Source organism: Candidatus Poriferisocius sp. (assembly GCF_965219775.1).
In the GTDB taxonomy this organism is placed as follows: domain Bacteria; phylum Actinomycetota; class Acidimicrobiia; order Acidimicrobiales; family Bin134; genus Poriferisocius.
This window is the reverse complement of the sequence record NZ_OZ244793.1, coordinates 2,920,841-3,382,213: the sequence shown is the minus strand read 5'-3', so window position 1 is coordinate 3,382,213 and position 461,373 is coordinate 2,920,841. Positions and strand designations below refer to the sequence as shown.

The following is a 461,373-nucleotide window of genomic DNA, read 5'->3' as shown; positions in this document are numbered from 1 at the left end:
CTGCCCGACGAACTGCTGGCGGCCTGCCTGGATGACGACGAACCCCGGGCCCGGGAGCTGGCCGGGGCCGATCCCACCACTGCGTACGCCACCAGCAAGCTGGCGTTGGCCCGCTGGGTTCGCCGCACCGCCATCGGATCCGACTGGATCGGCTCGGGAATCCGGCTGAACGCCGTGGCCCCCGGGCTCATCGACACCCCGCTGGTGGCCGACAACCTGGAGATGATCCTGAACCTGGGCGACGTGTACCCCATACCCCAAAACCGACCCGGACGGCCGGCGGAAGTGGCCAATCTGATGGCCTTCCTGCTGTCGCCCGACGCCAGCTTCTTCTGCGGCTCGGTGGTGTTCATGGACGGGGGCAGCGACGCCGCTCTCAACGCCGACGCCTGGCCCACCTCCAACACCACCGCCGAACGCTGGCCGGCCCGGGACTGAACCCTGGGGGTCGGCGGCCAACTGCCGGGCCCCCGCGAGGCTGACCGGTCTGCGCCCCTATCGCTGCTTGGGCGATTGGCGCTTTTGGATGCGGGCCCACTCGTCGCGCAGGCCGACGGTGCGGTGGAACAGGTCGGGTGATCTCGGGTCACGGGCGAAATAGCCGAGGCGCTCGAACTGCACCACCTGTCCGGACGCGATGTCGGCCATGGCGGGCTCGAATCGGGCCCCCTCGATGAGCCGGGCCGAATCGAGATCCAACGAATCCATCGGGTCGGCACCGTCGGCGCCGGGATGAGGGTCGCGGAACAGCCGCTCGTAGAGCATCGCCCGGCCCTCGCGAGCGTGCGCCGCCGAGACCCAGTGAATGGTGGCTTTCACCTTGCGACCGTCGGGGGCTTGGCCCGATCCGGTGTCGGGGTCGTAGGTACACCGCACCTTCACCACGTTGCCGTCGGCGTCGGTGTCCACTCCCGTGCAGGTCACGAAGTAGCCGGAGCGCAGGCGCACCTCCCGGCCCGGCGCCAGCCGGAAGAATTTGGGGGGTGGATCGAGCATGAAGTCGTCCCGCTCGATGTACAGAACCCTCGAGAAGGGCACGGGGCGCACGCCGGCCGACGGGTCCTCGGGGTTGTTGGTGGCGTCGCGCATTTCCACGTGGCCCTCGGGATAGTTCTCGATCACCAACGGCAGCGGATCGAGCACCGCCATCCGACGCAGGGCAGTGGCGTTGAGCTCCCGGCGGACGAAGGACTCCAGCAGCTCCACCTCCACGGTGCCGTCCACCCGGGCCACCCCGATGTGGCGACAGAACTCCCGGATGGCCGCGGGCGGATAGCCCCGTCGCCGCAGGCCCCGCAGGGTGGGCATGCGGGGATCGTCCCATCCGTCGACGAGGCCGTCGTCCACGAGCTGCGACAGGCGGCGCTTGGACAGCACGGTATGAGTGAGGTTTAGGCGGGCGAATTCGGTTTGACGGGGGCGGTCGCCGGGCAGGTCCAGGTGGTCGAGGAACCAGTCGTACAAGGGTCGGTGGGCGTCGAACTCCAGGGTGCAGATGGAGTGGGTCACCCCCTCCACGGCGTCGCTCTGGCCGTGGGCCCAATCGTAGGTGGGGTAGATGCACCACTGGTCGCCGGTGCGGTGGTGGGCGTGGTGGCGGATCCGGTACAACACCGGGTCGCGCATGAGCATGTTCTCGTGGGCCATGTCGATGCGGGCCCGCAGCACCCGTTGCCCGTCGGCGAACTCACCGGCCCGCATCCGCCGGAACAGGTCCAGGTTTTCCTCGGGGGGGCGATCCCGCCACGGGCTGTCGGTACCGGGCTCGGTGAAGCTCCCCCGGGCGGCCGAGATGGTGGCCGCGTCCTGGTCGTCCACGTAGGCCAGCCTCTGGGTGATGAGGTCCTCGGCCCAGCGGTAAAGGCGCTCGAAGTAGTCGGAGGCGTACAGCGTGCCCCGGTCGGACCGGTAGCCCAGCCAGCCCAGATCCTCCTCAATGGCGGCGGCGAAGTCGGATCGTTCCGTCTCCGGGTTGGTGTCGTCCAGGCGGAGATTGCAGGTGCCGCCGAACTCGTGGGCCACCTCGAAGTTCAGGCAGATCGACTTGGCGTGCCCGATGTGGAGGTAGCCGTTGGGCTCGGGGGGGAACCGGGTTTGCACCCGACCGCCGTAGGTATCGTCGGACATGTGGCCACGGATCAGGCTGCGGATGAAGTCGGTGCGCTCGCCGGGCTCGGTGGCCTCGGTGCCGGCCGCGCTGCTCATGGTCCCCATCCTTGACGGCATTCGCGGCGAACGGCAAAGCATGATCGGTGCGATTGCTGCGAGACTGGTACATGGCCTATTCCATCATTGACGTCGACACCCACATCACCGAACCGGCCGACACGTGGACCAGCCGGGTGGCCGCCCGCCACCGCGACCAGGTGCCCCGGGTGGAGGTGATCGACGGCCGTCAGATTTGGCTGCTGGGCGACGACCGCATCGGGGCGGTGGGTCCCACCGCGCCGGCGGGATGGTCCAAGCCCATGCCCGAGTCACCCGCGGGGTACGACGAGGTGCATCCCGCCGCCTACATCGCCGAGGCCCGGCTGAAACTCATGGACGAGCGGGGGGTGTGGGCCGAGGTGCTCTATCCCAATGTGGGGGGTTTCGGGGGCCAGCGCTTCTTGTCCATCCCCGACGCCGAGCTGAAGTACGAGTGCGTCCGGGCCTACAACGATTTCCTGTCGGATTGGTGCAGCGCCGACAGCCGCCGGCTGATTCCGTCGATGGCCACCCCGTTCTGGGACGTCGACCATGCCGTGGCCGAGGTGGAGCGGTGCGCGGCGCTGGGCTACCGCTCGGTGAACTTCACCGGGGAGCCCCAGTTCTTCGGCCTGCCCTACCTGGGCGAGCCGCACTGGGACCCGTACTGGGCGGCGGTTTGCGATCACGACATGGTGCTGTCGTTCCACATCGGCAGCGGTGAGTTCAACTGGGACCACAAGCGGGTGGAACGCCGGGGTTTTGCCGAGGCCTATGCCCTGCAATCGGTGGATTTGTTCACCAAGAACGGCATCCAGGTGTGCGACCTACTGCTGTCCGGGGTGTTGCCCCGCTTCCCCGAGCTGCAGGTGGTGTCGGTGGAGTCGGGCATCGGGTGGCTGCCGTTCATGCTGGAGGCGCTGGACAACCAGTTCGTGGAAGGCGGCGGCTGGCGGGATCGTCCCGAGTTCGACAAGCTGCCCAGCGAGTATTTCGCGGGCCAGGTCTACACCACGTTCTGGTTCGAGGAGTCCGCCCCCCAGGACATGCTGGGCGGGCGCATCCCGCTGGACAACGTGCTGTTCGAGACCGACTTCCCCCACCCCACCTGCCTGTACGACAACGTGGAGGAGAAGCTGGCGGCCAGCATCGGGCACTTGTCCGACGAGGCCCGCCACCAGGTGCTCTGGGGCAACGCCCAACAGCTCTACCGCATCGAATCACCCGCCTGAGCCGATCGCAGCCCGCATCGAATCACCCGCCTGAGCGGGTCACGCCGCGCGTCGAATCACCCGCCTGAGCGGATCGCAGCGCCAGGTGACCAGCTTCGACGCCCAAACCGAGACTTAGGCGGACCTGCTTGCCCGAAACCGGGGCAATGGGTTCAGCGGGGTTGTTCGGCAGCGGCGTTGCGGCCCGCCACCCGTCCGAAGGCCAAGGCGTCGGCGATGTGGAAGCCGCCGTCTTTGCACCAACTGTAGGTGGAGCTGACCGTGCCGGCGGCGTAGAGACGGCCGATGACCTCACCGAACGGGTCGAGCACCTGGGCCTTCTCGTTGCGGCGGGGGCCGCCGTTGGTCCAACCCAGCAGCGGCGCCGACGTGAAGCCGTAGAACGGGGGCGTCTCCAGCGGGGTGAGGGTGGGTCGAGGGCGACCCAGTGGGTCGTGGCCGGTGGCGCAGGCGTCGTTCCATGCCGCCACCGAGTCCTCCAGCCCGTCGGCGTCGATGCCCAGGCCCTCGGCCAACTCGGCGGGCGAGTCCCCCTGAAGGATCCACCCTTTCTCGATCTCCGCGGAGTTGTCGGCGCTCCAGTCGTAGCCTTCGATGAGCAGGTTCCAGCCCACCGGCAGCATCTCCCTGGGCGGCGAGATCGGCCCGGCCAACCGGGTGGCCTCGTCGAAGATGACCTGCAGGGGTCGGCGCTGAAAGTGCTCGTAGTCGCCGTTGATGAAGCCGTGTCCGTGCCCTTGGGGCGGGATCTCGTTGTGGGATCGCTTGCCGTCCTTGCCCACGCAGATGAAGCCTTGCGAGTAGACGAACATCACGTACATTCCCGCCTCGAACCCCTCGGCCCGCAAACCCAACGTGGCCGCCATGTTGTCCATGTGCCACAGGTCGGCCCCCACCTTTTGGGCCATCTTGATGCCGTCGCCGGTACCCGCGGGCGACCCCCACACCGGTGAGCCAGGCAGGCGCAGGTAGTCGCGCACCATTTCCGGGTTGTTCTCGAAGCCCCCGGTGGCCAGCACCACCCCTTGCCGTGCCTCCACCCGCAGCGGTTGGCCGCCGCGGTCGGCCACCACCCCGGTCACCGCCCCGTCTCCGGAGGTGACCAACTCCTTGGCCGGGGTGTCCAGCAGCACCTCGATCCCCCGATCCCGCACGGCGGCCGACAGCGCCTGGAAGAGCAGTTGTTGACCCATCTCGCCGTCCACCCCCAGGTAGCCGCCGTAGAATTCAGCGCCGGGCATCTCGGGAAACTCGGGCTTGTAGTCGGCGTGAACGCCCGGAGTCACGCCCAGGCTCTGCAACCACTCGGTGTTCTTGTAGGTCTCGTCGGCCCACACCTGCACCACTGGCTCCGGCAGGGTGTAGGGGCCGCACAGCGCCCGCAGGTAGGTGGCCATCCCGTCGGGATCGAGGTTATTGAACCAAATCCCACCTGAGATGCGGGTGTTGCCCCCTTCCCGGCCCTCGGGCATCTTCTCCAACAAGATGACCGACGCACCGGCGTCGGCCGCAGCAATGGCCGCGGCACACCCGGCCCCGCCCATGCCCAACACCACCACATCAGCCTGACGATCCCAATGTTCGCTCATGTTCACCATTGTGCCCCAGAGCCGGTCTTCCGCACCCAGTGTTGTGTCGAAACGGGGGCCGCATGCGGCCTGCCGGGCATCAGTGCCAAGCGCTGCGTCGCCTCACGTTGAACGAAGCGGGGAAATTGTGCATTGTGCGGGGAGATTGTCGATGAAGGTCGACCCAGCTTGCTCAGTTGGTGGTGAGCGGGAGGTACTCGTAGCGGCGGGTGGACCAACCGGCGGCGAAGCGGGCGGTGCTTTCGTCCACCGAATAGTCCGGGAACCTTCCCAGCAGCTCCTCCAGGGCCACGCGGCACTGGAGTCGGGCCACCGAGGCACCCAGACAGTGGTGGGCCCCGTAACCCAGGGCCACGATCCTCTCGATCCGGCGTTTCACGTCGAGTTGGCCGGCGGTGGGGCCGAACTCCCGTTCGTCGCGGTTGGCCGACGCAAAGAGCAGGAGCACCTTCTTGCCGGCCGGAATGGTGGTGCCGTGCAGGGTCACGTCGCGGGTGACGGTGCGGGCCAGGTTCTGCACCGGGGAGGTGAGCCGAAGGAGTTCTTCCACCGCGTTGGGGATGGCCGTGGGGTCGTCGATCAGCAGCCTTCGCTGATCCCGGTGGCGGTCGAGCAGCACGGCCGAACCGCTCAACATGCCGGTCACGGTGTCGTTGCCCCCGGTGATCATGGTGAAGATGAACCCCACGATCCACATGGCCGAGGCCACGTCCTCACCTTGTTGCACCAGGCCGCTCACCAGGTCGTCACCGGGGTCGGCCTTGCGCCGCTCGATCAGCCCACCGGCGTACTCGAACAGCTCGAGGAACGCCTGCTGGTTGGGGCCGTCCTGCGCGGCCGACTCGGCGGTGGCCTGCACGATGCGCTCGGTCCAGCGGTCGAACAACACCCGGTCCTCGGTCGGGACCCCCAGGTAGTGGGCCACCAGGAAGCTGGGCAGCGGCTTGAACAGAGCCTCGACGATGTCGGCCTCCCCGGCGTCGGCCACGGCGTCGAGCTTGTCGGTCACGAACTCCCGAACCAGGTCCTCCACCGGGGCCACCTGGCGGGGGGTCATGGGTCGGCTCACCAACCGGCGCATGGCGGTGTGATCGGGAGGGTCCATCATCACGATGGGCCGGGCCTTCTCGTCGAAGCCGGCCATGTCGTCGGGCGCGGTGGTCAAGCCGTTGGCCGACGAGTAGGTGGCGGTGTCGCGTGCTGCGGCGAACACGTCGTCGAATCGCGACAGCACCCAGAACTGGCCGTCGCCCACCTCGTGTACCGGATCCTCGTCCCGCAGGGCCCGGTAGTCGTCCCATGGGTCGGCCCACGTCTGGCGACTCCGGTAGGAAAACGTGACGGTCATTGGCTCAGTTCAACTCGGCTCAGGTCCGCTCGCCTCAGGTCGGCTCGCATCAGCTCAGTTCGAGGCCCTGCAGGGCGCCCTCGTCGCGCCAGGCCTCCAGCAGGCGGAAGAACTCCTGGGCGCCGCCGCCGTAGGTGCCGCCGAACCAACCGGGACCGTCGTCGGGCTTGCCCTCGTTGTTGTAGTAGCCGGGGGTACACGACTCCAGAAAGCCCGCCCGGCGATTGGCCGACTCCACGATCAGGCGCACCCAGTCGGCCTCGGCTTGGGCGGTGGGTTCGATCAGGGTGGCCCCTGACGACATACCCCGGTCGATGATGTAGGCCACGTGGCGGCTCTGCTCGTTGTAGAGCTCGGTGAAGTTGGGGGACACCCCCGACTGGATGCCGCCCATGTGGAACAGGTTGGGGTAATCCCGGCTGACCACGCCGTGGTAGGTGGACATGCCGTCGCGCCACCGTTCGCTCAGCGTCGTCCCGCCCCGGCCGTGAATCTCGCATCCGGCCCGGTGAGAGTAGTCGGTGCCCACCTCGAAGCCGGTGGCGAAGATCAGGCAGTCCAGCTCGTACTCCGCCCCGCCGGCCACCACGCCCTTCGGGCTGATGCGCTCGACCCCTTGGCCGCCGGTGTCCACCAGGGTCACGTTGGGGCGGTTGAAGGTGGGCAGGTAGTCGTCGTGAAAGCACGGTCGCTTGCAGAACTGCCGGTAGTAGGGCTTGAGGGCCTCGGCGACGGCCGGGTCGTCCACCAACTCGTCCACCCGGCTGCGGATCTGCTCCATCTTCTGGAAGTCGGCCATCTCCATGGCCTCGGCGATCTCCTCGGGGGTGCCCAGCCGGGCGCCCTCCCCCAGTGCGGTGAGGTTGCGCAGGATGCCGGTCCAACCGTCGCTGACCAGATCCTCCTCCTGCACGCTGCCCGCCACGATGTGGCCGAAGTTCTCGATGCGGTGCTGCTGCCAGCCCGGCTCCAGCGACATGGCCCACTCCGGATCGGTGGGGCGATTGCCCCGCACGTCGATGGACGACGGGGTGCGCTGGAACACGTACAGGTGCTGGGCGGCCTCGCCTACGTGGGGAATGCACTGCACCGCCGTGGCCCCGGTGCCGATCACCCCCACCACTTTGTCGGCCAGGTTGGTGAGGTTCCCGTTGGTGTCGCCTCCGGTGTAGTCGTAGTCCCAGCGGCTGGTGTGGAAGGAGTGGCCGCCGAAGGTGTCGATGCCGGGGATGCCGGGCAGTTTGGGGCGGCTCAGCGGGCCGATGGCCATGATGACGAACCGGGCTCGCATCCGGTCGTGGTGGTTGGTGTGCAACTCCCAGCGGCGGTCGGCGTCGTCCCAGTGCATCTCGTGGACCCGGGTGCCGAAACAGACGTCGCGGTACAGATCGAAGTGGCGGCCCAGCGACCGGCAGTGCTCCAGGATCTCCGGCCCGTAGGAGTACTTCTCCTTGGGCATGTAGCCCAGCTCCTCCAGCAGCGGCAGGTAGATGTACGACTCGATGTCGCATTGCACGCCGGGATACTGGTTCCAGTACCACGTGCCGCCGAATTCGGCGCCGCCGTCGATCATGCGGATGCTCTCCACCCCGAGGCTGCGCAGTCGGGCGCCGGCCAGAAGCCCGCTGAAGCCGGCGCCGATGATGGCCACGTCCACCTCGTCGGTGAGCGGTTCCCGCACAATCCCCGCTTGGGCCGGGTCGTCGAGGTAGCGGGAGAAGTCCCCGTCCATGGCGATGTACTGGTCGTTGCCGTCGGCCCGGAGCCGCTTGTCCCGCTCCTCCCGGTACTTCTCCCGCAGGGCCACGGGGTCGAAGTCCAACTCGGCGATGGTGGAGGATGAGCGCTCGGTCATGGCCCACTACCATAGAACTCATGACTTTTGAGGCCCGCTTCGACTTGAGCAACGTGAACTGGTCCCACATGGAGGGGGGCCCGGAGTTCGACTACCCCATCGAGTTCGACGTGGCCGTGCTGGGCGCCAACCCCGACCACGGATCGCTGGATTTGGTGGTGCGGTTCGCTCCCAATTCCCACTGCCACTACCACCGTCATGTGGCCGCCACCCGCACACTGGTGTTGCAGGGCGAGCACCACGTGTTCGACGTGGAACCCAGCGGCGAGATCGTCCACAAGATCAAGCCCGCAGGCACGTACGGCCAGAGCCCCCCCGGTGAAATCCATTCCGAGCGCGGCGGGCCCGACGGCGCCATCGTGCTGTTCAACCTCCACTCCCCCACCGGGGAACTCTTCGAGACCCTCGACACCGACCACAACGTGCTGGCCACCTCCACCATCGAGTCCATGTCCACCGGCCCCCTCATGGGCGTATAGCGGGGGAACTTCAGGCCAGCACGCCCAAGGGGACAGCGGCGATGCGGTCGTCCAGTCGGTAGGCGGACTCCCCCGGATAGACCACCAGACCGGCGCAGAAGGCATCGCCGAGGCGGTCTCGCAAGGTTCGGCCTGCCGTTGCGTGCGACAGCGGTGCCGACACATTTGGATACTCCGCTATCCACAACATGGCTACTGGAGTATCCATCTGTGCAGGATTGGCCGCCCTCAGATGGCACTCGGCAGAGGGACGAGCCAGGGTGCTCAGTGCGAGCGATCTTCTCCATTGTTGGGCAGGAGGGTGCGGAGGCGGACCCGCTCCATGGCGTAGGCCACGGCAATCGAAAAAGCCGATTCCTCCACGTTCGCCTCGGCCACCATCGGCTCACACAGCTCCGGCGCAGGTGGTGGCGTCAGGTCCGGCGGAGGAAGACAATCGGGCATCCACCGCAGGTTACCCAACTTCTGATTTGTCAGTCAACCACCTTCAGTCAGGCTCGACTTGTTACAGCTATTTCGTCCAATTTCTGAGTCTTCTTCGGAAGTTCAGGGGGATAGTGTCACTCTGGTCGGTATGCTTACATGTATGGAGTTTGATTCTTCTGACGGCACAGTTTCGGGCACAATTGCTGATCCGCCGGGCCGGGTGCGGGATGCGGTGGTGGCGATGGTGGCTGAGTTCGAGTTGCAGGATTATTCGGAGTTGGACGCTCCTGGGGTGATCAAGAGGGTGTTGCAGACTGACACGGTGCGCCGTCAGATCGAAGCGCACCTGGCCGGGTTGTTGGTCCGGTTGGGTGAACTCGCCGGTGATGAAACCGTGGAGGCGGTGTGCCAGCAGTTCGGTTTGGCTTCTCGCAAGGCCAAGCGTCAGGCGAAGACGGCCAAGGGGTTGCGGGCACTGCCGGATGTGTTGGATGCCGCAAGGGATGGGTTCATCACCATGGACCATGCCGAGTTGATCGCCGCCTCCCATGAACGCGCACCGTTGCGTGACGGTGACGGGTACGAGCTGGTCAAGTTGGCCCTGACCCAGTCGTTCGACCAGTTCCGCCGGTCGTTGGCAACCATGGAGAACCAACGGATGGCCGCGGACGGGATGACCCGCACCGAACGCCAACACGCCCGGCGCACCGCCAAAGTGTTCGACGGGGACAACGACATGGTCATCGTCCACGCCGAACTCGACGCCATCGCAGGCCAACGCGTCAAAACCGCCCTATCGGCCATGAACACCCGGCTGCTCCACCACGACAGCAAGACCGGTCAGGAACGGTCGTTCCAGCAACGCAACGCGGATGCCCTCGTCGCCCTCATCACCCAACAACCCGGACGCCCGGCTGATGCTGAGGGTGGGGCCGAGTGCGGGCCTACCCCGCAGAAGACAACCCTTTTGGTCACCGCCGAATGGGATCCCATCTACGGGGTGCTCCAGGATGCCGAGTTGATCGACGGCACCCCGATCGACATCGAAGAACTCCGCCGTTTGGCGTGTGACGCCGACATCATCCCGGCCATCTTCGGCTCAGACGGCCAACCCCTCTACCTGGGTCGCACCCAACGAGCCCCCAACCAAGCCCAGCGCATGGCCCTGTTCGCCCGGGACCAGGCCTGCGTCGACTGCGGCCTCGCCGCGCAAGCGTGTGACATCCACCACATCCAACCCTGGGAACACGGCGGCCCCACCAACATCGACAACCTCATCCTCCTCTGCCCCACCTGCCACCGCAAAACCCACCGCCACGACCATCACCACGCCTACTACAAGCGGCGCAGGCACCGAACCATCCAACCAGCCCCCCAACCTCACCGACCGCCCGATCCGGTCACAGAGCCCGAAACCGTCTCGCTCTCCTGAGCGGAGGCGAGCCGCCCATCAGCGGCTATCTCTCGTCAATTGGGGCCAGAGTCCTGACCGGTCACTCCTTGATGAAGGGTGACGTGCGGTCCATCAGTCGTCGCAGTCCAGGCAACTCCCGAGCCGGACGCCGGTTGATCAAGTCCCACTCCGAAGCTGCTTCGGCGTCGAGTTCAAACTCAGTCCGGTCCGCCGGCACCCGCTTGGCGGCAACGGTCAAGTTGGTGGCTTCCATCAATGTACGACCAGCGCTTCGGATCGGCACGGCAGCAGGAAGAGCGGCTTGTGCGGGGTGGACCGTACTGGACTTGAACCAGTGACCTCTCGCGTGTGAGGCGAGCGCTCTAGCCGGCTGAGCTAACGGTCCGGGGACCGTTCAGGATAGCTCAGGCCACATCGTTGGGGCGAAGAGTTGTTCGCAGTAGGCCATGGCTTGGAGCACGGCCACGTCGGCGAGTTGTGGACCCACGAGTTGCAGACCCACCGGCATGCCGTCGGCGGCGAATCCGGCCCGGACACTGCCCGCGGGCAGCCGCGTCAGGTTGTACGGATAGGTGTGGCGGATCCAGTTGTCCACCCGCTCCCCGTTGACCAGGCCCTGACCGCCGCAATCGGGAAAGTGGCCCGCCACCGTCGGGGTGAGGAGCAGCTCGGCGTGGGACAGTAGCTCGTTGAGCGTCTCGGACATGGCGTAGAAGATGTCCAGCGCCCGGTTGAAATCGGCCACCTCGGGGCTGCGGGACAGGCCGAAGAAGTAACGCAGGCCGGGGGTTATCTGTTCCATCTGCTCGTCGGTCAGCCCACCCAGCTCACTCGACACCGCGTTGGACGACAACAGCACGTACTCCCAGATGGGGTCGTTGAACAACGCCTCGTCTCGCACCTCCACGGCCACACCGTCGGCCTCCAGTTGGGCCACCGCAGCCTCGCACACCGCCACCACCTCGGCATCGGAGGGGTTGCCGTCGGGCGACGGACACCACACCACCCGCTGCGGGCGCCGGCTCTCTTCCAGGGCTTGATGCCAGGACTGTTCGGGGCGGGGTAGCGAATGGAGGTCGCGGGGCGACGGCCCCATCACCAGATCCTGCACGAAGGCGATGTCGGCCACCCGCAGGGCCATCGGTCCGTGGACCGACAGGGGCCACAGCCGGTACGGCCCTTCCACCGGCACCCGGCCCAGGCTGGCCTTGAAGCCGCTGAACCCGCAAGCCGCTGCGGGAATGCGGATCGACCCGCCACCGTCGGAACCGGTACACAGCGGCACCAATCCGGCCATCAGCGCAGCCGCGGTGCCCCCCGACGAACCTCCGGGCGAGCGGGTGGGATTCCACGGGTTGCCGGTGGGGCCGAACAGGGGGTTGTAGGTGTCGCCGGTCCAACCAAACTCGGGGGTGTTGGTCTTGCCCATCACCACACAGCCTGCGTGGCGCAGCCGCTCCACCAGCACGCTGTCGGCCACGGCCGGGGGGTCGTCGGCGTGGAGCTTCGAGCCCTGGGACGTGACGTACCCGGCGGCGTCCTCCAAGTCCTTGACCCCGATGGGAATGCCGGCCAGCGGCCCGACCTCGTCTCCTGCGGCCAACCGGGTGTCGATGCGGTCGGCTTCGGCCAACGACCGCTCGGGGTCGCTGACCACAAAGGCGTTCAGCCCCCGGTGGGCCTCAATGGCGGCCAGGGCTCCCTCGGCCAGATCCCGAGCCGACACCTCCCGGCTCCGCACCGCCGCCGCCCACTGCTCCACCGACCGCACCCGAAAGTCCATCGTCTCCTCCATCGCCTTCTCCTTCGACTGTTTCATCAACTTCTCCGCCGCCTCTTCCATCGTCAGCATCCGACAGTACTGCCCAGGGCCGCCATCAGAAGCGGCCACCAGCAGCAGCCGCGGCAATCAGCGACGCCCCAAAGCCTCGGCCACCGCTTCCAACCCGGCCGCCCGACTGGCCTTGACCAGCACGGCGGTGTCGCCGTCCAGCGGGCCCACTGCGGCCACCGCGGCGTTTACGTCCGGCACCGGGGCGATCCCGTAGTCGGGGGTGGCCACCGGGATCACCTCGATGCCCAATTCTCGGGCGAGCACCCCGACGGTCGCGTGCTCGGCGGCGGACCGATCCCCCAACTCGGCCATGACCCCCACCACCGCCACCCGTCGACGGCGGTCCACCGCGGCCAGCGAACGCAACCCGGCGGCCATGGACATCGGATTGGCGTTGTAGGCGTCGTTGATCAACACCGCGCCCGACGCCAGGGTGGTCACCTCCATGCGCCAAGGCGACAGCCGGGCCGATCCCAAACCGTCGGCGATGGCGTCCACACCCACCCCCACCGCCAAAGCAGCCGCCGCGGCGGCCAGGGCGTTCATCACCATGTGCTCCCCGCACACCGCCAGGGCCACGTCGGCCCACCCGTTGGGCGCCACCAGCCGGAAGCGGGGCCGCAACCCCTCGTCCACCCGCACCGCCTCCGCCCGCACGTCACCGCCGATGCGACCGAAGCGCACCACCTGGGCTCTGGTTCGCTCCGCCATGGCGGCCACCAAGGGGTTGTCGGCGTTGAGCACGGCCACCCCCGAGGGGCCGAGGCACTCCACCAACTCACCCTTGGCCTCGGCCACCGCCTCCACCGTGCCGAACAGCTCGGTGTGGGCCGCCCCCACCTCGGTCACCACTCCGACGGTGGGCTGCCCGAGCGAGCACAGCTCGGCAATGTGGCCCTTGCCTCGAGCACCCATTTCCAACACCACCGCCCGGGCCACCTCCGGACGGTTCACCAGGGTGAGGGGCACGCCCAACTCGTTGTTGAACGACCGGGGGCTGGCGTGGGTGGGCCGATCGGCGCCGATGGCGGCCGCGGCCAGGTCTTTCACCGAGGTCTTGCCCACCGAACCGGTGATGCCCACCACTGGCCCGTCGAACCGGCCCCGGGCGTGGCGGCCCAACTCGCCCAGAGCCTCCTCGGTGTCGTCCACCACCACCGCGGTGGCCCCCCGGGGTGGCGCGGAGGTCAGATAGGCGACCGCCCCGGCGGCCAAAGCAGCATCGATGTAGTCGTGGCCGTCCCGCTCGGCCACCAACGGCACGAACAGCTCCCCCGGCCCCACCGTGCGGGAGTCGATGGAGGCCCCCGCCACCGTCACGTCGGGGCCGACCAGCCGACCTCCCACCGCATGGGCCACCTCCGACGCCCGATACCGCACGCCGTTAGCTTCCCACTGTCGGCCGATCCGGTGGGGTACCGTCGGTTCGTGGCAACCCGCACCCGCCTGGTGCTCCTCTTCGGCGGCCGCTCGGCCGAACACGACGTGTCGTGCGTTTCGGCCCGTCACGTGGCCGCCGCCGCCGACCCCGACCGCTTCGACGTGGTCGCCGTGGGCATCACCCGCTCGGGGCAGTGGCGGCTGGTCGAGCTTGGGGACCCCCTCCCCGATCGGTTGGCCACCGACGGACCCCGGGTGGCCCCTGCCGACATCTTCGCCGAACCCGACACGGTGGTGTTCCCCCTGGTACACGGCCCGTTGGGTGAGGACGGCACCCTGCAGGGGCTTTTGGAAGTGGCCGACATCGCCTACGTGGGATCGGGGGTGCTGGCCTCGGCGGTGTGCATGGACAAGACCATGGCCAAGCTGGTGTGCGCCCACCAGGGGCTGCCCCAGTGCCGCTACCGCACCGCAACGGCCAACGACGACGCCGCCCGAGTGGCGGAAGAGGCCATCGCCGATTTGGGGCTGCCGCTGTTCGTGAAACCGGCCAACATGGGCTCCTCGGTGGGCGTGAGCCGGGCCACCACCGCCGCGGAAACCATCCGGGCCCTGGAAGTGGCCGGCCGGTACGACCACGCCCTGGTGATCGAGGAGGAGGTGAACGGTCAGGAGATCGAGGTGGCGGTGCTGGGCAACGCCGAGCCCACGGCCTCGATGCCCGGCGAGATCGTTCCCGGCGCGGCGTTTTACGACTACGCCGACAAATACCTCACCGACGGCGCCGAGCTGCTGATCCCCGCCCGGCTCTCCGAGGCGGCGACCGCAGAAGCACAGCACCTGGCCGAGGTCGCCTACCGGGCATTGCAGTGTGAGGGCATGGCCCGGGTGGATTTCCTGTACGATGCCGACGGACGGGGCATGCTGATCAGCGAGATCAACACCATCCCCGGATTCACCCCCATCAGCATGTATCCCCGGCTCTGGCAGGCCTCCGGGCTGGCTTATCCCCAGCTCATCGAGACGCTGGTGGAGCTGGCCGTCGAGCGTTACGAACGCCGCCGCCGGCACCGTCGCGTGGATCTCTGAGGCGCCGGCCAAGGCTCGGCCCCCGACCTGACGGCGTCGCCCAGACAGGTCCAGGGGTGGGGATTTCGGGCTGGGTTTGGTAGAACTTTGCGGTGATATCAGAGGCGCTGGCGGGCAAGCGGCTGGCCATCACCGGCACCACCGGATTCCTGGGTACCGCGCTGGTGGAGCGGCTGCTGCGGTGCGTGCCCGAGGTGGAGCTGGTGCTCTTGGTGCGGCCCGGTCGCCGCGGGGCCGACCAGCGCATCCGACGAGAGATCATCCGCAACGACGTCTTCGACCGGCTGCGCGACGAGCTGGGCAACGACGAGTTCGAGCGGCGCTGCCACCAGCAGATCACCGGGGTGGCCGGTGACGTGGGGGTCGACGGGTTGGGCCTTGACGACGCCGGGCGGGAGCTGATCGCAAGCTGCGACATTGTGATCCACTCGGCGGCCGCGGTGGCCTTCGACAACCCGCTGGACACCGCCGTGGAGGTCAACCTGATGGGGCCGGTTCGGTTGGTGCAGATGCTGAACGAGCTGGGGGCGTCCCCCCACTTCATCGCGGTGTCCACCTGCTACGTGGCGGGCAGCCGTCGGGGCAACGCCCCCGAGGAGCCCCTGGCCGACGGCCCCATGTACGTGCCGGTCTCCTGGCAGGACGAGGCCGAGGCCAGCCGTCGGCGACGCATCACCACCGAGACCGACAGCCGCGACCCCGCCCGTCTGGCCGAGTTCCGCAGCCGGGCCCGCCACGAGCTGGGGGCCGCGGGCACCCCGGCCCTGGCGGCCAAGACCGAGCAGCTCCGCAGCCGGTGGGTCGACGACCAGATGGTGGAGGCGGGACGATCGCGGGCCGCCTCGCTGGGCTTCCCCGACGCCTACGCCTTCACCAAGGCCCTGGCCGAAACGGCGGTGGCCGAGATCAAGGGCGACCTGCCGGTCACCACCGTGCGTCCCTCGATCATCGAATCGGCCTACGCCGAGCCCTTCCCCGGTTGGATCCGGGGGTTCCGCATGGCCGAGCCCATCATCATCGGCTACGGCCGGGGTCTGCTCACCGACTTCCCCGGCATCCCCCAAGGGGTGCTGGACGTGATCCCGGTGGACCTGGTGGCCGCGGCCATCTGCGCAGCGGCGGCTCGGGGCCACGATCCCGACCGGTCGGTGATCCAGGTGGCGTCGGGCGCGGTCAACCCCTTCCGGCTCAACCAACTGGTGGATCTGGCCCACGGCTGGTTCAGCGAGCACCCCATCTACGACGACCGGGACCAGCCCATTCCGCCCCCCAACTGGACCTATCCCGGTCGGGGCCGGGTGGTCCGCCAGCTCAAGCGGCTGCGCCAAGGGCTGAACGCCGGTGAGCGGGTGCTGGGGCGCCTGCCCATTCGGGGCCGCCAGGCCGAGATCACCGCCGACCTGGACGAGCGCCGAGAGCAGGTGGAGCGGGCGTTGGGCTACGTGGAGCTCTACGGGGCCTACACCGAGTGCGAGGCCCTGTTCGGGGTGGAACGACTGCTGGAGCTGTGGGACAGCCTGGACGACGCCGACCAGGAACTGTACGGCTTCGACCCCCGGGTCATCGACTGGCCCCACTACGTGACCGACATCCACCTGCCCACCGTGGTGGCCCAAGGCCGGGTGAAGACGGCTCCCTCAGGCCGGTCGGGACCGTCGCGCAAGGATCGTCGGCGGGCCCAGGTGCTCTCGGCCGACCGCCACCTGGCCGCCTTCGACCTGGAGAACACGGTGATCGCGGCCAACGTGGTCATCGCCTACGGCTGGCTGGCCACTCGGCGCCTCCCCCGGGACGACCGCGCCCGGCTGGTGGCCAAGGTGCTGCTGGAGGCCCCGTCGCTACTGGCCCTGGACCACCGCGACCGCAGCGATTTCCTGCGCCACTTCTACCGGCGATACCAGGGGGCCCCGGTGGAACAGATGGCCGAGGACGCCAACGAGATGTTCAGCGACCTGATCCTGGCCCAGGCCTATCCGGCGGCCATCCGGCGGGTGCGCGAGCACCGGGCCGCCGGTCACACCACGGTGCTCATCACCGGCGCGCTGGACTTCATCGTCGAGCCGCTGCGCCCGTTGTTCGACCACATCGTGTGCGCCGAGCTGGCCCAGTCCCACGGCGCCTACACCGGGCAGTTGGCCGCGGTGCCGCCCACCAGCGAATCCCGGGCCGAGGTGCTGCGGGAGTTCGCCAACGCCGAGGGGCTGCTGTTGTCGGAATCGGTGGCCTACGCCGACTCGGCCAGCGACCTGGCCCTTCTGGAGGCGGTGGGTTATCCGGTGGCGGTGAACCCGGAACCCAAGCTGGCCATGCTGGCCCGCAAGCGGGGCTGGCTCATCGAGTACTTCGACAAGGCCCCCGGCGCACCTCGCAAGCTGCTGCCCATCGGCGCCCGAAAGGCATCATGAAGGACCGAGTGCGGCCCACCCCCCGACCGGGTCTGGTCCTGGAAGTCGACCGCTCCACCCCCCCCATCCTGTTCCACCACGGGGAGGGGTTCCGCACCGAGAAGCTGCCCGCCGGGCGCAGCCGGGTGGTCTATCCGGCCGAGCCGTTGCTGGGACTGGACGATCCCGAGGGTGCCATCCGCCGGGCGCTGCTGCACCCCATCGACCAGGATCCGTTGCCCGCCCAGCTCCGGGCGGGCATGAAGCTCACCATCGCCTTCGACGACATCTCCCTGCCGTTGCCCCCCATGCGCCGTCCCGACATCCGCCAGATGGTCATCGAGCAGGTGCTGGAGATGGCCGCGGCCGCCGGGGTGGACGACGTCCACGTGATCGCGGCGCTGGCCCTGCACCGGCGGATGACCGAAGCCGAACTGCGCCACGCCGTGGGCGACCGCACCTACGATGCCTTCGCCCCCTCGGGCTGCCTCTACAACCACGACGCCGAGGATCCCGACGGCATGGTGGTGCTGGGCACCACCCCCCACGGCGAGGAAGTGCAGTTCAGCCGTCGGGCCGCCGAGAGCGACCTGGTGGTGTACGTGAACATCAACCTGGTGGCCATGGACGGCGGCCACAAGAGCACCGCCACCGGCCTGGCCGGCTACCAGGGCCTGCGCCACCACCACAATGTCAAGACCATGCAGGAATCCCGGTCGTTCATGGACCAGCACCGCTCCGAGTTGCACGCGTCCAACTGGCGCATGGGCAAGGTGCTGCGCGACGCCGGGGTGAAGATCTTCCAGATCGAGACCACCGTCAACAACAACACCTTCGGGGTGGACGGACCGCTGGCCATGCTGCAAAAGCGGGAGTGGGAGTGGACGGCCCGAGACCGAGCCGCGTTCATCGCCATGACCACGGGGCTGAAGCGAACGCCGCCCCGCATGGCCCGCCAGATCTTCCAGTCGTGGCGGGCGCCCTACGAGTTGACCTCGGTGCAGGCCGGCGAGGTGGAGGCCGTCCACAAGGTGACCACCGACAACGTGTACGCCCAGCACCTGGTACCGGTGGAGGGCCAGACCGACATCTTGACCATGGGCCTGCCCTACATCTGCCCCTACAACGTGAACTCCGTGATGAATCCCATCCTGGTCATGTGCCTGGGGCTGGGCTACTTCTTCAACCTCTACCGGGGGCGGCCCCTGGTGCGGGAGGGGGGCGTGGTGATCATGAGCCACCCCACCCGCTGGGAGTTCCATCCCGTCCACCACCCCAGCTACATCGACTTCTTCGAGCAGGTGCTGGCCGACACCACCGACCCGGTGGAGATCGAGGCCCGCTACGAGCGCCAGTTCGCCGAGGACGAGTGGTACATCCACCTCTATCGCACGTCGTACGCCTACCACGGCGTCCACCCCTTCTACATGTGGTACTGGGGGGCCCACGCCCTGCAGCACCTGGGCGAGGTCATCATCGTGGGGGGCGACACCCGAGCGGTGCAGCGCATGGGGTTCCGACCGGCGTCCACCCTCCAGGACGCTCTGGAGATCGCTTCCGACACGGTGGGCCGCCAGCCCACCATCACCCACCTGCACAACCCCCCCATCCTGATGGCCGATGTCAGCTAGGCGGGTTCTTTCGGGGCTGGACTTCCCTTATCGGGCGGCCCGCGCACCCGCCGGGGTGCCACCTGCGCCGGCCGCCAAGAACCGGGGGGCCGACTACGACACCGAGTGGGCCCGCACCCCGGCTGCCCGGATGGCCCGTCGGGTGATCGCCGAGGGGGTGATGGCCCCGGCGATGGCCGTCCTGGCCCGCCCTCAGCGACGGGGTCTCGACCGGCTGGAGCGCTTGGAGGGGCCGGTGATCTTCGCCGCCAATCATCACAGCCACATCGACACTCCGTTGATGTTCACCTCGATTCCCCCCCGGTGGCGCAACCGTCTGGTGGTGGGCGCCGCCGCCGACTACTTCTTCACCGGAACGCTCAAGTCCGTGGCCTCGGCCCTGGTCATCGGGGCCTTTCCCATCGAACGGGCCAAGGTGGGGCGGCGGTCGGCCCGGCTGGCCGCCTCGCTCATCGACGAGGGTTGGAGCCTGCTCATCTTCCCCGAAGGGGGCCGCAGCCCCGACGGCTGGGGCCAGCCCTTCCTGGGAGGGGCCGGTTACCTGGCGGTGCGCTGTGGCGTGCCGGTGGTGCCGGTCCACGTGGAGGGCACCGACCGGATCCTGCCCAAGGGCCGCAGCGTGCCCAAGGTCTCAGCCACCACGATCACCTTCGGCGACCCCCTGGTGCCCGCCGAACAGGACAACGCCCGGCGGTTCGCCGCTCGCATCGAGGTGGCGGTGGCCACCCTGGCCGACGAGTGCGCCACCGACTGGTACCAGGCCCGCCGTCGAGCCCACGCCGGCACCACCCCCGGCCTCACCGGCCCCGCCGTGTCGTCCTGGCGCCGAGCCTGGGCGTTGGGCGACCGCTCCCCCCGCTCCCGCCGCCAACACCGCCGCTGGCCCTGAAACTGCCGACCCTGAGAGGCAGGGCGCCTGGGCGGCATTGCGGGGTGGGGGTGGTCTGAGCCTCCTTCACCCTTCTCACTTGTGGGCGTGGCGCGGGTCTTCGGGCAAGAGCTCTTCGACGAGGAAGGTGGGAATGGGAACCGCGTCGGGGTCGAGATAGGTCATTCCGGCAATCCGGGCGGCCGGTTGGATGCCGCAAGAGGCCAGTCTGGACAACGCATCGGCCAGGTTCTCAACCCGCAAGCCGTGGGCGTGGAACCGGTTGCGGGTGATGTCACTACCCCACAACTCCTGGGACATGCCCTCGTCCGGCAGGGGAAACAGCAGCAGCAGGCAATCCGCCAGCGACACGATCGCCCCGATCTCGTTGGGGGCGGCATCCTCGGTCACGCGGAGAATCTCAGTCTCGAACAAACCGGCCAGCCGTTCGGCCACGGCCGCGGGATCGGCTACGACGGCGGTGACGAACGCGTAGTGCAACGCCGGAGCCACCGGCACCACCGGGAGCGGCTGAGGGGCATGTCCCCAGCGGGGGTCGTCGTCGGTGTGGCGGTCGGACCATTCCAATAAGAGGCCGGCGGTCTCTTTGGGCTTGGAGAAGAACATGCCGTCCTCGATCCATACCTGGGGGGTCACCTGAAGACGGGCCAGCCGCTCGGCGGTGGCTCGGGCGTCGTCCACTTGCAAGGCGATTGAGTGCATGCCCCCGCCCCACTTCTCCACGAAGTTCCGAACCGGCGATTGCTCTCCGACGGGAACGCCGACTTCTATCGAGTTGTCCCCCAACCAGACCATCCCACCGCGCCGGCCGACCCCGACCGCCTCGGACACGTTCTCATGCATGACCGCGGCGCCGAACAAGCGCTGAAGCGGCCCGAGCATCCCGTCGTAGTCGGTCCCCATGGCCGTCGTGTGCCACAGCATCTTTATACCGGTCATGGGCCACCTCCCCGACCGAGTCTCGCAGATCCCCGGGCCGGATGAAGGCTACGACCCTGGGCCAACGAGCACCGGGGTCGAAGGGCTCGGCCTCCTGCTGCTGCCCGGCTCCCCCAGCGGCCCTCCAAAAGTGGCCCTTTTGGAGGGCCGCTTTGCGGGGTAGGGTTGTTCCATGTCCCTGCCGACAACCAGCCCGTCCGACCCTGCTGGCTCCGAGCCCACTGGACAGGAGCGGACGGCCACGACCCGTGAGTGTCGGGACAATTTCTTCGCCATACTCAGGGACGTGCACGAGACAGGCGTTCCGATGGTGCTCACGAAACGGGGCAAACCCTATGTCCGCATCAGCCGCGAGATCGAACCTCCCGGCGACATGTTCGGCTGCGACAGGGGCATACTCCAGATCATCGGAGACATCGATGAGCCCATGTGGTCTGATGACGACTTCGACATGATTGCCCGTCCCCGCCAAATGCTGGACTGAACAAGACCCAAGTGCCGACTCTCCTCGACACCAACGTGCTCATTCGACTGCGCAGCGGCGACCCCCTCATCGGCCCGCAAACCAGACAGTTGCTCCGAGAAGGCGCGGAACAGCGATCTCTGGCCGTATCGGCCATCTCGTTCCATGAGGTCTCCCGCCTCTGCCGCGACGGTGTCATCGACCTCAACATGTCCGTGTTCGACTGGTGCCGTCGGTGCATCAACTCTGGGGTTCTGGCCATCCCCGTCGGCTGGGAGGTCGCCGCAGCCGCCCCTCAGCTTGCCAATGAGGGTTTCCACGGCGATCCCTTCGACCAGACGATTGTCGCTACCGCCATCATCCAGGGAATCCCGTTGGTCACCACCGACAAGGCAATGCACCAATGGGCCGACCAGACCGGCCAACTCGAGCTGCTGAACGCCAGGAAATAGCGAGCGTCGGCTCGGCATCGGCTCGGCATCGGCCCGGAGGCAACCGGAGGCTGCGACACGGCCATGCTGAGGGCAAGACCGTAGGATTGAGGGCATGCCGGTAGCCGCTTCCACCCCCATTGAGCTGATCGAAAACGTGTATTCCACCCTGGACGAGCGGGTGGACGCCGCCCGGTCCCGCTTCGGCCGAGACCTCACGCTGGCCGAGAAAGTCCTGGTCAACCACCTGGACGACCCCACCTTGACCCCCGAACGGGGAGCAACCTACGTGGATTTGCGACCCGACCGGGTGGCCATGCAGGACGCCACCGCCCAGATGGCCTGGCTGCAATTCATGACCGCCGGGCTGGATGCGGTGCAGGTACCCACCACCACCCACTGCGACCACCTCATCTCCGCCCGCCTCGACGCCGGACGCGACCTGGCCGCCGCCCTGGACACCAACGAAGAGGTGTACGACTTTCTGGAGTCGGTGTGCGCTCGCTACGGCGCGGGCTTCTGGAAGCCGGGATCGGGGATCATCCACCAGGTGGTCCTGGAGCAGTACGCCTTCCCCGGCGGCCTGATGATCGGCACCGACAGCCACACCCCCAACGCCGGCGGATTGGGCATGGTGGCGGTGGGCGTGGGCGGGGCCGACGCGGTGGACGTGATGACCGGCTTCCCCTGGAACGTGCGCTGGCCCAAGCTCATCGGCGTGTACCTGACCGGGGAGCTCGAAGGGTGGGCCGCCCCCAAGGACGTGATCCTGAAAGTGGCCGAGATCCTCACCGTGGCGGGCGGCACCGGGGCCATCGTGGAGTACTTCGGGCCCGGCGCCCACTCGCTGTCGGCCACCGGCAAGGCCACCATCTGCAACATGGGGGCCGAGATCGGGGCCACCACCTCGCTGTTCGCCTACGACGACGCCATGGCCCGCTACCTCAAGGCCACCGGTCGAGAAGCGGCGGCCGACGCCGCCAACGCCGTGGCCCACCACCTGCGGGCCGACGACGCCGTGCTGGCCGACCCCGCCCGCTACTTCGACCGCATGGTGGAAATCGACCTGTCGAGGCTGGGACCGCACATCAACGGTCCCCACACCCCCGACCGGGCCCGCCCGGTGGCCGAATTGGGGGCCGAGGCCAAGCTGAACGGATGGCCCCTGGAGGTGAGCGCGGCGCTGGTGGGGTCGTGTACCAACTCCAGCTACGAGGACATCACCCGGGCCGCCGGCATCGCCCGCCACGCCGCCGCCCACGGCCTCACCGCCCGGTCCCCACTCATGGTCACCCCCGGCTCCGAACAGGTGCGAGCCACCATCGAGCGAGACGGCCTGTTGGCCGACCTGGAGGCCATCGGGGCCACCGTGCTGGCCAACGCCTGCGGCCCGTGCATCGGCCAGTGGGACCGCCAGGACGTGGCCGACGGCACCCCCAACAGCATCGTCACCAGCTACAACCGGAACTTCCCCAAGCGAAACGACGGCTACGCCTCCACCAACGCCTTCGTGACCTCCCCGGAGACGGTGGTCGCTTTGGCCCTGGCCGGCACCTTGGACTTCGACCCGGCCACCGACACCCTCACCGCCCCCGACGGCACCGAGGTGGCCCTCATGGTGGGACCGGGCACCGAGTTGCCCGAGGCGGGCTTCGACCCCGGCGCCAGCGGCTTCATCGCCCCGCCCGACGACGGCAGCGGCGTGGAGGTGCGGGTGTCGCCCGACTCCGAGCGCCTGCAGGTGCTGGCGCCGTTCGCCCCCTGGGACGGCCAGGATCTGCTCGACCTGCCCGTGTTGCTCAAGGCGCAGGGCAAGTGCACCACCGACCACATCTCCATGGCCGGGCCCTGGCTGCGCTACCGGGGCCACTTGGAGAACATCTCGGGGAACTTGTACCTGGGGGCGGTCAACGCCTTCACCGGGGCCACCGGCAAGGGCAAGAACCAACTGGACGGCTCCACCGGCTCGTTCCCCGACATCGCGGCGTCCTACCACGCCGCGGGCCAACGGTGGGTGGTGGTGGGCGACCGCAACATCGGCGAGGGCTCGTCCCGGGAGCACGCGGCCATGGAACCCCGCTTCCGGGGGTGTGCCGCGGTGATCGCCCGGTCGTTCGCCCGCATCCACGAGACCAACCTGAAAAAGCAGGGTGTGCTGGCCCTGACCTTCGCCGACCCCGACGACTACGACCGCATCGACGAGGACGACCGCGTCTCCGTGCTGGGCTTGGCCGCACTGGCCCCCGGTACGCCGGTGCGGGTGCAGGTGACCAAGCCCGACGGAACCGCCGTGGAGATCGTTGCCGAGCACACCCTGTCGTCGGAGCAGATCGAGTGGTTCCGGGCGGGCAGCGCGCTCAACCTCATCCGCGAGCGCACCGCGGGCTGAGCGGCCGATGGTGTCCCCGGCGCGGCCTGGTCGACGGCGACGCCCGGTGCGCGAGCGCACCGCGGGCTGAGCGGCCGCCGCCGGCCCCGATGGACATCCGCCAGCTCGACGCCCTGTTGGCCATCGCCGAACACAAGACCTTTTCCAAGGCGGCCCGGTCGCTGCACACCGTGCAGTCCAACGTGTCCAAACACATCGCCCGACTGGAGGAGGAGCTGGGCGCCCTGCTGGTGGACCGGGACGCCGGCACCCTCACCGAGGAGGGGGAGGCGGTGGTGGCCCGGGCCCGGCGCATCCGGGCCGAAGCCGACGCCATTGCCCACGACATGGCCGCCCAGCGCGACGACGTCTCCGGGGTGAACCGGCTGGGCACCATCGACTCCACCGCCCGCTGGCTCATCCCCATGGTGCTGCCCGCCCTGGAGGCCAAGTACCCCAAACTGCGACTCGAGGTGCTCACCGCCACCACCACCAGCCTGCTCCCCCAGGTGGTGGCGGGCGACCTCCACAGCGCGGTGGTGAACTTGCCGTTGAACGACCCCGAGATCCGGGCCGAGGAGCTGTTCGAGGAAGATCGGCTGCTCATCGCCCCGCCCGACCATCCCCTGGCCCGCAAATCGGCGGTCACCCCGGCGGAACTGAGCCGCCACGAGCTGCTGCTGCCCCCGGTGGGCACCGCCTTTCGCGACGAGATCGACTCCGAGCTGCGAAACCAGGGGGTGGAGCTCACCACCCGGGCCGAGATCGACGGCATGCGGATGATCGCCACCCTGGTGCTGACCGGATTCGGCGCGGCCATCCTCCCGGCCACCGCCGCCCCCGAGGACGGCCCTTGGCGGCGCATTCCCATCACCGGGCTGGTACGACGCTCGGTGGGCCTCATCGTCAGCCGCCGGGTGGCTCCTTCGGCGGTCACCCGGGCGGTGCGCGACGTGATCTTCGAGGTGGTCGGCACCCGGGGCTACGACCAGGCCGGGGTGTACCCGAGCTGATGGGGCCACGGCGCGGCTCCGTCGGCCGGGATGACACCCGCGCCCATGCCCCGGCGGGCCCGGCGCGCGAAACTGACGCAATGCCCCGGTGCCCACGGCCATGAGTGCGGTCGAGAACCGGCCCGGCCCGCTCCCGTTGCGGGCGGGTGCCTCCGGATCGGCTCGGGCTTGGCTGGATTCCTACAACGGCCGGCCCTGCGTGGCCTTCGAGGTGACCGACGACGACGACCGCGGGGCGCTCCTTCCGGCCGACAGCGAGACGCTGGAGCGGGCCGCCACCGAGGCACTCCTGCGCCGAGTCCCCCTGGTGGGGTTTCTGGCCTCGTCGGGGGCCGACATCAACTCGGGCGTGGCGGCCACCGCCGGATGGGGACGGGTGGCCAAAGCGGTGGTGAATTGCTCGGGACAGGTGCCCACCGTCTTTTGCGCCACCGGTCCGGCGGTGTCCGGGCCGGCCCTGCTGTTGGGCTTGGCCGACATCGCCATCGCCACCGAGGACAGCTACGCCTTTGTCACCGGCCCCCGCATGGTGGCGCAGTTCACCGGGGAGATGATCAGCTCGCAGACGCTGGGCGGGGCCGCCCAGCTCTCCCGGCGCAGCGGAGTGGCCGCCTTTCTGGTGGAGGACCGCGACGCCGCCGAGGATCTGGTGGGGGCGCTGTTGAGCCTTTTGCCCTCCCACACCGATGAGCTGCCCCCCCGCTGGTCGGTGGACGACCCCGCCGACCGGCCCACCCCCGAGCTGCGCGACCTGTTGCCGGCGTCGCCGCTCGGCAGCTACGACGTACGCGACGTGGCCCGGGCGGTGGCCGACGACGGCGACCTGTTGGAGTACAAAGCCGACTGGGCCACCAACCTGGTGTGCGCCTTCGCCACCGTGGACGGGAGGCCGGTGGGGATGCTGGCCAACCAGCCCCAGTCCCTGGCCGGCACCCTGGACATCGCCTGCAGCCAAAAGGGGGCCCGGTTCGTGTCGTTCTGCGATGCCTTCAACCTGCCACTGGTCACCTTCGTGGACACCTCGGGCTTCCAACCGGGCAAGGACCTGGAGTGGCGGGGCATCATCCGCCACGGGGCCCAGTTGGCCTTCGCCTACGCCCGGGCCACGGTGGGCCGGGTGAACGTGACCCTGCGCAAGTCCTACGGCGGGGCCTACATCGTGATGGACTCCCGACACATGGGCAACGACGTCGCCCTGGCCTGGCCCTCGGCGGAGATCGCGGTGATGGGCGCCCGAGGAGCGGTGGAGATCATCCACCGCCGGGCCGACCCCGAGGAGCGGGCCGAGCGGGAAGCGGCCTACGAGGAGCGCTTCTTGAACCCCTACATCGCTGCCGAACGGGGTTCGGTGGACGCGGTGATCGACCCGGCCACCACCCGGGCCGAAGTGGCCGCCGCCCTGGCCATGCTGGAGTCCAAACGGGAGACCCTGCCCGGCCGCCGCCACGACAACACCCCCTTGTGATCGGCCCGTGCCAGTGGCCCTGGTGATCAGGCCGGATCGGCCACTCTGGGGCTTGGCCGGGCAAGCTGGGGTAAGCTGCGGCCACGACGAGGGAGGAAGCAAAGGAGGCCTGCGTGCCTGAATCCATAACGATCACCGACAATCGGACGGGTGATTCGATCGAGGTTCCGATTGTCGACGGCGGTGTGGATGCCTCGGCGTGGCGCAAGCTTCTTCCCAACGTCTGGTTCCTGGATCCGTCCTTCAGCACCACCGCCGCCACCACCAGCGCCATCAGCGAGGTGGACGGCGAAAACGGGATCCTCCGCTACCGGGGTTACCCCATCGAACAGCTCGCCGAGCACTCCACCTTCTTGGAGGTGGCCTACCTGTTGCTCCACGGCGAGCTGCCCACCCCGGCCCAGTACCAGGCGTGGGTGGACGAGATCACCCATCACACCTTCATTCACGAGCGCTTCCGCAAGCGGTTCATGGAGTCGTTCCTCCACGACGCCCACCCGATGGGGATGTTCGTGTCCACCATCGCCGCCCTGTCCACCTTCTACCCCGAAGCCAAGGACATCGAGGATCCCGAGAACCGGATGCACCAGATCGTGCGGCTCATCGCCAAGGTCCCCACGGTGGCCGCCGCCGGCGCCCGTTTCAACACCGGCATGCCCTTCGTATACCCCGACAACGACCTGGACTTCGCCACCAACTTCCTGTCGATGATGTTCAAGGTGGCCGAGCCCACCTACCAGTGCGAACCGGCCTTCCGGCGAGCGTTGGACCTGTTGCTCATCACCCACGCCGACCACGGGCAGAACTGCTCCACCAGCACCGCCCGGGTGGTGGGCAGCGCCCACACCGACCCCTACTCGGTGATCGCGGCCGCCTGCACCGCCCTGTACGGCCCCCGCCACGGGGGGGCCAACCAAGCGGTGATGGAGATGCTGAACGAGATCGGCCACTACGAGAACATCGACCCGTTCATCAAGGGGGTGAAGGCGGGCGAGACCCGGCTGATGGGTTTCGGTCACCGGGTGTACAAGAACTACGACCCCCGGGCCAAGATCATCAAGCAAGCCGCCTACGAGGTGTTCGAGGTGACCGGCTCGAACCCGCTCCTGGACATCGCCCTCAAGCTGGAGGACGTGGCCCTGGCCGACGACTACTTCGTGAGCCGGCGGCTGTATCCCAACGTGGACTTCTACTCGGGCCTGATCTACCAGTCGATGGGCTTTCCGGTGGAGATGTTCACCGTGCTGTTCGCCATCGCCCGCACCGCCGGGTGGCTGGCCCACTGGGTGGAACTCCTGGAACAGGACAGCCGCATCGCCCGTCCCCGCCAGGTCTACACCGGTTCCACCGAACGCACCTACGTCCCCATCGGCGACCGGTAGGCGGCCCCTCCTCGCCGGTGCCCCGCTTTAGGGGCTTCGGCTCACGCCCTCGACGTCAGCCCGGCCCGCAGGGCGGTGAGCAAAGCGCCCGCGGTGATGGCCGCGGTCTCCGACCGCAAAACGGACCAACTCAGCCGCATCGCCCCGAGTCGGCGGCGCTCGCTGTCGGACCATCCGCCCTCGGGGCCGATCAACACCACCGGATGATCGAGCGACGGCGGTTCGCCGTCCCGGTCCGCCCGAATCGCCCCACTCAGCGCGGCCAATTCGGCGAAACCGGCGAGATCGCCCACCGCCGGGATCCGCACCTGGCGGCTCTGCATGGCTGCTTCCCGGACAACCCGTCGCAGCCGCTCGGTGTGGCGCACGGCCCGGTCGGGGTCCCAGCGCACCACGCTGCGGTCGGCGACGAACGGCACCATGGCGTCCACCCCCAGCTCGGTCAGCTTCTGCACCACCAACTCGGGGCGGCCGCCCTTGATGAGGGCGAACCCGACGGTCAGGTTCGGGTGGGGGGCCTCCACCCGCACCACCGGCCCGTCGGGCTCGGCGCGGCCGTCCCGGCCCGCCCCCAGCCGGCACACCCGCCAGGACCCGGCCCCGTCGGAGGCGGTGAACCGGTCACCAGACCGCAGCCGCAGCGACCGGGTGAGGTGCCGGTGATCCTCGCTCCGCAACTCCGGGCGTTCCACGTCGGCCACGAACACATGGGGACCGTCGGCCCCGGTGGGCCCGGCGACCGCCCCGCCGGAGATGGTCAGCGCCTCCGGGCCTGGCGGCGGCGTTTGCGGGTGTCGGGCGCCACCTCCTCGCCCCGCAGCTCGGCCAGTTGTTGGATCAACTCGATCTCGTCGTCGCTGAGCCCGGTGGGCGTCTCCACCCTGGCCTGCACCAACAGGTCACCCCGACCACGGCCCTCCAGGCGGGGCACCCCCCTCCCCCGGATGCGGAACACCTGCCCGCCCTGGGTGCCGGCGGGCACCTCCAGATCCTCCACCCCGTCCAGGGTCTCGTACTTCACGTTGGTCCCGAGGGCGGCTTGGGCCATGGTCAAGGGAAGTTCGCCGATCAGGCTGTCGCCGTCGCGCTCGAACCGCTGGTGAGGGCGGACCTCGATGTGTACGTACAGGTCACCCGGCGGGCCGCCTCGGGGCCCGGCCGCGCCCCGGCGGGCCACCCGCAACGTGGACCCCTGATTCACCCCTGCGGGCACGGTGACGGTGTAGTCGCGGTCGCCCACCACCCGGCCGTCCCCCCGACACGCGGTACACGGGTCGGAGATCAGCTCGCCGGTGCCGCCGCAGGTGTCGCACACCGTGCGGGTGACCATCTGGCCCATGATCGACTGCCGGGTTCGCTGCACCTGCCCGATGCCGCCGCACGTCCCGCACGTGATGGGCTGGGTGCCCTCGGCGGTGCCCCGACCGTCGCAGGGCTCGCACACCGAGGCGGTGCGCACGGTGACCTCGGCGTCGGTGCCCAACACCGCATCCTCGAAGGCCAGGGTGAGCACCGCCTCCAGGTCGGCGCCCCGCTGGGGCCCGGTCCGGGCCCGACCGCCCCCGAAAGTGGTGCCCCCGAAAGGACTGGCGCCGCCGAAGAAGGCGTCGAACAGGTCGCCCAGGTTCATCCCCGAGAAGGGATCGCCGCCACCGCCGGCCCCCGGCGCGGTGCCGAAGCGGTCGTAATGGGCCCGCTTCTGGGGGTCGCTCAGCGTCTCGTAGGCCAGCGCGATCTCCTTGAAACGGGCCTCGGCCTCGGCATTGTCGGGATTGGCGTCGGGGTGGTACTTACGGGCCAGCTTGCGAAACGCCCGTTTGAGGTCATCCTCGGTGGCGTCCCGGCTCACGCCGAGCAGGTCGTAGAAGTCGGTGGTCATGGGCGGGTACTAGGGCGACGACAGCCGATCGCCCAGGTTCTGGCTGACCACCGCCACCGCGGCCAGGGCCTGGGGGTAGTTCATGCGGGTGGGACCCAGCACCCCGATGGACCCCACCGGTCGGCCGGCCACCTCATAGGGGGCCACGATCAGCGAACACTCGGCCAGGGAGACCTCGCCGGTCTCCGAGCCGATGGCCACCGACAAGCCCCGGTCCAAGATGTCGCGCACCAACGACACCACCACGAGCTGCTTCTCCAGTACTCCCAGCACCGAGCGCACCGTGTCGGTGGCGTCGAACAGGCCGGCCACCTGAGCGGCCCCACCCACGTAGAGCTGTTCCTCGGCGTCGCTCAAGTCGGCCAGCGAGTCCAAAATCCGGGCGGCCAGCGGAGTCAGCCGGGTGGTGTCGCCCCGCTCCCGCAGGGCCGACGCCGGTTGTCCGGCCAGAAATTCGGTGAGCCCGTCGGCGGCTTGGCCCAACTCGACTGCGCCGGCGGGCTGGTCCATCTCGATGGTCCGCTTGTCGACCGATCCGTTCTCGTACACGACCAGGGCCAGCACCTGCCACTGCGACAGGTCCACCAGGTTCACCGAGCGGATGGTGGCGCTGGAATGCTGGGGGGCCACCACCAACGCGGCGTAGGCGGTGAGTTCGGCCAACAGCGCGCTGGTGTCGGCCAGCATCTGCTCGAGTTCGCTGTGGGTGGTCTCGAAGAAGTCCCGCACCTGGCGGCGCTCGCTGCGGCCCAGGGTGTCGGACACGTCGGTGAGCGAATCCACGAAGTGGCGGTAGCCCTTTTCGGTGGGCACCCGGCCCGCGCTGGTGTGGGGTTGGTGCAAGTAGCCGGCCTGCTCCAACGCCAGCATCTCGTTGCGGACAGTGGCGGGCGACACTCCCAGGTCGGCGATTTCCGACACGTGATTGGAACCCACCGGCTGGGTGGTGGAGATGTATCCCTCCACGACAGCCCGCAGCACGGCGGCCTTGCGGCCCGAGAGCGTGGCGTGTTGGCTGCTCATCAGAATGGGGATACTACCGGGCCGTCAGTCTTCGAGCCGCAGGGCGGAGATGAACGCCTCCTGGGGCACGTCCACCCGCCCGATGGCCTTCATCTTCTTCTTGCCCGCCTTCTGGTTCTCCAACAGCTTGCGCTTGCGGGTCACATCCCCGCCGTAGAGTTTGGCGGTGACGTCCTTGCGGAAGGCCTTGACCGTCTCCCGGGCGATGATCTTGCCGCCGATGGCCGCCTGAATGGGCACGTCGAACTGCTGGCGGGGGATGAGTTCCTTCAGCTTGTCGGTCATGCGCCGGCCGTAGGTGTAGGCCGCATCCCGGTGGACGATGGAGCTGAAGGCGTCCACCGGCTCGTGCTGGAGCAGGATGTCCACCTTGGTGAGGTCGGCCCCGGCGTAGCCGTCGGGCTCGTAGTCCAAACTGGCGTACCCCTGGGTGCGGCTCTTGAGCTGGTCGAAGAAGTCCACCACCACCTCGGCCAGGGGCAGCCGGTAGGACAGCTCCACCCGTTCGGGCGACAGGTACTCCAGCTTCTTCAGTTCTCCCCGCCGGGCCTGGCACAGCTCCATGAGGGTGCCGGTGTAGTCGGAGGGGGCGATGATGGTGGCGGCCAACATGGGCTCCTGGATGCCCCGAATCTCCGCGGCCGGGGGCATGGCCGAGGGGTTGTCCACCTCCAGCTCCTGGCCGCCGTCCAACTCCACCCGGTAGGCCACCGAGGGGGCGGTGGCGATCAGGCTGACGCCGAACTCCCGTTCGAGGCGCTCCCGCACGATCTCCATGTGCAACAGCCCGAGGAAGCCGCAGCGGAAGCCGAAGCCCAGGGCTCCCGAGGATTCCGGCTGGTAGTTGAAGCTGGAGTCGCTCACCCGCAGCCGCTCCAGGGAGTCGCGCAGGGCGGCGAACTCGTCGCCGTCGATGGGGTACAGCCCGCAGAACACCATGGACTTGGGCTCCTGGTAGCCGGCCAGGGGCTCGGTGGCGCCGTGGCGGGTGGAGGTGACCGTCTCCCCGGAGCGGGCCTCGGACACGTTCTTCATGCCCGCGATGAGGTAGCCCACCTCGCCGGGCCCCAGCTCCTGCACCGGTGTCGGCCGGGGGCGCCAGACACCGATCTCGTCGGCTTCCCGGTCGGTGCGGGCCTGCATGAACCGGATGGCCGCCCCCGACGACAGCTTTCCGTTGATGACCCGCACCGAGCTGACCACCCCTCGGTACTGGTCGAAGTGGGAGTCGAAGATCAGGGCCTGCAGCGGGGCGTCGGCGTCACCCACCGGCGGCGGGGTGCGAGCCACCACCGCGTCCAACAGCTCCGGTACCCCCTCGCCGGTCTTGGCGCTGATGGTGAGCACGTCCTCGGCGGCGATGCCCAGCACCTGTTCGATCTCCTCGGCCCGGCGTTCGGGCTCGGCCGCGGGCAGGTCGATCTTGTTGAGTACGGCCACCACCTCCAGGTCGTTCTCCAACGCCTGATAGCAGTTGGCCAGCGTCTGGGCTTCGATGCCCTGGGCGGCGTCCACCAGCAGGATCACCGACTCGCAGGCTGCCAGCGAGCGGCTCACCTCGTAGCCGAAGTCCACGTGGCCAGGGGTGTCGATGAGGTTGATGACGTGGCCCCGGTGATCGAGGCGGACGCTTTGCAGCTTGATGGTGATGCCCCGCTCCCGCTCCAGGTCCATGGTGTCGAGGTACTGGGCCCGCATCTCCCGGGGATCGACGGCCCCGCACAGCTCCAGCATGCGGTCGGCCAGGGTGGACTTCCCGTGGTCGATGTGGGCGATGATCGACGTGTTGCGGATGCGAGAGAGGTCCATGAGAACCCCGTAACGCTACCGCCCTGTGGCCGGGGTGCCCTATGCCGGTGCGGCCCCTGTGTGGTCGGGTGGGTCGATGTCTATGCGGCCTCCCCGTGTGGTGGGGTGGGGTGGTGAACGGTAGAGTTGTCCTTCTGTGGCAAACATCAAGAGCCAGATAAAGCGCAACCGCCAGAACGAGAAGCGCCGCCAACGCAACCGTGCGGTGCGCTCGGAGATCAACACCCGCACCCGCAATGCCGAGGAATTGGCCGAACACGGTGACGCCGAGGAGGTCGAAGCGGCGGCTCGACTGGCCATCAAGCGCATCGACAAAGCGGCCGCCAAGGGCGTGCTGCACCCCAACACCGCCGCCCGGCGCAAGTCCCGGCTGATGAAGCGCCTGAACCGGCTCCAGGCCGGTTAGTGGTGTGTCGCAGAAATAGCGACCCCCCCCCGGAGCCCTGCGCCTAGCGGTTCAACTGGGTCAGGCGGGCCACCAGCACTTCCAGTACCGCCTCAGGCGGCAAGGCAGTGGCCCCGCGCAGGTCCAGGTCGGCTTGGGCCAACAGCTCGAAAGACCGGGCCACCCGCTTGGTGCCCAGTTTCCGTGACTGATTCAGGGCCTTGCGGGCCGGAAAGGTGGAGCCCTTGATCCCGAGAAGCTCGGCCGCCTGCTTCTCGTCCACCACGTCCGCCCCGTCGAGGCGCAGCAGTCGGGCGTAGTGGTTGGACAGGGAGGCCAGCACCTGCATTTCGTTGCGGCCCCCGGCATGGAGCATCCGGCGCAGCTTGTCCAGGGCCTCGGGTATCTTCCCGGAGGCCACTGCGTCGGTCAGCTCCCAGGGCGGCACCGAACCGGCCTCGCCGATGAAGGGGGCCACGTCGTCCACATCCAGGGCCCGGTCGGGGCCGTGGGCGGCACCCAGGGTGGCCAGCAGCCCGGGCAGGCGACTCATGTCCTCCCCCAGGTGGTCGGCCAGCAACCGCTTGGCGCCGGCCCGAAGGCGCAGACCGGCGGCCGCGATCTGGGCGTCCATCCACTTCCCGGTTCCGTCCCGGCCCCGGGGGACGCCGGCACCGATCACCTCACCGCCGGCGGCGGTCACCGCTTCGGACAGTTTCTTGGGCACTGCGCCGAGCCGCTGCAGGGCGGGCCCTTTCTCCCACACCAGCACCAGGTCGGTGGTGGCCAGCGGATCGGCCAGGTAGCCGAGCAGCGGCTTGAGGGCGTCGGCCGAGGCGAAGCGGCCCAGCTCCCGGCCGACCACCACCCGGCGCTCGGTGAGGAACGGCGGCGTCTGGGCGGCGTCCGCCAACGGCGAGATCACGTATTCTTCGCCCTCCAGGTAGGCGGCCTCGTTCAGCTCGGCCACCATCAGCGACCGGTCGCCGTCGCCCACCAGCTCGGACACCCGATCCCGCACGGCGTTGCCCAACAGCACGTCGTCGCCTCCGTGGACCAACACCACCGTGGCGCTCACGGCCCCTCCCCACTCACCGGTACTCCCTGCTCACGCGCACTCCCTGCTCACCGGTACTCCCGGCGCTGTTGGAGCACGGCGCTCATGAAGTCGGCCACCCGGCGGGTACCGGCCACGTCGTGGGCCCGCAGCACCCGACAGCCCAGTCCCACCCCCAGGGCGTGAGCGGCCAGGGTGGCCTCCCGCCGGTCCCCCACCTCGGCCCCGGTCAGCGTCCCCAGAAAGCCCTTGTTGGACACCGACAGGAACACGGGAAAGCCCAGGTCGCACAGCTCGTCGGCCCGGCGCAACAGCTCGGTGGACATGGGCGGGGTCTTGCCCAGGTCGTGGCCCGCGTCGAGCAGGACCCGCTCGGGGGGGATGCCCGCAGCCACTGCCCAGTGGGCCCGTTCCGAAAGGAATCGACGCACCTCCCCCACCAGGTCGTCGTAGACCGGTTCGGGGTCGGCCACCCGAGGGGCCAGGCGCACGTGGCAGGCCACCACCGAGGCCCCGGCCTCGGCGGCCACCCAGAGGTAGTCGGGGTCGGCGAACCCGCTGATGTCGTTGCCCACCACCGCCCCGGCGGCGTAGCTTTCCCGGGCCACCGACGCCCGCCAGGTGTCCACCGAGACGGGCACGTCGAAGCGTCGTCGCAGGGCCTCCACGGCGGGAACCACCCTGTCCATCTCCTCGGTTTCGGTGACGTCGGGGCCCGGGCCGGCCTTCACCCCGCCCACGTCCAACACGTCGGCCCCCTCGGCCACCAGTTGGGCCGCTTTGGCCAGGAAGTCGTCGAAACTCCAGTAGCGGCCGGCGTCGTAGAACGAGTCGGGCGTGCGGTTCAAGATGCCCATGACCAACGCCCGGGTGGTCACGTCGTAGCGGTGGGGCCCGAGCTCCACGATCACGACGGCGACGCTACACCTCCGGTCGGGGTGATCGTCACCACGAGGCGGGGATCGTGCGCCATCACCTCCACCCACAGGGCACCGACCAAGAGCCGCTGACCCGCTCGCACGGTGGTGGCCCCACCCACCCGGTGACCGGGCGGGGCGATCACCGCCCCCACCCCCATGCGCTCCGACAGCGAAAGCACCTGATCCCGCTGGTCACGGGTGCCCGGGTCGGCCACCACCAGATCCACCGACCCCACCCCCGCCCGCCGCACATCCTCCAGCAGCCGCTCGGTCGACCGGTTGGCGCCGAGGGCCACCACCACCGTCTCCTCGCTTCGCCACACCTCGACCCCGGAGTCGAGCACCGCATGCAGCGGCGGTTGGGTGAGGCGCAACGACATTGCGGGCACCAGCAGCACCGCCACCAACCCGACCGCCGCGGTGGCCCGGAAGTGCCGTTGGCGGCCCAGCCACCAGACCCCCGCGCCCACGACCACCACCACGAGGTGCGGCCCCCGCAACTCCCCCAGCCGGGCCGACGCCGCCCAGGCGGCCACCCCCTGAATCCAGCCGATGGCCACACCGGTGGGCCAATGGATGAGCTGAGCCGGCCAACCGCCCACGATCCCGGCGACCACCCCGGCCGAGAGGCTCCACATCATGACCGGGCCGGCCACCGGGGCGGCCAGCAGGTTGGCGGGGAGCGAAGCCACCGGCACCCCGCCGAAGGTGGCCACCAGCAGGGGGGCCACCGCCATTTGGGCCGAGACGGTCACGGCCAGGGCCTCGGCCAACAACCGGGGGCCGGGCAGGCGTTCGGCCAGCCGGGGGGCCCACAAGATGATGCCCGCTGACGCGGCCACCGACAGCCGGAAGGCCACCGAGTGGACCAGCAGCGGATCGACCACCACCAACAGGGTCACGGCCAGCGCCAGCAAGCGGCGTCCGGACACCTCCCGTCCCAGCAGGGTGCCGGTGGCGGCGATGGCGGCCATGGCCGTGGCCCGCAGCACCGAGGGTTCGAACCGGGTGACCAAGGCGAAGAAGGCGATGAAGCCCAGGGTGAGCACCCAGCGACCCCGGTAGTCGAAGCGCTCGATCAAGGGGCGAGCCAAGATGAGCACAAAGGCCACGTTCTGCCCGGACACGGCCAACAAGTGGGTGAGGCCCGCCGCCCGAAAGTCGTCGGACACCACCGGCGACTGTTGGCGGTCGTCGCCGTAGGACAGCCCGGTGAACAGGGCGTGGCGGTCGTCGTCCAGCGGCTCGGCCCCTCGGGCGATGGTGCGGCGCAGCCAGTTGGCCACCCGAAAGGGCAGCCATCCGGGGCGGTGGGCGCCGACCTCGTCGATGCTCAGGCGGTTGGCGATGTGGCGGGCGGCCAGGTAGTCGGGCAGCGGGTCGATGGGTCGGGTGCTGCCGCTGACCCTGATGCGGTCGCCCGCCAGGCGCTCGCCGAGGGCGCGAGCGGATCGCCCGTAGGCCCAGGCCTCGTAGCGGCGACCGTCGGCCCGCACGTCGGCCCGCATCCCCTGGCCCACCGGAACGGGGTCGGACACCAGGGCGACCTCCCCGGCGAAGGCGGCCGGTTCCACCGGGCCGAGGCCGGCCCACGCCCGGGCCCCCAGCGTGGAGCTGAGCAACGCCACCGCCACCACCAGCAGCCACGGTCGGCGGGCGGCCACGGCCACCACGCCCAACGCCGCCACCGGGACCACGGGTACCGCCGCCGACCACCAGGCCCCCACCACGGCGGCCACGGCCAGCACCACGGTCTGGCGATCGCTCACCGCCAGCGGGGGCTCAGGCTCACACCGCTACCAAGTCTCGGATCTGCTCCAGTTTGGCGGGGCCGATGCCCGACACGGCCAACAACCCGTCCACGCTGGAGAAGCCGCCGATGCGCCGGCGGTGCTCCACGATGGCCTCGGCGATGGCGGGCCCCACCCCCGGCAGGGACTGGAGCTGCTCGGCGGTGGCGGCGTTGAGGTCCAGGGGGCCCGACCGCAGGCCGGCTTCGCCCCCGGCCGGCCCGCTTCCCCCCACCGCCGGGGGAATGACCGCCTCCCCGAGTCGGGGGATGTACACCCGTTGACCGTCGAACAAGATGTTGGCCAGGTTGACCCGGTCGTAGTCGGCGTCGGCGGCCAGCCCGCCGGCGGCTTCCACCAGATCGAGTACCCGAGCCTCGCCCGAGAAGAGATAGACCCCCGGCGACAGCACGGCCCCGGCGGCATGGACCAGGATGGGGGTGGGTTCGGCGGTGGGAACCGCCGGGGCGGGTAGCGGCGTGGCCATGGGGATGATCGCCTCGGGGCGGGGTGGTTGGCCGCCGCTCGTCACGGCGTAGGCGGCCACCGCGATCACGATGACCAGCCCGAGTCCGGCCAACGCCAGCTTGGGACCGGTGAGATGGTGGCGGTAGTCGTCCCACATCTCCCGGGCCCGATCGGCCGGGCTGGGCCGGGGCGGGGGCAGCGAGGGTTCTTCCATGGGCCGTTCCGGGCGCGTGGCGCCGTTCCGGTGGCGGGGGAAGCCCCCTCAGGCTATCAGCCCCAACTCGGCTTCGACAGGGCCAAAGAGAAGACGCCGGGGGTTGCTGGTCGGCGACGACCCCTGGGCCGAGGCGCGGCCGGCTGGCCGATGCTCAGTAGAGCTGGGTGGTGAGGCGGCGGCGGTAGCCCGCGGTGCGGGGATCGTCGGCGCCCATGATCTCCAGGAGGTCCACGAACTCCTGGCGGGCGTCGGGGTCGGCCTTCACCCGTCCGAGCAAATCCTCCAGACGGGCCTCCACGTCGTGATCGGCGTTGTCGCCCCCGGTGCGGGCCAAGGCGGCCACCCGGCGGACCTCGGCCGTCTCGGGAATCCGCTCCAACAGCTCCAATGCCTCGTCGGCGTGGTCGTCGGCCACCAGCAGCTCGGCCAGGGCGACCACCGCTGCCTCGTGGTCGGGATCCAGCTCGAGGGCCCGCCGCAGGGAGGCCTCGTCGCCCGCGGCCACCAGGGCCTCCACCTCGGTCTCCTGCTCGGTGGGCAACAGACGCTGCACGAACTCGGTCACCGCGTCCTCACCCTGGGCGCCCACGAACCCGTCCACCACCTTGCCGTCCCGCAGCCCGTACACCGCGGGAATCCCCTGCACCCTGAAGGCCTGGGCGGTCTGGGGGTTGTCGTCCACGTTGACCTTGACCAGCTCCACCGCACCTCCGGTGGCGGCCACCACCCGCTCCAGAATCGGCCCCAGCGTCTGGCACGGCCCGCACCACGGGGCCCAAAGATCCACCACCACCGGCACGGTGTGCGACCGCTCGACCACCGCCGTGTTGAACGTGGCGTCACTCACATCGGCCATGGCAACCCTTCCTGTCTTCCCGGTACTGGGGCATGTGCTGCCGCAAGACTCTTCTTCGCCGTCGGGGCTGGTGGGGCCCGCGTCTCATTGGTTCTGGCGAAAAGCTAGCGTGACCGGTTGCATGGACCATATCCAAGGCATCCGCCCCGACACGGTCAGCGCCTGGTTCACGGCCAACGTGCCCGAGGTGGCGTTGCCGTTGTCGTTCGAGTTGATCGCCGGTGGTCACTCCAACCTCACGTTCAAGGTCACCGGGGTCAACGGCCGGCCCTACGTGCTGCGACGACCCCCGCTGTATCAGGTGCTGGCCACCGCCCACGACATGGGCCGGGAGCACAAGATCATCGCGGCGTTGGCCGACACCGACGTGCCGGTGCCCGCCACGTTCGGCCTGTGCGAGGACGAAGCCGTCAACGAGCGCCCGTTCTACGTGATGGACTTCGTGGACGGGCGGGTGGTGCGCTCCGGCAAGGAGGCGTCCCGACTCCCCCTGGAGGTGCGCCACGCCGCCTCCAGGTCCATCGCCGACACCATGGCCCGCATCCACGCCGTGGACGTCGACCAGGTGGGCCTCGGCGATCTGGGCCGCAAGGAGGACTACATCGCCCGCCAGCTTCGGCGCTGGCTGCGCCAGTTCGAGGAGTCCAAGACCAAGGACCGGCCCCTCATCCAGGAGATCCACGACCACCTGGTGACCCGCATTCCGCCCCAGGGCGACGCCGGCATCGTCCACGGCGACTACCGCCTGGACAACTGCATCGTGAACGACGACGGCCAGGTGCTGGCCGTGTTGGATTGGGAGCTGTGTACCCTGGGCGACCGCAACGCCGACGTGGCCCAGCTTCTGGTGTACTGGGCCGAGCCCGAGGATGCCGACTTCGCCCTCGACGACCCCCCGACCGCCATGCCGGGGTTCGCCGGGCGGGCGGAACTGCAGGAGCTGTACCAGGAGGCGGCGGGGCGCGAACTGGACAACTTCGAGTTCTATCTGGCCTTTGCCCACTGGAAGCTGGCCTGCATACTGGAAGGCGTGTACAGCCGGTACGTGAGGGGGGCCATGGGCGACAAGGCCCCGGCCCGGGGAACGGAGAGCTTCGCCGCCCGGGTGGATGCCCTCACCAAAATGGCCGCCTACGCCACCGAGGAGGTGGCGTGAGCCGCCTCGGCGCTCCGGTTGACCCCGGAACGTCCACCCCACCCCGGCCGAGGCGGACATGAGCAGCGATTTCGTCGTCTTCCACCACGAACCCGGCTTGGACGACCCGGTGCTGGTGATCGCGCTGGACGGTTGGGTGGATGCGGGCTACGGCATGCGGTACGCCACCGAGATCATGGTGCCCGGAGACGACACCGGCTTGGTGGCCGCCTTCGATGCCGACCTGCTGGTGGACCACCGGGCCCGACGGCCCACCATGACCGTGCAGGACGGCCGGGTGGACCACATAAGCTGGCCGAGCATCCGCCTGCAGGTGGTGAGCGACCTGGACCAACGTGAGTTCCTCATGCTCCACGGCCCCGAACCCGACTTCCGCTGGCAGGCGTTCTGTGCTGCGGTTGACGAGTTGGCCGCCCGGTTGGGGGTCAGACGGGCGGTGTCGTTGGGGTCGTATCCCGCGGCGGTGCCCCACACCCGACCGGTACGGCTGTCGGCCACCGGCACCTCCCCGAATCTGATCGAGCGGTTCGGCGCCCCCCAGGGCACCCTGGAGGTACCCGCCGGGATCAGCGCGGCGTTGGCCAAGCGATTCGAGGCCGCCGGGGTGGAGACGGTGTCGGTGTGGGCCCAGGTGCCCCACTACGCCGCGGGCTCCCCGTTTCCGGCGGCCACCGCGGCCCTGTTTCAGGGGCTGCGGGCGGCGGCTGAATTGCGGTTCGACCCGGCGCCGCTGATCGCCGAGGGGATGGAGGTGTCGACGCGGCTGGATGCCATGATCGCCAAGAACGCCAACCACAAGCGGCTGCTCGGCCGCCTGGAGAGCGCCTACGACACCACGGTGGGCGAAGAGGAAGCCAACATCCCGAGCGGCGACGAGCTGGCTGCGGAGCTGGAGCGCTTCCTGCGCGACCAGGACGAATCCAAATGACCACGATCACGGAGGACCGAAGATGAAGCTGGACGGCGGCGTGGGCATGCACTCGGCGGACGGAAGGGTCAGCGCGCTGATGCAGAATGTGCCCGGCGACGCCGCCGCCCTGGAGGCCGCCGGGTACAGCGGGGCGTGGACGGCGGAGCTGGCCCATGATCCGTTCCTGCCGTTGGTGTTGGCCGCCGAGCACACCGAGACCATCGAGTTGGGCACCGCCATCGCGGTGGCCTTCGCACGCAACCCCATGACCCTGGCCAACACCGGTTGGGACCTGCAGGCCTGGTCGGAAGGCCGGTTCATCCTGGGGCTGGGCTCGCAGATCAAGCCCCACATCACCAGCCGGTTCTCCATGCCCTGGTCGCAGCCCGCTGCTCGGATGAGCGAGATGATCGCCGCCATCCGGGCCATTTGGGAATCGTGGGAGACGGGCGAGCGGCTGTCGTTTCGGGGGGAGTTCTACCGCCACACGCTGATGACCCCCATGTTCAGCCCCGGCCCCAACCCCTACGGGCCGCCGCCGATCTTCCTGGCCGCGGTGGGTGACCGCATGACCGAGGTGGCGGGCGAGTCGGCCGACGGGTGGATCAGCCACGGGTTCACCACCCCGCAGTACCTGGAGGACGTATCGCTGCCGGCGTTGGCCCGGGGGGCAGCTCGGGCCGGGCGGAATCCGAAGGACATCCAGGTGTCGATCCCGTTGTTCATCGTGACGGGGGACAACGAGGAGCAGATGGCGGCCAGCGCAAGGGCGGCCAAACAGCAGCTCGCCTTCTACGGCTCCACCCCGGCGTACCGGCCCGTGCTGGAGCACCACGGCTGGGGTGACGCCCAGGACGAGCTGAACCGGTTGTCCAAGCAAGGCGAGTGGGTGGCCATGGCCGACGTGATCGACGACACCATGCTCGGCACCTTCGCCGTGGTGGCCGAACCCGAACGCATCGCCGAGGGGGTGGCCGCCAGCCACAGCGGCCTCATCGACCGCCTCAACTTCAACCAGGGCCTGCGCCCCAACCCCCCCTGGCCCGACGTCCGCGAAGCCCTCCGCGCCATCCCCACCCGCAGCTAAGAACCCACCCCTACCCGCAGCACCCGCCGGGGACCCCCAGTCTCCGGCCGATGCCGGGATTCCTGAGAGAGCCCAGGCTCCTGGCTCAGACCACCACGTTGACGAGTTTGGGGGGGCGGGCGATGACTCGGCGAGGGGGGGCCTCATTGAGGTAGGGGTGGATGCGATCCGAGGCCAGGGCCAGGGCTTCGGCGCCGGCTGCGTCGATGTCGGCGGGCACCTCGATGCGGTCGCGCACCTTGCCGTTGACCTGCACCACCATGGTGACCGTCTCCTGCACCAGCTTGGCCTCGTCGGCCACCGGCCATTGCTCGGTGTGGATGTCGCCGCCCCGGCGCTGCTCCCACAGCTCGGCGCACACGTGGGGAACCATGGGGGCCATGAGCAACAGCAGGGTGTCCACGGCGAACGCCAGGGTGTCGCGGTGGGGGCCGTCGTCGGCCTGGACGTAGCGGTACAGCTCGTTGGTGTACTCCATGCACCCGGCCACCGCAGTGTTGTACGACCAGCGGTCGAACTCGGTGGTGATGCGGTGGATCAGCCGGTGGGCGGCGGCGTCCACGGCCTCGTCGGTGGCGGTGGGCGATCCGGTGCGGGCGGGCAGGGATCGCTCGGTCGTGCCCGCGGCCAACCGCCACAGCCGGCCCAGGAACCGGGCGCAGCCCTCCAGGCCGAAGTCCTCCCAGTCGACGTCCTCGGCGGGGGGCTTCACCTGCAGGATGGCCAGGCGCAGGGCGTCGGCGCCGTGGGCATCGATGATGTCCTCGGGGGCCACCAGGTTGCCCCGCGACTTGGACATCTTTCCCCCGCCCATGCGCACCATGCCCTGGGTGAACAGCCGCTGGAAGGGCTCCCGCAGCCCGGCGGGGGCCACGCCGAGGTCGGCCAGCGCCCGGGTGAAGAACCGGGCGTACATCAGGTGCAAGATGGCGTGTTCCACCCCACCGATGTACTGGTCCACCGGCAGCCACCGCTCCAGCGCCTCCTGGCTGAAGGGCATTTCCTGGTTGTGGGGGTCGGCGAAGCGCAGGAAGTACCAGGAGGAATCCACGAAGGTGTCCATGGTGTCGGTCTCCCGCCGGGCGGGGCCACCGCACGTCGGACACTCGGTGTGCAGGAAGCCGGGATGGTCCACCAACGGGGAGCGCCCGGTGGGCATGAAGGCCACGTCGTCGGGCAACTCCACCGGCAGGTCCTCTGCGGGCACCGGCTGGGGGCCGCACGCCTCGCAGTACACGATGGGGATGGGGCACCCCCAGTACCGCTGACGGGACAACAGCCAGTCACGCAGCCGGTAGTTCACCTTGCTCGCCCCGATGCCCTGGCGCTCCAGCCATTCGATGGCCGCCACCTTGGCCTCGGCCATCGCCAGGCCGTTCAGCCACTCGCTGTTGATGGTCGGCCCGTCGCCCAGGTAGGGCCCGCCGTCGAAGTCGTCGGGGGGTTGCACGGTGCGGATGATGGGCAGGCCGTGGGCTTGGGCGAAGTCCCAGTCACGCTGGTCCTCACCGGGCACGGCCATGATGGCCCCGGTGCCGTAGGTGGTGAGCACGTAGTCGGCCAGAAACAGCGGGATGGCCTGGCCGGTGAACGGGTTGACCACCCGGGTGCCGGTGTCCACCCCCCGCTTGTCGGCCGGACCGGCCACCGACAGCCGTTCGATCTCGCTGCGCTCGGCCACTTCGGCGATGAACGCCTCCACCTCGGGGCGGCGGTGGTCGGCCACCAGCTCGGACACCCGCTGGTGCTCGGGGGACATCACGGCGAAGGTCATGCCGAAGCTGGTGTCGGGCCGGGTGGTGAACACCGGGATGCCCTCGACGTCGGTTCGGGGGTTGCCCGCCTCGTCGGCCAGGGGGAGGGTGAACTCGACGCCCTCGGAGCGTCCGATCCAATTGCGCTGCATGATCTTGACCCGCTCGGGCCAATCCAGCCCGTCGAGGCCGTCGAGCAGCTCCTCGGCGTAGGCGGTGATGCGGTAGAACCACTGCTCCAGCTCCCGCTGCTGGGCCGGGTTGGCGCAGCGTTCGCAGGTACCGTCGGCCAGCACCTGCTCGTTGGCCAGCACCGTCTGGCAGCCGGGACACCAATTGACCGGGGCGGAAGCCCGGTACACCAACCCGGCCTCGTAGAACTTCAGGAAGATCCACTGGGTGAAGCGGATGTAGTCGGTGTCGTGGCTGCTCAGGGTGCGCCGCCAGTCGTACACCGCCCCGATGCGCCGCAGCGACGACGACAACCGCTCGATGTTGGCGTCGGTGTGTTCCCGGGGGTGGGTGCCGGTCTTGATGGCGGCGTTCTCGGCGGGCAGGCCGAAGCTGTCGAAGCCGATGGGCGACAGCACGCCGTCGCCGCACATGGTGCGGTAGCGCACCAACAGGTCACCGAAGGTGTAGTTGCGGACGTGGCCGATATGGGCCGGCCCGCTGGGGTACGGGTACATCGACAGCACGTAGTAGGGAGGCCGGGGGTCGTCGTTGTCGATGTCGTAGGTGGCGTCGTCAATCCAGCGTTGCTGCCACTTGGGCTCAATGACCGCCGGGTCGTAGCCGTCCATGGCCGCTCAATCTACCGAGCCCCCTTCAGGAGCCAACAACCGTTATCCCATGTGGGTGCGCCGTTGGGTGACTGGTAGAGTTCTCCTTCTGGCGGGGCTGTAGCTCAGTTGGCGAGAGCGCTTGCATGGCATGCAAGAGGTCGTGGGTTCGAGTCCCATCAGCTCCACTCTTCCCGGTTGGTGAGCCGCATTGGTGAGGGTTCACACCACCCGGGTGTTGCCGCCGTCGATCGGGATTTGCGCTCCGGTGGTGGCCCCGAAAGTGTCGCTGGCGAGTTCGGCCACCACGGTGGCGACCGACTTGGAGTTCACCGTGGTGCCGAGCAGGTTGCGGGCCTTGTACTCCTCGACCGTGAGTCCGTGCTGGGCGGCCCTGGCCTGGAGGGTCTCGTCGTCCCAGAGCCCGGTGTCGAAGACGGCGTCGGGATGGACGACGTTCACCCGGATGCCGTCGTCGGCCCACTCCAGGGCGGCGACCCGCGCCAGTTGGGTCACGGCCGACTTGGAGGCGGAGTAGGCGGCGGCCCCCTTGCCGGGGGCGGGCACGTTCTTCGATCCGATGATCACCACCCGCCCGCCGACGGGTGAGAGCGCCAGCAGGCCGTGTACCGACGACAACAGGAAGGCGATGGCATCCACGTTGACCGCCTGGACCGAGCGCCAGGCATCGGCGTCCAGATCCCGCAGGGGTGCCGACGGTCCGAAGATGCCCGCGGCGGCCACCACGATGTCAACCCCGCCGAATCGTTCGACCACGGTGTCGATGGCTGTTTGTTGGGCCTCGGCGTCGGTCACGTCGACTGCTTGTCCGAGCCAGTTGGGCCCCTCGAAGGTGCCCTCGACGGATGGGTCACGATCGAAACCGCTCACCGCGCACCCCTCGGCGAGCAGGGCCTCGGCGCAGGCCCGACCGATCCCCGACGCCGCACCGGTGACGATCGCCACGCACCCGCTGAAGCGGGCTCGGGGTCCGGCCAGGGCGAGCTTGGCCTGCTCCAACGACCAGTACTCCACGTCGAAGATATCCTCCGCCGGGAGGGCCACGTAGCCGCCCAGGTGGTCCTCGGCCCGTTCGAGGACGGGGATGGTGTGGGCGTAGATCTCGGCGGCCACGCCCGATGCCTTGGCCGTCTCGCCGATCCCCAGGAGCCCGATCTCGGGATCCACGATGATCCGGGGCGCCAGATCGACCATCCGGAGGTCGCCGTCGGACCGGGCCGCGTTGTGCTCGAAGTAGGACCGGTAGGCGGTGGCGTAACCGGCGACATCGGTGCCCACCAGGGCGGTGCGCTTGGTTCGCAGCACGTGGTCCGGGGTCAGCGGCCCGCGGTCGGCCAGGCTCTCGAGGTCCGGTCGGCTCACGAAGTGGGCGATCGGTGGCGTCCAATGCCGCTGGACGATGAGGGGCTTGCCGGCCACCTCGGACAGTTGTCGACGAAGTTCCGCCAGGCGGAGACAACTGCAGGGCGGCGCCGGTGTGTCGGTCGGCGGCGCCAGGGGGGCGTGGTCGTCCAGCCACGCCTCGGCCAGGGAGACCAACTCGATGTGCCGCTCGTAGGCCTGCCGGGTGGTGTCGGCGAAGGTGAACAGGCCGTGGTTCAACAGGACCATGGCGGAGTAGCGGTCGTTTTCCCACATCCGGGATGCGACCTTGGCCAGGTCGAAGCCGGGCATGACGTAGGGGATGATCAGCACGTCAGGCCCGTACAGATCTGCGACGGTGCGCTCTCCCTCCGCGGTGTTGGTCAGGGTCACGATGGCGTCGGCGTGGCTGTGTTGCACGGCCCGGTGGGGAAGGAGCGCATGCAGGAGTGTTTCGACGGAGGGTGCCGGGGCCGCGGGATCGAGGCTCGCCGCCGAGAGTTCTCGCATCATGTCCACGTCGCTCAGCGCGTCGAGCGCCAGCAATTCGAGGAGGCGGTCGTGTCGCAGCGGGGTGAAGCCGGGACGTTCGATGGTCGCCAGGTCCCAGCCGGAGCCCTTGACGTAGAGGGTGTCGATGGTCTTGCCCGTCAGGTCCCGGTAGGGCTGCTTGACCGAGGTGTTGCCGCCCCCGTGCAGTACCAGGGCAGGGTCACGGCCCAGCAAGCGAGAGCCGTATACGCAGGCGTCGAGGTCGTCGCCGTGGTCGCCATCGGCGCCGTCGCCGGCGGAGGCCCATCTGTTCTCCATGACTGCCCTACGGTATCCAGCCCACGCCCCTTTGGCTGAGCCCAGTTCCCGTGAGGTACCCGATGAACACATCCCCCCAGCCCCAACCCACCGCCCTGACCCGGTGGGAGTCTGCGGCGGACTGGCCGATGCTGGTACTGGCGTTGGCCAGCATTCCGCTGCTGGCGTTCGAATCGCTCTACCCGTCGGTGTTCGCGGTGCTGAATTGGGCGATCACCGGGGTGTTCGCCGTGGAGCTGGGGGTGAGGTTGGTCATCCACGGCCCCGGGCGCGGTCGGTACGCCGTGAGCAAATGGTACGACTTCGCCATCGTCGCCCTGACGGTGATCCCGGCGCTGATGCCCTTGCGGGCTCTGCGGTCAGTGCGGGTGCTAAGACTCCTGAAGATGCTCCGGCTGCTGGCCTTCGCCGGGCGGGGCTGGCACACGGCCAGGCGAATTTGGGCCGGTACCTCGGGTCGCTACGTCCTCGCCGGTGCGGTTGCACTGAGCGCCGTTTCGGCGGTCGGGGTCTGGTTCTTCGAGGACGGCGGTGGAGGCGAGATGAATTCGGTTGGTGAGACCATCTGGTGGACGATCGTGACCATGACCACCGTCGGCTATGGGGACATCTCGCCGGCGACGAGCGGGGGACGGGCGGTGGCGGTGGTCATCATGCTCTCGGGCATCACCCTCTTCGGGATCGTCACCGCCAACCTGGCCGCATGGTTCACCAAGAGCAAGGAAGCTCGCGAGGGCAACGACCTGGCCCTGCAGGTCAAAGAACTGACTGCCGCCGTCGAGCGCCTGACCGCCCAGGTGCAGCCCAGCGACACCAGGGAGAGTCCGGCTCCTGCCCGGTCATCTTGAGCTTCCTCCTGTTCAGGGCAGGGTGGGTTTGGGGGGATGTTGTCACTGGTGTCGGTAGGGTGGTTGGTATGTATTCTGGGGTTGTGACCAGGGGAAACGCCGGCGGTGGCACGGTTGTGGGCGATGTGTTGGTGGATGCCGGCATTGCCTGCCCGGCTGCCGGTTCTGGTTCCGATGCTGGTGTTTGGGTGGGTGTGGTGGATGTGGGTGGGTTGGATGATGCGGGGTTGGATGCGAGGTTGGGGTTGTTGGGTCGGGCTCTGAGTCGGTTGGAGGGGTTTTTGGCTGAGGCGGTGGCGGAGAAGCAACGCCGGTGCGGGTCGTATGACACGGCGCAGGCGATCCGGAAGGGGTTGCGTCATTCGGGGCAGAAGGCGCATCGGGTCATGCGCGACGCTGAGCAGCTCAGCGAGGTGCCGGCCGCCCGGGACGCGTTGTCGCAGAGCAGGATCACTTCGGAGCATGCCCGTATTTTGGGTGGGGCGGCCAAGGCCGGGCCGTTGGATGAAGAGTTGATGGTGAGGGCGGCGGAGACGCAGACGCCCGAGGAGTTGCGGCGCACGGTGCGCGACCATCAAGACGAACTCGCCGGTGATGTTGACGGAAAGAAGCGGCTGGCCCGCCAACAAAAGGCGCGTATGGCGACGTTTTGTGAGCAAGACGACGGGATGTGGAGGTTGTACGCGTTGTTCGACCCGGTCACCGCCCAGGGGATCCGGGCCGTGTTGAACAAAAGGACCGACATGGCCTGGCACCAACACACCGGAACAGAACGATTGGACGCCCGCCACCGCCGCGCCGACGCCATCGCCGAGCTATTGACCCGCACCGGTGGCGGTGAAACCGGTGACCAACCCCAAACAGCCAGCGTGGTCATTGTCGCCGATTACGACACGGTGGACCGACAGCTCCGCAGGCCACGGTTGTCCGACGGTACCCGGTTGCCGGCCGAGGAGTTCCGCCGACTGGCGTGTGACGCCGAAGTGCTCACCGGCATCTTCGACACCGACCTCCAATGCCTGTCACTCGGCCGCCAACGCCACCCCAGCCCGCAGCTCCGCGCCACCCTCATCGCCCGCGACCAAGGATGCATCGGGTGCGGCAAAGAACCCGAATGGTGCGTCACCCACCACATTCACCACTGGGAACACGGCGGACCCACCCAACCCGACAACCTCGTCCTCGTCTGCGGCGACTGCCACCACAAAACCCACCACCGCAACTGGACCGTCGAACACCACCCCGACACCCGCCGACCCTACCTACGACCCCCCTGGCAACAACCCCCCACCCCACCCCAACGACGATAAGGCGCCCTGATACTCCTTGCGGCCAGCCCAAGCTGTGGTCTCCCGCGGGTGTACTAGCCCAACACGGCGAGCCCCGTCCATGGCGACTCCCGCGAGCGGACTCACCATCGTTCCCAGGGCTCTTCGGCGATCATCGCTCGTGCTCGGCCATCAGCCCCATACAGCTCGTCCTCGGTTTGGGGCTGTCGGAGGTACCCCTTCACGGTGGCCTCTTGAATCATCTGGCGCCGACGGCCTTCCAGATTCTTGCTGCCATGATCCTCGTTAGGCATAGGGCTGCTCAGGGGTGTTGGTGTTGCTGCTTCCGTGCAGGACCAGCGCGGGGTCGCAATGCAAAGAGCGACAACCGTACGCGCAGGCGCCAAGATCGTCGCCCTGGTCACCGTCGGCGCCCGCGGAAGCCGATCTGTACTCCATGACAGCCCTACGGTATCCGGCCCACGCCCCGCTGGCTGAACACGGTTCCCGTGAGATACCCAATCAACACATCACCCCGCTGCCGAGCCGGCGCCCATTGCAGTAGCTCTACCACTCAGTCGGGGTGAGGATGATTGGAAGGGATGTCGTCGCTGGCATGTGCTCAGGGCCGTCGAGCTCTGCGGCGGTAGCTCTTGAGACTGCGCGGGCCAGAGTGCTATCCAACGGCTACATCGCTCCGGAGCGGAGCCGGTTGACGGCGTCCAGCACCAGCTTGAACTCACCCTGAGCGAGCAAATCGATCGGACGCTCCCCGTCCAAGGCGCGGTTTCGGGCGTGTAGCCAGATGTCCACTCCTTCTGGCTTGTAGACCTCGGCCAACTGCTGGACCAGGTAGTGAACGTCCACCAGCCGGTCACGTGACACATCACGCGGCCGCGACTGCCCCGAGGCCCAGTTCTGCACTTGGCGTTCCCTCACACCCGTGGCGCGGGCAATCTCTGCGTTGGTCAAGCCCGCCGACCGAATGGCGCGAACGACAAGCGGGTAGGTGTACCCCGCATCAGTGCCAGCCAACTCGAGGGGTTCCGCATCCATGGCTTCAACGTATCGTACGACGTGTTATATTGCCGGATTTCAGACATTATCTTTTGCTGCACAAATTACACCCAAGAGAACGCATGGCCAACGAACACTTGATCTGAGCTGGTTCCATGACGGCAGACCCACGCGTGAACCACTCACAGGGCCGATCGGTCCACTTCACCCCGCAGCGCATCCTGTTGCATCCCAGGGTCTACAGGAGCTTCACCGCAGCTTGCCATGCCATCGGCGGGTCCGAGTCATCAGCCTCGCAACCAAGCCATCAAGTGTCAACCCTCTGGACCACGCATAGGCTTGAGGTAGCGGCCAGTCCTATCGGCGGAAGAAGTATGCATATCGAGCGAATCACTCTGGTGAACTTCAGGTGCTTCGGTGAAGACCCAACGACGATCGAGCTAGATCACGAACTCACCGCGTTCGTCGGGGCGAACAGCACCGGAAAGACAGCGGCCTTCGCTGCGCTCGGACGCTTGTTCGGGGTCACACGTTCCGACCGACAGTTCCAAGCCACTGACTTCCACGTGCCTACGCAGGAAGCCACCCGACCTTCAGAACGAAGCCTCTCGATCGATGTCGTCGTGGCATTTCCAGAGCTGGCGACGGACGTACAGGCCTTGACCAGCGAAACGCGTTCAGTCCCGGAGTTCTTTCGACACATGGCCGCGACCGTAGATGGCCAACTGAAGTGCCGGTTTCGTCTCGAAGCGACTCGGGTAGACGACGGGTCGATCGAGGGTGCCATCGAAGACAGAGCGCTGGTTGTTCGGTCGTTTGAGGACGACTACGCCGAGGACGATTGCAGCCCCCTGAGACCGATGGATCGGAGTCGCATTCAGGTGATATACGTGCCGGCGTCGCGAGATGGCGCACGACACGTCACGACTTTCTTGAGATCGCGACTCTGGAAGGCAGGCCAGTGGTCTGACGCGCTTTACACCTCGGTTGATGAAGCGGCCATCCAGATCAGCGATCACTTTCGCGCCGAGCCTGTGGTCGACGTGATCGAGGGTGCCCTGGAGAGGAGGTGGAGGCACCTCCACCAAGGGAGGCTGGACGCCGAGCCCAGGCTTCGAGTGATCGACCGTGATCTGGGTGACCTCGTCGCGAAGGCTGACCTCGTCTTTGCTCCGACCGAGACAGGCCGCGAGCGTCCTGCTGAGCAGCTCAGCGACGGCCAGCGGTCCTTGCTGCAGATTGCATTGACCGCGGCAACGATCGACATCGAGGGTGCGATCGCGTCGGGGCGACTCGTTTCCCACTTCGATGCTGAGTCTGTCCTGCTCCCATCCCTCACCGTCCTCATTGTGGAGGAGCCCGAGAACAGTCTGTCTCCGCACTTCCTGGCGAGAGTCACGTCTCAATTGCAGGACGTCAGTTCGGGACCCCGAGCGCAATCGCTACTTTCCAGCCACTCAGCCAGCGTTCTCCGCCGCGTCGAGCCCCATTCCGTCCGTCACTTCCGACTCGACCAAGTATCACACCTCTCGGTGGTGAACGCGCTGCCCCTCCCCACCGATGAACATGAAGAGGCAACCTTCGTGCGCGCCGCCGTGCAAGCGTTTCCTGAGCTGTACTTCGCCCGCTTCGTCGTGCTCGGGGAGGGCAGCTCCGAGGAAGTCGTCCTCCCTAGGCTTGCAGAAGCGGCAGGCACAATGATCGACCAGTCCTTTGTCGCTGTCGTGCCGCTCGGCGGGCGACACGTCAGCCACTTTTGGCGGCTCTTGGCTGGGCTTGGGATCCCATTCGCGACGCTCCTCGATCTGGACCTCGGGCGCCATGGCGGCGGCGACGACCGGCTTCGCACTGCTTGTCGAGAACTCGAGGCCCTCGGGATCGACGCTCTCGAGGGGCTCGAGGAGTTCGAGTCGATCAACCAGATCCAAGACCTCGACGACAGCCAGCGCAAGCGAGTCCTCGAATCCCTCGAAGAGCATGGGGTGTTCTACTGCACCCCCCTCGATCTCGACATGATGATGCTGAAGGCTTTCCCTGAAGCATACAAATTCATCGAGGACGTCCAGTCAGGCCCCCGCGACTCCCCTGCACGCGAGGCCGTACTCGGGGTGGTAGGTGACCAGCAGCTCTATGACGGATGGGATGACGAGTTGCGGTGGTATCGCTACTTGTTCCTTGGCCGATCGAAGCCTTCGACACACATCCGGGCCCTGCAGCGCCTCGATCCAGCGACTCTCGCTGAGGGAACACCCCCACCAATCGATGCCGTCATATCCCGTGTCGCGGAGGCTCTCTCGAATTGATGCGCCGGACACCTACGTCTGCATGGGTACCAACGCGGATAGAAGGCCTCGAACCCAACGCCTGGGATGCCCTCCGACATGAGGGTTCCGCGGTCGTCGTGGCCGGACCAGGTGCCGGAAAGACAGAGTTTCTTGCCCAGCGCGCGGACTATCTCTTCGAAACAGGGACATGCCCGAGTCCCCAGAGCATCCTCGCCATCTCCTTCAAGCGCGACGCCGCTTACAACCTGGCACGACGGGTGGGGTCACGAACCCCGGGCTGTGCCCATCGATTCATCTCTCTGACATTCGATGCTTTCACAAAGGGCATCGTTGATCGTTTTCGCGCAGCCCTGCCTCCACCCTGGAAACTAGGCGAATACGAGGTCTGTTTCCCTCAACCGAACGAGGTGCAGGCGTACCTCAGCGACCTTGCCGTAACCCACCCTGATCACGCTGGCGAGATCACCGCCTTACCTCGCGACACTTTCACCACCGACGTCATCGGCGGGTACGAGCTTCCCGTGAATCCGGGAACCGCGCAGTCGGTCAGGGAGCTAGCGGTACTTGCGTGGTGGGACCGGAGTTTTCGATCGGCGTCCCCTCAACGTGTGGACTTCGTGATGCTCAATCGCCTGGCGGAACTGATCATCCGCCACAACTCCTCCATTCACCGGGCTCTCCTACTCACCTACCCGTTCGTGTTTGTCGATGAATTCCAGGACACCACGCTTGCGCAGTACTCCTTCCTGAAGTCTGTTTTCGGTGGCCACGGCACGGTGGTGACCGCGGTCGGCGACAACAAGCAGCGCATAATGGGATGGGCCGGAGCTCTCAAGGACGTCTTCACTGACTTTGAGCGAGAGTTCGACGCGACACGCTTTTCGCTCACGCGGAACTTCAGGTCATCGGAAGCGCTGACACGACTACACCACGTCGTTGCAGCTTCGATAAGCGATGATTCGGATCCAGCCATCTCACAGATCGATGATCAAGTAGACGGCAAATCGGCTGAGATCTGGCGGTTTGAAGACGCGCAAGCCGAGGCTCAGGAGGTTGCGAAGTTCATCCGTGACGACATCCAGAAATCTGGCAGGATGCCCGACTCCTACGCGCTCCTCGCACGCCAGCGAACCTCAGACCTGCAGAAACTCTTGGAACCCGCACTCGCTAGTCACGGGATCCCGCTCCGGAACGACGACTCGCTGGCCGGCGACCTCCGACTCCAGGATCTCTTTTCCGACGATCTGGTCCAACGCATCCTGGACATCCTTCGGCTTGCGGCAACGGATCGCGGCGGCGGTAGTGCGTGGATTCGGGTTTCGGACCTCGTTTCGGTGATACACGACGGCTCGGCATCTGAAGAAGCTGTAACCTCTGCCCATCGGGGCCTAGAGAAGTTCATCGCCACCTTGCGGGACTGGCTGGCCTCACACCCACCGACCCACGACGCAATCGACCGGGTGATCGGCGAAATCGTGAGTTACCTCGGAATCGCAGCCATTTGCGCCACGTTCCCGGTTCACCGCCGTCATTCCTATCTCGAGCAGACGACGGCCTCCCTCATCATCAGATTCAAAGAAGTACTGAACGAGACTTCTGACTGGTCCGAACTCTGCGACCGAGCCGAAGGTCGCGGCGCCGTCTCGCTCATGACCATCCACAAGAGCAAAGGGCTCGAGTACCACACAGTCGTGGTCCTGGGCGTCGACGATGACCAATGGTGGTCGTTCACAAGAGACCCCGACGAAGCTGTGCGGACCTTCTTTGTCGGCCTTTCCAGAGCTGAGCAACGGACCATCTTCACCTCCTGCAAGGAACGCGGCGCCCGCCACAGGGTCAAGCCGCTCTACATGCTCCTGCAGGCGGCTGATGTTGCCGAGGTCCATCCGCTCGCCCAGTTGCAATTGGCCAGGAGGTTGGTGACGGGCCCCTGAGTGTGTGAAGTCCTCCTGGCCGAGATCCCCGGCAACCGCAACAATGACACTCGGGAATTTTGTGTATCGGGCGTGGTCTGAGGGTCCGCGGCTTGGTGCCGCGGGTTGGTCAGGGGGGAGTGAGGGGGAGTTCGACGGTGTGGGTGGGGGTGGCGCTGGAGCGGGCGATCCAGAGGATGTAGGTGCCGGGGTCGACGTACCAGCCGGGCTCGGTGCGGTTGGCCGAGGCGCCGGCGGGGACGGGGCCGGCAAAGCCGGGGGGCTCCGGGGTCTGCAAACCGGGGTCGTAGTAGGCGAAGGCCCGGCGGTCGAGCACGATGCTCGCGGTGGTTCGCTCGCCAGGACCCAGGTGGACCTTGGCGAAGCCCTTCAGCTCCCTCAGCGGGCGATGCAACAGCGACGGGGGCGGCGCCACGTACACCTGCACCACGTCGCTGCCCGCCCGCTCCCCGGTGTTGAGCACGTCCACCTCCACCACCACCGGATCGGCCACCTCGGCGTCGCCGCCTCCCGACACCCGAGGCTCCGACCACTCGAAAGTGGTGTACGACAGGCCGTGGCCCATCGGCACCGCGGGCTGGATGGCCCGAGCGTCGAACCAGCGGTGGCCGATGTAGAGGCCCTCCCCGTAGCGCACCACCCCGTTCTCGCCGGGATAGTTCAAGTAGGCCGGGCTGTGCTCGTAGCGGGCGGGCACGGTCATGGGCATCCGCCCGCCGGGGTCGGCGTGGCCGAACAACACGTCGGCCACCGCATGGCCCATCTCCTGGCCCCCGAAGCCGGCTACCAACACGGCGGCCGCGTCGGGAGCCCAGTCCATGTTGCAGGCCCCGCCGGTGTTCACCACCACCACCGTGGCCGGATTGGCCGCAACCACCCTCCGGATCAGCTCGGCCTGGTCGCCGGGCAGATCGAACGAGTCCCGGTCGCGCCCCTCGGTCTCCCAGTCGGCGTTGGTCCCCACCACCACCACGGCGGCGTCGGCGGCCGCGGCCACATCCTCTGCTTCGGCCATCAGATCCCGTTCCACCAGGGACTTCAGGCCCACCCGAGCACCGCACAGCATGAAACTGTCGCGGCTGGTGTAGTTGATCTCGATGGCCACCTCGCGACCGGCGGTGAGCCGGACCGGCGCGGCGATGACCTCCGATCCCATACCGAAGAAGTCGTCGCCCTGGGCGTACTCCCCCTCGGTGGCGTCCAGCACCACCTCTCCGTCCAGCAGCACTTTGGCCCGCCCGAGCTGCACCATGCCCAGGCGGTGCTCCCCGGTGTCCTCGGCCACCACCGTGCCGGTGGCCCGAATCGAGAAGGCCTCGGGATCCACCCCCGGCGCGGGTGCCCCGAAGAACACCAGATCGGCCGTCCCCGAGGTGCGGGCTCCCACCACCGGCCCCTCCCAGTCGTGTCCGTTGAAGAACTGCAGGCGCAGGCCGTCCTTCAGCAGGGGGGCGGCCAGCGGCACCAGCGACCGGTCGATGTCGCAACCGGGGGCGTAACGCACGTCCAGACCGGCGTACTCCTCGGCCAGGGCATCCATCAGGCTCACGTTGCGGTACGACCGCACGGTGGCCGATCCCCCACCCATGATCTGAGCCTTGCGGGCGTTGGGGCCGATCACCGCCAGCGAACCCAGGGCGGTCGGGTCCAGCGGCAGCAAACCGTTGTTGGCCACCAAGACCGTGCCCGCGGCGGCGGCCCGCCGGATGAGGGCACGATCCTCGGGACGGTCCAGCTCCAATTCCCGGCCGGGCGTGAGATTGCCGGCGTCGGCCACGTTGTCGGCGGCCGGTTCGTCGGCTCCGTCCCCGGCATCGGCCAGGGCCCCGGTGCGCTCGGCCAAGCGGAGCACGTCGGCGGCGATCCGGTCCAGGTGGCCTTCGTCCATCTCACCGGAGGCCAACGCGTCGCCGATGGGCCCGCGGCCGTACCACTGACCGGGACCGGGCATCTCCAGGCTCAGGCCCGCTCGGGCCGAAGCCGCAGTGGAACGGGTGCCGAACCAATCGGAGATCACAAAGCCGTTGAATCCCCATTCCTCGCGCAGCACCTGCGTCAACAGCCACTCGTTCTCCGAGCAGAAGGTGCCGTTCAGCCGGTTGTAGGCGCTCATGAGCCCCCAGGTTCCGCCGTCGAGCACCGCATGCTCGAAGGGCACCAGGTACAGCTCCCGCAGGGTCCGCTCGTCCACCTGCGAGTCGATGGTGTTGCGCTCGAACTCCGAGTCGTTGGCCACGAAATGCTTGGGGGTGGTGGCCACGCCCTGCGACTGCACCCCCCGCACGAAGGCGGCCGCCAGCCGCCCCGACAGAATCGGGTCTTCGCTGTAGCACTCGAAGTTGCGCCCGCCCAGGGGGTTGCGGTGCAGGTTGATGGTGGGGGCCAACAGCACCCGACAACCCTTGGCCCGGGCCTCGGTCCCCAACAGCGCGCCCAGTTCCTCCACCAGGGCCGGATCCCAGGTGGCCCCCATCACCGCCCCGGCGGGAATGCACGCAGTGGGGGTGCCGGTGCCCAACAGGCCGCCGCCGCGGGCTCCGTTGGGACCATCCGTGACCCCCATGGCGGCCAACCCCACCGTGTCGACGGCCCTGGTGGTCCACATGCCGTCGCCCACCACCAGATCGGCCTTCTGCTCGGTGCTCAGGGCGGCCAACCGCTCCTGGATGGAGCGCCCTTCAACTGATCCTGTCATGGCTGGTCCTGTCATGGCTGCATCCGTCATGGCCCCATCGTTCCACAACCACACGGCCTGCCGGTCGTCTGCCGGGCGCGGCCATCTTGCGGACGCTTTGAGGGTCGTCCACGGCTCACAGAAGCCCAGTTGAGTTCCGCAAAGTCCTACCGGGTGCGACGAGCAGCGGTGCCGGAAGGGAAACCGATGGCGAACAACACCGCCGAGACGGCGAACGACGCGATGACCCAAATCCAGGCCCGCTGGAAGCCGCCCAACATGTCGCCGGCGGGGCCTGTGCTGAACAAGGCGATGACAACGGCGATGCCCAGGGCGAAGCACACCTGCTGCACGGTGCGGACGGTGGCGTTGGCAATGGCGAACCGGGGCGGGGGAATGTCGCTCATGGCCGCGCTGATGAAGGTGGCGATGGACAGGCCGACCCCGGTACCCAGGATCAGGTTGGCGGGCAGAAACACCGAGAAGTAGGCCGACGACTCACTGGCCCCCACCAACAACACCAGGTAGGCCAGCGCGCACAGCACCACTCCCGCGGTGACCAGCCAGCGGTGGCCCCATCGGTCGGCCAGACGCCCGGTGGGGACGGACAACAGGGTGGCCATGATCGGGCCCGGCGTGAGCCCGAGCCCGGCCTCCAGCACCGACAACCCCCACAAGTCCTGCAGCAGCAGGGAACTCATCAGGAAGCCGGGGACGAATCCCAAAGCGTAGAACCCGAATGAGGCCGTTCCCACCGAGAAGGAGCGAAAGCGGAACAACGTGAGGTCCAACAGGGGATTGGCGTGGGACCGGGACCGCCAGATGACAACCGGGAGCAACACCACGCCCACCACGGCGAACGCCACCACCCGGACGTCGCCGTAACCCCAGCCCTCGCCCTGCACGATGGCCACCATGATCAGGGCCAAGGCCAGGGTGCCGACGGGCACACCCACCACGTCCAGGCGACCCTGGGCGGTTTCGTCACGCGACTCCCGCACCAAGCGGTTGGAGGCCAACAGCACCAGCGCGGCGATGGGCAGGTTGATGTAGAAGATCCACCGCCAACCGAGCCCGTTGATCAACAGGGCGCCAATGGACGGGCCGAACGCCGCCCCCAGCGCCCCCATGGCCCCCCACATCCCGATGGCCGCCGACCGGCGGGACACCGGGAACTCGGGCAGGACCATGGCCAGCGACGATGGCATGATGAGCGACCCCCCGATGGCCTGCACCACCCGGGCGGCGATCAGCACCTCCACCTGGGGAGCCACCCCGCACAGCAGCGATCCGACGGCGAAGACGCCGAGGCCGACGTTGAACATCCGCCGTCGGCCCTGCCGGTCGGCCAGGCGACCGGACAGCAACAGGAACGATCCCACCGTGATCGAGTAGCCGCTCACGATCCACGACAGGGCGGCGTTGGACGCCTCCAACGATTGCTGGATCGACGGGAAGGCCACGTTGACCACCGAGACGTCCACCACCACCAGGAACGCCGCCGCGGTGGCGGCTCCCAGCGCCAGCCAGGAGCGACGCTCCACCGCCTCCAGGGTTATCCTGCTCTTGCCGGTCCCACCTCCCGGCACCGGGTTTGCCTCCCCGACCACCTGGCCAACCGGTCAGGTCAGGAAGCGGCTGGGGACGGCGACAGGGTGACGGCCTCGGCGGGGCAGTCCTTCCACAGCAGGTCGAAGGCGTAGTAGTCCCGGGCCGAGGCGGTGAAGATGTGGACCACGAAGTCGCCGTAGTCCATCAGCACCCATTCGCAGTCGGACAGACCCTCGATGGCGGCGGGCTTGGGACCCCCGCAGCAGTCCACCCCCTCCTCGATCCGCTCGGCCAAGGCCCGCACCGAACGAGCGTTGGCCCCGCTGGTGACCACGAACCGATCGGTGATCACCAATACCTGGCTCACGTCGATGATCACCGTGTTGTCGCCGGGACCGGCCTGGGCGGCGGTGGCCGCGGCCTGCACCCATTCGCCCACCACGGTTGCGTCTGTTGGATCGGATGCTTTAGCAGTGCCGACGCTCATCCGGCTACCACGCCTTCACCCTACACATCATCGGTGACCATTTGGGAGTAATCGGCGCCGAAGGTGACGGTGACGTCGGTGGCGTCACCGGTCGGTTCCTCGGCGATCACCGCCCCGGTGCCCAGGGCGATGCGGTAGGCCTCGGCGTCGTCGGCAAAGTCGTCGTGGTGGTAGGCGATCCTGGTGGTCTCCCAACCGAATTCGGCGGCGTTGCCGATGAGGGTGATGCGGGCCCCGGCACGGCTGAGGGCCCGGGCGGCCGTGTGGGTGAGGGCGGGGTCGCCGATGCCGTTGAGCAGTTTCACTCGGGGGCGACTGCCGTTGGTGGTCGAGATGGGGAACGGGACGACCTCGTTGACCAACCGTTCCGCCGCGGCCGCGTCCAGGATGACCCCACCATCGCTGTCCACTGTGCCCGGTACCGCCTGAATCCGGATCCCGCCCATGGCCAGGGATGGGGCGAAGCGGCCCATCCCCCGGTCGGTCTCGCCGGGAATGAGCGCGGGAGCCGTGGACAACGCCAGGTCGTCCATCCACCGTTCCCAGAACAACTCGTGGCGGACCAGGGAAGCAATCGGCGACTCCCCCGGATTGCGCCACCCCAGATAAGCGGCCACATCGGACGGGTTGAGGGCCAACTCCCCGGAACCGAACACCGTGTCACCGGCGGACGAAACCAGGGGATCGGGGTTGTCGACCACCACCGGGGCCACCGCCGACACCAGCGCCGCCCAGCCGTCGTCGTCCACCACCTGGGACTCACTGGCGCGAATCCCCAACAGCTCGGCCAGCGCGTCCACCACAGCCACGCGCCCCGATTCGGCCCAATGCGCACTGAGCGGCCCCGCCGGGGTGACGGTCTCGGGGGCGAGGAACAGCACCGCCCCCTCCACCCGTTCGTCGGTGAGGGCCAACAGGGTGACGCCCCGCAGGTGGGTGCCCTCGGCGTGGATGAGCACCAGCAGGGGGGTGGGCTCCACGTAGGCCTGGTAGCCGGGTGCCGCCGGATCGAGGGGGGCGCTCACCTCGGTGCCGTCGCTGCTGGCCACGATGGCCGACCACCCCAGCCACACCAATAGCGGCACGGCACCGGCCAGCCCCACCAGGACCAGGGGCCACCCCCACCGCCACCAGCGTGACGCCACCGGTCGAGGGCGCATGGGGCGCTCGCCCCCCGCCACCTCGCCCCCCGCAAGCTCATCCATACAGACCGGCCTTGCGGCCGTAGGCCAGGGCGGCCGGCGGTACCAGGCCGTCGAGGGGCCGTCCGGCCTCGGCCCACTCCCGGACCATGGTGCTCGACAGGTCGACCAGCGGACACTCCACCACCTGGTGGGCCACCGGGGGGCGCCCGCCCACCGCGCCGGGCCGGTCCACCACCACCACCTCGGCCAGCTCGGCAATCTCCGGGTAGCGGTGCCAGGTGTCCATGGTGGCCGCGGCGTCACTGCCCACGATGAGATACAGGGCGTCCTCGGCGTTGTCCGACCGGTAGGCCTCCAGGGTGGGCACGGTGTAGGTGAGGCCCCCTCGGTCGATCTCCACCGACGAAGCCACCACCCCGTCGATCCCGTCGACGGCGGCCTCCACCATGGCCAGGCGGTCCCGGGCGGGGCTGAGCACCGGCCGATCCAGCTTCTGCCACGGCTCGTGGGCCACCACCAGGTCCACCCGGTCGAGGTCCAGCGCATCCCGCACCCACACCGCAACCACGATGTGACCCACGTGAACGGGGTCGAACGTGCCCCCGAAGATCCCGATGCGCCTCACGGTCGACCTCACCAGGACTCCACTCGAATGACCGCGGCCGGACACAGCCCGAAGATCCCGATGCGCCTCATAGTCGGCCTCACCTAGAGCAGTGTACGAAACCAGGGAGGCGGGGCCGTGCCGCCCCGCCGGCGGGCCCGCTTCACGAAAAATCAAGCGACATCGGGCCGCCGCCTCGGTATGTTCCCACTACACCGGTAGGCGAGGAGGCCGGGAACCCAGCGACCGAGCCGCCGACCACCCGGCGTCCGGCAACAACCGGGAACAAAATCGCAGACGGGGTGGTTGCAGCCCACAAGGACGAGAAGAGCAGGAAAACATGGACGATTCCACCGGTCAGTATTTGAACGCCATCGGCTTGGTGCCGCTACTCAGCAAGGACGACGAACGAGAACTCTCCCAGGCCATCGAGCGGGGCCGCGAGGCCCAGGCCCGATTGGACGCCGGGGAATCCAACTCCCGGTTGCGGGCCCAGGTCCGGGAGGCGGCCAAAGCCAAGGACCGCTTCATTCGGGCCAACCTGCGCCTGGTGGTGAGCTTGGCCAAGAAGTACCCCTTGCCCACCGGTATGGAACTGCTCGATCTGATCCAGGAGGGCAACCTGGGGCTGGATCGAGCGGTGGAGAAGTTCGACTGGCGCAAGGGCTTCAAGTTCTCCACCTACGCCACCTTCTGGATTCGCCAGTCCATCGGCCGGGCCCTGGACCAAAAGGCCAACCTCATCCGACTGCCCGGCGAGCGGGCGGCCAGCTTGCGGGCTGCGGTCCGCCAGGCGTCCGGCGGTGGAGAGGAACTCGACCCCGAGCACGCTCTGCTCCAACGGCTGACCACGCTGACCTCGCTGAACGCCACGGTGGGCGACGACAACGGCAGCGAGTTGATGGACCTACAGCCCGATGCCGGCCCCGGCCCCGAAGACCTGACCCTGGCCGCCGACCAGTTGGCCACCCTGGGCAGCCTCTTGGACGTGCTGGACGAACGGTCGCGGTTCGCCCTGGAAATGCGCTACGGGCTGATCGACGGGCAAAAGCACAGCTACCGGGAGATCGGCGAGGTGCTGGGGCTCACCTCGGAGGCCATCCGCCGCATCATCGGACGATCCTTGGAGACGGTGCGGTCCCACGCGGAGCTGTTGGACATCGACGCCGCCTGATCGCAGCCGGTCGAACCGCCGGGCCACTCCCGGCCACCCGCGGCGTCGGGGGGCGGTCATGGGTTGGCCGCGGCGTCGAGAGGCGGTAATCGGTTTGCCCCGCACCCGGTGAACGGCGAGCATTTTCCCATGAGTTCGGTATCCGTAGAAGCGGTCGACACCTCTCGGGCCTCCTGGCAGGCCGCCTCCTGGCGTGACCGACCGGCGGCCCAGCAACCCCAGTGGCCCGATCAGGCCTCGCTGGACCAGGTGCGGTCCACCCTGGCCGGACTGCCCCCGCTGGTGTTCGCCGGGGAAACCCGCCAACTCCTGGACCAACTCGGCGAGGCCTGCGCCGGCCGGGCCTTCGTCCTTCAAGCCGGGGACTGCGCCGAGTCCTTCGACGGGGTCACCGCCGACAGCATCCGGGACAAGCTCAAGGTCATCCTGCAGATGGCGGTGGTGCTGGCCTTCTCGGCCGGCGTGCCCACGGTGAAGATCGGCCGCATCGCCGGTCAGTTCGCCAAGCCCCGCTCCTCGTCCACCGAGGTGGTGGACGACGTGGAGCTGCCCTCGTTCCGGGGCCACATGGTCAACGACATCAACTTCTCCGAGCACTCCCGCACCGCCGATGCCGACCGTCTGGTGCGCGCCTACCACCAGTCGGCCTCCACCCTCAACCTGCTGCGGGCGTTCACCAAGGGGGGCTTCGCCGATCTCCGCCAGGTCCACGTGTGGAATCAGGAGTTCATCGCCGCCAGCCCCGAGGGGCGACGCTACGAGCGGGTGGCCGACGGCATCGACGCCGCCCTGCGCTTCATGGCCGCCTGTGGGATCTCCACCGACGCCCCCGAACTCCACCAGGTGGACTTCTACACCAGCCACGAGGCCCTGGTGCTGGACTACGAGGAGGCCCTCACCCGGCAGGACTCCATCACCGGCCAGTGGTACGACTGCTCGGCCCACATGGTGTGGATCGGCGAGCGGACCCGCCAGCTCGACGGCGCCCACGTGGAGTTCATGCGGGGCATCAAGAACCCGCTGGGCTGCAAGCTGGGCCCGTCGGCCACGGCGGACGACGTGCTGGCGTTGTGCGAGACGCTCAATCCCGACCGCATCCCCGGCCGCCTCACCCTCATCAGTCGCATGGGCGCCAACCAGGTGGCCGAGGCGCTGCCCCCCCTGCTGCACGCGGTCCGCGACGCCGGCCACCCGGTGCTTTGGGAGTGCGACCCCATGCACGGCAACACCTACACCACCCCCGGGGGCCGCAAGACCCGCCACTTCGAGGACGTGATGGCCGAGATCGACCGCTACTTCACCGCCCACGAACAGGCGGGCACCTGGCCGGGCGGCATCCACGTGGAGATCACCGGCGACGACGTGACCGAGTGCGTGGGGGGGGCCGAGGCTCTCAGCGACGACGACCTGGAGCGGCGCTACGAGACCATGTGCGATCCCCGCCTCAACGGCACCCAGAGCCTGGAACTCGCCTTCCGGGTGGCCGAGCGGCTCCGCGCCTGATACTCCGCACCCGATACTCGAAGCCTGAAACTCCGCGTGTGAAACTCCGTGCCTGAAACACCCGGTGGCCGCGGTTGGATTGCGGGCGACCAGGTGGATCTTGGACCGTCGGGTTGATTTCGGAACGTCAGGCTGATAGACAAGTAATCGGATCAAAGTAGTCTGATTTAGTTCCCGACCGGACCCCCCGGCGTGGACGCACCAGCTTGAACCCCCGCTTGAACCCCACAGCCTCAAGCCCCTCACCCCTAGGAGGTGCGATGGTCACGGTCCAGATCGACAACACCGCAGTGATCGACCCCGCTCAGCTCGCCGACATCGAAAAGTTCGAGCGGATGCTGGTCCGCTACAAGGCCGGGGAGATCCCCGAGGACGTGATGCGGGTGTTCCGGCTCAACAACGGCGTCTACGGACAACGCCAGGGCGGCACCCGCCAGATGGTGCGGGTGAAGATTCCGGCGGGCATCATCCAACCGGAGCACTTCGAGGCCATGGGCCACATCGCCCGCACCTACTCCCGGGGCTGGGGCCACATCACCACCCGCCAGAACATCCAGTTCCACTACGTCGAACTCGACGACATTCCCGAGGTGATGCGGACGCTGGCCTCGGTGGGCCTGACCACCCGCGAGGCCTGCGGCGACACCGTGCGCAACGTGCAGGGCTGCCACCTGGCCGGGGCCTGTCCCCACGAGGTGCTGGACATCACCGCCTGGGCCCGGGCCACCGCCCTGCACTTCCTGCGCCACCCCTACGCCCAGCGTCTGCCCCGCAAGTTCAAGATCAACTTTTCGGGCTGCGCCACCGACTGCGGCCAGGCCATGTTCAACGACGTGGGCATCGTGGCCGCCACCCGGGAGGTGCCCGGTGGGACCGAAGCCGGCTTCCGGGTATACGTGGCCGGCGGTCTGGGGGCCAACCCCCATCCGGCCCTGGCCCTGGAGGAGTTCACCGCCCGTGAAGACCTCCTGCCCACCATCGAAGCCTGCCTGCGGGTGTTCGACCACGACGGCTACCGGGAGAACAAACTCCGGGCCCGCATGAAGTGGCTGGTGGAGAAGCTGGGCTTCGAGGAACTCCAGCGGCGCATCTTCCGGGAGCGCCGATTCCTGTTGGCCTCCTCGAGCTGGCCGGGCGGCATCCCCGAGCTGGTCACGCTCCACGGCGACGCCCCCGCCGGCCGCCACGCCGAGGTGGCCGCCACCCCGGTGGGCCAAGGGGTGAACCTGTCGCCGCTCGGTCATCAATCCAACGCACAGAGCAACGGCCAAACCAACTACCAATCCAACGGCCACGGCGACAGCCAGAGCAATGGCCAAGGCCACAGCAATCACCAAGCCAACGGCCACGGCAACAGTCAGGGCAACGGGACGGCCATGCCGGTGTCCATCGGCGGACGGGCCCCCTACGGCCGCTGGCAGCAGGCCAACGTGGTGCGGGGCGTGGCCAAGGGCACGGTGTCGGCCTACGCCTGGGCCCGATTGGGCGACATCACCGCCGACCAGTTCGACGCGCTGGCCGCCATCCAGCGGGAGCTGGGGGCGGAGTGCCGGGTGACCAACCGCCAGAACATCGTGTTCCGCGACCTGGAAGAGCACCAGCTTCCCCGGCTGTTCGAGGCCCTGTCGGCCATCGACATGGGCCAACCGGGGGCGGAATTGTTGCGCGACGTGGTGGCCTGCCCCGGCGCCGACACCTGCAACCTGGCGGTGACCCAGTCCCGGGGGCTGGCCGACGCCATCGGCGACCGCCTGGAGGAGGAAGGCCTGACCGAGGTGGGGGGCCTGCGCATCAACATCTCCGGATGCACCAACTCCTGCGGCCAGCACCATGCCGCCGACATCGGCTTCTTCGGCGCGGAGCGGAGGGCCCACGGCCGTTCGGCGCCGGGCTACCAGATGCTGCTGGGCGGCTACGTGGGCGACACCCAGATCCACTTCGGCACCAAGGCCCTGCGCCTGCCCGCCCGCAACGCCCCCGAGGCGGTGGTGCGGGTGGTACGCCGGTTCACCGCGGAACGCGCCCCCGGCGAGGAGTTCCGCCAGTGGCTGGAGCGGGCGGGCGGACCCCGGGCGGTGGGCAAGGGCCTGGCCGACCTGGACGAGTTCCCCACCCCCGAGGCCGGCCCCGAGTTCTACGTCGACTACGACGAGGCCGGGCCCTACGAAGCGGTGGTGGGCGACTCCGAGTGCGCCACCTGAGGGCACTCAATTGACCAGCCCTCGCTGAACGGAGCCCACCGGGCCCGCGCTCAGCAGACCGCTACACCAGGTTCTCGACGAAGGCCTCGAGCTGGCGGAGGTTGCGGACCTCGAACACCCCGTCGCAGTGGACCCCGTATTCCGACACGATGGAGTCGCCGGTGTCCCAGTAGGCACCCGGTTCGGGGTTGAGCCAGAACACCTTGCGGGCCCGGTGCTCGATCTCCTTGAGGATCCAGGCCTGGGAGGCGTGGTAGTTGTTGCGGGCGTCGCCCAGAATCATGACGGTGGTCTTGGGCCCCACGTCCCGCCCGTACCGTTCCCAGAACACCTCGAAGGCGTGGCCGTAGTCGGAGTGGCCGTCCACCCACACCACGTCGGCCTCGGCGTTCACCCGGTGGACGGCCTCGCCGATGTCGTCCACCCCCTCGAAGAAGCCGGTGACCTCGTCGAGACCGTCGATGAACACAAAGGAGCGCACCTTGGAGAACTGGTTGCTGATGGCGTACACCAGATGCAGGGTGAACCGGGCGAAGGCCGCCACCGACCCGCTCACGTCGGCCACCACCATGATCTCGGGCTTGGCCGGACGGGGATAGCGGAACTTGGGCTCGGCGGGCACCCCGCCGTAGGACAGCGAATGGCGCATGGTGTTGCGGAAGTCCAGGGGCCCCTTGCGGCCGTGGCGTCGCTTGCGGGCCAGCCGCACGGCCAGCTTGCGGGTGAGCGGGTAGATGGCCCGGCGCAACGCCATCATCTCCTCCCGGCTGGCGTGCATGAAGTCCACGTCCTCGGGCAGGGGCTTGCGCAGCGTCTTGGCCATGGCCTCCACCCCCCGGTCGGCCACCAACCGGCGGCGGATCTCCGCTTCCACCTCCTTGCGGAGCTGATCCACCCGGGCCTCGAACTCGTCGCGTTCCAGCCGCTCCTCCAGCGGGGTCAAGTCGCCGGGGGCATCCTGGCGGGCCTGGTCCATGAGCCGCTCCAGCACCCCCTCGAGGTCGAGATTGCGCAGCGTGCGGTACAGGTAATAGGTGCCGCCCACCGGTCGGCCCGGTTCCATCCCGGCGTAACGCTGCACGGCCTGGCGGGCAATGGCCCGCATGAGGGCGTCGTCGCCCCGCATGAGGGCCTGGAACAACATCTCGGCCAACTGCTCGGCCGACATGGCCTCCCCCCCACCGCCTCCCTGGCGGCGGTGCTCGCCGTCGACGCCGTCCATGAAATCGGCGAGGTCCATGCCTTCGGGCCACTCGCCGTCCACCAGGTTGTATTCGGCCCCCCGCATCGAGAAGTACACCTCGAACACCGTTTCGAACGCCCGCCAGTGGGCGTGGTTCTTCACCAGGGTGGCGGCCAGGGCGTACTTGAAGGCGTCCCGGTCCTCGATGGGGATGTGCTGGATGGCCTCCATGGCGTCCAGGTTCTCGGTGAGGCTCACCGGCAGCCCGGCGGCCCGAAGCTCGGAGATGAACCCCGCCAACAGGGCCAGAAGCGGCGAGGTGGCGGGCTCGACTTTCACGGCAGGCTCGGCCCGGCGGCGTTCACGCCGTGGGGGCGGGCACGGCGAAGCTGTCGTCGGAGGAGGCGAACTCCTTCAGTGCCTTGTCGATGTCGCTGCGGTACTTCAACAAGATGTTCACCGTCTCGGCCGCGGTGTCGGCGTCGATGTGCTCCACGCCCAACAGCACCAGGGTGCGGGCCCAGTCCAGGGTCTCCGACACCGAGGGCGCCTTCTTCAGCTCGATCTGGCGGACCGAGCGCACGATGCGGGCCACCTGATCGGCCAGGCTCTCCCCCACACCCGGCACCTTGGCCAGCACGATCTCCTTCTCTCGGTCGAGGTCGGGATAGTCGATGTGCAGGAACAGGCACCGGCGTTTGAGCGCCTCGGAGAGCTCACGGGTGTTGTTGGAAGTGAGGAACACCAGCGGGATTTGGCTGGCCGCCACCGTGCCCAACTCGGGGATGGACACCTGATAGTCGGACAGGATCTCCAACAGCAGGGCCTCGGTCTCGATCTCCACCCGGTCGACCTCGTCGATGAGCAACACCACCGGGTCCGACGAGCGGATGGCCTCCAGCAGCGGCCGGGTCAACAGGAACTCCTCGGAGAACAGGTCGTCCTCGATCTGGTTCCACATGCCCGAACCCTGGCCCTCCTCCCCCTGGCGCTCGGCCTGGATCCTCAGGAGCTGCTTCTTGTAGTTCCACTCGTACAGCGCCTTGGACTCGTCGAGCCCCTCGTAGCACTGGAGGCGGATCAGCCGGGCCCCGATGGCCTCGGCCACGCTCTTGGCCAACTGGGTCTTGCCGGTGCCCGCCGGCCCCTCCACCAGCACGGGCTTTTGCAGCCGCTCGGCCAGATACACCACCCCGGCAATGCCCTCATCGGCCAGATACTGCACATCGCTCAGGCCCTGGCGCACCGAGGCGATGTCAGCAAAGGAAAAACTCATGGTTCCAGGGTAGGGCCGACCCCAACGACGTGGCTACTAGCTGCGGCCTCGGCGAGCGGCGGGCTCGGCTGGCGGGGGTGCCGGTGAACAGCAGACTCGGCTAGCTGCGGTCCTGTCGAGCGGCGGGCTCGGCTGGCGGGGGTGCCGGTGAACAGCAGACTCGGCTAGCGGCGGATTTGGCCCTCGCCGCGCACCACGTACTTGGTGGTGGTGAGCTGGCGCAGTCCCATCGGCCCGCGAGCGTGCAACTTCTGGGTGCTGATGCCGATCTCGGCCCCGAATCCGAACTCCTCGCCGTCCACGAACCGGGTGGAGGCGTTGACCAGCACGGCGGCAGCGTCCACCTCGGCGCAGAACTGGTCGGCCGCCTCCAGATCAGCGGTGATGATGGCCTCGCTGTGGCCGCTGCCGGTGTCGTTGACGTGGGCGATGGCCTCATCCAGGGAATCCACCACCTTCACCGAGAGCTTCAGGTCCAAGAACTCGGTGCGGTAGTCGGCCTCGGTGGCGGCCCCGACGCGGTCCGGCCCCAGGATGGCTCGGGCGGCGTCGTCGCCCACCAGCTCCACCCCGACCAGATCGTCGGCCAGCGGGGGCAGGAGCCGGTCGGCCACCGACCGATGCACCACCAGGGATTCGGCGGCGTTGCACACCGAAGGCCGCTGGGTCTTGGCGTTGACCACGATGCGCCGGGCCATGTCCAGATCGGCAGTGGCGTCCACGTACACGTGGCAATTGCCGTCGCCGTCGATCACGTAGGGCACGGTGGCGTTCTCCAGGATGGAGGCGATCAGCCCGGGACCTCCCCGGGGGATGAGGCAGTCGATGCTGTCGCGGAGCTGCATGAACTCGGCGGCCGCCGCATGGCTGGTGTCGGTGACCAACACCAGGGCGTCGGCGGGGAGACCAGCCTTCTCGTAGGCGTCCCGAAGCACCCCGGCAATGGCCACGTTGGACCCGAGCGCGCTGGACGACCCCCGCAGAAAGGCGGCGTTGCCCGACTTGAGGCAGAGCCCGGCGGCGTCGCTGGTCACGTTGGGGCGGCTCTCGTACACGATGGCCACCACGCCGAGGGGCACCCGCACCTGGCTGATGCGCAGACCCGACGGCACCACCCAGCCACCCACGATCTCGCCCACCGGGTCGGCCAGAGCGGCCACCTTGCGCATACCCCCGGCCATGGACTCCAGCCGGGAGTCGGTCAGCCGGAGCCGATCCACCAGGGTGGGGCTCATGCCCGACCGGGTGGCGGCGTCCACGTCGGCCTGGTTGGCCTCCAACAGGTCGTCCCGGGCCAATTCCAATTGGTCGGCGGCCAACAACAGCGCATGGTTCTTGGTCTCGGTGTCGGCGGTGGCGAGAATCCGGGCCGCCGCCTTGGCCCGCCCGGCCAATTCAGCCATGGGGATCTCTGCTGAGGGGGCCTCTGCGAAAGAAGTTCCTTCAGGACAAGCCTCGACCGACGAAGATCCTGGCCTGGGAGTCGTATCAGCCACCTTGGGAGCGTACCCGATCGCCGGGGCCGCTCCGATAGCGTATTTCGCCATACCACCGGTTGACCAGCACCCCGACGGCTCCGCCGACGCCCCCCGTCCCAGCGGCCGAGCCGCCGTTCTGGTCGGGGCCGGGATCTTCTTTTCCCGGGTGGCCGGCATCGGCCGGGAGGTGGCGGTGGCCGCGTTCATCGGCGCGGGCCGCACCGGCGATGCCTACCGGGCGGCGTTGACCATTCCCCGCTTGCTGCAGAACCTGCTGGGCGAGGGGGCTCTGTCGGCGTCGTTCATCCCGCTGTACTCGCAACTGGTGGAACAGGGTCGCCGCCACGACGCCGGTCGGCTGGCCGGAGCGGTGTTCGGGCTGTTGGCCGTGGTCACCGGTCTGGTGGTGCTGGCCGGTTGGCTGCTGGCCGAGCCGCTGGTGTCGTTGCTGTTGTGGCGGCTGTCGGAACCGACTGCGGAGCTCACCGTGGAGCTGGTGCGGGTGATGTTCGCGGGCATCGGCTTCATCGTCCTGGCGGCCTGGGCGCTCGGGGTGCTGAACGCCCACCGCCGGTTCTTCTTGTCCTATGCCGCCCCGGTGATCTGGAACCTGGCCCAGATCGGCTTCATGGTGGGGGCCTGGCTGGCGTGGCAGCACGTGTTTCCCCCCGAACGGGCCTCCGACGTGGCCCGGATGGCCGCCTTGGGGGTGGTGGTGGGCGGGGCCCTGCAGTTCCTGGTGCAAGTGCCGTTGGTGCTGCGGCTGGTGCCGTCGCTGCGGCTCAGCCTGAACTGGCGGCGCCCGGACGTGCGGCTGGTGGCCGGCCGATTCGCCCCCGCGCTGGCGGGCCGGGGCGTGGTGCAGTTGTCGGCCTACGTGGACTTGGTGCTGGCCGGGATGTTGGCCACCGGGGCCATCGCCGCGTTGGGGTTCGCCCAGGTGATCTACTTCCTGCCCATCAGCCTGTTCGCCATGAGCGTGGCCGCCAGCGAGCTGCCCGAAATGGCCCGGGACCAGCACAACCGCGACGCTCTGGTGCAGCGGCTGCAAACCGGGCTGGATCGCATCGGGTTCTACGTGTTGTTCTGCGCGGTGGCCTTCATCACCCTGGGCGGCCTGATCGTCGGGGCGTTGCTGGAGCGGGGGCAGTTCGCCGCCGACCAGACCGTGCAGGTGTGGTTCATCCTGGCCGCCTACAGCCTGGGCCTGGTGGCCACCTCGTCGTCCCGATTGCTGCAGAACGCCTGCTTCGCCGCGGGTGACGCCAAGGGACCGGCCCGGGTGGCCACGGTGCGGGTGCTGTTGGCCGCCGGGGTGGGCGCGTCCCTCATGTTCGTCTTCGACTCCTACACGGTGATCGGCGGCCGCGTGGAGCGCTTCGAAGAGGTTCGGACAGCCGTACTGCGGGCCGGAGCGGAGAACGATGTGCGGCTGGGGGCGGTGGGCTTGGCCTTGGGCAGCACGGTGGCCGCGTGGGCCGAGTACGGCATCCTGCGCCGCCGGGTGGGGGTGCTGCTGCGACAGGCCCGACCGGTACGGGGACCGGTGGGACGCCTGGCCGTGGCCGGGGTGGCCGCGGGGGTGCTGGGCGGCGTGCTGGCCTGGGGTCTGGACCCCCTGCCCCTGCTGGTGGCCGCCCCCTTCGCCCTCTTGGTGACCGGCATGGTGTACGTGGTGCTGGGCCGGGGCACCGGGGTGGCCGCCGCCGAGGAGGCCGCCGCCATGATGGAACAGGCCCTGGCCCGCATCAAGGGGCGGCTGTCCCGTGGCCGTTCCCCCGGCGATGGACGGAGTTCCTGACCAGGCCGGCCCCCCATTGAGGCAGCAGAGTGATCAGGCCGGCACGGTGATGAGCACAGCCGGTGACCAGGCCGGAACAGCGATCAGGGCAGCACGGTGAGGGAGTCGCGGTGGATGACCTCATCGGGAGCACCGGGGGGCATGGCGTCGGAACGCAGGCCCACCACCGCGCCCAGCTCATGGGAGGCAATCTCCACCAACCCCCGGGCGAACACCTCGTCGTCGGGCCCTCGCAGATCGACGGCATCACCGGGCTGGAAGGTGCCGTCGAAACCGGTGATGCCGATGGCCAAGAGCGAGGCCCCCTGCTCCACCATGGCCCGCCGGGCGCCGGCATCCACCCTCAGGGTGCCCGAGGGCACCATGGCGAACCCGATCCACAGCTTGCGGGCGCTCAACCGCTGCGGCTGGGCGACCACCGTTGAGCCGACGCCGGGTCGTCGGGCCAGGGCGTCGGCCACCACCTGGGGGCGATCGGCGGCGGCGATGACCGTGCGGACCCCCGACCAGCTCGCGATGCGGGCGGCGGCCAGCTTGGAGGCCATGCCCCCGCTCCCCCGGTCGGTGCCCGCCCCACCGGCGGCGGCGGTCAGCTCCTCCAACTGCCCCAGGTCGGTGATCTCCTCCACCACCGGCGCCGCGGCGTCGATGCGGGGGTCGGCGGTGTGGACCCCGTCGGTGTCGGTCAACAGCACCAGCACGTCGGCCCCCACCATGTGGGCCACCAGGGCGGCGATGCGGTCGTTGTCGCCCCAGCGAATGGCGTCGTCGGCCACCGCGTCGTTCTCGTTCACGATGGGCACGACCCCCAGCTTCAGCAGGCGGTTGAGCGTTCGCTGGGCGTGCAGGTACTGGGTTCGTTCCAGGAAGTCCCGGGGGGCCAGCAACACCTGGCCGCACACCAGATCGTCGCCCTCCAGACACTCCTGGTAGAGGGCCATGAGCCTGCTCTGGCCCACCGCCGACAACGCCTGGAGGGTCACCGAATCGCGGGGCCGGCCCTGGTCGAAGCCGAGGACCGGCAGGCCGGCACCGATGGCCCCGGAACTGACCACCACCGCCTGATGGCCGTCGGCGATGGCGGCGGCCACCTCGCCGCTCAGCTTGGCCACCGCCTCGGCCTTGATGGTGCCGTCGGACTCGGTGATCGACGACGTGCCGATCTTCACCACCACGATCACCGGGGCGCCTCCGTGGGGAAGTCGTCCTCGTCGTCGTGGTACTCGAACTCGAACGCCCCGATCCGGGCGGTGTCGCCCGAAGTGATGCCGGCCCGGACCAGGGCCCGCTCCACTCCCATTCGTTGCAGCCGACGGCGAGCGAACTCCCACGCACCGGGAGCGGTCAGATCGGAGAGGGCCACCGTGCGCTCGGCGGCCCGCCCCACCACCACGTAGGCCCCGTCGTCGGCCCGCTCCACCCGGAATCCCTCGGGCACCGGTCGGTGGACCACCACGTCGCGAGCTCGGCCGGCGGCTTCCCCGTCGGCCCGGGCCTCTCGAACGGCGTCGGCCATGGCCCGGATCAACCCGGGCAGGCCGTCGCCGGTGACCGCCGAGATGCACATGGCCCCCGCCGGCGGTTCCCGGTGCCCGACGTCGGCCTTGGAGCCCACCACGATGCGGGGCCGTTCCAACAGCTCGGGCCGGTAGGCGCCCAACTCCTCGAGCAGCACCCGCTCTTGCTCCACCGGCGAGGTGTCGTCCACCGGGGCCAGATCCAGCAACACCACCAACACCCGGGCCCGCTCGGTGTGACGCAGGAAGCGGTGACCCAGGCCGCGACCGTCGCTGGCCCCGGCGATGAGGCCGGGAATGTCGGCCACCACCATCTCGAAGTCGTCGGCGGTGCGAACCACCCCCAGGTTGGGCTCCAGGGTGGTGAACGGATAATCGGCGATCTTGGGGCGGGCGGCCGAGATCCGGGAGATCAGGGTGCTCTTGCCCGCGTTGGGGAAGCCGATGAGGGCCACGTCGGCCAGCAGCTTCAGCTCCAGCCGGAGCCAGCGCTGTTCTCCCGGCTCTCCCTGCTCGGCGAAGGCGGGCGCCCGGTTGTGTCGGGTGGAGAAGCGGACGTTGCCCATGCCGCCCGCACCCCCGGCGGCGGCCAACCAGCGGTCGCCGTCGGCGGCCAGGTCGGCCAACAGGGCGCCGTCCTGATCCCTCACCGAGGTGCCCATCGGCACCCGCACGATGGTGTCGTCGCCCCCGGCCCCGTGGCGGCGCTTGCCCTGGCCGTGGCGACCGTTGCCCGCCCGGCGGTGGGGGTGGTCCTTGAAGGCCAACAGCGAGGCCACGTTGTGGTCGGCCTCCAACCACACGTTGCCGCCCCGGCCGCCGTCGCCGCCGTCGGGGCCTCCCTTGGCCACATGGGCTTCACGACGAAACGACACGCACCCGGCCGCGCCGTCGCCGCCGCGCACATTCAGGCCGCACTCGTCGACGAACTGGGTCATGGACTGCTCCGGGAAGCCAACGGCCCGGCCACCGCCAGGGCGCGTTGACCGGCCAATCGGGTCATGGCCTGCTCCTCGGCAACCGGGGGGAACCGAGCGGCCTTCGACCGCCCTCGGATGGTCAGCCGGGGATGACGTCGACCAGCTTGCGGCGCCGCCGGTGGCCGAACTTGACCCGCCCGTCGGCGGTGGCGAACAGGGTGTCGTCGCGGCCGCGACCCACGTTGTCGCCCGGATGGATTCGGGTTCCCCGCTGACGGACGATGATGGACCCGGCGGTGACCTGGGTGCCGTCGAAGGCCTTCACGCCCAGACGCTTGGGGTTGGAGTCGCGGCCGTTGCGAGTGGAACCGCCGCCTTTGGTCTTGGACATCGTTCGCTCCCCTCAGCGATCGGTCGCGGCCTCGATGGCCGTGATCCGAATGCGGGACTTGCGTTGACGGTGGCCCCACCGCCGACGCTGGTTGCTCTTGTTCTTGTAGGTGAACCCGTTGATCTTGCGGTCCTTCACCGAATCCACCACCGTGGCGGTGACCTTGGCCCGGCTGAGCACGTCGGCGCCGGTGGTCACCGCGTCGCCGTCCACCACCAGCAGGGGGGTCAGCTCCACTTCCACGCCGGGCTCACCCAACAGCTCCACATCCAGAACCTGGCCCTGTTCCACCTTGTACTGCTTTCCGCCGGTGCGGATCACGGCATACACCGGGCCAAGGCTACCGTTCTCGACCGGCACTTACTAGCCGTTGGTCCAGCTCGATGCCCCGCCCGTCACAAGCGGGGCACGCCGAGGAGCACGACTCCAGCAACCCCTCGCCGATCCGCTTTCGGGTCATCTCCACCAGGCCGAGATCGGAGATGTCCAGCACCTGGGTACGGGTCTTGTCGAAGGCCAGAGACTCCCGGAAGGCCTTCATGACCTCCTCGCGATTGCCCCGCTTGTCCATGTCCACGAAGTCGATCACGATGATGCCGCCGATGTCGCGCAGCCGGAGCTGGCGGGGAATCTCCCGGGCCGCCTCCAGATTGTTGCGGAACACCGTCTCCTCCAGGTTGGACTTGCCCACGTTCTTGCCGGTGTTCACGTCGATCACGGTGAGCGCCTCGGTGCTCTCGATGATGAGCGACCCGCCACCGGGCAGCCACACCTTCTTGTCCAGGGCTTTCACGAACTGCTCGTGGACGTGGTAGCGCTCCAGCAGGCTCAGATTCTCGCGGTCGGCGTCGTAGTACTCCAGCCGCTCGACCAGCTCCGGGGCCACGCTGGACACGTAGTCGTTCACCTCGTCGTACAGATTGGGGTCGTCGATGTACACGGAGCGGAAGTCCTGGTTGAACTCCTCTCGGATGACCTGGACGGCCATGGCCGGCTCCCGGTAGAGCAATCCGGGCACCCGGACCCGCTTGGACAGCGCCTCGATCTGCTCCCATTGCGACACCAGCCGCTTCACGTCGCGCTCGAGTTCCTCGGTGGTGATCTTCTCCGCCGCGGTGCGCACGATGATGCCGTGTTCCTCCGGCTTGCACCGGTCGAGCACCTTGCGCAGCCGCTTGCGCTCCTTGTCGGGGAGCCGCTTGGAGATGCCGTAGGTCTTGGAGTTGGGCACCAGCACCACGAACCGGCCGGGGAGCGACACTTCCTGGGTCAGTCGGGCCCCCTTGTGGGCGATGGGGTTCTTGGTGACCTGGCACATGATGTTCTGGCGGGCCTGCAACAGGTTTTCGATGCGGGGTGAGCCCGAGGAGGTCTCCACGTCGTCGGGGTCGAAGGACACGTCGCCCCGGTAGAGCACCGCGTTCTTGGGGGTGCCGATGTCCACGAAGGCGGCCTCCATGCCGGGCAGCACGCTTTGCACCCGGCCCATGTAGATGTTGCCGTGGATCTCCCCGGCGTCGTCGGCGGGCCGGGAGACGTAGTGCTCCACCAGGGCCCGGCCCTCCACCACGGCAATCTGGGTGGCTTCCGGACGGACCTGGACCAGCATCATGTAACGGCCCACGGGCCGACCCTTGCGGCGGCGACCCCGCCGGCGCTCCAGCGTCTCCTCGTCCAGTTCCACCGGGCCGTCGGACACGTGGTGCTCCACCGGCTGCAGGGGGCGACCACCGCCACCGCCGCCCCGGCCCCGTCCGCCTCGACGACGACGCCGGCGGCCCGATCCGGAACCGCCACCCCCCGACGGGGAGCCCCCCGGCTGGTTCCCTCCGTTGCTCTGCGGCGCAGGGCGGGAGTCGCCGATCTTCGGGCGATTGCCGGAAGACGGCGGCGCGGGACGGCTGTCGCCGATCTTGGGTCGGTCCGCTCCGGAAGGGATCGGGGCGGGACGGCTGTCGCCGATCTTGGGTCGGTTCGCTCCGGATCGGTTTGCGTCCCGGCTGGAGGAGTCAGCCTTCCTGTTGGAATCGGCCGATCGGTTGAAGGAGTCAGCCTTCCTGTTGGAATCGGCCGATCGGTCGACCGTCCGCTCTTTCGAGTCGGTCATCTGTGTGGTCCTTTCTCATTGCACACCAACCAGGGTGTGCTGAGCAGGGGCTGCGCCGACGTCAAGCGGCTCCAAGCGGGCGCCATCCTGCTCAATCCATTGACGAGTTCGCCGAACCAGTACCGGTCGGTACACCGGTTCGTGAGCGGCCAGTAGCTCCGTAGGGCGTACTGCCCGGGGCTGCGTGCTCAGTGCGGCCGAGAGGCGAACCCCCCGGTTGGTTGGCTCACCGACCTCCAAGGCATGCACCTGAGGAGCCAGGTCGTCGGTGGTCTGTCGGCCTTTGCGTTCTCGCGTGACCATCAGCGTAGCCGCTCCGCGCACCTGTTCCACCCATCGGGCGAGATCATCGGGGGTTACACCAAACAACTCGACATCCCATTCGCAGAGCGTGACCGCCTGCTGCAACGACATGACCTTCGGGCCCAACACCACCGCACCGGTCACCGACATGCCGTCGGGCAGCACGTCGACCAGCGCCGACCACACCTCGTCGGCGGCCACGTCATCGCCCTTGAAGTCGACGTCCAGATACTCGGCGTCCGACTCGTAGCCGGTGGCCAACGCCAACCCGAAGTGCAGCTTGGCCCGGGGCGAGAAGCCCTCGGTCATGGCCACCGGCAGGCCCGTTCGCCGCAACGAGCGCTCCCAGATGCGGGCCACGTCACGGTGGCTGGTGAACCGGATGGGTCCCACCTTGCGGTAGCGCAACCTCGTTCGGGTGCGGGGTTCTTGATTGGGATTCACCGGTGTCGGTCCCAGATCACCGAAGCGCCACCGGCACCGCGGTGGGGGCCTGCCAAGCGGTGGGCGTCTGGCCGGTGCCCTGGCTGCCTCCGGCGGGCGGGGTGGCCGAGGCCACGATGTGCTCGATGCTGTAGCCGGTGCAGGCCCCGCAGTCGTAGCACGGTGTCCAACGGCAGTCTTCCAGCCCCACCTCGTTGAGGGCGTCCCGCCAGTCCTGCCACAGGAAGTCCTTGTGCAGGCCCGCCGACAGGTGATCCCAGGGAAGCACCTCGTGTTCGGTGCGGTGTCGATGCACGTACCAGTCCACCGACAGTCCGTGTCGGTCCATGGCCTCGATCCAGCGGTCGTAGGCGAAGTGCTCCGACCACTCCTGGAAGGTGCCGCCCTGGCGCCAGACGTCCTCGATGACCCGCCCGATCCGACGGTCGCCCCGGCCGGCGATGCCCTCCACCAGGCTGGCCTTGGGATCGTGCCACTTCATCTGGACGCCCCGGTTTCGCTTGATGGCGTCGCGCAGCAAGAAGACCTTGCGCTGCAACTCGACCACGGTGTTCTGGCCGAACCACTGGAAGGGGGTGAAGGCCTTGGGCACGAACCCCCCCAACGACACGGTCACCGAGGGGTTCTTGGTGTGGGCCCGGCCCAACTCCACGCAGTTGCGGGCCAACTCGCCGATGGCCAGGGTGTCCTCGTCGGTCTCGGTGGGCAGCCCGGTGAGGAAGTAGAGCTTCATACGCCGCCACCCTTGGGAGAAGGCCGATTCCACCGCCCCGTAGAGGTCGCGCTCGTCGATGAGCTTGTTGATGACCTGGCGCATGCGCCACGACCCGGCCTCGGGGGCGAAGGTCAAGCCCGTTCGCCGTCCCCGCTGGATCTGGGCGGCCAGACCCACGGTGAAGGCGTCCACCCGCAGGCTGGGCAACGACACCGACACCTCGCCCGCTCCGCAGTCCATGGTGCCGGTCACCACCTCCTCGATACCGCTGAAGTCGGCGGTGGACAACGAGGTCAGGGCCACCTCGTCGTACCCGGAACGGGCCAAGCCGCCGGCCACCATGGTGCGGACCTGCTCGGCGGGCCGCTCCCGCACCGGGCGGGTGATCATCCCGGCCTGGCAGAATCGGCACCCCCGGGTGCAGCCGCGGAAGACCTCCACGTTCAGCCGATCGTGGACCACCTCGGTGAGCGGCACCAACTGCCGTTTCGGATACGGCCAGGCGGCCAGGTCGGCCACGGTGCGCTTTTCCACCACCGGGGGCACGTCGGGGTAGCGGGGGGCGACCGACACCAGGGCGGGGCCGTCGTAGGCCACGTCGTACAGCGAGGGCACGTATACCCCGGCCACGCCGGCCAGCTCGCGCAGCACCCCCAGCCGGGAGGCCTTGCCCGACCGCTTCCAGCGTGCGATCACCGCGTTGATCTCCGACACCACCTCCTCGCCGTCGCCCAGCACGAAGAAGTCCACGAAGTCGGCCAGCGGTTCGGGGTTGTAGGTGCAGTGCCCGCCCGCCCCGATGAGCATCTCGTGGTCGGCACGCTGCTCGGCCCGCACCGGCACCCCGGCCAGGTCGATGCAGTTGAGCAGGTTGGTGTAGACGAGTTCGGCCGACAGGTTGAAGGCCAACACGTCGAAGTCGCCGGCCCGGCGATGGGTGTCCACCGAGAACAGCGGAACGCCGGCGGCCCGCATCTCGGCCTCCATGTCCACCCACGGGGCGTAGGCCCGCTCGGCCACGGCGTCGTCCCGTTCGTTGAGGATCTCGTAGAGAATCTGCAAGCCCTGGTTGGGCAGGCCGATCTCATAGGTGTCGGGGTAGGTCAACAGCCACGCCACCTTGTCGGGGTGATGCTCGGGCCGCACCATGCCGCCTTCGCCCCCGATGTAGCGGGCCGGCTTCGACACCTCGGGCAGCAACAGCTCCAATTCCGGCCAAAGCGACATCGGCATCAATCTACCCCCCGACATCGACCGGGCCGAAGCAGTTGCGATTCGACGACAAACCGGATCAGGTGAACCGGCGCATGCGTACGTTCAGCACCAGGCCCAGGCCGATGAAAGTGGCGATGGCCGACGAACCCCCGTAGGAGACCAACGGCAGGGGAATGCCGGTGATGGGGGTGATACCCAGCGTCATGCCCACGGCCTCGAACATCTGGAACAGGATCATGCCGAAGACCCCCGAGCAGATCAGCGCGCCGAACCGGTCCTTGGCCAGCCGGGCCGCCTGGAGGATCCGCATCAGCAACAGGGCGTAGAGCCCCAGGGTGGTGGCCGATCCGACGAAGCCGAACTCCTCGCCGATCACGGTGAAGATGAAGTCGGTGTGCTGCTGGGGCACCAGCCCGCTCAGCGTCTGGGTTCCCTCCCCGTACCCCCGGCCCTGCACGCCGCCGTTGCCGATGGCGATTTGGGCCTGACGCTGCTGGAAGGCCGCCTCGGTGATGTCGCTGGAAGGATCGACGAAGCTGCGGAGCCGGTTGGTCTGATACTCCTGCAACATGTTGGAGTTGATCATCAGCACCACCACCGTGGTGGCGATGAGGGCAATGCCCACCACCTGGCGAAAGCGGATGCCCCCGATGAGCAGCAAGACGAATCCGATGAAGACGTAGATGAGCGCGGTGCCCACATCGGGCTGGAGCATCACCAACAGGCCGGGCCAGGCCACGATGCCGATGGCGAAGAAGACCCGGGGGACGGTCATGTGGTCTTCGTACCGCGACAAGAAGGCGGCCACGGCCAAGATGACGGCGATCTTTTGGAACTCCGACGGCTGAAGCTGGAAGTCGCCGAATCGGAACCATGATCGGGCGCCGTTGACCTCGGCGCCGACCGGGCTCAGCACCACGATCAGCGTCAGGATCCCCGCGCCGTAGATGGCCACCGCCAGCCGGGACAGCTCCTGGTAGGGGAACCAGGCGGCGAAGACCATGAACAGTCCCCCGGCCACCACGAACAGCGTCTGGCGCTCCATGAAGTAGGCGTCGAATTCCAGCGGATCGCGACCCCGGGTGGTGCTGTAGATGGCGGCGACCCCGATGGCGGTCAAACCGGCGGCGGCCAGCACCAGCAGCACGTCGATGTGCATCCACGGCGCGTACGACCGGCTCGGCTGATCCAGTTCCCGATCCCGAAGTCGGCGCTGCTCCAACGAGATCACCGCCATCAGGCTGCCCCTCCCGACGGGTCCGGGACGGCAGTGTCCGTGGCCTGGTCCGTGGCTTCGTCCGGAGCGTCGTTTGCGGCATCGTCTTGGCCGTCGTCCGCGGCCTCATCGTTCGCATCGTCGTCGGCTTGTTCCTCGGTCAATCCCCCTTCGAGGGGCTGGCCCAAGTCGGCCAGGTCGTCGATGGTGCGCACCGCGGGCACCGTGTCGGTGGCCAGCGGCTCCATCACCCGGCGCACCGCAGGGGCGGCCACCGAGGCCCCGAAGCCCGACTCCTCCATGATGGCCACCACCACGTACTCGGGATCGGGGTTGGGGCCGAAGGCGGCGAACAGGGAGTTGTCGGCCTGACCCACCACCTCGGCCGTACCGGTCTTGCCCGCCACCGGCCATTCTTCGAGCGGGAAGCCGAAGAAGGTGGAGTGGGCGGTGCCCTCCAGATCGGCGGTCACACCGAGCAGGCCCTCCAGAATCGGCTGTCGGATGGAGTCGGGCAGGTAGATCTGGTTGATCACCCGGTCGGCGAAGGCCCGGACCACCTCCCCGGTCACCGGATTCTCCACCCGATCCACGATCTTGGGGGCGTAGAGGGTGCCACCGTTGGCGAAGGCGGCGTACCCGTTGGCCAACTGCAACGGGGTGGCGCCGAGCAGGCCCTGGCCGATGGCCAACACGATGGAGTCGCCGGTTCGCCATACCTCCCCGGCGGCCTCGGTCTCCAAGGGAGAGGGCACCCGACCCACCCCTTCACCGTTCAGGGCGATGCCGGACGGGGCCCCGAAGCCGAAGAGCCGCGCCGCCCGCTGGACGGCCTCCCGGTCGAAGCGGTCGGCCCGGTCGATGGTGTCGCCCAGGTAGTAGAAGTACACGTCGGACGACACGGTGATGGCCCGGAGCAGGTCCACCGGCCCGTAGATGGCCTCCTCGGCGTTCTGGAACCGACACGAGGCAATCGATTCCTCTTCACAGGACGGCACCACGTAGAACCCGGCGTCCTCGTAGAGGGTGCGCACGTCCAACACGCCTCGGGGTCCGATCACGCCGCTGTTCATGGCGGCATAGGCGGTGAACAACTTGAAGGTGGATCCCGGGGGATAAATGCCGGCCAACGCCCGATTGTGCAGGGGCTGATGACTGTTGGGGTCTTGCAGTTCGGCCCACCGGTCGTCGGAGAAACCGTTCACGAACTCGCTGGGCGAGTACGTGGGCAACGAGGCCATGGCCAGGACCTCGGCGCCGTCGGGATCCAGCACCACCATGGCCCCGCCCGGGGCGTTGAACGGCGGTTCGTTGGGGTCGTCGGGAACCTGTTGGCGGGCCTCGGCCAGCCCGGCCAGGAGTTCCCGCTCGGTGAGGGACTGGATGTCGATGTCCAACGTCAGGTGGACGTCGGCGCCCGCCACCGGGTCGACCTGCTCCAGCACCTGCACCAGCTCGCCGAGGTTGTCCACCTCCAGCCGGGAGAATCCGGGGGTGCCCCGCAGCACCGACTCGAAGGTGGCCTCCACCCCGCTCTGGCCGATCTCGTCGTTGGGCCGGTAGGTCTTGGGGTCGTCGGCCACCAATTCGAACTGCTCCTCGCTGAGCAGGGAGACATAGCCCAGCACGTGGGCGGCCAGGTCGCCGTAGGGGTAGGTGCGGACGCTGCGCACCACCGTGCCCACACCGGGAAACTCGTCGGGCCGTTCCGCCAGCACGATCTCGAAGTTCTCGGTCACGTCGTCGGCCACCGGTACCGAATCCAGCGGTCCGTATCGGGGGTCTTCGAGAGCCTCGTTGATCTCGAACACCTTGGTGAGCCGGCCCGCCCGGCTGATCTCCCCGGCCAGGCGCAGCACCAACGCTTCCTGCTCCTCCTCGTCGAACTCGGTGTCGTAGGTGAAGCGGTCGACGGTCACCACCAGCGACTCCCGGTTGTCCACCAGCACGTTGCCGTTGCGGTCGAAGATACGGCCCCGCGGGGCGGGCTCGTAGATCACCCGGACGGTATTGGCCACCGCTTGGGCCTCGAACTCCTCCGAGCTCAACACCTGGAGGTACCACAGCCGGGCGACCAGCGCCCCGAAGGCGATCAGGCCCAATAGGGCCAGGAAGCCGAGCCGCAGACGCAGAGATTCGGGGCTCACGCCTCCTCCCCCAGCAACGTCGGCCACGACCAGCGCCACAGCCCCAACAGCGGCAGGCTCAGCACCAGGTTGTAGACCGCGGCCACGCCCATCACCAGGTACAGCCGGTCGGTGTAGAGGTTGGCCTGGCCCAGCAGCTCTCCGAGCACGGCGTACACCAGGAGACCGCCCGCGGTGGCCGCCCCGGTCACCGACACGTTGATCCACCAGGCCCGGCGAAACATGCGCTCCTGCAGCAGCCCCACCGTGTAGCCCCACACGGTGTAGATCAGCGCAGAGAGGCCGAACAGCGTCGGCAGGTACAGGTCGATGCCCAACCCGATGGCGAATCCGGCCACCGCGCCCCGTTCCGGACCGCCCACCAGCCCGGCGGTGACCGCGATGGCCAGGGGCACTTCCGGTGCCACCCCCCACACCCGCAGATCGGAGAACAGCGAGACGTGGAGCACCAGCGCGGTCAACAAGAAGAGCCCGCTTCGCAGGTAGGTGCTGGTGGTGTTCATCGCTCCTGGGCCAAGGGGTCGTAGAGCAGGACGGTCACGAAGCTCAGGTTGTCGGTGGTGGCCGAGAGGTCCACCGTGAGGACCTGCAACAACCGGGCCTCGTCGTAGTCGATGTCGATGACGGTGCCGATGGGAATGCCGGGGGGATAGCGGCTGCGGTCCACCCCACTGGTGACCACTTGTTGACCCACGGTCACCTCGGTGTCGATCTCCAACCCTCGGTCGACCCGGAGCGGGGCCCCGTGGCCCCCTCCCGAGGCCAGGGCCACGTCGTTGGTGCCGACGGCCAGCACCCCCACCTCGAACTCGGGGTCGGTGAGCAACGCCACCTGGGCGTACTCCCGGCCCGGCTCCCCGTCGATGCGGCCGATCAGGCCGCCCCGGGTGACCACCGGCATGCCGTTGCGGATGCCGTCGTTGGACCCCCGGTTGATCTGCACCGAATAACGGTCGAAGTTGCCCACGTTGGCCGTCACCACCTCGGCCACCACGTTGGGAATGTCCTGCACGTAGGGCAGTCCCAATTGACCGAGAAGCGACTCCAAGCGGACGGCGGCGTCGGACTCCAGGATTTGCTGGCCCGCCAGCTTCTGCAGTTCTTCCTGCAGCGCTTGGTTCTCGGCCTTCAGATCGTCGTAGCCGGTGATGCCCGCCCAGGCATCGCCCAGCGGCTCGAAGAGCCGATCGGCCCCCGACCGGAACGGCGAGATCAGTTCGGCGAGGGTCTCCTCCGTGCGCTGCAGGGGCTCGAAGTCACGGGCGTCCAGGGTGAGCAGGGTGGCGGAACTGAGCAGCAAGAAGATCAGCGTCAACCGCGACCGTGCGGTGCGGGTGCCCGTGGCCACGGGGCCCAACCGAACGATCAGCCGTGCGACGACGAGAAGAGGAGTCCCTCCAGCCGGTCGAACTCCTCCAGCGACAGGCCTGAGCCGATGGCCACCGCGTGGAGGGGATTGGGCGCCAGCCGCACGGGCATGCCCGTCTCCTCCTCGAGGCGAGGAGGCAAGCCGGTCAACAGCGCGCCGCCTCCGGCCAGAACGATGCCCGCCTCCATGATGTCGGCGGCCAGCTCGGGGGGAGTCTCATCCAGCGTCACCTTCACCGCGTCCACGATGGAGCGGATCACCTCGGAGACGGCCTCGCACACCTCGGAGGTGGATACCACCACGGTCTTGGGCAGACCGGTGACCATGTCCTGGCCGCGCACCTCGGCAAAACGCTCCTCGCTGCCCGACCAGGCCGACCCCAGCACCATCTTGACCTCTTCGGCGGTCCGGCTGCCGATGGTGAGGCTGTGCTCCTTCTTCAGGTAGGCGATGATGTCCTCGTCCATCCGGTCGCCGCCCATGCGGATCGACTGCCCGGTGACCACCCCGCCCAGCGAGATCATGGCCACCTCGGTGGTACCGCCGCCGATGTCCACGATCATGCTGCCCGACGCCTCCTGCACGGGCAGGCCCGCGCCGATGGCCGCGGCCATGGGCTCCTCGATGATGTACACCGGCTTCTTGGCCCCGGCGGACATGGCCGCCTCCTGCACCGCCCGCTGCTCCACCGGGGTGATGCCCGAGGGGACGCAGATGACCATGCGTGGCCGGATGAACCGGCCCGGTGACACCTTCTGGATGAAGTACCGGAGCATCTTCTCGCAGATGTCGAAGTTGGCGATGACCCCGTCCTTGAGAGGGCGAATGGCCTGGATGTGGGCCGGGGTGCGCCCCAGCATGCGCTTGGCCTCCGAGCCCACCGCCAAGGGCACGCCTTCGGTGGTCACCGCCACCACCGAGGGCTCGTTGATCAAGATGCCCTCGCCGCGCACGTACACCAGGGTGTTGGCGGTGCCCAGGTCGATGGCCACGTCGCGGCCCACCAAGCCGCTGCTGGAAGAGAACCGCCGCTTCACCATGGTGCAAGGTTAGAGCAGTGGTTCCCGAATCGCACAACGGCGCCCCCACCGGTGGGGACCGTCCGTCGGGCGCTCACGGTGGCCGCCGAGAAGGGGGGCGCCATCACAGTTCGGGAAAGAAGATCCCGATTTCCCGCTCGGCCGATTCCCGACTGTCGGAGCCGTGGACCAGGTTCTCAGTGACTTCCAGCCCGTAGTCGCCCCGGATCGTGCCCGGAGGCGACTCCAAGGGGTTGGTGGCGCCCATCATGGTTCGGACCACGGCAAAGACGTCCTCGGGCCCCTGCACCACCATGGCCACCGAGGGTGAGCGGCCGATGAAGGCCACCAGGTCGGGGTAGAACGGCCGGTCCACGTGTTCGGCGTAGTGGCGGGCGGCCAGGTCGGCGTCGATGGTGAGCATCCGCAGGGCGACGATCCGCAGGCCCCGGCCTTCGAAGCGGGAGACGATGGCGCCTACCAGGCCGCGTTCCACCGCGTCGGGTTTGCACAGTACGAGGGTCCGATTCACCGGGGGAACCCTAGCTATTGCCCGACAGCATGTGAAGGCGGGCGGCCCCCGCGGTGTACAGGGAACCGGCGATGACCACCGCATCCTCGTCGGCCGACAGGGCCAGGGCCCGGTCCACCGCCTCGCCGACCTGCCCGGCGATCTCGGCGTCGATCCCCCGGTTGGTGGCGGCCGCGGCCACCGCGGCGGCCGGAAGGGCCCGCGGCCAATCGGGGGCGCAGCCCACCACCCGGTCGCAACGAGCGTCGGAGGTATCGATGGCGGCCAGCATGGCGTCGGGGTCCTTGTCGCCCATCATGCCCACCACCCAGGTGACCGTGCCGAGCACGCTGAACTGCTCGGCCAACGTGGCGGCGGCGGCGGCCAGGCCGTCGGGGTTGTGGGCCCCGTCGATCACCACCAGAGGCTGTCGTCCCACCACCTCGAACCGGGCGGGAATGGCCACCCCGCCCATGCCCGCCAGCACTGATTCGTCGAGCTCCTGATCCACCAGGGCCTCGAAGGCGGTGAGGGCCAGGGCGGCGTTGTCACCCTGGTGGGCCCCGAACAGGCTGACGTAGACGTCCTCGTAGCGGGCACGGGGCGTGCGCACCGTGACCACCCGACCCCCGACGGCCGGGCGGTTCTCCTCCAGCTCGAAGTGCCGACCGGCCACCAGCAGCTCCCGGGGCGACTCCTGTTGGGCGATGGCCACCAACTCCGGGGCCATCGGGCCGAGCACGGCAACGGCCTGGTCATGGAGGATGCCGGCCTTCTCCTCCATCACGGCCCGCTCCCAGCCGGGGCGACCGTCGGTATGGTCGCGGCCGATGTTGGTGATCACCCCCACCCGGCTGTTCACCACGTTGGTGGCGTCGTAGCGACCCAGCTTGCCCACCTCCACCACGGCCAGGTCCACGGCCACGTCGGCAAACCAGCGGAAGGCCGCCGCGGTGACCAGCTCGAACCACGAGGGCACCGGGCCCTCACCGCCGGAAGTGACCCCGGTACCACCAGCCGTGACCCCGGTTCCACCGGCGATGACCCCGGTTCCACCGGCGATGACATAGCCCTCCACCAGGCGGAGGTGGTGCAGGACCTCGGCCAGGTCCTCGTCGCCGATCGGGGTGCCCCCCACCGACATGCGCTCGTTGATCCGCTCGACATGGGGGCTGGCGTAGGTTCCCACCGTCATCCCCCAGGCCTCGGCCAAGGCGGCGACCATGGTGGCCACCGACCCCTTGCCGTTGGTGCCGGTGATGTGTACCGCCGGGTAGTCGGCGTGGGGTTCGCCCAAAGCGGCCAGCAGCGAGCGCATCGGCTGAAGCGACAGGCCCTCGGTGTCGCCCGCGGTGGCCTCCAGGTTCACGTGGCCGTCCAGCCACGCCCGGGCCTCGGCGAGCGAGGAACCCGGCGGGGGGCTCACGGTGCTGCCCGGGCCGCTGGGCGAGGGGGAGGGCTCAGCTTGCTTGCTTGCGGGATCGGTCCCGGGGCGCGGCCTTGACGAGGCGCTGATCCAGCTCCGGCGCCTTCTCGCCGCGGACGGCCTCGGGGGTGACCACGCACTGGGACACGTCGTTGCGGCTGGGCAGTTCGTACATCACGTCGAGCAGGACTTCTTCCAGGATGGCCCGCAGGCCCCGGGCCCCGGTGTTTCGGCTCAGGGCCAACTCGGCGACCTCGGCCAAGGCCTCCTCGCCGATCACCAACTCCACGTTCTCGAAGTCGAAGAACTTGCAGTACTGCTTCACCAGGGCGTTCTTGGGCTCCACCAGGATCCGAACCAGCATGTCCCGTTCCAGGTGGGAGACCACCCCGACCACCGGCAAGCGGCCGATGAACTCGGGGATGAGCCCGAACTTGATGAGATCCTCGGGCTGCACCTGGTTGAACAGCTCACCGTGGTCCCGCTCGGCCTCGGAGCGGATGTCGGCGCCGAAGCCCACGCCCACGTTGCCCACCCGGTTCTCGATGATCTGCTCCAAGCCGGCGAAGGCCCCGCCCACGATGAACAACACGTTGGTGGTGTCAATCTGGATGAACTCCTGATGGGGGTGCTTGCGCCCGCCTTGGGGGGGCACCGACGCGGTGGTGCCCTCCAGGATCTTCAGCAGGGCCTGCTGCACGCCCTCGCCGGAGACGTCCCGGGTGATCGAGGGGTTCTCGCTCTTGCGGGAGATCTTGTCGATCTCGTCGATGTAAATGATGCCGGTCTCGGCCTTCTTGACGTCGTAGTCGGCGGCCTGGATGAGCTTGAGGAGGATGTTCTCCACGTCCTCGCCCACATAGCCGGCCTCGGTCAAGGCGGTGGCATCGGCGATGGCGAAGGGCACGTTGAGCATCCGGGCCAGGGTCTGGGCCATCAGCGTCTTGCCGCACCCGGTGGGGCCGAGCAGCAGGATGTTGGACTTGGCCAACTCCACCTCGGGGTCGGACGTTCCCATCTGGACCCGCTTGTAGTGGTTGTACACCGCCACCGACAGGATTCTCTTGGCGTGTTCCTGGCCGATGATGTAGTCGTTCAGGAAGGAGTAGATCTCCTGGGGCTTGGGCAGCTCCTTGAAACCGACGTCGGTGCCCTCGGCCAGCTCCTCCTCGATGATCTCGTTGCACAGGTCGATGCACTCGTCGCAGATGTACACGCCGGGACCGGCGATCATCTTCTTGACCTGCTTCTGGGTCTTCCCGCAGAAGCTGCACTTCAGCAGCTCGCCACCCTCACCGAACTTAGCCATGGACTCGGCCCCCCGAACTCACTGCCACTGGTCGATCCGATGTGACCACGGTGCCCGCCCCTACCGAATGGCCGTGATCGGGCCGGCGGTGTCGACGGTGTCACGCGAGGAGATGACCTCGTCGATGAGGCCGTAGTCCTTGGCGTCCTCGGCCGTCATCACGTAGTCGCGGTCGGTGTCCTGCTTGATCTTCTCAAGGTCCTGGCCGGTGTGGCGGGCCAGCAGCTCCTCCAACTGGTCCTTCAGCCGCTGGATTTCCCGAGAGGCGATCTCGATGTCGGACACCTGCCCGGAGGCCCCGGCGTAGGGCTGGTGGATCAGCATCCGGGAGTGGGGCAGGGCCAAGCGCTTGCCGGGGGCGCCGGCGGCCAGCAACACGGCGGCCGCCGATGCCGCCTGTCCGAAGCAGATGGTGGTGATGTCCGGCTTGAGGTACTGCATGGTGTCGTAGATGGCGAACATGGCGTTGATGTCGCCACCGGGACTGTTGATGTAGAGGTTGATGTCCTTGTCGGGGTTCTCCGACTCCAGGTGCAGCAACTGGGCGCAGATGAGGTTGGCCACCGTGTCGTCGATGGGGGTGCCCAGGAAGATGATGTTCTCCTTGAGCAGGCGGGAGTAGAGATCGAACGAGCGTTCACCCCGGTTGGTCTGCTCGACCACGACGGGCACCATGTAGTTCTGGGGGTTCATGCGGTTTGGCTCTCGGTGGAGGAGGGGGGAAGGTCGGACTCGTTGTCGGGGTTCAGGCTAGACCGTTCGACGGGGTTTCCGTCGGTATCGGTGATCTCAACCCGCTCCAAGACCCATTGGCGGGTCTTGCGCATCTGCGCATCCAATCGTACCCCCTTGAGCCGCTGTTCATCGTTGCCGAACACCGTCGACTTGAGTTCGGCCACGGTCTGGCCCACCTGGTCGGCCAGCACGGCCAGCTCTTCGTCCACGTCCTCATCGGTGGCCTCGATGGACTCGGCCGCGGCGATGGCCCGCAGGGCCAGGTCGGCCTTGGCGCCCCGCAGCGCCGGTTCCTGCAGGGAATCGACCAGTTCCTCGGGGCTCCGGCCGCCCGCCTGCAGGTAGTCGTCGATCTCGACGCCCATGCGGGCCAAGCTGCCCTGCAGGGACCGGATTCGGTGCTGCACCTCGGCCTCCACCAGGGCCTCGGGGATGTCGTCGGTGACCAACTCGGCGAGCTGCTCTTCCACTTGGCTGTCCAGCACCATCGAGGTCTGGCTCCGCTTGACCGCGGCGATGGTCTCGGTGATGTCGGCCCGCAGCTCCTCGGCGGTGTCGAACTCGGAGGCCTCCTGGGCAAACTCGTCGTCGAAGTCGGGCAGCAGGGTCTCCTGCACCTCCTTCACCAGGATGCGGAATCGCAACAGGCCGTCCTCGTCGGGGTCGGGATGCTGGGCGTTGAACTCCAGGATGTCGCCCGCCTTGGACCCCCGGAGCTGCTCGTCGATCTCCGGCACCACGGCCCCCTGGCCCACCTCGTAGGCGTAGTCGTCCACGGTCAGACCCTCGACCGCTTCTCCGTTGTAGGTGCCGTAGATGTCCATGGTCACGCGGTCGCCGTCGATGGCCGGTCGGCTCACCGGGGCCAACTCGCCGAACTGCTTGCGGAGCTGGTCCACCTCCTTGGTGATCTCCTCCTGCGTGGGCTCCGGACTGGGGACCTCGACGGTGAGCCGGTCGTAGCCGGCGATCGTGATCGAGGGACGAATCTCCACCACCGCGTCGAAGCTCACCGGGCCCTGCTCCATCCCGCTGGTGATGTCGATCTCCGGGGCGGCGATCACGTCCACGTCGTGGTCGGCCACCGCCCGGGCGTAGTACTCGGGCACCGCCTCGTTGAGGGCCTCTCCCCGAGCGGCTTGGGGGCCCAGTCGGGCCTCCAGCACCCGGCGGGGGGCCTTGCCGGGGCGGAATCCGGGCAGTCGAACCTGGCGGGCCAGTTGGCGGAACGCCTCATCGAGCTTTTCCTCGAATTCCTCGGCCTCGATGTCCACCGACACCTTGACCCGGTTGCCCTCCAGGGCCTCGACCGTGCTCCTCACAGAGCCCGCATTTTACCGGCGACCCTCTGCTTCCTTGTGTCGTAGCCGCTGGCCCCCGGCGGTGTGCCGCAGAAATAATCGCCGGTGGCCGCTGCGGACCAATAGCATGACGGATCTGCCCTGCGGGTGTAGTTCAGTGGTAGAACCCCAGCCTTCCAAGCTGATGACGCGAGTTCGATTCTCGTCACCCGCTCTCCCTGACGGACCCCGATACCGGACTCAGCCGAGTTCCGGGGCGAGGATGGAGACGAACGAGACCATCTCGCCGGGGTAGCCCCCGAGGTTGTGGACCAGCCCGTGGTTGCGGCGGGACGACAGCTCGATCTGGCGGTCGGGCCCGGCCTGTCCCCGGAGCTGCAGCCAGCACTCGTAGTGCATGCGCAGGCCCGACGCCCCCACCGGATGGCCGAACGCCTTGAGGCCTCCGTCGGGATTCACCGGCAGGTCGCCGGTGCGCTCGAAGGTGCCGGCCAGCACCTCCTTCCAGGCCGTCCCCCGCTCGCAGAAGCCCAGATCCTCCATGAGCACCAATTCGGTGGGGGTGAAGCAGTCGTGGACCTCGGCCATGGCCAGCGATGACCGGGGATCGTCGATCCCGGCTTGGCGGTAGGCGTCCTCGCCCGCCATTTGGCACTCGGGGAAGGTGGTGTAGTCGTAGTCGGGGTCGATCAGCCCGCCTCCGGTGCCCGACACGAACGACAGCGACTTGATGTACAGCGGGTTGTCGCAGTACCGGTGGGCGTCCTCGGCGGGCACCACGATGGCGGCGGCCGCCCCGTCGGCCACCCCGGCGCAGTCGAACACCGAGAGCCTCCCGGCCACCGCCGCCATCTCGCAGATCTTCTCAGCGGGCATCTCCCGGCGAAACTGGGCCAGGGGATTGAGCGCGCCGTTGCGGTGGTTCTTCTCGGCGATACGGGCCACCACCATGCGAAGTTCGTCCTCGTCCACCCCGTAGCGGGCGGCGTAGGCGGGCAGCACCAGGCTGTACATGGCGGCCGCGGTGAGGTTGCGTCGGGTGCCGTCGTGGGAGGCGGGGGCGGCGTTCAGGCCCTGATAGCCGGAGTCCTTCACTTTCTCCACCCCGATGGCCATGGCCCGGTCGTAGGCCCCGGAGGCCACCGCGTAGGCCGCCTGGCGCAACGCCTCGGAGCCGGTGGCGCAGTAGTTCTCCACTCGGGTGACCGGCTTTCCCGTCAACTTCAACGGCTGGCTGAGGGTCAGCCCGCTCATCCCGCTGGAGGCGGTGCCCAACCAGAAGGCGTCCACGTCGTCCTTGGCCATGCCCGCGGTGGCCAGCACCCCCTGGGCCGCGTCGATCAGCAGGTCATCCACTCCTTTGTCCCAGTGCTCCCGGAACGGGGTGCAGCTCATGGCCACGATGGCCACCTTGTCCTTGATGCCGTGACTGCTCATGGTGCGCCTCCTGTCTCTGGTCTCTCGTGCGGTCTCTCTGGTCTCTCGTGGTGCTTTTTCACCCGGCCTCGTCGGCGACCGACGGGGCGGCGGCCCGCAGCGGGCGGGCCTTCCAGAAGTAGTTGCTGATGCCGTCGGCCTCGTACAGCCGCCGGAAGGTCATCTCCACCCGTTGGCCGATGCGCACCGACTCGGGGTCCACGTCGGTGAGTTCCACCGGCAACCGCCCGCCGCCGTCGAAGTCCACCACGGCGAACACCACCGGGGGGCTCACCGAGTACACCAGCCGGTCGATGGTGAAGGTGACCACCGTGGCCTGTACGTCGGCCATCGGGGCGGCGTCCATGGCGTCCACCTCGTCTTCGGGCCGGATCGACACCCGGGCCGGGGGCAGGTGCAGCGTCCCGCTCTCGGTCCCCCGGCTGCCCACAAAACCGAACTTCCAGTCCTGGGTGCGAGCGGCCACCGACGACGAGGGGCGATCGGGCTCGGGGCGATTGGGGGGCTGAACGGTGATCATGTCGCGCCACTGCAAGAAGGTGGCGTAACCGAGCGGACCCCCCGCAGCGATCTGGTCGGCCACCCGGCGAGCCGGGCGGTAGCGCGCCAGCGCCTCGGTGGTCCGCAGCACCAGCACCTCCACCCCGTCGGCCAGCACCACCACAGCGATCACCTGACCGGGGGCGGCCCGCTCCAGTTCGGCGGCCAGCACCAGACCGGCGTGGGCGGTGCCGGTGTTGCCCACGCCGGCCGACAGATCGTCGGCCAAACGGTCGACGCCGAGCAGGCTCCCGGCCCGGCGGACCGCCCGGCCATGGGTGCCCACCACCACGGCCACGTCCACCTCGGAGGGTTCCAAACCGGCCTGGCCCAGGGCCTGCTTCCAGGCCTGGGTCACCAGCGGCCCGTAGCGGGTCTCCCCGAAGCGCTCCTCCCATTGGCGGGCGGCGGCTTCGCCGGGTCGACGCCACCGGTCGACGAACTCCTCGGTGGCCGAGGCCGCGGCCACCAGCTCGGCCACCACCGGCCCGTCCGGTTCGGATCCGACCACGAAGGCGGCCGCGCCGTCACCGCCGGCGGCCTCGTCGGCGCTGGTGGGCAGACCCACCCGGATGTCGGCGGCGGCCACCAGCGTGGGGCCGGCCCCCTGGAGGGCGGTCCGCAGCGACCCGATTCCCGACCGCACCGCCCCCCCGAAATCCAGGGCCGCCACCGTGGGGTCCAGCCGGAGGGCGGCGTGAATGGCGGTGGCGTTGGTCTTCTCCAGGTAGGCGGGATCGGCGGTGGCGAACCACAAGGCGTCGACCGCGGCGGGTCCACCGTCGCCCACCCCGGAGCGCAGGGCCAGCCGGCAGGCCTCCACGGCCATGGTGGTGGTGTCCTCATCGTAGGAGGCCACCGACCGGGTGCCCCGACCCCCACCGCGCCCCAGGAAGGCGGCGACGTCGGACCGGTCGAGGCGCCGATAGGGCACATAGGCCCCGAAGCTGATGATCCCTCGCGTGGCCTTCGCCATGTGAGGGGAGTGTACGCCCGAAGGCAATCGGGGCCGGGGTCGTAGTGTGTTCCCCCAGATGAACACCCCGAAGAGCGACCGGTCCGGACGAGCGGAGGGTACCCCGGAGTACGACTGGTCCGGACGGGTGGAGGGCACCCCGGAGTGCGACTGGTCCGGACGGGTGGAGGACGTCGACCTGCTCTGTGGACGGGTCCGCTACGCCGGGGATCTCGACGGCAGCGAACCGGATGGCGGCGGGGCCTGGTGGGTGGGCTTCGTGCGTTCGCCGGTGGCCTCCGCTGAGATAGCGGCCATCGACACCGCGGCGGCCGAAGCCCTCGACGGGGTCATCGGGGTGTACACCGCCACCGACGTGACGGTAGGCGCCCCGCCGGCGGTGGACGGGGTGACCCCGGCGGCCATCAGCCCACCGGCCTTGGCCGAGGACCGGGTGGCCTACGTGGGCCAAGCGGTGGCCGCGGTGGTGGCGGAGAGCGAGGCGGTGGCGGCCGATGCCGGTGCGCTGGTGGAGGTGACCTACCGGTCGCGGCTTCCCGTGGCCGACCTCCTGGCCGCCTCCGCGCCCGATGCCCCTCTGGTTCATCCCGCCCACAGCACCAACACCGTGCTGCGCGAAGTCATGGGCCCCAGCGATACCCCCCCGCAGGGGCCGGCGGGCCCCAGCGAAACCCCCCCGCAGGGGCCGGCGGGCCCCAGCGATACCCACCCGCAGGGGCCGGCGGGCCCCAGCGAAACCGCGATCGTCGTGAGTGTGGCCCAGCACATCGCCCGGGTGGCCTGCGCGCCCCTGGAGGGGGTGGCCGCCCTGGTGGTACCCGAGGGTGAACGGCTGACGGTCTGGCTGAACACCCAGATGCCGTCCGCCACCCACGACGGACTGGTCGCCGCCCTGGGCCTGCCCGACGATCATGTCCGGGTGGTGGTGCCCCCCATCGGGGGTGGGTTCGGGGGCAAGTGCAGCGGTGAGAACGGCCTGGTGGCGGTGGTCGCCCGCCTGGCCCTGCGCCTGGGGCGGCCGCTGCGGCTGTCCCAGACCCGCGCCGAGAACCTGCTGTCGATGCAGGCCCGCGACCAGGACCAACGCATCAGCCTGAAGGCCACCGTGGACGGTCGGGTGACCACCATGGACGCCGAGGTCAACGCCAACGTGGGGGGTTACGCCGGGCTGGGCGCGTTCGAGCCGCTCCAAACCCAGCGGCTCATTCCCGGCCCCTACCGGGTCGACCAGGTGGCGGTCACCGCGGCGGCCACCATAACCACCACCGCCCCCACCGGCCCTTATCGAGGGCCCGGTCGGGCCGAGGCCATCGCCCTGTTGGAGCGGGCCATGGACACCCTGGCCCGCACCCTCGACCTCGACCCCGCCGACGTCCGTCGACGCAACCTGCTGCGGCCCGAGGACTTCCCCCGCACCCTGCCCAGCGGCCTGGTGATGGACGAGGCCGACCACCTCGGCGCCCTGGAGCGGGCCCTCACCGAAGTCGGCTACCGGCAATTTCGTGCCCACCAAGCCGACCGGCGAGCGGCGGGTGATCACCGCCTGGTGGGCATCGGTCTGTGCTGTTGGGCCGACTTCACCGGTCGCCACGAACCCTGCCAGCCGGCCACGGTTCGGGTGCGGGCCGACGGGCGCATCGAGATCGACGCCGGGGTGGCCCCCCTCGGCCAGGGCATGGGCACCCCCCTCGGGGAGCTGGTGGCCCGCGAGCTGGGCATCCCTCGCTCCTTGGTGGCCTCGGCCACCCCCGACACCGGTCGCCACCGCCAAGCCCCCGGCAGCTTCGGCTCCCGCTCGGCGTCGCTGGCCGGCAGCTCGGCCGCCGAGGCCGCCACCCGCATCCGAGAGGAGCTGCAGCAACGGGCGGCCGAGCGGTTGGAGGCCGCCCCCCACGACATCGAGATCCGCGCCAACGGCACCCTGGGGGTGCGGGGAACACCCCATCCCTTCGTCGCCCTGGCCGAACTGGCCGGCACCGAGGCCACCGCCGCCTTCGACCAGGCCCAGCCCACCTTTCCCGGCGGTACCCACGTCGCGGTGGTGGAGGTGGACATCGAGACCGGCGGGGTGGAACTGATGCGCCACCTGGCCGTCACCGACTGCGGTCGGGTGCTGAGCCCGGTGCAGGCCGCCGGACAAGTACACGGCGGCGCAGTCCAGGGCATCGCCGCCGCCCTGTTCGAGGAGATGTCCTACGACGCCGACGCCAACCCGCTCACCACCACCCTGGCCGACTACCTGATGCCCGCGGCGTGCGAGCTGCCCGCCATCGAGACCGTGTTCCTGGAGACCCCCACCGACCGCAACCCCTTGGGGGCCAAGGGCGTGGCCGAGAGCGGCACCATCGGGGCTGCACCGGCGGTGCAGGGTGCGGTCATCGACGCCCTGGCCCACCTCGGGGTCACCCACATCGACATGCCCTGCACCCCCGAGCGGGTGTGGCTGGCGGTGCGAACCGCGATGGCCGGCAGACAAGGACACCGGACCCGGTAGTGGGTAACGTGGCCCCATGAGTAGCCAGCGATCCGCCGCCGACATCCGGGCCGAGTTGGGCCACCCCGTCATCGACGCCGACGGGCATGTGTTCGAGCACTACCCGGCCCTCAACCAGTACTGCCTCGACGAGGGGCTGGAGGGCGGGTTGTACGCCCACATGGCCAATTGCTCGTTCAGCGGGGAACCCAACTGGTCCAACCTGCCCGCCGACGAGCGGCTGGCCCGGCGCAGCTTCCGAGGGCCGTGGTGGGCCCTGCCGTTGGGCAACACCCGCGACTTCGCCACCGCGGTGTCACCGGCGCTGTTCCACGACCGCCTCGAGGAGCTGGGCATGGACTTCGCGGTGTGCTACCCCAGCATCGGGCTCAACTTCCCCAGCTACCAAGACGACGACGTGCGCAACAAGCTGTGTCGGGCGCTCAACCGGTACCTGGCCGACAGCTACCAGGGCCTGGGTGACCGACTGACGCCGGTGGCCGCCATTCCCACCCACACCCCCGGCGAGGCCGTCGAGCATCTCGACTTTGCGGTCACCGAACTGGGCTTCAAGGCGGTGATGATCGGGGGGTTCGTGTCCCGTCAGTTGCCCGCCGGGGGCGAGATGGCCACGTGGATCGACTCCCTGGGCCTCGACTCGGCGTACGACTACGACCCCCTGTGGCAGCGTCTGGTGGAGCTGAACACCCCCGCCAGCCTGCACTCGGGGTCGATGGGCTGGCACGGGCGGCGGTCCATCTCCAACTTCACCTACAACCACATGGGCAATTTCGGCGCCGCCAGCGAGACGGCGGCCAAGTCGCTGTTCTTCGGCGGGGTCACCCATCGCTTCCCCGACCTTCGCCTCGGCTTCCTGGAGGGCGGGGTGACCTGGGGGGCCCAGATGGTGTGCGACCTGCTCAGCCACTGGGAGAAGCGGGGCCCCGAAGGGCTCAAGGCCTACGACCCGGAGCGCTTCGAGCCCGACCGGTTCGAGATGCTGGTGGGCGAGGCCGGCGACCCCATCGATCTCCCCACCGGATTCGGCAAGGCCATGCAGAAGGGCTCCACCACCAAGCACGTGGTGAACGACTTCGAGGCCGCGGGCATCACCAGTCCCACTGACATCCTCGAGCAGATCGACCGCTCCTACTGGTTCGGCTGCGAGGCCGACGACCCCCTGGTGCGGCTGGCCTTCGACGGCGCCCTGCCCCACGGGGCCACCCTCAACGCCATCTTCTCCTCGGACGTCGGCCACTGGGACGTTCCCGACATGTCCGAGGTGCTGCCCGAGGTGTGGGAGCAGGTGGAGCACGGCTGGCTCGACGAGAAGCAATTCCGGGCCTTCACCTTCGACAACGCCCATCGCTTCTTCACCGAGGCCCGCCCCGATTTCTTCGCCGACACCGTGATCGAAGCCGCCGGCACCTGACGGTGGGACTCCCCTCCGGGGAAACCCACGGGGAGCCACCCACCGGTGGGTTGAGTAGGTTGAGGGCATGAACCGCCAGTGGATCTACGCCAACCGGCCGGTGGGACCGGTGAGCCCCGACAACTTCGAGTACCGGGAATCCCCGGTTCCCGAACCCGGTGACGGCCAGGCCCTGGTGCGGTTGTGCTGGCTGAGCTTCGAGCCCGCCATGCGCACGTGGATGGAGGACTTCATCACCTACATGCCGCCTGCTCCGCTCGGCCAGCCCATGATCGGGCCCGGCGTCTGCCAGGTGGTGGCCTCCGACACGCCGGACCTGCAGGTCGGCGACCTGGTCAGCGGCATGATGAGCTGGCAGGACTACCACGTGGTGGACGGCACCGCCCGGAAGGTGCCCCCCGAGACGCCCATCCCGGTCATGCTCGGCCCGCTGGGGGGCACCGGGCTGACCGCCTACATCGGACTGCTCGACATCGGCCGCCCCCAGCCGGGCGACACCGTGCTGGTGTCGGGAGCGGCCGGGGCCACCGGTTCGGTGACCGCGCAGATCGCCCGGATCAAGGGTTGTCGGGCGGTGGGCATCGCGGGCGGTGCCGACAAGTGCCGGTGGCTGCTGGACGAGGCCCGTCTGGACGAGGCCATCGACTACAAGAACGAGGACGTGGACGACCGGCTGGCCGAGGCCTGCGGTGACGGTGTGGACGTGTACTTCGACAACGTGGGCGGCGATCTGCTGGAGACGGTGCTCGGTCACATGAACCAAGGGGGCCGCATCGCCGCGTGCGGCGCCATCTCCACCTACAACCAAGGGTTGCGCCGACCGGGACCGGCCAACATGTTCCAGTTCATCGAGAAGCGCCTCACCCTGCAGGGCTTCGTGATGTTCGACCACATGGAGCGGGTACCCGCCGCCCAGGAAGACCTCGGCCGGTGGGTGGCCGACGGCGAGATCGCCTTTCAGACCGACATCCAATCCGGTTTCGAGAACATCCCGAGCACGTTCCTGCGGCTGTTCTCGGGGGCCAACCAGGGCAAGCAGCTCCTGAAGGTGCGAGACCCGGAGCCGTGCTGACCGGGGTCCAACCTCAGGAGCGGGAGCTCATGCTCACCGGGATCGGAGGCCAAGGAGTGCAACTGGCCGCCCAGGTCATCGCCCAGGGCGCCACCCTGGAGGGCAAGGAGGTGCTGGTGTTCGGCAGCTACGGCGGCATGATGCGGGGGGGCAATACCGACGCCACCGTGGTGATCAGCGACCAGCCCATCGAGGCCCCGCCGGTGCTGTCGGCCACCTGGTCGGCCATCCTGATGCACCACCAGTTCTGGGGTCCGCTGCGGGAACACATCCGCCCCGGCGGCCTGGTGCTGGTCAACACCTCGGTGTTCGAGGACGACCTGGACCGGGACCGTTACCGGGTGGTGGAGGTGCCCGCCACCGACGCGGCCACCGATCTGGGCAACCCCCTGCTGGCCGCCATGATCATGGCGGGAGCGTACGGTCGCACGTCGGGGTTGGTCAGCCTGGGCGGGCTCACCGAGGGCATGCGCCGCTCGGTGCCCCCCTACCGGCAACAGCTCGTCGAGGCCAACGAGCGGGCCCTGTCGGCGGGCTGGGAGATGGCGGCGTGAGCAGCCACGCACCGGCGGATTCGGCGGGCACGGTCACCGTGCGGGGCACCGTGGTCATCGACGTGGAGGCCTGCAAGGGATGCGACCTCTGCATCGACGCCTGCCCGCCCCGGGTGCTGGAAATGACCGACCACCAGGTGAACACCCGGGGCTACCGCTATCCCCGACTGCTGGCAGGCTGCACCGGCTGTCAGGCCTGCGCCCAGATCTGCCCCGATTTCGTGTTCCAGGTGTACAAGTACGCCACGCCGATCCAGATGGCAGCGCCATGAGCACGACAATCGCTCCTCCCTTTGCGCCGGCCCGAACGGAGCGGGCATTGCTGGCGGGGTCGGAGGCCATGGCCCGCGCCGCGGTGGCCGCGGGCTGCCGGTTCTTCGCCGGCTATCCCATGACCCCGTTCACCGAGCTGCTGGAGCACATGGCCGCCCTTTTGCCCACCGTGGGCGGGGTATGTGTGAACGCCGAGAGCGAGCTGGAGGCCGTAGGCATGGCTTGGGGGGCGGCCACCACCGGGCATCTGGCCGCCACCGGCTCCACCGGCCAGGGACTGTCGCTCATGCAGGAGTCGTTGTCGGAGATCACCAACGCCCGGCTGCCGTTGGTGGTGTTCAACATGGCCCGCGGGCAGGGCGATTACTTCCAGGCCACCCGAGGGGGCGGTCACGGCGACTACCGCCACATCGTGCTGGCCCCCATGGACGGGCCCGAGGCCGTGGCGTTGACCGGGCTGGCCTTCGAGTTGGCGGGCCGATGGCGCACCCCGGTGATGCTCTTGGGCGACTACTACCTGGCCCACACCTACCAGGCGGTATCGGTGCCGGCCCTCGATGAGCCCGCCCCCGAGGTGCCCGACTGGGCGCTGGACGGCTCCTCGGGCGGCACGGGCGCGGCCAAGATCATTTCCCCGCTGGGCGGCGGCATCGAGGGCGAGGAGGGCTTCGACCTGGGCGCCCACTACGCGGCCTGCGCGGCCCACGTCCGGGCCATGGCCGACGGGGTGGCCCCGCTGGTGGACACCGGGCATTGCCACGACGCCGAGTTGGTGGTGGCCGCCTACGGCTCGGTGGGCAAGTTCGTGCGATACGCCTGTCTGCGGCTGAGAGATGCCGGGCACCGCGTGGGCTACGTCCGCCCGATCACCCTGTGGCCCTTCCCCACCGAGGCCGTGCAAGCGGCGGTCGGCGGCTCGGCCAAGGTGGCGGTGTACGAGCAGAACATGGGCCAGATGGTCGATGACGTGCGCTTGGCCACGTCGGGAACGGTGCCGGTGGAGTTCATCGGCGGGCCGAGCTGGGACCACTCCGGGTTCGGCATCGGGCCCGACATCAACGTGCCCGCCATCACCGAGCGCATCCGGGAGGCCATGCCGTGAGCGACCAGAAGCTGTACCTCAACACCGACCAGGCCCCCTCCGAGGCGGCCGCGCTGGTGGACGACTTCACCCCGTCGCTCATCACCCAGGCCAACCACCACCTGTGCCCCGGCTGCGGCGAGCCCATCGCCCTGCGGGCCGCGGTGGAGGCCGTCGACGAGCTGGCCCTGGCCGATCGCACCATCGCGGTGTTCGGCATCGGGTGCTACACCGCCTTCGCCCACAACCTGGACGTGGAGGTGGTGCAGGCCCTCCACGGGCGAGCGCCGTCGGTGGCCACCGGCATCAAGCGCATGTTGCCCGAGGGGTTCGTGGTCACCGTGCAGGGCGACGGCGACATGGTGAACGAGGGCCTGCAAGAGGTGCTGCACACTGCCGCCCGGGGCGAGCCCGTCACCTGCCTGTTGCTCAACAACGGGGTGTTCGGCGAGACCGGCGGGCAGATGACGGCCACCACCACGCTGGGCCAGCGCACCAAGACCTCCATCGACGGCCGCGACCCCCACCAACACGGCCATCCCATCTTGTTGTCCGACCTGGTGGCCACCCTCGAGGGGGCCGCCTACGTGGCCCGGGGAGCGGTCAACAACGCGGGCAACGTGGCCCGCACCAAGCGCTACATCACCCGGGCCTACCAGTCACAGCTCGCCGGGGCTGGGTTCAGCCTGGTGGAGATCCTCACCATGTGCCCCACCGGCTGGTTCGTGGACACGCTGGACGGCCCCGACTACCTGCAGGACACCCTGGCGCCCGTCCACGGTATCGGGGAACTCAAGACTCCCGGCGAGCAAGCCTCAAAGCTTGCGGGCTGATCTTCCCCGGCGAGAAGGTTGGCTCTACGGGGCTTCCAGCAAGAGGGCGCGCACGGCTTGGCGGTGGCTGTCGTCCAGGCCCAGCGCGTCCACCCAGTACCGGTCGAAGCTGCCCCAGGTGTCGGCCAGCACCCGCATCTGCTCGACGAAGAAGTCCTCGTGGACGGTGGCGACCGGCATCAGCAGGTCGCCGTAGCGACCCGGCTCGACGTACCGGTTGGTCTCCAGGTAGTGATCCACCACCTGCTTCTCGGGTACGCCGAGCGACAGGAGCAACAGGCTGGCCGCCCAGCCGGTGCGGTCCTTGCCCGCGCTGCAATTGAACAAGGCGGGCACCGCCCCCGGCGCCAGCACCCCTCGGACGAAGGCGCCGAATTGCGCCGACCGCTCGGGGCTGCTCACCGACCGGGCCGACGCTTCCTTCATCCACTGGTGGGCCTTGCCGTTGCCGAAGCGTTCCTCCAACTCCTCGGGGCTGAGCGAACTCACGTCCAACCGGACCCCGGAGGGGTTGGCGGGATCGACCATGGGCAGGGAAACCAGTTGGGCATTGTCGGGCAATCGATTGGGGCCCTCGGCGGCCAGGTCGGCCGGGTTGCGGAAGTCGAACACGGTGCGGATGCCGAGCGCGGCCAGTGCTTCCAAATCGGCATCGCTGGCCCCGGCCAGGTGGGCCGACCGGAACACCACCCCGGACCGCACCCGGTGGCCGTCGACGGTGGTCTGGCCGCCGATCTGACGGAAGTTCCCGATGGATTCCACGCCCGGCACCATAGTGACCCGACCACGGTCCTGCCGGGGTCGGGGGGGCCATGAACGACAAGACGTGACAGTGGCTGGCCGAGGGGCTACAGTTCTCCGCAACATTCGGGTAGGGACCGCCGAGCGCGTGGTCCAAGGAGATACAACGATGACCAAGACCAAGTTGATTTTCATTGGGCTGGCGGTAGCACTTGTCGGCTTTTTGTTCGCGGGCTCGGCCAGCGCACAAGAGCAGACGGTGACGGTGGATCCGGCGGTTGTGCCGGAGGCAGGCACCTACACGCTGAGCGTGACCAGTTCCGGATTCACGGTGGGCTCGGCCAACCTGGCGGTCTGCAGTTCGGCTGATGAATCAATCGAGTGGGGTCAGGCCACCCTCATCCAGTACTGCGGTGGGTTCGGCTCGGCCCAGACTCCCAACAGCACCGTGACCCTTGAGGATGTCGAAATCACCGACGACGGTGTCACCCTCATCTGGTTCGAACTGGTGGCAGACGGTGAGAGTGGCGTGGCCAGAGTGACGGTCGGCGACGAGCTGCCCGCTACCGGTGTGAACACGTCGCTGCTGGTGGTGATCGGTACGGGCATCGCCCTCGCCGGTGCCATGGTGTTCGGCCTCAGCCGTCGGCTGCGCACCCTGTAACACCGCTTCCTGATCACTTTCTGATCGAAACACTCGGTGCCCCGGGCCTTCGGGTCCGGGGCACCGGTCGTTCTAAAGTCAATTCATGGCCTACCAGTTCATCCTCGTCGATGACCCTGCCCCGCACGTTCGCCGGGTCACGCTGAACCGCCCGGAGAAGCGCAACGCCATCAGCACCCCGATGCGCACCGAACTGCTGGGGGCGCTGCAGGCCGCCGACGGCGACGACGACGTGCGGGTGTCCGTCATCCGCGGCGCGGGGCCGTGCTTCTCCTCGGGCTACGACCTGAGCGACTCGCTCATGGCCGAACCGCCCCACTACACCGCGGGCGGCGACGGCCAGTGGTCCCGCCACGTGACCGAGTCGTGGCTGGCCATCTGGGAGTTGGCCAAGCCGGTGATCGCCCAGATCCACGGCTACGCCCTGGCCGGGGCCTCCGAGCTGGCCGCGGCCTGTGACCTGGTGTACGTGGCCGACAACGCCGAGATCGGCCACCCGGTGGTGCGGGTGCTGAGCCCGCCCGACTTCAACTACCACCCCTGGCTGGTGGGGTTTCGCAACGCCATGGAGATGATGCTCACCGGCGACTCCTACTCGGGCACCGAGGCGGCGACCATGGGTTTTGCCAACCGGGCCTACCCCGAGGCCGAACTGGAGGAGCGGGTGCTGGACATGGCCCGGCGGGTGGCCCGGGTTCCCTCCGACCTCCAACAGATCAACAAGCGCAGCGTGCACCGAGGAATGGAGGCCATGGGCACCCGCAACGCCATCCGCACCATGTCGGAGTACCAGGCCCTGGCGGGCCACGTGGACTCGGTGCAAGCGTTCAAGCAGCGGGCCCTGGACAGCATCAAGTCGGTGGTGGACCGACCGGCAGCCGCCGGGACCGACCGAGAGGAGCAGGAGTAATGCGCGTCTGGCGCCAGCACGAGTTGGGCGACCCGGCGGAGTTGCTCCGGCTCGAAGAAGTCGACCCACCGACGCCCGGCCCCGAGCAGGTGGTGGTGGACGTCGAAGCGGTCGGGCTCACGTTCGTGGACTGCCTAATGGCTCGGGGGCTCTACCAGATGGAGACGAAGCTGCCGTGGTCGCCCTGTACCGAGGTGGTGGGCCGGGTACGGGAGGTGGCCGACGACGTCGACCACGTGGCCGTCGGCGACCGGGTGGTGGGCATCGGCGGGGGGTCGCTGGCCGAGCAGACCGCCCTGCGGGCCGGCGGCACCCACCGGCTGTCCGAGAAGGTGTCGGCCGGAGCGGCGGCCGCCGCCCTGGTGAATTACGGAACCTCGTGGTTCGCCCTGTACGACCGAGGGCACTTGGCCGCGGGTGAGACCCTGCTGGTACACGCGGCCATGGGCGGCGTGGGCACGGCCGCCGTGCAGCTCGGCCTGAACACCGGCGCCAAGGTCATCGCCACCGCAGGCGGGCCGGAGAAAGTCGGGCACCTCCGGGAGATGGGGGTGGAGTTGGCCATCGACTACCGGGAGAACCCTGACTTCGTCGAGGAGATTCGCACCCACACCGGCGGACGGGGCGTGGACGTGTGCTTCGACCCGGTGGGAGGCGACGTGTTCGACCGATCCCGACGGTGCATGGCCTGGGACGGCCGCCTGCTGGTCATCGGCTTCACCAGCGGACGAATCGCCGATGCTCCCACCAACCACATCCTGCTGAAGAACTACTCGGTGGTGGGGGTGCACTGGGGTGCCTCGGTGGGTCGTGATCCCCGGCCCTCGGAGGAAGCCCGCCAGGCCATCTTCGCCCTGCTCGAGGAGGGCCGGCTCGATCCCCCGGTCTACCCCCCGTTCGCCTTCGAGGATGTGCCCGCCGCCCTCGACGCCATCTATCACCGCCGCACGTGGGGCAAGGTCATCGTCGAGGTGTGAGCGGCTGCCCACCGGCTGCGCCCGCCCGGGCCGACGAGTTGGGAATCCTGGGCTACGTGGGCAGATCGGGGCGCACGATCACTACCGGACAGCTTCCGTGCTGGGCGATCTGCTGGCTGACCGAACCGAGCAGCAACCCCCGGAAACCGCCCCGGCCCCGTGAGCCCACCACCAGCATGGCCGCGTTGTTGGATTCGGCGATCAGCGTGTCGGCGGCCCGGCCCCGCACCATGCGGCGCCGTATCTCCACCCCCTCGGCGTCCCCCTCAGCCAGCACCTCTTCGATGATGCCGTCCTGCAACCGCTTGACCTCGGCCTCCAGGTCGATGGGGTCGAGCGGCACGTAATTGAAGTCCGGTGAGGCCGGCACATAGGTGGCGGAATAGGCGGTCACCACGTCGACGAAGGCGTTGCGGTAACGGGCCTCCTTGATGGCCCACCGCAGGGCGGCTCGGGCTCCGCCCGATCCTTCCACCCCGACCACGATTCGGTTCTCGGGCTCGATGACCTCATCAGCCATGGGCACAGTGTAGTGGCGTGTCGCCGGACCGCTAGCTACATCGGGCTGTAGGGGAAGGTGGCGTCCACCCCTCCGTCCACCACCAGCGTCCGGCCCGACACGAAGCGGGACATGGGCGTGGAGAAATAGAGCACCGCCCCGGCGATGTCCGAAGGCGCCCCCATGTGGCCCAGCGGCACGGCCGCGGCGTTGGCCGCCGACCGCTCCTCGTCGAACAGCGCCTCCATGCGGGGGGTCAAGATGGTGCCCGGAGCCACACAATTGGCCCGAATGCCGAACGGGGCCAACTCGATGGCCACCGACTGCATCCAGGCCATCAGCCCGGCCTTGGCCGCCCCGTAGTGGGCGTGGTTGGGGGCGGCGGTGAGTCCGCTCACCGAGGCGATGAACACCATGGTGCCCCCTCCGGACTCCTTCATGGCCCGCCCGCCGATCTGGGAGATGAGGTAGGCGTGGCGCAGCACCACGTCGAACTGCCAGTCCCACTCGGCGTCGTCGATCTCCAGGACGCCGCCCCATCCGGCGATGCCCACGATGTCCACGATGCCGTCGATCGACCCCATGGCCCCCTCGGCCTCGTCCACCAGTTTCTGCACATCGTCTCGCTTGGTGATGTCGGCCACCCAGGGGATGCCGTCCACCTCGGCGGCCACCTGCTCGGCTCGCTCCTGCTCCAGGTCGACGCAGAACACCTTGGCCCCCATCTGGGCCAGGGCGTGGGAGGACTGGCGACCCATCCCCTGTCCGGCGCCCAGCACGATGTGGCTTTTGCCGTCGAGCCGCAAGAGCCCGGCGTAATCGGGCACGGGTGATGTGTCGGCCATGGTCATGTCTCCTGTTGTGTTGGTGGTTGTGTAGGTGATTGTGTTGGCGAATCCGCAAGCGGGCCGGTCGCCAGGGGCTTGCTCATGTCCAGCACGCCACGATGTCGTCCACGGTGACCATGGTGGTGAGAAAGGCCATGGTGTTGTTCATGACGGCGTCGCCGTATTCGGCCGGGATGCCGGCCACCGCGTCTCCGGCCAACACCACCTGGTAGCCCAGATCGACGGCGTTGATCACCAGCCCCATCACCCCGACGTTGAGCGACACCCCGGCGGCCACCACCGTGGTCACCCCCAGGTTGCGCAGCGTTTGGTCCAGCGGGGTCCCCATGAACGGCGACATCCCGTGCCAGCGGGCGACCTCGATGTCGGAGGGCTGCGGCTCGAACTCCGGGATCACCTGGGCGGCGTCGGAGCCGATGAGAAGCCCGCCGGTCTGCTCGCTCATCTTGGCCGCGGCGGCCAGCATCCGACAGTTGGTGGCGCTGCCCGCCCGGTCCGCCCGGAAATGGGCCAGACAGTGCACCACCGGTACTCCGACCGCCCGGGCGCCCCGGCACAGTCGGGCACCGGCATCAATGGTCCCCCGGTCCAGCATCACATCGCGCAGGGCCCCCATGGACGCCAGGTCGCCGATCACCCCTCGCTGGCACTCCATGGTGACCACCGCGGTGTGGGCGGGGGCGAGCAGTTGGTCGTGGTCCACCGGCATCGCCGCAGATTAGCCGCCGCTAGCGCGTCCGGCAGGGTGGGGTGGGCACCGGGGTGCGGTCCACCTCGGCCAAGAAGCGGGTGATCTCGGTGCTGTCGAGGGCGTAGCCCTCATCTCGCTGCCGCCGGGCCACGGCAAACACCATCCCCCACAGTTCACCGTCATCGCTCACCAGCGCAGCCCCGGAATCCCCCGGCACCAACAGGGAACGGATCTCGAGCACGAGGCGACCCTGCGCCTCCTCGCCGTAGAAGTCGGTGCCGGTGGCCAAGATCCGACGGATCACCGTGAAGGGTACGAACTCGACGCCGTGACCAGGGTTGACCGTGGCCACGTCACCGGTATCGGAGGCGTCGGCCACCACGGGGGCGGGCACCACCGGGATCAATGGGGGACCGGTGACGGCGATAGCGGCGATGTCGCGGCCAGGGTCGAATCCCACCAACACGCCGGGCACCGCCGTCCCGGTGGGGGTGGCCACGCGGATCTCCTCCACGCCCGCCACCACGTGGGCGTTGGTGAGCACCAAGTCGGGCGCCACGGCGAACCCGTCACCCTCGGAGAACTGGCCGCAGGCCGTACCGCTGACGTGTACGGCGGCCACCCGTATGGCGTCACGCTCGGCCAGCACCGGGCGCAGGGGGGCGTCGAACACCCACGTGAGAATCCAGCCGCCCAACAGCACCAGGGCCACCGTCCACGCCAGCCGCTTCCACCGCTTGCGAGCCCATCCCAGCAGGCTCGAAGTTGCGTCGGCGTCTCCGACATCGCCGGGACCGTGAAGGTCATCGGGCACTTGCGGATGCGGGGGAACTTGCGCCTGCCGGGGGTCTTGCGGGTGCGGGGGGTCGAGCATCGGCCCGCCTCTCAGTTGCGGGGGATGTCGCTCCAGGGGGTGTTCTTGTCCACCCCTGGTTCCTTGGGCAACCCCAGCACGCGCTCCCCCAGGATGTTGCGCATCACCTCGGCCGTACCCCCCTCGATGGTGTTGGCCCGCGACCGCAGGAACCCCTTGATGGGCGGGGTGAGCCGGTGGGAAGCGGCCTCGGCCGCTTCGGGCCTGCACATCGGATAGCCCTCGGGGAAGAGCATCGCCTCTGACCCCATGACGTCGATCAAGCACTCGTAGATGCGCTGATTCAGCTCCGCCGACACCGCCTTGCCCACCGACCCCTCCGGACCGGGCGTACCCGCCGACGCCAGCGTGCGGGCCCGCCAATTGGTGAGCCGCAACACCTCGGCCTCCGTCCACAGCTTGACCACCCGGTCTCGCAGTACCCGGCGACGGGCCGCCGCGGTGGCCTGAGCCCCTTCGGCGGCTCCGGGGCCCTCGGCGGCCGAGTCTCGGTGTCGGTGTTGCACCCAGGCGGACACCAGCACGGCGATGAGCCCGCTGCCCCGGTCGGGAACACCACCGCCCAACGCCACCCGCTCGTTCATCAGGGTGGTGATGGCCACGTTCCAGCCCTGGCCGGGCTGTCCCAGCCGCATGGTGTCGGGAATGCGCACGTCGTTGAAGAACACCTCGTTGAACTCGGCCTCGCCGGTGATCTGATACAGCGGGCGCACCTCCACCCCCGGAAGGGTCATGTCGGCCACGAAATAGGTGAGGCCCCGATGTTTGGGGGCATCGGGATCGCTGCGGGCCACCAGCATCCCCCAGCGAGCCCGGTGGGCCAGCGACGTCCACACCTTCTGGCCGTTCACCACCCACTCGTCGCCGTCGGCCTCGGCCCGGGTGGCCAAACCGGCCACGTCGGAACCGGCGCCCGGCTCGCTGAACATCTGGCACCAGATCTCCTCGCCGGTGAACAGCGGGCGCAGCAGCCGGTGGTGCATGTCCTCGGTGCCGTGGGCCAGCACCGTGGGGGCGCCCATGCCGATGCCGATGGGGTTGACGTGCAGATCGTGCCAGTAGCGGGGGGCCTTGCGCAGCTCCTCGTCCACCACGGTCTGGGCCTTGGGCGACAGGCCGAGGCCGCCCTTGCCCTCGGGAAAGTCCACCCGGCTCAGCCCCCGGTCGAATTGCGCCCCCCGGAACTCGAATTGGGAGGCGCTTTCGGGGTCGACCTCGGCCACCAGATCCCGAACTCGTTGCCGCAACTGGTCCTCGGAAATGGTGGCCACTCTCGATCCTCTCAGTTGTACCGGTCGCGCAGTTGCCGGGCGATCACCATCTTTTGGATCTCGCTGGTTCCCTCGCCGATGATCATAAGGGGCGTGTCCCGGAAGTACCGCTCCACCGGGTACTCCTCGGTGTAGCCGTTGCCCCCGTGGATGCGCAGGGCGTCGGAGGCGATCTCGAAGGCGGCTTCGGAGGCGAACAGCTTGGCCATCCCCGCTTCCAGGTCGATGCGCTCGCCCGAGTCGTAGCGCCGGGCGGCGTCGTAGGTCATGAGCCGGGCGGCGTGGAGCTTGGTGGCCATCTCGGCCAGCTTGAAGCCGATGGCCTGGTGGTCGTAGATCGGCCGGCCGAAGGTCTCCCGCTCCTGGGCGTAGCGCATGGCGGCCTCGAAGGCGGCCTGGGCCACCCCCACCGCCCGGGCGGCAATGTTGATGCGGCCCAGCTCCAGGGCGGACAGGGCGAAGGCCAGCCCGTGGCCCACCCCGTCGGCTCCGCCGAGCACGTTGGCGTCGGGCACCCGAAAGTCGGTGTAGGCCATCTCCACCGTCTCCAGGCCCTTGTAGCCCAGTTTGGGGATGGTGCGCGACACCGTCAGGCCGTCGGCGCCCGGTCCGGGCTCCTTTTCCACGATGAAGCAGGTGATGCGGTCGTCGGGGGTTCGGGCCAACAGCATCACCATCTGGGCCCGCATGCCGTTGGTCACCCACATCTTGGTGCCGTTGATCACCCATTCCTCGCCGTCGGGGACCGCCCGGCAGCGAATACTGCGGGTGTCGCTGCCCGCGTCGGGCTCCGACAGCGAAAAGGCCGACCGCACCGAGCCGTCGCACATGCGGGGGAGGAACCGCCCTCGCTGCTCGTTGGTGCCGTAGCGGGCGATCATGGTGGCGGCGATCTTGTGGGTGTTGAGAATGCCGGCCAGCGACATCCACCCGCGGGACAGCTCCTCGATGATGCGGGCGTAGGTGGTGGCGTCCAAACCGAGGCCACCGTAGGCCTCGGGGATGGTGGCCCCGAACAGGCCGAATTCGCACATCTGGGCGAACATGGCCTGGGGAAACTCGTCGGCGTGCTCCAGGTCGGAGGCGTTGGGCACGACCTCCCGGTCCACCCAGGAGCGGATGGCGCCGACCAGTTCGTCGGCCAATTCGGTGTCGGTGGCCGTCACTGCCCCTCGATGGGGGTTCCCGTACCCAACCCGCCCCCTGGACTCGGTTGAGTGTGTGCGGTCTCGGCCACGGCCCCACGTTAGAGCCTGGCCGGAGGCGACCTCCCCTCGTGGCGTCGAGTGTGGTGGGCATGAATCAGAAGCCGGAGGAAGCTGCTGAGTAGGGTGCAGTTTCGTGGACGTTCGTACTGAAGTGATCCAATCGCTGATCGGCCCCGGCGGACCGTTCGAGCTGACCACCGAGGAGGTGCTGGGCCAGCCCGCCACCGTGTTCTGCGACCGGATGCGGTCCCTGCGGGAAATGGTGGCCAACACCGCCGGTTTCGCCGAGCGGGAGTTCCTGGTGCTGGAGGATCAGCGGCTCACGTTCGACGACTTCACCACCCAGGTGGCCGAGGCGGCCACCGCCCTGCAGCGACGGGGAATCGGCCGCGGCGACCGGGTGGGCATCTTCGCGGCCAACTGCCCCGAGTGGGTGGTGGCGTTCTTTGCCGCCACCAGCATCGGCGCCATCGTGTCGGCCTACAACGGCTGGTGGACCGCCGATGAGGTGGATTTCGCCACCGCGCTGAGCGAACCGGCGCTGGTGATCGCCGACCGCCCTCGCCTGGACCGCTCCGGGGTGGGCGCCACCGACGCCCCGTGCCTGGTGATCGGCGAGGACTGGGACGACTTCGTGGCCACCGGCGCGGGGGCACGCTTGAGCGACATCGACGTCACCCTGGCCGAGGACGATCCGGCGGTGATCCTGTTCACCAGCGGCACCACCGGTCGTCCCAAGGGGGCGGTGGCGTCGCACCGGGGGCTGATCGGCTTCGTGCAGTCCACCATGCTGAACGGGGCGGTGCGGGTACTCACCGAGCAGCGCATCAACCCCCCCGAGGAGCCCTCCGCCTCGGCCGGCCCGCCATCCCAATCGGTCACCCTGGGCACCTCACCGCTGTTCCACGTGTCCGGTCTCTACGGCACCACCCTCATCAGCATGGTCACCGGGGGGAAGATCGTGTACCGGAGGGGCCGGTTCCATCCCGAGCACGTGCTCCGCCTCATACAGGACGAGGGCGTCACCTCGTTCGCCGCGCTGGGCGGCATCGGCACCCGAGTGGCCAATCATCCCCGCTTCGGGGACTACGACACCTCCAGCGTGGTCAACGTGGGCTTCGGGGGCGCCCCCGCCAGCCCGGCGGTGCAGGATCTGATGCGCCGGGCCTTCCCCAACGCGGCGGCCGCCGTGGGCATGGGCTACGGCTCGTCGGAGTCGGTGGCGGTCATCGCTGCCATCGGCGGGGCCGAGTTCCGGGAACGACCGACCTCGTGTGGGCCGGTGGCCATCGGGTTCGAGGTGGACATCCGCGGGCCCGACGGCCGGACGCTTCCCCCCGGCGTCGACGGCGAGATCTGGGCCCGCAGCGCCTACACCATGCTCCGGTACTGGAACAATCCCGAGGCCACTGGGGCCACCATCGACGCCAACCGGTGGCTGAACACCGGCGACATCGGGAAGCTGGACGAGGACGGCTACCTGTACATCAACTCTCGGGCCCGGGACATGATCCTGCGCAACGCCGAGAACATCTACCCCATCGAGATCGAGTACCGCCTCGACGCCCATCCGACGGTGGCCGAGTCGGCGGTGATCGGGGTGGACCACGAGGAGATGGGACAAGAAGTCAAGGCGGTGGTGGTGCCGGCCGAGGGGGCCTCGGTCGACCCCGACGACCTGGCCGGGTGGTGCGGGGAGGTGCTGGCCCCCTACAAGGTGCCCACCCTCTGGGAGGTTCGGGCCGATCCCCTGCCCCGCAACGCCGCGGGCAAGATCGTCAAGCGAGAACTCGACGGGTAGTCAGCGGCCCATCATCGGCGGCCTCAAGTAGCCGCTGCCGGGGTAGCCGATTCCTCGCCGTCGCTGCTGTCGCCGGGCTTGGCCCCGAGGTGCCGGGCGGCGGCCAGGATGCTCAAGACGCCCATGACGGCAATCACAAGCAGAACGATGAGGGCCCAGAGGACATCCCGGTTCACCGAATCGTTGGCGTCATCGGCCCGCTGGTTGATGTCGGCCACCACTTCGTCCAGTTCGAAGTACAGGTGTTCCAGAATGCGCTCCTTTTCGGCGATCTGGCGATTCTCCAGTGCAGCCATTTGCAGTCTGGCAGTCGTCCTGTCCCAGATGTTGTTATCACCCTCACCGTAGCTGACAACTTGCTGCAGCAGGGACACGGCATCAGGATGCAGGTTGGGAGCACCATTTTCGGCCAGATAATTTATGCTTCGTTCGAGACGCTGCACTTCTGACTCGAAGTCCTCCTGAATGTAGGGAATCATGTTGGCGTAGGGTAGGACAGCCGCTCCCCGCAACTTGATGATGGCCACTCCTTGGGTATTGGCGAGAGTAGCAATGTGATAGAGCCGGAGGACATCTTCGGGTAAGGGGCCCAGTTCCGATTGCAGCGGTTGTCCTGATTCATCGTAATTGGTCATCATGTGGTAAATCTGATCATCGATGCTGGTGACCATGGCCGCTTCCAATTCCTTGCTGAACCCGTAACGGAAGTCCCTCAGGTCGGCCTGACCCTCGGCCAGCAGGCGCACCAGTTCCGGTCTTTGGTTCTCGATCAATTCGGCGGTGGCCAGCAGGGCATCGGCATGCTCCCGGATGCGATCCGCCCGCCCTCCTCGATCATGGGCCTCGAGAACCTCCAGGTGATCGTTCATGGCCGCGCTGCTTTGGGCCACAGAATCCGAAATCTCGGCAAGGTGCTCGGGTGTCATGCGGAAGTTGGTGGGGACGGCGCTGGCCGACACCAGCAGGCCGGCGTGCCGGGCCACCCCGTAGGCGGCATCCAGGGATTCGGTGGTCTCACCGGAGGACGCCTTCTTGTCCAGTCGGTCAATGGCCAGCCAGCCGGTCACCGTTGCGGCGACAACAACGGCCAAGGCCACCCCGGTGGCCACCAGGTGGCGAGCTGAGAAGCGGAAACGATTCATTGCTGGTCACCTGTCCCTTTATCGGCTCATTCTCTCGACCGGGTGATACTCCCCATCCTCCCCGATCACGGTCAGCAGCACGGTGTCCGACCCCTGGTTGTCGTCCGGCCCGTACTGGAGTGGGAACCCTTCGATGTCCATGGCTCCGGCGTCGCGAACCGAATTGAGGAAGCACTCCCGGCTGACCTCGCTACCGCAGCCCTCCAGGGCGAGAATGGCCAATCGTCCGGCCAGGTAACCCTCCAGGGAGACGAAGCTCGGCGTCGCACCGTCGTCGTAGCTGGCCAAGGCCTCCTGGTAGGCGGCCACCACGGGCACGTCGGTGTCGCCAGGCAGGGGCACCACCTGGGTGACATAGACACCAGCCCCCTCGGGCCCCAGGGCTTCGGACAGAGCGTTGCTGCCCACGAAGGAGACCGTCGCGAACACCAGGTCGGCGTCGACCGATCGAGCCAGGGAGATCATCTCGGCCACCGGGGCGTAGGCCCCGATCATGACCACCGCTTCCGGCTCGCCGGCAGCGATGTCGAGCAGAGCGGACTTCACGGCGGTGGTGTTGCGCCGGTAGTAGCCGGTGGCCACCGGTTCCAGTCCGCGCCGCTCCAACGCCAACTCGGTGCCGGTCAGACCGGTCGCGCCATAGGAATCGTTCTGATGGAGCACCGCAACCCGCGTGATTCCCAGGTCCTCGGTCAGGCGCGCCACGATCTCCTCGGTTTCCTGGTAGTAGGACGCCCGGAGATTCAACACGTTGTCCAATTCCGGGCTGCGCAGGAATTCAGCACCGGTGAACGGGGCGACGAAGGGCACCCCAGCGGTGGCCGCCACCGGCACGCTGGCGCGGGACGTGGGTGTGCCCACCGCCCCGATGAGCGCGAACACCCCTTCAGAGTTGATCAGGCGTTGAGCGTTGTCGAATGCCGCCTCTGTCTCGTAGGCATCATCCAGCGTGGTCAACTCCAAGAGACGGCCGTTGACGCCGCCTGCCTCGTTGACCTCGTGGAAGGCGGCTTGCAGGCCGAGGCGCATATCGGTGCCGAGTTGCTGGGACGGGCCGCTGAACGCGGCGGACTGCCCGAACAGGATACGGTCGTCGGAAACGCCCGGTACTCCTCCCTCCGGCGCGGTTCCCATGCCGTCACTCGGCGCGGGAGGGGCAACACTGTCTTGCGAATCCTGGCATCCTGCTACCAAGGCGAACGCGGCCAAAATGGATGCCGCCACCAAAGTGCAGGAACGAAGTCTCCTCGCGCCGACTACTTTCATTGCCTCAGCTTGCCTCAATGTGTTTTGGCACGCAAGAAACGACAAGAGCATGGCCGACTCTCCCTACCCCGAACTGAAGAAGACCCACGTCCCCGAGCGGGTGGGGCGGCCCTGGACCGACCGCAAGCCGCCCCCCTCGGCCCCGGTGTGGACGGTGATCGGCGGGCAGGGCTCGTTTCATGTGCTGACCGCCTCCCTGGAGCTGGGGGTGTTCGACCAACTCGGAGAGATGGGAGCGGCTCCCGGCACCCGGCCCGGAGCCGAGGTTGTGGACTTGGCGGAGCGCCTGGGCGTGTCCGCACCCCATCTGGCGACCCTGCTCGATTCCCTGGTGGTGCTCGGGCTCCTGGATCGGGTGGGCACCGGCTACCGCCTGAACGACACCGCCGACCGGTACCTCACCACCGACGGCGCCGCCTCCATGGCCGAGCTGGTGCCGGTGGCCCCCGGCCCGGCGGAGAACTGGTCACGATTGGCCGACACCGTCCGGGCCGGCCGCCCGACCCATCCCATCGACGACGACCCGGTCGGGTTCTACCGGCCCCTGGTGGAGGGAACGTTCACCACCATGTTGCGAGCCGCGGTGCGCACCGATGCCCTGGTGCGCTACCGGGCCCTGGAAGCCCCCCGGGTGCTGGATCTGGGGGCCGGGGGGGCGCCCTGGTCGATAGCCGTGTTGACCGCTTGCACCGGGGCCACCGCGGTGGTCAACGACCTCCCCGGCGTGATCGACTACGCCCGCCACACCACGGCCGAGCACGACGTGGCCGACCGCTGTGAGTACCGACCGGGCGACTTCCACCACATTGCCGTCGAGCCCGACGGCTATGACCTGGTGGCCCTGGGCCATGTGTGCCGAACCGAGGGTGCTGCCGGTGCCCAGCGGCTCATTGCCAGGGCGTACGAGGCCCTACGACCCGAGGGCCTCTTGCTGCTGGCCGACTACTTCATCGCCCCCGAGCCCCAGTGGAGCCCCCACAGCGTGCTGATGGCCATGACCATGATGGCCAACACGGTGAACGGCTTTGCCATCACCGCCTCGGAAACCGCTGCCTGGCTGCGAGAGGCCGGCTTCGAGGGCCTGCGCCTCATCGAGCCCATCGGCGGCCAATACGTCTACACCGCCGCCAAGCCCCGCACGCCTGCTGCGCCAGGAAGCACTGCGGCCAGTCGGCCTGGGGCCGATGGCTGATCCTCGGTGCTGCTTGGGCGTATCATCGGCAGCCTGATGAGATCGGCTACCTGATGAGAGCAGTGCGGTATCACGAAACGGGCGGGCCGGAGGTGCTGCGCTACGAGGAGGTGCCCGATCCCCAACCGGGGCCGGTGGACGTGGTGGTGGACGTGGTCTCCGCCGCGCTGAATCGGCTGGATGTGGTTCACCGCAACGGGTGGTTCGCCATGCCCGGATTCACGCTGCCCCACATCGCGGGCATGGACGTGGCCGGGGTGGTGTCTGAGGTGGGCGCCGAGGTGGACGGCGTCGCCGTCGGCGAACGGGTGGTGGTCGATCCGTCGCTGGCCGGGGTGGATGACCGCTCCGAACTCGGGGGGCGGGGTGATCTGTACGGTGAGTTGGGCATCATCGGGGCCACCGTCGACGGGGGCTACGCCGAGCGCTGTTTGGTGCCCGCCTCCCACGTGTACCCGGTGCCCCACGCCCTGTCGCTGGACGCCGCCGCCGTGTTTCCCACCTGTTATCTCACCGCGGCGCACGCCCTGTTCACCGTCGGGGGGTTGCAGGCGGGCGAGACCGTGCTGATCCACGCGGCGGGGTCGGGGGTGTCGGTGGCCGCCATCCAGTTGGCGGTGGACGCCGGGGCCACCGTGTTGGCCACCGCCGGCACCGACGAGAAGTGCGAGCGAGCCGTCGTCCTCGGCGCGACCGGGGCCATGAACAACCGCACCGGCGACGTGGCCGCCTGGGCCCGGGAGCTGACCGACGGGGTTGGCGTCGAGATGGTGTTCGACCACGTGGGTACCGCCCTGTTCGGCCCGTCGCTGTTCGCCCTGGGCATCGGCGGGCGGCTGGTGAACTGCGGCAACTCCTCCGGGGACGAGGCGGTCATCCCCTCGTTGGGCTATGTCTTCCACTCGGGCATCAGGATCCTGGGCTCCGATCCCTACCGTCCCGAGGAGTTCGGACCGGTGTGGCACACCTACAGCACCGGCGACTTCGACCCGGTGATCGACTCGATGTTCGACTTGGCCGACGCCGCCGCAGCCCAGGCCAAGATGATGGCCAGCGACTTCTTCGGCAAGATCCTGCTGAAGCCCTGACGGGAAGCCCCGCCCACGCCCCGCCACCCCCCGAACCGACAAGGAGCAGACCGATGAGCGAGCCCATCGACACCCTCATCAAGGGCTGGTACGTGGTGACCATGAACCCGACTCGGGACATCATCCGCCACGGGGCGGTGGCACTGCGGGGCAACCGGATCATCGACGTGGGCAAGGCCTCCGACCTGGAGGCCCGCTACCAGCCGGCCGAGACGGTGGGAGGCGACCGGTTCGTGGTCACCCCCGGCCTGGTCAACACCCACATCCACATCACTGGGGAGCCCCTCACCCGAGGGTACGTGCCCGACGACACCCCCTTCGAGGAGAACGTGTTTCAGTGGCTGTGCCCGCTCTACTCGGTCTACACCCCCGAAGAGGAGCGGCTGTCGGCCCAGCTCGCGGCCGTGGAGATGCTCAAGTCGGGGACCACCTGCTTTCTGGAGGCGGGCACCATCCGCTTCGTGGACGAGGTGATCGACGGCCTCGCCGAGGTGGGCATCCGTGGCCGGGTGGGACGATGGATCTGGGACCTGCCCCCCGAGCCCGACGTCTACCGCCAGGACACCGACACTGCCATCGCCAACCTGCGCGACACCGTGGCCCGTCACCGGGTGGACCCCGACGGCACGCTGGGGGCGTGGTCGATCCTGGTGGGCCACACCACCGCCTCCGATCCGCTGTGGCAGGCGGCCCGGGCCACCGCCGACGAGTACGGGGTGGGGCTCAGCTTCCACATGTCACCCGCCAGGCTCGACCCCGAGGGCTTCATCGCCGCCTTCGGCCGGCGCCCCCTGATCCACCTGGGCGAACTCGGCGTGTTGGGCCCCGACACCGCCGTCACCCACTGCGTTCACGTGAACGACCAGGAGATCGCCCTGATGGCCGAGGTCGGTAGCTCGGTGGCCCACTGCCCCACCACCGCGCTGAAGGTGAGCTACGGCGTGACCCAGATCGGCCGCATCCCCGAGATGGTCATGGCCGGCACCAACGTGAGCCTGGGTACCGACGGCAACAACGCGTCCAACTACTCCGATCTGATGCGGGCCACCTACCTGGTGGCCGGGCTGTTCAAGGACGCCCGCATGGATCCCCAGATGTTCCCCGCCGAGAAGGCCTACGAGATGGCCACCTTGGGCGGGGCCCGCACCCTGCTGATGGACGACCACATCGGCTCGCTGGAGGTGGGAAAGCAGGCCGACGTGGTGCTGCACGACACCGACCGCCCCGAGTGGCGACCCCTGTTGAATGTGATGAACCAACTGGTGTGGTCGGCCGATGGCCGGGGGGTTCACACCGTGTTCGTGGACGGACACAAAGTGGTGGAGGCGGGCCGGGCCCTCACCGTGGACGAGGACACCTTCTACGACCGCTGCCAGCAAGCCGGGGAAGCGGTGGTGGCCCGCTCCGGCCTGCCCGACAAGGCCAAGTTCCCAGTGCGATAACCCTGCCCCAGCGTGGCGGCGGCCCCCCGCCGTCGGCTACTTGAGGCCGCGAATGAAGGGGCGGGCGAGGGCGGCGGGGGGGCGGACCCGGCGGGCGAAGATGGCCATGGCCCCGATGGTGACCAGGAAGGGCAGGGCTTGCAGCAACTCGGCGTTGAGTTCGTAGCCGAGGCCCTGGACCGACAACCGGAACGACAGGGCCCCGGCGAACAGGATGCAGCCGCCCATGGTGCCCCACAGCGTCCAGCCGCCGAAGATGACGGCGGCGATGGCGATGAAGCCCCGACCGCCGATGATGGTGTTCTCGAAGGAGGCCAGCCGGGCGAACACGAAGAACGCGCCCCCCAACCCCGAGGTCAGCCCGGCGTAGTAGATGGACTGGCGGCGGCGGCGGTTCACGTCGATGCCGCTCACGTCGGCCGACTGGGGGTTCTCCCCCGCGGCCCGCAACTCCAACCCCCACCGGGTGCGGTAGACCAGCCACCACGAGAACGGCACCAGCCCGTACAGCAGGTAGAACGGCCACGGCTCGCCGAACAGCGCCTCCCCGAACAGGGGGATGTCGACCAGCAAGGGGATCTCGACGGTGGAGGCGAAGGTGGCCTCGGGGTCGATCTCCCGGTCCAGGAACCCGGCCAACCCGAAGATCAAGATGTTGAGGGTGAGCCCGACCACGAACTGATCGGCGGTCAACCGGTGGCTCATCTCGGCCTGCACGGCGGCAATCACCATGCCCCCGACGGCACCGAAGACCAGCGCGGCGGCCACCGAGCCGGTGAGGTGGTAGCCCAGCGCCCCGGCGAACGCCCCGCTCAACAACATGGCCTCCACCGAGATGTTCAGCGTGCCCGACCGCTCCGCCACCCACTCCCCGGTGGCGGCAAAGGCCAGCAGGGCAGCGAACAGCGCCCCGTTGATGTAGGTGGACTCCGACGACAACACATCGCCCACCGCCGAGAAGAAGTCGATCACCATGGCGTCGTGCCCCAGAGGTCGGACGAGTCGATCACCATGGCGTCACACTCTGGCCGTGGCCGCGGCCCGGGCCCGGGCTCGATCGCGCAGGAACATCACCGCCGGCGGCACCAACAGGGCCAGCACCAACAGCCCCTGCACCACGTCGGTGATGCGGCTCTCCACCCCGGTGCTGTTGACGAACCCCGATCCGGTGCGCAGCCCGGCGAACACAAAGGCGGCCACCACCGCGGCCAGCGCCCGCTCGCGGGCCACCAACGCCACCAGCAGGCCGGTCCAGCCAATGTTGTCGGAGAAGCCGGGCACCAACCGGAAGTTGCCGAACGAGAACCCGCCCCCGGCGAACATGGCCGCCCCGGCCAGCCCGGCGAACGCCCCGCCGATGGCCAGGGCGCTGGCCCCGTACACCACCGACGACACCCCCGACCGTTGGGCGGCCCGGGCGTTCAATCCCAGCATCCGCAACCGGAACCCCCACACCGTGCGGGCCAGCACGAAGGCCACCACCACGGCCAGGATCAGCGCCACGTACACGGACACGGGAAACTCGTTGCCGAAGATGTTCGGGCGGGGAATGCGGTTGTCGGTGGGCAGTTGGCTGCTGACCTGGTTGCGGTTGCCCCGCTCCGCACCCGGCGCCAGCAGCAGCCAGTTCCAGCGCAGGCCGTAGGCCACCGCCTGGGTGGACACCGTGACCAGCAGCAGGGTGCTCAGCACCTCGGGCACGCCCCGCCAGAAGCGCAGCACCCCGGCCACGCCAGCCCATACCGCCCCGCCCACGGCGCCGAACACCATGATCACCACCACGTTCAGCGGTCCCGGTCCCCCGATCAGGAACCCGAAGTAGGTGGCGAACGCCGCCCCCATCAGCAACTGGCCCTCCTGGCCGATGTTGATGAGCCCGGCCTTGGCCGAGATCACCGTGCCCAACGCCACCAGCAGCAGCGGGGCGGCCACCCCCAGCGTCTCCCCCCAGCGTCCGGGGGCGCGGAGGCTGCCGTCGATCAGGGCTTGCACCACCGGCCACCAATCGCCTCCGGTGGACTCCACCACCACGCTGGCGATCACCAAGGCCGCCACGATGCTGAGGGCGTACATGGCGAGCCACTCCCCCGCTTTGGCCCCCCGAGCCGTGCCCTCGCCCCACCGGGTCACGTCTCGGCCCCGCCCATCAGCAAACCGAGGGTCTCCAGGTCGGCCTCGTGCCGATCCAATTGAGCGGCGATGCCGCCCCGGAACATCACCACGACGCGGTCGGCCAACTCCAGAATCTCCTCCAGTTCGCTGGAGATGAGGAGCACCGCCACCCCGGAGTCGGCGGTGCGGCGCAGCCGGTCGGTCATGTACTCGATGGCCCCCACGTCCAACCCCCGGGTGGGTTGGGCGGCCACCAGCACCCTGGGCTCGGCGGCCAGCTCCCGAGCCAGCACCACCCGCTGTTGGTTGCCGCCCGACAGAGACCACAGCGGCGCGTCCGGCCCGGTGCAGGCGATCTCGAAGTCGTCGATCAACTGTTGGGCCGTGCTCGTGGCGTTCCCCTTGTCGATCACGCCCCGCCGAGCGGCGCGGTGGGGGTCGACCATGAGCAGGTTCTCGGCCACCGACATGTCCAGCACCACTCCCGAATCGTGGCGGTCCTCGGGGATCACGGCTATCCCGGCCCGGGCCATGGCCCCGGGGGTGTTGGCGGGCACCTCCTCACCGCCGACCATCACCCGACCGCCGGTCAGCGGCTCCAGACTGGACAACAGGTCGCCCAGCGTGCGCTGCCCGTTGCCCTCCACCCCGGCCACCCCCACGATCTCGCCCGACCGCAACTCCAGGCTCACGTCGTCGAGCAACACCCTGCCACCCCGGCCCATCACGCGAACCTGTTCCAGGCACAGCGCCGCGGCCGGCGACTGGTCGAGGGGGCCGGTGGGCTCGACGGTGGTGCTCGTGCTCTCGGCCCCGTTGCCGGAGCCTGCCGCTGGGGTGGCCACGGATGCCGGGGGGTCGGGGGTGGGCCCGTCGTCGCCTCGGATCAAGCCGAACGCAGCCCGCTCGGAGCGCAGCGACACCTCACGGCCGACCATGGATCGGGCCAGGGTCCGGGCGTCGGCCGCCTCGGTGGCCAAGCGGTCGACCACTTGGCCCTGACGCATGATGGTGATCTCGTCGGTGGCGCTCAGCACCTCGTCCAGCTTGTGGCTCACCAACACCACCGCCCGCTCCTCCGACTCCACCACCGCCCGCAGTGTGGCGAACAGCTCGCCGGATTCCTCGGGGGTGAGCACCGAGGTGGGCTCGTCGAACACCACGATCCGGGGGTCACGCCGCAGGCACTTGATGATCTCCACCCGTTGGCGCAAGCCGGCGGTGAGGTCGGCCACCCGGGCATCGGGATCGATGTGGAGGCCGTACTGGCTGCTGATGGCCGCGATCCGGTGGCGGACGCCGTCCGGGTCGAGACGGCCGCTTTCCCCCAGGGCCACGTTCTCCCACACGGTGAGGGGCTCCACCAGGCTGAAGTGCTGGTGCACCATGGCGATGCCGTGGGCGGCGGCCGTCATGGGGTCGTGGATGGCCAAGGGCCGCCCGTCGATGCGAATGGCGCCGGCATCGGGCAGCACCAGCCCGATGAGCACCTTCATCAGCGTGGACTTTCCCGCCCCGTTCTCTCCGAGGATGCCGTGGATGCTGCCCCGGTGCAGGTTGAGATCAACCTGGTCGCAGGCGACGATGCCCCCGAACCGTTTGGTGATGCCGACGAGTTCGACCGCGGGTGATGGGGAGGATTCCCCCCCCTCACCCGTGCCGGTTGTGGCGTCGTGGATCACCCGCCGCCGTAGGCTGCGCCGGAGATGCCTCCGAGCACGCCCAACAGCTCACCGTTGGTGTTGGCGTCGACAAAGGCCTGGTCCAAAAGGGCCGTCGCCTCCGCAGACGGATCGCAGAGTTCGCCACCGTTCAGCCCTGGCTGCGTGGGGAACGTGTAGTTTTCTCCCTCGGTCAGATCACCGGAGATGATCAACGGCAAGACCTGCTCGGCGTAACGGCCGCCGTCGAACACGATGCTGCCCGTCCAGGCAATGCCGTCCGTGCGAGAGCAGATGTCGCCGGGGCCGGCGGCGAACACGGCGATGCCCTCCTCGGTGGCCAACTGGCCCACCGGGTTGAGCGCCCCGCCCAGATAGGCGTAGGCCAACGTGGCCCCTTCGGCGATGGCGTTGGTGAGGGCAGCGGTGGCGTTGCCCGCGTTGTCGAAGTCGAAGGGGAACGCTCCGGTGGAGACGTACTCCATGGTGAACGAGGGGTCCACCGTCTGCAGGCCGTACACCGTGGCGTCGTAGGCTTCCCGCTCAAAGTTGAGGTCGCAACAGCCCAGGAACACGGCGGTGTCGCCGCCCTGTTCGGCCAGCACCGCGCCCATGGCCACCCCGGCGGTGTAGTGGATGGGGGCGCCCCAGTCGGTGGCCTGGGCCAGGCCGGGCAGCAGATCGAAGCCCGCCCCGCAGTTGCAGTACCAGAACACGTCGGGGAACTGCTCGGTCAGGTCGGGCAGGGGCTCGGCGATCTCGCTGGCCCCCACCAGGATCACGTCCACTCCCTGGGCGGCCAGATCGGCCATGGCCTGGGCGGCCTCGGCCGCGCCGATGTTGTCGCTCACGATCGGGGGGGCGAACCCGTTGTCGGCGGAGAACTGTTCGGCGAAGTCCACCAGCGCCTGGTAGTAGCCCTGGTCGTCGCGGGGCCCGGCGGCGGCCACCCCGATGGTGATGGTGCCGTCGCCGTCGGCGTCAAAGGTGTCCAGCAAGTCCTGCATGGCGATGTCCTCGGGCGCCTCGGTGGGCTCGGGTTCCGGGGCCTCGGTCGGGTCGGGCGCCGGCGCAGGAGCATCATCCGTGGGTTCGGGGTCCGGGTCCCCGGAGTCATCGGGGTCGGAATCCGGCGGGTCGGTCGGGTCGGGCGCCGGCGCAGGAGCATCATCGGTGGGGGCGGGGGCCGGAGCGGACCCGGAGTCGGCCCCCGTACCACTGTCGTCGTCGTTGCCGCAGCCAGCGGCCACCAGGGCCAGTACGGCCAGCAGCACGGCGGCGGGCCACAGCCATCGGGTTCGGCGGTTGGATGGTGTGCTCATGGGTTCCCCCTCCTCAGTTGTCGGACGACGGTCGGACGCGGTGTCGACCCTTCATCATGCCCCGTTGGGCCAGTGCCGTCGATAGCGCTGGACCAGCCAGCGGTTGAACTGTACATGGGTCTCCTCCTGCCAGGAATATCTTCCCCGCACGGCGTAGCGTGACCGCAGCCCCCGCTGGACCTTGGTGGTGGCGTCCTGGTCCTGGGCCACGAACACCTGCACCCCGTCGTCGCTGGCCTGGAGCAGTTGCTCGAACATGGGGTGCTCCAGCGAGCCGGGATGCAGCAGGTAGCCGATCTCCACGTCGATGGTCTCGGCCGAGGTGGGGCGCACGATGAAGAAGAAGGCCATGTCGGGGGCGGTGCCGAAACACAGGGTGGGGGGGATCAGCGCGAAGGTGGAGCGCCACCGTTCTTCTTCGGTGAGTTTGGGGAACACCGGCAGCAGGGCCTTGCGGGTGGCGTTGAACCCGCCGTCGATGTGGGTGTAGCCGTTCTCCCGGAAGATCACGTTGGAGTCGTCCGACCACGGCACCGGGAAGCGGGCCATCTCCGAGGGGCAGAAGTCCTGGATCACCTCGTGGAGGCGGTTGGCGTGGTAGCCGTCGTTGAAGTTCTCGAACATGACCTTCCAGTTCCAGGGGAGGTCGGTCAGCGTGAAGGTGCCCGGACACACGCAGTTGTCCAACTCGTAGTTGGCCACGTACGGCTCGTACCGCTCCAGGGTGGGGGCCAAGGGGGGAGCGTCGGGGTCGAAGTTGACGAAGATGAAGCCGTGCCACAGCTCCACGGCCAGGTTGGGCAGCCCCCAGTCGGCCCGGTCGAAGCCCTCGGTGCGCTCCATGGCCGGGGCCCCCAACAGGCGGCCGTCGAGCCGGTAACTCCAGTGATGGTACGGGCACCGAAAGGCCCCGCTGTTACCCTCCCCCTCCACCACCTGCATGCCCCGGTGGCGGCAGATGGCCGAGAACGCCCGGATGCTGCCGTCCTTGTGGCGCGCCACGATGATGGGCTCGGTGCTCACCGTGGTGGTGAACCAGTCTCCCGGCTCGGGGATGCGGTTGGCCACCCCCACGCAGCACCAGTCACGCTCGAACAGCACCCGACGCTCGAAGGCCAGGAACTCCTCGGAGGTGTACAGCTCGGGGGGCAGCGTGCAGGCGGTGGCCACGTCGGTGACCGAGTCCTCGAAGGAGGCCAACAGCTCGTCGGTGAACATGCCCCTATCTTTACCTCTCCCGCTCCCCGACGGGAACGCCCTCCTGGGCGGAGTTGGCGGCCTGGTGGAGGAGGAACTTGCGGATCTTGCCGACGCTGGTGCGGGGCAACTCGTCCATGAGCGTGAACGTGCGGGGCTGCTTGGCCTTGGCCAGTCGTTCTCGGCACCACGAGGCCAATTCCTCGGTGGCGGGCGGGTCGGCCGGGTCGACGGGGACCACGAAGGCGGCGGGCACCTCGTCACGCACCGGATCGGGGGCGCCCACCACGGCGGCCTCCAGCACGGCGGGGTGGGCGGCCAACACCGACTCCACCTCCACCACCGACACGTTCTCGCCCGCCACCTTGAGCACGTCGGCGTGGCGACCGTCGAAGTAGTGGCGACCGTCGGGTTCCACTCGGGCCCGGTCGCCGGTGCGGAACCAGCCGTCGACGGTGAACGATGCCGCGGTGGTGGCGGGGTCGTCCAGATAGCCGGCGAACAGGGTCAGGCCGGGCTCGCCCCCCACCAGCACCTCCCCGTCGCGCACCTGAACCCGACAACCAGGGGTAACCCGGCCCATCGATGAGGGCACCGGATCGCCGGTGGGCTCGGTGAGCACGGCGGGGATGGTCTCGGTCATGCCGTAAAGCTGGCAGGGGCGGCATCCGAACCAGTCGGCCAGCGTCTCGTACTGGTCGCCGGTGATGTTCTGGGCGTACCAACAGTGTCGCAACCCCACGCCTTCGGTGGGTCCGCCCCGAGCCAGGATCATGCGCAGAGGAGCGGCGAACAGGCTGGCACACGTGGCCCGGTGGCGGGCGGCCTGGGGCAGGAATCCACTGGCCGAGAAGGCGGGCATCAACGCCACCGACGCGCCCACCGCGATGGCCGGGGCAATGGAGTAGTACTGGGCGTTGGCGTGGAACAGGGGCAGCACCACCAGTTGGCGGTCGTCGGGGACCAACTCGGCAGCCGAGGCCATCACCTGAGCAGTGAAGGCGTAGTTGGCCTGGGTGATCTCCACCCCCTTGGGCCGACCGGTGGTCCCCGACGTGAACATGACCGCGGCCCGGTCCCGCGCGCCCACCGCCGGCCAGTCCACCCGGGCGGCCCCGGCCAACGCCGACAGGTCGCCCAGCGCCTCGTCCACCGCGACCACCGGCAGCTCGGGCCGGGCGTCGGCCACCGCTCGACGGTACACCTCGCCCCGGTCGGCCCCGCAGAAGCCCGCTCGGGGGCGGGTGCGCTCGATGTGGTCGACCAACTCGGGCACCCGGCCCTGGGGATCGGACGGCACGATCCAGGCACCCAGCCGGTTGGCCGCCAGCCACACGGCCACGAAGGCCGGGCAATTGGTCAGGGCCAGGTGCACGGCGTCGCCCGGTGTCACCCCCCGTTCGACGAGTCCGGCGGCCACGGCGGTGACCGCGTGATCGAACTGCTCGTAGGTCCAGCGCACCACTTGGCCGTCGGGCTGTTCGAACACCAAGAACTCGGCATCGCCATGGTGTTCCACCGTCCGGGCCCAAAGGTGGGCAAAGGGAGGCGGCACCCGGTCGAGCGGGCCGTGGTCGGCGAAGTCAGCCACCGGTGTCGGCGGGTGGGCCGTAGCCACCTCCCCCCGGCAAATCGAGGCTCACCACGTCACCGGGGTCGAGGGTGATGCGGCTCTGGGTGGTGACCGGCTCGCCGTTCACCCGGAACGAACCGGCCTGGCCGGGACCGCCGCCGAAGATGCCCTGGGGCGGGTCGGACAGACGGCTGGTGACCGCGTTGAGCTGCCACGGGCGCGACGTGTCCACCTCGAATTCGATGCTCTGGCCTCGGCCACCTGGTTGGGCCCCGGAACCCTCGGAGCCGGGACGCAGGGCCTTGCGGACAAAGCGCACCGGCGCGGAGGCCTCCACCACCTCGATGGGCACCGCGCTCACCCCGGTGGGATACGAGCAGGCATCCAGGCCCGGCTTGGTGGCCCGGGCGCCCACCCCGCCGGCGTAGGTGAACATGGCGGTGATGAACGGGGTGCCGTCGTCGTGGTTGCCGCTCACCTGCATGGTCCACACCGCACCGGCTCCCTCGGCCATGGACTCCTCGGGCTTCACCTGGGCCAGGGCTTTCAGCAGGGCGTTGGGCAGGAACATTCCCACCACGTGGCGGGCCGTGCCCGGTTGGGGCCGCACCGCGTTCACGATGGACCCCTCGGGTGCGGTCATCTTGATCGGGGCCAGGCTGCCGTGGTTGTTGGGGATCTCGGGGTTCAGCACCGATCGCACCGTGAAGGTGGTGTAGGCGTGGGTGTAGTTGCGGACCACGTTGATGCCCCACGGGCTGGCTTCGGAGCTGCCGTCGTAATCCACGGTGATCTCCCCAGCGGCGGGATCGACGTGGAGCGAACACCGGATGTCGATCCGGCTGCCGTCGGCCAGGTCCAACACGGCGTCGGCGGGGTACTCCCCGGCGGCCAGCTCGGAGATGCTGGCCCGGGTGGCCGCTTCGGACCGGTCGATGATCTCGTCGGCCAGAGCCTCGATGTCGTCCAGGCCGTGGGCGTCGCACAGGGCCCCCAAGCGCTGGGCGCCCACCTCACCGGAGGCCATCTGGGCGTGCAGATCACCGGCCATGTGGTCGGGCTGGCGGACGTTGGACAGGATGAACTTCCACACGTCCGGATTGCGCTCGCCGCCCCGCATGAGCTTGCAGATGGGAATCCACAGCCCCTCCTCGAAGCAGTCCCGGCCGCCCGCGCCGATGCCGTACCCGCCCACATCGGTGTGGTGAATGGTGGAGCCGAAGTAGGCGATGGGCACGGGATCGCCCCCGGTGGCCGGGGCGCGCCACACCGGGACCAGCACGGTCACGTCCAGCAGTTGGCCCGCGGTGAGGTAGGGGTCGTTGGTGACCAGCACGTCGCCGGGGTCGAGGCTTTCGGGGGGGAACTCCTCCAACATGTTGGCCGCGCCAATGGCCAGCGAGTTGATGTGGCCCGGCGTGCCGGTCACCGCCTGGGCCACCATCCGGCCCCGCTGGTCGAACACCGCGTTGGCCAGATCGCCCGCTTCCCGCACAATGGGGCTGAACGCCGCCCGCTGCAGGGCCCGGGCCTGCTCGTTGACCACCGAGATCAGCGACTGCCACAGGATCTCGAGCTGGATGGGGTCGTACCTGGTGGTCGTCACGTCTCCTCCTCCGTGGTGTGTCGAGTGGCGATCAGACTGGCATCGTGGGCCACCGCCACCCGCCAGCCGGGGCGGATGACCGAGGTGGTCTCCCGCTCCTCCACCAGGGCGGGACCGTCGAAGGTGGCGCCCGGCCGGAGCTGGTCACGGCGGTACACCGGCACCTCCACCTCGGCCTGGGCCCGGCCGAACACCGCCGGGCGCGTGGAGGCCGGTCGGGGCGATTGGTCGGGAGCGGCCGGAGCCACGTCGGGGGCATCGGTGTCGATCTCCACCGGCTCGGCCCGGGCCGACAGCCGCCAAGTGACCACCTCGATGCCCACGTCGTCGATGGTCATCCCGTAGATGCGGCGGTACTCGGCCTCGAAGGCCGCCACCACCTCGTCGTCGGTGGCCGACCAGACGTCGCCCTCTCCCACCCAAATGGTGATCTCGTTGCCCTGGCCGGTGTAGCGGGCGTCGATGCCGTAGCGAAAGCCGATGTCCGCCTCCGGCACCCCCGCGCTGCGCAACACCCGGCGGCCCTCGTCCCGCAACTCCTGCAGGCGCGCGTCCCGCTCGGCGGCATCCACCTCGGCCAGCATCACCGGCCAGGAACGGGCCAGGTCGATGCGCACCGGCGACACCAGGGTGCCGAACGCCGACAACACGCTGGCGTTCACCGGGAACACCACCCGGTTCGAGTCCAAGAGTTCCGCCACCCGGCAGGCGTGGGGCGGTCCGGCCCCGCCGAAGGCCAACAGCGTGACCCCCCGGAGGTCCACCCCCCGCTCCACCGCGTGCATGCGGGCCGCGGCGGCCATGTTCTGGCTCACCACCTCGTAGACCCCGGCGGCGGTGTCCACCACCGGCAGGTCGAGCCCCTCGGCCACCGGCTGGAAGGCCGCCCGGGCCCGTTCGGCGTCCAAGGGCATGTCGCCACCGAGGAAGGCATCGGGGTCCAAGAGCCCGAGGACCACGTCGGCGTCGGTCACCGCGGGCCGGGTGCCGCCTCGGCCGTAGCAGGCCGGGCCGGGATCGGCCCCCGACGACTCGGGGCCCACCTTGAGCAGGCCGAACTGGTCGAGGTGGGCCAGGCTGCCGCCCCCGGCGCCGATCTCCACCAAGTCCACCGAGGGGACCGACACCGGAAAGCCGGACCCCTTCTTGAACCGGTAGCGCCGGGCCACCTCGAAGGTGGTGGTGAGCGCGGGCTCCCCGTCCTCCACCAGGGTGGCCTTGGCGGTGGTGCCCCCCATGTCGAAGGCCAACAGGCGGTCCTCCCCCAGTCGGCGGGCGAACCAGCGGGCGGCCAGCGCACCGGCGGCCGGGCCGGACTCCACCAGCCGGATGGGGGCGGCCGCCGCGTCGTCGGCCGACACCACCCCGCCGTTGGACAGCATCATCAGCACCGACCCGCCGAACCCCTCGGCCGACAGCCACTTCTGCAACTCGTCCAGATAGGGCCCGATGATGGGCATGGTGGCGGCGTTGCAGGCCGCGGTGATCATGCGGGGGTACTCCCGGATTTGTGGGGAGATGTCGGCGGAGGCGCACACCGGCACCCCCAGGGCCCGGTGCAGTTCCTCGACCAGCAGCCGCTCGTTGGCCGCATTGACGTAGGAGTTGATCAAACAGACCGCCACCGCCTCCACCTCGGCGTCGGACAGCTTGGTGACCAACTCGGCCACGGCCGCGTCCGACGGCCTCACCAGCACCTCGCCGGTGGCCGCGGTGCGCTCGTCGATCTCGAAGGTCAGCTCCCGGCTGATGGGGGGATCGGGGAACTCGATCTGCAGGTCGTACATGTCATAGCGGTGCTCATCGCGAATCAGCAGGGTGTCGCCGAAACCCTGGGTGGTGACCAACGCAGCCCGCCCGGTCTTGTCCTCGATCAGGGCGTTGGTGATGAGGGTGGTGGCGTGGACGATGGGGGCGGTGATCTCCCCGGAGGACACCCCGGCCCGGTGGAGCAACTGGCCGACGGCGGTCTGCACGCCCTCCAGGGGGGCCGCCGGGGTGGTGAGGGCCTTGTTCACCGTGACCGCACCGGTGGCGGCATCCAAGAGCACGGCGTCGGTGAACGTGCCGCCGATGTCCACCGCCAGTCGCCAATCGGTCACCGGGCTAGCTCCTTGCCGACGCGTCCGGGCCCACCGTCAGCCCGCCCGGAGATCGTCTCGGGGTGGGGAGAACACGTCCAGGATCCAGCACTCCCCGTACTCGTCGTCGCCGATGAACACCGAGTCGCCGTGCCACACCCCCTTGGGGGCCAGGTAGGCCTCGCCTTCGCCCAGCACCACCCGCTCGGTGGTGTCGGGGTCGTCGTCGATGCGAAAGTCGAGCCCGCCCCGCACCACGATCCCGAGCTGCTCGTGGTCCTCGTGGCGGTGCAGGAACGAGCCGGTGGCCCCACCGGCGATGCGCCAGAAGCAGAGCTGGAGCCCGTCGCCGGTGATGACCCGGCGGCGAAAGCCCTCCCGATCGGTGGCGGCAAACTCCCGGTCGTCGTAGAAGTAGCAGTACTGGTTGGCCAGGTTCACGGTCGGGCCCCGGTGGTGGCGTCGGCTGCGGCTGCTCCGGCAAAGCGGCGTCGTTCTCGCTCGATGTCCAAGGGGCGGATGATGGCCTCGTGCTCCTCGTCACCCCAGTGCTCGGCGGGCACCAACCACATCACCTCGAACTCCAGCCCGTCGGGATCCTTGGCGTAGAGGCTCTTGTTGGCCCCGTGGTCGCTCTGTCCGCACAGGGCGCCGGCCGCCTGCAACCGCTCACGCACGGCGGCCAGCTCCTCCAGGGTGGGCACCTCCCAGGCGATGTGGTACATGCCCACCGACCGGTGACCGGCGGTGGACGGCTCGGCCCGGTCCCCGATGGAGAAGAAGGCGATGTCGTGGTGGTTGGCCGAGGCCGGGGCCCGCATGAACACGAACCGACCGGGCTCGTCGATCACCGTCTCGAACCCCAGGATGTCGGCGTAGAAGCGCTGCTGGCGTCGGGCATCGCGCACGTACAGCACGGCATGGTTCATCCCGGTGATCACCCCCGCACCGCCCCTGGTGTGTCTCGGTTGTCGCTCGACCTCATCCCGCCAGGCTACCGAACCGCTGACCCGCCATTGCTTCTCGAAGTGGCGGAGCCGGGGACGGCGATGTGTCGGGCCGGTGCGATGTGAGATCCAAGGAATATTCGGACCGGTCGCGAAGTTCCATTGGATGGAGCACAATCCCATCCAACTGAAGATCGGAGCATCCGATGAGCGACGTGACCATTGACTCGACGATCGACTCCGAAAGGACGGATGCCAGGACCCCAGGGGTGTGGGCGTGGACGCTGCTCCGAATCCTGTTGGGGTGGTCGTTCCTGTGGGCCTTCCTGGACAAGATGTTCGGGTTGGGCTTTTCCACCTGCCGGGCCTCCGACTCATCGGCCATTGACTTCGGCTGCGATGCGGCCATGATCAACGGCGGGGCGCCCACCTACGGGTTCTTGGAGTTCGGCACCGCCGGCAGCCACACCGGGTTCCTGTTCGACTGGATGGCCCCGGCGGCCCCCGACGCCATCAACGCCGCCGACGTCGGGTTCATGGCCGCCCTGCTGCTCGGTGGTCTGGCCCTGATGCTGGGCATCGGCACCCGCACGGCCGCCATCGGCGGGACCCTCCTGCTGCTGTTCATGTTCCTGGCGGGCGACGTCTGGCCCGAGCACAATCCGGTGAAGGACAGTCACATCGTCGAGATCATTGCCCTGTTGGCCATCGCCGCCGTCCGCCCCGCGGGTCTCAGCTTGCAGGGTTGGGCCACGAAGAAGCTCCCGGTCCTGGGCCGGATCCCGTAGACAACACAGTCTCAGCGCAGGGTGATGACCAGCGAGCCGATGTGTTCCTTGCGCTCGAAGGCCGCTTGGGCGGCGTGGATTTCCTCCAGGGGGAAGGTGCCGGCCACCACCGGGGTCACCTCGGCTCGCTCGATGTAGCCGACCAGATCGGCGAACACCTCGGGGGCGAGGACCGTGGCCCCGTGCAGCTCCAGGTCTTTCAGGTAGAGGGTGCGCAGGTCGAGTTCGACCATCGGACCGGCGATCGCCCCCGAGGTGACGAACCGACCACCCCGGCGCAACACGTTCAGCCAGCCTTCGAAATCGGGACCGCCCACCACGTCGGCCACCACGTCGAAAGGGCCGCCGTTGGCTCGGGCCGCCGCCTCGGGCACGCGGTTGCCCCCGCGAGCAACCACCGCGTCAGGCCCCAGGGCCGCCACCCCGTCGAGCTTCGACCGCCCGGCCACGGCCACCACTCGGGCGTCTCGGCGCTTGGCCAACTGCACCAGGGCGGAGCCCACTCCCCCCGAGGCCCCCGTCACGGCAACGGACTGGCCGGCGCCCAGGCTCACTCGCTGCAGCATGTATTCGGCGGTCGACCACGAGCAGGCGAAAGTGGCCAACTCCACATCGCTGAGCGGGGTTTCGATCGGATACACGTTGCGCGCAGGCACCGCGCAGTACTCGGCGAAGCCACCGTCGCGTTCGCTGCCCAGATACCCGGTCAGCTCCCGTCGATCGGGGTCGTCGGGATGGCGGATCCAGGAGTCCACCAGCACTCGAAGCCCGCGCAGGGACTCGTCGGCCTCCGACCCCACGGTGACCACCCGCCCGCACACGTCGGCACCCTGGATGCGGGGGAACTCCAGCCCTCGACCTCCCCAGGTGGAATCGCCAGCCTGCGCCTGGTCGAATCCCGCCCCTGAGGTGGCTCCGGTCACCGTCTTGCTGTACCAGCCGACCCGGGTATTGATGTCGGTGTTGTTGATGCCGCAGGCGCTCACCTCGATCAGCACCTCGTCGGCTGCCGGAACCGGCACAGGCACGTCGTCGCGCACCTGCAGCATTTCCGGTCCCCCGTGGCCCATCAGCACCGCCGCCCGCATCCCTACCACCCTTTCATTCGGTGGGCGTACAGGTGGTCGTAGTGGGGGCGGGTGATCTCATAGGCCTCCCGCACCCGGCGGGGAGCGGCGGTGATGTCCACCGACCGCGGCGATTGGGGCTCGAGGCCCCGGGAGTGGCGGAGGTTCTCGTGGAAGGAGCCCCCGTCCCACCAGCTCACCTCATCACGGGCTCCCGGCGTCCACCGCAGCGCACCCTCGATGAACGGGATGCCCACCGCTTCACACCACGCCGCCACCACTCCGGCGGGGTCGGTCAGCAGATCGTCGCTGTCGATTACCGGAGGCACCCGCCCCGACTTGGCCGTCAGCTCGTCGAACAAGGCCCGCTGTTCGGGGTAGCCGGTCTCGTCGATGTGGAAGTCGGGCCAGTGCCGATACATCGACCAATGGGCCTTGGCCGGATCACGGATCAGAAAGCTGTGGGTGAAACAGTCGAAGAACGCGTCGCTCCACAGGGCACGGAGGTAGTGGGGGAAGTCCTTGACGAACACCGGCCCCTCGGCGGCCGCGGCCCGCACCGTGTTCCAGGCCGATTCGTAGGTGAGACCGGGGGTGCGCACGCTGTCGGGCTGCAGACGGGGCCAGTCGGGCGATTCCCCCTGGTACCACACCTCGCCGAAGGGCTCGTGGAAGCAGGTCATGTCGCCCCGCATCCGCATCATCCACTCGAAGGCGGTGGACGTGGACCGGGGCACAGCCCACAAGGCCACGATCTTGTTCATGGCCTTGTTCATGGCCGGTTCATGGCCGCCGCCTCGTCGTCGTGATCATCCCAGCATCCCCAACAGGGTGCCGTGGCCGGGGGCGGCGGGCAGGCCCAACTCGGCCAGCACGGCCCAGTACAAGGCCACATCGGAGGCCACCACCGGGGTGCCGGTGCGCTGCTCCACGGTGTCGGTCACGCCGAGCATCCGAAAGCCGGCCCCGGTCTGCACGATGGCGTCGGCCTGGGGGGCCCGGGCGTGGGCGTCGGTGGCCGCCGCAATCATGAGGTGGTCGGGGTAGTCCCACAGCGAGGTCGCCTCGATGGCCAGTTTCTCGTTGTGGTCGGCCACCAAGCCTTGGTCGATGAGGTCGCCCGCCCACAGGATGTCGAATCCGGCAGCCTCCAGGTAGCGGTTGATGCCGGCCGACCAGTCCGGGCGGTAGTAGCCGTTGGCCACCGTGATGGTGGTGGCTCCGAGGGCCCGCAGACCCTCCACCAGGCAGTGTCCGGCCATCAGGAAGCGGGCGCCCACGGCCTCCGACACCCGGTCGCAGAAGGCGACCACCTCGTCGGGGCCGGTGGTGCCTCGGCAGTGGACCCAGTTGGACCCCACCTGGCCGATCACCCGGCAGTGCGACTGGGCCAGGCAGTGGGCGGCTTCCTCCAACAGGGCAAAGTTGCGGGCCCGCTCGTCCAGGCCCCACTGGTAGTCGGGGATGTGCAGCACCCGCTGGATGACCCCGGTGCCCGCCGGGGCGACGTCCAGGAACTGCTGGGGGCTGTCGTCGAAGTAGCGGGGGGTGGTCACGAACCCCACGTGGGCCTGGTACCGGGGCCGGCCGGTGACCGTGGCCGGGGGTGTTGGCTTGGTGTGCTGCTCCGGCACCGGGCGTCACATCCTCAGGCGGGCGCCGGCGGGATCGTAGGCCGGTTCGCTCAACACCCGGGCAGGGCGCAGATCGCCGACCACCCGGACCTCCAGTTCGGTGCCGGGCGCACCGTGTGCCGGGGCCAGGTAGGCGAAACCCAGGCCCTGGTCCACGACGTGTCCGTGCGCGCCGGTGGTGATCACCCCGACGGGCTCGCCTCCGGCGTACACCGCGTCGCCCGCGTGGACGTCGGCCACGTCGGTGTCGACGGCCAGATAGGCCAGCCGCCAGCGATAGGGGCGCTCCCCCGACTCGGCCAGGGACCGACGGGCCACCAACGCGTCCCGGCCCACGAAGGGGCCCTTGTCCACCTTGACGAAGCGGTGCAGTCCGGCCTCGTCGGGGCCCACGTCGTGGGTGAGGTCGCGGCTGATCGGGTACTGCTTCTCCATGCGCAGCGAGTCGAGGGCGTGGTTGCCCACGTTGGCCACCCCCAGGTCGCCGCCCGCCTCCCACAGGGCGTCGTACAGGGTGCCCAGATCCTCGGTGGGCGCATGCAACTCCCAGCCCAGCTCCCCCACGAACCCCACCCGCAGCGCCCGCACCTCGACCCCGGCCACGGTGATGCGCTTGGCGCTCAGCCACCGGAAGGCCACGTTGCCCAGGTCGGCGTCGGTGCACCGGACCAGCAGATCCCGGGCCCGGGGACCGGCAACGGCCAGCACGCCAATCTCCCCGGAGCGCACTCGAAGCTCGGCGCGGGCGCCGGAGGGCCAGTGGGTCTCGAAGTACTCGCGGTCCTTCTGCTCCCCCACCGCAGCCGACACCAGATAGAAGTAGTCGTCGGCCAGGCGGGTGATGGTGGCCTCGCCCTCCAGCCGCCCGGTGGGGGTGAGCAGGTAGCTGAGGCTGATCCGCCCCACGCCGGGCACCGTGTTGGTGGTGAGCCGGTCGATCACCTCGGCGGCGTCGGGCCCCACCAGGTCGAACTTGGCGAAGGCGGTGCTGTCGAGGATGCCGACCCGCTCCCGCACGGCCCGACACTCCTCGGCCACCACCGGGAACCAGCCGGTGTGGCGAAAGGCCACCACGTCGGATTGGGGCAGACCGGCCACCGTGGGATACCACTTGGGCCGCTCCCACCCGTACACCTGGGTGAACACCGCCCCCCGGTCGGCCAGCCGCTCATGGAGCGGGTTGGTGCGGTAGGGCCGCAGCTCGGGGTGTTCGAGGCCGGGCACCGGCGTCTGGTGGCGGAACTCGTAGTCCTCGGCCCCCTTGATGCGTCCGTATCGCATGGTGTCGTCGGGCGGCACGAAGCCGAACCTGCGAGGGTCGTAGCTGCGCACGCTCAGCTCGGTTTCGCCGTGGACCATCCACCGGGCCAGCTCCCGGCCCAGCCCCGGTCCGTCGGCCAGGCCCACCTGCACGCCGGCCATCATCCAGAAATTGGGAATGCCCGAAGGTCCGAGGAGGGCCTCGCCGTCGGGGGTGTGGGTGATGGCCCCCCGGATGACTCTCTTGATGCCCACCGGTTCGAGCACGGGCACCCGCTCGAAGGCCCGGGCCAGCCAGAACCCGATGCGGTCGTAGTCGGCGGGAAACAGCGGGTTCTCCAGCGACCACTCGGGGCCGGCGGGCCACGCCGTCTCGGCGTTGTGCTGCTCGTAGATGCCGATCAGCCCCGCCTGCTGCTCTTGGCGCACGTAGCCGGAGACGTAGTCGTCGCGGACCACCGGCAGCTCGTGGTCGAGGTGGGCGAACTCGGGCACCACGTCGGTGAGCAGATAGCTGTGCAGGGCGTTGGCCAGGGGGATGCTCAGCCCCACCATGCGGGCCACCTGGTGGGCATAGCAGCCCGCGGCGTTCACCACGTGTTGGGCTCGAACGGTGCCGTGCTCGGTGACCACGTCGAACTCCCCGTCGCCTCGGCGGCTGATGGCCACCACTCGATTGCGGCGGCTGATGCGCGCCCCCCTTTCGCGGGCGACCGACACCAGGGCGTTGACCGCCCCGGTGGGGTCGACGTGGCCGTCGTCGGGAGTCCACACCGCGCCGATCACGTCGTCCACCACGTAAAACGGGTGCCACTTGGCGACCACGTCGCGCTCCACCCACTCCATGTGGTTGCCCACGTACTCGGCCACCCCCAACTGCCCCCGCAACCAGTCGACCTCGATGGGCTCGTAGGCCACCCGGAAGCTCCCGCTGCGGTGCCAGGAGGTGGCCACCCCGCTCTCCTCGGTCAGCGAGGCGTACAGCTCGCAGCCGTACTTGCGGAAGTTGGCCAGGGTATAGCTCGACACCGAGTGGGTGATCTGGCCGGCGGCGTGCCACGTGGACCCCGAGGTGAGTTCGGCTTTTTCCACCAGCACGGTGTCGGTCCACCCCTCATGGGCCAGGTGGTAGAGCAGGCTGGCCCCACAGATCCCCCCGCCGATGATCACGACCTGGGCGGAATCGGGCAGCTCCATGTGCCACATTTGTACCACATTGAAGATGACTGTGGTACATTTGTGCATTAGTGGCGAACGTGCCGGTCCTTCCCCCTCCCGACGTCGACCGGGATGCGCTGGTGTCCTACCGGCGCCGACGGATCATCGATCAGATGGAGGCCGCCGACGTGGACCTGCTGGTGCTGCTCAACCCGGTCAGCCTCCGCTACGCCTGCGACTGGCGGGAGTACCCGCTCTATCAGTCCCGCATCCAGGTGTACGACCTGTTCGTGCACGGCGACGGCACCATGGCCATGCACGGGGGCTACGGCTCGTCGCCACCCACGGTCGGCTCCGCTCAGCCGACGCACGCCATGAACAGCTTCGACGGCGGGCTCGACCTCACCAAGCGGGCTCGGCGGTTCGCCGCCGACGTGGAGGCGGCCGCCGGACCCGGCGCCCGGGTCGCCGTGGAGCCGATCAACCCCAGCACCCTGTGCGCGCTGGCCGAGCGGGGCCTGCGGGTGATCGACGGCGAGCCCCTGATGGAGGCCGCCCGGCACGTGAAGTCCCCCGAGGAGATCGGGTGCCTGCGCCACGCCATCGCGGTGGCCGAGGCAGCCATGGACGTCATGCGGGCCGCGCTGCGGCCGGGCGTCACCGAGAACCAGCTCTACGCCCTGTTGCACCAGGTGAACATCGCCAACGACGGGGATTGGATCGACTCCCGCATGCTGTGCAGCGGGCCCCGCACCAATCCCTGGTACCAAATGGCCACCGACCGGGTCATCGAGGCCGGTGATCTCGTGGCTTTTGACACCGACATGGTGGGTCCGTTCGGCTACTGCGCCGACATTTCCCGCACCTGGCTGACAGCCGCCGCCCCCACCGCCGTCCAGCGTGACCTCCACCGACGGGCCCTCGACGAGATCACCCACAATGCGTCGCTGTTGGTGCCAGGGCGATCATTCCGGGAGGTCGCCGAGCAGGCCTACGTCCACCACGACGACTTTGTGCCCCACCGCTACACCTGCCTGGCACACGGGGTGGGGATGACCGACGAGTATCCGAAGATCGCCCACCGCTGCGACTGGGACCACGCCGGGTACGACGGCGAGCTGGTGGCCGACACCGTGCTGGCGGTGGAGAGTTTCGTGGGCTCCTGTCGGGGCGGACCAGGCGTCAAGCTGGAGGACATGTATCTGGTGACCGCCAACGGCCCGGTCCGGCTCTCGTCCTACCCGTTCGAGGAGGAGCTGCTGTGACATCGGTCGCCGCCGGTGCCCTTCCGATCGGGCCGCCCGCCCCGGACGAGCCCGGTGGCGCCGACCCCCAGCCCATCCTGCAAGCCCTCACCAACGCGCTGGCCGACCTCTCGCCCCAGGTGCGACAGGCCGCCACCTACGTGCTGAATCATCCCGGCGAGGTGGCCGTCACCTCCATGCGGGGGCTGGCCCAGGCCGCCGGGGTGAAGCCCAACACCCTGGTGCGCATGGCCCGGGCGGTGGGCTTCGAGGGCTACGAGGACTTCCGGGCACCGTTCCAGCAGCAGGCGGCCGACGGAGCCCCGTCGTTCCCCGACCGGGCCCGGTTCCTGCGGTCCATCAACGAAGGGGGCCGCCACGGCGCCCTGTTGGCCGACATGGCCGCCGCCGGCCTCGGCAACGTCGAAGCGCTGTTCGCCGACGTGCAGACCGCCGAACTCAAAGCGGCCGCCGACCTCATCGACGCCGCCCGCCTCACCAACGTGCTCGGGGTGGGGACGGCCAAGCCGCTGGCCGAGAACTTCGCCTACGTGGCCACCATGGCGGTGGACAACGTGACCGCCATCCCCACCATCGGGCTGGCCATCGACGACGTGGCCCGGATGAGGCCCGACGACGTGCTGGTGGCCATGACCTTCAGCCCCTACCGGGTGGAGATCATCGACGCCGTCCGATTGGCCACCGAGCGGGGCATCCCGGTGATCTCGGTCTCCGACAGTTGGGCGTCGCCCATACTGGCCCCGGCCACTCACGCCTTCGTGGTGCCCACCGACTCCCCGCTGCCGTTCTCCTCCAGCATCGCGGCGGTGGCCCTGCTCGAGGTGCTGCTCGCTTTCGTGATGGCCGACGCCCCCGCCGACGTGGTCGGCGCCATCGACGCCTTCCACGCCAACCGCCGAGCCGCCGGGATCTACGCCCCTTGAGACGGGACGGAACGTGATGCCCCCTGCTCGAGTCGCCCATCCCGGCCTCAAGAGCCCCGAGTACTACGTACCGGGGCTGGCCGCCGACGACGTGGCCCGGCGCTACGGGATTTCGCCCGCCGACATCGCCAAGCTGGGGTCGGCCGAGAACCCCCACGGGGCCTCGCCCAAGGCCCGAGCCGCCATTGGCGATGCCCTGGAGCGCCTGCACCTGTATCCGTCGTGGACGGCGGAGCCCCTGCGGGAGAAGATCGCCGAGGTCTACGGCTACGAGCCGTCACAGGTGGTGTGCGGCGCCGGGGAGACCGAGATCATCTCGCTGGTCATCCGGGCCTTCTGCCCGCCCGGTGGCCGGATCCAGATGCCGGGCCCCTGCTTTCCCATCTACCACCTGTTTGCCGAGACCGAAGGGCGTGTCCCCGTGCTGGTGTTCGAGGCCACCGACCGCCCCTCCATGGCCCTCGACGTGGACGCTTACCTCGCCGCCGTCGACGACGACACCCGGATCGTGTTCGTCACCAACCCGCACAGTCCCTCGGGCACCTGGCTGAGCGAGTCCGACGTCCGCCGGATCATCGAGGCCGCCCCCCGTGCCCTGGTGGTGCTCGACGAGGCCTACGTCCACTATTCGGCCACCCCCGGCTACATCCACTTGGCCCGGGAGTACGACAACGCCGTGGTGCTGCGCACGTTCTCCAAGGCGTACGGGCTGGCCGGGCTGCGGGTGGGATTCGGGGTGGCGTCCCGGCCGATCATCGACGCCCTGTTGGCGGTCAAGCCCACGTGGAACATGGGCGGATTGCAGATCGCCGGGGGCATCGCCGCCCTCGATGATGATGACCACGTGGCCCGCACGGTGGCCACCATCGCCGAATCCCGCCACCATGTGGCCCGCCGCTTCGGGGAACTGGACCGGTTCCGGATGGTGCCCCACAGCCGGTCGAACTTCTTTCTGGTGGAGATCGTCGATCCCGACACCGATTCCAACGCGGTGTTCAACGGCCTGCTGGAGCGGGGCGTGATCGTGAAGGACGGCGCGGTGTCGTGGCGGGGCCTGGAGGACCGGTTCCTGCGCTGCGACGTGAACCTCCCGGAGAAGATGGATCACCTGGTGGACGCGCTGAGGGACCTGGACTGAGGAGGGCGTAGTTCGATGGGGGGCGATGACGATGGGAGCGAGCCACCAGCGGGGGCTTGACCCCCACTACTACACCGACCCCGCGGTCTTCGCCCGCGAGTTGGAGCGCATCTTCGCCCGCTCGTGGCTCCTGGTGGGCCACCGGTCGCAAGTGGCGTCGCCCGGCCGGCACGTCACCGCTCGGGTGGGCGACGAGCACGTGATCGTGGTCAACGACGGCGGGACGGTTCGGGGCCTGTACAACGTCTGCCGCCATCGGGGCCACGAGCTGGTGACCGCCGACGAGGGGACGGCGTCCAGCTTCACCTGCCCGTACCACGCCTGGACGTACGGCCTCGACGGGGTGTTGCTCAGCGCTCGGGGCGAGGACGTGGGCGAGGTGCAGATTCCCGGCGTGGCGGTGGAGTCGCTGGGCGGGTTCCTGTTCGTGAACCTCGACCCCGACGCCGCCTCGTTGGCCGACACCATCCCCGGCATCGAGGCCGAACTCCTGGCCATCGCCCCCGATGCCCCCGACCGGGTGCTGTCGCACCGCCGCACCCAGTTGATCGGGGCCAACTGGAAGGTGGCCGTCGAGAACTACAACGAGTGCTACCACTGCCCGAACGTCCACAAGACGTTCACCGCCGGGGTGGTCACGCCGGGCAGCTACCGCATCACCCCCCGGGGGGCCACCATCCACCACACCGCCGAGGGACCCACACCGGAACGGTCGGGGTACGTCCGCCCGAGCGACGCCAACGACTACGGGTCGTTCTTCACCTGGCCGGCTTCGTCCATCCAGTGCTACCCCGGACAGGTGCTCAACACGTTTCGGTGGGTGCCGCTGGAAGTGGACCGGACGCTGTTGATCCGGGAGTGGTGGCTCGACCGCCCCGAGCCGACGCCGCCCCAGCAAGAGGTGATCGACCTGGACTGGACCACCACGGTGGCCGAGGACTTCGACCTCATGGAGTCGGTACAACGGGGCATGGCCAGCCGGGGCTACCGTCCCGGCCCCCTGATCGTCGATCCCAGCGGGGTGGCCGACGTGCACGCCGAGAACGCGGTGCCCCATCTGCACGGCCTGCTGCTCGACGCCCTCGGCGACCGGTGATGGCACCCCCGGACCGGCACCGGTCGCCGTCTCGCCGGTTGGCCGATTTCTTGGCCGGACTTTCCGGTCGCATCGACCGTCGGCTGCTGGATCGGGCCGCCGACGCCGTGGTCGACACCGTGGGCTGCACGGTGTTCGGGGCCACCCAACCGTGGTCGCAGGCGGCCATCGTCCACGCCGGGTTGACCGGGGGCCAGGGGCCCTGCACGGTCATCGGGGCCGACCGTCCGACGACTCCGGCCATGGCCGCCTTTGCCAACGGCTCGTCGGCCCACGCCTTCGAGTTGGACGACGTGCACGAGGAAGCCATCAGCCATCCCGGCGCGGTGGTGGTGCCCGCCGCCCTGGCCCTGGCCGAGGCCGAGGGCGCATCCATCGGCGACCTGCTGGAGGCGGTCGTCATCGGCTACGAGGCCATGGGCCGAGCGGGCATCGCGGTGGGCCCGGCCGGGCACATGCTGGCCGGCTTCCACCCCACGTCGATGTCGGGGGTGTTCGGCTCGACGGCAGCGGCCGGGCGGTTGCTCGGCTTCGACGGTCAGATGCTCAACCACGCCTTCGGGATCGCGGTGTCGCTGGCGTCGGGCACCATGGAGTTCGCCTCCTCGGGGGGGATGGCCAAGCGGATCCACGCCGGGCGGGCCGCGGAGGCCGGGGTGCTGGCCGCGTCGCTGGCCGCCCGGGGCGTGGAAGGGGCCACCGACGGGTTGGCCGGCACCTACGGGTTCTGTGCCGTGTTCGGCCCCGATCCCCGCCCCGAATTGCTGGTCGATGCCCTCGGGGACCGCTGGATCATCGACGAGATCACCGTCAAGCCCTATGCCGCCTGCAGCGACATCCACCCCCTCATCCAGGCCGCCGCCGAGTTGGCCGCCGAGCACGGGCTGCAGCCCGACCGGATCGCCCGAATCGAGGCCGAGTGCCCCACCAAGGCGGCCACCCAGAACAGCCTGGACGGCACCGTGTCGGTGATGGCCGCCCAGTACTCCGCCGAGTTCAACATCGCCGCCGCCATCCTGGCCGACCCCGGCGATCCCGCCACCTACCGGCCCGAGCGCATCGCCGACCCGGCGCTGGCCGATCTCCAGGCCAAGGTGGTCTCGGTGCGAGCCGCCCCCGAGTTCGACCGTACCTACGCCTGGAAGATGGGGGGACGGGTGCGAATCCACCTGACCTCAGGCGAGGTGCGGGTGCGAACCGTCCACGGCCAGAAGGGCTCCATGCACGACCGGTTGAGCCCCGAGGAACTCGACGCCAAGTGCGACACCCTGGTGGCGGGCCTGGCCCCACCCGGCTTCGCCCGTACCCTCCGCCAGGCCGTGGCCCACCATTCCCACCCGATCACCGACCTCACCGCGTTCTTGGTCGCCTGAGACCCGCTCGGCGTCGGCCTGAGGCACGAGGCCCCCGTGTCCGTTACAAGTCACTCTTGTGATTACTACATATTGCCTTGTAGCCTGACCGCATGGCCACAGCCGTCTACCGGGTGTCAGAACGGGGCCAGATGGTGCTCCCCGCCGAAGCCCGACGCCGATGGAACATCGCCGAGGGAGGCGCAGTGGAGATCGCCGACCTCGGCAACGCCCTGGTCATCGTGCCCGCGGGCCAAGGAGGGCTCCGGACACTGCTCAAGGAGGCCATTCGCGAGGCCGGTGGGTACCCCTCGCTGGCCGCCAAGGTCGCGGCTGACGACCCCGACCTTGCATGACCAATGTTGTCGTGGTCGACGACCACATCCTCTTGCGCTTGCTGCTCGATGACGAGCCCGATGACCTGAGGCCGACGGGGGCCAGAATCGCCACCACCGGGTTGTGGTATCACCGACTGTGCCGAGCGTTGGCCGATCGGGAAGTGGTCGGGTCGATGTCCCGAATGCTCAACCGCCTCGATGACAACGCAGCGGCCGGCGTCATTGCCTCGGTCGTCCGACTTCCCCCTGCCGTCGAACTGGTGTCGCTGCGCACCCTGGGCTGGTCGATGGGGGCTCTCGCCGTTGGCGGTGCTCGGCTCAACCCCCTGTCGTTGGAGGCCGCGGCGGCCGCCCGCTACTTGGACGCGGAGATCTGCCTCGCGGCCGCCGACAACAACGTCCCTTTGCTGAACGCGGCGGAGCGCTTGGGGCTCGCGGTTCGGGTGGTGACGGCCTGACCCTGCTGTCGGGCCGGATCCGGTAGCCCCCGTCGGCTTTGGCCCGATCGACCCTGGCCCTAGGCGCCGGCTGGGTCAGGGTTCGAAGACTTGGAGGTCGGGGCGGTCGTCCAGGAGGTAGTCGTTGGCCAGGTCCTCGGTCAGGTGGCGACCGGAGAACTCGTCCAGGGCGTCGAGGGTGAGGCCGTCGTGCTGGTAAACGGCCACCTCACGTGCGGGTTCGCTGAGGCGGCTCACGATGTCGCCGGAGATGTGGAAGGTGCGTCCGGTCACGTGGCGGGCGGCGTCGGTGCACAGCCACACCACCAGTGGGGCGATCTTGCGAGGGGCGTAGCGATCTTCGCTGGGCTCGGGCACCGGTACGGCATCGGCCCCCCTTGGGGCCATGGTCAGGGCCATCACATCGGTCCACCGGGCGGTGCGCACGGCGTATTCGGCGGTGGAGGCGCCGTCGGCCCGAGGCCGAATGGCGTTGCACCGCACCCCGAAGCGGCCCAACTCACGGGCGGCCGTGCGGGTGAGGCCGATCACCCCCTCCTTGGCCGCCGAGTAGGCGCAGTGCGACGGGTGCCCGAAGCCAGAGCCCGAGCTGGTGTTGATGATGACGCTGGTCTCCTGTGCCACCAGGTGCGGCACGGCGTGCTTCATCATGGCGAAGTAGCCCTTGAGGTTGACGTCGACCGTGAGGTCCCACTCCTTTTCGGTGAAGCGCCAAATGTCGTTGTTGCGCCCGGCGGTGGCGTTGTTGATCACGATGTCGAGCCGTCCGAAGGCGTCCACCGCTTGGGCCACGATCTCGGCGGCCCCGTCCCAAGTGGCCGAGACGTCGCTGGCCACGGCCTGGCCGCCCGCGTCGGTGATCTCGCCGGCCACCCGCTCGGCGTTGGCCGCCACCCCATCGGGGGCCTTGCGGATCCCCAGATCGTTGACCAGCACCCGGGCCCCCTCGGAGGCCAGCAAATGGGCGTGCTCCCGCCCGATGCCACCACCCGCCCCGGTGACGATCGCAACCCTGCCCTCCAACCGACGTGTCATCGCGCCACCCTAACCTGAAGATGATGGAGACACTGCGGGGATCGATCACGGCAGTGGGGTTCGCCTCGGGCGACCGGTTCGTCGTCGGGAGTTGGCGCACCAGCCCGATCGGACCGTTCGCCGACGTCATGTGGGCCCAACCCGACGGCAGTCGGGTGCTGCTGGCCCCGGCCCACGCGGCGGACTACATCACGTCGGTGTACCCCTTCGAGCAGGTGCGACACGGTGTGGTCGAGGTGTCCGCCCTACGCCGACGGTGGGAGGTGCGCACCGCCGAGCTGGTCCTGTCGCTCCAGGTGGGGTGGGCGGGGGTGAACCTGCCCCCTCGGCCCCGGAGGGTCACCGCCACGGTGGAGAACTGGTGCGCCCGAGCCCTACTGGGCGTGCGCACCTACGGGGTCAGCCCGACGGGGGTGGCCGAGTGGTATCGCACGCAGCGTGTGGTGCGGGTGGTCCAGGCGTCGGCCCAACTCTCGGGCCGGGACCTCGGCCCCCTCACCCGGGTGACCCGCCCTCTCGGCTTCGGCTTCACCGACCCACCCCAACACCCAACCCACACCACCCTGCGCGTCGACCTCCGCAGGCCTGATTGACAGCCTGCAACCCCGACCAATGATTGGCCCCCGGTGCCCAGTTTCCAGGGACTGAGCCCCCGGTGCCGAGCCTCCCGGCTGCGAGCTACCCGGTGCTGAAGGCAGCGGTGGACTGGCCGGGGCGCAGCACATAGAACTCCATGCCGTCGGGCCCGCAGGTGAACGAGTACTCGTGGTTGGCGGCCAGTATCACCGAATCCTTGGGGCCGAGATCCATCGAGGGTCCGTCCGCACCATCGGGCCACACCCGACAGCCCCCCGACAACACGATCAACAGCTCGTTCTGATCATGGCTGTGGGGCGGCACGTGATACCCGGCGGGCATGGTGGTGTACTGACACCAAAACCCCCCGTCACCCTGGGCCAGGTACTTGCGGGCCGCCCCCCGCCGCCGGGCCTCGGCCACCATCTCCGCAGGCGCGTCGGAATTGGCCGCCTCATCCACCCACCCAACATCCTCAAACCGCAACACCTTCGGTTCCATCGACATCCCCTCCACTCCTCACAGCCACCTGGCGGGCCACGGACCTCCAATGTAGTCACCATAGCTGCCGATGGGCGGCAGTCATCGGTTGGAACACTCTATTGAGTGATTTTACTCAATAGAGTAACTAATCTTGCTATGCTGCCCTGCATGACCCGATTTGAACGCCCGCAGGTGGCGACCATCGTCGAGCGGCTGAACGAGCCGCCACAGCGGATCATCGCCATCTTCGGGCCTCGCCAGACGGGCAAGACTACGGCAGTGCTCCAAGCACTGGAGCGCATCCAGAGGCCCTGGCGTTACGAGGCCATGGATCAACCACCGAAGCAACCTGGGCTTGACCCGTCCGCCGAGGCAACCAGTGTCAGGACCGGCAGCCTCCCCGACCGGCAGGAGTTGGTCAGAATCTGGGAAGACAGCAGACATCGGGCCTTTTCGTCACCGGAGGGCTTCGTCCTCGTGTTGGACGAGATCCAGAAGATCGACGACTGGGCCAACACGGTCAAGGGCCTGTGGGACCAAGATCGGGCCATCGACTGTCCGCTCCACGTGGTGATCCTCGGGTCGGCCCCGCTCCTGCTGCAACAGGGCATCAACGAGACCCTGGCCGGCCGATTCGAGCCGATCCGCCATACCCACTGGTCGTACTCCGAAATGTCGGAAGCGTTCGGCTTCAGCGTGGATGAGTACGTCTACTTCGGGGGCTTTCCTGGTGCCGCTCCCCTCATCTCCGATCAGGCCAGGTGGGCCGCCTACGTTCGTGATGCACTCATTGAGCCGGCAGTGGAACGTGACCTGCTAGCCATGGTCCGGGTTGACAAGCCGGCGCTGTTGCGGCGTTTGCTGGAACTCAGCATGGCATATTCTGGGCAAATTCTCTCCTACAACAAGATGCTTGGTCAATTGCAGGAAGCAGGAAATACAACTACTTTGGCAGGCTACTTGAGACTCCTGGACAGAGTAGGACTTGTTTCTGGCCTGCAGAAACATAGAAGTCGTGCAGTGTCAGCAAAATCCGATACCCCAAAACTGATTGTTCTCAATACCGCCCTCATGGCTGTTCGCTCTGACCGTACGTTTGACGAAGCCCGAGCTGACCGCTCATTCTGGGGCCGGATGGTTGAAAGCACAGTGGGCGCACATCTCCTCAACTCATGCTCTACTGCTACGAGAGTCAAATACTGGCGGATGAGTAATCGTGAAGTGGACTTTGTATTGCAACGAGGGCCTCGTCTGGTTGCAATCGAAGTGAAGAGCGGTAGGACGCGCGAGACCCCGGCAGGCCTCCTTGAGTTTAAGGAGCAATTCAAGTTTTGTACGACCCTCGTGGTAGGTGATTCAGGGATTCCGCTGCAAGAGTTCCTGTCCTCGCCTGCAGATCACTGGCTTGAGAAACAATGACCACCTACGTCTCCCGAACCTGCACAGACCTTACTTCCAAGAAGGCTGGGCCGCTCCGTGACTTCCGGTCGGAGCCTGCCTATGTCCTCTTGGGTGATCCTGGCTCCGGCAAGACCACCGAATTCGAGCGTGAAGCAGAGTCATGCGATCAACCTGCCCAGTGGGTCCCGGCTCGAGACTTCATCACCTTTGATGTGGAGAAGCGCCCTGAATGGCGAGACAAGGTGCTGTTCATCGATGGCCTGGACGAAGTGCGAGCAGGCAGCCAGGACCGGAGAAGGCCGCTGGACCAGATCCGCCGACAACTCGACTTACTTGGCTGCCCCCACTTTCGCATCTGTTGTCGAGCCGTCGACTGGATGGGCACCAGTGACCAGCAAGCCCTGGAAGCAGTCTCGCCTGGTGGGCAGATCACGGTCCTGCAGCTCAACCCGCTCAGCGACACCTCAGCCGGCGAACTGGTGGCCGAGGTCATCCCCGACCTCGAACCTCGGCAATTCCTCCAGGAAGCTGAGCGTCATGGTGTCACCGCCATGCTGGGCAACCCTCTCATGCTGGAGATGCTGGCCAAGGCCGTCGCCAGCGGCGGGAGCTGGCCGAGTAGCCAGCGAGAAACCCTCGAACGGGCCTGCAGACGGCTCGCCACCGAATGGAATGAGGAACACCTCGCCGCGACCAGCTCAAGCCCCGCGAGCATCGATGAGGTCTTGGCCGCGGCCGGTCAGCTTTGTGCTACCTCACTGCTCTCCGGCCAGGAGGGTTGGGGCATGAGGCCTCAGCAGGGAGATGACCCCTACCCGTGCATCGACACTCTCCTCGGGGTGGCCGCAAACTGCCCGGGCACACCGGATGCCGACCGTGCCTGGAGGCAGACGCTGGCGACAGGGCTGTTCACCAGTGCAGGGGAAGGACGATTCCAGCCGGTTCACCGCCGAGTGGCTGAGTATCTCGGGGGCCGGTACCTGGCGAAGCTGATAGACGACGGCCTGCCCGCTTCTCGGTTGCTTGCCCTCATGACCAGCGATGTCGATGGAGGCATCGTGACGCCACTACGGGGCTTGGCGGCATGGCTGGCTACCCACTGCACCCAGGCCCGCGTTCGAATCATCAAGGCCGATCCCGTCGGCACTGGCCTCTATGGGGACGTAAGCGAATTCGACAGGGACGAGAAGAAATACCTTATTGAGTCGCTTCACGACTTTGCCACGCGCGGGCCGCTGTTCGGCCATCAGTTCCGCGACGACCCTGACAGCGGGTTGAGAGATGACACCGCCTGGGCTTTCCGCGCCCTGGCATCAGCCCCCATGAAGGACACGCTCGCAGACTTCCTTAAGGACAAGGGAGAGGAGACCGAGGACATCAGGATGTTCCTCTTGGAAGTGCTGGCCCAAGCCGACACCTCGAACCAGCCAGGCCTGGCCGGGCTGGCTCCGGTCCTTTCCGACATCCTTGAGACAAGGGACATATCACCCGACATGAGGCGTTGGACCGTGGATGCTTACCTTCACTTGGTGGCAGACCCCGACCGAGACCATGGACTGCTGTTCAAGCTCTTGGAAGACATCATTGCAGGCACCACAGAAGATCCCTTCGATGACACTTATGGAAGACTGTTGACGGCCCTATACCCGAGCCACATCTCTGATTCCAACATTTGGAAGTACATAGAGTACCGCAACAATGAATCGTTTCGTGGTTCCTATCAGCAGTTCTGGTGGGACTACTTTGTACCCCATGTAGAGATTGCCAGCCTACCTGACGTACTAGAGCTACTCAACGCCCTCGACCAAGAGCAAGTGCAGAGGATTCACGACAATGGCTCTTTCTTTGCTAATCGGCATGTGTTCCTTGCCCCACTCAGCAGGTACCTCGAACTTGTTGGGGATTCGCTAGACGTCAACAGCCTGACCACCTGGCTAACTAGTACTGCCAATCACAGCATTTCTCGGCAGGAAAGTCGCCAGCAGGATAGGATTCGCGAGTGGCTGCAGGAGCATCCCGACACCCAGAAGGCAATCTACCTAGCCTGGATCCGCAACGGGATTGAATCCAAAAATCTGCATGACCATGCACTCGGAGTTCTCCCCATGCGATTTGAATGGTCGAATGTGCTACATGGAAGCAAGCTTCCACCTGACTTTGGCCTTTGGTGTGCAGAGAGCGCAATTGAGTTCAGCAACTCAGAACCTGCACTTGCCTCGGTGCTACTGAATCACGCTGCCATCGCCTTGGAGCGGCCTGGAATCAGTGAGGAGTTGGACCATGACGTCGCTCTATCCCTGATGGAAGATCATCCTGAACTGAAACAGCAATGGCAAGCGTTCCTGCAAGCCAAAGGTGGTGCTGAAGGCGATCACATCTGGAAGGACAGGGAGCAAAGAGTTGCAGAATATAATCGGGAACAGCAAGAGAAGAGAACTCGAAGGATGGAAAGTCTGAGGGAACATGAAGATCATTTGAGGAACAACTCCCTGCCCGCACACATCCTGCATCAATTGGCCACTGTGTATCATGGAATCGCCGCTGGCACTGATTCCAATTTGAACCCACGAGACCGACTGCAAGAGTTTCTCGGCTATGATGAAGAATTGATTGACCAGGTTGAGGATGCACTTCGGCAAGCCGTGTTTCGAGAAGGCATTCCTGGCATTGGGGAAATCACCTCCGTCTTTCTTGAAGGAAGAATGCCATTCCTAGCATTTCCTGTGCTGGCATCCCTAGATTTGCTAGATCAGGATAGCGATCAGAGGTTAGACAGTCTCTCTGAGTTACAGATACAGCAGGCAATCACGATGTTCCTGTATTTCCCACTGGGCTATGAGTCCATGCCCTCGTGGTACACCCGCTGGAGTAAGGAACATCCTAAGCTGGTGTTGAGCACTATAGAGACTTGTGCCTCGGATGTATTGCGCGCTCGCAGGGATTTCTTGCCTGGTCTCAATGAACTTGACTCTGATGACCTTCCTCAGGATGCTGTTCACGGGTTGCGCCTGAAGCTGCTGAAGGTATTTGAGGACGATGCCCCGCAATGGCAAATGCCTATCCTCGATCGAATCCTGACCTCAGCGTTTCTGTACCGTAACCGGTCACTACTCTTGGACGTAGTGGAAGACAAGCTACAAACCAAGAGGATGTACGACGTTCAGCGCGTTCGCTGGCTCACCATGGAACATCTGCTGTCAGGTTCTGCTGGTCAGTCCAAATTGATTGACTTTGTGAACGGTAACAGTAAGCGGATCCAGCACTTAGCTGAATTGCTGACTTACGGATCCCGGTCGGGACTTTCTCGGTGGAAGCCCCTCACGCGTCATGCTGACCCTGACGCTATCAGCCCGCTGATCAAGGTCTTGGGTAGTTACTACCCCCCAGCCTCTTGGGTCGGTGACAAGACATTTTCTGTCGTGACCCTTGCCATGGAAACTTCCGACGTGATTGCTCGCATGATTCGGCAACTGGGTAGCTCACCTGTCCCTTGTGCAGCGTTGCTGACAGAACTGACTGAGAATCCTGAACTCAAGGAGTGGAGGGAGTGCCTCGTCCGAGCCCAGGAGGAGCAGCGCCGTCTCCACCGGGATGCCGTCTACCGCCACCCTTCGGTGGAGGAGGTCGTAAACACCCTGAGCAATGGCGCTCCAGCTAATGCCGGTGACCTGGCGGCCCTGCTCAAGGATCGACTCGATGAAATCGGCCTGCACATCCGAGGCGACAGCAGCAACCTGTGGAGTCCCTTCTGGAATCAGGATTCCAATGAGAAACCCAGCGAACCGAAGCCGGAAAATGCCTGTCGGGATGCCCTCCTGCCCATGTTGCAAAACAGCCTCCCCAGCGGTGTGCATTGCCGCCCAGAGGCACGCTATGCCGGGAACACTCGAGCGGACATCGAGGTGAGCTGTGGGAAGATCAGCATCCCCATCGAGATCAAGAGGGCTTTCAAAGAAGATCTTTGGACGGCGGCACGCGATCAACTGGTGAACCAGTACACCACCGACCCGGCCTCCTCCGGTTATGGCGTCTACCTGGTGCTGTGGTTCGGTGACCACCCCAAGCCAGTGAAGACCTCCCCTGACGGAGTGCGCTACGCCACCCCTGGAGAGCTGCAAGCGGCCCTGTCCGAGCATGTGCGGGCCGAGCTGGACGCAGGCCAGGCCGACAAGATCAAAGTGGCCGTGCTAGACGTGACCAAACCGGGGGACCACAGAACGCGAACCTAGCGATCAAGGCTGCTCGCGCATTGCTCAGGCCACAGGGTCGAACCAACCCAATCCCTCGAATCGGGAGAATCCGGAGTCGGCAGTAGCAACTCTTGCCCCAATCGATACGGCTATTGCCGCCAACCATGCGTCCGGCACCAGATTCCCGCGCAACATTCGATCAGCCTGGGCGAACGCCGCGAACTGCTCCCATGCCGCCGTTGTGCCACGGACCGATCTCGAAGGTCTAGCGCTTCGCAAGGCGGCCACAAATGCCAATCCTTCTCCCAGCGGGGTTGGCGCTGCGTAGATCCGGGGATTGGTGACAATGCGGAGAAAGCCCGTCAAGACGAGATCGACCAAGACAAGGGGCTCGCTGCCAGCGGCGACGTCGTTGAGCCAGTCCGCATAGCGGGCGTGATGTTCTTCCTCGCGCTTGTAGGCGTAGACGATGACATTGACGTCGGGAAGGATCATCGGAGCCTGTCGGCGTCCAAGACTGCCGCCAGAGCGTCGCGATCGGAAATGTCAACCAACGGCCTGGCTGCCGGATTGCCGTGAACAGGAAGCCGCTCAACCTCGCCCTGCACCGCGGTTTCCTTCAGCACGAGGTGCAAGCCGTCGATGACCAGGCTCGTAAACGTCCTGCCCGTTTCCTCGGCCCTTCGCTTCGCCTCCTCTGCCAAACCGCTAGGCAGATTGATGGTAGTTCTCATACATATGAGCATATCCTTGATTGCAGGTATCTGTCACTCCAGGTGATCTCGGCCCTCGAGACAACCAGCCCCGCAACCACCCCAACGCTCACATCTCTCAATGTGACGCTCCCGCTCCGTCAACCAGCGCAAGCGGGTTCGGCGGTGTGCAGCGGGGGGAGGGTGGATGGGTCATGATGGGGGGCATGGACTATCAGTACTTGACGTACGAGACGCTGGACGACGGGGTCATTGCCCGGATCATGTTGAATCGGCCCGAGGCACGCAACGCCCAGAACCGGGGGATGCTGGTGGAGCTGAACGAAGCCTTCCTGGTGGCCGAGGCCGACGACGACGTGCGGGTGGTGATCCTCGGCGGTCTCGGCCCGATGTTCTCGGCCGGCCACGACATGGGTACCAAGGTCAGCATCGACGAGCGCACGCCCGGCCCCGACCAGCACCCGAGCTTCCGGATCAACGGCGGCCACCGCCGAGGTTCGGAGAAGCTGATGCTGCAGGAGTGGCACTACTTCTTCGAGAACACCAAGCGGTGGCGCAACCTGCGCAAGATCACCATCGCCCAGGTGCAGGGGCCGGTGCTGGCCGCCGGGCTCATGTTGATGTGGTCGTGCGATCTCATCGTGGGGGCCGAGGACGCTTCCTTCGCCGATGTGGTGGGCACCCGACTGGGCATGATGGGGGTGGAGTACTTCGCCCACCCCTGGGAGTTCGGCCCCCGCAAGACCAAGGAGCTGCTGCTCACCGGCGACTCCATGGACGTCCACGAGGCCCACGCCCTGGGCATGGTGGCCAAGGTGTTCCCCAATGAGACGCTGAGCGAGCAGACCCTGGAGTTCGCCCGGCGCATCGCCTCGGTGCCCACCATGGCCGCCCTGTTGATCAAAGAGGCGGTCAACCAGTCGATGGACGCCCAGGGCTTCAACACCGCCCTGTCCGCCTGCTTCAGCCTGCACCAGCTCAACCACTCCCATTGGGCCGGCATCTCCGACGGCCAGTTCTGGGTGGCCCGACCCGAGGACGGCGTGCCCCACTGGAAGGACGCCCCCAAGGTGCGACCGGCGGCCAAGACGTCCCCCGGCGGCGAGTGACCGGGCCGCCCGAGCACAGAGCATCGCCGCCGAAAGGAGCACCCGTGATCGAGTCCCACCACATCGACACCGCCGGACTTCGGTTCCACTACCTGGTCGCCGGCGATCCCGACGCCCCGCCCGTGGTGCTGTTGCACGGCTTCCCCCAGACCTCGCACATGTGGCGCCATCAGATCCCGGCGCTGGCCGAGCACTACCGGGTGTACGCCCCCGACACCCGGGGCTACGGCGGCACCGACAAGCCCCGGGTGCGGGTCACCCGTGACCTGTTGGCCCGCGACATCGTCGATTTCCTCGACGCCCTGGGCGTGGGGCAATGCGCCCTGGTCGGCCACGACTGGGGTGGGATCATCGCCTTCAAGGCCGCCCTGGAACACCCCGACCGGTTCCATAAGCTGGCACTCGTCGACACCCTGTGCTCGGTGTGGATCCCCTGGGGCATCCACGGCTACTGGTTCAAGTGCGAGCCCGAGGCCGAGGAGTTCTGGCAGCAGTACGCCGCCGAGTTCATCAACTCGGTCTTCGGGGGCGTCGAGGGCAGCTACGGCCCCCCGCCCCTCTCACCGTGGAAGACACCTCGGGGCAGCCGCGACAACGACCCCGGCGGAGCCATGTCCGACTGGGACCCCACCCAGTACTGGACGGACGCCGACGTGGCCCACTACCGAGAGGCGTTCAGCGAACCCGGCGCCTGGTTCCACGCCGTCTCCTACTACCGCGACGCCCTGCCCTTCCACCTGCCCGACGCCGACGGCAGCCTGACCTACCGGTCATCGGCGCAGGTGGCCGAGATGTGGAGCCACCCCGACCTGCTGTTCTCCCACCCCGACTACGGCCCCTTCCCGGTGTTCGCCCCCGAGGACCGGGGCCGCACCTACCCCCACCCGGCCCTCTACCTCTACTCGGCGTTCCTGATGCCCCAGGCCTTCGCCGACGGCTTACCCGCCGACGACCACATCCCGAGCGGCAACCCCTATGCCGACTCGTTCATCGACCATTTCCCCGACTACCGGGCCCGCCCCGCCGCCTGCGGCCATTTCATCCCCGAAGAGGCCCCCGACCGCACCAACGAGGTACTGCTGGCCTTCCTCACCGGAGCCATCTGACCCTCACCCGACGCGCGACCGAGAGCCATGGTCGCCAAACATGAGCGGAGGTTGGGGGTCAGCGGGAGGGTTGGAAGGAGCGGAGGCGGAGGCTGTTGGTGACCACGAAGAGGGACGAGGCCACCATGGCGACGGCGGCCATCATGGGTTCCAGGACACCGGCGGCGGCCAAGGGGATGGCCGCGGTGTTGTAGGCGAACGCCCAGAAGAGGTTGCCCCGAATGGTGTTCATGGTGCGCCGCGACAGGGCGATGGCGTCGGCCACCGCGGCCAGGTCCGACGTCATGATGGTGAGATCGGCGGCTTCGGCGGCCACGTCGGTACCCGTGCCCATGGCGATGCCGATGTCGGCCTGGCTGAGGGCGGGGGCGTCGTTGATGCCGTCGCCCACCATGGCCACCCGCCGTCCCTCGGCTTGCAGGCGGGCCACTTCTGCAGCCTTGCCGCCGGGGTCGACCCCGGCCACCACTCGGTCAATGCCCAGCTCTTTGGCCGCGGCCTGGGCCCGACGGGGGTGATCGCCGGTCAACAACACGGTTTGGATGCCCAGGGACGCCAGGGCGGTCACCGCGGCGGGGGCGGATTCCCGCAGCCGGTCGTCCACCGCGATCACGCCCTCGGCCACCGAGTCTCGGCCCACCAACACCGCCACCCGACCCCCCGCCTCCACCTCAGTGGCCGCCTGCTCGACAGCTTCGGGCACCTGATCGAACAACCGCCGCCCGCCCACACGGACCTCGACACCGTCCACCGTGGCCACCGCTCCCCGGCCGGGGTGGTTCCGAAAGCCGGTGACGGCCCGATGGTCGAGACCTGTAGCGGCAATGGCCCGGGCGATGGGATGTTCCGACCGGGCCTCCACCGACGCGGCCAGCACCAACAGTTCGTCGGGGTCACCGTCGGGGGCCACGACGTCGACCACCTCCATGCGACCCTCGGTGACCGTGCCGGTCTTGTCGAAGACCACGGTGTCGAGCCGCCGGGTGTCCTCCAGCATCTCGCCGCCCTTGATGATGATGCCGAGCTGCGATCCCCGTCCGGTGCCCACCATCACCGCCAGCGGGGTGGCCAGTCCCAGCGCACACGGACAGGCCACGATCAGCACCGCTACCGCCGCCGAGAAGGCCTCCGAGGCAGGCTGGCCGAGCGCCAGCCAGCAGGTCAGCGTGACCAGGGCAACAGCCACCGCCCCGGGCACGAACACCGCCGAAATCCGGTCGGCCAGCCGCTGGATGCGGGTGCGGTTGGTCTGGGCCTCTTCCACCATTGCCACGATGCGGGCCAGCACGGTGTCGGCCCCCACCCCGGTGGCCTCCACCACCAGTGATCCGTTGGCGTTGACCGATCCCCCCACCACAGTGTCGCCCGGCCCGACCTCCACCGGCACCGGTTCGCCGGTCACCAGCGAGATGTCCACCGCGGAGAGACCCTCGCGCACCACCCCGTCGGTGGCGATCTTCTCTCCGGGCCGCACCACGAAGCGCATGCCCACCCGCACCTCCCCGATGGGCAGGTCGGTGCCGTCCTCCAATCGGGCGACCGGGGCGGCCACCTCGGCCAAGGCCCGCAGGGCGTCGCCCGAACGGCGCCGAGCCCGGGCCTCCAGCCAGCGGCCCAGCAGCACCAGCACCACGATGACCGTGCCGGTCTCGTAGTAGAGGTGGCCGTCGGCGATGTCGGCCACCAGCACCACGGTGGACCACGCCCACGCCGAGGCGGTGCCCATCGACACCAGGGTGTCCATGGTGGCCGAACGGTGGCGAAGCTGGGTCCAGGCCCGGCGGTGGAACTCCCGTCCCGCCCCGAACACCACCACGGTGGCCAGCGCGCCCACCACCCAGTCGGACCCGGCAAAGCTCAGCCGGTCCACCATCGACAACACCATCACCACGGCGCCCAGCGCGACGCCGACCAGCAGCGACGGCAACCCCACCGAACCGGTTGCGGGCTCTGGTCGAACGGTCGGAGTATCGCCGACGGTGTACCCGGCGGCCACCACGGCGGCCCGCAACGCATCACGGTCGACACCGGGATCGCAGGTCACCGTGGCCCGTTCGACGGCAAAGTTCACCCGGGCGTCCACCACCCCCGGCACCCCGCAGAGAGACCGCTGGATGCTGGCGGCGCAGGCCGCACAGGTCATCCCCTCCACCGCGAAGGTCACGTCCCGGACCGCTGCGTTGGGCCGCTCAGCCATCACGACCAGTCTACGAACCGCAACGCAAGGAGGGCCGGGTACCGGAGGGGCAATCGCAGCGCCCAGGGGGGCGAAAGGGCCCCGGTAGCGGATTACTCCTGGACCAGCTCGATGAGGGTGCCGTGGGCCCCCTTGGGGTGGATGAAGGCCACCGTGGTGCCCCGGGAGCCCGGGCGGGGTTCGGCGTCGATGGGGGTGGCACCGGCGGCCACCATCGCCTCGAGGGCGGCGGCGCAGTCGTCCACCCGATAGCCCACGTGGTGGATGCCCTCGCCCCGCTTGGCCAGGAACTTGGTGATGGCGGAGTCGTCACGGGTGCCGGTGGTGAGCTGAATGTAGGAGTCGGCCACCTTGAGCAGGGCCTCCTCCACCCCGTCGCGCTCCACCACCTCGCGATGGGCCACGGTGGCCCCGAACGCCGACCGGTAGAAGGCGACGGCCTGGTCCAAGTCGTGAACGGCGATAGCGACGTGATCGATCTCGGTCAGCAACATGAGCCGATCATAAGTCCGCCCCGGATCAGGGTTGCGGTCGGCCGGTCGGATCAGGCCGTTTCCCGCCGGGCCACCTCGCCCTCCAGGGCCTCCCAGAGCTGGTCGCGCACGACCTCGGCGTCGACGCCGTCAAGACCATTGGCCACCACCACGCCCTCGACCATGTCGGACAGCACCGCCAACCAGTTGCGGTTGTGCACCATCACCGCCACCGTGGTGGAGCCGTCGTCGTGGCGGGTCAGCGTGCGGCGACGACCCACCTGGCGGGGCGGGCTGCGGAAGCTGGGCATGGGGAGCCCGTGACCTCGGGCCGCCAATCCGAGGAGCCGGACGGCCTCGGCGAAGGCCAAGGCCCGGCCGGTGTTGCTCTCGGGCGGTTGCCCGTCGCCGTGAACGACCCGCATCCGGTGAGCCGGTTTCTCTCTTTGATCTTCTTTGTGTTCCCTCATGAGTCCAGTATCCCGACAGGTGTGACAACTTCTCTTGCCGTCCGTCGCCAACCGGGTCACTGGAGGTCGAGCACCTTGGTGCGACCGCTGGACACCCACGCCAGGGCGATGACCGCCAAGAGCACACCGGCCCCACCCACGGCGTAGCGGGGTCCGACCACGTCGGCCAGAGCCCCCTGGATCTGGGCCCCGATGGGCAATCCGGCCAACAGCGTCATGAGGTAGAGGGCCAACACCTTGGCCCGGAGCGCTTCGGTCACCTGGAGCTGGATCACCGTGTTGAGGGTGGAGGCGGTGATGATGTGGGCTGCGCCCACCACGGCCAGCGCCACCACCGCCAGCCAGTAGTAGGGGGACACCGCGAATCCCAACAGGGCGATGCCGTAGACCGGCCAGCCCAACCCCACCAACCGGCTGCGGGACGCCCGACTGCCCCAGGTGATCACGAACGGCGTGTTGAGCGCCGCTCCCGCCCCAGCGGCCGCAGCCAAGATGCCGTATCGCACCTCGTCCACGACAAAGACGTCGTCGGCGAAGATCACCACCAGGTGGATGATGGGCTGACCCAACAGGGCGATCACCCCGGCCGTCATGATGGCTCGCCGGATGCCGGCGTGGGTGGAGACGAAGCGGAGGGCGGCGATGGCATCGGTGAAGATGTTCGAGCGCTCCCCGCCGGTGGTGGGTTCTTTTCGAGGCACCTGTATGAGCGCCAGGACCATCACCGCGGGCACGTACGACAACGCGTTGACCAGAAACGACCACGCGGGTCCGCCGATGGCCAGCACCACCCCTCCCACCGCGGGACCGACCGCCCGGGCAGCGTTGAACTGCGCCGAGTTCAACGTGACCGCGTTCAACAGGGCCCCGCGGGGCACCAGCTCGCTGACGAACGCCTGCCAGGCGGGAAGCTGAATGCCGTTCACACACCCGGTCAGCGCGCCGAGGGCGATGTAGGCCACTGGTCGGTCCACCCCCCACGCCCACATGGCCGAGAACACCAGAGCGATGAGCGCTTGGGCCGAGTTGGTGAATATCAGCATGATCCGGCGGGGGAAGCGATCGCCCAGCCACCCCCCCACCATGCCGAACACCACCGCGGGCAGTGTCTGCATCACGGCACCCAACCCGACCCACGTCCCGCTGTCGGTCAGGTGCTCGATCACGTACGCCAGCGCGATCATCTGCACCCATACGCCCGAGTTGGACACGATGGCCCCGGACAGGAACAGCCGGTAGTTCCGGTACGACAGGGCCCGGTTGGCCCGCCGGGGATGCCAGGAATCGGTCACTGCGCCAACGTAACCGACACATCACTACGCTCAGGAACATGGCACTTGTGCTCACCGAGATCGAAGACGGCGTGGCCACCGTGACCCTCAACCACCCCGAGGTGCGCAACGCGGTCAGCCTGGAGATGAACCAGGAGCTCGAGTCCGTGTTCGACCAACTGGAGGACGACCGCTCCGTGGGGGCGGTGGTGCTCACCGGCGCCCCCCCGGCCTTCTCGGCGGGGGCCAACCTGGACGAGCTCCTGGCCGCCGACGACCCCAGCCGCCTGGGCGCCATCTACGCCGGGTTCCTCCGGGTGGCCCACACCCCGCTGCCCACGGTGGCCGCAGTGAACGGCCCGGCGGTGGGGGCGGGCATGAACTTCGCCCTGGCGTGCGACGTCATCCTGGCGGGGCGCCAGGCCATGTTCGAGAGCCGGTTCCTGCAGATCGCCATCCACCCCGGCGGGGGCCACACCTGGCGGCTGCGCAGCATCTGCGACCGCCAAACGGCCATGGCCATGGTGGTGTTCGGCGAGCGGCTGGACGGGCCGAGGGCCGCCGAGATCGGGCTGGCCTGGAAGTGCGTGGACGACGAGGAGCTGTTGGGGGAGGCCCGACGACTGGCCCGCCGACCGGCCCGCGCCCCGAGGGCACTCACCGCGGCCATGAAGCAGACGATCATCGACATGGGCGCCGTCACCGACAGCGAGGCCGCCGTGGCCCGGGAGGTGGACCCGCAGGCCTGGTCGATGGCCCAGCCCGAGTTCAAGGAGCGAGTGGCCGCCCTGAAGGAGGCCATCAGCACGTCGCGGACCTAGCTGACCGGACCCCCGCTCATCCATCCGGCCACCAATTCCGGGCCCCGAATCTGCCACTCCTCGGCGGTGATGGCGTACCGCACGTGATCCTCCCAGGAGCCGTTGATCTCCAGGTAGCGCAGGGCGATCCCCTCGGAACGGATCCCCAGCTTCTCCACCACCCGGCGGCTGGCCTGGTTGCGGGGGATGATGTTGATCTGCACCCGGTGCAGCCCCAAGGTCTCGAAGGCATAGTCCAACACCACCACCAGCGCCTCCGGGGTGAACTCCCGGCCGGCGAAACGGTGGTCGATCCAGTACCCCACGTGGCCGCTCTGGAAGGGGCCCCGCTGCACCCCCGACAGGTTCATCTCCCCGATGAGTCGGCCCTCGGCGAACACGCCGAACCCGTAGCCCGCGTCCATCTGCCGCTCCCGGTCACGGGCGCTGCACCGGGAGGCAAAGGCCACTCGGTCCTCCACCACGTCGGGCTGGGCATCGTGCTGGGCGGGCTCCCAAGGGGTGAGCCACTCCCGGTTGGCCCGTCGCACAGATCGCCACTCGTCGAAGTCGCCCTCGGTCAGGGGCCGCAGCTCCACCCGGGCACCCCGAAGCCCCTGCCCTTGTTGGGCACCACGAAACCGAGACCACGCCCGAACCATTTGCCAACCTACTCGCGCACTGCCTGATCGTCCCCGGGGTCCAACCTACTCGCGCCCTGCCGGTCGGTCCCGACGTCAGCCCCGTCGGTGGGCGCGCCGCCGCAGGGGCGCATCAGTCCAACAGGCTCAACACCAAGCCGTCGAGGATGTCGGACTCCGAGACCAGGCACGACTCGAACCCGAAGTGGCGCATGATCTTCACCAACACGGCCATCCCCCCCACGATCACGTCCACGCGCCCCGGCTCCAGGCCGGGATTGAACGCCCGATCGGCCCGAGACTCGGTGGCCAGGGTGCGAAACACGTCCTCGGCGGCCGCCTTGGTCAATTCGAAGTGGTGGATCTTGTCGCGGTCGTAGGTGGGCAGTCCTTGTTCGACGGCCGCCGCGGTGGACACCGTGCCCGCTAGACCGACGAACGTCCGGGCCGTTCGGGCTAGGGGCATCTCCCGGTCCACGTCATCGAGGTGGGCGCCGGTCACCGAGATGCAGGCGTGCAGTTCCTCGGGGAGGGGCGGATCGCTGTGCAGGTACTTCTCGGTCAGGCGCACACAACCCACGTCCAACGACATGGTGGCCTCGCACGCGGTGGTACCCACGCTCAGTTCCGTGGACCCCCCACCCAGATCCACCACCAGGAACGGACCCCTGGCCGGATGGAGTTCGGCGGTGGCCCCCCGAAACGACAGCTCCCCCTCGGCAGGCCCGCTGAGCAACTCGGGGCGGGCGCCGATCACCGCCTCGGCGGCGTCGAAGAACTGGTCACGGTTGGCGGCGTCCCGGGCCGCCGAGGTGGCGGTGATGCGCACCGCCTCGATGCCGTGGCCGTCCATCACCTCGCGGTACCGGCTCAGGCAGTCCACCGTTCGTTGGATGGCCTCCGGGGCCAGCCGACCGCTCCGGTCCACCCCTTGCCCGAGGCGGGTGATGGTCATCTGCCGGTCCAGCGTGGCCGCCCCGCCGCGGCTGACCAGCAACCGGGTGGAGTTGGTGCCACAGTCGATGGCGGCCACCACCCGGTCGCTCATGGTGCCGTGCAGCCCGGCGGGATCCGACCCGGCGGCGGCCCACTCACCGGGAATCGTCGCCGGCCAAAGCAGAGGCCACCCAGCGCCCCACCGGATCGTCGCCCCCGGCCAGGAACCAGGCGTAGTGGGCGTGGAGGCACTTGACCCCTCGACGGGTGCCGCCCACCCCGGCGGAGGGTCGGGGGCCGGTGTGGCCCGCAGGGATGGCGGCGTCCCGTTCGGCGGCGTAGCGGCGGTGGGCGTCGGCCAACTCCTCGGCGTCCACGGCCTCCTCGGACCGGCGCACGCCCCCGGCCGATTCCAACCGACTCACTTGGAGCACGTCCTCGGGACCGATCAACCAGTAGCGGGTGGGCATGGGGGTGCCGTCGTCGAGCAGCGGGGCGTTGCGCAGCACCCGCGGCGTGCCGTCGTCGGCTCGGACCACCACCTCATAGGGCCCTCGGGGGGCTCGACCCAGAAGGGATTCGACCTGCTCGTCGTCGCCCAACCCCGGTTCAGCCCTTCTTGCTCTTCTTCCTCTTGAACAGCTTGCGGATGATCCACAGCACGGCGATGACCCCGGCAATGGGGCCGAACTTCTTGGCCGCGGGCGGGGCGGCCACCTCCAACAGGTCCACCGCTTCGGCTTCGGGGGCATCCACCGCTCGCACCCCGGACTTCTGCTCATCGCCCTTGGCGGCATCACCCTCGCTGCCGGATGCGCCCGCCGCGGCGGCGGATTCGGAGGCGGGGGCCGACAGCAGGGCCTCCAGATTCTCGGCGAACTGACCCATGATCTTGGCGCTCACGTCGGGGATGAGGTTGCGGCCGATCTGGGCCACCTTCCCGGTGATCTTCAGGTCGGTGGTGACGGCCAGCTTGGTGCGATCATCGGCCAGCGACTCCACCACGGCGGTGATCTCCGCGCTGGCGTTGCCTTGACCCCGGGTCTCTCGGCCCTCCGCCAAGATGACCACCTTGAGGGCTTCGTCGTCACGCTCGGTGAACGTGGCTTTTCCCTTGTACTGGGCGTTGACCGGACCGACCTTCACCTTGACGACGCCCCGGTACTCCTCCCCCTCGATCTCGGTGAGCTGCGCGCCCGGCAGGCACGGGGCGATGCGCTCCACGTCGTTGAATGCGGCCCAGACCTCGCTGGCCGAGGCGTTTACTTCGATCTCGTTCGTCATTTCCATGGTTGCCAGTCCTCCAAGCTTGCCGTCAGCCGTCTCGTCACCGTGCTTGTCGGCTCCAGGCCTCCAGGCTCTCCGCGGTGTCGAAATCGACCGGGTCTCCCTCACAGGATACTGCGGTGACCAGTTCGGGCCGCATTTGCATCAGCAATCTGGCCCCGGCGTCCCCGCTGGTGGGCAGCAGGGGCCACAGGGATGCCCCGAGCTTGACCGGGGGGCTGCGGCGGCCGCGAAACACGGCGGTCACCAGGTCGCCCTCGGCGTCGGCCACCGCCCGCCACGGCGCCGACCCCACCAGGGGCTGGTCGCCCAGTCCGACCACCACGGCGTCGTGACCGTCGTTCTCGGCGATGTACACCCCGGCCCGCAGCGAGGTGGCCTGACCCAGCTCCCAGGAGTGGTTCTCCACCACCACCACACCGTCGGGAATCAGGTCGCGCAACTCCACCGCCCCGGTCACGACGTACACCTCGGCGAAGTCGGCCTCGATGACCGCCCCCAGCGCGTGCTGGACCACGGTGAGGCCCCGAAACGGAGCGCGCAGCTTGTGGGTGTCGCCCCGGAAACGGGTACCCGCCCCGGCCGCCAACACGATGGCCGCGGTGCTCACGACCGCTCCCGCCGGGGCAAGTGCTCAGCGACCCTCACGGGGAAAGCACCTCGCCGTCGGAGAGGAATGCCGCCGCGATGAGGGCGGCGGCCCGCCTCATCCGTCGACGGGTGGGCGGTGGATGGGGCCGTCGCCGTCGCGCAGGGAGGGGGCGTGGTGGCCGGTACGGTTGGCAATGATCTCGGCGCACACCGAGATGGCGGTCTCCTCGGGGGTTCGCGAACCGATGTCCAGCCCGATGGGGGCCATGAGGCGTTCGATCCCCTTGTCGTCCACCCCCACCTCGCGCAGCCGCTCTAGTCGGGTGGCGTGGGTGCGGCGGCTGCCCATCACGCCGATGTAGCCCACGTCGGTGGCCACCGCCCGCTGGACGGCGGGCACGTCGAACTTGGGGTCGTGGGTGAGGATGCACACCGCGTCGTGGGGGCCGAGGCGGTCGCCGTAGGCGTCGAACACCTCGTCGGGCCAGGCCACCATCACCCGGTCGGCCATGGGGAATCGCTTCACGGTGGCAAACACCGAGCGGGCGTCGGCCACGATCACGTTGAACCCCAGCAGCTTGGCGGTTCGCACCAGGGCGGCGGTGAAGTCCACCGCCCCGAAGACCAGCATGATGGGCGGGGGCGAGAACGACTCGATGAACACCGACAGGTCGGTCTCCCGGGCCTGGCCCTCGGCGCCGTAGTGACGAACCCCGGTGCGGCCCACCGCCAATTCGCCGACGGCATCCCGGCTCACGATCCGGTCCAACTCGGGATGGCCCAGGGTGCCGATGATGTCGCCGTCGGGTTCCACCACCAGCTTGGCCCCGATGTTGCCCCCCTCGATGACGGTGGCCAGGGCCACCGGTCGCTCGTCCACGATGGCGTCGCGCAGCCGCTGGTATTGCTCGCCCACCGTTACCAGTCCAGGGGCTCGATGAACAGGTGGATGGTGCCCCCGCAGGTGAGGCCCACGGCGAAGGCCTCGTCGTCGCTGTAGCCGAAGCTGACCATGCGTCGTTCACCGGTTTCGATGATCTCCAGGGCCTCGACCACCACCGCCCCTTCCACGCAACCCCCCGAGACCGATCCGATCACGTCGCCGTTGTCGCTGACCGCCATGGCCGCTCCGGGATCACGGGGGCCGGAGCCCTCCACGTTCACCACCCGGGCCAAAGCGACGCTACGGCCCTCGGCCCGCCAGGCGTCCAGGTCCGACAGGATCTCCTTCATGATGCCACCGCCGGGGGGGCGGGGGCGGCGGGGCTCGGCGCCCGGTGGTCGGCCAGCACCTCGGCCAGGCGCTCCAGGGACCGCAGCGAGTGGCCTTCGATGAAGTCGTCCACCCAGGGCAGGGCGGCGGCCATGCCCTGGGCCAAGGGCTGGTAGCCGGGGGTGGCCTTCAGGGGGTTCACCCACACGAGTTTATGGGTCACCCGGTGCAAACGGCCCATCTGCTCGGCCATCACCGCGGGGCTGCCCCGGTCCCAGCCGTCGCTCAGGATGACCACGGTGGCTCCCCGGGCCATCCCTCGGATGCCCCAGGTGTCGTTGAACTCGGCCAGGGTGTCTCCCAGCCGGGTGCCGCCCGACCAGTCGCTCACCGCGTCGGCGGTGGCCGTCAGGGCCCGATCGGGGTCACGCGACGACAGCTCCCGGGTGATGCGGGTCAAGCGGGTGCCGATGGTGAACACCTCCACCCGAAGGCGGCCCACCACCGCGGCGTGGACGAAGCGGATCAGCGCCCGGGCGTAGGACTCCATCGACCCGGAGATGTCCAGCAGCAGCACCACCCGGCGCAGGCGCTCTCCCGGTTCGGTGTACCAGCGGCGCACCGGCTCCCCCCCACTGCGGATGGCGGCCCGGACCGTGCGGCGCAACTCGGGAGGGCCGGCGGTGCGGCGGGTGTGGCGCCGGCGGCGGGAACGGCGGGTGCCCCCCACCCTGGTCATGGCGGCCATGAGCCGGTGGGCCTCGTCGAGTTCGTCGTCGCTGTAGTCGGCGAAGTCCTTGTCCCGCAGCACCTCGGTGCGGCTCCACCGCAAGGTGAGGGACGGGTCCTGCGGCTCTTCGTCCTCGTCGCTGCCGTCGTCGGCATCGTCGCCGTCCTCGTCCATCACCAGGGTGATGGGCTGGACCACCTCCACCACCGGGGTGGCCATCAGGTGCCGACCGTCGTAGTAGGCGGCAAAGATCTTGTCGTACAGCTCCACGTCTTCGGGGTCGGTGATCAGGGTGGCTCGTCCCGCCCAGTACACGGAACTGCGCTGCTCCATACCCACCGCGCCCAAGGCCTGGAAGTAGTTGACCGACGACCCGACGGCCACATCGATGCCTGCGCCCCGCAGTGCGTTGACGAACCCGACGGCCACGTGATCAGCCCGCACCCGCCACCCCGTCCCTTGTGATCGGCGACTCCATGGCCTCGCCGGGCGGTGCTCAGCCGGCCCGGGCGATGGCCTGGGTGATCAGCCCGTCGATTCCCTGGTCGAGCACCCGCTGCTGGTCTTCCCGGTACTTGAGCACCGAGCCCAAGCTGGCCTGGGTGATCTCGGGGGTCAGCTCAGCCGCCCCCAAGCGGCCCAGGGCCAGGCTCCAGTCGATGCTCTCGGCCACGCCCGGGGGCTTGTACAGGCCGAGATCCCGGAACTCGGCCACGGCGGCGGCCACCTGCCGGGCCAGGGGTTCGCCCACTCCCGGTGCCCGCCGGCCGATGATGGCCACCTCCCGCTCGAAGCCGGGGTGTTCCACCCAGTGGTACAGGCACCGCCGTTTGAGGGCGTCGTGGACGTCTCGGGTGCGGTTGGAGGTGATGATCACCCGGGGGGGTGTGTCGGCGGCGAAGCGACCGATTTCGGGCACGGTCACCGCGTAGTCGGACAGGATCTCCAACAGGAAGGCCTCGAACTCGTCGTCGGCCCGGTCCACCTCGTCGATCAACAACACCGGGGGTGGTCCCTCGGTGGTGTCGATGGCCCGAAGCAGGGGGCGCTTGATGAGGAAGCGCTCTGAGTAAAGGGCGTCCTCCAGGGCGTCGGCGGTGTCCTGGGTGGCTCCCCCGGTGGCCTCGGCCGTGCGCAGGTGCAGGAGCTGGCGGGAGTAGTCCCATTCGTACACCGCCTGGGCCACGTCGATGCCCTCGTAGCACTGCAGGCGGATCAACTCGGCCCCGGTCCATTGGGCCAACGCCTTGGCCACCTCGGTCTTGCCCACACCGGGCTCGCCCTCCAGCAAGAGGGGGCGAGCCAAGGTCATGGCCAGGAACACCGCAGTGGCCAAGCCTTCGTCGGCCAGATAGTCGCAGCCCTCCAGCCCCTCGACGACGTCGTCCGCCGTCGCCGGCCGGGGGCTCATTGTTGGGGGTTCAGCGCCCAGCGGCTTCGAGGGCCCGGCGGGTGAGAACCCGGGCGAGGTGCTCGCGGTACTCGGGGCCGGCGTTCAGGTCGGACGGAGGGTTGGTGCCTTCGGCCGCGGCCTCGGCTGCGTCGGTGGCCGAAGCCCCCCCGGCCAGGGCGGCCTCCACCCCGGCCGCTCGGATGGGGGTGCTGTCCATGTTCACCAGGCCCACGCCGGAAGCCCCGTTGGCCACCACGGCGGCCACCCCCACAATGGCCCAGTCCTGGGCCCGGCGGTTGAACTTCTGGAAGCCCCACGGCGCGTCGGGCATCTTGGGTACCCGAATCTCGGTGAGCAACTCGTCGGGGGCCAGGGCGGTCTCCAGGAAGCCGGTGAAGAAGTCGTCCACCGCGATCTCCCGCTCGCCCCCCGGTCCCCGAGCCACCAGCGTGGCCCGCATGGCCAACAGCACCGAGGGCAAATCGGAGGCGGGATCGCCGTGGGCCACCGAGCCGCCGATTGTGCCCCGGTGGCGCACCTGGGGGTCGCCGACGTGGCTGGTGGCCTCGGCCAACAGGCCCGCCTGCGACCGCACCAGCTCACTGATCTCCACGTCGCGGTGGCGGGTGAGCGCGCCGATGGCCAGGTGATCCCCGGCATCGTTGATGTAGCTGAGATCGTCGAGGCGACCGATGTCCACCAGCACCGCCGGGGTGGCCAGCCGCAGCTTCATCAGGGGCAACAGGGAGTGGCCCCCGGCCAGCAGCTTGGCCTCGTCGCCGTGTTCGGCCAGGGCGGCCAGCGCCTCGTCGGCCGAGGAGGCCCGAACGTAATCGAATGCCGCCGGGATCATGATGCCGCCTCCGCGCAGTGCAGGACCGCCTTGACGATGTTGTGGTACCCGGTGCAGCGGCACAGGTTGCCCTCGAGGCCGATGCGCACGTCTCGCTCGGAGGGGCTGGGATTCTCGTCCAGGAGCGACACCGCGGCCATCACCATGCCCGGGGTGCAGTAGCCGCACTGGAGGGCGTGGCACTGGCGGAACGACTCCTGCATGGGGTGAAGCACATCGCCGTCGGCCAGGCCCTCGATGGTGGTGAGATCCTGCCCGTCGGCCTGCACGGCCAGCATGGTGCAGGACTTCACCGACTCGCCGTTCACGTGGATGGTGCAGGCACCGCACGACGACGTGTCGCAGCCGATGTTGGTACCGGTGAGGCCGACCACGTCGCGGATGTAGTGGACCAGCAGCGTGCGCGGCTCCACGTCGTGCGAGTGGCTGTCCCCGTTGATGGTGACCGTTACTTCCACGGTTTCCCCCTCGTCTTTGTCCGGGTCCCCGAGAAATCTAGTACACCGGCCCCCCACAAGGTCACGCCGGACGACACACCACTAGCGGCAACCCCCGGTGGGCAGGCCTCAAGCGAGGTCCACTTCATGGAGGGCGTGACGGGGCGGAGCACCCGGCCCGGGTACAGTGCCGAGGTCGCCAAGTTGGCACCATCCCGGTCTTGAGCGAGGGGAGGCGGATCTCGGACATGTCCTTTGACCAAGTGGCCGCCCACCGCAACACGATGACGACCCTCATGGCGTCGGTGGTCCCGACCACCGCGGCCATGGCGGCCTCGTACGCGGCTGTGGCCGTACTGGCCGAGGAGATCACCGGCAGTGAAACGCTGGCCGGGTTGGCCGCCGCCTCCGTGCATGTGGGCAGCGTGGTCACCACCGTTCCCTTGGCTCGACGCATGACCCGGTTGGGCCGACGTCGGGGGCTGACCGCCGGGTGGTCGATCGGGACGGCGGGAGCGGCGCTGGCCTTCGTGGCCGCATTGGCCGATCTCTACCCCCTCCTGGTGGTGGGAATCGTGGGCATCGGCGCGGGCAACGCCACCAATCTGGCCGCCCGCTTCACCGCCGCCGACTTGGCCCCGGACGACCGCCGGGCCCGGGCCATCGGCACGCTGGTGTGGGCCGGTACGTTGGGGGCGGTCGCGGGCCCCACCATTGCCCTGGGCCCGGCCGCCTACGTGGCCCGGGCCATCGGGCTCCCGGAACTGGCCGGCCCCTACTTGTTGGGCGTGGCGCTCTTTGTGGTGGGACTGGGCGTCACCCAGACGAGGTTGCGGCCCGACCCGCTGGAGGTGCTGGGCACACTGGGGAAGTCTGCGGCCCAATCCGCCTCCCCCCTGGAGTTGGGACAGCGCATCTTTGCGGTACCCGCCGCCCGGCTGGCGGTGATCGCCATGCTGGTCGGTCAGGCGGTGATGGTGGGGGTCATGACCATGACCCCGGTGCACATGAAGAGCGGGGATCAGCGACTGGCGGTGATCGGCTGGGTGATCTCGTTGCACGTCATCGGGATGTATGCCTTCTCCCCCATCGTGGGCTGGCTCGTGGACCGGGTCGGGCCTCACTTGGCGATCGGCGCCGGTGGGGTGCTGCTGTGCATCGGGGCGGAAACGTCGGCCCATACCAGCGCCGAGGACAGCTTGGGCATGTTCGCCGGACTCCTGCTCGTCGGCTTGGGCTGGAGTTTCGGGCTGATCGCGGGCAGCACGCTGCTCACCGGGGCCTTCCCGGTGTCGGAGCGGGTGGAGGTGCAGGGAGAAGCCGACTTTCTGATGACCCTGGGCGGGGCGGCCGCCGGCTTGTCGGCAGGGGCGACCGTGGAGGTGGTCGGCTTCCATTCGTTGAGCCACTGGGCGGGGCTGGGCGCCCTGCTGCTGTTGGTGGCGGCCGCCGCCGCCTGGTACAACGAGCGCCTCCGCCGAGAAAAACCGGTCAGCTACGGCGGCGCCGGATGAGTGCCAGTTCTCGGCGAGTCGAGGGCTGGCCCTACTTACTGGCCCTACTTAACACTTAACGGTGGTCACCGCGCAGTATGAGCGCCGAGGAGTTGCCCGCCACATAGCCGGGCTGGCCGGTGGACAGGGCCACCTGGGCACCGGGAACCTGCAACGGCCCGGCGTCACCCCGGATCTGGCGGACGGCCTCGTGCAGGTTGTTGAGGCCGTGCACGTACCCTTCCGACAGGAACCCGCCGTGGGTGTTCACCGGCACTCGCCCACCCGGCGCGGTGTGGCCGTCGGCGATGAACCCGGCGGCCTCGCCCTTGGGAGCGAAGCCGTAGTCCTCGATCTGCACCAGCACCAGGTGGGTGAAGGCGTCATAGAGCGAGGCGTAGTCGATGTCGTCGGGGCCGACCCCGGCCATGGCGTACAGCCGGTTCGACATCGGGGCGGCCACCGAGGTGGTCCAGTCGGCCTGCACGCGGTTGCTGTGCAGCATGTGGCCCCCACCCCAGGTCATCCCCGAGATGAGCACCGGGGGTGGGCGCAGATCCCGGGCCCGCTCGGTGGTGGTGACCACCACGGCGGCCGCGGCGTCGGTCTCCAGGCAGCAGTCGAACAACCGGAACGGCTCCACGATCCATCGGGAGGCGAGGTAGTCGTCCATGGACATGGGAGCCCTCATCATGGCCCGCTCGTTGCCCGCGGCGTTGGCCCGCTGTTGGACGGCGATGCGACCCAAGTCCTCGGCGGTGGTACCCCAGCGGTTCATGTGGGACCGGGCGAACATGGCGTACCACTGCGGCGGGGTCACCCAGCCGACGGGATGCTGATACTGCGTCTCCACGATGGCCGGGGGCGGTCGCCCGGTGCCGCCCATGCGGTGCTCGGAGCGGGCGTTGATGGCCCGCCACACCACGATGTGGCGGGCGTGCCCCAGCACGGCGGCGCCCGCGGCGTGGCCCACCACCGAATGCGAGGTGGATCCGCCGCCGAACTGGTCGCAGTACCACGACAGGTCGTCCACGCCCAGGCACTGGGCCACCACCGATGCGGTGATCGAGTCCTGCACCTGGTGGCAGGCCACGCCGTCGATGTCCTCCCGGCGAAGCCCGGCGTCCTCCACCGCGGCCATGATGGCCCGCAGGGCCAGCGTGAGGGTGCTCACCCCGGAGTTCTTGGACAACTCGGTGATCCCGATGCCGGCGATGGCCGCCCGATCCCGGAACGGATGGTCCCCCACCCGGCTCACCCTATGGCATCGGCCGGGGCGGGGAGCCGGGGCATCGACCAGCACCGCGTCACCGGCGGCCGCTAGGGTCGGCGGCGTGAACGATTACCCCATCCACGTCGGCAGCATGCTTTTCACCCTGGTGGACCCCAATCCGGGCCACGAACGGGAGTACAACCGCTGGTACGAGCGGGATCACTTCTACTCCGGCTGCTTGGTCGGCCCGTGGCTGTTCGCCGGCTCCCGCTGGGTGGCCACCCGGGCGCTCAAGGACATGCGCATCACCGACGGCAGCGGCGAGGTCTCCCAGGCGGGCCAGGGGTCGTACCTGGCCGTGTACTGGGTGCTCGACGGTCGCGACGACGAGCACTGGACCTGGGCCGGCGAGCAGGTGCACTGGCTGTACAGCAACGGTCGGGGATTCGCCGAGCGCACCCACCGCCACACCATCCTGGCCGACGTTGGGTGGGCCGCCTACCGCGACGACGACCCGGTGCCGCTGGAGTTGGCCCTCGACCACGGGTACGCGGGCATCGGCGTGGTGGCCATGGACAGGGCCGACGGGACGAGCGAAGAGGAACTGCACGGTTTTCTCCGGGACACGGCCATGCCCGAGATGATGGCCGGCTCCCCGGTGGCCATCGGATCGACCTGGAAGCCCCGCCAGCGCGACGACATCACCTCCAACTCCCCCATGGATCTGGGCTCGGGCACCGGCAGCGAGGCCCGCACCCTGCAGATCTTCTTCTGCGAGGAAACCCCCGACGGCTTCTGGGACACGTTCGGTTCCTACGTGGACGCCGTCAACAACTCCGGTCTGGCCAACGTGTGCTGGGCCGGTCCCTTCTACAAGACGGTGGTGGGCACCGACACCTACGTGGACCAGTTGTAGCCGGGCGCTGCTGCAGCGGACGCTGTCCCCGCAAGCGCCGTCCCCGGAATCCGGGTCAGTCGGCCGTCCGGTCGGCCCACCACTCGTCGAGGCGGGCTTGCGTGGCCTCGAGGTCCAGGTCGGGCTCGGTTCTCTTCAGCTCCAGCAGGAACTTCAGGGCCGCGCCCACCCGGGGGCCCGGCCCCACGCCGTAACGCTCCATCACGGCGTTTCCGTCGATCAGCGGCCGCTCGGCCGCTCGGCGTTCGGCCTCGGCCAGATGGGCGATCCGGGCTTCCAGCTCGTCCACATGGTGCTGGAGATCGGCGGCCTTGCGGCGGTTGCGGGTGGTGCAGTCGGCCCGGACCAGCTCGTTGAGGTAGCCGAGCAGCGGGCCGGCCTCCCGGGCGTAGCGGCGCACGGCGGCGTCGCTCCAGCCGTCGGCGTACCCCTTGAACCGGCCCGACAGACGGACCAGCTCGGCTACGTCCTCGACCACCTCGTCCGGGTATCCCAACTGGGCCAGTCGCTTGCGGGTCATGCGGGCCCCCACCGCCTCGTGGTGGTAGAAGGTGACCGTGCCCCGCTCGAACGATCGGGTGCGGGGCTTGCCCACGTCGTGGAACAGGGTGGCCAGCCGGAGCCTCAGGTCGGGGCGGGTCTTGGCCACCACGGCAATGGTGTGGGCCAGCACGTCCTTGTGGCGATGGATGGGATCCTGCTCCAATCGGAGCGCGGGCAACTCGGGAACGATGTCGTCGGCGAGGCCGGAGTCAACCAGGTGCCACAGTGGCGGCGCAGGGTCGTCGGCCAGCAGGGCGGCGGACAGGATCTCCCGGCGCTCGTCGACGTCCGTGGCTACCGCTCCTCCTTGAACACGACGTGCTTGCGGGCCACCGGGTCGTACTTCTTCAGCTCGATCCGCTCCCGGTGGTTGATCCGGTTCTTGGTGGTCACGTAGGTGTAGCCGGTGCCGGCGGTGGACTTCAGCTTGACGATCGGGCGTTTGTCGCTTGCCATGATGATCAGACCTTCTCGCCGCGGCGGCGCATGTCGGCCACCACTTTGTCGATGCCGTGCTTGTTGATGGTCTTCAGGCCTTTGGCCGACACGTTGAGGGTGATCCAACGCTTCTCCGACGGGATCCAGAAGCGGTGCTTGTGGACGTTCGGGTTCCACCGGCGCCGGGTCTTGCGGTGGGAGTGGGACACGTTGTTGCCGAACGACGGGCGACGACCGGTCACCTGACAGACCTTGGACATAGGCGACCATGCTACCGGGCCGGGCCCCGCAGCCGACAAGCGGGATACGGCGACAAACCCACCGGACGCCGGTGGGCCGGTTAGGGTCGCCCCATGAAACTGGGATTGGTGTGGGGCTACTGGGGCCGGGGCATGCCGGAGAACTTCGTGCCCCTCACCCAGGAGGCGGAACGGCTCGGCTTCGATTCGGTGTGGAGCGCCGAATCGTGGGGTTCGGATGCGTTCTCGCCGTTGGTGTGGCTGGCCGCCCACACCGAACGCATTCGCCTGGGCACCGGCATCGTGCAGTTGGCCGCCCGCACGCCCACCGCCACCGCCATGCACGCCGTGACCCTCGATCACCTGTCGAACCAGCGCCTCATCCTGGGGCTGGGGGTGTCGGGGCCGCAGGTGGTGGAGGGATGGTACGGCCAACCCGGCAACCGCCCCCTGGCCCGCACCCGGGAGTACGTGGAGATCCTGCGGCGGGTGTTCGCCCGGGACGATTACCTGAGCTTCGAGGGCGACTACTACCACCACCCCTATCGGGGCGAGGGCGACACCGGCTTGGGCAAGCCGCTCAAGATCATGACCCATCCCCCCCGGTCCGACGTCCCCATCTTCATCGGCGCCGAGGGCCCCAAGAACATTGCCCAAACGGTGGAGATCGCCGACGGTTGGCTCCCGTTGTACTACTCCCCCTTCCGCCCCGAGGTGTACGCCGATTCGATCGCCGGTCGGTCGGACGACTTCGAGATCACTGTCCATACCACCGTGCAGGTCACCGGCGACTCCCCCGACGAGCTGGCCCGGGGGCTGTTTCCCGCCAAGGCCTCGCTGGGCTTCTACATCGGGGGCATGGGGGCCAAAGGGCAGAACTACCACACCAAGCTCATGGCCCGCATGGGGTTCGAGGAGGAGGCCTACCACATCCAGGACCTGTTCTTCGAGGGGCGCCGGGAGCAAGCCATCGCCGCGGTGCCCGACCAGTTCGCCGACGAGATCTCCCTGGTGGGATCGCCGGAGCGGATCCGCGACCGTCTGGCCGCCTGGGAGGAGAGCCCGGTGACCGGCATCAACGTGGGTGTTCGCAGCGCCGACGAGCTGCGCGCCGTGGCCGAGATCTTCCTCGGCTAGCCCGGTGGTGGGATACTGGAGGAAAGACCCCTGAGCCCGGCCACCACAACCCACACAAACCGCAACCCACGCAGACCGCAACGCTTGCAACCGCAAGGCTCCCAGAAAGGACCGCGAACATGAGTGAGCCCATCACCTTCTACTTCGACCCGCTTTGACCGTGGTGTTGGCAGACAGCCCGTTGGGTTCGTCAGATCGAAGACGCCGGTGAGGTGAGCGTCACCTGGGGCCTGTTCTCGTTGGCCATCGTCAACTGGGACAAGCCCATGGAGGACTTCGACCCCGACCGGGGAGTGGGGGTGCGCTCGCTGCGCACCGCGGTGAAGGCCCGTGAGGTGGGGGGCAACGACGGCATCGGCGCCTACTACCGGGCCATCGGCCACCGGGCGTTCGACCTGGTGCAGTCGGTGGACGACCTCGACACCATCCGGGCCGCCGCCACCGATGCCGGATTCGACGCCTCCCTGGTGGACGACGCCCTCGCCGACGAGGCCACCTGGGAGACGCTGAAGGCCGAGCACACCATCTTGTGCGATCAAACCCGCAGTTTCGGCGTGCCCACCATCCGCCTGGACGGGGGCCAGGGTCCGGCCCTGTTCGGACCGGTCATCAGCAACCCGCCCGCCACCACCGACGAGGCGGTGGAATTGTGGCGCCACGTGCGGTGGCTGACCGCCTACGACAACTTCGCCGAACTCAAGCGCGACCGCCTGCCTCCCGACTTGGAGGCCTACAAGCAGAGGTACGGCAACGACGGCTGACGCCGGCGCGGCGGCCTCGGCCCCGCGCCGATCCCGGTGGCGGCGACGGGCCGTCCGGTGGTTCGCCGCCGCGGTGGTGGTTGTGCAGTTGGGGCTGGTGGCCAACGGCTACCGGGATCCGCACAACTATTTCGCCTTCCAGCCGTTCAACGAGTCGAGCACGTATGCGGTGGAGCTGGTGCGGGTGCTGGACGACGGCCGGCGGGTGGCGGTGCCCGACGGCCGCTGGGAGGGCTACGACTGGAACGAGCTGGTGGGATGGCGGGCCCTGCAATCGCCTTGGCGTCAGCGACACGCCTTTTCGGGGGTGGACGCCGTGGTGGACTTCCTGGACCACGCTTTGGACTGGATGGCCGACAACACGCCCGGCGACACCGAAACCCGCTACCTGGAGGCCACCGTCACGTACTACCGCAACGCCCGAGGGCCCCACACGGTGGTGATCCGCAGCCACGACCGGGAGTTGTCCCGTTGACGGCGGCGACCACGGTCGGTCGGATACCGGCGGGATGGCGGGGCCGTTGCCGGCGGTGGCTGGACGAGGTGTTCGACGAGCCGGCGAGCGTGCGGGCCGTGGCCGTGGTTCGGATCGTGCTCGGCCCGTCGGTCCTTTGGCATCTGCGGCCGTTCCTGGCCGACGCCCTGGACGGCACCACCTACCACGACGTCTTCCAGCAGCAGTGGTGGCCGTGGGTCCCCAACGCACCCGCCGGGCTGTACGTGGCCCTGCTGTGGGTGGGGGTGGCCGCCGCGGTGTTCATGACGGTGGGGCGTTTCTCCCGCACCGCCACCTGGGTGACCCTGACCGTGGTGGCCTACAACTTCTTCTTGTCGGAGACCCACTTTCGGCACAACCGCGCCTTTCTGTTGATCCTTCTGGCCGGGGTGGCCCTGTGCGACAACGGTCGGGTGCTGTCGCTGGACGCCCGCCGCCGCCGACCGCCCGATGACCGGGCCATGGTGTGGCCGGTCTGGCTGCTGCGATTCGAGGCCGCGGCCATCTACTTCGCCTCGGGGTTCTCCAAACTGATCGACCCCGACTGGGTGGGGGGCCGGGTGCTGCACGACCGCACCCTGCGCTATCAGGACGACGTGCGCGACACCCTGGGGGACACCCTGGCCGACCCGGTGCTGGAGGTGGTGACCCACCGCTTGTTCCACTGGGTGCTGTCGCCGGTGGCGGTGGCCACCGAGTTGTTCATCGCCTTCGGGTTGTGGTTCCGCCGCACCCGGCTGTTGGCGGTGTGGGTGGCGGTGGCCTTCCACGTGGGGATCGAGGTGAGCGCCCAGGTGGAGGTGTTCAGCGTGATCGCCATCGGTGCCGTGGCCATCTGGGCGGTGCCCTCCACCCGGGACCGCACGCTGGTCACCCCCCACCGCTGGGTGGGGTGGTTGGACTGGATGGCCCGGTTCGACATCACGGTGGCGCCGGGGGCATCGTGGCGTATGGTCGATCGCGACGGCACGGTGTTGGAGGGCCTCGACGCCCGCCGATTCGTGCGCACCCGGCTACCGGCCACCTTCTTGTTCTCCCCGTTCTGGCGGTACCGGTGAAGGCCGTGAGGCTGCGATGACGCGGCGTTCCGGGACAGCCCGGCGGCGGCTCCTGGCCTGGGCGGCGGTGTGGGTGGTGACCGCGGGCCTGCTGCGGGTGACGCTGGCCGCGCCCGAAGTGTGCCCGGCCTACACCCCCGGCGACGGCCACGACGCCACCGCGGCGGCCGCCCAGTGGATCGTGGACACCCAGGAGCCCAGCGGACGGTACCTCTACCACTACGACCGTCGCACCCGATCGGCGGTGCCGGGCTACAACCTGGTGCGCCACGCCGGGGGCACCCTGTCGCTCTACCAACTGGCCATCGTGCAACAAGGCGCCGATCAGCAGGTGACCGAGGCCGCCGACCGGGGCATGGACTACCTGCTGGAACGGGCCCTCGACACCGGCGACGGGGGCATCGGCCCGGCCCTGTCGCCCCGAGGGCCGGCCAAGACCGGGACGGCCGCGCTGACGCTGGTGTCGCTGGCCCACCGCCGCCTGCTCACCGGCGACCCGCGTTACGACGGCGAGATGCGAGCCCTGGGCCGGTTCCTGGTGGGCCAGCAACTGCCCGACGGGGGGATGCTCAACTTCTGGGATCCCGCCACGGGCGCGCCGGTGCCCGAAGTGCGATCCCGGTTCGCCACCGGGGAGGCCGCCTGGGGGCTGGCCCTTTTGCACGAGACCTTTCCCGGTGAGGGTTGGGACACCCCGGTGTGGGCCACCATGGACTACCTGGCCACCGAGCGGGACGAACTCGAGGAGTTGTGGCCCCCGCCGTGGCCCGACCAGTGGGCGGCCTACGCCCTGGCCGAGATGGTGGAGTGGGGCCTGGCCGACCATCATCTGGACTACGCCCAGCGCCTGGCCGGCCGTTTCGGCCAGATGATCCGCTGGGATGCCCAGCGCGAGGGCATCGCCCGACTCACCCACCTGCCCATGCCCCGCGGGGGTGGCTACGGCACCATCCTGGAGGGGCTGGGGGCGCTGGAGTGGCTGTGGCGCCATGAGCCCCGACTAGCGGCGGGGACCACCGAACCCCCGGAGGCGCCGCTGCGGGACCGTCTGGAGTGCGGAGCGGCCCGCCTGGTGGAGGCCCAAGAGGCCGACGGGGCGTGGTACTACGACCACCAGACCCGGGTGGACGACCAACAGCACGCCATCTCCGGACTGCTGATGGCCGACCACCGATTCGATCTGGGAGGACACAAGCCGTGAAGGCAGGAATCTGTTGTGCGGCGGTCACCATCCCGAACCGGGAACACGAGAGGAGCGAACCGATGAAGGCAGGAAACCGATGAGCGGGCTCGGCCCGGTGATGTTGATGGTGCTGGTGGCGGCCAACCCGGCCGGCGGAGCCCTGAGCGTGGCCTGGCGGCCCTCCAACCGGGAGCAGTGGCGGCCTCGGGTGGTGCTGGCCCTGGCCGCCGCCCTGGGGGCGCTGTGGGCGCTGGCGGCGATGTCGGGGCCCATCCTGGACGGGTTGTCGGTGACCGTCGGCACGTGGCGGCTGGCCACCTCGGTGCCGTTGGCCGTGGCCGGTTTGCGGTGGATGCTGTGGCCCGCCCGCCCGATCCACGACGAGCCCCGGGCGGGCGTCCAGATGGCGCTCATCGCCCTCACCGTGCTGTTCACCCCCCAGCTCGTGGCCGTGGTGGTGGCCACCGCCGCCCACGACGGCACGGCCCGCACCATGGCCGGGGTGGTCGCCGCCGGGGTGGTCACCGCCGCTCTGCTCTGGTTCCGGGCCGTGCCCACCCCTCTGTTGTCGGTGGTCGCCCGGCTGCTCGGCGGCATCGCCGTGGTGCTGGCCATCGCCCTCGGCGTGGACGGCACCCAAACCATCTGACGGTCCCGATCGTTGGCGGGGGTGGGCTTCGCCGGGGTCCAGTAGGGTGGGGCACCAGCAAGGCGCAATGCCGGCACAGCACTAGACGCAGCCCAGCCGAGGAGGAAAGAAAGCCGTGAATGCCGACGAACTGACCCTGATCAGCGTGGACGACCATATCGCCGAGCCCGCGGACATGTTCGAAGCCCACGTGCCCGCCAAGTGGGCCGACCACGCCCCCAAGGTGGTGACCGACCAGAACGGCCGGGAGCAGTGGTACTACGGCAAGCTGCCCGGTCGGAACCTGGGGCTGAACGCAGTGGCGGGCAAGCCCCGGGAGCACTACAACCTCGACGCCAGCCGCTACGACGAGATGCGCCCCGGCTGCTACGACGTCCACGAGCGGGTGCGGGACATGAACGCGGGCGGGCAACTCGCCGGGCTGAACTTCCCCAACTGGACCGGGTTCTCCGGCCAGGTGCTCAACGAGGGCCCCGACCCCGACGTCAACGAGGTGATGATCAAGGCCTACAACGACTGGCACATCGACGAGTGGTGTGCGGCCTATCCGGGCCGGTTCATCCCGTGTGGCATCCTGCCGTTGTTCGATATCGACCGGGCGGTGGCCGAGGTCCATCGGTTGGCGAGCAAGGGCTGCCACGCGGTCACCTTCTCGGAGAACCCTGCTGCGCTGGGCATGCCGTCGATCCACTCCGGATTCTGGGATCCCCTGTTCGGGGCGTGCAGCGACTTGGGCACGGTGTTGTGCTGCCATCTGGGGTCGTCGTCCCGGGGTGTGCAGGCCTCCCCCGACGCCCCGGCCAGCGTGGCCATGACGGCCTCGTCGGCAGCCACCATCTCCACCCTGGTGGAGCTGGTCTGGGCCGAGTTCTGGGACCGGTTCCCCGACCTCAAGTTCTCCCTCACCGAGGGCGACATCGGCTGGATCCCCTACTTCCTGTGGCGGGCCGAGCACGTGCAAGACCGCCACTCGGGCTGGACCAAGCACCAATTCGGCGCCGACGGCGGCCCCACCGGGGTGTTCCGCAACCACATCCTGTGCTGCTTCATCAACGACCGCATCGGCATCAAGCTGCTCGACGAGTTCAACATCGACAACCTGAGCTGGGAGTCCGACTACCCCCATTCCGACGGCACCTGGCCCCAGTCACCCGAGTACGTGGCCAAGCTGTTCGACGGCCTCCCCCAGGAGGTGGTGGACAAGATCACCCATCAGAACGCCATGCGCCACTACCAGTTCGACCCGTTTGCCCACCGCCCACCGGAAAAGTGCACTGCGGCCGCCCTGCGGGCCGAGTCGCCCGACGTGGACGTGGTGACCCATGTGGGGCGCCCCGCCGACGAGCGGGACAAGGAGTTCTGGCGGACCCTCACCACCGGCGGCTGGAAGCGGGAGGATTAGACCCCGCGGGCTGAGGTGGCCCCCGGCGGGGCGGGGGGATCAGGCCGGAGCCAGGGTGACGGGGATGCCGTTGACCATGGCGTTGCCGGAGAGGGGTTCGATGGCGTCGGGCCCGGCCAGGATGTTGCTGTTGACCCCCGGCCGGGTGGCGGCCACCGACAGGCGGGTACCGGGCTGGTCGTGACCCCAGCCGTGGGGCAGGCTGACCGTGCCGGGCATCATCTCGTCGGACACCTGCGCCACGGCAACCAGCTCACCGGTGTCCGAAGCCACCCGCACCGGCTCGCCGTCGGCCACGCCGTGACGAGCCGCATCCTCGGGATGGATCAGCAGGCCGCACTGTTCCCGCCCGGAGATGAGCGTGGCCACGTTGTGCATCCACGAATTGTTGGTACGCAGGTTGCGCCGACCCACCAGCACCATGCCGGAACGGTCACGATCCAAGGACGCAGCCAACCGGGGCACATCGGCCGTCACGTAGTCGGGGGCCAGCTCGATCTTGCCCGACAGGGTGCGCAGCACCTCCGGCACTCGGGGCTCCAGAGGCCCCAGATCCACCCCATGGGGGTGCTGCTTCAGGCGGGCCAGGCTCCAGCCGTCGGGGTTGGTGCCGAAGGCATCCCCGTAGGGGCCGGTGCGGATCTGCCAGTCCACCACCCGCTCCGGACCCACCGCCGGGGCCAGCGCCTCGAACAATTCGGCGGGATCCCGCCCGTACACCGGGGACCACTCGTCGGCGGTTTCCTTGGCGATCCGAGCGGAGATGATGGCGTCGTCAGCAGCCACCGTGTCCACCTCGGTTCCCTGTCCGGCGAAGATCGACGACAGGATCAGCATGATCTCCCACTCCCGGGGCCGGTCGGGCTCGGGGGCGAACACCGGCTCGGACCACTTGGCCACGTGGCGCACGGCCAACTGGTAGAGGGTGGCCGAGAAGTGGGGCTGGCCCAGGTGGGACTCGCCGGGCAGGATCACGTCGGCCCACTGGGTGGTCTCGTTGATGTAGTTGTCCACCGAGATCATGCAGTCGAGCCCCGGCAGCGCCGCCTGGAGCCGCTCGCTGTCGGGGACCGACAGCGCCGGGTTGCCCGCGATGGTGACCAGCGCCCGGATGCGCCCCTCACCGGGCGTGTCGATTTCCTCGGCCAGGCAGGCGGCGGGGAGCTGCCCCATCACCTCGGGGGCGCCCCGCACGCGGGTGCGCCAGCGGCCCCACTCGATGGTGCGGGGCATATCGGGATTGCCCTTGGAGTTGGGCTGGCCGCACAACGCCCGGGGGAACAGGGCCCCGCCCGGTCGATCCAGGTTGCCGGTGAGCACGTTGAGCACGTCCACCAGCCAACTGGCCAAGGTGCCGAACTCCTGGGTGCAGGTGCCGATGCGGGCATAGACGGCCGCGCTGGGGGCACCGGCCAACTCCCGGGCCAGCCTTCGGATGTCCTCGGCCGCAATGCCGCACACCTCGGCCACCCGCTCGGGGGGCCAGTCGGCCACCAGTCGGCCCACCTCATCGACTCCGGTGGTGTGGCCCTCGAGACGCCCGAGATCGACCAGGCCCTCGGCGAACAACACCTGGGTCATGGCCATGAGCAGGTGGGCATCGGTGGCCGGACGGATGAAGAGGTGCTCGCTCGCCTGCTCGGCGGTACGGGTTCGCCGGGGGTCGACCACCACCACCTTGCCTCCCCGCTGTCGTATGCCGTCGAGGCGACCCAGCACGTCGGGAGCGGTCAGCAGCGACCCGTTGGACGCCGCCGGATTGGCCCCCAGCATGAGCAGGTAGTGGGTGCGGTCGAGGTCGGGAATGGGGATCGAAAGCGTTGTGCCGAACATCAGGGCGGTGGACACCTGCTTGGTGATCTGATCCACGGTGCCCGCCGAGTACGCATTGCGGGTGGCCAGCGACCGCCCCAGTTGTCGCCCGTAGTACAGCAGGGAGATGTTGTGGGCGTTGGGATTGCCCACGTACGTGGCCAGGGCCTCGCGACCGTGGCGGGCCAGCACCGGCATCATGCGCCGCTCGACGGTGGCAAACGCTTCCGGCCAGGACACCTCCTGCCACTGGCCGGTATCGCGGTCGCGCACCATGGGCGCCCGCAGCCGGTCGGGGTCGGCGTGCAGGGCGGCCAGCGACGAACCCTTGGGGCAGATGAAGCCCTGGGAGAAGACGTCGGCCCGGTCGCCCCGAACCCGAATCACCTCGCGGTCGGCGGTGGTGATCTCCAACCCGCAGATGGCCTCACAGAGCGGACACGTGCGGAAGCTGGTGCGGCGACCGGCTCGGTGACGACTGCCTGAGCTGGAGCCAGAGCTGGTGATGGGCTCGGTGCGCACGGACACGCCGGGATCATAATGGGGGTGGGCCGGCGTTCGGGGCTCGCCTACCGGCTTCGGCGGTGGTTGGCCACGGTGGCCGCGGCGGCGACGTGCCGTGAGCACCGGGTGGCGATGTCCTGAGCGGCGGCCGAGTGTGGGCATCGGGCCGCCCGGCGGGCCTTGCGGTCGAACATGCCCGCTTCGGCCCGAATGGCCTCGGCCGTGGGCGAGGTGCCGATCCGATCGGCCAGGCTGCGGAGCCGATCGGCCTGCAATCGGATCAACACTTTGGTGCAGGAACCGGTCTGGTGGGCCGTACGGATGGCCTCTTGAACCTGGTGGTAGGTGTGGGCAATGTCGTCCAGTGCAGCAGGATCCAGGCTCCCGGGAAAGGCCTGCAGACTGCGCTCCGGTGTGGCCTCGGCCCCCGCCGTCGGCGGCACCGGGATTCGACCGGGGGCCAACCGGCCCAGCGCCGTGAACATGCACGAGGAGGCAAACACCAGGGCCACCACCGTCACCGCCAGAAAGAAACCGACATGGGGTGGACCCGAAACGGTATGGCCCGCACAACGAAGGGGAAGGGCAGTGGCGCTGACCGCAACGGCGGCGGTCCCCATCAGCAGCGAGGGATGGGTTCGATCGGTCCACCTGGCGGAGAACAACGCCCAAATGGCCACGGTCAACAGCACCATGGCCAGCACCGTGAGGGCGACGAACAAGGTATGGAGTTGCGGCCCGAGATGGGCATGGCCGGCCCAGCACAACGGGACTGCCCCCATGGAGACGGTCACGCTGGCCAGGCCGAGAAGCACCGTCGGGTGCGGAATGTCCGTCATGAATGTCCGGGCGAACCTCACGTCGCCCGGCCCCCGTGAGCTACCTAACCCAGCTCGATGACCTCAAACTTCTGAAGGAACCCGGAGGCGCTAGCGGATTTCAGCGGCCTCGTATTCCAGCAAGCGGCCGAACAGGTCCCGCAACTCGGTCCGGCGGGAGCGGTCGTTGGCCAGGTTGACCAGCTCGTGGGGGTCGTCGGCCAACGAGTACCACTCGTGGTCGTGGTCGTCGAAGTCGGCGTCCACGTCGAACAACTTCGACTCGGGGGCGGGGTTGCCGGTGCGGTCGATACCGCCACCGACGCCGTAGTAGCGGGCGTACTTGGTCTCACCGTCGAAGAAGCCCCGCACGGCGTAGCGGCTGTGGCGCAACAACTCCGACTGAGCGCTGTCCTGGCTGAACAGCACGTAGTCGCGCACCGAGGCCGACGGGTCGGCCAACGCCGGGGTGAGGTCCCGGCCCGAAAGGGTGGGGGCCTGGTCGCGCTCCACCCCGCCCAACGCGGCGATGGTGGCCGCCAGGTCAACGTGGGTGGCCAGCGCCTCGGTGGTCGACCCCGGAGTGGTGAGTCCGGGCGCCTTGACGATGAGCGGCACCCCCATGACCTCCTCGTACACGCACGGCAGCTTGGCCCGCAGCCCGTGCGATCCACAGGCGTCGCCGTGGTCGGAGGTGTAGATGACCACGGTGTCGTCGTAGGCGCCGATGTCGTCGAGCGCGTCCAAAACCGAGGTGATGCTGTGGTCCAGCAGCTCGTGCAGCCAGGCGTAGTAGTCGAGCTGGCGCAGCCACGAGTCCACGTCGTCGGAGGCCATGTTGCCCACCATGTGCTCCCGATTGCGAACGTGGCGCCAGGCCCGCTGCACTTCGGGCTTGGTGTGCAGGTCGTCGTGGAAGTTGTCGGGCAGGCGGGTGAAGCGGTGGGGGTAGCCCTCCTCCAGGGGTTCGAGGTCGACCTGGCCCCCCAGCATGTGCTCGTGCATGAAGTTGAAGGCGGCCACCGAGTCGGGGTTGGCCTCCATGTACGACGGGTGATCCAGCGGGTACCACATCACGTCGTGGGGGTTCACCAGCGCCACCGTCAAGAACCACGGCCCCACCGAGGGGTCGGCGCCGTGGGTGCGCAACCACTGGGTGGCCTGGTCGGCGATCACCGGGTCGAAGTGCCGGCCGGTCCAAGGGCCGCCGATGTAGTGGCGATCATCACCCACCCACCCGCTGTAGCCGAACGACGCCATGTCGGGCATGGGTTCGTGGGTGAGGTGGAACTTCCCCAGGTAAGCCGATTCGTAGCTCGCCCCGCGCAGCAGGCTGCCCACGGTGGGGATGGTGGGATCCAGCGCGGTGTGGGCCGGGAAGCTCACGTTGTCGACCACACCGTGCTCGGCCAGGTAACTCCCGGTGTAGAGGCTGGCCCGCGACGGCGAACAGGGGGAGGCGTGGGTGTAGTAGCGGCTGAAGTCCATGCCGTCGCGGCGCAGGCGGTCGTGGGCGGGCAGATCCACCACCCCGTCGAGCCACGGGTTGCGCCGCTCCTCATCGGACACGATCAACAAGATGTTGGGCTGAGATGACGACATCGCCTTGAGTCCTCCTAGTGCTCCGATTGCTGGTACGTCTCCCGGAGCTGTTGTTTGAGTACCTTGCCCGCCGGATTGCGGGGCAGTTCGTCCACGATCTCGAGTTGCTCGGGAATCTTCTGGTTCATCAGCCCCACCTCCCGGCAGTGCTCCACCATCTCCCCGAAGCCGAAGCCCTGCCCGGCCTTGGGCGCCACCACCGCGCAGCACCGCTCGCCTGACGTGGGATCGGCCAGCCCGATCACGGCCACGTCGGCCACCTTGGGATGAGCGAACAGCACGTCCTCCACCTCCTTGGCCGAGATGTTCTCCCCCTTGCGGATGATCACGTCCTTCTTGCGTCCGACGATGGTCACGAACCCCTCGTCGTCCACCTCGGCCAGATCGCCGGTGAAGAAGAACCCCTCGTCGTCGAAGGCGGTCTCGTTCAGGGCTTCGTCGAGATAGCCCCGGCACAGGGTAGGCCCCTTCAACAGGAGTTCCCCGTCGATCAGCTTCCAGTCGGTGTCGCTGATGATCCGGCCCTCGGTGGTGGCCAGCTTGTCGTCGGGGTCGTCCAGGCGGCAGTAGGTGACGATGGGGCACTCGGTCAGCCCGTAGCTGGAGATGATCCCCACCCCGCCCATTTCCTCCTTCACTTCCAGGTGCAGGCCGGCGGGCTTGGGGGCACCCCCGCCGATGGCCGCCCGCATCTCGGGGAAGATGGGTTGGCCGGGGGTCTTGCGCTGTTCGGCCAAAAAGGCGATGAAGAAGGGGGTGCCCGAACCGGCCAGGGTCAGGCCGTGCTCCCGGAAGAAGCGGGTGTCCTCGGTGGGGTTGAAGCTCTCCACCATCAACATGGGGGTGCCGCACACCAAGGTGGCGATGAGCAGGCTGATGCCGCCGATGTGGGTGAAGGGGAAGGCCAGGGGCCACACGTCGTCGGCCCGCAGTTCCAGGTTCTCCCACACGTGGCGGGCCGCGGCGATCACCCCGTCGTCGCCGTGCATGGCCCCCTTCGGATCAGCGGTGGTTCCCGAGGTGTAGTAGATCCAGCGCACCGGGGGCCGTCCGTCGTGGCCGGCCGGCGACTCGAACGGGGCCAGGTCGGCCGGATCGCCCTCGGGGAGTTGGCCGTCGCACACCAGCACCTGACAGTCGTCGGTGGTGGCCGCCACCGATTCGGCCATGGCCTGGTAGTCGAAACCCCGCCACACCGAGGGCACCACCAGCAGCCGGGCCCCGGTCTGGCGGACCACGAAGCCCACCTCCCGCTCCCGGTAGATGGGGATGATGGGATTCTGGACCGCTCCCAGCCGGGCCAGGGCGGCCGACAGGATCAGCGAGGCCCTTCCGTTGGGCAATTGCCACGACACCCGGGTGTCGGCGGCCACCCCCATGGCGGCCAAGCCCGCGGCCGCCCGCTCGGCGGCGGCCCGGAAGCCCCCAAAAGTCATCACCGTGCCGTCGGGCTCGATGGTGAGCGGGGCGTCCGGGGTGGCGGCGGCCCGGGTTTCGATGGCCCCCCAGTAGGTGGCGGGGTTGTTGTACTTCATGCTCTGCTCGATCGTTGCTCGACTGTTGCTCGATTCTCGGAGTCACCATTCGGCTGTGACTCGATGACTGGGACTAGGCGGCCGGGACTCAGGGCTGGGACTCGGGGGGATCGTGGGTGGGCGGAGTGAAGCCCACCAGCAGTTCCACGAGCTGTTGGCCGGGGGTGCGGATCATCACCGCCACGTTTCCCAGGCGGGTGTCCACCAGCACCTCGCCGCCGTGGGTTTGCACCAGTTGGGCGGCGGCGTCCAGGTCGGCCACGTTCAACGAGAGGTGGGTGAGGCCGGGCTCGTTCATCACCCGGTTCGGGCGGTTGACCAACCCCGCACCCCGAAAGGACAACAGCTCCAGCACGAACTCCCCCCGGCGCAGGTACACGGCCCGCAGGCCGGGCCGTTTCAGCCCCAGGAGCCGGCCGGTGGGAGCGTCGTCGGCGTCCAACGATCCGATCTGCTCGAAGCCCAGCGCCCGGGTCCAAAACGACACCTCGGCGTCCAGATCGGCCACGGCCAGTCCGACATGGTTCACCTTCTCGCTCACCGGGCACTCCTTCCGAGTGCCCGGACAAGAGCCCCTGGATCCACCTTCTCGCTCACCGGGCATTGCCTCCGGGCGCCGAGCAACTCCTCCTGGTACTAGTCGCGGTCCAGGCCATAGGCGGCGGCCGACACCCGCTTGTACTGGTAGGGCTCCCAGCGGGAGGTGTCGAAGGCGGGCTCGGGATGGTCGCCCAGGATGGTCACCCGGCTGATGGCCCGGGCACCGTCGAAGTCGTTCACGGCAAAGTGCTGGGTGGCCCGGTTGTCCCAGATGCCGATGGTGCCCTCCGACCAGCTATAGCGGCAGGTGAAGTCGGTCTTGGAAGCGTGGGCGGTGAGCAATTCCAGCAGAGCCTCCGACTCGTCGCGGCTCAATTGGGGGATGCGCCGGGTGAACTGCTTGTTCACGTACAGCGAGGGGCGGCCGGTGCGGGGATGCCGCCGCACCACCGGGTGCTCGGCCTTGTGATCGGGCTGGCCGTAGTTGGCCGCCGAGTGGATGGCGGTGAGCCCGTGGAGCATCTCCTTCATGGGCTCGGCCAGGGTCTCGTAGGCCATGTACATGTTGGACCACATGGTGTCGCCCCCGGCCGGGGGCATCACCATGGCGTTCAGCACCGAGCAAATGGGCGGCGACTGCTTGAACGTGCAATCGGTGTGCCACACGTCGGCCACGTAACCCGACTCGCCCCGCAGCACCACGATCTCGGGGTGGTCGTCGTCGAGCTTGGGAATGTAGGGGTGGATTTCCGCCTCGCCGAAACGAATGGCGAAATCCCGGTGCTCATCGGGGGACAGGTGCTGATCGGGGAAGAAGAGCACCAGGTGTTCGTCCAGCAGGTCCTGGATGAGGGTGAACTCGGCCTCGGACACCGAAGCCAGCGACACTCCCCGCACCTCGGCGCCCAGCGCCCCGGCCACCCGTCGAACGTCCAGATCCACAGCATTGATGACAGCCATGAGGGCATGTTATCCACCAGGCCCGAACCAACGGGAAGAAGAAGCCTCCAAGTTTGCCTCCCGGCTTTTGGCACAGCCGCCAGGGAGTTCCCCACTGACGCCGCGTCGTGGCAAGGTAGGGAGGTGACTGATCGCCTGGAACTGGCCGACCTGGTGGCGACCTACGCCCGCTGTGTGGATCGCAAGGATCCCGCAGGGGTGGCCGCCTGCTTCGCCCCCGACGGGGTGCTGCGCCGCATCGATCTGCCCTCCGGGGGCAGCCTGCTGGGTGAACGAACGGGCCGCGACGAGATCACCCAGGCCATTTCCCGGATGCCCTACCACTCCACCTTTCATTTCCTGGGTCAGCAACAGATCGACATCACCGGCGACACCGCCAGCGGGGAGACCTACTGCATCGCCCATCACCTGACGGTGCCCGAAGACGGTTCACCGTCCACCGACTTCATCATGTTCATCCGCTACCAGGACGAGTTCGTGAGACTGGCCGAGGGGTGGCGCTTTGCCGGCCGGGAACTCCACATCGACTGGACCGAGACCCGCCCGGCCGAGTGCGTCCAGTCCTGACGGGCCGCCACCGCCCCTGATTCAGGCTCGGGTCGGGGCTCAGGACGCCGGACGAAATCCCAGCAAGGTGGCGTCGCCCACGTCCTCGTAGGCCGCCTCCACCGCCATGCCCACGGCAACGGCGTCGACGTCGCAGTCCACCACGTTGCCCACCAGGCGGGGCCCCTCGTCCAGGTCGACCAGGGCGACGACGTACGGGATGCGCCCGGCCAGCGCCGGGTCGTGGCCGGCCCGGTCCACCGTGAAGGAGTACACCGTGCCCCGCCCGCTCAGCTCTCCCCATTCCCAGTCGTCGCCCAGGCAGTGGGGGCAGCGTCCCCGGGGGTAGAAGAAGTAGCCGTGGCGGGGGCACCGCTGGAGCATCAGGCGCCGGTTGCGCAGGCCGTCGAAGTAAGGGGCGGTGATCGGGGTGGGGGTGGGCAGCGGCCGGCCGTCGGGGGAGAAGTACACCATCAGGCCCCCTCCAAGATGAGGGCCACCTGTTCGGCCAACATGCCCCCGGTACCGTTGGCATAGGCGATGTCGCAGCGGGGCAACTGGCGCTCCCCCGCTCGGCCCTGCACCTGGCGCACCGCCTCGGTGATGTGGCTCATGCCGCCGCCCAGTCCGGGCTGGCCCATGCCGAGCTGACCCCCATGGGTGTTGAGCGGCCAGTCGCCGTCGTAACGCAGGCTGTGCTCCTCGATGAACCGACCGCCCTGGCCCTTGGGGCAGAATCCGGCGTCCTCGATGGTCAACAGCACGGTGATGGTGTAGCAGTCGTACATGGAGGCCATGTCCACCGCCTGGCGGGACACCCCGGCCATGGCGAACGCCCGGTCGGCAGCCAGACGGATGGGGGTGTCGATGATGTCGGGGGCGTAGGTGATGCTCTTGTGGGTGAGGTGCTCGCCGTAACCGCTCACGTACACCGGGCGGTGGGGACCTCGGGCGGCTCGCTCGGCGGTCGTGATCAACAGCGCCGAACCCCCATAGCAGGGCATCACGATCTCCAGCAGCTTCAGCGGATCGGCCACCCGGCGGGAGTTCATCACGTCGTCGATGGTGATCGGCTTGCCGTGGAACACGGCCATGGGGTTGGCCTGGGCGTTGTAGCGGGAGTCCACCGCCACCTTGGCCAGGGTCTCCTCGCTCACCCCGTAGGTGGCCATGTAGCGGCTGGCGGCCAGGGCGAAGCTGGGGGTGGCGGCCACCAGCCCGGCGGGAATCTCGAATTGCCCCTGGGGCGACCCCCAGACGTCACCGCCCAGGTAGGCCCCCATCTGCATCTTGCGCGGCCCCCCGTTGGACCCCGCCTCGGGTGGGGCGGGCACCGACGGGGTGAAGGCCAGCACCGTCTCGCACACCCCCACTTCGATGGCGGCTGCCGCCCGCCACACCATGCCCGCCGGGGTGGCGCCCCCCAGGTCGACCACTTCGTTGAAGTTGCTGCGGACGCCCAGGAACTCGGCCAGCGCCGAGGGGGCGAACAACGGTGATTCCCGCAGACCGTTGATGATGAGACCGTCCACCTCGCCCTTGTCCACCTCGGCGTCGGCCAGTACCTCGGCGGCCAGCCGGGCGCACGCCTCCATGGTGAACATGGGCTCGTCCCACACCCGTTTGGGGGCCCACTCGGTGAGCCCCGCGATGGCTGCTGCTCTCTTGCCCATGGCTTCACTTTAGTGGTGGGTCGCGCGGCTCCCTTGTTCGGCTCGTTCGGGGTGCCCCGTGACCTCCTCCCGCGGTCAGCGACACTGGGATTCGAATCGGTAGCCCCGTTCGGAGAGGTGAACCAGGGCCACATCCAAGCCGAGCACGGTTTGGGAGCGGTCGGTACCGCCGTCGTGGAGCAGGATGATCGCCCCGTCGCGGGCGTGATCCACGATGTGCTGGGCAATGGTCAACGCCGGGGGGGCCCGCCAGTCCTCCGGGTCCACATTCCAGAGGGCAAGTCGTAGGCCGTGCTCGGCCGCCCAGTCCCGGGTGAGCTCGTCCATCGAGGCGTAGGGAGGGCGTAAGCAGGTGGTGGCCCGGTTGCCGAGGAGGGCCTGGGTTCGGCCCACGGTGTCGTCGAACTGCTCACGGGGCAGCCCCCCCAACCTCTCGTGGTTCCAGGTGTGGTTGCCGATGGTGTGGCCCTCATCCAGGATCCGCTGGATGATGACGGGAAACCGCTCGGCGTAGGAACCCAGCACGAAGAAAGTGGCCCGGGCGTCGTAGCGGGCCAACACGTCGAGCACTTCGCCGGTGTACACCGGGTGGGGGCCGTCGTCGAAGGTGAAGTACATGATCGGGGCCGGCCCGTCCGGCGGCACGGCCGGTGAGGTGTCCACCAGTTGGTCTCTGAGTTCGTCTCGCAGGCGGTGCTCCGACTGCTCGAAGTCGGGGACTGATGCCAAGAGCAGAGCCACGATGGCCTCGATGTCCTCCGGATCGACGTTGCCCATGATGTCGGCGCCCGCCGGGCCGGGAAGCGGCGGTTCCTCGCTCGGCTGAGGGTCGTCCGACAAGGCGAGGTTGTCGGGGTCGCCAGCAGCACCGCCCGGCGGCGGACCGTCGTCCGCGGCCCCCGGCGGGTTGCGCTCCAGGAGATCCGGCGTGGGGTTTGCGGGCTCGCCGACATCGGCGTCCGAGGTCGGCCGAGAGCTCTCTCGGCCGCCGGGGGTCTTGGTCGACGAAGGCGATGCATCCGGCTCATCCGAGCCATTTGAGCTCGGAGTTACCGGGGCCGCGTCGGCCCGCGGTGACGGATCGCCGCTGGAACACCCGGCGAGCAACAGTGCCGCGGTGATCCCCACCAGCACCCACCGGTACACCGGCCCGCCCCCGCCTCTTTCGCCCGGTGCAGCTAGTCGACGGCGGCGGTGGGCGGGATCTTGCGCTCCAGCAGGGCGTCGTAGCGGACTCGGAGTTGGTTGGCGTAGCTGGGCTTGGTGGGAATCAGGAAATCACCGGCCCGGATGCCCGCCATCACCGGGGCCGCCACCTCGGCAGGGGGGATGCCGGTGGCCGTCAACTTGGCCAGGGTGTCCACCACGAAGGCGTTGTCCTCGCTCTCGTCGGAGCCGTAGCGCTCGCCCCGGACCCGGGCGGTGTGAGCGATGGCCGTGTCGATGGCGCTGGGGGTCAGCACCGATGCGTTGATCTTGGCTCCCACCGCGGCCAGGTCCAGGGCCAGGCACTCGGTGAGCGAGAAGGCCGCGCACTTGGACACCACGTAGGGGCTGGAGAAACCTCCGGCCACATAGGCGGCCACCGACGCGGTGTTCACGATGTGGCCTTCGGTGTCCTGGGCGATCATTCGGGGCACGAAGGCGGTGACGCCGTTGATGATGCCGTGGACGTTCACCCCGAACACCCAGTCCCAATCGGCCTGGCTGCGCTCCCACATGAGGCCGGCCTGGAACACTCCGGCGTTGTTGAACAGCAGATCCACCTGGCCGAAGGCGTCCCAGGCGGCATCGGCCAGCGCGTCCACCGAGGACCGGTCGGCCACGTCCACCGCTATGGCCACGGCGTTGCCACCGATGGCGTCGGCGGTGGCCTTGGCCCCGGCGAGGTCGATGTCGGCGGCCACCACCTTGGCACCCTCCGCGCTGAATCCGGCGGCCAATCCCGCACCGATCCCGCTGGCTGCTCCGGTGATCACCGCCACCTTGTCGGAAAAGTCCTGCATGGGGAGATGTTGGCACGAGACGGCCCTCCAAAGGGAGCGGCAACGCCAGATTTGCCGGGCCAGACCGGCCCGGCTACCCGTCAGGGGTCGGCGAGGCCGAGGGCGGTGCCGCCCACAAGTCGGGGTTGTGGACACCGTCGTCGTCGCGCTCGCACACCAGGCCTGCGTCATCGGCCACCCGGGCGTAGATCCGACACGCCGCCAGCGCCGTCCATCGCAGCGACAGGTCGTAGTGCTCGCCGTGGGCCGTGGCCACGGCCAGGGCCATCCACCCGCCCTCGGGCAACGCCGCCAGCCCGGCGTCGATCACCTGCCGGTAGTCCTGTGCGCAGCAAAACGGCTGGAGCCACCCGGCCTTGTGCCAGGCGGAATCCGCCACCGCGGCGGGCAGGCGGTCCAAGAGGGCCCCATCGAGGTCGAGGGGAGAGATCAGCGCCCGAGACGTGTCCCGCAGCCACTCTTCGAGGATCTCCGCTTGGTCGGTTGCCAGCAGCTCGCCCTGGCGGAGCCGGGCGTAGAAGCGGGCCAGGTCGGTGGTGGTGGTGCGGTTGCCCAGCGGGGCCTGAGGCCGGAAATCCTCGGCCACCCGGCTGGGGTCCTCGAAACGCCATGCCTCCAGGCGGGTATCCGAGAGCCCCGCGGTCTCCCACGTCCAGGTGTTCACCGCGTCCACCCCCCCGGCCAGGTCGATCACCCGCCCGGCGGCGTTGTTGTCGGAGAGCACCAACGCGTCTCGGGCAAAGGGGGTCACCGCCCCCACCCCGGCGCGGTCCAGCGCGGCGGCCACCCACAGCGGCTTGACCGCGCTGGCCGAGATCATCGAGGCATCGGCCCGGTAGCCGTACTGCGACCCGTCGGGCAGCATCACGGCCATCGACACGTGGGCGTCGGGGTTCCAGGTTGCCGACACCTCGGCCAGGTGCTCGAACTCCTGGGCCAGCAGGTCGCCGATGTTCTCGGGCAGGTCCACCGTCACGGCATCGGGAGAGGCATCGGCTGGGGGTTGGGCAGTGGGGTCGGCCGGGGCATCCGAACCCACCGGGGTCGAGGGCGGACCGGTCGAAGCCGCTTCGACTGTGGGCTCCGACGAAGGGGTCGAGTCCTGAACGGAATCGGACGTTTCCGGGGTCGCCGGTACAGGCGCCGGCTGCACCACCAGCGTCACCTCGGTTCCTCCCCCGCAGGCCGTCGCCACCGCCACCAGACCGGCAACCACCACCAAAGCACCCCCCAAACGGCGGGCGAAACACGCCACGGCAGGGCATACCCAAGGCCATCGGCGTCGGTCGTTTGCGGTCGGCACTCCGGCCATCATGGCCGATCCGCGAACCCCTTCAGCGGCAGTCACCCACCATGGCCATGCCGGTGCTCTCGCCCGCCTCCAGCAGCGGTTCGTCGTAGGTGGGCGATGTCATCATCGATGCGTCTCGTCGGTAGTTGAGGAAACACATGCCCTCTTCCCCGCTCACCAACCGGTAACGGCGATCGGACGCCACCCAAAGGGTGTCGCCCACTCCCACCCTCCTGCGACCGATACGAATCTCACCCCGCAGCACGTGGATGAGTTCGTCTTGAGAATGACTGTGGGCCGACGACTCGAATCGCCCGAACCGCTCGGTGGCCAGCAGCCACAGGCGGTTGGTGGGATCGGAGGCGTCGGAGAAGAATCGGGTGCGCTGGTGGTCGTTGACCGTGGCCCACATCCCACCCGGCCCGACCACCCGTACGCTCCGGTCCCGGGCCCGGGCCGGACCCCGCAACCCGCCGGTCGGTGGGGTCGGATCGGTGGGCCCCACGTGCACGATGCTGGTGTTCGGCCCGGCCACGGCCACAGCATGCACACCGGCCTCCACCACGATGGCCCCGTCGGCCGGGCAGATTCTCGGGCCGGTGGTCCCACTCACCGCCAACTCGCCACGGCGCACGTACACCGCCTCATCGCCGTGGTGTTCATCCCAACCCAGCACGGTGCCTTGGCCGAGATCGGCGGCCACCAGCCACAGCGAGGCCCCCTGAGGGCTCACCAGCCGGGCGGAGTAGTCCCCGGTCACCTCCACGGTGGCAACCGGATACGTCGCAGAGGCCGCCAGGGCGGCACCCCGGACCACCTCAACTGCAGCCACCTCGACCACGCCGGTCATTGTCGCACACAGCGCCGGCTGCTCTCGGTGGAACCCCCGGTGCCGGGACCGGTCAGGGTCGCCCTGCCCGCCTCAAACGGAGGCGTTGCCGGCGGCGTTGGGCCAGTTCCACCGCCTGGTCCATGGCCTGTTGCATGGCCTGGTGCAGCTCGGCGGTGAATCGGCGCCGGGCATCCGACGACGCCCGACCCTGGGTGGCCGGGGGTGCCAGGGGCTCGCCGACCACGATGGTCACCGGTCCTGGTCGAATGAAGCGGGCGCCGGGGGCCATGGCCTCTTCGGTGCCGGCGATGCCCACCGGGACGATGGGTACACCGGCGTGGGCGGCCAGAAACGCCGTGCCCCCGAAGATCTCCCCCACCCGGTGACCCGATTGCCGGGTGCCCTCGGGAAACACCAGCATCGGCCGGCCGCGGCTGATCACGTCCACTGCGGCCTGCAGGGAACGGCGGTCGCTCATCCCCCGTTGAACCGGATAGCAACCCAGCATGGCGCTCACCCAGGTGCCGACCGATCCGGCGAACATCTCCCTTTTGGCCAGCGACCGCACCGGGCCGGGGCACAGGCCGTTGACCAACGGTGCATCCAGGTTCGACCGGTGGACCGGGGCGATGATGAACGCTCCCGGTTGCCGCAGCCGCGCCGCTCCCACCACCCGGGTCCGCAGATACGTGCGGCCCAGCAGCCGGACCAGCAGCCGCAACGCTCGATAGAGCACGCGGGCTCGCCGAGTGGCCCACACGGCCACCACCCGTTGTTCCAACTGGAACAGTGCGGTGTCGGCGTTGGCCCCCGCCGACTCCGGGGCGGTCTGGGTCGGCGGCTCAGCCATGGTCGCGTACCGCCCGCCAAATGCGTTCGGGGGTCAGCGGCATGTCCAGGTGGCGAATGCCGAACGGGGCCAAGGCGTCGATCACCGCGTTCTGCACGGCGGCCGTGGATCCGACGGCCCCGGCCTCGCCAACCCCCTTGGCACCGAGCAGGTTGCGGTCGGTGGGGGTCTCCGACCGCACCAACTCGAAGCTGGGCAGCTCTGCCGCGGTGATGGCGAGGTAGTCGGCAAGGGTGGTGGTGAGCGGAATGGCGTTGTCGTCGTAGCGGACCTCCTCCAGCAGGGCGTGGGCCACCCCACCGGCCAGACCGCCGTGGATCTGGCCCTCGAATATCAGAGGATGCAGCACCACCCCGGCGTCGTCCACCGCCACCAGCCGCAGCAACTCCACGCCACCGGTCTCGACGTCCACCTCCACCACGGCCACGTGGGTCCCGAAGGGAAATGTCTGTCCCCCCGACTCGTACTCCGAGACCACCGTCACCGACTCCCCCAGGGCCGCGGCCACCTCGTTCCAGGCGACGCTGACCGCCGGCGTGCCGGCCACGTGGAAGCGCCCGGTACCGGGCTCGGCACCGGGGTCGTGGACCACATCGGCCGAGGATGCCTCCAACAGCCCCGCCGCCACCGGGATGACCCGGTCGATGAGGCGCTGCGAGGCGTCCACCAGCATGGATCCCACGATCTGGGCCGACCGCGACCCGCCGGTCACCTGTCCTCGGGGGGTCAGATCAGTGTGGCCCCCCACCGCGTCCACCCGGTGCAGGTGGACACCCAGGGTGTCGGCCACCACCATGGGCCACACCGTCTCGTGGCCCTGACCGTGCGGGGTGGAGCTGGTGACCGCCCGCACCGTGCCGTCGGGCTGCAGCTCCACCGAGGCGAAGTCCCCGGCCCCGGTGGTGGCGGTCACCTCCACGTAGGAGGCCAACCCGATCCCCAACAGCCGGGGGTCCCCGGCGGCCCGCCGGGTGGCCTGTTCGGCCCGCAACCGGTCGTAGTCGGCCGCGGTCAAGGCCAAGTCCAGGGCCCGGTGGTAGTCGCCGGAGTCGTAGCACACCCCCGAGGGCGCCTCATGGGGAAAGGCGGTCGCCGGGATGAAGTTGCGGCGTCGGATCTCGGCGGGGTCCATGTCGATCTCGGCGGCCATCAGGTCCACCGCCCGCTCGATGGCGGCGGTGGCCTCGGGGCGCCCGGCGCCCCGGAACGCCCCGTTGGGGGTGGTGGAGGTGGGAACCGACACCCCAGTGAAGCCGGCCTCGGCGATGTCGTAGGTGCCGGTGAACATGGCCATGGTCATGCGGGGCAGGAACCCGGCGATGAGGGGATAAGCGCCGCTGTCCTGGATCACGTCGAGCTGGTAGGCGGTGATACGCCCGTCCCGGTTCCCGCCGATGGTCACGTCCTGGATCTGGCCCCGACCCGTGCCCAGGCCGGTCATCGACTCGGTGCGGGTCTCGGCCCAGGCGCACGGGCGCCCCAACCGTCGGGCCAACCAGGGCAGCAGCGATTCCTCGGGGTAGCAGCGGTACTTGGCCCCGAAGCTGCCCCCCACATCGGGGGTCACCACCAGCACCTCCTCGGGATCCAGGCCGTAGATGCGCATCAGCGCGGCCTTCACGTTGTGGCTGCCCTGACTGGCGGTGTGGTGGATGAGTCGGGGCCCCTCCCAGGCGGAGAATCCCACCCGGGGCTCCAGCGGGGCCGCCGCCAGGCGGGGGTTCAGAGTCCGGGCCCGCACCACCACCTCGCAGCGGTCGAAGTCGGGGGCCTGGCCGGTGGCGCACCGGAAGACGAGGTGATCGTCGATGTCGTCGAACAACGCCACCTCGCCCCGCAGCGACGCCTCCATGTCCACCAGCGGGGTCAGCAGCTCGGTCTCCACTTCGACCAGATCGGCGGCGTCTCGGGCCTGCACCGGGTGGTCGGCCACCACCGCGGCCACCGGCTCGCCCACGTAGCGGAGGCGATCCGACGCCAAAATGGTGCGGGTCATCTGCTCGTTCATGCCCGGAAACGGCGTCGGGTACACCAGCACGCCGGGATCGACATCGGCGGCGGTGAACACCCCCAGCACGCCGGGCGCAGCCGACGCCGCCTCGGTGCACACGGCCGTCAACCGGGCGTGGGGCTCGGTGGCGGTCACGAACACCACGTGGGCGGCGTCGGGCGGAATCAGGTTGCCCACAAAGGAGCCCTGGCCGGTGAGCAGCCGGGGATCCTCGCGGCGGGGCACCGAGTGGCCGAGAATCGAACTCACGAGGTGCCCCCCGGCCCGCGTGGCCCCGCTGCCCGCACCTTCAGCCCCCCACCCCTGTTCTCTCCGTGGACCCGTCCCGACGACGGGCCTAGTCGAACAAAGCCACGTCGGTGAACTCGATGACGTTCCCGTCGGGATCGCGGCAGAAGGCGGTTTGCACCCGAACCCCGAAGTCCACCCGCTCCGACGGCCCCATCAGGAACTCCACGCCTCGCTCGGCCAGCTCATCCATGGTCTCGGCAAATCGGTCGGGGGGAACGTACAGGGCCATGTGGGGCATGGCCCCGCCCATGTCGGGCATCTTGTCCACCTTGCTCAGATGAAGCTGCGAGGGCCCCAGCCGAAGCCAGGACCCCTGGAAGTCGCCGAAATCGGGACGGGGCAGCTTCTCCAGCCCCAGCTTTCCCATGTAGAAGTCGTCGGCCGCCTCCACGTCGGTCACCAGGATGTTCACGTGGGAGTAGGCCACCAGCCCCTCAACAGCAGTCGCGGTCGTGCTCATCCCCCCACTTTAGGTCGGCAGCACCCTCGTGCCCCCTGATCAGCCCCGCACCCTCTGATCTGCCCCCGAGCTTTGTGGTCTCCTGGGGTGGAGTGGGTCCGGCGGTTGTTCAGAGGGGGGCCACAGGCGTTGGATGGCGGCGGCAGCGCAGGCCGACCCAAGCGGTGATCGCCCCGCCCGCGGCCAGCATGATGAAGCTGGGCCCCAGGTTGCCCAGCCGGGCCAAGCCAATGGACGAGCCGATGATGGTGACCGCCATGGCCACCCCGAAGGCGTTCCCGATCCGCATCGTGGTCTGCGCCACGCTGGAGCCCGATGACAGGTGGTGGCTGGGGAGATCGGACACCATCACCGCGAACAACGATCCCCACACCAATCCCGACCCCACCCCGGCCATGGTCACGCTGGGCAGCCACATTCCCACATCCCGGCCCTCGCTCAGCGTGAGCCACTGCCACCCCATGCCCACCGTCCACAGCACACTCCCGGTGAACACGAACTTCGACGGGCCCCACCGGTCGGCCCACCGTCCCGACAGCGCCGACAGAACCCCGGTGAAGACGAACACCGGGGTCAGCAACATCCCCGCCTGGAAGACGGTCAGGTCCCACACCCGGGTGAGGTACTCCACCCCCACCAGTTGGTGACCGAAGAAGCTGATGGCGAACACCAGCATCCCGAGGTTCCCCAACCGGAAGCTCCGGTAACGGAACAGGTCGGGGTCGAGGATCGGGTACCGATGCCGCCGCGACCGCCGGGCCAGCAGCACCAGCACCCCCAATCCCGCGACCAGCGTGGCCAACACCCACGGGCTGGCCCATGTCCACTCCCGACTCTGCACCAGGGCGAACACCAACCCGCCAACACCGGCCAACAGCATGACCGCACCCAGCGGATCGGGCAGCTCCGCGGGCTGCTCGCTGCGGTGCTCATCGATCACCCTGCCGATGAACACCAGGGCGATCAACCCGAACGGCACGTTCAACCAGAACGCCCATCGCCAGTCGCCCGCATGCACCAAGAGGGCGCCCACCGACGGACCCATGGCCGCCGCTGCGGCCCCGAGGGCCGACCAGGTTCCCACCCCGGTTCCCCGTCGGGACAACGGAAAGGCGTCGATCACGATGGCCGCCCCCGCCGGGAGGCTGAGTGACGCCCCGATGCCCTGGAGGGCCCGAGCCCCGATGAGCACGCCGGGGTTGGGCGCCAACGCGGCCATGACCGACGCCGAGGTGAACACCACGATCCCGGCCAACAGCGTGCGGCGGCGCCCCCACCGTTCGCCCAACACCCCGCCCAGCACCAGGGTGGAGGCCCCCACGATGGAGAAGGAGTTGATCACCCACGACAGCTCGGCACTGCCGGCATCGGGGAAGGAGTCCTGCAGATCGGCGAAGACCACGAAGATGATCGAGAGCGCCATGGCGGTCTGAAAGCTGGCCAGGCTCACCACCACCAGCACCTGCCACGCCCGGCGCATCACCGCCGGGTCGGCAGGATCAAGGGTCCGGCCGGCGTCCTCGGTCCCCGCACCAGTCACCGCACGACTGTAACCCCCGCACCTTGCCCTGCTTGCGCCCCTCGCACCCGCACCCACTCGGCCACGCGTCGGGCCGGATTTGGGTGCCAAGCGGCCAGAAGCCCAGCACTAGCCTCGGCGTGTGGTCTCGTTGTACGACACCCGACGGCGCAAGGTGGTGCCGTTCGAGCCGTTGCACGACAGCCGGGTGTCGATGTACGTGTGCGGCCCCACGGTGTACGACGTGCCCCACGTGGGGCACGCCCGCACCGCCTTCACCTTCGACATGATCCGCCGCTACCTGCAATGGCGGGGCTTCGAGGTCACGTTCGTGTCCAACATCACCGACATCGACGACAAGATCATCGCCCGGGCGGCCGAAACCGGCAGCACCGAGCCCGAACTGGCCGCCCGCTACGAGCGGGCCTACGTCGAGCAGATGGACCGATTCGGCATCGCCCCCCCCGACCACCGCCCCCACGCCACCGCCTACATCGACCCCATGCTGGCCTTCATCGCCGACCTCATCGATCGGGAAGCCGCCTACGTGATCGACGGCAAGGGGGTCTATTTCTCGGTGGATGCCCACGATCGCTACGGCGACCTCATCGGACGCACCCCCGACGAGCTGCGGGAGGGCGCGGGCGCTCGGGTGGAGGTGGACGTCGAGAAGACCGACCCCCTCGACTTCGCGCTGTGGAAGGCGGCCAAGCCGGGCGAGCCGTTGTGGGAGTCCCCATGGGGACCGGGACGCCCCGGCTGGCACATCGAGTGCGTGGCCATGGCGGGCGACCTGCTGGGCGACCCCTTCGACATCCACGGGGGCGGCGACGACCTGGCTTTTCCCCACCACCAGAACGAGGTGGCCGAAGCCGAAGCGGCCGGGTTGGGCTTCGCCCGCTACTGGATCCACGGCGCCATGCTCAACGTGAACGGCGAGAAGATGGCCAAGTCGCTGGGCAACTTCACCACGCTGTCCGATCTGCTGGACGCCTGCGACCCCCAGGCCCTGCGCCTGCTCATGCTCCAAACCCACTACCGCACGGTGATGGAGTTGAGCGACGACGCCCTGGCCGGGGCCACCGCCGCGCTGGACCGGCTCCGGGCCTGGCAGCGCCGGGCCACCGCCGCCGGTGTGGATCCGGCCGCGGAACCCGACCCCGAGGCGGTGGTCAACTTCACCGAGGCCATGGACCACGACTTCGGCACCCCGGCGGCCCTGGCGGTGGTGTTCGATCTGGTCCGGGAGGCCAACGCCGCCCTCGACGCTGCCGATGCCGACCGGGCGGCCACCGCCCACGCGGCCGTAGGCGAGTTGACCGACGCGCTGGGCCTGGCCCTGCCCGTCGGCCCTGCGCCCGGCGACGACGCCCTGGCCGAATCGGTGGAAGCGCTGCTGGCCCAGCGGGACGAGGCCCGCAAGGCCCGGGACTTTGCCGCCGCCGACCGCATCCGCGACCAACTGGCCGACCAAGGGATCATCCTGGAGGACACCGCGGGCGGCACCGTTTGGAGGAGGGCCTGAGCCTGCCGCTTGACGCCGGTGCCCGCTCGAAGCCACGGGGCTCCCGCCGATGGTGTGGTCGAGCCCTGGACCCTCCGGCGCTCGGCGAGCTGCTCGGGCGACCGGTGTCATCGGTGGAGGTGATCGAGGACCGGTCGGGCACCACCCGCCGCACCCGGGCTCGGCTCGGGCTGGCCGACGGGAACACCCTGGCGGTGTTCATCAAGCGGCCGTCGCGCTCGTTCGCGGCCCGGGCGTTTGTGGCCGTGCCCCGACTGAGCCACGCCGAAGTGGCCTTCTACACCGAGCTGCAACCCCAGGTGCCGGTGGCCACCCCCACCTGCCGCGGCGCCCGACACCGCCGGTGGGGCTTCACGGTGGTGCTGGACGACCTGGTGGACACCGGCGCCACCCTGCGGTCGTCCACCGACGCCATCACCCCCGACGAGGCCCAGGCGCTGCTCGGGGAACTGGCCGACATGCACCGTCGGTGGTGGGGTCGCACCGGCTCCCACCGGTGGCTGGCCCGCAACCCCCGCCGGGAACTCCTGCTGGGGACGCTGCTCAGCCCAACCCTGTGCCGCCTGGGGTTGCGCCGGGCCGCCGATGCGGTGCCGCCCTCGCTGCGCCCCGCCATCGCCCGCTATGCCCGCCGACGACGGGCGGCCCACGCCGCCATGGGGGCCGGGCCGGCCACCCTCATCCACAACGACTGCCACCCCGGCAACCAGTTCGTGACCGCCGACGGCCGCCCCGGTCTCATCGACTGGCAGCTCTGCCGGGCCGGTCCGTGGGCCCGCGACGTGGCCTATCTGCTGGCCACCTCGCTGGCCCCCGAAGACCGCCGTTCCGCCGAACAGGACCTGCTGGCCGACTATCTGGTCCGGCTCGGCCCCGAAGGCCCGGCGTCGGAGGAGGCCTGGTTGGCCTATCGTCGCCACGTGGCCTACGCCGTCGAAGCCATGTTGGTGACCACCGCCGTGGGGGTGATGATGCCCGCAGCCACCTCGCAAGCGCTGTTGGCCCGCGCCTGCGTCGCCGCCGACGACCTCGACACCTTCGGTGCCCTGTGACCGGGGCCGCCCTCCACCCCCGCTCCGGCCCGTGACCGAGACCTATCCCCGCCACCACGCCCGCACCCGGGGCTTCACCCTGGGAACGCCCCGCAGCTTCGCCGTGTCCGCCGATGGCCGCCGGGTGGCCTTTCTGCGCAGCCTCGCCGGTGACGACCCGGTCAACCGGCTGTGGCTGCTCAACACCGACACCGGAGAGGAACGGCTGCTGGTCGATCCGGCGCAGCTTCTGGTTGATCCGGCCGAGGAGAACCTGCCCCCCGCCGAGCGGGCCCGTCGGGAGCGGGCCCGGGAGAGCGGCGGCGGCATCGTGAGCTACGCGGCCGACGCCAACCTGGATCACTTGGCCTTCACCCTGGACGGCCGGGTGTTCCTGGCCCGACCGGGCGACTCCCCGGATGGCACGAACGATCAGGTCCATGAACTGCCCGCCGTGCCGGGAGGCTTCGACCCCCGTCCCAGCCCGGACGGCACCGCGGTGGCCTACGTGGCGGGCGCTTCCCTCCGGGTGGTCCGCCACGCCAGGACCGAACGCCCTCGTGACCAGCTCGTAATCGAGGAGCCGGGCGCCAGCCAACCCGACGACGACCAACCCGACGACGACCAACCGGGCGGTTCGGTCAGTTGGGGCACCGCCGAGTTCGTCGCCGCCGAGGAAATGGGTCGCAGCCGGGGGTTCTGGTGGTCGCCCGACAGCTCGCGTCTGCTGGTGGCCCGGGTGGACACCGCAGCGGTGCCCACCTGGTACATCCCCTCTCCGGCTGATCCGTCCGCCCCGCCGACGCCGATGGCCTATCCGGCGGCCGGCGCGGCCAACGCCGAGGTGTCCCTGGCCGTGGTCGGCCTCGACGGTCGGCGGGTGGAGGTGGTGTGGGACCACCGGGGCTACGAGTATCTGGCTCGGGCCTCGTGGGCCCCCCGAGACCGACCGACCATCGTCGTGCAGAGCCGAGACCAGCGCACCGTGCTGGTGCTGGACGTCGACCCCGACACGGGAGCCACCACCGAGGTGGCCCGCCAGAGCGACGCCCACTGGGTGGAGTTGGTGGACGGCACACCGGCGTGGATGGGCGAACGCCTGGTGACCATCGAGGACCGGGGAACGGCCCGCCGGCTGGTGATCGACGGCCGGGCCGTCACCCCCGGGAGCCTCCAGGTTCGCAGCCTGGTGTCGGCCGACGACCAGGGCGGCCACGCGGTGGTCATCGCCACCGAGGATCCCACCGAGGCCCACGTGTGGCGGGTGACCGCCGACGGCGAGCGGGAGCGACTCACCACCGAGCCCGGCGTCCACCGAGCGGTGACCGGCGGCAACACCGTGGTCGTCGCCCGAGCCGCACTCGGCCATCCCGGCACGCAGGTCGACGTCATCACCTCCGACGCCCGTCGACCCATCACCAGCAACGCCGACCAACCCCCTCTTGCCCCGACCCCCACCCTGGCCGTGGTCGGCGAGCGACACCTGCGCACCGCGGTGCTGTATCCCTCGGGCGAGACCGCCGCCGACGGTCCCCCGCTGCCGGTGCTGCTCGACCCCTACGGCGGCCCCCACGCCCAGCGGGTGACCAAGGCCCAGGGCCAGTATCTGGTATCCCAGTGGTTCGCCGACCAGGGGTTTGCGGTGGTCATCACCGACGGCCGGGGCACCCCGGCCCGGGGTCCGACCTGGGAACGCGCCGTGGCGGGCGACCTGGCCACCCCGGTGCTGGAGGACCAGATCGACGCCTTGGCGGGGCTGGCCTCCCGGCATCCCCGCCTGGACCTCGGTCGGGTGGCCATCCGGGGTTGGTCGTTCGGCGGCTACCTGGCCGCCCTGGCCGTGCTGGAGCGTCCCGACGTGTTCCACGCCGCCATCGCGGGCGCCCCGGTGACCGACTGGCGGCTCTACGACACCCACTACACCGAGCGCTACCTGGGCCACCCCGACCGCTCACCCGAGACCTACGGACACACCAGCCTGCTGAACCGGGTCGGCCGGCAGCGGCCCAACGCCGAGAGACCCACCCCACCCCTGCTGCTCATCTGCGGATTGGCCGACGACAACGTGTTCGCCGCTCACACCCTGCAGCTCTCCCAGGCGCTGTTCGCCGCCGGCCGGCCCCACCAGGTGCTGCCACTGCCCGGCGTCACCCACATGACCCCTCAGGAGGAGGTGGCCGAGAACCTGCTGGTGCTCCAGCGGACTTTCCTCTTCGACTCGCTCGGGCTCAACGGGCAAGACTGACCCCATGGCACGCAGCACCCGCCCCGGATCAAAGGGGTAATCCGGTGGCACGAATCACCGAGCCCGGTCAGATCGTGTGCGGGATCCAGCTCCCGATCCAGACCCTCTCCCACACCTTGAGGCTGCAATGGGAACCCGACGCCACCGTGAGCGACCTGGTGAACATCGCCCAGACGGCCGAGGCCGCCGGGCTGGGGTTCATCGGGGTGTGCGACCACATTGCCATCCCCGACAACGACTACGCCGCCCACATGTCCACCACTTGGTACGACCCGGTGGCCACCCTGGGGTTCCTGGGCGCGGCCACCAACACCATCCGGCTGCTGTCGGTGGTGTACATCCTGCCATACCGTCACCCGCTGATGACGGCCAAGTCGTTCACTACGTTGGATCACCTGACCGGTGGGCGCACGGTGATGGGGGTGGGCGCCGGCCACGTGGAGGCCGAATTCGAGGCGCTGGGCCTCAACTTTGCCGACCGGGGACCCATGACCAACGAGGCCATCGACGCGGTCCGGGCGGCCATGGACGCCACCGGCGACTACTGCCGGTTCAGCGGGGAGTACTGGGACTTTCAGGAGATGGCCGTCGGCCCGGCCGCGGTACAGGACTCGATTCCCATCTGGATCGGCGGCAGCAGCCGTCCAGCCCTGCGTCGAGTGGCGGAACGGGGCGACGGCTGGATCCCCCAGGGGACCCAGCGAGCCGACATGGCCGGCCAGATCGACTACATGCGGGCTCACGCCGAGGCCGCCGGTCGCGACCTCGACGCCGTCGACTTGGGCTGGATGCCCGAGGGCATCTACGTGGGTGACCCCCCCGACGGCCTGATCCCCGACTGGTGGCCCCATCTCACCGGCTCGCCCGACGAGATCGCCGAGTCGCTGCGGTATACCCACGATTTGGGCACGTCGGTGCTGCACGTGCGGTTCCGTTCCCGCGACCTCCCCGAGTACCTCGACCAGATCGCCCGCTTCGGGGCCGACGTGCTGCCCCTGGTGGCGGACTGAGCCCGGCTGACGGCCGACGGGAGAGCACCGATGAGCGGCGTGCTGGCCGGGATGCGGGTCATCGAGGGGTCGGCGTTCGTGGCCTGCCCGTCCGGAGGCATGACCCTGGCCCAGCTCGGCGCCGACGTGATCCGCTTCGACGCCATCGGCGGGGGCATCGACTACCACCGGTGGCCCCTCACCCCGGACGGCCACTCGCTCTACTGGGAGGGTCTGAACAAGGCCAAGCGGTCGATCCAGGTCGACATCCGTTCCCCCGAGGGGCGGGAGCTGATCGCCGCGCTGGTGGCCGCCCCCGGTGCCGACGCGGGCATCTTCATGACCAATTTCCCGGCCACCGGGTGGCTGTCCTACGACGCCCTGCGCCAAGGCCGCGACGACCTCATCATGGTGGCCATCACCGGCAATCACGACGGCACCACCGCGCTGGACTACACCGTCAACTGCGCCGTGGGCTACCCCTTCGTCACCGGTGAGAGCGGCACCGTCAACCACGTGCTGCCCGCCTGGGACATCATTTGCGGCCAGACCGCCGCGCTGGGGGTGCTGGCCGCCGAGCGCCACCGGCTCCGCACCGGCCGAGGGCGGCTGGTGAACCTGGCCCTGTCGGACGTGGCCCTGGCCGCGGTGTCGATGCTGGGCCACGTGGGCGAGGCCGAGTTGCTGGGTACCCAGCGCCCCCGGATCGGCAACGACGTGTACGGGGCGTTCGGGCGGGATTTCGAGCTGGCCGACGGTGAGCGCATCCAACTGGTGGCCGTCAGCGTCCGCCAGTGGCAGGCCATCGTCGGGGCGTGTGGCATCGCCGACCAGGTGGCCGCCATCGAGGCCGAGTTGGGCCTGGACTTCACCCGGGTGGACGGCGACCGCTACCGGGCCCGGGACCGGCTCAACCCCTTGGTGGCCGAGTGGTGTGCCCGCCACACCCTGTCGGAGGCGGCCGCCGCCCTCGATGCCCAGGGGGCCTGTTGGGGCCGGTACCAGTCGATGCTCGAGTTGGTGGCCGACGACCCCCGCTGTTCCACCGCCAACCCTATGTTCACCGAGGTGGACCACCCCGAGACCGGTCGCTACCTCACCCCCGGCCCTCCCCTGCGCTTGGGGGCCGACGCCTCGGGCGACCCTGGCCCCGCTCCCCGGCTCGGTCAACACACCGACGAGGTGCTGGCCGACGTTCTGGGCCTCGGCGCCTCCGAGATCGCCCGCCTGCACGACCGCAACGTCGTCGCCTGAACACCCCCGCTACGCTGCCCCCAGCCCTCCCAACGGCCCTCCAGGAGCCCCCGTCATGGACATCACACCCGTAGGGGTATGGACCCGCACCGACGGGTTCTCGGCGCCCGAAGCCATCGAGTTCGCCCAACGCATCGAAGAGCTGGGGTACGGCGCCCTGTGGATTCCCGACGCCTTCGGGCGCGATCCCTTCGCCCACGCGTCGTTGCTGCTGGCCCACACCACCAACCTGGTTCTGGCCACCGGGGTGGTCAACATCCACCTGAGGGAGGCCCAGGCCACCGCCTGCGCCCAGCGGGAGCTGCACGACCAGTCGGGGGGGCGCTTCCTGCTCGGTCTCGGGGTGTCGCACCAGGCCCCGGTGGAGCGGATGCAGGCCCGGCCCTACCCCGCGCCCATCCCGTCCATGCGGGAGTATCTGCACAAGATGGAAAACGCCATGTGGTGGGGACCCGAACTGGACGGCGAACCCCCGATGGTGCTGGCCGCGTTGGGACCCCGGATGCTGGGGTTGGCCGCCGAGCGCACCCAGGGTGCTCATCCCTACTTCTCCCCGCCGATCCACACCGAACAGGCCCGCACCATCATGGGACCGGACGCCTGGCTGTGTCCTGAGCAGAAGGTCATTCTGGAGACCGATCCGCAGCGCGCCCGCGATCGGGCCCGGGCGGCCATGGCCGGGCCGCTGCAGATGCCCAACTACCGCAACAACCTGATGCGCTGCGGGTTCGAGGAGCAGGGGCTCGACGACGGCGGCGCCGACGAGGTGGTGGACGCGGTGGTGGCCTGGGGCGATGAACACGCCGTGGCCGAGCGGGTGCGCCAACACCACCGCGCCGGTGCCACCCACGTGTGCATTCAGCCGCTGGACGTCGACGATCCCTCCCGCCCCTGCCTCCCCACCCTGGAAGCCCTCGCCCCCCTCCTGGTGACGCCATGACCGCCGCGGGCTCCTACCCCCGACCAAGTCGGTGCTGTTAGCCCTAACCCGCACCCCGGCCATGTTCGGGAAGGCCCACGGCATGGACATCGCCATGACCACCACCGACTGGACACCGCAGGGCTCCACCGCCGAGAGCCTCACCCACCTCGGCATGCCCCCCGACCTCCAACAGCCCTAGCGGTACGTTGCGATTCCCCGGTGACTCGCAACGCCGTGGCTGACTCCGATCGCCTGACGAGCACTCGTGGCACTGGTCCGTAATGGGCCCCTCCCACTCACTTACAGCTATTCAGCTTGCCCAAATTGAGTAACGTGAGACCTCAATAGCGCGAAGTGGGCGTATACTGCTGTTCAAGAGCGCCAAGTGAGTGCATCGGGAGAACAATGGGCCAATTCGTGACGCAGTATTGGCCACCTGGGGAAGGTGGGCACGCATACGGGGCGTACGTGCCGCACATGCTCACAGGCTGGCGTCCGCAGCTCAGCAGGCGGGTGAGCGACCGAGTACGAGCAGCAGAAGCAGACATAACTGAAACATCTCACGGGATTCGCTCCCAACTCTCCTACCAGTGGGCGGCCGACAGCATCATGGCCCAGGGAGAGAGCCTGAGTTCGAGTGCCATTGAAGGCATCTACGCCAGCTTGGCAGGCATGTCGATGGCGCGAGAAGGGTCGGACGCAGCCAGTAAGGCCGCTCTGGGCAACTGGGAGATGTCCGAGCAGGCTCTGGCCATGGTGGAGGATGACCAACTCTTCACCCTGGACGATCTGCTCGAACTGCACTCGACGTTGATGTCCAGAACTGACAAACCGCATCTTGCCGGACAACTCAGATCGGGGCCTGTGTGGATCGGAGCACCTGCTGCAGCCGGTTTGGGACCCATCGGGGCCCAGTTTGTTCCTCCACCACCGGAAGCAGTGGAACCACTACTGGAGGACCTTGTCGACTACATCAATTTCAGCGAACATTCACCCGCATTGAGAGCTGCAATTGCCCATGCTCAGTTTGAGACCATTCACCCATTCCTGGATGGCAATGGCCGAACCGGACGGGCACTCATCCAGATTGCATTGTTCCGTGATGAGGTCGAGGGTGCCCTGCATCTCCCGGTCAGCCGAGGTCTGGTAGCAAATCGATCCGGATATTATGATTCTCTGCAACGTACAAGGTACGAAGGCCCACCCTACGATGAGCAGCGTTCCAGGAGCCTGGAGCCCTGGATCGAAATGCTGTCCGACTCGATACAACGGGCCACTGAACAGGTCCGAGTCGCTGCTCAACGTACCGAGCTGCTGATGAAGGACTGGCAAGAACGTCTTGGAACACTCCGATCTGACTCTGCTGTCTGGAAGATCAGCTCCAGACTCGCATACCAGCCAGTGTTCACCGTTGAGTCCATCAAGAACAGCATTGCGGGCGAGACCTCTCTTGCTGCCATACGGCGCGGTATCAGTCGCTTGAAGCATGCCGGGATCATTGAAGAATTTGTGACACCAAGAAGGACGCGCCTCTATCGGGCCAATGAAATCATCACTCTGGCTGAACAGGTTCTGGGGATACAAGAGGCAACCAGCAGGAGCATTGGAACCAGAACGGAGGACTGGCTGCCTTCGGAGTTCATTGAGGGCCCCAGTGCAGGATCAGGAAGCGAAGTTCCATTCTCGCCAATTCGTCAGTCCACGCTTCAGTCGGCGTGGCTGTGCAGCCACGAGGGCAAGCGCTCCATGAAGCCATGCATCCTTCGGGCAGGGCATTCAGGGCAACACCGTTACTGACCGCCAAGTTTCCCGCCGAGTGCCTTGGTTGCCGGTGCTCTATCCCACTGGTAACGAAGGAAGGATGCTTTCAGGGGGACTCCGAGCGAGTACCGCCGTAGGCTCAGCTCGTGGCTGATCTGCCGTATCTGTGTACGGGCACGCTCGGGCGGATCCCGTGGGACGACAAGGCGAGGGCCGCGTCGGCGGCCGGCTTCGGCCGTCTGTCCATCTATGGGCGAGAACACCGGAAGCTGCACGAGCGGGGATGGGACGACGACGCCATCGTGGATCTGCTGTCCGAGCTGAACCTTCGCGTGGCGGAGTACGACGGGGCGGTCATGACCATGCGGTCCCCCGACGGGGCGGAAGAAGTGGTGGCCGCGGCGGCCGCCCTGGGCGCCCGCTCCATCACCGTGCTCGAACACACGGTGGCGGGGCAACCTCCGTGGGTACCGGGCGAGCACATCGCCCAAGCGGCCACCACCCTGGCCGAGATCGCCGACCAAGCGGCCGACCACGAGATCCTGGCCCTGATCGAACCGTTCGCCTGGTCGCCGCTGGACGACCACCGGGTGGCCGCCGAGATCATCGACCGGGCCGACCGGCCCAACGCCGGCCTGCTCGTGGACACCTGGCACCTGGGGCGGGGGCCGGAACGTGGTCGCCTCGACCCCGCCATCGACCCCGCCCGGATCAACGCCCTCCAGGTCAGCGACCTCGCCCCCGCCCCTTCGACCGCCCAGACCAGCGAGGAAGTGGCCTACGAGAGCATCCACCACCGCCTGTTGCCCGGCCACGGCCACGGCCACATCGCCGAATTCCTCGCCGAACTGGCCCGCCGAGGCGTGGACGCCCCCATCGCCGTCGAAGTCTTCTCCGACGACCTCAACACCCTGCCCCCCGAACAAGCCGCCCGCCTGGCCCTCACCGCCCTCACCCAAGTCCTCCCCCAACCCCCATCCACTACCATCCCCTGAACACCACCGACGGCGCCCCCACCCCAGAGAGGAGAACCGCCTTGCCCTTCCTATTGAGGTTGGCGCTACTCGCTCCCGCACTTGTTGTGTTCGCAGCAGGAGCGGACAGTGCTTCCGCTCACGACCAGTGGCAGTGCCAACCGCTACCTGACAACATCAGCGAGTTCGAACCGAACTTCGATTCTGGTATCAGAATTGAAGACAGCCAACTATGCTTCAACCTGTACCACACCCACAGTTCTGAGAGCGATCGTGCCGTCCGATACTCACTCTGGGGCATCGTTGGAGCGGCAGCGAGTTTCATTTTGTGTTGTGCTCTCTTTGCTCACAGACGTTGGCGATCCTATTGGAATCGCAGGTGGTACCAACGAAATGAACAGTTGGGCACCAGTCCTCATCACCCCAATGGCTTCAGGAGCAAGAAGGAGACCACCGCAGCAGTGGCAACAGCAGTTCTTGTCATTGCCGCGGGATCGGCAGTACCTGGCCTCTTGGAAGGGGCTTGGAAGTATATGATTCTTGGTTTAGTTTTCTTGCTACTCTATAGCATATGGTTCTGTTGGTATCGATGGGGCCGAAAAGTGTTTCCGCTCAAGGAGGATGGCACCCCGGAAGAGCAAGAGACACACGAAGACAATCTGGCGGATTACCTGCAGCCCTGATTGCCTGCAAGAAAGGAGCAACCTGCAATATCTCTCCACCCCCTTTTCTTCTCCCCCCTACCCTGTGTGTCCAAAGGGTGTGACCTCTTGCCCACCAGAAATTCTCTGAAGAATTTGCCACTTCTTCTCAATTCTGGGGGGTTGTTGTCACCCATGCCGGTATACTTGCATGCATGGAGTTTGATTCTTCCACCAGCACATCTTCTGGCCCGCCGGGCGGGGTGCGGGATGCGGTGGCGGCTATGGTTGCTGAGTTCGAGTTGCAGGATTATTCGGAGTTGGATGCCCCGGGGGTGATCAAGAGGGTGTTGGAAGCCGACATGGTGCGCCGTCAGGTCGAGGCGCACCTGGCCGGGTTGTTGGTCCGGTTGGGTGAACTCGCCGGCGACGACACCGTGGAGGCGGTGTGCCAGCAGTTCGGTTTGCCTTCTCGCAAGGCCAAGCGTCAGGCGAAGACGGCCAAGGGGTTGCGGGCACTGCCGGATGTGTTGGATGCCGCCCGCGACGGGTTCATCACCATGGACCACGCCGAGTTGATCGCCGCCTCCCACGAACGCGCCCCCCTGCGTGATGGGGACGGGTACGAGTTGGTCAAGCTGGCCCTCACCCAGTCGTTCGACCAGTTCCGCCGGTCGTTGGCAACCATGGAGAACCAACGGTTGGCCGCCGGTGGGATGACCCGCACCGAACGCCAACACGCCCGGCGCACCGCCAAGGTGTTCGAGGGGGACAACGACATGGTCATCGTCCACGCCGAGTTGGACGCCATCGCAGGCCAACGCGTCAAGACCGCCCTGGGGGCCATGAGCACCCGGCTGCTCCACCACGACAGCCAAGTCGGCCAGGAACGGTCGTTCGAGCAACGCAACGCCGATGCCCTCGTCGCCCTCATCACCCAACAACCCGCAGACACCCGCCCCGACACCGACGGTGAGCGCGGAGGCGGAGCCGACTGCGGGCCGTTGCCGCAGAAGACGACGTTGGTGGTCACCGCCGAGTGGGATCCGATCTACGGGGTGCTCCAGGACGCCGAGTTGATCGACGGGACCCCCATCGACATAGAGGAACTCCGCCGCCTCGCCTGCGACGCCGACATCATCCCCACCATCTTCGGCACCGACGGCCAACCCCTCTACCTCGGCCGCACCCAACGAGCCCCCAACCAAGCCCAACGCCTCGCCCTGTACGCCAGGGACCAGGCCTGCGTCAACTGCGGCCTGGCCGCCCAAGCCTGCGACATCCACCACATCCAACCCTGGGAACACGGCGGACCCACCAACATCGACAACCTCGTCCTCCTCTGCCCCACCTGCCACCGCAAAACCCACCGCAACCACCACCCCACCCGGCACCGACGAAGAATCCGAGCCCCAGCCACGTACCAACAAGAACCCCCTGACCCAGCCAAGCGAGTATTGTCCCGGCACGAATGAACGAGCGGGGGGTTGCGTGACATGGGGTTGGTGAGCGAGCAGGAGGTCGAGACCTTCTGGCGGGACGGGGTGGTGGTGATTCGGGGCGTGCTGCCGGAGGAAACGCTGGCGGCCATGGCCGAACCGGTGCGGCGGGTGCTGGGCCTGGAGGGCACGCCCAACTTGACGGCGCTGGGGGCCGAAATCATGCCCGCCGTCGGGGGCACGCTGCTGAACGATCCGTCCGCCGCCCAGGCCGGGGCGCCCCGAGGCCAGTTCCGCGGAGGCACCGACCACTGGTGGGACGACCCCGATTTTGAGCGCTTCGCCACCCAGTCCCCGCTGCCCCAAATGACCGCGGAGCTGCTCCGCAGCGAAGAGCTGTGGTTCTACGAGGACAGCCTGTTGGTGAAGGAACCGCACACCGAAGAACCCACCGCCATCCACCAGGACATGGCCTACTTCCAACTGGAGGGCGACAGGGTGTGTACCACGTGGTGCCCACTCGATCCCATCAGCGAGGAGTCCGGCGCCACCTACTACGTGCGGGGATCGCATCGCTGGCACCAGGACTTCCGTCCCAACTGGTTCGTGAGCCAGCAGTCCATGCCCGACACCGACGGTGAACCTGCGCCCGCTTTGAGTCAACTCGACGCCGACGAGATGATCAGCTTCGACATGGAACCCGGTGACGTGGCCATCCACCACGCCATGACCCTCCACGGTGCCCACGCCAACCGTTCCGACCAATGGCGTCGGGCCATCTCGGTGCGCTACTGCGGCGACGGCACCGTTTATCGCCTCAAGCGGGGCACCCCCCGCAAACCCCACCACGCCGAAATCACCGAAGGCGCCCCCGTCGACCACCCCCGCTGCCCCAAAGTCTGGCCCCGCTGACTGATTCTCCTTGGGGCCTGGCTGCCCACAAAGACGGCGCGGGGAGGGCCGCTATTGGGCGGTGAAGCCGGCGTCGACCACCAGGGCGTGGCCGTTGATGTAGGAGGCGTCGTCGCTCACCAGAAACAGGGCGGCGGCGGCCACTTCCTCGGGGCGGCCCTGGCGCTGCATGGGGATGGCCGACCGAACGAGCGCCTCGTGCTCTTGCTTGTCGAGGATCAACGGATCGTTGAAGGGGGTGTCGATCCACCCCGGGCACAGGCAGTTGACCCGCACCCCCTCGGAGGCGTGATCCACGGCCAAGGCCTTGGCCAACATCAGGACCCCGCCCTTGGAGGCGATGTAGGCCACGTCACGGGGCTCGGCCACCATCGACGCACTCGACCCGGTGAGCAGCATCGAGCCGCCCCCCGATGCCCGGATGGCCGGGATGGCGAACTTGGCGGCCAGGAACCCGCCGGTCAAATTCACCGCCAGGTGCCGTTGCCACACCTCTACCGGCATCTCCTCCACGGTGCCGGGTACCAGCACCCCGGCGTTGGCGAACAAGATGTGGAGGCCCCCGTGGGACGCCACCGTCTCCTCCACCACCCGGCGCACATCGTCGACCACCGTCACATCCACCTCGGTGGCCGACGCCACACCTCCGGCCGCAACGATCTCCTGGGCCACCGCCGTGGCCCCTTCGATGTTGATGTCGGCCAACACCACCGACGCCCCCTCGGAAGCGAACAACCGAGCCGACGCCGCCCCGATCCCCGTGGCCGACCCGGTGATGATCGCCACCCTGCCCTCCAAAGTGCCCATGTCCCCTCCTCAACGTGGTGGCCCCCGCACTCCACTGGAGCGCCCCCGGCAGGATTCGAACCTGCGGCCTGATGATTAGAAGTCACCTGCTCTGTCCGGACTGAGCTACAGGGGCATGTCGGCCACATGGCTCGACGCTTGGCGCTGCTTGAGTGTATTCCCAGGGGGCCGGCGGCCTGCGGCGGTTTCGACCGACGGGCGCACCGGCCGGCGAGCCTGGCGCAAAACGCGGCGCGGCACGGGACCGACGAGAAACGGTTTCCCCGCCCGGGGGATTCGGTCGTAGACTGACCGGGCCATGCGGGCCGTAGCTCAGTTCGGTTAGAGCGCCGGGTTGTGGTCCCGGAGGTCGGGGGTTCAAATCCCCTCGGTCCGCCAAATGCCCCTCTAGCTCAACTGGCAGAGCAACGGACTCTTAATCCGCAGGTTCTGGGTTCGAATCCCAGGGGGGGTACGGCCCGGACGGCGCATCCCTAGTAGCCGTGGAGGGCGAAGGGGTTGAGGAATTGCCGGCGCCAGAAGTAGCGGCGGTCTGCCTCGGTCATCTGGGCTTCGTCCGCTACTTCGTCCCACCCGGTTTCGATGGCCTCGATTTGCCGGTCGATGATCTGTCGGGCCTCCGACTCGGAGAGCAGATACTCAGGCGCGGCCTCGACGCAGCCCGCGAGCCGGCTGAGCCGAAAGCCGTCTCGCCCGATGGCCATCGCCTGGGCGGTCTCGCCTCCGACCCGCGGCTGGGGACAGATGTCGTAGGCCGGGGTGAGGGCCAAGTCTCTCCCGTCCCAGAACGCCGAGTGGTTTCGGGCATGGTCGTCGGTGTTTCCGACCAGCACGTTGAAGACAATCCGGGAGAACAGTTCGCGAACGGCCACCTCGCCCTCCAGGAACCGGCTCCGCATCTGATCCGCCAGATCCGGGTAGGTGGCATACCTCGCGAACATCTCACCCAGCTCGAGGATCGTCAGGGCCGAGACGATGCTCTTCCGCTCGTCTCGGCCCACCACGCGATCGAATCGCTCGACCAGCAGGACGTCCTTGCCGAGGGCTTGAACGAATTCGACGTTGGCCACGTTCAGGCCCGTCCGACGGGCGAGCGCCATGGCCGCGTATTCGCCCTTCACGATCGGATAGGAGTCGGTCGATGACGAGAACTTGGCGATCAGTTGGCGATCGTCCTCCCGGAGCAATGCCTTCGGCCTTGCTCCCCCGACCGAACTGCCATGCAGAAGGGCACCGTCGACTTCCATGGAGAAGGGGACGCCCTTCTCCATGCGCTCGGCCGCCTGCAAAAACTCCTCGAGCGAAGCCCCGCCGCCGCGGGCGACGTAGTGAGTCGGGGACTCTTGGAAGTCGAGAGCCCCGATGCGATTCGAACCAGTTTCGAGCAGGTAGGTGAGCGGACTCAGTTGGGCAGGATCGGCCCCTCGCGAGCCCGTTCCCATCAGGCGGCGCATGATGACGCTCTTCCCCCAAGCATCGGGACCCGCATCGGCTATGCACCCGGCCATCTCGAGATTGGCCAGGGGTCGGATGCGACCGGGCTGGAGCGGTAGCTCGGGCTCGTAGAGAGGCACGGCACTCGGGTTCGAGAGATACGACCGGCCGTAGTTGAAGAAGAGGGTCGCGCCGTCCGCCTCGATCCTGCCGGCGACAACGGGCTCGTCGGCTCCGGGCAGCCAGATCCAGACGTAGGCTTCCGATGGGCCCTCAGAAGTCATCCTTCACCGGTCCCTTCGGCTCCCGCACCCGCCTGGGGAGAAGGGCAAGTCGCTCTTCGGAGCGCCGGGCCACCTCAGCCAAGCTGTTCGGCTCAGCGCCGAAAAGGGGCACTCCCACAAGCGCGGCCACCTCAAACGCCGTACCGAGTCCGACGGTCGGGTCGCCGCGCTCGACCTTGCTCAGCGTGGTGGGCGTGATGCCGGCGCGCGCCGCGAGATCCCTGAGGGTCCATCGTCGCTCCCGTCGGGCGCGTGCCACCTCAGTACCGAGGATTCGAGCGGCCTCGAGGGCGTAGGGTGAGTAGGTTCGAGTGGTCTTCACCGTCCACCTCTGGCTGCCATACTTCTGGGTGACTCCTGAGCGACGCTTGGGTACGCTGTGGGTACAATATAGTGAGTTTTAGAGGCTTAAGCCCTAATAAAATGCACCAGTGTCACAAACCGGGGTGTGTCGCGCCCGGTGGCATCGAAGGCTGAGGGATGGAGCCGGCGATCGAGGTCTTGCTGATCGAGTTCGGGGCGGTGGTGCTCGGCCTGGCGGTGGCCTCGCGCTTGGCCCGACGGCTGGGACTTCCCATCCTGCCGATCTACCTGGTGGCCGGTCTGGCCTTCGGTGAGGGTGGCGTCCTCGAACTGGGGGCGGCCAGCGACTTCATCGAGGTGGGGGCGGAGATCGGCGTCATCTTGATGCTGCTCATGCTGGGCCTGGAGTTCTCGGTACACGAACTGGTCGCCAACGTCCGCAAGTCGACGCTCGGCGGCTTCATCGACCTGGTGCTGAACTTCCCGCCCGGCTTCATCGCCGGACTCCTGCTGGGATTCGAACCCCTGGTGGCCGTGCTCCTCGGCGGGGTGACCTACATCTCCTCCTCCGGCATCGTGGCCAAGCTGCTGGCCGACCTCAACCGGGTGCAGAACCGGGAGACCCCGGTGGTGCTGAGCCTCCTCATCGTGGAGGACCTGGCCATGGTGGTCTATCTGCCCATCGTCACCGGCGTTCTGTTCGGAGGTTCGGCGCTGCAAACGCTCGTCACCGTGGCCATTTCGGCGGTGGCAGTGGTGGGCATCCTGGCGCTGGCCTACCGACACGGGGATCGCATCAGCGAACTGGTGCTCAGCAACTCGCGAGAAGCCCTGCTGCTCACCCTGTTGGGCGTCACGCTGGTCATCGCCGGGCTGGCCGAAAGGGTCCACGTCTCCGCCGCCGTGGGTGCCTTTCTGGTCGGCATTGCCCTCTCCGGCGACCTCGTGGAACACGCCCGGGAACTGTTGATTCCCATGCGCGACCTGTTCGCCGCCTCGTTCTTCGTCTTCTTCGGCCTGCGGGTGGACCCCGCCCTGATCCCCGGTGTGGCCCTGGCCGCCGCCGCCCTGGGCATCATCTGTGTGATCACCAAGCTGGGCACCGGCTGGTTGGCCGCCCGCTTCGAGGGGCTCAGCCCCCGGGCCCGCATGCGAACCGGGGCCGCCATGGTGGCCCACGGCGAGTTCTCCATTGTGATCGCCGAGCTGGGTGTCGGGCGCGAACCCGACCTGGGCGCGTTCGCCGCCGCCTACGTGGTGCTCATGGCGGTGGTCGGCGGGCTCTTGTATCACTTCGATGAGGCCCTGACGCCGCGCTTCCTCGTCCGGCGCTGACCCGCCCGGCCCGGATGGCCGCGCCCTGTGAGGCACGTTGTCGGACGAGCCACGCCGGGGCCACCGGCAGCCACGACACCGGGCTTTCCCCCGTGCTACAGTGACGCTGTTCCGCATTGCGGTACTGGTCCACAGTATGGAACCCAGCGTTGGGCTCCGGCACCACAGAACCGGCACCACCAAAGGAGTGTGTCCCATGACCGACACGCCCGAGTTGGATGACATCGATCTGTCGAGTCTGAACGACGAAGACCTGTGCGCGCAGATGCACGACGACCTCTACGACGGTCTCGCCGACGAGATCGCCGAGGGCACCAACATCTTGCTGGCCCGCGGGTGGGGGGCCGACCGGGTGCTGGACGAGGCCCTGGTGGAGGGCATGCGCATCGTGGGCATCGACTTTCGCGACGGCATCCTGTTCGTCCCCGAGGTGCTTTTGGCCGCCAACGCCATGAAGGCGGGCATGGCCATCTTGCGCCCGCTTCTGGCCGAGACCGGGGCCGAGCCCATCGGCAGCGTGGTCATCGGCACCGTCAAGGGCGACATCCACGACATCGGCAAGAACCTGGTGGCCATGATGCTGGAGGGCGCGGGCTTCGAGGTGACCGACCTCGGCATCAACACCGACGTGGAGGAGTTCATCGCCGCCCTCGACGAGCACAAGCCCGACATCTTGGGCATGTCGGCCCTGCTCACCACCACCATGCCCTACATGAAGGTGGTGATCGACACGCTGGTGGAAAAGAGCCTGCGGGAGGAGTACATCGTGCTGGTGGGCGGCGCGCCCCTCAATGAGGAGTTCGGCGAGGCCATCGGCGCCGACGCCTACTGCCGTGACGCCGCGGTGGCCGCCGAGACGGCCAAGGAACTGGTGGCCGCCCGCCGAGCGGCGGTGTGACCGTGGCAGGCCCCGACCGGGTCCTGGTGGTGGCCTGCGGGGCCCTGGCCAAGGAACTCCGCCACCTCATTGCCGCCATGGAGTACCAGCCCGCCGCCGACTACCGCGGCAAACACCGGGCGGCCATCGACTTGGAGTGCCTGCCGGCCAAGCTCCACAACCGCCCCGAGCTGATCCCGGAGGCAGTACGCCAACGGGTGCGGGCGGCCCGCCCCCGCTACCGCACCATCTTGGTGGGCTATGCCGACTGCGGAACCGGCGGCCTGCTCGACAAGGTGTGCGAGGAAGAAGGGGTGGAGCGACTGCCCGGACCCCACTGCTACCAGCTCTACGCCGGAGCCGAGCCCTTCGACCGGCTTCACCACCAGGAGTTGGGCACGCTGTATCTCACCGACTACCTGGTGCGGCACTTCGACCGCCTGATCATGGGCGGGCTCGGGCTCGACGCCCACCCCGAACTGCGGGATGCCTACTTCGGCAACTACACGCGGCTGGTGTATCTGTGCCAAGAGCACGACCCCGAGCTGGACCGGTTGGCCCGGCGGGCCGCCGACCGGCTGGGGCTGCGATTCGAGAAAGTGGTCACCGGCTACGGGGGCTTGGGCGACGCGTTGGTGGACATCCGAGAGCGGGCGGCGTGAGCCGACGGCGAGGAGGCGGCAACCTCGTGGTGATCTGTTGGCGGGACATTCCCGCTCAGGTCAACGCCGGCTCGGGGCCGACCAAGACCCAGCGCATCCTGCCCCGGCGCTTCCAGCGGGCCATCGACCGGGCGGCCATGGTGGCGGGCAAGACCCAGGCGTCGGAGTACGTGGGCGAGTGGCGCCGAGAGGTACGGCCCGGCGATCCCGCCGATCCCGAGGGCGCCGCCCTGCGGGCCGCGGCCGAACTGGAGACCGCCTTTCCGAAGGAACGCCTCGACGAATTCGTGGCCACCGGCGGCTGGGATCCCGAGACCGCAGCAAAGAGCCCTCAGGAGGCGACAACGTGACCGACACCGTGATCAGTTCGGCCACCAAGGAGGTGGTGATCGGATTCGACCGCCCGTTCGTGATGATCGGCGAGCGGATCAACCCCACGGGACGCAAGCTCCTCACCGAGGAGATGAAGGCGGGCGACTTCAGCCGGGTGGAAGCCGACGCCTTGGCCCAAGTGGCCGCCGGTGCCCACATGCTGGACGTGAACGCGGGCATCCCCCTGGCCGATGAGCCCGCGCTCCTGGCCCGGGCCGTCAAGCTGGTGCAGTCGGTGACTGACGTGCCTCTGTCCATCGACTCGTCCATCATCGAGGCGCTGGAATCCGGCATCGCCGCCTACGACGGCAAGCCGCTGATCAACTCGGTCACCGGTGAGGACGAGGTCATGGAGCGGGTGTTGCCGCTGGTGGCCCGCCATGGTGCCGCCGTGGTGGCCATCTCCAACGACGAGACCGGCATCAGCGAGGATCCCGACGTGCGGTTCGACGTGGCCCGCAAGATCGTGGAGCGGGCCGCCGACCACGGCATCCCCCGCTCCGACGTGGTGGTGGATCCCCTGGTGATGCCCATCGGGGCCATAGGCACTGCGGGCCAACAGGTGTTCCGCCTGGTGCGCCGCATCCGCACCGAGTTGGGGGTGAACACCACCTGCGGGGCCAGCAACGTGAGCTTCGGGCTGCCCAACCGCCACGCCATCACCGGCACGTTTCTGGCCATGGCCATCGGGGCGGGCATGACGTCGGCCATCATGAACCCGCTGCACCCCGAGGTGAAGCAGGCGGTGATGGCGGCCGACGTGCTGGCCGGCCACGACCAGGACTGCATGGCGTGGATCGCCGAGAACCGTGACCCGTCAGCCGCCGGGGAGGGAGCGGCCCGCCGTCGAGGAGGGCGTCGCCGGGCGGCGGTATGACCGGCCGGCCCCCACTCCCCGGAGAGCCCAGGGAGCCTGGCGAACCCAAGGAGCCCGGAGAGCCTACGGGCCACCGGGTGGTGTTCACGCCCAGCGGCATCGAAGCGGCCGCGGCTCCGGGCACAACCGTGTTGGACACGGCCCGGGCCGCCGGGGTGGACATCGACTCGGTGTGCGGCGGTCGGGGATTGTGCGGGCGCTGCCAGGTGGTTCCCGGTACCGGCCACTTCGCCAAGTGGGGATTGACCAGCACAGCCGACGCCCTGACGGCCCCCGGGACGACAGAACGGGAATATCGGGGCCGGCGCCCGCTCGGGATGGGCCACCGGCTGGGTTGCCAGGCCGGAGTGCTGGCCGACGTGGTGATCGACGTGCCCGCCCAGAGCCAGGTCCACCGCCCGGTGGTGCGCAAGGCCATCGATCTGGGCGCCATCACCGTGGATCCGGTGGTGAGCTTGCACTACGTGGTATTGCCGCCTGCGGCGTTGGGTGACGAGTCGTCCGACGCCGAGCGGCTGACCGACGCCCTGGCCGACCAATGGGGACTCGCTGCGGTGGAGGTCCCCGCCGGGGCGCTCCCCGGTTTGTCGGCGGCGGTGGCCGCGGGGAGCGGGGCGGTGACCGCCGTGGTCCACTCCCGCCGTCGTGACCACGGCCCCGGTGACGCTTCGCCACCGGTGGAACGCCGGGTGCTTACCGTGCGGCCCGGCTACGTCGACGAGGCCTACGGGGTGGCGGTGGACGTGGGCTCCACCACCGTGGCCGGCTACCTGTTGAATCTGGCCAGCGGTGAGGTGGTGGCCACCGCCGGTCGGATGAACCCGCAGATCCGCTTCGGCGAGGACCTGATGAGCCGGGTCTCCTACGCCATGTTGAACCCCGGCGGTACCGCCGAGCTGACCCAGGCGGTTCGGGAGGCCATCGACGAGCTGGTCGATGAGCTGAGCCACGCCGCCAAAGTCGACCGGGCGGCGGTGTGCGAGCTGGTGGTGGTGGGCAACCCCATCATGCACCACTTGGTGCTGGGCATCGACCCGACCCCGCTGGGGGCGGCCCCGTTCACCCTGGCGGTGCGCGACGGGGTGTGGGCCGACGCCCGCGACATCGGGCTGGACCTGCCCGGCGCCGCGCTCTACGTGGGGCCGTGCATCGCGGGCCACGTGGGCGCCGACGCGGTGGCCGCCCTGTTGGCCGAAGGGCCCCACCGGTCGTCTCGCCCCATGCTGGTGGTGGACGTGGGCACCAACGCCGAGATCCTGCTGGGAGACGGCACGCGGGTGTGGGCCGCGTCCAGCCCGACCGGACCGGCGTTCGAGGGGGCTCAGATCTCCGGTGGCCAGCGGGCCACCGCCGGGGCGATCGAGCGGGTGCGGATCGACCCCGACACCCTGGAGCCCCGGTACAAGGTGATCGGTTCCGAGCGGTGGTCCGACGACCCCGGATTCGCCGGGTCGCTGAGCTCGCTGGAGATTTCCGGGCTGTGCGGGTCGGGGATCATCGAGGTGATCGCCGAGATGTTCCTGGCCGGCATCATCGACCACCGGGGGGTCATCCGGGGCGAGTTGGCGGCCCGCAGCCCTCGGATCGTGGCCGACGGCAGGACATTCGCCTACGTCTTGCAGACCGAGCCGGTGCCGCTGTCGGTCACCCAGAACGACGTGCGGGCGGTGCAGTTGGCCAAGGCCGCCTTGCGGGCGGGCATCGATCTGCTCATGACCCACGCCGGCATCACCGAGCCCGCCGAGGTGCGACTGGCCGGGGCGTTCGGGGCGCACATCAGCCCGGTGCACGCCATGGTGCTGGGCCTGGTGCCCGACGGGCCGGTGGACGGGGTCACCGGCGTGGGCAACGCCTCGGGCGCCGGCGCCGCCCGGATGCTGGTGTCGGGGAGCCAGCGGGCCGAGGCCGAGCACGCCGCCCGCTCGGTGGTCAAGATCGAGACCGCCACCGAAGCCCGCTTCCAGGAACTGTTCGTGGCCGCCATGGCCCTGCCCCACGAAGCGGCCGCCACCACGCACCTGGAACGGGTGGTGGATTTGCCCCCGCGGCCACCAGCCGGTACCCACCAGGCCGGGACCAGGCGGACGCGGCCCCACCGAGATCGCCGAACCAGACAGGAGCAACCATGAACGAACGACGGGGACGGCGAGGGGGCGGTCGGGCCGGTCGCCAGGCGGCTCGGGCGGCTTCCCAAGTGGTGGCGGCCCCGGTGCTGGAGCGGCGCCTGGCCCCGGTGGAGGTCATCGACGAGGCCGGGTTGGCCCAGATCGAGGACAACGCCGAGACCATCCTGTCGGAGGTGGGCGTCGCCTTTCAGGACTTCCCCGAGGCCCTGGACATATGGCGGGAGGCGGGCGCCGAGGTGGACGGCGAACTGGTGCGGTTCCCCCGAGGGATGTGCCGCCGCATCGTGGCCGAGCACGCCCCGGCCGCCTACGTCCAGCACGCCCGCAACCCCGAGCGCAGCGTGAGCATCGGCGGACCCACCACGGTGTTCGCCCCCAACTACGGGTCGCCCTTCGTGACCGACCTGGACGAGGGCCGGCGCTACGCCACCCTGGCCGACTTCGAGAACGTGGTGAAGCTCACCTACCGCCTGCCCCACCTGCACCACAGCGGGGGCACGGTGTGCGAGCCGGTGGACGTGCCGGTGGAGGTCCGCCACCTCGACATGGTGTACGCCCACCTGCGGTGGAGCGACAAGCCGTTCATGGGCTCGGTGACCAGCGCCGAGCGGGCGGCCGACTCGGTGGAACTGGCCCGCATCGCCTTCGGCGGCGATCTGGCCGACCGCACCGTGATGACCTCGCTGATCAATGCCTCCTCGCCCATGCGGTGGGACGCCACCATGCTGGGCGCGGCCACGGTGTACGCCCGGGCCAACCAGGCCTGCGTTATCAGCCCCTTCATCCTGGCCGGGGCCATGTCGCCGGTGACCGTGGCCGGTCTGGCCGCCCAGGCCCTGGCCGAGGCCCTGTCGGGCATGGCCTACCTGCAGCTCGTTCGCCCCGGCGCCCCGGTGGTGTTCGGCACGTTCGCCTCGTCGATGTCGATGGCCACCGGCGCCCCCACTTTCGGCACCCCCGAGGCGGCCCAGGCCATCTACGTGATGGCCGCGCTGGCCCGACGATGCGGGGTGCCGTTTCGCTCCGGGGGTCAGCTCACCGCCTCCAAAGCGGCCGACGCCCAAGCGGCCTACGAGTCGGCCCACACGTTGTTGCCCACCGTCCAGGCCGGGGTCAATTTCGTGCTCCACGCCGCGGGCTGGCTGGAGGGGGGCCTGACGCTCGGTTACGAGAAACTCATCTTGGACGCCGACCAGCTCGGGGCCATGGAGGTCCACGCCCGGGGGGTGGACCTCAGCGACAACGGCCAGGCCATGGAGGCGTTTCGCACCAACACCCACGGGGATCACTTCCTGGGCAACGCCCACACCCTGGCCAACTTCGAGACCGCCTTTTGGCGCTCGGAAGCCGCCGACAACAACAGTTACGAGCAGTGGGCCGAGGAGGGTTCGCTGACCGCCGCCCAGCGGGCCAACACCCGCTGGAAGGAACTGCTGGCCGACTACCAGCCGCCCCCCATCGACGAGGCCGTGGACGCCGAGTTGCGCGACCACATCGCCCGCCGCAAAGCCGAGATCACCCGCGACCACGGGTGACCGGCCCTTCCACCGCTGTTCCGCATCGTGGAACAGCGGTGGGGTCCAGGTAGGATGCGGGCATGGCGGTGCAGTCGGTCAAGCGGGCGTTTCTGCTGTTGCGCACCTTGTCGCAGGGCCCGCTGGGGGTGACCGACCTGGCCGAGCGGGTGGACTTGCCCAAGAGCACCGTGGCCCGGCTGTTGGCCGCGCTGGAAGCCGAGAACGCCGTGGAACAAGTGGAGGTGGGCGGGGACTACCGCATCGGTGCCGGCCTGACCGAAATCGCGGGCACCGGTCCGGCGGGACGAAGCCTGGTGGCCGCCGCCCGACCCCACCTGCTGGAGCTGAGCGAAGCGGTGGGCGAGGTGGCTGGGCTGTCGATCATCGACGACAACCAGGTGTACTACCTGGACCACACCGAGTCGTCGTCGGATGTGCAGCTTCGGGACTGGACCGGCGAGTACGCCCCGCTCCATGCGGTGCCCTCGGGCATGGCCATGCTGGCGCATTTGCCCGCGGCTACCCGGAAGGCGCACTTGGCTCAACCGCTGGAGCAGTGCACCCCGTGGACCACCGTCGACCCTCAGGTGCTGGCCGAGCGACTGCAACAGATCCGCAGCCTGGGCTACGTCTGGGGCTACGAGGAGTTCGCCGAAGGCATCAGCTCGGTGGCCGCCCCGGTGCTCGACCCCGAGGGTCATCCCCTGGCCGCCCTCCACGTCCACGGCCCCGCCTACCGCTTTCCCGACCCCGACGAGGCCCACGACCACGGACTGGCGGTGGTCGCCGCCGCCCACCGCCTCGCCGCCCAACTCACCCCCTGATTGCGGGCATTCCGGTACCAAGACGAGACACTAACCGAGAGATCATTCTGCCTTCATCAATCCATCACATTGAGCAATAGAATGATCGACCAGGAGTAACCCATGATGCAAGATCGCTTTACCAGCCGAGCAATTTACAACAGGAAAAACGGAGTCATCGCCCTGTTGGCGGTGATGACGTTGATTCTCTCTGCCTGTGGAGGTGCCGCCGGTAGCCAAGCAAACGGAGGCCTGGCCACGCTGGCTACCGCCACGGCTACCGAGAACACAAGCCCGACTCCAGTCGCCACGGACACCTCACCTGCAACCGCGACACCGGGTGACGATGCATCGAGTTCCCCTGATACAACCACCGTGACACCGGCCAGTGCAGAGCAGGACAATCCGATCGACAGCGGCGAAAATGAAGAAGCAGCGGCTGCTGTTGATGCCGAAGCAGGTGACAGTGCGGAGACCGACGACCCGGAGGAAGCTCTGCTCAACTTCTCTCAATGTATGCGGGACAACGGAATACCGGAATTCCCCGATCCCACGTACGACTCAAGCGGAAATCTGAACATGAGGCAGGCCGTAGCTGCAGCCGGAATTCAGCCAAGGTCCGAGGAGTTTCGGGAAGCCATGGCCACCTGCAATCAGCTTCTCGCCGGCGTCGCTCTGCGGCCCGGTGGCGACGAACTCGATCAGGTCGAACTTCAAGACCAATTGTTGGAATTCGCCCAGTGTCTACGCGACCAAGGAATCGAAGTCGACGATCCCGACTTCTCCAACTTCGGACCCCCCAGCGGCGACGAGGAGGACAGCGGTCCGGGGAGAGGCCCGTTCGGGGACGCCTTCGACCTGCAGGATGCCGATGTCCAGGCCGCGGTGGAGGAATGCCGGGAGATCACCGGCGGCTTCGGCGCCCGGTTGGGTGGTCCCGGACCCCGTCCGAATGCCGACCGGGCGGGCGGATGACAACCGAGCAATCCACGAGTCCCGAACACTCTGGGGGCGCGGACCACACCTCCCGACGCCGGACCCTCCCGATCACCATTGCGGTACTGGCCCTGGTGGGCGCGGGCGTGGCCGCCTGGCTGATCGGCACCCAGGACGAGGACGGTGAGCCAGGATCAGCGCCCACGCTCGCCACCGCCACCATCGAGGTGCGCGACCTGTCGGAGACGACCACCATCTCCGGCACCCTGGCCTTTGACGATCCCATCGCCGTGACGGCTCCCGCCGGCGGCGTGGTGGCCGACATTCGGCCCGAGGGCACGGTGATCGACCGGGGCGCAATCCTGTACACCATCGACCGCATGGTCACCGACGACCAGCTTCGGGAGGCCGAGCAGCGGGTGACCTCCTCCGAGGCGTCGAAAATCGGCGCGGAGATCGCCATTGACCGCCTGCAGGCCAGCGTGGACACCGCCACCTTGGCCTCGGCCCAGGCGTCGGCGGCGCAGGCGCAACTGTCCCTCGACAGCCTGCTCACCCCGGCAACCCCAACCGAACTCAACGCCGCCCAGGCCGCCATCACCCGCGCCCAACAGACCATCGACGACCTCCTCACCCCGGCAACCCCAACCGAACTCAACGCCGCCCAAGCCGCCATCACCCGCGCCCAACAGACCCTCGACGACCTGCTCACCCCGGCAACCCCAACCGAACTCAACGCCGCCCAAGCCGCCATCACCCGCGCCCAACAACAGCTCACGTCCAGCCAGGCCGCCTTGGACCTCTCCCTCGGCGACCTTGAGGCCGCCTGGGACGTGTACTGCCGATGGCCCGACGTGGCCGTCGACGCCGCATGCGACACCTTCCCCCTGGACGACGCCGTGCTGACCGCCCTCTCCGAGGACATTGCCCGCCTCCAGAACGACTTCCGTGTCGGTCGGCTCTGGCTCCAGCAGTCCCAAGACCTGCTGGACGCCGGTCTGGCCCACATCGCCGACGAGGCCGCCGTCCAGTCGGCCCGAGCAGACCTCGACACCGCCGAACAACAACTCCAAGACCTCCAAGACGGACCCACCCAATCGGCCATCGACACCGCCCGAGCCGACCTCGACACCGCCGAACAACAACTCCAAGACCTCCAAGACGGACCCACCCAATCGGCCATCGACACCGCCCGAGCCGACCTCGACACCGCCGAACAACAACTCCAAGACCTCCAAGACGGACCCGACCCCCTCCAGGTGGAGCAGGCTCGGGCCAATCTGATGTCAGCGAATGCCCGACTGGACGACTTGTTGGCCGACCCGGACGTGGCTGAACTGGCCCAGGCTCAACTCAATTTGGAAGCGGCCCAGATCAGCCAGGACATGGCCCAGAACGATCTGCAAGAACTGCGCGCCGGGATCGAGCGGGCCGTCGCCCTCTACGGCGGCGGTTCGGCCTGGCGGACTCTGTCGGCCGGCGTCGAGCCCGGCCCCGATGTGGTGTGGCTGGAGACCAACCTGGCCGCCCTGGGGTACGGCGGTTTCGACATCGACGAGGAGTTCGACCAGCGCACCGCTCGGGCAGTGTCCGACTGGCAGGCCGACTCGGGACTGCCCGTCACCGGTGACGTGCCCCTGGGACAGGTGGTGTTCGTCCCGGGCCCGGCCCAGGTCGGCTCGCTGCAGGTGTCCCGGGGTGATCCGGTGAGCGCGGGCACGGTGCTGTACGAGCTGACCGCCCTGGAATTGATGACCAGCACCGTGGGCCCGGACGGTGTGCAGGACGAATCGGTGACCACCCAGCGGGTCACGACCCAGCTCGATCTCACCGATCGGGATTTGCTCGACCTCGGCACCCTGGTGGAGATCGAACTGCCCGACGGCACCACCGTGGCCGGTCGGGTCTCCGACGTCGGGGATGTGCCCGTGATCGTCTCCGCCACCAACCAAACGTCGGAGACGTCGTACCTGGACGTTGCCATCACCCCGCTCGAAGTGATCGACCCCAACTGGACGGGGGCGACCATCGACATCATCGTGGCCACCGAGGTGGCCCAGGGGGTGCTGACCACACCGGTCAGCGGCCTGCTGGCCCTCATGGAGGGGGGCTACGCGGTGGAGGTCATCCGGGCCGACGGCACGGTGCAACTGGTCGGGGTCAGCACGGGCATGTTCGCCGACGGCTTCGTGGAGATTGCCGGCGAGGGCCTGGCACCGGGCACCGTCATCGTCGTGCCGTGATCCCGGCCGAGGCCACCACCTCCCCGGACGCCCCCGCGCTGGAACTGCGGTCGGTGTCGAAGGTCTATCCCGGCACGCCACCGGTGGTGGCCCTGAACTCGGTGAGCCTGACCATCCAGCCCGGTGAGATGGTGGCGGTGGTCGGACCGTCCGGGTGCGGTAAGTCCACCATGCTCCACATGATGGGCACGCTGGATCGGCCCAGCAATGGCCAGGTGCTGGTGGACGGCATCCCCACCTCGGAGCTGTCGGAGCGTCGCCTGTCGGCCATTCGGGGACGCAAGCTCGGATTCGTGTTCCAGCGGTTCTTCCTGCTGTCGGGCACCACCGCGCTGGACAACGTGGCGGGCGGGCTGCTGTACCAAGGGGTGTCGGTGACCGAGCGCCGGGATCGGGCGGCCGACGCCCTGAATCGAGTGGGTCTCGGCCACCGCAAGTCGCACATCCCGTCCAAGATGTCGGGCGGTGAGCGCCAGCGGGTGGCCATCGCCCGGGCCCTGGTCCATGAACCCACCCTCATCCTGGCCGACGAGCCCACCGGCAACCTGGACTCCAAAGCGAGCGTGGCCATCACCGACCTGTTCGAGCGACTGCACGCCGAGGGAAGCACCATTGTGGTCGTCACCCACAACACCGAGATCGCCGCCCGGCTGCCCCGCACCGTGCGCCTGCTCGACGGTGAGATCCAAGCCGACGAGGCCCGATTCCACGGGGAACCGGTGGCGTGAGCGTGCCCGTGCCTCCCAGCCGCCTGCGACCGCGCGACGTGGTCCGGGTGGGGTTCTCGGGGCTGCAGACCCGCAAGCTGCGAGCGACCCTGTCGGTGCTCGGCATCGCCATCGGGATCGCCTCGCTGGTGGGAGTGCTCGGACTCTCGGAGTCCTCCAAGTCGGATCTGCTGGATCAGATCAGCGCCTTGGGCACCAACCTGTTGCAGGTGTCCCCGGGCACGGGCTTCGGCGCGGGCGACGCCACCTTGCCCGAGGAATCGGTGGAGATGATGGGCCGGGTCGCCACCGTGGAGGAGATCTCGTTCGTGAACCCGGTGGAGGCCAACGTCTACCGCAACGAGTTCATCCCGTCGGGCCAGACCGGCGGCATTTCGGTGGTGGGCAGCGACCAGTCGCTGTTGGACACCCTCAACGGCGAGGTGGCCCACGGCACGTTTCTCACGGCCGCTTCCCTCGAGTACCCGGCGGTGGTGTTGGGTTCGGTGGCGGCCGAGCGGATCGGCCTCACCGATCTGGACGGCAGCCCCCGGGTGCTCGTCGGCGACCGCTGGTTGGAGGTGATCGGCATCCTGGCGCCGTTCGCCTTGGCCCCCGACCTGGATCGGGCCGCCATCATCGGCCACCAAGCCTCGGTCGAGTACTACGACGCCGAGGGTTCCCCCACCACCGTCTACCTGCGGGTGGACGAGTCCTGGATCGACCCCACCCGCGACGTCCTGCCCGCCACCGCCGACCCGGAGAATCCCGAGGAAGTCGAGGTGAGCCGACCGTCGGACCTCCTGGAAGCCCAGGCCGCGGCCGAGAGCCAGTTCGCCAACCTCTTCCTCGGGCTCGGCGCGGTGGCCCTGCTCGTAGGGGGAATCGGCATAGCCAACGTGATGGTGATCGGGGTGCTGGAGCGTCGGGGCGAAATCGGGCTGCGACGGGCCATTGGGGCCACCCGGGGCCACATCCTCAGCCAGTTCCTCACCGAGGCGCTGATCCTGTCGTTGGCCGGCGGGGTGGCCGGGGTGCTGCTGGGCGTCGGGGTCACCGCCGGCTATTCGGCCACCCAGGACTGGCGGGTGATCATCCCCGGATTGGCCGTGTGGGGCGGCTTGGGGGCGGCGGTGGGCATCGGGGCCCTGGCGGGCATCTACCCGGCCCTGCGTGCCGCCCGGATGTCCCCCACCGAGGCCCTGCGCTACGAATAGCGCCGGCCTCGGGCCTTTCAGGCTCGGCGGCGGAGTTCGGCGGTGATGGCGGGGATCATCTCGTGGAGGTCGGCGATCACGGCCCAGTCGGCCTTGACCACCATGTTGGCCTCGGGGTCGGTGTTGATGGCCAAGATGTGCTTGCTGGCCTTGGCCCCCACCCAGTGCTGGATGGCCCCAGAGATGCCCGAGGCGATGTAGACCTCCGGGGTGATGCGGGTGCCGGTCTGGCCCACCTGATCGCTGTGGGGTCGCCAGCCGTTGTTGGTCACCGCCCGGCTGCAGCCCACCCGGCCCCCCAGTACCTTGGCCAGCTCCTCCAAGGGGGCAAAAGCCTCGGCCGAGCCCACCCCCCGGCCCCCGCCGATCACCACCGGCGCGGTCGACAAGGTCACCCCGGCCTCCAACACCACCCGGTCCTTGACCATGGTGCGGGCCAGCGACGCATCCAGATCCACGGCCACCGCTTCGGCCACCGGCTCCGACCCCGATTGGGCTCGCTCGGCGGTCACCGTGTGCAGGCCGGTGGTCAACAGGGGCCGTTCGGAGCGGAGCCGGGCGTCCTCGAGGAGCGATCCGCCCCACTGCTGGCGGGTCATGGTCCACTCCCCGGCGCCGGTACCGGGCCGGATGTCGAGGCAGTTGGCCACCAGAGGCAGATCCAGGCGGGCGGCGGCTTGCGCCATCACCTCGTTGCCCCGTTCGCTGCCCCCGGCCAGCACCGCGGCCGGTTCCAGCCGCCGCACCAACTCGGCCACCGCCTCGCCCCAGGCCTCGGGTCCGAAGTCGGCCAGCACCTCATGGACGACGGTGGACACCGTCTCGGCCCCGTAGGCCCCGGCTTCGGCCACCAGCCCGGCGTCGTCGTCGCCGATCAGCGCCCCACCGAGGGGCACCCCCATCTGCTCGGCCAAGCCCCGGCCCACCGTGAGGGCCTGCTGGGCCGCCTCACCCAGGGTTCCCCGCTCGTGCTCGAGCACCACCAGCAGCATCACGCCACCCCCAGCTCCTCGAGCACGTCGACCACCGCGGCGGCCGCCTCGGGGCCGTGCCCCAGGATCACGGTCTCCGAAACCGCCTCTCGGGGCCGGTGCAGCCGCTCCAACGACTGTCCGCCGGGCTCGGCGGCCGAGGTCACCTCGAGGATCTCCAGCTTCTTGGACGCCAACCGCCCGCGCATGGTGGGGTAGCGGGGCAGGTTGATGCCCTCCTTCACCCCCACCGCGGCGGGCAGGGGCAGCTCGTACACCTCGAAGCCGCCGTCTATCTCCCGGCGAGCCCGCACCACCCCGGAACCGTCGGTGCCAACGTCCACCTCGATGCCCTTGATGCCGTTGACGATGGGACGATCCAGGGCATAGGCCACCCGCACCCCCACCTGGAACCCCCCGGCGTCGGCCGACTCGTTGCCGAACACCAACAGATCGAACGGCCCGTCGGCGGCCTCCAGCCCAACAATGGCCTCGGTCAAAGCAGCCGCGGTGCGCTGGGGATCCCAGGCCGAACCGTCGGTGGTCACCAGCACGCCCCGGTGCGCACCCACCGAGGCGGCGTAACGGAGCTGCTCGGCGGCCTCGGGGGGCCCCAGGGTGAGCACCGTCACCTCGCCGCCGTGGCGCTCGGTGAGTTGCACCGCCTCCTCCACCCCGCATTCCTCGTGCGGGCTGGTGGCGAAGCCCAGGTGGGTGGCATCCACGGCCAGGCCGTCGTCGGTCACGTTGATCTTGGCGCCGGGCGCGGGCACCCGCTTCACGCAACACAGAATCCTCACGGGGCACCCCCCGGAAGTGCCACCACCACCTCAGCCCCTCATGCGGGCGTCGGTGGGGTCGAACACCGCCCCGGTGGAGGCCACCTGCACCGGGAACCGCTCGTTCATGTACATCACCTGGAGGTCGGTGCCGGGTTGGGCCAGCTCGGCGGGCAGGTAGGCCATCAGCAGGTGTTTGCCCACCGAGGGCCCCGGTCCGGCGGTGGTCACCCGCGACACCCGCCCGTGGGAGTCGGTGATGCGCCCGCCGTCGGGGGTCAGGATCGGCTCGTTGCCCCCCTGCATGTACCGCTTGCGTCCCCGGGCGTCGGTCTGGTCTTCCACGGTGAGCACGCACATCGACACTTCGGGGTCGCCTTGTTCCCGAGCGGCCACGTAGGCCTCCTTGCCGATGAACGGGGCCGCCTTCACCTTGGGTCGGGCCAGGCCCGCCTCCAACGGGTTGTACTCGCTCTCCAGTTCGGCCCCCATGAGCCGGTACCCCTTCTCCAACCGGCCCGACGTGCCGTACACCCCCCCGCCGGTGGGCCGCAGCCCGCAGTCGGACCCCACCCTCATCAGGGTGTCCCACAGCACCGGCCCGTCGTCCCAGTCGGCGTAGATCTCCCAGCCGGTGTCGCCCACATAGGAGATCCGAAACAGCGTGGCCGGCACCGAACGACCGCCGCAGTCCAACTCCACCTCCACGAGCGAGCCGTAGGGGGAGCCCGCCTGGGACAGGTCCTGGTCGGTCAGCGCCCCGATCACCTCAGGCGCCTGGGGCCCCCACACCCCGAGCGTGGTGATCCGGTCGGTGAGGTTGGCAAAGCGAACCGAACCGTCGGTGGGCAGGTGGCGGCGCACCCAGAACTCGTCGCGCCCCCCGTCGAACACCCCGGTGACGATGCGCACCCGCTCTTCGCCCATCCGCATCATGGTCAAATCGGAGTGGAAGCCACCGTCGGGGGTGAGCCACGGGGTGTAGACGGTGCGGCCCACCGGCACGTCCACCTTGTTGACCGCCAGGTAGTCGGCGTAGGCCACCGCTCCCGGACCGCTCAGCTCGAAGATCTGGAAGGCGCTGAGGTCGACCACCCCGCAGTTCTCCCGCAGGTTGAGGTGCTCGCCCACGGTGATGGGACTCCACCAACGGGCGTCCCATTCCACCTCGCGGCCCTCCACCTGGTAACGCTCCACCAAGTCGGCGTTGGACTCGTACCACTGGGGCCGCTCCCAGGTGCGGGCCTGGAAGAACTCGGCCCCCAACTCCTGCTGGCGGCTGAAGTAGGGGCTGACCCGGAGGTTGCGCCTGCTCTCCCACTGCTCCTGGGGGTGGACGATGCCGTAGGTCTTGTTGAAGTGCTCCGCCGATCGGGCCCAGATGTGCTCGTCACCCCGCTCCTCGGAGTAGAAGCGGGCCACGTCGGCGCCATGGACGTCGATCACCCGGGGATAGCCGTGGGTCATCCACTCGGCCACCACCTGGGCCATGCCCGGCCCCTCCTTCACCCAGATGGCCGCGGCCGACCACAGGTTGCGCACCTCGGGCAACTCCCCCAAACAGGGCATGGCGTCGGGGGTCAGCGACAAGAGACCGTTGATGGCGTACTTGATCTCGGCGTCGCCCAGCATGTCCATCAGGTCGATGGCCTGTTCCATCTGCTCGTCGAAGTCGTCGGGGGTGAACGGCATCTCGGTGGGCGACAGGGCGGCCTCGTCGTTGGAGGGGATCTCGTCGGGGTGGTGGAAGATGGGCCGGTGGGCGTACGACCCCACCTCCATGGAGCCGGACGACTGGCGCTCGTAACAGAAGGTGTCCATGTCCCGCACGATGGGATAGCCGATCTCGTTGTTGGTCTCGGCCAGGATGTCGAGAGGGCCGACGTCCACCATCTGGTGGACCGCAGGCACCAGGGGGATGTAGGCGTCGGCCATGTTGGCCACCCGGTTCGACCACACCCCGCAGGCGATCACCACGTAGTCGGTCTCGATGGTGCCCTTGTCGGTGACCACCGCCTGCACCGTGCGGTCGCCGGGGTTGGGCCCGTCGGTGGTGATGATGTCGAGCACCTCGGTGTTGGCCGCCACATGGCAGCCCGCCTCAACCGCCAGGTTGCGCATCCGGGTGCCGGTCTCCAGCGAATCCACCACCGACACCGTGGGGCAGTAGAAGCCGCCCAGAATGATGTCGGTGTTGACGAACGGCACCAGTTCCTTGACCTGCTCGGGGGTCAGCAGGTGGGCCTCGATGCCCCAGGCGGTGGCCGAGGTCATGCGCCGCTGCAGTTCGTCCATGCGCTCCTGGGTGCGGGCCACCTCGATGCCCCCCGAGTCCACCGACAACCCCAGGTCGCGATACTGGTTGGCGCTCTGCTCGCCCAGCAGGCACATCTCCTTGTTGTGGTCCACCGGGAAGATGAAGTTGGAGGCGTGACCGGTGGACCCGCCGGGATTGGGCAGCGGGCCCTTGTCGAGCAGCACCAGGTCGGTCCATCCCAGCTTGGTCAGGTGGCCCACCAGGCAGTTGCCCACGATGCCGGCGCCGATGACCACGCACTTGGCCTTCTCGGGAATCTCAGCCATGTCCTGCCTCCATGTCCTGCCTCCGTATCCTGCCTCTGGATCCTGCCGCCGCCATGATGCCGGTTTCGCCCCGCCAGGCTAGTGCCGCGTGGCGACAGCCCTTGCCCCTGCGGTCCGTATTATGGTACAGTTCCATAATGCGGAACGACTCGGCCAGTCTAACCCAGTGGGAGGGGCAGTGGGAAGGGTCGCAGCCGACCGGACCGAGTCCCGAGGTGCGCAGGGTCACCGGCAACGCCGCTTTTGAGATCATCCCCCTGAGCAACGTGGCCGCCGCCGTTGACGCCCTGCCCGTAGGCGCCCAGGTCTCGGTCACGGTCTCGGCGACCAAGGGCCAGGACGCCACCCTGAGGCTGGCCGAGCACCTCATCGGGCGGGGACACCCCACCATCCCCCACCTGTCGGCCCGACTGATGCGAGATCGCGCCCACGTCGAGGATGTGGCCGCCTGGACCAAGGCCAACGGCGTGACCACGGCCTTCGTGGTCGGCGGTGACGCCACCGAGCCGGGCCCCTACCCCGACGCCGTCGGCTTCCTGCGGGAGCTGTTCACCCACGACCACGGCCTGCACACCGTGGGGGTGGCGGCCTACCCCGACGGCCATCCCCTGATCGTGGAGGGCGCCCGCCGCCACGCCCTGTTCGCCAAACAAGACCTGCTGGCCGAGGCCGGGCTCCAGGGCTACTGCAGCACCCAGATGTGCTTCGATCCGGCCAAGATCGTCGCCTGGTTGACCACCGAGCGCCACGACGGGCTCACCCTGCCGGTGCATCTGGGCATCCCCGGCCCGGTGGATCGCACCAAGCTGCTCACCATCGGCACCCGCCTGGGCGTGGGCCAGTCGCTGCGCTACCTGCGCAAGAACCGCCGGTCGGTGGTCAAGTTGCTGCGGTCACCCACCCACGACCCCTCCGAGCTGTTGGACGCCCTCGCCCCGCACCTCACCCCGCTGGGCATCAGCGGCCTGCACCTCTTCACCTTCAACCAGGTGGCCGACACCGCCGCCTGGCGCGACGCTGCCCTAGGTTCCTGAGGGGGACTCGCCTGGGGCGGCGCCGTCGAGGAGAGCGGCGAGGCTTCGGCGCCATTCCACGGAGGGGCGGTCGGACTGGACGCTGACGGTGGCGGCCAGATCCATGGGTAGCACCCCTTCCAGTTGCTCCAGCATGGCTTGGTCCTCGGCGCCGATGGCCAGATCGAAGGCCATGATCTCCTCGGCGGGCACGGAGAAGTCGTCGTTGCGCCACACCACGAAGTTGAACAGCGAGTTCACGTCGTCCACCGGGGTGGCCAACAGCAACAGGATGTGCTCCAGGCCGGACTCGTAGGCGATGGTGCTGCGCACCGAGAAGGGCAGGACGTACCCGGTGGTCATCCGCCGGTGGAGCACGTCGGCGTCCTGGCCGGTGGTGGTCTGGCCCTTGTCCGTGGTGTTGTCGGCCATCACGTCGTAGGCGTAGCCCCGGTAGCCGTCGGGCAAATCGCCCATGTGCAGCGGGGGCACCACCGTCTCCTGGGCCCCGCCGAAGGTGGCGGTGTGGACAAACGGGAAGTGGGAGAAGTCCATGAAGTTGTCGGTGATCCGGGTGGCCGACACCGCCCACCGCTGGAAGGGGGTGTTGAGGCGGCGGAACGAGGCGTCGTGCTCTTGGGGGATGACGGGGATCAAGCCCTGGGGCGTCCCCGGACACAGCCAGATCAGCCCGTAGCGTTCCTCCACCCACAGGGCGTCGAGATGGGCCTTGGGCGGTATCCGTGTACCCGCCGGTGACGACGGCACCAGCTCGCAGCGGCCCCCCGGCCCGAACCGCCAGCCGTGATAGGGGCACTCCACGCAGCCGTCCACCATGCGCCCGGCCGACAGCGGCGCCTCCCGGTGCGGACACCGGTCGATGGCCGCGGTGAGCGAACCGCCGTCGGACCGCCACACCACAAAACGCCGACCGATCACCTGGAACCCCACCGGACCAGGGGCCACGTCCTCACTGAGGGCGATGGGATACCACTGGTGGTCCAACGCAGGCTGCCCGACGAGGTGAGTGGATGCGCCGTTGGCGGTCATGGCCCGATGTTATCGCCGGCGCCGGACCCCGGATTCGCTGTCCGAGCCGGCGCGCTGGCTCTGCCGGAACCGCGCCGTCCCGGAGAGGGCGCGGGGCAGCCTCCCGCCGATTTCGGGGCGTGAATTCGGGTGTAGGGTCACCAGCCGTGGGCCAGGCCGACTGGGTGATCACCGGCGACATCGTGACCATGGACGCCGACCGCACCATCATCGGCGACGGGGCGGTGGCGGTGACCGGCGGTGAGATCACCGCGGTGGGCAAGGCCGCCGACATCCGCCGGCAACACCCCGGAGCCCCCGAGCGGGGCTCAGCCGACTCGCTGGTGGTCCCCGGATTCGTCAACGCCCACCAGCATCTCACCGCCGACCGGCTGGTGGCCTCGGCCATCCCCGACCACCTGTCCTCCGGCGAGGCCATCTTCGAATGGATCGTGCCCGTGCATTCCCACGTGACCGGCGATGACGACGAGCTGGCCGCCACCCTGGGGCTGGTGGACGCGGTGACCAACGGCATCACCACCACCGTCGACGCCGGCACCGTGGCCCATCCCGACCGGGTGGCCACGGCCATGACGGCGGTGGGGGTGCGGGGGGCCATCGGCCGCTGGGGTTCCGACGCCGACGGCCTGCCCCAGTCGGCCCCGGCCGACGAGGTGATCGGCGCCCAACGGGACCTCGTCGAGTGCTACCCCCCCGGCGGCTTGGTGGAGGCCTCGGTCACCCTGGTGGGCCACGACCTGATGACCGACGAGCTGGCCACCGCAGCCGCCGATCTGGCCCGATCCACCGGGCGGCGGCTGACCTTCCACCTCTCCCCCACGCCCGACGACGTCGCCCGCTACCAAGAGCGCACCGGTCGGCGACCGCTCGTCCATCTGGAGCAGCTCGGCGTGCTCGGCCCCCACGCCCTGGTGGCCCACGCCGTCCACATCGACGAGGCCGAGGTGGACGTGTTGGTGCGCACCCGATCCGCGGTGGCCTCGTGCCCGTGGGCCTATCTGCGACTGGGCCAGGGGATCACCGAGCGTTTCGCCCACCTGGAGCTGTGGCAGCGGGGCGGTCGGCTGGCGCTGGGATGCGACACCGAGAACGCGGGCGACGCCGTGGACGGCCTGCGGGCCGCGGCCCTGTTCGCCGGACTGGCCAAGGACGTGACCGGCCCGGCCACCTTCGGCGCCCACCAGGCCTTCGAGCTGTTGACCATCGCCGGGGCCGAGGCCGTCGGCATGGACGACCGGATCGGCTCGCTGGAGGTGGGCAAGGCCGCCGACATCGTGATCATCGACCGCTCCGGGCCCGGCTGGCAGCCCCCCAGCCCCGACCCCGTCCTGCAACTGGTGTGGGCCGGGGGCGGGCGATCGGTCACCGATGTGCTGGTGGACGGCGAGCTGGTGGTGGCCGATGGCCGCTGCACCACGGTGGACGCCGACGCCCTGGCAACCGAGGCCCGCCGGGCCGCCCCCCGCCTGGCCCGACGGGCCGGGATTCAACCCCGGTCCCTTTGGCCCCGCCGCTGACACCAAGCCCCGGTCCCTTTGGCCGAGGCACGAGCACCAAGGCCCGCTCCCGCAGGCCGCGGCACTGCGGGCAATCATGAAGTAGAAATAGGGCTGATGACTTATCCCAACACCCTCATCTTCGTTGACTTCCCCTCCGACGACCCTGAGGCGTCGGCCACCTTCTACCACGAGGTGTTCGGCTGGGAGGTGGAACCCCGCCCCGCGGGGGTCTTCCACCGGATCGTCCCCGGCCAGAACTTCCTGCAGGACGACGGCACCCAGAGTCCGATCGGCAACCTGCACATGGGCATCCACAACGCGGCCAACGCCCGGCCCCACCCCGACCCCGACGGGGTCGATCCCCGGCACCTGGCCTCCGACGGGCGCACCGTGCGGATCTGGATCCTGGTGAGCGACGACGACTCCTCCGACGCCATCATGGACCGGGCCCTGGCCCGAGGGGCCACCGAGCTGTGGCGCGACCACTACTGGGCCGAGTTCAACGGCTTCAACGCCGCCTTCAGGGACCCGTGGGGCAACACCCTGATCCTGTGGACCAAGGGCGGCGACGACCCCCAGATCCCCGAGGGCTGGACCGATGAGTGACGCGGCCGGGGCCGATCCCGCCCCCACCTACGACGTCCACCCGCCCGGCCCGCGCTGGACCCACGTGGCCCTGCGGGTGGCCGACATCGACGCCACCATCGACTGGTACACCACCCACACCCCGATGCGCCTGCTGGACCGACGCCAGGACGACATGGGCCACGGGGCCTGGCTCGGCCACGGCGATTCCCCCGACTCGCCGTTCATCCTGGTGCTGGCCCAGTTCTTCCCCGAGACCGACCCGTTCAAGGACGCGCCCCGGGCGGTGTTGGCCCCGTTCGCCCACCTGGGGATCGAGCTGACCAGCAGGGAGGCGGTGGACGAGACCGCCGCCCGAGGCGAGGCCGGGGGCTGCCTGGCCATGCCGCCCACCGAGATGCCGCCCCCCATCGGCTACATCTGCATGCTGACCGACCCCGACGGCAACATGGTGGAGTTCTCCTACGACCAGGGCGTCTACGCCCTGGCCCGCCAACTCTCCCTGGAAGAGGGCTGACCAGCCCCCTGAGCTGCCGGCCCCCCGACCCCCCCCGACATGACCAGGAGGCTCCCATGGCCGACGTGATGAGCGGCGTCCGCATCCTCGAGGTGGCCGAGCACACCTTCGTACCGGCCGCCTCGGCCCTCCTGGCCGAGTGGGGGGCCGAGGTGGTCAAGATCGAGCACGTGGAACGGGGCGACGCCATGCGGGGCCTGGCCGCCAGCGGCACCGTGTCGCTCGGCGGTGGCGCCCACGTGCTGCTGGAGCACTCCAACCGGGGCAAGCAGAGCCTGGGCCTCGACCTGTCGACCGAGGCGGGGCTCGACATCCTGTACCGGCTGGCCGAAGCCAGCGACGTGTTCCTCACCAACAAGCTGCCCCGAGTGCGCCGGAAGCTGAGCATCGACCTGGAGCACATCCGGGCCCACAACCCCGACATCATCTACGTATGCGGCAGCGGTCAGGGCGAGCGTGGGCCCGACCGGGACAAGGGCTCCTACGACTCGCTGGCCTACTGGTCGCGCTCCAGCGTGGCCGCCGCCCTCACTCCGGCCGACGACGACGGGGTGATCGGCCCGCCCGGACCGGCATTCGGCGACTCCATCGGGGCCATGACCATCGCCGGGGGCATCATGGGCGCCCTGTTCCACCGGGAGCGCACGGGGGAGGCCACCACCGTGGACGTGTCCCTGTTGGGAACGGGCATGTGGTCGATGGGGGCCACCATCGCCATGTCGCTGCAACACCAAACCCCCTGGCGGGGCCGCCCCAAGGACACCCCGGTTCGCAACCCGCTGAGCCACGCCTACCAGACCGGCGACGGCCGGTACATCTTCTTGACCTGCCTCCAAGCGGGCAAGTACTGGGCCGAGACGTGTGCGGTGGTGGGCCGACCCGAGTTGGCCACCGACGAGCGCTTCGCCGACGCCGCCGCCATCGCCGAGAACGCGGCAGCCGGGGTCGAATTGCTGACCGAGGCGTTCGCCGAGCGCCCCTTGGCCGAGTGGCGGCAGGCCTTGGCGGACTTCTCCGGTCAATGGGCCGTGGTGCAGGACACCCTGGAGGTGGCCGACGACCAGCAGACGGTGGCCAACGGCTATGTGCAGCCCTACGAGTCGGCCGCGGGCGAGCCGTTCAGGTTGGTCTCGGCCCCGGTGCAGTTCGGCGGCCAACCCGCCCCACCCCTCCGGGCTCCCGACTTCAACGAGCACGGCGACGAGATCCTCCAACGGATCCTCGGGCTCGACTACGACCAGATCATCGAGTTGAAGCTCCAGAACGTCATCCCCTGACCGTCGAGCCCGAGAATGCAAGGGAGCCACATGGACCACGACCGGATGGCCGACATCATCGAGATCGAACAGCTCCTGGCCCGCTACGCGGTGGCCATGACCCGAGACGACATCGACGCGGTGATGGAGGTGTTCACCCCCGACGGGTGCTACCGCGCCTTCGGCGACACCTACACCCTGGCCGACTTCCCCCGGTTGGTGGCCGCCGCCCCCAAGGGGCTCTTCCTGGTGGGGCCACCCGCCATCGAACTCGACGGTGAACAGGCCACCGGCACCCAGCCGTTGTGCTTCGTGGATCAGACCGACCATCAAAAGCGGATCGGCTACTACGAGGACACCTATCGCCGCACCGAGCACGGCTGGCGACTGGCCACCCGCGCGATGACCTTCCTGCGGCGCAGCGGCGCCCGCGACAGCGGCCGCCCCCACGACCCCACCCGCCCCGAGCCCACGGGAAACCCCGAGCCCACGGGCACTCCCGAACCCACGGGCAACCGAGGACACCCGCAGTGACCGATCCCGCCCAAGTGACCATCCTGTATCGGGGCAAGCAGGTCACCATGGGCTACGTCGAGGGCGACACCGTGCTCGAAACCGCCCGCCGGGCGGGGTTTCGACCGCCGTTTTCCTGCGAGGCGGGCAACTGCGCCACCTGCATGGCCTTCCTGAAGGAGGGCAGCGTCACCATGCGGGCCAACGACGCGCTGGAGCCCGACGAGGTGGAAGAGGGCTGGATTCTCACCTGCCAGTCGGTCCCCGACACCGACGTGGTGGTGGACTACGACAATCTGTGACCCTCAGCGCACCTTCTGGGCGCCGGTTCCCGCTCCGCCTTGGCCCATGTTCTGCCAGCGGGCCTGGATCTGCTCGGGGGTCAGCTTCTCCCGTCGACTCATCGAGCGGATGGAGATGTCATGGCCGGCGGCCTGCTCCCGCAGCGCCCCCACCGTGGCCTGCTCCGGAGCCACGTGGGCGAAGGGGTCGAACGAGTACCACGCCATGGCGTTCTGGTGCGTGATTTTGGCCGCCTCGGTCTGGCTCACCCCCGCTTCGGTCATCAACCGGGCCAGCTCCTCGGGGGCGTCGGGCCAGGCCGAGTCGCTGTGGGGGTAGTCGCACTCCCAGCTCATGTTGTCGACGCCGATCTGGTCGCGCAGGTACACCCCGGTGTGGTCGGAGATGAAGCAGGTCAGGAAGTGTTGGCGGAACACGTCGCTGGGCATCCGCCCGCCGAAGTCCTGGCCGGTCCAGCGGTGATGCATGTCGTAGGTGCGATCGACCCGCTCCAAGAAATAGGGCACCCACCCGGTGCTCCCCTCCGACAGGGCGATGCGAATGGCGGGGAACTCCTTCAGCACCCGTGACCACAACAGGTCAGCGGCGGCCGACTGAATGTTCATGGGCTGGAGCGTGATCATCACATCCGGCGGCGAGTCGGGAGCGGGAAAGCTGAGCTGGCCCGACGACCCCAGGTGAATGGACAACACCGTCTCGGTGTCGCACACCGCCGTCCACAGCGGATCCCAGTAGGGATCGTGAAAGCTGGGATAGCCCAGCGCCGCCGGATTCTCGGTGAACGACAGGGAGTGGCAGCCCTTGTCGGCCACCCGGCGGACCTCATCGGCGCACTCTTGGGCATCCCAGATCACCGGCAGCGCCATGGGAATGAAGCGACCGGGATGGGCGCCGCACCACTCGTCGATGTGCCAGTCGTTGTAGGCCCGCACCAGGGCCAGGCCGAACTCCTCGTCGTCCACGGCGAACAGACGGGCGGCGAAACCGGGAAACGACGGGAAGTTCATCGAGGCCAACACCCCGCCCGCGTTCATGTCCTTGACCCGCTCGTCCACCCGGTAGCACCCCGGCCGGATCTCGTCCAGCGACTGGGGCTCCACCCCGTACTCCTCCTTGGGTCGCCCGGCCACCGCATTGAGGGCCACGTTGGGCACCTCCACCTCGCCGAAGCGCCACACGTCGGCCCCGTCCTCGCGGCGAACGATGCGGGGGGCGTCGGCCTTGAACCGTTGGGGCAGATGGGCGTCGAACAAATCGGGCGGCTCGATGATGTGGTCGTCCACGCTGATGAGCGTCAGGCCCTCCGGGTCGAATGCCATGGACGCCTCCTTGAGGATGGGACTCTCGACGGATTGAGAATGTGATTTGCCCTCTATGGTAAGCATATTCCCACCGGAGTGTCATCGCCCGATAAGGTTCGATCATGTCCGACGATCCGCTTTCGGGCATCGGGCGGGCGCAGTTCATGATGGAGGACGGCCGGGTCCACCGGCGCTGAGGAGAATTCATGCCCCACTTTCCCAAGCCCCCCGAGGGCTCCTGGACCGAGCACTACCCCGGTCTGGGCACCGGGCCGGTGTCCTACCGCGACTCCTACGACCCCGACTACTGGCAACAGGAGATCGACACCATCTTCAAGAAGGAGTGGCTGTGCGTGGGCCGCGTGGAGCGCCTGGGCCGAACGGGCAGCTATTTCACCAAGGAGTTCCCCTGGGCCAAGCGCAGCATCGTGGTGGTGAAGGATCGCCAGGGGACGGTGCGGGCCTTCTACAACGTGTGCCGCCACCGGGGCAACAAGCTGGTGTGGGACGACTACCCCAACGAGGAGACGTCCGGGGTGTGCCGCCAGTTCGCCTGCAAGTACCACGGGTGGCGCTACGACCTCGACGGTTCGCTCACCTTCGTCCAGCAGGAGTCGGAGTTCTTCGACGTCGACAAGGACGCCTACGGGCTGGTGCCGGTGGCCTGCGACGTGTGGGAGGGCTTCATCTTCGTCAACCTCGACCCTGAGCCCCGCCAGACGCTCACCGAGGCCCTGGCCCCGCTGGCCGACGGCCTGGCCGGCTATCCGTTCGGCGAGATGACCCAGACCTACGAGGTGCGCTCGGAGATCAACGCCAACTGGAAGCTGTTCATCGACGCCTTCGTGGAGTTCTATCACGCGCCGGTGCTGCACCAGCGCCAGGCCTCCGCCGATGAGGCCCAGAAACTGGCCGGCTTCGGCTTCGAGGGCCTGCACTACGAGCTGTTCAGCCCGCACTCCATGGTGTCGTCGTGGGGGGGCATGTCGCCGCCCAAGGATCCGGGCATGGTCAAGCCCATCGAGAACCTGCTGCGCAGCGGGCTGTTCGGCCCCTGGGACAAGCCCGCGGTGATCAACGACAACCAGGATCTCCCGCCCCTGTTGAACCCGTCGAAGCACCGGGCGTGGGGCATCGACTCGTTCGTGGTGTGGCCCAACTTCATGATCCTGTTCTGGGAAACCGGCTGGTACCTCACCTACACCTACTGGCCGCTCGGGCCCAGCAAGCACCTGTTCGAGTCCACCCTCAACTTCGTGCCGCCCGAGAACGCCAGCCAGCGGGCCGCACAGGAGTTCGCCTTCTCCACGTTCAAGGAGTACGCCTTCCAGGACGCCAACACCCTGGAAGCCACCCAGACCATGATCGAGAGCGAGGTGGTGGGCGAATTCCTGCTCAACGACCAGGAAATCCTGTGCCGCCACCATCACGCCGCCGCGCGGGAGCAGGTGCGGGCGGGGGGTCGACCCGACGCCTACCCGTGGATGCCCGCCTCGGCGGGTGCGTGAGGACATGGCCGTGAGCAACGCCACCCCGGAACTGCCCGCCGACTTCGCCGATCTGGCCCCGTTCGCCGACTGGGCCCTCAACACCTGGCGGGAGCGCTACGACAAACGCCTGGCCTCCTCGATGGACGACATGCAGGCCTTCTACGACGCCATGATGCCCCGGTTGCCCGACATCTTGGCCCATTGCGACTCGTTCGACCTCGGTGAACTCCCCGACGACGCCCACAACCTGTTGCTGCTGGTGTTCGCGTTGGGTGAGGCGTCGTTCCCGGTGGAGGCCTGGCGTCAACCCCGGGTGCCCGACAGCGGGTCGGCCGACCTGGAGATGGTGCGCGAGCCCCGTCGGTAATCTGTGACTCCGTGAGCCCGATGGATCCGGAGACCTTTCGCCGCGACCTCACCTCGTGGCTCGAGGCCAACGCCGACCGGCTCACCCCGCCCTATCAGGGTCACGGCTCGATGGACGAGCAGATGGCCCACTACGCCATGGTGAAGGGCGCCCTGCACGACGCCGGTTTCGGTCGCTACGGGTGGCCGGAGGTGGTCGGGGGCCTCGGGGGCTCACCCCTGTTGCGGGCCATCGTGGGCGAGGAGATCAACCTCCGTGGCCTGGCCGATCCCAACGCTTGGACGATGATCGAGGTGCTGGCCCCCACCGTGATCGACTTCGCTCCGCCCGAAGTGGCCGCCGAGTTTGTGCCCGGGTTCCTGCGGGGCGACGAGATGTGGTGCCAGGGGTTTTCCGAGCCGGATGCGGGCAGCGACCTGGCTTCCCTGTCGTGTCGGGCCACCCCGACCGACGGCGGTTGGACGGTGACCGGCCAGAAGATCTGGACCAGCTTCGTCCAGTACTCCCGGCGCTGCGTGCTGCTCACCCGCACCGGTGAGCCCGGCAGCGGGCACCGGGGCATCACCGCCCTGTTGGTGGACGTCGACTCGCCGGGCGTGACTTATCGCCCCATCGAGACCCTGCACGGTCGTGAGGACTTCGCCGAGGTGTTCTTCGACGACGTGTTCGTGCCCGCCGACCGGCTCCTCGGCGAGGAGAACGGGGGCTGGCAGGTGGCCATGGACATCCTCCCCTACGAGCGGTCCACCACTTTTTGGCACCGGGGGGCCCTGCTGCACCGACGCTGTGGCGATCTGATTGCCCAGGTGGCGGCCACCGGGGCCTGTGACGACGCCACCGCCGCGGCCCTGGGCCGGGCCTTCCAGGGGATCGTCGCCTTTCGCAGCCGGTCCCGCGACACCCAGCACCGACTGGCCGCGGGCGAGTCCCTGGGGGTGGAGACCTCGGTGGACAAGATCCTCATCGCCTCGGCCGAACAGCGGCTCTTCGAGACCGCCCGCGACCTGCTGGGCGGGGTCATCGAGTTCGACGGCGACCCGGTGGCGGAGATGTGGCGGCAGGACTACCTGTACGCCAAGGCCGCCACCATCTACGGCGGCACCGCCGAAATCCAGCGCAACATCGTCGCCCGCCGCCTTCTCGACCTGGGACCGGAATCATGAGCACGCCCGAGGGCCCGATGCATGCCCGCCGACTTCTCGACCTGGGACCGGAATCATGAGCACGCCCGAGGGCCCGATGCATGCCCGCCGTCTTCTCCACCTGGGACCGGAATCATGAGCGCCACTGAGGGCCTGATCGACGCCGACGATCTGGCCCTGTTGGCCACCGGGTTCGAAGCGGCCATGGCCGAGGCTCCCGGTCCGGCCGAGGCCGATGTTGCGCTGTACGAGTTGGGCTGGGGTGAGCTGCTGGCTGCGGCACCCGCCCAGGGGGCGGCCGTTGCGTTCTCAGCCCTGGGCGAAGCCGGTTCCGCGGCCGGCCTGATCGATGACGTGGTCGTCCACGCCTTGGGGCTCGAGGTTTCCGTTCGGACCGCGGCGGTGTTACCCGCCCCGCACAGGGCCGCCGCTCCCGCCCGCCGCCAGGGGGACACGGTGGTGATCGACGGACTGGTTTCGGCCCGAGCACAGATGGCGTCCATCGCCGTGGTGGCGGTGGACGACGGCGGCGACATCGCCATCGGCGTTGTTGACACTTCGGCGCTCGGCCCGCTGCCAACGACTGGCGGCCTCGACCCGGGCGACGCCTACCGCCGCCTGTGGGCAGAGATCCCGGCCGCCGAGGTGACGCCCGCCGCGTCGACCGGCACCTGGGAAGCAGCCGTTGCCGCCGCTCGCATCGCCCTGGCCCACCAACTGGTCGGCGGGGCCCGCTGGATGCTGGCTGAGGCCCGCCAACACGCCGTCGACCGACGGCAATTCGGCCGCCCGGTGGCATCCTTTCAGGCCATTCGCCACAAGCTGGCCGAGTCGCTGGTGGAGATCGAGGGGGCGGCCTCGGTGGCCGCGGCCTGTGTCCAGGATCAGAACCCCCTCCTGGCGGCCCTGGCCAAGTCGCTGGCCGGACAGGCCGCCCACACCACCGCCACCCACGCCCAGCAAGTACTGGCCGGGATCGGCTTCACCGCCGAACACCAATTCCACCGCCGGCTCAAGCGGATGCTGGTGGTGGACACCCTCTTCGGCTCCACCCACTCCCTCCCCACCGAAATCGGCCACACCCTCCTCACCCAAGCCACCGCCCCCCACCTCCTCCCCCTCTAACCCCCACATTCCCACTGCCAATGCGTCCCCTCTGCTTCAGGGCCGACAAGAAATCAGGGTGGGTGTCGAGGGTTGGGCATCTACGGTCGGGGTCATGCAGTACATCGTCGTCGACCTCGAAGCCACGTGCTGGGTGGACCGTTCGGCGCGCCGTCGCAACCAGATGGAGATCATCGAGATCGGAGCCGTGCGCCTCGACGCCGACCTCGAAGTGGTGGACGAATTCGACTCCTTCGTGCGCCCGGTGGTCAACCCACAGCTCAGCGACTTCTGCACCGAACTGACCTCCATCACCCAGGCCGACGTCGACCGGGCAGACCGTTTCGGCGTGGTGTTCGAGCGCTTCCTCACCTGGATCGGCGAGGAACCACACCGGGTGTGCTCCTGGGGCGCCTACGACCTGGACCAGTTCCGCCTCGACTGTCGCCGCTTCGGGGTGCTGCTGCCCCCTTGGTTCGAGGACACCCACATCAACCTGAAGGAAGAGTTCGCCCTGTGGCGAGGGGTGAAGCGCTGCGGCATGGCCAAGGCCCTCAAGCAGCTCAACCTGCCCCTGGAAGGGGTGCACCACCGCGGCATCGACGACGCCCGCAACATCGCCCGCATCGCCCAACAACTCCTCCCCCACATCGGCGCCAACACCACCACCCCAAACACCGAGACCGCAGACCTGCCCGCCACGTAGAAGTTCCCCGCCCAACCCACCAAACGCGAGCCAAGGCGCAGCCAAGCCACCGCAACTTTGCCCGGACTTGCCCTCCCAGAGACCAGATCCGGGCACAGACTGACATCAGAAATGCCTCCCGCTGCCACGGCTCCCTCTAGGTCACGGGCCGAGGGTGGCTAGGGGGACGATGGCTACTCCGTCTTCCTCGCGGGCGATGCGGAGGCCGGTGTGCTCGTCGGGGGCGTTCACGCCGAACAGCGCGACCAGCTTGGCCGGTGGCTGCTTGCGCGCCTCCTGGGCGCGTTGGGCGAGCTTGTTCAGCGCCCTCTTGGACTTGGCCAGGGTGGCGTCGTTGCAGGTCAACTTGATCTCGAAGGCCACCCAATCCCCGTCTCGGTTCTCCACCACCGCGTCCACCTCAAACCCGCTTTCGGCGTAGTAGTAGACCTCGGCATCATTCGCATCGGCATAGGCCTTCAGGTCGCGTATGGCCAGTGACTCGAAGGCACTGCCCATGTAGACGGTTTCCTCTAGCAAGCGGCGAGGCCCCACCCGCAAAGCTGCGGTAGCCACCGACGGATCGGCCAAGTAGCGCTTCGGCCTGACTCGCATGACCTGCTTGGCGGCCGGCTGAAAGCCCCACGGCCGGCAGTCCTCACGCAGGAAGACCCTCTCAAAGGCCTCCAAGTAGGCGGGCAGCGTCCTACGGCTCACATGGGGAGTCGTTTCGCCTTCGGCCGTGTCGAGGGCCAATGCACTCACCGATGCGGTCGTGCCGATGTTGCGGGCCAAGGATCGCAACACTCGCCGAGCCGTCTCGGTGCTCCGGAACGGGGGGGTGTCGGTACTGCGTCGGATGTCGATGCCACACATCGCGTTCACGTACGACTCCACGAACTGCAACGACTGCTCCAGCGGCATACTTCTCGAAGCGGGCCAGCCTCCTCGACAGATGATCTCGGAGAGATCCTGCCTCGACAGGGACGCTTCTGCGGCGGCATCCACCGCTTCCCCGCGTAGCAGGGCACCCAACGAGACCGCACCGTTGGAGGGTCCACTCTCGTACAAGGAGAACGTTCGCAAACGCAGCGGCGTGAGGCGACCAGCCCCCGAATGACGGATGGGATTGTCGGGCAGGGTGGAGGAGCCGGTGAGAATGAACTGGCCAGGAGCGCCACCACGGCGATCACACTCCCTGCGAACTGCGTTCCACAGGGACGGGGCAACCTGCCACTCATCGATCAACAACGGTGGCTCCCGGTCCAACAAGCCCCGCAGCGCGCCCGCCGCCGCGTCGGCCACCTCAACCTCGTCCATCGCCAAGAGCGACGACGCGGCCTGACCCCCCGTTGTGGTCTTTCCGCACCCCCGCGGACCCTCAATGACGATCGCCGGCGAGTACGCCAGTGCCGCTTGCAGCTTTGTGTCGAGCAGCCGCGGCACGTACTCGCGGCCATGCCCCAGATTCACGCGCACCTCCATGTGCCAATATATTGGCTAATGATGTGCCAATATATTGGCATATCGAGGTGCTGGAGGGTCGCAGCGGCGGGGGCTGAACCCCCTCTAGGAGTTCATGAGTTCGTGTTCGATGCGTTCGGCCATGACTTGGCGGGCCCATTCGATGCGGGAAGGCAGGTGCTCGGAGGGGAACAGGCCCTCTGAGGGGCGGTAGTCCTTCAGCACCTGCTTGGCGATGGTGTCCTTGTGGACTTCGGTGGGGCCGTCGGCCACCCCGAAGCTGGGGGCCATCATCCACATGTTGGCCAACGGCGTCTCGTTGGACATGCCGAGGGACCCGTGAATCTGCATCGACCGGAAGATCACGTCCATCAGCACCCGGGGGGTTGCCACCTTCACCCCGGCAATGTAGAGCCGGGCCTTGGAGGTGTCGGACTGGTCGATCTGCCAGGCGGCGTGCAGCACCTGCAGCCGGAACTGCTCGATCTGGATCCACGAGTCGGCGATCATGTGCTGCACCGCCTGCTTCTCGGCCAGCAGCGTGCCCTTGGTCTCCCGGCTGAGGGCCCGCTCGCACATCATGTCGAACGCCTTGCGGGCCGTGCCCACCGAGCGCATGGCGTGATGCACCCGTCCCCCGCCGAGGCGGGTCTGGGCGATCTTGAACCCGGCCCCCTCCTCGCCCATCAGGTTCTCGGCCGGAATCCGGCACTCGTTGAACCGCAGATAACTGTGGGACCCGTGGTTGATCCGCTCGCCTCCCATGCCCACGTTGCGCACCAGTTCCAAGCCGGGGGCGTCGTGGGGCACCAACATCATCGACGATCCCCGGTACACCGACACGTCGGGATTGGTGATCACCATCACGATGAGGAACTCGGCGCGGGGATAGTTGGAGGCGAACCACTTCTCACCGTTGATCACCCACTCGTCCCCGTCGCGATGGGCCGTGCAGGTGAAGTGGTTGGGGTCGGACCCCCCTTGGGGCTCCGTCATGGAGTAGCAGGTGGAGATCTCCCCGGCGAGCAGCGGCTTGAGGTACCGCTCCTTCTGCTCGTCGTTGCCGTAGTGGGCAAGAATCTCGGCGTTGCCCGAATCGGGGGCTTGGCTGCCGAACACCGAGGGGCCGAAGGTGGAGCGGCCCAGGATCTCGTTCATGAGGGCCAGCTTCACCTGGCCGAATCCCATGCCCCCCATCTCGGGCTTCAGGTGACAGGCCCACAGCCCCCGGTCCTTGACCTTGTCCTGGAGGCGGCGCAGGTGAGTCTGCACCTCCTCATCGGTCTTGTCGAACGGGGACCGGCCCCGGAAGTAGTGGTCGAGCGGCTCCACCTCGGTGCGCATCAGCTCGCTCAGCCAGTCGAGGTGGTCTTGAAACTCAGGGTCGGTCGAAAAATCCCAGGCCATCCTCCGACCCTACCGGCCAGATCCAAGTGTGTCGAATGCCCTTTCATGCTATGTTGCAGCATTTGTATAACCAGCCGCTCACAATATTTTCCTAATGTAGATTGACCCTGCAACCCTTTTTCTGTAATATGTCGGATGACATTAGCGAGCTAGTTGGCCTAGCTAACCAGTCTTTGGAGCACAATGTAATGGCCACAGAGCAAAAGCAAGAGGAGCAATATTGACATGATACCAATGAAAGCTATCAAGAGTATATGTATGATCACAGTTGTATTGACTGCACTGTTGGTGGCCAACACTGCAGTAGCAAATGCACTTCAGGTCTACCAACTACCTGCTGAAGCCCTGGCAGCACATCAACTTCTTCAAGAGTCTTCAGTAACTGGAAGACCAGGAGATCCCTTGGAAGTTGCTAGGACTCAAAAGGGTTCGCTAAGTGTAATGCCAGGGGAGAATCTTTCGCATCAGTTTGCTCCTGGAATAGCACCAATGAATGGACAGCAATGGGAGCCCCCACCCGCAGCAACTAAGAAATGCGGTCAGTGGAGATGGTCCTCGGGAGGCACTCCTCACTCGTACTCAGCGACCAGACACTGTGTGATAGAAAATTACCCCCGCTTCTGTATTCCACTCGGTGGTTGGTCAGGAGGCTATGACCTGCACACCTACAGTGATAGCTGGACCGTTACATCTGGAAACTATGTGTTCTATTACACAGAAAATATCAATTATCAGTGGGATCACTATTGCCTCGGTGAGAACTTCTACCGGCGAGAGTCAACACACATAGGCCGCTGATATTGAGAGTGGTTTTTCTCGCTGTTGTTGCAGTAACTTCAGTACTGACCGCTGGGGTGTCCGGTACTGCACAGGAAGACCGGCCAGGCAATCCTGAGCATGTGACCCGATTCGAACATGGTGACTTACGGTACTCTCCCTCCGAAGGAGAGATGGAGGTCGACCCTGGCCGACCTGGCAGCCCTGACAATGTAGCTCGGTTTGATCTGGGTCATGTTCGAGTGACGAGACCTGAATCAGCCAAGACAGTCCCACCTTCTCCTGGCAAATACTGCAACAGATGGAAGTGGTCGCCAAGCGGATCTCCTCATCTCTACTCATCAACCAGAGTCTGCCTCATCTCTAACTTGCCAGAATGGTGCTCATCAGCGGGTGGCCATGACTGGTATTACTACAGTGACAACTGGGTGGTTCTTTCCGAAGGAGCAGCGTTCTTGTACACCGAATATGTGTACCAATGGGACCACTACTGCTCGGGTACATTCCTTTACCGGCCGGGGCCCAACCACCTGGGACGCTGAGGTCGCACTATTGCGGTCGCCGCATAGCGCAGCCGCGGGTGATCAGTGCAAGGGATGCAGGTGGATGGGGAAGGCTTGGCGGATGCGGGCGTCGGCTTCGGGGGGCAGGTGTTGGGGCCGGGGGCGAGCGAGCACCTCGGTCACGTAGTCGTGGGCCACGTCTTCCATGGCTCGGGCCCCGGCGTCCACCCAGTCGTCGGGGCTGAGGCGGTTGCCGATCAGCGGATAGACGTACTCGGTCTGCATCAGCGACAGGGTCTGCGGGTGGCCGAGAAAGTGGCCCTCGCCCTGCACCACCTCGGCGATGGCCTGCGTCGACAGCGACTCCGGGGTGATCTCGATGCCCCGCACCGTGCGGTTGATGGCGCCCAGCATGTCGTTGTCGATCACCAGGGCCTCCAGCGAACAGGCCATGATGCTGGCCAGCATCCCCGCCGACTCGTTGATCATGTTGGCCCCGGCGTTGGCGGCCAGCGTGATGGCGTTGGCCTTCTCGTGGCCCGCCTGGTTGTCGGGCAGCTTGGCATCGGCCATGCCGGCGGCCACCCCGGACGGCAACCCCAGGTGGTTCACCACCTGGGCGGCGGCCGCGTTGATCACCGCCTCCTCGCCGCTGCCCCCGCTCATGGCCCCGGTGCGCAAATCGGACACGAACGGCCACATGCCCAGCACGCAGGGATGGCCGGGCACCACCAGGTTCACGGCCACCAGCCCGGCCAGGCATTCGGCCAGGGCCTGCACCAACGAGCCCGCCAGCGCCGCCGGTGAGGTGGCCCCGGCCTGCCCGGCCGACAGCAGGTTGATGGGCATGCCCCGGCGGGCCTGCTCGATCAGGCTGAGCGCCGACTCCTCGGCGAAGCGCAGGGGGGGCACCACGAAGGTGTTGTTGGCGATGCAGAACGGGCGACGGGCAAACTCCCCCTCGCCGCCCAACGCCATGTCGAACAGGTCCACCACCTCGTGGACGTGATCGGGGTGGAACATGGAGGTGCCCAGCGGTTTGGTGGTGCCCACCAGGCTGGCGAAGGCGGTGTTGACGTCCACCTCCCGGGCGGTGTCCATGTCGCGGGCCACCACCGTGCGCACGAACACGTGGATGTTGTCGAGGGTGTCCACCACCCGGGCCACGTCGTAGAGGTCGGCCAGCGTGCTGGGGCGGAACTGCTTGGTCCGGTGGTCGAGCATCATCACCGCGGCCCCGCTGGTGCAGAAGTGCACCCGGTTGCCCCCGATCTCCACCCCCCGGTCGGGGTCGAAGCCGTGGAGGGTGAAGTCCCGGCAGGCCCCGTCCACCACCCGCCGGACGAGGTCGGCCGGGAACCGCAGGCGATCGTCGTCGCCCATGTGGCCCCCGTGGGCGGTGACCGCCTCGATGATCTCGGGGGTGGCCTGGCCCATGCCCAGCTCGGCCAACAGTCCCAACGCCGCCTCGAACACGTCGTCGCACTGCCCGTCGGACAGGGGCCGATAGGCCCCGCCGACCATGCCCGGCCACACCGCCCGGGCCTCCGCGGTGGGTGGCGCCTCCCGCATCGCCACTCGGGCCGCCCGTCCCCCCGCTCGCCTCGCCATGTCATGCCCTCGATTCGCTAGCGGAACCCAAGGCCCTCACCTAGGCCCTCGGCTTCTCGTTGTCAGGGTCGTACGCCGGGCCGCTCAGCACCACCGCCGGGCGGCGGTCGCCGAGAAGCTGCACGTCGAAGCGGGTGCCCGGCTGCCGATGCGTCGGTTTGACGTAGGCAAAGGCCAGGCTGCGTCCGGTGGTGTGACCCCACGTTCCCGACGTGGTCAGCCCGATCAGATCGTCGCCGTCGTACACCGGCTCGTTGCCCCGGCAGTCGTTGTCGTCGGCGTCCACCTCGCAGTACACGAGGATCATCTCGAGGTCGTCTCCCTGCGCCCTGCGGGCCTCGGCGGCCGCCTTGCCCTGGAAGGTACCCGACCAGTCCACGAATCGGCCCAGGTCGGCCTCCACCGGGGTGATCTCGGTGGTCAGCTCGAAGCCCATGGCCTTGTAGGCCTTCTCGATGCGCATGGTGTTCATGGCGTAGGCGCCATAGTGGACCATGCCCTCGGGTTCGCCTGCGGCCACCAGGGCGTCGTACAGCGCGGCGGTGTGCTCCATGAGGTGGTGCAGTTCCCAGCCCAACTCCCCCACGTACGACACCCGCAGGGCCAGACACGGCACCCCGGCCACCTCGATGTGACGACCGGTGAGCCACCGGAATGCCGGGCTGTGCAGATCGGCGTCGGTGAGCGAGGCCAGGATCCGGCGGGACCGGGGGCCCGACACGGCCAGGATGCCCATGTCGTCGGTGCGGTCCACCACGGTCACCTCCTCGCCGGGGGCCACGTGATGGGCCAGCCAGTCGCGGTCGTGGAACTGCGCGGTGATGGCCGAGTTGAGATAGAAGCGGTCGGGGGCCAGCCGGGTGATGGTCATCTCGGCCTCGATGCCGCCGAGGGTGGTCAGGAAGTGGGTGAGCCGCATCCCCCCGTCGGCGGTGGGCATCTTGTTGGCGGTCAGGCGGTCGAGCAGGGCCCCGGCGTCGGCGCCGGTCACCTCGAACTTGGAGAAGGCGGTGAGATCGGCGATGCCCGCCCGCTCCCGGGTGCCCCGGCACTCGGCGCCCACGATGTCGAAAGCGTTGGAACGCCGGAAGGTGTGGTCCTCGGGCTCGCCGTAGTACTGCGGCCGCTCCCACCCGAAAATCTCCATCCACTGGGCGCCCTGGGCGTCGAGCCGGTCGTAGACGGGATCGGTCTTCTGGGGGCGTCCGGCGAAACGCTGCTCGCCGGGCAGGCGGGTGGCGTACATCTCGTGGAACTCGTCGATGGCCTTCTCGATGGCGTAGCGGCCCGTCGGACCGCAGTGGTCGCCGAATCGGCGGGGGTCCATCTCGGCCACGTTGATCTCCGTTTGGCCGTGCACCATCCACTGGGCCAGGTACTTGCCCGCGCCCGGTCCCTGGGTTATGCCGATGGACGCCCCGGCACACAACCAGTAGTTGCGGAGCCCTGGGGCCGGGCCCATGAGGTAGCCGGAGTCGGGGGTGTGGGTGATGGGCCCGCTCACCACCGTCTTGATGCCCGCATCGGCGAAGGCGGGGATCCGATCGCCCGCCTCGATCAGCCAGGGCATCAGGCGGTCGAGGTCGGGCGGGGTCAAGTAGAAGTGCTTGTCCCAGTCGATGCCGTCCACGCCGTAGGTCTGGGCGTCGGCCCGCTCGTAGGGGCCGACCAGCAGCGAGTCGATCTCCCGCCGGTAGTAGGCCGAGGCCCGGGGGTCGCGGATCACCGGCGGGTCAAAGTCGCCCAGGGCCTTCATCTCCTCCATCGGCTCGGTGATGAGGTACTGGTGGATGACCGACACGATGGGCACGTCCAGCCCCACCATGGCACCGAGCTGGGGGGCGTAGCAGCCCGCGGCGTTCACCACGTGCTCGGCGACGATGCGATGGGTCTGGCCACCGGTGTCGCAGATCACCTCCCAACGGTGGTCGGGGAGTTGGCTCATGGCGGTGACCAGCGTGTTGCGGTGGACCTCGCCGCCCAGTTGCCGGGCGCCCTTGACCATGGCCTGGGTGACGCTGGACGGGTCGGTCCAGCCGTCGTTGGGGGTCCAGCAGCCCAGCACCACGTCGGACACGTCCATGAACGGCCAATGGTCGAGAATCTCCTCGGGGGCGATCAGGTGGTTCTCGACGCCGACGAGATCGAGCATCCCGCTGACGTAGCGGAACCAGTCGGCCTGGTGACGGTCGAGGGCAAGCCGGATGGCCCCGGTGGGGTGCCAGCCGCTGGCCAGCCCGGTTTCGGCCTCGATGCGGGCGTAGAGATCGGGGGCCACCGCGTGGCACTTGGCCATGTTGAGGCTGCCGATGAAGTGGGGCACCAGCCCCGCCGCATGCCAGGTAGAGCCCGAACACAGCTCCCCCTTCTCCACCAGCACGGTGTCGGTCCAACCCTCGTGGGCCAGGTGGTAGAACAGCCCGGCCCCCATGGCCCCCCCGCCGATGATCACCACCCGGGCTTCGTCGCGCACTGCCGGTAGTCCGTTTACCTAGAGCCGGACCCGCTCTTTGCGGGGGTCGTAGAACGAGCGCAACGACGAGGTGGCGGCCATCGGGCGGCCCGCCACCTCGATCTCGAATCGGCCCGATTCCAGCCAGTCCTTGGTCACCCCCTCGGTGCCGTTCACATAGCCCATGGCCAACGCCCGCTCCTCGGTGTAGCTCCACATGCCGCTGCTGGTGCGGCCCACCATCTCGCCGTCGCGGTAGATGGGCTCGTCGTGGTACAGCAGCCATTCGGGGTCGTCCAGACGGAACTTCACCAGGCGCTTGGTGCGGGGGGCTTCCCGCTGAGCGGCCAACGCCGACTGGCCCCGAAAGCCGCCCGCCTTGTCCCAGGCCACCGCGAAGCCCAGCCCGGCCTCCAGGGGGGTGTCCTCGTCGGTGATGTCGTGGCCCCAATGGCAGTAGCCCGCCTCCATGCGCAGCGAGTTCATGGCGTGGTAGCCCGCGGGGCGCAGCCCGTGGGGGGCGCCCGCCTCCACCAGGGCGTCGTACAGGGCCCCTGCGTGGTCGGCGGGCACGTAGAGTTCCCAGCCCAGTTCGCCCACGTAGGTCATGCGCAGGGCCAGCACGTCCACACCCGCCACCGACAGATCCTGGGCGGTGCCGAAGGGGAAGCCGTCGTTGCCCAAATCGGCGTCGCAGCGCTCGCCGAGCACCAACCGGGCGTTGGGCCCCATCAGCCCCAGCACGGCGTAGCGGTCGGTGACGTCACACATGGCCACGTCGTGGCCACGGGCGGCCCGCCGCAACCAGGCCCAGTCGCGCACCGCCGAACCGGCCGAGGTGACCACCCAATAGGAGTGCTCGCCACGACGGGTGACGGTGAGGTCGGCCTCGATGCCGCCGTGGTCGTTGAGCCACTGGGTGTACACCGCCCGGCCCACCGGCACGTCCACCTCGTTGGCGCACACCCGGTTGAGCACCGCGGGGGCGTCGGGGCCCTCGACGGTGAACTTGGCGAACGAGGTCTGGTCGAACAGCCCCACCGCGTTGCGCACCGCCTCGCACTCCAACCGGGCGGCCTTGAACCAGTTCTGCGGGCCCCAGCTATAGCGGTACTCCCGCTCCTGTCCGGGCTCGGCGAACCAGTTGGGGCGTTCCCATCCGCCTACCTCCCCGAACACGGCCCCGGCGGCGTCGATGCGGCTGTGCAGCGGCGACAAGCGGAAGTCGCGGGCCGTCTCGTACTGGCGAAACGGCCAGTGCATGGCGTAGAGCAGCCCCAGACTCTCGGGGATGCGGGCGTCCAGATAGGCGGCTTCGCTCTGAAAGGGGAAGGCGCGGCGGATGTCCACCGCCGAGAGGTCCATGGGGGGGTGGTCGTCGACAATCCAGTCGGCCAGGGCCCAGCCCACCCCGCCCGCCGACTGGATGCCCACGGAGTTGAACCCGGCGGCCACAAAGCAGCGGTCCACCTCGGGGGACTCGCCCAGGTAGTACACCCCGTCGGGGGTGAAGGCCTCGGGGCCGTTGAAGAAGAGTTGCAGCCCGGCCTCACCCAGCACCGGCATGCGGTGGACGGCCCGCTCGAAGACGGGGCCCACGTGGTCCCAGTCCTCGGGGAGGGTCTTGAACTGGAGGTCACGGGGCACGCCGTCCAGGTTCCACACCTTGCCGCGGGGCTCGAAGAATCCGGCCATGACCTTGCCGGTCTCCTCCTTGAAGTAGGTGTAGTTGGAGGGGTCGCGCACGGTGGGCATGTCGGGCCGCACCCCCTCGATGGCCTCGGTGACGATGTAGAAGTGCTCGCAAGCCTGCACCGGCACGCTGATCCCGGCGGTGGCGGCCAGGTGCCGGGTCCACATGCCCGCGGCCAGCACCACCGTCTCGGCCTCGATCCGGCCGGCTTCGGTGTCCACGCCCACGGCCCGACCGTCGCGCACCACCACTCCCGTCACCGCCGTCCCCTGGACGATGCGGGCTCCCCGGGCCCGGGCGCCCTTGGCCAGGGCCATGGTGGTGTCCACCGGGGAGGTCACGCCGTCCTGGGGGATGAACAGCGCCCCCACCAAGTCGTCGATGTTGAGCAGCGGGCATCGCTCGAGGGCTTCGTCGAGTTCCATCTCGCGGATGTCCACCCCCACGGTTCGGGCCATGGACATGCCCCGCAACAACTCCTCCCAACGCTCGGGGTCGGCGGCCACCGAGATGGAGCCGGGGGTGCGGTAGCCGGTGGCCTGGCCGGTTTCGGCCTCCAACTCCTCGAAGAGTCGGGCCGAGTAGGTGGCCAATCGGGTGAGGCTGTGGTTGGACTTGAGCTGGCTGACCAGCCCGGCGGCGTGCCAGGTGGTGCCGCTGGTGAGCTGGCCCTGCTCGAGCAGCAGCACGTCGGTCACGCCCCGGCGGGTGAGGTGGTAGGCGATGGAACAGCCGACGATGCCGCCCCCCACGATCACCACTTGGGCCCGGTCGCTGAACTCAGCCATCCCGCCTCATAAGGCCGCTCCCGTGCTGCAATTTGACGAGTGCCCTGGTCGCTGTGCTCCAGGGCACGGGATGATCCGACGCTGCCATCTGGCCAGCGGATTGACCGGTGGGCCAGCGCCGAAGATTAGCACGGGTGACGGACACACGCACCCCACTTCACGCCCACCCGATTGCCGCCGGTGTGTGGCAATCTGGGGCCGGAATCCATCATGAATGCTGCCGACCACCGGGCCCAGCCGCCCCCCAAGCCCCGGCCCTACCCGGAGCGGGACTCGGCCCCTTGGTGGGAACGCGTCAACCGCCACCAGTTCGAACTGCAACGCTGCCGACGGTGCGGAACCTGGCGGTGGCCGCCCCGGGCCATGTGCGGGCGCTGCGCCTCATTCGAGTTCGACTGGACCCCGCTGTCCGGCCGGGCCACGGTGGAGAGTTGGGTGGTCAACCACCACGCGTTCCTCCCCGGCTTCACCTCGCCCTACACGGTGGTGCTGGGTCGCCTCGACGAGCAGGACGACCTGTGCCTGCCCGCGGCCTGGCTGGGCCGCGACGAGCCCACCGCCGGACAGCCCATCGCGGTGGCCTTCGAGGATCACCTCGACGACGAAGGCCCCTTCGCGCTCCTGGCCTGGCGCCCGGCATAGGCCCGGCGTGGGCAACGCTCACCGCGGGCTGTGGACACGGCCGAAGGTGAAGGCGTCGGGCCAGCCTCGTGCGGCCATGTTGGCCTCTTGTCGGGCGATGACCGGGGGAATGTCCGCCGGCTGCCAGCCTTCCACGAGCTCCTCACCCATCAGGTCCCGCACCGGGCGGTCCAGTTCCACCAGGAGCTGCAGACTGAAGGCGATCCGACCGGTGAGCACGCCGGGGTCGCCGGTGACGAGGGCCAAGGCGGCCTCGGCCATGGTCTCCAGCGGCTCGAACATCTCCTCGTCGATCCATCCCCCTGCCACCAGCGCCGGGGTGGCGATGGCCGCCTGGGGGGTGAGGGCGTTCACCGCCACCCCCTGGCCCTCGCACTCGCTGGCCGCCGACACGGTGAGCTTGTTCAGCGCGGCTTTGGGCGCCCCGTAGACGAAACCGGCCTTGGAGGGCCTGCTGGTGGGAAACGGCGGGCCGGGTGGCAGCTCGGCGGAGAAAGTGGTGAGGTTCAAGATGGCGCCGCGGCCCCGCTCTCGCATCGGTCCGACCACCGCCTTCATCAGCTCCCAGGGTGCCCAGAGGTTCACCTGCAGGCTCCGCTCGAGCTGCTTGGGGGTGACCTCCTCGAACGGGTGGTAGCCGTTCATCGCCGCGTTGTTGACCAGGATGTCGATGGGGCCGAACGCCTCCACCGTCTTGGGCACCAACTCGGAGCGGGCCCCGGCCGGATCGCTCAGGTCGGAAGGCAGCACCAGACACTCCCCTCCGAACGACTCGATGCGCTCCTTGGTGGTGGCCAGGCCCTGCTCGTCACGAGCGGTGATGGCCACCCGGGCACCCTCGGCGGCCAAACGCAGCGCGATGGCCGTGCCCGTGCCCCCCTTGCTGGCCCCGGTGACCAGCGCCACCTTGCCTTCACACGCCCGATCGGCCATCACGTCCTCCTCGGTTCTGCTCGATTGTCCACGGTCCCCCCCCGGGCGACCGCTCGAACCCACAGGGTGTTTCGATCCCCGGTCGACGCCCAGGGTATGGGATGATGGGCGATCCTACGTCCGCTGAGGTGCGAGGGACCGACCTGGTGACCGCCACAACCCACCCCCCACGCCGAGCCCTGTCGCTGCTGCACACCTCCGACTGCCATCTGGGCACCTCGCCCGCCCGCCGCCAGGAGGCCGCTTTCTCGGCCGCGATGGATCTGGCCATCGCCGAGGATGTGGACCTGGTGGTGATCCCGGGCGATCTGTTCGACCACAACCGGGTGGGCGACGACGTGCTGGACTGGGCCGCCGCCCAACTGGGGCGGCTCCCGTGCCCGGCGGTGATGATCGGCGGCAACCACGACGCCCACCCGGAGTCGTCGGTGCTCCACCGATTTCGACCTCGCATCGAGCATCTGCCCGTGAGCGTTCTCGACACCCTGGAGGGCACATCCATTCACCTGGAGGATCTGGACCTCACCTTGTGGGGAAAGTCCATGGACGACCACCACCCCGGTTTCCTACCCCTCGAAGGACTCCCCGAGCGACCCCGACGCGGCTGGTGCGTGGCCCTGGGCCACGGACTGGTCATGGACGACGACACGCCCACGTCCCGGTCGTCGCCCATCTATCCCCGCCACCTCGACGCCGTGGACTGGGACTACGTGGCCCTCGGCCACATCCACCGCCACATGGTCGTCCGCGCCGCGCCGTCGATGGTGGCCTACTCCGGGGCCACCGCCGAGTCGCTGGAAGGTGAGCCCGCCGTGGTGCTGGTCAACCTCGACCCGGACCGCGGCGTCTCGGTCACCCTGCGCGAACTCCCGAGGTTCGTGGGCAACGGTCGCTGATCGACCGGCCGGAGTGGCGTCGTCGGCGAGCGTCACACTTCAGGGGCAACCCGACCGATGGGTGGGGCCGCCGGCGATCGCCCGCTTCGGGGGCTACCCGGCCGAGGGGTGGTCGGTCAGGGTTTGCCTGCGCCGGCCACAGCGGCCTCGGTGGCGTAGATGGCGCCGCTGGCCGAGGCGGTCACCACCTCTCGCTTCCAGTCGTCGGCGGCACAGATGAGCAGCGTGCGCCGATCCTCGCCCCCCAGCACGCAGGCCACCGGCATCTTGGGGGCCATGTCGTAGGAGTCGGTCACCTCACCGCCGGGCAGCACCCGAAACACCCGTCGCCCCACGGGGTCGGCCACCCAGACCGCGCCCTGCGCATCCAGGCAGATGCCGTCGGGCGGGGCCACCGCCACGGCATCCGATTCCGGCACCAACTCGGCGTAGGTCCGCCGGTTGGACAGGGAACCATCGGCGGCCACGTCGAAGGCGGTCAGGCGGTAGGCCGAACTCTCGGCCACGATCAGCGTGGACTCGTCCGGGGTGAGGATGTGGCCGTTGGGGGCCTCCAGCCCGCCCGCACCCACGCTCGCCACGCCGTCGGGGGACACCATCAGCGTCTGGGCGGTGCGCCGCTCGCCCCCGTTGTGAATGCGGAATCCCATGTCGCCGATGTAGGCGGTGCCGTCGGACCGCACGATCATGTCGTTGATGTCGCCGATGGCCAACGGCGACAAGTCGGCGTGCTCGACCATCGAACCGTCCGGCTCTTGCCGCAGCAGCTTCTGCGTGGACATGGCCACCACCAGCAGGCGACCGTCGGGCAGCCAACCCAGACCCGACGGATCATCCCAGTCCACCACCGCGACGGTCTCGGCGTTGCCGTGGAGGTCGGTGCGGACCACCCGGTGGGCGTGCATGTCGGAGAACCACAGCGCGCCGTCGTGCCACCGGGGTCCCTCGGAGAAGTTGAGCCCCTCCAGAATGGTCTGCATTTTCGGCCTCCTGATACCCGAGGTGCGATCGGGATGGCACAATAGCCCCATGAGCCTGACCCTTGCCCCCAGCCTCGACGCCGAGGAGTCCTACGAGACCATCGAGGTGACCCGCATCGGCGGGGCCCTGGGCGCGGTGATCACCGGAGTGGATCCCCGCGGCGAACTGAGCGACCGGGAGTTTGCCGAGGTCCACCAGGCCCTCCTGCGTCACGAGGTGATCTTCTTTCGCAACGTGCCGATGAGCGCCGACGCCCAACTGGAGCTGGCCTCCCGCTGGGGTCAGCCCAGCATCTACCCGCTGTCGGCGGTGTTGGGGGCCACCGAGCCGAGCACCTCGGTGATCCGTGATGACGCCGACAGTTTCCCGGCCACCGACAACTGGCATACCGATGTGACCTGGATCGAGGTGCCCCCCAAGGTGGCCCTGCTGCAGTCGGTGGTGGCGCCCCCCTACGGGGGGGACACCATGTGGTGCAGCATCACCTCGGCCTACGACGCCCTGTCGGCCTCCATGCGGGCCATGATCGACGGGCTGGAGGTGCATCATTCCAACTATCCCCAGTTCTGCAGGGGCATGGCCGAGAAATCCGGGAGTTGGGACCTGGTGCCCTTGTTGCGAGAGGCGTACCCCGGCGTGAATCACCCGTTGGTGCGCACCCACCCCGAAACCGGGCGGCGGGCGTTGTATCTGGCCACCAACTTCCAGCAGTACGTGGTGGGGATGACCGAAGCGGAGAGCGCGGCCCTGCTGGGCTTCCTGACCGACCACATCGACCAACCCCGCTTTGCCTGCCGCTGGTCGTGGTCGGAAGGAGACTTGGCCATCTGGGACGAGCGATCCACCAACCACCGGGGCGTGTCCGACCACTTCCCGCAGGTCCGGGAGGTGCGCCGCTGCACGGTTGACGGCGACCGTCCCTTCTTCGACCCCTCCGTGCCCTACCGACCCAAGAACGCCGCCGCCATCCCGTAGGGGGCTGTGTTGGCCATCGGCATCGGCTATTGGGGGGCGCGCGCCTCGCGGTCGACGTCCCGCACGTAGGCCAGGATCTGATCCTCGAAGCTGAAGTCCAAGTCCAGGCTGCGGTCCAGCCCCTCGGCCACCATCCACCGGTACACGTGGTCCACCATGGCGGCCAGGGTGTACTCCGGCGCCCAGCCGATGTCGGCGCGGAGCTTGTCGATGGAGAACACCACGCTGCGGTTCCAGCGGTGCAGGTTGGGGCCGAGCCGCTGCACGAGCTGGGCCAGCATGAACTTGCGTCGGGCAGCCTGGGCGTCGTCCCGGGCGGCGCCGCTGCTGCGGATGTCGATCTTGACGGGTGTGGCCCGGCCCGGCTCGAGCACCACCGCCCCGTCCCACAGGTCGTCCATCACCGGGGCGGGGATGAACACCTTGTCGGGCTCCACCCCCAACACCTGGGCAAAGGTGTCCACGTAGCCCTCATCGGAGTAGTAGCTGCCTCCGGTGAGGTTGTAGCGCTTCCCGAAAGTCTGGGGCTGGAGCATCATCATGCGCAGCGCTCGGGCCTGATCGTCCACGTGACCCACCTGGCCCAGGGTGGTGCCGTCGCCGGGAACCAACACGGGTCGGCCCCGCAGCAGCCGCAGGATCATCCGCTGCTCCCGGTCGGCCAGGATGTTGCGGGGGCCGAACACCATGGAGAAGGGGACGATGGTGGCCGGGAAACCCCGGCGTCGCCAGGCGTCGATGAGGACGTCCTCGCACAGCAGCTTGTGCAGCCCGTACTCGTTCTGGTGGGGGCCGCGGTCGGTGGGATGGTCCTCGGTGATGGGCAGGATGTCGCTGGGGGCGTAGATCACGGTGGACGAGGCGAAGATGTAGTGTCCGATGCGCCCTTCGAACAGCTCGACCATCAACTCCACGTCGGCGGGGTGGTAGGCGCTCATGTCCTGGACCACGTCGAAGGCCTCGTCGGCGAGCACGGCCCGCACCTGGTCGTGGTCGGTGCGGTCGGCCACCAGTCGGCGTACCGACCGGGGAAAGTCCACCTCGGTGCGGCCCCGGTTCAACACCGCGACCTCGTGACCGCCCCTGACCAACTCGTGCACCAGCGCGTAGCCGTTGAACTGGCTGCCACCCATCACCAACACCCTCACCGCGGTTCCTCCTGCTGTCTCGTTCTGCTCAGCGTTGTTCTGCTCAGCGGCACACCCCGGCCTCGGCCAGGGCCTCCACCTCGTCGGGGGCCAAGCCGAAGACCTCGCCCAGCACCGCCACGGTATCGGCCCCCAGACACGGGGACGGGCCCGCGGTGCGCTTGGCGGTGCGGCTGAACCGGATGGCGTTGGCCACGTGGGTCTCGGTGCCCGCCACCGGGTGCTCCAGCACGTCGAGGGCGCCCCGGGCGGCCAGGTGCTCGTCGTCCAGATGATCGCGGGGTCCCATCACCGCCATGGCCGACACCCCGGCGGCCTGCAGCCGCTCGGCCCGGTCGCCGGCGGGACCGTCGGCCACCCAGGCCGCCACTACGGCATCCACCCCGGCCACGTCGGCCAGTCGGTCGGCGGTGGAGGGCCAGCGGTTGTCCACCCCGATGAGTTCGCAGCACCGCTGCCACGACTGGTCGTCGCCGCACACCACCGCCACCCACTCGTCGTCGCCGTCGGCCCGGTACACGTCGTGGGGGGCAATGGTGTCCGAACGGTTGCCGGTGGGCAGGGGATCGGCACCGGCGTCGGCGGCCGCCAGGTAGACCTCGCCGATCAGGTAGGCGGCGGCCTCGGTTTGGGCCATGTCGATGAGCTGGCCCTCCCCGGTGCGCTGCTTGTGGTCGAGGGCGGCCAACACGGCCACGGCCAGCAACTTGCCGGCGATGTGATCGGGATGGTTCAACGACGTGCTGCACGGGTAGGGCACATCCGGGTGGTTCCACAGCCAATGGGCCCCGGCGAAGCCGGCGTTCAGCGGCCCGTAGGCGGGCATCTTGCCCATCGGTCCCCCGCGTCCGTAGCCCTGGGAGCACACGTACACCAGGTCGGACCGCATGGCCGACATGTCGTCCCATCCCAGGCCGAGCTTGTCCAGGGATCCGCCCCGCATGTTCTCGGCCACCACGTCGGCGGCCATGAACAGCCCGAGAGCCAGCTCGCGGCCCCGCTCGGTGGTCAGATCCAGCGCCACCGACCGCCGCCCCCGGCTCTCGGCGTTGAACGGGAAGGCCTTGTTCAGGTCTCCCCGACCGGCCAGGCGCAACGAGTCGGGGTGGACGGTGGACTCGATCTTGATCACGTCGGCCCCCAGCTCCGACAGCATCCAGGTGGCTTCGGGCACCACCGCAGCCATGCCGAACTCCACCACCCGCACACCGGCCAACAGGAGGCCCTCGTCGTCCGGGCTGCCGTTCACCGCCCCGGATCCGGTGGCCGAGACGTCGGCGCCCGATGAGGCGGGGGCCGCGGCGTTGAGGGCGGCGGCCCCCCACCGGTGATCGTCGGGCCGGGGGCGGAACCGGGCCGGATCGTCTGGGGCCGCCGGGGCTCGCCGGCGCACCCCGGCCGGGGTCCCCGACAGCTTCCACGGGGCGTCGGGCATCGGCAGCCCCTCGGACCCGGCCACGTCGTGGCGGAAGAACCCCCGACCGACCACCTGCGGATGGGCGGCGAACTCCCGGGGCGACTGGATCACCCCGATGGTGGTGCCCGCCGCCAAGCCGAGCTCGAACCACTCGGCCCGATCCCGCTGCGACAGGATCTCGTCGGCCACCATGTGGATCACGTCGCGGTTGCGGCCCCGGAACACGCCGTCGTCCCACTCCGGTCCGGTGAGGGTCTCCGGGCTGCCCAGCACCCTCACGAATCCGTGCCACTGGTAGGTGGTGCCGATCACCGTGCGGACCCAGCCGTCACGAGCCGGGAAGACCCAGTAGTTGCCATCGGCGTTGCGCCGCCCCTCGGCGGGCAGTTCGGGAAAGTGGCGCTGGTAGCCGGGGATGAGCACCGACCACGGGTTCAGCCCGCCCAGGGCGGCCTCTTGCGCGCTGATCTCCACGACCTGGCCATGACCGTGGCGGCGCCGGTCCATCACCGCGGCCAACCCGCCGACGGCACCGAGCACCGACGCGCAGTCATGGGCCAGGTAACCGGGGTGCCAGCAGGGGGACTTGTCGCGAAACCCCGACAGGTACTGCGCCCCGGAGGAGGCGAAGGCCGCCAGCGGCTCCAGCCGCCACCCCGAGCGGGGACCGGTGAGGCCCATGTCGGTCAGGGCCACCACCACCAACGTCGGATGACGACCGGTAAGCTCGGCCAGGTTCAGTCCCGTGTTGTCGATGAGCAGGTCGGTGTCGGCCACCAGCGACTCCCACGTACCGGGGTCGCCCGCCAGCTTGTTGGCGTTGCGGTGGGCGTGGGCGAAGCCGTCGGCGTCGGGCACCGGCGGCACCCGGATCACCTCGGCCCCCAGGTCGCCCAGCAGCCGGCCGCACAGGGCTCCCCGCATGTCGGTGTGGTCCACCACCCGCAATCCGGCCAGCGCCCCGGCGGCCTCGGCGTCGTCGGCGCTCATCGGATGCGGGGCGCCGGCGGCCCCCACGTCGGCGCTCATCGGATGCGGGGCTCGATGCGGGTTTGTTCCTTGATGCCCCGGGCCTTCTCGGTGATCTCCTCCACGGCCCCGGCCAAGCTGAGGAAGGCCACCCCGCTGTTCATGGCGTTGGCCAGCGTGGTGGATTGGGCGGTCCACAACCCTCTCATGGTGGCCTCCACGGCCAGCCGCTCGGGGGCCGAGGCGATGGCCTCGGCGCTCCAGCGGGCCGCGTCCATCAGCTCGGCGGCGGGCACCACCTCCTGCACCAGCCCGATCTGGAAGGCCCGCTGGGCCGACATGCGCTCGTGGCGGCCCAGCAGCGACATGCGCATGACCTCGCCCAACGGCATGCGCTGGAGCATGAACATGGGCTCGTTGACCGCGGGCATGCCGTGGCTCACATGGGGGTCGAAGAAGGTGGCGTGGTCGGCGGCGATGATGAACTCCACCTCGCCCAGCAGGTAGAAGGCGCCTGCAGCGGCCATGCCGTTGACCGCGGCAATCACCGGTCGCCAGTAGTCGTTGGACTTGGGGCCGACCGCGGAGATGGGGTCGTCCACCATGAACGGCGAGGCCGGCTGCTTCCACGACCCGCCGATGTCCACGCCGGTGCTGAACGCCCGCTCCCCTGCGGCGGTGAGGATCACGCAGCGCACGTCGTCGTGGTAGCGGAGGTGGGCCCACAGCGCTCGCAGCTCCTCACAGGAGGTGTTGTCCATGGCGTTGAGCCGCTCGGGCCGGTTCAGCGTGACCACCGCCACCCCGTCGGCCTCCTCGTACAGCAAGTTCTGATAGCTGGGCACGGCTCGCATCGTAGTGCCGCGCCACCCCGGCCCACTTGCCTTCCCGCCGGGCCGCGTGTCGCCGGATGCGACCCCCTTGCGGGGCGGGGTTACCATCCGGCCCGGAGCACGGTGCTCACGACGTTGAGGAAAGCGGGGCAGGCCATGGACATCGGCAGGATCGGATTGTGGCAGGGGGTGCTCGACCAGCAGCCGTCGGGTCGGGTGCGGGAGGTCGTCGCCGAACTGGAGGAGATGGGCTGGCCCACGGTGTGGATTCCCGAGGCGGTGGGCCGCGACCCCTTCGTGTCGGCCTCGGTCATGCTGGGGGCCACCACCACGCTGAAGATCGCCACCGGCATCGCCCAGATCCACGCCCGCCACCCCATGACCACCGCAGCCGCCCAGAAGACGCTGGCCGAGGCGTACGACAATCGGTTCCTCTTGGGGATCGGCGTCAGCCACGGCCCCCTGGTGGAGGGCATCCGCAAACTCGACTACTCCAAGCCCTACTCCTACATGATGGAGTATCTCGACGCCATGGACGGGGCCATGTACATGGCCGCCGGCCCCGACGAGGACCCGCCCACGGTGTTGGCCGCGCTGGGACCCAGGATGCTGGCGTTGGCCGCGGAGCGCACCGCCGGGGCCCACCCCTACTTCGTGCCCCCCGAGCACACCGCCACCGCCCGTGAGATCATGGGGCCCGACGCCCTGTTGGCCCCCGAACAGAAGGTCTGCCTGGAGACCGATCCCGCGGCGGCCCGGGCGCTGGCCCGGGAGAACATGGCGTTCTACCTGGACCTGCCCAACTACGTGAACAACCTCCTCCGGCTGGGCTTCACCGAGGAGGATGTTGCCCAGCAGTCCGACCGCCTGGTGGACGCCATCGTGGCCTGGGGAGACCTGGATGCGGTGACCTCCCGCATCGCCGCCCACCACGATGCCGGGGCCGACCATGTGGCGGTGCAGGTGCTGGCCCCTCGCGGCGAGCTGCCCCTGGCCCAATGGCGAACCCTGGCCGAGGCGCTCCTATAGTTCGGCGGCAGGACAGGAACGACGGCACGAGGGGTCTGGCGATATGAGCAAGCTGTGTGAAGGAAGGGTGGCGGTGGTCACCGGTGCCGGACGGGGCATCGGTCGGGAATACGCCCTGATGCTGGCCGAACACGGGGCCAAGGTCGTGGTGAACGACTTGGGGGCCGACCCGGACGGTCGCGGCGGTGACGCCGGGCCCGCCGGCGAGGTGGTCGAGGAGATTCGGGCCATGGGGGGCGAGGCGGTGGTGAACGGCGCCGACGTCAGCGACTTCGACGCCGCCAAGGCCATGGTCCACCAGGCCATCGACACCTTCGGCACCCTGGACATCCTCATCAACAACGCCGGCATCCTGCGCGACCGGATGGTGTTCTCCATGAGCGAGGACGACTGGGATGCGGTGGTGCAGGTCCACCTCAAGGGCACCTTCGCCCCCGTCCACCACGCCGCCGCCTGGTGGCGGGAACAGACCAAGGCCGGGCAGACCTTCGATGCCCGGATCATCAACACCGCTTCGCCGTCGGGCATCTTCGGCAACGTGGGCCAGACCAACTACGGAGCGGCCAAGGCGGGTATCGCCGCCTTCACGGTGATCTCGGCCATGGAGTTGGTCCGCTACGGGATCACGGTGAACTGCATCGCCCCCAGCGCCTACACCCGGCTGACCGCCCCCCTGATGGGCGGCGGCGACATCACCGAGGACGCCAAGGAGGCCATGTCTCCCCGGTGGATCGCCCCCATCGTCACGTGGTTGTGCAGCCCGGCCGCCGCCAAGGTGACCGGACGGGTGTGGCAGGTGGGCTACGGCTCGCTGGCCATCGCCGAGGGCTGGCGTCAAGGGCCGGTGGTGCCGTTGGAGTCGCAGGACCCCACCACCCTCGGACCGGTAGTGGCCGACCTCATGTCCCGAGCCGAACTGAACGCCGACATGAGCGGCAAACCCGCCGGCGGCCCCGGCCGCCCCGAAAGGGAGATCTGAGGAGAACCAATCCCCTCCCCCCCGCCGACCCGCCGGAGGCAACAGGGTTAGGGGATTACCTCCAGGCGGCAGGAGACGGCGGGGTCGGTCTCGGCGCCGACCCAGCGCAGGGCCAGGCCGCCGCGGGTGTGGCCCGCGGTGTCCAGCCAGTTGGGATGGCCCGGGTCGCGGTGCGCCACCACCACTCGAATGGTGCCGTCGTCCTCCACGACGGCGGTGTGGTGGTTGATGCTGGTCCGGTAGTGCTCGAAATCCAGGGACTCCAGCCAGTGGTTGCCCAACTGGATGTTCCAGTACTCGCACTCGGGGGGCTCGAACTCGATGATCCAGGCCTCGTCGGCCGCCAGGTCGAAGTAGCCGTAGTTGTACGAGGTGTCGGGGTCTCCCTGGGCGAAGGCCAACAGCTCCGGGTCGATGGGCCGAATCCGGTGGGGGTGCGCGGCGAAGGCGGCCGTCCACCCCAGGAACTGGTCCACCACCGCGGCCACGGTGAAGCCGGCCCGTCCGAGCGCACCGGCCAGCCGCTCGGGGTCCACCGGCTGGGGAGGGCTGCCGCCGTCGGTCCGCTCCAGGGTGAGGGCGGCCGGGGTCTGGCGGGGCCGGTCCAACAGGGTTTGGCGGATGGTCAGCGAGTTGGTGCCCTCGCTCATGGCCAGCCACGCGCCGGGCCGGGGCTCGGCGCTGATGGCTACCTCGAACCCGCCGTCCTCGTCCATCTCGATGTCGTCGGTGGTCAGGTAGCTGTCCCTCACCAGGCCCCCCGGCGTGCCCAGTCCTCCGCTGAAGGCGCCCATGCGGATGGAATGGGCGTCGTTCAGGCGGCCCCGCAACCGGTAGTCGAAGCGGGGCGACAGCCGGGCGCCGCCGTACACGTAGTCGGGGTTGTCGAGGCCGATCTTGACCCCCGACTGGTTGAGGACGGCCCGGGCCGGGTCGGCCTCCTCCAGGTTGGCCCGCAGGAAATTGGCGGCTACGCGGGTCACGTAACGCAGCCCTTCGGCCCGGTCGAAGTCGTCGTCGGGAGCGGCCTCCAGCACCTTGTGACCGGCGTCGCGCAGGGCATCGCAAAGTTGGTTCCAGGTTCCGGCCCAGTCGATCTGGCTCATGGCCGCCCACCCTTGGCCCGTCCGGCCCCCAATGTCATGTCACCGCCACCTCGCAGGCCTCGATGTAGCGGGCGTACCGCTCGTAGACCGCCTCCGCCCGCAGCCCGTAGTGCTCGGGGTGGTAATCGTGTACCCCGTGCTCGCCCTTGGGGTGGTCGGCGGCCCAGCGGGCCACCGCTCGCTCGGCGTCGGTGTCGAACCGGTAGCCGAAGTGGTCGCAGATGGCGGCCACGCTACCGAGGGGGTCGGCCTGGAAGTCGGCGAAGTGCAGGTCGTAGAACCGATCCTCCCGGCCGGTGCGGGCGTCCAGCATCCGCTCGATACCCCGGGCCCACAATTCGGTTTGCTCGGCACCGTGGGCCAGGTTGTCGGGGTGCTGCTCGAAGCCCTGGCGACTCACGGCAGTCAGGCTGCACACCGAGGCCACCGCCTTCAGCGGGTCGCGGTGGGTCATCACCACGTTGGCGTCGGGGTAGGTGGCGAACAGCGCCTCGGGAGCGAACAGGTGGCTGGGATCCTTCAGCACCCAGCCGGTGTCGGGCTCGTCGACGCCGATGAGTCCGATGCTGCGGCGGTGCTGCTCATAGGCCGGATCCATGTCGCAGCCCGCCCACCAGGCCGCGTAGGTGGGGATGCGGAACAGGCACTCGAAGGTCACGCTGGCAAACGACTGGCGGAACAGGTTCCAGCATTCGTCCACCAACTCGGCCGACTGGAGATGAATGGCGGCCCGGTCGGGATCCATCTCGGCGACGGCGTCGGTCCTGGCCTTGCTGGCGGTGAAATCCGGACGTTGATCCCACTGGGTGCGGGGTGGACGGGGCTGAGGTGCCTCGGCCAGCCACAGCTCCAAGCCCTGAAAGTGGGGGGAGGCCGCCATGAGCTGGTGCAGGGCGGTGGTGCCGGTGCGGGGCAGCCCGATGATGACCAACGGTCGCTCGATGGGGGTGTGGGCCGCTTCCGGTCGGGCCTTGAGCCCGGCTTCGGCGTGCAGGCGGCCCACCAACGCCCCGATCATGATTTCGGTGATGGCGAAGCGGCCCATGTCGGTCATGGCGGCCTCGGCTTCCAGTGATTCCACCAGCACGCCGAGACCCTCGCGGTAGTGGCCGTCGCCGAAGTCGTGAAGGCCCGAGCGTTCCACGGCGGCGGCGTGGAGCTGGTCGATGTCGATCACGGCGCCGTCCTCGGTATCCCGGTCGGATCCTGGTGGAGCGGTGCTACCGGGCTGCGGCCTGGAGCTGGGCGCCGAAGGCGGCCATCGACTCGGCGGTGTCGGCCAAGAACAAGAACGAGGGCACGATCAAGCGGTGGGCCCCCAAGTCTTCCACCTCTTGCACCAGCCCGGCCGGGTCGTCCATGGGGGTGTTGGGCAATCCCACGGTGATCTCGATGCTCTCGGGATCCCGGTCGGCGGCGGCCGCCTCCTGGCGCATCACGTCGATCAGATCGGCGATGGAGACTCCCTCCCGGGGGCCGGGCCAAAAGCCGTCGCCCAGCCGCCCGGCCCGGCGGGCCGCGGCCAGGGAGTGGCCGCCGATCACGATGGGCACCCGGCCGTTGACCGGCTTGGGGTTCAAACTCACCCCGGAGAAGGAGGCGTGCTCACTGGTGTACGAGGCACTGTCGCCGTCCCACAGCGCCCGCATGGCCCCGATGTAGTCGTCGGTGCGCCGGCCCCGCCCTTCCCAGGGGATGCCCAGCGCGTTGAACTCCTCCTTCAGCCACCCCACGCCCACGCCCAGGCTGACCCGTCCCCCCGACAGGGAGTCCAGCGTGCCGAGGGCCTTGGCCAACACCACCGGGTTGCGCTGGGGCAAGATCAAGATGCCGGTACCCAGTCGCAAAGTGCTGGTGGCAGCCGCCACCCACGTGAGCCAGATCAGCGGATCGGGTAGCGGCGTGTCGGGGGTCATCGGCATCCGACCGGTGGGGTCGTAGGGGTACACCGAGGCGTACGCATCGGGATACACCACGTGCTCCACCGTCCAGATGGAGTCGAACCCGGCGGCCTCGGCTCCCTGGGCGAACTCCACGGCGCCGTCGGGGCCGGTCCAGTGGAGAATGTTGGCAAAACCGATTCCGAACTTCATGGCCGGCCAGCGTAGGGCAAGAATCGCTCGCCGACTTCATGGCCAACCCCACCCGCTCAGGTGTTGGTGGATAGGGCGTCTCGCCATGGTTGGGCGTCGCGGCCCATGGGGGTGGTGGGGGCGCGGTCGGTGAAGGGCCAGAGTTCCTCGGCGATGCTGCGCCAGTTGGCGGTGGCACCGAGCTGGGCGAACAGCGAGATCAGTCCGAGGTTGATGCGCTGGAGCACCACGAGCGAGGGGGGCACGTTCAGCGTCTTCTTCAGCTCGCGGTGCTCCCCCGAGGAATCGAAGATGGCCCGTACCCCGTCGGCCGCGTACTCCGGGGTGAAGGTGCGGGGCTCGTCGGTGAGCACGAACTCGTAGAAGTGGGTGAAGTAGCGCTCGATCGCTTGGTCGTCGAACGGGGCGTCGGCGGGCAGCAAACCGGCGGCGACCACCTCGGCCCGGAACCGGGGGATGTCCCGATCCACGACCATGGCCGTCAACATCCGCTGAAACTGGTCGGTCTCATCGGTGGTGAACCGCTTGACCAGGCCGAAATCCAGGAAGGTCACCCCGCCGTCGGGGTGGAACAGGTAGTTGCCCGGATGCGGATCGCCGTTGAACGCGCTCAGCCGGTAGATCGAGCCGAAGGAGAATCGGTAGAGGGTCTCCGCCACCCGGTTGCGCTGGTCCTGGGACCATCCCAGCACCTCGTCGAACGCCGCTCCCGTGGCCAATCGGGTGGTCAGCACCCGGGCAGAACTCAAGTCGTCGTACACCTCCGGGACGCAGATGTAGGGATGGCCTCGGTAGTGGTCGGCGAACAGCCGTTGGTTGGCCGCCTCGTGCTCGTAGTCCAGTTCCTCGGTCAGCCGTTGGCGAAGCTCCTCCACCACCGGGGCAGGATCCAGGCCGGGAAACAGCACCGACAGGGCTCGAAACACCATTCGGGCCGATCCCAGGTCGGCGGCGATGGCTTCGGCCACTCCGGGGTACTGCACCTTGACCGCGCAGGCCCGGCCGTCGGCGGTGACGGCCCGGTGCACCTGGCCGATGGAGGCGGCGGCAATGGGCGCCGGGTCCCATTGCTCGAACAGCTCTTCGGGGGCCGCCCCCAGCTCCTCCAGTACTACCGCTTCGGCCAGCTCCCGACTCATGGGCGGGGCGTTGGTCTGGAGCTGGGCCAACGACGCCCGGGTGGACTCGGGCAGGCCCACGTCCAGGTAGCCGGCCATCTGGCCGACCTTCATCAGCGCCCCCTTCATGTTGCCCAGCACGTCGAGCACGTCAGCGGCGGTGCGCAACTCCCGTTCGGAGTCGAGGGCTTCGGACCGCTTGGCGCCGGCGAACGCCTTGCGGGCCTCGGTCATGGCCCACCGACCGCTGCTGCGGGCACCCAACCCGGCCACCTTGGCCGTTCGTCCCAGCCGCCCTCGCCGGGGCACCGCGGCCCGGCTGCGCCCGTCGGTCACACCGTCAACGTACCGGCCCGCTCAGCCCTTCCTCCCCCCGTAGGGCAATCACCGGCAGCATCTGGCGGGGCCGAATCGGCCATTCCGCGCGGCACCGGCGGGGGGTGGCGGGTATCATTCGTGGAACTGTTCCACAATGCGGCACGGCTCGCTGGCCGGCTGCGTGGCCGGTCGCCACTGCACCGCAAGACCAGGTGGACGGTAGCGTTCGAGAACGAGTCAGTTGGTCCACCACGGAGACATGGCCATGCGAATCCTGTTTGCCGACAGCCTGGCCGAGAGTGTCATCGATCGACTGCGGGCCGGCGGCGACGAATGTGTGGTGGAACCCAGTCTGACCGAGTCGATGCTCCCGGCACATGTTGCCGGATTCGACGTGCTGGTGGTGCGCAGCACCCGGGTGACCGCGGCGACCCTGGAGGCGGCCGACCGACTCGGCCTGGTGTTGAGAGCCGGAGCGGGCACCAACACCATCGACACCCAGCGAGCCGCCGAACTGGGCATCTTCGTGTGCAACGTGCCCGGCCGCAACGCCGTTGCGGTGGCCGAGCTGACCATCGGTCTGATGTTCGCCATTGATCGCCACATTGCCGGCGCCACTGCCGATCTGAAGTCGGGCCAATGGAACAAGCAGGTCTACAGCCAGGCCCGGGGGCTGTTCGGCGCCACCCTGGGCATCATCGGCATGGGGGCCATCGGCCTCGAGGTGGCCCAGCGGGCCGCCGCCTGCGGCTTGCGGGTGATCACGGTGGCCCGCCCCGACCGCCCCCGCGACATCAGCCGCCGCCTGGCCGACATCGGGGTACAAGAGGCGCCCGACCGAACGGCCCTGCTGGCGGCCAGCGACATCGTGTCGTTGCACGTTCCCGGGGGGCCCGACACCGTGGGGATGGTGAATGCCGAATTCTTGGCGGCGATGAAGCCCGACGCCGTGCTCATCAACACCTGTCGGGGCGAAGTGGTGGACGAAGCCGCCCTGTTGGCTGCCCTGGACTCCACCGACCTGCGGGCCGGCCTCGACGTGTTCGCCGACGAGCCCGCGGGAGGGGCCGGACCGATCAGCTCGGCGCTGGCCCGTCACCCCAAGGTGACTGCCACCCATCACATCGGCGCATCCACCCGACAAGCCCAGCTCGCGGTGGCCGAAGGCACCGCCGAGGTGATCGAGGCCTATCACCACGGCATCGTCAAGGACTGCGTGAACCTGGCGCGAGTGCCCCATCGAACGGCCACGCTGAGTGTGCGCCACCACGACCGGGTGGGGGTCCTGGCCGGTGTGCTGCAAGAACTCAGCCGCCGCCATCTCAACGTGGCCAACATGCAGAACCGGATCTTCTCGGGGTCGGGGGCCGCGGTGGCCATCATCGAGGTGGCCGGCACCATCGACCAAGAACTGCCGGAAGTCCTCGGCAGCATCGAGCACGTGATCTGCGCCTCGGTGCTCGACACCAACCCGGCGGCGGCCGAATGACCGTCGGCGTGCCCTCCCCCGACGACGGCTCACGACCAGAGCCCCTGGTGGCACCCTTCGCGGGCTGGATGGTGCGTCCCGACTGGGCCGAACGGGTGATCAGCCGGGCCTACGACAACCTGACCCCCCAACAGCGGCGGGAGCTAGTGGCGGCCAATCCCTACAGCTACATGAACGTGACCCGATCTCAAGAGGATCTGTTCGACGACGCCGACGTGTCCCACGACGAATTGGTGTCCGAGGGGGCAGCCGCCCTCCAACGGCTGCTGCAGGTGCAGGCCTTCACCCCGACCGGCCGACCGGCCCTGTACCTGTACCGCCTCACCCACGCCCGGGGAACCCAAACCGGGGTGGTGGGGACCGTGCCGGTTCGGGGGTTCGACGACGGCCGGATTCGCATCCACGAACGGGTCCACGCCGAACGGGTGAACCTGCTGTCGGCCCACCTCCAGGGGGTGGGAGCCACCTCGAGTCCGGTGGCCATGGCCGTGCGGTCGTCAGGGGAACTCCACCGCTTGCTCGGGGAGGTCACCGCGGCGGTACCCCCCGACCTGGAATTCGGCTCCCCGGAGGTGCGCCATCAGGTGTGGACGGTGCCCGACCGTCACACCACCCCGTTGGCCGCGACCCTGGGCAACGAGGTGCTGTACGTCACCGACGGTCACCATCGCTCGGCCGCCGCGGTGCAGGCCCTGGCGTCCGAGCCCGACAACCCCGGTCTGGCTCGAACCATGGCGGTAATCTTTCCCGAAGACCAGCTCCACGTTCAGGCCTTTCACCGATTGGCCGCCGATCGGTTCGACCGCCCGCCCGAGGAGTGCCTGGGCGCGCTCACCGAGGCGCTGGAGGTGAGCCCCAGCGTTTCCCCCGACGACCCGGGACCCCTCGGCAAGGGAACCGCCGGCCTCTACGTGGGGGGTTCCTGGCACCGGTTGGCGTTGCCCCCGGCGACCGGCAACGGTGCGGTGAGCCGCTTGGACGTGGAGCGGCTGCGCCGATCCGTCCTCGCCCCGATGCTCGGGGCCGATGAGCTGACCCGACCCGACGCCGTGCACTACCTGCCGGCCTCGGCCGGACTCGGTGAGATGGCCCGGCGGTGCGACGATGAGCACCGGGTCGGTTTCGCGCTGCACCCGTTGTCGGTGGGCGAGTTGATGGCCGTGGCCGACGAAGGCGGGCTCATGCCGCCCAAGTCGAGTTTTTTCGCCCCCAAACCCCGGTCCGGCGTTTTCCTCCGGGTACTGGGCCGGGGGGCCACCGCCGATCTGCCGCCCTCCTGAGAACGGGCCGGTGGCCGAGCCGGTACTGTGGGACTGTGTTGATCTCAGCCGATTCCCACGTGGTGGAGCCGGGCGATCTCTGGGTGGGGCGACTGCCGGCCCGCCTGCGGGATCGGGCCCCACAGGCGGTGCAGGACCCCACCAACCACTACTGGTACTTCGAGGCCCCCGGCATGGGGCGGGGGGTCAATCTGACCCTGTCCCGCAACGCCGGCCTGTCCCAGCACGAGGTTGACGCCCGCCTCGCCGAGGACCCCGATGCCTGGATCGGGGCCACCGGCGGCCACGACCCGGTGACCCGCTTGGCCGACATGTGGGCCGACGACACCGTGGCCGACGTGGTGTATCCGACGGCCGGCTTGTCGCTGTTGCAGTACGACGACCGGGAACTCCAACTGGCCTGCATCCGGGTGTACAACGACTGGCTGGCCGAGTTCTGTGCCACCGACCCCCAGCGGCTCATCGGGATCTCCATGGTCCCCACCTGGGACATCCAGGTGGGCGTCGACGAACTCAATCGCTGCGCCGACATGGGGCTGCGGGGCGCCATCATCTGGAGTTCGCCGCCCGCCACCCGGGAGTACAGCTTCTTCTCCGACCGTTACGAAACCCTGTGGGCCACCGCCGCCGAGCGCTCCCTGCCCATCTCCATCCACATCCTCGCCGGTCACCGGTCCAAGGGCATCAGCCGCTACGGCGTCAGTGTGGAGGACACCTACTACTTCGGGATCACCTCCCGTGACGAGCTGGCCCACACCGTGGCCGAGATGATCGCCGCCGGGGTGTTCGAGCGTCACCCCGACCTGCGGATCGTGGCCGCCGAGGGGGGAATCGACTACGCCGCCCGGCTGGAGCAACGGCTCGACGCCACCTACGGCGGGGCGTGGGGACGAATCGACGACCGGCTGAGCATGAAGCCGTCGGAGTACTTCCGGCGCAACGTCTACCTCACCTACATCGAAGACGCCATCGGCCTGAACAACCTTCGGTTCACCGGCAGCGACCACTTCATGTGGTCCAGCGACTATCCCCACGGGGCGGCCACCTGGCCCCGCTCCCGGGAGTTCACCGCCGAGCAGTTCGACGAGGCTCAGGTGAGCGAGGTCGACCGAGCCAAGCTGACCCTCACCAACGTGGCCGAGCTGTACGGCATCGACGTGGATGCCGTGAGCCGGCCGTCACCGCTCATTGCCGAGCAGTTGGCGGCGGCGGTTGGCTGACCGGTACCCGATGGGAGTTGGTCGGCGGGGCCGGTGGTTGTTTGTTGATGAGGTGGGTGGCGGCCGACTCGAAGTAGCCCAGCATGGCCGACCGGATCTCGTCGGACAGTTCGGCGGCGGCCAGCGCCGCCCGCATGTGAGCCATCCAGGCATCCCGCTCGGCCACCCCGATCACAAAGGGAGCATGGCGCATCCGCAATCGGGGATGCCCCCGCTCGGCGCTGTAGTGCGGTGGGCCGCCCCAGTACTGGGCCAAGAACGACGCCAACCGGTCCCGGGCCGGGCCCAGGTCGTCGGGATACAGGGGGCGCAGCACCGGATCGGTGGCCACCCCTTCGTAGAACCGGTCCACCAACCGGTCGAAGAACGGTTGTCCCCCCACCTGCTCGAACACCGACACCTCGTCCACCGACCGACTCACAGATGCTCATCGTAGAGCTTCGAAGTGCTCAGGCGTACGGGCGATGACGCGCATCGCCCTCCGGGAACTCGAGCACTTCGTGGCCGTGGCCGAACACGGCTCGATGACCAAGGCCGCGGCCACCGTCGGCATCTCCCAACCCGGACTGTCCACCTCCATTCGCAACCTGGAACGAGGCCTGGGGGTCAGCCTGCTCATTCGCCATCGAGGCCAAGGGGTGAGCCTGACCCCGGAGGGAGAAATCCTGGTGGCCGAGGCCCGGGCGGCCCTGTTGCGGGTCGCCGAGTTGGAAAGCGCCATGTCGGCGGCGGTGTCGAGCAACGCAGGGCGGGTGGTGGTGGGCTCGCTGGTCACCGTGGCCCCCATCGCCGTGCCCTCGTTGGTGCGGAATTGCCACCGGCTTCACCCCGGCATCACCGTCGACATTCGGACCGGCACCCAGGACGAACTCCTCCGCTGGCTCCGTGCCGGGAACATCCACGCCGCCTTGACCTACGACATCGAGCTCGGCCGCAACGTTCGCTTCGAGCGGATCATCGACGTCGAGCCCCACGCGGTGATCAGCGCGTCGCACCGGCTGGCCCACCTGAGCGAGATCGGTCTGGAGGAATTGGCCGAAGAGCCCTACATCCTGCTCGACCTGCCCTTGAGCCGGGAGTACTTCATGTCGCTCTTTCTGGCCACCGGCATCGACTACCACCCCGCCGCCCGCCACGGCGACATCTCCTTGGTCCGTACCCTGGTGGGGAACGGGTTCGGCTACTCGCTGGTCAACCTGTTGCCGGCCAGCGACACCACCCAGGACGGCACGCGGGTGGCCTATGTGCGTCTGCACAGCGAGGTCAAGCCCCTGGGTCTCGGTTTGGCCCTGCGCGACGACCACGTGCTGCCCCGGGTGGTCGACACCTTCATCGAGATGGCCCGACACGAACTGGTGCTTCCCCGTCAACGCTGATCACCCCGGCCCTTGCTTCATGGGGATTCTGCATGGATCACATTCATCAGCAATTACTATCGGTTCAATAACAAATATCTCTTTGATTTATCTGCGGACCCCGCTTACCGTGCCATCATTCCGATAGATCGCCAGCCCCGGTGGGCTCGCCGTCCGGCGCCGGAACGTTCCCGCGATGCCCCGGCCAACCCCCATCGGGGCGCGGTTTCGCTGCGGGAGATCACCAAGCGTTTCGGCAGCACGGTCGCGGTCGACGACATAGATCTGGAGATCCAGCCGGGGGAGTTCATGTCGCTGCTCGGACCCTCGGGCTGCGGCAAGACCACCACCTTGCGCCTGATCTCCGGATTCGAGTACCCCACCCGGGGCCGGGTGTTCATCAGCAACCAGGACGCCACCGACACGCCGGCGCACCGGCGCACCGTCAACTCCGTGTTTCAGAGCTACGCCCTGTTCGGACACATGACGGTGGCCGAGAACGTGGCCTTCGGACTTCGGGTGAAACGGGCGGCGAAGGCGGACATCGCCGGGCGGGTGGCCGACGCCTTGGAGCTGGTGCAGATGACGGCCCTGGCATCGCGCCATCCGGCCCAGCTCTCCGGTGGGCAACAGCAGCGGACGGCCCTGGCGAGGGCGTTCATCAACCAACCCGATGTGCTCTTGTTGGACGAACCGCTCAGCGCGCTCGACCTGAAGTTGCGCCAAGCCATGCGTTCCGAGCTGTCCCGCCTCCATCGTGATCTGGCCATCACGTTCGTGCTGGTCACCCACGATCAGACCGAGGCCATTGCCCTCAGCGATCGCATCGCCGTGATGGACGCCGGCCGCATCCACCAGGTGGGCACGCCCACGGAAATCTACGAACAGCCGGCTTCCCGGTTCGTGGCCGACTTCATCGGCGAAGCCAACCTGCTGGAGGTCACCGTCACGGGGGGTGAGGGCCACCGGACCGAGGTGGCCCTGGCCTCAGGAGACCGCCTGATGTGCCCATCGGTGGACGGCCAACGGCCGGCGGCGGGAACCAGCGCGGCCATCGCCATTCGCCCTCAGCGGGTGGTGGTGGCGCCCGTCGGCGAGGTGGACGGAACCGAGCACGCCCTGGTGCGGGGCGAACTGCGGGAACTGAAGTTCCTGGGCGACAGCACCCAGGGCACGGTCCGTTTGGCCGACGGGTCGGAGCTGATCGCCGTTCGTCCCAACGATGCCGGGCACCACCCCTTCGGTTCGCTCCGCCCCGGTGATCAGGTGGATGCCGGATGGAGGCACGGGGCCGCCTGCCTGATCGACCGATGACCGCCATCGACCCATCGGGGCCCGAAGTGCGGGGCCGTCGCCGCCGGGTGGGGCCGCTGCTGGTGCCCGGACTGGCGTGGATTTCGCTGGCCTATGTGGTTCCGGCCGTGCTCATCATCGTCTACTCGTTCCTCACACCGCAGTTGGGGGGCGGCGTGATCTGGAACGCCACCCTGGACGCCTGGTCGGAGATCATCGGCCGGGGTCGACGCTCGGACGCAAGCTGGGGAACGATCGGGGGAGCCCTGTGGCGAGGGGCGGCCGGGGGTGCCATCTGTGCCGCGGTGTTCGGCGTGGTCAGTTCCCACTTGGGGTTGCGGATGGCCCGCAGTCTGATCGCCGCCGCCACCCTGGGGGGGTTGGTGGCGGTCAACCACCTGGCCGGTGCCTACAACAACTACTCCGCGGTGTTCGCCCGTTCGGTGGTCTGGTCGCTGGGGGCAACCGTCATCTGCATCGCCCTGGCCCTGCCGTTGACGGTGTTCATCGCCTCCCGGCGCAGCACCGTGACCAAGAACGCCCTGCTGGTGGCGGTGATGATCCCGTTCTGGACGTCGATGCTGGTGCGCACCTACGCCATCCGCTTCCTGTTGTCGAACACCGGGCCGGTGAACAATCTGATCGAGAGCCTGGGCGGGGATCGGGTGGTGTTCTTGAACACCCGCTTCGCGGTGATGCTCGGCCTGGTCTACACCGCGTTGCCGTTCATGATCCTGCCCCTGTACGCGGCCACCGAGCGGGCTGACCGGTCCCAGATCGAAGCCGCTCGAGACTTGGGGGCCCGCCCGACCCAGGTCTTCGCCCACGTCTACGCCCCGCTGATCCGACCGGGCCTCACCGTGGGTGCAGTGATGGTGTTCGTGCTGTCGGTGTCGCAGTACCTGGTTCCCACCCTGTTGGGCGGCGGCAAGACCAACATGATCGCCAACCTGTTGGAGTTCCAGTTCGGCGAGGCCTTCAACTGGCCCCTGGGTGCCGCCCTGGCCGCGCTCTTCAGCATCATCACCATCGCCGCCCTGTACGTGACCGTCGGACGGCGTGATCAGGTGGACCTGCTGTGAGGGGCTCGTCGTTGCGTTCCGCCGCCCCCGGTGCCCGGTTGTCGAAGCCGACCATCGCGGCGATGTCGGCGCTGGTCTACCTCTTCTTCTACGTGCCGGTGATCGTGCTGGTGCTCTTTTCGTTCAACCAAGCCCGCACCGGCGGGCGCTGGACGGGCTTCACCACCCAGTGGTATTCCGCCCTGGCCGACAACGACCAGCTCAAGTCGGCCACCTGGAACTCCATCTACATCGCGGTGATCGCCACCGCCGTCGCCGTCGTGCTGGGCACCATGCTGTCGCTGGCCCTGGACCGACGGAGGTTTCGGGGCCGGGCCGCCGCGCAACAGGTGGTGTACCTGCCGGTGATCGCCCCCGAAATCGTCACCGGGGTGGCGCTTCTGGCCTTCTTCTCGCTCAGCCTCGGACGGCTCAACGACTGGTTGGGACGGGACGCCGCCGATGCCATTCGCTTGGGGCGGCCGACGGTGATCATCGCCCACGTGGCCTTTTGCACCGCCTTCGTGGCCCTGGTGGTGCGGGCCAGCCTGCGCAACCTCGACCCGGCCCTGGAAGAGGCCGCCCAGGATCTGGGGGCCCGGCCCTGGACCACCTTCTGGCGGGTCACCTTGCCGTCGATCCTGCCCGGTGTTCTCGGCGGGGCGCTGCTGGCGTTCACTTTGTCGCTGGACAACTTCGTCATCACCTTCTTCGTCACCGGACCGGGGGCCACCACTTTGCCCATCGAGGTCTTCGGGCAGCTCCGCCGCACCATCAGCCCCGAGGTCAACGCGGTGTCAACCCTCATCTTCGGCGCGTCCACCTTGCTGTTGGGCGGCGCTTTGACCATCCAGGGCACCCTCGCCCGTCGCCGAAAGCGGCGCTTCGGGCCCCGCACGGCCACCGACTCGGACGCCACCGCGCCCCCCGTACCCACGACCGTCCCATCCATCCAATCCTGAACAGAGGAGAACCACCATGAAGACCCCATCAACCCGAACGGCCCGCCCGTCGTTTTGGCTGTGGCTGATGACGCTGCTGCTGGCGCTCGGCCTCGTGGCCGTTGCCTGCGGCAACGACGACGACTCGCCGGATCAGAGTGCCCCCGCACCGGCGGCCGACGAGGACGAACCGGCACCGGCGCCTGAACCGGCCGCCGACGAGGACGAACCCGCGCCCGCCCCCGCGGAGCCCGAACCGTCGGGACGCTGTGGCGACCCCGACCGACTGGGCGGCTCGATCAACTTCTTGAACTGGGCCGACTACATCGACGAGGCGATCCTGGAGATGTTCGAACAGGAGTGCGGCGTGAGCATCACCATGGACACCCATGTGGCCAATGAGGAGGCCATCGCCAAGGTGGACGCCGGAAACTCGGGGTACAGCCTGGTGATCGTCACCGACTACGCGGTGGAGATCATGTCGTCGCAAGACCTGCTGCAACCGCTGGACCTCAGCGAGATCCCCAACACGGCCAACATCGACCCCGCGCAGATGGACGCCTACTACGACCCGGGCAACGTGTATTCGCTGCCCTACCAGTATTCGACCACCGGTTTCGCCTTTGACGTGACCGCCTTCGACACCCCACCCACCAGCTACAACGTGATCTTCGACGAGAACCCGCTGTGCGGTCAGTCGTCGCTGCTGGAGGACCAACGCGAGGTGATCGGGGCGGCCCTGGTCTATCTGGGCTACGACTGGAACGAGACCGACCAGGCCGCGCACGACCAGGCCCTGGATCTCCTGCTGGACGCCCGTGACTGCGTCACCGGTTTCGACTCGGCCAACTACATCGGCAACCTGGCCAGCGGTGAGGTCCTGGCCGCCCAGTCGTGGGGGTTCGCCGCGGGCATCGCCTACCTGGACAACCCCAATATCCGCTACATCATCCCCGACGAGGGCGGCACCATCTGGCAGGACAATTTCGTGATCCCGGCCGACGCCCCCGACCCCTACACCGCCCACGTGCTCATCAACTACATGCTCGAGGCGGACATCGGTGCGCTGATCACCGAGTTCACCATCGGCTACACCCCCAACGTGCTGGTGCCCCCGCTGCTCTCCGACGGCTACTTCGACGTGATCGAGGGTGCCGGCCTGGAGCTCACCGACGACATCCGCGATCGGCTGGTGTGGCAGGTGCGCAGCGAGGAGCACGGCATATTCGCCGAGACCTGGTCGGACGTGATCGCCGCCGGCTGACGCCGCGGATCCGACCGGCCGAAGGCAAGCGCAGGGAATGGCTCCCTTGACGGTCCCCCAGGGTTCCCGGCCGGGCGACGAGGTTGTCGACCTCCTCGCCCGGCTGGTGACCTTCGAGACCGAGAGCCGCACCCCCAACGCAGCCCTGGTGGAGTTCTGCGCCGACTACGCCACCCGAGCCGGGGCCACGGCCCGGGTGGTGCCGGGGGCCCCCGGACGTTCCAATCTGCACCTGCGATTCGGCCCGGACACCCCCGGTGGGGTGCTTCTGGCCGGCCACACCGATGTGGTTCCGGCCGGTTCGGGATGGTCCTCCGACCCGTACCGGCTCACCGAGGCCGAAGGGAAGCTGTACGGCCGGGGTACCGCCGACATGAAGGGTTTCATCGCGGTGGCCCTGGCCTTGGGGGCCGGCGGTGACCACCGTCGGTTGCAGGCCCCGCTGCACGTGGCCCTGAGCTACGACGAGGAAATCGGCTGTGTCGGCGTGGCCGGCCTGCTCGACGATCTAAGCGGCCAACCAGCGTGCCGGCCCGAGGCCGTGGTGGTGGGTGAGCCGACGATGATGCGACTGTGTGTGGCCCACACCGGCAAGGTGGCCTACCGGGTGCTGGTCACCGCTTCGGCGGCCCATTCCAGCGAAGCCCGACACCGGCCCAGCGCCATTTCCGCCGCCACCCGCCTGTGTACCGAAATCCACGCGCTGAACACCCCGGATGACCCCAGCCGGGGGTTTGCCTCGGCCAATGTCGGCACCATCGAGGGAGGCACCGCGCTGAACGTTCTGTCCTCGCGGTGCGAACTGACCTTCGAGACCCGCTTCGACGCATCGGTGGACTCCGCCGAGTTGCTGGCCCCCGTACGGGCCACCATGGATCAGCTCGACCGTGACCTGGCCGCGGTGGGCGGTTCGATGGCGGGCGAGCAGATCGTGGGCTATCCCGCGCTGGCCACCCCTCCGTCGTCGCCTGCGGTGGAACTCCTGTCGGCCGTCGTCGACGGCAGCCCGCCGGGGGCCATCGACTTCGGGTGTGAGGGCGGGCTGTACGCCCAGCACCTCGGCGTGCCCACCGTGATCCTCGGGCCGGGGAGCATCGGCCACGCCCACCGTCCCGACGAGTTCGTGACGCGCGATCAGCTCCAACGGTGCCAACGGGTGTTGGCCGACACGGTTCGCACTTTCTGTTGTTCGGAGGAGCCTGCCACCACCCCATCCCCTGCCCGCAGCCCCAACCCCAACGTCCACGCGACGGATTGACCATCGGACAGATTGATCGGACAGATTGAGGAGTATCCCCCCATGACCACCGCCACCTTGGCGACACCCCCATCGCCGGCAACCTCGGAAACGGTGGCTCGCATCGACGAGCTGGGGCCGCAGTTTCGGGCCCGCATGCGAAGCCTCGACGCCCAGCCGGCCTTTCCGTTCGAGAACTTCGCCGAAGCGGCCGACGCCGGTCTCCATCGGCTCTGTGCCCCGGTGGAGTTCGGCGGGTCGGGCTATTGGCTCCCGGGGAACTACAGCGGCTGGTACGAGATCCTCGAGAGGCTGGCCTATTGGGACACCAACACCGCCCAGTTGCTCCAGGTCCACAACCACGCCACCGGCATCATCGCCTGGCACGGTACCGAAGAACAGCGCAACCACTTCCTGCCCAAGATCGTGGACGGCGCGTTCTGCGCCTCGCTCGGCTCGGAGGCCCACCTGTACGAGAACGGGGCCGAGCGGCTGACCTCGGAGCTGACCAGGGTGGCCGGGGGTTATCGACTGACCGCCCGCAAGGGATTCGCCTCGGTAGCGGCCATCGCCACCTATCTGGTGGTGTGGGCCGCAGTGGAGGGTGAGGACCCGTACGCCAAGCGGATGGTGTTCGCCGTGGTCGAGAAGGACTCCCCCGGCGTCGAGCTGCTCGACGACTGGCAGATGCTGGGTATGCGCTCCACCATCTCCTGCGGTGTGAAGTTCACCGATGTGTTCATTCCCGACACCCACATCGTCGGGGCGCCGGGCGGCTGGGTGGACCACGATCCCCGGACCTTCTCGTGCGCCTACGCCGCCAATCACATCGGTGCGGCCCAAGCGGCCTTCGACTTCATCGCCGACTACATCTCCGAGCGGGATGACCTGAGCGGATCGGAGGTGGTCCGGGTGCGCCTCGGGCGGATGGACGCCAAATTGTTCGCCGCCCGAGCCTGCCTGCAGGCCACCGCGGCCCGCCTCGACCGGGGCGACGATCCCGACAGCGTGGAGGCCGACGCCGTGCGCACCATGCACCTGGCCAAGGACGCGGTATTGTCCATCCCCTACGAGGGGTTCGACCTGCTGGGCGCCCGAGCCTGTCACGAGCGCTACCCCCTGGGGCAGATGATGCGCGACGCCCGCACGTTCACGCTGCATTTCCGAGACGACCTGTACGTGGAGCGGCTGGCCCACCTGGCCCTCGGTCACGGATTCTCGGCCAAGGGGGGACGGGGCGGTTCCACCCCCTTCGAGGGCACCACCGCCGAGTTGGGACAAGCCCACGCCGGGGCCTGAGATGCGGCGGATTCGGCGGTTCAACACCCGCGACACCTATCCCGATCAAGCCCTCGACAACGACCTGTGTCAGGCCGTGGTGGCCAACGACACGGTGTATCTCCGTGGCCAGGTCGGGACCGACTTCGACGGCAACCTCGTCGGGCCCGGCGACCCGGCCGCCCAAGCCGATCAGGCCATGGTCAACGTGGCCCAGTTGCTCTCCGAGGCGGGCACCGACCTGGACCACATCGTGAAGATCACCGTGTACATCACCGATCCCCGCTACCGGGAACCGGTGTACCGGGTGATCGGCCGGTGGCTGAAGGGGGTGTACCCGGTGTCCACCGGTCTGGTGGTCTCGGGCCTGGCCCGGGCCGAGTGGCTCATGGAGATCGACGTGATTGCGGTGTTGCCCACCGGGGATGCCGGCGAGGCCCCTGGTGCCGGGGGGAAGCCATGAGCGACCTGAACGTGGTGGGCGCCACCCACCTGGCCACGGTACGCGACCGGGGGGGACCCCGCCGGGGGGCCGAGCAGAACCAGCTCGACCTGGTGGCCGACGGGGCGGTGGCCATTCGCCACGGTCGGATCGCGGCGGTGGGCCGCACCCACGAGGTGATGGCCGAGTGGGGCGATCCGGCGGTTCCGGTGCTGGACGCCGCGGGCAAGACGGTGCTGCCCGGCTTGGTGGAGTGCCACTCTCATGCCCTGTTCGGCGGGGAGCGTCACCACGAGTACGCCGAACGATTGGCCGGGGCCAGTCTGGCGGAAGTGGCGGCTCGGGGAGGCGGCATCTGGGCCAGCGTGGAGGCCAGCCGGTCGACCGGCGACTCCGAGCTTCGGCGTCGACTCGCCCGCTCCTACGCCCACATTCTGTGGGGGGGCGTCACCACCTTGGAGGTCAAGTCGGGGTACGGGCTGACCGTGGCCGAGGAGCTGCGACAACTCACCCTGCTGGAGGCGTCACGCCAGGACACCCCGATGCAGTTGGTGATCACCTTCCTGGGCGCCCACGTGGTGCCCCGCGACCTCACGACCCCCGGACCCGACGTGGAACCCTCGCAGGTTTACACCGAACTCATCGCCGACGACATGCTCCCGGCGGTGGCCCGTCAGGGCATCGCCCAGTTTCACGATGTCACCGTGGAGGACGGCTACTTCACCCCCGCCCAGGCCCGGCGTCTCATGGACGACGGCCGAGCGGCAGGGTTCACCCCCCGAGTACACGCCGATGCCTGGAAGCCGTCGCAGGGCTGGGCCACCGCGGCGGGAGCCGGGGCCATCAGCGCCGACCACCTGACCTACACACCCGACCACGAGATTCACGATGTGGGCACCACCGAGACGGTGGCGGGCCTGCTGCCCATGGCCGAGCTCATCTACATGACCGAGCGCCGGGCCAACGCCCGGGCCTTCATCGACCGGGACGTTCCGGTGGCCATCTCCACCGACTACTGCTCCTCCATTCACGCCACCTCCCTGTTGGTGACCATGACCATGGCCGCCCCCTGGTTCCGGATGACCCCGGCCGAGGCGGTCGTGGGCACCACCCTGAACGCGGCCTACAGTCTCGGTCTGGGGGCCGAATGCGGTTCGTTGGACGTGGGCAAGCGGGGTGACCTGATCGTGGTCGATTGCCCCCATCCCCACGAGCTGTTCCTGGCTCCCGGCACCCCGCTGCTTGAAGCGGTGGTCATCGAGGGGGCCGTCGTCCATGCGCCTCTAGTGGCGGCCACCGCCGGGGAGCCGACCAACCATGGGTGATTCCCCCTACGACGTGTTGTTGGCGCCGATGGCCATCGGCCCGGTGACGGCCCGCAACCGGTTCTTCCAGGTGCCCCACTGCAACGGCATGGGCTATCGGGACATACGGGCTCACGCCGAGATGCGAGCGGTGAAGGCGCAGGGCGGATGGGCGGTGATCTGCACCGAGCAGGCCGAGATCCACTACACCTCCGAAATCACCCCGTTCATCGAGGTGCGCCTGTGGGACGACGCCGACATCCCGGCGTTGGCCCTCATCACCGAGGCCGTCCACGCCCACGGCGCCCTGGCGGGCATCGAGCTGGCCTACAACGGCATGAACGGTCCCAACCTGATGTCCAGGGTGGCGCCGATGGGCCCCGCCCACCTGCCGGTGGCGGGCTTTCTGGAAGACCCGGTGCAGGCCCGGGCCATGACCCGACGCGACATCGCCAACCTGCGGCGCTGGCACCGCCAAGCGGTGCGCCGGTCGCTGCGGGCCGGCTTCGACTTGGTGTACGTGTACGGCGGCCACGCCCTGGGCACCGTGCATCATTTCTTGTCCCGTCGCTACAACCAGCGCACCGACGAGTACGGCGGCAGCATCCGGAATCGGATGCGGCTGTTGCGCGAGCTGCTGGAGGACTCGGTGGAGGAGGCTGACGGGGCCGCCGCGGTGGGCTGTCGGGTCACGGTGGAGGAGTTGCTGGGCGATTCGGGCATCGACCGGGGAGAAATCGAGGCCGTGCTCGGAGAGCTGGGGGAGATTCCCGATCTGTGGGATTTCGTGATGGGAAGCTGGGAAGACGACAGCATCACCTCCCGGTTCGGCCCCGAGGGTGGACAAGAGCAGTACGTCGCGGGTCTGAAGGCGTTGACCTCCAAACCGGTGGTGGGGGTGGGCCGCTTCACCTCCCCCGACACCATGGCCCGCATGGTGCGCCAGGGCGTGCTCGACTTCATCGGCGCCGCTCGCCCCTCCATCGCCGATCCCTACCTGCCGGCCAAGATCGCCGAGGGCCGGGCCGACGAGATCCGGGAGTGCATCGGCTGCAACATCTGCGTGTCGGGCGACTTCACCATGTCCCCCATTCGCTGCACGCAGAACCCGTCCATGGGCGAGGAATGGCGACGGGGGTGGCACCCCGAGCGCTACCGGCCCCGCCACGCCAACGAGCCCGTGCTAGTGGTGGGGGCTGGTCCGACCGGTTTGGAGGCGGCCATGTCGCTGGGCAAGCGGGGCTACCCGGTGGTGCTGGTGGAGCAGTCCCGCCGCCTCGGGGGTCGGGTGGCAGACGAAGCCCGCCTCCCCGGCCTGGCCTCGTGGATTCGGGTGCTCGACTACCGACAGGACCAGATCGACCGTCTCGACGAGGTGGAGTACTACCTGGAGAGCGAGATGACCCCCCAGGAGGTGCTGGAGTCGGCCCCCGAGTTCGGGTTCAACCACGTGGCGGTGGCCACCGGCTCGCGGTGGCGGTCCGACGGTGTGGGGCGGTGGCACACCCGTCCCGTCCCCTTGGAGGGGTTGCCGGTGCTCACCCCCGACGATCTGATGGCCGGCCGACGCCCCGACATCCCAGCCGGGTCCACCGTGGTGGTGTTCGATGACGACCACTACTACCTGGGTGGGGTGCTGGCCGAACTCCTGCAAGCCGAAGGCTTCCAGGTGGTATTGGTGACCCCCTCGGCCAGGGTGTCGTCGTGGACGGTCAACACCATGGAGCAGCATCGGATTGCCGCCCGGCTCCTCGACATCGGGGTGGAGCTGCGGTGTTCGACCACCGTGGTGGGCGCCACCAATGGTGAGGTGCGTACCGCTTGTGCCTACACCGGGCAACCGGGGACCTTGGCGGCTGCGGCCTTGGTGGTGGTAACCGCCCGACTGCCCGTGGATTCGCTGGCCCAGGAATTGGCCAACCGACGTCACCAGTGGGCCGATGCGGGGCTGAAGAGCGTGACCGCCATCGGCGACGCCTGGGCCCCGGGCACCATCGCCGCGGCCGTGTGGGCCGGACGCTGCTACGCCGAGGAGATCGAACACCCCACCGGCGACGCCGACGCCACCCCCTTCCGACGAGAACTCACTGCTATGAGCTGAATAGGGTGCTTCTGTGAGTTGCCCGTTTCCTGCACCCACCCTGTAGGGCGACCATGGCATCGGCGATGTTTCTGCGTCACGCGAAGTCCGATTGGGACGTTCCGGTCACCGGCGATTTCGAGCGGCCTCTGAACGACCGTGGCCTTCGGGCGGCAGCCGCCGTCGGGAAGTTCCTGACCGAAATCAACCATGTGCCCGACTTCATCTTGTGCTCTCCGGCCATCCGGGCCCGACAGACCGTGGAGGTGGCCATCCACGCCGGAAAGTGGCCCTGCCCGTTGGAGATGGTCGACGAACTCTACGACGGAACCGTCCACGACATGGTGGGTCTGGCCACCAGGCGGCAGGTGCCGGTTGTCATGGTCGTGGGCCACGAGCCGACGCTGTCGACCGCCGTTGGGCAGTTGACCGGTGCCGAAGTGCGCATGCCCACCGCGGCCCTGGCCCGGGTGAAGTTGCAGGTCGACAAGACCGGGGAGCTGGAGTGGCTCATACCTCCCCGGCTCCTCACCGACCGGTAACCGGCCGACCCCGACCGCTCAGTCCACCTCGGCGTCCACCGTATCCGGCAGTTCCGCCACCGCGGGCCGGGCCTCGACGGCGGCGACCCCTCGGGCGGCAATCTCGACCTGCTCCACATCGCCGATCTTCTTGGCTCCGCCGACCGGTCCCAGGTTCTCGAACTTCCGGGCCCGGGGCAACACCCGGCTCTCCAGGGAACCGACGCTCTTGTTGTAGGCCTGCACCGCCCGGTGCAGTCCCTTCCCGACGTCGTCGACATGGTCGACGTAAACACGCAGGCTGTCGTACAGCGCAGCCGCTCCCCGGGCGATCTCCTGGGCGTTGGCCTGCAGATCCTGCTGTTGCCAGGCGAGGGCCACCGTCCGCAGGAAGGCCAACAGCAAACCGGGTGTGGCAATGAGAACCCGGTGCTTTTGCCAGGCCTCCTCCCATAGTCCAGGAGCCACGTCCACCGCGGCATCCAGGATGGGATCAGCGGGCACGAACATGACTGTGAAGTCGGGGGAACCCTCCACCGCCGCGGTATAGCCCCGGTCGCCCAGGATCTTGGCGTGGCCGATCAGCGAGTTGGCGTGGCTTTGGAGCAGTTCACTCTGGCGTTGCTCGTCCCGCTCTCGGTGCGCCTCCAGGTAGGACTCCAGCGGGGTCTTGGCGTCGATCACCACCTGCACACCACCGGGGACCCGAACCACCGCATCGGGGCGCCCGGTGCCGTTGTCGGAGGCCACGCTGTGCTGCTCCACAAAGTCGATGTGCTCCCGCATTCCCGATACTTCGAGGATGTTGCGCAGGGTCTGCTCCCCCCACAGTCCCCGAACCTGCGGTGACCGCAGCGCCTCCCGCAGACCGCCGGCCGCCTCTCGGAGCTGCCCGATCTGGGTGGTCAACCCCGCGTAGGCCCCCTCCCGCTTCTCCTCGATCTCGTTGACCCGCTTGGCGAACTTGTCCAGGTTCTCCTTGACCGGCTTCACCAACTCGTCGATGGCCTGCTGGCGGCGGGCCAAGTCGGTGTCGCTCAGCTTGCGCTGGTTCTCGAACTGCGCCTTGGCCTGGTCCAAGAACGCCTTGCTGTTGGCCTCGGCCACCTGGGCGGCGATCCCCTTGAACTGGGTCTCGACCTGCTCCCGGGCCTTGGCCAACTCCTCGGTACGGGCCTCGTGCTCGGCGGTGACCGCGGCCAGCTTGGCCCGAGCCTCCTCCCGCTGGCTCCGCACCTCGGCCAACTCGGCCCGGGCACCGTCCCGCTCCCGCCGGACCTCCTCCAATTGCCGGTCGCGCTCTTGCACCTGCACCTGCAACCGGGCTTTCTCCTCGGCCACGAGGTGCCGATCGTCGCCCGACGGGGCCCGGCCACCCCCGTTCCTCCACCAAACCACGCCGGCCGCCACGGCCACGACCGCCACCACGGCCACCACGACAAGCAGAATCACCAAGATCACTGTTTCCATGGACCGCCATCATAAGAACGGGTGGTGACACTTTCCGCCAACCCCACCCCGTGGGCCGCCTATCCTGCCCACAGCCCTGCCCAGCACCCACCCCGATGAGGCCCGACCATGACCGAACCCACCCCCATGAACGAACTCGCCTTCTACACCCTCGCCGGTGCGCCCGAGTCCACCCGAGAGCTGGTCGACGAGGTGCAACACGCCGAAGCCATGGGCCTGGGCACGGTGTTCATCAGCGAGCGGCTCAACATCAAGGAGATCGCCACCCAGTCCGGTGCGGTGGGCGCGTTGACGCAGCGCATGGGCATCGCCACCGCGGCCACCAATCACCACACCCGGCACCCGGCGGTGACCGCCGCCTTCGCCATGACCATGCACTCCCTGACCGGGGGTCGGTTCTGCCTGGGACTCGGCCGGGGCATTGCCCGGTTGTCGCAGGCGTTCGGCCTGAAGCCGATCACCACCGCCCAGATGGAGGACTTCGTGGGGATCATGCGCCGCCTCTGGAACGGCGAGACCATCGTCGGCCATGACGGCCCCGCCGGGTCGTACCCCGTGCTCACCTTGATGGGCGCCGAGCCCGAGCACATCCCCATGGCCCTCACCGCCTTCGGCCCCAACTCGTTGGCCCTGGCCGGTCGCTGCTTCGACGCGGTGGTGCTCCACACTTTCTTCACCGACGAGACCACGGCCAACGCGGTGCGCACGGTGAAGCAGGCGGCCGAGCAGGCCGGTCGAGACCCCGCCGAGGTACGGGTGTGGTCGTGCTTTGCCACCATCGGCGATCACCTGCCCGAAGACGTGCGCCTCAAGAAGACGGTGGGTCGCATGGCCTCCTACCTCCAGGGTTACGGCGACCTGTTGGTGCGCACCAACGGCTGGGATCACGAGGTGCTGGAGCGGTTCAGCGCCGACCCGGTGGTCAATGGTGTCAACGGGGCCATCGACCAAGCCGCCACCACCCAACAGCTCGAGCACATCGCCCAACTGATTCCCGACCACTGGCTGGCCCCGGCGGCCACCGGCAGCCCCGCCCAGTGCGTGGCCAAGATCCGGGGCCAGTTCGACCTGGGCTGCGACGGGGTGATCCTCCACGGGGCATCACCCGCCCAACTGCAGCCCATCGTGGACGAGTACGCCCGCACCCGCCCCTCGGGCCGCTTCGACCACCTCCCCGCCAACCCCGCCGCCTCGTCCTGACCCAGCGCCCTGGCGGCGGTACTGCTGGGCACAGCTAGCCCAAAGGGGACCCGAGACCCCAACAGGGGGCGTGGTGCTATAGCGTCGTCGGGCGATGGAAGAAGTCACCACCACCGTCGCCGGGCTCACCGTGGCGTCGCTGACCGGGGGGTCGGGCGAACCGCTGGTGATGCTGCACCACTCGTTCGGCAACCCGGGTTGGATGCCCGTTCACGAGTCGCTGGCCCAAAACCACCGGGTGCATGCCTTGGACGTGCCCGGCTACGGGAAGTCGCAACGACCCGACTGGGCCCGCCACCCCCGGGATTTGGCCATCCTGGTGGGGCAGTGGCTGCGAGCCTCCGACCTCGGCCCCGCTCACCTGGTGGGCTGCGGGTTCGGGGGCTGGCTGGCCGCTGAGCTGGCCACCATGGCCCCGGAGCGCTTGGCCACCTTGACCCTGGTGGGCGCCGCCGGGCTGGTGCCCGCCCAGGGCCGCATCTACGACCAGTTCCTGGTGTCGCACTCCGACTACGTGCGGGCCGCCTTCGCCGACGCCGAGGCCTACCGGGCCGTCTTCGGCGCCCCCGACGACGGCGAAGCCGACGCCCTGGTGACGCCCGAAGGCACCGCGCTCACCCACGACACCCTGGTGAGCTGGGACATCCACCGGGAGATGACCACCCGGGTGGGGTGGAAGCCTTACATGCACAACCGCCGACTGCGCCCGTTGCTGGCCGGGGTACCCACCCCGACACTGGTGGTGTGGGGGGAAGCCGACCGGGTGGTACCCATGGAGTGCGGCCGGGCCTACGCCGAGGCCCTGCCCGACGCCCGGCTGGAGATCGTGGCCGACTGCGGCCACGCCGTGGACCTGGAGGCCCCCGAGGCCCTGACCGAGCTGATCGCTGGCCATACCCAATCGAGAAAGGCGGGCTGATGTTCCTGTCGTACTTCACCGAACAACCCATGAGCGCCTACCCGGCCGACGAGGGCCTCAAGGAGGGCTTCACCTCGGTGATGTTCTCCAACAAGCACTTCGATCCCGCCGAGGGCAGCCGGCTCTACAACGAGCGCATCGAGGAGTACAAGCTGGCCGAGCAGGTTGGCTTCGACGGCATCATGGTGAACGAGCACCACAACGCCCCGTTCTGCATGCAGCCCCGCATCACGGTGATGTCGAGCATCCTGGCCGCCATCACCGAGCGGGTGAAGATCGTGCAGCTCGGGAACCCGCTGCCCACCTACGACAGTCCCCTCATGTTCGCCGAGGAGATCGCCATGATCGACATGATCTCCCGAGGCCGGCTGGTGTCGGGGATCGTGCGGGGCGCCGGCCAGGAGTCGGTGTGCCTCAACGCCAACCCGGCCTACAACCGGGAGCGGTTCAACGAAGCTCACGACCTGTTGGTCAAGACCATGACCGACGACGGCCCGTTCTCCTGGGAGGGCGAGCACTTCCAGTACCGGGTGGTGAACCCGTGGGCCCGGGTGCTGCAGAAGCCCCACCCCCGCATCTGGGTGCCCGGCGTGTTCAGCGCCGAGACCATCCGGTGGGCGGCCCAGCACCGCTACCCCTACATCTCGCTCAACACCCCGCTGCACCTCACCGGCGAGCTGTGGCGGATCTACGACCAGGCGGCCCGGGCGGTGGGGTACGAGGCGGGGCCGGAGAACCGGGGCTACCTCCTGCGGGTCCACGTGCAAGACGACGGTGACAAGGCCCGCCGAAACGCACGGGAGTTCATGTGGATGCAGGGCGAGTTCACCGGCATCGGCCACCCCTACTGGGTCAGCCCCTCGGGGTACGGGTCGGCGGCCCGACGGCTGGATTACGCCAAGATGGCCAACGCCCCGGTCACCGGATCACGGGCGGCTCCGTTCGAGGATCAGCTCGCCAAGCGGGAGATCGTGGCCGGCACCCCCGACGAGGTGATCGCCGAGCTGCGGGTGGTGCTGGAGACGTGCCGCCCGTCCATCCTCATGCTGTGGGGCAACGACGGCGGCATCGACCACGCCGACTCCCTGCGGTGCATCGAGCTGATGGGCACCCGGGTGCTGCCCGCCCTGCGCGACATCGGCGCCGAGCTGGGCTTGGCCGACCCCTTCGAGTTGGACAGCCCGATCAGCCTGGCCCTCACCCCGCCCGACGACCTGCTGCCCACCGACGAGGCCGAAGACGAGGCCACCCGCCCCGAGGACGCCCCCGACAGCGGCGTGTTGGCGGCGTTCCGATGAGCGCGGAGCAGCCCCGGGTTTCCTACATCCACGCCGAGGACATGGAGTTCGCCGAGGTCAAGTCGCAGCGCCACGCCGACGGACGCCGGGTGTCGGTATGGCTGAGGATGCTGGAACTCACGGAGGAGCGGGCGGTGTATCACACGCGCTACGACCCCGGCTTGATCCTGGAGCGCCACGGCCACAACAGCGACCACTTCGTGTTCGTGATCAACGGCGAGGTCACCTTCGACCAGGAAGTGTGCCGGGCGGGCAGCCTGATCAAGCTCCCCCACCCGGCCACCTTCGGCCCCATCCGGGCGGGCGACGAGGGCGCGGAACTCATCGAGATCTACTTCGGCGACTCCCGCCCGGCCCCCGCCGACAAGGCCGAGTACACCACCATCCTGGCCGACGCCGGCATCACCGACCTCCCCCACCCCCCCGTCGACCTCCCCGACTGGTTCGGCCCCCGCACCGACTAACCCCGCCCGCCCACGATCGGTACCAGCGAATTCCACTCCGGTGCCACGCGACGACGCCGGCGGGGGTGTCGCCCTCATCAACATTCGACGGCCACCTCAAGAGCGCGGCAAATCTGTTGCAAATGCGGCGGGGATCGGGGTTCCTGGTGGTTGGGGCGGCCGGGGGTGGGGGGTCGCCCCCAAGGGTCTGCGAACGCATGAGCCACCAGTCACCAGATCGTGAACAGCCAGACAGTAGTACGCTATTCTCACTAACGTCTATTGGGGTCGCAATGAGCCTGGTTCTTCAGCATTGAATAGCATTTGATGAGAATAGAAGGGGGGTTGGGACATCGTGGGTAGGTACGTCACGGAGTATTGGCCGCCGGGTTCGGGGTCGGAAGAGGCTGACCGGGAGCCTTACGAGGCCTACGTGCCCCATCCGCTGGCTGGCTGGAGGCCGACGATGAGCCGCCAGGCGGACTACCGCATCGAGGCAGCCGAAAGAGACATTGAGGACGCCGTCAGTCGTGCGGACGCGGCAGCAGGTTTCCGCTGGGCAACCGACAGTCTCATGTTGCAGAGCGAGAGCCTCAGCTCCAGCGCCATCGAGGGTGTGTACTCCAGTTTGGCCGGCATGTCCGCGCCTCCCAACGAGCAGGACCTCGCCGATGAGATGGCATTGGCCAATTGGGAGATGCTCGACGCGGCCATGGAGTTGGCCATGGGGTACGAGCCCCTCACCATCGACGACCTGCTAGAGCTTCACCAAGCGTTGATGATCCGCGGCGACAATCCGGCGATCGCCGGAAGGCTGCGACAGGGCCCCGGCTGGGTGGGCGAGGCCCGCCGCTTTGGACACGGCCCGATAGGGGCGAGGTTCATCCCCCCTCCCCACTACGCGATCCCGGAGCTTCTGGACGATCTGGTGGATGCCGTCAACCGGCCCGCGGATGTGTCTCCATTGCTTCACACCGCCCTTGTCCACGCCCAGTTTGAGACCATCCACCCCTTTCACGACGGGAACGGGCGGGTCGGGCGGGCTTTGGTGCAGATCTGCCTGGGAAGGAGCGGTCTCACCCGAGGAGTCCCCTTGCCCATCAGCCATGCCCTCCTGGCCGCCCGACAGACCTACTACGACGAATTGCTCAAGTACCAGCGATACGAGGGACCCCCCAACGACAACCACCGGTCACGCTGTGTGGAGCCGTTGGCAATGCTCTTCGCCGATTGTGCGCATGACGCAGCCCAGCAGGCGCGAGACGCAGCTACCCGCATCGATCGGATGTTGGAATCGTGGCAGGCCAAGCTGCTCGATTCTCGATCTACTTCATCCATCTGGTTGATCGCCGAGGAACTGGTGCGGACCCCCGTCTTCACCGTCGAGACAATGCGAGAGCAGACGGCCTTGCCCGACAAGACGGTCTACCGGTGTGTGAATCAACTGGCGTCGCTCGGGATCATCATTCCCAACGACAGCCGACGAAACACCGTCTACACCGCAAGCGAGGTGCTCTCGATTGCCGAGGAGGTGTTGAGGGTCAGGTCGCGCCACGCCGACCGGACCCGGCCGTCCAGCACCCCAGGCGGCAGGCCCGCCAGAGACCGCAAGCGCGGTTCTCGCTCCACCGCGTCTCCTCGCGACAGTGGCAACTCCGGTGGCTCGTCATCGGTCAACAGGTTCTTGGGGCAATGCCCTTACGTCGGCCCCCGGTCACGCATGCAGTGCATCAGGCCGCAGGGGCACAACGGCCAACACCGCTATGAGAAGAGAGCCTGAAGCCGTCACCTGAGCCTGAGATCGCAGGCCTGCCCAGGTTCGGCGGGGTGGCGGCCCACTGGGGTGACGGGGCTTGGGGCTAATGGTTGGGGCGGCCGGGGGTGGGGGTGTCGACGGTTCGGAAGTCGCCGGTCACGTCGGGCACCCGGGCGTAGCTCTGGTCGCCGGGGGACTGGCCGTCGTCCCAGTCGACCCAATCGACCGGGGTGCCGTCGGCCAGCCAGATGCCCAGTTGCTCGTCGCTGCCCAGGGCAAAGCCGGGCCAGCCGTCCTTGTCCATGCTGAATTGGCGATACGCCCCCGGCTCGATCGTGGTACCCGCCGGGAAGGCCACCCGCTTGCCGACGTCGGTGAGAGAGTCGGCCACCACGTAGTCGTCCAGGAGGATCGGCTCGGGGCCTGCGTTGTGCAGCTCGAACCAGTCCAGCGGGTCACCCTTGGCGGCCACCTCGTTGATGACCAGGTCGGGCTGGGCTGACGACGAGCCTTGGCCGGCACCTGGCTCTTGGCCAGCGGCGGGATCGTCACCATCGCCGGGTGGCCCCTCGGAGCCGAACACGCCGGAGAAGGTGCCGGCAATGGCCGCGCCCGACGTGGTGCCCGCCGCTGACAACTCCAGCGTGCCTTCGGTGAACGGGGAAAACGCATCGGGAGACGGCGACCCCGGTGGTATCGACCACGCACCCCCGGCGAAGGCGTCACGGCCGATGACCAGGGTGGCGCCCGCAACCAGGCGATCCTCGTCCAGGACCAGAGTCATGCCGGACACCGTGCCATCCTCGTCCACCGTCAGCACAGCGATCGACGCCAACCGTTCCCTGCCCGGCAACAGGGCCTGCTCCTCGGCGCCGGCGGGGCCGGCCACCACCCCGATGCCGGCAACCGCCTGCTCTTCTCCGTTCAGCACGGCACGGAGCACTGCCCCCTCTTCCAGGGGGTTGGGGTTGCCGTTGGATCCCCAGGTCGTCTCAAAAGCGACATCCACGGTTCCCGAACCGAGCGACGGCGTCACGTCCACCACCGACCCCGGCCATTCGGGGGGCTCCGGGGTGAGATCGGCCAGGATGTCCCCCCGACGCTGGTAGATGAACTTCCGCACCCGCTCGGTGTCCTCGGCGGCATCGGCTCGGGCATCCTCCAGGGAGTGCTCCTGCACGACGGCGGCCATGTCGTCGACCACCGTCAGCAGTTCCTCCTCGTCCCAAACCGTGTCCAGCAGTTCCCGGAGGCGGGCCACGTACTTGTCCCGCCAATCCGGGTGGTTGTAGAGGCGGTTGGGGATGGCGGTGAGGGCCAGCACCGACGGCGGCGGATTGTCGATGCCGTCGAAGGGGTTGGGGTCGTCCTCCAGGTGGAAGGTGCCGTCGGTGCCCCAGGGAATGAACACGAAGGGACCGTCGGGCTCCCGATAGAAGTGGTGGTTGTTGCGGTTGCCGGCGTACCCGTCCCAGTGGCCCACCAACACCTCGGTGGCCCAGAAGGACAGGAATCGGTCCAGGTCCACAATCTCGCCCAGGGCTTCCAGGCCGCGGTCCGACTCATCGGCCAAAGCGGCCACCACCGCATCGATGTCGCCCCAGTCGGGGTCGCCCTCGTTGGTCTTCCTCTCGATGGTGCCCCGATACGTGGGGGTGAAGTCGCTGACCGTCCCCTCGTACAGGTTGCCCTCGGCGCTGTCGAAGAACCGCAACAGGAACGGTGCCTTGATCTCCTCCACGTGGACGAACAGGCCCAGGTTCTTCCCGTTCACCGACACGGTGGCGAAGTTGCAGCGCGGCGCCGGGTTCCCGGCCGCCGCGAACACCCGGTACGACAGGCAGGTGTTGATCATGGAGGGGTCCTGGACGCTGTTGTTCAGCGTCATCCGTTGCATGACCCCGCCGAGCGACTGGTCGTCCACGTACTTGTCGAAGCGGAGCTTGAGGGCGGGCTTGGTGTCGCTCTGGGAGCCGACGAACCCCTTCTTGCGCACACCGACGTCGGTGTGGGTCTCCCCGTCCACCGTCACCGTGGCGTGAAACCAGGTGTAGATGTCGGCAAAGGGTCGGGAGAGGTTGTACTCCTGGATTTCCGCGAACACGTCCTCCAGCGTCCGGGTCTGGTGGCGCAGGGTGTCCCAGTCCTCGGGGGCGATCTCGATGCTGATGTCCAGCACCCGGTCCAAAGCAAAGTACCCCGCCCGGGGGTCCTCTTCCTGGCGTCCCCCGGCATCCTCAGCCGCGCCGGCCGCCTCCTCATCCTCGGAATCCGAAGCGGCGCCGGCCGCCTGCCCGTCGCGGGAATCCCCAGCGGCCTCGGCGGTATCGGGGACTGCCCCCGACGGGGTGCCCGTCGCCACCGGCGTACCACTGTCTCCCGACCCGTCGCCTCCACCCCCGCATCCGGCGAGCACCACCACCCCCGCCACCAGCACCACAACCACCCGTCTGAGCATGCCCTGAACCTACGATCACCCCACCCCCCAAACAAACCACCCTTGCCTCCTGAGTGACCCTGCGCGGGTCGCTCTTGTCCAAGGAGTCCCGGCCAGGGGAGCTAGGGGGTGGGGATGTTGAAGAGGCGGGAGGGGTTGTGGGTGAGGAGCCGGTGCTTGCGGTGGTCGGAGAGGTCGTCTCGCTCCACCAGCAGCTTCACGGAATGGGGAAAGTCGCAGTCCCAGTGGCAGTAGTCCGATGAGTAGCACAACACCTCGTCACCCACTTGGTCCATGACATAGGGCAGGGCCGACTCGGTGGACTCCACGCCGACGAAGCCACGGCCCGACAAGAAGTACTCCGAGGGCTTGGCGTCGAGCAGCGGGGCCTGGTCGGGCATCAGCTCGTACTCCTCGTCGAGGCGGTCCAGCCAGAACGGCAACCAGCCGCAGCCCGCCTCCATCACTCCCACCCGCAGGTTGGGGAACTTGGCCAGGATGCCGCCCACCGTGAAGTTCATGATGGCCAGCATGGCCCCGAAGGGGTGGGTGAAGGCGTGCTTCTCCAGCCGGGTGTCGTAGCGGTCGATGGCGATGGGCACCTGGTCGGGGGCTTGGCCGCCACCGTGGATGCACACCGCCACCCGGTGTTGGTCGGCCACGGCCCACACGTCGTCGAACACCGGGTCGCTCAGGTTGCGATCCAGAATGTGCTGGGCCGTCACCATGCCCACGAACACGTCGGGATGTCGGGTGAGGCACCGCTCCAGTTCGGCGGCCGCCCGCACGGGGTCGATCATGGGCAGCTTGGCCACCAGTTTCAGCCGCGACGGGTCGTGGGCGGCGTACTCGGCCCGGGCATCGTTGAGGGTCTCGCACAGGGCGGCGGCGAAACCGGGGTCGCCCAGGGCCCACTCCTCCCCGGAACCGGGCGGGAACATGACGGTCACGTCGATGCCCTCGAGGTCCATGTCGGTGATGCGGGGACCGGGGACGGCCATGCCGTCGCGCTGCAACGGCGTCTCGAAGTCGAGTTCGCCCGGGGCGTACTCGCCGTAGCGTTGATCGTCCTCGGTGTGTATCGGCGAACCCGCTCCCGGCAAATCGCCGTAGATCTCCTTCATGCGGGCCACGTAGTCCCGCATCTGCGGATACCACTCGGGGTCGATCCGGTGCCGCCAGTGCGGCGGCTCGCCCCCATGCCCGTCGGCGTCAATCACGAAATAGCCGTACTTGCCCATCCCACCATCGTCGCGCCACCACGCCCCGCCCGCCAGCACGCGGTGGGGAGACCGGCCAAACGCCGCCAGGCAGCCACCTAGGAAAGGCCCAGCACCACCGCCAGGGCGGAGTCCACCCCCCACTGCTCTTCCGGGGTCAACGCGCCCACCAAGTCTCCCAGCCGATTGGCGTCCACCGCGCCTACCTGTTCCACCAACACCTTGGTGGCGGTGCCGCCCACCTGTATTTCCGGTCGAAACGACGCCGAGCGAGCCCCGATCGACGTGGGCGCAACCAGCACCACCGACCGGGGCAACATGGCGTCCGACTGCACGACGACCCCGTATCGCGCCCCTTGCTGTTCGTGGCCAACCCCCTTGGGAAGTCGAAGGCGGAAGACGTCACCTCGTCGCACGTCGGTTCTCCCTCAGCGCAGGCGCTCCATCAACTCCGCGACAGCCAGCATCTCCGCCTTGTCCATTTCATCGGCTTCCAGGGCCCGTACCTCCGCAGCCAGCGAATCCATGGCGTACCGACGGTCGGCTGCTTCGATCACCGCCCGACGAATGGCCTCCGATTGGCTCAAGCCGGTGGACATGAGTCGATGCAGCGCACCCTCGGCTTCATCGTCGAGCCGAACCGACACAGGATGAGTCACCGGACCAGGGTATCACAATTCAGGATACATACGGGCAGAGACGTGTTCCTGTGCTGCGGGGTGGGGAACTTTGCTCGGTAGCATCGGCCTTATGAGAGCAGTGGTGATCTTTGAGAGCCGTACGGGAAACACCCAGCGGGCGGCGGAGATGATCGGCGGGGAGATGCACCGGGCCGGAGTCGACGCCGTGGTGCGCCCGGTGCAGGGTCTCAACCTCAAGGAAATCGCCGAGGCCGACCTGTTGGCGGTGGGCACCTGGGTGGACGGCCTGGTGCTGTTCGGCCACCGCCCCGGCGGAACCGCCCGACTGATGAGGCTGCCGTCGCTGCACCACAAGCCCGTGGCCGCCTTCGCCACCTACAAGTGGCATCCGGGCAACTGCATCGATCAGATCGCCGACCTTCTGGCCTACAAGGGCGCCGATGTCGTCCACCGGCGGGCGTTCAACAAGCAGCAGCTCGAAGCCGAGGTGCCCGCCTTCACCGCCGCCGCCCTCGATGCCGTGGGCGTGACGGTATGAGCCCCTCCGATACCTTGGCCGCAGCATCCGCGGCCGGCACCACCCCAGGGGCCACCACGGTGCCCCGGATCGTGAGCGTGGACGACCACGTGGTGGAGCCCCCCGACTTGTGGAGCAGCCGCCTGCCCTCCCGCTACCGCGACATCGGCCCCCGCATCGAGTACCACCCCCAAGGGGAGGTAACGCTCGACGGCGGCACCTACCGGGAGCGGCCCGGCACCGAGGGCCGCAACGTGGCGTGGTGGATGTACGAGGACCACACCTACTCGGTGAAGCGCCTCATCGCCGCCGCCGGCTACCGCCCCGAGGAGATCACCACCGACGGCATCACCTACGACGAGATGCGCCCGGGCTGCTGGCAACCCCAGGCCCGCATCGCCGACATGGAGATGAACCACACCGACGCCTCGCTGTGCTTCCCCAACTATCCCCGGTTCTGCGGCCAGCTCTTCGCCGAGCGCAACGACAAGGAACTCTCCCTGCTGTGCGTGCAGGCCTACAACGACTGGATGGTGGACGAGTGGTGCGGCGACAGCGGCGGGCGCCTGATCCCGCTCTGCCTGGTGCCGTTGTGGGACGCCGAGATGGCCGCCGCCGAGGTGCGCCGCAACGCCGAGCGAGGGGTGCGGGCGGTGGCCTTCAGCGAGCTGCCCACCTGGCTGGGCCTGCCCAGTATCCACTCCGGCCACTGGGATCCGTTCTTCGCCGCCTGCGCCGAGACCGGCACCGTGGTGTGCATGCACATCGGCTCGGGCACCCGCACGGTGTCGCCCGCCCCCGATGCCCCCGACGCGGTGACGGCCTCGCTGATCTTCTGCAACAGCGCCGCCTCCCTGATCGACTTCCTGTTCTCCGGGGTGCTCCACCGTTGGCCCGACCTGAAGCTCATGTACGCCGAGGCCCAGATCGGCTGGATCCCCTACGCCCTGGAACGCGCCGACGACGTGTGGGAAACCCACCAGGGTTGGAGCGAGGCCCGGCGCAACACCCCCGAGCCCCCCTCGCACTACTACTACCGACAGGTGTACGGCTGCTTCTTCAAGGACAGCGTGGGCATCGACCTGCTCGACCGGGTGGGGGTGGACAACATCACCTTCGAGACCGACTACCCCCACGCCGACGGCACCTGGCCCGACACCGAAGCGGTGGCCACCCGCCTGTTCGGCCACCTCGACCCCGAGGCGGTCTACAAGATCGCCCGAGGCAACGCCATCAAACTCCTGGGCTTGGACTTCGACCAGTAGTGCCACCCGAGATTGCCGTTGACGGCATCGACGGCAACCAAAGGGAGTTCTGCTTCGTACGCCAGGGGATGCTGGGCACCGTGGTGGACCTGCGGATCCGGGCGTCCCAAGAGGCGGAGGCCGCGGCCGCCGACCGATTCGTGGCCGGCCAGATCACCCGCCTGGAGGCGGTGTTCAGTGCCTTCGACCCCAAAAGCGAGCTGTGCCGCTGGCGCAGGGGGGAGTGCCGGCAGCCCAGCGGCGAGTTCTGCCGGCTCATGGGCCATGCCCTGGCGTGGCATCGGCGCACGGGGGGCGCCTTCAACCCTCTCACCGGCGAGTTGACCGCCATGTGGCACGAGGCCGAGCGGTCGGGCAGACCGCCGGATTCCCGTGATCTCGAACGGGTGGCCACCGCCATCGCCGCGCCCCGCTTCGAGATGGTCGACGGCGTGCCGGTGCCGACGGGGGACTGCGCCCGGTTGAATGTGAACGCGATCGCCAAGGGCTTCATCGTGGACCAAGTGGTCTCCGCGGCCGGGATGGAGTTCGACGTCGAGGGCATGTGCCTGAACGCGGGCGGCGACGTCTTGCACCAGGGCGGCCGGGGCCAGGCGGTGGGCATCGAGAACCCGCTCCGCCCCTACGACAACGTGCCGCCACTCACCGTGATCCACCTCCAGAACGAAGCGGTGGCCACCAGTGGCCCGTCTCGGCGGGGCTTCGAGATCGCCGGCCAACGCTTCAGCCACGTCATCGACCCACGAACCGGCCTTCCCGCGTCCGGCCCCGCCGGCGTCTCTGTGGTGGCCGACACCGCCATGACTGCCGACGTTGCCGCCACCGTCGCCTGCGTTCTCGGGACCGAGGAGGCCCTCGATTGGCTGGCGGCAACGGACGAGTTGGCCGGGCTGGTCATCGACGGTGACGCCAACGCGGTGGCCGACCCCACCTGGGAACGACGATTCGGGCCGGTCAACTCAACGTGACCATGATGAGAATGCCGGTGATCAGGCAGCCGACGGCCGCGGTGGCGAAGGCGGCAAAGCGGCGCCTGCGCAAGAAGAACTGCATCATCAGACCGGTGATCGAGATGGCCACGAGGAAGCCCGCCGAGATGTCGATCACCCACTTCCACAGGGAACCGGAGTCTCGACCCTTGTGGAGGTCGTTCATGACCGCCACAAACCCCTGTTGGGTGATTGTGAGTTCATAGGTGTTGTTGCCGGGATCAAAGAACAGGTCGGCGGAATAGCCCGGATTCTTGAAGGCGATGGAGCCTTGACCGTCGACCACGTCGTAGCTGTCCACGCTGCCGACCACGCCGTGATCGTTCCTCACGTATTCGGCGATGGCCAGAAACTGCACGACGCGATCCTCGGAAGTGGCCGGGAAGGGAAACTCGCCGCCATGGGTGGTCACGGAGACATCGTCGCCGAACGTCCACTCAGGATGGTTCAGGGTGATGCCGGTGATCCCGAAGAACAGCACCAACAGGAGAGCGATCATGCTGGTGTAGACGTGGAGCCGACGAGCCCACACGTCGGTCAGTCGCCTGACCCGACCGGCGGGTGGTCGCCCGTTGCGCCTCTGGAGTGTCCCGGGATGAGGCGGACCTTGAGGCGTCTTGACCGATGCGGGGATCGGCCGCTGGGCCGTGATGGTCATGGCGTTTGCCCTCGGCGCCGGCCACCCATCAGACGATGAGTTCGACCGAGGCATCGGTGATCTCCACGTTGTCGCTCAACCTCGCGGTGAAGGGAGTGGGACCGAGGGTGATGGGGGTGCTGGTGATGCTGTACGGGCCGTGCTCCCGGGCGGCTTCGATGTAGACGACGTAATCGCCCTGCGCGACCGGATTGCCCGACAAGTCGGTGCCGTTCCACACCACCGAGTAGGTCCCCGGTGGCCGAGTGGCGCCCGACATGGTGGTGTCGGTGGCTTGGTCGCTGGCCTGGTACCAACGGCGCAGGTCGTTTAGCCACCGAGTGCCCTTGGCCTCCTGCAAGAACCAAAGCCCTATGGTGTCGACCAGATTTCCGGCGGTGTCCTCGACCCACACCGCCACATAGGGGTTGAGGATCCGACCCCGACTGGTAGCGCCCGCCACGTAGGTGAAGGCGACGGCCAACTCGGCGCCGGCCGGAACCGGGGCCTCCCCCTGCTCACTCGGGACCGGTTCCGGTTCGACTGCCTCCCCCTGGTCGGTGGCGACATCCCCGGAATCGGATACCCCGGAGTCGGCCGCCTCGGACCCGGCCGGGGAAGTCGCTCCCGCCGACTCGCCAGGGGGACTGGTGGCGGTCGGAGCGGCGGTGGCCACATCCGGGGCGGTGGGCGGAACAGCCGTGGGAGCAACAGTGGCGGGCGCAACGGTGGCGGTGGCCCCGGCGAAGACCTCGGAGTCGCTTCGCCGGCAGGCCAGTCCGGGCAGGACGATGAACGCCCCGGCCGCTGCGCTTCGACGCAGAAAGGCTCGGCGCGACACTCGCACCAGTCGGGGTTCGGCGATTTTGGGTTCCTCGGAATCCGGTGGCATCGACATGGCGGAGTGTCTATGACCCCAAACTGAGAGTCAGCCGAGAACGGGCATCGAGTTTCCCGGCAACCCGCCAGAATCTCCCTGAGATTCTCAAGGCAGTATCGGCCAATCCACAGGTTCTTGCCAGGATGAGGTGAAACCATGAAGCCCGTGACCGGCCCTCACCTCCTGGTCGTCGACGACGAGGCCAACCTCCGTTCGATGCTGGGAGCCGCGCTGAGCTTCCACGGCTTCAATGTCATCGAAGCCGAGAACGGACGGGAGGCGCTCACCGCCGCCCGCAACAAGCATCCCGACCTGATCATCTTGGACGTCATGATGCCCGACCTCGACGGCTTCGAGGTCTGCCGACGGCTCCGTGCCGACGGCAACCAAACGCCGGTCCTGTTCCTCACCGCCAAGGACGACACGGCCGACAAGGTGCGAGGCCTGACCCTCGGGGGCGACGACTACCTGCAAAAGCCCTTCAGCCTGGAGGAACTCGTCGCCCGGGTCGAAGCGGTCCTTCGCCGCACGGGCGGTGCAGGGGCCTCCGGCGTGCTCAAGCTGGCCGACTTGTGCCTGGACGACGACACCTACCGCGTCACCCGGGCCGGTGTCGAGGTGTCGCTGTCCCCCACGGAATACAGCCTGTTGCGCTACCTGTTGATCAACCAGGGCCGAGTGCTGTCGAAGGCCCAGATACTCGACCACGTTTGGCAATACGACTTCGGCGGAAGCGGCGGAGTGGTCGAGACCTACATCGGCTACCTGCGCAAGAAGATCGACACGTCGGAACCCAAGCTCATCCACACCATTCGTGGTGTGGGCTACACCCTTCGGCTCAAATGAAGCCGCTCCGGCCAGATCGAGCGCAGGATTGGCGACCATGAGGGTGTCCCTGTCGCTGCGAACGCGATTGATCGCCGGGATTGCCCTGGTAGCGGTCATCTTGGCCCTGGCGGGGTGGGCCATCGTGGCCACCACCCGAAGTCACCTCGTCGGCCAAGTGGACGGACATCTTTCGGACGCCGCCGATCCCGATCGCGACGGGCGACTGGGCGACCACATCCACGACGACCGGGGCGAGAGCCCCTCGAGAAGCAGGGGTGGTGGATCGCACGACCACGAACCGACCCCGCGGGAGGAGCCGGGACGACTCAGCAACATGTTCGAGGGTGCGGTCCGTCGTGATCACGGCCTCGAGGTGGTCTATGAATCGAACTTCCCGGAGCAGGCGTGGAGCCCACCCGATCTCGACTGGAACACCGCGGTCAATAGTGGGTCCGAGCCGTTCTCGGTCTCGGGCGTGGACGACGACGTTCGCTACCGGGTTCTGGCCGTCAGGCTGGACGACACCGTCTTCGTTCGAGCCCTTCCCCTGGTCGACGTCGAAGAGACCGTGGATCGCTTGATTCTGTATGTGACCCTCGGAGCCGTCGCGGTGTTCGTGGTGCTCGCCGCCGTGGCCTGGTGGGTGATCCGACTGGGCATCCAACCCATCAAGGCCATGACCCAGGCGGCCACCCAGATCGCCGAGGGTGACCTCTCGGTTCGCGTGCCCGAGTCCGGGGCGGTGGGCACGGAGGCAGGCGCTTTGAGCCGTGGACTCAACACCATGTTGAGCCGGATCAAGGAAGCGGTGGACGCCCAGGCCCAGTCCGAACAGCAGCTCCGCCGATTCGTCGCCGACGCCTCGCATGAACTGCGGACCCCGGTTACCACCATCCGCGGCTACGCCGAGCTCTACCGCCACGGGGGACTGTCCGACCAAGCTGCCCTGGACGACGCCATGCGCCGCACCGAGCAAGAGGCGCAGCGCCTCGACCGCCTGGTGGAGGACATGTTGACCTTGACCAAGTACGACCAGCAGCGCCCGATGGACCACCGCGAGATCAACCTCGCCACGTTGGTGGCCGACACCGGCGCCGATGCCCGGGTCACCGCTCCCGATCACGACATCATCGTGACCACCGCAACCGAACTCACCGTGGTCGGCGACGAGGACCGACTGCGGCAGCTTCTGGCCAACGTGGTGGGAAACGCCTCCGTCCACACCCCTCCCGGTACCGCCATCACCATCGACGCCCGCCGGGCCGACGACGACGTGGTTGTCGAAATCGGAGACGACGGGCCGGGCATCGAGCCGGAGCATCTGGATCGGGTCACGGAGCGGTTCTATCGCGCCGATCCGTCTCGGTCTCGGGAACAGGGGAGCTTCGGACTCGGCCTGGCGATCGCCGACGCCGTGGCGCAAGCCCACGGGGGATTTCTCCGCGTGACCAGCGAGCCTGGTCGGGGAACCACGGTCACCATCACCCTTCCCACCCACGCTGCTCAGGCTTCGACCCCGGAGGGAGAACCGGACAAGGAGGAACCATGACGGAACCCAAGAGCCACGACGACTTCGGGGGACTCACCCGGGATCTGCCCCACCTCATCGACCGGAGGCGAGCCCTCCTGTTGATCGGTGGTGCCGGGCTGGCCGGCGTGGCGGCCGCCTGCGGCTCAAGCAGCCGGCCGGCCGCTTCGCCCACTGCCGGGCCACCAGCGGCATCGCCCTTTGCCTCCCCGACGGCGACTGGCACCGCCGGGTCACCCTCCGCAACCCCCACGTTCGTAACCCCCACAACCACCCCAACCGCACTTGCGGCATCGCCCACCGCCACGGCCATGGCTTCGCCCACCGCCACGGCATCCACGGCACCCACCGCCGAAGCCACCCCGGCTGCTACCCCCACCACCCCGGAGGCCACAACGGCACCCACCGCCGAACCAACCGCCACCGTCGCCAGTCCGGGGGCGGAGATACCGAGCGAAACGGCCGGCCCCTTCCCGGCGAACGGCTCCAACGGTCCGAACGTCCTGGCCACCGAAGGAGTCGTCAGGACCGACCTAACCAGAAGCATCGGAACCCTCAGCGGCACCGCCCAGGGCATCCCCACTGCCGTTCACCTCACCGTGGTGGATGCCGCCGGCGGGAATCCCCTGCCCGGCGCATCGGTCTACCTCTGGCATTGCACCGCCGACGGTCGCTACTCGATCTACGAGATTTCCGACCAGAACTTCCTGCGGGGTGTTCAGGCCGCCGACGCGGCCGGTCGAGTCGTCTTCAAAACGGTGTTCCCCGGTTGCTACCGGGGCCGCTGGCCTCATTGCCACTTCGAGGTGCATGACAACCTCGACAACGCGATCGCCGGACGCCGTCCGATGAAGACCAGCCAGCTCGCCATTCCCCGAGCAAACTGCGAAACCGTCTATGCGGACAGCAGGTACGGGAGCAGCGCCGGCAACCTGGCCCGGTTGACCCTGGCCTCCGACAACGTCTTTCGCGACGGCTGGCAGGACCAACTTGCCACCGTCTCAGGGTCGAACGCCGACGGCTACGCGATATCGCTGTTGGTACGGGTGTGAGCTGGGGACAGAAATAGGCCTGGTCGATGCCGTACGGCTGCTTCGCCCACCCCGGAACAATGCGTTGGGCGGAGGTGCCGGTCCCTAGGAGGCCTCGGCCAGAGCCCGCCAGATGCGCTCGGGGGTGGTGGGCATGTCCACGTGGCTCACGCCCAGATGCGACAGGGCATCGACCACCGCGTTGTGGATGGCCGGGGTGGAGCCGATGGTGCCCGACTCACCGATGCCCTTGGCGCCCAGCGGGTTCAGCGGGCTGGCCGTCTCCACGTTGCTCACCTCGAAGCTGGGCAACTCGGCCGCACTGGGAATGAGGTAATCGGCGAGGTTGGCCGTGCGGGGGTTGGCGTCCTCGTCGTACTGCACCCACTCGAACAACGCCTGGGCCGCACCCTGGGCCACGCCCCCGTGCTGTTGGCCGGCCACCAACAGCGGGTTGAGCACGGTGCCGCAGTCGTCCACCGCCACGTGGCGCAGAAGCTCCACTCCGCCGGTCTCGGCGTCCACTTCCACCACGGCCACGTGGGCCCCGAACGGGAAGCTGGCCCCGCCCTGGTCGAAGTCCAACTCGTGGGTGATGACCCCGCCGTCGGCGGCCGAGGCCAACTCGGCCCACGACGCGCTCTGGGCAGGCACCCCGGCCACGTGCAGGCCGCCGTCGCCCACCACGATGTCGTCCACGCTGGCCTCCAATTGCTTGGCGGCCAGCTCCTTGGCCTGGGCCAGCACCTCCTCGCTGGCCTGATACACCGCGCTGCCCGCGATCTGCAGCGACCGTGAGCCCATGGTGCCGGTGCCCCGGGGGATCTCGGCGGTATCGGACTGGATGAGCCGCACCCGTTCGAGGGGCACGCCCAACAGCTCCTGCACGATCATGGCGAACGAGGTCTCGTGGCCCTGGCCGTGGGCGCTGGTCCCCACCCGCACCTCGGCGGAGCCGTCGCTCAACACGTCCACCCGGCCGTACTCGGTGTGCAGGCCCAAGGGAGCGGTGATCTCCACGTAGGCCGACACGCCGACGCCCAAGAGCTTGGTGTCGCCCGACTTCTGACGGGCGGCCTGTTCGGCCCGCAGGTCCTCGTAACCCGAGGCGGCCAGGGCCGCGTCCAGCGCCTTGGCGTAATCGCCCGAGTCGTAGTTCGCCCCGGTGATGGTGGCGTAGGGGAACTCGTCGGGACCGATGAAGTTGCGTCGGCGGAGTTCGGCCGGGTCGATGCCCAAGTCGTCGGCGCCCACGTCCAGCACCCGTTCCAGGATCTGGGTGGCCTCGGGACGGCCCGCGCCCCGATAGGCGGCCACCTGGGTGGTGTTGGTGACCACCGAGTCGGCGGTGAACCTGATCTTGGGGATCCTGTACACCCCCTGCGACATGGTCTGAGTGAGCACGGTCAAGAAGCTCCCGATGGCCGGGTAGGCCCCGGAGTCGGCCACCACGTGGACGTTCAACCCGGTGATGTGACCGTCGCCGTCGAAGCCCATGCGAGCGGTGAGGATGTGGCCCCGGCCGTGCACCAACGACACCATGTCCTCCGAGCGCGACTCGGTCCACTTCACCGGACGATCCAGCTCCAGGGCCGCCTTGCCCGCCACCAGGTACTCGGGATAGATGCCTGTCTTGGCCCCGAAGCCGCCCCCCACCGCGGGGGCCACGATGCGCACGTTGTCGGCGTCGACGCCCAACAGACCGGCGAACCCGTCCTTGAGGCCGAGTGGCGCCTGGCTGGGCAGGGTCACGGTGAACCCGCCGTCGGGGGTGCCGGGCTCCACCAGCACGCCGTTGGGCTCCATGGGCACCGCGGCCAACCGCTGGCTGTCCATGGTGACCTCGGCCACGTGCGCGGCCTCGGCGAGCCCGTCGTCCTCGCCCAACTCGGTGTGGAAGGCCAGGTTGCCCCCCTCGTTCTGCGGCCAGATCACCTCGGCGCCGTCGTCCAGGGCCTTGGTCGGGTCGGCATTGGCGGGCAACGGGTCGTAGTCCACGAACACGGCCTCCGCGGCGTCGGTACCCTGCTCGCGGGTCTCGGTCACCACCGCGGCCACGATGTCGCCCACGAACAGCACTCGTTCGGCGGCGATCTGTGGGCGCTCGAACACCGGCAGCATGGGGAACCCGGCCACCGCCGGCAGCCCGACGTTCTCCCCGGTGTAGACGGCCAGCACGCCGTCCATGGCTTCGGCCTCGCTCACGTCCACCGACTGGATCACGGCGTGGGCCATCGGCGAGCGCACGAACGTCACGTAGGCGGTGTTGTCGGGGGCGATGTCGTCGTAGTAGCGCTCCGCGCCGGTCAACAACCCCGGATCTTCGCGGCGGACAACAGCGTTTCCCAAAATCGAACCAGAACTCGACACAATGCTCCCCTTGGTCGTCGCCCGAAAATGCTGGTGGGATGGTAGAGCTTGACCGCCAATGCGGGCTAGCTAAAGCCCGGCGCGGCCACGGGCCCGGAGCGAGTAGTCCGTCGAGGCGGCGCAGATCCGGCGAGAGCCCAGCCCACGCAGAGACCTACGGCCGCGTTGCAATAGGGTGGGGCATGGCACCCAAAGCCGAGTTGGCCCATCTCAAGAGTGACGAGCCCTTCGAACAGGTACGAGAGGTGCTCGACGCCGACGGGGCGGTCATCGTGGAGGACTGCTTCGGCGCCGAGGTGATCGACCAGATCCTCTCCGAGCTGGCGCCCTACGCCGATGCCCCGGGGGCCAACCAGACCCACATCAATCCCTCCATCGCCGCCTTCTTCGGCGAACACACCCGCCATGTGTCCGGGCTGGCCTCCAAATCGCCCACATTTGTGGCCGAGGTGCTGCTCCACCCGCTGATGCTCGACCTGGCGGCCGCGGTGCTCGGCCCCAACTGCGCCGACTTTCAGGTCAATGTGGCCCACATGCTGGTGGTGGGACCGGGCGCCCAGGCCCAGTTCCCCCACCGCGACGAGGACGTGTGGGTACACATGCCCCGACCCCGGCCGGAAATGGAGCTGTCGTCGGTGACCGCCCTGTGCGATTTCACCCAGGAGATCGGCGCCACCCGAGTGGTCCCCGGCAGCCACCGCTGGGAGTCCGACCGCCGGCCCGAACCCCACGAGTTCGCCGACGCCGAGATGCCCGCCGGGTCAAGGGTGATCTACCTGGGGTCCACCATCCACGGGGCCGGGGCCAACACAACCGAAGACCGCCACCGGCCGGGCTTTCACCTCAGCTACATGCTGGGCTGGCTCCGTTCCGAGGAGAACAACTGCCTGGCCACTCCCCCCGATATCGCCCGCACCCTGCCCCGCCGGGCCCAAGAACTGTTGGGCTACGACGTCCACGACGCCATCGAGGACGGCGGCGGCTACCTCGGCGCCCTGGACCTCAAGATCCCCGCCGACATGCTGGCCTCCGGCCAACTCTGACGCCGCCCAATCGGCACCGGAGCCGCCCCGCAGGATTGCCCCGACGGACGAAGGAGCGCCCCCGCTTGTCCAGTCGTCTTGATGGGGAGGTAGCCGCCAATTGCCTATGACCAAGGGCAACTGGAGGAGGAGCCGTTGTCCTATACCCCTGGCCAAACCAAGTCGCTGGTGAGGATCTGGGCGGCCCAGTTGGCCACTTTTTCGCCGGGGATGGGGCGGCGGGTGGGCCAGGGGCGGGTCACGTCCACGGGGAGGCCCCGGCTGATCACGTGTCGCAGGTTGGTGCGGTCGCCCAGAACGGTGACATCGGTCGACGGATCGCCGTCCACCACCAACACGTCGGCGGCCATACCCGGCATCAGGGTGCCCACCTCCCCCTCCATCCGCAGGGCGGTGGCACCGTTGGCCGTGGCACAGGAGATGGCCTCGATCGGGGACAGGCCGACCGACTCCACCAGCACCTCCATTTCCCGGGCGTGCCAATGGCCGTACGGGGTGAGCGCGAACCCCGACTCCGAGCCGCACAACAACTTCACCCCGGCCTCGTGAGCCTTGGCCATCATCTTGGCGGTGGCCTCGATCTCGCCCCGGAACACGTCCTGCATACCGGCCCCGGCCCCCACCAGGTGGCCGTAGTCGGCCAGATTGGCCAGGAAGGTGAACGTGGGCATGAGGGCGGCCCCGGCGTCGATCACCGCCTCAAGAGCGGCGTCGTCCATGAACGAAGCGTGCAAGACAAGGTCCACGCCCGCCTCGGCACAGGCCTGGGTGCTCCCCGCCGACCGGGCGTGGGCCATGACCGGGGTCTCCAACTCGTGAGCCGTCTCGCACACCGCCCGCAGTTCTTCCGGCTTCCAGGCCAGCAGCTCGCCCTGGTGGCGGGGAATGGAGCCGGTGGCGTGAATCTTGATCCAGTCGGCGCCGTGCTTGATGTGGCGGCGGGTCGTCTGGATCATCTCGTCCACGGTGGACACCACCTGGGCGTAACCCACCACCCCGGTGTCGGGAATGAGCCGACCCGCCGTGCCCCCCACGGCGGTGACCAGCGCCTGCACCCCGGTGGCCATGCGGGGCCCCTCCACCACCCCGGCGTCCACCGCGTCTCTCAGTGATGGTCCCATCGAGAATAAAGTGTCGGGGTCGCAGAATCCGGTCACCCCGGCCAACAGCAGCTTCTGCAGATTCCGGGCGGCGATGAGCGCGGCCAGGGTGTGGTCGCGATGGAAGAACAGCTCGTCGTTGGACTGCACGTCGTCGAAGGTGCAGTGCACGTGGGCGTCGATGAGGCCGGGCATCACCGTGTACCCGGTGGCGTCGATCACGGTGGCTTCGACCCCTTCGGCCAAGGCGGCGGCTTCGGGGCCGACGGCAACGATGCGGTCGCCCTCCAACCGCACGGCGGTGTCGGGCCGGGGCGGAGCCCCGGTGCCGTCGATCACGGTGCCCCCGGTGATCAGGATGGGTGTGGGCTCAGGCATCAGTATCGGTTCCCTTGCTCTCGCCCCTCAGGCTTCCGTTCAGTCTCGCAGGAGGGCAGCCGCGGCGTCGCGCACCGGCATGCCCTCGGTAACTCCCCGGTCGCGAGCCGGTTGGTTGCAGGCGCTGATGGTCCCCTCATCGTAGGCCTTGAACGCATCGCCCACCGGCGCACTCCACGCATCGCAGCACGCCCCGGCCAAGCCGTGGGCCTCGGTGATGGCCAACCCGGCAATGCCGGCGTCGTTCTTGCTACGGCCCCCGTCGGAACAAATGAACCCGTGCGGGCTGACCTCCAACAAGAAGGCCGCCCCGCTGCGCCCGGTGTGGCCGGCGGTGACCAGCACGTTGCGGGAGTCCTCGGGCAAGGCGAACACGATGGAATCGGTGACCACGATCTCCCGTCCGCTCGCCGAGGTGGCCTTGACCTCCCGGCGGATCTTGGTGCCCTCGTCCACCTCGCCGGGATCCTGGGTCAGCAAGAGCCGGGCGGCCTCGGCCACCGTCATTCCCTCGGCCACCCCGCACCGCTCGGCGTAGATGTTGAGCCGGGAGATCACGCCCGTGTCGTAGAGATCGAGGCCGTTGCCGAGTTCGGCGCTCATGCCGTCGGCGGCCGCCGCCGGGATGCCCAGGGCCTCCAGGAACCACAGCCCGGCGATGCCCGCGCCGTCCTTGCCGATGCAACCGTCGTGGCCGATGATTCCCCGCGGCCGGTGGGGGGCCATCAGACGGGCGGGCAGCACCCCCAAGTACGACGATGGCACCACCACGTCGGTGCCCCGGTTGCGGGCGTCCACGTACCGGGCCGAGTCCATGGCCACGATCCGCCCCCCGTCACCGTCGTACACCACCTCTTGGGGATGATCCTCTTCGTTGGCCAGCAACGGCGCTTCTTCAGCCACACCCCGACGATACTGCGGTCGCGTCTTGTGTCGCAGAACGAGCTGGTCACCGACGACCGAGCCGCCATCACAGTCCGGTGCGGCCCGCCTCACGGATCATGGGGGCGTAGTCGGCGAAGCCGGGGGCATCGGGGCGCGACCCGGTGGTGAAACCGGCATCGGTGGCCAGGCAGTGGCCGCTGGTGTAGCCGGAATCGTCAGAGGCCAGCCACAGGGCGGCGTGGGCCACGTCGGTGGCCAGGCCGGGGCGGCCCGCCAAGGGGGACGACTCGGACAGCTCGGCGAGGGCGCCGTCAATGTTGGTGTGATCCCCGGTGTGGGCGTAAGCCACCATCGGGGTGACCATCGACGCCGGGGCGATGCAGTTCACCCGGATGCCGAACCGGCACAGCTCGGCCGCCGCGTTCTTGGTCAACCCCACCACCGCGTGCTTGGCGGAGGCGTAGGCGTGGGGGCCGAGGCCACCCATCACCCCGGCGGTGCTGGACATGGAGATGATCGACCCCGATCGGTTGGGCTTCATCACCCGGGCGGCGTGCTTGACCCCGTAGAACACCCCGTGGAGCAACACGTCGAGGGAGGCGTGCCATTCTGCGGCGGGGGTGCTGTCGATCGGACCCACCGCCCCCACGATGCCGGCGTTGTTGTACATCACATCCAGTTGTCCGAATTCGGCTACCGCCGCGTCCACCAATCCGGCCACGTCATCCTCGGAGGTCACATCGCAGGCCACGAAGCGGGCGGCATCGCCCAGAGCGTCGGCCACGGCCCGGCCGGCATCGTCCTGAATGTCGCCGAGGGCCACCTGCGCTCCCTCGGCCACGAACAGCTCGGCCGCGGCCCGGCCGATGCCGCTGGATGCACCGGTGATGGCCGCCACTTTTCCTGCCAGTCGTGAGCCCATGCCAACCTCCCGGTGAAACGCCTCTGGCGGGCACCGTAACCTGGCCTGCCCATGGACACCAGATCGGAACATGCCCCAGACCTCGACGTCGACCGGTTGCAGGATCTGCTCGACCGAGACGCCATCCGCCACATCCAGGTTCGCTACGCCTGGTCGCTGGACAACCACCGGTGGGATGCGCTGGCCGAAATCTTCCTGCCCGACGCGGTGGCCGACTACCGGGGCGAGCGGTTCGAGGGTTTGGAGGCCATCGTGGCCAAGTGCGCCGCCTCGCTGGAGCCCGCCGACGCCAGCCAGCACCTGAACGGCAGCCATTGGGCCAAGGTGGACGGCGACCGGGCCATCGCGGGCTGCTACTTCATCGCCACCAAGTACATCGCCGACACGCCGGGCGGCGACACCTTCATCGTGGGGGGCAAGTACATCGACCAGATGGTCCGCACCCCCGACGGCTGGCGCATCGCCCACCGCCAACTCGTGCAGTCCTTCCTGGACGGCAACCCCGAGGTCGAGGCCGTCGCCCGAGCCCGCCACGCCACCCGCGCCGGTAGGGGCTCAGAGGCGGAGTAGGCGGGCGGCGTTGGCGTTGAGGGTGGGGGCCAACTCGGCCACCTGGGGGCCGGTACCCCGGTCCCAGCCGCCGAAGTTGGTGCCGTACACCAGTCGCTCGGTGCCGAATTGGCGCCGGGTCAGGGCCAACTCGGCTTCCCCGGCAATGTGGCAGTCGAACCACAATCGGCCCAGCGCCCGGTCGAAGGCCCCCGGCTCCTTGATCCACTCCGGGGAAGCCGGGCGACGCTCGGCCAGCGTGCGGAGTTTGGACAACACCATCGGGGCGGTGCCACCGCCGTGCGACAAGCAGATGTCCAATGCCGGGTGGCGCTCGGTCACCCCGCCGAACACCAGCGTGGCCACCGCCACCGTCTCCTCGTAGGAGTACTCCAACACCAGGTCCAGGTCCCAACGGCGCAGCCGAGGATCAAGGAGGGGACCGTCGATGCCCGACTGGGTGGGGTGCAAGAAGTGGGGCACATCCAGCTCCACGCAACGGGCCCAGAGCTGGTCCATCGCCGGGTCGTCCAGCGGGGTGCCGAAGTCGGTGCCGGTGTAGCCCCCCCGAAGGCCCAGCTCCCGCACCGCCCGGTCGAGTTCAGCGCAGGCGGCGTCGGGGTCCTGCATGGGCAGGGCGGCCAGGCCCACGAACCGGTCGGAGTGGCGGGCCACCGCGGCGGCCAGCTCGTCGTTGTGACGACGACAGAAGTCCACCGCCGACTTCGGCTCGATGAAGTGAAGGTAGGTCAGCGGGTTGGGCGACAGGGCCTGCACGGCAATGCCCTGGGCGTCCATGGCTTCGAGACGCATGTCCAACTCGATGAACAACGACCCCCGATAGGCCACGCCGTCGAGCTGGTACCCCCCTACCCGGAACCAGGGGGTGCCGTCGGGATGGGCCCCGATCTCGGGACCACAGGGTCCGGCCGCCCCCATGGTGCCCTCCAGCACGATGTGGGCGTGGACATCGATGAGGCCGCTCACCGGCGACCTGCTACCCGGACGGCTGCGGTCGGCTCGGGGCCCGAAGGCGGGGGCGTCAACGGCCTTCCATGATGCCGTCGGCGCCGGGCAGCCAGGAGGCCACACCGGACACGGGAATGGCGCACACCACGGCCTCGGTGATCTCGGCCTCGGTGGCCCCGGCGTTGCGGGCCCCGTTGGCGTGGACGTTCACGAACCGGCTGGAGAACTCGGCGGCGTTGATGGTACACAGCAGCAACTCCACGTGTTTGGCCGCCAGGGTGTTCTCGGCCAGCGACCACTGCCGCATGAGCACGTAGCCCTCCAGGGCCCGGGGGGCATCGTTGGCCATCACCTCGATGTAGTCGGGCACGAACCCGAAGTAGCTCTCGAAGTAGGCCAGCGCCGCCTGCCGGTCCAAGGAGAATTCGGGAATGGGGTCACCGGACCGGGCGGCCTCCGTCTCGAACACCTGATCCACCGTTCGGGCAAAGGCGTCGTAGACCGCCTCGCCCCGTGAGATGAGCACGGCCAGCGACGCTCCCCGGGCATCGCTCAACCGCAATCCCAATTGGTGGGACCGGGTGAGTTCCCGCAGGGCCAGCTCCCGATGGCCCCGGACCGTGGCCGCCGCCGCCATGTACAGCGCCTTGGCCCACGCCGGACAGGCGCCGTCACGGTCGGTCACGTCACGTACCCGGGCATAACCCTCGGCGAACTTCGGGGAGATGGCGGCCAACTCGCCGCCGGCCAAGGCGGGACTGCCCAGCTCCTGGTGGACGGCGTTGACGGACGTGGCGGGCATGGTCATGGTGTGCCTCTCTTGGTCGGATCCATCATGTCAGCTCGGTGCATGTTCCCATGTTGACACCAGGGGGGTCATCAGAGCTTGGACACCTCGCCGCCGTCGATCACGAAGCACGCGCCGGTGACGAAGGCGGAGGCCTCCGAGGCCAGGTAGCACACCAGCGGCCCGATCTCGTCGGGCCGGCCCATGCGGCGCACGGGAATCTTGCGCAGCCGGGCGGCCAGGGTTTCGGGGTCGCCCAGCACCGCGGCCTGGGCGTCGGTCTCGAACGCCCCCGGAGCGATGGCGTTCACCCGGATGCCATGCCGGGCCCACTCGCCGGCCAGCGACTCGGTGAGCCGCAGCATCCCACCCTTGGAGGCCGAGTAGGCGGCCAACAGCGGCTTGCCCTTGAGCCCTGAGGTGGAAGCGATGTTGATCACCGAGCCGGCTCGACCGGTGTCGATCCAGTGGGAGGCGGCCCGTCGGGCCAGGGCGGCCGGGGCCCCCAGGTTCACGGCCAGCACCTCGTCGAACACCTCGTCGGGCTGGTCGACGAACGAGGACGCAGGGGCGATGCCCGCGTTGTTGACCACCGAGTCGAGGGTGCCGAATCGACCCACCGCTTCGTCCACCAGGCGGGTGGTTGCGTGGCGGTCGCGCAAGTCGCAGGGCAACGGGGCCACGGCGTCGCCCAGCTCGTCGGCCAGGGCACCCAGGGCGTCCACCGAACGGGCGGCGGCCAGCACCCGGGCGCCCTCGGCCACCAGAGCCCGCACCACGGCCTCCCCCAACCCCCGACTGGCCCCCGTCACCACGCTCACATGGCCGTGGAGCTTCAGATCCACGCCAACTGCTCCTCCACGGTGCTCGATCCCATCCCGGCTACCACTCCTCGGAGCCCTTACTGCCCGCGCCGATCGGCCATCTCGGCGCACAACCGGGCGGCGATGCCCAAACGGAGCACCTCGGAGGCCCCCTCGTAGATGCGCATGGGGCGGGCTTGGCGGTAGTACCGCTCGATGGCGCTGCCCCGAATGAGCCCCCAACGGCCCATGACCTGCACACAACGGTCCACCACCCGACAGGCCGCCTCGGTGGCGGCCAGCTTGGCCAAAGACGACCGGTCCAGGTGGGCCGACGGGTCGTCCCGAGCGGCCTCGGCGGTGGCGTAGGCCAACAGCCGGGTGGCCTCCAGCTCGGCCCAGGAGTCGGCCAGCAGCCCGGCCACCGGACCCAACCGCACCAGAGGACGGCCGAACTGCTCCCGGGCGGCGGCGTGGTCGGCGGCGCAGGCCAGCGCCCCGTCCATGAGCCCGACGGCGGCCCCGGCCACCGAGATGCGAAACACCGACAGGGTGGCCAGCACATGGCGAAGGCCCGTTCCGGCGTCGCCCAGACGAGCCGAGGAGGGCAGTCGCACCCGGTCGAAGGTCACCTCCCCCAGCACGTGGGGGGCGATGATCTCCGGCGAGGGCGCCACGGTCACCCCGGACGCGTCGGCGGGCACCAGCACCAGCGAATGTCGGTCGCCCTCCCGGGCCAGCGTGGTGTAGAAGCCGGCCGCGCCCCCGTTGGAGATGAACGACTTGACCCCGTTCAACTCCAGCTCGTTCCCGTCGGCCGTCAACGTGGTTTGGATTCCCCGGAGGTCGGAGCCAGCCACCGGCTCGGTGAGGGCCAGCGCGGCCAGCACCTCGGCGGTGGCCACCCGGGGCAGCCACTCCTCCCGCTGCTCGTCGGTGCCGGCCACGGCGATGGCGTAACTGCCGATGCCCTGGAGGGCGAACAGCGAGTCCAGATGGGCCGAGGCCGCCATCAGCGCCTCCCGAACCACGCAAACGGCCAAGGGATCCACCCGCTCGTGACGACCGCCGTAGGCCGCCGGCACCATCAGCGAGCACAGGTCGCCGGCCCGCAAGATCTCCAAGGTGGGCTCGTGTACGTGGCTGCACTCGTCGGCCTCGGCGGCCAACGGCGCCACCTGGGCCGCCACCGCCCGAGCCTCCTGCTGGATGGCTCGGGTGTCGGAGTCGAGCTCGAACGCCATACCATGCCGGACAGTACGCGCTGAAGGACGGGGGAACCACCGTGAGCGACATCATCGTTGAGCGAAACGACCGGATCGTCTGGCTGCGGCTGAACCGGCCCGAGCGATTGAACTCCTATGACCGGACCACCGTCGACGAGATCATTGCCGCCTTCCGGGAGCACACCGATGCCGGAGTGGTGGTGATCACCGGGCAGGGACGGGCCTTCTGCGCCGGGGGCTACCTGGCCAATTTGGCCGAGGCCGACTTCTATGCGCTGCGGTCGATGTTCTACGGCTCGCTGGAGCTGTTCGACGCCATACGTAACGCCCCCATGCCGGTGATCGCCGCGGTGAACGGCCCCGCGTTCGGGGGCGGCAACGAGCTGGTGGTGGCCTGCGACTTCGCCGTTGCCGCGGCGTCGGCCGAGTTGGGCCAGACCGGAGTGAAGGTGGGCAGCGCCCCGGTGCTGGGCGGCACCAACCTGTTGGCCATGACCATCGGGGAGAAGCGGGCCAAGGAGGTGGCCTTTCTGTGTCGTCGCTATACCGCCGAACAGGCGTGTGAGATGGGGTGGATCAACGCGGTGGTGCCCGACGATGAGCTGGAGGACGAGGTGCATCGGTGGTGCGAGGAGCTGCTCGCCATGAGCCCCCGCTATCTGGAGGCGGCCAAGATCAGCTCCAACGTGTACTGGAACCAACTGCGCGACAACATGGCCTCGGGGCTGGGCATGTTGGCCCAGGCCATCGGATCGCCCGACATGGTGGAAGGGGCCACCGCCTTCATGGAAAAGCGACGGCCGCAGTTCCCCCCCAGGGGCACCCGATGAACGCCACCGGCGAGGGGGAGGCGGCTCCCCGCCAAATCGAGGTGCTGGCTTCGGTCCGGGGCCGGGTGATGTGCATGGACTCGGCCTACGACGTGGACGAGGCCAACCGGGGTCGGGACGTGTGCGTGAACTCCTCGTACTGCGGCGTGCTGCCCGCCCGGTTCATTGCCGAGCACCGGCCCCGGGCAGCCATCGGCATGGACTGCGGAGTGGGGCCGGAGGGTTCGGCCATTGCCGGGCTGTGGTATCTGGAGGCGCTGGGCATCCCGGCGGCGGTGGCCGACGTGATGACCGCCCACCTGGGCGACGGAGTACACCTGTACCACCACGGCATCGTCAGCTTCGCCAATCAGCCCGCTCTGGACTGCGGGGTGACGGCGGGCATGGCGGTGCGGGAAGCGGCCGCCCTGTTGCTGGAGCACGATCCGGTGGCCGCAGCCGCGTCGGAGATCACCAACCGCACGGTGATGGAAACCACCCCCGACGGGCGCAGTGTGGTGGCCGCTGATTCCATCGCCTTCGGCACCAGTGAGGACACCGACCGCAACGTGCTCGTCACCGCGGGCCACACCGGGCGCTCGGCGGTGCCCTACCTGCGCCGATGCCGCCCCTTCGGGTTCATCTGCTCCGACGGAGGGCGGGGGCTCAACGACTCCGGTATGGCCGGGCTCTACCTGGTGGAGGCTGATGGCCTAGCCGGGGCCACCGTGGACGCCCGTCGAGCCCGCATGGGCAGTGGCCTGTCGCACTACCACGACGGCATCATCTCCGCGGTCAACGCCCTGGCGGCCGCCGCCGGCGTGGAGATCGGCATGGCCTGCCCCCAAGCCGCCCACCACCTGTTGCATCGCCGGCCGCCGACGGCATCGCCGGTACCTTGAGGGTTCGTGACCCCCGACGGGCCGCGCCGCGATCGTGATGATGCCGGCCTCTGCTGAGATGTTCGCCCAGTCGTCCGGCAGCGGCATTCTCGAGGACGCCTTGACGCCGACCGACTGGCTGCAGGCGGGCATCATCATGTGTGCCTCCATCGTGTTGGCCATTGTGGTGGCCAACGTGGCCCGGAGGGTACTGACCCACTGGGTGGGGCCGGGCTTCGCCGCGGTGGGCGTCTCCCGACTGGCCGCCTATCTCGTGTTCCTGGTGGGGTTGTTCTATGCCCTGACCAGCCTGGACGTGCAGGTCGGGCCCCTCATCGGTGCCATCGGGCTGGGCGGCTTGGTGCTGGCGCTGGCGCTTCAGAAGCTGGTGGAGAACTTCTTGTCGGGGCTCATCCTGCAGGCTCGCCGACCCTTCAAGGTGGGCGACACCGCGCTGTTGGGCGACCACCTGGGCATCGTCACCGATATCGACTCCCGCACCACCGTGCTGCGGGGCCTGGACAACACCATCGTACGTCTGCCCAACAGCGACGTGGCCGCCGGCCCGATCGTCAACCTCACCTACGAGCCGCTGCGCCGCAGCGAGTTGGAAGTGGGGGTCGCCTACGACACCAACTTGCAGACCGCCGCCCAGTGCCTCACCGAGGCGCTCGGCCGGGTGCAGCGGGTCAAGGCCGAGCCCGCGGCGCAGGCGCTGCTGACCCGCTTCGGGGCATCCAGCATCGACTTCACCCTGTACTACTGGCACGACAGCGACGTGCCCACCGAGCTGGCCACCCGCCACGATGTGATCCTGTCGGTCCACCAGGGCTTGGCCGCCACAGGTATTACCATCGCCTTCCCGCAGATGGTGGTGTGGTCGGGCCACAACGAGGACGCCCAGCCCTACCGCGGCCGCTCCGACATCTTGACCGCTGCCTCGCCTCCGGACGCTGCCCTCGGTCCGGAACCGGCACTGGCCCGCCAACTCTCCCGCTGGCGAGTCCGCATCAACTCCCTCCGCCGCTTCCCCCCCCGACAAGTAGCCACTGCCCCCGCAACCCACCGGCACCCGTTGATCACGGGTCGATCGGTTGGCCGAGGAGGTGGGTGAGGGTTTGGACGTGGTGGTGCCAGTCGTGGGGGGTGGGGGCCAGGGGGACGAGGAGGACGTGCTCCAGTCCGGCGTCGATGTAGGGGACCAGGGTGCGGGCGATGTGGTCGACGTCGCCCACCACCATCTCTCGGTCGCCGTAGCCGTCGCCCACCACCGACCACCGGCCGGCGTCGGCCAGAGGATCGCCCAGCCGCAGCTCCATGTGAATGGAGATGGTGGTGTCACCGGGGGCGCGACCCAGGCGATCCTGCTCGGCTCGCAGGAGGGCCAGCCGCTCGGCGAACACCTCCGGGGGGGCCCAGGTTCCCATCCACCCGTCGCATCGGGCGGCCCGGCGGAGGGCGCCGGGTGACGATCCGCCGACCCAAACGGGGATGGGGGTCGCCGGTCGGGGGTTGACCCGCACGCCGGTGAAGCTGAAGTGCTCGCTCTGGTACTCGGTGGCCCCCGACCAGGCGGCCTGCCACCCGCCGAGATAGTCGTCCAGCCGTTGGGCCCGGCGCACCATGGGCACGCCGCAAGCCTCGAACTCCGGCTCCAGCCACCCGGCCCCCACCCCCAGGATGGTGCGTCCGGGGGCCAGCCAGTCGAGGGTGGCCCATTGCTTGGCGAACTGCATGGGGTTTCGGTAGGCGGGGATCAGCACCGACGTGCCCAGCCCCACCCTGTCGGTGTGGGCCGCCACCGCCGACAACAGCGGCACCGGCTCGGGGAAGAACGACGGCATCCCCTCCAGGTCGGTGGGCACGGCCACGTGGTCGGCGGTCCACACGTCGTCAAAGCCGGCCTCCTCGGCCATCCGGGCCACCTCGATCAGCAACCCCGGCGATGCGGCCCGGCCCAGTTGCGGCAATTGCAGACCCCACTTCACGAGATGTACTCCGGGGGGAACCAAGATCGGCCGGAGTCCAACAAGGCCAGCCTCTTGACCATTAGTACCGGTAGCGGGGCCAGGGCGGATGGATGGAGTACTCCACGACGCCGTAGCCCCGCTCGCCGGTCTCCAGCACCTCGAAATCGAAGAACGGCTCGTGACAGTCCAGCCGCACCTCGGCGTCGTTCTCGTCGCGCATGAGCCCGTTGCGGGTGTGGGCGTGCTTGCGCCCGGTGCGCACGGTCAACACCTCGCCCCCGGTGGTCTCGAAGGTCATGTCGAAGGCCATGGCCGTGCGCTGGTCCTCCTCCAAGCGGGGCACGCAGGTGGCCGACCGCAACGGACGGGTACCGTCGGCGTCGCCGATCCATCCCCCGACGGCGGGCGTGTCACCGGGTAGGGGCTGGCTGGGGCTCATCCAACCGAAGGCGTTGAGGTGTCGGTCGGCGAGCTGCACCGACGGCCAGAAATGCCCCCATGACTCGGCCTGGGTGCGGCGGTGGCGCACATCCCAGGGGCCGGGCCGTTCGAACCGATGGGTCCAGGAGTGATCCCGGTGCGACCAGCACCGAATCTCCCGGCGCTCACCGGCCCGGGGACCGCCACGGGCCTCCAGTTCGCCCGAGCAAGAGAGCGCCTGCTCGTAGTGGCCGCCGTACCCCTCATAGGCCCCCAGCGGGTTGCCGCCGAAGCAGTCGGCGTAGTCGAACACCCCGAAGCGGTCCTCGAAGGTCAGATCGAATCCGAATCGGGGAGCGTCGAGCTGCCAGCGATAGCGGGCGAACGGCGCTTCCACGGCGTAGGAGAGCTTCCCGTCGCCCAACGACTCGAACGGGGTGGCCGGCCCGATGTCGGCAAGCAAGGGCCGGCGGGAGGCCCACTGCACGGGCACCCCGTCGATCACGTAGAACGCGCTGGCCCGGAGGTAGCCGTGGGACAAGCTGGCGTGGATGTGATTGATGCCGTACACGTCGGCGTCCCGATCGCACACCGAGAACCAGAAGTTGTCGCTCCACAGGGCATCGGTGCCCGGCGGCGGGCGGTGGAGGTACTCGTCGGCGGGGCTGAGCGGCATCGAAACCCGACAATACGCTAGGGCTGAGCGGCCTGGCTGGCCGGGCCGATCAGGTGAACCTGGCCCCGACCCTTCTCCACCCGGCCGATGGCCACCGCCCGGTGGCCACCGGTGCGCAACAGGTCGATGGCCTTGGTGGCGTCGGCCTCCCGCACCACCACCACCATGCCCACGCCGAGGTTGAACACCCGGGCCATCTCCTTATCGGCCACCTCGCCGATGCGCTGCAGTTCCGCGAACACCCGAGGCTGCTCCCAGCAACTCCGGTCGACCACGGCGTCCACCTTGTCGGGCAAGACCCGTTGCAGGTTGCCGGGGATGCCCCCACCGGTGATGTGGGCGATGGCCTGCGCTTCCACTTTGGCCAGCATTGCTCGCACGGCCGGGGCATAGATCACCGAGGGCAACAGCAGTTCGTCGGCCACCGAGTGGGGGCTGCCTTCCCAGGCGGGGTCGTCCAGTGTTCGCTCGGCCACCTCGAAATAGAGCCGACGGGCCAAGGAGTAGCCGTTGCACCGAAGTCCGGGGGACGGCAGGCCGATCAGCGTGTCACCCGGACGGACCTTGGCCCCCGTGACCAGGCGATCCCGCTCCACCACCCCCACGGCGAACCCCACCAGCTCGAACTGATCCTGCGACGCGGTGGGCGACGAGGACACCACCCCGAAACCGGCCACCGGATGCTCGGCCATTTCGCCGCCGATCAGGGCGCAGCCTGCCTGGCGACACCCCTCGGCCACGCCGAGCACCAGTTGCTCCACCCGATGCGGATCCAGCCGGCTCACCGACAGGTAGTCCAAGAAGAACAGCGGCTCGGCCCCCTGGCACACCAGATCGTCCACGCACATGGCCACCAGGTCGATGCCGATAGTGGTGAACCGCCCGGCGGTCGACGCCACGTAGGCCTTGGTGCCCACGCCGTCGGTGGCCGACACCAGCACCGGCCTCTTGTAGCCGTGGCGGGTGAAGTCGAACAGCCCCCCGAAGCCGCCCAGGTCGCCGATGGCCTCTGGGCGAAACGTGGAGCGAACGGCGTCCTTGATGCGCTCCACCGCCTGCTCGCCGGCGGCGATGTCCACCCCCGAGGAGGCGTAGGTTTCACCCACCGGCTGCCCCATCGGGTGCCGGCCCCAATGACAACACCGGCTGGTTGGCGGGCGCCGGCGGACCCTCCGGCTTCGGCAGAACGGCGGCGCTCTCCGGCCCCAGGGCCACCGGCACCTCCACCGGATACTCGCCGGTGAGACAGGCGTTGCAGAATCCGGCCCCCACCGCGCCGGTGGCTGCGGTCAAGCCCTCCAGGTCGATGAACGCCAGGGTGTCGGCCCCCACGTAGTCGGCCATCTCGGCCACGGTGAGGTGGGCGGCCAGCAGCTCGGAGCGGTCCCCGGTGTCCATGCCGAAGTAGCAGGGCCAGCGGTAGGGCGGGGAGCTGATGCGCAGGTGGACCTCGGCGGCGCCCGCCTCCCGCAGCATGGCCACCAGGGCCCGGGTGGTGGTGCCCCGTACGATGGAGTCGTCGACCACCACCAGCCGGTTGCCCGCGATGCTGTCCCGCAGGGGATTGAGCTTCATCCGCACCCCCATGGATCGCATCTGCTGGCTGGGAGCGATGAACGTGCGCCCGATGTAGCGGTTCTTCACCAGCCCCTGGCCGTAGGGTATGCCGCTGGCCCGGGAGAACCCTTCCGCTGCGGGCAGTCCCGATTCGGGCACGCCCATCACCAGATCGGCCGGAACCGGGGATTGTCGGGCCAGCATCTCACCCATACGCACCCGGGCGTGGTGCACGCTCTGGCCGTAGATCACCGAGTCGGGCCGGGAGAAGTAAACGAACTCGAAGATGCACATTCGGGGATCCACCCGCTCCTCGGGGAACGGGCGCACGGATCGCACCCCGCTGCCGTTGATCACCACCATCTCCCCCGGCGCCAGCTCCCGCAGGAAATGGGCCCCCACGATGTCGAGCGCTGGGGTCTCCGACGCCAACACCCACCCCCGGTCCAACCGCCCCAGGCACAGGGGGCGAAAGCCGTTGGGGTCCCGTACCCCGATCACCCGCTCCTCGTCGGCCAGCACCAACGAGAACGCCCCCTGCAGTCGGGGCAGCACGCCCTCCAGCGCCCGCTCCAGCACCCGGCCCCGGGCCCTGATCGACGGCGACATGGCCGTGATCTCGGCCGCCAGCAGCTCCCCGATCAGGTCGCTGTCGGAGCCGACCATGCCCGGCAGCAGTGCGGTGGTTTCGGCCAGCGCCACGGTGTTGGTGAGGTTGCCGTTGTGGCCCAGCACGAACTGGTGGTCGCCGGTGCTGCGGTACACCGGCTGGGCGTTGCTCCACGAACTGGTGCCGGTGGTGGAGTATCGGGTGTGGCCGATGCCCAATCGGCCGTCCAGGGTGGCCAGGGTCCGGTCGTCGAACACGGTGGCCACCAAGCCCATGTCCTTGACCACGGTGAGGTTCTCGCCGTCGCTCACCGCGATGCCCGCCGATTCCTGGCCCCGGTGCTGCAGGGCGTGCAGGGCCAGGTAGTTCAGATGGGCCACCGGATCGTGGGGGGCGTAGATGCCGACGACGCCACAGGCCTCCCCGGCGATCTCATCGATGGACTCCCCCATGGGCACCCCGATGGGCCCCCCTGTCGGCTCCCGCAGGGAATCAGCCACGGTCTCAGTCTGGCATGGCCGAGCGCTCACGGGATCACCTCTCCGGTGGGCCGGGCATGGCCGAGTTCCAGCGGCGGGTGATGTCGGCCATGTCCACATCCACCAGGCCCCGAATGGTGAACCGGTCACCTCCGGCCAGCCCGATGCGGGCCACGGCCACCCCGGCCGCCTCGGCCGCCGACTCCACCGCCGACAGCAACTCGGGGTTCACCGCGGCCACCACCCGGGAGGGGGCCTCACCGAACAGCTCGGCGTGGCCGTGAATGCGGGCCCCGCGAAAGCCGATGCCGGACACGGCGGCCATCTCGGCCAACGCCACCCCCACCCCACCGCTGGACACGTCGTGGACGGCCGAGACCATGTCGCCCGCCACCAGGGCCCTCACCAGATCCGCCACCCGCCGATGTTGCCCGTAGTCCAGCTCGGCCAGTCGGCCCCGTTTGTGCCCGGCGGTGGCCGCGGCCCACTGCGAACCCGACAGCTCGGCGTCGCCCGCCCCGATCATGATCGCCCGGTCGCCTTCGTTCCAGGCCAGGCCGGGGGGAACGCGGATCAAGCGGTCGATCACCCCGAGCAAACCGATCACCGGGGTGGGGTCGATGTTGTGGCCGTTCGACTCGTTGTAGAGGCTCACGTTGCCGCCCACCACCGGAATGCCGAAGGCCTCGCAGGCCTCGGCCATGCCGTCGATCGCCTCCGAGAGCTGCCACATCACCTCGGGATGCTCGGGATTGCCGAAGTTCAAACAGTTGACCAGGGCCAACGGTCGGGCCCCCACGCAGGCCAGGTTGAGCACCGACTCGGCCACCGTCCGGGCCGTGCCCCCCCGAGGGTCGACCGCACACCACCGGTGGTTGCCGTCGACGGTCAGGGCGAGGCCTCGACCGGTGTCGGCGCCGGTGGTCGGGTGCTTGAGCCGCAACACGGTGGCGTCGGCGCCGGGGCCGACCACGGTATTGCAGAACAGCATGTGGTCGTATTGGCGATAGACCCACGACGGGTCGGACAACAGGGCCAACAAGTCGGCTCCGACGTTGGCAGGCGGCGGCAATTGCCCGGCCGTGTCGGCTCTGGCCTCTTCCCAGTCGGACGGCGGGCGGCGGGGGCGGTCGTACAGCGGGGCGTCCTCGTGCAACGAGGCCGCAGGCACCTCGGCCAGCACGGGCCCGTCCAAACCGTCGCGCACCCGCAGCAGGCCACCGGTGGTGACCCGGCCGACCACGGAAGCCTGGACATCCCAACGGTCACAGATGGCCAACACCTCGGGCAGGTGGTCGGGTTCCACGATGGCCAGCATCCGCTCCTGCGATTCGCTGGTGAGCACCTCGAAGGGCTCCATGCCCGGCTCCCGACGGGGCACGGCAGCCACGTCCACATCCATGCCCACCCCGCCCCGGGAGGCGGTCTCGCTGGTGGCGCAGGTGAGCCCGGCACCCCCGAGGTCTTGGATCCCCACCACCAGCCCGGCGTCCAAAAGGCCCAGGCAGGCCTCGATGAGCCGCTTCTCCTCGAAGGGGTCTCCCACCTGCACGCTGGGCCGCTTGTCGGCCTGGGCCTCCTCGTCGTCGAAGGAGGCCGAGGCCAGCACGCTCACCCCGCCGATGCCGTCGCGCCCGGTGGACGCGCCCAACAGCACCGCCAGGTTGCCCGCACCGCTGGCCCGGCCCAGCACCAGCCGTTCGGCGGGCATCACCCCCAGGCAGAGGACGTTCACCAACGGGTTGCCCGAATAAGTTCCATCGAACACCGTTTCGCCGCCCACGGTCGGCACACCCACCGCGTTGCCGTACCCGGAAATGCCCGACACCACTCCTTCGGCAATCCAGCGACTGTGGGGGTCGTCAGTACGGCCGAATCGCAGCGAATCCATGACCGCCACCGGCCGGGCCCCCATGGTGAAGACATCCCGAAGAATGCCGCCCACCCCGGTGGCCGCCCCCTGATAGGGCTCGATGGCCGACGGGTGGTTGTGGCTCTCGATGCGGATGGCAACGGCGATACCGTCCCCCACGTCCACCACCCCGGCATTTTCGCCCGGACCGACCAACACCCAGGGGGCCTCGGTGGGCAGCCGACTCAGGTGCCGTCGGGAGGACTTGTAGGAGCAGTGCTCCGACCACATCACCGCGAACATGGCCAATTCAAGGTGATTGGGGGCGCGGTTCAACAGCTTTTGGATGCCCCCGGCCTCCTCGTCGGTCAACCCCAAGGTTCGATGAAGGGGCTCGCTCACCGGAAACCACCCGAACTTTCGGAGGCCGAAGGTTTGGGGGGGCCGGTTGGCCCGAAAGTCGATGGAATTGAATGGTGAGTTTGAACAGCGTGACCGGGTATAGTTGAATACGGGCGGTCAGCTTGCTGATCACACCTGTTCAACCTCGAATACAACCTGAAATGAGGAACCCGATGGTATCTGAAGAAGCCAAGTCGGCGCGGGCTCACGGACAAGCACAGGGGCGCACGGTCAGCCGTTACCTGAACGCTCTCGACTCCACCAAGCCGAAGCGGGGCCGGCAGCGCTCGACCGAGAGAATGCAGGCCCGCGTTGCCGAACTTCCCGGTGAGATCGCCCAGGCCAAGCCGCTGAAGCGCGTTCATCTGATCCAAGAACTCATGGACTTGGAAGCCGAGTTGACCAAAGAAGTCGAAAAAGTGGACATCAGCGAATCCGAGGGTGAGTTCATCGCCATCGCTGCCGAGTACAGCAACCGCAAGGGCATTTCCTATGCGGCATGGCGCGAGGTTGGCGTTCCGGCCAGCGTTCTGAAGGCTGCCGGCATCGCCCGCACCCGCTCCACGGACTAATCACCGCTGATCAGACCCTTCAGCAAGGCAGCACCGTCGGTGCTGCCCAGCAACGGATGAGCCGCTCGCTCAGGGTGGGGCATGAGCCCCACCACGTTGCCGTTCTCGTTGCACACGCCCGCGATGTCGGCCGTTGATCCATTGGGATTGTCCCGGTAGGTGAGCACAATTCTCCCTTCGGCGCGCAACTCGTCCAGCGTGTCCGGTGAACACACGTAGTTGCCCTCAAAGTGATTGATGGGAATGCTGAGTTCTCGGCCTACCGCCAAATGGCGGGTCAACGCTGAATCATTGGACTCGACCCGCACGACCGCAGGCTGGCACAGGAACCTCAGTCCCTGATTCTTGTAGAGGGCACCGGGCAACATCCGGGCCTCGGTGAGTATCTGGAAGCCGTTGCAGATGCCCACCACCGGTCCGCCGGCACGGGCAAAGTCGGCCACCGCCCCCATGATCGGTGAGAAACGGGCCATCGCCCCGGTTCGCAGATAATCGCCGTGGGCGAAGCCTCCGGGTAGTACCACCGCGTTTACGTCTCCGAGCGTGGTGTCCTTGTGCCAGACCAGCTCTCCGGCTCCCCCGACCGCGTCCACCGCCTCCACAACGTCGTGTTCACAGTTGGAACCGGGAAAGACCACCACGCCCACTTTGGTCGTCACCGCCCCCTCCCCTTCACGGCAGCCTGCCAACGGTGATGTCCACGTCCTCGATCACCGGGTTGGCCAGGAAGCGCTCGCACATGGCTTCGACCAGTTGACGGGCCTCGGATTCCCGGTTGGCCCGCACCGTGAACCGGATGCTCTTGCCCACCCGCACCCCGTGAACCCCGGTGAATCCGAGGGCGGGAAGGGCCCGTTCGATGGTCAAGCCCTCGGGGTCGGCAATGCCCGGGCGAAGGCTCACCTCCACCAACACCGAGAAGTCCTGATTCCCGGCCCCTTGGTGTGCCGAGTCTTCGCCCGGCGACCCCTTGTTGATGGACTCCTCGCCCATGGACCCTGGTGTCATGACCGCCCGGTCATCCGGGCCAGTCGGCGAAGCGGCGGCCGGTGATGATCTCGTAGGCGCTGATGTAACGGTCCGAACTGGCGGCCACCACGTCGGCGGGTAACGGGGGCGGGGGGTACTGCTTGTTCCAGTCCAGCGTGCTCAGGTAGTCGCGCACCGGCTGTTTGTCGTACGACGGCGGCGTCGTCCCGGCCACCCAGCCGTCGGCCGGCCAGAACCGGGAGGAGTCGGGGGTCAACACCTCGTCGGCCACCACCAGGGTGCCGTCCACCAAGCCCATCTCGAACTTGGTATCGGCGATGATGATCCCCCGGTCGGCGGCCGCCTGCGAGGCCCGGCGGTACAACTCCAGCGAGGCCGACCGGGCCTGCTCGGCCAAATCCGGGCCCACCAGGGCCACCGCCTGGTCGTAGGAGATGTTCTCGTCGTGGCCGGACTCCGCCTTGGTCGACGGGGTGAACACCGGTTCGGGCAGTTGGTCCGATTCCTGCAGCCCGGTCGGGAGGTCCTGGCCGTGCATGGTGCCGTGTTCCCGGTACTCCCGCCAGGCCGATCCGGTGATGTAGCCCCGGACGATGCACTCGATGGGCAGCATCTCGGCTCGTCGGCACAACATGGCCCGTCCGGCCACGCCGTCCACCTGGGCCTCGTGGGGCAGGTCGGCCACGTCGGTGGAGATGAGGTGGCTGGGCAGCACGTCGGCCAGCGTCTCGAACCAGTAGGCCGACATGGCGGTGAGCACCCGGCCCTTGTCGGGTACGGGTTCGTCCATCACCACGTCGAACGCCGAAATCCGGTCCGACGCGATCATCAACAGGCGGCCGTCGCCCGCGTCGAAGATGTCGCGGACCTTGCCGGAATGCACCGGGGGCAAGCCGATGTTCTGCTTGGCGTACTGGCTCATGGGCTGACTCTGCTCCGAGTGGTGGGTTGGTCGGTGTTGGGGGGGATCACAAGATGGGCTCCGGTTGGTAGGCGGCGGCGTCGGGGAACTCCTGGGCCAGTTCTCCGGCCTTGGCGGCGAAGTCCTGCGCCTGTTGGACCGCGGCCCCGGTCAGCGACAGCGGCTGGGCTCGGATGGCGGCCACCGCGTCTCCCACGGGGGGCAGACGGTCGTCGGTGGTCACCGCCGAGAAGAAGTCCTCCCCCTTGGGCACGTGTTCGGCGATGACCCGATGGGCCTGTTCCCGGCCGGCCCCGGCGGCCACCGCGGCGGTCAGCACCCGGGTGGCGGCCAGCGCGGGCAGGTTGGCGGCCACCTCGGCGGCAATGGCGTCGGGAAACACCGACAGCTCATTGAGCACCACCAGCACCGACTCCAGTTGCCCGTCGAGGGCCAAGAAGGCCCCCGGCAGGGCCACCCGGCGAACCACCGAACAGCTCACATCGCCCTCATTCCACTGGTCCCCCACCAACGCGCCCACCATGTCGCCGTAGCCCCGCACCACCACCGAGAGCCCGCCGATGCGCTCCGCGGTGCGGGCGTTGCGCTTACCGGGCATGGCCGAGGATCCCACCTGTCCGGCCTGGTAGCCCTCGGAGACCAGCCCGAGGCCAGCCATGAGCCGAACGGAACGAGCCAGGTTGGCCGGGGCCGACGAGGCCTGCACCAGAGCCGACACCACGTCGTAGTCCAGTGACCGGGGATACACCTGCCCCACGCTTCCCATCACCTCGTCGAAGCCGAGCCCAGCCGCCACCTCCTGCTCGAGGGACCACACCAAGTCGGAGGACCCGCCGAACAGGTCGAGCTGGTCCTGCTGGGTCCCGACCGGGCCCTTGAGCCCCCGCAGCCGGTAGCGACCCAGCAGATCCTGGATCCGACGCAACGCCGCCAGCCCCTCCTCGCCGTAGCTCGCCAACCGTTTGCCCAGGGTGGTGACCTGCGCGGGCACGTTGTGGGTGCGCCCGACCATCACCAGTTCGGCGTGTTCGCCGGCCAGCTCGCCCAGCGAACACACCACGGCGGCCAACTTGTCCCGCACCAACAGCAGCGAGTTGCGGATCTGAAGCTGCTCGATGTTCTCGGTGAGATCGCGCGACGTCATTCCCTTGTGGATGAGCTCGTGGCCGGCCAGGGCGCAGAACTCCTCGATGCGGGCCTTCACATCGTGGCGGGTGACGCGCTCCCGGGCCCGGATGGAATCCAGATCCACCTGGTCGATGACGGCCCGGTAGGCCTCCACCGCGCCGTCGGGCACCGCGATGCCCTGCCGTTGCTGGGCCTCCAGCACCGCCACCCAGAAGCGACGCTCCGCTTTGACCTTGCCCTCCGGCGACCACAGGGCGACCATGGCCGCACTGGCGTACCGGTCGGCCACCACGTCGGGGAGGTGATCCTTGCCCGTCGGTCGATCGCGGCTTTCAGGCCCGCGGCCATCGTGGCCGTCGAGACCGTCGGGAACGGGCTCCCGGTCAGCCACCGGCCATCTCCGCGCGGTGGGCGGCCAGGCGATCGGCCAAATCGGCGTCGGAAACGGCCAGGATCTGGATGGCCAGCAGGGCGGCGTTCATGGCCCCATTGATCGCCACCGTGGCCACCGGGATCCCCTTGGGCATCTGCACAGTGGCGTAGAGGGCGTCGACCCCGTTGAGGGCGCCGCCCGCCAGCGGCACCCCGATCACCGGCAGGGTGGTCTGGGCGGCCGTCGCCCCGGCCAAGTGGGCGGCCATGCCCGCCCCGCAGATGATGGCCCCGAACCCGTTGTCGCGGGCTTCGGACACGAACCGGCGCACCTTCTCGGGCGTGCGATGGGCCGACATGACCTCCCAGTGGCAGTCCACCTCGAACTGCTCCAGGGTGGTGCGGGCCGGAGCCATGGTGTCCTCATCGCTGGCCGATCCCATCAACACGGCGACCCTCTTGCTCACGGTCTGGCTCATGGTGCGACCCTCCCCAAAGTGCCCTGTACGGCGTCGGCGGCGATATCCGTGCGAACGTAGCGGCCCGGCCAATCGATGTGGGTGACCCCGGCGTAGGCCCGGTCTCGGGCGGTGGTCAGGTCGGGTCCCTGCCCGGTCACCGCCAGCACCCGACCCCCGGCGGTGTTGAGCCTCCGGCCATCCTGGTGGTCACCGGCGGGGGCCACCCCGGCGCAGAACACGGTGACCCCCTCTTCGGCGTTGGCCTCGTCGATCCCGACAATGGGGTCGCCCACTCTCGGGGCAGCGGGGTAACCCGCAGCGGCGCACACCACGGTGACCGCGGCGTCCGGTCCGTACTCCGGCACGGTCGTCAACGATCCCGCGGCCGCCCCGGCCAGCAACTCGGCCAGGTCCGACCGCAACCGGGGGAGCACCACCTGGGCTTCGGGATCGCCGAAGCGCACGTTGTACTCGAGCACCTTGATGCCGTGGGGGGTGAGCATCAAGCCGGCGTACAGCACCCCGCGGTAGTCGATGCCCCGCTGCCGCAGGGCCGCCAACGTGGGCCCGACCGCCCGATCCATCACCTCGGCCACCACGTCGTCGCCCGCCACCGGCACCGGGGAGTACGCCCCCATCCCCCCGGTGTTGGGGCCCACATCGCCGTTGCCGATGCGCTTGAAGTCCTGGGCCGGGGCCAGCGGCACGGCCCGGTGGCCGTCGCACACGGCCAGCACCGACAGTTCCGGGCCGGTGAGGCCCTCCTCGATCACCACCCGGCGCCCGGCCTCGCCGAAGGCCTCCCCCGACAAGTAGGAGCGCACGGCGTCGGCCGCCTCCCCCCGGCTTTCGGTGACCAGCACACCCTTGCCCGCGGCCAAGCCGTCGGTCTTGATCACGAAGAGGTCGCCCATGGTGTCGAGATAGCCGAGGGCGGCCTCCGCTTCGGTGAACGAGCCGTGGGCGGCGGTGGGCACTCCGGCGGCCACCAACAGCTCCTTCATCCACGCCTTCGACCCCTCCAGCCGGGCACCATCGGCACCGGGGCCGAAGACCAGGCCACCGGCGGCTCGCAGCTCGTCGGCCAGGCCGTCCACCAGCGGGGCTTCCGGGCCGATCACGTAGAGGTCGGCGTCGATCTCAGTGGCGGGCGTCGAGGTGGAGCCGGGGATGCCGGGGTTTCCGGGGGTGACCACCACGTCGCAGGATCGACCGAGCACATGGGCCAAGGCGTGTTCCCGGCCGCCATGGCCGACCACACACACCTTCACGGGGCCGGGCGGTAGGTCAAGAACTGATCGCGGCCGGGGCCGACCCCCACCAACGAGGCGGGGACGCCCGCCTGTTCCTCGATGAAGCGCAGGTAGTCGTCGGCCTGCCGGGGCAATTCCGACCGGTCGCTCACCCCGGTCAGATCGGTGCGCCAGCCCGGCAAGTCCTCGTAGACGGGAACCGCCCGATGGATGTCCGACTGGTGGTAGGGCAGGGAGTGGTGCCGCTCACCGTCGATGTCGTAGGCCACGCAAACCCTGATGGGGTCGAGGTCGTCGAGCACGTCCAGCTTGGTGATGGCCAGATCGGACAGGGAGTTGACCCGCACCGCGTGCCGCAGCATCACCGTGTCGAGCCAGCCGCAGCGCCGGCGACGCTTGGTATTGGTGCCGTATTCGTGACCCACGTCCACCAGGTGGTCGCCGATCTCGTCGGTGAGCTCACAGGGGAACGGCCCCGAGCCCACCCGGGTGACGTACGCCTTGGTCACGCCGATCACCCGGTCGATGTGGCGAGGGCCGATGCCCGCCCCCACACAGGCCCCCCCGGCCACCGGATTGGACGAGGTGACAAACGGATAGGTGCCGTGGTCGAGGTCCAAGAAAGTGGCCTGGGCCCCCTCCAGCAGCACGTTGCCGCCGGTGTCCAGGGCATCGTGTATCAGCCCCACCGTGTCGGCGATGTGGGGGGCCAGCCGGGGGCCGCATTCCTCCAGATACTGCTGGGCCATGGCCTCGGGGTCGAAGGGCAGCCGGTTGTAGACCTTGGCCAACAGCGGGTTCTTCTCGTGCAGCACCACGCCGAGCTTCTCCCGGAAGATCTTGGGATCGAGCAGGTCCTGCACCCGCAATCCGACGCGGGCCGCCTTGTCGGCGTAGGCCGGGCCGATGCCCCGCTTGGTGGTGCCCAGCTTGTTGCGCCCCAGGTGCCGCTCGGTCACCACGTCCAACGCCTGGTGATAGGGAAGGATGAGGTGGGCGTTGCCGCTCACCCGGAGCCGTCCGCAGTCGATGCCCCCGGCGGCCAGTTGGTCCATCTCGGCGATGAGCACCAAGGGGTCGACCACCACGCCGTTGCCGATGATCGGGGTGACGTGGGGGGAGAGCACGCCGCTGGGCACGAGCTGGAGTTTGAAGGTCCGACCCTCCACCACCAGCGTGTGGCCGGCGTTGTGGCCCCCCTGGTAGCGCACCACCATGTCCATGTCGCGGGCAAGGAGGTCGGTGAACTTGCCCTTGCCCTCGTCGCCCCATTGGGTGCCTACGACCACCGTTGCCGGCAAAGACCTACTCCATCAGCGTGGCTTACGACTGGACCTTACCCGGCCCACCGTCGTCAACCCGTCATTCGGGACAGGGTGAGGGCGTAGTCGCCCTGGGCGTCGGTCCACAGGTGCTCCATGGCCAGGCCCACGGCGGCCAATTCGGGGCCGATGTTCTCGGGCCGGAACTTGGCGCTGATCTCCGTGCGGATCGGCTCGCCGGCGGCAAAGTCCACCGACATCCCCAGTCCCTCAATGGTCACTCGCTGGGCTCGGCGGGACCGGAGCCACATCTCGATCCATTCCTCGTCGGCGTCGAAGCGGGCTTCGTGGGCAAACTGCTCCGGATCGAAGTCGGCCTCCAGTCGGCGGTTGATCACCGACAACACGTTGCGGTTGAACGCGGCGGTGACCCCGTCGGGATCGTCGTAGGCGGCGACCAGCCGGTGGTGGTCCTTCACCAGGTCGAAGCCGAGCAGGAAGCAGTCGCCGGGCGCCATGGTGTCGGCCACGGTGGCGAGGAAGTCCTTGCGGGATTCGGTGGGAAAATTGCCGATGGTTCCCCCGAGGAGCATCAGCAACCGGCAGCCGCCCGCGGGGATGGCGCTCAAGTGGTGCTCGAAGTCGCCGACCACACCGTGGACCGCCAAGCCCGGGTAGGCGGCGGCCAACTCCACGGCGGCGGCCTGGAGGGTGGCCTCGCTGCTGTCGAAGGGAACGTAGCGGCGCAGGCGCCCGGTGGCGGTGCAGGCGTCCAGCACGATCCGTGTCTTCTCCGAGGTTCCCGAGCCCAACTCGACGATGGTGTCGGCCCCCGACAACTCGGCGATCACCGCCACCTCGCGGGCCAGAATCTCCCGCTCCCGACGGGTGGGGTAGTAGTCGGGCAGCCGGGTGATTTGGTCGAACAAATCGCTGCCCCGATCGTCGTAGAACCACTTGGGCGGCAGCTCCCGCGGCCGGGCGGCCAGCCCCTCGGCCACGTCGGCGCGAAGCTGCTGGTCCAGCCACTCAGGGTGTAGATGGACGTCGATGACCGGTTCGATCACGGTGCGTCCCGGGCCAGCCGCACCCCAGAGAAGTGCCAGCGAGTGTGGGGATGGAAGAAGTTCCGGTAGGTGGCCCGGATGTGGCCCGGCGGGGTGACGCAGGCTCCACCCCGGAGCACGAACTGGTTGACCATGAACTTGCCGTTGTACTCGCCCACCGCTCCCGGCGCCGGGCGAAAGCCGGGATAGGGGGTGTAGGGGCTGGCCGTCCACTCCCACACGTCGCCGAAGAGTTGGTACCAGCCGGGGTCGTTGGGGGCGGGGGCCGCCCCAGGGGCGTTCGGAGGGGTCGGGTGGTAGCGCCCGGTGTGGCCCAGGTTGCCCACCGGCGGTTGCCCGGCGGCAACGTGCTCCCACTCCCCTTCGATGGGCAGGCGGGCACCCGCCCAGCGGGCGAAGGCATCGGCCTCGTAGAACGACACATGGCACACGGGCTCGTCGGGATCCACTGGTCGGCGGCCGTGAAGGGTGAACACCTGCGGGCCGTCGTCGGGGTGGAGGTCCCAGTAGGCGGGGGCCCGCCAGCCTTGATCCTGTCGCGTGTACCAGCCGTCCGACAGCCACAACGTGGGGGTGTCGTAGCCGCCGTCGGCCATGAACTCCAGCCACTGGCCGCAGGTCACCAAGCGGTCGGCCAACCGGTACGGGGCCAGGATCGAGCGGTGGCGGGGCCCTTCGTTGTCGAAGACGAAGCTCTCGAAGGCACCGCCGGCCCCGGCGGCCCCGTCTACGTCGGCCCCGGCCTTGTCAGCGTCGCAACCCAACCACACCTCGCCGCCGTCCACGTCGATCCACCGGCCGGGCGAGGGTCGCGAGCCGGCCGGGCCGATGTCAGCCGGCGGCGGATCGTGGTACGCGGGCCACAGGGCGTGGTTGGTGGACAGCACGTGCTTGATGTCCATGAGCAACAACTCCTGGTGCTGTTGCTCGTGGTGGAGGCCCAACGCCACCAGTTGGACGACGGCGTCGTCGAGCGGGCCGGCCAGCAGCACCGCCATGGCCTGGTCCACGTGGGCTCGGTACTCGGCGACCTCGGCACACGACGGCCGCGACAGATTGCCCCGCTCGGGTCGGGGGTGACGTAGCCCCACCGCTTCGTAGTACGAGTTGAACAGGTAGGCGAACGCCGGGTGGAAGGGGCGGTAGCCGGCCAGATGGGGCGCGAGCAGGAAGGTCTCGAAGAACCAGGTCACGTGGGCCCGGTGCCATTTGGTGGGGCTCACGTCGGGCATCGACTGGATGCACTGGTCCTCGCTGCTCAGCGGGGCACAGAGGGCGTCGGTGGTGGACCGGACCGTCTGGTAGGCCGTCAACAGGTCGCGGCATTGGGGAGCGAGGGCGGACGTCACGGGAACTTGGGCTTCAGCTCTTGCGATAGAGAACGATATCGGCCCGCTTCGACTCCAGTTCCTTGGTGAGGCGTTCCACCTGGGCGGTCAGCCGGGCCACTTCGGCCTCCAGGGCCAGTACCCGCTCGGCGCCATCCAGGTTCATCCCCTCACTGGTGAGTTCGTGAATCCGGCGGAGCTTGTCGATGTCGGCTTCGCTGTAGCGTCGGCTTCCCCCGCCGGTGCGGGCGGGCTGGACGAGACCCCGGCGATCGTAGATGCGCAGGGTTTGGGGATGGACTCCGGCCAGCTCGGCCGCCACCGAGATGACGTACACGGCCCGATCACGGCCCCGGGGGTCGATCATCGTGGGGCCTCCATCACCAGGGGCAAGGCTCGCAGGACAGGCAAGACGACAAGGAAGATAAGGAGAGACCGTATCCCAGATGGGAGATGCGTCACGGCGTGTCCTCCATGGTCTTGTCGAAGGCTTCGAGGGCTTGGCGCTGTTCTTCGGTCAACTGGGTGGGTACCTCCAAGGAGAGTTTCACGAGCAGGTCGCCGGTTCCCTTGCCGGTCTGCACGCCCCGATCCCGAACCCGAAGGACCTGGCCGGGCTGGCTCCCGGGGGGCAGGCGAAGGGTCACCGGATCGCCCTCGAAGGTGGGCACCGAGATCTCCGAACCCAGGGCGGCCTGGGCAAACGTGACCGGCGCGGTCACGGTGAGGTTCTTGCCCTGGCGCCCGAACACCGGGTGGGCCCTCACCTTGACCGTGACGTAGAGGTCGCCGGGGGGCCCGCCGTTGACCCCGGGCTCGCCCTTGCCGGCCAACTTGATCTTCTGGCCGCTGTCCACCCCGGCCGGTATCCGCACGGCGATGGCTTGGCCCACCTGGGCGGTGTCGCCGCTCAGCACCACGTCGGTGGTCACCCCGCGTACCGCCTCGGCAAAGTCCAGGGTCAGGTGAGCTTGCAGGTCGCTGCCCCGCATGGGGGGAGTGCGCCCGGTGAACGGACGGCCGCCGCGTTCGAAGCGGCCACCGCCCATGAAGTTGGACATGAAGTCGGCCAGGTCGCCCTCCATGGTGAAGCCGCCGGGGCCCGCCTGGAAGTTCATCGGCCCCATGTGGCGCACCTGGTCGTACTGGGCCCGACGCTCGCCGTCGCCCAGCACGTCGTAGGCCGCCGAGACCTCCTTGAACCGCTCCTCCGCCCCGGCGTCCCCGGGGTTGGCATCGGGGTGCAGTTTGCGAGCCAAACGACGATAGGCCTTGGTGATGTCCTTGTCCGACGCCGACGGAGAAACGCCGAGCACCTTGTAGTAGTCGGTCTCCAGCCATTCCCGCTTGACTTCCACCACGGGCGGCCTACCCCCGGACCTTGACCATGGCGGGACGCAAGACCCGGTTGTTCCACTGGTAGCCGGCCCGCAACACCTCGGCGATCACCGCCTCTCCCTCTCCCGGCTCGTGAACCACGGCTTCGTGGCAGTTGGGGTCGAAGAGGGCGCCGGGGGTGTCCAGCCGGGCCAGTCCCTCCTTCTCCAAAGCGGCGAACAGGGCGTCACGGATGGGCGCCACGTCGTGGGCTCCTTGGCCCACGGCGGCGTCGGCGGCGTCGAGCACCGGCAGCACCTTCTCGACGATGCCGGCGGCCGCCATGGCCACCGTCTCCTGTTGGCGTTCGGCCGCCTTGCGGCGGTAGTTGGCAAACTCGGCCGTCACTCGCTGGAGATCGCTGAGGTAGCCGTCCCGTTGGGTCAAGAGCTCCTCGATGGAGGGCACCGGCTCTTCCTCGTGGTCCGCGGTTGTGGCGTCGGGGTCGCCCTGAGCGGCGTGGTCCACCGTTGCCGTGTCGGGGTCGGCGGCGTGCTGCGGCGGTTCGTGAGCCTCGGCGTGCGCCTCGGCCGAAGCCGCCGAATCAACCTCCACCTCGGGCACCCCGCTCACTGCTTGGTCCCATCGCCGTCATCTTCGACGATTTCGGCGTCCACGATGTTGTCGTCGGCGTCGTCGCCGAGGTTGCCGTCGCCCGCGGCGTCCCCGGCGGCGGCATCTCCGGCGAAGCCTCCGGCGGCATCCCCGGCGGCCTGCTCGTACATCGCCGCCCCGATCTGCTGGCTGACGACCGACAGGGCCTCGGTGGCGGAGCGAATGCGGTCCACGTCCTTTTCCTCGATGGCCGCCTTCAGGTCACCCAACAGGGCCTCCGCCTCGGAACGGCGGTCCGGATCCACCGAGTCACCGGCGTCGGCCAGCAACTTCTCCACCTGGTACACGAGGCTGTCGGCGTTGTTGAGCGCTTCGGCCTCCTCCCGTCGACGGGCATCCTCGGCGGCGTGGGCCTCGGCGTCGGCAACCATCTGATCGATGGTGCTCTTGTCCAACGAACTCTGCCCGGTGATGGTGATGGACTGCTCCTTGCCAGTGGCCCGATCCTTGGCCGAGACGTGCACGATGCCGTTGGCGTCGATGTCGAAGGTGACTTCGATCTGGGGCACGCCCCGGGGGGCGGGGGGCAGGTCCACCAACTGGAACTTGCCCAGCGTCTTGTTGTAACCGGCCATCTCCCGCTCCCCCTGGAGCACGTGGATCTCCACGGTGGGCTGGTTGTCGTCGGCGGTGGTGAACACCTCGGTGCGCCGCGTGGGGATGGTGGTATTGCGCTCGATGAGCCGGGTCATCACCCCGCCCTTGGTCTCTATGCCCAGCGACAGCGGGGTCACGTCCAACAGGAGCACGTCTTTGACCTCGCCCTTGAGCACACCGGCTTGGACGGCGGCCCCCACGGCCACCACCTCATCGGGGTTCACGCCCTGGTGGGGCTGCGTACCGGTCATCCCGGTCACCAAGTCGACCACCGCGGGCATTCGGGTGGAACCACCCACCAGGATCACGTGATCCACGTCCCCGGCGGACAGCCCGGCATCGGAAAGGGCCTGCTCGAACGGCTTGCGGCACCGGTCCAACAGGTCGCTGGTGAGGTCCTGGAACTTGGCTCGGCTGAGCTCGTAGTCCATGTGGAGCGGGCCGGCGTCGGTGGCGGTGATGAACGGCAGATTCACGTTGGTGCTCTGGGTCTGCGACAACTCGATCTTGGCCCGCTCCGCGCCCTCCTTGAGGCGTTGCATGGCCATGTTGTCCTTGCTGAGATCCACGCCGTGGTCGTTGCGGAACGAGTCCACCAACCAGCCGATCACCCGGTCGTCCCAGTCGTCGCCGCCCAGGGCGGTGTCGCCGCTGGTGGACTTCACCTCGAACACCCCGTCGCCGATCTCCAGAATGGAGACGTCGAAGGTGCCCCCACCCAGGTCGAAGACCAAGATGGTCTGGTCGGTGTCGCCCTTGTCGAGGCCATAGGCCAACGCGGCCGCCGTCGGCTCGTTGATGATCCGGAGCACCTCGAGGCCGGCGATGGTGCCCGCCTCCTTGGTGGCGGTGCGCTGGGCGTCGTCGAAGTAGGCCGGGACGGTGATGACCGCTTCGGTGACGTCGGTGCCCAGATAGGTCTCGGCATCTCGCTTGAGCTTCTGGAGCACCCGGGCAGAGATCTCCTGGCTGCTGTAGGCCTTGCCGTCGATGTCCACCGACCAGTCGGTACCCACGTGGCGCTTGACCGATCGGATGGTGCGGTCGGGGTTGGTGATGGCTTGGCGCTTGGCCACCTCTCCCACCAGCACCTCGCCCTCCTTGGAGAAGGCCACCACCGACGGGGTGGTGCGAGAGCCCTCGGCGTTGGCAATGACGGCGGGCTCACCGCCTTCGAGAACCGCGACCACACTGTTGGTGGTGCCCAAATCGATGCCGACAACCTTTCCCATGCTGCTTTGACTCCTTGTCCGGTCTGGCCCTTGGGGTTCCGCCCCAGGGCGGGATTCGCCACTCAGGATACCGTCGGTCCTGCCCATAGCAAACTCCCGTACAGCAAACTTGAGTGATATCCACGAAGGGTTGACCGGGCAGGCCGGCGACGAGAACGTTGGACGGCAGGCGGCCTGCGGTAGGTTGACCACCGTGCAACCGACAATGCTCATCCTGCTGCGTCACGGCCAGAGCCAATGGAACGCCACCAACCAGTTCACCGGTTGGTACGACTGCGACCTGACCCCGAGGGGTGAGGCTGAGGCCCGAGCGGGCGGTAGGGCACTGGCCGACGCCGGGCTGTTGCCCGACGTGGTCCACACCTCGCTGCAGACCCGGGCCATCCGCACCGCGGAGTTGGCCCTGGCCGAGATGGGACGGGCCTGGGTACCGGTGCGGCGGCACTGGCGGCTGAACGAACGCCACTACGGCGACCTCACCGGATCGGACAAGGGGGAGACCCGCCGGCGCTACGGCCAGGAGCAGCTCAACGCCTGGCGTCGGGGCTACCGCACCCCGCCCCCGCCCATTTCCGACGACAACCCGTGGAACCCCAACGGCGACCCCCGCTACCGGCTCTTGCCCCCGGAGTTGATCCCCAAGAGCGAGTGCCTGGCCGACGTGGTCCAGCGGCTCTTGCCCTATTGGTTCGATGCGGTGGTCCCCGACCTGCGAGCCGGACGGGTGGTGTTGATCGCCGCCCACGGCAACAGCCTGCGGGCGTTGGCCAAGCACCTCGACAGGATCGACGACCAGGCCATCACCGAACTCAACATCCCCACCGGCATGCCGCTGGTGTACGACATCGGGCCCGACATGATGCCCGCAGAGGCCAAGACGACGCTCGCCCGCTCACTCGACCCGACCGCCGCCGTCGAAGCGGCGGCCGCCGTGGCCGAGCAAGCGGGCTGAGCGCCTACCGGGGGCTGCAGGAGGTCAGCCCAGGGAAGTGGGCATCAGCCTTGCGAGCCCACCGTCACGTCCGGGCCGTAGCCGGGCACCCCGTGCTCGTGGAGATCGAGACCGCCGATCTCCTCCTCGCGGGACACCCGAAGCCCCATGGTCTTGGACATGACGGCGAACAGGATGCCCGTGGTCACCGTCACCCAGGCGAACACCAACACCACGCCGATGAGCTGCACCAGCAACTGGTCGCCACCGCCGCCGTAGAACAGGCCGGCGTTGTCGGTGGCCACGAAGCCGTCGGCGTAGCGGGAGAACAGCCCCACGGCCAGCGTGCCCCACACGCCGCACACCCCGTGGACCGAGATGGCGCCCACCGGATCGTCCACCCCTCGGCGGTCGAAGAACAGCACCGAGTACACCACGATGGCCCCGGCGATCCCACCGGTGACCACCGCGCCCATGGGGTTCATGGTGGCGGTGCCCGCGGTGATGCCCACCAGGCCGGCCAGCACCCCGTTGCCGGTCATGGCCACGTCCAACGAACCGCTCTTGCGCCAGATCACCGCGCCGGCAACCAGGCCGCCGGCCGCCGCGGCCAGCAGGGTGGTCAGCGCGGCGTGCATCACCACGTTGTCGGCGGCCAGCTCGGAGCCGGGGTTGAAGCCGAACCAGCCGAACCACAGGATGAACACGCCCAGCACCACAAAGGCGATGTTGTGGCCGGGCAGGGCCCGGGGGTTGCCGTCCTCGTCGTACTTGCCGATCCGGGGACCCAGGAAGATCGCCCCCATCAACGCCGCCCAGCCGCCGGTGCTGTGCACGATGGTGGATCCGGCAAAGTCCCCGAACTTGGCGTCGCCGATGGCCAGGTCGGCGATGAGCCCGTCGCCCCCCCAGAAGGAGTGGACCACCACCGGGTAGATCAGGGCGGTCATGAAGAAGCTGAACACCAGGTAGGCGGTGAACTTCGTCCGCTCGGCCATGGCCCCGGAGGCGATGGTCACCGCGGTGGCCGCGAACACCACCTGGAAGAAGAAGTCGGTCGGCCCACTGAGACCGCCGTCGATGGCGTTGGACATGCCGCTCAGGAAGAAGCCGTCGGTACCGAACAGTGATACGGCGTCGGTGCCGTAGGCGATGCCGTACCCGAAGGCAAAGAAGGCCAGCGCACCGATGCACATGTCGGCCAGGTTCTTGGCCATGATGTTGCCCACGTTCTTGGCCCGGGTCATCCCCGCCTCGACCATGCCGAATCCGGCCTGCATCAAGAAGACCAAGATGCCCGCGATGAACACCCACAGGTTGTCCATCACGGCCTGCACCGCCTCGGCACCGCCGTCTTGGGCCATGGCCGGAACCGACCCGATGAGCACCGTTCCGGCGGCAATCAGCGCTCCGACCCCAAATTTCCTCTTCATCTGCTTGCGGCCTCCCTTGCCGTGTACTTCGCCCGCGCCACTGCGGCCCGGCACAATCGGCGACACGGTAAGTGGGTCGCGTTTCACGATTGTTTCTGCGCTGTGAACTCCCGAGGATCGACCGACCACGCACCAATGCCTCGCCGGCCTGCGGACCGACGACGCAACAACGGCCCCCTGGAGCGCAGACCACCCACTCACCAACGGCTCCCTGGAGTGCGGACCGGCAGTTGTCGGCTACTAGGTTGTGGTCGCCATGGACTCGAAGCGCCTGCGTCCCTTTCACATAGTCCTCGGGCTCGGACTGGGCTTCGCCGCCTTCACCGTCGCCTCGGGCATCGCCTCGGCTATCACCGAGTTCAAGAACCCGGCGGAGATCACCCGCCACCCGTGGGAGAACATTCCCAACGGGTGGAAGGCCGCCTTCTACACCGTCATCCCCATCTTCTTGGTCTGGGCCTCCTGGGAGTTCGCCAAGCGGGTGAAGAACTGGGAGCGGGGCGGTCCCGACAACCGACGGACCACCGTGGCCAACGTGAAGACCCGCCTGGAAGACCTCCGTCGAGGTGTCTACATGCGCACCCTGTTGCGGGAGCCGGGTGCCGGGGTCATGCACACCATGATCTACGTGGGCTTCATCGTGTTGCTGGGGGTCACCACCACCCTGGAGATCGACGAGCAGCTCCCGGACGGGGCCAAGTTCCTGCACGGTCGGGTCTACCAGGTGTACTCCGCGGTAGGCGACGTCGCCGGGGCCGTGTTCCTGGTGGGGGTGGTGTGGGCCATCGTGCGCCGCTACGGCCCCCGACGGCTGCGGCCCTACCGCATTCGCATCAAGTCGCGACCGGAGCACGCGGTCATCTTGGGCACCTTCCTGGCCATCGGCATCACCGGATTCGGGGCCGAGGTGTTTCGCATCGCCCACCAAGGCGTGCCCGCATTCGAGAAGTGGTCGGTGATCGGCTACCCGTTGGCCACCCAGATGAGGGGCCTGGAGGGCCTCGACCACTGGCACCAGTTCTGGTGGGCCGGACACGTGGTGACTTTCGTGGCCTTCCTGGTGCTGTTGCCCATCACCATGCTGCGCCACATGGTCACCTCCCCGCTGAACATGTACCTGCGGGACAAGGACCGGCCCAAGGGGGCCATGAAGCCCATGCCCAACCTGATGGAGACCGACCTGGAGACCTTCGGGGCGGCCACGGTGGAGGACTTCACCTGGAAGCAGCTCCTGGACACCGACGCCTGCACGATGTGCGGCCGCTGCACGTCGGTGTGCCCGGCCCACGCCACCGGCAAGCCCCTCGACCCCCGGGAGATCGTGCTCAAGACGGGGGAGGTCATGGCGGCCACCGGTGACCCGGCCACCACCCCGCCACTGGGCACGGTGCCGGAGATCACCGTGGAGGCCAACTCGGTGTTCGAGCGGATCACCGGCGAGGAGGTTTGGGCCTGCACCTCCTGCAAGGCCTGCGACGAGATTTGCCCGGTGAACATCGAGATCCTGGACAAGATTCTCGACATGCGCCGCTACCTGTCGCTCATGGAGTCGGACTTCCCCTCGGAGCTGGGCCAGGCCTACCGATCCATGGAGAACTCGGGGAACCCCTGGGGCATGTCCCAAGGCGACCGGGGGGCCTGGGCCACCGAGTTCGAGGGCATCACCGTGCTCGACGGGGGGGACCCGCTGAGTTCGGAGTACCTCTACTGGGTGGGCTGCGCGGGCTCGTTCGACGACAAGAACCGCAAGGTCACCCGAGCGGTGGCCAAGCTGCTGCAACGGGCCGGGGTGAGCTTCTCCATCCTGGGTCCGGCGGAGAACTGCACCGGCGACCCCGCTCGACGTTCCGGCAACGAGTACATCTTCCAGATGCTGGCCATGCAGAACATCGAGACCCTCAACGAGATGGGGGTCAAGAAGATCGTCACCCAGTGCCCCCACTGCTTCAACACGCTGGCCAATGAGTACCCCCAACTCGGTGGGCACTACGAGGTGGTCCATCACACCCAGTTCCTGGAGGCGCTGATCGAGGACGGTCGCCTGGACATGACCGGCGCCCGCCTGGACGAGCGGGTGGTGTACCACGATTCGTGCTACCTGGGACGCCACAACGATGTCTACCTGGCCCCTCGCCGGGTGGTGGGGTCGTTGGGCGGCGTGGAGGTGGTGGAGGCCCAGCGCAACGGCACCAAGGGGATGTGTTGCGGGGCAGGCGGGGCTCGCATGTGGATGGAGGAGACCATCGGCAAGCAGGTCAACGTCGAGCGGTCCCAGGAGTTGCTGGCCACCGGGGCCGACCGGATCGCCACCGCCTGTCCGTTCTGCTACATCATGATCGACGACGGGATCAAGGCCGAGGGGGCCGACGACGACGTGGTGGTGGGCGACATCTCCATGCACCTGCTGGAGGCGTTGGAGAACCGGGATGCGGCTCTCGAACAGGCCCGCCAGTCCGAGCTGCTCACCATCCGCACCAAGGCGCCCGTGGCCGCAACTGCGGTGGCGGTGGCGGCGACCATCCCTGACGTGGTGGCCACCCCGGCACCCGAACCCGAAGTGCCCCAGGCCGAACCGGTGAGCGAAGCGGCTGAGCCCGCCCCGGCACCTGAAACCGAGGCGGCCGCGGCTGAACCGGAGCCCGAGGTGGCCGAGCCCGCTCGGACCCCGGACGACTTCACCCGCATCAAGGGCACCGACCCGGCCCTGGCCCGGGCGCTACCCGAGCACGGGATCGTCACCTACGAGGATCTGGCCGCCCTCGACGACGCCGCCGCCCGTGATCTGGAAGCCGCTTTGGAGATCCCCGGACGGATCAGCAAGTGGAAGTGGCCCGCCCAGGCTGCCGCCCTCATCGCCGAGCGCGACGAAACCGACTGAGAGGAAAACGGCTCAGCCGGTGTTTCGGAGGCCGGCGGCGATTCCGTTCACGGTGAGCAAGAGGGCCCGCTGGATACCGCCGACAGGGCCAGATCCAGATTCCGCTGAGCCAGGCGGGGCAGGCCGCATTTGTCGGCGATGACTTCCCCCTGTTCAGTGGTGTTGGCCAGGTGGAAGTACACCGTGAAGGCGCGTACGAAGTGGATGGCCTCCTCCATGTCGACGCCGTCGAGGAGCTCGGAAAGGGCCGCTCCCGACGCCTCATCACGACGGAGCCCCCGTGCCATGGCCCGGACCTGCTCGACCCGTTCGAACAGGTCGGGTCCGTGCTGGCGCACCAACGCATGTCCGAGCTGGGTGCCCAACCGTCGGATGTCATTTCGAAGGGCGGCGTCGGTCGCTTCCAGGTGGTCAGGAGAATCCATGGCCTCCAAAGTGTGGCCAGGATTGGCAAGGGGCATCAACCACCTTCGGGCAGGCTGTTGTCCAGGGCCCCCGCCAGCCGGACCAAGCCCTGCTACCCGAGGTCGGTGCGGTACGCGTAGCGGATGTCGGTCAGCCCGTAGAGGGTGGGCGTCACGTTGCCGAACACGTTGCGCAGGGCGCTGAGCCGCTCGCTGAGCGTGGTGTAGATCAGCGGCACCTGCTCGGCGGCGATCTCCTGGGCCCGGTGGTAGTAGCCCACTCGGGTCTCATGATCGAGTTCCCGGCTGGCCTTGACGTACAGATCGTCGATTTCCGCCTCCCACGCGGTGGCGGGCGATTCCTGGTTGGGGTACCACAGGTGCAACGGCTCGGAGCTGTGCCACAGGGTGATGCCGGCGTAGGGGTCGGGACCACCGGTGAAACCGATCATCACCGACTCCCAGTCATACGAATTGGACAGCCGGTTCACGAGATCGCCGAACTCGATGAACTCCACCGATGCATCCAGGCCGATATCGACCATCCCCTCCACCACGATATGGGCGATGCGGTCGAGCGTGACGCCCGACGAGGTGGTGATCAGGGTGAACTCGATGGGGTTGCCGTCGGTGTCCTCGCGGACCCCGTCCCCGTCGCTGTCACGCCACCCCAGGCCGTCGAGCAGTCGGTTGGCCCCGGCCAGGTCGTAGGGGTACTGCCGGACGTCGGGATTGTGGAAGTCCCCGGTGGCGGGGCTGATCGACGACCACTGGGGATACCCCAGGCCAAATTGGACATCTTGGATGATCCGCGCCCGGTCGATGGCATGGGACACCGCCCGCCGGAAGTCCACCTCCCCGAACCACGTCCGGGCGGTGGGAGAGACAAAGGGCTCGCCGGAGTCGGGGTTGACGCCGGGGTTCAGATTGAAGCCGACGAATCTGGTACCGAAGCCGGGGCCACGGCGATGGATGGTGAAGTTCCCCGCTTCCTGGAGCGGCTCGAGCAAGGTGTAGTCCTCACCGGTCAGCCCACGGGAGTCGACCTGGCCCGCCTGGAACAGGGCCAGCCCGGCCTCCGAATCCTCGACGACGACTTGGACGACCTCATCGAGGTACGGCAATCGGTTGCCCGCCTGATCGGTCAGCCAGTAGTCGGGATTGCGCTGGAACACCAGCCGGACGCCCGGGGTGTACTCGGCAATGGAAAACGGGCCGGTGCCGATGATCTCGGCTGGGTCGGTCTCGATGTCCCATACCGAGGGGAAGGTGCCATCGTCCACGTGCGGTTCCAGGATGTGCTTGGGGTAGATGGAGGTCCCCAGGGCCCGGAGAAAAGGCGCGTACGGGGTGGGCAGCACGAACTCCACCGTGTGGTCATCCAGCGCGGCGACCTCCATGGGCGAGTCCAACCATTGGCCGGTTTCGGGATCCAGGTAGTGGAACTCGAAGGTGGATCGACTCGCAGCCCGGAAGTCGTCGTTGTAGATGATGCGATTGAAGGTGAAGTCCACGTCGGCTGCGGTGAAGGGGGTGCCGTCGTGCCAACGAACGTCGTCGCGCAGGGTGAACACCCACCGGAGGAGGTCGTCGGAGACCTCCCAGGCGCTCGCCAGGCGGGGCTCGATGGTGTCGTCCAGCCACGAAGTCTGGGTCAGCCCCTCGAACACGTAACTCAGCGCATCCACCGAGCCGGCGTCGGAGGCCACCTCACGATTGAAAGTCAACGGCTCGGAGATGGTGGCAAACGTCCAGGAGCCGCCCGGGGTGCCCACCGTGTACTCGAAGTTCTCGGCATTGGCGCGCAGCGCGGCCACCGTGGCCGAGGCGTCGAGACCCGATCCGCCGTCATCGGTTGACGTGGTGCGGGGGATCTCGCCGGTGACGATGGGGTCGGTGGGATCGTCGGCACACCCGGCGACGAACAGTCCCAGGGCGATGGCCAACACCACCGGGCATCGCCGCCACCACGTCGAATTGGATTGCGTCAACACACCACAACCCTAATCCTCTCCCCCGCAAGAGCCTGGTGCCGGACGATCCTGCCATGGGAGGGCCCGACGATGGCTCCGGCGTCCCAGCCGGAGAGGTTCCCCGGATCAACCGAGAGACCGACCACTAGGCTGCGCCCATGACCGACGTGCCGCGCTCGATTGAGTTGGAAGTGGAGGTACCGGGAACGGCGCAGGAGGTGTGGCGGGCGGTGGCCACCGGGCCCGGCATCTCCTCGTGGTACGTGCCCCACACTGTGGAGGAGCGCTCCGGAGGGGCCGCCATGGCGTCGTTCGGACCGGAACCGGAGATGCAGATACCCGGGCGGGTGACGGCATGGGAGCCACCCCGGCGGGTGTGCTTCGACGGCGGCGAAGGAGTCGAAGGCCTGGCCTTCGAGTGGACGGTGACTCCCCGAGGCGACGACCGCTGCGTGGTCCGGCTGGTCAACTCCGGCTTCGGCCACGGTGGCGAGTGGGACGCCCAGTACGACGCCATGGTGGAGGGCTGGGGCTTGTTCCTGTGCAACCTCCGCCTGCACCTCGAGCATTTCGCCGGGCAGACCGCGGTCTCGGTGCTGCCCACCGCCATGACGGACCGCCCGCGTCATGGGGCCTGGGCCGCGCTCACCGCCGCGTTGGGCATCCCGTCGACGCCCACGGTGGGCGACCGCCTCGAGGCCGGTGGCTCGGGCGTCCCCCCGCTGGCCGGTACCGTGGTCGACGCCGCTCCCCAGCGAATCGCCCTCCTGCTCGATCAGCCTGCCCCCGGCACGGCCTTCCTGGTGGTGGAGTCGTTCGGCGAGCATTCCGGAGGCTCGGTTTGGCTGTATCTCTACGGATCCGGTGCCGCCGGGACCGCCGACCGGGACGGCCCTCGCTGGCAGCAGTTCCTCACCGACGTCATCGGCGGCGGGGGCTGATCCGTACGTGCCATAATGTAGTCACATCGGTATGATAATGTGACCACATGGATGTCGGGATACGTGAACTGAAGGCCAAACTCTCCGAGTACGTGGGGCGGGCCGCCGGGGGCGAGACGCTGGTCGTGACCGACCGGGGCCAACCGGTGGCTCAACTCGGTCCGCACCCCGGCCAGTCGGTGCTCCAGCGGGGAATCGAAGAGGGCTGGATTGAACCGCCAAAGTCGGTGAAGCTGGCTCCCGTTCACCGATTTGTGGCCAAGCACTCGATACTCGAGGTTCTCGACGAGGATCGAGGGTGACCCTCTATGTCGATTCCAGTGCGCTGTTGAAGCGGTACGTTGCCGAGCACGACTCGGAGACAGCCGCTCACTTGATGGCCGTCGATCCCGTGCTGGTCACGTCGAGGCTGACCGAGGTGGAGGTGCGCCGCAACCTCGCCCGGTTGCTGGACGCCGACGTCGCCCGGCAGGCCAAACAGCAATTCCTGATCGACCTCGACGCCTTTGCTCTGGTCAGCCTGGACGCGGTGACCTGCAACGAGGCAGCTCGCATTGCCGAGCAGACCCACTGCCGCTCGTTGGACTCCCTGCACCTGGCGGCCGCCCGTCGTGCCGGTCCGGCCACCACGCTGCTCACGTTCGACCAACGGCAAGCTCACGCCGCCCGGACCCTCGGCATGGCGGTTCTCGGAGCGTGATCGGGGCTGACAACATGGAGGCTGGCAACATGGAGACTAGGTGAGGAGGTTTTCGTGGAAGCGCTGAAGGAGCGTCGGATGCTGGTGGTGGGGGCATCGTCGGGGCTGGGCCGGGCCACGGCCATCGCCCTGCACCGCCAAGGGGCCCACGTGGTTTTTGCCGCCCGCCGTCGGGCGGCCCTCGAGGAAGCCACCGCCGAGGCCGGGGGCGGCCATGTGGTGGAGCTGGATGTACTCGACGTCGCCGACATCCAACGGGCCGTGGCCGAAACGGTGGATCATCTGGGCGGGCTGGACGGCATCGTCTACACCTCGGGCATGTCGCCCATGGCCCCGATGGCCGACACAACTCCGGACGAGTGGCAGTCGGTGTTCGGGGTCAACACGTTCGGGCCGAACCTGCTGATCAGCGCCGCCCTCCCCCATCTCAGTGAGGATGCGGTGGTGGCCGCCGTCTCGTCCGATTCTTCGGCCCAGCCCCGGCACTCGCTGGTCCCCTACGCCGCCTCCAAGCGGGCGCTGGAGGCCACCATGGAAGGGTGGCGCACCGAGTTGCTGGGCAACCGCCGGTTCGTCACCGTCATCCTCGGGCCGACCATGCCCACCGAGTTCGCCAATTCCTTTGACCCCGAAGCCTTCGGAGTGGCCATCCCTCATTGGCAACGCCAAGGGTTCCGCACCGGCATCATGGAGGCCGACGACGTGGCCCGAGGGCTGGTCGCCTGCTTCGCCGCCCTGTTTGCCGCTCCCGGCTTCGGCATGGAGTCGCTCCTGTTGCGGTCACCCGAGCCCGAAGCGCCCAACGAGTACAGCGATCCCGAGAGCGGGAACGAGTAGCGGCCGGTGGGCGACACCCCACAGCCCCTGGGAGGCAACCAGATGCCCCGATTCGGGGGCATCGCCACGTTCATGCGGCTTCCCGGTCGGTCGACACCGGCTGACCTCGACGTCGCCGTGGTGGGCGTGCCCATCGACATCGGCACCTCCAACCGACCGGGGGCGCGCTTTGGGCCTCGGGGCATACGAGACGAGTCGGTGCTGATCCGCCCCTACAACATGGCCACCCGGGCGGCCCCGTTCGACTGCCTGCGCATCGACGACATCGGCGACGTGGCCACCAACCCCTACAACCTGGCCGACGCGGTGACACGCATCGAGGCCTTCTTCGATGAACTGCTCCTCCACGACGTGATCACGGTGTCCATGGGGGGTGACCACACCATCGCCCTGCCGATCATGCGGGCCATGCGACGCAAGCACGGCCCGCTCGGGGTGATCCACGTGGACGCCCACACCGACGTCAACGACCACATGTTCGGCGAGGCCATCGCCCACGGCACGCCGTTCCGCCGGGCCGTGGAGGAGGGATTGCTGGATCCCCACCGAGTGGCCCAGATCGGCGTTCGGGGAACGGGCTACGCCGCGGAGGACTTCGACTGGTCCCGGGATCAGGGCTTCCGGGTGGTGCAGGCAGAGGAGTGCTGGCACCGCTCTTTGACCCCGCTGATGGCCGAGTTGCGCTCCACCATGGGGGATGGCCCGGTCTACCTCAGCTTCGACATCGACGGCCTCGACCCGTCCTTCGCCCCCGGAACCGGTACCCCCGAGATCGGTGGGCTCACCGTGCCCCAAGCCCTGGAGATCATTCGCGGCTGTCGGGGTCTGAACCTGGTGGGCTGCGACCTGGTGGAGGTGGCTCCCATCTACGACCCCACCGGAGCCACCGCCCTCACCGCCGCCAATCTGTTGTTCGAGATGCTGTGCGTGATGCCCGGAGTGGACTGACGCGCCTGGTGGTTTGTCGCCGGCTCACCGGCCCCGATGAGCCGGTGCTCGAGGGTCAGGAGGCCGGCGTCAACCGGTTCGGGGCGGGCGAGGCACGAACGCGCTGGTGCGCTCCACGTACTCCTGGTAGCCCGGCCGGTGCTTGTTCAGTCGGTGCTCCAGCAGCGGCACCCCGGACACCCGCATCAAAAGCCACGTGATCAGAACCGGGGCGACCAAGCCGATGAGCCCCACCGGCGTGGAGGCGGCCACCAACCCGATGCCCCACCAGGCGGTGGCATCGCCGAAGTAATTGGGGTGGCGGCTGTAGCGCCACAGGCCCCGGTCCATGAGTTTCCCGGCGTTGGCGGGATCGGCCTTGAATCGGGTGAGCTGCCAGTCCCCCACCGCCTCGAAGCCGAAGCCGACGAGGAACACCGCCGCCCCGACGAACCACAGGACGACCCATCCCCGATCCGACTGACTGATGCCGATGAGCAACGGAAGCGACATGACCCACATGGCCGCTCCCTGCAGGGCGAACACCCTCACCAAACTGGTGATCCAGAAGCGGTCGCCACCCCGTCGGCGCATGGCCTGGTAGCGGAAGTCCTCCTCGGCGCCGATGTTGCGCACCGCCAGGTGGACGGCCAGGCGCAGTCCCCAGATGGTGGCCATGGCCACCAGGAATGCGGCTCGAACGCCGTGTCCGTCGCTCACCAGCAGGCTGACCCAGGCCACCACCACAAACCCGAACCCCCACAGGATGTCGATGATGCCGGCGTTTCGAATGGCCACGCTGATGACCCACACCACCAGCATCATCCCGGCGATAACCACGGCTGCGACCCAAAAGACCATGGCTACAGCCTACGCCACTTGGCCGCCGGTGCTTCGACCCCTCAGGCGATGCCGGTGGACACCGAGAACACGCCGTCATCGGGAAGCGCGTGTTGGCCCACCGTCTCGCCCCGGCCTTCGATGATGGCCTCCATGACCGGCCCCCCGTCGGCGTTCTTCTCGAACGGATCCATGTTGCGCAACATGTGCTCGGCGCACTCGAGCAACCGCTCGCCGACGGCGGTGAGGGTCTCGGCGCGAATGGTCTCCTTGTAGCTGACGATGTAGTAGGTGCGCTCCACTGCGCCCGCCCGCGGCAGCCTCCCGATGAGCGAGCCCTCGCCGTCGGCCTGGTAAACCACGCTCCCGTCCTGGACTTCCGGCGTGGCCTCGATCACCAGCGTGGGCAACATGTTGTAGCCCTCCGACGTCACGGCGATCACCGGTAGCCGTGTGCCCTTGGCTTCGATTGAGCCCTCTTCTTTGAGGGAGAGCACCGGGCGGGTGGTGAGCCCGGTCCCCCAGTACTTGCCGGCCACCGACTCGGCCCACGATCTCAATTGATCGACATCGCCGTCCTTGATTTTGCCGACTTTCATACCGGCATCCCTCCCATCCCCCGACCCATCGGGGGGACGAACGCACACCCGAGACTACTCGCCCGGCTCCTGACTTGAGCGGGACGCCCGCTCCACCAGCCAGCCGAACAGGGGGTCGGTGGCCCGGGTGGTCATCATCTCGGGGTGCCACTGCACCGCCACCACCCAGTCGCCCATCTCCACCCCTTCGATGCAGCCGTCGTCGGCCCATGCGGTGGCGGTGAGGTCGTGGCCCAACTCGTCCAGCGTCTGATGGTGGAGGCTGTTCACTTCCACCGAGCAGCCGTAGAGCCCGTGCAGCGCCGAACCCTCGGCGAACCTCACCGGGTGAACCAGCGTGTCGGTGGGCCGATCGAAGTGGCTGTGCTCGGGGACGTGCTGAGCCAGGGTTCCACCCTGATGCACGTTGACCATCTGGATGCCCCGACAGATGCCGAGCACGGGAAGCTCCACGGGGATCGCGGCGGCCAGCAACCCCAGTTCGAGTTCATCCCGCTCCGGTTCGGGGACCAGCAGCTCGGGGTCGGGCTGGGCCCGATAGAGCCGGGGATCGATGTCGGTGCCGCCGGGCAACAACAAGCCGTCGAGGTGCTCGCAGGCCGCCGCCGGATCGACGTCCATGGGCAGATGCACCGGGATCCCCCCGGCCTCGATCACCCCTCGGGCGTAGTCGGCAAAGTACAGATCCAGGTCGCAGCGGCCCAGGGTCTCGGGAAAGCCGTCCACCTGGGCGGCCCGGACACGGCGACCCGGCAACCCGATCAGCGGCAATCTGCCGGGCACCGCCTGCCCCAAAATCGTTTGCTTCCGAACATTCTCGCCAAACGTTAGTCTGACCGACCGTGGGGGTTCCGATGCGCGACGTGGACGGCACCATCTCCCGACGGGAGGCCGGTGCCGGCGATGTCGTGCTGTTTCTTCACGGCCTGGGCGGATCCCGGGGGTCCTGGGACGCCCAGATCGAGGCGCTCAGCCACCGGTGGCGGTGCGTGGCCTGGGACATGCCCGGCTACGGGGCGTCGGCCCCGCGGCACCCCCTCACCTTCGAGGTCATCGCCGACGCCGTGGTCGAACTGCTCGACCACCTGGAGTGCGAGAGCGCCCACCTGTGTGGACTGTCGTTCGGGGGTCATCACGGGCTGCACACCGCGCTCCGCCACCCCAACCGGGTTCGGTCGTTGGTGCTGGCCGACACCAGCGCAGCCTTCGGCGGTGACGGGACCGATCCCGACCAGTGGCGGCAATCCCGGCTGGCCCCGCTCGACGCGGGCTTGACGCCCGCCGACCTGGCGGCCGACGTCATCGACGGGGTCACCGCGGGCGGCTTCACCGGGATCGAGCGCGATCGGGCGCTGGCTGCCTTCTCTCGCATCTCGGCCGACGCCTTGCGGGCGGCGTGCGAGCTGCTCCCCACCCACGACGTGCGCCACCGGCTGGCCGACATCGCCGCCCCGACGCTCGTCGTGGTCGGCGAACTCGACGAGGAGACCCCACCGGCCTACGCCGCCGAGTTGGCCCAGGGCATCGACAACAGCAGGCTGGAGACCATCGCCGGGGCCGGTCACCTCACACCGGCCGAAGCCCCCGGTGCCTTCAACCGGCTGGTTCACGATTTCCTGGAGTCGCTCCCGAAGGCTCCGCCATCATGAGGCAACACCGGTCGCGCCGGCCCCTTCAACCCGCTCGACCCCACCGGAGAGGAACCACGCCATGACCAACCACGACCGGATCCGGGTGCTGTGGCCCGATCACCTGGGCCTGGCCCGGGGCAAGTACTTGCCGCTCCACCTGGCCGACCGGGGCACCGGGCACTGCATCTCCACATTTGCCCTGGGCTATGACCGGAGCCTCATCCCGGCCCCCGGCGCCTATCTGCTGGAGGGACTTCCCGACGTGGTGGCCACCTTCGATCCCGATGACGTCCGCCCCTCCTGGGAGGACGACGCCACCGGCGTGGTGGTGGGGCATCTCGACTTCCGGGGACAGCCCTACCCGGTGTCGGCCCGCGGCGCCCTCCAGCGGGCCATCGCCGCATGGGCCGAACTCGGCTACGCCCCCAAGGTGGGCATCGAGTTCGAGGCCTACGTCCTCCAGCCCGACGGCCAGGGCGGGTGGGAGCGCTGGCACACCCCCCGGTCGTTCGTCTACGGCACCGGGCGCCTGGCCGACCCGACCGGGCTGATCGACGACATCACCCGCACCGCGTGGGGCTGCGGCTTGCCCTTGGAGAGCATCAACGCCGAGTACGACGAATCACAGTTCGAGCTGACGCTGGAATACGACGAGGCGCTCAAAGCGGCCGACGAGGCCTTCTTGTTCCGCGTGCTGGCCCGGGAGGTGGCGCTCGGCCACGGATTGGATATCACCTTCCTGGGCAAGCCGTTCGCCGGGGTGGCGGGCAGCGGGGTCCACGTGAACTTCTCCCTGGTCGACGCCGAGGGGGGCAACGCCTTCCATGACGAATCCGCCGCCGACGGCCTGTCGGCGCTGACCAAGGGGTGCTTGGCCGGCGTGGTCGCCCATCACCAGGGCCTCACCGCCTTGTGCGCCCCCACGGTGAACGCCTACCGGCGCCTCCAACCCGGCGAACTCAACGGCTACTGGGCCAACTGGGGCCACGACCACCGCTGTGCCGCCAACCGGGTGCCCGAAGCCCGGGGGTCGGCCACCCGTATCGAGAACCGGCTGAGCGACGGGGCGGTCAACATCCACCTCGGGGTGGCTGCTCTCCTGCAGGCCGCCCGGCTCGGGGTGGTGGACGGCCTGGCCTGCCCCGAGCCGCTCACCGCCGACGGTTTCGAGGAGGTCAACACCGAGGTGGCCTCGGCCCCGAGCCTGGCGGTGGCCCTGGAGCATCTGCAGGCCGACGCCGCCTTGGTGGCCGCAGTGGGCGACGACCTGTGCCAGAACTTCATCGCCAACAAGCAGGCCGAATGGGAGCGCTACCTGGCCGCGGTGGGCGAGGACACCCCCGGCGGCGAGGTGACCCAGTGGGAACTCGAGGAGTACCTCATGTATCACTGAGGAGCGTCGCCGGGCGATCTCCGGTTTCGGGCGAGCGCTCACCGGCCACCACCTCATCCAGGTACCAGTCCACGAAGGCGTGGCAGCGGGTGATGTTGTCGGCCTCGTGGCGACGGGTCTGCTCCATGAGGTGATCGAAGTCCACCCCGCACTCCTCCAGATAGTCCGGGGGGGCGAGCCGGAGGAACGACTCCACATGGGCCACGTCGACTTCGGGGTGGAACTGGGTGCCCACCGTGCGGCCGATCCTGATGAGCTGCACGGAGCTCTCGTTGCGGGCCAACACCTCGGCGCCGGGGGGCGGGGTGAACCGGTCGTGGTGCCACTGCATCCACGGTCCCGGTCCGGCGGGGTTGGGGCCGTCCTCACCGTCGGCGATCTCGAACCAACCGATCTCGGTCACCGGGGACACCTCCACGGTGCCGCCCAGCGCCTCGGCAATGAGTTGGCCGCCGAAGCAGATCCCCAGGATGGGGGTGCCCGCCTCATGAGCGGCGGCAATGATGTCCAACTCCTCGTGAACCCAGGAGTCGATTTCGTCCTTGGCGGTGAGGGAACGCACCGACCCCATGGGCAACAGGAGGTCGTAGTCGTGGATGGCCGGGAAGGGCTCGGCGTCGTTGGGGCGGTCGTAGTCGGGGGTCACCACGTGGACGTCCACCTCATAGCCCCGTTGCCGCAATCGGGTGGCCACCTGGCCAGGGAGGCCGTCCAACTCATGGGCGATGGCCAGGGCGCGCTTCACCGTCAGGACCCCAGGCCGGTACGACCGGCGTCGTCGACAAGAGGCCGGACACCCATCAGAGGCTGAACCATAGATGGGCCTGGCCGGTTCCGGCGACCGATTCGTACTCGCCGAACTGCTCGCCGGGGGCGGTACACGCGGCTCCGCCCAAGGCCCCCACCATGGCCAGGTAGTGCCCGAAGTACCCCTCGGGGGCATGGGTGGAGAACTCGGGGAGGTAGGCCAGCACCCCGGCGTGGTCACCCCGCCGCAGGCAGTCGAGTACGTGCTCGTCGGCCTCTCGTGCCTGCGGGGTGCGCAGGTGCCGGACCGGATCGGCCGCTTCGTGGTCCCGGAACTGACGCAGCGGCCAGAATCGGTGGCTCAGCCCGCCGCTGGCCAGCACCACCACCCGACGGTCCACCTCGGCCACCGCCCGGGCCAGCAGCGCGCCGAACAGCAGAAAGTCCTCCGGTTCGGCGGTCTGGCATATGCCCGCCGACACCCAGGCCTCGTCGCCTTGCAGGAAGGGCAGCAGGTTGACGGTGGGATAGTGAATGGGCAGGCAGGGGTCGTCGATGGGGGTGATCCAGGTGTCGTCGCGCCCCGCCGCCTGCGCAGCCCAGCGATCGGCCAGTTCCCGGTCGCCGGGGACGTCATAGGGCATCTGCGACATGCCCCGGGGCAGCTCCTCGGAGGTGTAGTGCCCGTGTCGGCGGTCGTGGGACGTGACGATGTGCTCCACGGTGGTGAACCAGTGGGTGTCGAACACCACCACCGTGTCGGGGTTCAGGGGCCGCAAACGGCGGGCGGCCAAGTCGTGCAGCCCGGCGTACAGGGTGGTGTCCCGGCCGTCGTTCAGCTCCCGGCGGACGGCCTCGGGCATGACCAGAGGGGGGACGTGGGACACCAGGGCGGCGCCGACGATGGCGCCCATCACGCCACCCGCACGGGGAGCTGCTTGATCCCCGAGATGAAATTGGACCGCAACCGGCTGATGGGACCGGCCGATTCCACCCGTTCGACCCGCTTGATGAGTTCCTCGAACACCAGCCGGATCTCCATGCGGGCCAGCCACGCGCCGAGGCACAGATGCGGACCGTTGCGGCCGAACGCCATGTGGTCGTTGCTCGCCCGGGCCAGGTCGAAGCGGAAGGGCTGCTCGAAGGCCTCAGGGTCGTGGTCGGCGGCCACGTACCAGATGACCACCTTGTCGCCCGCTCGAATCCTGGACCCGCGCATTTCGAGATCCTTGGTGGCGGTGCGGCGAAAGTGCATGGTGACCGAGCCGGTCCTCAGGATCTCCTCGACCGCGGTGGAGGTGAGCGAGGGATCGGCCCGCCACGCCTGCCAGAGCTGCGGGTGGTTCAGCAGCACCCACATGCCGTGGGTCATGGTGTAGCGGGTGGTGTCGTTGCCCGCGGCCACCAGCAGCGTGAAGAAGTTGTTGAACTCCAGGTCGGACAGAGGATCGCCGTCGATGGTGGGGGCCAGCAACTTGGTGATGATGTCGTCGCGGGGGCAGCGTCGCCGGTCGGCGGCCTGATGCTGGGCGTACTGGAAGATCTCGAGGGCCGCGGGGCTGCGAAACGGCACCATCCGGAACTGCTCGGTGTCGGTGAGGTCCACCGGAAAGTCGGTGAAGTCGGGATCGGTGTTGCCCAACAGGGCGTCGCCCCAGGCCACCAGCCTGCGGCCGTCCTCGTCGTCGGTGCCGAGCAGGCGGCCCAGCATCCTCATGGGCAATTCCTCGGCGATCTCGTGGACGAAGTCGAACTCGTCGGCCACCAGAGCGGCGTCGAGCACCTCTCCCACCAGTTCCCGGATGGAGGCCTCGAAGGTCTCCACCGTCCGTCGGGTGAAGCCCTTGTTCACCAGTCGCCGAAGACGGGTGTGCTCGGGCGGGTCCATCTCCATCATGGTCCGCCGGGCCTCGGTCTGTTCGGCGTCCATTTCCTCCAGCCGAATCCCCCGCGACGACGTGAACGTCTCCACGTCGCGGCTCACCGCCAGGGCGTCGTCGTAGCGCAGGATCGACCAGAAGCCGGCGCCGTCGGCCTCCTCGGTCCAATGCACCGGATCCTCGGCCCGCAACCGGGCGAAGGTGGCGTGGGGCACCCCCTGCACGTAAGTGTCGTGGTTGGTGATGTCGGCATCCTCGGGGCCGAGATCGGCCGGGTAGTGGTCGACAAAGGTCGATGGCGTCGTCGATGGCGTCCTCGATGGCGTCATGGCCCGGTCTGCATCGGGTTGGCGGCGGCCCACAGCGTGGTGCCCCCCGCCATGGAGTTGCCCACCTGCCGGTAGTACCCCCCGATGATCTCGAAGGGTTCCAGACGGGTCAGTTCCTCGGTGGGGCACTCGTGCAACGTCAACTCGGCGTCGCCGCCGTAGGTGGGGCCGAGATCGGCGTCGTAGCCCCGCATGGTCACCAACTCGTCCAGGGAATCGCGGCCGTCCATTTCGATGGCCGGCATCTGGCGACTGTGGATCATGGGGTGGCTGTTGACGAAACCGGGAGCGCCGGCAGTGCCCGTGATGGTGAATCGGACGTCGGCGATCCGTCGTCCCCAGGTGCTCAAGGTGGCCCCGAATCGCCCTCCCGGTTCAAGTCGGGGCCCGGCCTTGCCGTGCGTGACCGGTCGGGTCATCCAGATCTCGCTCATCTTCTTGGGATAGCCCTGGATGTGGCCTCGGGCCATGGCGAAGTCCTTGTCCACCCAGATGTAGGCCGCCCGGCTGTAGGTCTGGCCCCGAAAGGAGCAGCGCACCACCAGGAACACCTCCTTGTACTGGGCCCGGGCGGGATCGAGAATCTCCTCGAAGCTGTCACTGCAGCTCTGCCAGTCGGCCCAGATGAGCGCCACCGCTCCGGGGTCATCCGCCGCCGGCTCCAGTGGATCAGGCAGAAGTTCGGCCACGTTGGCCGGGTCGGTGCGAAATTCCACGGTCATCATGTCGCCCGAGTAATGCCATGGTGGCCCGGGCAGGATGCCGGCCGCCCCCGTGGGGGTGCGGGGATACAGAAAACCCTTCAGCTCGGCCACCCGCCCAGCCTATTCGTTTGGTACCTAACGATTCAACCGACCGTCGGCCCTCCGGGCAGGGCTCGTTGGGCAGGCGGCGCGGAACAGGCAATAGAGTCGGGGGAGCACACTCTGGTGATTGGTGGGGGCAATGCTTGGGGATTGGTTGGGGGGAGGATTGGCATGACGCTGGCCGATGCGGCGGTCCGGGACGGAGTACTGACGCCGACTCGCGCGGAGCTGGTGGAGCGCATGCGAGCACTCGGGCCGACGCTGGCGTCGCGTTCGTCGGACCACGACCGCCAGGCCTCGTTCCCCTACCAAAACTGGCACGACATGGCGGCGGCCGGGCTGTTGGGCGTCTGCATCCCCGAATCGGCCGGTGGCCTGGGCGGCGACTTCGTGGGCTACGCCCTGGTTTCGGAGGAGTTGGGACGCCACTGCGCGGCCACCGGCCTGACCTTCAACATGCACGTGGCCACCACCTTGCTGGTGGGCCAGATCGCCAACGACATGGAACTCGACCCGACCGAGCGCGCCCTGGTGCACCAACGGCGCAAGACCCTCTGGCAGGGCGTGGTGGAGCACGGCGTCATCCACAGCCAACCGTTCTCCGAGGGTACGGCCGCCGGGGCCACCGAGGGCTACGCCACCACCGCAGTACCGGTGGTCGGGGGGTACCGGGTGAGCGGACGCAAGATCTTCGCCTCGCTCAGCGGGGCGGCCCACATCCACAATGTCGTCGGCAAGGTGGCGGGCGATCCTCGGGTGCGCCTGCTGGGGGTGGACGCCACCGCCGACGGGGTGAGCATCGAGGGCGAATGGGACCCCTTGGGCATGCGGGCCACCGATTCCCGCAACCTGGTGCTGAACGACGTGTTCGTTCCCGAGGAACACGAGTGGATCCCGCCGGGGATGTTCGACCAGGCCGCCCGTCGCTGGCCTTACTTCTACATGACCCTGTCGTTCACCTACCTGGGGTTGATGCGGGCGATCATGGACGCCACGGCCGACTACCTCATCGGCGACCGGGGACCAACCGCCCGGCGCTCCCACCCCATCAAGCAACAGGGATGGGCCGAGATGAACCTGCTCTACGACCGGGCGCAGGCGCTGTGCTACCGGGTACTGGCCGAATCAGGGCCCGATCCCGCCCCGGCAGCGGTGCGGCGGGCCTGGAGTTCGATGGTGACCACCATGGAAGGGGCGCCCCAGTTGGCCTCGCTGGCCCTGCGGGTGTGCGGGGGCCGCTCGCTGTTGCGGCCATCCCCCCTGGAGCAGTACTACCGGGACGCCCGCTGCGGGGCCACCATGCTGCCCTGGAGCGTTGAGGTGTGTCTGGACCGCTTGGGGACCACCGGCCTGTTCCCCGAAGCCGAGACACCCCCGGCGTAGTGGTGTACCGCAAGAGGAGCGAGAGGGCCGGATGACCGAGAGCGCCTGGGTGAGCCGGTACGCCGAACAGTTTCGGGCGTGTGGGCTGACCGCCACCGAGACCGTGGTGGTGCTGTCGGAGACCCGCAGCCGCCCAGCCATCGTGCACACCGCTCGCCTCGCATTGGGCCAGTGCGGGGTGTCGCCGGTGGATGTGGTGGTGACCACACCCCCCAATCCCGGTCCGGTGCCCATCCGCTCCACGGGTGCCTCGGTGGCCTTGGCCGCCAACCGGGCGGCCCTGGGTGCGCTGACCAACGCCGATTTCATCGTGGACTGCACGGTCGAGGGGCTGCTCCACGCCCCGGAGTTGGGCCGGATTCTGGCCGGCGGGGCTCGCGTGCTGATGATCTCCAACGAGCACCCCGAGAACACCGAGCGGTGGCCGCACGACCCGGCCCTGGCCGATCGGGTGGCCACCGGGGTGGCCATGTTGGAGCAGGCTGCGGTCATGCATGTCTCCTCGGCGGCCGGCACCGATCTGACGGTGGACCTCACCGGCGCGGTCCGGGCCGGATCGCACGGGTGGTGTACCGAACCGGGGACCGTCGCCCATTGGCCCGGTGGGCTGGTTCTGGCCTTCCCGGCCGCAGCCTCGGTGAACGGCACCGTGGTGCTGGCACCCGGTGACGCCAACCTCACTTTCAAGGAGTACGTCCGCGATCAGGTCGCGCTCACCGTGGTCGACGACTACATCACCGACATCGGGGGCGACGGGGTGGACGCCGAGTTGTTCCGTGCCTACCTGGCCGCCTTCGAGGAGACCGAAGCCTACGCGGTGAGCCACGTCGGGTGGGGTATGAACACCTCGGCGCGGTGGGAGGCGATGGCCCTGTGGGACAAGGCCGACCACAACGGCACCGAGCTACGGGCCTTCGCCGGCAACTTCTTGTTTTCCACCGGCGCCAATGAGGTGGCCGGGCGATTCTGCCGGGGCCATTTCGACCTGCCGATGCGGGGTTGCACGGTGACGCTGGACGGCTCCCCGGTGGTGGAGGTGGGTGAGCTGGTGGCCGAACTCCGACCCTCCTGAGGGCCGGTTGACGGCACGAGCGCCAGTATGTATTTTTGATTTTGTATGCAAAGATCGTTTGTTCCCGAACGATCTTTGCCCTAAGGTTCGCGAAACCTGAAGCAGGAGGGGACTCGATGAGACTCACGTTCAAGACCGTGGTGGTGCTGCTGGCCGCATTTGCGTTGATCGTGGCGGCGTGTGGCAACGACGACGACGGGGGCGAGGTGGCTCCGGAACCGGCGGCCACCGACGCACCCGCTCCCGAGCCCACCGAGGCACCGGCGGCCACCGAGGCCCCCGCACCGGAGCCGGCCCCCATGGTCACCAGCGTCGACATCGACGCCTACTTGGCTGCCGACTTGGACAATTGCGAGGCCGCACCCACCGGCGATCCCATTCGGGTGGGCATGGCCATGGACTTCAGCGACGTGGTGGGGTTCGTGGACATCCCCGGCTCCAAGCTGGTGCCGTTCGTGGCCGACAAGATCAACTGCGCCGGCGGCATCAACGGCGCACCGGTGGAGGTTCGGGTGGCCGAGGTCGGCGAGGACGCCGTGCTGGCCGCCCAGGAACTGCTCGACTGGGGTGCCCATTTCCTCATCGGCCCCCCGTTCGCCGACTTCGCCCTGCCGATCCTGCAGACCACCGAGGGCCAAGTTCCGCTGTTCGTGGCCGCCTCCACCGAGCCGACCCTGGCCGACGCCTCGATCAACTCCTTCCTGGTCACGTTTGACGACTACGGCCAGTCGGAGGCGGCGGCCCAGTGGGCCTGGGACCAGGGCATCACCCGGGCGGTGGTGTTCACCGAGGGCGAGGGCATCCCGTACACCGGCGTGAACCCCGACGCCTTCAAGGCCAAGTTCGCCGAACTCGGCGGCGAGATCGTGGGCGAGCAGACGTACGTGTGGTTCGAGACCACCGACTTCTCGGCCCAGGTCAACGAAATTGCGGGCGACCTGGAGAACAACGAGGCCGTCTTCTCGGCCGCCCTCGCCTACCAGGTGACCGCCCTGCGGGGCCAGCTCGAGGGCCAGGGCCTCGACGGGCTCACCTACATCGGCACCGATGCCCTGGACGCCACCGGCATCCAGTTCGAGGACAACAACGAGGGCATCGCCCATACCCCCCACACCAGCATCACCCCCGGTGATCCCATCGACACCCTGCTGGCCGAGTACGAAGCGGTGAACGGCGAAGCGCTGGAGAGCCGGGGATTCATGGCCCTCTACGTGGACTCCCTGTTCTTGGGCATCCAGGGGATCTTGGATTGTGGCTGTGCCGACCCGGCCCAGATCGGGGCGGCTGTGGCCGAACTGGAGGGCTTCGAGGGCCTTTCCGGCGTGATCAGCTACGCCGGCACCAACGGGATCCCACCCAAGGCGGTGCCCATCAACCGCATCGTCGACGGCGAGGACACCCTGGTCGCCACCATCGGCGGCTAGCCCCGGTGGACGAAGTCTCGGGAGTGGGCTCGCCCCCCGACCAGGTGACGGGCCGGGGCGGTTGATCCCGTGCTCGAGGTCTCGGGGCTGACCACCCGCTACGGGGCCATCACCGCGCTGCGCGACGCCAACCTGCAGGTTGGGTCCGGGGAAGTCGTCGGCCTCATCGGACCCAACGGGGCGGGCAAGACCACCCTGCTGGGAACCATCGCCGGGCTGCTCGCTCCGGCGGCGGGCTCGGTGACCTTCGACGGCGAGGACATCACCGGGAGCACTCCCGAGAAGCTGCTGCGCTCGGGCCTGGCCCTGGTGCCCGAGCACCGACGGATCTTCGCCGACCTCACCGTCGAGGAGAACCTCAGGATCGGCGCCGTCACCGTGCCCGCCCCGCAACGCACCGCTCTTCTGGGTGAGATGTTCGAGCAGTTCCCCGTTCTCCGGAACAAGCGGGCCGTCTCGGCCGGCTACCTCTCGGGGGGCGAGTCGCAACAATTGGCCATCGCCCGGGCCCTGATGTCGCGACCCCGGCTGTTGATGATGGATGAACCGTCACTCGGCCTGGCCCCGGTTCTGGTGGATGTGGTGTTCGAGTTGATCCAAACACTGCGGCGGCGGGGCTGGACCCTGCTGGTGGTGGAGCAAAACGCCACCCGCATGTTGGAGGTGGCCGATCGGGCCTACGTGCTGCGAAGCGGCGAGGTGGTCGCCACCGGCACCGGCGCCGAACTGCGGCAGCGCACCGACCTGTTCGACACCTTCGTCGGAGGCGACCGGTGATCGAAGTCCTGCAGAACATCATCGACGGCCTGGGCCGGGGCAGCATCTACGCGCTGTTGGCTCTGGGAGTGGCGCTGGTGTTCGGGGTCATGCACCTGCTCAATTTCGCTCACGGAGAGATGATCACCGTGTCGGGCTTCGTGGCCTATTGGACGCTCAACCACGGCTGGTCCTGGTACCTGGTGGCCCCGCTCATCGTGGTGACCGCCATCGTCACCTCACTGGTCATCGAGCGGGTGGCGTTCAGCCGGGTGAGGGGCAGCTCCGACTTCACCTTGCTTCTGACCTCGTTCGGCGTCCACTTCGTGGTGTCGGCGGCGTTCATCCTCTACGTGTCGGCGTCGGTGAAGACGTTCTCCCGACCCGGTTGGGTGACCAACACCTACAGCATCGGGTCGCTGCACATCGAGGTGTACGACACGGTGGTGATCGGGGTGACGCTGGTGACCCTGCTGGGGACCACGTGGATTGTCCAGCGAACCATGTTCGGTCTGGCCCTGCGGGCCGCGGCGGCCGACTTCGACACCGCCCGGCTCATGGGGGTGCGCTCCGATTCGGTGATCCGAGGAGCGTTCGGGTTGGCCGGTTTGCTGGCCGGCATCGCCGGGGTGTTCTGGCTCATGCAGCGGGGCAGCACCACCCCGAGCGCGGGGATCACCCCCATGCTCAAAGGGGTGCTGGCCGCCCTCATCGGTGGCCTGGGCAGCCTCCGGGGAGCGGTGCTGGGGGGACTGGTGCTGGGCCTGGCCGAGGTGCTGCTGCGCACCCGGCTGCCCGATTCGGTGGCCGGCCTCACCGAGGGCGCGGTCTTCGTGCTGATCGCGCTGCTGTTCATCTTCCGGCCCGGCGGCTTGATCTCCGTGGCCCACGCCGAGCGGGTGTGATGACGGCGCCACCATCGACCACCAACGGGCCGGGCCGGCCGTTCCGGACTGGGGTATTCCCCAAGCCCGGTCGGGATATCGGGGGCCCGGTGCTGGGTGCAGGGCTCCTCTTCGGGGTGTTCGTGGCGGTGGGATTGCTCTACCAGAGCGGGTTCAGCGGCGCGGCCGAACGGCTGGTGACCGTAGCCCTGATCGACGCCATCATCGTGATCGGCATCCAGATCTACGTGGGCAACACCGGCGTGCTCTCGTTCGGACACATCGGCTTCGGGGCCATCGCGGGCTACACCTTCGCCGTGTTCGCCATCTCGCCCGCCGAGAAATTCAAACGCATCCCCGACGCCCCGCTCGGGCTCACCGACGTGGACGTGAGCACCTGGGCGGCGCTGGGGGTGGCCATCGGCGTCACGGGGGTGGTGGCGTTCATCGTCGGCATCGGCTTGGCCCGCTCCGGGGCGGAGTCGGGAGCGGTGGCGGCCACCGTCATCACCCTGGCGCTGCTGTTCGTCACCCACGAGGTGGCCCGCAACTGGCCCGAGATGACCGGAGGCGAGCGAGCCGGCCTGTTCTTCGGGGTCGGCGGCAAGCTGGACACCCGCGCCCCCATCTACCTGGCCCTGTTCGGGGCGCTGGTGCTCGCTCGCCTCTTCTCCCAAAGCCGCCGCGGCCGACTGGCCATCGCCGGGCGGGAGGACAATCTGGCCGCTCGGGCCATGGGCATCAATCCCATGGTGCAACAGATGATCGCGCTGTTGCTCTCGGTGGTCGTGGTGTCGGTGGGAGCCAGTCTTCGGGTGTACGAAACCGGCTCGATCCTGCCCGAGGACTTCTTCTTCAACTACACCCTGCTGGTGCTGGCCATGCTCATCGTGGGCGGACGCAACAGCGTGACCGGGGCGCTGGTCGGCGTGGCCATCATGACCGCGGGGCGGGAGCTCGCCCGAAGGCTGGGCCAGGAGGGCTTCGAGGTGTTCGGGCTGGGGCTGGACTCGGCCCCGCTGGACTGGGTCTTCCGGGAGAATCTCCAGACCATCTTCTTCGGGGTGTCGATGCTGGGATTCATGATCTGGCGTCCCAAGGGCCTCCTGGACGACTGGGAACTCGACCGGTGGCTCCTCCGGCGGTGCTCGCGGACCAAGGCCGCTCCTCCCGCCCCACAATCCGCCGAGCCGACAGCGAGTGAGTCGGTGCTGGAGGTCGAACACATCAGGGTGGCCTTCGGAGGATTCCAGGCCCTGACCGACGCCGGCTTCGAGGCCCGCAGCGGTGAGGTGGTGGGCATCATCGGCCCCAACGGCGCGGGCAAGACCACGCTGATCAACGTGATCACCGGCCTGGTGTCGGCCTCCACCGGTCAGGTACGGCTGAACGGGAAGGACCTGACGGGAGCGCCGTCGCACGAGATCGCCCGAGCCGGATTGGTCCGCACCTTCCAGAACCTGCGGCTCTTCGGGGCGCTGACCGTGGAGGAAAACGTGGAGGTCACCCGATTGGCCACCCAAGGACAACCCTCCCGCGGGCCCATCCCGGAAGTGGACACCCTCATTGCCGCCGCCGGCCTGTGGGAGCATCGTGAACGCCGGGCCTCCGAACTGGACTACGGCAACTCCCGGCGCCTCGAACTGGCCCGGGCAGCGGCGGCCCGCCCGGCATTCCTCCTGCTGGACGAACCCACGTCGGGGATGAGCGACACCGAGTCGCTGGCCATGGTCGAGCAAGTGCAGACCATGGCCAACCTGGTCGGCGCCGGGGTGGTGGTGATCGACCATGACCTGGACTTCATCATCGGCATCTGCGACCGCATCTACTGCCTCGACCGGGGCTCGGTGATCGCCACAGGCACCCCGGAGGAAATCCAGGCCCACCCCGCCGTGCAGGCCGCCTACCTGGGATCGTCGGCGTCATGACCGACCTGGCCGTAATTCCCGGCCCCGAGCCGGGCGCCACCCCGCTTCCTCGCCGCCGGGGCGCCTTGGCCGACGAGGTGGTGTCCTACATCCGCGGGCAAATCCTGGCCGGTGCATGGAAGCCGGGCACCAAGATCGATCAGGAGGCGGTGGCGGAGGCCTTGCAGGTCAGCCGGAGTCCGATCCGAGAGGCCCTGGTCATCCTCGGCCAGGAGGGCCTGCTCGAGGTGATTCCCCGGCGGGGCGCGGTGGTGGCCGATCTGACCCCGGAGGACATCGTCGACCACTACGAGCTCTTCGGGGTGGTGGCCGGACGGGCAGCCGCCATGGCCGCCACCACGTTGGACGAGGAGGAAATCGAACAACTCCGTGCCATCCACGACCGGTTCGTGGACGGAACCGACGATGACCTCTCGGCGCTGAACTGGGCCTTCCACCGCATCATCAACCGGTCCGCCCCCCGTCGCACGCGCTGGCTGCTGAGGCTGTTGGAGCGTTCCGTGCCGGCCGACTACTACGAGTTCACCGACGGCTGGAACGCCCAGGCAGTGGGCCATCATGCGGCCATCCTGGAAGCCATTGTCAGCCGCGACGCCGACCAGGCCCGGCGCCGCATGGAGCATCACCTGCATGAATCGGGCATGGCCGCGGTGGCCCACCTGCAACGTCAGGGATTCTGGGCGTCATGAACGGTCGGCGGCTTTCGCGCCGTTCGGGGACCTGGGTGAGCGTTTCCGTCGACCTGGCCGACCTGGGAAGGAGGGGTGAGTGAGCACCGGACCGGACGATTTCGAGGTGATCCGCGCCGAGGTCCGCCGACTGTGCGACAAGTTCGGCGCGGAGTACTGGCGGGGCCTGGAGCCCAGCGGGTACCCCGAGGAATTCGTGGACGAACTGACCGCCCACGGGTGGCTGGGTGCGCTGATCCCCGAGGAGTACGGAGGCGGAGGGCTGAGCCTGGCCGGGGCATCGGTCATCGTGGAGGAGATCTCGGCCGCGGGGGGTAACCCCAGTGCCTGCCACGCGCAGATGTACGTGATGGGCACGCTGTTGCGCCACGGCTCGGACCGGCAAAAGCAGCGGTATCTGCCCCAGGTGGCCGACGGGCGCAAGCGGCTGCAGGCCTTCGGGGTCACCGAACCCGCCGCCGGGTCGGAGACCACCGCCATTCGCACCCGGGCCGAGCGCGACGGCAACACCTGGCGGATCAACGGCCAGAAGATCTGGACCTCACGAGCCCTGTATTCCGACCTGATGATCCTGTTGGCCCGCACCGCTCCGGTGACCGAAACCGACCGGCGCACCGATGGGCTGTCGGTGTTTCTGATCGAGCTGCGCGACGACAACGGCGAACTGGTGCCGGGGCTCACCATCAAGCCCATTCCCACGATGATGAACCACAACACCACCGAGGTGTTCTTCGACGACGTGGTGGTGCCCGCCGATGCCCTGGTGGGCACCGATGGCCAAGGCTTTCGCCACATCCTCGACGGCATGAACGCCGAGCGGATCCTCATCGCCGCCGAGTGCATCGGCGACGGTCGGTTCTTCCTGGAGCGGGCCAGCAACTACGCCCGCCAACGGGAGGTGTTCGGACGACCCATCGGCATGAACCAGGGGGTGGCCTTCCCGTTGGCCCGGGCCTACGCCAACCTGGAGGCCGCCGATCTGATGCGGTGGAAGGCGGCCAACTTGTTCGACAACGGGGAACCGTGCGGACCCGAGGCCAACATGGCCAAGCTGTTGGCCTCGGAAGCGTCCTGGGAAGCCGCCAACGCGGCGATGGACACCCACGGCGGGTTCGGCTTTGCCGTGGAGTACGACATCGAGCGCAAGTTCCGGGAGACCCGGCTGTACCAAGTGGCCCCGGTCAACAACAATCTGGTGCTGGCCTTTGTCGCCCAGAAGTGCCTCGGCCTCCCCAAGAGCTACTGACATGGGTGCCGTGGTCCGCCGAGCCCCAAACGTCCCCGGTAGCGCCGGGTGCACAATCGCCGGCGCCTCCGCCCAAGTCCCCGCAACCATTCCGCCATCGCCAAGGAGTACCCATCATGGCTGACACCCCGAGCTTCGACGACTTCCACGCCGCCTGCCGCAAGGCCGAGGTCCACACCGTGGAGGTGGCCACTCCCGACACCCAGGGCCACCTGCGGGGCAAGCGGGTGCCGGTGGACCGCTTCTTCCGCACGACGGCCACCGACGGCCTCAACATCGCCGACGCCATCTTCACCTTCGACATGCAAAACGACCTGCCCGACCACCCCTTCATCAACATGGAATCGGGCTTCCTGGATTGCCGACTGGTACCCGACCCCTCCACCGCCCGCATCTTCTCCCACCGCCCCGGGTACGCCCTGGTGTTCTCCGACGCCTTCGATCCCCACGACCGGCCCCACCCCGCTGCCCCCCGGCACGTGCTGGCCGACCAGATCCAGCGGTGCCGCCAAGCCGGTCTGGATCCGGTGGTGGCCACCGAGCTGGAGTTCTACCTCTGCACCCCGGACTGGAAACCCGTTCAGGACCACATCCAGTACTCCTCGCTCACCGACGCCATGGGGGTGGAGGACTGCGTGGCCGAGATGCGCCACGCCCTCGGTGCGGCCGGCCTGGAGGTGGAGTCGTCCAACCCCGAATACGGCCCCGGCCAGATCGAGATCAACGTCGCCCACGCCGATGCCATGACCTGTGCCGACAACACCGTGTTGCTGAAGAGCATCGTGAAACAGGTGGCTGTGCGACACGGGATGCGAGCCACCTTCATGCCCAAGCTGTGGACCGAGCCGTCGGGGTCGGGCATGCACATTCACACCAGCCTCTCCGAGGACGGAAACAACGCCTTCGCCGACTCCGAGGGCGGTCCCAACCAGCTCATGGGGCATTGGGTCGCCGGGTTGACCGAGCATGCCGAAGCCATGACCCTGCTCGCCGCCCCCACCATCAACGGCCCCAAGCGCATCCGCCCCTACACCTTCGTGCCCACCCACGTGCATTGGGGCCTCGACAACCGCAGCATGATGTGCCGTTGCCTCTGCGAGGCCGGTTCGCCGGCCAACCGGGTGGAGCACCGTCTGGCCGGGGCCGACGCCAACCCCTACCTCATGATTGCCGCCATCTTGGCCGCGGGCCTCGACGGCATCGAACGCGCCCTGCCCCTTCCGCCCATGAGCGAAGGCGACATGTACGCCGACGCCGGTGACGCCCGGCCTTTGCCCACCGACCTGGCCGGGGCCATCGCTGCCTACCGGAACAGTCCGCTGGCCGAGATGCTGGGGGAGATGTTCTCCGCCGGGTTCCTCACGTTGGCCGACCACGAGCTGTCGCTGGCCGCCGAAAACGCACCCCACCCCGACGAGGTCAACGACTGGGAACGAGCCCGCTATGCCGACCACTGCTGATCTGAACGTCACCGAGCCCGGCCTCTACCTCCAGGGGATTCCCCATGACCGCTTTGCCGACCTGCGGGCCGCCGACGGTCTGAGGTGGCACCCCTACGAGGACGGGGGGTTCTGGGCCGTCACCCGCTACGCCGACGTCCGGGCCGTGTCCCGGAACCCGGAGGTGTACTCATCGGCCATCGGCCACACCAACCTGTGGGACTTGGAGGCCGACGCCCTGGAGGCCCGACGATCCCTGATCGACACCGACGCGCCCGACCACACCCGGCTGCGAAGGCTGGTGGCCGGGGCGTTCACTCCCAAGAACATCCGCCGATGGACCGACACCGTGCGGGACATCACCGGCGAATTGCTGGATCGGTTCGTGGCCGAGGGCGGGGGCGACTGGGTGGACATGGTGGCCGCTCCCCTGCCCATCCGGGTGATCTTGACCATGCTCGGTGTGCCGGTGGAGGACGCCGATTACCTGGTGGAGCTGTCCAACTACCTGGTGGAGGGTACCGGGGACACCCAGTCCATTCCCCCCGACGCCTTCGGCAACACCACCGAACTGCGCCTTCTGCCGTTCAACAGCCCGGCCAGCCACGCCCTGTTCGAGTACGGCGAGCAGATGAAGCGACTCCGGCGCGAGGACCCTCACGACGATCTGGTCACCCACCTGGTGCAGGCCGAGTTCGGGGGCGAGCGGCTCTCCCTGAGCGAATACCGCAACATGTTCCACCTGCTGGTGTTCGCAGGCAACGAGACCACCCGCACGGCCATCAGCCACGGCGCGATGGCCCTGGCCGCCCATCCCGACGAGTGGCAGCGGGTGCAGGACAACCCCTCGCTGGTCGAGCCCGCCACCGAGGAAATCCTGCGGTGGGCCACCCCGATCCTGCACATGCGGCGCACGGCCGCCACCGACACCGAGCTGGCCGGAACCCCGATCGCCGCGGGCGACAAAGTGGTCATGTGGTACGCCTCGGCCAACCGGGACGACGCCGTGTTCGACGAGCCGTTCCGCTTCGACGTGGGCCGGGCCAACCCCGACCACCTGGCCTTCGGCGGCGGCGGCCCCCACCTGTGCCTGGGCGCCTTCCTGGCCCGGCTGGAGGTGTCCGTATTGCTGGAGGAGATGGCCAAACGGTCGCTGTACCTGCAACAGACCTCGGAACCGGTGCGGGCCCGATCCAACTTCGTCCACGGGGTGCTCTCGGTGGGCATGCAACCGGCACCCCCCCGCTGATGGCCGGCCAAGCCGCGAAGCTCGGCGATGAGACGGTGCGGATGGCGGTGGACCAGGATCGATGCATCGGCGGCGGGCAATGCGAGATGCTCGAGCCCGAGGCCTTCGCCCTGGACGACGAGACGGTGGTTTCCTCGGTGATCGGCAACGGCCTGCTCCCCCGCCACCGGGCCGAGGTGGTGGTGGACCGCTGTCCCGGTCGGGCCATCACCATCATCGAAGACGAGGTGGTCAAGTGACCCCGAAGAAGACCGACGCCCACACGACCAACGGGAGGCTCTGATGGAGACCTACGACAACTGGATTGACGGGGGTTTCGCGCCCCCACCCGGCGGCCGACGCATGGCCACCGCCAACCCCTACACCGGCAAGCCCTGGGCCGAGGTGGCCGACGACCCCGCCGCGGTGGACGATGCCGTCCGGGCCGCCCGGCGAGCTTTTGCCGACGGCCCGTGGGCCACCATGGGCGGGGCCGAGCGCGCTCGGCTGATGCGCAGGCTGGGGGAGTTGCTCTCCCGGGAGGCCGAGCGGCTGGCCGGAGTGGAAACCACCGACAACGGCAAGATCATCCGCGAGACCTCGGCACAGGCCAGGGGCTTGCAGAGCTACTACGACTTCTTTGCCGGCATGGCCGACAAGATCGGGGGCGAGCAGCTTCCCAGCCCGTCACCCAACTTCCTGGTGTACACCGAACGGGAGCCGGTGGGGGTGGTGGGGGCCATCATCCCGTGGAACTCGCCGCTGGCCCTGTTGACCTGGAAGCTGGCCCCCCTGCTGGCCGCAGGCTGCACCGCAGTGGTCAAGCCCTCGGACATCACCCCGGTGACCGCGCTGTTGTTGGCCGAGCTGACCGCCGAGGCCGGATTCCCTCCGGGGGTGGTCAACGTGGTCACCGGCGGCGCAGAGGTGGGGGCCGCCATCAGCACCCACCCCGGCATCGACAAGATCACCTTCACCGGCGGAGGGGTCACCGCCAAGCACGTGGCTCGAGCGGCGGCCGACAACCTCACCCCCACGGTGATGGAGCTGGGGGGCAAGTCACCCCAGATCATCTTTCCCGACGCCGACCCCGAGGCCGCGGTCAACGGGCTGTTGGCGGGCATCTTCGCGGCCAGCGGTCAGACGTGCGTGGCCGGGTCCCGGGCGTACGTCCATCGAGACGTGGTCGAGGAGATCACCGCCCGGGTGGTGGAGCGAGCGGGCCACTTGGTGCTGGGCGATCCCTCCGACCCGGCCACCGAAATGGGTCCGGCGGCGTCGGACGCCCAGCGCGACCGCATCCTGGCCATGGTCGACCAGGCCCGCGCCGAAGGGGCGGTGGTGGCCGCCGGCGGCGTGGTCGACGAGCGGCTCGGCGGGCGGTTCGTGCGGCCCACGGTGATCACCGGGGTGACCAACCAGACCACCATCGTGCGCGAGGAGGTGTTCGGCCCGGTGCTGGCCGTGATGGCCTTCGAAAGCGAGGACGAGGCGGTCAAGCTGGCCAACGACAGCGACTACGGGCTGGCCGCCGGCATCTGGACCAGCGACATCCGCCGAGCCCACCGCATGGCCAAGGCGCTCCAGGTGGGCACGGTGTGGATCAACACCTACCGCAACGTGAGTTGGATGGCACCGTTCGGGGGCTTCAAGCAGTCGGGCTACGGGAAGGACAACGGTCTCGAGGCGCTCGACGGATTCCTCCAGACCAAGACGGTGTGGGTCGAACTCTCGGGGGCCACCCGGGACCCCTTCGTCATCGGCTGACCGATCGGCCTCACCGGCCCGAGGCGTTGGTGGTGACCACCCGCAGGAGCCGGGCCAGTTCCCCCTTCTCGGCGTCGCTCAGCCCCTCGCTCATCTCTCCCTCGAACCCGTTGAACGCCGGAAAGAGCCGCTCGATGGTGTCGAGCCCGGCGGGGGTCAAGCCCACCCGCACCCTCCGACGATCCGACGCCAGCCGGGTGCGCTGCACCAGATCCTGCTTCTCCAGGGTGGTCACCATGCCGGTCAACGTTCCCTTGGCCAGATCGCACTCCGACGCCAGCCGGGCCGTCTCCATCTCGCCCCACACCCACAGCACCCACAAGATGGTGAACCCACCCCACGACAGGTCGGCCTGGGCCAGCACTCCCCGTTCGGCCCGTCGGCGTACCGCCGTGGCCGCCCGATAGATATTGGAGATGGCCAGCAGCGAGGCGAAATCGAGGGGGTACTCGCCCAGCCGCTCCCGAATGTCGACCTCGGCGTCGAGCAGTCGTTCATCAGGCGTCGGGGCGGGGGGCATGGTCATCAGTGGGGTGGGTGGGCCGGTTCGGCGGTGCGGGCCAGCCTAGGTCATTTGGTACCGAACGAACACGGGCGGGCTAGATTTTGCCCATGGTCGAATACCGACGAATCCTGCTCAACGGCTACCCGTGCCGGGTGCGGCGCGACGGCAATGAGTTGGTGGCCGACGACGGGCGACGAGTGACCATCGACGAGGCGGCGCATCTGGCCCCGGTCAACCCCACCAAGATCATCTGCATCCATTTGAACTACCGAAGCCGGGTGGAAGAGTTCATGACCAAGCTGCCCCCGGCCCCCACCTACTTCCACAAGCCGATCACCGCCCTGTGCGGCCACCGCAGCGACGTGGTTCGCCCGGCGGGCTGTCAGTGGCTGAACTACGAAGGGGAAATCGCCATCGTCATCGGCAGGACCTGTCGAAACGTGTCTCCCGCCGAAGCAGGGGCCTTCATCGCCGGATATTCGGTGGCCAACGACTACGGCCTGCACGACTTTCGCGACACCGACGCCGGTTCCATGTTGCGGGTGAAGGGCAGCGACACGTTGTGCCCGGTCGGCCCCGGACTGGTGACCGACTGGGACTTCCGCCACAAGCGCATCCGGACCATCGTCAACGGTGAGGTGCGACAGGACGCCTCCACCGAGGAGATGGAATGGGACATGCATTACATCGTGGCCGACATCGCCCGGACCATCACCCTGGTACCCGGCGACATCTTGTTGTCGGGCACCCCGGCCAATTCCCGCCCGGTCCAACCGGGCGACGTGGTGACGGTGGCGGTTGAGGGCCTGGGCGAGCTGACCAACACCATCGTGGCCGGGCCCACCGCCATCCGCACCGACGTGGGTGCCCAACCGTCGGGCTCCGAGGAGGTGCGGTCCACCGCGTTGGGCGGGGACTGGGAGTTTCGGGGCATCCGGGCACCGAAGGGACCCGGCGCCCAGCACTACGAGTCCACTCTGGAAGAAGACTGAGGAAGGCTGAGGCCATGACCCGTCAGGTGGTCGAAGGCGTCTCGGTGCCCACCGACCACTTCATCGGTGGCCGGTGGGTGTCGTCGCCCCGACGGTTCGAGACCCGCTCGCCGATCGGCTGGGAGTTGCTGGCCGAGGTCGCCCGGGGAGACGCCGACACGGCGGCCGCAGCGGTGGGGGCGGCGGTCGAAAGTTTCGCCGCGTGGAGCGCCATGAGCATCGGGGACCGGGCCGGCGTGCTGCACCGATTGGCCGACCTCATCGAGGCCCACACCGACGAGATCGCCCGGGTGGAGACCCGGGACATGGGGTTCCTCTTCGAGTCCATGAAGCAACGGCTGGTGGCCCGGGGGGCTCTCAACTTCCGGACCTACGCCGACCTGATGGTCGGCCACCGGAACCGCACCTGGGACGCCAAGAACATGTGGAACCAAGTGCAGCGTCAACCGGCGGGGCCGGCCGTGGTGATCACCCCCTGGAACGCGCCCTTCATGCTCAGCACCTGGAAGCTGGCTCCGGCGCTGGCCGCGGGCAACAGCGTCATCCACAAGCCGGCGGAGTGGTCACCGCTCACCGCCGGGTTGCTGGCCGAGCTCACCGTGGAGGCCGGCTTTCCCCCCGGGGCCTACAACGTGGTGCAGGGCGTGGGCAGCGAGGTGGGCGCCGCCCTGGTGGCCGACCCCCGGGTGCGGCGCATCTCGTTCACCGGGTCACCGGACACCGCCCGCACCATCGGCCAGGCGGCGGCCACCAACATCGTGCCGTTCACCGCCGAGTTGGGGGGCAAGGGGGCCTTCCTGGTCTTCGCCGACGCCGATCTGGACGCGGCCGCTCACCGGGCCGCGTGGCAGTACGACGACTCCGGACAGGTGTGCTTGGCCGGTACCCGCCTGCTGGTGGCCGCCGAGGTTCGTGACGAGTTCCTGACGCGATTCCATCAACACGCCGACGCCCTGGTGTTGGGCGACCCCCGCGATCCCACCACCGACATTGCCCCCCTGGTTCATCCCGATCACCGTGACCGGGTTCACGGATTCGTTGAGCGGGCCCGGGCGGCGGGCGACGTCATCGTCCGGGGGGGCCGGCCGGTGACGGGCAGCCTTCACTACGAGCCGACCCTCATCGAGCCGGCGTCCAACCTGAGCGAGGTGGTCCAACGGGAGATCTTCGGGCCGGTGCTCACACTCCAGTCCTTCGCCGATGAGGCCGAGGCCATCGCCCTGGCCAACAGCACGCCCTACGGCCTGTCGGCCCAGATCTGGACGTCGTCGCGCCTGCGGGCCGAGCGGGTGGGCGCGGCCGTTCGAGCTGGGCTGGTGTGGGTCAACACGTTCCTGGTCCGTGACCTCACCGCCCCCTTCGGCGGCTGCGGCATATCGGGCATCGGGCGGGAGGGGGGCGACTACGCCCTCGACTTCCACAGCGACCTCAAGACGCTGATGATCCTGGACGACTCGACGGAGTGACGGCCTGTCGGCCGCCTATCAAGGGGTTCTCAGGGTCGGGTCACATGGATCGGGCAGGGTCCAGAAGACCAGGAGCCGCCTTGGCCATGGAATCCTGGTGGAAGGTTGCCACCAACCGACCGTCGGCGGTGAACACCTGGCCCTGCCCGTACACCCGACCGTTGGCCGCCTTGGTGGCGCACAATTCGATCAACAGCCACTGGGACACATCCACTTCATCCAAGAAGTGCATCGTGTGGGCGATCACCCCGGTGCTGAGGGTGCGGTGGGCGTCCTCGATGCGAGCCACCTCGGGGTGGGGGCGCATGGCCAATCCGATGATGCTGCCGCAGGTGGCCCAGCCCGCAATCCCCTGGTTGGCGGCCGAGGTTGCCGCCCCCGGCTCGTAGCGGTGCCACGCCCGTTCCACCGGAGCCCCACCCGTGTCGGCTTCGCCGGGAACCGGACGCCACTCGGCGCTCGGGAAGACGAAGGCGAAGCCGGCGTCCAGCCCGTCGGGGCCGGGAACCTCGGGCATGGTGGGCTCGTGGCGCATGAGATCGTCGTCCATCGTGTTCAACAGGATCATGGCCCGGCTGAGCAGCTTGCCCCCCTGGGTGGCGGTCACCGTGTCGCTCGCCCAGGTTCGCCCCGCCTGCATGGACTCGACGTCCACCTCGATGGGCAGGGTGTAGGTGCCGGGGCGGGAGAAGATGGCATGCACCGAGCGAATGGCCTTGGCCGGGTCGGCCTCCTGCGCCGACGCCATCATCATCTGGGCCATGAACTGCCCGCTGAACACCACATCTCGGCCCTCGGCCGACTCTGCCGGTTGGGACACCCGGTAACGCCGCGGACCCACCGGCGTCAAGGCCAACAGGTCCGGGTCGCGGTCGGTCATCGCTCCGAGTGGGATGTCGCGACGGGCATCGGGCTGGGATGGCTCATTCGTCCATGCCGAACATCGAAGGGTCAAACTCCATCATCCCGGCCATGACCTTCACGAAGGGGTCGTCCCAGGCGTCCACCAACGAGGCGTTGGTGTGGCCCTGATCCACCAGCAAGCAGATCCCGTTGATGCCGCTGGCCGCGTCGCTGCTCAAGAACAGCAGGGTGTCGCCCATCTGCTCGGGAACCATGGTGGGCACGTCGGCAGCCTCCCGATAGGCGGCCCCGAATCCCAACCACAGATCGGCGTTGGCCCGGGCCAAGGGAGTGTCGGTCGGGCCGGGCATGATGGAGTTGATGCGGAGCCCCTTCTGCAAGAAGGGAAACGCCTGGGCGGCCACGTAGCCGTTGATGGCCTGCTTGCTGAACGTGTAGGTGTCGGTACCCTCGTGCTCGTCAATCCAGGCCGCGGCGGTGTCCCAGTCGGGGGTGGCCAGGAAGTCCTTCACCGCATCCAGATTGGACATCCAGCCCATGCCAGCCGCCGAGGAGATGAACGACACCGAGCCGCCCCGCCCCAGCTTGCCCGACTTGATCAGCGCCTCAATGAGATGGCGCTGGGACGTGAAGTTGATCAGCATGAGGTTGGGGGTGCCGTCGGCCACCCCGGCGCAGGCCAGCACCGCGTGCACAGGACCATCGATGGCCTCCACGGCCTGGTCCACGCTGGCTTGATCGCTCAGATTCACGTGGACGGACTGGTCGCACCCGTAGGCCACATCGGCGATGTCCAACACGATGGTGTGAGCCCCCAGCGCGGCGGCCTTCTGGGCGGCAGCCGCCCCCATACCGGTGGCGCCCCCCACCACCACCACGCGCTTGCCCTCGTAATTCACCAGATCTGCCATGGCTTGCTCCCTTGTGTGATCGCCCTGACGAAGCCGTCAAAACCGTAGCCCGAAGCTCCCCGGCTCATGCAGCGGGGCCAACCGGGAATGGCCCACCGCCGGTGGCCTTGCCAGACTTCATGGGGTGAGCAGGAAGGCGCCCGCCATCGCCATCGCCCACTGGCCGGAACTGGAGGTGTTCGGCCCGACCGAACGCGACCGACTGGCGGAGCTGGGTTCGCTGCTGAACGCCGAGCCCATCGGCGCGTGGGACAAGGAGGCCGAGGCGGTGTTGTCCGAAGCCGAGGTGATCGTCGGGCATTGGGGGTGTCCACCGCTGGAGGCCTCCGTGCTCGACCGAGCCCCCCGGCTGGGCCTGTTCGCCTATGCGGCCGGCTCGGTCAAGGCCACCGTGACCGACGCCGTGTGGGGCCGCGGCATCCGGGTGACCAGCGGGGCCAACGCCAACGCCGAACCGGTGGCCGAGTTCACCCTGGCCACCATCTTTTTCGCCAACAAGGGCGTCCTGTGGCGACGAGGCCCGGTGGACTTCGCGGAACTGGGGGCGATGAACGACCGCCGATGGGGCAACTACGGCCGCACCGTGGGCATCGTGGGGGCCTCGCTCGTGGGACGGCGGGTGATGGAGTTGCTTCGGCCCTTCCCCCACCTGAGCGTCACGCTGTACGACCCCTACGTGAGCGCCGAGGAGGCGGCCGCACTGGGTGCCACAAAGGTCGACCTGGAGGTGCTGTGCGCCACCGCCCACGTCGTGTCCGTGCATGCGCCGGCCCTACCCGAAACGGTCCACATGATCGGTGCGGCCGAGCTGGCCGCCATGGCGGACGGGGCCACGGTGATCAACACCGCCCGAGGATCCTTGATCGACCACGAGGCCCTGCTCCCCCACGTGACCTCGGGTCGGCTCCATGCTGTGCTGGACGTGACCGAACCCGAGCCGTTGCCCGCAGACAGCCCGCTGCTCGAACTGCCCAACGTGTGGATCAGCCCCCACCTCGCCGGGAGCCAGGGAACCGAGTTGGATCGCATGATCGACTGCGTGGTGGAGGAGATCCGCCGGTGGTCGGCGGGCGAGGCGGCCCTCAACGAGGTCACCCGCGACCGGCTGGCCACCATGGCATGAGCGCTCCCGTCGACCACAGGGCGGTGAACGGCTGTCCGACGGCGGCCCCGGCGGTGCCATGAGCCTCGACTTTGCCATGCCCGCGCCCCCGCTGAAGGGACCGGTCACCGCCGGTGCCCTGGCCGACCGCTTGGTGGCCGCGGTGGTGGACAAGCTGGCCGAGTTCGAGCAGACAACCGCCCCCGAACTGGAACTTCCCCGCTTCCACGCCGGTCACCCAGTGCTCGACGACACCACCGCCGACCTGCTGTACGTGCTGGGCCTGCTCATCGACTGCGGCGTCGACCACGTGGCCGACTGCGATCTTCGCGCCCGCATCCCGTCGCTGATCGACACCCTTGACCCGGCGACCGTGGAGGCGTTTGCCAGCTATCGGGTGGGCGAGACGGTCCTGCGCATCGGCGGCCTGGCCGCGGTGCCGCCGGAATTGCGCGACACCGTGCTCCAGGCCGTCCACTCGCCGGGCATCATCGACCGCCTCGCCGAGCCCGATGCCATTCCCCCCAATTTCGCGGTGGTGGCCGCTCGGTGCCTGCGGGCCCTGGCCCGCCTACGGGACGACCGGGAGGCTCCCGAATTGGCCGGGTTGCTGGGCCAGGTGACCGAACTGTTCTCCAGCCCCACCGGCTGGCTGAACGACGGCATGGGCACCTTCGTCCACTACGACATCTACACCCCGGACATGTACCTGTTCGCCGAGCCGCTGGTGGATGACATCGGCCCGGCGTGGGCCGACGGGCTGACTCGGGTGCTGGACGACCTCGACGGGGCGGCCCACCCCGGAGGGGCCGTCACCTGGGGTCGATCCATCGGCTCGCTGGGCATGGCCATGACCGTCGAGTTGGCCGCTGTGGTGGTGGGACGCGATCTCGACACCGCCCAGGACCGCTGGCTGACCCGAGCCGACAGCACCCTCAATGATCTGCTGGGGTGGTTCCCCAACGGGGTGATCGCCGCCCACCAGCGTCGGGCCCCGATGTTCTACCGGGGGCCGGCCCGTCGCCTGCAGTTGACCCTGGACATCTACGGCAAGCTCCTGCTGTCGGCCTTGGAGCTGCGCCGGCGACCGGACACCACCGGCGGTCCGCCCACCGGGGCCTACGGGCCCGCCGACCGGTTCATCCGTTTCGAGTCGACTCAGCCGGCCACCCTGTGGGCGTACCGTTCCCCGTCGCTCGCCTTCGCCCTACCCACCGTGTTCGGCTTCTCTTCCGACTACGCCCCGTCGCCCCGGGGGCCAGGCCTGTTCGAGCAACCCACCTCGGGACACCCGGTGATGCTGCCGGTGATCAACCCACGGGGCGCGGGCAACTTGGCGGGAGCCGGCGAGAAGCCACTGGTTCCCGCCGGTCTGCCGGCTTCGGTGGAGCACAGCCCAGGGGAGGTCACCATCGCCCACCACGGGTGGGCCCCGGTGGGCAGTGGCGAGCCCTCGGTCGCCGGGAGCAGAACCGCCACCTACCGGGTGGTGGGCCGTTCGCTGGAGGTGACCGAGCACCTCCGCTTCGACGATCCCGGCCACCTGCCTGGGCCGCTCACCCTCACCGTGGCCGAGACCGCCACCCGACCGCTCGACGTCAACTGCGACGCCGGCCCGGTGGTGACCGTCGACACCGACGGCATCAGCGAGTGGCGCAGTTTCTGGGGTGAGTTGCCCCGGGTACACCACGTCGAACTCGAACCGGCCGCCGCGGTGAACTTCACCTGGACGGTCACCCCCCGGTTGCGGGTGGCCAGCACCATCCACGGCCATCCCTACGACCGTTCCCTGTACGAGCCCCTGGCCGACCGGGTGGTGGCCACCGCCATGGGCTTCCCCGACGACAGCCTGGTGCGGAGGCTGCAGGACGTGGACGTGCTGCACATGGCCTGGCCCGAGTGGTGGAGCGGCGTCGACCCGAAGCGTACCGCCGAGGTGCTGGAACAGATCCGGGCTTCGGGCACGGCCATCGTGTGGACCCAGCACAACCTGCTGCCCCACTTCTTCAAGTCCGGCGAGGCGGCAGCCTGCTATCAGCAGTGGGCCGAGGCCGCCGATGCCGTCGTCCACCACAGCCGATCCGGGCAGGCCGTGGCCCTGAGCACCTACGACTACGGCGCCGACACCCGGCACCACGTCATCCCCCACGGGCATTGGGGGCGCGACTACGAAGCGGTGGCCTCCACCACCCGGGAGGACGTGGAAGCGGCCGAGGGCTGGCCCTCGTGCGGGCTCCGACTGGCCGTGATCGGCAGCCCCCGCCAGGAAAAGGATCTCCAAGGCGTGGTGGACGCGGTGGCCGCCTGCCGCCGTGATGACGTCCAACTCGTCATCCGGGTGGACCTGTCGGTGGCCGTGCCCGATGATCCCCGGATCATCGCCGAGCACGGCCATGTCGATACCCATCGGTACCTCCGGCGCATGATGGCTTACGACGCCGTCGTCCTGCCGTTCGCCCCCTCGGGCATGCTCACGACCGGTACGGCGTTCGACTGCCTGGGGGCCGCCGTGCCGGCCATTACCAGCAACTGGGAGTTCTTCGACGAGACTTTTGCGGGGGCCGACATTCGCTACGGCGAGAGTGCCGAGGACCTCACCCGGTGCCTCGACGCCCTTACTCCCGAGGCCCTGGAACGGTCCCGTCAGGCCACGGCCGATCGGCGCCCTGTCTTTGACTGGGACCCCATCGCCGAACAGACCCTCGAGGTGCTGGAAGCGGCCGCCTTGCTCAAAGCGTGACCGACCTCCCCGACATCAGAGGATGGCGGGCACCAGCAGCGTGACCCAGATGGTGAGCATGAAACCCACCATGGTGGTCATAATGAGCCGGGTCTGTCGGGCCAGGGCAGAATCCGTGTGCCCCCGCAACTCGGCGAACTCGCCCCGCAACTCGGCCATCTCCGCCCGCAACTCGACTCCGAGGACGCGTACGTCTTCCTTGGTGGCCAGTTGGCTTCGCCCTTCCGGGATGATGCACTTCATGAGCGTCTCGGTGGACTCCTTGCCGATGGCCTCCACAAGCCGGTTGGCCAACTCCGTGCGCTCCATCTCGCTCACTGCCATGGGGTTCCCTTCGTCGTCTCTTGGATTCTGAGGGGAACCCTTTATGCTCGGGGGCGGTGCCGGTTCCGACTGCTGGTTCCACGCTACCCACCACCTCGGCGGCAAGCAACCACTTCCATCTCTGTCGTGGTGAGTCGCAGAAGGAAGGATCCCCATGGATGAGCTGAAATACGTCGAGTACGAGACCGCCGACGCGGTGGCCACCATCACCCTGGCCCGCCCGGAGAAGGCCAACGCCCAAAACGAGCGAATGCTCGACGAACTGCACTACTGCTTCTCAGCGGCCGAGTACGACGACGAGGTGACGGTCATCGTCCTGCGGGGCCAGGGCAAGCACTTCTCGGCCGGCCACGACCTGGGCGGCTCGGCCCCCGACCCCGACGCCGTCTCGCTGGCGGAGCCCGACGGCGCCTGGCACCTGAACAAGATCTACCGGTGGGAGGCCCGCAAGTACCTGGGCTACTCCTGGCACTGGCGCAACATCCCCAAGCCCACCATCGGAGCCATCCAGGGCAAGGCCATTGCCGGGGCCCTCAACCTCATTTGGCCGTTGGACCTGCTGGTGGTGGCCGACGACGTGGAGTTCTCCGACCCGGTGGTGCTGATGGCCATCGGCGGGGTGGAGTACCACGGTCACACCTGGGAGCTGGGCGCCCGCCGGGCCAAGGACCTGCTGTTCACCCAGCGCACGCTGGGGGCCGAGGAGGCCGTACAGATCGGACTGGCCCGAGAGGCCGTGGCTCGTGACCGGCTCTGGGACCGCACCCACGAGCTGGCCGTGCAGATCGCCCGGAACAACCCCTTCGGGCTGGCCCAGGCCAAGCGGGCCGTCAACCAGACCCTCGACGTCCAGGGTTACTACACCGCCCTGCAGTCGGTGTTCGACGTCCACAGCGTGGGCCACGGCAACGCCATCAGCGTCAGCGGCTACCCCATCTTGATGCAACTCGACGAGATGAAGCAGAACCTCAAGCAGTCCTAGTCATGCAACCCACCACGAGCCCCTCCGTGGTGCGGAACCACTAGCGCAGCCGCCGTGACCACCGACTACGACGCCATCTTCAAGGCCTACGACGTGCGGGGCACGGTGGGCGACCAGCTCGACGCCGACGGGGCCAAGGCCATCGGTGGGGCCTTCGCCCGGTTCGTGGCCGCTTCGGAGGCCAGCGCGGTGCTGGTGGGTCGGGACATGAGGCCGGAGGGAGAGGAGTTCGCGGCCGCCTTCGGCCAAGGTGCGCTCGACCACGGGGTCGACGTGGTGGACGTGGGGCTGTGCGCCACCGACATGCTCTACTACGGCTCGGGCAGCCTGGGCCTGCCCGGCGCGGTGTTCACCGCCTCGCACAATCCGGCGGGTTACAACGGCATCAAGATGTGCGGCGCCGGGGCCGCTCCCATCAGCGCCGACACGGGCCTGGAGGCCATCAAGGCCATGGCCGTCGCCGGGGCCGACCCCGCGGCGACGAGGGGCACCCGGACGATTCGGGATCTGCTCCCCGGCTATGTGGAACACGTGCGCTCGTTCGTGGACTGCGACGGGCTGGCCCCGCTGTTGGTGGTGGCCGACACGGCCAACGGCATGGGGGGCCTGGTCCTGCCCGCCGTGTTCGACGGGCTGGCCCCCGTGCTCGACCACCTGTATCCCGAACTCGACGGCACGTTCCCCAACCACCCCGCCGACCCCCTCCAGCCCGAAAACCAGCGGGACCTGCAAGAGCGGGTGCAGGCCGTCGGGGCCGACGTGGGACTGGCCTTCGACGGTGACGCCGACCGGGTGTTCCTGGTGGACGAGAACTCCCGGCCGATCTCCGGGTCGCTGACCACGGCCATCATCGCCCGGTCGCTGCTGGACCAGCACCCCGGTGCGGTGGTGCTCCACAACCTGATCTGTTCCAAGTCGGTGCCCGAGGTAATCGCCGAGGGCGGGGGGACGGCGGTGCGCACCCGGGTGGGCCACTCCTACATCAAGCAGGCCATGGCCGAGACCGGAGCGGTGTTCGGTGGCGAGCACTCCGGCCACTACTACTTCCGGGACAACTACCGGGCCGACAGCGGGCTGATTGCCGCCCTGGTGGTGCTGGAGGCCCTCAGTCGCCATCCCGCCGGACTGTCCGACCTGGTGGCCGGTGTGGATCGTTACGCCGCGTCCGGGGAACTCAATCGGGCCGTCGCCGACCCGGCGGCAGTCATCGAACGGGTGGCCCGTGCCTATTCGTACGCCCGTCAGGATCGCCTGGACGGGCTCACCGTCGAGCTGGACGACTGGTGGTTCAACCTGCGCCCCTCCAACACCGAGCCCCTGCTGCGGCTGAATCTGGAAGCGCCCACCGTGGCCGATGTCCAACAGCGGGTGGCCGAGGTTCAGGCCCTCATCGGCTGATCCACGAAAAGGGTCAGAGCACGGCCCGCAAGGCCTCGAGATCTCGGCCAGCGGTTTGGAGGATGTAGGCCGGATGGTCGTTCTCACCGTGGTCGACGCCGAAGCCCCACATGCCGTGGGAGAACTCGATGGTCCACGTGACCGAGGGGGACGCGGCCCGGATAGCCTCCACGTCGGGCCGCAACGTCTCGGCCAATTCCGCAACGCTGGTGGAGGCGGGAACCTCGGCCAGTTGCACGTGCACGTGGCCCACCCGCTCGCCGAGCACGGCGAGAGGGGCCGACCATTCGTCGCGGGCCATGGGGTGCAGGTGGACGATGGCGCTCAGCCGTTCGGGGTTCGCCACGGCGTCGAACATGTCCCGAGCCACCACCGGGTCTTCGGCCACCGTTCCGAAATGGCATTCGCACAGCAGCCGGGCCCCCTCGGGCACTGCCGCCTCGAATGTTCGCAACCGCTCGGTGTAGTCGCCGACGGCTTCCGGGTCGCTGCCAACGTTGAACTTGACGCCGTCCGCCCCCACCCGCTCGACCCACGCCGCGGCTTCCGCTCGGATCGCGTCATCAGGATCGTCCCAACTGGTGTAGGAGCTGAGGATTCTGATGGGCACGGCCGATGCCACCACGGCGTCCCGCTCCTCATCGGATACCGACCGGGCGTGACGCTCCCACAGCTCCAACCCGTCGAACCCCGCCGCCTCGATGTCCGCCAACCACTCCGACACCCGCGTCAAGGGCTCCCCACCGGCTTCCACCAACCCCCAGCGATTCGGCTCAATCGCCACCGTCCCCAGATAAACCTCCCCCGCCATCACCAACCCGCCACGCACCAACGACTTCGCCCGCTCACCCCGCCACCCTACTGCCCAGCCCCAGCCCCCCGGCCAAGGAGGCCACCACCCCGGTCCACTGCATAGGCCGTCCTGAGGAGGCCCGTCAGGCCCACCAGCCACGGCGGTGGCCCCTCGATTCCAGGGGAAGCTGTGCCAAACATCGACGGATCCCCTAGAGTTGGATTGCCCGAGTGGCGACCCCGGAGGCTTGGGCAACGGCCTCAACGTCACAGCAAAGGAGGGGTGTGCATGAACAAGGCTGAGACCAGGAACGTGGACAGATCGGAGCAAGAGCGAACGTTTGGAGTCGTGAGAGATCACAGCCTCGACGAGCAGTTGCGCAGACAACTCCAGGATCTACGCGAAGCTGAACGCCTCGTAATCAAAGGCACCGCGAACATTCGGGTGAGCTGAACTATCCCTCCGATGGTCCTGTTCGGCGGCTGGACGCCAGCCGATGAGCCTCCGGCCGTCCTGCACGACGCCACAGAATTGTCATTCTGGGATCATTTCATCGCGTTCTACAGTAGAGGCAGAGGGAACCAGCCCCTGGAACGCATCGCCGAGCTTGCCCGTGAACACTCGGTGAGGAGCGTAGTCATAGAGCCGCGCTATATCGACGTCGACTGGCGAAGCGAACACTCCGAGTTCTACTCAACGACGTTTCGGCGCTATGCATCCGTGTGCCACCGGGCCCACTTCTTCACTGGACCAGTTGATCCCGAGTTCCACTCGTTCAGTCAAGATGAATACATCGGTTACACAATCCTTCGGCCGCTTCCATCGATGCCGGTTAGCAGGACAATGATCAAGCCACCTCCTCCCCTCTCGGCCTCAACTGCATGCGCGGGAGCCGAGACTGTCGACCTCCTGGGGCACCCGTTAGCCATCGAGGCGATGCCCTTCATCAGCCAAGATGGGCAGTACTTGCGATGTGCTCATGCTGCGATTTGGATGGCGCTGCAACTGAGCCACCTCAGAGGAGCCACCCCTAGGCGTATTCCTGAAGAGATTCATGAATGCTCCACTGGTGGTGTGGTCATAAATCGACAAATCCCTTCAGAGGGCCTGACGGTGCACCAAATGCTGGCAGGAATGAACAAGCTTGGGCTGTCTCCCGCTCAGTTGCCGCTTCCCCTTGACCGGTCTGCCAGCGAGCAGGCTGATTACTTGGGCCTGTACGACATCATGTGTCGACACATCAACAGCAATTTGCCACCGATTGTCATCTCCAACAACCACGCCTGGTTGGTCGTCGCCTATCAGTGGTCAAAGTCGTCCGGTCACGACAGGCTGACGCTTTTTCGACACGATGATGCCAAGGGCCCCTACATCCGAGTTGACAATCCTTGGCAAGAACAGAGCCCATCCCACCAGCCCTGGAAGGCTGCTCTGCTCCCTTTGCCACCCAAGATCTACATGACCGCGGAGCGGGCCGAACTCATAGGGCGGTGGTGGTTCCAACAGCACATTGCCAGCGACCCCAGTAGTCCACTCGCAGAGGCCGAGAGCCGGAACGAACTTCGGTACCGCGTCTATGGACTCAGAGGCCGCGATTACAAGCAAGGACTCAAGTTGCGCCCAAATCTCGACCCGCTCCTTGCCCACCAATACCGGCTTGCGGTCTGGCCCCGGAACATCTGGGTCGTAGAAGCACTGGATCGCAGCCGCAGGGAGAATGGCGAGCCACCGGTACTTGGAGAGGTGATACTTGACCCGACAGCCAACCACGAGCCAACAGCCGATGATCCAGGAATTCTGTCGACTCACGCAAACGGGCACCTCGAGTGGGTCACGCCTGACTGTGCTCTGGCTCGATCGGCGACAGTCGGCAGCGCCCCCTACGAGAGTGGATGCGCTGCATTGAACGGAGAGCTTTAGCCCCAAGAGTTGAGCAACCGCGAAGTCCGGCAAGTGGCTGGCCAATTCTGGTGGAGGAGTTCAATGGTCTCGTCATCGTTCCCGTGGCGGCGATCCGTCGGTGTTGGCGTGCGTTTCGTAGAGTTGGGCCGTGGCGTCGGGTCGCACCGAGAGTGAAACCTGCCGGGAGCTGATTCTCCCGGCTTTGCTTGCCGCCGGGTGGGCCGACGACCAGATCATCGAGGAGTTCCGCATCACCGACGGACGAATCCTCCCGCTCGGCGATCGGCACCGCCGGGACAGGCCACTCCGAGCCGACTACGTCCTTGAGGTCAAAGGGGTGCCCGTCGCCATCGTCGAGGCCAAGCGGACCACGGGCAAGGCGTCCGACGGCATCGGCCAGGCCAGGGTCTACGCGCAGCTCCTCGACATCCCTTTGGCCTACGCCTCAGACGGCACCATCACGGTCCGAATCGACATGGCCACCGGCCAAGAGGACTTCAACGCACGCTTCCCGACGCCGGCGGAGGCCTGGAGCCACTTCCAGTCGTCCAAGGGGCTGACCCAGAAGACTGCCGGTGCCTACACCGAACCCTTCAACCGCGAGCTTCGTCTCTCCGACGGCCGGGTCAAGGAGCCGCGCTACTACCAGCGGATTGCCATCAACCGAACCGTGCAGCGGGTGCTGGCCGGGGACAAGCGCCTCCTGGTCGTGATGGCGACGGGGACGGGCAAGTCGTTTCTCGCCATGCAGATCGCCTGGAAGCTGCAGAGGACAGGCTGGATTGAGAGCCGCAAACCGAGGATTCTGTACCTCGCCGACCGCAACGTGTTGATCGACCAGCCCCGGCAGCGGGAGTTTGTCCCGGTCTTCGGTGAGAACGCGATTCACAAGTTCGCCGGTGAGATGAAGACGGGCCGCGACATCTACTTCGGGCTGTACCAGAACCTCGGAGCAGGTCAGGACAGTTGGTACCGCGGGTACCCGCCCGACTACTTCGACGCCATCATTGTCGATGAGTGCCACCGCGGGAGCTCCAGGGATGATTCGGCCTGGCGACTGATTCTCGAGTACTTCGGGCCTGCGACCCAGATCGGGCTGACGGCAACTCCGATCGTCAACGAAGACGCCGACACCTACCGGCACTTCGGAAGACCTATCTTCGAGTATTCCCTCGCCCAAGGAATCAATGACGGGTTTCTGGCACCCTACGCCGTACGTCGCGTGGTACTCAGCGCCGATGCCTTCGGGTTCGCACCAGAGGAGGGACAACTCGACCTGTTCGGCAACGAGATCCCCGAAGGACTGTATGAAACCGCTCATTTCGAGCGAGTGGTGTCGCTCCTGACCCGCACGGACACCGCCGCCGCCCATCTCACTGACTACCTCAAGCGCCACGGTCGGGACGCCAAGACGATCATCTTCTGTGTCAACAGCGAACATGCCGACGCCATGCGCCGTGCACTGCACAACGCCAATTCCGACATCACCGCCGGCGACCCTGACTATGTAGTGCGGATCGTGTCCGCCGAATACGAGAGAGACCGCCTCTTCAGCCAATTTTCCGACCCTGAGCGCCAGTCACCGACGATCGCGACCACCTCTCAACTTCTCTCCACGGGGGTCGATATCCCTGCCGTGCGCAATATCGTCCTCTTTCGTCCTGTCGGGTCGATGGCCCTGTTCAAGCAGATTATCGGGCGCGGCACCAGGCTCGACCCCGATACCAACAAGTGGCAGTTCGAGATCATCGACTACTGCGGGGCGACGCGGCTGTTCGAAGACCCAGAGTTCGACGGTCCGCCACTGGTGGAGACCGACGAAGAGATCGATGACACCGGCCAGGTTGTCGACGACTCAGGTGAAGTCAACGAGCCTGACCTCGACTTTCCCGGCGATGCAGAACCCGATGAGCCCGATGAGCAAGACCTCGACGACGACGAAAGGGCCAGGAAGTTCTACGTTGATGATGAACCTGTCTGGATCGTCGCCCAGGGTGTCTACTGCCTCGACCCGAACACCAGGCGGCTGCGGCTGGTTCAGTACCAGAGTTTTGTCGCCGACTCCGTGCGCAGGCTGGTGTCCAGCGCGGCCGAACTCCGCGAACGCTGGGGCCAAGCAGGGACTCGCGAGGAAGTCATCGACGCCCTTACTGCTCGGGGCATCGATCTGGATGATGCTCTTGACCACACCGGCCTGCACGACGCCGACCCGCTCGACCTCCTCGTGCATCTGGCTTGGAACGAGCCTCTGGCCTCGCGATTCGACCGCGTGCGCCGAGTTCGGGCGGAGAGCAAGGCGTTCTTCGAGAACTACAGTCCCGAGGCACGACTCGTCCTTGACGAGCTGCTGAACAAATACGGCGCCTTCGGACCTGGGGAACTTGCTTCGGCATCCCTGAGGGTGCCACCCCTGTCAGAGATGGGCTCACCCGTGGAGCTTGCCGATCGGTTCGGGGGCGCAGAGGAACTACGGTCCGCAATTGCGGCCCTGCACGACGAGCTGTACGCCGCTTGATGCCAGAGACCAACCCTCACGACCATTTGGAAGACCACCGGCGCGGTACCCGATCCCACGACCAACCCACCCTAGGCAACTACCGCCCAGCCACCACCTGAGACGAGGAGGCCCGTGGCCCCAAAGAAGAAGTCCCAAGCACCGGCCACACCGCAGGCGCGGTTGAAGGCGGTCATCAATTCGGCCCGCCAGATCATGCGGAAGGACGCCGGCCTCAATGGCGACCTGGACCGCATTCCTCAATTGGCGTGGCTTCTGTTCCTCAAGGCCTTCGACGGTCTGGAGATGGAGCGCGAAATCACCGAGGACGATTTCAGCAAGGCCATCGAGGAGCCATACCGGTGGCGTGACTGGGCTGCCGACCGAATCAACGGCCTGACCGGCAACGAGCTGCTGCAGTTCGTGAACGACGACTTGTTTCCGTATCTGCGTGACTTGAAGGGGAACGCCGAGCGAGACCCTCGGGACGTCCTCGCTGCCGTCTTCAAGGAGACGCACAACAGGATGGACTCCGGCTATCTGCTCTCCGACGTGATCGAACAGGTCAACAAGGTCGATTTCACCTCATCCGAGGACATTCACACGATGGCATTTTTGTACGAGTCGATGCTGCGGGAAATGCGGGATGCCGCGGGCGACTCAGGGGAGTTCTATACCCCTCGTCCCGTGATCCGGTTCATGGTTCAAATGATCGACCCACGCCTCGGCGAGATCGTGCTCGATCCCGCCTGTGGCACCGGCGGGTTCCTTGTCGAGGCCCTTGAACATCTCCATCCCCAGGTCAACACGGTCGCTGAGCGCAACGACCTTGCATTCGATCTGCGCGGGATCGAGAAGAAGCCGCTCCCCTACCTGCTCGGCACGATGAACCTGCTGCTGCACGGACTGGCACGCCCGAATCTCATGAAGAGCAATGCGCTCTCCCAACCCCTCACTGAAATCAAGCGGGCCGACAGGGTGGATGTCATCCTCACGAACCCTCCCTTCGGCGGCGAGGAGGAGAGAGCAATCTTGGCGAACTTCCCAGCGGGCGCGCAGACCGCCGAGACGGCTTGGCTCTTTATGCAGCTCGTCCAGCGGATGCTGGACCAAGGCGGTCGCTGCGGCATCGTCGTGCCGAACGGTGTCCTCTTCGCCGACGGCGCAGGAGCGCGCATCAAGAAGGACCTGCTAACGAACTGTGATCTCCACACCGTGGTGCGTCTCGGATCGGGTGTCTTTGCCCCGTACACCGACATCCCGTCCAATCTGCTGTTCTTCGAGAAGACAGGGCCGACCAAGGAAGTCTGGTTCTACGAGATACCTACGCCGGACGACCGGAAGAAGTACTCAAAGACCCGGCCGATGAAGTTCGGCGAGTTTGCCGACTGTATCGAGTGGTGGGGCGGGGCAGATCGACGCGGCCGTGTCGAGACTGAGCGGGCCTGGCAGGTCGACGCATCTGCAATCGCTGAGTCCGGGTGGAATCTCGACCTCAAGAACCCGAACCGCCCCGACGACCTTACCCACCGACCACCTGCAGAGCTGGTCGCCGAACTCATCGACACCGAACGTGAGATCATTGGCCTCCTGGAGGAGCTGGAATCTGAGGTCGGGAGCGTCCAATGAGGAAGCCTTTGGGAACAATTGTACGGCCTAGCCAGAATCTAGTCGCCGTGTTACCAAATGAGAGTTATCCGATGGCAGGGATGCTCAACCGCGGGCGAGGCCTCTTCCGCAAGAGTGACTTGCTTGGACTTGACACCTCTTACAAGCAGCTAACCAAGCTGAAAGCTGGTCAGCTCGTGTACAGCCGCCTCTTCGCGTGGGAAGGTGCCATCTCAATTGTCCCCGATGAATTTGACGGTGTACATGTCTCACCTGAGTTTCCCGCGTTCGATCTAGACAATACCGAAGTATTGTCGGATTACCTTGCCCACATCGCAAGATGGTCAGACTTTCATGAAAAGGTCGCAGATAGTCGCAAGGGACTTGGACTCCGTCGGCAAAGAGTCGCCCCAGAGGCCCTGCTGAAGGTTGAGATCCCTCTCCCAGACATCACTGAGCAGCGACGAATCGCCACCCACCTCGACAAGATGAATGAATTGGTTGAGGGGCTACCTAGAAAACAGGATTACCGCAATGAAACTCTACTCTCGCTTGAACAGTCAGCATTTCATGAGGAATTCAATGAGTACAGGACGTATGAATATATCTCTAGTATAGCTACTGTGCACAGAGGTATTGGACCACAATATGACCCAGACTCCAACTCGCTCTGTGTAAATCAGGGTTGTGTTCAGAGAGATGGTATGACCCTAAGCAGAGCACGAACAGTAGACTCGCTCTGGGCTGAACTAGTCAAGACTGAAAAGCGGGTGGGGGAATTTGATGTACTCGTGAATTCTACGGGAGAGGGCACGATTGGCCGATCGTGCCTACCCGGCAACGCGGTCGGACTTCCCTTCGACTCACACGTACTCTCGGTACGTCCCAATTTAGACAGGCTTCAGCCAGCATTCCTAAACTTCTTCCTCCGTAGCCCACAGGGACAATTGGCGATTGAAGAAGTCAAGAGTGCAAAGACCACTAAGCAAACTGAACTGGGTAAGAGGAAACTAGAATCGATTGCCGTCCCAGTACCTACAATGAGGAGACAGGACGAAACTGTCCTCCGGCTGAGTTCCATTCTCAATCATGTTGGGAGGACCAGATTTCTGTGTCAACAGAGCGGCAAATTGCAAAGAGGCATCCTTGGCTCTGCGCTCAACCAAGCCTTCGCTGGCTTGGCCTGATCTTCACTTCTGCCCACTCGTCACCAGCGATGACGATGTGACCGAGGAACCGCAGACCCACGGTCTTGGCGGCGCTCGCCACGTCTTGAGTGAGTTCCACGTCGGCCTGGCTGGGCCGAGGATCTCCTGACGGGTGATTGTGTGCGAGTCCAAACGCCGCGCCGTCGTGGCGCAGCACGGCGTTGAGGACCTCACGCACCTCGATGAGGGAGCGGGCGGCCGTTCCCTGAGAGAGTTGCACCTCATGGAGCAGCCGAGCGCGGCGGTCGCACACGAATACGATGGCCCGCTCACGACGCAGCCCAGCGAGAGAGTGTCGAGCACGTTGAGCAACGTCAGAAGCGCGGGCCAAGCTCACCTCTGGCTGATCATCGAGTGGTAGCCGACGTCCCAGTTCGAACGCGGCGACCACGCTGCAGGCCTTTGCGTTCCCGACCCCGGGAAGGCGAGCCAACTCCTCAACAGTCGCCTCGCCCAACCGCCGAAGGCTTCCAAACTCTGCCAGGAGTGCCGTCGCAAGGTCGCTCGCGCTCGCCCCGGTCGTGCCACTCCGCAGTTGCAGAGCAAGAAGCTCAGTGTCGCTGAGCGCCTCCCGACCCTCGGACAGCAACCGTTCCCGTGGCCGGGCACGGGAGGGCAGTGCGGAAAACGGACTACCCACGTGTGTCCGACTCCGCTGTCATGGTTGCCTGCCCGGACATTCCGCCACCGATGGTTGCTTCCATGCTGGGAGGCTACAACCGCCCTGTGACAGCCAACCCGGGTCACCTTGAGTCCATGGCCGACTTCCGCTGCGACTCAAACGCCACCCCGGCGAGCGGTTCCTCACAAGGCGTAGCTTCCTCATCAACCCGGCGACAGTTGAAAGGCAGGAGCTGGTGGCCGACAATGAAGAGGCCGAGGGCACTAGCCCGAAGAAGTAGGCTCGGCTCCTCTTCGGACGGTGAGCGGCCGGGTTTTGCGCGTCAGGATGTCCTCACGACGGTCACGTCTTCCAACAGGCCAAGAGTGCAGATCAGTCGGCGCCAATGGCCACCCCACCCGTAGGCCTAGGCGGTCGCATCAGGAACCCAAAGAAGCGGCTCATCTGAAGACGGCAAGGGCGTGTAGCCGAAGGCTGGCTGAGGATCGCTGCCCACCAATCTGTGGATCGTTGTTCGGTCCCGCTTGTCTTGACCCTCCCTAGAGTCCGGGACCAGGCGGTTCACACCCTGCTCTCTGAGAATCGGGACCATGTGTTGGAGAGTCAAGTCTCGCGAGTTGGTCTGATCTTTGCCCTTGGCGGCGAACACTTGGGTGCGAGAGGCGAGTCTTGCCATAGCTGACAGCAGGCTCTTGCGCCTTGTGTCACTCTCGTCCACGAAGTGGATCCGGCATCGTCAACGGAGTCTCCGACCGTGGAGTTACTGCGCCACTCTCGTTAATTCGGTCACACCGGCAGTAGCTGCAGAGATGAGGCATTTGCCACCTGGATGTGGCACTGTACTGCCCTCACTAATGCTGGCCCTACCCTGGGGCCGTGGCACGGCGCGCCACACGCATCAAGTGATTTGCAAGACCAAGGAGCTCCAAGGCGGAAGCAGGGTCATCCTCGTAGCCGTGCTCATGGGCGCGAGGGTTGCGAATGCCCGTCATCGCTCCCGCGAAGATCTGCATGTAGCCGGTTTGCTCATCCCGCTCAGAGCGGGAACTCAGCTCATTTACCGCTAGGACTGGGTCCTTCGCTGAGAAGACGTGGTTCATCAACTTCGCGCCATCCTTGTCGGCCACGGCCGATTTGCCCTTGACGAAGTTGTTCAAGCACTTGTAGGCCTCAAGGACAGCCGAGGAATAGTGGCCATGAAGGAACAGGTCCCGGGATATGGCGATGAGGTCGTCGTCATCGACGACCTCATCGAAAGTGGATTCCTGGTTGCCAGAGCTGTCCTGGCCAGCGTCCCGACCGAGCCCCAGCCATCGGAGTTCGGCCTCGAGGGCCCTGGCCCATTGGAGTGCCCGAACGCCTGTCGAGTTGCTCTCAGCCCCCGCCATAAAGGTGCTTCGCCATGCTCTTGAAGATCTGATTGATCTGCTCCGCTGAAGCGCTGGAGTCGATGTGGATCTGGAGATTGATGTTCACCTCAGGGTCCGTTCTCTGGACTCGGCTGCCCGCGTCGTTCTTGCTTGCTGCGTTGCCCCTGGTTGCAGGGCCCTTTGTCCTGGCCGAGTCGGCCTTCTTTCCTTGCTTCTTGGTCGCTCCGTTGGAGTTCGCAGTGCGACCCTCGGGGTCTGCGTCCGCCAACAAGGCATAAAAGGCCGCCATGGCCGTCGAAGCGCTTCGGCCAGCGCCAGTGTTTCGTGAGAACCAGCCGCTGACGCCCTGTGCATCGGTGGCCGGATTCGGAAACGCTGAGGGAAGGGTGTCGGGGTACACATCTGCGATGATTGCTTCGCAGACCGACGGGTACGTGGAATCGTCCCGCCATTCCAGTGCTCTTGCTGTGGGGGCACCCTCATCATCAATCAGCCCAATGGCCCGCAGCGGACCGATCAGATTTGCAGCAGATGCCGGCGTCGAAAGGCCGAGGACCGATTGCAGGTAGTCGGCGTCGACCTTATTCGGCATTGAGTTGATGAAGCGCTCACGGAGCGTCCACCAGTTCTTGGCGGGTAGCTTCGGATACGTATTCCTTGCCTTTGCTTCTGCCATGGAGGGTCTCCCTTGACGAGGACTTGCTTGACGGACCCAGGATACGGTGAGGTGGAGCGAACTACAACTGCAAAATTCCAACAACGTAGTTCCTGCGAAGCCATCGCCGCAGGTGACACAGCTCGATGGGCACGCGGAAGCCTCGGTGCCATGGTTTCGCGAGACCGTGGCAATCGGGCGGGAACGCACGCACAAGAAGGGCAGATGCTGGGGTGGGTTCGTGGCAAGGGTGGTGTCAGCGGGACCGCTCTGATCTGGGCTCTTCGGTGTTTGGGGCTCCATTGGATGTAACGAGCGGTAGGATGACGCCGCTCGCTGAATTTCCCCAGGGTTGCTCATCGAAATTCCCCACCCTGGTGGTGTGTGGATTGTAGGTGGCGGTTGTTGCGTCGGCGAGTTTTCGGGCTCGTGCCCGGTGGGTGCGCATGCGGTAGCTGTCGCCGGTGATGTTGAACACGACGGAGCGGTGCAGGAGTCGGTCCAGCATGGCTGCGGCGATGGTGGTGTCGTCGAAGATCTCTCCCCAGGAGGCGACGCCTCGGTTGGTGGTCAAGATGATTGAGCCGTTGAGGTAGCGCTGGGAGATGACTTGGAACAAGGCGTTGGCGTCTTCGGCGGGCATGGGCAGGTAGCCGAGTTCGTCGACGATGAGCACTGATGGGCCTTTGAAGAACCGCATGGTGTTGGCCCAGCGTCCTTCGACGGCGGCTTTGCGGCAGCGGGCGGAGAGATCGGCTGCGGTGGTGTAGTAGGTGCGGAGTCCGGCGTCGACGGCTGCGTGTCCGAGGGCGATGGCGAGCATGGTCTTGCCGACGCCGGGCGGGCCGATGAACAACACGTTGGTGGCGTCTTCTGTGTAGCGGCACGTGGCGAGGTCCCGGATCAATGCCTGGTCGATGCAGGGTTGGGCGTCGAAGTCGAAGTCGGCGAGTCGCCATGGTGCGGGGAAGTTCGCGAACCGCATCCGGCCGGCGTGGCGGCGGGCTTCGGTGGCGTCCACCTCTATCGACAAGAGGCGTTCCAAGAACTCGGTGTGGGTCAGCTTCTGGTTGGCTGCTTCGTCGAGTTCGCCGGGCAGGGCCTCGGCGATGGCCCCGAGCTTCAGGTAGGTGAGATGGGTCCGGACCTGTTGATAGATGGTCTCGCTTCTGGTCATCGGAGATCCCCTTCGACCAGGCGCCGGTAAACGTCGAGGTCGATCACCGGATCGGCTGCGGCCGCTTCGCCGATCAGCTCCGCAGCCAACGCCAACGCAGCGTCGGTTGGTGGCCGGTTCAGTTTGCGGCGACAGGGCTTGTCGGTGTTGAACGCCCCGAGCACCACGTTCTCCAACGCCTCGGTGTGCTCGGGCAACCGGACGGTCTGTTGGGCGCCACGCGGCGCCAGCCGATGCAAACAGACCTGCCGGCGGTTCGCGTGCACACCGATGGTGGGTTCGCCGACACGCCAGTGGATCTGCACCTGCGCGCCGACGAGGCCGGGTGGGACCGAATAGCGGTTGCCCCACAACGACACCAGCGCGTTCGCGGCCACGGTGCGGACCTCGATGACCTCGGCGGGGAACGGAACCGGCGGCAACGCCAACAACGGCTCGGTTTCGGCGATTTCAGCAACGGTCGAGCCGTCACGGCGGCGGGCATCGGCCATGGCCGCGCACCACGCGTCCAGGCCCGCCTGAGCCTCGGCCGGTGTGGTGACACGAGCAGTTCTCCACCACGACTGGGTCAGGTAGTCGATGGCCTTCTCCACCACCCCCTTGCGGTTCCCGTGACGGGGCGGACACGGGTCCACACCCACCCCGTAATGCTTCGCGACCGGAGCGAAACTCCGTTGGACTTGGCCGCTCTGCGGGTTGATGACCGTGGCCATCCGATCCACCCGCCAACGCTTCGCAGTGCCACCCAGCCGCCGCAGCACCTCGTCAAGACCAACAATGAGATGAGGCTGGTCATCGGAGTCGGAGAACCAGCCCCGGAACTTCCCCGAACACGACAGAGCCCCGACCAACACGAACGCCTTGACACCCCACGGCGTGTCATCCAGCTCCAACCAGTCCCACTGAATCTCCTCCCCAGGCGGGTGCTCGATATCCACGTGCGCTCGCCCATTGCTCGACGCGCACCGCTCGCAATGCGGACGCAGCCCCCGGTTCCGAACCTGGCGGGTGAACGTCTGATACGAACGCTCGAACCCCAGCCCGACGACCTCGGCGAACAACACCGTGGCCCGCACATGCGGATCATCCCTCAACCGCTGGGCCACGTACGGCTCGAACCGGTCGAACACATCCGACTCGGCCCGGCCGCGCACACCCGGTACCCGCTCCCCACTCAAATAGGCCCGCACCGTCTTGCGATCCCGACCAACATGACGGGCAATGGCCGAGATCGACCAACCCTGCTTCCTCAACGATGTGATCTCCACGTCTTCCTCCGGTAACAACATTGCGGCAGGACCCCTTCTCGTCGCTGACTCGGTGTCGCAACCGCCAGCATGAAAGGGGGCTCCACCCCAACAGGTGGACCCTCAGAAGTGGGGAAAATCAATGAGCAGAACTGGGGAGATCCCCGTGAGCGTGGTCAAGGACTTGTGACAGCGGCTGAAGGGGGTGTCAACGGTCTTTGGGATTCGCGCAGTGGCGGTCAGTGGAACCGCGCGGCGGCCAGTGTCGGAGAGGATCTCCGACCGATTCGTGTAGCCCCCTTTGCTGCCGCAGTCCCCGAGAAGACTCACCCGCCGACCACCCCAGCACGCCATGCGAGCCGAAATGGCGGGCCGCAGGCTGCATGTGCTGCGACACTTGAGGCGTGTCGAGAGCTCGCAGACTCCTCACCGCGGAGGATCGGGCTCTGGTGCTTCGTGCGCTCCGATACCCCCGCGGCCGATACGACGCCGAGCGCGCCCACCAGTTGTCTGCCGTGCCGAAGGGGACCCTTCACGATTGGGCAACCACCGGGGTGCTGAAGCCGGACTGGTTCGCGGCCAAGCCTCGAGGCTGGTCATACCGCGACATCGTCTACGCCCGTCTGTTGGTATGGCTGCGCAGCAAGCAGATGGAACGTTCGGCCGCGGCCGAGCGCGTTGTCTACTTGCGCGAGCTGCTGACGACTTCGGACATTGATCCGCACGTCCACAGCGATGGCACCATCTTCCTGATTGGCGAGGAGGACGTTGACCGATTCACCGGGCAGCAGACTTTCGACGGCCTCATCGAGGTTCTCGACGTCTTCGAACTCGACGAACCCGTCGAGGGCGTGTCCCGTGGCGAACTCTGGGGACCGAGCCTGGTTCGTCCGTCGGACCACACCTACATCTCGCCGTGGGTTCTCGCCGGTGAGCCCTGCATCGAGAAATCACGAGTACCGAGCGCGAGCATCCATGCATTGCACGTGGACCGGGGTCTCGATGCCCTTGCGATCCACCAGCTCTACCAGGCGTTGCCCATCGAAGCCGTCGAGGAAGCGCTCCAACTGGAAACCCGCCTCAGAGCAGCGTAGGAGTGGGGGGCCAACGACCAGAGCATCCAAGAGTCCCTCACGAGGATCAGCTTCCTGTTGGCCCGGCGACAGCTGCAATGCAGGAGCTGATGGGAAGGGACTGAAGCGCCAAGGGCGGTCGTCCGAGGAAGTAGGCCCGGAATCGAAAATGGGGCCTAGGCTACGTGGCCGACTGCGGCGGCGAGGTGTGCCAGCCTGCTTCTCGGAGAGCCCTTGCCGCGTCCTCTTGGTAGCGACGCGTCGCCGCCTTCACTTGAATTCTTGTCCACCGATCGCGATGCTCATCGAGCACACGTCTCCACTGCGGGCGAGGGACGACCATTTCCTCTGTAACCATGAACTCGATGAGATCCTCGAGGGTAGGACGGAACCGCTTGCCACCAACAGGCAGGTGAAGGTCGCGAAGCTGGCGCGTCTTGCGTTCATCTCCCAGGTAGATCGCGTCGAGGTCTTCTCGGTGTCCGGCGACGTGCAAATGAGACCCGGGGTACTGGTTACCTGGAGTCCGGACGTAGTCGATGCCAACGACGAGTTGATCGTTCTCCATTTCCGGCGACGTGTAGAGACTCATCGTGCTTGTGCTCATCGTGAGGTAGACCCCTTCCGGGTCAAGCTCGTAGGAGTGCATGAGGTAGAGGTACACGAGCGCCTTGCTACCCGATGGCGCGATGGGGATGGGATCTGGGCTTGCCTGGGTCTTCTTGACCCCAGCACCCATGATCGTGCGACCTCTCGTAGTGCTGAGAGCCGACATCCGGATTCCGTCGGTGACCGTCCCGTTCAGTAGCTCGGACGTTTCGGCTGCGAAACGGCGCGCCTGGGTGTCGAGATCGTCCGCCACGCGTCCAGGGCTGCCGTTCAGCCGCGGCCCAAGCCTTCGATGACGAACCAAGCTCGACGGAGCTTCTCCGAGTCGAACCGGCCCTCGTGAGCCTGTCGGCGGAGTTCAGCAAGCTCAGTGCCTGCGTCGCGAAGCGTCAGTTCGACGAGCTGGTCGAGTTCCTCGTCGCTCGTCACCTCAAAGAGGTCAGTGTTCGTAGACATGCTCCATTCTCCTCTAGGGCTGCAAACTGCTTCCTCAAGAATACCCACGGGGTGTGACGATTCGCTTCACCCCTATCGAGGTCAGCATGCGAGTCAGGGAATCCAGAGGTCTTCGGCGAAACGGTCGGGGTCGAAGGCGTTGGGGTCGAAATCGTCGCGTCCGATCCAGTCCAGCCACTCGAGTCACTCGGCGTGCTCGGGGTGGCTCGTGTCGGAGAGGATCTCCAGCAGGTCCGCATGGCCCCCGTAGCCGACGGAGTCCTCGGGGGGACACGCCCACCGACCGTCGATGCAGTCCGGCACCGCTCCGACCTCCTCGGCCAGCAGCGTCTTCTCGAAGACGACATCGTGCTCCCACCAGTCGCCGAAGTCGTAGGTATAGGGGATCTTCTCGGCACCGGCGACCTGGTTGATGCTGATTCGCCGCTCGTCCCGAATCGGTGTCCAGTCGTCCTCGTACGGAATCCCGTAGCGCTCGCTGTCAATGTCGAAACTATGCAGATGCGAGTCGAACCAGCCGAACGACACCTGGATCACGTCGTGGAGGTGGTGCAACGTCTTATTGACACGGTGAGCATCTCGCTTTGGGTGCGAAGTGAGAATCGCTCGGCCTGGAACGCAAACTCGTTCATCACTCCGACCAACTGGCGATCGTTCGTCGGCCCCACCCGCACGTCCACCATCGCCGCCGCCTCAGCGTCAACCAGGTCCCCCGGCAGGCCGTGCGCCCGCAGCACCACAGCGATCGCGGCTGGCGCTCGTTCGAGCAACGTTGCTGCGGGCGCCAACGGTACGTACACCGGCAGCATCGTCCGAGCGTTCACGAACAGCGCCACCTGGGGCTTCCAGAACAGCGCATTGGCAAACCAGTCACCGAGCATGGTGGTCGATTCATTCACATCGGTTGCCTTCGGGGCAGCACGCAACCGGTTCCGCAGCCTCTTGGTCCCACGGATGACTAGAACGCACCCACTCTGCCCCGTCTGACAATCCATCGCAGCCACATCCAGTATTCGTCACCTATGGCGACGCCCCAGATGGCCAACGCCCCGCAACAACCAGCAACATGATCTGCCCCAACACCGGACGGTGGGCGGCCGGGTATTGCGCGGCGGGAGGGTTGCACGACGGTCACGTCATGCAGCAGGCCGAAGATGCAGATCAGTCGGCGCTCCTTTGCGCCTGACCGGCTGCGGCGGCAGAGGCCTCTCGGCGAATGCGAGATCGTGACTGTGGCTCGCTCAAGAGGGCTTGTCTGGACACACCACCAACTTCGCCACGCAACCAATTGTGGCATTCCTGCGCCGCCTCCTCGACCGTGAGGCCGCGGCCAGCAGCGGTCATGATCCAGTCCTCGATGATGTCAACCTCTTCGAAGACCGGGAGCGTCGCCTCGGCCATGTCAGCAGTCGGCACGACGACGCGCGTGAGTTGGTGGACGAATCGCTGCAGCAAGAGGTTGAGGCCGAAGAGTTCGAGGGTTGCAATTCGGTTCCTCACTTCCAAGTGTTTGGATTCGACCACCGTCACGTCCAAGAAATTCGTTACCTCGTTTGAACCGGGACTGGTCAGGTCCGGAAGCGGCATGAGGTCGTAGTAGCCGTCTGAAGGCCATTCACCAGTGGCGATCGCCCGGTCCTGAACCAAGGCAACAAGGAGACGCTTCTGCAGGCGCACACCATCGCTCCGCATGGAGCACGGATGTGTCAGCAGGATCAGTCTGCGGGGCTTCGTCTTGGCGCCAGGAAGAACGACCTCGACATCGGTGAATACGTCACCGGTGAAAATTGGGCGCTGTGGTGTGACATCGTCCCCGGTCGCCCGGTAGAGCTGTCGGTGCCAGTGTTCTCTAGAGCCTTGTGGCGCCTCAAGGGAGCCTGCCATGCCCCGCTACCTGTCGGCCCTCGGCCTGAGGGAGGGCATTCCGTCCGCCGCGACAAAGACCTCGAACTCGCTTCGATAACGGTCACGCCACCCGTCGTCGAAACGGTCCAGGATCTCCTCCGCCGACACGTGTTCACTTGCGTGCTCAAGAACGAGGTCGTCTCTACCCGCTGTCAAGAGGTCGAGCGGGGTCAGCGGCGCCGCGGACGAGATGGGCACCTCGAACCAACCTGCGACATCGATGACCAAGTGGTCTTCTGCCACCATGTCACAAATTGCGACCAACTGGGCGAGCCTGAACCGATTCTCGCCGGATGCAGACTCGCCTCTTCGCCACTTCTGAACGGCGGGGACGCTGACGCCGACCATGCGAGCGACATCTCGCCACGCAAAGCCAAGCCCGGAGAGTCGATTGAGAAGTTCTTCTACGTTGAGCTTCACCCGGTTCCGAGCCCTCTCCTCCAACTCCTCGAGCTGAGCGTCCTGATGCAACTCGGTGACATCGTCGGTGAGCATCTTCGAACGTGTGCGCAGGAAACCGGCCTCGTCGGCCAACGCCAGGAACGACGTTTGCGTCTCGGACACCCTCGGTGCAGGGGCCACCTCGTCGGCGACTGTTCCGTCGCTCGACAGCAGGGACAAGTCACGGTCGGTGGCCATGGCATGTCCGGGCTTGGAAATCACTCTATGCATGTTGGCGCAATACCTCGCGGCGTAGGTCCTCGGTGATCACCGACTCGAAGAGTTCGCGCACCGGTGCGTGTAGCTCGTCAACCGTGTTGAGAAGCTCCGCCACTTCGTACGCCGGAACCTCGTCGGTGGCCTCGGAGAAGCTGTCAATGTCGAGAAGGAAGTAGGGCGAAGGCTCAGGGACACCACCCGCTCGGCGCAGAGGGCCACTTGGATCGACTGCGTACCCCTCACGCGGTCCGTACCGGAGCACGACCATATTGCTGCTTCCTGAGGTGAAGCGCATCAAGCCCTGCCAGTCGAGCGCCAAGAGCCCTAGCGGCGCCCCATTTTCTGCTGGTCCGACAAGAGAGGGGTTCACCCAGTTGCACCAATCGGACCATTCGCTGACCGGCCTCGGGACACGGATTTCGTCGATGTAACGCAAACCAACGCGCTCGACGCCATCAGGTGGGTTGAGGTCCGCCAGCGTTTGGAGCGCCGTCTCAAGTGACTCACGAAACACCTCGTACCGTTCGTATTCGGTCGTCTCGACGACCAAGGCGTCGGGTCCTGGAGTCACGGCCGAGGTTCGATCTCTGGTCTCGAACCTCGGGACCGTCTCCTGAGTCACCTCTGGCGGCCCACCGTTGACGACGGTGACCCTCTCCCTTGTTACAGACCTCATCAGTGGAAACCGGTGTGCCAGCGCGGCCTTGAAGTCGCGTTGCTGCGCACGCGTCAATGGGTCCGCCGTCGGATACCGGATCTCGCAAGCCACGAGAACAAGGGGAGCGTTCGGGTAGATCTCGCGGTCGCCCATGGCCGTACGATACTGATCCAGAAACTGAAAGTGAAACTTAAACGACAATCAAAGCCTCTAGGCCAAGGGGTGTAGACCGCTGGAGTGTCGGTCACCTCTCGGATGGCAGCGGACGCAGCGATGTGGGGGGCCGGCGTGTCGGCTGACAAGGGGCGGCAGGCAGGACTGTGTGGAGCGGGTGACGAGAATCGAACTCGCGTCATCAGCTTGGGAAGCTGGGGTTCTACCACTGAACTACACCCGCGGGTAGCTGCCACTCTAGCCCCGTGTGGCGTCGGGTGCCTGTTGATTCTCGGCGGGATGAGGAGTGCCGGTGGGGATTACTCGGCGGGGTTGGTGACGCGGCCGAGGAATATGAGGGCGCCGGTGTCTTGGTGGGTGATGGCCCAGAGGAAGGGGCGGTCGGCCACCACTTCCAGGTCGGGTGGCGGGGGCATGGACTCGGCGAAGGCCATGGCGGTGGCGGCTGCTGCTTCGGTGCCCTTCTCATCCACGATCACCTTGGCGCTGTGCAGGGCCGAGGTGATGAAGATGCCAGGGGCGATGTCGGCGAACCCGGCACCGGGGCAAAATCCCAGCGGGCAGAGCCATGCGAACAGATCAGCCGGAGGCAGGGTGTGTTCCCACTTGGGCATGGTCACCTGCACCGTTCCCTGTTGGGCACGACCGGCCAGCCCGACCAACGCCTCGGCGTCCAAGGCCTCCTCCACGGCAGCCAACCCGTCCACGTCGTGGGGCACCACCATCCACATCGAGAGTTCCCCACCCTGGTAGGGCAACTCCACGGCGTTCGCCCCGTCCAACCGCACGAACCGGCGCAGCTCCGGCACCCGATCGCGCATGAACGGCACCGTCACCGACTGGCCGTCTCCGGTGGTGAACTCCCGGTCACCGGTCAGCTCGGGCAGGAACGGAGTCTGCCAATCGGCCTTCAGATACACGGTGTTCACCAAGACCAGCTTCTGGTCCTGGACTGTGGAGTCGCGCACGATGGTGGGAATCAGGCCGCGAGTGCGCTCCGACACCCAACGATTGACCACATCAGCAGCCGCAACCCCATCAGCAGTGTCGATCGGCTCGATGGCCGCCCCATAGTAGGCCGAGGCGGTGTCCAAGAACGCCTGGCGGGGCGAGAACTCGTCATCGGGAAACAGCCGATTGGCCACCTCCAAAGTGGTGGGCTCCACCGACGCTCCCGCCCACGCCAAACCAGCGGCATTCGCCGCCCGGTGAGTGTCCGCCCCGGGAAAACCGAAGATCCCGTCCAGAACAGCCCCCGAATCCGGCGACGCCCCCGCCCGACTCAAGCTGAAAGCAACCCCGATACTGGTCGGGCTCGAAACCGCATTCCCCTCCAAGGTCCGATGAAACTCCCACCCCGCCGCATTGATGCCCCCCACCCACCTGCTGACCGGGGCACCCGGATCAGCCGGCAACCGGGCAGCCGTCGATCCAGCCGCGGTCGGCTCGGGACTCGCTGTTGGCTCCCCAGACGCGGTCGGCTCGGGACTCGGTGACGAATCGACCTGCTCGACCGTCGGCTCGGGAGATGCCGTCGGCTCCCCGGAGGCTGACGGCTCGACGGGCACCGCCGTCGGCACGGGAGATTGCGTCGGCTCCCCGGAGGCTGGCGGCTCAGCGGGCCCGGCGGTCGCCGCTGGAGACGAAGTCGGCTCGGGAACTTGCGTCGGCTCGACCGGAGCGCGCGTCGGCTCCCCCGACGGTGCCGAGTCCCCGGGCACAGCCGTCGAATCGGCCGTCGGTGCCCCCGGTGTCGGCGACGGTGGCGCCTCGACCGGGGTGGGCGTCTCGGTGGACACCACGGTCTGCGTGTCGTCGGAGGCACCACAGGCCACCGCCACCACACTCAAGAGAAGCAGCATTCCGAACAGCTTGGCCATGCTGGTTGGACGACGCCGGAACACCTCAAGTTCCCGCAAACGCCAACGGCCCCTTCCCCATCCGAAATGAGCACTCACGCCAGCAGCACCACCTTGCCGAGTTTTCCGGGAACCGCGAAGTACTCGTAGGCCGCGGCCGCTTCGGCCAGGGGAAAAGTACGGGCCACCGGCACCTGGATCCGACCGGCGTCCACCAGCGGGAGCACGTGGCGCTCCACCAACCGGGCAACCGTGGCCCGTTGCTCCAGGGAACGAGGCCGCAACGTGGAGGCAAACAGCCGAACCCGCTTCACCATGAGCCGGGCCAGGTTCACCGACACTTCCGAACCCCCGCCCACCCCGATGATCACCATGCGGCCCTCCACGGCCAGCGCCTTGAGGTTGGCCGACCAATTGGGAGCGCCCACCAGCTCGAGGATCACGTCGAACGGCCCGGCGTCGGCCACCTCCCCAGGGTCGATGACGGTGGCCCCCAACTCGGCCACCGCAGCCCGGACCGCAGGGGTGCGCACGGTGGCGGTCACCCGGGCCCCGATGGCCGAAGCCAGTTGCACCGCAGCGGTGCCCACCCCACCGGCCGCGCCGTGGACGCACACCCGCTCGCCCATGGACAAACCGGCCTGGGTGAACAGGGCATCGTGCGCGGTGGCGAACACCTCGGGAAAGCCCCCGGCGCACTCCCAACTCATCGATTCGGGCACCGCCATGGCCAGTGGCTCGTCCACCACGCACCGCTGCGCCTGCCCGCCTCCCTGGACCACGGCCATCACCCGATCCCCGACCGAGAACCGCTGGCAGCCCTCGCCGACCTCCACCACCTCACCGGCCATCTCCAACCCGCCGGTGGTCGGTGCCCCCGGTGGCGGCGGGTAACCGCCCGCGGCCTGGGTGAGGTCGGCGCCGTTCAGGCCCGCCGCCCGCACCGCCACCAGCAATTGCCGATGCCCCGGCACCGGGTCGGCCACCTCGTCGATGACCGCCCTCCCCTCTCGGAAGACAACCGCTTGCATCCCCCGGAAATGTAGCGGTCGAAGGGAACCGACGAGAGTGTCGCCAAGGCGAGCTTGGCGTAGGATCAGGCCATGGCCACACTGACGCAAGCCGCGTTCACCCGGATGGACGAGTCCACCGCCGAGGACTGGGCGGCAACCGGCCCGGCCCACCAATACCTGGAGGAGGGTCTGGCCGACAGGGTGCTGCGAGAGCTGCGAGAACTGGCCTGCGGGCCGCAGGGATTTGCCGTGGACCGCCTCACCCACAGCGTCCAGACCGCCCACCGGGCCGAGAAGGCCGGACGCGACGACGAGTACCTGGTGTGCGCACTGGTCCACGACATCGGCGACCTGCTCACCCCCCACAACCACCCGGACCTGGCCGCAGCCATCCTCAAGCCCTTCGTCTCCGAGGCCAACCTGTGGATGGTGCAGATGCACGGCGTCTTCCAGGGCTACTACTTCTGGCACCACGTGGGCCGGGACCGCAACAGCCGCGACGCCTACGAGGGCCACCCCCACTACGACCGCTGCGCCGAGTTCTGCGCCGAGTACGACATGCCCGCCTTCGACCCGGCCTATCCCACTCCGTCCCTGGAGCACTATGAGCCGCTGGTCCGAAGCTTCTTCGCCTCTCCTGCGTGATCCCGGCGTGCCCCGGACGGGGCCCAGACCCTGCGCCGCCACAGCATCGCCGGCCCGGCACGACGCAAGCCCACAGCACCCCGACAGGGCGACCACGCTGACGTGATCCTCTCCGACCGGACCCTGCGGGAGGAGTTGGCCGCCGGCCGCATCGAGATCGACCCCTTGGCCGAGGGCGCGGTGCAACCGTCATCGGTCGACCTGCGCATCGACCGGCGCTTCCGGGTGTTTCGCAACCACACCGAGGGGTACATCGACGTCAAGAAGAACATGGACGCCCTCACCGAACCGGTGGAGATAGAACCCGACGGCGTGTTCATCCTCCACCCCGGCGAGTTCGTGCTGGGGGCCACGCTGGAGCGGGTGCGGGTGCCCGACGACCTGGTGGCCCGCCTGGAGGGCAAGTCGTCGCTGGGCCGCCTCGGGCTGTTGATCCACTCCACCGCCGGCTTCGTGGACGCCGGGTGGAACGGTCATCTCACCCTGGAATTGTCCAATGTGGCCACTTTGCCCATCACCCTCTACGCGGGCATGAAGATCGGCCAGATCTCCTTCATCCGCATGACCACGCCCGCCGAGAACCCCTACGGCTCCGCCAAGACCGGCTCCAAGTACCAGGGCCAGTCCGGCCCCCTGCCCTCCCGCTACTGGGAGAACTGGTAGCGCAATGGCGACACCCGCCCATGCCTGAGCCCCGAACCACGCCCTCGCTCACCCCTTCCTCCCGCTCGAGCCTGCGGGCCGCCCTGGCGGGTGAGCGGTTCGACGTGGTGGTTGTCGGCGGAGGCATCACCGGCGCGGGCATCGCCCGGGACGCGTCCCGGCGGGGGCTGACGGTGGCCCTGGTCGAAGCCGAGGACTTCGCCGCGGGCACCTCGTCACGCTCCTCCAAGCTGATCCACGGCGGGCTGCGCTACCTGGCCCAGGGCGAAGTCGGCATGGTGCGGGAGACGGCGCGGGAGCGTCAGGCCGTCCACCTCATGGCCCCCCATCTGGCCGAGCCGAGCTGGATGGTGGTGCCCGCCCGCAACCGGGCCAACCTCATGAAGTTCCGCGCGGGCTTGAGCACCTACGAGAAGCTCGGCGCGGTGGACGGGGCCGACCGCCACCTGACCTGGAACCGGGACGACCTGGCCAACCAAGAGCCCTGCCTACGGCGTGCCGTGTTCCCGTGGGCGTGCGCCTACCGGGAGTACATGACCGACGATGCCCGGTTGGTGCTGGCCGTGCTGCGCGACGCGGTGGCCCACGGCGCCCTGACGGCCAGTCGAATGCCGGTGGTGGACGTGATCTGGGAAGGCGACCAGATCGACGGCGTGGTGGCCGCTTGTGGCGTGGACGATGAGCAGGTGGAGATCCGGGCCGACGCGGTGGTCAACGCCACCGGGCCGTGGGTGGAGCGCCTGGCCCGCATGGAAGAGGCCGACGTCGCCCACCGTCTGCACCCCTCCAAGGGGGTCCACGTGGTGGTGGAGGCGGCTCGGCTGCCGGTGCGCAACCTCGTGATCGTGGAGACGCCCGACAAGCGCAGCATCTTCGTGCTGCCCCGAGGTGAGGCCGTGGCCATCGGCACCACCGACACCAGCTACCACGGCGACCGGCTCCTGTGGCCCGAGATCGAACGGGCCGACATCGAGTACCTCCTGGATCCCCTCGGGGCCTATTTCGATGTGGACCCGCTGGGATGCGACGACGTGGTGGCCGCCTGGTCGGGGGTGCGCCCCCTGGTGGCCCAGACGGGCAAGGACGCCAAGGAGATGTCCCGCAAGGACGAGGTTTGGGTGGGCCCCGGTCGGATGATCACCATCGCCGGGGGCAAGCTCACCGGCTTTCGCACCATGGCCATGACGGTGCTCGACCACGTGGGCGAACGCCTCGGCCGCACGCTGGGCCCGAGCCCGGAACCCCTGCCGGTTCCCGGTGGTGACGTGCCCTCGACCCTCGATGACCTGGCCGCGTCGGTGGCCGCAGATACCGGCGTCGAGCGCCCGGTGGTTGACCGACTGGTGCGGCTCTACGGGGACGAAACCGGCCAGGTACTGGCCAAGGGACGGGAACCCATTGTCCCCCAGGGCAGGGTGGTGGCCGGGGAGTTGCGCTGGGCCGTGGAGGTGGACGGGGCGCTCACCCTGGAGGACGTGATTTATCGGCGGACCCGGGCGGCCTGGTACACCCCGGCGGAGCGCGAGGCCCTGTTGGCACCGTCGGCGGCGATGATGGCCGAACTGCTGGGTTGGGACGAGACCCGCACTCACCAGGAGATCAAGGAGGTCAAGGCCCGCTTCGCCAGTGAACTCCACTGCATCACGCCGGGCCAATGAGCCTCATCGACGAACTCGCCGACCTGTTGGGCGACGACCTCCTGGTCGACGACGACGCCCGCCGTCACCGAGCCCGGGACACGTGGCCCCGCTCCGAGTTCGACCAATGGCAGGGACGGCTCACGCTGCCGATGGCGGTGGCGGCCCCGTCGACCACCGAACGCCTGGCGGAGACCGTGCGGTTGTGTGGCACCCACCGGGCGCCCATGATTCCCCGAGGCGGCGGGTCCGGCTGTGTGGGCGGGGTGCTGTCCTCTCCCGACTCGGTGGTGGTCAGCACCGAACGGCTGAGCGGGTTGCGATCCATCGACCCGGTGGACGCCTTGGCCACCTTCGGGGCCGGGACCATCGGGATGGACGCCGAGAGCCGGGTACAACACGGCGGCTTTACCATCGGGCACTGGCCCCAGTCCATCGAGGTGTCGTCGGTGGGCGGGTGGGTGGCCACCCGGGCGTCGGGCCAGTACTCCACCGCCTACGGGAACATCGAGGACGTCGTCCACGCCATCGAAGCCGTGCTGGCCGACGGCACCGTCTACCGGTCACGCCCCACCCCGCGGGCCTCGGCCGGACCCGACCTGCGACACCTGCTGTTGGGCAGCGAGGGCACCCTCGGGATCATCACCGAGGTGACCTTCGGGCTTCGGCCCCTGCCCGAACCCGGTGTGCGCCAGGCCTTCCATTTCGAGGACATGGACGCCGGCCTCGACACCCTCCGCCGGGTCATCACCCCCGGATGGCGTCCGCCGGTGGTGCGCCTCTACGACGCCGCCGAGTCACGCCGCCACTTTCGCGACCACGTTCCTCGGGGCCGCTGCATGGCCATCTTCCTGCACGAGGGACCACCGGGCCACGCCGCCCTGGAGGCCGCCGCGGTGGCCGAACTGAGCCGGACCGGCGGGGGTGTGCCCGCGGACCCCGCCGCGGTCGACCACTGGTTCGAGCACCGCAACACCGTGCCGACGTGGACCGAGGTCTTCGAGCAGGGCCTGGTGGCCGACACCATCGAAGTGGCCACCGGCTGGCGCACGCTCCCCCGGCTCTACGACGCCGTCACCGAGGCCATCAGCCGGATCCCCACCGTGATATCCGCCACGGCCCACACCTCCCACGCCTACCGGACCGGGGCCAACCTCTACTTCACCTTCGTGGCCCGCCCGACCGACACCGGGGAGTATCAGGCCACCTACGACGCCTGCTGGGCCGCGGCCATGGACGCGGCCATCGACTGCGGCGCGGGCATATCCCACCACCACGGCATCGGCCGCATCCGCCGCCAGTGGCTGGCCGACGAGCTGGGCGAGGCCGGCCTCACCCTGCTGCGCTCGGTGAAGCAAGCCCTCGACCCCCACAACCTCATGAACCCGGGCGTTCTGTTGCCCGACTGACTCAGCCCGCCCCCACGCCCAGCTCAGTCCGCACCCAGTCCAGCTCCCGGATCACGTACTCCACGATGCCCCCCGTCCTCAGGTGGTCGGGCAGGACGTCGAAGGTATACGTCTCGATTTCGAGGTGGTCGGACACGGGCCGGCGCCGGTGGACAGCCAACGCGTCCCGGATGGCGAACTGGGTGGTGCGGAAGGGTCCGAGATCGTCCAGGAAGACGGGGACGTGGAAATGGGTCCGCCACTCACACGGGCCGGGGTCCTGTCTCCACGCAGCGATGGCGTCTTCGATGTTGAGGAACCGACGAAGGACCCCGTTGCGAAGCTCGGTCGTCTGGGTGAGATAGATCGTGTCGGCATACTTCTCGAGCTCGTCGACCGACTCCCGGTCCACCTCGGGTATCCAGAGGGCGGCGGCTTCTTGCAGCTTGAACACCGGGATTCCGGCGTCGGCCAGCAGTTCCAGCGACTCCGCGATGTCCTCGAACTCCACGGCCTGATGACAGATGTCGAACACCACCCCGACGTGGCGACGAAGGGCACCATGGGCCGACGACAAAGCCAGGTCGGCCAACTCGGCGAGGGTGCGGGCCGCTTCCGCGCTGTAGAGGCGGGTCCGGAAGTACTCGACGGTCTGGGGCGTGGTGGCCAGGTAGCAGTACGGCTCGGGTTCGATGGCCAACCGGACGGTTCGACCGGTCCGGCGCTCGATGTCCACCAGGGCGGCGACCACCGCCAGGACGTTCCGGGTGAATGCCTCCACGTACCCCGGGCCCTCAACCCGGGGAGCAAAGGCCAAAGGGGCCGTTTGAATGCTGGGGGCCACGCCGGGGGGCGCGAGTTCCGCCAGGATCTCCGCTACTTGGGTCGTGTAGTGCCGTCTCTGATCGGTCGACCAGTCGGGCTCATAGACCCGTTCCTTGACCGGACCGCCCTTGAACGCCCCGTAGGGGAAGGCGTTGGCGGTGATGAGGTAGAGCCCTTCGTTGCGGAGCCAGTCGGTCAGCTCGGCCCGCCGCTCGGCGTCGGCGGCCAGCTCGGCGGCCGAGGCGGCCGAGAGCCGCAGGGAAAAGGCAAACGGGGCGTCGGGGCTGTGGGCCGCCTTCACCGCGGGCAGGAACCGCCGAATGCTGTCGTTCATCTCCGCCCAGGTGTCGCCCGGGTGGACGAGGGTGGAGTACGTGAGGTGGCCGAGACCCCCGCCGAGATCCATGGGGCTGCTTCGCTGAGCGCCGGGCGCCGGGCGGATCAGCCCAAGCGGGCCTCGACCTCCGACAGGGACGGCCGCGACGTCAGGTACTCGGCGGCCGCTTGGTTGCGCCGCTCACGCATGTAGTAAGCGATCTCCACCAGCTCCAGGGCAAGCCCGTCGGGATCACTGAAATACACCCAGCGCCAACCCTCCAGGGGACCCTCGTCCACCACGTTGACATCGGAGTAGAACTCCACACCCTTGGCCTCCAGTTCGGCCTTCTTGGCGAACACGTCGTCGACCCGGAAGCACACGTGGGCTGCGCCCATGTGGTTGTTGGGCACCGGGCGCACGCTCTCGGGCGGTCGATTCCGGTACTCGATCAACTCCAGGGTGGAGACCTCGTCCACCCAGAGCGACACCTGGCGCAGCACGGCGCCGGGCACGCCCACGCCCCGTTCGAGTTCGGGCCCCTCGAACCACTCTGTCGGTTCGTTGGCGAACGGGAGACCGAGCAGGTCGTGGTAGAAGTAGATGGACCGGTCGAGGTCGCGCACGACCAGCCCCACGTGATGGATGGATCTGAGCGTCATGGGCTCTTTCCTTTCTGTCGCCGTTTCACGCAGCCAACGGCTGCACGAGAATCTTGATCTGGTCGCCCGCCGGATCCACCAGGACGTCAAAGCCCTTGGTGACCACCTCGGCCAGGCCGATGGTGGAGGTGACGGCCCTGTCGACGGGGAGCTTGCCCGAGGCGATCAGCCGGATGATGCGGGGCCAGTCGGTGAGCAGGTAGCACCATGAGCCGACGAGGGTCACGTCTCGTTCGGCCAGGCCCATGGCGTCGATTGTGGCGGGGGCGGTGTGGAGGCCCGTCTGGACCACCGTGCCCCGGGGGCGGGCGTTGTCCAGGCACGCGTTGAGCCCGGGGGAGGTGCCCGAGCATTCGACGCCCACGTCGATGCCGAGACCGTTGGTGAGGTCGGCCAGGTAGTCGCTCAGCCCGCCGTCGCTGGGGTCGACCGCCGGTCCGATGTCGAGGGCGCGGGCCATCGCCAACCGCTGCGGGTTGGGCTCACTGATCACCACGACCGACGCGCCGACCGCGTTGGCGTACATCGCCGACAGAATCCCGATGGGTCCGGCCCCGGTCACCAACACCACGTCGCCGCCCCGCACCCCAGCCCGATCCACACCGTAGGCGGCCACGGCGGCGGGCTCGACCACCGCTCCCTCGAGGTCGGACACCTCATCGGGGAGTCGGGCGACCTGATACTCCTTGAGCACCGCGAACTGCGCCAACCCCCCGGTCTCCGCGCTCAGACCGGTGCAGGCGAAGCGCACGCAGAGGTGGCCGTGCCCCTGGCGGCACTGCACACACCGACCGCACACGATGGCGGGCATGATGGCAACCCGGTCACCGATCTTGACGTCGGCCACCTCAGAGCCCACGTCCACCACCCGCGCCGAGAACTCGTGACCCAACGTTTGCGGATTGGTCACCCCGGTGAGGGGATGGGGCTCCGTCGGCGTAACGATCGGACCGACGAGGTACTCGTGCAGGTCGGTGCCGCAGATGCCGCAATAGGCCACCTCGACGAGCACGTCGTCGGCCGCCCCGACCTCGGGCACCGGGACGTCTTCGATGCGGATGTCGTGATGGTCGTGGAAGCGCGCGGCGAGCAAACCGGCCCCCTCGTCAGGTGGTCCTGGCCGAAAGACGGCCCCGCACTTGGCTGTAGATCACCGCGGCGGCCACGATGAGCGCCCCCTCGAAGAAGTAAACCCAGGCCTGGCTGAGCCCGAGGAAAACGGTGGCGTTGAGCACCTGAATGCTGAGGCCCGCACCGAGAAAAGTACCGACAAAGGTGCCGCGACCACCCAGCAGGCTGGTGCCCCCGAGCACCACGGCGGCGATGCTGGTCAGCGTGTACCCCTCTCCTTGGAGCGGATCGCCGATACCCAACTGGGCCAGCAGGATGACGGACCCCAAGAACACGAACACCGACGTGAGCACATAGGCCCCGAGCATCGTCCTGGTGACGCGGATCCCCACCTTTCGGGCGGCATCCTGATCGGAGCCGACCGCTCGTAGGCGCAATCCCCACCTCGTCCGTCGCAGCGCGACCTCCATCAACACCGCCACCACCACCAGGAGGATGAAGACCAGGGGGAAGCGCCCGAACTTGTGGGCAATGGCGTCGGTCACGGAGCGGCTGATGTAGCCCCCGGGAACGTCCCGCAACACCAGGGCCATTCCTTGGAGCGCGACGAACATGGCCAGCGTGGCGGCCACGGCGGTGAAGCCGGCGAATCTGACCAGTCCCCCGTTGACCAGCCCGACGAAGGCGGCCACCGCCAGCATCACCAAGAGCCCCACGACGACGATGGCCCCCGATTTGTCGATGGTCATGAAGAACGACCCCACCACGACCAAGAACCCCGCCAGTGGTCCCACCGAGAGATCGATGCCCCCGATCAGCAGGCAGATGGTCTGGCCCAGTGCGATGAAGCCCAGAGCGGCAACCAGCATCTGCACCGAGGTGGTATTGAACGCGCTGAGGTATCGATCGTTGTCCTGGTAGACGTAGGCACCCAAGCCGACCATCACCATGGCCAGCACGGCGACCGGGGCGTAGTCGCCTCGGAGAAATCTCTGGCGCCGAGTCGAACCCCCCCGCCGGCGGGTCGTCTCCTGGCGGGTACGGGCGTGCGCCCGGATGGCCGAGCCCACGATGGCGTCCTCGGTGATGTCGTCACCGGTCAATTCGGCCACGCTCTCCCCGCTGGACATCACGATGACCCGGTCGCACAGCCCCTCGAGCTCCTTAGCGTCGGAGGAAGCCACCACCACCGGCACGCCCGACAAGGACACCTCACGCAGGATTCGGTAGATCTCGGCCCGAGCGCCGACATCCACCCCCTGGGTGGGCTCATCGGCCACCAGCATCAACGGTTGGGCGAGCAGGGCGCGGCTCATCACCACCTTCTGCTGATTGCCGCCGGACAGCGAGTTGATCGACGAATCCACCGAGGGGGTCTTGACCCGGAGATCGTCGAATTCCTTGCGCACCGCCTCGAGCTCCTTGGTGCGGCTCAGCAAGAAGCGCCCTCGCAAACCGGGGAGCGCGCTCACCGACGCGTTCTCCCGCACGGAGAGCGCCCCGAACAGGCCCTCGGCCTTGCGGTCGGCCGGCATGTACGCCGCCCCCGATCGCAATTCCGATGCGCTCACACTGCGGCCCTTGATTTCGACCCGGCCGTCGAAAGTGTCGAGACCGGCCAGGGCCCGCAAAAGATCGCTCTGACCGTTGCCCACGATGCCGGCTATCCCCACGATCTCGCCGCTGCGGGCCTGCAGGGAGAAGTCGTGGAACCCATCCCCCGACAGGCTGTCGACCAGCAAATCCAAGTTGTCGGACTCGGACACCTGGTGTTTGGGGGGCAGGGCGTACTCCAACTGACGACCGACGATGAGGGCCAGCAAGTCGTCGTCGGTCACCTCGGTCACCGGGTGTTCGCCGCGGAATATGCCGTCCCGAAGCACGGTCACGCGATCGGCGATCTCGCGTACCTCGGCCAGGCGATGGGTGATGTAGACCACCGACACCCCGTCGGCCGCCAGGGACCGGACGGCGCTGAACAACATGTCCACCGATTCACGGCCCAGCGGCGCGGTCGGTTCATCGAGGATGAGTAAACGGGGCTTCACGGCCAGGGCCTTGGCCAGTTCGAGCAGATGCTTCTCGGCGACGCCCAGGTTCTCGACACGATCCTCGAGGTGGGCGGTGAAACCCACGTCGTCGAGCATCGCCCGCATGGTGGCCTCCCGGCCACCGGGGCCGTCGAGGAACTGTTTCGGGACGGCGACGCGAAGATTCTCGGCCACCGTGAGGTCGGCCATGACGGCCGGGTGCTGGTGGACGACGGCGATGCCGAGGTCGGCGGCCAACCTCGGGGTGAGATGGTCGACCACCACGCCGTCGAAGGTGATCGTGCCCCGGTCGGGCTCGGTGGTGCCCGACGCCACGTTGATCAACGTGGACTTGCCGGCGCCGTTTTCTCCGAGTAGGGCATGGACTTCGCCGGGGCGAACCGTCAGGTGAACGTCGTTGAGGGCAACTATGCCCCCGTAGCGCTTGGAAACACCGGTGAGTTCGATCCGATTCGGGGTGACGTCCGGCGCGGTGGGACCAGGATCGTTCGTCGCGTTGCGGTTCTCGTCTGCGCTGCTACCTGTGGCAACCATGGCATGGTCCTCAATGAGGGGGTGGGGCGGGCCGGCTCAACCGGCCCGCCCCACCTCTGGGAATTGGGCTCAGCCGTCCAGGAGCGCGGCCTGTTCGGCCCCGGACATCTCGGCGGACAGGTAGATGTCGCCGGGCAGGTCCGGCTCACAGGTCACGGGATTGGGTTCGCCCGTGACGGAGTTCTCGAAGGCGGTTGGCGGGAAGATCTCATCCTCGGGGGGCGTGCCGCCCGAGGCCAGAGCAACCGCCCACTGGATGGCCAGCCGGGCGTGGTCGTTCTGGGTGGAGAGCGTGTGGAGCTTGAAGTCGGGGTTGGAGTCCTTCTTCTCCTCCCAGAAACACGCCAGCAGATTGCCGTCGGAGGTGGCGATGGCCGGAATCGACCGACCGCTGTTCTCGAACTCGGGCAGGGCACCGACCAACGACGGGCCGAAGTCGGAGACGATCACGTCGATCTGATCATTGGCGGCGATCTCGGCGGTCAGCACCTGCTGCGTGACGGCCGGATCCCAGCCGGTCGGTGCGAAGGGCTGCTCACCTACGAAGGTGTAGTTGCCGGTCGGATCAAGCACCGAGTGGAGCCCCTCGGCCTCGAGGACACCCTGGCTGTTGCCCGGAGGCCCGCTCACCATCAAGATGTTGGCCCCCTCGGGGAAGTTCTCGATGATCCACTCGGCCTGCATGACCCCCCACTGGAAGTGATCGGCGTCAATGAAGGCGTGGTAGTCGACGCCGGCCTCACCACCGGGGGTCACCCGGTAGGGAACGGTCACGACGCCGGCCTCATAGGCGGACCGGAGAGCGGGAAGAATGGCCTCGCCCGCGTCGGGGAACACCACCAGGGCGTCCACCCCGGTGCTCACCATGCCCTGGATGTCGGAGATGGCCTTTTGGGTGTCCCCCTGGCCATCGGCGTAGTCCACGGCGGTCACGCTCGGGCACTTCGAGGCTTCGTCGCGAGCCGCGGCGGTGGTCACCAGGCGCCAGCTATTGCCACCGAAGCCATCGGTGAAGCCGAGCCTGATCTCGTCGGGCCCGCACCAGGACGGACCCCCGGAGCCGGCACCACCGGTGGACGACGAGTCATCGTCGTTGCCGCACGCAGTCGCGACAAGAGTGATTGCCAGCAACACGGCCAGCAGTCTCCAGATCATTCGCATAGTTGACATTCTTGTTTTTCCTCCATATTTGGGCGGTTTTGGGACGAAGCGATCGGCATCAACCCGGGGAGAGTTCGGGAAGGGCGGTCGGGTTGTCGGACGGTTCGCCGAACACCCGGTGGCGGAGCCAGGTCCAGTCGATCGTGTAGAGCGCCACACCCACCACGAGCGCAGCCGCCTCCACCAGCGTGCGGATCGCAGCGGTGACACCCAGGGCCAACACGAACTGATCGAGCTGGCTCAAGAACAGGGCGGCCAAAGCGGTGGCCACCAGGTTTCCTCGTCCGCCGAGCAGAGAGGTGCCCCCGAGCACGACCGCGGCCACCGATGCCAGCAGATAGTCCTCGCCCTGGAAGGCGGTCGGCTGCGCCACGATGCCGGCCAGGACCACGCCACCGATCCAGTAGAACACCTGGGCATAGATGTAGGCACCGACGCGATGGCGTTCTATGAACAGCCCCGAAGTGATGGCCGCGGTCTGGTTGGCCCCCACCGCCTCGAAGCGACGCCCCGCCACCGTCTTCTTCATCAGGAGGGTCGTGACGATGGTGGCGGCCACCGCGAAATAGACGGCGTTGGGGATCTCGAAGGTGATGCCGTCGACGATGTTGGACAGTCGCCGGGTGGTCGAACGGGGAATGCCCCCGGACACCCAGAACACCGCAGCGAACAACAGGGAATTGGTACCGAGGGTGGCCACGATCGGATTCAGCCGAAGGATGCCGATGAGGAAGCCGTTCAAGATCCCGGCCAGCAACAGGGCACCGAGGGCAATCAGGAGAGCCCGGAGCAATCGGTCGTCCTGACCCGCGGCCTGGTGCGTGCTGATGACCACCGCCAGGGACACCGAGCCGGCGACGGAGAGGTCGATGCCACCCTGCTGCACAACGAGGGTTTGCCCGAGGGCCACGATGGCCAGTGCCGAGGCGAAGGGCAGCATGCCCAGAAGCGGTCCCCGGGACACACTCGAGGACGCGAACAATGCACTGGCCGCAAACAGCAACCCACACGCCACCACCATGGTGGACAGGCCGCGGGAAGGACGGGGCAGACGCTGCAGGACGCCACCAAGCGGTGCTTCGCTCATTCCCCTCCTCCTCGACGACCTGATCGGGCTGTCGAGACCATAGACAATAATTCAATCGATTGCAAGAGTACTACCGGCGCAGCCGGGTTGGCGACCATTCTGCGCGTGGGCGGACGCCTCACACCAAGACCATCCCGCCGTCGATCATGATCACCTGGCCGGTCAGGTAGTCGGAATCCGCGGAGGCCAGGTACAGCGCAGTGCCGACGATGTCGGACGGTTCCGCCGGGCGGCCCCGCAGGATGTCGGCCGCGAAATCGGCCATCGCCTGACCAGGGGCATCGGCGTCGCCGATGTCGACCAGGTCGAGGTCGAGTTGGGTCCACAACGGCGTGTCCACCACCCCGGGGGCGAAGGCGTTCACGGTGATGCCGTCCTCGGCCAGGGCTCGGGCCGCCGCCTGGGTGAGGGCGTTGACGGCGAACTTGCTGGCGCAGTACGGGGCAAAACTCGGAAAACCCTGGCGGCCGGCGATGGACGACGTGTTGACGATCTTGCCCTTCCCGTTCGGGATCATCCGCTTGGCGGACTCCTGGATGCCCACCAGGGTGCCCCAGGCGTTCACGTCCATGATCGAGCGCCAGTTGTCCTCGTCGATATCCAGGAAGCGCTTGGGCTGGTTGAAGCCGGCGTTGTTGAACATCACGTCGAGACCGCCGGCGGACGCCACGAAGGAGTCCAAGGCATGAGCCATCTCCGAACGGACGCTCACGTCGGCGGTGAGGGCATGGGCCCCGGCCCCGATCTCCTCGCTCACCGCCGCCGCGGCCAGAGAGTCACGGTCGAGCACGCCGACGGTGGCCCCCTCGGCCACGAACGCGGCGGCAAAGGCACGGCCCATGCCGCTGCCCGCCCCCGTGACGACGATCCTTGAGCCTGCAAGGCGACCGGTCATGGTGTTGCTCCTTCAAAGTGGGGTATTACTTTCGTGGCGAACAGCTCCAACGAGGAAGTGCTCATTTCGATGGGTATCCCAGGTGGGCGGGCCCAGAAGATCAGTCGCTCAAAAGGGTGGGTGGTGCGGCGACGCTCGATCGCCTCGATGACCATCTCCGGGGTCCCCACCAAGTGGGTATCGCGCGACAACTGGTCGGGATCGGTCAGCGGGTCGGCCACCTGGGCGAGGTCGCCCGCCTCGGCAAACCACTGCTGGTACGTCTGGTACACGTAGAAGTAGTGGTCCTTCACCTGGTGCCAGCCTTGTTCGGGGTCCTCGCAGACGAACACCACCATGTTGGTGGCGATCTCACCGGGCTCGTGGCCGGCGGCCCGGGACTCCGAGGCGTAGACGTCGTACACCTCGGTAGCCGAACCGGAATCGGGCATGAAGTTGCAGCCGAATCGGGCGGCTCGGCGGGCGGCGGCCGGCGTCGACCCTCCGACCCAGATCGGCGGGTGTGGGTCTTGTGCCGGATGGGGCTTGACCGGCACGTCGGTGAAGTCGAAATGGCGACCGGAGAACGTCACGGCTTCCTGTGTCCAGGCCTGGATCAACAGCTCGATCGTCTCGTCGGTGCGGGCACCGCGCTCTGACTTGGCGACACCGAGGTTGGCGAATTCGGAGACCCGGTAACCGGGGGCCACGCCGAGTTCCAAACGCCCCCCCGAGAGGAGGTCCACCACAGCGGCCTCCTCGGCCAGTTTCAGGGGGTGATGCATCGGAGCCAGGAGCACGGCGGTACCCAGTCTCATCTTCTCCGTGCGCATCGCCATGGCCGCCAGCATCGGCATCATCGCCGGCAGATAGCCCTCGTCGGTGAAGTGGTGCTCGGAGAGCCACACGCCGCTGAAGCCCAGATTGTCGGCCCAGGAGATCTGGTCCAGGGTTTCCGAATACAGAGACTGCGGGTCGCGGTGCCAGGCCTCCGGGTTGCGGAAGTCGTACCAGATGTCGAATTTCAAGAGGTGCTCTCCTCCTGGTGCCAGGCAATGAGCATGTTCAGCCCATCGAGCGACGGATCTCCTCGAAGATGCGGTCCGGCGAGGGCAACGCCAAGTCCTCGAGGTTGTCGGCGGCGGGCAGGGGCACGTGTGGGGTGGTGATGCGCCGGATCGGGGCGTCGAGATCCCAGAACGCCTCGTCGGCCACGATGGACGCCACTTCGGCCCCCCACCCGAGCACTCGGGGATTCTCCTCCACCGTGAACAGTCGACTGGTCTCGGCCACCGAATCGAGCACGGTGCGGGTGTCGAGGGGCATGAGAGCGCGCAGGTCGATCACCGTGGCCTCGATCCCCTCCCCCGCCAGCCGGTGCGCGGCCTCCAGCGCTCGGGGCACCATCAGCGCCAGGGCGACGATGGTGCAGTCTCCCCCCTTGCGGACCACCTTGGCCATACCGAGTTCGTCGACCAGCTCGCCGTCAGGAACGTCCGCAGATGTCGCCATGAGCCCCTTGTGCTCGAAGAAGAGGACGGGGTCGGGGCTGCGCACGGCGGCCGCCATCAGGCCGATCACGTCCTGGGGCGTGGCCGGGGCCACGATCTTCAGGCCCGGCACGGCCATGGCCCAGTTCTCCACGCTCTGGGAGTGCTGGGCCCCGAAACGAACGGCACCGCCATTGCCCGACCGAATGACCACGGGACAGTCGACCTGGCCGTCGGTCATGTAGCGGGCCTTGGCGATCTCGTTGACCACAATGTCCCAGCACACGGCGAAGAAGTCGGCAAACATGATCTCGGCGATCGGACGCATCCCGGTCATGGCCGCACCCATGGCGGCCCCGAGGATGGCCTGCTCCGAGATCGGCGTGTCCACCACCCGCACGGGCCCGAACTCCTCCAGCAACCCCGCGGTCGTCTTGAACACCCCGCCGGCACCGGCCACATCCTCACCCAGGAAGATCACGGACGGGTCGTGCCGCATTTCCTGGGCAATGCCCCGGGCCACTGCGGCGCGATAGGTCAGTTCCGCCATTGCCAACCCCCGTCCGCCCAAACGTTCGTGTACAGCGCACCGGGATCCGGCACCGGCGCCTCCTTGGCCGCTTCGGTGGCGGCATCGATCTCGGCGGCCACCGACAGCTCGATCTGGGTGAGTTCCTCCTCGGGAACCCCGGTGCGCAGCAGACGCTGGTGGTACATCGGAATCGGGTCGTGCTCCAACCAGGCCTCGAGCTCTTCGGCCGGACGGTACTTTCCCTGGTCGGCCCGGCTGTGCCCGCCGTGACGATAGGTCTTGGCTTCGATGATGGAGGGACCGTCCCCGCCCCGCGCCTTGGCGATGGCGTCGGTGGCCGCCAGGTACACGGCGTCGGCGTCATTGCCGTCCACCACCACCGCGTCGAGGCCGTAGGCGGGGGCCCGGTCGGCAGCAGGATGGCGCACCGGGGTGACCTGGCCGATCGAGGTGTACTCCATGTAGAGGTTGTTCTCACACACGAAGATGGTGGGCAGGTCGTAGACCGATGCGAAGTTGATCGCCTCGTGAAAGGCGCCGATGTTGGTGGCGCCGTCACCGAAGAAAGCGACCGACACCTGATCGGTACCCCGCAGCTTGGCCGACCAGGCCGTGCCGTTGGCGATGCAGAGGTGAGCGCCGATGATGGCGTAACTGCCCATCATTCCGTGGGGGACGCTGGTGAGGTGCATGGACCCTCCCTTGCCCCCGCACAACCCCGTTGACCGTCCCAGCATCTCGGCGATGATCGGGCCGGCCGGGACGCCGCGGGCAATGGTGTGACCGTGCCCCCGGTAGGTGGCAAAGGAGTAGTCGTCGGAGCGCAGGGCCACGCCGAAGGCGGCCCCGACGGCCTCCATGCCCGTGGAGAGGTGGCTGGTTCCCTTCACCAGGTTCTGCAGGAAGAGATCGTGCAGGCGTTTTTCGAGCTGGCGGATTTCCTGCTGCTTGCGATACAGGGCCAGTCGGACCTCGGTGCTGATCGGCGCCTCATCGAGGGCGGGATCGAACGCCTCGGGGAGAATCGGGGGGTGGTCGCCGTAGGAGGCCTCGGCGTCGACGCGTGGCACCGTCAGCCCTCCCGGCCCGTGCCCGCCGCGGTGTTGCGATGGGACTCGGCTTCTCGCAGCGTGGACAAGGGGCCGTCGAAGGTCCAGTATCTCGTGCCGCACACCAGCAGCTCCTCGGCGGGGAATCGGGTGATCACCTCGCAGCCGTCGGCGGTGACCACCACCTCCTCCTCGATGCGGGCGGCGGACCAACCGTCGGCGGCCGGCCAATAGGTCTCGAGGGCGAAGACCATGTCCTTCTCCAAGACCTCGGGGTGGTCGAAGGAGATGAGGCGGCTGAAGATGGGGCGCTCCCAGATCGACAGCCCCACGCCGTGCCCGTACTGGAGGGCGAAGGCGGCCATCTCGTCGGCAAATCCGAACTCCTGGGCGGCCGGCCACACCGCGCAGATGTCGGCGGTGGTGGTCCCCGGCTTGACCAGCGCGATGGCCCGATCGATGTACTCCCGGCAGATCTTGTAGGCGTCTCGCTGCGCGGGCGAGGCGCTCCCGACCTGGAACGTGCGGTAGTAGCAGGTGCGGTAGCCGTTGAAGCTGTGGAGGATGTCGAAGAAGGCCGGATCGCCGGGCCGAATGATGCGGTCGCTGTAGACGTGCGGGTGCGGCGCACACCGCTCGCCCGAGATGGCGTTCACCCCTTCCACGTATTCGGAACCGAGGTCGAGCAGGGTCTTGTTGACCAGTCCGACGCATTCGTTCTCCCGCACCCCGGGCTTGAGGAACCGATACAGATCCTCGTAGGCGGCGTCCACCATCGAGCAGGCGTGGGTGAGCAACGTGATCTCGTCCTCGGTCTTGATCCGACGAGCCTCGAGAAAGAGCTGTTGGCCGTCCACCACGTTGATGCCCTTGGCGGCCAAGGCGGCCAGGACCGGCAGCTCGGCAATGTCGATGCCGAGGGGCTCGTCCTGCACTTCGTGCTCGGCCAGGACCTCGAAGACTTTGGCCGCCACGTCCTCGGCCATGCCGGCACCGGGGGGAATCGCTCCGCGGAGGGTCGAGAGGCCAGGGCGCGAGCCATGGGTCTGGTGGCACGACTCACCGGGCGTTCCGGCATGGGCGTGTCCGTGATCCAGCCAGGGGTTGTAGAGCTGGTGGTGGCGAGCGGCCGAGCCGAAGTCCCAGATGATCGGCTCACCGCCACGGGGCAACAAGGAGAAGCGGATCATCTTGTCGATGCCCCACGTGCCGATGTGGGTGGCGGTCATGTAGCGAATGTTGGCGAAGTCGAAGGCGAGGACCGCTCCGAGTTCCGACTGCTCGAGTTGCTGCTTCAGGCGGGCCAGACGGGACGTCCGGAGACGTTGCATGTCGACTCGTTGTTCCCAGTCGACGTTGTTGGGGCCGAAGGTTCGAATTGCCACGATCTTGCATCCGTTCTGTGGTGTCGGACAGGGCTCTGCGCCGTACGACGCTGGGGCGTCAGCCGGCGGTCATCTGCACTTTGACGTTGTTAGTGCGGTCCTCGGCCGCCTGCAGCGCCTCCGGACCGTCGGTCAAGTCGAAGACCGAGGTGATCATCGAATCCAGGTCGATGCCGGTCGCCGACATGAACCGGATCGTCTCGGGCCAGATGTCGGGGGAGCCGATCGTCCCGGTGATGGTCAGCACCTTGGCCTGGATCAGCCCCATGGCGGTGGGAGCGAGACCGCCGACGTTGATCCCAATGAAGCCGAGGCGGCCACGGTACCCGGCGATCTCCAAGGCCGATGCCATCGCCTCGGGATTGCCCGACGCCTCGATGACCACATCGGCCCCGCGACCTTCCGTGAGCCCGAGGACCTGCTCCTCGATGGGTCCGGCCGACGGATCGACCACATCGTGGGCCCCCATGCGGAGCCCGAAAGCGCGGCGCGACTCGGTCGGCTCCACGAGGATGACCCGCCCTCCCATGGTGACGGCGGCGGCCACCGCGCTGAGACCGATCGGCCCGCCGCCGACCACAGCCACGTCGTCGCCGCCCCGCACACCCCCGAGGCGGTCGATCGAGTGAAAGGCGCAACTGAACGGCTCGACCGTCGCGCCCTGCTGCCACGACAGCTCGTCGGGGAGCCGATGGGCCCAGTCGGCTCGGATCTTGAAGAGCTCGGCCGCCGCGCCGCTTATGGAGAATCCGAAGTGGTCGGCACCGCCGTTGACGGTGCATTCCCCGACGATGCGATCACCCTGCGAGAATCCTCGAACACCCCGTCCGACATCTACGATCTCGCCCGACCACTCGTGACCGGGGATGATGGGGAACTGGACGGGGATGATGTAGTTGTCGGCCAGCAGGTCGAAATCCGAGTGGCAGACGCCGACCTGACGCAACGACACCAATAGTTCGTCGTCACCGATCTCGGGTTCATCCACGTCCTCGACGCCGGCCACGCCGGCCTGGCTGAAGACCAATGCCTTCAACTGAATCCCCCTTCCATCCGCAGCAGGAATCGGATCGCCGAGATCGCCAACGGCGGATCCGACCTGGTGCCATCGCCTTTCCGGCGAACGGCAAGGGAATGGTACAATCGATTGCAATCACTGGCAAGCGAGCACGTTTCCCGACGGCGACCGCCACGACTCTAGGTTGAGGCACCATGAAAGCGGCCGTATACCACGCCCGACATGACATCAGGATCGAGGAACGGCCGATACCCTCGCCTGACTCGGGCGAGTTGCTCCTCCAAGTGGTGGGCGTCGGGATTTGCGGTACCGACGCCTCGGAGTTCACCAACGGACCGTCGATGTTCCCCATTGCCCAGGCGCACCCCGTCACCGGCCACTGCGGACCCATGGTGCCCGGCCACGAATTCGCCGGTGTGGTCGCCACCGTGGGTAGCGGCGTAACCGGCTTCTCCGAAGGAGATCTGGTGGCGGCGGGCGCGGGCATCTGGTGTGGCGAGTGCCCCCGCTGCCGTGCCGGGCGCACCAACCTCTGCGACCGGTACGCAACGGTCGGCCTTCAGCGCGACGGCGGGCTGGCCGAGTTCGTGGCCGTACCGTCGAGCTGCGTGCTCAACGTGGAGGGTCGGACCCTGAGCGGCGACACGGCTGCCCTGTCCCAGCCCATGTCCATCGCCGTCCACGCCATGCGACGCGGCCGACCCGAGGCCGGGCCCATGGTCACGGTCATCGGCGTCGGCGGAATCGGCGCCTTCCTGGTGCATGCGCTCGTCCAAGAGGGGTGCCACGTGACGGCCATCGACCTGGATGAAGCCCGCCTGGCGGTGGCGTCCGGGCTCGGCGCCCACCGGACCATCGCCGCCACCCGCGACCTGCCCCTCATTAGCCAGGTTGCCGACGCGGGCGTCCGAGCCGAGATCGCCTACGAATGCACCGGGGTGGCCGCCGGGGTGGAAGCCGCAGTGGGCACCGTCGAACAGGGTGGACGGGTGGTGGTGGTCGGCCTCCACAAGGCGCCGGTCGCCGTGGACCTCACCTCGGTCGCCCTGCAGGAAAAGGAACTGGTGGGGACGCTGGCCCACGTGTTCGACGCCGACTTCCGCCACGCGGTCGATCTCATCGAGGAGGGTATCGACCACTGGCCATCGGTGGCGCCCACCGTGCTGCCGCTCGACGATCTCGTCGCTGGGGGCATCCGGCCCATGGTGGAAGGCGGCGACCCCCCGATCAAGGCGCTGCTCGATCCCCGGATCGACGCCGAACGGGCCATCGACGTACTTACCGGCCCCGCGGCGAGCTGAGGAGGCACCCATGACCAATCCCAAGATCGGATTCATCGGCCTGGGGCGGATGGGGGTCATCATGGCCCGCCACCTGGTGGAGGCCGGCCACGACCTGATCGTCCACAACCGAACCCGCTTGGTAGCCGAGACCTTCACCGCCGAGGTCGGTGGCCGCCTGGCCCACTCGCCGGCCGAGGTGGCAGGCGAATCCGACATCGTCATTTTGATGCTGGCGGACGGTCCGGCGGTACTCGAGGTCATCGACGGCGACCAGGGCCTGACCGCGGCGCTGCAACCGGGTGCCACGGTGGTGGACATGGGTACCACCGGCCAGGCCCACACCGACGAGGCCCGACGACTCCTCGAAACCCGCGGCGGCACCCTGGTCGAGGCACCGGTCTCCGGATCCACGGCGGCCGCCGAGGCGAAAACGCTGCTCATCATGGCGGCCGGTTGCGACGAGGACGTCGAGCGGGCGACCCCCATCCTGGAGGCCCTGTCCCCCAGCGTCGTTCGGGTCGGCGGCGGCGGGGCCGGCGCGGCCATGAAGTTGGCCGTCAACTCGGTGCTGTACGCCATCAACGGGGCCATCGCCGAGTCGTTGGTCCTGGCCGAACGGGCCGGCGTGCCGCGGGCCACCGCCTACGACGTCTTCGCCCGCTCGGCGGTGGCCGCTCCGGTGGTGCACTATCGCCGACCCGTCTTCGAGGCCCCGGAGACAACCCCGGTCACCTTCGCCATCGACCTGGCCAACAAGGATCTCGGCCTGATTCTCGACCTCGCCGCCGCGGTGGGCGCCGACATGCCCCAGGCCGAGGCCAACCGGGAGATCATGCAACAGGCGGCCACGACCGGAATGGGTGCCGCCGACATGGGGGAGATTGCGACCTTCCTGCGCAAGGGCCGTCCGACGCAGGACTGATGAGCCGACAATGCGTGACGTGACCATGAAGGACATTGCCGCCGTTGTCGGCGTCGATCCCTCAACGGTGTCGCGTGCGCTCGACCCGACCAAGGCCCACCTGGTGCGGGCCGAAACCCTCGAGCGGATCCATGCCACCGCCAAGAACATGGGCTACCGCGGCGACCGAATGGCCGGTGCGCTGCGCCGCGGCTCGACGGGCACCGCCGGGGTGGTGGTGCCGGATCTGGCCAATCCCTTCATCGCTCCGGCGATCCACGGCATCGCCCGCGCCCTGATGCCCTGGCAGCTCGTACCGATCGTGGTGGACACCAATGACGATCATGATGAACTGGTGGCCAACCTGGAGCACCTCATGAGTCGGCGGGTCGACGTGGTCATCGTGGCGGCGGCGCGCTACGGCGACGGCGACTACCTCGAGGAGGCCGCCCGCCACACGCCCTTGGTCCTGGCCATACGCGGCATCCCGAGTTCGAGCCTCCCGCAGGTGCTCCACGACGACCACGCCGGAGGCCGACTGGCGGCCGAGCATCTCATCGAACTCGGACACCGCCGGATGGTCCAGTTGGCCGGCCCCCTCGACGTGGGCAATTTCGACGCCCGCCACGAAGGCTTTGCCACCGCGTGCGAAGCCGCCGGCGTCGAAGTCGTTTCCCTGACGGACACCGTGGATCGGCCCACCCGAGAGAACGGCGAGCGGCTGGCCCGTTTGCTCTTGGCGACCCACGGCGACGACATGCCCAGCGGGCTATTCGCCCACAACGACCTCATGGCCATTGGTGCCCTCAGCGCCCTGCGCGACGCGGGGCTGCGGTGCCCCCAGGACTTCTCACTGGTCGGCTACAACAACACGCTGGAGATGGACTTGGTGGACCCGGCCATGACCACGGTGCGCTATCCCAGCGCAGAGATCGGCCGCGCCGTGGGATCGCTCGTCGTCAACATGATCCGGGGGGTCGAGACCGAAGCACCCCCCCTTGATCTGGAGCCGCGACTCTACGTCCGCCACTCCACCACCACCCCACGCCGAACCCCCGTCCACTCCCGGTAGGCCACAGGCCGCCGCTACGGTGGGGCGCTGATGGCCGGTGACCTGCGCTCGGTTTGGGCCCACGGGGTGGGGTCTCGGGGTGATCTGCCCTTGCCGTTCACCTTGTTTGCCGTCGGCGCGGCCATCGCCTTGATGGCCACTTTCGTGAGCCTGAGCTTCTTCTGGCGCCGGTCGTGGCTGCCGGCGGCCGCTTCGGGTCGGCGCCTGGGTACCACGCAGGGCCAGGTACTGGACTTTTTGGCGGTGCCCGCCCGCCTGGCGTCGCTGGCCCTGTTCGTCTTGGCCCTGGCCAGCAGCTTGAGCGACGCCGCGACGGGGAGCCAGCGATTCGGCCCGCTCACCGTGTACGTGGCGCTGTGGGTGGGGATGGCCCTGGTGTCGGCGGTGGTGGGCGACGTGTGGCGGGTGCTCAGCCCCTTCGAGACCATCGCCGGGGCCATCGAGTGGGCCGCGGCCAAGCTGGGCCTGCCTCCCATGGAAGACTCCGGGGAGATTCGCGGCGGTTACTGGCCCGCGGTGATCGCCCTGGGGTGCTTCTTGTTCCTCGAGCTGGCCTACCACGACGGCACCACCAATCAGGCGGTGGGGGTGGCCATGATCGTCTACACCGTGGTGATGGTGGGCGGGTTGGCCCTATTCGGCAGGCGGTGGCTGAGCCAGGCCGACGGCTTCGGAGTGCTGTTCTCCCTGCTGGCGGCCATGGCGCCGTTGTACCGGGACGATACCGGAGCGATACGGCTGCGGGCGCCCCTGTCCGGGCTGACCACCATCGCTCCCCGGGTCGACCTGCTGGCGGTGGTGTTGGTGGTGTTGGGCGGGACCACCTACGACTCCCTGGCAGGCAGCACCCTGTGGCCCGACCTGGTGGGCTACCACCGAGGCTGGAGCGCCACCGCGGTGAACACCGCGGGGTTGGTCATCGTCATCGCCGTGATGGCCCTGCTCTACTACCTGGGGTCGCAGGCGGTGGGGTGGTACACCAACCAGACGGCCACCGAGGTTGCCCGGCGCTACGCCCACTCCCTGGTCCCCATCGTTTTGGGCTACACCGTCGCCCACTACTTCTCGCTACTGGTCATCGACGGCGGCCAGCAGTTCCTGCGCCTGTTGTCGAATCCCTTCGACCGGGGCTCCAACTGGTTCGGAACCGCCGACTGGTCGGTGAACTTCTTCCTGGTGTCCACCGACGCCATCGCCTGGGTGCAGTTCCTGGCCATCGTCGTCGGCCACATCGCCGCGGTGCTGGTGGCCCACGACCGGGCCACCGAGACCAGCCCCGCCGACAAGGCGGCCTGGGCGCAGCGCCCCATGCTCATCGTCATGGTCATCTACAGCGTCATCGGCCTCTGGCTCCTCCAAGAGGCCTGACCCCACTCCGCCCCCGACCGGGCCGACGTCGAAGCGGCGGGAGCGTCACGGGCGGCGCCCACGGCAGGATTCGAACCTGCGGCCTTGGACTTAGGAGGTCCCTGCTCTGTCCTGACTGAGCTACGTGGGCGGGAGGGCTCCGGGAGCCACTCGTACGGTAGCGGGCAGCCTCAGACGTAATCCCGGTATTTGTCCAGGTGGCGGACCGGGCGGCTGAGGGCGTCCTTGCGGAAGGGGTCGCCCAGTTCCATGGTACACATGGCCTCGATGATGGTGGTGCGACCACCGTTCATCTGGGCATCGATGGCCGCGGTCAGCGCCGGTCCCACCTCTTCGAGCTGGTTGACCCGCACGCCCTCGGCCCCCATGGCCCGAGCCACCTCCGACCAGTCCTCGCCGCCGTCGAGCTCGCCGGCCACGAACCGGCGACCGTAGAAGTCCACCTGGTTCTTCTTCTCCGCACCCCATTGGCGGTTGTGGAACACCACCGCCGTCACCGGGATGTTGTGGCGCACCGCGGTCATGGTCTCCACCATGCTCATGGCCCAGGCTCCGTCACCGGCGTAGGCCACCGCCGGCCGGTCGGGCGCTGCCTTCTTGGCCCCGATGATGGTGGGCAGGGCATATCCGCAGTTGCCCCAGCTCATGGCGGCGAAGAATGACCGGGGCTCCTCGAACCGCAGGTAGCTGTTGGCCACCGAGTTGATGTTGCCGATGTCGGTGGACACCATCACCCGCTCGGGCATGGCCCGCTCCAGCTCCCGCAGTACCTGGCGGGGATGCATCCAATCCACGCTCTCGGCGGCGGCTTGCTTGATCATGTCGATGCTGAAGTCGTCGGTCTCGTGGATCCAGTCGTCCAGCTCGGCTTCCCAGTCGTGCTTGTCGGCCGCGATCTCGGCGGCCCGCTGGGCCCGGGTGGCGTCGCACACCAGCTCCCGGTCGGCCAAACGCCGGGTGAGGGCGGTGGCCGCCGCTCCGGCGTCGCCGCAGATGCCCACGTCGATGCGCTTGACCAGCCCCAGCATCTTGGCGTCGGCGTCCACCTGGATGATCTTGGCGTCGTCGGGCCAGTACTCCATGCCGTGCTGGGGCAGGGTGCCGAACGGACCCAGCCGGGTGCCCAGGGCCAGCACCACGTCGGCCCGGGAGATCAGGCGCATGGCCGCCTTGGACCCCTGGTAGCCCAGAGGCCCGCACCACTGGGGATGCGACGCCGGGAACGAATCGTTGTGCAGGTAACTGTTCACCACCGGGCATCCCAACCGCTCGGCCAACGCCACCGTCTCGGCCATGGCGTCGCCCATCACCACCCCGCCGCCGGCGATCATCACCGGGAAGGAGGCCCCGGCCAGGAGTTCGGCCGCCTCGTTCAGGGTGCGGTCGCCCCCCGGTCCCCGATCCAGGATCTGCGGCGCGGGGATGTCCACGTCGATGTCGCCGTAGAAGCGGTCGCGGGGAATGTTGAGCTGCGTGGGTCCCATCTCCGAGAGGGCCCGATCGAAACACCGAGACGTCAGCTCGGCCATGCGGTGCTCGTTGTTCACGTGACCCTGGTACTTGGTGAACTCCTCGAACATCGGGAGTTGGTTGGCCTCCTGGAATCCCCCCAAGCCAATGCCCATGGTCCCGGTCTCGGGGGTGACGATCACCACCGGACTGTGCGCCCAGTAGGCGGCGGCGATGGCGGTCACGCAGTTGGAGATGCCCGGCCCGTTCTGGCCGATCACCACGCCGTGGCGTCCGCTCACCCGGCTGAAGCCGTCGGCCATGTGGGCCGCGCCCTGCTCGTGGACCACCGGCACCAGCTCGATGCCCGCCGGCTCGAAGATGTCCATGGCATCCATGAAAGCGCTGCCCATGATGCCGAAGATGGTGTCCACGCCGTGGGCCACCATCGTTTCCACAAACGCTTCGCTGGGGGTCATGCGGGTCATGTCTTCCTCCTCCGGGGATCGAGTGTTCGAGCGGGTGATGCCGTGGCGCCGTTGCCGTGGCGCGCCGAGGGGCGCAAGTTTATGGCACCCTGGGCAGGCCGTTCAGAGGGCATAGGCGGCCGGGGCGGGCTTGAGCGGGCGGGAGTACCACAGGGGTCGGCGCAGGCCTCCGGGGCCGGGGGCCGGGCGGGTCATGGCCAACCACTCCTGGTAGGCCTTGCGGGCCTCGGCGGTGTCCACCACCACGTCGCCGTAGGCGTCATCGGGCTGCGCGGGCCCCACCCGCACCCGTTGATGCCAGCACTGCATGCCCGACACCGGGTCGGGCTGCACGCAAAACGTGAGGTTCTGGTGAACCCCGGTGTCGTTCCACCAGATGCGATCGGTGTCGTCGTCGGCGCTGGCATGACGCTGCGGGCGGCCCTGGCGGCGCAGTCGCCACACCGTGCCGTCGTTGCTGATGTCGGCGTCGCCCCCGGTCCACGACCCTCCCCCGTCGGGGTCGAGGCGCCAGCGACCCATGTGGTGGGACGCGGCCACCACCCCCGGTCGGATGCCCTCGGTGCGCCAGGCACCGATGACGAAGTGGCCGATTCGGGTGGTGATCCGCACCAGGCCGCCCTCTTCGATGCCCAGGGCCTCGGCGTCGGAAGGGTGAATCCACAGCGGGTGGCGGTGGCTGAGTTCCGACAGCCACTTGCTGTTGGCCGATCGGGTGTGGATCAGCGTGGGGATGCGGAAGGTGGGCAGCAGGATGCGCTCGTCGCCCGCCAGATCGAGGTGCTCCCAGTGAACGTGCGACGGGATCCAGGTGGGGGTGGCGTACTCGGGCCAGCCCCAGTCGGCCAGTGTCCGGGAGAACAGCTCCAGCTTGCGCGACGGCGTGGGAAAGCCCTCCCGGGCGGTGCCGTCCACCTCCACCGCGGGTGAGCCGTCCCCGAGGGCGGGCAGCGTCAAACCGGCCAGATCGTCGGTGGTGCCCGACCAGGCCCCCGGGGTGCCGGCACGGCGGTAGACCCCGGAGTCGTCGCGCCGGCAGTCCTGCAGGTCGTCGGGGTCGACCTCCCGCTCGTAGGGCAGGTAGGTGTCGCCGTCGATGGCGTAGGCCCCCCGGTCGCGCATGTAGTCCAGCGGGGACTGCCCGGCTGCCTCGGCGTCGGCGGCCAACCCGGGCACCGCGGTGAACATGGCCTCGTAGTACTCGTCCACGCTCATGGGGGTCCCCGGCCGGTTCGGACTCTCGAACCACCGACGGACGCCCAGGCTGCCGTCGGCGTCGATGCGCCACGACAGGTCCATCCAGAACTCGTTTTCCTCCCACACCTCACCGGGATTGAACTCGTGGGTGCGCGACTGCGAGTTCACGGATTCGCCCCGAATCTCGGCGTAGCGGCGCAGCACCGGTTGGCGAAAGCCGATCCAGCGGCCGGCGTGGGTCTCGAAACTGGCCACATCGTGGCGCTCCGCGCCCACGCCCATGGGCAGCACGTAGTCGGCAAAAGTGGCCGTTTCCGACCAGGTGGGGGTGAGGGCCACATGGCAGGCCACCTTGTCGGGGTCGAGCAGCGCCTCCAGCCAACTGAACCCGTCGGGATTGGTCCACACCGGGTTGTAGACCCGGCTGAAGTACACCTCGAGACGGCCCCGACCCTCGGCCAGGAAGTGGGGCAACAGGATGGACATCTCGTGGTGGGCCAGCGGATACTCCCGCGGCCAGCTCAGCTCGTTCCACCGCTCGAAGGCGGGCGCGCCCGGCGGGTGGGGTGCCTTGTACTTGTTCCAGCCGTTGCCGGTGGTGCCACCCACGGTGCCCACCGACCCGGTGAGCACGTTGAGGAAGAACAGGCAGCGGGCCGTCTGCCATCCGCCCAGGTTGCCCGCCCCCGCCGCCCGCCAGTTGTGGGAGGCGAACTTGGTGGGGTGGGCGCCGATGATCCGGGCGATCTCGATGATCTGGGTGGCGGGCACCCCGCACACCCGTTCGGCCTCCTCAGGGGTGTAGGCGGCGTAGTCGTGGAGCAGGGCGGGGCCCACCGAGTCGATCGACATCGGTCGGCCGGGGTGGCGCTCGCGCAGATATTCCTCCCAGTTGGTCCACCGGCGAACGAAGTCTTGCTCCCAGGTGTCGTTGAGCAGCAGGAGTCGGGCGATGGCCAACAACAAGAAGGGCTCGGTGCCCGGCCAGGCGGGCACCCAGTGGTCGGCTTTGGAGCCGGTGTTGGACAGTCGGGGGTCGACGCAGATGACGGTGGCCCCCTGGCTCTGGGCCTCGATGATCCGCTGGGCGTGGGGATTGAAATAGTGGCCCGATTCCAGGTGCGACGAGATGAGGAAGATCACCTCGGCATTGGCGAAATCCGAGGACGGGCGGTCGTGGCCCATCCAGCTCTGGTAACCCACCCGGGCGTTGGAGCTGCAGATGTTGGTGTGGCTGTTGTGGCCGTCCACGCCCCAGCACTTGAGCACCCGCTCGGCGAAGCCGTCCTCGCCTGGGCGGCCCACGTGGTACATGACCTCGTCGTGGCGACCCTCGGTGATGGCCGTTCGGATGCGCCCGGCGATGTCGGTGAGGGCGTCCTCCCAGCTCACCCGCTCCCACTGTCCGCCCCCCCGTTGCCCGGCTCGCTTCAGCGGGTACAGGATGCGCTCGTGGTCGTCGATCTGGTTGAGGGTGGCGGGACCCTTGGCGCAGTTGCGGCCCCGGCTGGCCGGGTGCAACGGATTGCCCTCGATACGGTCGATGCGGCCGGTGTCGTGGTTCACATGACACACCAACCCACACGCGGCCTCACAGTTGAAACAGGTGGTGGGGACCAGGGTGTGATGCTGCTCCACCCGCCGGGGCCACGCCTTGGCGTCCAACGACACGGCGTCGTGCCAGGTTTCGTGCGGGGGGTAGCTGCGCAGTTCTTCCATGGTGACGCTTCCTAGGAAAGCGGGACGGATTGGCCCGCCCGCACAAAGCAATCCTCGTAGAACCACATGCCCACCACCGCGCTGATGCCGGCCACCGCGGCCGGTCCGGCCCCCCAATCGGCGGCCAGCCCAGCGCCGACCACCACGGCGGGAACCACCAGTCCGAGTCCCACCCCGCCGGCCCAGAAGCGGCGGGCGTATCGTCCCCGGGTCATGACGGCCACCGCCACCTCCACGTGGGCCGTTCCCCGCGACATGATCTCCGAGACCACCAACACGGCGGTTCCCAGCACGCCGGCCAACAGCACCCACTGCACGGCCACCGGGTCGGGGCCGTCCATGGCCAGTCCGGCCACCGCGTAGGCGGCACCCCCGGCGGTTGACGCCTGGGCCAAGAGCGTGGGCAGCAACAAGGGCGTCTGCCACAGGTCGCGGCCCTCGCATTGGCCGAACAGGAAGGCGGTGTAGCCGGCGGTGGCCGCCGCCAGCACCGCCGCAGGAGCGGCCAACACCGCCAGCGCCCCCGAGGAGCCGACCACGCCGGCCACGAACCAGGCCGCACACACGGCGGCAAACGCCCCCAACACCGCGGCGCCCTTGACCAACCACGACCGGGGGTTGGCCCGGGTGATCAAGTAGAGGAAGCGCCTGGGTTGGCGCAGATCGGCCACCAGCAAGATGCCGGTGACCGCCAGGAACACCCCGGCCACCACCGGAGGCACCACCCCCACCGCAGCCTGGGCCCCGCCGTGGCCGAGCAACACCATCAGGGCGGCCACCGCCATCACCCCGGCCGCCACCGCCTTGGTCACCAGGTAGCTCGACACCTTGGCCTTCCAGGTCATCTCGTGGGCGGTGGTGTAGGTGGTGCGGGCCACCACGCCGTGGCTGTCGGGGGCCACCGTGGGATGGCGGTCGGTGGTGTCGGCCCAGATCATGCCGTCGCCGGCGATAGCGGTGCGGAGCGGATCCAGCGAGGCCTGGTCCACCCCCCGGTAGTACACCTTGGGCAGCGTGTTCTGTTGGGGTGCCCGCACGGCGGTGTCGCTGCGGGCGATGATCCTGGTGGCGGCATCGTCGGGATCGTCCAGGTCGGCCACCTTGATGGCGTGAGTGGGGCACACCACCACGCAGCTCGGCTCGAGACCCTGGTCGATGCGGTGGTTGCAGAAGTTGCACTTGTTGGCCGTGTTGGTGGCCGGATTGATGTAGATGGCGTCGTAAGGGCAGGCGTTCATGCAGCCCTTGCAGCCGATGCAGTTGCCGTCGTCGAAGTCGACCACGCCGTTGTCGGCCCGAAACAGGGCGTTGGTGGGACAGATGGTGATGCAGGGGGCGTCGTCGCAGTGGTTGCACCGCATCACCGAGAAGTGCCGGCTGACGTTGGGGAACTCGCCGGTCTCGATGTACTTCACCCAGGTTCGATTCACCCCCAGCGGCACGTCGTGCTCGCTCTTGCACGCCACCGTGCAGGCGTGGCAGCCGATGCAACTGTCGCTGTCGAGCAGGAAGCCGAGCCGGGTCATGCCACGACCCGGGTGCTCAACTCGGACTTGTTGGCCAGTCGGCGAATCCCCGCGCACAGCAACTCCACCAGGTGCTCGAAGGTGTCCTCGGGGTCGTGGGGCAGGGGATGGCCGTCGCCGGACTCCAGATGGCTGAAGCCGTGGAAGGCGCTGCGCAGCGCCCGGGCGGCGTGGACCCGGTCTTCATCGGTGAGGTCGTAGCCCCGCAGGGTCTGGCCCAACACGCCGAGCACCCCTTCCACCGCGGCTTCCAGCGTGGCGTCTCCCGCACAGGGGTAGCGGTCGGTGGCGGCGTAGATGCCGGGGTGCTCCCGGACCATCTTCCGCCAGGCGTGGCCCACCGCAGCCACGGAGTCGTCGCCCGACAGGCCGATGGCTGCGTCGGCCAGCCGCCGGGCCAGCACCTGTCGGCCCTGCAGGCTGAGGCTCCGGAGCAGATCGTCGTAACCGCCGATGTGGCGATACAGGGCCGGTTGGCGCACCCCGAGCACGTCGGCCACCCGGGTCAGCGTCAGGCGGTCGAGACCTTCGGTGTCGGCAATGCGGGCGGCTGCTTCGATCACCCGCTCGGTGTCCAGCGGTACCCGCACCGATGTTGAACCGTCCTCTCCAGGGATCATGTTGCCTTTCCCGGGTTCTCCGCTCCGCCATCCGGACGCTGGATGGCCTGCAAGTTAGCAGGTATACCGAAACCGTTAGAATCAATTGACATCAGCGGGTCCGTCGGGCGGCCTGACAGGCAGCGATGACCGCCACGGTGGCGATGTCATGGGCGTCACAGCCCCGAGAGAGGTCGTGAATCACCCGGGCGGTGCCTTGCAGCAGGGGGCCGTAGGCCCGGGCGCCGGCCAGTTGCTGGGTGATCTTGTAGGCGATGTTGCCCGAGTCGAGGTCGGGGAAGACGAACACGTTGGCCCGCCCGGCCACGTCGGAGTCGGGGGCCTTGATGGCGGCCACCTGCTGGTCCCAGGCGGCGTCGAACTGCAGCTCCCCGTCGACGGCCAGCGACGGCACCCGGCAACGGACCTTCTCGGTGGCCGACCGGACGCGCTCCACCCGGGCCCCGTGGGCGCTGCCCAGGGTGGAGTACGACAGCATGGCCACCCGGGGCGTCCCTCCTGCCAGCTCCTGGTGGGTGGCCGCGGTGGACAGGGCGATCGAGGCGAGCTGGTCGGCATCGGGCTCGGGCACCACCCCGCAGTCCCCGTAGGTGATGGGGGTGCCGTCGGCCAGCACCAACAGGAAGGAACTGCTGATGATGTCGACACCGGGAGCCGTACCGATGCAGTACAGGGCGGCCCGAACCACATCGGCGGTCGGGCGGGAAGCTCCTCCCACGCAGGCGTCGGCCTCGCCGGCGGCCACCATGAGGGCGGCCACGTGGAGGGGATCGTCCCGGTCGATGCGCTCGGCCCACGGCGAGGCCGAGGCCGCGGCCTCCACGGCAGGCGAGCGCAGGCCCTCGGGATCGTCGACCAGGACGGGCACGGCCAACCCCTCCTGATCCAGATGCCGAGCCGCGGCCTGGGCCCGCTCGTCACCGCCGTCGGCCAGCGCCACCCGCATGGGGGTGGCGCGTGCCTGTTGTCGCCACGATTCGGCTACGGACACCTGGTCCGCAGCCGGATCGGGATCGGTCAACCCTTACCCCGCCAGGGGATCAGGCGCTTTTCGGCCATACGCATGGCCACGTCCATGGTCACCCCGAGAATGCTGATCAGGATCACCGCCGACAGCATCAAGTCGAGGAGGAAGAACTGCCGGGCCTTGAAGATGGTGAAACCGAGCCCGGAACTGGCCCCGAGCAGCTCGGCCGCCACCAGCGTGCCCCAGCACACCCCGATGGCCACCCGCAGACCGGTGAAGATCTCGGGCAGCGCGTTGGGCAGGATCACGTGGCGCAGCACTTGGGCCTTGTTGGCTCCCAGGGAGTAGGCGGCGTGCACCTTGGTGGTGTTCACCGCCAGCACACCGGAGCGAGCGGCGATGACCATGATCCAGATCGAGGCGAACAGCAGCAAGTTGACCTTGCCCTCTTCACCGATGCCGAACCACACGATGAACAGGGGGATCAGCGCCAGGGGCGGGATGGGCCGGAGCAACTCCACCACAGGGTCGAAGATGCCCCGCCAGCGGCTGGACAGGCCCATGGACAAGCCGATGGGTACGCCGATGGCCACCCCCCAGAACAGCCCCTTGGCCAATCGGCTGAAGCTCAGCCACAGGTGCTGCCACAGGGTGAAACCGCTGTAGCCGTTGCGGGCAAAGTCCCAAGCTGCGTCCCACACCTGACCGGGGCTCGGCAGTGTCGACTCGCTGAGCCACTGGGTGTAGGAGCACGGGGGCAGGCCGGGAAACTCCGAAGGATTGTCGGCCGCCCGGTCGCAGTCCCGCAGTAGATCCCGCTGACCGTAGCTCTCGTCTGCGGAGAGCTTGGCCCGCTCCTCGTCGGCGTAGTCATACCACTCTTGGGGAAGTCCCCACACCGTGGTGGACAGGAACCACAACAAGATGACCACGATCAAGCTGATGGCCGTCCACACCAGGGCGCCGCTCACTTCGGCGGCGTCGCCGAAGGTGACGGTCTTGCGGGCGCTGGGGCCGGATTTGCGGAACAGCCAGTTGAACGGCCAGTTCACCAGCCGGTTCTGCTGTTCGATGTTGTCCTTGATGGCGTGTCCGCCGGGGCCTTCTACCATCAGCTTGCTCCTGCCGTTCCCATGATCTGCTCTTCCATCTCCCAAATCATCGTGAGGATCTCCTCACGGGTTTGGATGAACTCCGGTGAGGTCTTCAGTTCCCGAGCATCGGCGGTGAGCGCCTGCTCAGCGAACGGAAGGTTGTAGACCCGTTCGATGCGGCCGGGACGAGGGGCCATCACGAAGAGTTGGTCACCCAGATAGAGCGCCTCTTCCACGCTGTGGGTCACCAACACGATGGTCTTGCCTGTCTCGTTCCACAGGTTGAGCACCAGGGCCTGCATCTTCTCTCGGGTGAGGGCATCCAGGGCGCCCAAGGGCTCGTCCATGAGGATGAGCTTGGGATCGTTGGCCAGGCAGCGGGCCAAGGCCACCCGCTGCTGCATGCCGCCGGAGAGTTCGTACACGGCCTTGTCGCCGAAGTCCTGCAGGCCGACGATGCGCAGCAAGTCCTGGACCGCCTCGCGCGAGGCCGGCCGGGAGCGACCGTTCATGCGGGCTCCGAACCCCACGTTGTCGTTCACGGTCAACCACTCGAACAGGGCACCCCGCTGGAACACCATTCCCCGGTCCTGTCCCGGCCCGGTGATGGGCTCGCTACCCAGCCTCACCTCCCCGGAGGTGGGGGCCAAGAAACCGGCCACAATGTTCAGCAGGGTGGTCTTGCCGCATCCCGACGGGCCCAAAAGGGTGAGCAGGCGACCGGGTTCCAGCGTGAAGGTGACGTCCTTGAGCGCCTCCACCGAACCGCCGTCGGGCAGCTCGTACACCATCCCCAGGCTCTCCACCACCAATGGGCTCTCGGTCCGGGACTCCCGGGCGACCTCAACCTTGGAGGGATCGAAACGCACCTCGGGCCGGGCCAGCATGAACCAGGCCCGAGTCAGGATGAACACGGTGACCAGCAGACCCATGTAGGGGATCGACGAGTCCTCCCGCTGCATCCACGCCAGCAGCACCGCGATCACACAGGTGGCCGCCAGGGTCAGCCACACCCCGTGGACCATGGCGTCCTGGCTGGCTTCGCCGGCTCGACGGTACAGCACCATGATGGCCATCAGCACGGCACCACCTACGAGGGCCAACACCGGCTGCCACCACGACGCCGTGTCGCGGAAGGCCAACACGATCCCCCCGAGCAGGGAGACGCTGGCCATGATCTGGCCGATCAAGATGATCCCGTCACGGGGGTGCGCAGCCCGGTCGGCGTCCTTGAACCTCCGCGACGGCGTCGTCAGCAGGTCCAGGGTCATAAGCACCGCGCCGACGGCGGTAAGGGCCAACAGCGCTACCGACAGCCAGTAGGCACCTCGCGCCACGACGTAGGTGAAGCCGTCGTAAACGTCAGCTAGGCCTTGGACAAATGAATCCATGCGAGCCCCCCTTTGGTCTCCATGTCCTCGGTATGTAAATCAGTCCCAGAGTGATGGGAACTATTTGGCGAGTGTGACCCTAGCCGCTGGAAGCCGGCCGGGTCCGCGTTGGGTGGGACCCGTACGGGGCCCCACCCAACGCGTCTCGATCAGTTGACCGCTTCGAGGAAGCTGGTGTCGACGAAGGGTTCGTAGCTGGCCAGGGCGGAGGGGATTTCGCCTTGGGCGACGAAGAAGTCCATTTGGTCCTTCATCACCTGCTGCACGGTGCCGCCGAGCCAATCCTCGGAGAGCTGCACGTCCCTCTCGGGGAACGAGAACGCATCCAGCAAGGCGATGGTGGACTCCCGGTCCATGCCCGCCGCCTCAGCGATGGTGTCGATGAACGGCCCCCGGTCAGCGTTGTACGCCCGATTCGCGTCCTCGGTCACCTGCAAGAAGCCGGTCACGATGCTGGGATGGTCCTGGGCGAAGTCGCCGGTGGTGGAGATGATGTCGAACACCCGGATGCCGATGGCCTCCTGCTCCGAACCGGTCATCACCAGATTCCCACCGTTGGCGATCATCTGGTTCACCGCCCCGCCGAACGCACACGCCATGGCCACCTGACCCGAATCCAACGCCGCCACCGCAGCAGGGCCACCCTCGGACTGGATCAACTCCACCGTGGAGGTGTCCACCCCCAGATGCTCCAACATCTTCAACAACTTGAAGTGCGTCACATTGCCCAACGGCGTGTAAATGCTCTGACCCGCCAACGTCTCCGCCGCGTTCTCCGCTGTAATCCCCATATCAGGATTGGCCACACAGTTGTCCGCATCGGCATAGCTCACCGCCACCCCGACCAACAACAAATCAGAACCACTGTTCACGAAATTGGCGAACGGCGTCAACCCCTGCGAGTACGAGATGTCGATGTCACCCGACTCCATCGCCTGGGCCATGTCACCGCCCGACGCGAACGGAATCCAATTCACCGTCAAACCCAACGCCTCGTCATAGGTCTGCTCCGCCTGAGCCACCTGATTCGCCGTCGGCCACTCCAAGAAATACGCCACATTCAACTCATCCAACGCCATTTCGTCACCACCAGCAGAACCGCCGGTGCGCCCCTGCACGGCTTCGAGGAAGCTGGTGTCGACGAAGGGTTCGTAGCTGGCCAGGGCGGAGGGGATTTCGCCTTGGGCGACGAAGAAGTCCATTTGGTCCTTCATCACCTGCTGCACGGTGCCGCCGAGCCAATCCTCGGAGAGCTGCACGTCCCTCTCGGGGAACGAGAACGCATCCAGCAAGGCGATGGTGGACTCCCGGTCCATGCCCGCCGCCTCAGCGATGGTGTCGATGAACGGCCCCCGGTTGTCGTTGTAGGCCGCGTTGGCGTCCTCGGTCACCTGCAGGAAGCCCGTGACCACGTCAGGGTGCTCAGCGGCAAACGTACCGGTGGTGGAGATGATGTCGAACACCCGGATGCCGATGGCCTCCTGCTCCGAACCGGTCATCACCAGATTCCCACCGTTGGCGATCATCTGGTTCACCGCCCCGCCGAACGCACACGCCATGGCCACCTGACCCGAATCCAACGCCGCCACCGCAGCAGGGCCACCCTCGGACTGGATCAACTCCACCGTGGAGGTGTCCACCCCCAGATGCTCCAACATCTTCAACAACTTGAAGTGCGTCACATTGCCCAACGGCGTGTAAATGCTCTGACCCGCCAACGTCTCCGCCGCGTTCTCCGCTGTAATCCCCATATCAGGATTGGCCACACAGTTGTCCGCATCGGCATAGCTCACCGCCACCCCGACCAACAACAAATCAGAACCACTGTTCACGAAATTGGCGAACGGCGTCAACCCCTGCGAGTACGAGATGTCGATGTCACCCGACTCCATCGCCTGGGCCATGTCACCGCCCGACGCGAACGGAATCCAATTCACCGTCAAACCCAACGCCTCGTCATAGGTCTGCTCCGCCTGAGCCACCTGATTCGCCGTCGGCCACTCCAAGAAATACGCCACATTCAACTCATCCAACGCCGCGCTGCCTCCGCCGTCACCAGCAGCCCCGTCGCCGGCGTCGCCGCCGTCATCGGGTTCGGTGGTGGTCGGGGTATCGTCGTCCGGCGGAGCGTCGGCGCCTCCGGAGTCGTCGTCGTTGCCGCACGCCGCGGCAACGAGCCCCAGCACCATCAGCAAAGCCAGTAGTCGCTTCATGTTGGTCCCTCCATGTCCATGGATGTCGTTCGCCTCATGTCGAGGCCTTTAGCCAACCGCCCAGGCGGTCGAGTACTTGGTCGATCCGGCTCAGCAGATCGTCGATCACAGTAGCGTCTGCCACCAGGGGTGGTGAGATGGTGAGCATGGCGGCACCCCGGGAGTCCGGCCGCACCAGCACCCGGGCCTCTCGGATGAACTGTTCTAGCACACCGCCGGGCAGAAGTTGGGCAAACTCGGCCTCGGTGAGGTCGACGCCCGAGGTTCGATCCCGCATCAGCTCCACCGCGTAGAAGTAGCCCGTGCCCCGCACGTCCTTGACGCAGGCGTGGGAGGCCATCAGCTCGTGCAGCCCGTCCGAGAGGTGGGCTTCGAGACGCAGCACGTTGTCCAGGACGCCCTCGTCGCGCATGGCGGTCATGTTGGCCACCGCCACCGCGGTGGCCACCGGGTGGCCGCCGAAGGTGGCACCGTGGCTGAACATGGCCAGCGGGGAGTCCCACACCCGCTCCACCAGCGAAGGCCGGGTGACGAAGCCGCCCAAGGGCACGTAGGCACTGGTGACGCCCTTGGCGAAGGTGATCAGGTCGGGGGCCGCGCCGAAGCGCTCGCTGCCGAACCAGTGGCCGAGACGCCCGAAGGAGTTGATCACCTCATCGGCGCAGAGCAGCACCCCGTAGGTGTCGCAGATGCGTCGCAGTTCCTCCCAATAGCCCTTGGGGGGCACCAGAGCGCCGCGGCCGTTCTGCACCGGTTCGGCGACCACCATGGACACCGTTTCGGGCCCCTCGGCAACGATGGCCTCCTCGACGGCGGTCACGCAGGGCAGTTCGGCGGCTTCCTGTCCGGGCTCCAGTTGGCAACCCAAGGTGTTGGGCACGTGTCGCACGGAGTCGGAGAGCAACGGCAGGAAAGGGTCGCGCATGTAGGGGATGCCGGTGAGCGACAGGGCGCCGAGCGTGGTGCCGTGGTAGGCCCACTGACGAGCGATGACTTTCTGACGCTGTTCGTCGCCGTTGGCCAGGTGATAGCTGCGGGCGAACTTGAGGACCGACTCCACCGCCTCGGAGCCCGAGTTGACGAAGAACACCCGGTCCAGACCCTCCGGTGCCACCCCGGCAATCATCGACGCCGCCTCCACCGAGGACGGGTGGGCGTACCCCCAGTTGGGGTAGAAGGCCAGCTTGTCCATCTGCTTGGACGCCGCCGCCGTCAGGTCGCTGCGGCCGTGACCGAGGTTGGTGCAGAACAACCCGGCGAGGCCGTCCAGGTACTGGTTGCCGTCAACATCCCAGACATAGCAACCCTCGCCGCGGTCGATCACCAGCAGCTCATCCGACCTCCAGGCGTCGCCCCGGGTGAAGTGAGGCAACAGGTGGCGGCGAGCCCGCTCCCGGACATCCAGCATGCGCTCCTCCCCCCCGACACCAGCGGTTCCCGATCCAGCGTTAGACAGTATCAATGAAGAGTTAGCTTCTGTCAAGAATCTGCAAGTCCGCCTAATCCAGGAAATCTGCCGGTAGGCTGGGGGCAGTGGCCGAGCATGCCGTCGGGTTGCTGAACGAGGACGACGGCGGGGTGGTGGGCGGCCCGTGGATCGACGCCGAGCCCACCGGACGCTCCCTGGGAGCGGCTCGAGCGCTGCTGGCCGGCATGGCGCTCATCATGATGGGCAACGGCCTGCAGGCCGCGGTGCTGGGCGTGCGGGCCGAGAACGAGGGGTTCGGGCCGGCCATCAGCGGCGCGGTCATGGCCGGGTTCTTCCTCGGGTTCCTGTTCGGGGCCAAAATGGCCGAACACTTCCTGGGCGCGGTCGGCCACATCCGGGTGTTTGCCGCGCTGGCCTCATTGGCCTCGGCGGTGTCCATCCTTCACCCGCTGTGGGTCAACCCGCCCGCCTGGGTGGTGCTCCGGGTGCTGTTCGGCTTGGCCATGGCCGGCATCTACGTGACGGTGGAGTCGTGGCTCAACGACATGGGCACCAACGCCAACCGGGGGCGGCTGCTGGGCACCTACTTGGTGGTGTCCATGGGGGGTCTGGCGGGCGGCCAGTTGCTGTTGAACGGCGGCGATCCGGTTGACTTCGACCTGTTCATCTTCTCCTCGGTGCTGATCTCGGTGGCGTTGTTGCCCATCGCGCTCTCGGCCTCCAGCGCTCCCCCGTTGGTGGCGCCCGAGCCATTGCCGTTGCGTCACCTCATCGCGCTGGTGCCCACCGGGGTGCTCACCGCCTTCTGCGCGGGCACCAGCCACGGCGCCCTGTTGGGGGTGGGGGCGGTGTACGCCGCCCGCGAGGGGCTGTCCGCCGCCCGGATCTCTCTGTTTCTGTCGGTGGCCACCCTCGGGGCCATCGTGTTCACCTGGCCCACCGGGGCCCTCTCCGACCGCATCTCCCGGCGGGTGGTGATCTTGGCGGTGGCCGCGGTGGCCGCCGGGGTCGCCGGGGTCATGGTCTGGATCGAACCCGGATCACCGCTGTCGCTGGCTTTCATGTTCCTGTTCGGCGGCACCACCTTCCCCCTCTACTCGCTGGCCATCACCCACACTGCCGACTGGGTACCGTCCAACCAGCTCAACGGGGCCAGCGCTGGTCTGGTGCGGATGACGGGGGTGGGGGCGGTGCTCGGCCCGGTGGCGGCCGGCCTGGCCATGGCGCTGATTGCTCCGTGGGCCTTCTTCGTTGTGCTGGTGGCCCCCCACGCCCTGATTGCGTTGTTCATCGGCGGCAGAATCGCCGCCCGCAAGGGCATCCTGGTGAATGAGCAGAGCGAGTTCTCGCCGTGGCCGGTGCGGGCGTCGGCCATGGCGGTCAACCTGTTGCGCCGACCGCCGCGACCCCGGAGAACCGAAGCCGGTTCGGTGCCCAGCAGCCGTCCCCGCTGACCCCGCCGACCTCTGGATGGCGACCTTCTAGTAATTTCTATTTCTTGTCGATATATTTCCAGCATGTCCATTGTGGCCATGGATGCGGACGCGGCCTTTGACCTGGCCATCGAGTACCAGGCGGTCGCCGATGAGATCGACCGACGGCGGCAACGGTGGGTCACGGTGCTGGAAGAGGTGGACTACTGGCTGGGTCAAGGGCAGTACCCGGTGGGGGCCACGCTCGGGGGGATCAGCCGAGACCTGCGGATCGACGCCGAGGACATCTCGCAGCGAGCCCAGACGATCCTTCTCGGCCCCGAGGGACTGAATCTGGCCCTGTGGGCCATCGACATCCTGCGCACCACCCCCGAGGCCTGGGGCGGGGACGACATCGTGTCACGACGTGACCTGGAGGCCTTCGCCACCCGCACCGACGACCTGGGCGAGGCCGCCCGCATCCTGCTCACCAACCGCAGTGTGTTCACCATGTTGGACACGGCCCAGAACAACCGCGACTACCTGTCGGATCCCATGGAAGGCTTCCAGGCGAGCGGGGGCGACGGCCGCATCAGCCTCGATGATCTGGATGCCTTCGAGGCCAAGATGTCGGCCTACACCACCTTGTTGCCCTACTTGGCCACCATCGACACCGCCGCCCAGGGCGATCCGTCCAAGGCGGACCGCTTCTTGTCCAAGGCCGACTTCGAGACCATCGCCGCCGATGTCCGTCTTCCCCCGGAGGTGCGGGAGGCGGCCGCCGCGGTCATCGCCCACGGGGCCTACCACCGCAAGGACGGCTTCGGTTGGGACGACGTGGGCTTTTGGGCCATGGAGGCCGCCGGGGTGCTGCCGGTGGTGGGCGAGATCGTGGACACCACCCGAGCCCTGTACGCCCTGTCCCAGGGCGATTGGAAATCGGCCCTGATGTTCGCGGCTCGGGTGGCCATGCCCCTGGGGTCGGGCAAGACGCTGCTGGCGGCCCGGGCCCTGGTGGAGATGGGCCGCCGCCGGGCCCACAAGGAGATGCTGGACTTCACGCTGCAGCAATCGGCGAGGAAAGCCAGGACGAGGGTCGCCATGACGGCGCGCCGCGAGACCACCAGCAAAGTCAAGGAGACGTACAACAAGTGGCGGGACGACCGACCCGCCGGATACGAGTACCTTCCGCCACGCTCCCCCTCCTAGTGTCTGCCCATGGTCTCGGAGCTGTTCGACCCTGACCGATGGAGGCCGGTGGAGGGATTCGACCTGACCGACGTCACCTACCACCGGGCCGTGGACCAGGCGACGGTGCGGATCGCCTTCAACCGACCGGAGGTCCGCAACGCCTTTCGGCCCCACACGGTGGACGAGCTGTACCGGACGCTGGACCACGCCCGCATGACCCCCGACGTGGGCACGGTGCTGCTCACCGGCAACGGTCCATCGCCCTCCGACGGGGGCTGGGCGTTCTGCTCGGGCGGCGACCAGCGCATCCGGGGGGCCGACGGCTACCGGTACGCCGAGGGTGACACCGCCGACACGGTGGACCCCGCCCGCACCGGGCGGCTGCACATCCTGGAAGTGCAGCGGCTCATCCGATTCATGCCCAAGGTGGTGATCGCGGTGGTGCCGGGGTGGGCCGCGGGCGGGGGTCACAGCCTGCACGTGGTGAGCGACATGACCCTGGCGTCGGCCGAACACGCCCGCTTCAAGCAGACCGATGCCGACGTGGCCAGCTTCGACGGCGGCTTCGGCTCCGCCTACCTGGCCCGCCAGGTGGGCCAGAAGCGGGCCCGCGAGGTGTTCTTCGTGGGCCGGGCCTACTCCGCGGTCGAGGCCTACGAGATGGGCATGGTCAACGCGGTGGTGCCCCACGACGAGCTGGAGCAGACCGCGCTGGAGTGGGCGGCAGCGGTGAACGCCAAGAGCCCCACCGCCCAGCGCATGCTGAAGTTCGCCTTCAACCTGATCGACGACGGGCTGGTGGGCCAACAGGTGTTCGCCGGGGAGGCCACCCGCCTGGCCTACGGCACCGACGAGGCCGCCGAGGGACGTGATTCGTTCCTGGAGAAGCGCCCGGCCGACTTCTCCCGCTTCCCCTACCAGTTCTAGGCCAGGTTCTCGAACAGTCTTCGACCGAATTGCGACCAGTCCTTGGCCGGCACCAGACGGGTTCTCGGCCAGAAACCGGCTCGCAGCCACCGATCGGTTTAGGGTGCAGCCATGGCCGACACGTCTTCCCCTGATCCGGCAACCGACCCCCGGCTGGCCCCCCGGCCCGAACCGGCTTCGCTGGATGCCGCCCGCATGTTCGACCTGTCGGGTCGGGTGGCCATCGTCACCGGTGGCAGCCGGGGCATCGGCCTGTCCATCGCCCAGGGCTTTGCCGCCCAGGGAGCCAAAGTGGTGGTGGCCAGCCGCAAGGCCGACGCCTGCGACCGGGCGGTGACCGAGATCTCCGAGGCCGGGGGCGAGGCCCTTGCCGTGCCCACCCACATGGGCGACCTCGACAGCGTGAACCACCTGGTCGACGCCACCGTGGACCGCTACGGGGCGGTCGACATCCTGGTCAACAACGCCGCCAACCCCCTGGGTCTGCCCATGGAGCACATCACCCCCGATGCCTGGGAGAAGTCGTTCACCGTCAATCTGCGGGGGCCGTTCTTCTTGTTCCAGCGCTGTCTGCCCTCGTTGTTGGCGTCCGACCACGCCTCGGTCATCAACGTGATCTCGGTGGGGGCCTACATTCCGGCCGCCCACACCGCCATGTACGCGGCCGCCAAGGCGGGGCTGTTGTCGTTCACCCGGTCGATGGCCGGGGTGTACTCCCCCGAGGGCATCCGGGTGAACGCCATCGCACCGGGCACGGTGGACACCACCATGACCCGCAACACCGGCCCGGAGGCCATGGACCGCATGGCCAACCTCAGCTTCATCGGCCGCATCGGTCACCCCGACGAGCTGGTGGGTACCGCCCTGTTGCTGGCCTCCGACGCCGGCAGCTACATCACCGGCCAGTGCATCATCGTGGACGGCGGTTTCGTCCCCGCCCGCTAGCCGCCGGGGTCAGTTCAACTCGAACAGGGCCAGGGCGTTGTCGCGCATGATCTGTTGTTGCTCGTGTTCGGAGCGGTTGGCGATCAGCTCGACGAAGGAGTTGGGGTCGGCCAGGCCCTCGGGATGGGGATGGTCGGAGCCGAACAGCACGCCGGTGGCGCCGATGCGCTCCACCAAGGCCTCCACGTCGTCCTCCGGGTAGGGGGAAACGAAACAGCACTGCTTGAAGATCTCACTGATGCGACCGGCCGGGCGGCCGGCGGGCCAGGGGCCGTAGCGGGCCATGCCCTTCTTCTTGTCCAGCAGGGTCAGCAGATAGTGCACCCAGTCGGAGCCGTTCTCGATGCTGAGGAAGTTGAGGTTGGGGAATCGGGCGTGCATGTTGCCGTACAGCAGGGCCCCGAAGGTCTCCATGATGGGCCGATCCCCGTGGTGAAACGCCCACTGGAAGGCCGACATCTCCCGAACGTTGGCCACCGGGTCGTCGCCCATGCGAACGGCCAGGTCGCCGTAGCGCAAGTCCGAGATGTGGAACGCCACCGGGATCCGGGCCTCGTTCAGGCGAGCCCAGAACGGGTCGTAGTAGGGGTCGGCAATGGATCGGCCCTCGCCGCCCCACGGACAGGGGCGCAGGTGCACGATGCGGGCCCCGGCGGCCAACACCCGATCCAGCTCGGCGATGGCCTGCTCCCGGTGGAGCAGCGACAACAGGGGCGGGGCGAACAGCCGGTCCCGGTGGGCAAACCCCCAATCGTCCTCCAGCCAGCGGTTGAAGGCCCGCAGGTTGGCGTAGGTCTGGTCCACGTCGTCCACCATGTACTCCTCCACCGACACCCCGAACGTGGGCAGCAGGATGGCCCAGTCGACGCCCTGGCGGTCGAGGAGTTCGAGGCGGGCATCGGGCTGCTGGTAGGCCGCCAGCATGTTCTCGGCGGTGTAGGAGTCGCCCCAACCCAGCTCGGGGTTGTCCCGCTTGGCCTTCAACATCTCGTACAGGGAGCCGGGGGCGTTGGTCTTGTCGAACTTCACGTGCATGAAGTTGTAGGGCCGATCGCCCACCGTCACCTGCCACTCGCCGTCGGCGGACCGCCGGGCGGAAATGGCCTGTTCCCGGTAGCGGGACTCGATGTGGCGACTGAAGCAGTCCGGGGCCTCGTAATAGTGGTTGTCGGCGTCAAACGTGCGGTAGCCCAGATCGGCCATGAGCTGCAGCTTATGCCGGTGGTGGTGGAGGCAGGCCCGCAGCATACGCCGGTGGCCGAAACGGTTGGCCCAAAGCCGGATCGATGACGGTGCAGCCGGGCTGGCTACGAGGCGACCGTGAGCACCAGGACGTCGATGGTGAGGGCCACCGCGAAGTGCAGGGCGGCCCCGAGGTAGACCGAGCCGGTGCGCAGGCTCAGAAAGCCGAGGACGGTGCCGGCCACGATCGAACCCAGGGCCTCGGCCAGCGGCTTGGTGAGATGGATCATCACGTAGGGGATCAGCGCCACGAACACCGCCATGGCCCCGAACCGGCGGGCCAGGCCGTGCACCAGCACGCCTCGGAAGAAGAACTCCAGGGCCAGGAACTGACCGGCGTACACCGCCTGCCACCCGTAGAAGCGGGGCCAGTAGCCCACCCCCGGAGGCGGCTCGTAGAACGGGTACGTGTTCTGGAATTCGCCGTTGAAGGCGGCCGCCACCACGAAGGGCAACAGCACCAGATACAGGCCGAGGTAGATGGGGGCGTGGCGACGCAGCCCGGAGCCGGCCCGCAAACCCAGATCCCGCAGGGGGGTCCGCAGCAGGAACCGGGCCACCAGCACGGCGGGCACCACGTAGACCACCCAGCGGAACAGCCCCCAGTACAGGCGCCGGTTGAACACGGCGTGCTCGGATTGGTGCAGGGCCCGATCGAACCGGTCGGACAACCCGTCGAGCGCCAGCCCGTCCATCGTGGCGGTGAGCCAATGGGTGGTGGTGGACAGCCCGCCATACCGAATGGCGATCACCACGCCGATGGCCAACAGGATCAGGGCCACGGCGTGGCGGTCCAGCTCCCCCGGTGCCGGGCCGACCGCCCGCACCCGCTCGGAGATGGCCTTCACGCCGCCGAGCTTGCCGGACCGAGCCTCACGGGGTGAGATACCAGCCGCCGGAGACGTTGATCACCTGGCCGGTGATGTGAGCCGACTCGTCGCTGCACAGAAAGGCAATGGTGTTGGCCACGTCCTCGGGTTCGCCGTGGCGGCGCAGGGGCGTCTCGTCCTTGAAGTGCTCGTAGTAGTCGGCCTGGGCATCCACCCACTTGGATCGCACCAGGCCGGGGGCCACCGCGTTGGCGCGAATGTTGTGGGGGCCCCCTTCAATGGCCACCCCGCGGGTCACCTCCTGCAGGCCGGCCTTGGCGGCGGCGTACGGACCCTCTCGACCGTTGCCCCCCAAGTAGGCGGCCACCGAGGTCACGTTCACAATGCGACCCCAGCGCCGATCCCGCATTCCGCCGATCGTCCGCCAGATGAGCCACCAGCTCGCGGTGAGATCGACGGCGATCACCCGGTCCCAGTCGTCGGGGTCGAAGTCGAAGATGCTGCCCTGAACGTTGACCGCCGCGCTGTTCACCAGGATGTCCACCGAACCCATCTCCTGCTCGATCCGGTCGATGGCGGCGTCCATGGCCGGTCGGTCGGCGATGTCGGCCACGGCGGGCATCACCGGCACGTCGAAGGCGCCCTCCAAGGCTTCGGCGGTCTCGTGGGTTCGGCGACGGTGATGGTCCAGCACCACGATGCCCGCCCCCAAGGCGGCCAGCGTACGGCAGGTGGTGGAGCCGATGGCCGCCCCCGCCGCTCCCGTGACCAGCGCCACTCGTCCGGCAAACTCATCCGCCCTCGGCATGGCGACATGGTACCCAGCCAACCCGGTTGCTCGACCTCGTCGGCGTCCTGATCGGGGCGTGTGTTTGAATTGCCCTATGGACAACCTTGATTTCGCCGAGCTGAACTACTGGGCCATCCTCGTGGCGGTGGCGTTCAACCAGGTGCTGGGCGCCCTCTGGTACGGCACCCTGGCCAAGCCGTGGATGGCCGACACCGGGATCACCCAACAGGACATCGAAGCCATGAAGGGCACGCCCCGCCAGTGGTATCCCTACGTGATCGCCATCGTGCTGGCCTTCATGTTCACCCTCGGACTGGCCCTGCTGGTCCAAGGCACAGAAGCCGACGGCGCGGTCGAGGGGCTCGGGCTCGGCGTGCTGGCCGCCGTGGGATTCGTGTTCACCTCCCAGGCGGTGAACTTCACTTTCGAAGCGCGGCCCCCACGCCTCTTGGCCATCAACGTCGGCTACCCGCTGATCTCCTACGCCGTCATCGGCATCCTCCTAGCTGTCTGGACCTGACGGTTGCGGGCGTGGCGCTTGGCGGCGGCGACGGCAACCATGGCCTCGTCGAAGGCGGTGAACACGGGCAGGTCGACGCGGCGGCCGGTCCGGCGGATGCGATCGACCGACTCGGGTAGGGCGCAATCCAGGTTTCGGGTCACGATGCCCAGGCGGGACCCGGTCCAGGCCTCGGCAGCACGGGCGGCGGTGGCCTCCAGAATGGCATGGAGCCGGTCGATGCCCCCGCCGCCGTAGCTGAAGAAGGCCTGAACGTTGGCGTGGATCACCACGTCGGGGTAGGGCTGGTCGGCCAGGATGGGGTCGATGGCGTTGACCAGCACGTCGGGTTCTGAAATCGGCCCGAATCCGATCTCGATCGGATTGGCCACACTGGTGCCCACACCGTGGCCCAGTTGGCGCAGGGCCCGTTGGGCGGGCTCGCTGACCGGGGCCACTACCAGCCCGGCCCGGTCGGCGGCGTCGGTTCCCAGCACCGAGGCGCCGCCGCCCACGCCCAGCACCAACGTGTCCCGCCCGCCCCCAACGGGAGCGTCGACCCACCGCTGGAGGTAGGCCACCGCGGCCAGCAATTCCTCCAGGGTGTCGACCAGGGTGGCCCCGGTGGCCTCGGCGACGGCATCCCACACCCGGTGGTCGGCGGCCAACGCGCCGGTGTGCGAGGCCGCGGCACCCCCGCCCTGGGCGGTCCGACCCCCCACCAGCATCACCACCGGCGTTCGGCCCTGGGCCTGCTGCAACGCCTCGTACAGTCGGCGACCGTCGCGGGGGTCTTCCAGGTACATACCCAACACCGCGGTGTCGGGATCTTCCACCAGCCACTGGGCCAGCTCGCCCGGGGTGACGTCGATGCAGTTGCCCACCGTGCAGAGCTTGGAGTAGCGGATGCCCCGCACCGCCCCGGCCTTCACCATGTCGCCCGCCAGCCCCCCACTCTGGGAGATCATGGCCACCCGGCCCGCCTCGGTGGGGGCATTGAGCTGAAAGGCCTGGCGGCCGGCCGGGCTGTAGGTCCCCAGGCAATTGGGTCCGATCACCCGAACCCCTGACTGCCGGGCCGCGGCCAGCAGTTCGGCCTCGAGTTCGGCCCCGGCTTCCCCCGCTTCGCTGAAGCCGCCGCTGATGATGTGGACGAATTCCGCCTTTCCGGCTGCGCCCCGGACCACCTCGGCGCACGCCGCCGCGGGCACCGCACCCACCACGTAGTCCACGTCACCGTCGATGTCGGCCACCGAGGCCACCGCAGGCACCCCGTCCATCTCGGTGGCGGTGGGGTGCACGGCCCACAGGTTGCCCGGTCCCCACCCCAGTTCCCGGTACACGGCCAGTTGCGTGCTGCCGAATCCGGTGCCCCGGGTGGACGCCCCGGCCACCGCCACGCCCCGGGGGGCGAACACCCGGGAGAAGTCGGTGTCGGGAGGCGGCTCGGGCCGCCCGGGCGGCGCGCCCGGTGCCGAGATGAGCCGGGCGTCCGCGGCCACCACGCCGTTGGCCGTGCAGATCACCGGGTTGCACTCCAGTTGCACCGACTCTCCGGCCATCGAGGCCGCCACGCCGTCGGGCCCGGCCACCGCCAGCAGCACCTCGATCAACGCCCCGGTGTCGGTCGGGGGCCCGCCCCGGTACCCGCCCAACAGTTCGGCCCCCTTGAACCCGGCCACCATGGCCTCGGCATCGGCTCGGCTGATGGGGGCCAACCGCAACACCACGTCGTCGAGCACCTCGGCCAGAGTGCCTCCCATTCCCAGGGCGGCCACCGGCCCGAAGGGGGGCCGATCCACCACCCCCACCAACAGCTCCACCCCGGCGGGCACCTGCTCCTCGATGAGGAACCCCTCCAGGGTGATACCGGCCGCAGCGGCCGCAGCCGCCATCTCGGCCGCCTCGAAATCCAGTTCGTAGCCGGCCACCCCCAGCCGAACCGCCCCGATCTCGCTCTTGTGGATGAGCCCACCGCCCCACCCCTTGAGCACCAGCGGCTCCCGCAAACCGGCAGACCGGGCGGCGGCGGCCAGCCGGGAAGGATCGGCCAGCGCGTCGGTAAACGAAACGCTGACTCCGGCGGGTACCGCCACCCCGGCGGCGGCCAGGCGGGCCTTCACCTCCGGCTCGGGAACCACCACCTGGTCGGGCCGGGTGGTCACCGGAGGCGGGAGAACACCCGTCGGGCGGTGCCGCCGAGGAGGTTGGCCCGGGCCTCGTCGCCCAGACCCACGTCGGTGAGCTGGCCCAAGGCGTGCCGGTGGCCCACAGTGGGAAAGCCGGTGCCCCACAGACACTTGGTTCGGCCCGCCCGATTGATGAACGACACCAACTCGGGCGACCAGTGGCGGGGCGGGTACACCGAGGTCCCCAGGTACACGTTGGGGAACTTGATGGCCATGGCAATGGCCTCGGCCACCCACGGCCACCCGGTGTGGGACAGCACGAAGCGGACCTCGGGAAAGTAGAGGGCGGGACGGTCCACGCCCACCGGCGCGCCGCACTCGCTGGCCATGAGCCCGCCGGAGGAACCGGCCTGCATCACAAAGGGCACGTCCTGCTCGGCGCACACCGCGTAGTAGGGGTAGTAGTCGGCGTGGTCGAAACGACGGTCGAAGCTGTGGGTGTGGGTGTGCAGGGCCACGCACCAGGGTCGCTCCAGCATGGCGGCGGCGGTGCGCACCCCGGCCGTCCCGGTGCGGGGGTCGACGGACCACTGGCCCCAGAAGCGTCCGGGGTGTGCGACCCAGAGGTCGTCGAGGTCGTCGGGGGTGGCGGCCACCAGTTCGAAATCGGTGGGCTCCAGGTGGGGCGGACGATGGGTGGTCGGGAGGATGAGCGCGGCGACGCCCAACTCGTCCATGCGGGCCACCATGGCACCGGCATCACAGTAGGAATCCTCCGGGTCGGTGCGAACCTGGACGTTGGTCCCGGTGGCCGCCAGGGCGCCAGCCCACACGGTGGCCTGTTCGGGGAAGAACAGGTTGCACCAGTAGTCAACCGCCCCGTCGGTCGGCATTGGGGTGTTCGCGGGCCCGGGGGTGCCCTTCGGCACTGGCTTCCCCGCGGACTCGGAAGGGCTCATGGCCGCTCGTCCTTGAAGCGCACCAGTTTGGCCGCGGTGCCCATACCGGTGAGTTCGTCCAGGGCGCCGGGGCGGACCACCTCCACCGTCATGCGCACCCCCATGGTCTCCTTGAGGTGGCCCTCCACCCGCCGGGCCACCTCGCCGAACTGCTCGGGCGGCGCACCACTGGCCACCATCACCACCATCTCATCCCGCTCGCCGTTGCGAACCGCCCGGCAGAAGTAGTCCTCGGTGGCGCCGGGCACCTGGCCCAGCACCTCGCCGACGGCCTCGGGCCAGATGTTGACGCCCCGCAGCTTCACCATGTTGTCCCCCCGTCCGGCGAAGGGCCCCATGCGCCGCAGCCACGAGCCGCACTCGCATTGCCCCGGCGGGTGCAGGAACGACAGGTCCATGATGTTGTAGCGAAACTGGGGGGAGCCGGTCTTGTAGATCTCGGTGATGACCAGCGCTCCCTGGGTGCCGTCGGGCACCGGCTCGCCGGTCTCCACGTCCACCACCTGCACCACGAAACAATCCTCGAAGATGTGGAGTTCACCGGGCCGCCTCGGACACTCGATGGCCACGTTCTGCACCTCGTGGAACCCGTAGTGGTTGGCCGGCGTCACCCCCCACACCTCCTCGACCCGCTCCGAGTCGCCGATGTGGCCGCCGGGCAGAGCCCGGATGTTGAAGTCGGCCTTGGGGTCGAGGCCCATCTCGACGGCGGTCTCGGCCATCTTGAGCATGTAGTCGCCGGTGGTCAAGATGGCGGCCGCCTGGTACTCGTGGGCCAGTTCCACCTGCTTGCGGGTGGAGGTCACGTTGCCGGTGCCGGTGGTGATGACCACGCAGTTGAGCCAGCGGTACAGGGCCTCGTCAAAGGCGTGGGCGCCGTTGTGGGTGGAGTAGGCCCAGGCGTTGATCACCACGTCTCCCGGACGCACCCCCTCGGCGTACAGGGCCCGGGCCATGGTGATGGCCCCTACCTCCCGGTCCCAGGCGGTGTACAGGGTGGGCCGGGATCGCCCCGTGGTGCCGCCCGACACGTACAGGCGCATGGGCTCGTTGCGGGCGTCGTCGGGGTGGACCCCCTGGTAGTCGCCCAACGGAGGGTGCTCGGCTATGGAGGCCCGGATGTCGTCCACGGTGTAGGCGGGCACCCGCCCCAGGTCGTGGAGGGTGCGCAGGTCGTCGGGATGAAAGCCGGCGGCCTCCCACCGGCGGCGGAAGAACGGCACCCGCCACGCCCGCTGTGCCCGATCCTGGAGTCGCACCAGTTGCTTGCGGGCAATGGTGTCGGGGTCCTCCCAAAAGGTGGTCTCGAAGTACTCGGGCGGCGGGGGGTACAGGCGCGCCATGGCCGCATAGTCGAGTTCGTGCGGGCGGCGCATCCCCGTGCTCATTGCCCAGCACGGTAGCCGCGCCGCCGGCGGGCGCACCGGCCTCGGCGGCAATAGCATCGACGGGGTGAAGATCATCTCGGCCGATTGCCACATCAACGAGCCGCCCCACGTGTTCGAGCGGGTGCCCGAGGAATACCGTGATCGGGCTCCCCGGATGATGCCCGCCCCCGACGGAGGCGACGGGTGGTCGTTCGACGGCGGACCGCCCAAGCGCAGCTTCGGGATCGAGGCCCTGGCCGGGGTGGCCAAGGAGGACTACAAGCTCTCGGGCATGAAGTTCGAGGAGATCCTGCCCGGCAACTACGACGGGGCCGCCCACTGCGCCGACATGGACATCGACGGGGTGTGGGGGTCGGTGGTGTACCCGGCCAACGCCATCTTCACCTACCTGGAGCCCGACCGGGGCCTGGCCGTGGCCTGCATGCGGTCGTACAACGACTGGGTGCTGGAGGAGTTCCAGGGAGCCGCCCCCGACCGGTTGCGGGGCCTACCCCTGCTCCCGGTGGACGACGGCATGGACACAACCCTGGCCGAGGTCGACCGGGTGGTGGCGAAAGGGGCCCGCGGCTTGTTCATCCCGGGCATGCCCGCCCGGCCCTACAACGATCCCTACTATGAGCCGTTGTGGAAGGCGTGCTCGGAAATGGACGTGCCGGTGACGTTTCACCGCACCTTCGGCGGGCGGCCCCCCGATGCCGATTGGGACGAGCTGGTGGAACAGAATGTCTCCGTGCCCGGCATCGTGAACCGGTTCTTCAGCGCGGTGCGCCCACTCACCTACATGATCTTCGCCGGTATCTTCGACCGGCACCCCAAGCTGAAGCTGGTGGCAGGCGAGGTCAACTACGGCTGGGTGCCGTTTTGGTACCAGACCATGGACGACGAGTACCGCACCCAGGCCGCCTGGTCCGATTCCCTGGTGGAGCGCCCTCCCAGCAGCTACCTGGGCACCAACGTGTTCGTCACCGGCCTTGACGATGTGAACGGCCACATGCAGATGGCCGCGGGCAACCAGACCCTGGTGAACATGAGCATGTGGTCGTCCGACTACCCCCACTCGGTGACCCTGTGGCCCAACAGCCAGGACATCATCGCCCAACTCACCCGGGACATGACCCCCGCCAACACCCAACGCGTCCTCCACGACAACGCCGCCCACGTCTACAAGTTCAACTGACCCCGGAGGGCAGGGTAGTGGGGGTGGGCTATTGGTGGCGGCGGTCTTCGAGGTTGTCGGGGAGTTCGATGGGGGGGTCGGGAAGTTTGGTGATGTTGCGGGCGGCGAGCAGGGCGTCAAAGCCGTCGGGGTCGGCGGCCCATGAGGCGGGGTCGCCCAGCATCACCTCGAACAGCTCGACGCCTTCGGGGCCCGCGGTGAGCGGGCCGAGGGCGGCGCCGTGGGGCAGCTCGATGTGCGTGCCCGCCGGGCAGTGGACATCCCCGCACATGAGGTCGCCACTGAGCACGAACATCACCTGGGGGGAGTGGTGGCCGTGCCGGTGGACCACCATGCCCGGATCCCAGCGGGCCCACATCGACAGGTACTGGCTGTCGCCCGACCCGAAGGTAAACCACTTCTCCCACACCGACTTCTGACCGTCGGGATGCATCTGGGTGCGCACCTGCTGGACCTTCAGGTCCTCATCGTCGAGGTGACGAAACTGGGGCTCGGCCCCCGGCTTCTCATGGGGTGAGTGGGCCATGGCTCAGCCTGTCCCGGCGGGCACCTTGGGCACGTACGACGACGGGTCGTACTGGTAGGTGGTGGCCTCGATGAACTCGTCGGGCAGATAACCCTCGGGGAACCGGTACAGGTCGAGGGAGTTGTCCCAGAGAATCTTACGCTTGGAGTCGTCCGACACCTTGGGCAGATCCAGGAACGACTGCACGGCCAGCGGATACTTGGAGTCGGGGTGGGGGTAGTCGCTCTCCCACACGATCTTGTCGTCGCCCAGCTCCTCGATCACGTGGTACACCAGGTACTCGTCGGGCTCCACCGAGATGAAGCAGTTGTCCTGGAAGTACTGCTGGGGTGACTTGGTGAGCCCGGGCTTCTCGTAGTCGCCGGACAACTCGATGTGCTCCTCCATGCGCCAGAGCCACCAGGGCAGCCAGGCGCAATTGGCCTCCATGTAGGCCACCCGCAACCGGGGGAACCGCTCGAACACCCCGTTGGCCATCATCGACAGCATGGCCATCTGCGCCTCATGGGGATGGCACACGGTGTGCCACTCGGTGAAGGTCTCGAACCGGTCGGCGCCGGCCGACGAGCCGTTGTGGCCCATGAAGTCGTGGGTGGCGAAGGCACAGTCCAGATCCTGGAGCAGTTCGTACATGGGGTCGTAGTAGCGGTCGCCCAGCATCCGTCGGTTGAACATGTTGGGCCGGGCGAAGAAGCAGCGGATGCCCAGATGGTCGTAGGCGTACTGGATCTCCTCCACCGCCCGGCGCACGTCGTTGAGCACCACCGGCCCCGAGGCGATCACCCGGCCGCCGGAGGTCTCCCGCATCTCCTGGCCCCACCGGTTGTAGGCCCGACACATGGCCGCCTGCAGCTCAGGGTCGATGCCCTCGGACCACAGGTCGTAGCCGGGGCCGTAGATCACCATGAAGTCCATGCCGTCCAGAGGCATGGCCTCGGCCACGGCGTCGCCGGGGAAGCCGTGGTCCACCACCGCCTGGCCGTACTTGGATCGCATGTTGTCGTAAGTCCAGTTCACCGCCTCCATGAAGTCGCCGTAGATGGTGACCCGACTCTGGGTGTAGCGACCGTCCACGGTGGCCGGTCGGAACGCCTCCCGACCGGGGACCTCCTTCCAACCAACCCGGTGCTGAAACTTCTTGTCCAGGAACCGCTCCCACAGGTTCCTGGGCTCCACCACGTGCCCGTCGGCGTCGAAGACCTTGTACCCGTGCCGCATACCCGACATCCCTCCACTTGCGTTCGTCGCTGGACCGAATCCCCAGCATAGTGGGGGATCAACCGGAGACCGGTCGGTAGCAGACGCCGCGCTGGACGGCCCGGACCCAGTGGAATTGGGTGCCGGGAGCACACAGGGGTGCGCCCAGCGACACCCAGTCCACCAACTGGCCGTCATGGGGATGGTCGCACCCCACCCAGATCAAAGTGGTGGTGCCGAACAAGAAGCAGTCACCGGGCTCGGGGAGCGATCGCGACACCGGGGCCGACGCCGGGGCCGAGCCCGCGGGGCCCGGGTTCTCGGTGGCCGACGTGGCCCAGAAGATGAGCACGATGGCCATGGCCACCAGGGCGACGGCGGCCAGGCTGATCCATCGCCAGCGAAACCCCACCATCTCCAGGGGCGGGGCGGCGGGGTCCGACGAGTGCTCGCCGGCCGGGGTGCGGCCCGGTGGACGAGGGCCACTGCCCGCCGGAAAGGGGCCGGTGGGGCGGACAGGGCTGGTGCGAACGGGAGCCCGGCGGGCCCTGGACTGGTCGTAGGCCGACCGGGACCGGGGGTTGCCCAGGATCTGCCAGGCCTCGTTTATCGCTCGCATCTTCTCGGCGTCGCCCGAGGGCCGGTCGGGGTGCCACAAACGGGCTTGGCGGAGGTAGGCCCGGCGAATGGCCTCAGGAGCGGCACCAGGGGCGATGCCCAGCGTGTGGTAGTGCGAGCGATCCGGCGACGGTGACACTGGCCCCGACGCTACCGGCCTAGCCGCTCAGGGAACTCACCAGCGCGTTGAGCGGCCACAGGTCCGGGATCTCGACCGCCTCGGGCGCCGCGGGCAACACGGCGTACGCCTCCTCGCCGGGGTACACCAGGTTGTACTCCGATCGGGCCAAACGCTCGATCTCGGCCGGCTGGGACAGTTCGTGGATTCGAGAGCGGAGGGCGTCGTTCTCGTCGAGGAGGGCGTCGAGTTCGGCCCGGGATTCGGCAATGGCCGCCCGCTGGTCCAGGAACGTCCGCGTGGGGAAGACCGCGTAGAAGAGGGTGATCAACACCACGCCCACGATCACCAGCAACACCACCGACCGGCGCAGGGCGATCACGAACCCGCCCCTCCTCGGAGTGCTGCGGCCAGGGCGGCCCCGCCTCGGTAGGCGGCGGCCTCGCCCAAATGGTCCTCGATGCGCAGGAGCTGGTTGTACTTGGCCACCCGGTCGCTGCGGGCCGGAGCGCCGGTCTTGATCTGGCCGCAGTTGGTGGCCACCGCCAAATCGGCAATGGTGGCGTCCTCGGTCTCCCCCGAGCGGTGGGACATCACCGAGGTGTAGCCGGAGGCCGTGGCCAACTCGACCGCTTCCAGGGTTTGGGTGAGGGTGCCCACCTGGTTGACCTTCACCAACAGGGAATTGGCCACTCCGGCTGCGATGCCCCGGCTCAGGCGCTCGGTGTTGGTCACGAACAGGTCGTCGCCCACCAACTGAACCCGGTCGCCCACCGCGGCAGTCAGGATGGCCCAGCCCTCCCAGTCGTCCTCGGCCATGCCGTCCTCGACGGACACGATGGGATAGGCCTCGCACAGCTCGACCAGGTAGGCGGCCATGGCCTCGGAACGCAACGTCCGGTTCTCCCCGGCCAGCCGGTACTCGCCCTCGTGGTGGAACTCGGTGGACGCCACGTCCAGGGCCAAGGCCACGTCGTCGCCCGGGCGCAGTCCGGCGGCCTCGATGGCGTCCACCAGCACGGCGACGGCCGCTTCATTGGTATCCAGGTCGGGGGCGAAGCCGCCCTCGTCACCCACGCCGGTGGACAACCCCCGCTCCTGCAGCAAGCGGTGCAGGAAGTGGTAGATCTCCGCCCCCCAACGCAGCGCCTCTCGGAACGAGGCCGCCCCCACCGGGACCACCATGAACTCCTGCAGGTCGATGTTGTTGGCCGCGTGGGCCCCGCCGTTGAGCACGTTCATCATGGGCACGGGCAGCACATGGGCGTTGGCCCCGCCCACGTAGCGATAAAGGGGCAGACCGAGATCGGCCGCCGCCGCCCGGGCGGCGGCCAGCGAAACACCCAAGACGGCGTTGGCCCCCAACCGGCCGAGGCCGTCGGTACCGTCCAGATCGATCATGATGTGGTCGATCAGCCGTTGTTCGGTGGCGTCCACGCCGATCACCGCCGCCGCGATCTCCCCGTTGACCGAGGCCACCGCGTCGGACACGCCCCGCCCCAGATAGCGGGTGCCGCCGTCGCGGCGTTCCTTGGCCTCGTAGCGACCGGTGGACGCCCCGGAGGGAACCATGGCCCGCCCGTGCGCACCGGAGGCAACCGTCAGCTCAACCTCAACGGTAGGGTTACCCCTGGAATCGAGAATCTCTCGACCGGAGACTCGAGTTATTTCGCTCACCCTGGGAACTCTTTCTCACCCTCAACCTGTTGTTGATGTTGCTGGAGTTGCCAAAATAGACGATGGAAGAGTCCTTGACCAGAGGGTGGCGCAAATTACGTTCAGGGTATTTGAGTTGAGTTCAACCCTGTTCCCGGGCACGAATCTGGTCACCGATGGCGTTGACCAGCACCCGGAGTTCTGATTCCGCGTCCAGCCCGTCGGCCTGGGCGGTCACCACGGCATCGTAGAGACGACCGGCCACCGTGGTGGTGTCCACGTCGGGCACCACCCCCACCGAGCGGGCCTTGTGCATCACCTTGTCGGCCAGCAACAGCGCAGGCAGGCCCGTCGGGATGCCGTCCATCACCGATGTCCGCCCCTTTTGTTCCCGCTTGATGGCCTCCCAATTGACCAACACCGAGTCCGCATCTGCGGGTGCCCCATCAGGTGCTCCCTCGTCAGCAGAGCCCGAAACGAAGGACGAAGTCCCGTCCGCCGAGGGGCCGAACACGTGGGGGTGGCGGGCCTTGAGCTTGTCGTGGATGCCCTGGGCCACATCGGCCAAGGTGAACTGCCCGGCTTCGGCGGCCAGCACCGAGTGGAACACGATTTGGTACAGCAAATCGCCCAGTTCCTCTTCCAATTGCTCGTAGCCCACCGCCGTGTCGGGATCCACCCCGTCGAGGGCTTCCAGCACCTCGTAGGTCTCCTCCAGCAGGTGGCCCCGTAACGACTGGTGGGTTTGCTCCTGGTCCCACGGACAGCGGCGACGTAGCTCGAGGGCCAGGTCGGCGAAGCGGGCCACCTCCCGGGCGATGGGAGCACCCAACTCGGGAACGAACAGCGTGGTGAGATGATCGGGGGTCACCGCCTGGTCGAGATCGGCCCAGGCCACCTCGAACACCTTCTCGTCGGGCAGGCCCAGACGCTGCAGCACCGTCACTGGCGGGTTGGTGGCACCGGCCGGGGCGCGATCCAGGGCCGCCAGTGCGGCCAGCTTGATGTCGCTCAGCACGGGGGTGGTGTCGCACTGGGCCACCAGCAACGGACCTCGCTCCCCGGCGGCCTCCACACCGAAGCGGCGACCATCCACCAGGCGCACTCCGGCGGCCACGGGGTCCACCCCCAACCGGGTCCAGGCCAGATCGGCGAAGGACATCCCGGCCAGCACCTCGAGAGCCAAGCCGGACACGGCACGCAGCAACTCCACGGTGCGCTCGGCCACCAGGGGCGAGCCGGGGACGGCGTAGAGCACGTCGCCGGGGCCGGTGGCCACCTCGGCGACCAGCCGGTCGACGATGGCCGGGTAGACCTCCTCCAGCGAGTCCGCCCGCTGGTAGATCGAGTCGAACGACTCCGCTGGAGCCACCGCAGCAGCCACCGGATGGCGGCGGGTGCGCACAAAGCGCCTGCTGGTGCGGTCGATGGCCTCCCGCACCGCCGCGGTGATCAGCTCGGGTCCACCCGGACCCAGCCCGGCGACGATCAGCGTGCCCATGGCCACCAGTCCATCACGCCGACTTCCTGGTCGCCGCCGCGGCCGATTCATCGTCGGG

The 461,373-nt window shown here is 68.2% G+C and carries 408 protein-coding genes, 8 tRNA genes and 3 pseudogenes (2 of these 419 only partly in view); 185 read left to right on the top strand and 234 right to left on the bottom strand.

Annotated elements, in window-relative coordinates; genetic code table 11:
* Window positions 1–438: the 3' portion of an SDR family oxidoreductase gene (locus ACOQPQ_RS15300; RefSeq protein WP_420640276.1), read on the top strand. The gene continues 360 nt to the left of window position 1, outside the view; only the last 438 of its 798 coding nucleotides appear in the window; its start codon lies beyond the left edge, outside the window; its stop codon occupies window positions 436–438.
* Between the two features lie 57 nt (window positions 439–495).
* Here the strand turns inward: ACOQPQ_RS15300 and ACOQPQ_RS15295 are convergent, their stop codons facing one another.
* The gene (locus tag ACOQPQ_RS15295; protein ID WP_420640275.1) at window positions 496–2,205 is read right to left on the bottom strand and encodes a glutamine--tRNA ligase/YqeY domain fusion protein; all 1,710 of its coding nucleotides are present in this window, start codon (window positions 2,203–2,205) and stop codon (window positions 496–498) included.
* Window positions 2,206–2,252: 47 nt separating this feature from the next.
* Here ACOQPQ_RS15295 and ACOQPQ_RS15290 point away from each other — a divergent pair, with 47 nt between their 5' ends.
* Entirely contained in the window at window positions 2,253–3,419 is a 1,167-nt protein-coding gene (locus ACOQPQ_RS15290) for an amidohydrolase family protein (RefSeq protein ID WP_420640274.1), read from the top strand.
* Window positions 3,420–3,571: 152 nt separating this feature from the next.
* Here ACOQPQ_RS15290 and ACOQPQ_RS15285 read toward each other — a convergent pair whose 3' ends face one another.
* From ACOQPQ_RS15285 to ACOQPQ_RS15275, 3 genes are all read right to left on the bottom strand, one after another.
* On the bottom strand, window positions 3,572–5,008 hold the full coding sequence (locus tag ACOQPQ_RS15285; RefSeq protein WP_420640273.1) for an FAD-dependent oxidoreductase: 1,437 nt from the start codon (window positions 5,006–5,008) through the stop codon (window positions 3,572–3,574).
* Between the two features lie 172 nt (window positions 5,009–5,180).
* Window positions 5,181–6,356 carry a cytochrome P450 gene (locus ACOQPQ_RS15280; RefSeq protein ID WP_420640272.1) on the bottom strand — a complete coding sequence of 392 codons (1,176 nt, stop codon included), beginning with the start codon at window positions 6,354–6,356 and terminating at the stop codon, window positions 5,181–5,183.
* Window positions 6,357–6,405: 49 nt separating this feature from the next.
* On the bottom strand, window positions 6,406–8,211 hold the full coding sequence (locus tag ACOQPQ_RS15275) for a flavin-containing monooxygenase (RefSeq protein ID WP_420640271.1): 1,806 nt from the start codon (window positions 8,209–8,211) through the stop codon (window positions 6,406–6,408).
* A gap of 20 nt (window positions 8,212–8,231) precedes the next feature.
* Between ACOQPQ_RS15275 and ACOQPQ_RS15270 the strand changes: the two genes are divergently transcribed.
* On the top strand, window positions 8,232–8,690 hold the full coding sequence (locus ACOQPQ_RS15270) for a cupin domain-containing protein (RefSeq protein WP_420640270.1): 459 nt from the start codon (window positions 8,232–8,234) through the stop codon (window positions 8,688–8,690).
* A 264-nt stretch (window positions 8,691–8,954) separates the two neighbouring features.
* Here the strand turns inward: ACOQPQ_RS15270 and ACOQPQ_RS15265 are convergent, their stop codons facing one another.
* Window positions 8,955–9,134, bottom strand: a complete 180-nt coding sequence (locus ACOQPQ_RS15265) for a hypothetical protein (protein WP_420640269.1) — start codon at window positions 9,132–9,134, stop codon at window positions 8,955–8,957.
* Window positions 9,135–9,276: 142 nt separating this feature from the next.
* On the opposite strand from ACOQPQ_RS15265, the gene ACOQPQ_RS15260 reads away from it, so the two are divergent.
* Window positions 9,277–10,548, top strand: a complete 1,272-nt coding sequence (locus ACOQPQ_RS15260; protein WP_420640268.1) for a DUF222 domain-containing protein — start codon at window positions 9,277–9,279, stop codon at window positions 10,546–10,548.
* A 61-nt stretch (window positions 10,549–10,609) separates the two neighbouring features.
* Here ACOQPQ_RS15260 and ACOQPQ_RS15255 read toward each other — a convergent pair whose 3' ends face one another.
* The 4 genes from ACOQPQ_RS15255 to ACOQPQ_RS15240 all read right to left on the bottom strand — a co-directional run bounded on the left by ACOQPQ_RS15255 (window position 10,610) and on the right by ACOQPQ_RS15240 (window position 13,744).
* Complete coding sequence (locus ACOQPQ_RS15255) at window positions 10,610–10,783, bottom strand: hypothetical protein (RefSeq protein ID WP_420640267.1); 174 nt, start codon at window positions 10,781–10,783, stop codon at window positions 10,610–10,612.
* 58 nt (window positions 10,784–10,841) lie between these two features.
* A tRNA-Val gene (locus tag ACOQPQ_RS15250) sits at window positions 10,842–10,915 on the bottom strand.
* 9 nt (window positions 10,916–10,924) lie between these two features.
* On the bottom strand, window positions 10,925–12,373 hold the full coding sequence (locus tag ACOQPQ_RS15245; RefSeq protein ID WP_420640266.1) for an amidase: 1,449 nt from the start codon (window positions 12,371–12,373) through the stop codon (window positions 10,925–10,927).
* A 66-nt stretch (window positions 12,374–12,439) separates the two neighbouring features.
* Window positions 12,440–13,744, bottom strand: coding sequence for a UDP-N-acetylmuramoyl-tripeptide--D-alanyl-D-alanine ligase (locus tag ACOQPQ_RS15240; RefSeq protein ID WP_420640265.1), 1,305 nt, complete (start codon window positions 13,742–13,744; stop codon window positions 12,440–12,442).
* Window positions 13,745–13,792: 48 nt separating this feature from the next.
* Between ACOQPQ_RS15240 and ACOQPQ_RS15235 the strand changes: the two genes are divergently transcribed.
* The 4 genes from ACOQPQ_RS15235 to ACOQPQ_RS15220 all read left to right on the top strand — a co-directional run bounded on the left by ACOQPQ_RS15235 (window position 13,793) and on the right by ACOQPQ_RS15220 (window position 19,737).
* The gene (locus tag ACOQPQ_RS15235; protein ID WP_420640264.1) at window positions 13,793–14,833 is read left to right on the top strand and encodes a D-alanine--D-alanine ligase family protein; all 1,041 of its coding nucleotides are present in this window, start codon (window positions 13,793–13,795) and stop codon (window positions 14,831–14,833) included.
* A 92-nt stretch (window positions 14,834–14,925) separates the two neighbouring features.
* A complete protein-coding gene (locus ACOQPQ_RS15230) occupies window positions 14,926–17,238 on the top strand; it encodes an HAD-IB family hydrolase (protein ID WP_420640263.1) in 2,313 nt (770 codons plus the stop codon).
* Window positions 17,235–18,848, top strand: a complete 1,614-nt coding sequence (locus ACOQPQ_RS15225; RefSeq protein WP_420640262.1) for a lactate racemase domain-containing protein — start codon at window positions 17,235–17,237, stop codon at window positions 18,846–18,848. The genes ACOQPQ_RS15230 and ACOQPQ_RS15225 overlap by 4 nt, the downstream gene beginning before the upstream one ends.
* The gene (locus ACOQPQ_RS15220; RefSeq protein ID WP_420640261.1) at window positions 18,838–19,737 is read left to right on the top strand and encodes a lysophospholipid acyltransferase family protein; all 900 of its coding nucleotides are present in this window, start codon (window positions 18,838–18,840) and stop codon (window positions 19,735–19,737) included. The genes ACOQPQ_RS15225 and ACOQPQ_RS15220 overlap by 11 nt, the downstream gene beginning before the upstream one ends.
* Window positions 19,738–19,812: 75 nt before the next feature.
* Here ACOQPQ_RS15220 and ACOQPQ_RS15215 read toward each other — a convergent pair whose 3' ends face one another.
* Entirely contained in the window at window positions 19,813–20,676 is an 864-nt protein-coding gene (locus tag ACOQPQ_RS15215; protein ID WP_420640260.1) for a hypothetical protein, read from the bottom strand.
* Between the two features lie 307 nt (window positions 20,677–20,983).
* On the opposite strand from ACOQPQ_RS15215, the gene ACOQPQ_RS15210 reads away from it, so the two are divergent.
* The 6 genes from ACOQPQ_RS15210 (at window position 20,984) to ACOQPQ_RS15185 (ending at window position 27,798) form a co-directional block, all read left to right on the top strand.
* Window positions 20,984–21,160, top strand: a complete 177-nt coding sequence (locus ACOQPQ_RS15210) for a hypothetical protein (RefSeq protein WP_420640259.1) — start codon at window positions 20,984–20,986, stop codon at window positions 21,158–21,160.
* An 11-nt stretch (window positions 21,161–21,171) separates the two neighbouring features.
* On the top strand, window positions 21,172–21,591 hold the full coding sequence (locus ACOQPQ_RS15205; RefSeq protein ID WP_420640258.1) for a type II toxin-antitoxin system VapC family toxin: 420 nt from the start codon (window positions 21,172–21,174) through the stop codon (window positions 21,589–21,591).
* A gap of 94 nt (window positions 21,592–21,685) precedes the next feature.
* A complete protein-coding gene (locus ACOQPQ_RS15200) occupies window positions 21,686–23,959 on the top strand; it encodes an aconitate hydratase (RefSeq protein ID WP_420640257.1) in 2,274 nt (757 codons plus the stop codon).
* A gap of 89 nt (window positions 23,960–24,048) precedes the next feature.
* Complete coding sequence (locus tag ACOQPQ_RS15195; RefSeq protein ID WP_420640256.1) at window positions 24,049–24,951, top strand: LysR family transcriptional regulator; 903 nt, start codon at window positions 24,049–24,051, stop codon at window positions 24,949–24,951.
* Window positions 24,952–25,051: 100 nt separating this feature from the next.
* The gene (locus ACOQPQ_RS15190) at window positions 25,052–26,416 is read left to right on the top strand and encodes an acyl-CoA carboxylase subunit beta (RefSeq protein ID WP_420640255.1); all 1,365 of its coding nucleotides are present in this window, start codon (window positions 25,052–25,054) and stop codon (window positions 26,414–26,416) included.
* Between the two features lie 113 nt (window positions 26,417–26,529).
* Complete coding sequence (locus ACOQPQ_RS15185) at window positions 26,530–27,798, top strand: citrate synthase (RefSeq protein ID WP_420640254.1); 1,269 nt, start codon at window positions 26,530–26,532, stop codon at window positions 27,796–27,798.
* Window positions 27,799–27,839: 41 nt separating this feature from the next.
* On the opposite strand, the gene ACOQPQ_RS15180 is transcribed toward ACOQPQ_RS15185, so the two are convergent.
* From ACOQPQ_RS15180 to lepA, 4 genes are read right to left on the bottom strand one after another with little or no spacing between them, the layout of a single operon-like run.
* Window positions 27,840–28,499: an RsmE family RNA methyltransferase gene (locus ACOQPQ_RS15180; RefSeq protein ID WP_420640253.1), complete on the bottom strand. Its 660-nt coding sequence runs from the start codon at window positions 28,497–28,499 to the stop codon at window positions 27,840–27,842.
* Between the two features lie 56 nt (window positions 28,500–28,555).
* Window positions 28,556–29,677, bottom strand: a complete 1,122-nt coding sequence (gene dnaJ / locus ACOQPQ_RS15175) for a molecular chaperone DnaJ (RefSeq protein ID WP_420640252.1) — start codon at window positions 29,675–29,677, stop codon at window positions 28,556–28,558.
* A gap of 9 nt (window positions 29,678–29,686) precedes the next feature.
* Window positions 29,687–30,700, bottom strand: coding sequence for a heat-inducible transcriptional repressor HrcA (hrcA, locus tag ACOQPQ_RS15170; protein ID WP_420640251.1), 1,014 nt, complete (start codon window positions 30,698–30,700; stop codon window positions 29,687–29,689).
* A 24-nt stretch (window positions 30,701–30,724) separates the two neighbouring features.
* Entirely contained in the window at window positions 30,725–32,509 is a 1,785-nt protein-coding gene (gene lepA / locus ACOQPQ_RS15165; protein WP_420640250.1) for a translation elongation factor 4, read from the bottom strand.
* 136 nt (window positions 32,510–32,645) lie between these two features.
* Here lepA and rpsT point away from each other — a divergent pair, with 136 nt between their 5' ends.
* Window positions 32,646–32,915: a 30S ribosomal protein S20 gene (rpsT, locus tag ACOQPQ_RS15160; RefSeq protein WP_420640249.1), complete on the top strand. Its 270-nt coding sequence runs from the start codon at window positions 32,646–32,648 to the stop codon at window positions 32,913–32,915.
* A 43-nt stretch (window positions 32,916–32,958) separates the two neighbouring features.
* Here the strand turns inward: rpsT and holA are convergent, their stop codons facing one another.
* The 5 genes from holA to ACOQPQ_RS15135 all read right to left on the bottom strand — a co-directional run bounded on the left by holA (window position 32,959) and on the right by ACOQPQ_RS15135 (window position 38,202).
* Complete coding sequence (holA, locus tag ACOQPQ_RS15155; RefSeq protein ID WP_420640248.1) at window positions 32,959–33,972, bottom strand: DNA polymerase III subunit delta; 1,014 nt, start codon at window positions 33,970–33,972, stop codon at window positions 32,959–32,961.
* Between the two features lie 47 nt (window positions 33,973–34,019).
* A complete protein-coding gene (folP, locus tag ACOQPQ_RS15150) occupies window positions 34,020–34,862 on the bottom strand; it encodes a dihydropteroate synthase (protein WP_420640247.1) in 843 nt (280 codons plus the stop codon).
* Entirely contained in the window at window positions 34,859–36,640 is a 1,782-nt protein-coding gene (locus tag ACOQPQ_RS15145) for a ComEC/Rec2 family competence protein (protein WP_420640246.1), read from the bottom strand. Before ACOQPQ_RS15145 ends, folP begins: the two co-directional genes overlap by 4 nt.
* A gap of 19 nt (window positions 36,641–36,659) precedes the next feature.
* Entirely contained in the window at window positions 36,660–37,343 is a 684-nt protein-coding gene (locus tag ACOQPQ_RS15140) for a ComEA family DNA-binding protein (RefSeq protein WP_420640245.1), read from the bottom strand.
* 154 nt (window positions 37,344–37,497) lie between these two features.
* The gene (locus tag ACOQPQ_RS15135; protein WP_420640244.1) at window positions 37,498–38,202 is read right to left on the bottom strand and encodes a tetratricopeptide repeat protein; all 705 of its coding nucleotides are present in this window, start codon (window positions 38,200–38,202) and stop codon (window positions 37,498–37,500) included.
* Window positions 38,203–38,323: 121 nt separating this feature from the next.
* Between ACOQPQ_RS15135 and ACOQPQ_RS15130 the strand changes: the two genes are divergently transcribed.
* The 3 genes from ACOQPQ_RS15130 to ACOQPQ_RS15120 are packed head-to-tail and all read left to right on the top strand — an operon-like array spanning window position 38,324 to window position 41,355.
* Window positions 38,324–39,358, top strand: coding sequence for a phosphotransferase family protein (locus ACOQPQ_RS15130; protein ID WP_420640243.1), 1,035 nt, complete (start codon window positions 38,324–38,326; stop codon window positions 39,356–39,358).
* 58 nt (window positions 39,359–39,416) lie between these two features.
* Window positions 39,417–40,286, top strand: a complete 870-nt coding sequence (locus ACOQPQ_RS15125; protein ID WP_420640242.1) for a proteasome assembly chaperone family protein — start codon at window positions 39,417–39,419, stop codon at window positions 40,284–40,286.
* Window positions 40,287–40,308: 22 nt separating this feature from the next.
* Window positions 40,309–41,355, top strand: coding sequence for a TIGR03617 family F420-dependent LLM class oxidoreductase (locus ACOQPQ_RS15120; protein WP_420640241.1), 1,047 nt, complete (start codon window positions 40,309–40,311; stop codon window positions 41,353–41,355).
* Window positions 41,356–41,440: 85 nt separating this feature from the next.
* On the opposite strand, the gene leuS is transcribed toward ACOQPQ_RS15120, so the two are convergent.
* Window positions 41,441–43,912, bottom strand: coding sequence for a leucine--tRNA ligase (gene leuS / locus ACOQPQ_RS15115; protein ID WP_420640240.1), 2,472 nt, complete (start codon window positions 43,910–43,912; stop codon window positions 41,441–41,443).
* 93 nt (window positions 43,913–44,005) lie between these two features.
* Between leuS and ACOQPQ_RS15110 the strand changes: the two genes are divergently transcribed.
* Window positions 44,006–44,079: transfer RNA gene (locus ACOQPQ_RS15110), tRNA-Ala, on the top strand.
* Between the two features lie 34 nt (window positions 44,080–44,113).
* On the opposite strand, the gene ACOQPQ_RS15105 is transcribed toward ACOQPQ_RS15110, so the two are convergent.
* Window positions 44,114–46,084: a bifunctional aldolase/short-chain dehydrogenase gene (locus ACOQPQ_RS15105; protein ID WP_420640239.1), complete on the bottom strand. Its 1,971-nt coding sequence runs from the start codon at window positions 46,082–46,084 to the stop codon at window positions 44,114–44,116.
* A 62-nt stretch (window positions 46,085–46,146) separates the two neighbouring features.
* Here ACOQPQ_RS15105 and ACOQPQ_RS15100 point away from each other — a divergent pair, with 62 nt between their 5' ends.
* Both ACOQPQ_RS15100 and ACOQPQ_RS15095 read left to right on the top strand, forming a co-directional pair.
* Complete coding sequence (locus ACOQPQ_RS15100) at window positions 46,147–46,932, top strand: potassium channel family protein (protein WP_420640238.1); 786 nt, start codon at window positions 46,147–46,149, stop codon at window positions 46,930–46,932.
* A 68-nt stretch (window positions 46,933–47,000) separates the two neighbouring features.
* Window positions 47,001–48,242 (top strand): DUF222 domain-containing protein, encoded by a 1,242-nt coding sequence (locus ACOQPQ_RS15095; RefSeq protein WP_420640237.1) that lies wholly within the window; start codon window positions 47,001–47,003, stop codon window positions 48,240–48,242.
* Between the two features lie 645 nt (window positions 48,243–48,887).
* On the opposite strand, the gene ACOQPQ_RS15090 is transcribed toward ACOQPQ_RS15095, so the two are convergent.
* On the bottom strand, window positions 48,888–49,256 hold the full coding sequence (locus tag ACOQPQ_RS15090; protein WP_420640236.1) for an antitoxin Xre/MbcA/ParS toxin-binding domain-containing protein: 369 nt from the start codon (window positions 49,254–49,256) through the stop codon (window positions 48,888–48,890).
* Between the two features lie 335 nt (window positions 49,257–49,591).
* Between ACOQPQ_RS15090 and ACOQPQ_RS15085 the strand changes: the two genes are divergently transcribed.
* Together ACOQPQ_RS15085 and ACOQPQ_RS15080 are read left to right on the top strand one after the other, a co-directional pair.
* Window positions 49,592–51,520, top strand: a complete 1,929-nt coding sequence (locus ACOQPQ_RS15085) for an ATP-dependent nuclease (RefSeq protein WP_420640235.1) — start codon at window positions 49,592–49,594, stop codon at window positions 51,518–51,520.
* Window positions 51,520–53,436 (top strand): UvrD-helicase domain-containing protein, encoded by a 1,917-nt coding sequence (locus ACOQPQ_RS15080; RefSeq protein ID WP_420640234.1) that lies wholly within the window; start codon window positions 51,520–51,522, stop codon window positions 53,434–53,436. Before ACOQPQ_RS15085 ends, ACOQPQ_RS15080 begins: the two co-directional genes overlap by 1 nt.
* Window positions 53,437–53,545: 109 nt before the next feature.
* On the opposite strand, the gene ACOQPQ_RS15075 is transcribed toward ACOQPQ_RS15080, so the two are convergent.
* The 5 genes from ACOQPQ_RS15075 to nadD all read right to left on the bottom strand — a co-directional run bounded on the left by ACOQPQ_RS15075 (window position 53,546) and on the right by nadD (window position 59,918).
* Window positions 53,546–56,131, bottom strand: coding sequence for a beta-glucosidase H (locus ACOQPQ_RS15075; RefSeq protein WP_420640233.1), 2,586 nt, complete (start codon window positions 56,129–56,131; stop codon window positions 53,546–53,548).
* A gap of 146 nt (window positions 56,132–56,277) precedes the next feature.
* Complete coding sequence (locus ACOQPQ_RS15070) at window positions 56,278–57,720, bottom strand: MFS transporter (protein ID WP_420640232.1); 1,443 nt, start codon at window positions 57,718–57,720, stop codon at window positions 56,278–56,280.
* A gap of 17 nt (window positions 57,721–57,737) precedes the next feature.
* Window positions 57,738–58,100: a ribosome silencing factor gene (gene rsfS, locus ACOQPQ_RS15065; RefSeq protein ID WP_420640231.1), complete on the bottom strand. Its 363-nt coding sequence runs from the start codon at window positions 58,098–58,100 to the stop codon at window positions 57,738–57,740.
* A 68-nt stretch (window positions 58,101–58,168) separates the two neighbouring features.
* A complete protein-coding gene (locus ACOQPQ_RS15060) occupies window positions 58,169–59,353 on the bottom strand; it encodes a LytR C-terminal domain-containing protein (RefSeq protein ID WP_420640230.1) in 1,185 nt (394 codons plus the stop codon).
* Window positions 59,346–59,918, bottom strand: coding sequence for a nicotinate-nucleotide adenylyltransferase (gene nadD / locus ACOQPQ_RS15055; RefSeq protein ID WP_420640229.1), 573 nt, complete (start codon window positions 59,916–59,918; stop codon window positions 59,346–59,348). The genes ACOQPQ_RS15060 and nadD overlap by 8 nt, the downstream gene beginning before the upstream one ends.
* A gap of 319 nt (window positions 59,919–60,237) precedes the next feature.
* On the opposite strand from nadD, the gene ACOQPQ_RS15050 reads away from it, so the two are divergent.
* The 3 genes from ACOQPQ_RS15050 to ACOQPQ_RS15040 all read left to right on the top strand — a co-directional run bounded on the left by ACOQPQ_RS15050 (window position 60,238) and on the right by ACOQPQ_RS15040 (window position 64,775).
* Window positions 60,238–61,071 carry a sigma-70 family RNA polymerase sigma factor gene (locus ACOQPQ_RS15050; RefSeq protein WP_420640228.1) on the top strand — a complete coding sequence of 278 codons (834 nt, stop codon included), beginning with the start codon at window positions 60,238–60,240 and terminating at the stop codon, window positions 61,069–61,071.
* Window positions 61,072–61,200: 129 nt separating this feature from the next.
* Window positions 61,201–62,574, top strand: coding sequence for a class II 3-deoxy-7-phosphoheptulonate synthase (locus ACOQPQ_RS15045; protein WP_420640227.1), 1,374 nt, complete (start codon window positions 61,201–61,203; stop codon window positions 62,572–62,574).
* A 260-nt stretch (window positions 62,575–62,834) separates the two neighbouring features.
* Entirely contained in the window at window positions 62,835–64,775 is a 1,941-nt protein-coding gene (locus tag ACOQPQ_RS15040) for a hypothetical protein (RefSeq protein ID WP_420640226.1), read from the top strand.
* Window positions 64,776–64,836: 61 nt separating this feature from the next.
* Here ACOQPQ_RS15040 and ACOQPQ_RS15035 read toward each other — a convergent pair whose 3' ends face one another.
* From ACOQPQ_RS15035 to ACOQPQ_RS15025, 3 genes are all read right to left on the bottom strand, one after another.
* The gene (locus tag ACOQPQ_RS15035) at window positions 64,837–66,297 is read right to left on the bottom strand and encodes a VWA domain-containing protein (protein WP_420640225.1); all 1,461 of its coding nucleotides are present in this window, start codon (window positions 66,295–66,297) and stop codon (window positions 64,837–64,839) included.
* A 22-nt stretch (window positions 66,298–66,319) separates the two neighbouring features.
* A complete protein-coding gene (locus tag ACOQPQ_RS15030) occupies window positions 66,320–67,234 on the bottom strand; it encodes an AAA family ATPase (RefSeq protein WP_420640224.1) in 915 nt (304 codons plus the stop codon).
* A gap of 164 nt (window positions 67,235–67,398) precedes the next feature.
* Window positions 67,399–68,637 (bottom strand): glutamate-5-semialdehyde dehydrogenase, encoded by a 1,239-nt coding sequence (locus tag ACOQPQ_RS15025; protein ID WP_420640223.1) that lies wholly within the window; start codon window positions 68,635–68,637, stop codon window positions 67,399–67,401.
* A gap of 94 nt (window positions 68,638–68,731) precedes the next feature.
* Here ACOQPQ_RS15025 and murJ point away from each other — a divergent pair, with 94 nt between their 5' ends.
* Complete coding sequence (gene murJ / locus ACOQPQ_RS15020) at window positions 68,732–70,513, top strand: murein biosynthesis integral membrane protein MurJ (protein ID WP_420640222.1); 1,782 nt, start codon at window positions 68,732–68,734, stop codon at window positions 70,511–70,513.
* An 83-nt stretch (window positions 70,514–70,596) separates the two neighbouring features.
* Here the strand turns inward: murJ and proB are convergent, their stop codons facing one another.
* The 17 genes from proB to tig form a co-directional block, all read right to left on the bottom strand.
* Window positions 70,597–71,694, bottom strand: a complete 1,098-nt coding sequence (gene proB / locus ACOQPQ_RS15015; RefSeq protein ID WP_420640221.1) for a glutamate 5-kinase — start codon at window positions 71,692–71,694, stop codon at window positions 70,597–70,599.
* Window positions 71,691–72,968, bottom strand: a complete 1,278-nt coding sequence (obgE, locus tag ACOQPQ_RS15010) for a GTPase ObgE (protein ID WP_420640220.1) — start codon at window positions 72,966–72,968, stop codon at window positions 71,691–71,693. The genes proB and obgE overlap by 4 nt, the downstream gene beginning before the upstream one ends.
* Window positions 72,969–73,089: 121 nt before the next feature.
* Window positions 73,090–73,341, bottom strand: a complete 252-nt coding sequence (rpmA, locus tag ACOQPQ_RS15005) for a 50S ribosomal protein L27 (protein ID WP_420640219.1) — start codon at window positions 73,339–73,341, stop codon at window positions 73,090–73,092.
* A gap of 12 nt (window positions 73,342–73,353) precedes the next feature.
* Window positions 73,354–73,671 (bottom strand): 50S ribosomal protein L21, encoded by a 318-nt coding sequence (gene rplU, locus ACOQPQ_RS15000; RefSeq protein ID WP_420640218.1) that lies wholly within the window; start codon window positions 73,669–73,671, stop codon window positions 73,354–73,356.
* Between the two features lie 10 nt (window positions 73,672–73,681).
* Complete coding sequence (locus tag ACOQPQ_RS14995) at window positions 73,682–75,052, bottom strand: Rne/Rng family ribonuclease (protein ID WP_420640217.1); 1,371 nt, start codon at window positions 75,050–75,052, stop codon at window positions 73,682–73,684.
* Window positions 75,053–75,463: 411 nt separating this feature from the next.
* Window positions 75,464–76,195, bottom strand: coding sequence for a TIGR03936 family radical SAM-associated protein (locus tag ACOQPQ_RS14990; protein WP_420640216.1), 732 nt, complete (start codon window positions 76,193–76,195; stop codon window positions 75,464–75,466).
* A 16-nt stretch (window positions 76,196–76,211) separates the two neighbouring features.
* The gene (locus ACOQPQ_RS14985) at window positions 76,212–78,137 is read right to left on the bottom strand and encodes a TIGR03960 family B12-binding radical SAM protein (protein WP_420640215.1); all 1,926 of its coding nucleotides are present in this window, start codon (window positions 78,135–78,137) and stop codon (window positions 76,212–76,214) included.
* A gap of 64 nt (window positions 78,138–78,201) precedes the next feature.
* Window positions 78,202–79,362: a rod shape-determining protein RodA gene (gene rodA / locus ACOQPQ_RS14980; RefSeq protein ID WP_420640214.1), complete on the bottom strand. Its 1,161-nt coding sequence runs from the start codon at window positions 79,360–79,362 to the stop codon at window positions 78,202–78,204.
* A complete protein-coding gene (gene mrdA, locus ACOQPQ_RS14975; RefSeq protein WP_420640213.1) occupies window positions 79,362–81,488 on the bottom strand; it encodes a penicillin-binding protein 2 in 2,127 nt (708 codons plus the stop codon). The genes rodA and mrdA overlap by 1 nt, the downstream gene beginning before the upstream one ends.
* Entirely contained in the window at window positions 81,485–81,991 is a 507-nt protein-coding gene (mreD, locus tag ACOQPQ_RS14970; RefSeq protein ID WP_420640212.1) for a rod shape-determining protein MreD, read from the bottom strand. Before mreD ends, mrdA begins: the two co-directional genes overlap by 4 nt.
* Window positions 81,988–82,836, bottom strand: a complete 849-nt coding sequence (gene mreC, locus ACOQPQ_RS14965; RefSeq protein WP_420640211.1) for a rod shape-determining protein MreC — start codon at window positions 82,834–82,836, stop codon at window positions 81,988–81,990. The genes mreD and mreC overlap by 4 nt, the downstream gene beginning before the upstream one ends.
* A gap of 17 nt (window positions 82,837–82,853) precedes the next feature.
* Window positions 82,854–83,897, bottom strand: coding sequence for a rod shape-determining protein (locus tag ACOQPQ_RS14960; protein ID WP_420640210.1), 1,044 nt, complete (start codon window positions 83,895–83,897; stop codon window positions 82,854–82,856).
* A 103-nt stretch (window positions 83,898–84,000) separates the two neighbouring features.
* Window positions 84,001–84,408 carry a nucleoside-diphosphate kinase gene (gene ndk / locus ACOQPQ_RS14955; RefSeq protein ID WP_420640209.1) on the bottom strand — a complete coding sequence of 136 codons (408 nt, stop codon included), beginning with the start codon at window positions 84,406–84,408 and terminating at the stop codon, window positions 84,001–84,003.
* Between the two features lie 10 nt (window positions 84,409–84,418).
* Window positions 84,419–85,813: a bifunctional folylpolyglutamate synthase/dihydrofolate synthase gene (locus ACOQPQ_RS14950; RefSeq protein ID WP_420640208.1), complete on the bottom strand. Its 1,395-nt coding sequence runs from the start codon at window positions 85,811–85,813 to the stop codon at window positions 84,419–84,421.
* Between the two features lie 34 nt (window positions 85,814–85,847).
* Complete coding sequence (clpX, locus tag ACOQPQ_RS14945; RefSeq protein ID WP_420640207.1) at window positions 85,848–87,122, bottom strand: ATP-dependent Clp protease ATP-binding subunit ClpX; 1,275 nt, start codon at window positions 87,120–87,122, stop codon at window positions 85,848–85,850.
* 60 nt (window positions 87,123–87,182) lie between these two features.
* Window positions 87,183–87,815: an ATP-dependent Clp protease proteolytic subunit gene (locus ACOQPQ_RS14940; protein ID WP_420640206.1), complete on the bottom strand. Its 633-nt coding sequence runs from the start codon at window positions 87,813–87,815 to the stop codon at window positions 87,183–87,185.
* Window positions 87,812–89,179 (bottom strand): trigger factor, encoded by a 1,368-nt coding sequence (tig, locus tag ACOQPQ_RS14935; protein WP_420640205.1) that lies wholly within the window; start codon window positions 89,177–89,179, stop codon window positions 87,812–87,814. Before tig ends, ACOQPQ_RS14940 begins: the two co-directional genes overlap by 4 nt.
* Before the next feature lie 122 nt (window positions 89,180–89,301).
* On the opposite strand from tig, the gene ACOQPQ_RS14930 reads away from it, so the two are divergent.
* Window positions 89,302–89,372: transfer RNA gene (locus tag ACOQPQ_RS14930), tRNA-Gly, on the top strand.
* 26 nt (window positions 89,373–89,398) lie between these two features.
* Here the strand turns inward: ACOQPQ_RS14930 and ACOQPQ_RS14925 are convergent.
* Complete coding sequence (locus ACOQPQ_RS14925) at window positions 89,399–90,595, bottom strand: acetyl-CoA acetyltransferase (protein WP_420640204.1); 1,197 nt, start codon at window positions 90,593–90,595, stop codon at window positions 89,399–89,401.
* Between the two features lie 58 nt (window positions 90,596–90,653).
* Entirely contained in the window at window positions 90,654–92,111 is a 1,458-nt protein-coding gene (locus tag ACOQPQ_RS14920; RefSeq protein ID WP_420640203.1) for an OB-fold domain-containing protein, read from the bottom strand.
* 58 nt (window positions 92,112–92,169) lie between these two features.
* Here ACOQPQ_RS14920 and ACOQPQ_RS14915 point away from each other — a divergent pair, with 58 nt between their 5' ends.
* From ACOQPQ_RS14915 to ACOQPQ_RS14885, 7 genes are all read left to right on the top strand, one after another.
* Window positions 92,170–94,605 carry a xanthine dehydrogenase family protein molybdopterin-binding subunit gene (locus ACOQPQ_RS14915; protein WP_420640202.1) on the top strand — a complete coding sequence of 812 codons (2,436 nt, stop codon included), beginning with the start codon at window positions 92,170–92,172 and terminating at the stop codon, window positions 94,603–94,605.
* Between the two features lie 16 nt (window positions 94,606–94,621).
* Complete coding sequence (locus tag ACOQPQ_RS14910; protein ID WP_420640201.1) at window positions 94,622–96,016, top strand: amidohydrolase family protein; 1,395 nt, start codon at window positions 94,622–94,624, stop codon at window positions 96,014–96,016.
* A 67-nt stretch (window positions 96,017–96,083) separates the two neighbouring features.
* The gene (locus ACOQPQ_RS14905; protein ID WP_420640200.1) at window positions 96,084–97,088 is read left to right on the top strand and encodes an NADP-dependent oxidoreductase; all 1,005 of its coding nucleotides are present in this window, start codon (window positions 96,084–96,086) and stop codon (window positions 97,086–97,088) included.
* Entirely contained in the window at window positions 97,082–97,642 is a 561-nt protein-coding gene (locus tag ACOQPQ_RS14900; protein WP_420640199.1) for a 2-oxoacid:acceptor oxidoreductase family protein, read from the top strand. Before ACOQPQ_RS14905 ends, ACOQPQ_RS14900 begins: the two co-directional genes overlap by 7 nt.
* Complete coding sequence (locus ACOQPQ_RS14895; protein WP_420640198.1) at window positions 97,639–97,914, top strand: 4Fe-4S dicluster domain-containing protein; 276 nt, start codon at window positions 97,639–97,641, stop codon at window positions 97,912–97,914. The genes ACOQPQ_RS14900 and ACOQPQ_RS14895 overlap by 4 nt, the downstream gene beginning before the upstream one ends.
* The gene (locus ACOQPQ_RS14890) at window positions 97,911–99,017 is read left to right on the top strand and encodes a hypothetical protein (RefSeq protein WP_420640197.1); all 1,107 of its coding nucleotides are present in this window, start codon (window positions 97,911–97,913) and stop codon (window positions 99,015–99,017) included. Before ACOQPQ_RS14895 ends, ACOQPQ_RS14890 begins: the two co-directional genes overlap by 4 nt.
* Window positions 99,014–99,829, top strand: coding sequence for a thiamine pyrophosphate-dependent enzyme (locus ACOQPQ_RS14885; RefSeq protein ID WP_420640196.1), 816 nt, complete (start codon window positions 99,014–99,016; stop codon window positions 99,827–99,829). Before ACOQPQ_RS14890 ends, ACOQPQ_RS14885 begins: the two co-directional genes overlap by 4 nt.
* Window positions 99,830–99,853: 24 nt before the next feature.
* Here ACOQPQ_RS14885 and ACOQPQ_RS14880 read toward each other — a convergent pair whose 3' ends face one another.
* Complete coding sequence (locus ACOQPQ_RS14880) at window positions 99,854–100,591, bottom strand: tyrosine-protein phosphatase (protein ID WP_420640195.1); 738 nt, start codon at window positions 100,589–100,591, stop codon at window positions 99,854–99,856.
* A gap of 148 nt (window positions 100,592–100,739) precedes the next feature.
* Here ACOQPQ_RS14880 and ACOQPQ_RS14875 point away from each other — a divergent pair, with 148 nt between their 5' ends.
* The 3 genes from ACOQPQ_RS14875 to ACOQPQ_RS14865 all read left to right on the top strand — a co-directional run bounded on the left by ACOQPQ_RS14875 (window position 100,740) and on the right by ACOQPQ_RS14865 (window position 103,121).
* Window positions 100,740–101,234, top strand: a complete 495-nt coding sequence (locus ACOQPQ_RS14875) for an LPXTG cell wall anchor domain-containing protein (protein WP_420640194.1) — start codon at window positions 100,740–100,742, stop codon at window positions 101,232–101,234.
* An 85-nt stretch (window positions 101,235–101,319) separates the two neighbouring features.
* Window positions 101,320–102,144 carry an enoyl-CoA hydratase/isomerase family protein gene (locus ACOQPQ_RS14870; RefSeq protein WP_420640193.1) on the top strand — a complete coding sequence of 275 codons (825 nt, stop codon included), beginning with the start codon at window positions 101,320–101,322 and terminating at the stop codon, window positions 102,142–102,144.
* Complete coding sequence (locus ACOQPQ_RS14865) at window positions 102,144–103,121, top strand: NADPH:quinone oxidoreductase family protein (RefSeq protein WP_420640192.1); 978 nt, start codon at window positions 102,144–102,146, stop codon at window positions 103,119–103,121. The genes ACOQPQ_RS14870 and ACOQPQ_RS14865 overlap by 1 nt, the downstream gene beginning before the upstream one ends.
* A 52-nt stretch (window positions 103,122–103,173) precedes the next feature.
* Here ACOQPQ_RS14865 and ACOQPQ_RS14860 read toward each other — a convergent pair whose 3' ends face one another.
* The 6 genes from ACOQPQ_RS14860 to ACOQPQ_RS14835 form a co-directional block, all read right to left on the bottom strand.
* A complete protein-coding gene (locus ACOQPQ_RS14860; protein WP_420640191.1) occupies window positions 103,174–103,641 on the bottom strand; it encodes a universal stress protein in 468 nt (155 codons plus the stop codon).
* A gap of 35 nt (window positions 103,642–103,676) precedes the next feature.
* Complete coding sequence (locus tag ACOQPQ_RS14855; RefSeq protein ID WP_420640190.1) at window positions 103,677–104,465, bottom strand: SDR family NAD(P)-dependent oxidoreductase; 789 nt, start codon at window positions 104,463–104,465, stop codon at window positions 103,677–103,679.
* An 82-nt stretch (window positions 104,466–104,547) separates the two neighbouring features.
* Window positions 104,548–105,177 carry a cysteine hydrolase gene (locus ACOQPQ_RS14850; RefSeq protein ID WP_420640189.1) on the bottom strand — a complete coding sequence of 210 codons (630 nt, stop codon included), beginning with the start codon at window positions 105,175–105,177 and terminating at the stop codon, window positions 104,548–104,550.
* A gap of 19 nt (window positions 105,178–105,196) precedes the next feature.
* On the bottom strand, window positions 105,197–105,973 hold the full coding sequence (locus tag ACOQPQ_RS14845; protein ID WP_420640188.1) for a trypsin-like peptidase domain-containing protein: 777 nt from the start codon (window positions 105,971–105,973) through the stop codon (window positions 105,197–105,199).
* 71 nt (window positions 105,974–106,044) lie between these two features.
* Complete coding sequence (locus ACOQPQ_RS14840; RefSeq protein WP_420640427.1) at window positions 106,045–107,295, bottom strand: acyl-CoA dehydrogenase family protein; 1,251 nt, start codon at window positions 107,293–107,295, stop codon at window positions 106,045–106,047.
* A gap of 20 nt (window positions 107,296–107,315) precedes the next feature.
* Window positions 107,316–108,470, bottom strand: coding sequence for an acyl-CoA dehydrogenase family protein (locus ACOQPQ_RS14835; protein ID WP_420640187.1), 1,155 nt, complete (start codon window positions 108,468–108,470; stop codon window positions 107,316–107,318).
* A 175-nt stretch (window positions 108,471–108,645) separates the two neighbouring features.
* Between ACOQPQ_RS14835 and ACOQPQ_RS14830 the strand changes: the two genes are divergently transcribed.
* Window positions 108,646–110,313, top strand: a complete 1,668-nt coding sequence (locus ACOQPQ_RS14830) for a class I adenylate-forming enzyme family protein (protein WP_420640186.1) — start codon at window positions 108,646–108,648, stop codon at window positions 110,311–110,313.
* A 23-nt stretch (window positions 110,314–110,336) separates the two neighbouring features.
* Here ACOQPQ_RS14830 and ACOQPQ_RS14825 read toward each other — a convergent pair whose 3' ends face one another.
* On the bottom strand, window positions 110,337–111,455 hold the full coding sequence (locus ACOQPQ_RS14825; RefSeq protein ID WP_420640185.1) for a hypothetical protein: 1,119 nt from the start codon (window positions 111,453–111,455) through the stop codon (window positions 110,337–110,339).
* A gap of 18 nt (window positions 111,456–111,473) precedes the next feature.
* Window positions 111,474–112,589, bottom strand: coding sequence for an ABC transporter substrate-binding protein (locus ACOQPQ_RS14820; protein ID WP_420640184.1), 1,116 nt, complete (start codon window positions 112,587–112,589; stop codon window positions 111,474–111,476).
* A gap of 181 nt (window positions 112,590–112,770) precedes the next feature.
* Between ACOQPQ_RS14820 and ACOQPQ_RS14815 the strand changes: the two genes are divergently transcribed.
* Genes ACOQPQ_RS14815 through ACOQPQ_RS14805 form a run of 3 tightly spaced genes read left to right on the top strand, consistent with a single transcriptional unit; the run spans window position 112,771 to window position 116,443 of the window.
* The gene (locus ACOQPQ_RS14815) at window positions 112,771–113,913 is read left to right on the top strand and encodes a methyltransferase (RefSeq protein WP_420640183.1); all 1,143 of its coding nucleotides are present in this window, start codon (window positions 112,771–112,773) and stop codon (window positions 113,911–113,913) included.
* A gap of 53 nt (window positions 113,914–113,966) precedes the next feature.
* Window positions 113,967–115,001 (top strand): zinc-binding dehydrogenase, encoded by a 1,035-nt coding sequence (locus tag ACOQPQ_RS14810; protein WP_420640182.1) that lies wholly within the window; start codon window positions 113,967–113,969, stop codon window positions 114,999–115,001.
* 53 nt (window positions 115,002–115,054) lie between these two features.
* A complete protein-coding gene (locus ACOQPQ_RS14805) occupies window positions 115,055–116,443 on the top strand; it encodes an amidohydrolase family protein (RefSeq protein ID WP_420640181.1) in 1,389 nt (462 codons plus the stop codon).
* Between the two features lie 36 nt (window positions 116,444–116,479).
* Here the strand turns inward: ACOQPQ_RS14805 and ACOQPQ_RS14800 are convergent, their stop codons facing one another.
* The 10 genes from ACOQPQ_RS14800 to ACOQPQ_RS14755 are packed head-to-tail and all read right to left on the bottom strand — an operon-like array spanning window position 116,480 to window position 128,924.
* Window positions 116,480–117,418: an ABC transporter permease gene (locus ACOQPQ_RS14800; RefSeq protein ID WP_420640180.1), complete on the bottom strand. Its 939-nt coding sequence runs from the start codon at window positions 117,416–117,418 to the stop codon at window positions 116,480–116,482.
* Between the two features lie 42 nt (window positions 117,419–117,460).
* Window positions 117,461–118,573, bottom strand: a complete 1,113-nt coding sequence (locus ACOQPQ_RS14795; protein ID WP_420640179.1) for an ABC transporter permease — start codon at window positions 118,571–118,573, stop codon at window positions 117,461–117,463.
* A complete protein-coding gene (locus ACOQPQ_RS14790) occupies window positions 118,570–120,237 on the bottom strand; it encodes an ABC transporter ATP-binding protein (protein WP_420640178.1) in 1,668 nt (555 codons plus the stop codon). Before ACOQPQ_RS14790 ends, ACOQPQ_RS14795 begins: the two co-directional genes overlap by 4 nt.
* Window positions 120,234–121,538 carry a hypothetical protein gene (locus ACOQPQ_RS14785; protein WP_420640177.1) on the bottom strand — a complete coding sequence of 435 codons (1,305 nt, stop codon included), beginning with the start codon at window positions 121,536–121,538 and terminating at the stop codon, window positions 120,234–120,236. The genes ACOQPQ_RS14790 and ACOQPQ_RS14785 overlap by 4 nt, the downstream gene beginning before the upstream one ends.
* 54 nt (window positions 121,539–121,592) lie before the next feature.
* Window positions 121,593–122,756, bottom strand: a complete 1,164-nt coding sequence (locus ACOQPQ_RS14780; RefSeq protein WP_420640176.1) for an aromatic ring-hydroxylating oxygenase subunit alpha — start codon at window positions 122,754–122,756, stop codon at window positions 121,593–121,595.
* A gap of 10 nt (window positions 122,757–122,766) precedes the next feature.
* Entirely contained in the window at window positions 122,767–124,326 is a 1,560-nt protein-coding gene (locus tag ACOQPQ_RS14775) for a class I adenylate-forming enzyme family protein (RefSeq protein WP_420640175.1), read from the bottom strand.
* Window positions 124,319–125,914 carry a hydantoinase B/oxoprolinase family protein gene (locus ACOQPQ_RS14770; RefSeq protein ID WP_420640174.1) on the bottom strand — a complete coding sequence of 532 codons (1,596 nt, stop codon included), beginning with the start codon at window positions 125,912–125,914 and terminating at the stop codon, window positions 124,319–124,321. Before ACOQPQ_RS14770 ends, ACOQPQ_RS14775 begins: the two co-directional genes overlap by 8 nt.
* Window positions 125,911–128,016, bottom strand: a complete 2,106-nt coding sequence (locus tag ACOQPQ_RS14765) for a hydantoinase/oxoprolinase family protein (protein ID WP_420640173.1) — start codon at window positions 128,014–128,016, stop codon at window positions 125,911–125,913. Before ACOQPQ_RS14765 ends, ACOQPQ_RS14770 begins: the two co-directional genes overlap by 4 nt.
* Before the next feature lie 36 nt (window positions 128,017–128,052).
* Window positions 128,053–128,436 carry a cupin domain-containing protein gene (locus ACOQPQ_RS14760; protein WP_420640172.1) on the bottom strand — a complete coding sequence of 128 codons (384 nt, stop codon included), beginning with the start codon at window positions 128,434–128,436 and terminating at the stop codon, window positions 128,053–128,055.
* Window positions 128,433–128,924: a VOC family protein gene (locus tag ACOQPQ_RS14755; protein ID WP_420640171.1), complete on the bottom strand. Its 492-nt coding sequence runs from the start codon at window positions 128,922–128,924 to the stop codon at window positions 128,433–128,435. Before ACOQPQ_RS14755 ends, ACOQPQ_RS14760 begins: the two co-directional genes overlap by 4 nt.
* Window positions 128,925–129,148: 224 nt before the next feature.
* On the opposite strand from ACOQPQ_RS14755, the gene ACOQPQ_RS14750 reads away from it, so the two are divergent.
* A complete protein-coding gene (locus ACOQPQ_RS14750) occupies window positions 129,149–129,730 on the top strand; it encodes a hypothetical protein (RefSeq protein ID WP_420640170.1) in 582 nt (193 codons plus the stop codon).
* An 11-nt stretch (window positions 129,731–129,741) separates the two neighbouring features.
* Here the strand turns inward: ACOQPQ_RS14750 and ACOQPQ_RS14745 are convergent, their stop codons facing one another.
* The 4 genes from ACOQPQ_RS14745 to ACOQPQ_RS14730 are packed head-to-tail and all read right to left on the bottom strand — an operon-like array spanning window position 129,742 to window position 134,888.
* Window positions 129,742–130,818, bottom strand: a complete 1,077-nt coding sequence (locus tag ACOQPQ_RS14745) for an alcohol dehydrogenase family protein (RefSeq protein ID WP_420640169.1) — start codon at window positions 130,816–130,818, stop codon at window positions 129,742–129,744.
* Between the two features lie 2 nt (window positions 130,819–130,820).
* Complete coding sequence (locus tag ACOQPQ_RS14740; RefSeq protein ID WP_420640168.1) at window positions 130,821–131,573, bottom strand: sulfotransferase family protein; 753 nt, start codon at window positions 131,571–131,573, stop codon at window positions 130,821–130,823.
* 33 nt (window positions 131,574–131,606) lie between these two features.
* Window positions 131,607–132,431 (bottom strand): hypothetical protein, encoded by an 825-nt coding sequence (locus ACOQPQ_RS14735; RefSeq protein ID WP_420640167.1) that lies wholly within the window; start codon window positions 132,429–132,431, stop codon window positions 131,607–131,609.
* Window positions 132,432–132,437: 6 nt separating this feature from the next.
* Window positions 132,438–134,888 (bottom strand): FAD-dependent oxidoreductase, encoded by a 2,451-nt coding sequence (locus ACOQPQ_RS14730; RefSeq protein WP_420640166.1) that lies wholly within the window; start codon window positions 134,886–134,888, stop codon window positions 132,438–132,440.
* Between the two features lie 50 nt (window positions 134,889–134,938).
* On the opposite strand from ACOQPQ_RS14730, the gene ACOQPQ_RS14725 reads away from it, so the two are divergent.
* From ACOQPQ_RS14725 to ACOQPQ_RS14695, 7 genes are all read left to right on the top strand, one after another.
* Window positions 134,939–136,114 carry a M24 family metallopeptidase gene (locus ACOQPQ_RS14725; RefSeq protein WP_420640165.1) on the top strand — a complete coding sequence of 392 codons (1,176 nt, stop codon included), beginning with the start codon at window positions 134,939–134,941 and terminating at the stop codon, window positions 136,112–136,114.
* Entirely contained in the window at window positions 136,111–137,037 is a 927-nt protein-coding gene (locus tag ACOQPQ_RS14720; protein ID WP_420640164.1) for a MurR/RpiR family transcriptional regulator, read from the top strand. Before ACOQPQ_RS14725 ends, ACOQPQ_RS14720 begins: the two co-directional genes overlap by 4 nt.
* Window positions 137,038–137,053: 16 nt before the next feature.
* Window positions 137,054–138,175 (top strand): pyridoxal phosphate-dependent aminotransferase, encoded by a 1,122-nt coding sequence (locus tag ACOQPQ_RS14715; protein ID WP_420640163.1) that lies wholly within the window; start codon window positions 137,054–137,056, stop codon window positions 138,173–138,175.
* A 25-nt stretch (window positions 138,176–138,200) separates the two neighbouring features.
* Entirely contained in the window at window positions 138,201–139,271 is a 1,071-nt protein-coding gene (locus tag ACOQPQ_RS14710) for an aromatic ring-hydroxylating oxygenase subunit alpha (RefSeq protein ID WP_420640162.1), read from the top strand.
* Window positions 139,271–140,644 (top strand): MmgE/PrpD family protein, encoded by a 1,374-nt coding sequence (locus tag ACOQPQ_RS14705; protein WP_420640161.1) that lies wholly within the window; start codon window positions 139,271–139,273, stop codon window positions 140,642–140,644. Before ACOQPQ_RS14710 ends, ACOQPQ_RS14705 begins: the two co-directional genes overlap by 1 nt.
* 92 nt (window positions 140,645–140,736) lie before the next feature.
* Window positions 140,737–140,979: an AbrB/MazE/SpoVT family DNA-binding domain-containing protein gene (locus tag ACOQPQ_RS14700; protein ID WP_420640160.1), complete on the top strand. Its 243-nt coding sequence runs from the start codon at window positions 140,737–140,739 to the stop codon at window positions 140,977–140,979.
* A complete protein-coding gene (locus ACOQPQ_RS14695) occupies window positions 140,976–141,419 on the top strand; it encodes a hypothetical protein (protein ID WP_420640159.1) in 444 nt (147 codons plus the stop codon). Before ACOQPQ_RS14700 ends, ACOQPQ_RS14695 begins: the two co-directional genes overlap by 4 nt.
* Before the next feature lie 75 nt (window positions 141,420–141,494).
* Here the strand turns inward: ACOQPQ_RS14695 and ACOQPQ_RS14690 are convergent, their stop codons facing one another.
* Complete coding sequence (locus ACOQPQ_RS14690) at window positions 141,495–142,454, bottom strand: SDR family NAD(P)-dependent oxidoreductase (RefSeq protein WP_420640158.1); 960 nt, start codon at window positions 142,452–142,454, stop codon at window positions 141,495–141,497.
* 23 nt (window positions 142,455–142,477) lie between these two features.
* Here ACOQPQ_RS14690 and ACOQPQ_RS14685 point away from each other — a divergent pair, with 23 nt between their 5' ends.
* A complete protein-coding gene (locus ACOQPQ_RS14685; RefSeq protein WP_420640157.1) occupies window positions 142,478–143,047 on the top strand; it encodes a hypothetical protein in 570 nt (189 codons plus the stop codon).
* An 85-nt stretch (window positions 143,048–143,132) separates the two neighbouring features.
* Here the strand turns inward: ACOQPQ_RS14685 and ACOQPQ_RS14680 are convergent, their stop codons facing one another.
* The gene (locus tag ACOQPQ_RS14680) at window positions 143,133–143,537 is read right to left on the bottom strand and encodes a cupin domain-containing protein (RefSeq protein ID WP_420640156.1); all 405 of its coding nucleotides are present in this window, start codon (window positions 143,535–143,537) and stop codon (window positions 143,133–143,135) included.
* Between the two features lie 144 nt (window positions 143,538–143,681).
* Here ACOQPQ_RS14680 and ACOQPQ_RS14675 point away from each other — a divergent pair, with 144 nt between their 5' ends.
* Window positions 143,682–144,932: an ATP-binding protein gene (locus ACOQPQ_RS14675; RefSeq protein WP_420640155.1), complete on the top strand. Its 1,251-nt coding sequence runs from the start codon at window positions 143,682–143,684 to the stop codon at window positions 144,930–144,932.
* Complete coding sequence (locus ACOQPQ_RS14670) at window positions 144,929–149,143, top strand: NACHT domain-containing protein (RefSeq protein WP_420640154.1); 4,215 nt, start codon at window positions 144,929–144,931, stop codon at window positions 149,141–149,143. Before ACOQPQ_RS14675 ends, ACOQPQ_RS14670 begins: the two co-directional genes overlap by 4 nt.
* Window positions 149,144–149,167: 24 nt before the next feature.
* Here the strand turns inward: ACOQPQ_RS14670 and ACOQPQ_RS14665 are convergent, their stop codons facing one another.
* The gene (locus ACOQPQ_RS14665) at window positions 149,168–149,599 is read right to left on the bottom strand and encodes a TA system VapC family ribonuclease toxin (protein WP_420640153.1); all 432 of its coding nucleotides are present in this window, start codon (window positions 149,597–149,599) and stop codon (window positions 149,168–149,170) included.
* On the bottom strand, window positions 149,596–149,838 hold the full coding sequence (locus tag ACOQPQ_RS14660; RefSeq protein WP_420640152.1) for a hypothetical protein: 243 nt from the start codon (window positions 149,836–149,838) through the stop codon (window positions 149,596–149,598). The genes ACOQPQ_RS14665 and ACOQPQ_RS14660 overlap by 4 nt, the downstream gene beginning before the upstream one ends.
* Before the next feature lie 185 nt (window positions 149,839–150,023).
* Here ACOQPQ_RS14660 and ACOQPQ_RS14655 point away from each other — a divergent pair, with 185 nt between their 5' ends.
* The gene (locus tag ACOQPQ_RS14655) at window positions 150,024–150,926 is read left to right on the top strand and encodes an enoyl-CoA hydratase (RefSeq protein WP_420640151.1); all 903 of its coding nucleotides are present in this window, start codon (window positions 150,024–150,026) and stop codon (window positions 150,924–150,926) included.
* A 44-nt stretch (window positions 150,927–150,970) separates the two neighbouring features.
* Window positions 150,971–152,032, top strand: a complete 1,062-nt coding sequence (locus tag ACOQPQ_RS14650; protein ID WP_420640150.1) for an alpha/beta fold hydrolase — start codon at window positions 150,971–150,973, stop codon at window positions 152,030–152,032.
* 58 nt (window positions 152,033–152,090) lie between these two features.
* Here the strand turns inward: ACOQPQ_RS14650 and ACOQPQ_RS14645 are convergent, their stop codons facing one another.
* The 4 genes from ACOQPQ_RS14645 to ACOQPQ_RS14630 all read right to left on the bottom strand — a co-directional run bounded on the left by ACOQPQ_RS14645 (window position 152,091) and on the right by ACOQPQ_RS14630 (window position 156,464).
* On the bottom strand, window positions 152,091–154,229 hold the full coding sequence (locus ACOQPQ_RS14645; protein ID WP_420640149.1) for a heavy metal translocating P-type ATPase: 2,139 nt from the start codon (window positions 154,227–154,229) through the stop codon (window positions 152,091–152,093).
* A gap of 92 nt (window positions 154,230–154,321) precedes the next feature.
* Entirely contained in the window at window positions 154,322–154,723 is a 402-nt protein-coding gene (gene mce / locus ACOQPQ_RS14640; RefSeq protein WP_420640148.1) for a methylmalonyl-CoA epimerase, read from the bottom strand.
* Window positions 154,724–154,773: 50 nt separating this feature from the next.
* The gene (locus ACOQPQ_RS14635; protein WP_420640147.1) at window positions 154,774–155,127 is read right to left on the bottom strand and encodes a hypothetical protein; all 354 of its coding nucleotides are present in this window, start codon (window positions 155,125–155,127) and stop codon (window positions 154,774–154,776) included.
* Window positions 155,128–155,228: 101 nt separating this feature from the next.
* Window positions 155,229–156,464 carry an MFS transporter gene (locus tag ACOQPQ_RS14630; RefSeq protein ID WP_420640146.1) on the bottom strand — a complete coding sequence of 412 codons (1,236 nt, stop codon included), beginning with the start codon at window positions 156,462–156,464 and terminating at the stop codon, window positions 155,229–155,231.
* A gap of 38 nt (window positions 156,465–156,502) precedes the next feature.
* Here ACOQPQ_RS14630 and ACOQPQ_RS14625 point away from each other — a divergent pair, with 38 nt between their 5' ends.
* Window positions 156,503–157,264: an enoyl-CoA hydratase-related protein gene (locus ACOQPQ_RS14625; protein ID WP_420640145.1), complete on the top strand. Its 762-nt coding sequence runs from the start codon at window positions 156,503–156,505 to the stop codon at window positions 157,262–157,264.
* On the opposite strand, the gene ACOQPQ_RS14620 is transcribed toward ACOQPQ_RS14625, so the two are convergent.
* The 11 genes from ACOQPQ_RS14620 to ACOQPQ_RS14570 all read right to left on the bottom strand — a co-directional run bounded on the left by ACOQPQ_RS14620 (window position 157,261) and on the right by ACOQPQ_RS14570 (window position 165,345).
* The gene (locus tag ACOQPQ_RS14620; RefSeq protein WP_420640144.1) at window positions 157,261–157,842 is read right to left on the bottom strand and encodes a GNAT family N-acetyltransferase; all 582 of its coding nucleotides are present in this window, start codon (window positions 157,840–157,842) and stop codon (window positions 157,261–157,263) included. The two genes, ACOQPQ_RS14625 and ACOQPQ_RS14620, sit on opposite strands and share 4 nt — an antisense overlap.
* Before the next feature lie 175 nt (window positions 157,843–158,017).
* Window positions 158,018–158,932: an exopolyphosphatase gene (locus ACOQPQ_RS14615; protein ID WP_420640143.1), complete on the bottom strand. Its 915-nt coding sequence runs from the start codon at window positions 158,930–158,932 to the stop codon at window positions 158,018–158,020.
* 43 nt (window positions 158,933–158,975) lie between these two features.
* Window positions 158,976–159,422 carry a DUF501 domain-containing protein gene (locus ACOQPQ_RS14610; protein WP_420640142.1) on the bottom strand — a complete coding sequence of 149 codons (447 nt, stop codon included), beginning with the start codon at window positions 159,420–159,422 and terminating at the stop codon, window positions 158,976–158,978.
* A 7-nt stretch (window positions 159,423–159,429) separates the two neighbouring features.
* Window positions 159,430–160,110 carry an SRPBCC family protein gene (locus ACOQPQ_RS14605; protein ID WP_420640141.1) on the bottom strand — a complete coding sequence of 227 codons (681 nt, stop codon included), beginning with the start codon at window positions 160,108–160,110 and terminating at the stop codon, window positions 159,430–159,432.
* A 37-nt stretch (window positions 160,111–160,147) separates the two neighbouring features.
* Window positions 160,148–160,717, bottom strand: a complete 570-nt coding sequence (locus ACOQPQ_RS14600; protein ID WP_420640140.1) for a nucleotidyltransferase family protein — start codon at window positions 160,715–160,717, stop codon at window positions 160,148–160,150.
* 96 nt (window positions 160,718–160,813) lie between these two features.
* Window positions 160,814–161,614 (bottom strand): XdhC family protein, encoded by an 801-nt coding sequence (locus ACOQPQ_RS14595; protein ID WP_420640139.1) that lies wholly within the window; start codon window positions 161,612–161,614, stop codon window positions 160,814–160,816.
* Window positions 161,615–161,616: 2 nt separating this feature from the next.
* Window positions 161,617–161,931, bottom strand: coding sequence for an XdhC family protein (locus ACOQPQ_RS14590; protein ID WP_420640138.1), 315 nt, complete (start codon window positions 161,929–161,931; stop codon window positions 161,617–161,619).
* A complete protein-coding gene (locus ACOQPQ_RS14585; protein ID WP_420640137.1) occupies window positions 161,928–163,085 on the bottom strand; it encodes a vWA domain-containing protein in 1,158 nt (385 codons plus the stop codon). Before ACOQPQ_RS14585 ends, ACOQPQ_RS14590 begins: the two co-directional genes overlap by 4 nt.
* A gap of 52 nt (window positions 163,086–163,137) precedes the next feature.
* The gene (locus ACOQPQ_RS14580; RefSeq protein ID WP_420640136.1) at window positions 163,138–164,052 is read right to left on the bottom strand and encodes an AAA family ATPase; all 915 of its coding nucleotides are present in this window, start codon (window positions 164,050–164,052) and stop codon (window positions 163,138–163,140) included.
* Between the two features lie 10 nt (window positions 164,053–164,062).
* Complete coding sequence (locus ACOQPQ_RS14575) at window positions 164,063–164,887, bottom strand: FAD binding domain-containing protein (protein ID WP_420640135.1); 825 nt, start codon at window positions 164,885–164,887, stop codon at window positions 164,063–164,065.
* A complete protein-coding gene (locus tag ACOQPQ_RS14570; RefSeq protein ID WP_420640134.1) occupies window positions 164,884–165,345 on the bottom strand; it encodes a (2Fe-2S)-binding protein in 462 nt (153 codons plus the stop codon). Before ACOQPQ_RS14570 ends, ACOQPQ_RS14575 begins: the two co-directional genes overlap by 4 nt.
* A gap of 227 nt (window positions 165,346–165,572) precedes the next feature.
* Here ACOQPQ_RS14570 and ACOQPQ_RS14565 point away from each other — a divergent pair, with 227 nt between their 5' ends.
* The gene (locus ACOQPQ_RS14565; RefSeq protein ID WP_420640133.1) at window positions 165,573–166,838 is read left to right on the top strand and encodes an MFS transporter; all 1,266 of its coding nucleotides are present in this window, start codon (window positions 165,573–165,575) and stop codon (window positions 166,836–166,838) included.
* A gap of 55 nt (window positions 166,839–166,893) precedes the next feature.
* On the opposite strand, the gene ACOQPQ_RS14560 is transcribed toward ACOQPQ_RS14565, so the two are convergent.
* Entirely contained in the window at window positions 166,894–168,066 is a 1,173-nt protein-coding gene (locus ACOQPQ_RS14560) for a thiolase C-terminal domain-containing protein (RefSeq protein ID WP_420640132.1), read from the bottom strand.
* A gap of 85 nt (window positions 168,067–168,151) precedes the next feature.
* Between ACOQPQ_RS14560 and ACOQPQ_RS14555 the strand changes: the two genes are divergently transcribed.
* Window positions 168,152–168,946 carry a hypothetical protein gene (locus ACOQPQ_RS14555; protein WP_420640131.1) on the top strand — a complete coding sequence of 265 codons (795 nt, stop codon included), beginning with the start codon at window positions 168,152–168,154 and terminating at the stop codon, window positions 168,944–168,946.
* Window positions 168,947–169,001: 55 nt separating this feature from the next.
* Here the strand turns inward: ACOQPQ_RS14555 and ACOQPQ_RS14550 are convergent, their stop codons facing one another.
* The 3 genes from ACOQPQ_RS14550 to rpmB form a co-directional block, all read right to left on the bottom strand.
* Window positions 169,002–169,667, bottom strand: a complete 666-nt coding sequence (locus ACOQPQ_RS14550) for an HDIG domain-containing metalloprotein (RefSeq protein ID WP_420640130.1) — start codon at window positions 169,665–169,667, stop codon at window positions 169,002–169,004.
* 116 nt (window positions 169,668–169,783) lie between these two features.
* Complete coding sequence (rpmG, locus tag ACOQPQ_RS14545; RefSeq protein WP_420640129.1) at window positions 169,784–169,945, bottom strand: 50S ribosomal protein L33; 162 nt, start codon at window positions 169,943–169,945, stop codon at window positions 169,784–169,786.
* A 5-nt stretch (window positions 169,946–169,950) separates the two neighbouring features.
* Complete coding sequence (rpmB, locus tag ACOQPQ_RS14540) at window positions 169,951–170,187, bottom strand: 50S ribosomal protein L28 (RefSeq protein WP_420640128.1); 237 nt, start codon at window positions 170,185–170,187, stop codon at window positions 169,951–169,953.
* Between the two features lie 93 nt (window positions 170,188–170,280).
* Between rpmB and ACOQPQ_RS14535 the strand changes: the two genes are divergently transcribed.
* From ACOQPQ_RS14535 to ACOQPQ_RS14505, 7 genes and pseudogenes are all read left to right on the top strand, one after another.
* Window positions 170,281–171,303: an LLM class F420-dependent oxidoreductase gene (locus ACOQPQ_RS14535; protein WP_420640127.1), complete on the top strand. Its 1,023-nt coding sequence runs from the start codon at window positions 170,281–170,283 to the stop codon at window positions 171,301–171,303.
* 170 nt (window positions 171,304–171,473) lie between these two features.
* Window positions 171,474–172,064, top strand: a pseudogene (locus ACOQPQ_RS14530) (DsbA family protein); the annotation flags it as partial.
* A 76-nt stretch (window positions 172,065–172,140) separates the two neighbouring features.
* Window positions 172,141–172,539: a hypothetical protein gene (locus tag ACOQPQ_RS14525; RefSeq protein ID WP_420640126.1), complete on the top strand. Its 399-nt coding sequence runs from the start codon at window positions 172,141–172,143 to the stop codon at window positions 172,537–172,539.
* Complete coding sequence (locus tag ACOQPQ_RS14520) at window positions 172,536–173,618, top strand: HTTM domain-containing protein (protein ID WP_420640125.1); 1,083 nt, start codon at window positions 172,536–172,538, stop codon at window positions 173,616–173,618. The genes ACOQPQ_RS14525 and ACOQPQ_RS14520 overlap by 4 nt, the downstream gene beginning before the upstream one ends.
* 16 nt (window positions 173,619–173,634) lie before the next feature.
* A complete protein-coding gene (locus tag ACOQPQ_RS14515; protein WP_420640124.1) occupies window positions 173,635–174,819 on the top strand; it encodes a hypothetical protein in 1,185 nt (394 codons plus the stop codon).
* Between the two features lie 79 nt (window positions 174,820–174,898).
* Complete coding sequence (locus ACOQPQ_RS14510) at window positions 174,899–175,450, top strand: hypothetical protein (RefSeq protein ID WP_420640123.1); 552 nt, start codon at window positions 174,899–174,901, stop codon at window positions 175,448–175,450.
* A 115-nt stretch (window positions 175,451–175,565) separates the two neighbouring features.
* Window positions 175,566–176,852, top strand: coding sequence for an amidohydrolase family protein (locus tag ACOQPQ_RS14505; RefSeq protein ID WP_420640122.1), 1,287 nt, complete (start codon window positions 175,566–175,568; stop codon window positions 176,850–176,852).
* A 39-nt stretch (window positions 176,853–176,891) separates the two neighbouring features.
* On the opposite strand, the gene ACOQPQ_RS14500 is transcribed toward ACOQPQ_RS14505, so the two are convergent.
* The 6 genes from ACOQPQ_RS14500 to ACOQPQ_RS14475 all read right to left on the bottom strand — a co-directional run bounded on the left by ACOQPQ_RS14500 (window position 176,892) and on the right by ACOQPQ_RS14475 (window position 184,623).
* A complete protein-coding gene (locus ACOQPQ_RS14500; RefSeq protein ID WP_420640121.1) occupies window positions 176,892–179,192 on the bottom strand; it encodes a molybdopterin-dependent oxidoreductase in 2,301 nt (766 codons plus the stop codon).
* A 41-nt stretch (window positions 179,193–179,233) separates the two neighbouring features.
* Window positions 179,234–180,007 (bottom strand): hypothetical protein, encoded by a 774-nt coding sequence (locus ACOQPQ_RS14495; RefSeq protein WP_420640120.1) that lies wholly within the window; start codon window positions 180,005–180,007, stop codon window positions 179,234–179,236.
* A 90-nt stretch (window positions 180,008–180,097) separates the two neighbouring features.
* On the bottom strand, window positions 180,098–181,588 hold the full coding sequence (locus tag ACOQPQ_RS14490) for a sulfatase-like hydrolase/transferase (RefSeq protein ID WP_420640119.1): 1,491 nt from the start codon (window positions 181,586–181,588) through the stop codon (window positions 180,098–180,100).
* A 14-nt stretch (window positions 181,589–181,602) separates the two neighbouring features.
* Window positions 181,603–183,123: an AMP-binding protein gene (locus ACOQPQ_RS14485; RefSeq protein ID WP_420640118.1), complete on the bottom strand. Its 1,521-nt coding sequence runs from the start codon at window positions 183,121–183,123 to the stop codon at window positions 181,603–181,605.
* 88 nt (window positions 183,124–183,211) lie between these two features.
* On the bottom strand, window positions 183,212–183,664 hold the full coding sequence (locus ACOQPQ_RS14480; RefSeq protein ID WP_420640117.1) for a VOC family protein: 453 nt from the start codon (window positions 183,662–183,664) through the stop codon (window positions 183,212–183,214).
* A 95-nt stretch (window positions 183,665–183,759) separates the two neighbouring features.
* Window positions 183,760–184,623 (bottom strand): TauD/TfdA dioxygenase family protein, encoded by an 864-nt coding sequence (locus ACOQPQ_RS14475; RefSeq protein ID WP_420640116.1) that lies wholly within the window; start codon window positions 184,621–184,623, stop codon window positions 183,760–183,762.
* A gap of 123 nt (window positions 184,624–184,746) precedes the next feature.
* Here ACOQPQ_RS14475 and ACOQPQ_RS14470 point away from each other — a divergent pair, with 123 nt between their 5' ends.
* Complete coding sequence (locus tag ACOQPQ_RS14470) at window positions 184,747–185,190, top strand: nuclear transport factor 2 family protein (RefSeq protein WP_420640115.1); 444 nt, start codon at window positions 184,747–184,749, stop codon at window positions 185,188–185,190.
* Window positions 185,191–185,229: 39 nt separating this feature from the next.
* On the opposite strand, the gene ACOQPQ_RS14465 is transcribed toward ACOQPQ_RS14470, so the two are convergent.
* The 10 genes from ACOQPQ_RS14465 to ACOQPQ_RS14420 form a co-directional block, all read right to left on the bottom strand.
* Complete coding sequence (locus ACOQPQ_RS14465) at window positions 185,230–185,643, bottom strand: Zn-ribbon domain-containing OB-fold protein (protein ID WP_420640114.1); 414 nt, start codon at window positions 185,641–185,643, stop codon at window positions 185,230–185,232.
* Window positions 185,643–186,842, bottom strand: coding sequence for a thiolase family protein (locus ACOQPQ_RS14460; RefSeq protein WP_420640113.1), 1,200 nt, complete (start codon window positions 186,840–186,842; stop codon window positions 185,643–185,645). Before ACOQPQ_RS14460 ends, ACOQPQ_RS14465 begins: the two co-directional genes overlap by 1 nt.
* Before the next feature lie 75 nt (window positions 186,843–186,917).
* Window positions 186,918–187,988, bottom strand: coding sequence for a polysaccharide deacetylase family protein (locus ACOQPQ_RS14455; RefSeq protein ID WP_420640112.1), 1,071 nt, complete (start codon window positions 187,986–187,988; stop codon window positions 186,918–186,920).
* 32 nt (window positions 187,989–188,020) lie between these two features.
* Window positions 188,021–188,848, bottom strand: a complete 828-nt coding sequence (locus ACOQPQ_RS14450; RefSeq protein ID WP_420640111.1) for an SDR family NAD(P)-dependent oxidoreductase — start codon at window positions 188,846–188,848, stop codon at window positions 188,021–188,023.
* A gap of 73 nt (window positions 188,849–188,921) precedes the next feature.
* Window positions 188,922–190,067, bottom strand: coding sequence for a serine hydrolase (locus tag ACOQPQ_RS14445; protein ID WP_420640110.1), 1,146 nt, complete (start codon window positions 190,065–190,067; stop codon window positions 188,922–188,924).
* 115 nt (window positions 190,068–190,182) lie between these two features.
* A complete protein-coding gene (locus ACOQPQ_RS14440) occupies window positions 190,183–190,971 on the bottom strand; it encodes a hypothetical protein (protein ID WP_420640109.1) in 789 nt (262 codons plus the stop codon).
* Between the two features lie 70 nt (window positions 190,972–191,041).
* A complete protein-coding gene (locus ACOQPQ_RS14435) occupies window positions 191,042–191,821 on the bottom strand; it encodes a lysophospholipid acyltransferase family protein (protein ID WP_420640108.1) in 780 nt (259 codons plus the stop codon).
* Entirely contained in the window at window positions 191,814–194,081 is a 2,268-nt protein-coding gene (locus tag ACOQPQ_RS14430) for a xanthine dehydrogenase family protein molybdopterin-binding subunit (protein ID WP_420640107.1), read from the bottom strand. The genes ACOQPQ_RS14435 and ACOQPQ_RS14430 overlap by 8 nt, the downstream gene beginning before the upstream one ends.
* A gap of 88 nt (window positions 194,082–194,169) precedes the next feature.
* On the bottom strand, window positions 194,170–194,583 hold the full coding sequence (locus ACOQPQ_RS14425; RefSeq protein WP_420640106.1) for a VOC family protein: 414 nt from the start codon (window positions 194,581–194,583) through the stop codon (window positions 194,170–194,172).
* 109 nt (window positions 194,584–194,692) lie between these two features.
* Window positions 194,693–196,123, bottom strand: coding sequence for an MFS transporter (locus ACOQPQ_RS14420; protein WP_420640105.1), 1,431 nt, complete (start codon window positions 196,121–196,123; stop codon window positions 194,693–194,695).
* Between the two features lie 121 nt (window positions 196,124–196,244).
* On the opposite strand from ACOQPQ_RS14420, the gene cysS reads away from it, so the two are divergent.
* The 11 genes from cysS (at window position 196,245) to ACOQPQ_RS14365 (ending at window position 209,795) form a co-directional block, all read left to right on the top strand.
* Complete coding sequence (gene cysS, locus ACOQPQ_RS14415) at window positions 196,245–197,627, top strand: cysteine--tRNA ligase (protein ID WP_420640104.1); 1,383 nt, start codon at window positions 196,245–196,247, stop codon at window positions 197,625–197,627.
* A gap of 104 nt (window positions 197,628–197,731) precedes the next feature.
* Window positions 197,732–198,679, top strand: coding sequence for an aminoglycoside phosphotransferase family protein (locus ACOQPQ_RS14410; RefSeq protein WP_420640103.1), 948 nt, complete (start codon window positions 197,732–197,734; stop codon window positions 198,677–198,679).
* A gap of 31 nt (window positions 198,680–198,710) precedes the next feature.
* A complete protein-coding gene (locus tag ACOQPQ_RS14405) occupies window positions 198,711–200,903 on the top strand; it encodes a prolyl oligopeptidase family serine peptidase (protein WP_420640102.1) in 2,193 nt (730 codons plus the stop codon).
* Between the two features lie 44 nt (window positions 200,904–200,947).
* Window positions 200,948–201,913, top strand: a complete 966-nt coding sequence (locus tag ACOQPQ_RS14400) for a TIGR03619 family F420-dependent LLM class oxidoreductase (protein WP_420640101.1) — start codon at window positions 200,948–200,950, stop codon at window positions 201,911–201,913.
* A 30-nt stretch (window positions 201,914–201,943) separates the two neighbouring features.
* On the top strand, window positions 201,944–203,146 hold the full coding sequence (locus ACOQPQ_RS14395) for a CoA transferase (protein ID WP_420640100.1): 1,203 nt from the start codon (window positions 201,944–201,946) through the stop codon (window positions 203,144–203,146).
* Window positions 203,147–203,201: 55 nt separating this feature from the next.
* Window positions 203,202–204,086 carry a TIGR03620 family F420-dependent LLM class oxidoreductase gene (locus ACOQPQ_RS14390; protein ID WP_420640099.1) on the top strand — a complete coding sequence of 295 codons (885 nt, stop codon included), beginning with the start codon at window positions 203,202–203,204 and terminating at the stop codon, window positions 204,084–204,086.
* 31 nt (window positions 204,087–204,117) lie between these two features.
* Entirely contained in the window at window positions 204,118–204,267 is a 150-nt protein-coding gene (locus tag ACOQPQ_RS14385) for a hypothetical protein (protein WP_420640098.1), read from the top strand.
* A 278-nt stretch (window positions 204,268–204,545) separates the two neighbouring features.
* Window positions 204,546–205,865 (top strand): Fic family protein, encoded by a 1,320-nt coding sequence (locus tag ACOQPQ_RS14380; RefSeq protein ID WP_420640097.1) that lies wholly within the window; start codon window positions 204,546–204,548, stop codon window positions 205,863–205,865.
* 110 nt (window positions 205,866–205,975) lie between these two features.
* On the top strand, window positions 205,976–206,824 hold the full coding sequence (locus tag ACOQPQ_RS14375; protein ID WP_420640096.1) for a sugar phosphate isomerase/epimerase family protein: 849 nt from the start codon (window positions 205,976–205,978) through the stop codon (window positions 206,822–206,824).
* Between the two features lie 835 nt (window positions 206,825–207,659).
* Entirely contained in the window at window positions 207,660–208,919 is a 1,260-nt protein-coding gene (locus tag ACOQPQ_RS14370; protein WP_420640095.1) for a DUF222 domain-containing protein, read from the top strand.
* 30 nt (window positions 208,920–208,949) lie between these two features.
* Window positions 208,950–209,795, top strand: coding sequence for a phytanoyl-CoA dioxygenase family protein (locus ACOQPQ_RS14365; RefSeq protein ID WP_420640094.1), 846 nt, complete (start codon window positions 208,950–208,952; stop codon window positions 209,793–209,795).
* Between the two features lie 51 nt (window positions 209,796–209,846).
* Here ACOQPQ_RS14365 and ACOQPQ_RS14360 read toward each other — a convergent pair whose 3' ends face one another.
* The gene (locus tag ACOQPQ_RS14360) at window positions 209,847–210,602 is read right to left on the bottom strand and encodes an SDR family NAD(P)-dependent oxidoreductase (RefSeq protein ID WP_420640093.1); all 756 of its coding nucleotides are present in this window, start codon (window positions 210,600–210,602) and stop codon (window positions 209,847–209,849) included.
* A 40-nt stretch (window positions 210,603–210,642) separates the two neighbouring features.
* Window positions 210,643–210,717, bottom strand: a tRNA-Arg gene (locus tag ACOQPQ_RS14355).
* Window positions 210,718–210,904: 187 nt separating this feature from the next.
* Here ACOQPQ_RS14355 and ACOQPQ_RS14350 point away from each other — a divergent pair.
* Window positions 210,905–210,980, top strand: a tRNA-His gene (locus ACOQPQ_RS14350).
* 3 nt (window positions 210,981–210,983) lie between these two features.
* A tRNA-Lys gene (locus ACOQPQ_RS14345) sits at window positions 210,984–211,056 on the top strand.
* 19 nt (window positions 211,057–211,075) lie between these two features.
* On the opposite strand, the gene ACOQPQ_RS14340 is transcribed toward ACOQPQ_RS14345, so the two are convergent.
* Entirely contained in the window at window positions 211,076–212,320 is a 1,245-nt protein-coding gene (locus ACOQPQ_RS14340; RefSeq protein WP_420640092.1) for a type II toxin-antitoxin system HipA family toxin, read from the bottom strand.
* Complete coding sequence (locus ACOQPQ_RS14335) at window positions 212,310–212,642, bottom strand: helix-turn-helix domain-containing protein (protein ID WP_420640091.1); 333 nt, start codon at window positions 212,640–212,642, stop codon at window positions 212,310–212,312. The genes ACOQPQ_RS14340 and ACOQPQ_RS14335 overlap by 11 nt, the downstream gene beginning before the upstream one ends.
* Window positions 212,643–212,800: 158 nt before the next feature.
* On the opposite strand from ACOQPQ_RS14335, the gene ACOQPQ_RS14330 reads away from it, so the two are divergent.
* The 12 genes from ACOQPQ_RS14330 (at window position 212,801) to ACOQPQ_RS14275 (ending at window position 226,295) form a co-directional block, all read left to right on the top strand.
* Window positions 212,801–213,958 carry a cation:proton antiporter gene (locus tag ACOQPQ_RS14330; RefSeq protein ID WP_420640090.1) on the top strand — a complete coding sequence of 386 codons (1,158 nt, stop codon included), beginning with the start codon at window positions 212,801–212,803 and terminating at the stop codon, window positions 213,956–213,958.
* A gap of 196 nt (window positions 213,959–214,154) precedes the next feature.
* Complete coding sequence (locus ACOQPQ_RS14325) at window positions 214,155–214,856, top strand: corrinoid protein (protein ID WP_420640089.1); 702 nt, start codon at window positions 214,155–214,157, stop codon at window positions 214,854–214,856.
* A complete protein-coding gene (locus tag ACOQPQ_RS14320) occupies window positions 214,853–215,497 on the top strand; it encodes a DUF1638 domain-containing protein (RefSeq protein ID WP_420640088.1) in 645 nt (214 codons plus the stop codon). Before ACOQPQ_RS14325 ends, ACOQPQ_RS14320 begins: the two co-directional genes overlap by 4 nt.
* Window positions 215,494–215,847, top strand: a complete 354-nt coding sequence (locus ACOQPQ_RS14315) for a virulence factor (RefSeq protein WP_420640087.1) — start codon at window positions 215,494–215,496, stop codon at window positions 215,845–215,847. The genes ACOQPQ_RS14320 and ACOQPQ_RS14315 overlap by 4 nt, the downstream gene beginning before the upstream one ends.
* Window positions 215,844–216,746 carry a dihydropteroate synthase gene (locus ACOQPQ_RS14310; RefSeq protein ID WP_420640086.1) on the top strand — a complete coding sequence of 301 codons (903 nt, stop codon included), beginning with the start codon at window positions 215,844–215,846 and terminating at the stop codon, window positions 216,744–216,746. The genes ACOQPQ_RS14315 and ACOQPQ_RS14310 overlap by 4 nt, the downstream gene beginning before the upstream one ends.
* A 77-nt stretch (window positions 216,747–216,823) precedes the next feature.
* The gene (locus tag ACOQPQ_RS14305) at window positions 216,824–218,875 is read left to right on the top strand and encodes an ASKHA domain-containing protein (RefSeq protein ID WP_420640085.1); all 2,052 of its coding nucleotides are present in this window, start codon (window positions 216,824–216,826) and stop codon (window positions 218,873–218,875) included.
* Window positions 218,872–220,407 carry a trimethylamine methyltransferase family protein gene (locus ACOQPQ_RS14300; RefSeq protein ID WP_420640084.1) on the top strand — a complete coding sequence of 512 codons (1,536 nt, stop codon included), beginning with the start codon at window positions 218,872–218,874 and terminating at the stop codon, window positions 220,405–220,407. Before ACOQPQ_RS14305 ends, ACOQPQ_RS14300 begins: the two co-directional genes overlap by 4 nt.
* A 62-nt stretch (window positions 220,408–220,469) precedes the next feature.
* Complete coding sequence (locus ACOQPQ_RS14295) at window positions 220,470–221,213, top strand: IclR family transcriptional regulator (RefSeq protein ID WP_420640083.1); 744 nt, start codon at window positions 220,470–220,472, stop codon at window positions 221,211–221,213.
* Window positions 221,214–221,315: 102 nt separating this feature from the next.
* Complete coding sequence (locus ACOQPQ_RS14290; RefSeq protein ID WP_420640082.1) at window positions 221,316–222,167, top strand: hypothetical protein; 852 nt, start codon at window positions 221,316–221,318, stop codon at window positions 222,165–222,167.
* A complete protein-coding gene (locus ACOQPQ_RS14285; RefSeq protein WP_420640081.1) occupies window positions 222,164–224,371 on the top strand; it encodes a peptidoglycan-binding protein in 2,208 nt (735 codons plus the stop codon). The genes ACOQPQ_RS14290 and ACOQPQ_RS14285 overlap by 4 nt, the downstream gene beginning before the upstream one ends.
* A complete protein-coding gene (locus ACOQPQ_RS14280) occupies window positions 224,368–225,099 on the top strand; it encodes an ABC transporter ATP-binding protein (RefSeq protein ID WP_420640080.1) in 732 nt (243 codons plus the stop codon). Before ACOQPQ_RS14285 ends, ACOQPQ_RS14280 begins: the two co-directional genes overlap by 4 nt.
* A complete protein-coding gene (locus ACOQPQ_RS14275; protein WP_420640079.1) occupies window positions 225,096–226,295 on the top strand; it encodes an ABC transporter permease in 1,200 nt (399 codons plus the stop codon). The genes ACOQPQ_RS14280 and ACOQPQ_RS14275 overlap by 4 nt, the downstream gene beginning before the upstream one ends.
* Before the next feature lie 17 nt (window positions 226,296–226,312).
* On the opposite strand, the gene ACOQPQ_RS14270 is transcribed toward ACOQPQ_RS14275, so the two are convergent.
* The 3 genes from ACOQPQ_RS14270 to ACOQPQ_RS14260 are packed head-to-tail and all read right to left on the bottom strand — an operon-like array spanning window position 226,313 to window position 230,628.
* Window positions 226,313–227,287 (bottom strand): electron transfer flavoprotein subunit alpha/FixB family protein, encoded by a 975-nt coding sequence (locus tag ACOQPQ_RS14270; RefSeq protein WP_420640078.1) that lies wholly within the window; start codon window positions 227,285–227,287, stop codon window positions 226,313–226,315.
* The gene (locus ACOQPQ_RS14265) at window positions 227,287–228,048 is read right to left on the bottom strand and encodes an electron transfer flavoprotein subunit beta/FixA family protein (protein ID WP_420640077.1); all 762 of its coding nucleotides are present in this window, start codon (window positions 228,046–228,048) and stop codon (window positions 227,287–227,289) included. The genes ACOQPQ_RS14270 and ACOQPQ_RS14265 overlap by 1 nt, the downstream gene beginning before the upstream one ends.
* Window positions 228,049–228,096: 48 nt before the next feature.
* Entirely contained in the window at window positions 228,097–230,628 is a 2,532-nt protein-coding gene (locus ACOQPQ_RS14260; protein ID WP_420640076.1) for a GcvT family protein, read from the bottom strand.
* 215 nt (window positions 230,629–230,843) lie between these two features.
* On the opposite strand from ACOQPQ_RS14260, the gene ACOQPQ_RS14255 reads away from it, so the two are divergent.
* Window positions 230,844–231,662 (top strand): 5,10-methylenetetrahydrofolate reductase, encoded by an 819-nt coding sequence (locus tag ACOQPQ_RS14255; RefSeq protein WP_420640075.1) that lies wholly within the window; start codon window positions 230,844–230,846, stop codon window positions 231,660–231,662.
* On the opposite strand, the gene ACOQPQ_RS14250 is transcribed toward ACOQPQ_RS14255, so the two are convergent.
* On the bottom strand, window positions 231,651–232,691 hold the full coding sequence (locus ACOQPQ_RS14250; RefSeq protein ID WP_420640074.1) for a Rieske 2Fe-2S domain-containing protein: 1,041 nt from the start codon (window positions 232,689–232,691) through the stop codon (window positions 231,651–231,653). The two genes, ACOQPQ_RS14255 and ACOQPQ_RS14250, sit on opposite strands and share 12 nt — an antisense overlap.
* A gap of 146 nt (window positions 232,692–232,837) precedes the next feature.
* Here ACOQPQ_RS14250 and ACOQPQ_RS14245 point away from each other — a divergent pair, with 146 nt between their 5' ends.
* The 6 genes from ACOQPQ_RS14245 to ACOQPQ_RS14220 all read left to right on the top strand — a co-directional run bounded on the left by ACOQPQ_RS14245 (window position 232,838) and on the right by ACOQPQ_RS14220 (window position 237,363).
* Window positions 232,838–234,208, top strand: coding sequence for an amidohydrolase family protein (locus ACOQPQ_RS14245; protein WP_420640073.1), 1,371 nt, complete (start codon window positions 232,838–232,840; stop codon window positions 234,206–234,208).
* Between the two features lie 96 nt (window positions 234,209–234,304).
* A complete protein-coding gene (locus ACOQPQ_RS14240; protein WP_420640072.1) occupies window positions 234,305–234,796 on the top strand; it encodes a VOC family protein in 492 nt (163 codons plus the stop codon).
* Window positions 234,789–235,292, top strand: coding sequence for a VOC family protein (locus tag ACOQPQ_RS14235; RefSeq protein ID WP_420640071.1), 504 nt, complete (start codon window positions 234,789–234,791; stop codon window positions 235,290–235,292). Before ACOQPQ_RS14240 ends, ACOQPQ_RS14235 begins: the two co-directional genes overlap by 8 nt.
* Window positions 235,293–235,348: 56 nt before the next feature.
* Window positions 235,349–236,569 carry a CaiB/BaiF CoA transferase family protein gene (locus ACOQPQ_RS14230; RefSeq protein ID WP_420640070.1) on the top strand — a complete coding sequence of 407 codons (1,221 nt, stop codon included), beginning with the start codon at window positions 235,349–235,351 and terminating at the stop codon, window positions 236,567–236,569.
* Between the two features lie 30 nt (window positions 236,570–236,599).
* Window positions 236,600–237,082 (top strand): nuclear transport factor 2 family protein, encoded by a 483-nt coding sequence (locus ACOQPQ_RS14225; RefSeq protein ID WP_420640069.1) that lies wholly within the window; start codon window positions 236,600–236,602, stop codon window positions 237,080–237,082.
* A complete protein-coding gene (locus ACOQPQ_RS14220) occupies window positions 237,079–237,363 on the top strand; it encodes a 2Fe-2S iron-sulfur cluster-binding protein (protein ID WP_420640068.1) in 285 nt (94 codons plus the stop codon). The genes ACOQPQ_RS14225 and ACOQPQ_RS14220 overlap by 4 nt, the downstream gene beginning before the upstream one ends.
* A 3-nt stretch (window positions 237,364–237,366) precedes the next feature.
* On the opposite strand, the gene ACOQPQ_RS14215 is transcribed toward ACOQPQ_RS14220, so the two are convergent.
* Window positions 237,367–238,683 carry an amidohydrolase family protein gene (locus ACOQPQ_RS14215; RefSeq protein WP_420640067.1) on the bottom strand — a complete coding sequence of 439 codons (1,317 nt, stop codon included), beginning with the start codon at window positions 238,681–238,683 and terminating at the stop codon, window positions 237,367–237,369.
* Window positions 238,684–238,871: 188 nt separating this feature from the next.
* Here ACOQPQ_RS14215 and ACOQPQ_RS14210 point away from each other — a divergent pair, with 188 nt between their 5' ends.
* From ACOQPQ_RS14210 to ACOQPQ_RS14190, 5 genes are all read left to right on the top strand, one after another.
* Window positions 238,872–240,173 (top strand): aromatic ring-hydroxylating oxygenase subunit alpha, encoded by a 1,302-nt coding sequence (locus ACOQPQ_RS14210; protein WP_420640066.1) that lies wholly within the window; start codon window positions 238,872–238,874, stop codon window positions 240,171–240,173.
* 4 nt (window positions 240,174–240,177) lie between these two features.
* Window positions 240,178–240,522, top strand: a complete 345-nt coding sequence (locus tag ACOQPQ_RS14205) for a hypothetical protein (protein ID WP_420640426.1) — start codon at window positions 240,178–240,180, stop codon at window positions 240,520–240,522.
* 20 nt (window positions 240,523–240,542) lie between these two features.
* Entirely contained in the window at window positions 240,543–241,685 is a 1,143-nt protein-coding gene (locus tag ACOQPQ_RS14200) for an acyl-CoA dehydrogenase family protein (protein ID WP_420640425.1), read from the top strand.
* A gap of 114 nt (window positions 241,686–241,799) precedes the next feature.
* Complete coding sequence (locus tag ACOQPQ_RS14195) at window positions 241,800–242,789, top strand: acyl-CoA dehydrogenase family protein (RefSeq protein WP_420640065.1); 990 nt, start codon at window positions 241,800–241,802, stop codon at window positions 242,787–242,789.
* Window positions 242,790–242,883: 94 nt separating this feature from the next.
* The gene (locus ACOQPQ_RS14190) at window positions 242,884–243,474 is read left to right on the top strand and encodes an exonuclease domain-containing protein (RefSeq protein ID WP_420640064.1); all 591 of its coding nucleotides are present in this window, start codon (window positions 242,884–242,886) and stop codon (window positions 243,472–243,474) included.
* Between the two features lie 141 nt (window positions 243,475–243,615).
* Here ACOQPQ_RS14190 and ACOQPQ_RS14185 read toward each other — a convergent pair whose 3' ends face one another.
* The 5 genes from ACOQPQ_RS14185 to ACOQPQ_RS14165 all read right to left on the bottom strand — a co-directional run bounded on the left by ACOQPQ_RS14185 (window position 243,616) and on the right by ACOQPQ_RS14165 (window position 254,148).
* Window positions 243,616–244,938 carry an ATP-binding protein gene (locus tag ACOQPQ_RS14185; RefSeq protein WP_420640063.1) on the bottom strand — a complete coding sequence of 441 codons (1,323 nt, stop codon included), beginning with the start codon at window positions 244,936–244,938 and terminating at the stop codon, window positions 243,616–243,618.
* Between the two features lie 84 nt (window positions 244,939–245,022).
* On the bottom strand, window positions 245,023–246,324 hold the full coding sequence (locus tag ACOQPQ_RS14180) for an acyl-CoA dehydrogenase family protein (protein ID WP_420640062.1): 1,302 nt from the start codon (window positions 246,322–246,324) through the stop codon (window positions 245,023–245,025).
* 1,361 nt (window positions 246,325–247,685) lie between these two features.
* On the bottom strand, window positions 247,686–249,215 hold the full coding sequence (locus ACOQPQ_RS14175) for a trimethylamine methyltransferase family protein (RefSeq protein WP_420640061.1): 1,530 nt from the start codon (window positions 249,213–249,215) through the stop codon (window positions 247,686–247,688).
* A 40-nt stretch (window positions 249,216–249,255) separates the two neighbouring features.
* A complete protein-coding gene (locus ACOQPQ_RS14170; protein WP_420640060.1) occupies window positions 249,256–251,688 on the bottom strand; it encodes an FAD-dependent oxidoreductase in 2,433 nt (810 codons plus the stop codon).
* An 18-nt stretch (window positions 251,689–251,706) separates the two neighbouring features.
* A complete protein-coding gene (locus ACOQPQ_RS14165) occupies window positions 251,707–254,148 on the bottom strand; it encodes a GcvT family protein (protein WP_420640059.1) in 2,442 nt (813 codons plus the stop codon).
* A gap of 210 nt (window positions 254,149–254,358) precedes the next feature.
* On the opposite strand from ACOQPQ_RS14165, the gene ACOQPQ_RS14160 reads away from it, so the two are divergent.
* Window positions 254,359–254,790, top strand: a complete 432-nt coding sequence (locus tag ACOQPQ_RS14160; RefSeq protein ID WP_420640058.1) for a Zn-ribbon domain-containing OB-fold protein — start codon at window positions 254,359–254,361, stop codon at window positions 254,788–254,790.
* 18 nt (window positions 254,791–254,808) lie between these two features.
* Here ACOQPQ_RS14160 and ACOQPQ_RS14155 read toward each other — a convergent pair whose 3' ends face one another.
* Complete coding sequence (locus ACOQPQ_RS14155; RefSeq protein WP_420640057.1) at window positions 254,809–255,723, bottom strand: SDR family NAD(P)-dependent oxidoreductase; 915 nt, start codon at window positions 255,721–255,723, stop codon at window positions 254,809–254,811.
* Window positions 255,724–255,869: 146 nt separating this feature from the next.
* Here ACOQPQ_RS14155 and ACOQPQ_RS14150 point away from each other — a divergent pair, with 146 nt between their 5' ends.
* Window positions 255,870–256,619: a metallophosphoesterase family protein gene (locus ACOQPQ_RS14150; protein ID WP_420640056.1), complete on the top strand. Its 750-nt coding sequence runs from the start codon at window positions 255,870–255,872 to the stop codon at window positions 256,617–256,619.
* A 116-nt stretch (window positions 256,620–256,735) separates the two neighbouring features.
* On the opposite strand, the gene ACOQPQ_RS14145 is transcribed toward ACOQPQ_RS14150, so the two are convergent.
* Window positions 256,736–257,599: an SMP-30/gluconolactonase/LRE family protein gene (locus ACOQPQ_RS14145; RefSeq protein ID WP_420640055.1), complete on the bottom strand. Its 864-nt coding sequence runs from the start codon at window positions 257,597–257,599 to the stop codon at window positions 256,736–256,738.
* 49 nt (window positions 257,600–257,648) lie between these two features.
* Here ACOQPQ_RS14145 and ACOQPQ_RS14140 point away from each other — a divergent pair, with 49 nt between their 5' ends.
* The gene (locus ACOQPQ_RS14140; protein ID WP_420640054.1) at window positions 257,649–258,575 is read left to right on the top strand and encodes a TauD/TfdA dioxygenase family protein; all 927 of its coding nucleotides are present in this window, start codon (window positions 257,649–257,651) and stop codon (window positions 258,573–258,575) included.
* A gap of 26 nt (window positions 258,576–258,601) precedes the next feature.
* On the opposite strand, the gene ACOQPQ_RS14135 is transcribed toward ACOQPQ_RS14140, so the two are convergent.
* Genes ACOQPQ_RS14135 through ACOQPQ_RS14125 form a run of 3 tightly spaced genes read right to left on the bottom strand, consistent with a single transcriptional unit; the run spans window position 258,602 to window position 262,963 of the window.
* Window positions 258,602–259,723 (bottom strand): NAD-dependent epimerase/dehydratase family protein, encoded by a 1,122-nt coding sequence (locus ACOQPQ_RS14135; RefSeq protein ID WP_420640053.1) that lies wholly within the window; start codon window positions 259,721–259,723, stop codon window positions 258,602–258,604.
* A 43-nt stretch (window positions 259,724–259,766) separates the two neighbouring features.
* Window positions 259,767–262,169: a CoA transferase gene (locus ACOQPQ_RS14130; RefSeq protein WP_420640052.1), complete on the bottom strand. Its 2,403-nt coding sequence runs from the start codon at window positions 262,167–262,169 to the stop codon at window positions 259,767–259,769.
* Complete coding sequence (locus ACOQPQ_RS14125; protein WP_420640051.1) at window positions 262,166–262,963, bottom strand: enoyl-CoA hydratase/isomerase family protein; 798 nt, start codon at window positions 262,961–262,963, stop codon at window positions 262,166–262,168. The genes ACOQPQ_RS14130 and ACOQPQ_RS14125 overlap by 4 nt, the downstream gene beginning before the upstream one ends.
* A gap of 135 nt (window positions 262,964–263,098) precedes the next feature.
* Here ACOQPQ_RS14125 and ACOQPQ_RS14120 point away from each other — a divergent pair, with 135 nt between their 5' ends.
* Both ACOQPQ_RS14120 and ACOQPQ_RS14115 read left to right on the top strand, forming a co-directional pair.
* Complete coding sequence (locus ACOQPQ_RS14120) at window positions 263,099–263,971, top strand: LLM class F420-dependent oxidoreductase (RefSeq protein ID WP_420640050.1); 873 nt, start codon at window positions 263,099–263,101, stop codon at window positions 263,969–263,971.
* Window positions 263,972–264,014: 43 nt separating this feature from the next.
* Window positions 264,015–264,950 carry an SDR family oxidoreductase gene (locus ACOQPQ_RS14115; RefSeq protein ID WP_420640049.1) on the top strand — a complete coding sequence of 312 codons (936 nt, stop codon included), beginning with the start codon at window positions 264,015–264,017 and terminating at the stop codon, window positions 264,948–264,950.
* 47 nt (window positions 264,951–264,997) lie between these two features.
* Here ACOQPQ_RS14115 and ACOQPQ_RS14110 read toward each other — a convergent pair whose 3' ends face one another.
* Genes ACOQPQ_RS14110 through ACOQPQ_RS14095 form a run of 4 tightly spaced genes read right to left on the bottom strand, consistent with a single transcriptional unit; the run spans window position 264,998 to window position 269,603 of the window.
* Window positions 264,998–266,056: a DUF1214 domain-containing protein gene (locus ACOQPQ_RS14110; protein ID WP_420640048.1), complete on the bottom strand. Its 1,059-nt coding sequence runs from the start codon at window positions 266,054–266,056 to the stop codon at window positions 264,998–265,000.
* A gap of 34 nt (window positions 266,057–266,090) precedes the next feature.
* Window positions 266,091–267,233, bottom strand: coding sequence for a sulfotransferase family protein (locus ACOQPQ_RS14105; protein WP_420640047.1), 1,143 nt, complete (start codon window positions 267,231–267,233; stop codon window positions 266,091–266,093).
* Between the two features lie 43 nt (window positions 267,234–267,276).
* On the bottom strand, window positions 267,277–268,149 hold the full coding sequence (locus tag ACOQPQ_RS14100; protein WP_420640046.1) for an LLM class F420-dependent oxidoreductase: 873 nt from the start codon (window positions 268,147–268,149) through the stop codon (window positions 267,277–267,279).
* Between the two features lie 56 nt (window positions 268,150–268,205).
* The gene (locus ACOQPQ_RS14095; RefSeq protein WP_420640045.1) at window positions 268,206–269,603 is read right to left on the bottom strand and encodes an ABC1 kinase family protein; all 1,398 of its coding nucleotides are present in this window, start codon (window positions 269,601–269,603) and stop codon (window positions 268,206–268,208) included.
* A gap of 241 nt (window positions 269,604–269,844) precedes the next feature.
* On the opposite strand from ACOQPQ_RS14095, the gene ACOQPQ_RS14090 reads away from it, so the two are divergent.
* Genes ACOQPQ_RS14090 through ACOQPQ_RS14080 form a run of 3 tightly spaced genes read left to right on the top strand, consistent with a single transcriptional unit; the run spans window position 269,845 to window position 273,574 of the window.
* Entirely contained in the window at window positions 269,845–271,074 is a 1,230-nt protein-coding gene (locus ACOQPQ_RS14090; RefSeq protein ID WP_420640044.1) for an NAD(P)-dependent oxidoreductase, read from the top strand.
* Window positions 271,071–272,354 (top strand): DUF1015 family protein, encoded by a 1,284-nt coding sequence (locus tag ACOQPQ_RS14085; RefSeq protein ID WP_420640043.1) that lies wholly within the window; start codon window positions 271,071–271,073, stop codon window positions 272,352–272,354. The genes ACOQPQ_RS14090 and ACOQPQ_RS14085 overlap by 4 nt, the downstream gene beginning before the upstream one ends.
* Before the next feature lie 35 nt (window positions 272,355–272,389).
* Window positions 272,390–273,574 (top strand): amidohydrolase family protein, encoded by a 1,185-nt coding sequence (locus ACOQPQ_RS14080; RefSeq protein ID WP_420640042.1) that lies wholly within the window; start codon window positions 272,390–272,392, stop codon window positions 273,572–273,574.
* Here ACOQPQ_RS14080 and ACOQPQ_RS14075 read toward each other — a convergent pair.
* Complete coding sequence (locus tag ACOQPQ_RS14075) at window positions 273,540–273,995, bottom strand: globin (protein WP_420640041.1); 456 nt, start codon at window positions 273,993–273,995, stop codon at window positions 273,540–273,542. The two genes, ACOQPQ_RS14080 and ACOQPQ_RS14075, sit on opposite strands and share 35 nt — an antisense overlap.
* A gap of 43 nt (window positions 273,996–274,038) precedes the next feature.
* Here ACOQPQ_RS14075 and ACOQPQ_RS14070 point away from each other — a divergent pair, with 43 nt between their 5' ends.
* From ACOQPQ_RS14070 to ACOQPQ_RS14020, 11 genes are all read left to right on the top strand, one after another.
* The gene (locus tag ACOQPQ_RS14070; RefSeq protein ID WP_420640040.1) at window positions 274,039–274,950 is read left to right on the top strand and encodes a LysR substrate-binding domain-containing protein; all 912 of its coding nucleotides are present in this window, start codon (window positions 274,039–274,041) and stop codon (window positions 274,948–274,950) included.
* Window positions 274,951–275,064: 114 nt separating this feature from the next.
* Window positions 275,065–276,243 carry an ABC transporter ATP-binding protein gene (locus tag ACOQPQ_RS14065; RefSeq protein ID WP_420640424.1) on the top strand — a complete coding sequence of 393 codons (1,179 nt, stop codon included), beginning with the start codon at window positions 275,065–275,067 and terminating at the stop codon, window positions 276,241–276,243.
* On the top strand, window positions 276,240–277,304 hold the full coding sequence (locus tag ACOQPQ_RS14060; RefSeq protein ID WP_420640039.1) for an ABC transporter permease: 1,065 nt from the start codon (window positions 276,240–276,242) through the stop codon (window positions 277,302–277,304). The genes ACOQPQ_RS14065 and ACOQPQ_RS14060 overlap by 4 nt, the downstream gene beginning before the upstream one ends.
* A gap of 62 nt (window positions 277,305–277,366) precedes the next feature.
* Window positions 277,367–278,245 carry an ABC transporter permease gene (locus ACOQPQ_RS14055; RefSeq protein ID WP_420640038.1) on the top strand — a complete coding sequence of 293 codons (879 nt, stop codon included), beginning with the start codon at window positions 277,367–277,369 and terminating at the stop codon, window positions 278,243–278,245.
* Between the two features lie 16 nt (window positions 278,246–278,261).
* Window positions 278,262–279,488 carry an ABC transporter substrate-binding protein gene (locus ACOQPQ_RS14050; protein ID WP_420640037.1) on the top strand — a complete coding sequence of 409 codons (1,227 nt, stop codon included), beginning with the start codon at window positions 278,262–278,264 and terminating at the stop codon, window positions 279,486–279,488.
* A gap of 37 nt (window positions 279,489–279,525) precedes the next feature.
* The gene (argE, locus tag ACOQPQ_RS14045; protein ID WP_420640036.1) at window positions 279,526–280,746 is read left to right on the top strand and encodes an acetylornithine deacetylase; all 1,221 of its coding nucleotides are present in this window, start codon (window positions 279,526–279,528) and stop codon (window positions 280,744–280,746) included.
* A 42-nt stretch (window positions 280,747–280,788) separates the two neighbouring features.
* A complete protein-coding gene (locus ACOQPQ_RS14040) occupies window positions 280,789–282,024 on the top strand; it encodes an acyl-CoA dehydrogenase family protein (protein WP_420640035.1) in 1,236 nt (411 codons plus the stop codon).
* A gap of 1 nt (window position 282,025) precedes the next feature.
* On the top strand, window positions 282,026–282,466 hold the full coding sequence (locus ACOQPQ_RS14035) for a RidA family protein (RefSeq protein ID WP_420640034.1): 441 nt from the start codon (window positions 282,026–282,028) through the stop codon (window positions 282,464–282,466).
* A complete protein-coding gene (hutI, locus tag ACOQPQ_RS14030; RefSeq protein WP_420640033.1) occupies window positions 282,463–283,770 on the top strand; it encodes an imidazolonepropionase in 1,308 nt (435 codons plus the stop codon). Before ACOQPQ_RS14035 ends, hutI begins: the two co-directional genes overlap by 4 nt.
* Entirely contained in the window at window positions 283,763–285,850 is a 2,088-nt protein-coding gene (locus tag ACOQPQ_RS14025) for an FAD-dependent oxidoreductase (RefSeq protein ID WP_420640032.1), read from the top strand. The genes hutI and ACOQPQ_RS14025 overlap by 8 nt, the downstream gene beginning before the upstream one ends.
* 53 nt (window positions 285,851–285,903) lie before the next feature.
* A complete protein-coding gene (locus ACOQPQ_RS14020) occupies window positions 285,904–286,371 on the top strand; it encodes a SixA phosphatase family protein (RefSeq protein WP_420640031.1) in 468 nt (155 codons plus the stop codon).
* Window positions 286,372–286,389: 18 nt separating this feature from the next.
* On the opposite strand, the gene rmuC is transcribed toward ACOQPQ_RS14020, so the two are convergent.
* Window positions 286,390–287,820 carry a DNA recombination protein RmuC gene (rmuC, locus tag ACOQPQ_RS14015; RefSeq protein ID WP_420640030.1) on the bottom strand — a complete coding sequence of 477 codons (1,431 nt, stop codon included), beginning with the start codon at window positions 287,818–287,820 and terminating at the stop codon, window positions 286,390–286,392.
* Window positions 287,821–287,928: 108 nt separating this feature from the next.
* Between rmuC and ACOQPQ_RS14010 the strand changes: the two genes are divergently transcribed.
* The 5 genes from ACOQPQ_RS14010 to ACOQPQ_RS13990 all read left to right on the top strand — a co-directional run bounded on the left by ACOQPQ_RS14010 (window position 287,929) and on the right by ACOQPQ_RS13990 (window position 293,460).
* Window positions 287,929–289,020, top strand: coding sequence for a TIGR03857 family LLM class F420-dependent oxidoreductase (locus ACOQPQ_RS14010; protein ID WP_420640029.1), 1,092 nt, complete (start codon window positions 287,929–287,931; stop codon window positions 289,018–289,020).
* 94 nt (window positions 289,021–289,114) lie between these two features.
* On the top strand, window positions 289,115–289,939 hold the full coding sequence (locus tag ACOQPQ_RS14005; RefSeq protein ID WP_420640028.1) for an alpha/beta fold hydrolase: 825 nt from the start codon (window positions 289,115–289,117) through the stop codon (window positions 289,937–289,939).
* A complete protein-coding gene (locus tag ACOQPQ_RS14000) occupies window positions 289,939–291,237 on the top strand; it encodes an LLM class flavin-dependent oxidoreductase (protein WP_420640027.1) in 1,299 nt (432 codons plus the stop codon). Before ACOQPQ_RS14005 ends, ACOQPQ_RS14000 begins: the two co-directional genes overlap by 1 nt.
* Window positions 291,234–291,701, top strand: coding sequence for a cupin domain-containing protein (locus tag ACOQPQ_RS13995; protein ID WP_420640026.1), 468 nt, complete (start codon window positions 291,234–291,236; stop codon window positions 291,699–291,701). Before ACOQPQ_RS14000 ends, ACOQPQ_RS13995 begins: the two co-directional genes overlap by 4 nt.
* 445 nt (window positions 291,702–292,146) lie before the next feature.
* Window positions 292,147–293,460 carry a Fic family protein gene (locus ACOQPQ_RS13990; protein WP_420640025.1) on the top strand — a complete coding sequence of 438 codons (1,314 nt, stop codon included), beginning with the start codon at window positions 292,147–292,149 and terminating at the stop codon, window positions 293,458–293,460.
* Window positions 293,461–293,539: 79 nt separating this feature from the next.
* Here ACOQPQ_RS13990 and ACOQPQ_RS13985 read toward each other — a convergent pair whose 3' ends face one another.
* The 4 genes from ACOQPQ_RS13985 to ACOQPQ_RS13970 form a co-directional block, all read right to left on the bottom strand.
* The gene (locus tag ACOQPQ_RS13985) at window positions 293,540–295,894 is read right to left on the bottom strand and encodes a CotH kinase family protein (RefSeq protein WP_420640024.1); all 2,355 of its coding nucleotides are present in this window, start codon (window positions 295,892–295,894) and stop codon (window positions 293,540–293,542) included.
* A 101-nt stretch (window positions 295,895–295,995) separates the two neighbouring features.
* Complete coding sequence (locus tag ACOQPQ_RS13980) at window positions 295,996–297,114, bottom strand: amidohydrolase family protein (protein WP_420640023.1); 1,119 nt, start codon at window positions 297,112–297,114, stop codon at window positions 295,996–295,998.
* A gap of 77 nt (window positions 297,115–297,191) precedes the next feature.
* Window positions 297,192–297,509: a type II toxin-antitoxin system PemK/MazF family toxin gene (locus tag ACOQPQ_RS13975; protein WP_420640022.1), complete on the bottom strand. Its 318-nt coding sequence runs from the start codon at window positions 297,507–297,509 to the stop codon at window positions 297,192–297,194.
* Window positions 297,510–297,521: 12 nt separating this feature from the next.
* Window positions 297,522–297,752 carry a hypothetical protein gene (locus tag ACOQPQ_RS13970; protein ID WP_420640021.1) on the bottom strand — a complete coding sequence of 77 codons (231 nt, stop codon included), beginning with the start codon at window positions 297,750–297,752 and terminating at the stop codon, window positions 297,522–297,524.
* A 91-nt stretch (window positions 297,753–297,843) separates the two neighbouring features.
* On the opposite strand from ACOQPQ_RS13970, the gene ACOQPQ_RS13965 reads away from it, so the two are divergent.
* From ACOQPQ_RS13965 to ACOQPQ_RS13955, 3 genes are read left to right on the top strand one after another with little or no spacing between them, the layout of a single operon-like run.
* On the top strand, window positions 297,844–298,272 hold the full coding sequence (locus ACOQPQ_RS13965; protein WP_420640020.1) for a flavodoxin family protein: 429 nt from the start codon (window positions 297,844–297,846) through the stop codon (window positions 298,270–298,272).
* On the top strand, window positions 298,269–299,516 hold the full coding sequence (locus ACOQPQ_RS13960) for an amidohydrolase family protein (protein WP_420640019.1): 1,248 nt from the start codon (window positions 298,269–298,271) through the stop codon (window positions 299,514–299,516). The genes ACOQPQ_RS13965 and ACOQPQ_RS13960 overlap by 4 nt, the downstream gene beginning before the upstream one ends.
* A complete protein-coding gene (locus ACOQPQ_RS13955) occupies window positions 299,516–300,484 on the top strand; it encodes an FAD:protein FMN transferase (protein ID WP_420640018.1) in 969 nt (322 codons plus the stop codon). Before ACOQPQ_RS13960 ends, ACOQPQ_RS13955 begins: the two co-directional genes overlap by 1 nt.
* Here the strand turns inward: ACOQPQ_RS13955 and ACOQPQ_RS13950 are convergent.
* Window positions 300,471–301,163: a PepSY-associated TM helix domain-containing protein gene (locus ACOQPQ_RS13950; RefSeq protein WP_420640017.1), complete on the bottom strand. Its 693-nt coding sequence runs from the start codon at window positions 301,161–301,163 to the stop codon at window positions 300,471–300,473. The two genes, ACOQPQ_RS13955 and ACOQPQ_RS13950, sit on opposite strands and share 14 nt — an antisense overlap.
* 28 nt (window positions 301,164–301,191) lie before the next feature.
* On the bottom strand, window positions 301,192–302,040 hold the full coding sequence (locus ACOQPQ_RS13945) for a DUF2271 domain-containing protein (protein ID WP_420640016.1): 849 nt from the start codon (window positions 302,038–302,040) through the stop codon (window positions 301,192–301,194).
* Window positions 302,041–302,178: 138 nt separating this feature from the next.
* On the opposite strand from ACOQPQ_RS13945, the gene ACOQPQ_RS13940 reads away from it, so the two are divergent.
* Genes ACOQPQ_RS13940 through ACOQPQ_RS13930 form a run of 3 tightly spaced genes read left to right on the top strand, consistent with a single transcriptional unit; the run spans window position 302,179 to window position 305,430 of the window.
* On the top strand, window positions 302,179–302,868 hold the full coding sequence (locus tag ACOQPQ_RS13940) for a response regulator transcription factor (RefSeq protein WP_420640015.1): 690 nt from the start codon (window positions 302,179–302,181) through the stop codon (window positions 302,866–302,868).
* Between the two features lie 37 nt (window positions 302,869–302,905).
* Window positions 302,906–304,399, top strand: a complete 1,494-nt coding sequence (locus tag ACOQPQ_RS13935; protein ID WP_420640014.1) for a sensor histidine kinase — start codon at window positions 302,906–302,908, stop codon at window positions 304,397–304,399.
* Window positions 304,396–305,430: a hypothetical protein gene (locus tag ACOQPQ_RS13930; protein ID WP_420640013.1), complete on the top strand. Its 1,035-nt coding sequence runs from the start codon at window positions 304,396–304,398 to the stop codon at window positions 305,428–305,430. Before ACOQPQ_RS13935 ends, ACOQPQ_RS13930 begins: the two co-directional genes overlap by 4 nt.
* 84 nt (window positions 305,431–305,514) lie before the next feature.
* Here the strand turns inward: ACOQPQ_RS13930 and ACOQPQ_RS13925 are convergent, their stop codons facing one another.
* A complete protein-coding gene (locus tag ACOQPQ_RS13925) occupies window positions 305,515–307,722 on the bottom strand; it encodes a xanthine dehydrogenase family protein molybdopterin-binding subunit (RefSeq protein ID WP_420640012.1) in 2,208 nt (735 codons plus the stop codon).
* Between the two features lie 239 nt (window positions 307,723–307,961).
* On the opposite strand from ACOQPQ_RS13925, the gene ACOQPQ_RS13920 reads away from it, so the two are divergent.
* Window positions 307,962–308,822 (top strand): phytanoyl-CoA dioxygenase family protein, encoded by an 861-nt coding sequence (locus tag ACOQPQ_RS13920; RefSeq protein ID WP_420640011.1) that lies wholly within the window; start codon window positions 307,962–307,964, stop codon window positions 308,820–308,822.
* A gap of 140 nt (window positions 308,823–308,962) precedes the next feature.
* Here the strand turns inward: ACOQPQ_RS13920 and ACOQPQ_RS13915 are convergent, their stop codons facing one another.
* The 3 genes from ACOQPQ_RS13915 to ACOQPQ_RS13905 form a co-directional block, all read right to left on the bottom strand.
* Window positions 308,963–310,300 carry an amidohydrolase family protein gene (locus ACOQPQ_RS13915; RefSeq protein WP_420640010.1) on the bottom strand — a complete coding sequence of 446 codons (1,338 nt, stop codon included), beginning with the start codon at window positions 310,298–310,300 and terminating at the stop codon, window positions 308,963–308,965.
* Window positions 310,301–310,339: 39 nt separating this feature from the next.
* Window positions 310,340–311,203, bottom strand: coding sequence for a hypothetical protein (locus tag ACOQPQ_RS13910; protein WP_420640009.1), 864 nt, complete (start codon window positions 311,201–311,203; stop codon window positions 310,340–310,342).
* Window positions 311,204–311,270: 67 nt separating this feature from the next.
* A complete protein-coding gene (locus tag ACOQPQ_RS13905; RefSeq protein WP_420640008.1) occupies window positions 311,271–312,107 on the bottom strand; it encodes an SDR family oxidoreductase in 837 nt (278 codons plus the stop codon).
* 51 nt (window positions 312,108–312,158) lie between these two features.
* Between ACOQPQ_RS13905 and ACOQPQ_RS13900 the strand changes: the two genes are divergently transcribed.
* Window positions 312,159–312,677, top strand: a complete 519-nt coding sequence (locus tag ACOQPQ_RS13900) for a nuclear transport factor 2 family protein (RefSeq protein ID WP_420640007.1) — start codon at window positions 312,159–312,161, stop codon at window positions 312,675–312,677.
* Here the strand turns inward: ACOQPQ_RS13900 and ACOQPQ_RS13895 are convergent.
* The 4 genes from ACOQPQ_RS13895 to ACOQPQ_RS13880 all read right to left on the bottom strand — a co-directional run bounded on the left by ACOQPQ_RS13895 (window position 312,663) and on the right by ACOQPQ_RS13880 (window position 316,459).
* Window positions 312,663–313,643 carry an amidohydrolase family protein gene (locus tag ACOQPQ_RS13895; protein WP_420640006.1) on the bottom strand — a complete coding sequence of 327 codons (981 nt, stop codon included), beginning with the start codon at window positions 313,641–313,643 and terminating at the stop codon, window positions 312,663–312,665. The two genes, ACOQPQ_RS13900 and ACOQPQ_RS13895, sit on opposite strands and share 15 nt — an antisense overlap.
* 55 nt (window positions 313,644–313,698) lie before the next feature.
* Window positions 313,699–314,433 carry a carboxymuconolactone decarboxylase family protein gene (locus tag ACOQPQ_RS13890; RefSeq protein WP_420640005.1) on the bottom strand — a complete coding sequence of 245 codons (735 nt, stop codon included), beginning with the start codon at window positions 314,431–314,433 and terminating at the stop codon, window positions 313,699–313,701.
* Between the two features lie 71 nt (window positions 314,434–314,504).
* On the bottom strand, window positions 314,505–315,257 hold the full coding sequence (locus tag ACOQPQ_RS13885) for an SDR family NAD(P)-dependent oxidoreductase (protein ID WP_420640004.1): 753 nt from the start codon (window positions 315,255–315,257) through the stop codon (window positions 314,505–314,507).
* 56 nt (window positions 315,258–315,313) lie between these two features.
* Window positions 315,314–316,459, bottom strand: a complete 1,146-nt coding sequence (locus tag ACOQPQ_RS13880; RefSeq protein ID WP_420640003.1) for an acyl-CoA dehydrogenase family protein — start codon at window positions 316,457–316,459, stop codon at window positions 315,314–315,316.
* Between the two features lie 41 nt (window positions 316,460–316,500).
* Between ACOQPQ_RS13880 and ACOQPQ_RS13875 the strand changes: the two genes are divergently transcribed.
* Genes ACOQPQ_RS13875 through ACOQPQ_RS13865 form a run of 3 tightly spaced genes read left to right on the top strand, consistent with a single transcriptional unit; the run spans window position 316,501 to window position 319,245 of the window.
* Window positions 316,501–317,271: an enoyl-CoA hydratase/isomerase family protein gene (locus ACOQPQ_RS13875; protein WP_420640002.1), complete on the top strand. Its 771-nt coding sequence runs from the start codon at window positions 316,501–316,503 to the stop codon at window positions 317,269–317,271.
* A complete protein-coding gene (locus ACOQPQ_RS13870) occupies window positions 317,268–318,152 on the top strand; it encodes a hypothetical protein (RefSeq protein ID WP_420640001.1) in 885 nt (294 codons plus the stop codon). The genes ACOQPQ_RS13875 and ACOQPQ_RS13870 overlap by 4 nt, the downstream gene beginning before the upstream one ends.
* Before the next feature lie 40 nt (window positions 318,153–318,192).
* Window positions 318,193–319,245, top strand: coding sequence for a mechanosensitive ion channel family protein (locus ACOQPQ_RS13865; protein ID WP_420640000.1), 1,053 nt, complete (start codon window positions 318,193–318,195; stop codon window positions 319,243–319,245).
* Here the strand turns inward: ACOQPQ_RS13865 and ACOQPQ_RS13860 are convergent.
* From ACOQPQ_RS13860 to purL, 5 genes are all read right to left on the bottom strand, one after another.
* Window positions 319,211–320,101, bottom strand: a complete 891-nt coding sequence (locus tag ACOQPQ_RS13860) for a TIGR03619 family F420-dependent LLM class oxidoreductase (RefSeq protein WP_420639999.1) — start codon at window positions 320,099–320,101, stop codon at window positions 319,211–319,213. The two genes, ACOQPQ_RS13865 and ACOQPQ_RS13860, sit on opposite strands and share 35 nt — an antisense overlap.
* A gap of 79 nt (window positions 320,102–320,180) precedes the next feature.
* Complete coding sequence (locus ACOQPQ_RS13855) at window positions 320,181–321,197, bottom strand: hypothetical protein (RefSeq protein WP_420639998.1); 1,017 nt, start codon at window positions 321,195–321,197, stop codon at window positions 320,181–320,183.
* Between the two features lie 17 nt (window positions 321,198–321,214).
* On the bottom strand, window positions 321,215–322,303 hold the full coding sequence (purM, locus tag ACOQPQ_RS13850; protein ID WP_420639997.1) for a phosphoribosylformylglycinamidine cyclo-ligase: 1,089 nt from the start codon (window positions 322,301–322,303) through the stop codon (window positions 321,215–321,217).
* The gene (gene purF, locus ACOQPQ_RS13845) at window positions 322,296–323,822 is read right to left on the bottom strand and encodes an amidophosphoribosyltransferase (RefSeq protein ID WP_420640423.1); all 1,527 of its coding nucleotides are present in this window, start codon (window positions 323,820–323,822) and stop codon (window positions 322,296–322,298) included. Before purF ends, purM begins: the two co-directional genes overlap by 8 nt.
* Before the next feature lie 76 nt (window positions 323,823–323,898).
* Entirely contained in the window at window positions 323,899–326,097 is a 2,199-nt protein-coding gene (purL, locus tag ACOQPQ_RS13840) for a phosphoribosylformylglycinamidine synthase subunit PurL (RefSeq protein WP_420639996.1), read from the bottom strand.
* 173 nt (window positions 326,098–326,270) lie between these two features.
* On the opposite strand from purL, the gene ACOQPQ_RS13835 reads away from it, so the two are divergent.
* Window positions 326,271–326,669 (top strand): hypothetical protein, encoded by a 399-nt coding sequence (locus ACOQPQ_RS13835; protein ID WP_420639995.1) that lies wholly within the window; start codon window positions 326,271–326,273, stop codon window positions 326,667–326,669.
* Here the strand turns inward: ACOQPQ_RS13835 and purQ are convergent.
* From purQ to dnaK, 13 genes are all read right to left on the bottom strand, one after another.
* Entirely contained in the window at window positions 326,666–327,328 is a 663-nt protein-coding gene (gene purQ, locus ACOQPQ_RS13830; protein ID WP_420639994.1) for a phosphoribosylformylglycinamidine synthase subunit PurQ, read from the bottom strand. The two genes, ACOQPQ_RS13835 and purQ, sit on opposite strands and share 4 nt — an antisense overlap.
* 13 nt (window positions 327,329–327,341) lie before the next feature.
* Window positions 327,342–327,677, bottom strand: a complete 336-nt coding sequence (gene purS / locus ACOQPQ_RS13825; protein ID WP_420639993.1) for a phosphoribosylformylglycinamidine synthase subunit PurS — start codon at window positions 327,675–327,677, stop codon at window positions 327,342–327,344.
* 10 nt (window positions 327,678–327,687) lie between these two features.
* Complete coding sequence (locus ACOQPQ_RS13820) at window positions 327,688–328,581, bottom strand: phosphoribosylaminoimidazolesuccinocarboxamide synthase (RefSeq protein ID WP_420639992.1); 894 nt, start codon at window positions 328,579–328,581, stop codon at window positions 327,688–327,690.
* A 46-nt stretch (window positions 328,582–328,627) separates the two neighbouring features.
* Window positions 328,628–330,100, bottom strand: a complete 1,473-nt coding sequence (gene purB, locus ACOQPQ_RS13815; RefSeq protein WP_420639991.1) for an adenylosuccinate lyase — start codon at window positions 330,098–330,100, stop codon at window positions 328,628–328,630.
* Entirely contained in the window at window positions 330,093–330,560 is a 468-nt protein-coding gene (gene purE / locus ACOQPQ_RS13810) for a 5-(carboxyamino)imidazole ribonucleotide mutase (protein ID WP_420639990.1), read from the bottom strand. The genes purB and purE overlap by 8 nt, the downstream gene beginning before the upstream one ends.
* Complete coding sequence (purD, locus tag ACOQPQ_RS13805) at window positions 330,557–331,813, bottom strand: phosphoribosylamine--glycine ligase (protein WP_420639989.1); 1,257 nt, start codon at window positions 331,811–331,813, stop codon at window positions 330,557–330,559. Before purD ends, purE begins: the two co-directional genes overlap by 4 nt.
* Window positions 331,810–333,096, bottom strand: a complete 1,287-nt coding sequence (locus ACOQPQ_RS13800; RefSeq protein WP_420639988.1) for an adenylosuccinate synthase — start codon at window positions 333,094–333,096, stop codon at window positions 331,810–331,812. Before ACOQPQ_RS13800 ends, purD begins: the two co-directional genes overlap by 4 nt.
* Window positions 333,097–333,149: 53 nt before the next feature.
* Window positions 333,150–334,121, bottom strand: coding sequence for an L-histidine N(alpha)-methyltransferase (egtD, locus tag ACOQPQ_RS13795; protein WP_420640422.1), 972 nt, complete (start codon window positions 334,119–334,121; stop codon window positions 333,150–333,152).
* Window positions 334,121–335,473: an ergothioneine biosynthesis protein EgtB gene (gene egtB, locus ACOQPQ_RS13790; protein WP_420639987.1), complete on the bottom strand. Its 1,353-nt coding sequence runs from the start codon at window positions 335,471–335,473 to the stop codon at window positions 334,121–334,123. Before egtB ends, egtD begins: the two co-directional genes overlap by 1 nt.
* Before the next feature lie 13 nt (window positions 335,474–335,486).
* A complete protein-coding gene (locus tag ACOQPQ_RS13785; RefSeq protein WP_420639986.1) occupies window positions 335,487–335,819 on the bottom strand; it encodes a heat shock protein transcriptional repressor HspR in 333 nt (110 codons plus the stop codon).
* Window positions 335,820–335,910: 91 nt separating this feature from the next.
* Entirely contained in the window at window positions 335,911–336,810 is a 900-nt protein-coding gene (locus ACOQPQ_RS13780; protein ID WP_420639985.1) for a DnaJ C-terminal domain-containing protein, read from the bottom strand.
* A 10-nt stretch (window positions 336,811–336,820) separates the two neighbouring features.
* On the bottom strand, window positions 336,821–337,402 hold the full coding sequence (locus tag ACOQPQ_RS13775) for a nucleotide exchange factor GrpE (RefSeq protein ID WP_420639984.1): 582 nt from the start codon (window positions 337,400–337,402) through the stop codon (window positions 336,821–336,823).
* A complete protein-coding gene (dnaK, locus tag ACOQPQ_RS13770; protein ID WP_420639983.1) occupies window positions 337,399–339,273 on the bottom strand; it encodes a molecular chaperone DnaK in 1,875 nt (624 codons plus the stop codon). The genes ACOQPQ_RS13775 and dnaK overlap by 4 nt, the downstream gene beginning before the upstream one ends.
* 205 nt (window positions 339,274–339,478) lie before the next feature.
* On the opposite strand from dnaK, the gene ACOQPQ_RS13765 reads away from it, so the two are divergent.
* Window positions 339,479–340,225 (top strand): 2,3-bisphosphoglycerate-dependent phosphoglycerate mutase, encoded by a 747-nt coding sequence (locus ACOQPQ_RS13765; RefSeq protein WP_420640421.1) that lies wholly within the window; start codon window positions 339,479–339,481, stop codon window positions 340,223–340,225.
* Window positions 340,226–340,269: 44 nt separating this feature from the next.
* On the opposite strand, the gene ACOQPQ_RS13760 is transcribed toward ACOQPQ_RS13765, so the two are convergent.
* Window positions 340,270–341,637 (bottom strand): ammonium transporter, encoded by a 1,368-nt coding sequence (locus ACOQPQ_RS13760; protein WP_420639982.1) that lies wholly within the window; start codon window positions 341,635–341,637, stop codon window positions 340,270–340,272.
* Window positions 341,638–341,893: 256 nt separating this feature from the next.
* Here ACOQPQ_RS13760 and ACOQPQ_RS13755 point away from each other — a divergent pair, with 256 nt between their 5' ends.
* Entirely contained in the window at window positions 341,894–344,515 is a 2,622-nt protein-coding gene (locus tag ACOQPQ_RS13755; RefSeq protein WP_420639981.1) for a heterodisulfide reductase-related iron-sulfur binding cluster, read from the top strand.
* 12 nt (window positions 344,516–344,527) lie between these two features.
* Here the strand turns inward: ACOQPQ_RS13755 and ACOQPQ_RS13750 are convergent.
* From ACOQPQ_RS13750 to ACOQPQ_RS13740, 3 genes and pseudogenes are all read right to left on the bottom strand, one after another.
* Window positions 344,528–344,623, bottom strand: a pseudogene (locus ACOQPQ_RS13750) (phosphoenolpyruvate carboxylase); the annotation flags it as partial.
* 101 nt (window positions 344,624–344,724) lie between these two features.
* Window positions 344,725–344,940: pseudogene (locus ACOQPQ_RS13745) on the bottom strand (phosphoenolpyruvate carboxylase); the annotation flags it as partial.
* 92 nt (window positions 344,941–345,032) lie between these two features.
* Window positions 345,033–346,910: an ABC transporter substrate-binding protein gene (locus tag ACOQPQ_RS13740; RefSeq protein WP_420639980.1), complete on the bottom strand. Its 1,878-nt coding sequence runs from the start codon at window positions 346,908–346,910 to the stop codon at window positions 345,033–345,035.
* Window positions 346,911–347,050: 140 nt separating this feature from the next.
* Between ACOQPQ_RS13740 and ACOQPQ_RS13735 the strand changes: the two genes are divergently transcribed.
* Genes ACOQPQ_RS13735 through speB form a run of 5 tightly spaced genes read left to right on the top strand, consistent with a single transcriptional unit; the run spans window position 347,051 to window position 350,318 of the window.
* The gene (locus ACOQPQ_RS13735) at window positions 347,051–347,833 is read left to right on the top strand and encodes an SRPBCC family protein (RefSeq protein WP_420639979.1); all 783 of its coding nucleotides are present in this window, start codon (window positions 347,051–347,053) and stop codon (window positions 347,831–347,833) included.
* Between the two features lie 47 nt (window positions 347,834–347,880).
* On the top strand, window positions 347,881–348,135 hold the full coding sequence (locus tag ACOQPQ_RS13730; protein WP_420639978.1) for a type II toxin-antitoxin system Phd/YefM family antitoxin: 255 nt from the start codon (window positions 347,881–347,883) through the stop codon (window positions 348,133–348,135).
* Window positions 348,132–348,533 (top strand): type II toxin-antitoxin system VapC family toxin, encoded by a 402-nt coding sequence (locus ACOQPQ_RS13725; protein ID WP_420639977.1) that lies wholly within the window; start codon window positions 348,132–348,134, stop codon window positions 348,531–348,533. Before ACOQPQ_RS13730 ends, ACOQPQ_RS13725 begins: the two co-directional genes overlap by 4 nt.
* Window positions 348,534–348,587: 54 nt before the next feature.
* Window positions 348,588–349,370, top strand: a complete 783-nt coding sequence (locus ACOQPQ_RS13720) for an SDR family oxidoreductase (RefSeq protein WP_420639976.1) — start codon at window positions 348,588–348,590, stop codon at window positions 349,368–349,370.
* A 42-nt stretch (window positions 349,371–349,412) separates the two neighbouring features.
* Window positions 349,413–350,318 (top strand): agmatinase, encoded by a 906-nt coding sequence (gene speB, locus ACOQPQ_RS13715; RefSeq protein ID WP_420640420.1) that lies wholly within the window; start codon window positions 349,413–349,415, stop codon window positions 350,316–350,318.
* A gap of 69 nt (window positions 350,319–350,387) precedes the next feature.
* Here speB and ACOQPQ_RS13710 read toward each other — a convergent pair whose 3' ends face one another.
* Genes ACOQPQ_RS13710 through ACOQPQ_RS13700 form a run of 3 tightly spaced genes read right to left on the bottom strand, consistent with a single transcriptional unit; the run spans window position 350,388 to window position 352,519 of the window.
* Window positions 350,388–351,158: a DUF1295 domain-containing protein gene (locus ACOQPQ_RS13710; RefSeq protein ID WP_420639975.1), complete on the bottom strand. Its 771-nt coding sequence runs from the start codon at window positions 351,156–351,158 to the stop codon at window positions 350,388–350,390.
* 41 nt (window positions 351,159–351,199) lie between these two features.
* The gene (locus tag ACOQPQ_RS13705) at window positions 351,200–351,736 is read right to left on the bottom strand and encodes a hypothetical protein (RefSeq protein ID WP_420639974.1); all 537 of its coding nucleotides are present in this window, start codon (window positions 351,734–351,736) and stop codon (window positions 351,200–351,202) included.
* A 54-nt stretch (window positions 351,737–351,790) separates the two neighbouring features.
* Entirely contained in the window at window positions 351,791–352,519 is a 729-nt protein-coding gene (locus ACOQPQ_RS13700) for a gamma-glutamyl-gamma-aminobutyrate hydrolase family protein (protein ID WP_420639973.1), read from the bottom strand.
* 59 nt (window positions 352,520–352,578) lie between these two features.
* On the opposite strand from ACOQPQ_RS13700, the gene ACOQPQ_RS13695 reads away from it, so the two are divergent.
* Entirely contained in the window at window positions 352,579–353,385 is an 807-nt protein-coding gene (locus ACOQPQ_RS13695) for an alpha/beta fold hydrolase (RefSeq protein ID WP_420639972.1), read from the top strand.
* 61 nt (window positions 353,386–353,446) lie between these two features.
* Window positions 353,447–354,760, top strand: a complete 1,314-nt coding sequence (locus tag ACOQPQ_RS13690) for a glutamine synthetase family protein (protein WP_420639971.1) — start codon at window positions 353,447–353,449, stop codon at window positions 354,758–354,760.
* Here ACOQPQ_RS13690 and ACOQPQ_RS13685 read toward each other — a convergent pair.
* The 4 genes from ACOQPQ_RS13685 to ACOQPQ_RS13670 are packed head-to-tail and all read right to left on the bottom strand — an operon-like array spanning window position 354,747 to window position 358,531.
* A complete protein-coding gene (locus ACOQPQ_RS13685; protein WP_420639970.1) occupies window positions 354,747–355,505 on the bottom strand; it encodes a type 1 glutamine amidotransferase in 759 nt (252 codons plus the stop codon). The two genes, ACOQPQ_RS13690 and ACOQPQ_RS13685, sit on opposite strands and share 14 nt — an antisense overlap.
* Window positions 355,506–355,560: 55 nt before the next feature.
* Window positions 355,561–356,421 (bottom strand): catechol 1,2-dioxygenase, encoded by an 861-nt coding sequence (locus ACOQPQ_RS13680; RefSeq protein ID WP_420639969.1) that lies wholly within the window; start codon window positions 356,419–356,421, stop codon window positions 355,561–355,563.
* Window positions 356,421–357,716 (bottom strand): cytochrome P450, encoded by a 1,296-nt coding sequence (locus ACOQPQ_RS13675; RefSeq protein ID WP_420639968.1) that lies wholly within the window; start codon window positions 357,714–357,716, stop codon window positions 356,421–356,423. The genes ACOQPQ_RS13680 and ACOQPQ_RS13675 overlap by 1 nt, the downstream gene beginning before the upstream one ends.
* Window positions 357,713–358,531, bottom strand: a complete 819-nt coding sequence (locus tag ACOQPQ_RS13670; RefSeq protein WP_420639967.1) for an acetoacetate decarboxylase family protein — start codon at window positions 358,529–358,531, stop codon at window positions 357,713–357,715. Before ACOQPQ_RS13670 ends, ACOQPQ_RS13675 begins: the two co-directional genes overlap by 4 nt.
* 162 nt (window positions 358,532–358,693) lie before the next feature.
* Between ACOQPQ_RS13670 and ACOQPQ_RS13665 the strand changes: the two genes are divergently transcribed.
* From ACOQPQ_RS13665 to ACOQPQ_RS13610, 12 genes are all read left to right on the top strand, one after another.
* The gene (locus ACOQPQ_RS13665) at window positions 358,694–359,905 is read left to right on the top strand and encodes an acyl-CoA dehydrogenase family protein (RefSeq protein ID WP_420639966.1); all 1,212 of its coding nucleotides are present in this window, start codon (window positions 358,694–358,696) and stop codon (window positions 359,903–359,905) included.
* Between the two features lie 31 nt (window positions 359,906–359,936).
* A complete protein-coding gene (locus ACOQPQ_RS13660) occupies window positions 359,937–360,977 on the top strand; it encodes a peptidase M29 (protein ID WP_420639965.1) in 1,041 nt (346 codons plus the stop codon).
* A 116-nt stretch (window positions 360,978–361,093) separates the two neighbouring features.
* Window positions 361,094–362,401 (top strand): ABC transporter substrate-binding protein, encoded by a 1,308-nt coding sequence (locus tag ACOQPQ_RS13655; RefSeq protein ID WP_420639964.1) that lies wholly within the window; start codon window positions 361,094–361,096, stop codon window positions 362,399–362,401.
* A gap of 69 nt (window positions 362,402–362,470) precedes the next feature.
* Entirely contained in the window at window positions 362,471–363,178 is a 708-nt protein-coding gene (locus tag ACOQPQ_RS13650; protein ID WP_420639963.1) for an ABC transporter ATP-binding protein, read from the top strand.
* Window positions 363,175–364,062, top strand: a complete 888-nt coding sequence (locus ACOQPQ_RS13645; RefSeq protein ID WP_420639962.1) for a branched-chain amino acid ABC transporter permease — start codon at window positions 363,175–363,177, stop codon at window positions 364,060–364,062. Before ACOQPQ_RS13650 ends, ACOQPQ_RS13645 begins: the two co-directional genes overlap by 4 nt.
* A gap of 89 nt (window positions 364,063–364,151) precedes the next feature.
* On the top strand, window positions 364,152–365,969 hold the full coding sequence (locus ACOQPQ_RS13640) for an ATP-binding cassette domain-containing protein (protein ID WP_420639961.1): 1,818 nt from the start codon (window positions 364,152–364,154) through the stop codon (window positions 365,967–365,969).
* A complete protein-coding gene (locus ACOQPQ_RS13635) occupies window positions 365,966–366,658 on the top strand; it encodes a GntR family transcriptional regulator (RefSeq protein WP_420639960.1) in 693 nt (230 codons plus the stop codon). The genes ACOQPQ_RS13640 and ACOQPQ_RS13635 overlap by 4 nt, the downstream gene beginning before the upstream one ends.
* 79 nt (window positions 366,659–366,737) lie before the next feature.
* Window positions 366,738–367,904, top strand: a complete 1,167-nt coding sequence (locus ACOQPQ_RS13630) for an acyl-CoA dehydrogenase family protein (protein WP_420639959.1) — start codon at window positions 366,738–366,740, stop codon at window positions 367,902–367,904.
* A 116-nt stretch (window positions 367,905–368,020) separates the two neighbouring features.
* Window positions 368,021–369,364 carry a glutamine synthetase family protein gene (locus ACOQPQ_RS13625; RefSeq protein ID WP_420639958.1) on the top strand — a complete coding sequence of 448 codons (1,344 nt, stop codon included), beginning with the start codon at window positions 368,021–368,023 and terminating at the stop codon, window positions 369,362–369,364.
* On the top strand, window positions 369,348–370,592 hold the full coding sequence (locus tag ACOQPQ_RS13620; protein WP_420639957.1) for a cytochrome P450: 1,245 nt from the start codon (window positions 369,348–369,350) through the stop codon (window positions 370,590–370,592). The genes ACOQPQ_RS13625 and ACOQPQ_RS13620 overlap by 17 nt, the downstream gene beginning before the upstream one ends.
* On the top strand, window positions 370,592–370,831 hold the full coding sequence (locus tag ACOQPQ_RS13615; RefSeq protein ID WP_420639956.1) for a ferredoxin: 240 nt from the start codon (window positions 370,592–370,594) through the stop codon (window positions 370,829–370,831). The genes ACOQPQ_RS13620 and ACOQPQ_RS13615 overlap by 1 nt, the downstream gene beginning before the upstream one ends.
* 43 nt (window positions 370,832–370,874) lie before the next feature.
* On the top strand, window positions 370,875–372,338 hold the full coding sequence (locus ACOQPQ_RS13610; RefSeq protein WP_420639955.1) for an aldehyde dehydrogenase: 1,464 nt from the start codon (window positions 370,875–370,877) through the stop codon (window positions 372,336–372,338).
* 10 nt (window positions 372,339–372,348) lie between these two features.
* Here ACOQPQ_RS13610 and ACOQPQ_RS13605 read toward each other — a convergent pair whose 3' ends face one another.
* Window positions 372,349–372,864 (bottom strand): MarR family winged helix-turn-helix transcriptional regulator, encoded by a 516-nt coding sequence (locus tag ACOQPQ_RS13605; RefSeq protein ID WP_420639954.1) that lies wholly within the window; start codon window positions 372,862–372,864, stop codon window positions 372,349–372,351.
* An 86-nt stretch (window positions 372,865–372,950) separates the two neighbouring features.
* Between ACOQPQ_RS13605 and ACOQPQ_RS13600 the strand changes: the two genes are divergently transcribed.
* Together ACOQPQ_RS13600 and ACOQPQ_RS13595 are read left to right on the top strand one after the other, a co-directional pair.
* A complete protein-coding gene (locus ACOQPQ_RS13600) occupies window positions 372,951–373,835 on the top strand; it encodes a fumarylacetoacetate hydrolase family protein (RefSeq protein ID WP_420639953.1) in 885 nt (294 codons plus the stop codon).
* 14 nt (window positions 373,836–373,849) lie between these two features.
* Complete coding sequence (locus ACOQPQ_RS13595; RefSeq protein ID WP_420639952.1) at window positions 373,850–375,301, top strand: aldehyde dehydrogenase family protein; 1,452 nt, start codon at window positions 373,850–373,852, stop codon at window positions 375,299–375,301.
* A gap of 40 nt (window positions 375,302–375,341) precedes the next feature.
* On the opposite strand, the gene ACOQPQ_RS13590 is transcribed toward ACOQPQ_RS13595, so the two are convergent.
* Complete coding sequence (locus ACOQPQ_RS13590) at window positions 375,342–376,181, bottom strand: acyl-CoA thioesterase (protein WP_420639951.1); 840 nt, start codon at window positions 376,179–376,181, stop codon at window positions 375,342–375,344.
* A 43-nt stretch (window positions 376,182–376,224) separates the two neighbouring features.
* Entirely contained in the window at window positions 376,225–377,076 is an 852-nt protein-coding gene (locus tag ACOQPQ_RS13585) for an SDR family oxidoreductase (protein ID WP_420639950.1), read from the bottom strand.
* A 124-nt stretch (window positions 377,077–377,200) separates the two neighbouring features.
* Between ACOQPQ_RS13585 and ACOQPQ_RS13580 the strand changes: the two genes are divergently transcribed.
* On the top strand, window positions 377,201–378,199 hold the full coding sequence (locus ACOQPQ_RS13580; protein WP_420639949.1) for a hydroxyacid dehydrogenase: 999 nt from the start codon (window positions 377,201–377,203) through the stop codon (window positions 378,197–378,199).
* A gap of 58 nt (window positions 378,200–378,257) precedes the next feature.
* The gene (locus tag ACOQPQ_RS13575) at window positions 378,258–380,918 is read left to right on the top strand and encodes a hypothetical protein (RefSeq protein WP_420639948.1); all 2,661 of its coding nucleotides are present in this window, start codon (window positions 378,258–378,260) and stop codon (window positions 380,916–380,918) included.
* Window positions 380,919–380,933: 15 nt separating this feature from the next.
* On the opposite strand, the gene ACOQPQ_RS13570 is transcribed toward ACOQPQ_RS13575, so the two are convergent.
* On the bottom strand, window positions 380,934–381,242 hold the full coding sequence (locus ACOQPQ_RS13570; RefSeq protein WP_420639947.1) for a hypothetical protein: 309 nt from the start codon (window positions 381,240–381,242) through the stop codon (window positions 380,934–380,936).
* A 154-nt stretch (window positions 381,243–381,396) separates the two neighbouring features.
* Between ACOQPQ_RS13570 and ACOQPQ_RS13565 the strand changes: the two genes are divergently transcribed.
* A complete protein-coding gene (locus ACOQPQ_RS13565) occupies window positions 381,397–382,224 on the top strand; it encodes an enoyl-CoA hydratase (RefSeq protein WP_420639946.1) in 828 nt (275 codons plus the stop codon).
* Window positions 382,225–382,278: 54 nt separating this feature from the next.
* Window positions 382,279–383,622 carry a phosphomannomutase/phosphoglucomutase gene (gene manB, locus ACOQPQ_RS13560; protein ID WP_420639945.1) on the top strand — a complete coding sequence of 448 codons (1,344 nt, stop codon included), beginning with the start codon at window positions 382,279–382,281 and terminating at the stop codon, window positions 383,620–383,622.
* A gap of 13 nt (window positions 383,623–383,635) precedes the next feature.
* Here manB and ACOQPQ_RS13555 read toward each other — a convergent pair whose 3' ends face one another.
* On the bottom strand, window positions 383,636–384,406 hold the full coding sequence (locus ACOQPQ_RS13555; RefSeq protein WP_420639944.1) for a sugar phosphate isomerase/epimerase family protein: 771 nt from the start codon (window positions 384,404–384,406) through the stop codon (window positions 383,636–383,638).
* 474 nt (window positions 384,407–384,880) lie between these two features.
* Between ACOQPQ_RS13555 and ACOQPQ_RS13550 the strand changes: the two genes are divergently transcribed.
* From ACOQPQ_RS13550 to ACOQPQ_RS13535, 4 genes are all read left to right on the top strand, one after another.
* Entirely contained in the window at window positions 384,881–386,335 is a 1,455-nt protein-coding gene (locus ACOQPQ_RS13550; RefSeq protein ID WP_420639943.1) for a hypothetical protein, read from the top strand.
* Between the two features lie 130 nt (window positions 386,336–386,465).
* On the top strand, window positions 386,466–388,832 hold the full coding sequence (gene hsdR / locus ACOQPQ_RS13545) for an EcoAI/FtnUII family type I restriction enzme subunit R (protein ID WP_420639942.1): 2,367 nt from the start codon (window positions 386,466–386,468) through the stop codon (window positions 388,830–388,832).
* A gap of 114 nt (window positions 388,833–388,946) precedes the next feature.
* Entirely contained in the window at window positions 388,947–390,440 is a 1,494-nt protein-coding gene (locus tag ACOQPQ_RS13540) for an N-6 DNA methylase (protein ID WP_420639941.1), read from the top strand.
* A gap of 71 nt (window positions 390,441–390,511) precedes the next feature.
* On the top strand, window positions 390,512–391,606 hold the full coding sequence (locus tag ACOQPQ_RS13535; RefSeq protein ID WP_420639940.1) for a hypothetical protein: 1,095 nt from the start codon (window positions 390,512–390,514) through the stop codon (window positions 391,604–391,606).
* Here the strand turns inward: ACOQPQ_RS13535 and radC are convergent.
* From radC to istA, 5 genes are all read right to left on the bottom strand, one after another.
* Window positions 391,578–392,267 carry a RadC family protein gene (gene radC, locus ACOQPQ_RS13530; protein ID WP_420639939.1) on the bottom strand — a complete coding sequence of 230 codons (690 nt, stop codon included), beginning with the start codon at window positions 392,265–392,267 and terminating at the stop codon, window positions 391,578–391,580. The genes ACOQPQ_RS13535 and radC overlap by 29 nt on opposite strands.
* An 845-nt stretch (window positions 392,268–393,112) precedes the next feature.
* Complete coding sequence (locus ACOQPQ_RS13525) at window positions 393,113–393,637, bottom strand: TIGR02391 family protein (RefSeq protein WP_420639938.1); 525 nt, start codon at window positions 393,635–393,637, stop codon at window positions 393,113–393,115.
* Entirely contained in the window at window positions 393,624–394,295 is a 672-nt protein-coding gene (locus ACOQPQ_RS13520; RefSeq protein ID WP_420639937.1) for a DUF5343 domain-containing protein, read from the bottom strand. The genes ACOQPQ_RS13525 and ACOQPQ_RS13520 overlap by 14 nt, the downstream gene beginning before the upstream one ends.
* A gap of 235 nt (window positions 394,296–394,530) precedes the next feature.
* Window positions 394,531–395,451 (bottom strand): IS21-like element helper ATPase IstB, encoded by a 921-nt coding sequence (istB, locus tag ACOQPQ_RS13515; protein ID WP_420639936.1) that lies wholly within the window; start codon window positions 395,449–395,451, stop codon window positions 394,531–394,533.
* Entirely contained in the window at window positions 395,448–396,740 is a 1,293-nt protein-coding gene (gene istA, locus ACOQPQ_RS13510; RefSeq protein ID WP_420639203.1) for an IS21 family transposase, read from the bottom strand. Before istA ends, istB begins: the two co-directional genes overlap by 4 nt.
* Before the next feature lie 407 nt (window positions 396,741–397,147).
* On the opposite strand from istA, the gene ACOQPQ_RS13505 reads away from it, so the two are divergent.
* Window positions 397,148–397,792 carry a DUF433 domain-containing protein gene (locus ACOQPQ_RS13505; protein ID WP_420639935.1) on the top strand — a complete coding sequence of 215 codons (645 nt, stop codon included), beginning with the start codon at window positions 397,148–397,150 and terminating at the stop codon, window positions 397,790–397,792.
* 160 nt (window positions 397,793–397,952) lie between these two features.
* On the opposite strand, the gene ACOQPQ_RS13500 is transcribed toward ACOQPQ_RS13505, so the two are convergent.
* The 10 genes from ACOQPQ_RS13500 to ACOQPQ_RS13455 all read right to left on the bottom strand — a co-directional run bounded on the left by ACOQPQ_RS13500 (window position 397,953) and on the right by ACOQPQ_RS13455 (window position 405,123).
* Window positions 397,953–398,633 carry a hypothetical protein gene (locus ACOQPQ_RS13500; protein WP_420639934.1) on the bottom strand — a complete coding sequence of 227 codons (681 nt, stop codon included), beginning with the start codon at window positions 398,631–398,633 and terminating at the stop codon, window positions 397,953–397,955.
* A gap of 17 nt (window positions 398,634–398,650) precedes the next feature.
* Window positions 398,651–398,836, bottom strand: a complete 186-nt coding sequence (locus ACOQPQ_RS13495) for a hypothetical protein (RefSeq protein WP_420639933.1) — start codon at window positions 398,834–398,836, stop codon at window positions 398,651–398,653.
* Between the two features lie 183 nt (window positions 398,837–399,019).
* Window positions 399,020–399,373, bottom strand: a complete 354-nt coding sequence (locus ACOQPQ_RS13490) for a plasmid pRiA4b ORF-3 family protein (RefSeq protein WP_420639932.1) — start codon at window positions 399,371–399,373, stop codon at window positions 399,020–399,022.
* A complete protein-coding gene (locus ACOQPQ_RS13485) occupies window positions 399,370–399,735 on the bottom strand; it encodes a DUF6933 domain-containing protein (RefSeq protein WP_420639931.1) in 366 nt (121 codons plus the stop codon). Before ACOQPQ_RS13485 ends, ACOQPQ_RS13490 begins: the two co-directional genes overlap by 4 nt.
* A 262-nt stretch (window positions 399,736–399,997) precedes the next feature.
* Window positions 399,998–400,720, bottom strand: coding sequence for a hypothetical protein (locus tag ACOQPQ_RS13480; protein ID WP_420639930.1), 723 nt, complete (start codon window positions 400,718–400,720; stop codon window positions 399,998–400,000).
* Window positions 400,721–400,726: 6 nt separating this feature from the next.
* A complete protein-coding gene (locus ACOQPQ_RS13475; protein ID WP_420639929.1) occupies window positions 400,727–401,380 on the bottom strand; it encodes a hypothetical protein in 654 nt (217 codons plus the stop codon).
* 25 nt (window positions 401,381–401,405) lie between these two features.
* Window positions 401,406–402,212, bottom strand: coding sequence for a TIGR04255 family protein (locus ACOQPQ_RS13470; RefSeq protein ID WP_420639928.1), 807 nt, complete (start codon window positions 402,210–402,212; stop codon window positions 401,406–401,408).
* Between the two features lie 170 nt (window positions 402,213–402,382).
* A tRNA-Gly gene (locus ACOQPQ_RS13465) sits at window positions 402,383–402,456 on the bottom strand.
* A 76-nt stretch (window positions 402,457–402,532) separates the two neighbouring features.
* Window positions 402,533–404,095, bottom strand: a complete 1,563-nt coding sequence (locus ACOQPQ_RS13460) for a serpin family protein (RefSeq protein ID WP_420640419.1) — start codon at window positions 404,093–404,095, stop codon at window positions 402,533–402,535.
* A gap of 92 nt (window positions 404,096–404,187) precedes the next feature.
* A complete protein-coding gene (locus ACOQPQ_RS13455) occupies window positions 404,188–405,123 on the bottom strand; it encodes a zinc-binding dehydrogenase (RefSeq protein ID WP_420639927.1) in 936 nt (311 codons plus the stop codon).
* 72 nt (window positions 405,124–405,195) lie between these two features.
* Here ACOQPQ_RS13455 and ACOQPQ_RS13450 point away from each other — a divergent pair, with 72 nt between their 5' ends.
* The 4 genes from ACOQPQ_RS13450 to ACOQPQ_RS13435 all read left to right on the top strand — a co-directional run bounded on the left by ACOQPQ_RS13450 (window position 405,196) and on the right by ACOQPQ_RS13435 (window position 409,459).
* On the top strand, window positions 405,196–405,750 hold the full coding sequence (locus tag ACOQPQ_RS13450) for an HD domain-containing protein (protein WP_420639926.1): 555 nt from the start codon (window positions 405,196–405,198) through the stop codon (window positions 405,748–405,750).
* Between the two features lie 102 nt (window positions 405,751–405,852).
* A complete protein-coding gene (gene dcd, locus ACOQPQ_RS13445) occupies window positions 405,853–406,413 on the top strand; it encodes a dCTP deaminase (protein WP_420639925.1) in 561 nt (186 codons plus the stop codon).
* Between the two features lie 20 nt (window positions 406,414–406,433).
* Window positions 406,434–408,071, top strand: a complete 1,638-nt coding sequence (locus ACOQPQ_RS13440) for a glycerol-3-phosphate dehydrogenase/oxidase (RefSeq protein ID WP_420639924.1) — start codon at window positions 406,434–406,436, stop codon at window positions 408,069–408,071.
* Window positions 408,068–409,459 carry an FAD-binding oxidoreductase gene (locus tag ACOQPQ_RS13435; RefSeq protein ID WP_420639923.1) on the top strand — a complete coding sequence of 464 codons (1,392 nt, stop codon included), beginning with the start codon at window positions 408,068–408,070 and terminating at the stop codon, window positions 409,457–409,459. Before ACOQPQ_RS13440 ends, ACOQPQ_RS13435 begins: the two co-directional genes overlap by 4 nt.
* Window position 409,460: 1 nt before the next feature.
* Here the strand turns inward: ACOQPQ_RS13435 and eboE are convergent, their stop codons facing one another.
* The 12 genes from eboE to ACOQPQ_RS13375 all read right to left on the bottom strand — a co-directional run bounded on the left by eboE (window position 409,461) and on the right by ACOQPQ_RS13375 (window position 423,511).
* Window positions 409,461–410,669, bottom strand: coding sequence for a metabolite traffic protein EboE (gene eboE / locus ACOQPQ_RS13430; RefSeq protein WP_420639922.1), 1,209 nt, complete (start codon window positions 410,667–410,669; stop codon window positions 409,461–409,463).
* A 35-nt stretch (window positions 410,670–410,704) separates the two neighbouring features.
* Window positions 410,705–411,241, bottom strand: coding sequence for a VOC family protein (locus ACOQPQ_RS13425; RefSeq protein WP_420639921.1), 537 nt, complete (start codon window positions 411,239–411,241; stop codon window positions 410,705–410,707).
* Window positions 411,242–411,266: 25 nt separating this feature from the next.
* The gene (locus ACOQPQ_RS13420; RefSeq protein WP_420639920.1) at window positions 411,267–412,334 is read right to left on the bottom strand and encodes an alcohol dehydrogenase catalytic domain-containing protein; all 1,068 of its coding nucleotides are present in this window, start codon (window positions 412,332–412,334) and stop codon (window positions 411,267–411,269) included.
* Between the two features lie 13 nt (window positions 412,335–412,347).
* Entirely contained in the window at window positions 412,348–414,897 is a 2,550-nt protein-coding gene (locus ACOQPQ_RS13415) for an ATP-binding cassette domain-containing protein (RefSeq protein ID WP_420639919.1), read from the bottom strand.
* Between the two features lie 69 nt (window positions 414,898–414,966).
* Entirely contained in the window at window positions 414,967–416,052 is a 1,086-nt protein-coding gene (locus tag ACOQPQ_RS13410; RefSeq protein WP_420639918.1) for a substrate-binding domain-containing protein, read from the bottom strand.
* A 64-nt stretch (window positions 416,053–416,116) separates the two neighbouring features.
* Complete coding sequence (locus tag ACOQPQ_RS13405) at window positions 416,117–417,145, bottom strand: ABC transporter permease (protein ID WP_420639917.1); 1,029 nt, start codon at window positions 417,143–417,145, stop codon at window positions 416,117–416,119.
* A gap of 118 nt (window positions 417,146–417,263) precedes the next feature.
* Window positions 417,264–418,040 (bottom strand): SDR family NAD(P)-dependent oxidoreductase, encoded by a 777-nt coding sequence (locus ACOQPQ_RS13400; protein WP_420639916.1) that lies wholly within the window; start codon window positions 418,038–418,040, stop codon window positions 417,264–417,266.
* The gene (locus tag ACOQPQ_RS13395) at window positions 418,037–419,047 is read right to left on the bottom strand and encodes an LLM class flavin-dependent oxidoreductase (protein WP_420639915.1); all 1,011 of its coding nucleotides are present in this window, start codon (window positions 419,045–419,047) and stop codon (window positions 418,037–418,039) included. The genes ACOQPQ_RS13400 and ACOQPQ_RS13395 overlap by 4 nt, the downstream gene beginning before the upstream one ends.
* A 37-nt stretch (window positions 419,048–419,084) precedes the next feature.
* Window positions 419,085–420,059 carry an alpha-ketoacid dehydrogenase subunit beta gene (locus tag ACOQPQ_RS13390; protein WP_420639914.1) on the bottom strand — a complete coding sequence of 325 codons (975 nt, stop codon included), beginning with the start codon at window positions 420,057–420,059 and terminating at the stop codon, window positions 419,085–419,087.
* Window positions 420,047–421,117 carry a thiamine pyrophosphate-dependent dehydrogenase E1 component subunit alpha gene (locus tag ACOQPQ_RS13385; RefSeq protein ID WP_420640418.1) on the bottom strand — a complete coding sequence of 357 codons (1,071 nt, stop codon included), beginning with the start codon at window positions 421,115–421,117 and terminating at the stop codon, window positions 420,047–420,049. Before ACOQPQ_RS13385 ends, ACOQPQ_RS13390 begins: the two co-directional genes overlap by 13 nt.
* A complete protein-coding gene (locus ACOQPQ_RS13380) occupies window positions 421,114–422,475 on the bottom strand; it encodes a M24 family metallopeptidase (protein WP_420639913.1) in 1,362 nt (453 codons plus the stop codon). The genes ACOQPQ_RS13385 and ACOQPQ_RS13380 overlap by 4 nt, the downstream gene beginning before the upstream one ends.
* 58 nt (window positions 422,476–422,533) lie before the next feature.
* Complete coding sequence (locus ACOQPQ_RS13375; protein WP_420639912.1) at window positions 422,534–423,511, bottom strand: zinc-dependent alcohol dehydrogenase; 978 nt, start codon at window positions 423,509–423,511, stop codon at window positions 422,534–422,536.
* 176 nt (window positions 423,512–423,687) lie between these two features.
* On the opposite strand from ACOQPQ_RS13375, the gene ACOQPQ_RS13370 reads away from it, so the two are divergent.
* From ACOQPQ_RS13370 to ACOQPQ_RS13355, 4 genes are read left to right on the top strand one after another with little or no spacing between them, the layout of a single operon-like run.
* Complete coding sequence (locus ACOQPQ_RS13370; RefSeq protein WP_420639911.1) at window positions 423,688–424,794, top strand: zinc-dependent alcohol dehydrogenase; 1,107 nt, start codon at window positions 423,688–423,690, stop codon at window positions 424,792–424,794.
* Window positions 424,795–424,804: 10 nt separating this feature from the next.
* On the top strand, window positions 424,805–425,698 hold the full coding sequence (locus ACOQPQ_RS13365; protein WP_420639910.1) for an NAD(P)-dependent oxidoreductase: 894 nt from the start codon (window positions 424,805–424,807) through the stop codon (window positions 425,696–425,698).
* Between the two features lie 10 nt (window positions 425,699–425,708).
* Complete coding sequence (locus tag ACOQPQ_RS13360) at window positions 425,709–426,749, top strand: LacI family DNA-binding transcriptional regulator (RefSeq protein WP_420639909.1); 1,041 nt, start codon at window positions 425,709–425,711, stop codon at window positions 426,747–426,749.
* A gap of 30 nt (window positions 426,750–426,779) precedes the next feature.
* Window positions 426,780–428,117, top strand: a complete 1,338-nt coding sequence (locus ACOQPQ_RS13355; protein ID WP_420639908.1) for a hypothetical protein — start codon at window positions 426,780–426,782, stop codon at window positions 428,115–428,117.
* A gap of 55 nt (window positions 428,118–428,172) precedes the next feature.
* Here ACOQPQ_RS13355 and ACOQPQ_RS13350 read toward each other — a convergent pair.
* The 10 genes from ACOQPQ_RS13350 to ACOQPQ_RS13305 all read right to left on the bottom strand — a co-directional run bounded on the left by ACOQPQ_RS13350 (window position 428,173) and on the right by ACOQPQ_RS13305 (window position 442,189).
* Window positions 428,173–428,247 (bottom strand) — tRNA-Arg (locus ACOQPQ_RS13350).
* Window positions 428,248–428,287: 40 nt separating this feature from the next.
* Entirely contained in the window at window positions 428,288–430,045 is a 1,758-nt protein-coding gene (xsc, locus tag ACOQPQ_RS13345) for a sulfoacetaldehyde acetyltransferase (protein WP_420640417.1), read from the bottom strand.
* 111 nt (window positions 430,046–430,156) lie between these two features.
* Window positions 430,157–432,970 (bottom strand): molybdopterin dinucleotide binding domain-containing protein, encoded by a 2,814-nt coding sequence (locus tag ACOQPQ_RS13340; protein ID WP_420639907.1) that lies wholly within the window; start codon window positions 432,968–432,970, stop codon window positions 430,157–430,159.
* 11 nt (window positions 432,971–432,981) lie between these two features.
* A complete protein-coding gene (locus ACOQPQ_RS13335) occupies window positions 432,982–434,496 on the bottom strand; it encodes a 4Fe-4S dicluster domain-containing protein (RefSeq protein WP_420639906.1) in 1,515 nt (504 codons plus the stop codon).
* Window positions 434,493–435,116 (bottom strand): TetR/AcrR family transcriptional regulator, encoded by a 624-nt coding sequence (locus ACOQPQ_RS13330; protein WP_420639905.1) that lies wholly within the window; start codon window positions 435,114–435,116, stop codon window positions 434,493–434,495. Before ACOQPQ_RS13330 ends, ACOQPQ_RS13335 begins: the two co-directional genes overlap by 4 nt.
* A 91-nt stretch (window positions 435,117–435,207) precedes the next feature.
* Window positions 435,208–436,062 carry a phosphate acyltransferase gene (locus ACOQPQ_RS13325; protein WP_420640416.1) on the bottom strand — a complete coding sequence of 285 codons (855 nt, stop codon included), beginning with the start codon at window positions 436,060–436,062 and terminating at the stop codon, window positions 435,208–435,210.
* Window positions 436,063–436,133: 71 nt separating this feature from the next.
* Window positions 436,134–437,195 carry an ABC transporter permease gene (locus ACOQPQ_RS13320; protein ID WP_420639904.1) on the bottom strand — a complete coding sequence of 354 codons (1,062 nt, stop codon included), beginning with the start codon at window positions 437,193–437,195 and terminating at the stop codon, window positions 436,134–436,136.
* Window positions 437,195–437,968 (bottom strand): ATP-binding cassette domain-containing protein, encoded by a 774-nt coding sequence (locus ACOQPQ_RS13315; protein WP_420640415.1) that lies wholly within the window; start codon window positions 437,966–437,968, stop codon window positions 437,195–437,197. The genes ACOQPQ_RS13320 and ACOQPQ_RS13315 overlap by 1 nt, the downstream gene beginning before the upstream one ends.
* Before the next feature lie 749 nt (window positions 437,969–438,717).
* Complete coding sequence (locus ACOQPQ_RS13310; protein WP_420639903.1) at window positions 438,718–440,781, bottom strand: ABC transporter substrate-binding protein; 2,064 nt, start codon at window positions 440,779–440,781, stop codon at window positions 438,718–438,720.
* A 34-nt stretch (window positions 440,782–440,815) separates the two neighbouring features.
* Entirely contained in the window at window positions 440,816–442,189 is a 1,374-nt protein-coding gene (locus ACOQPQ_RS13305) for an aminotransferase class III-fold pyridoxal phosphate-dependent enzyme (protein WP_420639902.1), read from the bottom strand.
* A 125-nt stretch (window positions 442,190–442,314) separates the two neighbouring features.
* Here ACOQPQ_RS13305 and ACOQPQ_RS13300 point away from each other — a divergent pair, with 125 nt between their 5' ends.
* From ACOQPQ_RS13300 to ACOQPQ_RS13285, 4 genes are all read left to right on the top strand, one after another.
* A complete protein-coding gene (locus ACOQPQ_RS13300) occupies window positions 442,315–443,664 on the top strand; it encodes an MFS transporter (RefSeq protein WP_420639901.1) in 1,350 nt (449 codons plus the stop codon).
* A gap of 63 nt (window positions 443,665–443,727) precedes the next feature.
* Complete coding sequence (locus ACOQPQ_RS13295) at window positions 443,728–444,831, top strand: hypothetical protein (protein WP_420639900.1); 1,104 nt, start codon at window positions 443,728–443,730, stop codon at window positions 444,829–444,831.
* A 9-nt stretch (window positions 444,832–444,840) separates the two neighbouring features.
* Window positions 444,841–445,740, top strand: coding sequence for a 1,4-dihydroxy-2-naphthoyl-CoA synthase (locus ACOQPQ_RS13290; protein ID WP_420639899.1), 900 nt, complete (start codon window positions 444,841–444,843; stop codon window positions 445,738–445,740).
* 195 nt (window positions 445,741–445,935) lie between these two features.
* The gene (locus ACOQPQ_RS13285) at window positions 445,936–446,685 is read left to right on the top strand and encodes an SDR family NAD(P)-dependent oxidoreductase (protein WP_420640414.1); all 750 of its coding nucleotides are present in this window, start codon (window positions 445,936–445,938) and stop codon (window positions 446,683–446,685) included.
* A 9-nt stretch (window positions 446,686–446,694) separates the two neighbouring features.
* Here ACOQPQ_RS13285 and ACOQPQ_RS13280 read toward each other — a convergent pair whose 3' ends face one another.
* The 3 genes from ACOQPQ_RS13280 to ACOQPQ_RS13270 all read right to left on the bottom strand — a co-directional run bounded on the left by ACOQPQ_RS13280 (window position 446,695) and on the right by ACOQPQ_RS13270 (window position 449,565).
* On the bottom strand, window positions 446,695–447,888 hold the full coding sequence (locus ACOQPQ_RS13280; RefSeq protein WP_420639898.1) for an amidohydrolase family protein: 1,194 nt from the start codon (window positions 447,886–447,888) through the stop codon (window positions 446,695–446,697).
* Window positions 447,889–447,992: 104 nt separating this feature from the next.
* Entirely contained in the window at window positions 447,993–448,775 is a 783-nt protein-coding gene (locus ACOQPQ_RS13275) for a CPBP family intramembrane glutamic endopeptidase (protein ID WP_420639897.1), read from the bottom strand.
* Between the two features lie 25 nt (window positions 448,776–448,800).
* A complete protein-coding gene (locus ACOQPQ_RS13270) occupies window positions 448,801–449,565 on the bottom strand; it encodes an SDR family NAD(P)-dependent oxidoreductase (protein ID WP_420639896.1) in 765 nt (254 codons plus the stop codon).
* 76 nt (window positions 449,566–449,641) lie between these two features.
* Between ACOQPQ_RS13270 and ACOQPQ_RS13265 the strand changes: the two genes are divergently transcribed.
* The gene (locus ACOQPQ_RS13265) at window positions 449,642–450,067 is read left to right on the top strand and encodes a DUF1761 domain-containing protein (RefSeq protein WP_420639895.1); all 426 of its coding nucleotides are present in this window, start codon (window positions 449,642–449,644) and stop codon (window positions 450,065–450,067) included.
* Here the strand turns inward: ACOQPQ_RS13265 and ACOQPQ_RS13260 are convergent.
* The 3 genes from ACOQPQ_RS13260 to ACOQPQ_RS13250 all read right to left on the bottom strand — a co-directional run bounded on the left by ACOQPQ_RS13260 (window position 450,028) and on the right by ACOQPQ_RS13250 (window position 454,522).
* A complete protein-coding gene (locus tag ACOQPQ_RS13260) occupies window positions 450,028–452,211 on the bottom strand; it encodes an acetate--CoA ligase family protein (protein ID WP_420639894.1) in 2,184 nt (727 codons plus the stop codon). The genes ACOQPQ_RS13265 and ACOQPQ_RS13260 overlap by 40 nt on opposite strands.
* Window positions 452,208–453,068 carry an amidohydrolase family protein gene (locus ACOQPQ_RS13255; RefSeq protein WP_420639893.1) on the bottom strand — a complete coding sequence of 287 codons (861 nt, stop codon included), beginning with the start codon at window positions 453,066–453,068 and terminating at the stop codon, window positions 452,208–452,210. The genes ACOQPQ_RS13260 and ACOQPQ_RS13255 overlap by 4 nt, the downstream gene beginning before the upstream one ends.
* A gap of 62 nt (window positions 453,069–453,130) precedes the next feature.
* Window positions 453,131–454,522 (bottom strand): phenylacetate--CoA ligase family protein, encoded by a 1,392-nt coding sequence (locus ACOQPQ_RS13250; protein WP_420639892.1) that lies wholly within the window; start codon window positions 454,520–454,522, stop codon window positions 453,131–453,133.
* A 64-nt stretch (window positions 454,523–454,586) separates the two neighbouring features.
* Between ACOQPQ_RS13250 and ACOQPQ_RS13245 the strand changes: the two genes are divergently transcribed.
* Window positions 454,587–455,699 (top strand): amidohydrolase family protein, encoded by a 1,113-nt coding sequence (locus ACOQPQ_RS13245; RefSeq protein WP_420639891.1) that lies wholly within the window; start codon window positions 454,587–454,589, stop codon window positions 455,697–455,699.
* Window positions 455,700–455,727: 28 nt separating this feature from the next.
* Here ACOQPQ_RS13245 and ACOQPQ_RS13240 read toward each other — a convergent pair whose 3' ends face one another.
* The 7 genes from ACOQPQ_RS13240 to mfd form a co-directional block, all read right to left on the bottom strand.
* Entirely contained in the window at window positions 455,728–456,225 is a 498-nt protein-coding gene (locus ACOQPQ_RS13240) for a hypothetical protein (protein WP_420639890.1), read from the bottom strand.
* Between the two features lie 3 nt (window positions 456,226–456,228).
* Window positions 456,229–457,443 carry an amidohydrolase family protein gene (locus ACOQPQ_RS13235; protein WP_420639889.1) on the bottom strand — a complete coding sequence of 405 codons (1,215 nt, stop codon included), beginning with the start codon at window positions 457,441–457,443 and terminating at the stop codon, window positions 456,229–456,231.
* A 58-nt stretch (window positions 457,444–457,501) separates the two neighbouring features.
* Window positions 457,502–458,179 (bottom strand): J domain-containing protein, encoded by a 678-nt coding sequence (locus ACOQPQ_RS13230; RefSeq protein ID WP_420639888.1) that lies wholly within the window; start codon window positions 458,177–458,179, stop codon window positions 457,502–457,504.
* Window positions 458,180–458,198: 19 nt separating this feature from the next.
* The gene (locus tag ACOQPQ_RS13225; protein ID WP_420639887.1) at window positions 458,199–458,540 is read right to left on the bottom strand and encodes an FtsB family cell division protein; all 342 of its coding nucleotides are present in this window, start codon (window positions 458,538–458,540) and stop codon (window positions 458,199–458,201) included.
* Entirely contained in the window at window positions 458,537–459,835 is a 1,299-nt protein-coding gene (gene eno / locus ACOQPQ_RS13220; RefSeq protein ID WP_420639886.1) for a phosphopyruvate hydratase, read from the bottom strand. The genes ACOQPQ_RS13225 and eno overlap by 4 nt, the downstream gene beginning before the upstream one ends.
* Before the next feature lie 121 nt (window positions 459,836–459,956).
* Window positions 459,957–461,315, bottom strand: coding sequence for a MazG nucleotide pyrophosphohydrolase domain-containing protein (locus ACOQPQ_RS13215; protein ID WP_420639885.1), 1,359 nt, complete (start codon window positions 461,313–461,315; stop codon window positions 459,957–459,959).
* A 13-nt stretch (window positions 461,316–461,328) separates the two neighbouring features.
* On the bottom strand, window positions 461,329–461,373 hold the 3' portion of the coding sequence (gene mfd / locus ACOQPQ_RS13210) for a transcription-repair coupling factor (protein ID WP_420639884.1). Its footprint extends 3,402 nt past the window's final position; 45 of the gene's 3,447 nt are visible here — the last part of the coding sequence; its start codon lies off the right edge, out of view; the stop codon is at window positions 461,329–461,331.

Excerpts from the sequence above, each read along its gene's own strand:
- ACOQPQ_RS15275 (WP_420640271.1), bottom strand. The coding sequence starts at position 8,211 with ATGACCGAGCGCTCATCCTCCACCATCGCCGAGTTGGACTTCGACCCC.
- ACOQPQ_RS14890 (WP_420640197.1), top strand. The coding sequence starts at position 97,911 with ATGAGCACGACAATCGCTCCTCCCTTTGCGCCGGCCCGAACGGAGCGG.
- ACOQPQ_RS14740 (WP_420640168.1), bottom strand. The coding sequence starts at position 131,573 with ATGAACAAGGCCATGAACAAGATCGTGGCCTTGTGGGCTGTGCCCCGG.
- ACOQPQ_RS14675 (WP_420640155.1), top strand. The coding sequence starts at position 143,682 with ATGACCCGATTTGAACGCCCGCAGGTGGCGACCATCGTCGAGCGGCTG.
- lepA (WP_420640250.1), bottom strand. The coding sequence starts at position 32,509 with ATGGACCTCTCTCGCATCCGCAACACGTCGATCATCGCCCACATCGAC.
- rpmA (WP_420640219.1), bottom strand. The coding sequence starts at position 73,341 with ATGTCCAAGACCAAAGGCGGCGGTTCCACTCGCAACGGCCGCGACTCC.
- ACOQPQ_RS15190 (WP_420640255.1), top strand. The coding sequence starts at position 25,052 with ATGAGTGCGGTCGAGAACCGGCCCGGCCCGCTCCCGTTGCGGGCGGGT.
- ACOQPQ_RS14435 (WP_420640108.1), bottom strand. The coding sequence starts at position 191,821 with ATGGCTGAGCCGCCGACCCAGACCGCCCCGGAGTCGGCGGGGGCCAAC.
- ACOQPQ_RS13735 (WP_420639979.1), top strand. The coding sequence starts at position 347,051 with ATGACCGACGTGCCGCGCTCGATTGAGTTGGAAGTGGAGGTACCGGGA.
- leuS (WP_420640240.1), bottom strand. The coding sequence starts at position 43,912 with ATGGACGGCTACGACCCGGCGGTCATTGAGCCCAAGTGGCAGCAACGC.
- ACOQPQ_RS15060 (WP_420640230.1), bottom strand. The coding sequence starts at position 59,353 with ATGGATGAGCTTGCGGGGGGCGAGGTGGCGGGGGGCGAGCGCCCCATG.
- ACOQPQ_RS14495 (WP_420640120.1), bottom strand. The coding sequence starts at position 180,007 with ATGACGGACATTCCGCACCCGACGGTGCTTCTCGGCCTGGCCAGCGTG.
- ACOQPQ_RS13765 (WP_420640421.1), top strand. The coding sequence starts at position 339,479 with ATGCTCATCCTGCTGCGTCACGGCCAGAGCCAATGGAACGCCACCAAC.
- ACOQPQ_RS13880 (WP_420640003.1), bottom strand. The coding sequence starts at position 316,459 with ATGGCGTTCGAGCTCGACTCCGACACCCGAGCCATCCAGCAGGAGGCT.
- obgE (WP_420640220.1), bottom strand. The coding sequence starts at position 72,968 with ATGACCCAGTTCGTCGACGAGTGCGGCCTGAATGTGCGCGGCGGCGAC.
- ACOQPQ_RS13785 (WP_420639986.1), bottom strand. The coding sequence starts at position 335,819 with ATGATCGACCCCCGGGGCCGTGATCGGGCCGTGTACGTCATCTCGGTG.
- ACOQPQ_RS14925 (WP_420640204.1), bottom strand. The coding sequence starts at position 90,595 with ATGAGCAGTCACGGCATCAAGGACAAGGTGGCCATCGTGGCCATGAGC.
- ACOQPQ_RS14960 (WP_420640210.1), bottom strand. The coding sequence starts at position 83,897 with ATGGTGAAGCGGCGGTTCTCTTCCAGCAGCGGCTTGGTGGGCCGCGAC.
- ACOQPQ_RS14290 (WP_420640082.1), top strand. The coding sequence starts at position 221,316 with ATGATGCAAGATCGCTTTACCAGCCGAGCAATTTACAACAGGAAAAAC.
- ACOQPQ_RS13295 (WP_420639900.1), top strand. The coding sequence starts at position 443,728 with ATGTCCATTGTGGCCATGGATGCGGACGCGGCCTTTGACCTGGCCATC.
- ACOQPQ_RS13390 (WP_420639914.1), bottom strand. The coding sequence starts at position 420,059 with ATGGCGGAACTGACCTATCGCGCCGCAGTGGCCCGGGGCATTGCCCAG.
- ACOQPQ_RS13665 (WP_420639966.1), top strand. The coding sequence starts at position 358,694 with ATGACGCTGGCCGATGCGGCGGTCCGGGACGGAGTACTGACGCCGACT.
- ACOQPQ_RS15255 (WP_420640267.1), bottom strand. The coding sequence starts at position 10,783 with ATGGAAGCCACCAACTTGACCGTTGCCGCCAAGCGGGTGCCGGCGGAC.
- ACOQPQ_RS14665 (WP_420640153.1), bottom strand. The coding sequence starts at position 149,599 with ATGATCCTTCCCGACGTCAATGTCATCGTCTACGCCTACAAGCGCGAG.
- ACOQPQ_RS13635 (WP_420639960.1), top strand. The coding sequence starts at position 365,966 with ATGACCGACCTGGCCGTAATTCCCGGCCCCGAGCCGGGCGCCACCCCG.
- ACOQPQ_RS14985 (WP_420640215.1), bottom strand. The coding sequence starts at position 78,137 with ATGTCGCTTTGGCCGGAATTGGAGCTGTTGCTGCCCGAGGTGTCGAAG.
- ACOQPQ_RS13575 (WP_420639948.1), top strand. The coding sequence starts at position 378,258 with ATGAGCCTCGACTTTGCCATGCCCGCGCCCCCGCTGAAGGGACCGGTC.
- ACOQPQ_RS14145 (WP_420640055.1), bottom strand. The coding sequence starts at position 257,599 with ATGCAGACCATTCTGGAGGGGCTCAACTTCTCCGAGGGACCCCGGTGG.
- ACOQPQ_RS14780 (WP_420640176.1), bottom strand. The coding sequence starts at position 122,756 with ATGTTCACCGACGAGCTGTTGGCCTCCTTCGAGGACTCGGTCACCGAC.
- ACOQPQ_RS14490 (WP_420640119.1), bottom strand. The coding sequence starts at position 181,588 with ATGTCGTCATCTCAGCCCAACATCTTGTTGATCGTGTCCGATGAGGAG.
- xsc (WP_420640417.1), bottom strand. The coding sequence starts at position 430,045 with ATGACCCCCAGCGAAGCGTTTGTGGAAACGATGGTGGCCCACGGCGTG.
- ACOQPQ_RS14070 (WP_420640040.1), top strand. The coding sequence starts at position 274,039 with ATGACGCGCATCGCCCTCCGGGAACTCGAGCACTTCGTGGCCGTGGCC.
- ACOQPQ_RS14225 (WP_420640069.1), top strand. The coding sequence starts at position 236,600 with ATGGACCACGACCGGATGGCCGACATCATCGAGATCGAACAGCTCCTG.
- ACOQPQ_RS15140 (WP_420640245.1), bottom strand. The coding sequence starts at position 37,343 with ATGGAAGAACCCTCGCTGCCCCCGCCCCGGCCCAGCCCGGCCGATCGG.
- ACOQPQ_RS14000 (WP_420640027.1), top strand. The coding sequence starts at position 289,939 with ATGTTCCTGTCGTACTTCACCGAACAACCCATGAGCGCCTACCCGGCC.
- ACOQPQ_RS15025 (WP_420640223.1), bottom strand. The coding sequence starts at position 68,637 with ATGGCTGAATTGGCCGGGCGGGCCAAGGCGGCGGCCCGGATTCTCGCC.
- ACOQPQ_RS14085 (WP_420640043.1), top strand. The coding sequence starts at position 271,071 with ATGACCGTCGGCGTGCCCTCCCCCGACGACGGCTCACGACCAGAGCCC.
- ACOQPQ_RS14535 (WP_420640127.1), top strand. The coding sequence starts at position 170,281 with ATGAAACTGGGATTGGTGTGGGGCTACTGGGGCCGGGGCATGCCGGAG.
- ACOQPQ_RS13655 (WP_420639964.1), top strand. The coding sequence starts at position 361,094 with ATGAGACTCACGTTCAAGACCGTGGTGGTGCTGCTGGCCGCATTTGCG.
- ACOQPQ_RS13315 (WP_420640415.1), bottom strand. The coding sequence starts at position 437,968 with ATGGTGTACGAGCTGCCCGACGGCGGTTCGGTGGAGGCGCTCAAGGAC.
- ACOQPQ_RS13755 (WP_420639981.1), top strand. The coding sequence starts at position 341,894 with ATGGACTCGAAGCGCCTGCGTCCCTTTCACATAGTCCTCGGGCTCGGA.
- ACOQPQ_RS15045 (WP_420640227.1), top strand. The coding sequence starts at position 61,201 with ATGAGTTCGGTATCCGTAGAAGCGGTCGACACCTCTCGGGCCTCCTGG.
- ACOQPQ_RS14460 (WP_420640113.1), bottom strand. The coding sequence starts at position 186,842 with ATGGGCAAGAGAGCAGCAGCCATCGCGGGGCTCACCGAGTGGGCCCCC.
- ACOQPQ_RS15125 (WP_420640242.1), top strand. The coding sequence starts at position 39,417 with ATGAGCAGCGATTTCGTCGTCTTCCACCACGAACCCGGCTTGGACGAC.
- ACOQPQ_RS14875 (WP_420640194.1), top strand. The coding sequence starts at position 100,740 with ATGACCAAGACCAAGTTGATTTTCATTGGGCTGGCGGTAGCACTTGTC.
- ACOQPQ_RS13570 (WP_420639947.1), bottom strand. The coding sequence starts at position 381,242 with ATGGCAGTGAGCGAGATGGAGCGCACGGAGTTGGCCAACCGGCTTGTG.
- ACOQPQ_RS13410 (WP_420639918.1), bottom strand. The coding sequence starts at position 416,052 with ATGATCTGGAGACTGCTGGCCGTGTTGCTGGCAATCACTCTTGTCGCG.
- ACOQPQ_RS13405 (WP_420639917.1), bottom strand. The coding sequence starts at position 417,145 with ATGAGCGAAGCACCGCTTGGTGGCGTCCTGCAGCGTCTGCCCCGTCCT.
- ACOQPQ_RS14300 (WP_420640084.1), top strand. The coding sequence starts at position 218,872 with ATGAACGAACGACGGGGACGGCGAGGGGGCGGTCGGGCCGGTCGCCAG.
- ACOQPQ_RS13930 (WP_420640013.1), top strand. The coding sequence starts at position 304,396 with ATGACGGAACCCAAGAGCCACGACGACTTCGGGGGACTCACCCGGGAT.
- ACOQPQ_RS14635 (WP_420640147.1), bottom strand. The coding sequence starts at position 155,127 with ATGCGGGTCGTTCACGGCGACGGGCAACCGCCCGAGAGCAACACCGGC.
- ACOQPQ_RS14285 (WP_420640081.1), top strand. The coding sequence starts at position 222,164 with ATGACAACCGAGCAATCCACGAGTCCCGAACACTCTGGGGGCGCGGAC.
- ACOQPQ_RS14645 (WP_420640149.1), bottom strand. The coding sequence starts at position 154,229 with ATGGCTGAGCGGCCCAACGCAGCGGTCCGGGACGTGACCTTCGCGGTG.
- ACOQPQ_RS14165 (WP_420640059.1), bottom strand. The coding sequence starts at position 254,148 with ATGGCTGAGTTCAGCGACCGGGCCCAAGTGGTGATCGTGGGGGGCGGC.
- ACOQPQ_RS13480 (WP_420639930.1), bottom strand. The coding sequence starts at position 400,720 with ATGGCAGGCTCCCTTGAGGCGCCACAAGGCTCTAGAGAACACTGGCAC.
- ACOQPQ_RS14055 (WP_420640038.1), top strand. The coding sequence starts at position 277,367 with ATGTCGGCGCTGGTCTACCTCTTCTTCTACGTGCCGGTGATCGTGCTG.
- ACOQPQ_RS13270 (WP_420639896.1), bottom strand. The coding sequence starts at position 449,565 with ATGCCGAGGGCGGATGAGTTTGCCGGACGAGTGGCGCTGGTCACGGGA.
- ACOQPQ_RS14195 (WP_420640065.1), top strand. The coding sequence starts at position 241,800 with ATGAGCGCCACTGAGGGCCTGATCGACGCCGACGATCTGGCCCTGTTG.
- ACOQPQ_RS15080 (WP_420640234.1), top strand. The coding sequence starts at position 51,520 with ATGCGCCGGACACCTACGTCTGCATGGGTACCAACGCGGATAGAAGGC.
- ACOQPQ_RS13330 (WP_420639905.1), bottom strand. The coding sequence starts at position 435,116 with ATGATCCCTGGAGAGGACGGTTCAACATCGGTGCGGGTACCGCTGGAC.
- ACOQPQ_RS14810 (WP_420640182.1), top strand. The coding sequence starts at position 113,967 with ATGAGAGCAGTGCGGTATCACGAAACGGGCGGGCCGGAGGTGCTGCGC.
- ACOQPQ_RS15220 (WP_420640261.1), top strand. The coding sequence starts at position 18,838 with ATGTCAGCTAGGCGGGTTCTTTCGGGGCTGGACTTCCCTTATCGGGCG.
- ACOQPQ_RS14450 (WP_420640111.1), bottom strand. The coding sequence starts at position 188,848 with ATGCAGGACTTTTCCGACAAGGTGGCGGTGATCACCGGAGCAGCCAGC.
- ACOQPQ_RS13475 (WP_420639929.1), bottom strand. The coding sequence starts at position 401,380 with ATGGCCACCGACCGTGACTTGTCCCTGCTGTCGAGCGACGGAACAGTC.
- ACOQPQ_RS14215 (WP_420640067.1), bottom strand. The coding sequence starts at position 238,683 with ATGGCATTCGACCCGGAGGGCCTGACGCTCATCAGCGTGGACGACCAC.
- ACOQPQ_RS13310 (WP_420639903.1), bottom strand. The coding sequence starts at position 440,781 with ATGAAGCGACTACTGGCTTTGCTGATGGTGCTGGGGCTCGTTGCCGCG.
- ACOQPQ_RS13495 (WP_420639933.1), bottom strand. The coding sequence starts at position 398,836 with ATGTCTACGAACACTGACCTCTTTGAGGTGACGAGCGACGAGGAACTC.
- ACOQPQ_RS14190 (WP_420640064.1), top strand. The coding sequence starts at position 242,884 with ATGCAGTACATCGTCGTCGACCTCGAAGCCACGTGCTGGGTGGACCGT.
- dnaK (WP_420639983.1), bottom strand. The coding sequence starts at position 339,273 with ATGGGAAAGGTTGTCGGCATCGATTTGGGCACCACCAACAGTGTGGTC.
- ACOQPQ_RS13355 (WP_420639908.1), top strand. The coding sequence starts at position 426,780 with ATGGCCGGTGACCTGCGCTCGGTTTGGGCCCACGGGGTGGGGTCTCGG.
- ACOQPQ_RS13215 (WP_420639885.1), bottom strand. The coding sequence starts at position 461,315 with ATGGGCACGCTGATCGTCGCCGGGCTGGGTCCGGGTGGACCCGAGCTG.
- ACOQPQ_RS14905 (WP_420640200.1), top strand. The coding sequence starts at position 96,084 with ATGAACCGCCAGTGGATCTACGCCAACCGGCCGGTGGGACCGGTGAGC.
- ACOQPQ_RS14140 (WP_420640054.1), top strand. The coding sequence starts at position 257,649 with ATGAGCCTGACCCTTGCCCCCAGCCTCGACGCCGAGGAGTCCTACGAG.
- ACOQPQ_RS13690 (WP_420639971.1), top strand. The coding sequence starts at position 353,447 with ATGACCAACCACGACCGGATCCGGGTGCTGTGGCCCGATCACCTGGGC.
- ACOQPQ_RS14250 (WP_420640074.1), bottom strand. The coding sequence starts at position 232,691 with ATGACCGCCAACGGCGCATCCACTCACCTCGTCGGGCAGCCTGCGTTG.
- ACOQPQ_RS15195 (WP_420640256.1), top strand. The coding sequence starts at position 24,049 with ATGGACATCCGCCAGCTCGACGCCCTGTTGGCCATCGCCGAACACAAG.
- ACOQPQ_RS13370 (WP_420639911.1), top strand. The coding sequence starts at position 423,688 with ATGAAAGCGGCCGTATACCACGCCCGACATGACATCAGGATCGAGGAA.
- ACOQPQ_RS14710 (WP_420640162.1), top strand. The coding sequence starts at position 138,201 with ATGACGATGGGAGCGAGCCACCAGCGGGGGCTTGACCCCCACTACTAC.
- ACOQPQ_RS13235 (WP_420639889.1), bottom strand. The coding sequence starts at position 457,443 with ATGCGGCACGGGTACAAGGTCTTCGACGCCGACGGGCACGTGGTGGAG.
- ACOQPQ_RS14205 (WP_420640426.1), top strand. The coding sequence starts at position 240,178 with ATGGCCGTGAGCAACGCCACCCCGGAACTGCCCGCCGACTTCGCCGAT.
- ACOQPQ_RS13945 (WP_420640016.1), bottom strand. The coding sequence starts at position 302,040 with ATGTCGATGCCACCGGATTCCGAGGAACCCAAAATCGCCGAACCCCGA.
- ACOQPQ_RS14025 (WP_420640032.1), top strand. The coding sequence starts at position 283,763 with ATGGGTGATTCCCCCTACGACGTGTTGTTGGCGCCGATGGCCATCGGC.
- ACOQPQ_RS13360 (WP_420639909.1), top strand. The coding sequence starts at position 425,709 with ATGCGTGACGTGACCATGAAGGACATTGCCGCCGTTGTCGGCGTCGAT.
- ACOQPQ_RS14915 (WP_420640202.1), top strand. The coding sequence starts at position 92,170 with ATGAACACCCCGAAGAGCGACCGGTCCGGACGAGCGGAGGGTACCCCG.
- istB (WP_420639936.1), bottom strand. The coding sequence starts at position 395,451 with ATGACCAGAAGCGAGACCATCTATCAACAGGTCCGGACCCATCTCACC.
- ACOQPQ_RS13680 (WP_420639969.1), bottom strand. The coding sequence starts at position 356,421 with ATGGGCGCCATCGTCGGCGCCGCCCTGGTGTCCCACGTCCCCCCTCTG.
- ACOQPQ_RS14050 (WP_420640037.1), top strand. The coding sequence starts at position 278,262 with ATGAAGACCCCATCAACCCGAACGGCCCGCCCGTCGTTTTGGCTGTGG.
- eboE (WP_420639922.1), bottom strand. The coding sequence starts at position 410,669 with ATGGATCTCGGCGGGGGTCTCGGCCACCTCACGTACTCCACCCTCGTC.
- ACOQPQ_RS13335 (WP_420639906.1), bottom strand. The coding sequence starts at position 434,496 with ATGACCCGGCTCGGCTTCCTGCTCGACAGCGACAGTTGCATCGGCTGC.
- ACOQPQ_RS14510 (WP_420640123.1), top strand. The coding sequence starts at position 174,899 with ATGAGCGGGCTCGGCCCGGTGATGTTGATGGTGCTGGTGGCGGCCAAC.
- ACOQPQ_RS15130 (WP_420640243.1), top strand. The coding sequence starts at position 38,324 with ATGGACCATATCCAAGGCATCCGCCCCGACACGGTCAGCGCCTGGTTC.
- ACOQPQ_RS13900 (WP_420640007.1), top strand. The coding sequence starts at position 312,159 with ATGGACACCAGATCGGAACATGCCCCAGACCTCGACGTCGACCGGTTG.
- ACOQPQ_RS13250 (WP_420639892.1), bottom strand. The coding sequence starts at position 454,522 with ATGAGCACGGGGATGCGCCGCCCGCACGAACTCGACTATGCGGCCATG.
- ACOQPQ_RS14325 (WP_420640089.1), top strand. The coding sequence starts at position 214,155 with ATGACCGACACGCCCGAGTTGGATGACATCGATCTGTCGAGTCTGAAC.
- ACOQPQ_RS14005 (WP_420640028.1), top strand. The coding sequence starts at position 289,115 with ATGGAAGAAGTCACCACCACCGTCGCCGGGCTCACCGTGGCGTCGCTG.
- ACOQPQ_RS13290 (WP_420639899.1), top strand. The coding sequence starts at position 444,841 with ATGGTCTCGGAGCTGTTCGACCCTGACCGATGGAGGCCGGTGGAGGGA.
- ACOQPQ_RS14660 (WP_420640152.1), bottom strand. The coding sequence starts at position 149,838 with ATGAGAACTACCATCAATCTGCCTAGCGGTTTGGCAGAGGAGGCGAAG.
- ACOQPQ_RS14240 (WP_420640072.1), top strand. The coding sequence starts at position 234,305 with ATGACTTATCCCAACACCCTCATCTTCGTTGACTTCCCCTCCGACGAC.
- ACOQPQ_RS14175 (WP_420640061.1), bottom strand. The coding sequence starts at position 249,215 with ATGGCGAGGCGAGCGGGGGGACGGGCGGCCCGAGTGGCGATGCGGGAG.
- ACOQPQ_RS13915 (WP_420640010.1), bottom strand. The coding sequence starts at position 310,300 with ATGCCTGAGCCCACACCCATCCTGATCACCGGGGGCACCGTGATCGAC.
- ACOQPQ_RS14035 (WP_420640034.1), top strand. The coding sequence starts at position 282,026 with ATGCGGCGGATTCGGCGGTTCAACACCCGCGACACCTATCCCGATCAA.
- ACOQPQ_RS14655 (WP_420640151.1), top strand. The coding sequence starts at position 150,024 with ATGGACTATCAGTACTTGACGTACGAGACGCTGGACGACGGGGTCATT.
- ACOQPQ_RS13440 (WP_420639924.1), top strand. The coding sequence starts at position 406,434 with ATGCCTGAGCCCCGAACCACGCCCTCGCTCACCCCTTCCTCCCGCTCG.
- ACOQPQ_RS14745 (WP_420640169.1), bottom strand. The coding sequence starts at position 130,818 with ATGCGGGCGGCGGTGCTGATGGGCCACGGGGGACCGGAAATGCTGCAG.
- ACOQPQ_RS14910 (WP_420640201.1), top strand. The coding sequence starts at position 94,622 with ATGAGTAGCCAGCGATCCGCCGCCGACATCCGGGCCGAGTTGGGCCAC.
- mce (WP_420640148.1), bottom strand. The coding sequence starts at position 154,723 with ATGTTGCTGACCGAGATCGATCACGTCGCTATCGCCGTTCACGACTTG.
- ACOQPQ_RS13520 (WP_420639937.1), bottom strand. The coding sequence starts at position 394,295 with ATGGCAGAAGCAAAGGCAAGGAATACGTATCCGAAGCTACCCGCCAAG.
- ACOQPQ_RS14800 (WP_420640180.1), bottom strand. The coding sequence starts at position 117,418 with ATGGTGATCGACTTCTTCTCGGCGGTGGGCGATGTGTTGTCGTCGGAG.
- ACOQPQ_RS13965 (WP_420640020.1), top strand. The coding sequence starts at position 297,844 with ATGAGAGCAGTGGTGATCTTTGAGAGCCGTACGGGAAACACCCAGCGG.
- ACOQPQ_RS13255 (WP_420639893.1), bottom strand. The coding sequence starts at position 453,068 with ATGCCGACCGACGGGGCGGTTGACTACTGGTGCAACCTGTTCTTCCCC.
- ACOQPQ_RS14090 (WP_420640044.1), top strand. The coding sequence starts at position 269,845 with ATGGCCATGCGAATCCTGTTTGCCGACAGCCTGGCCGAGAGTGTCATC.
- rodA (WP_420640214.1), bottom strand. The coding sequence starts at position 79,362 with ATGGCGGTGATCTCGTTGGAGCAGCGCCGACTTCGGGATCGGGAACTG.
- ACOQPQ_RS14805 (WP_420640181.1), top strand. The coding sequence starts at position 115,055 with ATGAGCGAGCCCATCGACACCCTCATCAAGGGCTGGTACGTGGTGACC.
- ACOQPQ_RS13760 (WP_420639982.1), bottom strand. The coding sequence starts at position 341,637 with ATGAAGAGGAAATTTGGGGTCGGAGCGCTGATTGCCGCCGGAACGGTG.
- ACOQPQ_RS14395 (WP_420640100.1), top strand. The coding sequence starts at position 201,944 with ATGAGCGGCGTGCTGGCCGGGATGCGGGTCATCGAGGGGTCGGCGTTC.
- ACOQPQ_RS14625 (WP_420640145.1), top strand. The coding sequence starts at position 156,503 with ATGGCACTTGTGCTCACCGAGATCGAAGACGGCGTGGCCACCGTGACC.
- ACOQPQ_RS14860 (WP_420640191.1), bottom strand. The coding sequence starts at position 103,641 with ATGGCTGATGAGGTCATCGAGCCCGAGAACCGAATCGTGGTCGGGGTG.
- ACOQPQ_RS13305 (WP_420639902.1), bottom strand. The coding sequence starts at position 442,189 with ATGCTGGATGTCCGGGAGCGGGCTCGCCGCCACCTGTTGCCTCACTTC.
- ACOQPQ_RS15295 (WP_420640275.1), bottom strand. The coding sequence starts at position 2,205 with ATGAGCAGCGCGGCCGGCACCGAGGCCACCGAGCCCGGCGAGCGCACC.
- ACOQPQ_RS13590 (WP_420639951.1), bottom strand. The coding sequence starts at position 376,181 with ATGACCGACCGCGACCCGGACCTGTTGGCCTTGACGCCGGTGGGTCCG.
- ACOQPQ_RS14850 (WP_420640189.1), bottom strand. The coding sequence starts at position 105,177 with ATGCCGGTGGACCACGACCAACTGCTCGCCCCCGCCCACACCGCGGTG.
- ACOQPQ_RS14115 (WP_420640049.1), top strand. The coding sequence starts at position 264,015 with ATGAGCAAGCTGTGTGAAGGAAGGGTGGCGGTGGTCACCGGTGCCGGA.
- argE (WP_420640036.1), top strand. The coding sequence starts at position 279,526 with ATGGCTCCCTTGACGGTCCCCCAGGGTTCCCGGCCGGGCGACGAGGTT.
- ACOQPQ_RS13550 (WP_420639943.1), top strand. The coding sequence starts at position 384,881 with ATGGTCCTGTTCGGCGGCTGGACGCCAGCCGATGAGCCTCCGGCCGTC.
- ACOQPQ_RS14940 (WP_420640206.1), bottom strand. The coding sequence starts at position 87,815 with ATGAACCCCCAGAACTACATGGTGCCCGTCGTGGTCGAGCAGACCAAC.
- ACOQPQ_RS15095 (WP_420640237.1), top strand. The coding sequence starts at position 47,001 with ATGTATTCTGGGGTTGTGACCAGGGGAAACGCCGGCGGTGGCACGGTT.
- ACOQPQ_RS13325 (WP_420640416.1), bottom strand. The coding sequence starts at position 436,062 with ATGCGGGTGGCGCTGGCCGACGGCGGTGACGAGCGGGCCCAGGCCGCG.
- ACOQPQ_RS14200 (WP_420640425.1), top strand. The coding sequence starts at position 240,543 with ATGGATCCGGAGACCTTTCGCCGCGACCTCACCTCGTGGCTCGAGGCC.
- ACOQPQ_RS13240 (WP_420639890.1), bottom strand. The coding sequence starts at position 456,225 with ATGGCCCACTCACCCCATGAGAAGCCGGGGGCCGAGCCCCAGTTTCGT.
- ACOQPQ_RS14815 (WP_420640183.1), top strand. The coding sequence starts at position 112,771 with ATGGCCGACTCTCCCTACCCCGAACTGAAGAAGACCCACGTCCCCGAG.
- ACOQPQ_RS14475 (WP_420640116.1), bottom strand. The coding sequence starts at position 184,623 with ATGGCTGTCATCAATGCTGTGGATCTGGACGTTCGACGGGTGGCCGGG.
- ACOQPQ_RS15260 (WP_420640268.1), top strand. The coding sequence starts at position 9,277 with ATGGAGTTTGATTCTTCTGACGGCACAGTTTCGGGCACAATTGCTGAT.
- ACOQPQ_RS13660 (WP_420639965.1), top strand. The coding sequence starts at position 359,937 with ATGACCGAGAGCGCCTGGGTGAGCCGGTACGCCGAACAGTTTCGGGCG.
- ACOQPQ_RS14185 (WP_420640063.1), bottom strand. The coding sequence starts at position 244,938 with ATGGAGGTGCGCGTGAATCTGGGGCATGGCCGCGAGTACGTGCCGCGG.
- ACOQPQ_RS15090 (WP_420640236.1), bottom strand. The coding sequence starts at position 49,256 with ATGGATGCGGAACCCCTCGAGTTGGCTGGCACTGATGCGGGGTACACC.
- speB (WP_420640420.1), top strand. The coding sequence starts at position 349,413 with ATGCCCCGATTCGGGGGCATCGCCACGTTCATGCGGCTTCCCGGTCGG.
- ACOQPQ_RS13995 (WP_420640026.1), top strand. The coding sequence starts at position 291,234 with ATGAGCGCGGAGCAGCCCCGGGTTTCCTACATCCACGCCGAGGACATG.
- ACOQPQ_RS13600 (WP_420639953.1), top strand. The coding sequence starts at position 372,951 with ATGGTCGAATACCGACGAATCCTGCTCAACGGCTACCCGTGCCGGGTG.
- ACOQPQ_RS15210 (WP_420640259.1), top strand. The coding sequence starts at position 20,984 with ATGGTGCTCACGAAACGGGGCAAACCCTATGTCCGCATCAGCCGCGAG.
- ACOQPQ_RS13585 (WP_420639950.1), bottom strand. The coding sequence starts at position 377,076 with ATGGCAGATCTGGTGAATTACGAGGGCAAGCGCGTGGTGGTGGTGGGG.
- ACOQPQ_RS14750 (WP_420640170.1), top strand. The coding sequence starts at position 129,149 with ATGAGCGACGTGACCATTGACTCGACGATCGACTCCGAAAGGACGGAT.
- ACOQPQ_RS14605 (WP_420640141.1), bottom strand. The coding sequence starts at position 160,110 with ATGGAAATGACGAACGAGATCGAAGTAAACGCCTCGGCCAGCGAGGTC.
- ACOQPQ_RS13835 (WP_420639995.1), top strand. The coding sequence starts at position 326,271 with ATGGTATCTGAAGAAGCCAAGTCGGCGCGGGCTCACGGACAAGCACAG.
- ACOQPQ_RS13610 (WP_420639955.1), top strand. The coding sequence starts at position 370,875 with ATGGAGACCTACGACAACTGGATTGACGGGGGTTTCGCGCCCCCACCC.
- ACOQPQ_RS14230 (WP_420640070.1), top strand. The coding sequence starts at position 235,349 with ATGGCCGACGTGATGAGCGGCGTCCGCATCCTCGAGGTGGCCGAGCAC.
- clpX (WP_420640207.1), bottom strand. The coding sequence starts at position 87,122 with ATGGCTAAGTTCGGTGAGGGTGGCGAGCTGCTGAAGTGCAGCTTCTGC.
- ACOQPQ_RS14865 (WP_420640192.1), top strand. The coding sequence starts at position 102,144 with ATGCGCGTCTGGCGCCAGCACGAGTTGGGCGACCCGGCGGAGTTGCTC.
- ACOQPQ_RS13730 (WP_420639978.1), top strand. The coding sequence starts at position 347,881 with ATGGATGTCGGGATACGTGAACTGAAGGCCAAACTCTCCGAGTACGTG.
- ACOQPQ_RS14390 (WP_420640099.1), top strand. The coding sequence starts at position 203,202 with ATGGACATCACACCCGTAGGGGTATGGACCCGCACCGACGGGTTCTCG.
- ACOQPQ_RS13990 (WP_420640025.1), top strand. The coding sequence starts at position 292,147 with ATGAGCCGCCAGGCGGACTACCGCATCGAGGCAGCCGAAAGAGACATT.
- ACOQPQ_RS13980 (WP_420640023.1), bottom strand. The coding sequence starts at position 297,114 with ATGGGCAAGTACGGCTATTTCGTGATTGACGCCGACGGGCATGGGGGC.
- rmuC (WP_420640030.1), bottom strand. The coding sequence starts at position 287,820 with ATGGAAACAGTGATCTTGGTGATTCTGCTTGTCGTGGTGGCCGTGGTG.
- ACOQPQ_RS14825 (WP_420640185.1), bottom strand. The coding sequence starts at position 111,455 with ATGAATCGTTTCCGCTTCTCAGCTCGCCACCTGGTGGCCACCGGGGTG.
- ACOQPQ_RS14295 (WP_420640083.1), top strand. The coding sequence starts at position 220,470 with ATGGCGGTGCAGTCGGTCAAGCGGGCGTTTCTGCTGTTGCGCACCTTG.
- ACOQPQ_RS14425 (WP_420640106.1), bottom strand. The coding sequence starts at position 194,583 with ATGAGCACGACCGCGACTGCTGTTGAGGGGCTGGTGGCCTACTCCCAC.
- ACOQPQ_RS13710 (WP_420639975.1), bottom strand. The coding sequence starts at position 351,158 with ATGGTCTTTTGGGTCGCAGCCGTGGTTATCGCCGGGATGATGCTGGTG.
- ACOQPQ_RS14155 (WP_420640057.1), bottom strand. The coding sequence starts at position 255,723 with ATGGCCGATCGGGCGTGTGAAGGCAAGGTGGCGCTGGTCACCGGGGCC.
- ACOQPQ_RS13890 (WP_420640005.1), bottom strand. The coding sequence starts at position 314,433 with ATGACCATGCCCGCCACGTCCGTCAACGCCGTCCACCAGGAGCTGGGC.
- ACOQPQ_RS14690 (WP_420640158.1), bottom strand. The coding sequence starts at position 142,454 with ATGACACGTCGGTTGGAGGGCAGGGTTGCGATCGTCACCGGGGCGGGT.
- ACOQPQ_RS13985 (WP_420640024.1), bottom strand. The coding sequence starts at position 295,894 with ATGCTCAGACGGGTGGTTGTGGTGCTGGTGGCGGGGGTGGTGGTGCTC.
- ACOQPQ_RS14060 (WP_420640039.1), top strand. The coding sequence starts at position 276,240 with ATGACCGCCATCGACCCATCGGGGCCCGAAGTGCGGGGCCGTCGCCGC.
- ACOQPQ_RS13675 (WP_420639968.1), bottom strand. The coding sequence starts at position 357,716 with ATGACGCCATCGAGGACGCCATCGACGACGCCATCGACCTTTGTCGAC.
- ACOQPQ_RS14270 (WP_420640078.1), bottom strand. The coding sequence starts at position 227,287 with ATGCTGCTGGTGGTGCTCGAGCACGAGCGGGGAACCCTGGGTGAGGCG.
- ACOQPQ_RS15040 (WP_420640226.1), top strand. The coding sequence starts at position 62,835 with ATGGTCACGGTCCAGATCGACAACACCGCAGTGATCGACCCCGCTCAG.
- ACOQPQ_RS14715 (WP_420640163.1), top strand. The coding sequence starts at position 137,054 with ATGCCCCCTGCTCGAGTCGCCCATCCCGGCCTCAAGAGCCCCGAGTAC.
- istA (WP_420639203.1), bottom strand. The coding sequence starts at position 396,740 with ATGTTGTTACCGGAGGAAGACGTGGAGATCACATCGTTGAGGAAGCAG.
- ACOQPQ_RS15075 (WP_420640233.1), bottom strand. The coding sequence starts at position 56,131 with ATGACAGGATCAGTTGAAGGGCGCTCCATCCAGGAGCGGTTGGCCGCC.
- ACOQPQ_RS14340 (WP_420640092.1), bottom strand. The coding sequence starts at position 212,320 with ATGACTTCTGAGGGCCCATCGGAAGCCTACGTCTGGATCTGGCTGCCC.
- ACOQPQ_RS15270 (WP_420640270.1), top strand. The coding sequence starts at position 8,232 with ATGACTTTTGAGGCCCGCTTCGACTTGAGCAACGTGAACTGGTCCCAC.
- ACOQPQ_RS14235 (WP_420640071.1), top strand. The coding sequence starts at position 234,789 with ATGAGTGACGCGGCCGGGGCCGATCCCGCCCCCACCTACGACGTCCAC.
- ACOQPQ_RS13470 (WP_420639928.1), bottom strand. The coding sequence starts at position 402,212 with ATGGGCGACCGCGAGATCTACCCGAACGCTCCCCTTGTTCTCGTGGCT.
- ACOQPQ_RS14855 (WP_420640190.1), bottom strand. The coding sequence starts at position 104,465 with ATGGCCGACACATCACCCGTGCCCGATTACGCCGGGCTCTTGCGGCTC.
- dnaJ (WP_420640252.1), bottom strand. The coding sequence starts at position 29,677 with ATGACCACCGACTTCTACGACCTGCTCGGCGTGAGCCGGGACGCCACC.
- ACOQPQ_RS15285 (WP_420640273.1), bottom strand. The coding sequence starts at position 5,008 with ATGAGCGAACATTGGGATCGTCAGGCTGATGTGGTGGTGTTGGGCATG.
- ACOQPQ_RS13905 (WP_420640008.1), bottom strand. The coding sequence starts at position 312,107 with ATGGGCTCACGACTGGCAGGAAAAGTGGCGGCCATCACCGGTGCATCC.
- ACOQPQ_RS15105 (WP_420640239.1), bottom strand. The coding sequence starts at position 46,084 with ATGGAGAACAGATGGGCCTCCGCCGGCGACGGCGCCGATGGCGACCAC.
- ACOQPQ_RS14485 (WP_420640118.1), bottom strand. The coding sequence starts at position 183,123 with ATGAAGTACAACAACCCCGCCACCTACTGGGGGGCCATCGAAACCCGG.
- ACOQPQ_RS13265 (WP_420639895.1), top strand. The coding sequence starts at position 449,642 with ATGGACAACCTTGATTTCGCCGAGCTGAACTACTGGGCCATCCTCGTG.
- ACOQPQ_RS13535 (WP_420639940.1), top strand. The coding sequence starts at position 390,512 with ATGGCAGGGATGCTCAACCGCGGGCGAGGCCTCTTCCGCAAGAGTGAC.
- ACOQPQ_RS14010 (WP_420640029.1), top strand. The coding sequence starts at position 287,929 with ATGACCGAACCCACCCCCATGAACGAACTCGCCTTCTACACCCTCGCC.
- ACOQPQ_RS15120 (WP_420640241.1), top strand. The coding sequence starts at position 40,309 with ATGAAGCTGGACGGCGGCGTGGGCATGCACTCGGCGGACGGAAGGGTC.
- ACOQPQ_RS13595 (WP_420639952.1), top strand. The coding sequence starts at position 373,850 with ATGACCCGTCAGGTGGTCGAAGGCGTCTCGGTGCCCACCGACCACTTC.
- ACOQPQ_RS14160 (WP_420640058.1), top strand. The coding sequence starts at position 254,359 with ATGAATGCTGCCGACCACCGGGCCCAGCCGCCCCCCAAGCCCCGGCCC.
- ACOQPQ_RS13935 (WP_420640014.1), top strand. The coding sequence starts at position 302,906 with ATGAGGGTGTCCCTGTCGCTGCGAACGCGATTGATCGCCGGGATTGCC.
- ACOQPQ_RS14370 (WP_420640095.1), top strand. The coding sequence starts at position 207,660 with ATGGAGTTTGATTCTTCCACCAGCACATCTTCTGGCCCGCCGGGCGGG.
- ACOQPQ_RS14680 (WP_420640156.1), bottom strand. The coding sequence starts at position 143,537 with ATGTCGATGGAACCGAAGGTGTTGCGGTTTGAGGATGTTGGGTGGGTG.
- ACOQPQ_RS13460 (WP_420640419.1), bottom strand. The coding sequence starts at position 404,095 with ATGCTGCTTCTCTTGAGTGTGGTGGCGGTGGCCTGTGGTGCCTCCGAC.
- ACOQPQ_RS13525 (WP_420639938.1), bottom strand. The coding sequence starts at position 393,637 with ATGGCGGGGGCTGAGAGCAACTCGACAGGCGTTCGGGCACTCCAATGG.
- rpmG (WP_420640129.1), bottom strand. The coding sequence starts at position 169,945 with ATGGCAAGCGACAAACGCCCGATCGTCAAGCTGAAGTCCACCGCCGGC.
- ACOQPQ_RS14110 (WP_420640048.1), bottom strand. The coding sequence starts at position 266,056 with ATGAGCCAGATCGACTGGGCCGGAACCTGGAACCAACTTTGCGATGCC.
- ACOQPQ_RS14615 (WP_420640143.1), bottom strand. The coding sequence starts at position 158,932 with ATGAGCGACCGGGTGGTGGCCGCCATCGACTGTGGCACCAACTCCACC.
- ACOQPQ_RS14330 (WP_420640090.1), top strand. The coding sequence starts at position 212,801 with ATGGAGCCGGCGATCGAGGTCTTGCTGATCGAGTTCGGGGCGGTGGTG.
- hutI (WP_420640033.1), top strand. The coding sequence starts at position 282,463 with ATGAGCGACCTGAACGTGGTGGGCGCCACCCACCTGGCCACGGTACGC.
- ACOQPQ_RS14870 (WP_420640193.1), top strand. The coding sequence starts at position 101,320 with ATGGCCTACCAGTTCATCCTCGTCGATGACCCTGCCCCGCACGTTCGC.
- ACOQPQ_RS14100 (WP_420640046.1), bottom strand. The coding sequence starts at position 268,149 with ATGAAGTTCGGAATCGGTTTTGCCAACATTCTCCACTGGACCGGCCCC.
- rpmB (WP_420640128.1), bottom strand. The coding sequence starts at position 170,187 with ATGTCCAAGGTCTGTCAGGTGACCGGTCGTCGCCCGTCGTTCGGCAAC.
- ACOQPQ_RS13625 (WP_420639958.1), top strand. The coding sequence starts at position 368,021 with ATGGCTGACACCCCGAGCTTCGACGACTTCCACGCCGCCTGCCGCAAG.
- ACOQPQ_RS13870 (WP_420640001.1), top strand. The coding sequence starts at position 317,268 with ATGAACGCCACCGGCGAGGGGGAGGCGGCTCCCCGCCAAATCGAGGTG.
- ACOQPQ_RS14120 (WP_420640050.1), top strand. The coding sequence starts at position 263,099 with ATGGACATCGGCAGGATCGGATTGTGGCAGGGGGTGCTCGACCAGCAG.
- ACOQPQ_RS14670 (WP_420640154.1), top strand. The coding sequence starts at position 144,929 with ATGACCACCTACGTCTCCCGAACCTGCACAGACCTTACTTCCAAGAAG.
- ACOQPQ_RS13865 (WP_420640000.1), top strand. The coding sequence starts at position 318,193 with ATGCCGGCCTCTGCTGAGATGTTCGCCCAGTCGTCCGGCAGCGGCATT.
- ACOQPQ_RS13620 (WP_420639957.1), top strand. The coding sequence starts at position 369,348 with ATGCCGACCACTGCTGATCTGAACGTCACCGAGCCCGGCCTCTACCTC.
- ACOQPQ_RS14380 (WP_420640097.1), top strand. The coding sequence starts at position 204,546 with ATGCTCACAGGCTGGCGTCCGCAGCTCAGCAGGCGGGTGAGCGACCGA.
- ACOQPQ_RS14515 (WP_420640124.1), top strand. The coding sequence starts at position 173,635 with ATGACGCGGCGTTCCGGGACAGCCCGGCGGCGGCTCCTGGCCTGGGCG.
- ACOQPQ_RS14580 (WP_420640136.1), bottom strand. The coding sequence starts at position 164,052 with ATGAGCCCCCGGCCGGCGACGGCGGACGACGTCGTCGAGGGGCTGGAG.
- ACOQPQ_RS15280 (WP_420640272.1), bottom strand. The coding sequence starts at position 6,356 with ATGACCGTCACGTTTTCCTACCGGAGTCGCCAGACGTGGGCCGACCCA.
- ACOQPQ_RS14700 (WP_420640160.1), top strand. The coding sequence starts at position 140,737 with ATGGCCACAGCCGTCTACCGGGTGTCAGAACGGGGCCAGATGGTGCTC.
- ACOQPQ_RS14210 (WP_420640066.1), top strand. The coding sequence starts at position 238,872 with ATGCCCCACTTTCCCAAGCCCCCCGAGGGCTCCTGGACCGAGCACTAC.
- ACOQPQ_RS13605 (WP_420639954.1), bottom strand. The coding sequence starts at position 372,864 with ATGACCATGCCCCCCGCCCCGACGCCTGATGAACGACTGCTCGACGCC.
- purS (WP_420639993.1), bottom strand. The coding sequence starts at position 327,677 with ATGACACCAGGGTCCATGGGCGAGGAGTCCATCAACAAGGGGTCGCCG.
- mreD (WP_420640212.1), bottom strand. The coding sequence starts at position 81,991 with ATGAACACCACCAGCACCTACCTGCGAAGCGGGCTCTTCTTGTTGACC.
- ACOQPQ_RS13320 (WP_420639904.1), bottom strand. The coding sequence starts at position 437,195 with ATGGTAGAAGGCCCCGGCGGACACGCCATCAAGGACAACATCGAACAG.
- ACOQPQ_RS14685 (WP_420640157.1), top strand. The coding sequence starts at position 142,478 with ATGGAGACACTGCGGGGATCGATCACGGCAGTGGGGTTCGCCTCGGGC.
- ACOQPQ_RS14180 (WP_420640062.1), bottom strand. The coding sequence starts at position 246,324 with ATGGCCTGGGATTTTTCGACCGACCCTGAGTTTCAAGACCACCTCGAC.
- ACOQPQ_RS14360 (WP_420640093.1), bottom strand. The coding sequence starts at position 210,602 with ATGGGCACTTTGGAGGGCAGGGTGGCGATCATCACCGGGTCGGCCACG.
- ACOQPQ_RS15245 (WP_420640266.1), bottom strand. The coding sequence starts at position 12,373 with ATGGAAGAGGCGGCGGAGAAGTTGATGAAACAGTCGAAGGAGAAGGCG.
- purE (WP_420639990.1), bottom strand. The coding sequence starts at position 330,560 with ATGAGCCAGACCGTGAGCAAGAGGGTCGCCGTGTTGATGGGATCGGCC.
- ACOQPQ_RS14695 (WP_420640159.1), top strand. The coding sequence starts at position 140,976 with ATGACCAATGTTGTCGTGGTCGACGACCACATCCTCTTGCGCTTGCTG.
- ACOQPQ_RS13435 (WP_420639923.1), top strand. The coding sequence starts at position 408,068 with ATGAGCCTCATCGACGAACTCGCCGACCTGTTGGGCGACGACCTCCTG.
- ACOQPQ_RS14130 (WP_420640052.1), bottom strand. The coding sequence starts at position 262,169 with ATGAGCGCCGACGTGGGGGCCGCCGGCGCCCCGCATCCGATGAGCGCC.
- ACOQPQ_RS13340 (WP_420639907.1), bottom strand. The coding sequence starts at position 432,970 with ATGGAAGAACTGCGCAGCTACCCCCCGCACGAAACCTGGCACGACGCC.
- ACOQPQ_RS13565 (WP_420639946.1), top strand. The coding sequence starts at position 381,397 with ATGGATGAGCTGAAATACGTCGAGTACGAGACCGCCGACGCGGTGGCC.
- ACOQPQ_RS13705 (WP_420639974.1), bottom strand. The coding sequence starts at position 351,736 with ATGAAAGTCGGCAAAATCAAGGACGGCGATGTCGATCAATTGAGATCG.
- ACOQPQ_RS13280 (WP_420639898.1), bottom strand. The coding sequence starts at position 447,888 with ATGGCCGATCTGGGCTACCGCACGTTTGACGCCGACAACCACTATTAC.
- ACOQPQ_RS15225 (WP_420640262.1), top strand. The coding sequence starts at position 17,235 with ATGAAGGACCGAGTGCGGCCCACCCCCCGACCGGGTCTGGTCCTGGAA.
- ACOQPQ_RS14705 (WP_420640161.1), top strand. The coding sequence starts at position 139,271 with ATGGCACCCCCGGACCGGCACCGGTCGCCGTCTCGCCGGTTGGCCGAT.
- ACOQPQ_RS13455 (WP_420639927.1), bottom strand. The coding sequence starts at position 405,123 with ATGCAAGCGGTTGTCTTCCGAGAGGGGAGGGCGGTCATCGACGAGGTG.
- ACOQPQ_RS13960 (WP_420640019.1), top strand. The coding sequence starts at position 298,269 with ATGAGCCCCTCCGATACCTTGGCCGCAGCATCCGCGGCCGGCACCACC.
- ACOQPQ_RS15030 (WP_420640224.1), bottom strand. The coding sequence starts at position 67,234 with ATGAGTTTTTCCTTTGCTGACATCGCCTCGGTGCGCCAGGGCCTGAGC.
- ACOQPQ_RS13365 (WP_420639910.1), top strand. The coding sequence starts at position 424,805 with ATGACCAATCCCAAGATCGGATTCATCGGCCTGGGGCGGATGGGGGTC.
- ACOQPQ_RS14920 (WP_420640203.1), bottom strand. The coding sequence starts at position 92,111 with ATGGCGAAGGCCACGCGAGGGATCATCAGCTTCGGGGCCTATGTGCCC.
- ACOQPQ_RS14125 (WP_420640051.1), bottom strand. The coding sequence starts at position 262,963 with ATGCGAGCCGTGCCCAGCTATCAGAACTTGCTGTACGAGGAGGCCGAC.
- ACOQPQ_RS14730 (WP_420640166.1), bottom strand. The coding sequence starts at position 134,888 with ATGGAGCTGCCCGATTCCGCCCAGGTCGTGATCATCGGCGGGGGGATC.
- ACOQPQ_RS15050 (WP_420640228.1), top strand. The coding sequence starts at position 60,238 with ATGGACGATTCCACCGGTCAGTATTTGAACGCCATCGGCTTGGTGCCG.
- ACOQPQ_RS13415 (WP_420639919.1), bottom strand. The coding sequence starts at position 414,897 with ATGGTTGCCACAGGTAGCAGCGCAGACGAGAACCGCAACGCGACGAAC.
- ACOQPQ_RS15085 (WP_420640235.1), top strand. The coding sequence starts at position 49,592 with ATGCATATCGAGCGAATCACTCTGGTGAACTTCAGGTGCTTCGGTGAA.
- ACOQPQ_RS13940 (WP_420640015.1), top strand. The coding sequence starts at position 302,179 with ATGAAGCCCGTGACCGGCCCTCACCTCCTGGTCGTCGACGACGAGGCC.
- ACOQPQ_RS13920 (WP_420640011.1), top strand. The coding sequence starts at position 307,962 with ATGGCACCCAAAGCCGAGTTGGCCCATCTCAAGAGTGACGAGCCCTTC.
- ACOQPQ_RS15200 (WP_420640257.1), top strand. The coding sequence starts at position 21,686 with ATGCCGGTAGCCGCTTCCACCCCCATTGAGCTGATCGAAAACGTGTAT.
- ACOQPQ_RS15215 (WP_420640260.1), bottom strand. The coding sequence starts at position 20,676 with ATGACCGGTATAAAGATGCTGTGGCACACGACGGCCATGGGGACCGAC.
- ACOQPQ_RS13820 (WP_420639992.1), bottom strand. The coding sequence starts at position 328,581 with ATGAGCCAGTACGCCAAGCAGAACATCGGCTTGCCCCCGGTGCATTCC.
- ACOQPQ_RS15100 (WP_420640238.1), top strand. The coding sequence starts at position 46,147 with ATGAACACATCCCCCCAGCCCCAACCCACCGCCCTGACCCGGTGGGAG.
- ACOQPQ_RS14020 (WP_420640031.1), top strand. The coding sequence starts at position 285,904 with ATGGCATCGGCGATGTTTCTGCGTCACGCGAAGTCCGATTGGGACGTT.
- ACOQPQ_RS14755 (WP_420640171.1), bottom strand. The coding sequence starts at position 128,924 with ATGAACCATGCCGTGCTGTACGTGCGCGATGCCCGACGCCAGCAGCGC.
- ACOQPQ_RS14820 (WP_420640184.1), bottom strand. The coding sequence starts at position 112,589 with ATGGGAACCGCGCCGGAGGGAGGAGTACCGGGCGTTTCCGACGACCGT.
- ACOQPQ_RS13285 (WP_420640414.1), top strand. The coding sequence starts at position 445,936 with ATGTTCGACCTGTCGGGTCGGGTGGCCATCGTCACCGGTGGCAGCCGG.
- ACOQPQ_RS13450 (WP_420639926.1), top strand. The coding sequence starts at position 405,196 with ATGGCCACACTGACGCAAGCCGCGTTCACCCGGATGGACGAGTCCACC.
- ACOQPQ_RS14465 (WP_420640114.1), bottom strand. The coding sequence starts at position 185,643 with ATGGTGTACTTCTCCCCCGACGGCCGGCCGCTGCCCACCCCCACCCCG.
- ACOQPQ_RS14590 (WP_420640138.1), bottom strand. The coding sequence starts at position 161,931 with ATGAAGGAGATCCTGTCGGACCTGGACGCCTGGCGGGCCGAGGGCCGT.
- ACOQPQ_RS14565 (WP_420640133.1), top strand. The coding sequence starts at position 165,573 with ATGTCCTTTGACCAAGTGGCCGCCCACCGCAACACGATGACGACCCTC.
- ACOQPQ_RS14040 (WP_420640035.1), top strand. The coding sequence starts at position 280,789 with ATGACCACCGCCACCTTGGCGACACCCCCATCGCCGGCAACCTCGGAA.
- ACOQPQ_RS15135 (WP_420640244.1), bottom strand. The coding sequence starts at position 38,202 with ATGGCCGATGTGAGTGACGCCACGTTCAACACGGCGGTGGTCGAGCGG.
- ACOQPQ_RS14260 (WP_420640076.1), bottom strand. The coding sequence starts at position 230,628 with ATGGCTGAGATTCCCGAGAAGGCCAAGTGCGTGGTCATCGGCGCCGGC.
- hrcA (WP_420640251.1), bottom strand. The coding sequence starts at position 30,700 with ATGAGCAGCCAACACGCCACGCTCTCGGGCCGCAAGGCCGCCGTGCTG.
- ACOQPQ_RS13950 (WP_420640017.1), bottom strand. The coding sequence starts at position 301,163 with ATGACCATCACGGCCCAGCGGCCGATCCCCGCATCGGTCAAGACGCCT.
- ACOQPQ_RS14575 (WP_420640135.1), bottom strand. The coding sequence starts at position 164,887 with ATGATCCCGGCGGCATTCGATTACGTTCGGGCCTCCTCGGCCGACGAG.
- ACOQPQ_RS13425 (WP_420639921.1), bottom strand. The coding sequence starts at position 411,241 with ATGACGCTCAGATCCATCCATCACGTGGGGCTGGTCGTGCGCGACCTC.
- ACOQPQ_RS13855 (WP_420639998.1), bottom strand. The coding sequence starts at position 321,197 with ATGCCGCTCAGCCCCGCCGACGAGTACCTCCACCGCCCGCCGCCGGGC.
- ACOQPQ_RS13615 (WP_420639956.1), top strand. The coding sequence starts at position 370,592 with ATGGCCGGCCAAGCCGCGAAGCTCGGCGATGAGACGGTGCGGATGGCG.
- ACOQPQ_RS14785 (WP_420640177.1), bottom strand. The coding sequence starts at position 121,538 with ATGAGCACACCATCCAACCGCCGAACCCGATGGCTGTGGCCCGCCGCC.
- ACOQPQ_RS13400 (WP_420639916.1), bottom strand. The coding sequence starts at position 418,040 with ATGACCGGTCGCCTTGCAGGCTCAAGGATCGTCGTCACGGGGGCGGGC.
- ACOQPQ_RS15265 (WP_420640269.1), bottom strand. The coding sequence starts at position 9,134 with ATGCCCGATTGTCTTCCTCCGCCGGACCTGACGCCACCACCTGCGCCG.